Origin of the sequence: Noviherbaspirillum sedimenti, assembly GCF_003590835.1 — a bacterium.
GTDB lineage: Bacteria > Pseudomonadota > Gammaproteobacteria > Burkholderiales > Burkholderiaceae_D > Paucimonas > Paucimonas sedimenti.
On the sequence record NZ_QYUQ01000002.1, the window covers coordinates 3,330,590 to 3,791,962 of the forward strand.

The following is a 461,373-nucleotide window of genomic DNA, read 5'->3' on the forward strand; positions in this document are numbered from 1 at the left end:
CTTCGAGACGGTGAGATTGCGGCGGGCAAGGTCAGAGGCGCAATGGTGGACCAGCCGCATTTGAACGCAGCTCGCCGGATACTGTCCATTGCTCAACGCAGCCAGCCGCCGCCGAGCGCCTTGTAAAGCGCGATGGTCGCAGTGAAGCGGGCCAGATCAGCCTGGACACGGCTGTCTTCCGCCAGGAGTTGCGTGCGCTGGCTATCGAGCAGCGTCAGCAGGTCTTGTGCGCCAGCCTGGTACTTGACGTTGGCGATGCGAAACGCTTCCTGGGCTTCGCGCGCGGATTGCGTCAATAACTGTTGCCGCGACTGCGTGGTTGCCACCGAGCCTAAGCTGTCCTGCACTTCCTTCAGGCTGACCAACACGCTTTGCAGGTATTGCGCGACCAATTCTTCCTGCTGCGCCTGCGACAGCGCTACCTGCCCGCGCAGGCGGCCGCCGTCGAACAGCGACTGGGTCAGCGACGCCACCAGTGAGCCGAGCGTGCTGGAGCCGGAGGTCAGGATGCCGCCGGCGACTGCCGTCGCCGACAGCCGGATATTCGGATACAGCGCGGCGCGGGCAGTGGCGATATCGGCGTTGGCCGCCACCAGTTGCGCTTCGGCGCGCTTGATGTCGGGGCGGCGCTGCAGCAAGGATGCCGGCTGGTACGCTGCCACTGCAGGCACTTGCATGCCGGCCAGCGTGGCTCCTTGCACCGCGAAGCCTTGCGGCGCCTGGCCAAGTAACACCGCCAGCGCGGTTTGCGTGGTGCGCAAGTCCTGTTCCAGCTGCGGAATCTGCGCTTCGATATTCAGTACGGCAGTGCGCTGCTGCGACACTTCCAGTCCGGTCGTGGCGCCCTTGTTGTAGCGCACCTCCACCAGTGAGAGGACATTGCGCGCCGCCTCCAGATTTTTGCGGGCAATCGCCAGGCGGTCTTTCAGCGCCAGCGCCTGGAAATAGTTCGAGGCCACATCCGCCTGCAATACCAGCGCGACCGCATCGCGGTCATAGGCACTGGAATCGACCCGCGCATTGGCTGCCTGCACCTCGGCAGCCTTGCCGCCCCATAGATCCAGTTCGTAGGAAACCGTCACGCCCAATTGCGATTGCTCGCTGGCGCCGGTCTGGTTGCTGTGGCTGCGCGTCGCGCTGCTCGACAGATCGGCGGCAGGCAGCCGCCCCGCTGCTGTGATGCCCGCCGATGCGCGCGCCTGGCGGATGCGGCTCACCGCAGCAGCCAGATCGTGGTTGGCCGCCAGTGCCTGGGCCATCAGCTGATCGAGTTCGGCATTGCCAAACTGCTTCCACCAGTCCGTCGTCACGGCCGCCGCGCTGGCTGTGTTTGCCTTCGCTGTGCCTTCCCACTGGGCCGGCATGGCTACATCCGGCCGCTGGTAGGGCGTGCCGATGGCGCAGCCTGTCAGCACGGAGGCCAGCACGAGGCCAATGACAGAGGATTTCAACAGTGGTTTCATGGTGTGCTTCCTTATTCCGAAGAGAGTGCGACGACCGGGTCCAGATTGGCCGCCTTGCGCGCCGGCAGATAACCAAACAGCAAGCCCGTGGCGAATGCCGAGAAAAATGCCAGGATCGCCGGCATCGCGGTAAACGCCACCTTCATGCCGAGCGCTTCGGCCAGCCAGCCCGATGCAAAGCCGAGCGCCACGCCGATCAGGCCGCCAATGCCGCACACGACCAGCGCCTCGGTATTGAATTGCAAGAGGATGTTGGCGGCGCGCGCGCCGGTGGCCATGCGCACGCCGATTTCCCGGGTGCGTTCGGTGACGGTCACCAGCATGATGTTCATCACGCCGATGCCGCCGACCAGCAGCGAAATGGCGGCGACGGAGGCCAGCAGCACGGTCAGGGCGTTTTGCGTTTCGGTGGCGGCTTCCATCAGCGAGGAGGTGCTGCGCACCTGGAAGTCTTCCTTGCCATGGCGCTGCAGCAAGAGGCTTTCGATGGCCGCCTGGGTCGCTTCGACCTGTTCGCCGTTGTCCACCTTGATGCGGATGGTGTTCAGGTATTGCTTGCCGAAGAGACGCATGTAGCCGGTCGACAGCGGCACCAGCGCGGTATTGTCCATGTCGGAGCCGAAGGCGCTGGCGCCTTTGCCGGCCAGTACGCCCACCACTTCAAACGGCACGCTTTTCACCAGCACGTAGCGCCCGACCGGATCTTCGCCGTCCGGGAACAGGCTTTTCGCCACCGTCTGGCCAATCACGATGACCGGCGCATACCCCTGCACATCGGCTTGGGTGATGAAGCTGCCGGAAGCCATGGTCCAGTTTTGTGTGGCGGCATAATCCGGCCACACACCGTTGATGGTGGTCTGGAAGTCGAGGCTGCCATAGCGTACCGTCGCACGTGTGCTGCGCTCGGGCGAAACCGCGCTCACGTTCGGCATCTCTTTCAAGGCGTCGGCATCGGCCGTCACCAGCGTGGCGATATCGCCGCTGGGGCGGGTGCCAGGTGCGCCGGGCGAGACCAGCAACAGGTTGCTGCCCATCGATTCGATACGCTGGATGACATCCTGCTTGCTGCCATTGCCGATGGCCAGCATGGCGACCACGGCCGCCACGCCAATCACCACGCCAAGCAGGGTCAGCGCGCTGCGGAACAGGTTGCCGCGCAGCGAACGCAGCGCCATCTTGACGGCTTCGCCAAGGTCCGGCAGCCACGACGCATTGGCACTGGCCTGGCGCTGGATCCTCTGGTGGCCCGCTGCGGCGGGCACAACACCGGTATCGCTGACGATGCGGCCGTCGGCAATATTGATGACGCGCTGGGCGTTTTCGGCAATCGTCGGATCGTGGGTGATCAGGATGATCGTGTGGCCATCCGCATGCAATTGCTTCAATAGCCGCAAGACTTCTTCGCCGCTCTTGCTGTCCAATGCGCCGGTCGGCTCGTCGGCCAGGATGATTTCGGCGCCATTCATCAGGGCGCGGGCAATCGATACCCGCTGCTGCTGGCCGCCGGACAATTCGGTCGGCCGATGCTGCACCCGCTCGCCGAGGCCAAGCTTTTCCAGCAGCGCATGCGCGCGTTCGATGCGCTCGCGCTTGCCGCTGCCGGCATAGATCGCCGGCAGCTCGACATTTTCCGCAGCGGTGACGGAGGGCAGCAGGTTGTAGCGCTGGAATACAAAGCCGAATGTGTCGCGCCGTAACGAAGCAAGCTCATCCTTCGACAAGGTGGTGACATCGCGGCCCTCGACGTGATAGCTGCCGCTGCTTGGCCGGTCCAGGCAGCCGATGATATTCATCAGGCTGGATTTTCCCGAGCCGGACTGCCCCATGATGGCGACGAATTCGCCCGGATGGATTTTCAGCGACACGCCGTCCAGCGCGCGCACCACGGCGTCGCCGGTGGCGTAGGTGCGGGTGATGTCCTGCAAATCGAGTAATGGCTGGGGTGACGTCATGATGTCCTCGCGCATTCTGCTTATAGTCTTGGGCCCATGGCGCGCGCGCCCTGGCGGCCGCCGGTGTTGCCGGCATTGCGGCCGGCGCCAGCCTGGGCCGGGCTGGCTTGCGCCACTACTACCTTGTCGCCGGCATTCAGGCCGGAGAGGACTGCCGCGGTGGTGCGGTTGGTGACGCCGACCTTGACCGTGCGCTCGGCGACGCCGTCCGCCATGGCCACGCGCGCGCGGTACAGTGACGGGTCTTTGCCGCGCGCCGGCTGCAAGGCGGCCAGCGGCACCAGCAGCGCATCGCGGGCTTCGTCCAGCACAAAGAAAACCTGCACGGTCATGTCGGTCATCAATGCCTGCTGGCGGTTGTCGACATCGACCAGCACGTTGTACAGCACCACGTCGTTGACGGTTTCCGGCGTCGGCATCACCTGGCGCACCGTGCCCTTCCAGCGCCGCTCCGCATTACCCAGGGTGGTGAAGTAAGCGGGCGCGCCAGCCTTTACCTTGGTGATGTCAGCTTCGGCGACCTGCGCCCACACGGTCATGGTGTCCAGGTTGGCCACGCGCACGATCACCGGCGCGGCTTGATTGGCATTGACCGTCTGGCCTTGCAGCGTGGTTTGCGACACCACGGTGCCGGCCATCGGCGCATAGATCTTGGTGTAGCCGAGATTGGCAGTATCGCCGTCCAGCGTGGCTTGCGCCGCCTTGATCTGGGCCTGGGTTGCGGCAACTTTGGCCTTGGCGACCTGCAGCGCCGACTGGTTGGCCTCCACAGTTTCCTGGCTGATTGCGCGCTCCTTGAGCAAATCCCGGTTGCGGTCGAATTGCAATTGCGCCAGGCTGGCCTCGGCTTGCTGCTGTACCAGCTGCGCGCGCAGGTTTTCGAGATTGGCGCGGCCGGTGCGGATCTTGGTTTCGTACACGGTCGCATCGACTTCAGCGATCAGGTCGCCCTTGTTGACGCGGTCGCCGATGGCGACTTGCACTTTTTTTAATTGCCCGGAAACCTGGGTGCCGACATCGACATAGTCTTTGGGCTTCAGCTTGCCCAGGGAGGTGACCGTCTTTTCAATATCACCTTGCGTGACCGTCACGGTGTTGAGCGGCGCCGCATTCTTCTTGGCGAAATAGCTGCTGGCGGCGACACCGCAGCCGAACATGGCGAATACGACCACACCGACGACAATGAGCTTGCGCGAGCGCAGCAGGCCGGCAACAGGAGCAAAAGTTGTTTTCTTGGACATCTGGAATTCCTTTCAAAAAGACGGTTCACGGCAGCGCGCCGCTCATCCGGCTTTTTCGATGTGTCCATCATGCCTGCCAAATGTGAAGAAAAATTGAAGATTGGAACGGCCCCGGTTTTGGCCGCAAGAGCGCCTCTATAATGGTGGCTCGATCTTTGCAAATAGAGTAAATGTCCATCCGACTCGGCATTACTTCGAAGTTGTTTTTTGCCATCCTGCTGACCTGCGTGGTGATTGCGCTGGCGATGGCAGCGGCCATGCGCACCAGCTTCAACCAGGGATTTCTTGGTTACCTCAACGAGCAGGAAGAGCAGCGCATGGAAACCCTGCGCCCGACGCTGGCGAATGCCTATGCCCAGCATGGTAATTGGGATTTTCTGCGTGATAATCCTCGCCGCTGGTTTTCCCTGATCCGTCCGCCAGGCATGCCGGCATCCGACGCCGTCCCGGGCAGGCCACGAATGGCGCCGCCGGAATCGGACCTGACCGGTTTGAATCTGCGGGTGAGCCTGCTCGATGCGGATAAAAAGCTCGTGATCGGCAACCCGCGCGTGAGCCAGAATGCGAAACTGAAAGCGATTGACGTCGGCGGCAACACGGTGGGCTGGGTGGCGCTGGTGCCGTTCCAGCAAGTGAGTACGGGCGCCGCGTTGCGGTTTCAGGAACAGCAGCTGAAAGCCAGTTCCATCATTGGCGGGATTGCCATTTTGCTGGCGGCGCTGGTTGCCTGGCTGCTGGCCCGCATGTTCCTTGCCCCGCTCAGGCATATCGCCGCCTCCACCCATCGCCTGACGACCGGCGATTATGCCACCCGGGTTACCGTGGCCAGCGGCGATGAGCTCGGCCAGCTTGCCGAAGACTTCAATCATCTGGCCGTGACGCTAGGAAAAAACGAAAAGTTGCGACGCGCTTTCATGGCGGATGTATCGCATGAATTGCGCACGCCACTGGCTGTGCTGAAGGGCGAGCTGGAAGCGCTGCAGGATGGCGTGCGGCCTTTGACCTCTTCAGCAATCCAGTCGTTGCAGTCGGAAGTGGCCACGCTGGGAAAACTGATCGACGACCTGTATGAGCTGTCGCTGTCCGATGTCGGCGCATTGAGCTACCGGAAATCGCATACCGACATTCTGGACGTGCTGCGCATGACGGTGGATGCCTTCCAGGAGCGGTTTGCACAGCGCTCGATCGCGCTGGAGGTCGGTATCCCCGCGCACCAGGCGGCGTTCTGCCATGCCGATCCAAATCGCCTGCGCCAGCTGTTTGCCAATCTGCTGGAAAACGCTGCCCGCTATACCGACGCCGGCGGCAAACTGGTCATTACCGCAGCGCTCGAACAGCGCACGATCAGGCTGGAATTCCAGGACACCAAGCCCGGTGTTCCCGATCACATGTTGCCGCAATTGTTCGAGCGCTTCTTTCGCGGCGAACAATCGAGAAACCGCGGTACCGGCGGCGCCGGGCTGGGTCTGGCGATCAGCCGCAATATCGTCGAAGCCCACCAGGGAACGATTGCGGCGAGCGCCTCGGCGCTGGGCGGCTTGTGCATTACCGTCGTGCTGCCGCTGGCGAATGGCATTTCTTCATGAGGGCGTTTCTTCATGCCTAAGAACGCTGCGGCCAATGCCGCATGCATCATGATTGTCGAGGATGAGCCCAAGCTGGCTGCGCTGCTGGCCGACTATTTGCATGCCAGCGGATACCGGACAGTCATCATCGGCAACGGCCAGGAGGTGATTGCCGCGATCAGGAAGTCAGCACCGGCTCTGGTGCTGCTCGATGTGATGTTGCCCGGCAGGGATGGCATCGAAATCTGCCGGGAGTTGCGCAGCTTCAGCCATGTGCCGGTCATCATGGTCACGGCCAGGGTGGAAGAGATCGACCGGCTGCTGGGGCTGGAAATCGGCGCTGACGATTATGTCTGCAAGCCGTTCAGCCCGCGTGAAGTCGTCGCGCGCGTCCAGGCCATGCTGCGCCGGGCCGGCTATGCCAGCGACAAGCCGACGCCCTCTTCCGGACTCGTCATGGACGAAGCAACGCACGAAGTCACTCTCAATGGCCAGAACCTGGATTTGACGCCGGTGGAGTTTCGCTTGCTGAAAACCCTTTGCGACAATGAAGGCAGGGTGTTTTCCCGCGACCAGTTGATGAGCAAGGTGTATTCGGACTATCGTGTCGTCACGGACCGGACAGTCGATACTCACATCAAGAATCTTCGCCGTAAACTGGATCATGTCTCGCCGGAACATGAATTGATTCATTCAATATACGGGCTTGGATACCGATTCGAGAGGCAGGTCCAAAAGATCTGACTGGGCCGGGCGAAGATCTAGGGAATCGGTTTAACGCCGATCAGCAAGCCATGCAGCCAGAACGCAAACAGGACCCAGGCGGCGACCCCTGCCCCCACTGCGGCGAGCGTTCCCCCCATCGTTCCTGAAGGATATCGGGTGCCCGCCACGCGATCCCGGTTGCGCGCCGCCAGGTAAGACAAGATTGCCCAGACTAGAAAACTACTGAAAAGAATCAGGTCCGCCAGTGTTCCATTTGCCAGCAAGTGGGCGAAGGCCCAAACCGATACGCCAAGAACCATCGGATGATGCAAGCTTGCTTTGATGCTGTTGCGGGGAACGTAGGTTGCCGCCAGTAAGATGAAAGCGATGAGTGTGAGCAGTGCCGATATATGCCGCATGGCCATGGGTGGATTCCACAGGACAAGCGCGTCGCGCTGGGCCATGCCAAATCCCCAGATGATCAGCCCGAAGCCAATCAGCGAAATCAGGGTGTATCCCAGCTTCCACATCTTCTCACCATGCCGCGCACGCTGCGCGGTGCGCCAGTCATCGGCGAATATGCGGACTGAATGCGTGCCAAGAAAAAGTGCCAGGCCAAGAATCAGAGTTACCATTGTCGGCTTCTTTGCGGAAGAGGTTTGTGCTGATCGCTGAGTATTGTACATTGGCGATGGTTGCAAGATCATCGGCCAACACGATGCTTGATTGAGCAAAGACGGGAAACTGGATAAGAATTTTAGTAAAAAGTGATTACTGATAATGGATAAACAAATGTTCCCACACTATCTTGAGGACCTCGCGCCGGGACAGCGCTTTCAATACGGACCCATCAGCGTTGACGCGGACAAGATCAAGGCATTCGCCGCCGAATTTGATCCGCAGCCCTTCCATCTCGATGAAGAACTGGCGCGCGACACCTTGTTTCGCGGCTTGGCCGCAAGCGGCTGGCACACGGCGGCATTGACCATGCGGCTTTTCGTCGACAGCCCGTTCAAGCCTGCCGGCGGCTTGATTGGCGCGGGCGTCGAAGAGTTGCGCTGGCCGCGACCGGTGAGGCCGGGCGACGCGTTGCGCATTGAGAGTGAAATCCTCGAAGTCCGGCCTTCCAAAACACGCCCCGAGCAGGGGATTGTGAAGGTGCGCACGACGACGTTAAATCAACATGGCGAACCGGTGCAGGTTTTCGTTGCCAACATGGTGGTCGCGCGCAGACCGGGCTGAACACACTTTGATCGCATTTCCCATATGCAGCACGGTCATAAGCATAGGAAATAATAGTCCTTGCCCCAACACAAGCCGTTAGCTAGTCTGTAAGCAGTGGCCAAGTCTTCTATAATGTCAGGTTTGCCGCAACGGGATTTGGTTTCAATGAAACTGTCTTTTAACAATATTGCAAAGAATTTTTCCGACTTGCAAGTCGTCGAGCAATTCAGCTCCGAGATGCAAACCGGCGAACTGGTGGCGCTTGTCGGGCCCTCTGGCTGCGGCAAATCGACCTTGCTGCATATCGCTGCCGGCCTGGAGAAGCCGAGCGGCGGCAGCATCCTGGCCGATGGCCAGCCGGTGGCCGGGCCGCATCCGGAACGCATGCTGATGTTCCAGGAAAACGCCCTGTACCCATGGCTGACCTTGGTAGGGAATGTCGCACTGGCGCTGGAATTCCAGAAAGTCGGCAAGGCGCAGGCGCGCCAGCAGGCGGTGGATTGGCTGGCCAAGGTCAAGTTGCAGGGCTTTGAAGAGTATTACCCGCACCAGGTTTCCGGCGGCATGCGGCAGCGCGCGGCGCTGGCGCGCGCCTTTGTCTCGCAACCCAAGGTGCTGTTGCTGGACGAGCCCTTCGGCGCGCTCGATGCACTCACCCGCATGACGCTGCAGGATGCCTTGCGCGACCTGATCCATGAGGTGCGCCCGACCGTGCTGCTGGTGACCCACGATGTCGATGAGGCACTGTTTTTGGCGGACCGCATCGTGGTGTTCAGCCCGCGGCCCGCCATGGTGCTGAAAGAGTTTCATCTCGACCGGCACGCCAAGACACACGATTTGTCGGAATTCGCGGCCATGCGCCGCGAGATTCTGTGCCTGCTCGGGATTCATGCCGAGCATGAGGACGTTAAACCATTGGAAGGAGTTGAAGCATGAAATTGTTCCCGAAATTGTCCCATCTGATGCTGGCAGCGGTGGCTGCGCTGTCGCTGGCCGGCCAGGCCCTTGCCGCCGACAAGTTCAAGGTCGGTTACCTGCGCGTCATGGACGATGCGCAGGCAATTGCCGCGTTTGAAGGCGGCTTCTACAAGAAGCATGGTCTGGATGTGGAACTGGTTGAATTCAAGTCGGGCACCGACCTGATCAAGGCCATCGTCGGCGGCCAGCTCGATACCGGCGTGCTGGGCTTCACCAATGCGGTGGCCTGGGCTTCCAAGGGCGCCGACCTGAAAGTGGTGAGCGGTGCCCAGCACGGCTACCATGCGATCCTGGTGCGCGAAGAAACCGGCATCAAGACCGTGGCTGACCTGAAGGGTAAGACACTGGCTTCGCAAGCCGAAGGCAGCACCGCCGACACGGTCTTGAAAGGCGTGGTGCTGAAGAACGCCGGCCTGAAAGCCGACGACCTCAACATCATGGGCGTCTCGCCGCAGGTGGCAGTGCAGTCGCTGGTCGGCAAGCGCGTCGATGCGGCTTTCCTGTTCGAGCCGCAAGCCAGCATCGCCCAGCTGATCGCGCCGGTCAAGCAGATCTATGAAATCGGCGAAGTCTGGCCCTTCCCCTGCATGGTGGTGATCACCTCGGGCGAGACCCTGAAAAAACGCCGCGCCGACGTCTGGAAGTCGCTCGATGCGCAAAAGGAAGCGATTGACCTGCTGAGCAAGAAGCCGGCCGAGGCTTCCAAGCTGATTTCCAGTTATTTCATTTCCGAGCCGACCCTCAAAACGCTGCACAAGGGCGACTTGCCGCGCGACGAAGTGATCACGGCCGCGATCAAGAGCCAGACCTTTTCGCCGGTCCTGACGGCCAAGGAAGAAGCGCGCATGCAGGAAATCGCCAATATCCTGCAGGATCAGGGTTCGTTGAAGACCAAGGATGGCAAGCCTTTCGACGTCAAGAGCATCCTCGACCTCTCCTGGCAAAAGGCGCGCAAGCTGTAAGCGGCAAGTTGTAAATTGCTAATTGCTATACTGCGGCTTTCGCAGATTAACGATGGCCGGCGCCCTGCCGGCCATCTTGTTTTGAAATTGACATGAGCACTCAGACCCGTCTTTCCGGTTTTCATAAAAAAATCGCCTTCGCCTTTGCGGTCGCCCTCATTTTGCTGGGCTGGCAAATCGCCGCCTGGATCTTGCCGGACTTCCTGATGCCGGACGTGCCGACGGTAATGGTGCGCTTGTGGGAAGAGATCCAGTCGGAATCCTTCCGTGCCGCCCTGTGGGGCAGCCTGGTACGCCTGGGCAGCGGTTACGGCGCCGCCCTGTTGTTCGGCATCGGCTTTGGCCTGATCGGCGCGGTGTTGTTCTTCTTCCGCGAAGTGCTCAAATCCGCCATCATCATCCTGCAATCGATCCCGTCGATCGCCTGGGTGCCGCTGTTTTTGATTCTGATGGGTTTCGGCAACATGCCGATCATCGTGGTGGTGGCGATTGCCGCCTTCTTCCCGGCAGCCCTGTCGGTGATGAACGCCACCGAAAGCGTGCAAAAGGTGCATGTGGCGGCAGCGCGCGTGATGGGCGCCTCGCGCCTGGACATGCTGCGTCGCGTCTACCTGCCGGCAGTGATGCCGGAATTGATCACCGGCGCCCAGCTCGCCTTCGGCAATGCCTGGCGCGCGCTGATTTCGGCCGAGATGCTGATCGGCTTCGGCAAGGGCCTGGGGCGTTCGCTGTCGTATGCCGGCGAGACCGCCGACATGGTGGGTGTGATGATGAATATCCTGGCGATTGCAATCCTGGCGCCGCTGATCGACCAGCTGGTGCTGGAAAACCTCAAGCACCGTTTGCTGCGCTACCAGTACGTTTGAGTATTGGATCATGAAGCCGCTGCTGCCCTCGAACCTGGCCATCCTGCCGCGCCTGCTGCGGACGGGCACGGTGGCAGTTGCGCTGGCGGCTGGCTTGGCAAGCATGACGCCGACGGCCTCGGCGGCGGACACACTGGAAAAAGTCCGCCAGCGCGGCGCGCTGAAAGTGGGCGTGCAGTACGTCGCGCCAGAGTATGCGGCCGGCAGCAAATTCCGTACGCCGGAAGGCATTGAGCACGTGTTGGCGCAAGACCTGGCGCAACGCCTGCAAGTCAAGGCGGTTGCCGTGCAGGGCGATGCCGGCAAGGGCGCAGACCAGTTGAAGTCACACAAGCTGGACGTGCTGCTGGCAGTAGCACCGGCAAATCATTCCCAACGCGCCGCTACCGTCACTGCCACCGTGCCGACCGGCTATGTGGCGGCACCCATGGCGATCATGCGCATCGATACCACCATCAAGACCTGGGAACAGTTGAAGGGCCACACGGTGTGCGTGCCCCAAGGCGGGCGCTACGCCGGACTTGCGGCGCGCCACGGCGCCATCGAAAAGCCGTACAAGGCGCCGGCCGATGCCCTGCTGGGATTGCGCATCGGTGCCTGCGACGCGACCATCCACGATGCTGCCCTGCTGGAAGAACTGCTCAAACTGCCGGAGTGGAAAAAGTTTTCCGCGCGGCTGCAGGCCGGCGTAGGCGCCGGCGCGCCGCTCGAAATCGTGCTGCCGGCGGGTGATGACAAGGCCCGCGCCTACTTTCAACAAGTGGCGAAGGAGTGGCAGGCCGGCAGCACCCTGCAGCAGCAATTGCGGCTGATGGCGCGCAATATCGCTTTCGAGGTTTATCTCGACCAGGACGTACCGGACTGCCATTGAGCGCTACTGTGCACCGTCGGGCCTCCTGAACGCGGCCTTCCCCTACTCCAGGTATTGCGCATTCCAGCGTCGGTACATCTCATACGCCGCCGCCTTCATCGCATACTTGTCGGCGTAATCCTTCGGATCCATTGGATCGTACACATAGAAGTTGGCGCGGTTGTTGACCGCGCTTGTCATGTGGCGGATCTTGTCCGGCAGGGTGTAGGGCGGCTGCCATTCGAAATCGTCCTGCGCTTCGTAATGCAGGAAGACCGGCAGGATCGGCATGCCGGTGCGCATCGACACCTCGAAGGCCCCCGACTTGAATTCAGTATGCAGGCGCCGCCCCTTGCAGCCGCCCTCCGGATACAGCGCAATATTCTGCCCGCCATTGACGGCATCGACCATGATCTGCACCGATTGCTGGCGCGAGGCCGGATCGTCGCGATCGACGTACAGGGTCCCGGCGGCGTGACTGATGCGGCCGACGATGAACCAGTCCTGTATCTGCAGCTTGGCTAATGAAACCACATTGAACAGCGCCGGGATGCCGATATCCTCGAAGGCGCTCGGGTGGTTGGCGACCAGGATGTAGCGCTGCGGCAGGGGCTTGCGGTTTTTCTGGTGCAGGCGCAGGTCAACATCGAGCGCGCGCACGAAGGCGCGGCACCAGGGATGGAACAGGCGCGCCACTGGATGCCGGCCTGGCCAGGGCAGCCAGGTCAGCAGGTACAGCAGTGCGGTGAATACAATGAAATCGAGCCAGCCGGCGATTTTTCGCAAGAGGCGCAGCATTGGCAGCATCCGGTGACCCCTGTGTTGTGTCGGTTCAATGATACCCGAGGATCAGGGCAATCCCGTCACGCGGCCTCCCTTTGCAAACTATTACAAGGATTGGCCGGAATTGCAATGGCCGGGCAGTTCGGAAATCACCCAGGCCCGGAACAGCGCCATGCTGGCTTCCTTGAGATCGTTACGGTGCCAGACCAGGTAATAGCTGAAGGCGCCGCGCGCGCTGATGTCGAACAGGCGGACCAGTCGTTGCGAGCGCAAATGCTCCTGCACCAGGAGCGACCTTGCCAGGGCGATCCCCTGTCCCGCCAGCGCCGCCTGAATGGTGTGGGTGAGATCGTTGAAAGCAAGGGAGTTTGCCGGTTCACCGGGTGGGAGCCCCGCCTTTTTGAACCAGTCGCGCCAGGAAATGACGGAATGCCGCAGCAGCGCATGCTGTTTCAGGTTGTGCAGCGAAATTCCCGGGTGCGCCTGGAGGAATGCCGGACTGCAGACAGGGAATACCTCTTCATCGAGCAATTTGATTTTTTCGACCCCGCGCCAGTTGCCATCGCCATAGCGCAAACCCATGTCAACCGTGTCGTCGTCAAGGATGCCGAGGTCGGGCGTGGTCCGGATATGCAGGACAATGTCGGGGTGCATCTGCTTGAATTTCGTCAGGTGCGGAATCAGCCAGTTTTCGGCGATCGGCGCCGTCACTTCCAGTGTCAGGATGTGCGCTGCATCCTCTTGTCCGGGATCGTCCGGAAACATGTCTTCCAGCGCATCCAGAATCTCGCGGACCTTGCCGGCGAGATTGCGGCCCGCTTCTGTCAGCAGCATGGCATTGCCGGAACGGTAAAACAGCGGGTAGCCGACGCGTTTTTCCAGCGCGCGGATTTGCTGGCTGACCGCGCTGTGCGTGATGAACAATTCTTGCGCCGCCGCCGAAAAACCGCTCAGGCGTGCGGCTGCCTCGAATGCGCGCAGCATGGAAATGGGCGGCAATTTTCTAAACATGATCCTGCTGTGCAGATCGGGTTGGCAATACCGGGATGTTAGTTCTGATTACATCCAGAGTCAAAATAACTCGTTCGCCTTCGGCTGCCCAAAGCCGCACACTGAACTTCTTCTTTATATCCATGCGGAGCGGTGACGTGAAAAAGCGGGTAGCGATCGGATTATTGAGCGTGCAATTATGCGCAGCGCTGTTATGGATTTATCTGGTCTGGGGCAGCACCTACCTGTCCAACCGGATTGCGCTGGAAAGCATGCCGCCTTTCCTCATTTCCGGCATCCGCTTCCTGATTGCCGGCGGCGCTTTGCAGATGATCTGCCTGCTGTCCGGGGGGAAGCTGCCCGGCGCCCGCGACTGGCTGGCGGCCGCCGTGCCGGGCGTGCTGATGATCGCCATCGGCCAGGGATCGATGGTCTATGCGGGGCAGACGCTCCCCTCCGGGATCGTGGCCTTGCTGTTTGCCCTGCTGCCGATCTGGACAACGTTGATGCAGTGGGCTTTGCCCGGTGGCGCGTGCCCAGGCGCCGGCATCCTGGTCGGGCTGGCGCTCGGCAGCGCCGGCATGGCCTTGCTCGTTAGCGGCGGCAATGGCGGCCTTGGGGCGCAGTGGCCGATGGGGGCGCTCGCGACGGTAGTCGCCGGCACGCTTTCCTGGGCGGTGGCGGCCCTGTATGTCAAACGCTCTTCGCGCCAAGGCTCCGCCTTGCAAGCATCGGCAATGCAGATGCTGACCGGCGGCGCTTGCCTGATGCTGTTTGCCGCGCTGAACGGAGAATGGCAAACCTTCTCCTTCGCTCAGGTCACTTCGCGCTCGGGCCTGGCGATGGCTTACCTGGTGGTGGTCGCCAGCGTGATTACGTATCCGGTCTATAACTGGCTGGTGAAAGCGGCTTCGCCCACCCTGATGGCGACATTTGCCTTCGTCAATCCAGTCGTCGCGCTCTACTTGGGATGGCTGGTGTTCGATGAAAAAATGAGCACCATGACGGTTCTCTCTTCCGTGCTGATCCTGCTCGGGGTGATCGCGATTACCTGGACGCAGGCGCTCGCAAGCCGCTCCACCGGGCCGGGCTTGCCGGTGAAAATGGCGGGCGTCGGCGGCCTGCAGGCGTCCAGGACCTGATCCGCCCTCGCATCGCCGCAGATTATACTGTCATTGCATACAGTATAATCTGCGGATCATGATTTCCTTTGCTGCATTGCCTGACCGGGAATGGCCGCTTTTTTCGCATGAAGCGCGCCGCATCGCCCACCTGGATATGGATGCCTTCTATGCGTCCGTAGAGCTGTTGCGCTATCCGGAATTGCGCGGCCAGCCGGTCGTCATCGGCGGCCGTTCGGTGGATCAGCCGGTGCTTCAGCCAGATGGCACCCGGCGCTTTGCGAAGCTGCGTGACTACACCGGGCGCGGCGTCGTCACCACCTCCACCTACGAAGCGCGCGCCCTGGGCGTTTTTTCCGCAATGGGGCTGATGAAAGCTGCGCAGCTGGCGCCCGACGCCATTCTTTTACCGGTGGATTTCGACGCCTATCGTCATTACTCGCGGCTGTTCAAGATTGCGGTCGCAGGCATTGCACCGCATATCGAAGACCGCGGCATCGATGAAATCTATATCGATCTGAGCGAGCAGCCCGAAGACACCAGTTCGCTGGCCCGGCGCATCAAGCAATCGGTGCGCGACGCGACAGGCCTGTCGTGTTCGATTGGCGTCGCGCCCAACAAGCTGCTGGCGAAGATCTGTTCCGACCTTGAGAAGCCGGATGGCACGACCATTCTTTCGATTGCCGATATACCGGGCCGGATCTGGCCGCTGCCGGTCCGTAAAATCAATGGCATCGGCCCCAAGGCTAATGGCAAACTCGAGGCGCTTGGCATTCGCACGATTGAAGAACTGGCCAGGGTAAAACCTGAACTGCTTCAGGAACATTTCGGCCGCAGCTATGCCGCCTGGCTGCTTAATGTAGCGCAGGGTATCGATGACCGCTCAGTCGTTACCCGCTCCGAGCCCAAGTCGATCAGCCGTGAGACGACATTTGAACGCGACCTGCATGCCCGTCATGACCGCCAAAGCCTGTCCGGCATTTTCACGGCATTATGTGAGCGGATCGCCGAAGACCTGCGCCGCAAGGGCTACGTTGGCCGTACCATCGGCGTCAAACTGCGCTATGCGGATTTCCAGATCGTTACCCGTGACCTGACCTTGCCGGCGCCGACCGCCGAGGCGGCAAGCATTCGCCAGGCTGCCGGCGAGTGCCTGCGGCGGGTACCGCTGGAGCAGCGCTTCAGGTTGCTCGGCGTACGGGTGAGCGCGCTGTCCAGACCTGATGAACCGCATGGCGAACCTGATTTTTTTCAGACGGAGCTGCCTTTTGCCGACTAGGTGTAGTCGCCGGCTGCCAGATACGTGCTGTGGCAGAACCGGCATGCCTGCGGGGCGATGCCATACCACCTGACTGTTACTACAGCCTCACTTCACCTGCACCTTGAAGTAGTCCGGATTGGGCGGCGGATAGGCCAGTTTCATCCCTTGCATGGTCTCCGCCACCACCGAGGCGATCGCCAGGTTGCGGTGCGACTTGCTGTCGGCCGGAATCACATACCAGGGCGCATCGTCGGTGTCGGTTTCGGTGATCGCCTTTTCATACAGGTTCTGGTAGTCGTCCCAGTACTTGCGTTCTTCCAGGTCGTTCAGGTCGACCTTCCAGTGCTTTTCCGGATCGGCCAGGCGTTCTGCCAGGCGCTGCTTTTGTTCGTCGCGTGAGATGTGCAGGAAGAATTTCAGCAGCACTGTGCCGGTTTCGCTCAGCATGCGCTCGAACTCCTTGATGTGCTGGTAGCGGCGCTTGCATTCCCTGGCGTCGATCTGGCCGTGCACCGCAGGGTATAGCACGTCTTCGTAATGACTGCGGTTGAAGATCACCAGTTCGCGCTGCGCCGGCACTTCGCGGTGGACGCGCCAGAGATAGTCATGCGCGCGTTCAGTGACGCTGGGCGACTTGAAGGAGACGGTACGCACGCCGAGTGGGTCGAGGCGATGGAACACGCCGCGTACCGTGCCATCCTTGCCGCTGGTGTCCATGCCCTGCAGGATCACCAGCAGCTTGCGGCGGTCTTCCGCATAGAAGATGTCCTGCCAGGCGGAGATCTGTTCGGCCAGTTCGGCGGTGCGGCTCAGGTCGGCCGCCTTGTCGTCGCCGGACAGGGGCTTGTCGTTGGCGGCTGTTTCTTTCAGCTTGAGCGGAAGTTTGGCGCGGAGGAGTTGTTGTGCGTTCACGCTGTGGCCCTTTCGATGAAATCGGCTTGCCTGTTTGGCACAGGATAGCGTGTCGTGCGTCATTTGTGTTGCTGTGCTTGCCCCGGCTTTCAGGCGCCGTCGAGCGGCAATGAGGTCTTGTTGAGCACGCGCCGCAGCACGAAGCTGGAATGCACGCCGGTGACGCCTTCGATACGCGTGATCTTGTTGAGTAGCAGCTCCTGGTAGGCATCCATGTCGCGCACCACGACCTTCAACTGGTAATCGGCATCCTGGCCGGTAATCAGCAGGCACTCCAGCACTTCCGGCAGGCCGCCCACGGCGCTTTCGAAATTGACGAAGCGCTCCGGAGTGTGGCGGTCCATCGAGATATGCACCAGCGCCATCAACGTCAGGCCGAGCGCCTTGGCATCCAGCAGCGCGCGGTAACCGAGAATCAGGCCGCTTTCCTCGAGGGTGCGCATGCGTCGCAGGCAGGACGAAGGCGACAGACCGATGCGGTCGGCCAGGTCCTGGTTGCTGATGCGGCCATCCTGTTGCAGGACTTCCAGCAGGTGACGATCGTGGCGGTCCAGTTGCATGGGATTGGGGAGATTTTGTTGTCTTCGAATGAATATTCTTTATTATAGTCATAAATTGCAATTAAATTGCAAAATAACGGAATTTCAACCAATTATTGCAAGCACATTGCGCGGCAGATACGGTAATCTTTCACTTGTCGGTTACCCCGTATAAAGAAAGAAAATCATGACAGCATTTGACCACCGCAAGTATCGCCCGGCCCCCGCAATCAACTTGCCCGACCGCCAGTGGCCGAGCCGCACCATTACCCGTGCGCCGCGCTGGGCTAGCGTTGATCTGCGCGATGGCAACCAGGCCTTGCTGGAGCCGATGAATGTCGGCCAGAAGCAGCGCCTGTGGGCCTTGCTGGTCAAGCTCGGCTTCAAGGAAATTGAGATCGGCTTTCCGTCCGCTTCCCAGCCCGATTACGATTTCGCCCGCTGGCTGATTGAAGCAAAGCAGATTCCCGACGATGTTACGGTGCAGGTGCTGGTGCAGGCGCGCGAGGACTTGATCGTGCGCACTTTTGAAGCCTTGCAGGGTGCGAAGCGCGCCATCGTGCACGTGTATAACTCGACTTCGACCGTGCAGCGCGAGCGCGTCTTCGGTCTCGACCGCGCCGGCATCGCTGATATCGCCCGCCAGGGTGCGGCCATGGTCAAGCGCGAAGCCGACAAGCATCCCGAGTGCGAATGGACCTTCGAGTATTCGGCCGAAAGTTTTTCCAATACCGAGATGGATTTCGTCGTCGAGGTGTGCGAGGCGGTGATGGATGTATGGCAGCCGACCGCGGCCAAACCCTGCATCATCAACCTGCCCTCCACCGTCGAGAGCAGCACGCCGAACGTGTATGCCGACCAGGTCGAATATTTCGCCACCCACATCAGCCGGCGCGATGCGCTGATCCTGTCGGTGCACACGCATAACGACCGCGGCTGCGGCGTGGCTGCCGCCGAGCTGGCCGTGCTGGCCGGTGCCGACCGCGTCGAAGGCACCCTGTTCGGCAACGGCGAGCGCACCGGCAACATGGACATCACCACCATGGCGATGAACCTGTACAGCCAGGGCATCGATCCCGAGCTCGACCTGTCCAATCCCGACGAAATCATCGCCGTTACCACCGAATGCACCGGCATCGCCCTGCATCCGCGTCATCCGTGGTTCGGCGAGCTGGTGTACACGGCGTTTTCCGGCAGCCACCAGGATGCCATCCGCAAGTGCCTGCACCAGCAAAAGGAAGACGAAGCGTGGCAGGTGGCCTACCTGCCGATCGACCCGAAGGACCTCGGTCGTGATTACCAGGCGGTGATCCGTGTCAACAGCCAGTCGGGCAAGGGCGGTGTCGCCTTCGTGCTGGAGCGCGACTATGGCCTGGTGCTGCCGCGCTGGCTGCAGGTCGAGCTGGCGCAGGTGGTGCAGAAGGCCAGCGAAGCGGTCAGCGGCGAGATCGACAGCGCCAGCATCCATGCGCTGTTCCGCCAGCATTTCGTCGCCGATAGCGGCGCGCTCGCCTTGCAGGGATACCAGATCCGGCATGAAGGCGGTCATGATGCCGTCGATGCGACGGTGGACGAGAAGGGCGTCAGCTGCCAGTTGCGCGGCGAAGGCGAAGGCGCCCTGTCTGCCTTCATCAATGCGCTGATGCGCTATAGCGGCCGGCAGATCAACGTGGTCGATTACAGCGAACATGCGATCGGCACCGGCACCGATGCCGAAGCCGCGGCCTACGTGCAGCTGAATATCAATGGTCAGCGCTACTCGGGCGCCGCCTTCGACCATGACACGGTGAGCGCCTCGCTCAAAGCGGTACTGTCGGCATTGAACCGGGCGCGGGCTGCCGGCGGCAGCGACGTACTGGCGGCTTGAAGCGACTGGATTGAAAGGGTGTAATGGAATCGAAGCGGATTGAGGACGATACCCGCGTATCTTCGCCCTGCATCGGGATTTGCCGCATGAACGCATTTACGGGATTATGTGCGGGGTGCGATCGCAGCATGGATGAAATCGTGCAGTGGAGCAGTGCTACGGACGATGAGAAGCGCGCGATTTGGCAGTTGATCAGGCAGCGTCGGCAGGCGCCGCGCTGAAGCCCGGCTGATCGTTCGTTCTTACGCCCCGGCGCCGAGGAACCGGCCCAGCACCGCATTGAATTGCGCCGGTTTTTCCATCGGCAGCGCATGCCGTGCATCGGTGATCACTTCCAGTCGCGCGCCGGCGATCTTCGCCACATACGCTTTCTTCATCGCCAGCGGCGTGTAGTCGCGGTCGGCGGCGATCGCCAGCAGCGGGCAGGCAATTGCGCCGATGCGCTCTGCCACGCTCCAGCCGATCAGCGCGCCGAACGCATGCAGGTAGACTTGCGGGTCGTTGCGCGAAGTCCGCTCGATGAAGCGCTCGCGTTCTGCGCGGTTTTCCGGCTTCGGGAAAAGGTGCGGGCCGATCAGGCCGGCCAGCCTGGCCATGCCCTTGCGCCTGACAATGTAATTGCGCATCCAGACCGCGAATTTTTCCTTGAGGGTGCGTACCGTCGCGTCCGGGCCGCTGTTGACGATGGTGAGCGTTTTCACCAGCGCCGGCTGGTCGAGCGCCAGCTGGAAGGCGACCGCGCCGCCCAGCGAAATGCCGACCACGTGCGCGGCATCGATTCCCAGCCCGCGCAACAGGCCGGCGGTGTCGGCGGCGAACTGCGCGATACTGTAGGGGCCGGCCGGCTTGTCCGACTGGCCATGGCCGCGCAAGTCGAAGCTGATGACCTTGTGGCGCTGCGCGAATGGCGCAATCTGGGCTTCCCAATCCTCCTTGCAGGAACCCAGCCCGTGGATGAATAGCAGCGCAGACCCGTCGCCGTGGACTTCGTATTCGATATCGATGCCGTTGACTGCGATGCGCGCCATGCCGGGTTCTCCCTTTTGTATTTTGTAATCACCGTTCACTATAGTGATTTTGCGGCCGGGCGCCACTAGCCGGGTGGAGAGGCGGCCGGTCTTGACAGGCGCTGTTTTAAGCCGCGCGCCGCCAGCGCGTAGCCGCCGTCGCTGCCATCGACGAAGTGCTGGTGCTGGCCGTTGTAGGACTGGACAATACAGGTCAGCAACGCCAGGCGTGACTTGTGGGTGCCGTAGGCCAGCCGGCCGGCACGGTATTCTCCTTCCAGCCAATCTTCCAGTTGCATGGCCTGGGCATCGCTGCCGTCGATGACCATGCGCAGCATGCCGTCGAACTTGCGGAAATCGGAGTTTTGCACCAGTTCGTCGCGGTAGCGGCTCCAGCGCACGGCTTTGGTGTCGCGCCCCAGCGCGAACAGCAGGCGGCCGGCGAGATTGCCGCACACCATGCGGGCCAGATAATTCAGCCGTTGCAGCGGCGGCCGGCGCTGCGCGCGTACCTGCAGTTCGTGCGAAAGCAGGCGCGGCCGCAGCGCCAGGCGCAGGCGATCGACTCGCAGCGGGTGGTATTGCGCGACATCGCCGTAGATGGCCTCGATCCGTTGCAGCACCCGTCCATAGGTGTCGAGATTGGTTTGCGCATCGGCGGCGGTGGCCGCGACCAGCAGCGCCAGCTTGTGGTCGTTGAAGCTGGGCACGCCCTGCCAGCGGCATTCGAAGCCCTCGAAGCTGCCCTCGGCCGGGCCATCGTCCTCGTTCACCAGCAAGGCGCCGCTGGCGTCGGCCGCCTTGACGCGCCGCTCGGCTTCTTCCCAGCCGCGTCCGGACAGCACGGGTTGCGTCACGTGCGGGGAAATCCGCAATTTTCCCAGCCTCACCCAAAAACCTTGCGTGCTCAGTTCGCCGACCCGCACCAGACCGACCCGTAGGCGCAACTTGAAGGCTTCGCGGGCCAGTTTTTGCGCCGCCCGCAGGGCCGGCAGAATCTGTTCGCGCAGCGTCCCCGGCACGGCGAAGGTGGCGCCGTCGCCGCCGAAGACATACGGCAATTCAAGCGAGCGGTCGACGTTGACCACGGCCGCAATGCACGCCACGCCAACCGTGTTGACATCCTTGTAGGCGCCGGCTTCGATCGCCCGCGTCGAGTCGGCGACATCGGCGATCACGATCCACCAGTCGGGTGGAAGGTCGGCCTGCAGACGGCCCTGCGCGGCCTCGGCAAAGGAGGTCTGGGCCGGCAGCAGACGGTAAAAATCGGCGTTATCGGCGGCATTACCGGCAGCGATACCGGCGACGGTGCTGGGCATGGTGAGGATGCGGAATCGGTTGGTGGAACGGGCCGGCGTCGCCATCGCGGGCGCAAATACCGGAATGATTTGCTCAGGCTTGGTCTTGCCTTGCCTGCTTTGCTTTACACTGTCATTCGAGACTACCCCGGATTGACCGCTGATGCCAAGCGCATTGACTATTTTCTTGATTGCAGCATTGCTGTGTGTGGCGATGCTGCTGATGCTGCGTTACTTCATGCGCAGCGGCATTGCCGGCATCCGTGAGTGGGCGCTTGCTAACTTGCTGGCCTGTATCGCTTTCATCCTGTATGCGTTCGGCCGCGAACTGCCGCCACTGCTTGCCTACGAGGTTGCCAACGGTGTGTATGCGGCGGCGGCTGCCGTCATGCTGGTCGGCTTCCGGCGCTTTTTCGCGCGCCCGCCCCGCAAGGCGCTGCTGGCCGGCGCCGTACTGGCGCTGACCGTGGCTGCCGCCTTCTTCCATTATGTCCATGATTCCTTTGACGGGCGCTCGATCGTGGTGTCGCTGTTCCAGGTAGGCATCGCCGTCGCCATTGCCGCAACTGTGCTGCGGGCAATCAGGGTCAAGCGGCGCTCGCGCTATCCGTACCACTACACCTTTGTCATGGCGCTGGTGGTGGCCGGTGGCCACTTGCTGCGCGTGGCGGTGCATCTGGGCCAGTCAGGCGACATGACGTCGCTCCTGCAGCCGTCGCCGTGGAACCTGTTCTTCACCAGCGCCGGCACCATGGCGCTGCCGGCGTTGACGCTGGGCGCGGTGATGATGGTGCACGACGTCATGCTGGCCAAGGCGGAGCATGCGGCCAACCGCGACTTCCTGACCGGTGCCTGGTCGCGTCGCGCCTTCTTCGCCGTGGCCGATATCGAACTGACGCGGGCGCGACGCAGCCACCGCAGCTTGTCACTGCTGCTGTTCGATGTCGATCATTTCAAGTCGATCAACGACCGTCTTGGCCATGCCGCCGGCGACCGCGTGCTGGAGGATGCGGTGGCGCGCGCCGAGGCGGTGATCCGCAATGTCGATTACCTGGGGCGCATCGGCGGCGAAGAATTTGCGGTCTTGTTGCCGGAAACCGGCATGGAGGACGCGCTGGCGGTAGCCGAGCGCTTGCGCGCCAGCCTGCATGTGCCAGCCGAAGGCGTCACCGATTTTTCGGTCAGCATCGGCGTGGCGCTCCTGCGCGACGGCGACTCCTTCGCCGAATTGATGCAGCGTGCCGACGCCGCTCTGTACCAGGCCAAGCGGGGCGGACGCAACCGGGTCGAGCACGAGTCGGCCTGAGTCCGGGACGGCGCCGGCAACTGCCGCAAGTGGCGGCGGCCTCAGTTGTGCAGTGCCACTATGGCCGAGATGCGCGCCGCGGCCGCTTGCAGCGGCTCGAGAAATGCCTTGACCATCTGTTTGGCTGTCTTGCGCTGGGCATTGCCGCTGATATTGATGGCCGCAATGATCCTGCCCTGGCGGTTCCTGATTGGCGCCGACAGCGAAATCAAGCCCATTTCCAGTTCCTGGTCGACCACCGCCCAGCCCTGCTCGCGCACCACGGCAATCGCGCGGCGCAAGTCGTCGGGGGCGGTCAGCGTGCGCGGCGTGTGCGCGCGCAGGTCGGAATCGGCCAGCACGGCATCCAGTTCCGCCGCATTCAGCCCCGACAGCAGCACCCTGCCCATTGACGTGCAATACGCCGGCAGACGGCTGCCGATCGACAGGTTGATCGCCATGATCTTGTGGGTCGGCACCCGCACTACGTAGACGATTTCGGTGCGGTCAAGTACCGCGGCGGAGCTGCTTTCATGGACTTGCTCGACCAGTTCTTCCATGACTGGCCCTGCGCTGTTCCATAGCGGCATGGAGGTCAGGTAGGCGAAACCGAGGTCGAGGATCTTTGGCGTGAGGCGGAATAGCCGCCCTTCCGATACGACATAGCCGAGCGTCTGCAGGGTCAGCAGGATGCGGCGCGCGCCCGCGCGCGACAGGCCGGTGGCGGCGGCCACGTCAGACAGCGTTTGCACCGGGCGGCCGGCGTCGAATGAACGTATCACGGCCAGGCCGCGCGCGAACGAATGGACGTAAGAATCGCCAGGACGTTCCTGTTGGTCGTCCGCGGTCGCGGAAATGGCGGGGAAAACTTCGCTCATGGCCAGGGGTAGAGAGTCTCGTGCACAAAAGGGGGATGCCGGCGCGAAAATTGCGGGCAGTACGGGCGTCGGCGCTGCGGATTATACCAATCCGGGCTGGATTGCATGGCGATATTGATAATCATCATTCGCTTAAAAAGGGCAAAAAGCAGGTGCTTGGCTACAAATACATGCAAGAACGATGCCATTTATTTCATGTCCAAGGAAATATGACAGTCTCTTGACAGTCGATTTTTTCACGCCTAGAATCCGGGCAGCTGTTCGCTAATTGAACATTAGTTCGCTCTTAGAACAAATTATACCGCCCAATTACCGGCCTGGTGTACTCCCAAGTACCATCAACAAGGCAAATTAAATGATTAATAAAATCGTTTCTTCTCTGGCATCAGCGGTCGCCGACATCCACGACGGCGCCACCATCATGATCGGCGGTTTCGGTACGGCAGGCATGCCTTCCGAACTCATCGATGCGCTGATCGAACGCGGTGCACGCGAGCTCACCATCATCAACAACAATGCCGGTAACGGCGAAACCGGTCTGGCCGCGCTGCTGAAGGCGCGTCGCGTGCGCAAGATCGTTTGCTCGTTTCCGCGCCAGGCCGATTCGCATCACTTCGATGGCTTGTACCGCGCCGGCGAAATCGAACTGGAACTGGTCCCGCAGGGCAATCTGGCCGAGCGCATCCGTGCTGCCGGCGCCGGCATCGGCGGCTTTTTTACCCCGACCGGCTATGGCACCCTGCTGGCCGAAGGCAAGGAAACCCGCGAGATCGATGGCCGCCAGTATGTGTTCGAGACGCCGCTGCACGCCGACTTCGCGTTGATCAAGGCGCTGGCCGCCGACCGCTGGGGCAACCTGGTGTTCCGCAAGACCGCGCGCAATTTCGGCCCGATCATGGCTACCGCTGCCAAGACTGCCATCGTCCAGGTGGAACGCGTGGTGGAGCTTGGGGAACTCGATCCGGAAGCGATCGTCACCCCGGGCATTTTCGTGCAGCGCGTGGTCGCCGTTGGCGCCGCCGCAAAGAAGGAGGCTGCGTAATGAGCGAACTGAAGAAAAGGCTGACCCGCGATGAAATGGCGCAGAGAGTTGCGCGCGACATCCCGGAAGGCGCTTATGTCAACCTCGGCATCGGCGTGCCGACCCTGGTCGCCAACCATATCGGCAGCGACAAGGAAATCATCCTGCACAGCGAAAACGGCGTGCTCGGCATGGGCCCGGCGCCGGCCGCCGGCGACGAAGACGAAGACCTGATCAACGCCGGCAAGCAGTTTGTGACCCTGCTGCCGGGCGGCGCCTACTTCCATCATGCCGACTCGTTCGCCATGATGCGCGGCGGTCATCTCGACTTTTGCGTACTGGGCGCTTTCCAGGTATCCGAGCAGGGCGACCTGGCCAACTGGCACACCGGCGCACCTGACGCGATCCCGGCCGTCGGCGGCGCCATGGACCTGGCGCTCGGCGCCAAGAAGGTGTTCGTCATGATGGACCACCTGACCAAGCAGGGCGAAAGCAAGATCGTCAAGGCATGTGGCTATCCGCTGACCGGCCAGGCTTGCGTGGACCGCATCTACACTGATCTGGCGATGATCGACGTTACCGACGAAGGCCTGGTGGTGCGCGAGATTTATACCGACCTTGACTTCGACGCGCTGGTGGAATTGACCGGCGTGCCGATGAAGAACGGCATCCAGCAATAAACAAGAGACAGGAGACATCCGATGAAAGACGTATTTATCTGCGACGCCATCCGCACCCCGATTGGCCGTTATGCCGGCGCCCTTTCCTCGGTACGCGCCGACGACCTCGGCGCGGTGCCGATCCGCGCGCTGATGGCGCGCAATCCGGGTGTCGACTGGACAGCCGTCGATGAAGTGATCTACGGCTGCGCCAACCAGGCTGGCGAAGACAACCGCAACGTCGCCCGCATGTCGGGTCTGTTGGCCGGCTTGCCGCAGGAAGTCGGCGGTTCCACCGTCAATCGCCTGTGCGGTTCCGGCATGGATGCGATCGGTACTGCAGTGCGCGCGATCAAGGCGGGCGAAGCCTCGCTGATCATTGCCGGCGGCGTCGAGAGCATGAGCCGCGCGCCGTTCGTGCAGGGCAAGGCGACTTCGGCTTTCTCGCGTGCCGCGGAGATCCACGACACCACCATCGGCTGGCGTTTCGTCAATCCGCTGATGAAAAAAATGTACGGCGTCGATGCGATGCCGGAAACTGCGGAAAACGTCGCCGATGACTATGGCGTCAATCGCGCCGACCAGGATGCCTTCGCCCTGCGCAGCCAGCAGAAGGCCGCCCGCGCCCAACGCGACGGCACACTGGCGCAGGAAATCGTCGCGGTCGAAGTGCCGATAAAAAAAGGCGAAACCGTCAAGGTCGAAAAAGACGAACACCCCCGCGAAACCACGCTCGAAGCACTGGCCAAACTCAAGCCGATCGTGCGCCCTGACGGCACCGTCACCGCCGGCAATGCATCCGGCGTCAACGACGGCGCTTGCGCCGTGCTGCTGGCCGATGCCGACACCGTCAAGCGCTTTAATCTGACGCCGCGCGCCCGCGTGCTTGGCATGGCGACCGCCGGCGTGGCGCCGCGCGTCATGGGCATCGGCCCGGCGCCGGCCGCCAAGAAGCTGCTGGCGCGCCTGGGCATGACGATCGACCAGTTCGACGTGATCGAATTGAACGAAGCGTTCGCCTCGCAAGGCCTGGCCGTGCTGCGCGAACTCGGCGTGGCCGACGACGATGCCCGCGTCAATCCCAATGGCGGCGCGATTGCGCTGGGCCACCCGCTCGGCATGAGTGGCGCGCGCCTGGTCACTACCGCGACCTATGAACTGCAACGCAAGCAAGGCCGTTTCGCCTTGTGCACGATGTGTATCGGCGTCGGACAAGGGATCGCATTGGCCATCGAACGCGTTTGAATAAATGTAGCAAAAGCAGCAGGCAGTAATGTAGCAGGCAGTATCGGGGTTGTATTGCAGCAAGTGGTTTTGCAATACACCGTTAAAAAGCAAAACGAAAATCAGAATTATCTGGAGAGATCATGAATACCAAGTTCACCAAACTGTGCCGCCGTCCGTTGGCTGCCGCGATTGCCACCCTGGCCCTCGGAGGCGTCAGCGGCGCCGCTGTGGCGCAGGCCAAGCCGGGCGTTTCCGACGACGTCGTCAAGATCGGTCTGCTGCTCGACCTGTCTGGCGTGTACGCCGACATCGCCGGCCAGGGCACTGCAACCGCCGTGCAGATGGCGATTGACGATTTCGGCGGCAAGGTCAACGGCAAGAAGATCGAACTGGTGTTCGCCGACCACAACAACAAGGCTGACATCGCCGCTGCCAAGGCACGCGAGTGGTTCGATACCGCCAAGGTCGATGCCGTGCTGGACGTGGCCGGCTCAGCCACCGCGCTGTCGGCGCTGGAAGTGGCGCGCGCCAAGCACAAGATCATGTTCTTCAACGGCCCCGGCGTGCAGCGCATCACCACCGACCTGTGCGCACCGACCGCAGTTCACTACGCTTACGACACCTATGCACTGGCCAACGTCACTGCCAAGGCCATGGCCAAGCGCGGCGGCGACACCTGGTACTTCATGACCGTTGACTGGGCCTTCGGCGTTTCCCTGCAAAAGGCGGCGGAAGACGTGGTCAAGGAAGCCGGCGGCAAGGTGCTGGGCTCGGTCAAGCATCCGAGCAGCGCCCCGGACTTTTCCTCCTACGTGCTGCAGGCGCAAGCCAGCGGCGCCAAGGTGATCGGCCTCGCCAACTCGGGCGCCGATACCGTCAACTCGATCAAGGCTGCGCAGGAATTCGGCCTGATGAAGTCCGGCAAGCAGAAACTGGCTGGCCTGCTGCTGTTCATCAACGATATCCACGCCATCGGCCTGCCGACCGCGCAAGGCCTGATCCTGTCGGAAGCCTTCTACTGGGACCTGAACCCGGAAACCCGCGCCTGGTCGAAGCGTTACTTTGAAAAATCCAAGCGCATGCCGAACATGATCCAGGCTGGCGCTTACTCGTCGACCATGCAGTACCTGAATGCGATCAAGGCCACCGGTACCGACGACACCGATACCGTCATGAAGAAATTGAAGTCCACCCCGATCAACGACTTCTTCGCCAAGAACGGCAAGATCCGTGAAGACGGCCGTATGGTGCATGACATGTACCTGTTCGAAGTCAAGAAGCCGTCCGAGTCCAAATCGCCTTGGGATTACTACAAGGTGCTGAGTACCGTCCCGGGCGACCAGGCTTTCATGCCGCTGTCGAAGTCGACCTGCCCGCTGGTCAAGAAGTAATCACTGACCGGACGACTGCGCACTGCCCGCCGGGGATCTCCCGGCGCCGGGCAGTGCGCAGTGATCTTTTGAGCCAAGGAACGCCTCATGAGCAATCCACGCTGGAAGCAACGACCACCTGGGTCCAACTGGGGCGACTTCGGTGCTGACGACCAGCTGGGTCGCCTGAACCTGATCACGCCGGAAAAACTCAAGCAGGGCCTGGCGGAAGTACAGGATGGCCGTGCTTTTTGTCTCAGCCTGCCGCTGGATTATCCCGGCGGCAGCGCCCTCAATCCGAATCGCCATCCGCCGATCCTGCGCCCGACCCTGCGGCGCGGCAAGGTCAATGTGAATTGCCAGTTGGGCGAACTGGAACCCGGTCGCCCCGACGTGCTGTCAGATGACCTGGCGATCCTGCACCTGCAGTATTCAACCCAGTGGGACGGTTTGCCGCACGTCGGCTCCATGTTCGACGTCTTTGGCGATGGAAAACTTCGTCCCGTCTATTACAACGGTTATGCCGCCGGCACCGACCTGATCGGCCCCGCCGATGTGGCCGACGCCGGCCTGCCGCCGAATATCAAGCCGGAAAGCACCTCGTGCGCACGCGCCCTGGGCATCGAACACATGGCGCAGACCTGCGTGCAGGGACGCGCCGCCATGATCGACTTGCGCGCGCATTACGGCGATGGCCATACCCTGATCGGCTATGAAGAGCTGATGCGCGTGCTGGACAAGGACGGCGTCGAGATCGAAGCCGGCGACATCGTCTGCATCCACACCGGTTTTGCCGACGTGGTGCTGGGCATGAACCGGCAGCCCGATCCCGCCGTACTGAAACAAAGCTGTGCCGTGCTGGATGGCCGCGACGAGCGCCTGCTGCAGTGGATCACTGACAGCAACCTGGCGGCCATCGCCACCGACAATTACGCCGTCGAAGCCTATCCGGCGCGCGACGATGATCATTGCTGCGCCTCGCTGCCTTTGCACGAGCATTGCCTGTTCAAGCTGGGCGTGCACCTGGGCGAGCTGTGGCACCTGACGCCGCTGGCAGCCTGGCTGCGCGCGCGCGGCCGTTACCGTTTCCTGCTGACCGCGCCGCCGCTGAAGCTGCCCGGCGCTTTCGCTTCGCCGGTGACGCCGGTGGCAACCGTTTGATGTCGTCGATTGACGAGCAAGGAGTATGACGTGCAAAAACAACGTGTCCTGATCACCGGCGGCGCCGCCGGCATTGGCGCCGCCGCCGCCGAGCGCTGCCGCCAGGATGGCTACGAAGTCGTTATCATCGACCGCGTTGGCGACGGCATCATCGCCGACCTGGCCGATACCGTTGCCACCGGCCGCGCGCTGGCGCAGGCGCTGGAAGGCGGGCCGATCACGCGCCTGCTCAACAATGTCGGCATGGTGTGCCCGGCCGATGCCGAAAACCAAACCCTGGAAGAACTGGAACGGGCCTGGGCGCTGAACGTGCGTTCTTCGATGCAATGCATGCAGGCGCTCCTGCCCGGCATGAAGCAGGCGGGCTTTGGCCGCATCATCAATATGTCCTCGCGCGCGGCGCTCGGCAAGCAGTTGCGCACCGCCTACGCCGCCACCAAGGCCGGCCTGATCGGCATGACGCGCGTGTGGGCGCTGGAGCTCGGCGCTTATGGCATTACGGCCAACGCCATCGGCCCGGGACCGATTGCCACCGAACTGTTCGAGCGCGCCAATCCGCCCGGCAGCCCGCGCACCCAGGCCATCATCGACTCGGTGCCGGTCAAGCGCCTCGGCACGCCGGACGACGTGGCGCAGGCGGTGTCATTTTTCCTGGATGAGCGCAGTGGCTTCGTCACCGGCCAGGTGCTGTACGTGTGCGGCGGCATGACCGTCGGCGTGGCGGGTGTCTGAGATGAACGCCCCGTCCGTGCGTAGCCATGAAAAGACAGTCGCAATCGTCGGCGCCGGCAGCATCGGCGTCGCCTTCGCGCTGGTGTTCGCGCGTGCCGGCTGGCGCGTGCGCCTGCAGGACCCGGACGCGTCCCGGCTGGCCGCTGTCGCCGGCGAAGTGGCTGAGCGTGCCACCGCCCTGAAAACCTTCGAATTGCTGGACGAAGCGCCGCAAGACGTGTGCGCGCGCGTCGCCACCGTCGCCGCCCTGCCTGACGCCGTCGCCGGCGTGCCGCTGGTGCTGGAATGCGCGCCCGAGCGGGTCGAATTGAAACGCGCGCTGTTCGCGCAGCTCGACAGCCTGGCCCCTGCCGACGCCATCCTCGCCAGCGTCTCCTCGGCGCTGCCTGTATCGTCCTTTGCAAGCGACTTGCCCGGGCGGGCGCGCTGCCTGATCGCCCATCCGGGCAATCCGCCTTACCTGATTCCGGTCGTCGAAATCGTCCCGGCCGCTTTCACCGACATGCAAGTGGCGCAGCGCGCCGAGCAATTGTTCAGCGAGGTCGGCATGGCGCCGGTGCGGGTCGCGCGCGAAGTCGAAGGTTTCATCTTCAATCGCCTGCAGGGCGCGGTATTGCGCGAGGCGTATTGCCTGGTGCGCGACGGCGTGGCCTCGGTGGCCGACATCGACCGCGTCATGCGCGAAGGCCTGGCACCGCGCTGGTCGGTGATCGGACCGTTCGAGACGGTGGACCTGAACACGCGCGGCGGCATCGCCTCGCATGCCCAGAAAATGGGTCCGGCTTATGCCAGAATGGGCAAGGAACGCGGCCAGGACGACCCCTGGACGCCGCAACTGGTGGCGGATGTGGAACGCCAGCGGCGCGCCGTGCTGCCGCTGGAGCAGTGGCAGTCGCGCGTTTCCTGGCGCGATATCGAATTGATGGCGCTGACGCGTGACCGCAACAAGCGCGCTGGCAAGAACTAGGCGTGCAAGGCAGCATGCAACGCGGCGCAGTACATTTTTTTACAGAGTGATTAACGAAAGGATCATCATGCTATTTCTCGCACACATGCAAGTCAACATTCCCGACACTGTACCGACCGAGCGCGCCGACCGCCTGAAGGCCGATGAAAAAGCGCTGGCCCAGGAACTGCAGAAGAGCGGCAAGTGGCGCCACCTGTGGCGTGTCGCCGGCCAGTATGCCAACTACAGCGTGTTCGATGTCGAATCCAACGACGAGCTGCACAGCCTGCTGATGAGCCTGCCGCTGTATCCGTTCATGAAGATCGAGATCACTGCGCTGGCGCAGCATCCGTCGGCCATTGCCAAGAACTGAGGCAGGACCGCGTCATGCCATACATGATCGAAACCTGGGACAAGCCGAACCGCCAGGAATTGCGCAAGCAGACCCGCGACGAGCACCTGGCGTATCTGGCCGCGCACGCCGGCAAATTGCTGGCCTGCGGCGCCAAACTCAATGACGACGGCAGCGACGCCGGCGGCGGCATCTACATCGTCGATGTGGATACCCGCGCCGAAGCGGAAGCATTCATCGCCGCCGATCCGTTTTCCCGCGCCGACCTGTTCCGCGAAGTGCGCGTCGTGCGCTGGCGCAAGGCTTACCTTGCCGGCCAGTGCTGCCTGTAACGCGTCGTCCCATTTCCTTTCCAGAGATACCTATGCCCCAAGCCAAGCTCGCCGACGTCAGCATTCATTACCAGCTCGACGGCGATGAAAAAAATCCCGTGCTGGTGATGTCCAATTCACTCGGCACCACCCTCGACATGTGGGCGCCGCAGGTGCAAGCCCTGTCCGCGCGTTTCCGCCTGTTGCGCTACGACACCCGCGGCCACGGCCAGTCGCAGGTCACGCCAGGGCCGTATTCGATTCCCCAGCTGGGCGCCGACGTACTCGGCCTGCTCGATCACCTCGGCATCCAAAAAGCCAGTTACTGCGGCCTGTCGATGGGCGGCATCACCGGCATGTGGCTGGCTTCCGCGCATCCGGAGCGCATCGAGCGCCTGGTGCTCTCCAATACCGCGGCGCTGATCGGCCCGCCGGACAACTGGACCACGCGCGCCGCCAAGGTGCAGCAGGAAGGCATGGCATCGATCGCTTCTGCGGTGGTGTCGCGCTGGCTGACACCCGACTATGCGGAAAAGCATCCCGAGCAGGTGGTATATCTGGAAGACATGCTGAAGGCCACTCCGGCCGAAGGCTATGCTGCCAACTGCATCGCCGTGCGCGACGCCGACTACCGTGAAACGATCAAGAAGATCACCGCGCCGACCCTGGTGATTTCTGGTGCCGGCGACTTGCCGACGCCGCCGTCCGACGGCCGTTACCTCGCCGAATCGATCCCCGGCGCGCAGTATGTCGAACTGGCTGGTGCGCACCTGTCGAACCTGCAGGAGCCGGAGCGCTTCAGCACTACCGTGCTGGAATTCCTGCACGCCTGAATTGTCGCCGCATGGCGTTCCCGCAGCCGCGGGGACGTCGCCTGGACATGGCCAAGTATCTTTGGCCAAGCATCGCCCTTGACGTCGTCGACGCAAGGGCGATGCTTTTTCAGGGCAGCGAAATCGGCGTTTGCTGTTGTTGCGAGGGGCGCCCCGCCTGCGGCCTTTCCCTGACTTCGCCGGCCGGCGGCGTCGGGCTGCTGCCGAACAGGCGGTGCCATAAATTGCTGATGGGGTCGCGCGCTTCCATGCCGACCGTGCGCACCGCGCCCTGCTCGGCGAATTCCTGGTAGGCCAGGTCGCCATTGATTTGCACCAGTCCGTCCGGCACCGGGCGGATGCTGTCCGGCTTGCCGCGCAGCGCCACACGCATGTAATCGACCCAGATCGGCAGCGCCAGCGTGCTGCCGAATTCACGGTTGCCCAGCGATTTCGGCGTGTCGTAACCCATCCAGGCTACTGCCACCACGTCGCCGGCGTAACCGGCGAACCAGCCGTCCAGCGCATCGTTGGTGGTGCCGGTCTTGCCGGCCAGGTCGGCGCGGCCCAGCTTCTGGCCGGCGGCGGCGGCCGTGCCGGAATGGGCGGCGTCGCGCAGCATGCTGTCCATGAGATAGGCATTGCGCACGTCGAGCACCCGTTCGCTGTCGTTGCCGGCCGCCGGCTTTTGCGCCAGCACGTTGCCGCGCGCATCGGTGATCCTGGCGATCAGGTAAGGCTCGCGCTGGTAGCCGCCGTTGGCGAACACCGCATAGGCGGAAGCCATCTGCAGCGGTGTCACCGAGCCGGTGCCCAGCGCCAGTGTCAGGTTGTCCGGGTGCTTGTCGGGCGAGAAGCCGAAGCGGCCGAGATAATTCTGCGCATACGGCGGCGTGATTTGCTGCAGCAGGCGAATCGACACCAGGTTCTTCGAGCGCTTCAGGCCGTAGCGCATCGACACCGGGCCATCGTAGCTGCCGTTGTCGTTTTGCGGGGCCCATGACTTGCCGTTGGCGTCGACGGTCTCCAGCGGCGCGTCGTTGATCAGGGTGCCCGGCGACATGCCTTTCTCCAGCGCGGCAGAATAGACGAACGGCTTGATGGTCGAGCCCGGCTGGCGCCAGGCCTGGCTGACGTGGTCGAACTGGCTGAGGCCGAAATCGAAGCCGCCGACCAGGGCCCGGTACGAGCCGTCGTGGGCATTCAGGGCAACGAACGCCGCCGCCACTTCCGGCAACTGGACGATCGTCCATTTCTGCCTGGTGTCGCGCATCACGCGGATCACGGCGCCGGCGCGAACGCCATTTTCCGCCTTGGACGCAAGTTTGGCGGCGGCAAAACGCACGCCGTCGCCGGTAATGTTGATTTCTTCGCCGGAGAGCATCTGCGCGCGCACCACCTTCGGCGAGGCCGCCAGCACCACCGCCGATTCCAGCTCGCCGCTGTCCGGGTATTTCAGCAGCGCTTCGGCGATTGCCTGGTCGCGTTCTTCTTCATCGGCGGGCAGCTTGATGAAGGCTTCCGGACCGCGGTAGCCGTGGCGCCGGTCATAATCCAGTACGCCGCGGCGCAGCGCCGCGTAGGCCGCATCCTGGTCGGCCTTCAACAGGGTGGTGGTGACGTTGAAGCCGCGGGTATAGGTCTCTTCCTTGAATTGCGCAAACATGAACTTGCGCACCTGTTCGGCGGCGTACTCGGCATGCGCACCGTAACGCTGCGCACTGCCGCGTATCACCAGCTTTTCCTCGGCCGCCTGGCGGTACTCGGCGTCGCTGATGAAATTCAGCTCGTGCATGCGCTTGAGGATATGCAGCTGGCGCTGCCGCGCGCGCTTGGGATTGACCACCGGATTCATGGTCGAGGGCGCTTTCGGCAAGCCGGCCAGCATCGCTGCTTCGGCGGCGCTGATGTCGCGGATCGGCTTGCCGAAATAGGTATAGGCAGCCGTGGCAAAGCCATACGCGCGCTCGCCCAGGTAGATCTGGTTCATGTACAGCTCGAGGATCTGGTCCTTGGACAATTCCTTTTCAATCTTGTAGGCCAGCATGATCTCGTTGATCTTGCGTGTATAAGATTTTTCCCGCGTCAGGAAAAAATTGCGTGCCACCTGCATGGTGATGGTGGACGCGCCCTGGCCGTTGCCGCCGCTGACGATGTTGGACAGGGCGGCGCGCAGCACGCCCTTGTAGTCGACGCCGTCGTGGCGATAAAAATTCTCGTCCTCGATTGCCAGCAGTGCCCGGGTCATGTGCGTCGGCATTTGCTTGATCGGCACGAATTCGCGCCGCTCTTCGCCGAATTCACCGATCAGGACATTGTCCGCGGTGTACACCCGCAGCGGTATCTTCGGACGGTAATCGGTCAATGCGTCCAGCTTGGGCAGGGTCGGTCCCACCAGAACCAGGGCGTAGGTTGCCAGCAAGCCGCCCAGGACCAGCACGACCAGCAGTGACGCGAGGATGAATCCACCCAGACGCCAGCGCCCCGGGCGTGCGCCTGGTTTCGCGGCTTTAGCCGATTTTGGCGATTTCAAGGATGACGAAGGCTTGGAAGATTTGGATGATTTCATAAATGATCAAGGCGTCTGCAAGGGCTGCAAGCCGCTGCGCCGCGCAAGCGCGGCAGGCCATTGCAAATTGGTGAACAATATAGCAACCGGGTAAAACTCTAACAGGGAAGGCATCCCGCCGGTATTTCGATTACTTTTTGTAACGAAGGCATTGTGCCATCGCGGCTGGTTTGCGGGGTGATGATGGGTTTAGGCAAGCATTCCTTTGAAAAGTTGCTTGGTCACCACGAAATATTTACCCGTCCGGCGCCGGCGGCGCTGACCTGCTCTGGCCCGTTCTATGTTTAAATGCCGTCTTTGCGCCATTGGCGTCGGTCTGCGCATCGCCGCCTGCCGCCTGATTTCTCTTGCCCTTCATGCCATCCTCCCCCTCCATGCCGCAAAATATTTCTGCCGGCGCCGCCGACCAGTCGCCCATGATTCACTGGACCGAGTCGGACGAAGCCCGTTCGGCCAGCTGGCGCGCCGAAGCCGGCGCGGCGCCGCCGAAGCGCGTCGTCATCGGCGACGATACGCTGGCGGCCGATACCGCCTACCGCCTGGCGTGCGAAGGCACGGCGATCCTGTGGCGCGGCGATTTCCAGAATGCGCGCCAATTGCTGCAGGCGCTGGCGCGCCGCGTCGACGGCAAGGGCCGCCGCAAGTCGGGCAAGGTGGACAAGTCGGGCAAGGCGGCCAGCCCCGCCGAAGCCTTTCATCTGCACCGTCAGGCGCAGGCCCAGCGCGCCCGCGTGTTGTCGATGCTGCTGCTGCCCTTCGATGCCGATTATGGCATCCCGCTGCGGCGCGCCCCCGACGTGCGGCAAGCCTGCCGCGAGGCGTATGGCGACAATGCCGCGCCATTCGTGGCATCGCTGCGCGAACTGCAGGGGATCATCGGCGCCCATGAGTGGCGCAAGAAAGGCGTCGAGATCCCGGCGCTGGGCGCGCGCATCCATCCGCATTACGGCGTGTTTTCACCGGTGCGCGGCGAATACATCGACCTGGTGGCCAAGGCGCCGCTGCCGCCAGGGGCGGAGTCGCTGGCCTTCGATATCGGCACCGGCACGGGCGTGCTGGCGGCGCTGCTGGCGCAGCGCGGCATCGAGCATGTCATCGCCACCGACTGCGCGCCGCGCGCTCTGGCTTGCGCGCGCGACAACCTGGCGCGGCTGAATTTGTCCGATCGGGTACAGGTGGTCGAGGCCGATCTCTTTCCCGAGGGGCGCGCGCCGTTGGTGGTGTGCAATCCGCCCTGGCTGCCGGCGCGTCCCAGTTCCATGATCGAACAAGCCGTGTACGACCCCGACAGCCGCATGCTGCGCGGCTTCCTGGAAGGCCTGGCGGCGCACCTGGCGCCGGGTGGCGAAGCCTGGCTGATCCTCTCCGACCTGGCCGAGCACCTTGGCTTGCGCACGCGCGAGCAATTGCGGGCGCTGATCGACGCCGCAGGCCTGGAAGTCGCCGGCAAGCGGGATGCGCGGCCGACCCACCCGAAGGCCAGCGACGCCGACGATGCGCTGCACGCAGCCCGCGCCGCCGAGGTCACGTCCTTATGGCGCCTGAAACACAAGCAAGCAACAGCCTGAGCGTCCGTAACATATTCATAATAGCTGAGGAGCACCATGAGCAAACCCGCGCGTACCCTGACCTTCAAGTGCAAGAGCTGCGCCAAGCCGGTCACCGTTTATCTTCAAAAGGTCTCGGCCTGTTCGCATATCCAGCCCTACCAGGGCATTTGCACCTGCGGCGAAGTGCTGCGCCATGCCACCGGCAGCAAGGATGCGGTCGAATCATTTCTGGCCTCGCCGGACGGCGCGTGGTCGCACCACCATCATTGATTCCGCTTTAATGCTGCGGGATCCTGCTGGATCTTGTTAATCGCGCCGCCAGTACTCACTCACTGCCAAAGATGCTTCGCCACCAGCCGCCCCGGCCTGCCCGCCGGCGGCGCCGTTCCGTAGCAGCAGGCGGGGAGGATGCGGTGGGCCGGGCGGGCGCAGGCTGCTCCGGCTCCAGTGTCGGTACCTGGCGCGTCTGCTTGTCGTACTCGAGGAACATGACCTTGCTTTCGAGTATTTTGATCAGATGATCCTTGTCGGCCAGCCGCGCCCGCAATTCGTTCGTCACCTGGTCTTTTATCCGCCGCAGCTCGGCTTCCAGCACGATCACCCGCTCCAGCGACCGGTTGCGCTCTTCCAGCAGCGCGATCTTGGTCTTGTCGCCAGTAATTCTGCGGGTTTCCTTGGGGGCTGCCTGCGGATTGTGCAGACGGCCATAAGCACGCAGCAATTCCGCCGTATCGATGCGGATATCCCCATCCTGTAACACCGTTTTTGTCAGGTGGCCATTTTCGATGTCGCGCGTCAGGGTAGCGCGCGCCTTGCGCACCAGTTTTGCCGCGTCGGAAATGCTCACAAGTGCCATGTTGTGAAATAAATGCCAAAACATTAAGTTGACCATGCAAGGATGAAAAAATTCTGCAGGCAAAGCGAAATTTCCGGCGCCAGCGGCCCCGTCTGTCAAAACGCAAAGGCGCCGGGGTAATTTTTTTGCAATGGAGTGTGGTGCCGGCTGTACGGATTTAACAGTTGGCGTCGAAACTCCGCGGCAATCGGCGTTTGCGATTGACGTTGATGGTGATAATCTGCAACATTTGTTGGAAAGCAAGTGTCGGCGGAACGCTGGACATACAGACCAGGGCCCGTGCATGAGGCAGGCCGGATCGCGTGACGGGTTTTATCTTTTGAGGCGGCATGGATAACTTCACCATTTTTACCAAAACGGCCAAGGGTCTGGGGGAGACCCTTGGCAAGACCAAGAACCTGTCACGCGAGCAGCGCAAGATTCTCAAGGAAATCGACGGCAAGGCGAGCCTGGGCGACCTGCTGGCGCAGATCGGCACGGAAGAGAGCAAGCTGCAAGCCGCCATCAACCAGTTGCTGGCGGAGGATTACATCCGCGAATTTGCCTCGGCCGCGCCAGTCGGTGGCGGTTCCGGCGCAGACACCGGGTTCGGCTTGACCAGGCCCGCCAGGATCGAAGCCGCCAATAGCCAGCTGACCATCGGCGATTTTTTCCGTGCCATGGAACAGCCGCCGGCGCCGGGCGCCAGCCTGGATTTCAAAAATCTGTCGCAGTCCGACACCGCTGCCGCGCAAATCGCGCGTGAAAAGGTAGCGGCACAAGTGGACGAAACGCGCCGGGCCATCGAGGAAGAGGCCCGCCGCATAACCTTGCAAGTACAGCAGCAGGCTGCTGCAGCGGAAGAGCAGGCGCGCCGCGAAGCTGACGAGCGCACTCGCAAGGAAGCCGAACAACAATCCCGCATCAAGGCGGAACAGGAAGCACGTCGCGCCGCCGAAGAAACCGCCCGGCGGGAGGCGCAAGAGCGCGCGCGCCGCGAAGCGGAAGACTCGGCCCGACGGGCGGCGGCAGAGCAGGCGCAGCGTGAGGCGCGGGCCAAGGCGGAAGCCGAGCGTCAGGCGCAAGTGCGCGCCGAGGAAGAAGCGCGGCTGGCAGCCGAGGCACGCGCGCGGACAGAAGCGGAAGCGCACGCCAGGAGAGAGGCCGAGGAACAGGCCCGCAAGTTGGCCGAGGAGCGGGCCGATCACGAAGCCCGGGAGCAGGCGCAACGGGATGCTCAGGCGCAGGCAGCGCGGGAAGCTCAGGAGCAGGCGCAGCGTGAGGCGCAAGCGCAAGCCCGGGCGGAAGCCGAGCATCAGGCGCGCGTGCGCGCCGAGGAAGTGGCGCGGCTGGCAGTAGAGGCACGCGCGCAGGAAGAAGCCCAAGCGCACGCAAGGAGAGCGGCCGAAGAGCAGGCTCGCAAGCTGGCTGAGGAACAGGCAAAGCGGGAAGCCCAGGAACAGGCGCGCATCAAGGCCAGGGAGGCGGCCCGCCGGGTCGCCGAAGAGCTGGCGCAGCGCGAGGCGCAAGCGCAAGCCAGGGCTGAAGCCGAGCATCAGGCGCGCGTGCGCGCCGAGGAAGAAGCGCGGCTGGCAGCCGAAGAGCAGGCCCGCCGCGAAGCCGAAGCACAGGCGCACAGGCTCGCCGAGGAACAGGCGCGGCGCGAAGCCGAAGAGCAGAAGCGCTTGCGATCCGAAGAACAGGCCCGCCTGGCAGCCGAGGAAAAAGCGCGGCGTGAGGCGGAGGCGCAGGCGAAAAAGGAAGAGCAGGAGCGCGCCAGGAAGGCAGCCGAGGAAGCTGCACGCATCAAGGCCGAGGAAAAGGCGCGGCAAAAGGCCGAAGAAAAGGCCAGGAAAGAAGCCGAGGCGAAGGCCAGGCAGGAAGCCCGCGAACAGGCGAAGCGCGAGGCCGGTGAAAAGGCCCGGCGCGATGCCGAACAAAAGGTCCAGCTGGCGGCCGAGGCGAAGGCCCGCAAGGAAGCCGAGTTGCAGGCCCGGCGCGCAGCCAAGGAGCAGGAGCAGCAGGCTGCGGCGGAAGCGGCGCGCCTGAAAGCTGAGGACGCCGCGCGCAGGAAGGTGGAAAAGGCAGCGGAAAAGGCAGCGGAAAAGGCAGCGGAAAAACAGGCGCAGCAAGATGCCAGTGGCGCAGAACAGGCGATGCTGTCGGACGAGGGCGGCAAGCAGCTGGTATTGCCCGCCAATTTCGGCAAGCTGGCACGTCTCGCGGTGTTGGCGCTGATCGTGCTGGCCGCGGCCGGTCTGGGTGTGCTGCATGTGGTCCCGTTCAACGGTCGTCTGGCGCAGCTGGAACAGGTCGCCAGTGCCCAGTTCCGTCAACCGGTCAAAATCGGCAGTCTCAATCTGGCATTGTTCCCGCGTCCGCACTGGCGCCTGCAGCAGGTCGTCATTGGCACCGAGGGGCAGATCGCCGTCCGCCAAGTCGATGCCGGCGCCGAACTCGGCAGTCTGTTCTCCGAGTCGCTGCAATTTCAGTCGCTCGCGCTGTTGTCACCCGTCGTCAATGACGAGGGTCTGGGCTGGCTGCTGTTTGGACCAACGCCAAATTCTGCAGGGCAGTTGGCGTCGTTGAGCGCCAGCGATGTGCAGTTGCGCTCGCAGCATGTGCGACTGCCGCTCTTCAATGCTGATGCCGAGATCGGCGCGGATGGCGGCTGGCGCAAGATCGTGCTGGATGCGACAGGTGAAAACACCCGCCTCGAGTTGCAGCGCGCGGACGGCGTGTTGCGCTTCGAACTGACGGCGCGGCAGCTGGTCCTGCCATTCGGTGGCGCGCTGGCCTTCGATACATTCAATGCCAGTGGACGCGTCCGGCCGCAGGCGCTGGAAGTGAGCAAATTCACCGGGGTTCTGTACGATGGTACGGTCAGCGGCACGGGGGTGCTGGGCTGGAAGGATGGCTGGAGCCTGAAGGGGGAAGCGCAGGCCCGGCAGCTCGATGCGGCCAAACTGATGCCGGCATTGCTGCAAGGCGGTGCACTGGATGGTAGTTTCAGATACGCGATGCAAGCCGGCGAGGCCGGCAAGTTGTTCGCCGCGCCGCAAGCGCGGGGCAGCTTCAACATCGGCAATACCGTCTTGCTGGGGGTCGACATGGCCAGCCTTGTCATGGGTCAGGCCGGCACCGGTAAATCCTCATTCAATGAAGTGAGCGGCGAGTTTGCGCTGACCGACGGCAAGACCCAGTTATCGCGGATGCGCCTTGCGGCGGGATTGCTGTCGGCCGCCGGCGATGCGGCAGCCGATCCCAACGGCAAGTTGAATGGCCATTTCGCGGTCGATTTGCGTACCGCATCGCGCCAGGCACGCACCAGCCTGAGCGTATCAGGTACGTTGGCGGCACCGCAATTCAGTCGCTAGCCGGTTCAGTGGCGGAGACGGGCGGCGACGGATGCGGCCGGCCCCTCATGGCGCCAGGCCGAACATCTTGCGGAATAGGCCAAAAAAATTCCCTGCTGGAGCTTCTTTTTTGACGGCACGCTCGACGTAATCGCGCACCAGGGCACGGTCTATAGGATTCAGGCTGATGAACTGGACGCCGAAGGAATCTCCCAGCACGTGGCGGATGCGGCCACGGGCGCTGAAATGCCTGGCGATCGGCGGTGGCAGGTAGATGATCACCGCAGCCGGCAAATCGACATGACAACCGGTGAAGCGGTGCCTGACGCTGATGCGGATGCCGCCTTCGCTGATATCGACGGCATTGGTGACTTCGATGAAGCCTTCGCCATTGATATCCACGCGCACCGGCGCCAGGCGATCGGGGATGACACGGATGAATTCGCGCCGGTTTGCCGTTGATATATTGGTTTTGTCAGGCATGGGTCGTCTCCCCCTTTTTTAACCCAGTGTACGAACAGAAATTGCCACTGTCTATTTGCAGCGCCACAAAGCGTCAATTGCGACACAGTCTTTAACAAACTGTGGTGCAATTGGCGTGAAGCAGCTGGCGCGAGCCAGCAGAAAAAGCGGAACTTTGTTGAACAAAGCAGTTTCGACAATGTCCTACGGGCTATAAATCATGAACCTGCAAAGAACAATGGAACCTACACGGGAAGAAATACTCGCGCGCCTGGCCAAGGACGTATTCAACAAGCGACAACACCTGTTGCAAGTCGGGCAAGCGAGCATACAGCAGCTTGACAGCGATGCCGCGCTGGTGCTGGAAGCCGAATACCGGGCAGCCGAACTGGAATACGGTCAGGCAAAAGCCGCATTCGCGCGCGCGATGAAGGTAGACAAGCCGGCCGCCGGCTAGCCTGCTACGTCGCGCGCCAACGCCTCGCACACGTCCCGTAAACGTTCCGCCAACGCCAGTGACGACAAGGAGAACGCCATGTCCGCATGTCCTGCCTGCATTGCCCTGGAAGGCGCGCCCGTCACTATAGCCCCGCACGCCAACCTGCTGCTTTACTCCGAGACTGGCATCAATTTCTGGGAAAAGGCCACCGGCCTGGCCGAGTATTACGTCTGCCATGCCTGCCGCACCGCCTGGGAGCGCGATATCGCACGCAGCGAGCCGGACGCGGTATGGAAGCACGCCTCCCGGCCTCTGGAAGGCGCGGCGGCGCTTAGCGAATAGATCCCCGCGCCGCCGGGGGCAATTTCGCCTTGAAACTCTTGTGTACCTTGAAGTGGTAGGTGCTGCCTTCGATCGTGATGGGCGCATACGCCGGTTTGGCGGGCAGACAGGCGGGGCAGAACGGCAGGTTGATGGCGTACGTCATCTGCCGGTAGTTACGCAGCCGGCGCCGGTAGAGCGGCAACAGGAAAAGACCCAGGCCGACAGTCAGCACCGAGAACATCAGGAAAGCGAAGTAAGCAGCATCGTCCAGCCGGTCACCCAGATGCGAATCGTAGCTGAACACGAATAACTCGATGTTTTCCGTGTCCTGCCCGCACAATATGCAGCATGCCGGAAAGTCCTGGTCGGCCGACAGTTCGGCTGCGGTGTACTGGAAATTTTCCGGTGGCGCGGTCCGGGTATTCTTGCGACAGGCCGGGCAAGTGCCATCCGCAAGGGGATGGATGGGGGCGTAGCAAAACGGGCATTCAGTCAGATTCATGCGCACATCCTGTCGCTTTCATGGCGGGTAGCGGCTATCCGGGAAGCGGGCCATTCAGGAAAAATACGGTTGTATTCATACGGCTGTATTTGCCATGCCAGGCTTTCGCAAATAATGACACAACTCAATTAAATTTTTAGTCTGCGTCAAAAAAATAACAAGGCTTCTGCGTTGCGTAAAGTCGACGGGCGCCATAAAAAAGCCCGCAGACGGAAATCTGCGGGCCAGCCTGCCGGAAAGGCGGGACGTATCAGCGGCGCGACGACAGCACGATGCCACCGACGATCAGCAGGAATGCCGCGCCGTGGTAAAGCTGGGGCATCTCGCCAAGGATGGCCGCAGACATCAGCGCAGTAAACAACGGAATCAGGTTGGAGAAAAATGCCGCGATGTTTGGTCCGACCCGGGCCACGCCGGCGTTCCAGCAGCCGAGGGCAATGATCGCCGGTGCAGTCGAGACATACAGCAGCGCCAGCCCCAGCGTCCATCCCCAGTTGAACTGCGGCTGGCCCACCGCCCATTCGCCGGCGGCAAACAGGCCCGACCAGGCGGCGCCGAACATGACCTGCGCCAACAGGAAGCCGGTCCAGTTCCGGCGAATCGCCGCAGGCTCGGTGGGATGTGCCAGCAACCAGCTATACACCGACCAGATGATGGTGGCGGCGATCATGATCATGTCGCCGGGTACCAGGCGCAACGTCAGCAGGGCATGCCAGTCGCCGCGGCACAGCACCAGCACGACGCCGACAATCGACAGCAAGGCGCCGGCAATCTGCTTGCCGGAGAATTTCGTATGGAAGAACAGGCGGCCGATCGCCATCATGAAGATCGGCATGCTGGCGCCGACCAGGGTGACATTGATGGGTGACGAAGTGTGCAGCGCCAGGTACAGCAGCGCGTTGTACAGGCCGGTGCCCAGCAGGCCGAGGATGACAAAGCGCTTCCAGTGCGGCCACAGGCCGCTGTCGCGGCGCAGCACCGAGTGCCCCAGCGGCAGCAGGATCAACAGCGCGATCGACCAGCGTACGAAGTTGACGGTGAATGGCGATGCCAGGGTGCTCATCATGCGTCCTGCGATCGCATTGCCGGCCCACAGGAACGGCGGAATGAGCAACAACAGGATGGTGGTGAGGTTCAGAGGATGATTCATGCGGCAGGAAAAACGGATGACAGCAGGCAGGGAGTCCTCTTGTAGAAGGACCGGTGACAAAGCGTGAGAGGATACCTGATTTCAGCGGCAGGCGAATGACATGTCAGGGGGCGCCCAGAGGGGGGTGTCATGTCGTCATGATGCTTTGCGCAATTCCGCGACAGTTATCATGCGCGGTTTGCCCCTTGCCCGGGCAGTACGGTGGGCCGCCCAAGGAGAGTCTTCCAGATCGTCAGCAACAGGGCCAGCAATGCGGTTGCCGGCGCGACCCACGCATCCGGTGCCCCCATGGTGAAAAGCGTCGCGCCGCTAATCGCGCACCATAATAACGGAAGCGCCAACAACAGCCACGGCACACGGGAAGTGCATAACAGCAGGCCCAGAGTCGCCACTGCGGTCGGGTCTGGCGCCAGGCCGAACATTTCCATTTGCCGCCATGGCCGGCCGCTGACGGGCGCAAGTAACGGGTAGGCAAGCAAGGCAAACCCCAAAATCCCCAGACCGGCGCGGCCAACGAAAGGGGGCGACGCCCGCAACGCGAGCCGTGCCCGTCCAGAAAAGCAGCAGCGCTTCGATGGCGAAGCCAAGCGCAAAGTAATCGGCGGCCCAGTTGATCGGCGCATAGCGCCTGGCAAGGAATGCCCAGCCGACCCAGAGCCAGCATGCCGCCAGCATCCCGGCGGCGGCCCTTGCACCTGCTGCGCCTGGCCGCAGCGCGCAGACAAGGATGGCCAGGCCCAGTGCAGCGGCAATCAACTGACCGGGCCAGATGTCGACGTTATACTGCTCGAACAGGCGATAGTAGATGTGCGGCGAGAACATCAGCAAGTCCGCCAGCGTGTATGCCGACCATTCCGCCCACCATTCAACCATCACAACTTCTCGACATGGGCGATCATGCGCCGCAGCATCGCCGCATCGGGCAAGCGGCCACTGGCGGCTCCCATGTTTTCGCGCACATGCGCGACATTCGAGGTGGCCGGAATCGCGCAGGTGATCGCGGGGTGCGAAACGATGAACTTGAGCAGGAATTGCGCCCAGTTCGCACAATCGATTTCGGCGGCCCAGGGAGGCAGCGGATGGCGGCTGACTGCATCGATCAGCACGCCCTGCCGGAACGGCCGGTTGGCGATCACCGCGATGCCGCGTTCGCGCGCCAGCGGCAGGATGCGATTTTCCACTTCGCGATCGAGGATATTGTAGGTGACTTGCACGAAATCGAGCGGCTGGCTTTGCATGATCCGCGCGAATTCGGCATGGCGCCGCCCTTCGGAAGTGGTAATGCCGACATAACGCAGCCGCCCTGCCTGCTTCATTGTAAACAGCGTCGGCAAATGCTCTTCCCAAGCCAGCAGGTTATGCACCTGCAGCAGGTCGAATTGCGCACTGCCCCAGAGGCGCCGCGAGGCTTCGATCTGCTGCGGGCCGCGCGCGCCCGAGCCAATCCAGACCTTGGCCGCCGAGAATAGCCGGGCCGGCTTGCCGAGCTTCTGCAGTCCGTCGCCGATGACTTCCTGCGCCGAGCCATACATCGGCGAGGAATCGATCAGGCGCCCGCCCGCGGCGAAGAAATGCCGCATGACTTCCATGCATGCGGCGCGGGCATCGCGGTCGTTGCCGACATTGAAAGTAATCCAGCTGCCCAGGCCGACGACTGGCAGTGCTTCGCCGGACGACGGAATCGGCCGGGTCAGCAACGCACGCGGCTGCGCCATGCCGGCACGTGCAGGCAGCAGGCAAGCGGCGCCAAGGGCCAGTATCGATTGCAGCAATTGACGGCGGCGGCACGATGGGTATTTCTTCATGCAAATACTCCTGAGCAGTTGCAACGGCATGCCTGAGGAAGAAACCAATTCATGCCAGTATAAAACGAGCGCAGATTGACGGCTTGAAGGAATGGCAAGCTGCCTCGCCTGCTGCAATCGGCACAAATGCCGGGCGTCCTGGTCAAATGATCAGCACAGTGCAGCAGCCAGGCAAGAGGAAACAATCACCATGCATACGCGAATCTCCCCTTCATCGATCGTGGTGTTTTTTCTGCTGCTTGCTGCTGTTGTGACGCCGACGAATGTTCCCGCGCAGGTCAGATGGCATGGCGTGATTGAAATAGCCGCGGGCCGCGGCGACAAAGGTCCGTGGCGGCAGAATGACTCCGCTTATGACTATGTCGATGATCCGGCAGTGGCGATCCACGCTTCGGGCGATATGGCCGTAATCTGGATCGATCAACAGCGCAAGGATGTATTTTTTCAAAACATTTCGAGAGACGGCACCAGGCAGGATGTGCCGGTCAACGTTTCCAGAAATCCTGCGACTTTTTCCTGGCTGCCGCGCCTTGTCGTCGCGCCGGAGGATACCAAAAGAATTTACATCCTCTGGCAGGAAATCATCTTTTCCGGCGGCTCGCACGGCGGCGACATTCTTTTCGCTTACTCGGAGGATGCAGGCAAATCCTTTTCCGCACCGCGCAACCTGTCGGCTTCCATGGCCGGTGACGGCAAGGGCCGCCTCAACCGCGATGTCTGGTCCAATGGCAGCCTCGACCTGGCGATGGACGGCAATGGCATCCTGTACGTCGCCTGGACCGAGTACGAGGGCAAGCTTTGGTTTGCGCGCTCCACCGATGGCGGCAAAAACTTTTCGCATCCGCGCAGCATCACCGGCGGTCCGCTGCAGCCTGCGCGCGCACCTTCACTGGCGCCCGGCCCCGGGCAAACCGTGTACCTTGCCTGGACTGTCGGTGAAGACCCGGCCGCCGATATCCGGGTAGCCAGATCGGGCGATGGCGGCAACACCTTCGGCCAGCCGCAACGGGTCGGTGCCGGCAAAGGCCATGCAGATGCGCCCAAGCTTGCGCTTGACCCCGGCGGCACGCTGCACGTGGTCTATGCGGAAAGCAGCAACGGGCCGTTCGGCCGCTATCATATCCGTCATGCGCGCTCGGCCGACCACGGAAAAACATTTGGCGCGCCGCAGGTCATTTCGGCGCGCCCGGCGAATGCGCCGGCAGGCGCGGGCTATCCGGCGCTGGCCATCGATGCGCAGGGCAGACTGTTCGTGATCTGGGAAATGTTTCCCGCCCCGGGCGCGGCGCCGCGCGGACTGGCGTTTGCCGTTTCGAGCAATGGCGGCAAGACTTTCACGGCGCCGGCAATGGTGCCCGGCAGCGTTGATCCGGCGGGTGGCGCCAACGGCAGCCAGCAGGGCTTGCTGACGAAAAAACTGGCAGTCAATGCCGCTGGCGCCATCGCGGCCGTCAACAGCAGCCTGAAGCACAATGAACGCAGCCGGGTATGGCTGATGCGTGGCGAATGGGACCGACAGGCAATCCGGTAAAATCCCTTGTGATTCGCACTCTGCAGCAGGCCCTTTCAAGACAACTATCCAGAAACGCATGAAAATCCAGATCGCTTCCGACCTGCACTATGAATTCCTTGAAAAGCAGTTTCCCGATTACCGCATCATCGAACCTGCAGATGCCGATGTTCTGGTGATTGCCGGCGACATTCATCGCGGCGCCATGGCAATCGAGGCATTCGCCGACTGGCCGATGCCGGTCGTCTATGTGCATGGCAACCACGAGGCATATCACGAGCAGTATGAAGCGCTGCTCGGCAGGCTGCGCAGGCACTCGGCCGGCAGCAATGTGCATTTTCTGGAGCAGGATGCGCTGGTGCTGGGCGGCGTACGCTTTCTCGGCTGTTGCCTGTGGACCGATTACCAGTTGGCGCCGTTCGACCCGGCGGCAGCGATGCAGGCAGCCGAGGGCATGCTGCCCGACCACCGCCTGATCCGCTTTGGGGAGGGCGTGTTTTCTGCACAGGATGCGCAGCGCATCCATGCGACGTCGCGCAACTGGCTCGAACGGCAGCTTGCCGAAAGCTTTGACGGCCCGACCGTGGTGATCAGCCACCATGGCCCGCATCCGGATTCGGTGCATGCGCGCTTTGCCGGCTCGATCATCAATGCCGCCTTCGTCAGCGACCTCACGCCCCTGATGGGACGCGCCGACCTGTGGATCCACGGGCACGTGCACAACAGCTTCGACTATGCCATTGCCGGCACCCGGATAGTCACCAACCCGCGCGGCTATGCCACTAACCTGCTGGCGGCCGCTTCGCCAGATCAGCTGACCTGGGAAAACCCGGAGTTCGACCCGCAGCGGGTAATCGAGGTGGGCTAACTTTTACAGGAAGCGGTCGAGGATTTTGCGGCTGTGCTTGTCCAGTCCCGGCAGGTCGCGCACCAGGAAATGGATGCCGTGGCTGTCGGTGATCAGGAGCGAACCCTGGCCGATGCGGCGGATATCCTCTTCGCCGCGCAGCACGAAACTGGTTGGCCCGCGATCGGTGGCAACGTTCCAGGTGCAGGGCGTGGCGAAGCTGGTGACGGCCTCGATGCGGGCGATCTCCGGCATGAATTCGCGCCCGCCCAGTTCTTCCGCGATCAGGCTGCGCGTGTCTTCCGCAAGGTCCGACAGGCGCTCGATCCACGCTACTTCGGCGCCGTCGGTATTGACCAGGGCAATGCCATCGTCCGGTGCCTGGATCGGGAAGGCGCGTACCGGCACCACGCCTTCATGGACAACGCCATCGCGGGTCAGGACCAGGCGGCCGAATGGGTTGCGGACAAGTGTGAAATTGGTAGTGGTCATTGCTTCATCCCCCCTGCAGCGCCATCTCGGCGGCATTCCTTGCCTGCGCCTGGTAGAGCCGGTAATAGGCGCCCTCTTGCGCCATCAATTCTTCGTGGGGCCCCTCTTCGACCACCTGGCCGCGGTCCAGCACCACCAGGCGGTCGGCGCGCTGCAGCGTCGACAGGCGGTGCGCAATCGCGATCGTGGTGCGCCCCTGTACCAGGTTGTCGAGCGCCTTCTGGATTTCCTTTTCCGTCTCCGAATCGACCGAGGACGTCGCCTCGTCGAGGATCAGGATGCGCGGGTTAATCAGAAGCGCACGGGCAATCGAGATGCGCTGGCGCTCGCCACCGGACAGGCCTTGGCCGCGTTCGCCGACCATGGAATCATAGCCCTGCGGCAGGCGCAGGATGAATTCGTGGGCGTGTGCGGCGCGCGCCGCCGCCATGATTTCGGCGCGAGAAGCGTCCGGCATGCCGTAGGCGATGTTCTCGGCGATGGTGCCGAAGAACAGGAAGGGTTCCTGCAGCACCAGGCCGATGTTGCGGCGGTAATCGGCCAACGCGTACGAGCGGATATCGACGCCATCGACCTTGATGGCGCCCTCAGCCACATCGTAGAAGCGGCAGATCAGGTTGACCAGGGTGCTCTTGCCGGAGCCGCTGTGGCCTACCAGGCCGACCATCTCGCCCGGCTTGATGCTGATGTTGATGCCGCGGTTGACCGCCCGGTTGCCATAGCGGAAACCGACATCGACGATGTCGATGCCGCCTTTGACTTCCTTTAGCGGCACCGGATTGGCCGGCTCCGGCACGCTCGAGACATGGTCAAGAATATCGAAGATGCGCTTGGCGGCCGAGGCCGATTTCTGCGTCACCGAGACGATGCGGCTCATCGAATCCAGGCGCCCGTAAAAGCGGCTGATGTAGGCGATGAAGGCGGTCAGCACGCCCACCGTGATCTCGCCCTTCGATACCTGCCAGATGCCGAAGCCCCACACCACCAGCAGGCCCAGTTCGGTCAGCAACGACACGGTCGGTGAAAACAGCGACCAGGTCTTGTTCAGGCGGTCGTTGACTGCCAGGTTGTGCTTGTTGGCTTCGCGGAAGCGGTCGGCTTCGCGCTTTTCCTGGGCAAAGGCCTTGACCACGCGGATGCCGGGGATGGTATCGGCCAGCACATTGGTCACCTCGCCCCAGACCCGGTCGATTTTTTCGAAGCCGGTGCGCAGCTTGTCGCGCACGACGTGGATCATCCAGGCGATGATCGGCAGCGGCAACAGCGTCACCAGCGCCAGCCACGGGTTGATCGAAAACAGGATGGTCGCCGTCATCACGATCATCAGCACGTCAGTGGCGAAATCCAGCAGGTGCAGCGACAGGAATACGCAGATGCGGTCGCTTTCGCTGCCGATGCGCGACATCAGGTCGCCGGTACGCTTGCCGCCGAAGTATTCCAGCGACAGCCGCAGCAGGTGTTCGTAGGTGGTGGTGCGCAGGTCGGCGCCGATGCGCTCCGACACCAGCGCCAGGATGTAGGTCTTGGCCCAGCTTAAGGCCCAGGCCAGGATCGCCGCGCCGAACAGCCCCGACAAATACAGCCCCACCAGCGACGGATCGATTTTCTGGCCATTCTGATACGGAATCAGGATGTCATCCATCAGCGGGATTGTCAGGTAGGGCGGCACCATGGAAGCGGCGGTGCCGAGCATGGTCAGGATGAAGCCGGCCAGCAACTGGCCCTTGTAGGGGCGGGCGAAGCGCCACAGGCGCAGCAGGGTCCAGGTCGACGGCGGCGTGTGGATGACGCGGGTGCAGACCGGACAGACGTCCTGGTCGGGTTCCAGCGGCGCCTTGCAGCTCGGGCAGAAATTGCCGTCCGGTTCCGCCATTGGCTGGCCGGAGACATGACTTGTCTGCAGCAGGTCGAACTGGTCGACCAGGCGGATCGCCTGCAGGTTTTGTCCGAGGGTGAAGCGCCAGCGGGCCAGCAAGCCGCTGGCGTCGACCAGTTCCAGATGGCCAACGCCGGCATGGTCCTGGTGGCGCAAGGCCAGGCCGGCCTGGAAGGGCCAGCTGCTCCAGCCGGTTTCGCCCGGGGCCTGGGTGAGCAGGCGGCGCTCGGTCAGGGCCAGCAAACCTTTTTTGAAGTGCAGGCGCGCATCGAGGTCAACCTGAACCCAGGCGAGGACGTTTTCTCCTGGAGCAAGCTGCGTCGCCACCCGGGAGCGCCACTCGAGCGGAAGTTCATTGCGGGAAAGATCGGATACAGAGGATAGGCTTGTCATTCTGGAATTGCTTGCATGGGTGCCGGCGGTAGTAGGAGCGATCAGGGGCGAGACAGGAAAAACAGGCCGGCAACAGTCCGGTCAGCACTATAAACGGATCAGACGCGAACCGGTTGAACCGCACGGCAAATTTTTATGAGGGCGCTGGCGTCATACTATTTTGCCAATGTGTGCGCTGCGGTTTGTCGCTGTTTTGCCATTGATAGAAAAGAACATAAAAAAATTTTATTTAAAGCTTAAGCGAAACTTAAGGAAATGGCTAATAATGCGAAGCCAGCGCTGCCCGCATTCAAGTATTCAGACATGAGCACAAAAGACATCCAATTTCTGCGCGTGACCCACCTGCGTGGACCGAACATCTGGACCTACCGTCCTGTCATCGAGGCCTGGGTCGATATCGGCCTGCTGGAAGACGCTCCGTCCAATACCATCCCCGGCCTGTACGAACGCCTGACCGCCTGGTTGCCAGGCCTGATCGAGCATCGTTGCGGGGTCGGCACACGCGGCGGCTTCCTCGAGCGGCTGCGCGAAGGCACCTGGGCCGGCCACATCCTCGAGCACGTGACGCTGGAACTGCAAACCATGGCCGGCATGAAGACGGGCTTCGGCAAGGCGCGCGAAACCGGGGTACGTGGCGTCTACAAGGTGGTGTTCCGCACGCGCCAGGAAAAGGTCGGCCGCGCCGCCCTCGCCGCAGCGCGCGAGCTGCTGCTGGCCGCCATTAACGATACCGGCTACGACATCGCCGCCACCGTGGCGATCCTGCGCGACCTGGTCGACGATCATTGCCTGGGCCCCAGCACCGCCCATATCGTCGATGCCGCCACCGAGCGCAACATTCCCTTCATTCGCCTGACCGACGGCAACCTGGTCCAACTCGGCTACGGCAACTGCCAGCGTCGCATCTGGACCGCCGAGACCGACCGTACCAGCGCGATTGCCGAAGGCATCGCCAGCGACAAGGACATGACCAAGTCGCTGCTGCAGTCGTGCGGCGTGCCGGTGCCGCAAGGCGTCATCGTCGACAATGCGGAAGCCGCCTGGGACGAAGCGCAGGATATCGGCTTGCCGGTGGTCTTGAAGCCGCAGGACGGCAACCATGGCCGCGGCGTCTCGCTCGACCTGAAGACGCGCGAGGAAGTGCTGGGCGCTTTCGCGCTGGCCGCCCGCGAAGGCGACGGCAATGTCATCGTCGAACAATTCATCGTCGGTAACGAGCATCGTCTGCTGGTGGTCGGCAACCGCGTCGTGGCGGTCGCCCGCGGCGAAACCGCCTGGGTCAGCGGCGACGGCGCCGCCACCGTCACGCAACTGGTGGACAGCCAGTTGAATTCCGACCCGCGCCGCGGCGACAGCGAAGAATTCCCCTTGAGTCTGATCAAGCCCGCCGAATGGGGCGAAATCCTGCTGGAGTTGCAGCGCCAGGGCCTGACGCCGGACTCGGTGCCGGCTGCCGGACAAAAGGTGCTGATCCAGCGTAACGGCAACGTCGCTTTCGACGTCACCGACAACATCCACCCGGAAGTCGCCGCTCAGGCCACCCTGGCCGCGCGCGTGGTGGGGCTGGATATCGCCGGCATCGACCTGGTCGCCGAAGACATCGGCCGCCCGCTGGATGCGCAGCGCGCCGCGATCATTGAAGTCAACGCCAGTCCGGGCCTGCTGGCCCATATCAAGCCCGCCAGCGGCCAGCCGCGCGCAGTTGGCGCGGCCATCGTCGAACACCTGTTCGGCACTGACCGTGACGGTCGCATGCCGGTGGTCGGCATCACCGGCAGCCAGGATACGGCGCTGATCGCACGCCTGACGGCGTGGATGATGTACGTCGGCGGCCGTCATGTGGGCATGGCCAGCGGCAAGGATGTCTATGTCAATAGCCGCAAGATACAAAATAGCATTGGCACCGGCTTCGACGCCGCCCAGCGCCTGCTGATCAACCGCGCGCTGGAAGCGGCCGTGTTCGAAAACGGCGCCCGCATGATCCTGGCCGAGGGCCTGCCCTACGACAAGTGCACTGTCGGCGTGGTTACCGATGTGACGATTACGCCGGACCTGGCCGAGTTCTATATCGCCGAGCCGCAGCAGGCCTACACTGTGATGCGCACGCAAGTCGATGTGGTGCTGCCGCAGGGCGCTGCCGTGCTGAACGCCGCCGACCCGCTGGTGGTCGAGATGGCGGGCCTGTGCGACGGCAGCGTGCTGTTCTACGCGCTGGATGAAGCTACCGAAGCGCTGGCCGCGCATCGTGCCGGCGGTGGCCGCGTGGCATTCCTGCGCCACGACGCCGTGGTGCTGGCCGAAGGACAAAGCGAGCTGGCACAACTGCCGCTGCTGCCGTTCGCGGCTGGCGTCGCTCCGGCATCCGTGGTTGCCGGCGTCGCCGCCGCCTGGGCGGCGGGCGTCGAGCCGCAACTGCTCAGCGCCGGCTTGCGCACTTTCGCTTTCCAGTCCGGCAAATCCGCTTATTGAGGCGATTGCCGCACATCGAGACACCAACAGGACCTGGCTCAACATGCAAGTTTCACGCATCCGCGCGCTGCGCGGCCCCAATCTCTGGACCCACCATACCGCCATCGAGGCGGTTGTCGCCTGCAGCGAGAGCAAGATCGCCATCGGCAGCATCCCCGGCTTCGAAGACAGGCTGCGCGCGCGCTTCCCGCAATTGCCGCCGCTGCAGCCGAACGGTCATAACGGCATCGTCTCGATCGCCCAGGTGCTGGAACTGGCCACCCTCGGCCTGCAGGCCCAGGCTGGCTGCCCGGTTACCTTCAGCCGCACCACGCCGACGCTCGACACCGGCGTATTCCAGGTGGTGGTGGAGTACACCGAGGAAGCAGTCGGCCGCCTGGCGCTGGAGCTGGCGCAGGCCTTGTGCCGCGCCGCCGACGAGGACCGTCCGTTCGACCTCGAAGCAGCCCTGGCGCAATTGCGCGAACTGGACGAGGATGTGCGCCTGGGGCCCAGCACCGGCGCCATCGTCAATGCCGCCATCGCCCGCAACATCCCTTTTCGCCGCATGACCGAGGGCAGCATGGTGATGTTCGGCTGGGGCAGCCGCCAGCGCCGCATCCAGGCCGCCGAAACCGATGCCACCAGCGCGATTGCCGAGTCCATCGCGCAGGACAAGGAACTGACCAAGACGCTGCTGGCCGCCGCCGGCGTGCCGGTGCCGCACGGGCGCATTGCCACCAGCGCTGACGATGCCTGGGCCGCCGCCTGCGAGATCGGCCTGCCGGTGGTGATCAAGCCCCGCGACGGCAACCAGGGCAAGGGTGTTACCGTCAATATCAACAGCCGCGAGGAGATCGATGCGGCCTACACGGCAGCGGAGGCGTACCGCGACGACATCCTGGTCGAGCGCTACCTGCCCGGCAACGATTTCCGCCTGCTGGTGATCGGTGACAAGCTGATCGCCGCAGCCCGCCGCGACCCGCCGCTGGTGATCGGCGACGGCACCCATACCGTGCGCGAGCTGGTCGACATCGTCAACAGCGATCCGCGCCGCGGCAGCGGCCACGCCACCTCGCTGACCAAGATCCGTTTCGACGACATCGCGCTGGCGCGCCTGGCGCTGCAGGGCCTGGATGCCAACAGCGTGCCGGCGCGCGGCCAGCGCGTGCTGCTGCGTAATAATGCCAACCTCTCCACTGGCGGCACCGCCACCGATGTGACCGACGACGTCCATCCGGATGTGGCGGCGTGCGCAGTCGCGGCCGCACAGATGGTCGGACTCGACATCTGCGGCGTCGACCTGGTGTGCGACAGCGTCCTCATGCCCGTCGAGGAACAGCGTGGCGGCATCGTCGAGGTCAACGCCGCGCCCGGCTTGCGCATGCACCTTTCGCCCTCCTATGGCAAGGGCCGCGCGGTGGGCGAAGCCATCATCGCTGAAATGTTCGCCGAAGGCGATGACGGCCGCATTCCCGTGGTGGCCGTGACCGGCACCAACGGCAAGACCACCACCGTGCGCCTGATCGCCCACATCTTCACCCAGGGCGGCCTGCGCACGGGCATGACCAATACCGACGGCGTGTACATCCAGGGACGCCAGATCGACAGCGGCGACTGCAGCGGCCCCAGGAGCGCCCGCAATGTGCTGCTGCACCCGGACGTCGATGCCGCCGTGTTCGAGACGGCGCGCGGCGGCGTGCTGCGCGAAGGCCTGGCCTTCGACCGCTGCCAGGTGGCGGTGGTCACCAATATCGGCAGCGGCGACCATCTCGGCCTGAACTACATCACCACGGTCGAAGACCTGGCGGTATTGAAGCGCGTGATCGTGCAAAACGTCGCCGACGACGGCATGGCGGTGTTGAACGCCGCTGACCCGATTGTCGCCGCCATGGCCGAGAAATGCCGCAGCGCAGTCACCTTCTTCGCCGCCGACGCCCATCACCCGCTGCTGGCACGCCATCGCGCCTACGGCGGCCGGGTCGTGTATGTCGAGAACGGCGCGCTGGTGGCGGCAGAGGGCGCATTTGAGGAAAGGATTGCGCTGGCCGAGGTGCCGATTACCGCCAATGGCGCGATCGGTTTCCAGGTCGAGAACGTGATGGCGGCGCTGGCCGGCGCCTGGGGTGCCGGCGCCAGCTGGGAGACGATCCGCAAGGGCCTCGCCACCTTCGCCAACGACAGCGACAACGCGCCGGGGCGCTTCAACATGTTCGATTATCGCGGCGCCCGCGTGATTGCCGATTACGGCCACAACCCCGACGCCATCACCGCGCTGGTGCAGGCGGTCGAGTCGATGCCGGCCCGTCGCCGCTCCGTGGTCATCAGCGGCGCCGGCGATCGCCGCGACCAGGACATCAGCGACCAGACGCGCATCCTCGGCGCCGCTTTCGACGACGTGCTGCTGTACCAGGACCAGTGCCAGCGCGGCCGCGCCGACGGCGAAGTGATCGCGCTGCTGCGCGAAGGCCTGCAGGGCGCCGCGCGCACCACCCACGTCGAGGAAATCACCGGCGAATTCATCGCCATCGACCATGCGTTGGCATGCCTGCAGCCCGGCGACCTGTGCCTGATCCTGGTCGATCAGGTCGAGGAAGCGCTGGCGCATATCGCCAGGCGCATCGCCGAGGGCTGATTCTGCCGCTGTAACTGCGCCGGGTCACCCGCCCGGCGCATGCCCCCCTCTCGCCTCCCTCTGACGCGCGCCGTCATTCGCGCGAAATTTCGTATCTTTTTGCAAAGTTTGCGGCATACTTGCGCCTGCATCCTGCATGGTTCGCAAAAATCCATCCACGCAAAAAGGGAAAAAATGACAACCACCACGCGCTTCACCCTGACCGTATTGATGTCCGCCTGCGCCATTGGCGCCCATGCCCAGTCGCGCGGACCCGCTGCGCAATACTGGGTCGATCTTTCCACCACCAACACCTCGTTGCCCGGCATGTCGGGCGGCGGCCTGCTTGGCAGCATCATAGGGGCATCCATGGGAGGCGGTAGCGGCAAAACGCTGGATGCGGAGCTGCAGGTGCGCGCCCATCCTTCCGGCGTGGAAGCCAGCCATGCCATTCCGGCAGGCCTGGACATGGGGGCTTCGCTGCCGTTGCTGCCGGTGCGCCCGGCCGGGGCTGGCCGGGGATCGGATCGCCACGAGGCCGGCGACCAGGAAAAGCCCAAGGGACGCATCCTGCTGTACTGGGGTTGCGGCGACAATATCCGCCCGGGCCAGCCGAAAGTGCTCGACCTGGCAAAGCAAAACTATGGTGAGTTCACCCAGTTCTTCGGCAGCCGTGGCGGCTACAGCAAGGGCGTGCAGCACAAGCCGGGCAATTCGGTCTGGCCCAACGAGCGCGACAGCAAGCGCGTGCCCGAAAATGCCTCGCTGCAGGGCGAACATGCCGTTGCCGGCGACGGCGTGCCGGCCAGCCTGAAATTTTCGGTCGGCGCGGCCAACGATTTCCTGCCGCCGGTGCGGCTCTCCAGCAAGGGTGCGCCCAAGGATGGCGTGCGGCTGGAATGGCAGGCGATGCAGCATGCCCAGGCTTATTTCCTGCACGCCCAGGGCGGGGCCAAGGGAGCGAACGGCGCCGATGACATGATCTTCTGGAGTTCCAGTGAAAAGCCGGACAATGGCTGGTCGCTGATGAGTTACCAGTCGCCGGCGCAGATCGCCAATCTGCTGCAGCAAAAAGTGGTGCTGTCGCCGTCGACGGTCAATTGCACCGTCCCCAAAGGCATCTTCGACAAGGCCGACGGCGCCATGCTTAACATGATCGCCTACGGCCCGGAACTGAACCTGGCCCATCCGCCGCGCCCCGCGAAAGCGCCGGCCGGCTGGCAGCCGGAATGGACCGCGCGGGTGCGCATCAAGTCCACCGGCATGACCATGCTGGGCATGGAAGGCGGCGCCGGGGAAGAGTCCGCCGGCCAGCGGGACAATGCCACCGAGACGCCCAACCCGATCAATCTGTTGAAGGGCATCTTCTCAAGGTAAGGCGCAAAGATGCGGGCGCACCACAGAAAGGTTAAAAATGTTAATTTTTACGGTGCGCCCACCCGCCGGCAAAACGATGCTGATAAGATGGATCGCATAAGTTGAAAACATAATAATCAATGAGACGACAGGCGCGGTCGGCCTGCCCAGGACATCGAAAACCCATGGTGAATGTCGATACCCGCAAGCTGCTGCGCTCGCTTGCCAAGCTGATTGAAAAGCCGGAAATCAAGGCGCTTCAAGTCTCGCTGGTGCAAACCCTGGAACAGCTGGTTGAAGCCGAATCGATCAGCCTGTTCGAAATCCGCACCCTGAAGCAGGTCGGATCCGATCAGGCCGAAGATTTCCTGGTCCCGGTCGGCATCGACGACAGTTTCGAAGAGGATGACGCGCCGCTGATCCTGCTGCGCGAAGAGCCGCAGTTCATGGAATGCTGCCGCAGCCAGAATCTGGTGATTGCGCCGCGCAGCGCCGCTGACGGCGCCGGCGCGCCGCTGCGCTTCATCCATCCCATCTTCGGCATGAAAGGCGTCACCGGATTCCTGGTGATCGACGCCGCCGAGCATATCGAGCGCGACCAGGAAATGGCGGCGATTTTCCTCGGTTTCATCCGCAATTACATCCTGCTGCTCAACGACAATCAGCGCGACCACCTGACGGGACTGTTGAACCGCAAGTGCTTCGACGACAAGGTCATGAAAATGATCCTGACCCTGGGCAGCATCAACAAACGCGATGCCGACAAGGTCTGCTACTGCCTGGCGGTGCTCGACATCGACCATTTCAAGCGGGTCAACGATACCTACGGCCACCTGATGGGCGATGAAGTCCTGCTGCATTTTTCCCAGTGCATGAACGAGACTTTCCGCGAATACGACCTGTTGTTTCGCGTCGGCGGCGAAGAATTCGTGGTCGTATTGCGCAACGTCGATGCCGAGCGCGCGCAGACGGTCATGGAACGCTTCCGCAAGGTAGTGGAAACGCACTACTTCCCGCAGGTAGGGCAAGTCACCGCCAGCATCGGCGTCACCTTCATCGGCCCGCACGACCTGCCGGGCATGGTCATGGACCGCGCCGACCAGGCCCTGTATTTCGTCAAGGAGCACGGTCGCAACCAGGTTGCCTTTTACGAGCAGCTGGTCGCGCAAGGCAAGTTGTTGCCAAAGCAGGTCGAAAGCGACATTGAGCTGTTTTGAAGAAAAATAAATAAAAAATATGGCTTTTCTTTCAATTGAACAGAAATGTACGCTGCTTGACCGCATTACCAGGGCGGCGGATCTGCATGCCCTGTTGGACCTGCTGGGCGAAGAGATCGACAAGCTGGGGCTGGTGGATGGCTATATCGTCAACCTGTGCGATGCCGCCGGCGAAAATCTCTGCAGCCTCAAGATCCGCCTGCCATTCGAGTTCCGTTACCTGGACAAGACGTATTTGGGCTACAAGACCTCGCTCAAGAGCGATATCACCAACACCAATATGCGGGCTTTCCATGGCCGCGGCATCGCCCGCCTGAACACGGAAGAAGGGCCCGACAGCGAACGGCCCATGCTGGCACGCTGGAAAGTGGCGGAATGCGCGGCGCTGCCGATATTGAGCCAGGCGCAGCCGCAGCTGGCGCCGATCGGCACCCTGCTCCTCATGAAGCAGGGCGGCTCGATGGATGCGCACGTATTCGAGACCATCGGCGAGCTCGCCGCGCTGTTCCTGGCGCCCATGCGCGCCGCGCTGGGCACTGCCTTCCTGCAGGAATTTCATGAACGCTTCCAGCGCGCCGCCAGCGAACATGCGCGCGCGCTCGATTTCGTCATCGAAATCAACAACCTGACCGCACTTGAAAGCGTTTTCGACAAGTTCGCCGGCGATGTCTTTCGCCAGCTTGCCTTCGAATACATCGGCTTCTACCTGCTGGAAGACAATGTCCTCAAAAACAAGATGGTTGCCGCCGCCGATCCGCGCCGGCGGGAAATTGGTGACAGCCTGGCTGCTTATCTCAGCGACAAGCCATATGCATTGCACAGCCTGGCGGGCGGCGTGCCGCACGCCTTCCTGAAAAACGCCTCGCTGATGTTCCACGATGTCCAGGAACTGATGCACATACCGATGTCGGAAATGGATACGCAGAGCTTGCGCATCCTGCAAACCCCGCGCACCCTGCTGGTACTGCCGATCCGTTACCAGGGCAAGCCGATCGGCAGCCTGTCGTTTTTCAGCGTGACGCAGCCCGTCGCGGTGCCGGAATCCGACCTGCAGCTGCTGGAAAAGCTTTCCGCATTCCTGGGTACTGCCATCATCAATTGCCGCAATTTCGCCGTCAACCAGGCGCAGAATGCCGAACTTGAGCGTCTCGCCACGCATGACGTGCTGACCGGGCTGCCCAACCGCGCCCTGCTGCGCGACCGCCTGCAGCAGGGCCTGGCGCGCTGGTCGCGGCAGGGCCAGAAGGCCACCATCGCCTTCGTCGATCTCGACCATTTCAAGGATATCAACGACACCCTCGGCCACAGCGCCGGCGACCGCGCCCTGGTTTCCATCACCAACCGCTTGCGCGACTGCCTGCGCCAGAGCGACACTGTGGCCCGCTACGGCGGCGACGAATTCGTGCTGATCCTGGAAGATCCGGACAACAATGGCAGCCATGAAATGGTGCTGCAGCGGGTGCTGGCGGCGCTGTGCGAACCGATCCGCGACTTGGCGCAGGAATTCACCCTGTCTTGCAGCATCGGCTATTGCCGTTATCCCGACGACGGCGAGGATGTCGATACCCTCCTCAACGCCGCCGATGTCGCCATGTACCAGGCCAAGCAACTGGGCCGCTCGAACATCCAGTATTACAGCCCGGACATGCGGGTCGCCGCCGGCAAGCGCCTGACCCTCGAAGGCAAGCTGCGCCATGCCGCGGAAAACAACGAACTGGTCCTGCATTACCAGCCCAAGGCCGACATCAAGAGCGGCCGCATCGTCGGCGTCGAGGCACTGGTGCGCTGGCAGAATCCGGAGCTGGGCATGGTCTCGCCGGGCGTCTTCATCCCGATCGCCGAGGAATCCGGCCTGATCGTGCCGATCGGCGACTGGATCCTGCGCACCGCCTGCGCCCAGGCGCTGGCCTGGCAACAGGCCGGTTTGCATATTCCCGTGGCGGTCAACCTGTCGGCCAAGCAGTTCCAGGCGCCGGGGATTGCCGCGCGTGTGCGCGACACGCTGGAAGCAACCGGGCTCGATCCACACTACCTGGAACTGGAACTGACTGAGAGCATGTCGATGGGGAATCCGGAGAAAAGCATCGACATCATGCAAAGCTTCAAGGCGCTCGGTATTACGCTGACCATCGACGACTTCGGCACCGGCTATTCCAATCTGAGCTACCTGCAGCGCTTCCCGCTCGACAAGCTCAAACTGGATCAATCCTTCGTGCGCGACATGACCCATAGCCCCGAAGCCCTGGCAATTTCGCAGGCGGTGCTGGCAGTGGCCCACAGCCTGCACCTGAAAGTGGTGGCGGAAGGGGTGGAAACGCTGGAGCAATTGCAGTTGCTGGCGAAAAGCAATTGCGAGGAAATGCAGGGTTATTATTTCAGCCGGCCGCTCCCGGCGGAAGATTGCACCCGCTTCCTGTCAGAAAAGCGCCGCCTTTCGCTGCAAGAAACCGTCCCGTTCAAGACCGGCGCCACCCACTGAAGTTTGCTTGCCGGACTGACAACGGCGTCGGCACGCCTTCCTCCCTTCCCGCTTCATTGCGCGCAATACCGGCCTCAAAACCCCGGCCATGTCATGCAGCCTAAACACACATGCGCTAAAATATACATAAGCTATTGATTATTTAAAAAGCGATTAACTAAGACTATCAAGCTCATCCGGATTATTCATTTCACAGGGCGAGCGATTGTCGATAAGATTCAACCTATGCAGTCTTGATCAACCAACAGTGGAGTACAACAATGTCCCAGATTAATTCCCAAATCAAACCATTCACCGCCACCGCTTACCATGCCGGCAAATTTGTTCCGCTCTCCGACGCCGACCTGAAAGGCAAGTGGTCCGTGGTGTTCTTCTATCCGGCCGACTTTACTTTCGTCTGCCCGACCGAACTGGGTGACTTGGCCGACAACTATGCCGAATTCAAGAAACTGGGCGTGGAAATCTACTCGGTCTCGACCGACACCCACTTCACCCACAAAGCCTGGCACGACACTTCGGACACGATCAAGAAGATCGCGTACCCGATGATTGGCGACCCGACCGGCGTCATCTGCCGCAACTTCGACGTCATGATCGAAGCCGACGGCCTGGCCGACCGCGGTACCTTCGTGATCGATCCGTCCGGCACGATCCAGCTGGTTGAAGTCAGCGCCGGTGGCATTGGCCGTGACGCTTCCGAACTGCTGCGCAAGATCAAGGCAGCCCAGTACGTTGCAGCACACCCGGGCGAAGTCTGCCCGGCCAAGTGGAAAGAAGGCGAAAAGACCCTGGCACCATCGTTCGACCTGGTCGGCAAGATCTAAGTCAGGCACCGGCGCGCAGCATTGCAGCATCCGCCCGCGCGCCCATCTTGCCCACTTGCCGGACGCACTCTGCGTCCGGCAGGTCCACCCCCAGATCAGCCTGTTTAAAAATCCGGGAGCCACAAGCTCATCCGGCGGTGGTTTTGCACCCTAAAAAATCCACAACTTAAAGAAAGCGAGCACATCATGCTGGACGCAAACGTAAAAACCCAATTGAAAGCTTATCTCGAAAAGCTCATCCTCCCGATCGAGATCACCGTCAACATCGACGGCAGCGAAGCCTCGCGCGAAATGCAGGATTTGCTGAATGATATCGCCGAACTGACCGACAAGATCACGCTGAAGGAAACCAGCGAAGCCGCCGTGCGCGCGCCTTCCTTCGCAGTCAACCGCGTCGGCAGCAACATGGGTATCCGTTTCGCCGGCATTCCGATGGGCCATGAATTCACTTCCCTGGTGCTGGCGCTGTTGCAGGCCGGCGGCCACCCGCCGAAAGTCGAGGCCGACGTCATCGAGCAGATCCGCGGCCTCGAAGGCGAATACCTGTTCGAAACCTATATCTCGCTGACCTGCCAGAACTGCCCGGAAGTGGTGCAGTCGCTGAACCTGATGGCGGTGCTGAACCCCAACATCCGCCACGTCATGATCGACGGCGCGCTGTACCAGGATGAAGTCGAAAAACGCGAAATCATGGCGGTGCCGACGGTGCTCCTGAATGGCGAAGTATTCGGCCAGGGCCGCATGAGCGTCGAGGAAATCCTCGCCAAGATCGACACCGGCGCATCTGCCCGTGCCGCCGAAAAGCTGGCGCAGAAGGACGTGTTCGACGTGCTGGTGGTGGGCGGCGGCCCGGCCGGCGCGGCCGCGGCCATCTATGCGGCACGCAAGGGTATCAACACCGGCGTGGTGGCCGAACGCTTCGGCGGCCAGGTACTTGATACCATGGCGATTGAAAATTTCATTTCGGTGAAGGAAACCGAAGGACCCAAGTTCGCGGTGGCGCTGGAACAGCACGTCAAGGAATATGACGTCGATATCATGAACGTGCAGCGCGCCGAGAAGCTGATTGCGGGCGACATCATCGAAGTGCAACTGGCCAGCGGCGCCACCCTCAAAGCCAAAACCGTTGTGCTGGCTACCGGTGCGCGCTGGCGGCAGATGGGCGTGCCGGGCGAAGAGCAATACCGCAACAAGGGCGTGGCCTATTGCCCGCACTGCGACGGCCCGCTCTTCAAGGGCAAGCGCGTATCCGTGGTCGGCGGCGGCAACTCCGGCGTGGAAGCGGCAATCGATCTCGCAGGCATCGTCGCGCACGTGACCCTGCTCGAATTCGGCAGCGAGTTGCGCGCCGATGCCGTCCTGCAGCGCAAGCTTTACAGCCTGCCGAACGTCAAGGTGATCACCGATGCGCAGACCACTGAAGTGACCGGCGACGGTACTCGTGTCAATGGCCTTGTCTACACCGACCGCAAGAGCGGCGAGTCGCACAAGATCGAACTCGAAGGCATCTTCGTGCAGATCGGTCTGTTGCCCAACACCGAGTGGTTGAAGGGCACGGTGGCCTTGTCGAATCGCGGCGAAATCGAAGTCGATGCGCGCGGCCAGACGTCGGTGCCGGGCGTGTTCGCCGCCGGCGACGTCACCACGGTGCCGTACAAGCAGATCGTCATCGCCATGGGCGAGGGCGCGAAGGCTTCGCTGTCGGCCTTCGACCATCTGATCCGCACTTCGGCGCCGGCGGAAGAGAAAGTGGCCGCGTAAGCAACTACAGCGCTACTGACGCAGCCCTGCAGTAACAAGAACGCCGGCGTTGAAGCCGGCGTTTTTAAATGCATTAAAGTCAATAGATTGGGGGATTTATTCGCTATTCGCGAATAGCGAATATTGGAGAATCTGTTTAATAAAATCAATCCCACCCGCCAGACCGCCCGCCTTTCATCGACTCGATATCGCGCGCGAACATTTCCGCCAGTTCGTCGCGCGCCTGCCGCGCCATCGACACGTACTGTTCCTGATCCTTGTAATACGGATAGACGGCATGCACCGAGGCGATATTGTGCGCACGGAATTTCATCGCCGCCTGGCGCGCCTGGTAGGCGCCGTACCCCAGCGTCTGCAATACCTGGCGGCCCAGGCGCAGCGAGCCTTCGAAGGTTTCGCGCTCGAGCATGGTCACGCCGCGGTCCATCAAGTCATAGTAGTGGGTGACATTGCGGGCGCGCGCCAGAATCGGCAGATCCGGAAATTCCTGCTTCACCGCATCCACCAGCGCCAGGCTGTCCTCGACGTCGTCGATCGCCACCACCAGCGCGCGCGCCCGGGCGGCGCCCGCCGCATGCAGCAAGTCGGTGCGGGTGGCATCGCCATAAAACACCTCGAAGCCGAACTTGCGCAACAAATCGATCTGGTCCGGGTCATGGTCCAGCACCGTCAGCGGCACCTGGTTGGCATTCAGCAGACGGCCGACAATCTGGCCGAAGCGGCCGAAGCCGGCGATGATCACATGGCCTTCCCGTTCCTCGAGGGCATCGTCCGGCCTGGTTGTCGCGGCCTGAAAGCGCGGCGCAATCAGCCGGTCGTACAACAGGAGCAGTAGCGGCGTCATCAGCATCGACAGCGCCACCACCAGCACCAGCATCGAAGCCACCTCCGGCGTGAAAACACGCGCAGTGGCGGCCGCGCCGAAGACGACGAAGGCGAATTCGCCGCCTTGCGACAACAGCAAGGCAAACAGCAGTTGCTGGCTGCGCGGGATACCGAAGCGCTTGCCCATGCCATACAGCATGCCGATCTTGATCGCCAGGAAAGCGAAGACTGCAGCCGATATCAGCACCGGGTGCGCCAGCAGCACGCCGAAATCGACCGACATGCCGACCGCGATGAAAAACAGGCCGAGCAGCAAACCCTTGAACGGCTCGAGGTCCGACTCCAGCGCATGCCGGTATTCGGAGTCCGCCAGCAGCACGCCGGCCAGGAAGGTGCCCAGCGCCATGGAAACGCCCACCGACTGCATCAGCAAGCCGATGCCGATCACCAGCAACAAGGCAAAGGCGGTAAAGAGTTCGCGCATGCCGGTCTTGGCAATCGCGCGCAGCAAGGGGCGCACCAGATAACGGCCGCCGACGATCAGGGCAATCACCACGCCGATGACTTTCAAGGCATCCAGCCAGCTTTGCACACCGTCGGCTGCTGCGGAGACGCCCAGCATCGGCACGATCGCGATCATCGGAATGGCGGCAATGTCCTGGAACAGCAGGATGGAAAAGCTGGCCGACCCCGCCGGCGTTGCCATCAGGTTGCGCTCATCCAGCGTCGCCAGCACAATCGCGGTCGATGACAGCGACAAGCCCAGCGACGCAATCAGCGCAATCTTCCAGTCGATGCCGGTCAGCACACCCACCGCGCACAGCGCCACCGTGACCAGGCCGACTTGCGCGCTGCCCCAGCCGAAAATGGGTTTGCGCATCGACCACAATCGTTTTGGATCCAGCTCCAGGCCGATCAAAAACAGCAGCAGCACCACGCCGAACTCGGAAAAGTGCAGGATGACTTCCACTTCCCTGATCAGTCCGAAGCCGAAAGGCCCGATGGCAATGCCGGCTGCCAGGTAGCCGAGTACCGCACCCAGCCCCAGGCGCCTGGCGATCGGCACCGTGATCACCGCCGCGGCCAGATAGATCAGGGCGTTAAGTAAAAGATTGTTTTCCATCTCGCTGTCCTCGCTTCCGACGCCAAGCAAATTGTCCAGTGTGGCCGATCTCTGAGTCTGCTGAATAGCTATCCCGGGGAAGTATCGCCCGACCAGTCCTGTCCGAAGCCCGGGAAATGCACGGTCGCCGCGCCGCACCAGTTCGGGTAATCCGCCAGTTGCGCCACATAGCCTTCAACGTGCCGGGCCACTGTCGCATCGTCGATCCGGTGCGCGCCATGGAGAATATAAGGCGGCAGCCAGCGCATGCCGCACAAGGCGGCGGTTTGCTGAAAAGGCGGCAAGAACGCCGAGAATTCGCGGCCATGATAGCCGCCCGCCTGATAAGCCTCGTTCGAGCCGCCGGCGGTCGCCACCAGCCAGAAGTCCTTGCCGTGCAGCGCGTTGCCGCCGTGGCCATGGGCCCAGCCGCTTTCCAGCACCACATCGAGCCATTCCTTCAGGAGCGACGGCATGCTGTACCACAGGATCGGATGCTGGAACACAATCAGGTCCGTCTTGCCCAGCAGTGCCTGCTCATGCCGCACATTGATATCGAAATCTGGATAGGTCTCGTACAGGTCATGCACATTCACATGGGCAAGCGAGCGCGCCGCATCCGCCATCAGCCGGTTGACGCGGGAGCCGTGCGAGGCTGGATGCGCGTATACAACAAGAATGCTGGGAGGCATGTTCATGGCGCTCGGCCGGCCGTGTTGTGCAAACGTCTATTCTGCCATTTGCATGCGCTGCCGGCGTTCCTCTTCCTCTTTTTCCGCCAGATGAATCGCCTGCATCACCGCGCCGACATCGGCTGGCCGCTTGTTTTCCTTGATGCGCCCGGTGAGTACCGTATCGGCTTTGAGCAAACCTGCCTGGTACAGGCCCCAGATTTCCTTGCCGCATTTTGAGCTTGCCAGCTGCGGCGCAAAGCGGCTGAAGTAGGTGGCGAGATTGTCGACGTCGCGCTCCAGCATGGCGCCGGCATTGTTGTTGCCGGCCGCATCGACCGCCTGCGGCAGGTCGATGATCACCGGCCCGGCAGCATCGACCAGGATATTGTATTCGGACAGGTCGCCGTGTACGACGCCGGCGCACAGCATCAGCACTACCTGTTGCAACAGCTGTGCATGATAATCGAGCGCCGTTGCCTCGGTCAGTTCGACATCGTTCAGGCGTGGCGCGGCATTGCCATCGGCATCCGTCACCAGTTCCATCAGCAACACGCCTTCGAAGCAGATGAATGGCTTGGGCACGCGCACGCCGGCGGCGGCCAGCCGGTACAGCGCATCGACTTCGGCATTCTGCCAGGCTTCTTCGGCCATCTGGCGGCCATAGCGGCTGCCCTTTTCCATGGCGCGGGCCTGGCGGCTGTTCTTGACGCGCCGGCCTTCCTGGTACGACACCGCCTGATGAAAGCTGCGCTGGTTGGCTTCCTTGTACACCTTGGCGCAACGCACCTCGTCGCCGCAGCGCACCACATACACGGTGGCTTCCTTGCCGCTCATGAGCTGGCGCAGCACCGTGTCCACCATGCCTTCATCGATCAGGGGCTGCAGGCGTTTTGGGGGTTTCATGGGTGCGGTGCTCGATTCTGTGCGGAGGTGAGCAGCCAGTGTACCAAGATGTATTGCAGAGAGGGCGAATGTTTCGCGGCCAGCAAGCTGCGGCCTGAGGGGGCCTGAGGCGGTCAACAAGCAGTAGCCGCTTCAGGCCGCTCTGCGCCAGGGCGCGCTGGCTTCGATGAGTTCGGCGATCTCGCGTTCCATGGCGGCGAGTCGCGCATCCTGCGCCGAGTCGCCTTTGTCGATGGCGTCTTCCAGTTCCCCGGCCAGCTCCATCAGGTCCAGCGCGCAGAGAAAGCCGGCGTTGCTGCGCATGGTATGCATGCGCCGGGCGGCCTTTTCCAGGTCGCCCTGAGCCAGATCGCGGCGGGTCTGCGCCGCAGCGTCGGCGAATGCGCCGACGAATCTTTCCAGCAGGCCCAGGAACATGTCGCGGTCGCCGCCCAACCTCTTGATCGCCCTGTTGCGGTCGATGCCGGCGATGTCCGGGAAGTCCTCGACGGTATCGGCGACTGCCGGGGGCTGGTCAGCCAGCACCACTTGGGTGATCGTTGACACAGCTTCTTCTGAGCGCCGCGGCTTGACCCATTTCAACAACAGGACCGCCATATGCTCCAGGTCCATCGGCTTGGGCAGCACGTCGTTGGCGCCGGCCGCACGCGCGGCCGCCTGCTGTTCGTCGCGCACGCCGGCGGTGAAGGCAATCACGGGCAGATCGGTCAATCCCAGTTCACCCCGGATCAGCCGGGTTGCGGTAAGGCCATCCATCACCGGCATCTGCACGTCCATCAGCACCGCATCGAAGCCCTCGGGCCGGGTCTTGAGGAGCTGCACGGCTTGCTGGCCGTCGGCGGCGAGGGTGACGCTGGCGCCTTCCAGCATGAGCGCGCGCTCCACCAGATCGCGGTTCATGGCGCTGTCGTCCGCCACCAGCAGATGGGCACCCACCAGGCGCGGCCCGGAGCGGGCCGGCGCCGGCTTCGCGGCCAGCGCATCCGTCTCGCCACCGACGCCGAGCGCGAAGGGCAACTCGAACCAGAAGCTACTGCCCACACCGACCTGACTGTCGGCGCCGATCTCGCCACCCATCAGTTCCACCAGACGCTTGCAGATGGATAATCCCAGTCCGGTGCCGCCGAAGCGGCGGCTGATGCCGGCGTCGGCTTGTGTGAAGGGCACGAACAGCCGCGCCAGCGCCTCCGGCGGGATGCCGATGCCCTGGTCGCGCACCTCGAAGCGCAGCCGCACGTCTCTCTCGCCGGCCGCGCGCAGCTGCACCAGGACCGTGACCTCGCCCTGCCCGGTAAACTTGATGGCGTTGCCGATCAGGTTGATCAACACCTGTTCCAGCCGCAGCCCGTCGCCCACCAATGGCCCCAGCGGGGTCGCCGGCGCTTCCAGGTGCAGCGCCAGTCCCTTGGCCCTGGCGGCGCGGCCCATCAGGCTGTCGAGATTGGCCAGCAAGCTCTTCAATTCGAAGGGACGCGGCTCGATGCGCAGTTGCCCCGCCTCGATCTTGGACAAGTCCAGCACGTCGTTCAAGATGGCCAGCAGCGACTGGCCGGCGGTGCCGATGCGCTCGACCATGTCGCGCTGGCCGGCAGTCAGCGTCTCGCGCTCCAGCACCTGGGCCAGGCCGAGCACGGCGTTCATCGGCGTGCGGATCTCATGGCTCATGTGGGCAAGGAACTCGCTCTTGGCCGCATTGGCGAACTCGGCGACATCATAGGCCTGACGCAGGTCTTCCTCCATCTGCTTGCGCGCGGTGATGTCTTCCAGGATGAACAGGTAGAGCGGCGCCGCTTCGGTCTCGACCTGCAGCGGCGCGCCGGTCAGGCCGGCCCAGACCACGGCGCCGTCCGGGCGCAGGTAGCGCTTATTGACGCGATAGCCGGACAATTCACCGGCGTTCATGCGCGCGACCCGCTCGCGGTTTTCCGCGAGGTCATCCGGGTGCGTGAAGCTTGCCGGGTCGAGCCCCGCCAGTTCCCGTGGCGTGCGGCCGAGGATTTCGCCGCAGCGCAGGTTGGCCTCGACGATCCGGTTACTGCGCGCGTCGAGCAAGGCCACGCCCAGCGGCGCCTGTTCGAAGATGACACGGAAGCGCGCCTCGGCGGCCCGCTGGGCTTGCAGCACTGCCAGTTCCTGGCGCTGGCGGCCGCGGCGCCACAGCAGGTAGCCGCCGAAATAGACCGGCAGCAGCCCCAGCACCATGGCCAGCGCCGTGGCCCAGGCCATGGTGCGGATGCCGGCATAGGCTTCGCGCTCGTCGATTTCGGCGAGCATCAGCCAGGGCGTGCCTTTGACGGCGGAGGCGTAGGCCAGCACCGGCACCTTGCGATAATCGCGGCCACCCTCGAGGATGCCTTGCTCTCCTTTTGCCGCACGAGCGGCGGGCAGCTTGGGTTCGCTCAGCGGGCGGGTCAGCCCGAGCGCGCTTGCGGGTTGATGGCGCAGCGGCGTCAGGAAGCGGACGCCGTCGCCGTCGCGGCGCACCAGGTAAGTCTCGGCGGTCTGGGTTGGCACCGGCCATGAGCCGACCTGCGGATACAGGGCCTGATCGGCCCGCCAGGTCAGGTAGGCCACGCCCAGCGCCCCGGTTTGCGATACGCCGATCGGCGCCAGGATGCCGAAGTAGACCTCCCCCAGGGCGTTACGGTGCAGATCGACGAGTTCGATACGCGGACGCCGCAAGACATCCTGAATCAAGGCGTCATGCGCGCGGATGTCCGCTTCGCCGATGACGACCGCCGGCCGCCCGACGGTGTCGAGCATCGCCAGCCCGCCCCAGCCGCGCGCCCGCGCTACCCCCTCCATGCGCGCGCGCATCTGCTCATAAATCGCGGCATCCTGCCGTCCGCCCGCCAGCCATTTCCCGAACAGCATCTCCAGTTCCGACTGGCCGGTAAAGTACAACTCGGCATCGATGCGTATCTCGGCGAACCAGCCTTCGATTTGTTGCCGTTTCTGTTCGGCGATCACCGCCAGCGTACGGTGGGTTTCGCGACGCACTTCCTCGCTCAGATACCGATAGCCGATGGCGCCGACCGCGCCGATCAGCAGGGAGATGGCGAGCAGCGGCAGCGCAAAGCGCAGCCATGGACGCATGGGGCCGCCTGCGGGCTTCACTGTGGCAGGGGAGGAAATAGCGGTTGTCATGGTGGTATTGCTGTCTGGTGCCTGGGCTGGAAGTGGATTGCACTTCGGTCCGGTCTGGGAATCTGGATGTGGCTGGTTTGCAGCGCCGCTCAGACGGGCTGGGCGGAAATTGTCCGTGCCGCTACTGGGCCATGCCCCAGTATAGTGCGATTTCCGTCAAGAAATCCAACTGTGAGCCAATATTACTTCACCGAAACGGTGCGCTGCATTTGGCAATTTTGCAGCTGCGCGCGGCCACCGGAGGGCACGCGCAGCTAGCGATAACGACAAAAAATTAATTTGTTTTGAGTTCGTAAGCGACTTCTTCGCTTTCGACCAGATCCAGCACGTCATTCAGGAAGACTTCGTCGTCCGTGCTGGTCCAGGTGTCTTCGGGATCGGTGGCGAACAGCGGTTCAAACGTCAGGTCCAGGAATTGATTGTTCGGCAGCTTCAGGACATCCACGCCGGTGGATGTCTTGACGAGTTCCCAATCATCCGGGATCGACATTTCCAGCTTCATGGTGACGGAGAGTTTTTTCATTGGGTGGCTTTCTGTTGCGGGTTTGGTGGCGGGGGGCGACAGCTTACTACAGCTTAGGATTTTCCTGGCATGCCAGCCTGAGATTGGAACTGCTTTGCCTCGCTTCTCATGCCAGCCGAGATCGATTCCCATGTCCGTGCCGGGATTCATGTGGCAATTCACGCTCGACCATCGCCTCCCATACCGCACGCCACCATTTTTGTTGTCGGAAAGGAACGCGACAGTGAACGCCGATGCGTGGATTTCAGCCAGGATTTTTTATAGCGGAAGGCGTGAGAGTTGCGGTCGACGGTCCAGGTTCAGATGAGCTCCTTGTTCATCCATGCGTTGAGTGCCTGGGTCACCACGTCCCCTTTTTCTGACGAATAGAGAAGTTCCGCCGCGAGGCTGACTGCACATCCTTGGACGTTTTGAAGGAATCGGCTTCGTCATCGGACGCAGGAGCCCGGTTTTCCTTTGCTTGCTTGACACTGTGGTCGGTGGCGAAATCAAAAGCTCTTGAGGCGGAAGCGTTCTCTTGCAAGGATACGGTGACGCCAAGGGTTGAAAACAGTTGCAGCATTTGCTCGAAGTTCACTACGCCGGGATTCGCTTCAATTTCCGCAATACGTGCCTGGCTGACACCTACCTGTTCGCCCAATTGAGTTTGTGTGAGGCCGCGCATCTTTCTGAGCGCCCGAAGATGCGGGCGCAACTGAGCCGGAAAGCGGATAGGATAGGCATGGAGCATAGTAAATTCATAATATAAGCCAAAGCCGATATATTCAATTTATAGCCAGAAGCCAATTTTTCGTATACAGGCTATGGCCTATAATTATCTTTCGCTGAGTCATGCAGGTGGCGTCAAAAAATAAATTGGCGATAAAGGCAAACGACGCCGGGCGCTATCTTCCAGTTTGCCGTAAAACTCGATCCACAACTCGACCAGCTTATCCAGATCAATCAAGGTCACTTTACGTGACTCCTGGGCACGAGCGAATTCTTCAGCATCCTTGGTAAATCCCCCGGTGGAAACAAAGAGACCGACATCGTTGTTGCCAATTAGCGAAGTAAACGCCCGCAAGGTATCAGTACTTATTCTTTGCGTCACGCGTTTTACCTGCACCTTGATGCGTGGCGGGACGGTGCCAAGCGGATCGTTATAGGCAAGAATGTCCACGCCGCCATCCTTGCCCGGCGGGGAAACCCAGGAAACATGGTAGCTCATGGCTTTTAACAAATCCGCTACCAGATCCTGAAATTCATAAGGATTCATCGCAAGCAAATACATCTCGATTTCGGTCCAGGCTTGTTCCTCGGCTTGTTCGAAAGTGATGCTTGTGGATTTTCCCCCGGAATCCTCCTCGCCGAATTCAGGCTGCGATGATGTCTGCAAGCTTAGTCCTTTTTGGCTGGCCTTCCAGGCGTCATAAAGTTTTACTGCAGATTTGTAAAATGACTCCGGGTCCGTAATGCTGTTGTATGCTTCCACACCATCGACAGTCACGGTCCAGGTGCCTTTATGCTTGAGAATCCAGCCGGCCTTTACGCAATCCACTGTGGCAAAGCGGACAATTTTTTCGAATCGGCGGTCGCCCGAAGATTCATAAATTCCTGCTTCATAGGGCGACAAGGTGACGGAGTCCGCCAGTTTTTTCAGTGCGACGCCCGCCTGCAATCCATCCTGCGATTGCAACAGAATTTCAAAGAGCTTGCGCAGCAGCTCACCTGTACGTTTCCGAGTTACTTCAGCCATAGATTCTCCTGTTTATATTTCAGCGAGGCCGTTGCAGACTGCTTCGATCAGCCTGCGAGCGTGTTCAAGGTCGAGGCCGGATTGCTGAGCAAGCAGCAACTGGCCATGGGGATCGGCTTGTGGCAACAATATGTCCAGCACATGCTGGATTGCTTGCCTGTCCAGCAAAAGTGCGATATCGCGCCCAAGTAAGCGCGCGCCGGCTGCCTCGTGGTCATAATCATCGGCGGCGAACAGGTCGCCATGATCGCGCGCGGCGCGGTCAAGATTGCCGCAATCCATATAGTGGCGCAGATACAGCAGCAAGTCGCCGGCATCACGGCCCGGGGTCGAGTGTTTGCGGTCTTGCCAGGCCGTTACTTTGAGCAAGGCCAGCGCAGGGATCGAGGCAACGCGCAAGCTCACCCCATCGGGCATTCGCACCGATTGGCTGGCTGCGAATGCCTCGCTGACGCCGAAACAATCGAACACCGTGCTTTGATCGGGCGGCCAGAGGATGGTGCGGTCGGCGCGCTCGATCCCGCCAAACGGCACGATGTCCAGCGGCAGCCCCGTCGCTTGATGGCGCAGCCGGTGCGTTGCCGCCCCAGGGCGCTCGGCAAAATCGCCACTCGCAAGCAAGGCTGCGCGTAACGCGGCAAAGGCTTCCCAATCGCGCACCATCACGGCAAAATCGACATCCTCGGTCTGGCGCCCGGGCGCGATGCCATGCGCGTGGCGCAGCATCAGGTCGCGCACCACCGCCGCCAGTGGCGCCAGCTCAGGCTTGCGTGAAAAGTCGAGTGACATGCGCGTCCTCAATCATCTTTGCGGTTTCGATGCAGCGCGCGTCACCCGTGGCCAGCAAGTCGGCATACGCCAGCAGGGGGGGCACCAGGTTGGGATGGGCCGGGTCGCCGGCGAAATGCCAGAAGCGCTTGCGCACTTCCACCACCGCCGTATGGCCAGGCGCCGGCTCCTTCATGAACTTCAAGCGTGCCGCCAAAAGGCCCGGCATCTTGTCTGCATAGAGGGTGAGCTCGCCGGGGCGCAGGTAATCGGTCAGCAGGGCGGCGGCGGGCTCGCCGCCCCACAATGCGCCATGTTCCGCAAGCGGCCAGTCTTTCCAGCCTTCCAGCGTAGGCACGTAGTAGCGGCCAAGCAGCGTGCGTGGCCGCAAAACGCGGGCATAGGCGTCGGTCCATTGATCGAGCAGGCGCGGCAGCTCGAACAGCCGGCGCGTGCCGCGCTTGCCGTTCAGGTCGCGCACATAGCCAAGCTGCTGCAGGTCCGGGATCACCCAACCGACGGTGCCATGGGCGACGCCAGCCATTTTGGCCAGTTCGCGATAAGGCAGGTTGATCGCCTGCGGGGCGCACAACAAGGCGAACAGCACTTGCAGGCCGGTCGGCTGGAACGCGCGGCCAAGAACTGGCGCGGTCGGTCTGGCGGGCGGTTTTTGTCCCTTTATCCAGATCAGCAGGCCAGGCTGTTCGATGTAGGCATTGCCGGCTGCATCCAGGAAGGCGATGCGGCGGTCCTTCAATTCATCGGCCAGCGCCGGCGTCACATAATCGGTTACCAGCAGTGCCTGTTGCCCCAGGCGCTCAAGCTGAAGGATTGTCACGCCCAGCGTCGCCGGGCGCAAGGCGCGTTTCACTTCGGCGGCGTACAGGCCTTGCCCGGCGCCGTGATGAATCCGCACCAAGGCATCGGCATGCACACCTCCAGGCTGGGTTTGCTGCTGCACGATTTGCGCGGCCACGCCCAAGCCGCGCACCGCATCCAAGGCGGCGTTCAGCAAGGTATCGTCAGCGGCAGGCAATTTGTCCATTTTTAATTGATGTCCAATATTATTGGACGCTTATTTATATTGGACAATCATAGTAAGCAAGTGTGTTGAATGTCAATCATTTGTCCAATAAATTAAGCTGTCCATTTTCATTGGACAAAAAGAAATATTGGACGTGTCAACGTATTTGCCATGCACACGCCTAAACGGATGCAGCCTGCAATGCAGGGTTTCACGATTTAATTTACCAAAAGTAATTGCTCAATAGTAATATGCCATGGATACCAAAAGGAATCCATGGCAACCCTCATCCCTGCAATTGGCGCGTGCAAGTCCCGCATGACTGGCGGGGAAAGGCGTTTGGCCGAACGTTTCGAAGAAAAATTCGAGGATGATTACCTGTGCTGGTACGACGTCTCGATCGGCGACAAGACCCGCCATCCCGATTTTGTCGTCTTCCACCCCAGTCGCGGCCTGCTGGTACTGGAAGTGAAGGACTGGAAGCTCACCACCATCCAGAGCATCGACAAGCAAAGCGTCGTGCTCAGCACCGACCATGGCCTCAAGCATGAATTGAATCCGCTGGAACAGGCGCGGCAATACATGTACGTCATCACCAGCAAGCTCGAACGCGATCCACAACTGGTCTGGCCCAGCGGTTCATTGAAAGGCAAGCCGGCTTTCCCCTACGGCCATGGCGTGGTGCTGGCCAACATCGACCGCAAGCAGTTCGACGAACACAACATGGAAAATGTGCTGCCGTCGCACCTCGTCATTTGCAAGGACGAGATGACACCCAGCGTGGATGCCGAAGCATTTCAGAAGCGCCTGTGGGACATGTTCCCGTACAAGTTCACGCGTAAGCTCTCGCTGCCGCAGATCGACCGCATCCGCTGGCACATGTTTCCGGAAATTCGCATTCCCGCGCAGGCCGACATGTTCGCCGACAGCGGCCAGAAGGAAATTGAAATCCCCGACGTGTTGCGCGTCATGGATATCCAGCAGGAGCAACTCGCGCGCAGCCTCGGTGAAGGGCACCGCGTCATCCATGGCGTGGCAGGATCGGGCAAGACGCTGATCCTCGGCTATCGCGCCGAGCATCTCGCCAAGATGTGCCAGCGCCCCATCCTGGTGCTTTGCTATAACAAGACGCTGGCGGCGAAACTGGCCAGCACGCTGGCAGCCAAGGGCTTGCAGGACAAGGTCAACGTGGTCAATTTCCACGCCTGGTGCGTGCGGCAATTGAAAGCCTATAACGTCGGCACGCCGCCGAACGATAGTGGCATCGATGCGTTTTTCGAGGCCTGTGTCGACAAGGTGATCCGCTCCGTCGATCAAAAGCTCATCCCGTCTGCGCAATATGATGCGGTGCTGATCGACGAGGGGCATGACTTCAAGGCGGAATGGTTCAAGCTGGTCGTGCAAATGATCCATCCGGACACCAATTCGCTGCTGGTGCTGTATGACGATGCGCAATCGATTTACAACGGCCCGGAGAAGCGGCGCTTCTCGTTTTCCAGCGTCGGCGTGCAGGCGCAGGGTCGCACCACCATCCTTAAACTGAATTACCGCAACACGGCGGAAATCCTGGCGGTGGCACGGGCCTTTGCCGACGATCTGCTGTCGGCGAAAGACACTGAAGAAGACCAGGCGCCGATCGTGCAGCCCATGAGCACGGGCCGGCATGGGCCCAAGCCCTTGCTGATCAAGTTTCCGAAACTGAGTAGCGAAATCGAGTATCTCGCCGACCGGCTGGCCAGCGCCAACAAGATGGGGATGCCGTGGAATCAGATGGCGGTGATCTATCGCCATTACGGCATCGGCAAGGAGGTGGCGCAACTCCTGAGCCGCAAAGGTGTGCCGTTCGAATGGCAGCAGGACAAGAAGAAGTCATTCGACCCCAATCATGACAGCGTCAAGATCGTGACGATGCATAGCAGTAAGGGGTTGGAATTCCCAGTGGTTTGTATTCCGGGTGTTGGTGCGACAGGTCCGAACGCAGAGTCAGCAGAAGAAGAGGCGCGGCTGCTCTATGTTGCGATGACGCGGGCGACGCATGAATTGGTCATGACGCATGGGGAGGAGTCGGTGATTGCGGAGAAGATGGGGAAGGCGATGGGGGCGTTGGACACAATTTGAGTTCATGAGGGTTTAAAGGAAGAAGAAAGTCATTTGAATTTAATGACCGGGATCTACATGTATGTTAAAGCGGGACTGCTTTATTCCATCCTCTATATCGTCCCTACGCTCCTGCTTATTGGCGAAGTAATCTTCATAACCGACATGCTTGGTGTTTTCATGGTCATCACGCACTACCTACTACCGTTGAAGATAGATACCTAACATTTTCTTATATGGACTCCTTCCACAAATTAATAAACTAAGATTTGGCCAATAAGCTGGTCAACATTCAGATCCTGACTCAAACCGACCAGCCTCCCGGGAAACTGAGGTTGGCGCACACAAAAACTTACTTAAAGGTCTAGCCGAGAATCATCCATGCATATCGCCCGTGTAGTAATCCAAAATTATCGTCGCCTTGAAGAATTTCAGGTGGAGCTCAACCCAAAACTTAATATCGTTGTAGGTGACAACGAGTCTGGTAAGTCCACATTCCTTGAGGCTGTCAACCTTGCATTGACATTCCAAGTAAACGGACGCCTCATACATACAGAGATCCACCCTCATCTGTTCAACGCAAATGCTGTTGCACAATACCTGCAAGCACTCCGGGATGGAGTTCCATGCAAGCCTCCTGCGATCCTCATTGAGGTCTACTTCGCAAAAGACCCAGCATTGGCAAGGCTCAAGGGTACCAATAACAGTCAAGGGGAAGATGTTCCGGGTGTTCGGGTGCTGATCGAATACAGCGAGCTATTCAATACGGAATACGCCGAATACATTGCCAAGCCTGAGCTTATTCGCACAATCCCCGTCGAATACTACCGAGCTCACTGGTTTAGCTTCGCCGACGAAGAGATCACTCGGCGTTCGATCCCGTTGCGTTCGAGCTTCATCGACGCCAGCACCATTCGGAATGACTTCTCGGCGAATCGCTATGTCGTGGACATGATTAAGACAATGCTCGAATCCAAAGAGCAAGTAGATCTGGCATTGTCCTACCGTCTAATGAAGGACCGTTTCCTCGACGAAGAAAAGGTCAAGGCTATCAATGACAAATTGTCCGCCAAAAAGGGGGGCATCTCCAACAAGATTGTGTCTGTGTCACTGGACACAAGCTCGCGGTCCAGTTGGGAAGCTGGTGTTATCCCTCACTTGGACGACATTCCTATGCCGCTCGTTGGCAAGGGCGAGCAGAATTCCATCAAGATCAAACTGGCTATGGAGGCGACGGAAAACTCCCACCTGTTTTTGATCGAAGAGCCAGAGAATCATCTCTCATTCTCGACGCTCAACGTCCTGATCAAGAGCATATCGGAGAAGAGAGCGAACAAACAGTTAATCATCACGACCCACAGTAGCTTTGTGCTCAACAAACTGGGGGTTGAATCGGTCCTGCTCTTTGCCAACAACAAAAGTATCACCCTAAAGGCACTTTCGCCGGACACTCATGACTACTTCCTAAAGCTGCCAGGCCATGAGACTTTGCGCTTGATCTTGGCCAAGCGGGCGATCTTGGTCGAAGGCCCATCGGACGAACTTATCGTCCAAAAGGCCTTTTTCCTCAAGCACGGCTCGATGCCCTTGGAGGCCGGCGTGGACGTCATCACTGTCAACTCGCTGGCATTCAAGAGATTTCTGGAAATCGCTTCTATGTTGGGAACACAAGTCGACGTGGTTACGGATAACGACGGAGACGTTGATGCACTTAAAAGCAAGTATGTGGACTACCTCGATGCTGCTGCAAAGCCCAACATCCAAATCCACTTTGACGACGACGTCGCTTACAAGACTTTGGAGCCTCAGTTACTCAAGAACAATGACCTCAAGACCATGAATGAGGTGCTGGGCACCAACTATGAGAATGATAAGGATCTGCTGAAGTTCATGGAGAAAAACAAGACCGAATGTGCGCTTCGATTTTTTGAAACCAAGACCGCTTGGAAGGCTCCTGTATATGTCAAAAGCGCCATCAGATAGTTTGGTTATTGTCGCAGCAGCTGGCGGGGGGAAGACCACTCGCATCGTCAACCAAGTATTGGCAAACTCCAAGGAGCGAGCAGCCATCCTGACTTATACTAAGGTCAATGCCGAAGAGCTCACCAACAAGCTATATGCCAAGGCAGGATCTATTCCGGCGCACGTTGAGGTCTCTTCTTGGTTCACGTTCTTGCTGAGAGAGATGGTTCGACCTTATCGAAACGCTATGCACCACAAGCGTATAGCAGGCATGTTATGGATCGAAAAACGATCCGTACCTTACGTTCCAAAGGCCAAGACTGCCCAGTTCTTTTTCTACGAGGGAAACCGCATCTATTCGGACAAAGTGGCCCACTTTGTCGTCGAATGCAACAAGGCGGCGAACGGTGCAGTCATCGCTAGGCTGGAAGATCGCTTCGACCACATCTATGTCGACGAGGTCCAAGACCTTGCCGCGTATGACCTCGAAGTGCTTAAGCTGCTATTGAGGTCCAAAATCAAGATCACGCTGGTAGGCGATCATCGCCAATCCACCTACGCGACCAATCATGCGGCCCTGCACATGGGCTTTCGCGGCATCAAGATCATCGACAAGTTCCACAAGTGGCAAAAGGCTAAATTGCTAGACGTTCGATTTGAAACCCAGACCCATCGATGTAACCAGACCATCGCGGACTTGGCTGATTCTTTGTTTCCGAACATTCCCCGTACGGAGTCACTGAACTTTGACATCACGGACCATGACGGATTGTTCACAGTTCCGTCGAATCGTGTCCTCGAATACTTTAATCGGTACACCCCTCAAGTCCTGCGTTTTTCAAAGTCCACAAAGTGTTTCCCTTTTGAAGCCGGAGCACGTAACTTCGGCGAGTGCAAAGGTTTGACTTTCGATCGCGTGCTGATCTATCCCCATGGGGCAGCCTTGAAGTGGCTTCAAACCGGCGATATTAAACACGTCACAGACAAGGAGATATCTCTGGCCAAGCTGTATGTTGCGATCACTCGGGCACGATACAGCGTCGCTTTTGTCATGGACAAGCCCAGCTTCCTCCCCTCTATCAAATCGTTTTGATAAGTCAGACGATGGATTGGAACGTGAGAGGGACGCTTTGCAGCGAATGGGATTTTAATGCTCAGACATAGAAGTTTCGTGACACACTTTACTTCGCGAGGTAAGAACTAAGCTAGTACTTGCCCGGCCTTGTTGCTCAGCTTGAGAAGACCCTCTACATAACTGCGTCTGAATGGCACACCCTAACTACAGCGGTAAATCTCCGCTACATCTTGTGTTGAATGGATGCATCTCAGTATTTAAATTGCTGATTCGATTGCCCAAAAATGGTCGAATGCAAACCGTCATATAAACCTTTTTTGCACACGCCGCATTCTTGAGAATCTTGTCCTTTGCTATTGCGCCGGCAATTAAATGTCTTACCTATTTTTCCCCGTCCTTAAAGGGAAAATGTGCTTAAATTGGTCACAACAAATCTTTGCTAGATCAATAAGATGGTGGTCCCTAGATATTCTTATCTTCCGAAAAAATAAGTGATAATCGAAGATATCTTTGTTCTGCCATCGCTTAGAAAGCTTCCATGACCACCTTCAAAAAAACCATCCTCTATACCGATACCGACGGTCGCGCCAGATTCCGCGAAGAAGACCTGCCGCTGCCCGAAGGCACGCCGCAAACCATGCTCTCCGCCCTGTACCCCTCCGCCGGCTACCAGTTGCGCCAGAGCGCGGTAGGTTTCCGCAGTCAGTTCCATTGCACCACCTCGCCGCAATGGCTGTTCGTCCTCAGTGGCCAGATGGAAATTGGTCTGCAGGATGGCAGCTCGCGCATCTTCGGCCCCGGCGAGCATTTTTACTCGGACGATACCTTGCCCGCAGGCGCAACATTCGATCCCGCCGTGCATGGCCACTGGAGCCGGCAAGTCGGCGACACTCCGCTGGTGACGCTATTTGTCCGGACGTGACTGCGCAGCTACGTACGGCATTTGACGATGCACGACCGGCCCTGAAAGGGTTCCCAGAAACGCAATGACGTCCTGCACTTCCTGTACCGACAGCTTGATCGGCTTGAGCTCGCTGTGGCCTGCGGCAGCTTCGGGCGCATGAGCGTAATGACGAACGACCTCTTCGAGCGAGGCGAGCTGTCCCGCATGCATATACGGCGGCCTTAGGGCAACATTACGCAAGCCTGGAGTCTTAAACGCTGCCTGCGTCGTATGGTCGGCGGCGGCGATGAAGTTCAGCTCCTCGCAGAGCTCAGGCCTGGCATCGCTATAGCGCCCAAGACAATTGAATTCGTCTTTAAGCACCTTCTCGATCGCTGCAAAACGGCCCAGGTCCGGCGTTGTAATGCGGCGCGGGGGAATGCCCGTGTTATGAAAGTGTTGATCCGTCAGCAATGGTCCATTATGGCAGGTGATGCAACTTCCCTTGCCGATAAAGATGCGCAGACCGTTCTTTTCCTGCGGGCTGAGTATCTGAAGTGAAGACTTGTCCCCGCCGGCAACGCCTTCAACATAGCGGTCCAGGCGCGATTCACCATACTGCAAGGTCTTCTGATACGCCGCAAATGCCTTTCCCATGTTGGCAAATACCCGTGAAATGTCATGGCGTGCCGATTCCGGCATGGCGTTCCACGCAGATTTCTGCAATGGCGGGCCGATTGGGCTGGCATCTTTCGGCAAGTGGCCGAGGTTCGGCATCGCACCGAAAATGGCCTCGTAATCCTTGCGGTAATGTGCCTGCATCACACGCGCATAGGCCAGCCGGTTGCCGCCGTGTTCCGCTGGATCTTCCAGCGGTCCAAGCGCCTGTGACCAGAGGCTGTCCTTACGTCCATTCCAGAACAGGAAAGGGCTGTGATCGGCCGCAACCACCGGCATTGTCCTGCGGGAGCCGGTTCCGACGCCCAATCCAAGCGGCTCGCCATCCTGAAATTGTTTGGCAGGCTGGTGGCAGCTTGCGCATGACACGGCGCCATTGCTGCTGAAACGGCGATCGGAAAAGATGCGCTGCCCGAGATGGGCGGCCGCCGGCAAATTCTCGTAGGCGTTCGAAGAATCTTTCCGGGCCGGCGGCAACTGCTTCAGACTTAACGAAGATAAGACGGAAATCTCATCCCGGGTCCAGCCGTCGATGCGGTCCGGCATGCCGGCCAGCGTCGCCCCGGCAATCAGCATCAGCGCCGCACCGCCAAACGATAGTAAAGTCCCTGCAAGTTTAGGCATGCTCAGCAAGGCTTAAAAACTTTTTTCAGCTGACGCGCCACCCCTCGCCAATGTCGCTGGCTGGGAAATGAGCGTATTGAATGTGACCTTGTCTGTGCCGATCGTTGAATCGATCGTCAGCTTGATTTCCCACCAGCCCGGCATGCTGAATTTCATGCCTTCGAGCAGATAACGTCCATCCCCCAGTTCCCTGGTGACTTTGGGTTGTGTCGGGAAGCCATGGAGATGTTGCGGCATGCCGCCATCGACGGTAATCCGGGCGTTCGGCACAGGCTCGCCCGATGGTGATTTCAGCTGGATTTCCCATGCATGCATCTTGTTGATGGCAATCGGGTCCGCCAATGCATGCACTTTGACGACATATTTGTTTTGCGCCGTCGGACGATTCAGCGACAGGTTCAGGTCGGCCGGCGTCGACATGCAGCCGGACGTGCCTGCCACTGCCAGGAATGCAAGGGCCGAGTAAATTTTTTGAAGCTGCATCATTGCTCCTGCAAATGAAATAAAGGACGTTTGGTGTGATCGGTCCGGATCGCAAGGATTGAACCGATCACGCGCGTTGCAGACTAGCTTTTTGCGCAGGCGCATTGGTCCCCGCAACGGCATTGCGGTCCGCAGGCGCAGGTCTTTTGCTCGGCAGGTTTCTGGCAGCCGCAGTGACATCCGGCGCCAACGCAGGCGTTGCATTTGCAAGTGGAATTGGCAGGTGTGTTCATGTGAATCTCCTATCAGTTGACATTGAAATGCCAGTCTAGGAGTGCACAGTGAGTCCGGCTTGAACGAAACGGCTATTCTCGCTGGATGCTTGCCGCCGCGACACCGAACATGCGTCGGAAGGTACGTGAAAAATGCGCGGAATCGGCAAAGCCGCCGGCATACGCAGCTTCGGTCAGGCTATTGCCCGCTGCATAGGATGCAATGGCGAGTTCCAGTCGTAACCAAAGAACATACGGCCGGAAACGGATGCCGGTTTCCTGAAGAAAGAGATGGCGAAACCGTTCTGGCGAAAGATGTACCGCATTTGCGATATTGCTGAGAGTGACCGTTGATCCAACGCGGTCGCGCAGTACTTCGATGGCGCGTTCAATGCGCTTGTCCAGGAGGCTTGCCGGCAAGTCGCTACTTGATGACAAGGCCGCAATCACCGTGCGTGCGCAAGCGATGAGCTCCGTGTCGGGCGCTTTTTCACGGTGGGCGGCAACAAGGGCGGCGATTTCGCAATCGAGTAACCCATCGGGCAGGGACGACAGGCCTGCACCGTGGCGCTCCTGGATCGTTCTTCCCTCGCGTGATTCGGGCTCGACAAAAATCAAGGCGACCAGCTCGCCGCGCGCCTCGAATGCGTGCAGCTGGTGTGCGGGAACGATCACTGCCGTAAATGCCTTCCAGTCTTCGTCTGGCTGACGAAATCGCACCTTGCCTTGGGAAAGCGCCAGCGTAATCTGGATCGCATGGTGGGAATGGAAATCCGTGGCTTCCTGAGCGCTGCCAATCCAGATACTGCCTCCACGCCATAGCAGGATGCGCCCAATACCGGTTGCCTTGATACCGCCTCGTTGTCCGGAAATCATATTACCGCCGATCGTTTTACCAAAATTGGTTGCCAAATAGTAATGCCCCAGGGTTATCCAGAAAACCCATGGCACCACTTATCCCTGCAATTGGCGAGAAGCAGATGTACCCAGAGACTGCTTGGTGCCCCCATCGCCTAATCGCTGCGCCTCCAGTCTTGCAGTTGCCAAAGGCGTAAGGCAATATGGACCTCCAACGCTCGCCCAGGCTGAGCCCAGTCAGCCAATAGTGCGTTAATCATCTCCAGCCGCTGGCGGAAGGTATTAATGTGAATGCCCAGGAGCGTTGCGGCCGCTTTTGCATTATGTCCATGGTCCAGGTAGCAAATCAGGGTCTTGGCCAGTTCAACTTTCCTTGCGTCGCCCTCAGTAAATAGCCTGCCAAGCGCCGAGGAAAGAAAAGCGGTCACATCACTTCGGCTTTTATCCTTAAAAAGGATGGAATAAAGCGATAGCGCACTTTCATCAAAGATGACACCCTCGGTGTCCAGCAAGGGCAGCAGATCCAGACATCTGCACAGCCCGTCATTACGGCCTGGCAGATCCGACAGGCCCTCAACCGGCTCGGAGATGACGCCATAGATTTTTTCCCTGGTATGCTCAGCAAAAAATTTTGTTACGGTTTCTTTCGTTTGCCGGCTGTTTCCTGCAGAACCAATCATCACCAGCACACCGTCGATTTCATCGATCAGCGTATTCGTCAAAAGTGATAGTTTGCGCAGCCGATTGATGAAGTAACCCAGGTCGCTGCCGGTGGGCTTTATCAGCATCAGGTACATGGACGTGACGGGATTGATGCCATAGCGGTCCAGCTGGCGTGCGAGTTTGTCCGGATCGTGCTGCGGCTGGCTCAACAGGCTGCGCAACACGATCGGAATCTCGCTTCTGGCGGCCGCCTCGTTGCGCTCCAGGGACAGCAGTACAACACCGGTCACCACAGAGCTGCGCTCGAAGATCCGGACAGCGACGTCATTGAGTTCCTGCCTGGTGTAAATCACCAAGCCGCCCAACATGCCGCGCCCGCCGACCACTGCCGATACGCGGCATATGCCAGCTTCGGTGGCATATGCGGTGACCGACTTGCCGAGCGTGCGGCTTTCCACTAAAGCGGCATGAATTTTATCTTGCGCTGAATAACTGTCGTTCCAGGCAATGCGGTCGTGATGACCAAGCTCGTTGTGGGCAGTTGCCAACGCCGTATAGGTTGGCTGCTCGCCTTCATCCAGGCAGACGACTTCGCCATCCAGCATGTTGGATACCATGTCGCACAGTTCCTTGACGCCCCCGCCCCGGGCAACCAGCGTGGTCAATCGCTCGTGTGCCTCGGCGGCGATCTGCGTGTCTGCCGTTTGCTGCTCAAGCCGCTTATTGGCTTCACTCGCCTGGCGTAATGCGTCCTGCGATTGTTCAAACAGGCGGGCATTTTCAATGGCAACCGATGCATGCGCTGCCAGGGTCGAAAGAATCGACATTTCCCACGCATTGTAGGCGCGGATGTAACGGTCACCGACAAACAAGACGCCGATCACCTGGGAGCCGGATAGCAGCGGGACACCCAAAATGGACTTGATGTCTTCATCGGTGACGGCCGAGTCGATCAGGTTGGTATGCGCAAAACGGCTGTCAGCTTCGTAATCCGAAGAACAATACGCGGAACGGTTGCGGGCAACAAAGCCACAAATGCCGACGTCGCGCGGCACGCGAATCTGCTTGAATTTCTCGGAAAAGGCGCCGTCTGTCGCCCGCACATAAAAATCGCCTCGTTCACGGTCATAAATGGATAAATAGCCGATATCGCATCCAATCAGGTTGCGCGCCCGGTTCACAATGGCTTGCAATACCTGGTCGAGATCGCGAATGGCAGTCAGATTTTGCGCGGTTTCGATGAGTGCCATCAATCCACGCTCACGTGTCTGCAGCAATTCCAAACGGTCCTTGAGCGCGATGGCCTTTTGCGCGTAATCGATCAGGGCCGCCTTGGCAGGATATTCGGCAAGTGCTTCGATACGGGCGAGAATCCAGATCAGATCTTCTTTCGCATCCGTCTTGAACAGCGAAGAAATAATTTCATGCTCAAGCGTCGTGCTGACAGCAGAAGCGGATTCGGTGAAACGGGTCTCGGTCATCTTGAATTCTCGTTTGAGAAAAGGCTGTTTTCGCAAATTCAGTGTGGCAAAAGTCAGGTGGATGTTTTGTACATCTTAACTGGGATGAATGGGTTTTTTCATCCAAAAAGCATCCGGCGCAGAAGAGGGAAAATTACTTTTCTATTGCCAGCGCAAATGACACAACCGCTAAATTGTTGAATACAAACGAAAAAATGGTGCGGTGCAAAAAAATTGTTCGTCCAGTCGCTCACAAGAAATATCGTCAACAACATAATTTAATTCAATATATGTAATTTAATCACATATCAATCGTCGCCGCGTCTCCCTACACTGCTTCATTCGCATCGCAAGCTGGTTGCGATCAGCAAGTAACTACTGGAGACCACAATGAGTATTGATTCCCGCCTGCCCAACTTCCGCGCTCTGGATCCTTCGGCCCGTCTCGATGAGATTGTCAATAAGGTCGGCTTGACCCAAGAGGAGCGCGCGCTGATTGCCGAGCCGAATGCTTTGCCCTTGGAAACAGCCAATGGCATGGTCGAAAATGTCATTGGCAAGTTCGAGTTGCCGTATTCGGTGGCGGGATACGTTCAGATCAATGGACGCGACGTCCTGGTGCCGATGGTTGTCGAAGAGCCGTCCGTAGTCGCGGCGGCTTCGTTCATGTCAAAGCTGATTCGCGACGCCGGCGGCTTCCAGACATCCAGCAGTGGACCGATCATGCGCGCCCAGGTGCAAATCATGGGAATTACGGACCCCTATGGTGCGCGCCATGCGCTGCTGAACCACAGGCAGGAAATCATTGAAATGGCCAACCAGCGCGACAAAGTGCTGATCGGCCTGGGCGGCGGTTGCCGCGACATCGAAGTGCATATTTTTCCTGACACGCCGCGTGGTCCGATGGTGGTGATGCACCTGATCGTCGATGTGCGTGATGCGATGGGCGCCAACACCGTCAATACGATGGCCGAAACGGTGGCGCCGCGTGTCGAGGAAATCACCGGCGGCAAGGTGCGCCTGCGCATTCTGTCGAATCTGGCAGACCTGCGGCTGGCACGCGCCCGGGTGCAGATTCCTGCCGCGATTCTCAAAACCGACAAATACAGCGGCGAAGATGTCATCAACGGCATCGTCGATGCCTACACGTTTGCTGCCGTCGACCCCTATCGTGCCGCCACGCATAACAAGGGCATCATGAATGGCATCGATCCCATCATCGTCGCAACGGGCAATGACTGGCGTGCGGTCGAAGCCGGCGCCCATGCCTACGCCTGCCGTGACGGGCGCTATACCTCACTGAGCACCTGGGAAATTTCCAAAGAGGGCGACCTGGTGGGCACGATCGAGATGCCGATGCCGGTTGGCCTGGTCGGTGGCGCCACCAAGACGCATCCGCTGGCCCGGCTGTCGCTCCAGATCATGCAATTGAAATCGGCGCAGGAACTGGCGGAGATCGCCGTGGCGGTCGGCCTGGCGCAAAACATGGGCGCACTGCGCGCATTGGCGACAGAAGGTATCCAGCGCGGCCACATGGCGCTGCATGCCCGCAATATCGCGATTGCCGCCGGCGCCAAAGGCGATTTGATCGATAAGATCGCGCAAAAAATGGCCGCCGCAAAAGATGTGCGAACCGACTATGCGATCGAATTGCTGAAAGAATTTCAGTAAGCGCATTCACGCTTCATGCATACGACATTCGCAAAGGTGCAGGCATGGCAATGACGCCTATCGAGAACGCAGCAGAGGGTTTGCCGAAACGGGTCAAGATCGTCGAGGTTGGCGTCCGGGATGGCTTGCAGAATGAAAAAGTCCAGGTCGCCACCGCGGTGAAAATTGCATTGATTAATCGCCTGACCAATGCCGGCATTCAGTCAATCGAGGTCGGGTCGTTTGTGTCGCCCAAATGGGTGCCGCAGATGGCCGATACCGCCGAGGTGGTGCGCGGCTTGCCAGTCAAGCCCGGCGTGGCGTATTCAGTATTGGTGCCGAATATGCGCGGCCTGGAGCAGGCCCTGGAAACCGGTTGCAGGGAAGTCGCGGTATTTGCCGCGGCATCGGAAGCCTTTTCACAAAAAAACATCAATTGTTCGATTGCCGAAAGTCTGGCGCGATTTGGGCCAGTGATCGAGGCTGCGCAAAAAGCAGGCGTCAACGTGCGGGGGTATGTCTCCTGCGTGATGAACTGCCCTTTTACCGGCGATGTGCCAGCCGAAAAAGTTGCCGAAGTCGCAGGCGCGTTGTATGCAATGGGATGTTATGAAATCAGTCTGGGAGACACCACCGGCGCCGGCGGGCCGCTGGCGACACGCAGGATGATCGACGCCTGTGCCCGCCAGGTGCCTGTTACTGCGCTTGCAGGACATTTCCACGATACCTATGGCATGGCGCTCGCAAACATCTACGCCAGCCTGGAAAGCGGTGTCACCGCTTTCGATAGTTCCGTAGCCGGTCTGGGTGGCTGTCCTTACTCGCCGGGCGCCACCGGCAATGTCGCCACCGAAGATGTCGTCTATCTGATGCAGCAGCTGCGCATTGAAACCGGTCTGGATCTGCCTCTGCTGGTCGAGGCAGGCAATTACATCAGCACGTATCTCGAACGTCCAGCCAATTCTCGTATCGCAAAGGTACTGTCGGCAAAACAATCACCAACGATCACTGGCGCAGCATCATCGCAAGCCGTGTAACAGCATTAATACCAAATCAAAACGGCCATTCAAGGCTCATTACATAGGAGATATAACATGAACAAGCAGCTTTTCACTACGATAGCGGCCGCCACATTGGCCTTGTCCTCGCTATCCGGCACCGCCGTTGCCCAATCCAGGGAACCCTTCCGCATTGGATTCATTACCGACATGTCCGGCCCCTACCAAGACACCGACGGTCCTGGCGGACTGGAAGCCATTCGGATGGCAGTCGAGGATGCAGGTGGAGCCGTTCTCGGGCGCAAGATTGAGCTGTTGTACGCCGACCATTTGAACAAGGCAGATATCGCCGCAGCCAAAACGCGTGAATGGATTGACCAGCAAGATTTGAAGATGCTGATCGGCGGCGTCAACTCTGCAGCCGGCCTGGCAATGAACAAGGTCATTGCCGACAAAAAACGTGTGTATTTTAATGTCGGCGCCGGCAGTGCCCGCTTCACCAATGAAGAATGCACGCCTTATACCGTTCACTATGAATACGATACCGTGGCTTTGGCCAAAGGAACCGGTTCGGCGGTGGTCGCGCAGGGCGGGAAATCCTGGTATTTCCTGGTCGCCGATTATGCCTTCGGCCATTCGTTGGCCAATGACACCGCTGAGGTAGTGAAAGCGCATGGCGGTACTGTGGTCGGTTCGGTAAAGCATCCGCCGACGGCAAACGACATGTCGGCCTTTTTGCTGCAGGCGCAAGCTTCCAAGGCGCAGGTGCTGGGCCTGGCCAATGCCGGATCCGACACGATCAATTCGATCAAGGCTGCGCACGATTTCGGCTTGACCAAAAAGATGAAGATTACCGGTTTGCTGATGGTAATTAACGATATCCACGGATTGGGGCTGCCAGTTGCGCAAGGCCTATTGATGACGGACAGCTGGTACTGGGATAAGGATGAGGCATCCCGTAAATTTGCGAACCGCTTTTTCCTGAAAATGAAAAAAATGCCGAGTTCACATCAAGCCGCCGATTATTCTGCAACGGCAAACTACCTGAAGGCAGTCGCTGCGGCAGGGACCGATGATGCCGACAAGGTGATGGCTGAACTTAAAAAAATGAAACTGAATGATTTTTATGCCAAGGGCTATATCCGCCAGGATGGACGGTACATTCACGACATGTATCTGATGCAGGTGAAAACCCCTGCTGAATCGAAAAAACCTTGGGATTACATGAAGATTGTCACCACCATTCCAGGGGAAGAGGCATTTACCAAAGTCGCAGATTCGAAGTGCCCTTTACTGAAGAAATAACCGCCAATCTATCGCAAAAATTTTCTGAGTAAGTTCAGTTCTTCGCTAATTTCTCTACGAAATAAGACTTCGCCCGCTCTCCTGAGCGGGTTTTTTTGTTCGAATTTTCCAGTGCAGAGCTAATTTAATCTCCGCGTCAAATTAAATTTGGCGCGGAGATCAGGGCTTCAGCGAGCTGATATAGGCAAGCACTGCTTCTTCGCCTCGTCGTGTGCTATTTGCGCGTCACCCTGAAAATCGTGCCGTTCGCGTCGTCGCTCACCAGTAGCGCGCCGCCCCGGGTGACCGCCACGCCAGCCGGCCGGCCCCAGGCCCGGTCGTTGTCCAGCAAGAACCCGGTCATGAAGTCTTCGTACTCGCCGGTCGGCTGGCCGTCCTTCATGCACACGCGGATCACCTTGTAACCGGTCCTGTCGGGCCGGCTATGGGAGCCATGCAGCGCGACGAACGCATCGCCGCGGTATTCGGCCGGAAAGGCGTCGCGATCGTAGAACGCCGCGCTCAGTGCGGAGGAGTGCGCCTGGATCAGCACCTCGGGCAGCCGCACCTGGCCCTTGAGATCGGGACGCTTTCCCTTCAAGGCGGGATCTTCCCTGTCGCCGAGGTAATACCAGGGCCAGCCGTAGAAAGCGCCTTCCTGCACACGTGCCATGTAATCGGGCGTCACGAGGGGGCCGAGGTGGTCGCGCTCGTTGACGACGCACCACAGGTTGTCGGTGCCGGGCTGCATCGCCAGGCCCGAGCAGTTGCGCAGTCCGGTGGCGTAGTTGCGAACGCTCTTTCCTTCCGGATCGAACACGCGCACCACGGCGCGATTCTCTTCTTCGCCCCAGGCGGCGCCGCGGCCGTGGGTCGTTTCATGCTGCCGGATCTGCTCGGGCGTCATGTCGGGCATGCCACCCACCCCCAGGTTGGAAGCCGAGCCGACGGCCAGGAACAGGCGCTGGCCATCGCGGGAGACCGCCAGGTCGCGCGTCCAGTGCCGCTTGGTCGGGATGTTGGCGATGATGACTTCTGCAGGACTCGCGGCTTTGACGTCCCCGCTGCGATACGGGTAGCGGACCACCTGGTTCGCCGTCGCCACGTAGACGTACCGGGGATCGGCGGGCGGCACGAAGGCAATGCCGTAAGGGCGCTCCAGGTTCTCGGCGAACACCTCGACCTTCGCCGTTGTGTCGCCCGCGCTTTCGCGGAGCAAGATTACCCGTCCGGTGCCGCTCTCCGCCAGGAAGATGTCGCCGTTGGGCGCCACGCGAAGCGTGCGCGGCTGCTTGAATCCGGTGGCGAACACCTGCACCGCGAAGCCGTCCGGCACTTTCGGCAGCGCTCCCTGCGGCGGCGGGACCACCTCCACTCTGCTGGCAATCGACTTCTCGGGGTCATTGCCCATCGCTGGCGCAGGCAGGTCGGACGGCCTGATATGGCGGCGAACACCGGGAGCGTCGGCCCGCCAGTCGGCAAGGGCAGCAGTGCCGGTATGGACCTCCCCGGTCTGCGCGCATGCAGCCAACGCCAGAACGGCCAGAGAAACATGAACTAGTCGCGTCGACAACGGCGGAATTTGCATGGTTATTCTCCTTGTGCGCAGATAGAACGCTGTTATTCGCCTGCGACCAGGTCGCCTTGGTAAGGGCTAACACGTTGCCATGTTTCCATTGAATTGCGGACGGCAAGCTTGAATCGATTTGAAGGTAAAGTTCGATTCAACTTCCCCAGCAATGCAAGCAAGGAAAAAGCGAAAGAGAACGCCTGTTTCAGGATAAGTCACCTTGAATAAGTCGCTCGGCTATCACTGGGGAGTCTGACTTCAATCAAGATGGCGAGGGCACATGCAAAGCTAAGTGAATAGGAAACCAATAGCCAGTCATTGGCGATCAGCTTTTCTTCCTTGGCGAATTATTTGCTAATTGCACACTACGTTCCGGCGATTAATTAATTGAAAGCGTACGTCTGAGATGGCCACGCCGGTAGCCTGGCAGCAATCGCAAACGTAAAAAAACTGCCAGAGATTCGCCTGTGCCAAAAATAAGCAATAATCGTGGATCGCAAAATTTCATCCGATCTCAACGGCATTCCCCATGACCACCTTCAAAAAAACCATCCTCTACACCGACACCGACGGCCGCGCCAGATTTCGCGAAGAAGAAGTTACCCTCACCGAAGGCACGCCGCAAGCCATGCTCTCGCCGCTGCTTCCCTCTGCCGGTTACCAATTGCGCCAGAGCCCGGTGGGTTTCCGCAGCCAGTTCCATTGCACCACCTCGCCGCAATGGCTGTTCGTCCTCAGCGGCCAGATGGAAATCGGCCTGCAGGATGGCAGCTCGCGCATCTTTGGCCCCGGCGAGCATTTTTATTCCGACGATACCTTGCCTGCAGGTGCGACATTCGATCCCGCCGTGCACGGCCACTGGAGCCGGCAGGTAGGTGACAGCCCGCTCGTGACCCTGTTTGTCCGGACTTAAGGCGGCAGCGGCGCAAGCTGATGCAAAGACGTGCTTGCTGCCGGCCCCGGGTTTCCTGCCCGGTCAAAATGCATGCGCACTGTGTAATTGTTCCAGCGCCTCGGCTTTGAGCTGCGCCAGGCGTTCATCGGCGCGGTTGCGCGGATGGGGCAAGTCCACATCGATGGTCGTGCATACCCTGCCGGGACGACTGCCCAGCACCAGCACCTTGTCGGCAAGGTAAAGGGATTCATCGATATCGTGCGTCACCAGCAGCAGGGCAATATCGTGCAGGCGCGCCAGCTCGAGCATCAGGTCCTGCAGCTTCATGCGGGTAAAGGCATCCACGGCGCTGAAGGGTTCATCGAGCAGTAGAATCCGCGGGCGCGAATACAGGCCGCGGGCGATGGCCACGCGCTGCGCCATGCCGCCGGAAAGCTGCTTGGGCAAAGCATTTTCCCAGCCCGCCAGCCCGACTTCCTCCAGGAGCTGGCGGATCCACTCCTTGTCAATGACGCCGCCGCTGTCGGCAAAGCCGATGTTTTCTGCAACGGTCAGCCAGGGCATCAAACGCGCTTCCTGGAAGACAAACGAAACCCCGCCGTTACGTTGCTGATCCAGGGCCGGCAGGCGCTTGACGCTGCCGCCAAATGCCGTGTCCAGGCCCGCCGCAATCCGCAGCAGCGTACTCTTGCCGCAACCGCTGGGCCCCAGCAGGGCGATGATTTCGCGTTCGTGCAGCTGCAGGTCCACGGACTCCAGCACCACGCTGGCGCCGAATTTTTTCTGATCCACGCGGACTTCAAGTAAGGTCGTCATGATGTCGTTCGGTTTCCGGTTTTGGGGCGGGATCAGGACTTCTTGCCATCGTAGGCGTCACGCCACGACAGGCTCGCAGTTTCCCAGGTGCGCAGCACGGTATCGGTCAGCTTGCCCAGCGCAGCCAGCAAAATGATGGCAACAAAAACCAGGTCGGGGCGGGACACTTCGCGACCGTCGGTGAGCAGATAGCCGATTCCCTGGGTGGCCGCCAGCAGCTCGGCCGCCACCACGCACAGCCACGACATCGACAGCGCCTGGCGCAGGCCGGTAAAAAGATATGGTGTTGCTGCGGGGATGAAAATGCGGCGGATCAGCTTTGCGTGCGGGAACCCGTACATGGTCCCGACCTCCACCAGCTTGCGGTCCACGTCACGGATGCCCGCCACCAGGTTCATGTACACTGGGAAAAATGCGCCGATCGAAATGAGCGTGATCTTGGAGGCTTCATCGATTCCCAGCCAGATCAGCAGCAGCGGCACCCAGGCCAGTCCCGGCACGGCGCGCAAGGCCTGGAAGGTCGGCTCGATGTAGTCTTCCGCCTTTTTGCTCAGCCCCACTACCGCACCGAGCGCCAACGCCAGTACGGTGCCGATGGCGAAGCCGGCAAAAACGCGCTTCGAGCTGGCGGCGATGTGCTGCCACAAGGGGCCCTCCGCCAGCTCCTGGAATGTGCCCAGCAGCTGGCTGGGCGCCGGCATCAGATGCGCGGGAACCCAGCCAAGCCGAACCGCCGCTTCCAGCAGCGTCAGGATCAACGCCGGCAGTACCAGGCCACGCAGCCAGGTTGGCCGCCGCACGCTTTCCGGCAGCGCAAAGCTTCTCGTCGGTGCTGTGGATTCTGGAGAGTTCAGAGTCAATTCGGCGCCAGACATGATTAATTCCCTGCGAGGACGGCAGCAGCGATGGCAGAGTCAATCAGCGAGTTCAGCGCGCTGTCGGTGTCAGACGTCTTGCGCAGCGTGCCTGCTTCGATCAATAGCGGCACCACCGGTTTGATGGAAGTGATATTGAAGGCGCCGGGAACAGGGCGGGAAAAATCCACGCGGGCGATTTGGCGCGTTGCCACTTCGACGGGCAACTTGGTTTCTTCCGCGACCAGGGCGGCGATGTCCTTCGGATTGTCGATGATCCACTTGCGCGCGCGTTCATACGTCTTGATCACGGTCTTGACCGCTTCAGGGTGCTCTTTCAGGAATGATTCGCTGGTGTTGAGAAAGGCGCCCAGGGCATAGTCCGCATTTTTGTACACCGTGCGCGCACCGGCAAGCTGCGCTGCGGACAGGTGCGGGTCGATACCTACCCAGGCATCCACGCGGCCCTGCTCCAGCGCCACCTTGCCCTCCGGGTGTTGCAGATGGACGATCTCGACATCGGTCGGGTTCAGGTTGTTGGCATCCAGCGAGCGCAACAGGTAGAAATAGGGATCGGTTCCCTTGGTGACGGCAATTTTCTTGCCCTTCAAGTCCGCAACGGTTTTTACCGGCGAATTGGGCAAGACCAAAAAGCCGCTGCCTTCGGCCCAGCCGTAGTTGTAAATGGCTTTGACTGGCTGGCCATTGGTGCGCGAAATGAATGATGAAACACTGGAAGTCAGGGCGAAGTTGGAGGCGCCGCTGTTGAGGAATTCCAGCGAGTTATTGCTGCCGCGCGAGAAGACCCATTTGACAGTGGTGCCCTGCGCCTTGAAGGCTTCTTCCAGCCAGCCATTCTTTTTGATGAGCAGGCTTGCCGGCGCATAGTAGGCATAGTCCAGCTTGATTTCCTTGAGGGGCGTGCCCTGGGCCAGGGCGGCAAATGAAGTCACGGTCAGGGCGACGCCGGCCGCCAGTTTTTTGATAGTCGAAGACATGTTTTTTACTCGCTCTCTGAAGTGGAAGTACATGCCTGCAATTTATCGAATCTGGCATGGGAAGAGAACGAACAAAAACGGATATGGATAGATGAAAAATTATCGTCCTTTCCCTGTCGTCCGCCGGCGCAAGGCAGCATTCTGCGCCTGCAGCATCGCATCCACCCGCTCCGATGCCTCGCGCGCCAGTTCATGCGCCAGTTCGCCATCCGGAAAATGCTCCGCAATCCGGAAGCTCAGCCAGGCATAGGCGGAATACATGCGGCAGGTGTCCTCCACTTCCTGCAGGTTCTGCCGCGCCAGATCATTCGGATCGCGCTGCAGCGTGCAAGTCTTGCGCCTGGCCAGGCCGCGCGCCCAGCTTTCCCACACGTGGTGCAGGGAAGGAATGCGCGATGAGATCGGCACCAGCGACAGCGTGAATTTTTCCGCCACCGACAGCGCCAATGTGTCGAGCCACAAGGCCCGCTCCATCTGTTCGTCGGTAATGCGCGGATAGAAAAAGCCGTCCGGCACATCGATATTGTGCACGAAGCGCTTGAACAGCCGCGCCAGCGATTGCTCGCCAGTGACCGAAGAAATCCGGTGCAGATGTTCGATTGACGGCGCCACGGCAAAGCCGCTTGCCGGCACCGCCGGGATCTTTTCCTTCATCAGCGAGCGCATGACTTGATGGGTGTCGTCGTCATAGCCGGCAACGAAGCCTTCCTCATGCACGCCGAAGCGCCCGGCGCGGCCGGCAATCTGCCGGGCCAGCGCCACCGGCACTTCTTCCTCTTCGATGCCGTTGAATTTCACGTAGGTGGTCATCACCACCCGCTCGATCGGCAGGTTCAGGCCCATGGCAATCGCGTCGGTGCCGATGACGATGTCGGCGCTGCCGTCGCGAAAGCGCGCCGCCTGCGCCTGGCGCACTTCCGGCGAGAGGTTGCCGTAGATGGTGGCCACCGAATGCCCCTGTTCCGCAATCATGTCGCGCCACATCAGCACGTCGCGCCTTGAAAAGGCAATCACGGCGTCGCCGCGCCGCAGGTTGCGCAACTTCTTGACCGGTCCCGGCTCCATGGAGAGCGGCCCCTTGCGCTTCAATACATGCACTTCCAGCGGGCATTCCAGGCGCGCGGCCAGCGCTTCAACGGCACGCCGCGCTTCCAGCGCGCCGACCAGGTACACCACGCCGGCCGGCGCACCGCACACCGCTGCCGTCCAGGCCGCGCCGCGGTCGCGGTCGGCCAGCATCTGGATTTCGTCGATCACCGCCACGTCCACGCGCGCCCTCGGGTCGAGCATTTCCACGGTGCTTGCCACATGGGTGGCGCCTTCGGTGATCCTGCGCTCCTCGCCGGTGATCAGGTTGACCTTGAGTTCCTTGCCATGCGGCTTGGCCTGCAACAGGCGTTCGTAGTTTTCCAGCGCCAGCAGACGCAGGGGTGCCAGATACAGGCCGGTCCTGGCCTTGATCAGCGCTTCCATCGCCTGGTGGGTCTTGCCGGAATTGGTCGGCCCCAGTAGCGCAATGAAGCGGCGTGGCAGGCGGCGCGCCAGCTCGAAGGAAGCCGGGTATTCGGCCAGGTTGATGCTCTCGCGCGTCAGCGTCGCATGCCGCTCTTCCTGCTGCCGCTCGACGGCGTGTTCGAGGCGTTGCTCGATGCGCTCGAAGACCTGGGGCGCCGGCATCGAGGAAGGCGCTTCGGCCAGCGTATTCAGCAAGTCCATGGGATCGATGCCGGCATCTTCGGCTTCCGCGAAGATCTTGCCGGCAAAGCCGATCACGCTGCGGCGCAATTCTTCCATCGCCTCGGGTTGGGCGCGCTCCCTGATCAGTTCCAGCTGACCTTCCGGCCCCAGCCTGCGCCATTTGGATGGCTTGGCCAGTACGCCATGCCTTGGCACCAGCGCATACGGCACCGGTAATCCGCCCACCTCGGCGATGCCGGAAAAGCGCACGACCACGCTGCCTTCCAGCTTGAGCAATTCGGCGCCCAGCTGTTGCGCATACAGTTCGGGCGCTTCGGCTGCTTCGCTTCTGGCGCCGGTGGCGTTAGTGGAGTCAATCGGCAGGGAATCGCTGGCGGAAAAAGTGGGGAGCATTTTGATATTGGTAATTCGAAATTCCGGCGGCTAATTCCTGTTGTTATGGAAAGATGAGCCGCTCTGTTGGTAGGTAGATTACACCGCGTTTGTGGCGAAGTCTTCTGTTTTTGGATCAGTTCTTCTAAACGGTTTTTCTAAACTTTTTGCAAAAAAATGGGCCTTAACTTAACTATTCCTGATAACTCGAAATCAACAGTATTTTTAATCCATCTGTATATGGCCACGCTGCAACATTTCATTCGGCGTTGTGTGAACAGGCGATGAATGGCGATGACAATCACTCATTTTGGTGGCATTCCGTATGGCTAGATTAGGTCCATTGAGTGAGAGCATGGATCTGGAAGCGCTAGTGAATGCATCGCCATTTCCCTACTTGCTTCTATCCACCAGTTTTGTCATTCTCGGCGCCAATGACGCCTACCTTCGGATAACCGCGCGTTCACGGGAAGAAATAGTAGACCGTAAGCTGTTCGAGGCTTTCCCGCCAGACCCCGGCCGCCCAGGCAATTTGAGTTTTGACGTGATACATGAGTCATTATGCCGGGTACTGGCAACACGCCAGCCAGACCATCTGGCCGTCGTGAATTACAACATTCCGGTCCAGACACCGGACGGCCCGGTATTCGAGGAGCGGTACTGGAGCCTCATCCATACGCCGGTTCTCGATGGACGGGGTGAAGTTGCTTTTATCTTTCAGAATCCAATTGATGTGACAGAGCTGGTCAGGCTGCAACAAGAGAGGCATGGCAGGCCAGTGCAGGACGATGTCGACTATCAGATTGCCGGTGGCGTATTCAGCCGCGCGCAAGCGCTTGAAACAACGAACAGGCTGCTGGACATGGAACGCGAGCATCTCCTGAATCTGTTCAGGCAGGCCCCCGGCTTTGTCGCCGTGGTACACGGTCCGCAGCATATGGTCAACATGGTCAACGAAGCGTTTTATCAGCTCGTCGGCCACCGTGACATCGTCGGCAAATCAATCAAAAATGCCTTGCCTGAACTGGCCGGGCAAGGCTACTACGGTTTGCTGGACCAGGTGTTTAAGACTGGCAATGCCTTTGTCGGCCGGCAGATGAAGGTGAGGCTGCAGCAGCAACCCGGGGCGCCGTTGAGCGAGCGGTATGTGGACTTCGTCTACCAGCCATTTACCGGTGTCCAGAATGAAACTGCAGGCATTTTCATACAAGGTCACGACGTCACCGAACAAAAGCTTGCGCAGGATGCGCTTCAAATCAGCAATGAGCGCTGGATGCGGGCAGTGGAAGGTATCGGCGACGGTGTCTGGGACTGGGATATCGAAACCGGCGAAGTGGTGTATTCAAGGCGCTTCAGGGAAATGTTCGGTTACAGCGAGCAGGAATTCCCGGACCGGATTGAAGCGTGGACGCGCCGCATACATCCGGAGGATCTGCCCGGCGTCCTGGCCGTGATCGATGCAGGCGAATACACCAGGGAACCCGTGACAATGGAATTTCGCTTTCGGTGCCGCGACGGCAGCTGGAAGTGGGTGCGCTCTCGTGGCGTTGCGGTTGGGCACGACAAAAATGCCAAGCCGTCGCGCATGACTGGCACGGTTACCGATATCTCGGAGAAACGGGAATCCGAGGACCGCATCTGGTATCAGGCGAACTTCGATGCGCTGACCGGCTTGCCGAACCGGCGGCTGTTTCGTGACAGGCTGGACCAGGAAATCCGAAAGGCGCCGCGTTCCGAGCACTCTCTTTGCCTGATGTTCATCGACCTGGACCGGTTCAAGGAAGTCAATGATCTGATGGGGCACGACGCCGGCGACCAGTTGCTGGTGGAAGCGGCAAAGCGCCTCAGCCAATGCGTCAGGTCATCCGATACGGTGGCCCGCCTGGGTGGTGACGAATTCACGGTCATTCTTACCGAGCTGACTGACCTGGCGCATGTCGAGGACGTCGCGGAAAAAATTCTGAAACGCCTCGTCGAGCCTTTCTCCCTGAACCAGCAGACCGCCTATGTTTCAGGCAGCGTCGGCATCACGCTGTACAATTCGGACGCCTCTACCGCGGAGCAACTCATCAACAATGCCGATCAGGCGATGTATGCGGCCAAGAACGCAGGCCGCAACCAGTTCCGCTACTTCACCGCCTCGATGCAGGAACGGGCGCATTACCGATTGCGGTTGGCAAACGACTTGCGCGAGGCGCTGGCAGCAGGCCAGCTGGACGTGGTTTACCAGCCGGTCGTGGAACTTGCGACCGGACATATTGCCAAGGCCGAGGCCCTGTTGCGCTGGAATCATCCCGTACTTGGCCAGGTGGAACCGTCCCAGTTCATTCCGATCGCCGAAGAGACCGGTTTGATCAAGGAGATTGGCGACTGGGTATTCCAGCAGGCAGCCGGATGCTCCAGGCAATGGCAGGCCCAGCTGGGCAAAGTCATGCAAATCAGCGTCAACGCATCGCCCGTCCAGATCCGCTCGACCGAGCCGGGCCTGAACTGGTTGCGCTATCTGGAAATGCTGGGTTTGCTGGGCAGCAGCATTGTGGTGGAAATTACCGAAGGCTTGCTGCTGAATGCGTCAGCGACGGTCGCCGACAAATTGATCGAGTACCGTGATGCCGGTATCCAGGTTGCCATCGATGACTTTGGCACGGGCTACTCATCGATGCAGTACTTGAAGAAATTCGACATCGATTATTTGAAAATCGACAGATCGTTCGTGCGCGACATGATCACGGACGCCAGCGACCGCACCATCGTCAAATCAATCATTGTGATGGCCCACGAGCTTGGCATGCAAGTCATTGCCGAGGGTATTGAGACCAATGAGCAAAAGGAATGGCTGCGCGCGGCCGGTTGTGATTACGCGCAAGGATTTTTGTTCTCAAAAGCCGTCACCGCAGAGGCCTTCCAGCAATTGATGGCGCAGGAGGCGCGCAGCCATTAGCGGCGTCGTCTGCAGCCCGCGATTACTACACTTCATCCACCTTATTTGCGGAACGCCTTCGGATTCGACTTGTTGCGCTGTTCGTAAATCGTCTTCGCATCCAGCTCGGCACGTTCCAGCGTGCGCATCTCAGGCTTGTCGTCATGCAAGCTGAAAAATTCCGCCGCCTGCGCGCGCACCACAAACTTGACCGCATCCGCTTCAGTCACGTCGTACTTCTCGTAAATCTGCGTTGTCACTTCATCCAGGTATTCTTCGTAGGTCATTGTCATTGCATTACTCCAATTCATTTTCGTGTCGCGCGATTGCATCGCGCATTGCGTCGAGCCTGCCGCCATTTTGAACCATATCGTCCTTCCGCACCCGGGGTTTTAGCGTGCTTCGCGCCCGTTTTTGAAAACGCCGGTTGTGCGAAACCCCAATGCGCTGTATTATTCGTTCCGCGGGGTGGAGCAGTCTGGCAGCTCGTCGGGCTCATAACCCGAAGGTCACAGGTTCAAATCCTGTCCCCGCAACCAGTTAAAGTACGAGCCCGACGCAGCCAGTCGGGCTTTTTGCTTTCTGCGGCCCGCATCGACAGCGGCGCGGCCAGCCTTCAGCCAGAATCCTGCCCTTGCCGGCCAGCCTGCTAGACTGTCTTACCCTCACACCGGGAAGCATCCTCATGAATAACACCGCATTTGCCAGCCTGCCGCTGGCGCCGACCCTGTTGGCCAATCTCGAATCGCTCGGCTATCACGAGATGACGCCGATCCAGGCGCAAACCCTGCCGGTGGCGCTGGAAGGCCGCGACCTCATCGCCCAGGCCAAGACCGGCAGCGGCAAGACCGCCGCCTTCGGCATCAGCATCCTCAGCAAGCTCAACCCCACCTGGTTCGCCATCCAGGCGCTGGTGATGTGCCCGACGCGCGAGCTGGCCGACCAGGTCGCCAACGAGCTGCGCCGGCTGGCGCGCTTCGCCGACAACATCAAGGTGCTGACGCTCTGCGGCGGCGCGCCGATGCGCCCACAGATCGCCTCGCTCGAACATGGCGCGCATATCGTGGTCGGCACCCCGGGGCGCATCCGTGACCATCTCGGCCGCGGCACCATCAACCTGGCCACCGTGCAGACGCTGGTGCTGGATGAGGCCGACCGCATGGTCGACATGGGCTTTCAGGAAGAAATCGCCGGCATCGTCAGCGCCTGCCCGGCGCGCCGCCAGACCCTGCTGTTCTCGGCGACCTACCCGGACGATATCCGCAAGGTGAGCAGCCCCTTCCTGCGCGATCCGGTCGAAGTCTCGGCCGAGGTGCAGCACGAGGCCGGCAAGATCGAGCAGCGCTTTTACGAAATCGGCTATGAAGATCGCAACGCGGCGGTGGGACGCCTGCTGCGCCACTACAAGCCGGTGTCGACCATCGCTTTCTGCAATACCAAGATCCATTGCCGCGAACTGGCCGACGAATTGCAGGCGCAGGGCTTTTCCGCGCTGGCGCTGCATGGCGATCTCGAACAGCGCGAGCGCGATGAAATCCTCGTGCTGTTCGCCAACCGCAGCTGTTCGGTGCTGGTGGCAACCGACGTCGCCGCGCGCGGACTGGATATCCAAAGCCTGAGCGCGGTGATCAATGTCGATGTGTCGAAAGACACCGAAGTGCACGTGCACCGCATCGGCCGCACCGGCCGCGGCCAGGAAAAGGGCATGGCGCTGTCGCTGTGCGCGCCGAATGAAAAGAAGTGGGTCAAGCTGATCGAGGAATACCAGAACCAGCCGGCCGAGTGGCATGAGCTGGCAACCCTCGAGGCCGGCCAGGGCAGGGCATTGCAGGCGCCGATGGTGACGCTGTGCATCCAGGGTGGCAAGAAAGACAAACTGCGCCCTGGCGATTTGCTGGGCGCCCTGACCGGCGACGTTGGCCTGAGCAAGGAACAGGTCGGTAAAATCAACGTGTTTGAATTCACCACCTACGTGGCGCTGGACCGGCACATTGCCGAGCAGGCTTACCAGCGTCTTTCCAGCGGCAATATCAAGGGCCGCAATTTCAAGATGCGCTTTATTTCGAGCTAGACTGCAGGTAGCGATGGCAATCACCAAGACCGAAAATTCCCAAGGCATGTTGTTGTGGCTGGTGGCCATCGGTTTTTTCATGCAGACGCTGGACGCCACCATTATCAATACGGCCTTGCCGGCGATGGCGCAAAGCCTGGGCGAAAGCCCGCTGCGCATGCAGTCGGTCATCATTGCCTATGCCTTGGCCATGGCGACGCTGATTCCGGCCTCGGGCTGGATTGCCGACCGCTTCGGCACGCGCCGTGTCTATCTCGCTGCCCTTGCGTTGTTCACCATCGGCTCCCTGTTGTGCGCCTATGCGCCGTCGCTGTCCTGGCTGACTGCGGCGCGCGCACTCCAGGGCGCCGGCGGGGCGATGCTGCTGCCGGTGGGGCGCCTGGCCGTCTTGCGCGCTTTCCCGCGCGAGAAATTCCTGCCGGCGATGGCCTTCGTTGCCGTTCCGGGGCTGATCGGTCCCCTGCTCGGGCCGACGCTGGGCGGCTGGCTGGTCGAGTACGCTTCGTGGCACTGGATCTTCCTGATCAATATTCCCATCGGTTTGATCGGCGGTGGCGCAGCGATGGCCCTGATGCCGGACTTTCGCGCCGACACCGTCGAGCGCTTCGACTTTGCCGGCTATGGTTTGCTGGCGGCGAGCATGGTCATGATTTCGCTGGCGCTCGATGGCATGGCGGACATGCGCATGCGCCAGGCGATCGTCCTGTTGCTGATCATGTTCGGGCTGGTGTGCCTGACCGCATACTGGTTGCGCGCCGTGCGCCATCCGGCGCCGCTGTTCCCGCTGGATCTGTTCAAGGTCAATTCATTCAGCGTCGGTGCCATCGGCAACCTGTTCGCGCGCATCGGCACCAGCAGTATGCCCTTCATGATTCCGCTGCTGTTGCAGGTCAATCTCGGCTATTCCGCTTTCCACGCCGGGATGATGATGATTCCGGTTGCCGTCGGCGGCATGCTGGTCAAGCGCATTGCCGCGCCTCTGGTCAAGATTGCGGGTTACCGCAAGGTGTTGATCGCCAATACGGTACTGGTGGGGGCGTTGATCGCCAGCTTCGCGCTGTTTTCTGACACCATGCCGCTCTGGCTGCGACTCTTGCAGCTCGGGTTTTTCGGTGCAATCAATTCGCTGCAGTTCTCGGCGATGAATGCGGTGACGCTGAAAGATTTGCCGGCGCCGCTAGCCAGCAGCGGCAACAGTCTGCATTCCATGGTGCAGATGCTTTCCATGAGCCTGGGCGTGGCGGCCGCCGGTGGCATGCTGGCGACTTTCACCGGCTTGCTGGCCCCGGCCCCGACAGGATCGGCGCTGCCGGCGTTTCAGGCAACTTTCATTTGCGTGGGTTTGATCACAGCTTGTTCCGCCTGGATTTTCTGGCAACTGCCGCCGGACAACGGCCCGGGGAAGCCATCTGGCACCGCCCCCGACGCCGAGCTTGCCTGATCCCGCATCAATGAATGTCTTTGGGGAGGCTGCGAGCGTCGCGCTCCAGCCTGTCTTCCATTTGGCCCAGGTAAGCCGCCACCGTATTGTTGGCGTCCTGCATCGAGCCGCGCACCGAATCGTCCAGCTTGTCCATCCGTGCCAATAGCGTATTGTGCATGTCCGCTTCGCGGGCCATGCGCACCTGCAGCTCGGTTTCGATGAACTTGCGTAGTTCCGTGAAGCGCGAGGCTTCCGCCTGGTCGGCCAGGGCGCGGTGCGCCTGCAGTTCGCGGGCATGGCGCCTGGTTTCCAGCAGCACCGAGGTCTGCAGGGTCACCAGGTAGGCCAGGAACAGCACGCTCAGCGCAATCAGCATCCCCAGCATGATCAGTCCCAGCGGTGCTGTCACGGCAGCGAAGCCGAGCGAAAGCGTGGTGGGCTGGGTGAACGCCGGCCAGTTCAGGGCTGCAAAGGCACCAATGACGGCCAGTGCCAGTACCAGAAGCAAGGTGCTGATTTTCATGGGTTTCTCCTAATGACGCCGACAAATAACGAAAGCGTATCTGCAGCCATGCAAATCCGGCATGGTTCATTGCAATGCCTGCATTGCTGAAGACCATTGTATTGATCAACCGTTCATCTTATCCGGCCAGATGTCGCGCCATCTTGTTCCTGATACAAGCGATTTTAAAATTTTTCTTCTACGCAGAAACTATTTCCCAAGCGCAGGTATCACAATGGCTTCCCGGAAACATAATTGCCCCGATAAAAATGCAACTTATTGCACCTGCTCAAACACAACGATTTTCTTTGCAACAGCTTCAACCACTTGCCTTGCCCGTCATCTTCATCCTGTTCGGCCTCATCATGGGGTCCTGGACTGGCCGCATTCCCGCCATCCGTGCAGATTTGCAGATTCCCCACTTCGCCCTGTCCATGGTGCTGCTGTGCGGCGGCATCGGCGCCGTCATTTCCTATCCGGTGTCCTCATGGATGATGGCCCGACTGGGCGGTCGCAAGACCGTACTCATTGCCGGCCTGGCATTGCTGGCTGCGCTGGTCGGCATCGGCCTGGCGCCGAGCGTCTCGCTGCTGATGGCTGCGGTATTCATGCTGGGCATTCCCGCCGGCTGCCTGAACGTCGGCATGAATGCCGTCGCCACCACTTTGGAAAAGGCCAGCGGCAAATCGACCATGGCCCGGCTGCATGCCGGCTGCTGTGCCGGTGGCCTGGCGGGCGCGACGCTGGGCGGCCTGATGGCCAGCATGAATATCGCGCCGGCCCGGCACTTCCTCCTGCTGGCCGCGCCCCTGGCAGTGTTGGTATGGCTGGCATGCCATCTTCTCAAGGCAGTTGTTGTCGATGATGACAGCGCCATTAGTGACACTAAAACAAGCGATGCCAAAACAAGCGACGCCAGTCCCGATGCGCGCGCCGGCAAGAAGATGTTTGCCTTGCCGCGTGGTCCGCTGGCCTTGTTGGGCACGCTGGTTTTTCTTGGCGCCATGTCCGAGGGCAGCATCGCCGACTGGAGCGGTGTGTTCCTGAAAGACCATTTCGGCGTGGCGGACGCTGTCGCGCCGCTGGCCTTCGCGGCCTTCTCGGTGACGATGCTGCTGGCGCGCCTGGCCGGCGACCGCCTCAAGGGCCGGCATGGCGCGCGCCGCCTTGTGTCCTGGGGTGCGGCGCTGGCGGCGGCAGGCCTGCTGTTTGCGGTTTCGGTGGACAGCGCTTATCTGGCCCTGGCGGGTTTCGGCGCCGCCGGCCTCGGCCTGGCACTGGTGTTTCCGTTCGTTTTCAGCGCAGCGGGCAGGCAAGGGCCGGTTGCCCTGGCGGGCGTGGCCACCATGGCCTACAGCGGCAGCCTGATGGGGCCGCCGGTGATCGGCGCGCTGGCGCACGGCTTCGGCATGCAGGCGGCGATTGGCTTCATCGGCGTGCTGGCCGCGCTGATCGCCATCGTCGCCGCCCGCGCGGGCATGCTCAAGTAAGCCGACAACTCCCTGATCATTTCCCTGATTATTTTTCCTGGCTATTTCATGGCAGCGTCCGTACCGTCGGCTCGCGCTGCCATTGCCGCGTCTTCGCTGCGACGATAAAGGCCTTTGGATCGTCGGCTGCGACCACGCCGGCGTCCGCCACCACATTGGCCTTGTCCAGCAAGGGCTGCGCCTCGGGACTGGCGGCGATGGCCTTGAGATGGGCAAAGGCGTCGCTGACGAAATCAAGGGCTGCGGCCTCCTTGCTCAAGGTCTGCGCCCCCGCAGCGGACAGCACCACGGCGACGGCATCGAACATCACCGAGGGCGTGCCGGCCAGCTGGCCGTCTGCGGGCAGCAGCTTGCCATCGGCCAGCGTGACGCCGCCGACCTTGGGGGCGACGATCTTGACGCCGGCGCCGGCATCGGTGGCTGCCTTGCGCAGCTTTGCTACCAGCGCGCCGTCGCTGCCGTCGGCCACCAGGATGCCGATCGCGCGGCCGGCCAGCGTGTCGTGCATCTTGCCGATGATTTGCAATGCGGGAGAGGGCGCCATATCCTGCACCGGCGCCGCAGCCGGCGGCGCCTCCGGCAGGGGCAACGCCAGGCCGTCCGCCACGCGCTGCGCCAGGTCGGCATCGATGTGGCGCAAATGTCCGACCATCGCCTGCCGCACATGCAGGTGCGCGACCTTGGACAGCTCGAACACCAGCGCAAAGGCGAGATGGGCCTGCTCGGTCGGCGTCTGGCTGCGGTAGAACAGGCGCGCCTGGCTGTAATGGTCGGCAAAGCTTTCGGCGCGGATGCGGCCCTTGTCGCCGTTTTCCGGGGTGGCGTGGCTGGGAAAGCCGCTTGCCGGCGACTCGCGCGCTGAATCCGGCGCCAGCGACTGCGGCTCGTAGGCCACCCGTCCCTTCGGATGCGCCATTTGCATGTGGCCGTCGCGCTGATGGTTGGCGAACGGGCACTTCGGCGCATTGACCGGAATCTGGTGGAAGTTGGCCGAGCCCAGCCGCGACAACTGGGTGTCCAGGTAGGAGAAGAGCCGCCCCTGCAGCAGCGGGTCGTTGGAGAAATCGATGCCGGGCGCGATGTTGGCGGGGCAGAAAGCGACCTGCTCGGTCTCGGCAAAGAAATTCTCCGGCCAGCGGTCCAGCACCATGCGGCCGATCACCTGCAGCGGCACCATTTCTTCCGGGATCAGCTTGGTAGCGTCGAGGTGGTCGAACGGGAATTTCTCGGACTCTTCCTGTGTAAACAATTGCACCGCCAGTTCCCACTCCGGAAAATCGCGCCGCTCGATGGCTTCGAACATGTCGCGCCGATGGAAGTCGGGGTCGGCGCCGGCGATCTTGACGGCTTCATCCCACAGCGTCGATTGCAGCCCCAGCTTCGGGCGCCAGTGGAACTTGACGAAGGTGGAATTGCCGGCGGCATCGAGCAGCCGGAAGCTGTGCACACCAAAGCCTTCGATCATGCGCAGCGAGCGCGGGATGGTGCGGTCGGACATGATCCACATCACCATGTGCATCGATTCCGGCGTCAGCGAAATGAAATCCCAGAACGTGTCATGCGCGCTGGCCGCCTGCGGAAAGCCGCGGTCCGGTTCCATCTTGACCGAATGCACGACGTCCGGAAACTTGATGGCATCCTGGATGAAGAAGACCGGGATATTGTTGCCGACCAGATCCCAGTTGCCTTCCCGGGTATAAAACTTGACGGCGAAGCCGCGCACGTCGCGCGGCGTATCCACCGAGCCGGCGCCGCCGGCCACCGTCGAAAAACGCGCAAACACCGGCGTCTTGGCGCCGACCTCGGTGAGGATTTTTGCGGTGGTGTATTGCGCCAGCGATTGGGTCAATTCAAACGTGCCGTGGACCCCGGTGCCGCGCGCATGCACGATGCGTTCGGGGATGCGCTCATGGTCGAAGTGCGTGATTTTTTCGCGCAGGATGAAGTCTTCCAGCAGTGTTGGCCCGCGCGGATTGGCTTTCAGCGAATTCTGGTTGTCGGGAATGGGTATGCCCTGGCTGGTCGTCAGTGGCGGATAATTGCCGCCCGCACGCTGATGCAGCTCGCCGCCTTTGCCGGCCACGCTGCTGGCATCGTCGGTCGCCTTGGCCGGATGTTTGCGGCTTTTTGGCGCGCTTTTGTTGTTGCCAGGTTCCTTGTCCTTGGTCATGTTTTCTCTCATGGTTGGCGTACGGGAATGGCGCAAGACAGTCCTGCCGCCGGCAAGCTGTCTTGCAATTCAATCAATTGATAGAGGCAGCCGGCAAAGTGAAAGTTCCGCCCTATCTCTGGCTGTCGCCGGGATTGATGCGGCATTGCAGGTGCGCTTATTGCGTGGCCGTCTGCTTGCCGCTGGATGCCCGCGCTGGCGTAGTCGCTGGTGCCACGGGCTTTTTTTGCGCCTGCGCCAGCAGGCTGGGGCAGGGACTGTCCTGGCCGGGCCCGGGATTGATCAGCGCCAGCAGCGCCGCCAGCGGCATCGCCACCGTGCCCAGCACGGCGGCCGCCCCTGCCTTGAGTGCCACCACGCCCTTGTCCACGCCGACCTCCGGTTTTCTGAAGGTGCCGCGCACATACAGCGGCGAGCGCAGCGAAATGAGGCGCACCCCCTTGCTTTCCGGCCGGATGGTCAGCGCCAGTTCTTCGCTGGCGAGATTGATCCGGCCCGCCACGCCGATGGTGGCATCACTGGTATCGACTATGAAGGTGCGGGTCTGCATCAGCCCATCCTTGATCGCAAAGTCGCTCGCCAGGCAGTTGAGCTATACCTGGCGGTCGCCAAATAGCTGGGTCAGGATGACGCTGCCGAGGTTCAGCCCCATCGCTTCCAGGATAAATTTACTGATGGTGCCTTCGGTGATGAAGGCCTTCATTTCGCCGTTGGCCGATGCTGCCAGCGCGGCCAGGGAATTGCCGCTTGCGGCTAGCGCGGCATTGGCATGGATATGTCCGAGGCTGGCACGCATCGATTCCACTTGCGGGAACAATTTGTTGAGCTTCAGGCTGCGCGCCGTGACTTTCATCCGCGCCCGTGCCGGCTTGTGCTGGCCTTCGATGGTCAGTTCAGCGGTGAATTTTCCGCCAGCCACGCCAAAATCCAGAGGCGCCAGAGACAGCACGCCGTTATCCAGGCGTATCTTGGTAGACAGGTTATCGATTGGAATATTTTCGCCGCGCACGATTTTCTTACCGGTGAACTGGACTTGCGCATCGATCTTGTCCCAGCGCTCAGTGCGAAATGAGGACACCGGCAATACCTTGTCCGGCGGTTGCTTCGTCTTGTCGCCGCGCTTTTTCTTTTCTTCCGGACTGTCGGTGCCGACCAGCGCGCCCAGGTCTTTCAGGGTCAGGTAATGCGACACTACTTCGCCGCGCAATAGTGGCCGGGGTTTTTTACGCAGGTATTCGAGCGTGCCGCCGATGTCGCTGTCGCCCACCTTGCCGGTAAATTTTTCGTAGCGCAGATGAAAATTGTCGCGCGCCAGCGTGCCCGCCAGCCGCCCCTCGGTCGAGAAGCGCGGCGTATCCGGCAGTACGATGCCGGAAAACGGAAACAGCTGGGACATGCTGGCGCCTTTGATTTTCAGGTTGACGTCGAGCGCGCTGATGCTGCGCGGGTTGGTCAGCGTGCCGCTGGCGAAGACTTCCGACGTGCCGACCTTGAGTTGCGCTTCCACAGGATATTGGGTGTCGCGCTCCTGCAGCGACAGCAGGGCGCCGGCCTTGCCGCTGCCGGATACGGCGTCACCGTTGAGCTTGCCGCCGATTTTCCAGATGATGCTGCCGTCGTCTTCCGTATCGATGCGCGTGGTGACATCCGCCTTCTTGACCGGATCGACCAGCCGTACGGTGCCTTCGTTCAGCGTCAGGTCGCGCAGCACCAGTTGCCATTGCGATGGCGCCTCGCCCTCATCCTTCTTCCTGAACGTCCAGTTGTTCTGGCCTTCCTTGCCAAGCTCCAGCACCAGATCCGGCTCGGTCAGGATCAGTTTGGACACGCTGACTTTTTTCCGAGCAGCGCCAACGGACTCAGGGTGAAATCGACCTGCGGCACGGTCGCCATGGTCGGCCCGGTGGTGGCCCATGGCGGGTTGCCCAGCATGAGGTCATGCGCGCGCAGATGCGGCCACGGCACCAGCCGGCGCCAGTCGACCTCGGTTTTTTCCGGCTTGCGCCAGCTCAGCGACAGGTCGCCATGGATGGCGAAGGACCTGCCGGTGGCTTCGCTGACGCGCTCGATAATCCAGGGTTTGGCGACATTCCAGTTAATGAGGCTCAGCGATAATGGAATCAGGATCAACAGGGCACCGATCCCGAGCGCGATTGTTGCCAGGATGTGTCTTTTGCGGCGCAACGGATTGGCCACGGCGGCGGCAGTCGCGATGAGCGATTATTTGCCAGGCTTTCCTGGCTGCGCCGGACCTTTCTGATCCGGATTGATGCCCTGCTGGCCGGGATTCTTTTGCTGAATCGGGGGCTTGCCGGGTTGCTGCGGCGGCTCCTTGATCTCGGGCTTTTGCGGATGGTCCTGCGGTACGTTGGTGAGCGCATCATCCTTGCGCCGGGAATTGGTTGACTTGGCTGTCATCATTGTCTCCTGTGTCGACACCAGAAATATCCCTGTTCTGTAGAGCACGAAAGCCGGACAAAGTTTGCAGCGATTACAAGGGAATTGTGCTGGGAAGACTGCGCTTGGGTTCTTCCACAGGGCAAGATAACGCCAGGCAATGTCGCCCTGCTTCAGGTGGTTTGTCCGTTTCCATACGCCAACATCTTCCAGCTCACCCCCAGATGCACGTCGGTCTTGAGCGCCACCAGCTTGCGTGACAGTTCGAGCTGCTCGCGTTCCTTGCGCAGCCTTTCACCCAACGGGTTCATGAGGATGCCGGCACCCGCCAGCACTTGCTCCAGGCTGCCATAGCTTTGCAGCAGTTTTGCTGCCGTCTTGGCGCCGACCTTGGAAACGCCCGGAATATTGTCAGAAGGCTCGCCCGCCAGCGCCAGGAGTTGCGGCAGCAGATCCGGCGCCACGCCAAACTTTTGCTCGACCCATTGCCGGTCATGCCATTCGCCCTTGAAATGGTCCCACACCAGCGCCCCTTGGGCGATCAAGCCATGCAAGTCCTTGTCGGTCGAGGCGATGATCGCTTCGCCACGGTTTTCGTCAAGCCAGCGCAGGATGGCGGTGGCAATCACGTCCTTGGCCGCCACTTCGGGCACCGAGACGATTTTCAAGCCGGCCGCGCCCAGCTGTTCGTAAAAGGCCGGCAAACGCTCACGCAATTCCTCCGGCAACGGACCATGGTTGGCGCGGTAACTGGTAAAGAGGTCATGGCGCCAGGTGTGGCCGCCGAAATCGAAGGCGCACAGCACGTGCGTCGGCTGATGGCTTGCCAGCAGACGCCGGAAGGAAGGCAGCGCATGCCGCAGCGCCGCCGTCGCCTTTGCCGACGCCTCCGGCTCGTCATTGGCTTCATAGATGCGCCGCACGATGTGCATGCCGTCGATGGCGAGCAGTTTTCCCATGGCGAGTGAACGAGTAAAGGTCCGGCTTAATCCGTCGCCAGCAGGCGGATCGTGTATTGACCGCTTTTTTCATCGCGCGTCATCGTCAGGAGTTTCCTTTTTTCGGCATCTTCCACCAGCTCCTTGAACGAGCGATAGCCATATGCCGATTCATTGAAGCCGGGCCGCCGGCGCTGCATGGTGGACTTGACCATCGAGCCCCAGATCTTTTCGTCGGAGCCGCGTTCGACGATCAGGGCATCGACGGTTTCGACCAGAAAATCCAGCACCTGGCTGCGCTTTTCTTCTTCCTCGTTCCTGGGCTCGGCCGGCTTGGCAGCCTTGCCGGCGGCTTTGGCCGTGGTTTTTTTTGCCGTGTGTTTTTTCCGGGCTTCCTGCGCACGCACCAGGTCATCATAAAAGATGAACTCATGGCAGTTTGCGCTGAGCAGGTCCGAGGTGGAATCCTTGACGCCGACGCCGATCACCTGCTTGTTGTTTTCACGCAGCTTGGAGACCAGCGGTGAAAAGTCGGAATCGCCGCTGATGATGACGAAGGTATCGACATGCGACTTGGTGTAGCACAGATCGAGCGCATCGACCACCATGCGGATATCCGCCGAATTCTTGCCGGACTGGCGCAGGTGCGGGATTTCAATCAGCTCGAACGCCGCTTCGTGCATCGGCGCCTTGAATTCCTTGTAGCGGTCCCAGTCGCAGTAGGCTTTCTTGACCACGATGCTGCCTTTGAGCAGCAGGCGCTCCAGCACTTTCTTGATTTCAAAGGCGGGATATTTTGCATCCCGCACGCCCAGGGCAATGTTCTCGAAATCGCAGAACAGGGCCATGTTGGTGATTTCGTTGGCGCCGGCCATAGGCTCATCCTTTTAGGTATCAAAACCCAGATGATACCGCGCCGCACGGTCATGGCATGCTTCGGATCGGCGCGCCCCGCCAGAATGCAGGATAATCTTTTCATTATGAATTATTTACACCTAATGGGACGCACCCATCACCACCCCTCGGCAATCCTGCTGGTAGTGCAGCTGCTGGGCATGCTGCTGTACCCGTTTTTCGAACATACCGATCTCGGGCGCATCGCCTTCAATGTGTTCGGCGTCGCCGTGCTGGTCATCACTACCGGCATGGTCAGGCGCACACCGGGGCTGGCGTGGATCAGCGCCTGCATCGCGGCCCCGGCCGTGGTGCTGCTGGTGCTGCAACTGGCATTTGGCATGCAGCACCTCGTGCCCTGGTCCTCCGCGCTGGAAGCGGTGTTCTACTTCTATGCGGCCGGTAGCCTGATCGGCTACATGATGGAAGACCACCTCGTCACCACTGACGAGCTGTTCGCCGCCGGCGCCACCTTCACCCTGCTGGCCTGGGGATTTACCCACCTGTTCATCCTGGTCCAGGCACTCGAGCCGGGTTCCTATGCGGCGGCGGTCAACTCCTCCGATCCGCGTACCTGGACCGAACTGATGTACCTGAGCTTCGCGCTGCTCTCCAGCACCGGCATCGGCGACGTGATCCCGCTGACGACGCAGGCGCGTTCGTTGGCCAGCATCGAAATGTTTGTCGGGTTGATGTACCTTGCGCTGGTGGTGTCGCGGCTGGTGGGGATGACGTTGCAGGCGCGCAGGTAATCAGGTTGCGCCGGCGCCGGGCCGGATGTAGCGGAAAGTGCCGATTGCGGTAGCCGCCAGCAGTACATCATCCAGCCACACTTCCGCGCGGGCGAAATAGACCTTGCGCCCTCTCCGTTCCAGAAATCCCTTGGCGGTCAGCATGGCACCGCCGCCGCTGTCGAGGAAATTGGTAGTCAGCGAAAGCGTGACGCCTTGCAGCGGATCTGCTCCGGCCGGAGTGTACAGGCCGGCGTAGCCGCAGGCAGCATCGAGCAACGTGCAGATCACGCCGCCGTGCACCTTGCCGGTGCGGTTGAGCAGGGAGGGGTCGATCGGCAGTTGAATTTCAACTTCGCCTTCGCGCCACGCGTGCAGGATTGCCCCCAACTTTTCGAGAAAAGGATTTTCTAGTTGCCGTGTCTGCATATTGCGGAGGAGTTTCTGGTGAATGTTGCCGCATTATGCCGGCAGGCCGTCAGAACAGGCAATCCGCTTAAGCAGTGCCTAAGGCCGGGTTTAGAACATGCAAATTGTCCCGGTTACAAAGTTCAGGGAGACTTGCGCCCATACTTTTCAAATTCATGGAAAATATCTTGAAAGTCCTGGTTCCAGTCAAGCGCGTGGTCGACTACAACGTCAAGGTACGGGTCAAGTCCGATGGTTCGGGCGTCGATACTGCCAACGTCAAGATGTCGATGAATCCTTTCGATGAAATCGCCGTCGAGGAAGCCATGCGCCCGCTCCGACTTATGCGTATTCTTCCGCCTCGGCCCGATTGGCGTCCTCGACCAGCAGGTCGATCAGTTCGTTGGCGAAGAACGGCAGGGATTCCAGTTCTCGCACGCAAATCAGCAGGTTGCGGATCGCCCAGTCGTTGGTCAGGCGCAGCAGCTTGATGGGCTGGTTTTTCGCATGCCGCCGCGCCGACGACTCGGGCAGCATGCCGATGCCGACATTGGCTTCGATCATGCGGCATTCCGCCTCGAAGCTGCTGACCTGGATGCGCATTTTCAGCTGGCGGTTGATCTCGCTGGCGGCACGGTGCAGGAAGGAATGGATCGCGCTGCCTTCGTGCAGCCCGACGTAGTTGTATTCGATGGTGTCCTCGAAGGCGATCTCGTCTTTTTCGGCCAGTGGATGCGCGCTCGATACCGCCAGCACCAGCCGGTCATTGCGGTAGGGGACTACATGCAGGCCCTCAGTGTTGACCGTGCCGGCAACGATGCCGATGTCGGTCACACCTGTACTGACCGCGCGCACGATGTCGTTGCTGAGTCTTTCGCTGAGGTCGATGTTGACGTCCGGGTGCGACACCAGGAAAGTGCGCAATACGTCCGGCAGGAACTCGGTGATCGCCGTGGTGTTGGCGATGATGCGCACATGGCCCTTGATGCCCTTGGCGTACTCCTGCAGGTCGGCGCGCAGCACTTCGACCTGGTTCAGTACCTGGCGCGCGTGGTGCAGGAACGCCTGGCCGGAAGGGCGCAGCGTGATGCCCTGGCTGACCCGGTTCAAGAGCGGCGTGCCGATCGACTGCTCGAGGTTCTTGATGCGCATGCTGGCTGCCGGCAGCGACATGTGTGCCCGGTTGGCCGCTTTGGTAAGGCTTTTTTCTTCCGCGATGTAGACGAACAATCGCAAATCCACAAAATCAAATTGCATCGCCATGGTGTGCCTGGAGCGCGGGCTGTAACGGACAGGCGCCCGCTTAAGCCAAAGCTAATTCCCTCTTTCGGAAATACGAATTGTCATGAAATCCCAATTCGGACATTCTACGACAAATAGCATTCATCGCAGGAGTAATACAGAAATCATGACGCTGGATATCGCACATCTGCAGGAATGGACCGGCCGCAGCGAAAGCCGCAATGACCAGGTCACGCCAGTGCCGGTGGCGGCGCTGGCCGCCACGCTCGATCTGGCAGGAGACTCGCCTCGATCCGGCGACACCTTGTCGCCGTTGTGGCATTGGCTATACTTTTTGCCAATCAGCCCGCGCGCCGAAGCGGGGCCGGACGGCCACCCGCGCCGCGGCGGCTTCCTGCCGCCGGTGCCGCTGCCGCGCCGCATGTGGGCCGGCGGTCGCCTGACGTTTCACCAGCCGCTCAAGGTGGGCGATGCGATCTCCCGGACGTCGCGCATTGTCAGCGTCGACGGCAAGCAGGGCCGCAGCGGTTCCCTCGTGTTCGTCATGGTGCGTCACGAAATCAGCAATGCCGCGGGGCTGGCGATTACCGAGGAGCACGACATCGTCTACCGCGACATGCCGGCGCCCGACGCGCCGCCGCCGCAAGCGGTCGCCGCGCCGCAGGACGCGCAGTGGCGCCGTGCCATTCATCCCGACCCGGTGCTGCTGTTTCGCTATTCGGCGCTGACTTTCAATTCGCACCTGATCCACTACAGCCGCGATTACGCCACCGAAGTCGAGGGTTATCCCGGCCTGGTGGTTCACGGTCCGCTGATCGCCACGCTCTTGCTGGACCTGCTGCGGCGCGAACTGCCTGACGCCGTGGTGAGCGGCTTCAACTTCCGCGCGGCCAGTCCGCTGTTCGATACGGCCGACTTCCAGGTATGCGGCAAGCCCTCCGCTGACGGCAAGACAGTCGAGCTGTGGGCGCAGAACGCCGCCGGCGGACTGGCCATGAGCGCCATCGCCATGCTGGCCTGACGCCTCCCCTTAATCAAACCAGACCAATTCGAAACACAGGAATACAAATGATCCACAAGCCAGATGAATACCAGGAATTGCGCGAAGCGGTGCGCGACCTGTGCGCCAACTATCCGGGTGAATACTTCCGCAAGGTCGATGAGCAACGCGCCTATCCGGAATCCTTCGTTGACGCCCTCACCAAGGCCGGCTGGCTGGCGGCGCTGATCCCACAGGAATACGGCGGCTCGGGCCTGGGTCTGACCGAGGCTTCGGTGATCATGGAAGAGATCAACCGCTCCGGCGGCAATTCCGGCGCTTGCCACGGCCAGATGTACAACATGGGCACCCTGCTGCGGCACGGCTCGGAAGCGCAGAAGCGCGAGTACCTGCCGAAAATCGCCAGCGGCGAATTGCGCCTGCAGTCGATGGCGGTGACCGAGCCGACTACCGGCACCGATACCACCAAGATCAAGACCACCGCAGTGAAGAAGGGCGACCGCTATGTGGTCAACGGCCAGAAGGTATGGATCTCGCGCATCCAGCACTCCGACCTGATGATTCTGCTGGCGCGCACCACGCCGCTGGCTGAAGTAACGAAAAAATCGGAAGGCATGTCGATCTTCGTGGTCGACCTGCGCGAAGCCATCGGCAAGGGCATGACCGTGCAGCCGATCCCGAACATGGTCAACCACGAGACCAACGAACTGTTCTTCGACAACCTGGAAATCCCGGCGGAAAACCTGATCGGCGAGGAAGGCAAGGGCTTCAAGTACATCCTCGACGGCTTGAACGCCGAGCGCGCCCTGATCGCCGCCGAATGCATCGGCGACGGCTACTGGTTCATCGACAAGGTCTCGCAATACGTCAAGGAACGCGTGGTGTTCGGTCGGCCGATTGGCCAGAACCAGGGCGTGCAATTCCCGATCGCCAGGGCATATGTCAACCTGGAAGCCGCCAACCTGATGCGCTTCAAGGCGACCTCGCTGTTCGATTCCAGGCAGGCCTGCGGCGCCGAGGCAAACATGGCCAAGATGCTGGCTGCCGACGCCTCCTGGGAAGCGGCCAATGCCTGCCTGCAGTTCCACGGCGGCTTTGGCTTTGCCTGCGAATATGACGTCGAGCGCAAGTTCCGCGAGACGCGCCTGTATCAGGTGGCACCGATTTCGACCAACCTGATCTTGTCGCATGTGGCCGAGCATGTGCTGGGCCTGCCGCGCTCGTTCTGAACATTTCCATCATGACTACCCTGACTATGGCAGAGCAAATTTCTCCCAGCGCCGAACTGGCGCTTTTTGCGGCCGGGCTGCGTTACGAGCAGATCCCGGCCGACGTTTTGCGCCGCACGGAAGACCTGATGCTCGACTGGTTCGGTTCCGCCCTGGCTGGCAAGGGCGCGCGCCCGGTCGAGAGCATCGAGCGCTTTGCCCGGCAGATGGGCGGCGACGGCCCCGCGGAAGTGCTGATTTCGCGCCGCCGCACTACGCCGTTGTTCGCGGCGATGGTCAATGCCGCCGCTTCGCATTTCATCGAGCAGGACGATGTCCACAACGGTTCGGTGTTCCACCCCGCGGCGGTGGTGTTCCCGCCGGTGCTGGCGGTGGCGCAGGCGCTCGGCAGCTCCGGGCGCGACGTGCTGGTGGCGGCGGTGGCCGGCTACGAGGTCGGCATCCGCGTCGGCGAATTCCTTGGGCGTTCACATTACCGCGTCTTCCACACCACCGGTACCGCCGGCTCCATCGCCGCGGCGGTGGCCGTCGGCAGCCTGCTGAAACTCAACGCCGAACAGATGCAGGACGCCATCGGCTCTGCCGGCACCCAGGCCGCCGGCCTGTGGGAATTCCTGCGCGACGCCGCCGACTCCAAGCAGCTGCACACCGCGCACGCCGCCGGCAGCGGCCTGACCGCCGCCTATCTGGCGAAAGATGGCTTCAAGGGTGCGCGCCAGATCCTTGAAGGCGCCAAGGGCATGGCCGCTGGCATGTCGAGCGATGCCGATGTAACCAGGCTGACCGATGGCTTGCTGACCCGCTGGGCAGTCGCGGAAGTCTCGTTCAAGTACCACGCTTCCTGTCGCCACACGCATCCGGCGGCGGATGCACTGCTGCAGGTGATGCGGCAACACGACCTGGCGCCGGCGCAGATCGCTTCGGTGGTGACGCACGTGCATCAGGGCGCCATCGACGTGTTGGGACCAGTCGTCGATCCGGTTACCGTGCACCAGGCGAAATTCTCGATGGGCACGGTATTGGGACTGGTGGCGGTGCATGGCAGCGCCTCGGTGGCGGATTTCGAGGCCTCCTTCAAGTCGTCGGAGGTGGTGGCTTTCCGCAACAAGGTCAGCATGCAGCTCGATGCCGAAGTCGATGGCGCCTACCCGGCGCGCTGGATCGGCAAGGTGGAGGTGAAGACGCTGGATGGCCGCCTCCTGCACGGCCGTGTCGACGAGCCCAAGGGCGACCCGGGCAACTCCCTGAACCGCGAGGAAATCGAACAGAAAGTGCTGCGGCTGGCGCAATTCAGCCAGGGCGCATCGACGCAAGAAATGCGTAGCGCCTGCGACGCTGTCTGGCAGATCGAGCGCAACGACAAGATCGGTTATCTGCTGCCCCAAGCGGCGGTTTGAATTAAAGAGGAAGACAAAACATGACGAATGCGACGATATTCGAAGGTGACGGGCCGGAAAAGGTTTATCACGAACTCCTGAAGCAGGGCAAATTCCGCATCCAGCGTTGCGGCGCCTGTGGCGGGCATATCTTTTTCCCGCGCGTGATCTGCACTCTTTGCGGTTCGGCCGACCTGGCCTGGATTGCGCCGAGCGGCCGTGGCACCGTCTATTCCACGACCGTGCTGCGTCGCAAACCCGAATCGGGCGGCAACCTGAACCTCGTCCTGGTCGACCTGGAAGAAGGGCCGCGCATGATGAGCCGCGTTGAAGGCATTTCTGCCGAGGAAGTGAAAATCGGCATGGCGGTCGAGGCATCGATCATCGAAGACAAGGGTGCGCCGCTGGTGGTGTTCCACCCGGCCGGGGAGGCAAAATAATGAACAACAATCTGAGAGGTTCGGTCGCCATCGTCGGAGTCGGCCAGGCAGGCATCGGCGAGGCGCACGGCCGCACCGACATGGAAATCATGGTCGAGGCGGCGCAGAAGGCAGTGTCCGACGCAGGGCTGTCGATGCGCGACATCGATGGCATCGCCACCGCCAGCGTCGGCGCCAGCATGTGGGCGCTGCCGACGGTGGAATACCTCGGCATCCGCCCGAAGTTCATCGACAGCACCATGCTGGGCGGCTGCAGCTTCGTGTCGCACATGCTGCCGGCAATGATGGCGCTGAATGCCGGCCTGTGCGACAACGTGCTGGTTTGCTACGGCGCCAACGCGCGCACGTCGCCGACCATGACCTTCGCCCAGCAGGAATCGCGGCGCGCGCAGTTCGACCCGCATCCGTACGAGACGCCCTATCAGTCGAATATCGTGACATCCTATGCGCTGGCGGCGGCACGCCACATGCACCAGTACGGCACCACCCGGCGCGACTTGGCGGAAGTGGCGGTGGCGGCGCGAAAATGGGCGCAGTTGAATCCCGAAGCCTTCATGCGCGACCCGCTGACCATCGAGGAAGTCCTGGCTGCGCGCTTGATCGCCGACCCCTTGTCGCTGCGCGACTGCTGCATGGTGTCGGACGGCGCCGGCGCCTATGTGCTGACCCGCGCCGACCGCGCCAAACATCTGAAGCAGAAGCCGGTATACGTGCTCGGCAACGCCAGCGCGGTCTGGCACCGCCAGATCTCGTCGATGCCGGACCTGACCGTGACTGCGGCCCAGGAATCCGGCGAGCGCGCCTTCGCCATGGCCGGCATGCAGCCGTCCGACATCGACGTGGTCGAACTGTACGACGCCTTCACCATCAACACCATCCTGTTCCTGGAAGACCTGGGCTTTTGCAAGAAGGGCGAAGGCGGCGCTTTCGTCGCCAATGGCGGCATTGCCCCGGGCGGCCGCCTGCCGGTCAATACCAATGGCGGCGGCTTGTCCTGCGTGCATCCCGGCATGTACGGCATGTTCATCACCATCGAAGCGGTGCGCCAGTTGCGCGGCGAAGGCGGCGCACGGCAGGTGGCCGGCGCCGAGACGGCCGTGGTGCATGGCAATGGCGGTCTGCTGTCGGCACAGGCGACGGCGATCCTGGGCACCGAAGCGGCCCTGTAAATAGTGATAAAGATACTGGAGGAGCAAACATGACGAATCAAACTATGGTTGAAGGCAAGGTTGTCGTAGTCACTGGCGCCGGCGGCGGCATCGGCCGCGATATCGCGCTGCTGATGGCGAAATATGGCGCCAGGGTGGTGGTCAACGATATCGGCGCCTCGCTCACGGGCGAAGGCCTGGACGCCGGTCCGGCGCAAAAGGTGGTCGAAGAAATCAAGGCGGCCGGCGGCGAAGCAGTGGCCAATACCGACAGCGTGTCGGAAGCTTCCAGCGCCGAGCGCATCATCGGCACCGCACTGGATGCCTTCGGCCGCATCGATTGCGTGGTCAACAACGCCGGCATCCTGCGCGACCGCTTTTTCCACAAGATGAGCGCGGAAGAATGGGATGCGGTGCTGAAGGTGCACCTGTACGGCGCTTTCTACATGAGCAAGGCCGCCGCGCGGCATTTCAAGGAACAGTCCTCCGGCAGCCTGATCCACATGACCTCGACTTCCGGCCTGATCGGCAATATCGGCCAGGCCAATTACTCGGCCGCCAAGCTGGGGGTGACCGCCTTGTCGAAATCGATTGCACTCGACATGGAGCGCGACAAGGTGCGTTCCAACTGCATCGCCCCCTTCGCCTGGAGCCGCATGGTCAGCTCGATCCCGACCGACACGCCGGAAGGCAAGGCGGAAGTGGAACTGATCAAGCAGATGACGCCGGCCAAGATCGCGCCACTGGCGGTGTATCTGGCAAGCGATGCCGCCAGCCACGTCAACGCCCAAGTTTTTTCGGTGCGCAACAATGAAATCTTCCTGATGAGCCAGCCGCGCCCGATCCGCTCGGTGCACCGTTCCGAAGGCTGGACGCCGGAGACCGTCGCTGCCCATGCCATGCCGGCGCTGCAAGCCTCGTTCTTCGACCTCGAGCGTTCCGGCGACGTCTTCAGCTGGGATCCGGTGTAAGCGGCCAGGCGCAATGTCCATGGAATTCGATTACCACAGGATCAAAAACTGGCCCTTCCCCGAGCTCGAACAGACCTACACCGCGCGCGACACCATGCTGTACGCGCTCGGGCTGGGTATCGGCGCCGACTCGCTGGATGCCGGCCAGCTGCGCTATGTCTATGAAAAGGACTTGCAGGCGGTGCCGACCATGGCCGCGGTGCTGGGCTACCCCGGCTTCTGGATGCAGAACCCGGACACCGGCGTGGACTGGGTCAAGGTGGTGCACGGCGAGCAGCATGTGCGCATCCACCGCACCCTGCCGGCAGCCGCCACCGTGGTCGGCCGCACGCGCGTCCTGAGCGTTACCGACAAGGGCGCCGGCAAGGGCGCCATCGTGGTGTTCGAGACGCAGGTGTCGGAGAAGCAGTCCGGCTCCCTGCTGGCGACCGTCAGCCAGGTGGTGTTTTGCCGCGGCAATGGCGGCTACAGCGCCAACGGCCAGCCCAGCGACGAACTCACGGCGGCGCCGCCGGTGATTCCGCTGACGCCGCCCGACAGCATCTGCGACCTTGGCACCCGGCCGGAGATGGCGCTGATCTATCGCCTATCGGCCGATTACAATCCGCTGCATGCCGATCCGGCAGTCGCAAAGGCGGCCGGTTTTCCGCGGCCAATCCTGCATGGCCTGGCCACTTTCGGCGTGGCGGCGCACGCGCTCCTGAAGTCCTGCTGCGGCTACGAGGCAGCACGGCTGCAGGCGATCAGCACGCGCTTTTCGGCGCCGGTATTCCCCGGTGAAACGATCCGCAGCGAGATATGGCAGCGCGGCAAGCAGGTGTTTTTCCGCTCTCGCGTGCTCGAACGCGATCTGGTGGTGCTCAACAATGGGGTTGCCGAGCTGGCTTGAGCTGCAGGCAGCTGAAACCCGGGTAGCGGCTCGTGCCGGCAAGGGTGCGCCAAAGAAAACGCAGTAAACGAAAAACGGGGCGGGCGCTTGTGGCGCCAGCCCCGTTTTCTTTCGGTCCCGTTTATTGCGGAAAAACGATCACGTCGCGCAGGCTTTCGCCGGCATGCAGGCGGTCGAAACCCAGATTGACTTCCTCGAGCGTCAGACGCTGTCCCATCAGCTTGTCGATCGGCAGCTTGCCTGCCTGGTACAGGCCGATGTAGCGCGGGATATCGCGCATCGGCACGCAGGAGCCGATGTAGCTGCCCTTGACGGTGCGCTCTTCGGCAACCAGGCTTAGTTGCTGCAAATTCCATTTGGCATCCGGGTGCGGCAGGCCGGCGGTGACCGTGGTGCCGCCACGCCGGGTCACGCGGTAGGCGGCTTCCATGGCGTGGGTCGAGCCGGCCATCTCGAAGGAAAAATCGACGCCGCCGCGGGTCAGGGACTTGATCTTGTCCACCAGATCCGGGTCGCGCGCATTGAAGACGGCGGTGGCGCCGAGCGATTTGGCCACTTCCAGCTTGCTGTCGTGCAGGTCGACGGCGATCACTTCGCGCGCACCGGAAGCCAGCGCCCCCAGCATGGCGCACAAGCCGACGCCGCCCAGGCCGAACACGGCGGCGGTGGTGCCGGCCTGCACGCGCGCGGTATTGATGGCGGCGCCGACGCCGGTCAGCACGGCGCAGCCGAACAGGGCGGCTTCCACCGGGTCGATGTCGGCTTCGATCTTGACGCAGGAGTTGCGCGATACCACTGCGTGCTCGGCGAAGGCCGATACGCCGACGTGATGGTGCACGTGATGGCCGTGCGCGTCATGGATGCGCTGGCCGCCCGACAGCAGGGTACCCTTGCCGTTGGCTTCGGCGCCCGGCTCGCACAAGGCCGGGCGGCCTTCCATGCAAGGCAGGCAGTGGCCGCAGCTGGGCACGAACACCAGCACCACCAGGTCGCCCGGTTTCAGGTCGGTCACCCCGGATCCGACTTCCAGCACGCGGCCGGAGGCTTCATGGCCGAGCGCCATCGGCACCGGGCGCGGCCGGTTGCCGTTGATGACCGACAGGTCTGAGTGGCACAGGCCGGCGGCCTGCATCTTGATCAGCACCTCGCCGGGGCCGGGAGCGTCCAGCGACACCTCGGTGATTTTCAGCGGTTTGCTTTCGGCATACGGTGCTGGCGCATCCAGCTGGTACAGCACGGCGGCACGGGTTTTCATGGTTTGTCTCCTTGCTTACTTGCTTATAGTCGTCTCAGCTATAGTTTTGCACAATCGTCTTGGTCGTGCTCATCTCTTCCAGCGCCAGGAAGCCTTTCTCGCGACCGTGGCCGCTGCGCTTGACGCCGCCGAAGGGCAGCTCGACGCCGCCGCCGGCGCCGTAGCAATTGATGTAGACCTGGCCGGCGTGGATCTGTTTGGCCAGGCGTTGCTGACGGCTGCCGTTTTCGGTCCAGATGCCGGCGACCAGGCCGAAATCGGTGCCGTTGGCCAGGCGCACTGCATCTGCCTCATCCTTGAACGGGATGACCGCCAGCACCGGGCCGAACACTTCATCCTGGGCCAGCGCGTGGTCGCGCGGCACCGGGCCGAACAATGCCGGCGCGACGAAGTAGCCATCTTTCGAGGCTTCCGGCGCCAGCTGGCCCTGCGCGATCAGCGGCACGCCCGACGCCTTGGTGTCGTTGATGAATTGCTGCACGCGGTTGAACTGCTTCTTGTTGACGATGGGGCCGCAATCGAGATCCAGTTCCGGGGTGCCGACGCGGGTGGCGGCAAAACGCTCAGCCACCATGCCGACGAATTTTTCATAGATGCTTTCCTGCACCAGCAGGCGGCTGCCGGCCGAGCAGGTCTGCCCGGCGTTTTGCACGATGGCCTTGACGACCACCGGCACCGCTTTGGCCAGGTCGGCATCCTCGAAGACGATCTGCGGCGACTTGCCGCCCAGCTCCAGCACGCAGGGCACGCTGTTGGCGGCGGTGGCTTCCTGCACCATCTTGCCGACTTGCGGCGAACCGGTGAAGGTGGCGAAGTCGATGCCGCGATGCGCAGTCAGGGCGGCGCCGGCTTCATGGCCGTAGCCGGTGACGATGTTGATGGCGCCCGGCGGAAAGCCCGCTTCGAGCGCCAGCTTGGCGATTTCCAGTCCGCTCAGGCAAGCGTCTTCGGACGGTTTCAGCACGGTGGCATTGCCCATCGCCAGTGCCGGCGCCAGGGTGCGGCCGAACATCTGCGCCGGATAGTTCCAGGGGATGATGTGCGCGGTCACGCCATGCGGCACGCGCTCGACGCGCACGTTGAAGCCCTCCATGAAGGGCACGGTCATGCCGTGCACCTTGTCGGCGGCAGCGCCATAGAATTCGAAGTAACGCGCCACCACGCCGATGTCCACGCGTGCCACGGTGATCGGCTTGCCGGTATCGCGCGCCTCGATCTGGGCGATCTTTTCGGTATTGTCGATGATCAGTTGCGCCAGCTTTTGCATCAGGCGGCCGCGTTCGGTGGCGGTCAGCTTGCCCCAAGGGCCGTCCAGCGCGCGCCGTGCGGCGGCGATGGCGCGGTCGATGTCGGCCGCCGTGCCGCGTGAAATTTCAGTGAACGGCTTGCCGTCGCAGGGATTGAGAACCTCGATGGTCTCGCCATTGGATGCGGCGCTCCATTCGTTGTCGATCAGGATGGTATTCATTGATGTCTCCGTAAAATTAGCGTGCTCTGGCAATGCAAGACTTACCAGGTATCCACAAAATTGCGTTTCTTGCCGGCGCGCGGCATCACTGGCGGCAGCGAGCGCAGGCCGCGCACGATCCACTTGCGCGATTCGGCCGGATCGATCACGTCATCGATTTCCAGGTAGGCCGCCATGCTGGTCGCCTTGCCTTTTTCATACGCGGCGCTGACCAGTTTCTCCAGCAGGCCCTGGCGTTCGGCGGGATCGGCTACCGCTTCGAGCTCCTTGCGGTAGCCCAGCTTGGCCGCACCCTCGATGCCCATGGCGCCGAATTCACCGCTCGGCCACGAGACAGTGAAAAACGGCGCATGGTAGCTGCCGCCGGTCATCGAAATCGATCCCAGTCCGTAACCTTTGCGCAGCACGATGCTGAAGAAAGGTACGGTAATGCTGGCGGCAGCAACGAACATGCGCGAGACGTGGCGCACCATCGCGGTCTTTTCCGAATCCGGGCCGACCATGAAGCCGGGCGTGTCGCACAGCGACAGCATCGGAATGTCGAAAGCGTCGCACAGCTGCATGAAACGGGCGGACTTGTCGGCGGCATCGGCGTCGATGGCGCCGCCCAGGTGCGCCGGGTTGTTCGCCAGCAGGCCGACCGGCCGGCCTTCGATACGAATGAAGGCGGTGATGATGCCGACGCCAAATTCGCCGCGCAGCTCCAGCACCGAATCGGCGTCGGCGAGCGCCTCGATCACCTTGCGCATGTCGTACACGCGCAGGCGGTTTTCCGGCACCATCTGGCGCAGCAGGCGCTGGTCAGCGCAAGACCAGTCGGCAACCGGGCCCTGGAAGTAGGACAGGTATTTCTTCGACGCGGCGACCGCTTCGGCCTCATCCGCCACCACGATGTCGAACACGCCGTTGGGCGCCTGCACGCTGACCGGACCGATTTCCTCCGGCGTATAGCTGCCCAGGCCGCCGCCCTCGACCATCGCCGGGCCGCCCATGCCGACGGTGGCGTTGGCGGTGGCGATAATGACGTCGGAGCAGCCGACCAGCGCGGCATTGCCGGCGAAGCTGCGGCCGGAGACGATGCACACGCGCGGCACCAGGCCGCTCAGCCTGGCGTAGTGCATGAAGGTGGTGGTGTTGAGCATCGCCACCGTGTGGTTTTCGATGTCGCCCGGACGGCCGCCGCCGCCTTCGGCGAAGATCACGATCGGCAGCTGCCATTGCTCGGCAAGTTGCAGCATGCGGTCGATCTTCTTGTGGTTATTGGTGCCCTGGGTGCCGGCGAACACGGTGTAGTCGTAGGCAATCACCATGCAGCGCGCCTTGCCGTCCTCGAACCGGACGGCATTGACCGAACCGACGCCGGCGATCAGGCCGTCAGCCGGGCTGATGCGCTGCAATTCCTCGACGCTGTAGCGGTCGCGCTGGGCGCCGTGGGTCAAGGCGCCGTATTCGATGAAGCTGTCGGCATCGCACAGGTCGGCGACGTTCTCGCGGGCGGTGCGCTGGCCGGTCTTGCGGCGACGCGCCACCGCATCGGGACGGGCGGCGTCCAGACCGTCGGCATGACGCTGCAGTACTTCCGCCAGGTCCGGACGGATGTAGTCCGGGTCGATGCTGGCTGCGGCGACTTCGTTGCCGCCTTCCAGCGCGGTTTCCTCGATATGCAGCATCGGATGGTCCTGGAACAGGGTGTCGCCCTTCTTGACGTCGATGCGGCGCACGATGCCGCTCACCTCTGCCGTGACGATGTGCTCCATTTTCATGGCCTCGATCACGGCCACCTGCTGGCCGGCGTAGACGGTATCGCCCTCGGCCACATTTACAACGACGATCACGCCCTGCATCGGAGTTTTCACCGGCGTGGTGTTGACGGGCGCGGCGGGCGCCCCGTCCGTCCTGGCGCCACCCTTGGCGCCGCCTGCCTGCTCGCCGCTGTCGTAATACAGTTTCTGGTGGGCGTCGGCGGGCGCGGCGACCAGTTCGGCGATGTGGTTTTCGACGAAGCGGGTATTGACGCGGTTGGCGATCACGTCCGGATGGCGCAGCAGATTCTGCAGGAAGGCGATGTTGGTCGACACGCCCTGGATGCGGAACTCGCACAGCGCCCGGTAGGTGCGCGCCGCCAGATCGGCGAAACTGCCGTGTGGCGCGTGCGTGATCAGCTTGGCCAGCAGCGAATCGAAATTCGGGTTGGTGGTGTAGTCGGTATAGCCGAAGGTATCGACCCGGATACCGGGGCCGGTTGGCGGTTCGAAGGCGCGCAGGGTGCCGCCGGCGGGCCGGGCGTTGCCATCGGCTTCCATGGTTTCCATGTTGATGCGCAGCTGGATCGCGTGACCCTTCGGCGCCGGAATCGCCGCCTGATTCAGGCCGAGATCGGCCAGGGTGCTGCCGCCGGCGATTCTCAATTGCGTCTTGACCAGGTCGATGCCGGTGATTTCCTCGGTGACGGTATGTTCCACCTGCAGACGCGGATTGGCTTCCATGAACACGAACTGCGCATCGTCGCTGTCTTTGGAAGCGTCCAGCAGGAATTCGAAGGTGCCCAGGCTGCCATACTTGATGGCTTCGGCCAGCCGCACGGCGGCTGCGGTGATGCGTTCGCGCAGCGCCGGACGCAGGGTCGGACTGGGCGCGATCTCGATGACTTTCTGGTTGCGCCGCTGGATCGTGCACTCGCGCTCCCACAGATGCACCACGCGGCCGGAACCGTCACCGACCACCTGGACTTCGATGTGGCGCGCGCTCTGCACCAGTTGTTCGACATATACGGCGTCGTTGCCGAAGGCGGCCTTTGCTTCCGACTGGCAGCGCGCATACGCTTCGTCGACTTGCCCGGGCGCGTACACGGCGCGCATGCCGCGCCCGCCGCCCCCGGAAACCGCCTTGATCATCATGGCGCCGCCATCGCCGAGCGAGGCGAGAAATTCGTGCGCCTGCGCCAGACTGGTAATGCCTTCGGTGCCCGGCACCACCGGCACCTTGGTGCGTATGGCCAGGTTGCGCGCCTCGACCTTGTCGCCGAACAGTTGCAGCACTTCCGGGCGCGGACCGACGAAGACGATACCTTCTTCGGCGCAGCGGGTGGCGAAATGGGCATTCTCGCTCAAGAAGCCGTAGCCTGGGTGGATGGCGTCGCAGCCGGCTTCGCGCGCGATTGCGATGATCTGTTCGATGTCCAGATAGGCGGCCGCGCCCGAACCTTTCAGGCCGCGCGCCTCGTCGGTCTTGCGACGATGCAGCGACAACGCATCGTCTTCTGAAAACAGGGAGACCGTTTCGATCCCGAGTTCAAATGCGGCGCGGGCAATGCGGATGGCGATTTCGCCACGATTTGCAATCAGCAGTTTTTGGATGTTCATTGCTTCTTCAATGCTGGCGGATAAGGATATTGATGGTGAGTCTTGCAACTATCTGCTGCGGAAATGCATCCGGGGCATGCACCTTCAGTGGCGCACGCCCCTTCTCACGGCTTACTTCTTGACCAGCGGGCAGGCGCTTTCGGACAGCGGACGGAATGCCTGGTCACCCGGGATGGTCTGGATCACCTTGTAATAATCCCAGGGGGCTTTCGACTCGCTCGGCTTCTTGACCTGGATCAGGTACATGTCATGCACCATGCGACCGTCTTCGCGGATCTTGCCATCTTTCGCAAAGAAATCATTGATCGGCGTCTGTTTCATTTTCGCCATTACCGCAGCGGTGTCATCGCTGCCGGCGGCCTGGACCGACTTCAGATAGTGCATGACCGCGGAATAGGTGCCGGCTTGCGCCATGGTAGGCATCTTGCCGGTGACCTTGAAGTAACGCTGTGACCAGGTGCGCGATTCCGGCGTGCGATCCCAGTAGAAGGCGGTCGTGGCGAACATGCCTTGCGCGGTTTCCAGACCGAGCGCATGCACGTCCGAAATGAACAGCATCATGGCCGCGACCTTCTGCTTGTCCGTGACCTTGAACATGCGCGCGGTCTTGATCGAGTTGATGGTGTCGTTGACGCCGTTGGCCAGGGCAATGACGTCCGCCTTGGAACCTTGCGCGGTCATCATGTACGAAGAAAAATCGGACGAGTTCAGCGGATGCTTGACGCTGCCGACCACCTTGCCGCCGTACTGGTTGACCGCTGCGGTGACGTCGCCGGCAAGCGACTGACCGAAGGCATAGTCGACCTGCAACATGAACCAGGATTTGCCGCCGTGCTCGACCACCGCCTTGCCGGTGCTCTTGGCCAGGGCATAGGTGTCATAGGTGTAGTGCACGACGTTGGCGGCGCAGTTCTCGCCGGTGATGGTGCTGGAGCCGGCTTCGGTATTGATGACGATCTTGTTCTTTTCCTTGGCGACATTGGTCACCGCATTGTGCACTGCGGTGTTGCCCAGGCCGATCACCATGTCTGCCTGGTCCTGGTCGAACCACTGGCGCGCCTTGGTGGAGCCGATGTCGGCCTTGTTCTGATGGTCGACCCACAGCAGTTCCACCGGCTTGCCGAGCACCTTGCTGCCGAAATCCTGGATTGCCATCTGGGCCGCGGCAATCGAGCCCTTGCCGCCGATATCGGCGTAGGCGCTGGAAACGTCGCTGATGACGCCGATCTTGACGACGTTGTCGGAAATGTTCTGGGCATGGACCAGCGGACCTGCCAGACCGATGGCGCCTGCAAGCGTGGCGAAACGGGCGAATTTCAATTTCATGGTGCTGTCTCCTGATGGTGTGATGAAAAACTCTTTACGGTTTTTGTGGATGGATAACTTCAGGGGTGTCTGATACGGCCTTGCCGTGGCTGCATCAAGCGATTTTGTAATGTACAGAAAACCGCATGCAATCGCACTTTGTAATTGCCGAAGTGATGATTCCGTTTCGCTTAAGCGCATCTCGCTATCGATCGCGCCGCTGTCCGACTTCAACGGATATAAAGCCCCCCTTTTAAAAATCCCAATTGTGGGCGTGCATGGCTTGGTACAGACTTGCCATGAAGCTTGGCGCTGCGCCTGTTTATTGGTGACGTCCGGCTGACCGAACAATTTATCCACTAAGGGATTGCATCAATGACTTCACCCCGACCACTGGAAGGTGTCACCGTAATCAGCCTGGAGCATGCGATTGCCGCGCCTTTTTGCACTCGCCAGCTGGCCGACCTCGGTGCACGTGTGATCAAGATCGAGCGCCCGGGCACAGGCGACTTCGCCCGCGGCTATGACGAACGGGTCGACGGCTTGGCTTCGCATTTCGTCTGGACCAATCGTTCCAAGGAAAGCCTGACGCTGAACCTGAAGGAAGCCGAAGGCAAGGCCATACTCGACAAGCTGTTGTCGCAGGCCGACGTGGTGGTGCAAAACCTGGCGCCCGGCGCCGCCGCAGGTCTGGGCGTGTCCGCCGCCGCCCTGCACCCGAAGTACCCTGGCCTGATCATTTGCGACATCTCCGGCTATGGCGAAGACGGCCCCTACCGCGACAAGAAAGCCTACGACCTGATGATTCAGAGCGAGGCCGGCTTCCTGTCGGTGACCGGCACCAAGAACGATCCGTCGAAGGCCGGCAACTCGATCGCCGACATTGCCGCAGGCATGTACGCTTATACCAACATCCTGGTGGCGCTGCTCAAGCGCGGCCGCGACGGCAAGGGCAGCCGCATCGAGGTATCGATGCTGGAGGCATTGACCGAATGGATGGGCTATCCGCTCTACTACTCTTATCACAACGCACCGCCACCGACGCGCTCGGGCGCCGCTCATGCCACCATCTATCCCTACGGCCCCTTCGAAGCCGGCGACGGCAACACCGTCATGCTCGGCTTGCAAAACGAGCGCGAATGGAAATGCTTCTGCGAACAGGTCCTGGATAATCCTGCATTGGTCGAGGACATCCGCTTCTCGTCCAATTCGCGGCGCCACGCCAACCGCATCGAACTTCGCCGGATGATTCTTGAAAGATTTGCCCAGTTCAGCGCCGAGCAAGTGGTGCAGATGCTGGAACAGGCGCAGATCGCCAGCGCCCGCGTCAATTCCATGCACGACCTGTGGGTGCATCCGCAGCTGGCGGCGCGCCAGCGCTGGGTCGAGGTCGATTCGCCAGTCGGCCCGTTGCCGGCGCTCCTGCCGCCGGGGAAAAACGATTCCTTCGAATATCGCATGGACGCGATTCCGGCGCTCGGCGAGCATACCGACAGCATTCTCGCCGAGCTCGGTTACGGCAAGCGCGATATCGTGGCATTGCACAAGCAGGGAGTGGTCTGATGGCGCTGCCGCGCTCGTACCTGTTCGTGCCGGCAGACCGGCCCGAGCGCTTTGCCAAAGCACTCGCCAGTGGCGCCGACGCCGTGATCCTCGACCTTGAGGATGCGGTCGCCCCGGCCGCCAAGGAAGGCGCGCGCGCCGCGCTGGCGGGCTGGCTGGCAGGATTGGAGGAAGCGGCGCCCCATCTCTGGATCCGCATCAATCCATCGGCGACAGCGTGGCACGATGCCGATCTGGCGCTGACGGCGCGTAGCGCAATCGGCGGCGTGGTATTACCCAAGACGGAACAGGCCAGTGCGCTGCGCGACGTCGCCGCCCGCCTTGCGCCAGGCCAGCGGCTATTGCCGCTGATCGAAAGCGCCGCAGGGCTTGCCGGCATGCGCGAGCTGGCACGTGTGGAGCGGGTCGAACGCCTGCTGTTCGGCTCGATTGACTTGCAGCTCGATCTCGGCATGCAATGCGACGAGCAGGAATCCGAACTGGCGCACTGGCGTGCCGAGCTGGTGCTGGCTTCGCGCCTGGCCGGCATTGCGCCGCCGGTCGACGGCGTGACCGTGGCGCTGGATGACGAAGCCGCACTGGAGGGGGCGGTAGCGCGCGCGCGACGCATGGGTTTTGGCGCCAAGCTCTGCATCCACCCACGTCAGGTGGCCGGTGTGAACCGCGGCTTTCTGCCGGGAGAAAAGGAACTGGGCTGGGCCAGCCGGGTGCTGGCGGCGGTCGCCGCCAGCGGTGGCGCGGCGGTTGCGGTTGACGGCAAGATGGTGGATGCGCCGGTAATCGCGCTGGCGCAACGCTTGCTGCAGGAAGCACAACGCTAGCTTGCAGGCAGGCCTAGGCGCGGGAACGAACCAGGAAAACAGAACATAACAGGAGACCAGACAATATGAACACAAAGATTATCTACCGCCAGGAAGAGAAGCCAATGCACGAATATCTGCGCCAGCATGCGCGCGTGCAGCCGGACAAGGCGGCCTTCATCTGGTACGGCACCAGCATCAGCTACGCCGAACTGGATCGCCTCAGCGATACCTTCGCCGCGCGCCTGGCGCAGCTGGGCGTGCGCAAGGGGGACCGGGTGGCGCTGTTTCTGCAAAACTGCCCGCAATACATTATTGCCCACGTCGGCATCCAGAAACTGGGCGCCATCGTCGGCCCGTGCAGCCCGCTGTTCAAGGGCCATGAACTGGAATACCAGCTCGCCGACCTGGGCGCCGAAGTCATCGTGGCCGCCGACGACCTGTACCCGGTGATCGAGACGGTGCGCGAAAAAACCAAACTGCGCCACATCTTCCTGACCAACTACGGTGACCTGGTGCCGGAACAGCCGACCATCAACGTGCCCGACGAGCTGCGCGCGCCCAAGCTGCGCCTGCCCGGCGCGGAGGATTTCATGGAAATCCTTGCGCAGACATTGCCGGCGCCGCAAGTCGAACTCGACATGGATGACGTGGCGCTGATGACCTACACCTCGGGCACCACCGGCTTGCCCAAGGGCGCCATGCTGACCTACCGCAACGCCCTGTTCAAGAGCTATGCGGCGGCCGACCAGAACTATGTTTACCAGGATGACATGCTGCTCGGCGTGGCGCCGATCTACCATATCGCCGGCATGCTGCTGGCGATTAACGTGACGCTCTATACGGGCGCCACCACCGTGCTGCTATACCGATTCGATCCGGTGCAGGTACTACAGGCGATCGACCGCTACAAGATCACCTGGTGGTACAGTGGCGCCACCATGAACGTGGCAGTGATGCAGCTTGATGATGCAAAAAAATACGATTGCTCCAGCCTGCGCATCAACCCGGCCACCAGCTTCGGCATCACCCTGACCAAACCGCTGGCCGACCAGTGGCTGGCATTCACCGGCGGCTGCAAGCTCTATGAAGCCACCTACGGCATGTCCGAGACCCACACCTGGGACACATCGATGCCAGTCGACGCGGTGCGCTGGGGCGCGCACGGCAAGATGGTGCCGGGCGTCGAATGCCGCGTGCTCGACCCAGACACCGGCGCAGAAAGGCCGCTGGGCGAATCCGGCGAAATGGTGGTGCGCAGTCCGGGCAACTTCAAGGGCTACTGGAACAAGCCGGAAGCCACCGTCAGCACCCTGCGCGAGGGGTGGGTGCATACCGGCGACATGGTGAAGATGGATGCCGACGGCTACCTGACCTTCCTCGGCCGCTTCAAGGAAATGATCAAGGTATCCGGCTACAGCGTGTTTCCGGAAGAGGTCGAGACCATCCTGATCAAGCACCCGGCGATCCGCCAGGCGGCGGTAATCGGCATCGACGATCCGCAAAAGGGCCAGGTAGTCAAGGCGGTGGTGGTGCTGCAGCCGGAACTGGCGCAGGCGCCGACGGGTGAAGAACTGGCGGCATGGAGCCGCGAACAGATGTCCGTCTACAAGGTGCCCAAGGTTTTCGAATTCCGCGACACGCTGCCTGCCACGGGCACCGGCAAGCTGCTGCGTCGTCTGCTGAAGAACTAATTTAAACTGCAAGAGATCATGGACAAGCAAACCCTTCTGCAAGAACTGCGGCGCGACGGCGAACTGGTGACCAAGCGCCTCGAACACTGGGCAAGACAAACGCCCGAGCGCACCTGCTTTTATTACGGCGAAGACAACATTGCCCTGAGCTTTGCCGAATTCAACCGCTTAAGCGACCAGATCGCCGGCAATCTGGCAGCCGCCGGCATCACCAAGGGCATGCACGTGTCGGTGTTCATGCGCAACCAGCTGATCACGGCACTGGCGATGTTCGGCATCTGGAAGGCCGGCGCGGTATTTTGCCCGGTCAATTTCGGCCTGACCGGACGCCTGCTGGCTTACCAGATTGGCGACACCCGGCCGGCGCTGCTGATCGCCGAGCGTGCTCTGGTGCCGATGCTCGACGAGATCGCCGACCAGATGGACAGCGTGCGCGACCTGGTGGTCTACGATGCGCCGACCGGCGCCCACGACCATGTCGAAGGCGGCGCGCGCTTTGCCGGCGCCTTGCCCGAGCGGCCGTGGGAGGAACTGCTGCGTCCCGCGCAAAAGCCGGCCATCCAGCTGGAATACGACGACCGCGCCAACATCATCTATACCTCCGGCACCACCGGCCCTGCCAAGGGCGTGGTGCAAAGCCACCGCTGGATGAACCAGTACACCTTCCTGTTCCGCCAGCTGCTGGACCAGGACGACGTGGTGTACAACGATCTGCCACTGTACCATGTCGGCGGCGCCGTCTACAACGTGGTGCGCGCGGTCTGGGCCGGCTGCGCTTCGGCCTGCTGGGACCGCTTCAGCCCCAACCAGTTCTGGCAGCGCATCGCCACCAGCAATGCCACCAGCGCGGTGCTGGTCGATACCATGATTTCCTGGCTGGCCAAGGCCGATCCGCTGCCGACGGACCGCAACAATACGCTCAACAAGGTGCACATGCAGCCGCTGCCGGACAGGCATGTGGAAATTTCGCAGCGCTTCGGCTTCGATTACGTCACTGCCGGCTTCGGTCAGACCGAATCTGGCATGTCCTGTTTTACCATCATCGAGGAAACCGACGACAGCAATGGCACGCCGCCGGCCTTCTTGCGCGGTCTCGGACGCACCGAAATCCGCGCGCGCGCAGCGCGCTATGGCGTGCCGGTGCTGCCGGTGGAGCGCGCCGGCACGGTCGGCAAGGGCCACATGGGCTTGCCATCGGTCTTCGTCGAGGCGGCCATCCTGGACGAGCGCGACCGTGAATGCGCCGCCGGCGAGCCCGGGCAGCTGGCGTTCCGCTCCCGGCTGCCATCGCTGCTGCTGCACGAGTATCTCGGCAAGCCCGAAGCCACCGCCAAGGCATTTCGCAATCTATGGTTCCACACCGGCGATTCGGCGCGGCGCAACAGCGACGGCACCTACAACTTCGTCGATCGCATGGGCGACCGCATTCGCGTGCGCGGCGAAAACATCTCGTCTTTCCATATCGAAGACATGATCAACCAGTGTCCCGGCGTCGGCATGACGGCCGCTTTCGCGGTACCGGCAGAGGATGGCGACGAGGACGACGTGGTGGTATTCGTGGCCGTGCGCGACGGACAGACGCTTTCCGAGCAGCTGGTGCTGGAATGGTCTGAACAGAACATGCCGAAGTTCATGCGGCCAAGATATGTGCGGGTGGTGGAAGACCTGCCGCGTACGCTGACGCAGAAGGTCGAGAAGTTCAAGCTGAAGAAGAGGATTCTGGAGGAGTTGGGACGGGGTTAAGTCCAGGCCGAGCGCATCGACCACCATGCGGATACCCGCCGAGTACTTGCCGGACTGGCGCAGGTGCGGAATTTCGATCAGCTCGAACGCCGCTTCGTGCATCCCGCACGCCCAGGGCATGGATTTGTTTAGCGCTTCCCGAGAGATTGCCAGATTTTGATTTTTTGACCACCGAAGGGGTATGTCGCCGTTCCACAGTAATGGTAGCCAAATGGGAACCCGCCCAATTGATGTGGCAATGGCGGCAATTTCTCCGCTGCTCCCATGTTAACAGCCACTACAACGGAGTGTAATTCGTCATGATGTGCCCGCTCCAGAACGAACGCGGCCTGCGCAACGTTATTAAGCCACGGCGTCATTACCGGAACAGATTGCAGGGCAAGTGCAACTCCGGGAATATTATACAAACCCAAGAAGGGCGCCCCTGGCAATATATTGCATTCCTTGGTAGCCGCTTTCATATCCGCCAGAAATTTGTGGGTTTCCGCATCAACTTTTACAACGCCCAAGTTTCCTATTGAAAATAACTGGTCTTGCTTTGTGAGCGGAGTCGTCATGTTGTAGGGCTGCAAACTGCTCGTGACGATTTGCGATGAAACCGTCGCTATAAAACAGAACCCAATGACTGAGGCCGGAATTTTACTGAGACCTTTGGGGTGGTGGGCGACCACCAGCAGCGTAACCAGTGTCGCCCACGGCGCCAGCGAAACGATGACCTGGGTGAACAGTGTGTTACCGGTACCCATCGCCACGGAATAAGGCAGAAAAAACAAACCCCCGAATAATGCGATCGAACGCCGATTCTTTCTCCACACTGGAATCGATACAAGCAATGCCATGATCAGCATCGCAAATATCGCAATCGGGGCTGCGATAGTGCCTTTCACACTCCATCCGCCGAGCAAGTGCTGACCGGATAAAAGGGTAAATGAAAGTACAGCCAACCCTGCTATTGCAATGACTGTGCGGCGTGTCATTGCATAAGCGGAAAATGCAAATAAAGGGATATAAAATGCAATCAAGGTCTCCGCAACATATTCCCCAAACTGGATGGCATACCTGATCAGACGGACATCTATCGACTCAACTTGTACGGCCCTGAAGAGAAGCATTCCCTGCTCAACAGCTTGTGTTGCATCGCTAACCGTAGTGTTGCTCAATAAAGCTATGCCGGTAAAAGCGACGACACCGACGGCCATCGATACCGTTCCACCGATTTTGTGGAAGTACGAACGCTCAAAGATGCATAGCCATATGATGAGAAGCATTAAAGTTGATGCACCTGCGGAAGCCTTGCAAAGAGCCTCCAGGCCGATTGCACAGCCTGCCATGGCAAACAACAGATGTTTTTGAATGATGCTCGAACGATGCACCCCTAACAAAACCAGACCCGCTGCCGCATATGCGCCTGCCGATGCCAGCAGGTTATAGGAAGGTGAAAGATTGATCGTTGAGGCATAAAGCATTGCACCAACAATCGAACCGGCAACAACCACAGCTTTCGATTGAAAGCGATCCGTTACGACACCAATATGTATGCACGCAGAAAATGCCGCCACTGCGAGCAAGCCTGAACTGGCCAGAAGCACCGCCATACCAGCTGCTCTAAACAGATGAAGGCTCCCTGTGATCTGCCAAAGCCAGGTGCTTATCCATTGCTGTGCGCTGATATAAAACTGGACCGAATCAGCGTGCATGGCGAGTAACAGGTAATACGCCTCATCGGTAATTTCGAATCCGCGCTCCAACGCCCAAACGCAATACGCGATCACGACGATAGCGCATAAAAAAATTCCCGCTTTGGCGATACTCTCCAATCCACGAGAGAGGTTTGATGAAATATCGCCGCGATATTTTTCTGGAAATTTCATACGGAAGGGCGTAAAGACCAATATTTTGCTGTGGAAAAATTGAAGACAACGACTAAAGGAATCAAGCCAATTTGCACGTAAAAAGGGTCAAAATCAGTTTGCTTAACGATATAGTTCAAGACTAGAAGGTTCAATGCTATCGAAATTGCACTTGCCAGGAAAAATCTGAGGAATCTGGCCTTGAACTGTATAGTTTGTTCTGGCTTGAACACCCATGAAAAATTCAGCACATACGAAAAAATCATGCCGACAACCCAGGCAGCGACAAGCGAAAGCAAGTAGTTCACCGAAAATACTTTCAACATCATGGTGAATACCATCAAAGTAAGGGCAAAGTTTGCTGCGCCGACAAGCGTGAATTTTGTGACTTCGATTCGGAATCTATGCATTATGCTATCAGTGGGCGTGGAAAGGTGTTGGTCAAGCCAAGCTGTGATCCCGGTTAACGCTTTTTGGCGACGATCACCAGTGTTCCTCCAAAAGGAAGCGATGCGCCAAATCCAATAAGGAACTCATCGATTCGCATAAAAAGATCAAAGATTACATTCAAAGAATCTGAAAATTTAACTCTTTTCTCAAGCGCTTTCTCGGCCGACGGAGATTGATCGCGTCCCTTGTCAAACAGCCTTGAAATCAACATCAACGGGAACAGGATGAAGACAAAAGAGGTCGCATAACTAATCTCGAAACCATTTTCTTTAAGCTTTCTAACTAATTCCCGTCTGGAATACCTGCGTTTGTGCTTAACGATCTCATCCAGTTTGCTCCACAAGAACATGTGCTGCGGCACGCTTATGATCAGGACGCCATCCCTATTTAGCATCTGACTCATATTTGATAGGGCGGCGCCATCGTTTTCAATGTGCTCAATGACGTCAAATGCAGTGATGATATGAAATTGCTCACCGATCTTCCCTTGTGTCACATCGAATTGGACGAAGTCGACATTGGGAAGGTTTTTCTTGGCGTATACAAGGCCTTTCAGGTAAATTTCCGACCCGGTGATTTCCAGATTTTCGTTTTGGGCGATTTGGTGGATGAAATCGCCAGTGCCGCAGCCTATCTCCAGGAATTTCGTTTTTCCTGTCGGTGCCAGATGGCGTTGAACAATGCCTTTGAATAAACGGTTCCTTGAACTAACCCAAAAGCTGCTCTCGGCATTTTTATCTGTCAGGTCAAATCCACTATCGGGATAATCTGTATAGTCGCTCGCGACTTCCGGACTGTAGCATTTGATGCCGTCGACGATTGAGTACTGAAGGGTATCGCTCATAGATGTTTATCTCGAATGACATAGTTTGGTCTCTTGCGCACTTCCTCATTTATTCGCCAAACATATTCTCCTATCACTCCCAGCATCACCATGATCATTCCGCCTACCAGCAGAATTACGATCATCAGCGGGGCCCAACCCTCGAATGGCGTTTCGCCACGCAGCCAGCTAAAAACGATGGTGGCGCTATACAGGAGACCCAATGCGGATGTGATTAAACCGACGAGGGAAATAAACCGGATCGGCAAGTAGGACGCATCCAGTACAGCATCCAGAAAATTCTTCAGCTTCTTGCCGAAGTTGTATTGGGACTTGCCGATCGTTCTTTTCAGGCGAATGTATGGGATGAAGCTGGTGCGATATCCGGTCCACAGCAAATCGCCCTGAAAAAACCGATGTCTGACATCAATGGCATTGAATGCATCCATGACCTTTCTGTCCATTAGCACAAAGTCGAAACCACCGGGCGGAATTTGCGGCAGCGACATGCGCAATACGCCATAGGCCAGGCGAGAAAACAGTTTGGCCGAAAGCGTATCCGCGCGATCTGTCCTGTAGCAAATGACAGTCTCGGCGCCTCCCTGCCACTTTTCAATCATCTGCGGAATCAGTTCAACCGGATCTTGCAGATCAGCTGAGATGTTGATGATTGCGTCACCAGTGGCCTCCTTGAAGCCAGCCAGCATGGCGGCCATCTGGCCGAAGTTCCGGGTGAATGAGATGACCTTTATCCGAGAATCCTGTTCCCTCAGGCGCAGAATCTCTGGCAGAGACCCATCCTTTGATCCATCATCCACGAAAACAATCTCGTACTCGTGCTGCGCAAGGTCATTTGCAAAGACCGACCGAATTTTTTCGTGTGTTCCGGATACCGCGCCTTCGTTGTGATAGACGGCGACGACAAATGAAATCTTCATTACTCCCCTTCCTCATTCAGGCATCAGGGGGATACTTGAACACAGATGCGGATGCCGCTGCCCCCAATTTACAGCCCCCTTCCCAATATTTCTCGGGGATTGTTCGTCCCGTTTGCCGTTCATATTTATCCTGTCTTTTATTATGTAGATACATGAAATGAAGATGGAATTTATCCGAAAATCATACGTTTTCATATGTCCGGAGCGGATGGCCATGCCCGCCTTTCCATGATTATAAGTCTATAGCCACCCGGTGGAGCAATCCTGGCCATTCTCGTGGGTGTCGAACAATGAGTGAGTGCGCCAGCAAGTCGTAAGGCAGCATGAGGTTGTCGTGCGCAACGCCGGCTTCCGGCAATAGGCCCGGCAGGTTCGCTCAGTACGAGAAACGGGTGTTTAGCTATTTTTTAGAAGCAGGGGCGCAGGCCAGTACCATGCCCGGTGTTACATTTGCGCCATAACCGAGGGCGACACCGGCCTGTAGCCAGGCTGCGCGCCCAAGCTTTGCGCCGCCAGCCATGCATGCATTCACACCTAAATGGCCGAAATCCTCTACCTGGGCGTGGTGATCCACCACTGCCCCGCAATTGACGATGACGCCACGCCCCAGTTTTGCCTCCGTACCTACAATGGCCCCAGCCATGATGACACTTCCGGCGCCGATGATGGCGCTTGGTGAAACGATGGCCCGTGGGTGGATGAGCGTGACTGGGGAAAAACCTGCCTGGAGCAATTTGTCCGACAATGCCTCGCGCAGAGCATTGTTTCCGATTGCGACGATTGCCGCATCCGCGTGTGCGCGATAGCGCTGGAAGTCGGCGGTGTTGCCTAGCACTGGCATGTCCCAGACATGGGGCAGGCTGGGAGCTGCATCGTCAGCAAAACCTGCAATCGCAAACTGGCCGATCGCCATTACAGCCTCAGCCACCGACCGACCATGACCACCAGCACCGACGATAAGCAAGCGATTATTCAAGTCAAGCAATCCAGGAAATTGAAGGGGAAAACCCAACGGCGCCACGCCACACTGACGAATCGGGTTTCAATATTGCGTCGAACTCCGGCATCAGGACTAGCGATACCATCGCAGGCTAGTGCACGATGCCATCCCTGCGCAGTACCTTGAAAAACGTCATGAAAATGATTTTCAGGTCCAGCCAGAAGTTACGCTTCTGCAGGTATTCGACGTCCAGCTTCACCTTGTCCGGGATCGGCAATTCGTCGCGGCCGTTGACTTGCGCCCAGCCAGTTAAGCCCGGGGGCAACTCATGCACACCGTACTGGACACGCAAGGCGATCAAGTCATCCTGGTTGAACAGGGCGGGGCGGGGGCCGACAAAACTCATGTCACCGTTAAGGATGCTCCATAGCTGAGGCAATTCATCCAGGCTGGATTTGCGCAAAAACGATCCGATCGGCGTCAGGAAGCGCTCTGGATTCTGCAGCAGATGGGTCGCCACTGCGGGAGTGTCGATGCGCATGGTGCGGAATTTCGGCATCCTGAAAATCTTGTTGTGACGCCCCACCCGTTCTGACCAGTAAAGCACAGGTCCTGGCGAAGTCAGTCGCACCAGCAGCGCTACCAGCAACATCGGAAGCATCAGAAAAATACCAGCCAGTAAGGCAAGCAAAAGATCAAAAACGCGCTTCACGAGACCGTCCTTCCGCGACTTTTTTCAAACCTTGATCCAGTGTTATTTGAGGATGCCACCCCAATAACCGGCGCGTTTTTTCTATATCGACCTGCAAGGACCCGCAGAGGCGTTGGGCGATATTTTTTTTCCCCAGCATGCTGGCTGCCAGTTCGAGAAAGCGGGCCGGCACACCGAGCAGTCGTGCCGGCCGGCCCATTGCCTGGGCCATGCGACGCAACAGTTCGCTGACGGAAATATCTTCGCCATCGGATACCAGAAACGTCTGGTTGGCTGCGGCGGGATGCGTAATGCACGTCACGATCAAATCCACCAGGTTATCCACAGCCACCAGGCTGCGCTTGTTATCAATAGACCCCAGCGGCAAGGGCACGCCCCGCTGCAACCAGCGCGTCATGGCCGCAAAATTTGCATTGACGCCTGGCCCGTATACCAAGGGCGGGCGGATGATGACAAGCTCCATGCCGGTCTGTGCGGATAAGTCCAATAGGCCCTGTTCTGCCTCCAACTTGGAAATGCCATAGGCATCCAGAGGCGCAGGCGTATCATCCGCAGTGAAGGGGCGGCCCAGTGGCGTTGCTTCACCATTCACCTTGATGGAACTGATAAATACGAATCGACGTACGCCGGCAGCCGCCGCTTGCCGCGCCAAGGCCAAGGTCCCCTGGACATTTACTCGCCGAAATTCTTCCAATGGGTCGGCAGCTGTATCCATCATTACGTGGACCCGTGCGGCACAGTGCACGATGGCAGAAACGCCATCGAGCGCAAGTGACCAGTCGGTAGCGCCATCCATGTCGCCCACAACGTGCCGCGCAACCCTGTCCGGGAATCGCCGGTCATCACTGCGTACGGCAACTGCCAGGCGTCGGAAGGTATCTTCATCAAGCAAGCGTCTTACAAGGGCGCTGCCGACAAACCCTGTTGCTCCGGTGACCAGAATCATGATTCGCTCTTTCTACGCTGACCGCCCTACGATTTTCGCCAGACTTTTCTGTTCACAAAATCCGTATAGCTCAAAATGATGCGTAAGATTTTGTCCGACACATTGTCTGGAGCATAGTCGTTTACCATACGTAAGGAGCGCTGTGCCCCGTGCGGCTGGGTTGCCAGTATATCGAGGCCCTGCAGCACGCGCTCGACATCCAGGCCAACGAACATGACCGCGGCTTCCTCGAAGCCCTCCGGGCGCTCATGCACTTCGCGCAGATTCAATGCTGGAAAATTCAGGATCGACGATTCTTCCGTGATCGTGCCGCTGTCTGACAGCACGGCGCGCGCGGATGTTTGCAGCCGAATGTAATCCAGGAAGCCAAACGGCTTGTGAAACTGCACCAGCGGATGAGCGGTGGCATCCAGCGCATCCATGCGCTTGCGCGTGCGCGGATGGGTAGAAACAATGACCGGCAGAGAAAATTGCTCTGCCAGGGCATTCAGTACATTGAACAGACGCTGCAGGTTTTCCGGTGCATCGACGTTTTCTTCGCGATGTGAACTCACTAAGAAATATTTTCGTTCCGTCAGTCCCATGCGGGGCAGAATATCGGAAGCGTCAATGCCCGGCTGGTAATGCTCAATGACCTCCCGCATCGGGCTGCCCGTCTTGATGATCTGGTCCGGTGGCAATCCCTCGCGCAGGAGATACTCGCGGGCGATTTCGCTGTAGGTCAGATTGATGTCAGACGTATGGTCAACAATCCTGCGGTTGATTTCTTCGGGAACGCGGAAATCAAAACAGCGATTGCCTGCTTCCATATGAAAAATAGGTATCTTGCGGCGTTTGGCGGAGATCGCCGCCAGACTACTGTTGGTATCCCCAAGCAATAACAGGGCCTCGGGTTCATGTTCCTGCAGCACCTTGTCGGCGCCGATAATGACCTGGCCAATGGTCTCTGCAGCAGTGGCGCCCGCGGCTTCAAGAAACGCATCCGGTTTGCGAATCCCGAGATCCGAGAAAAACACTTCGTTGAGCTCATAATCATAATTCTGCCCGGTATGCACCAGCACATGCTCGCAATGCTGGTCCAGCTTGGCGATCACGCGCGACAGCCGAATGATTTCGGGCCGGGTGCCGACGATGGTCATGACCTTGAGCTTACGCATTGAGTGCCTCGCGAATAATATCCAGTTTCATCAGAACCTCTTTGACTTTCTCAACATTCAGGCGATGCGTGTTATGGGATGTGTAGTCATCAATTTGTGAAATGGCCGTTTCGCCTTCCACAAAGTACTTGTCGTAGTTCAGGTCGCGGGAATCGGCAGGAATCCGGTAGTAGCCGCCGAGGTCATCAGCGCGGGCCATTTCTTCACGCGACACCAGCGACTCATACAGCTTTTCGCCATGCCTTGTCCCGATGATCTTGATGTCGTTGGCGCGACGCAGTAGTTCCTTCATTGCCGTCGCCAGGTCGCCTACTGTGGATGCAGGGGATTTCTGCACAAAGATATCGCCTGGGCGCGCATGCTCAAACGCGTACATGACCAGGTCGACGGATTCCTCAAGCGACATGAGGAACCTGGTCATGTTGGGGTCGGTAATGGTCAGTGGCTTTCCTTGCTGTAGCTGGCCCAGGAAAAGTGGAATGACTGAGCCACGCGAGGCCATCACGTTGCCATAGCGTGTGGCTGACAAAACGGTTTTGCCGGGATCGCACAAGCGTGACTTGGCCACCATTAATTTTTCCATCAAGGCTTTGGAAATCCCCATGGCATTGATGGGATAAACGGCTTTGTCAGTGCTCAGCACAACGCAGCGTTTGACCTCGTTGGCAATCGCGGCGCGCATGACGTTTTCAGCACCGAGCACATTGGTGCGCACTGCTTCCATGGGATAAAACTCGCACGAAGGCACCTGTTTGAGCGCGGCCGCATGAAACACATAATCCACACCCCGAAGCGCATCGTGAATGCTGTCATACTCGCGCACATCGCCGATATAAAACTTGAGCTTGTCGCTCCTGAGGGCGAGGCGCATGTCTTCCTGCTTTTTTTCATCACGGCTGAAAACACGAATTTCCGCCAGATCTGAATGCAGGAAGCGGTTGAGTACCGCGTTGCCAAAGGACCCTGTTCCGCCGGTGATAAGAAGCACTTTGTCATTAAACATTTTTGTAGATCCCGTATCGATTTATTAACCAAATTCCCGCATCCGGCGCACCAGTTCCGGCCAGCCGGGCGGCTGGTAGCCCGTGACCTCACGAAAGCGGCTGGAGTCCAGCGAGCGGTCTATCGTCAGCTTGTCATCAGGCGTAATCGTGATCGTCTTGCCGTAGGCCTGAGCTACCAGTTCAAGCAAGTCAAATTTATTGATGGGCTCAGCGGAGACATGATAAAGCCCGCGTAGCGCTGGGTTTGGCACGACGAAATCGCGCATGACACGCGCTAGCTCGACTGTTGGCAATCCCGAAAAAATGGCGCGTGTGAACCCTTTGATGGGCCCCTGCTGCGCCAGGAACCAGCTCACCAGCCCATGTGCGCTGCTGAGTTCCTGGCCGATGATCGAGGTGCGCAATGTGATCGCATGGGGATAGTCGACCTCGCCCAGGTATTTGCTCCGTCCATAGAGGTCTTGCGCGTCCGACGCGTCCTGTTCACGGTACATGCCCTTTGTGCCGGCAAATACGCAGTCGGTGCTCATGTGAATCAGCCGGGCACCAGCCAGATCGCAAAGTCGGGCTAACCTGTGCGGCAGAAGCGCATTGATGGGGAGTGCGGCCAGAGGATCGTCGGCTTCGGCGAGCTGCTTTACCAGGCCGACGCAGTTAATGACCACGTCTGGCCGCACTTTTACGAAAAGAGCAGACAGCGAGTCCTGATTATCGACATCCACCCCGACAACAATTTTATCCGCCAGGGATTTTGAAAAAAACTGCCGCACGCCACCGCTGCGTGCCGCGCCAAAAACGTCATATTGATCATTTTCCGAAAAATAGCGGAAAACAACATTCCCCAACATTCCAGACACGCCTAAAATTAAAATCTTCATATAGTTATCGTCAGCAGATATAGAAATTTCTGGTCAAGTACTGCTGCCCTCTGGGGGGCAATTTACTTTTGGTCCTGACGCACCGTCAGGACATCCTCGAAATGCGAGATCAGTGTTCTGGTGAGCATGTTGCTGTCGTAATGCTTTTTGAAGTATTGCTGCCCATTCTGACCCATTCGCTCCCGCTCGAGATCCGACATACTTGACAACTGCTTGATGGCTTTGGCTAGAGACGACGCGTCTTCTGCAGCGCAACTAATCCCGGCATTTGCCTCCATCACGATGCGCGCGCCTTCGCCATTCATACAAGCCAAAAGTGGCCGCCCTGCCGCGAGATAGGTCTGAATTTTACTGGGAATCGTGTGATAAAAGATTGGTTCATCTTTTAAGGTCGCCAGCAGCGCGCTCGCGCGCCCCATTATTGCCGGCATCGATTCGCTGGGGTAGCGCCCTGTCATTACGACATTTTTCAGGTTTCGCGCCTGGATTTCTCCCTGGATCCAAACGGTGCGACTGCCGTCGCCCACCAAATAAATCCTGATGTCAGGCGCATCCGCCAATAAAGCAGCCGCATCGATAATCGTTTCAATGGATTGGGCATGACCGAGATTCCCGGCAAAAACGACTGAAAATCCCGCCTCAAGCCCCTCGATTGGGCAGTTACTACACGCCGATGGGGTAGAAAAGACATCGTCCGCGGAATTGGGAAAATAACAGATCTTCCTGCGGTCGGCCAATGCCGCTACCGGATCAACAAATGCCTTTGATTGCACCAGGATCAAATCCGTGTGCCGATAAATCCAGCGTACAAGTACCCTGACGAGTGCCAAGAGGACGCGATTGCGAACAAAGCCAGTCGCTTCCAGACTCTCAGGCCATAAGTCCTGTACCGAAACGACCAGCTTTGCACGCTTGATCCACTTGAGCAGGATCGCCGGAATTGCCTGCAAAATGGGCGATGGGGCGTAGACAAAGATGACGTCGATTTTTTTGCGCCGGAGTGCAAACGGCGCAAACAAGATGCCGCTCGCCACAAACGACAAATAATTCAAGATCAAAAATAGCGCAGAATTAGAGCCGCGTGGAACCAGGGGCAAGCGATGGATCGTGACGCCATTGAAAATCCCCTTGATGAATTTCCAGGCGCGATAGCCATCAAATACCCGGCCCTGCGGGTAATTCGGTTGCCCGGTCAATACCTCAACCTGCACACCTTCCGCCGACAATGCGCTGACCAGATTATTAATGCGGAAATTCTCTGGCCAAAAATATTGTGAAACAACGAGCAATTTCATTTTTGCACCGGCATTGCCAAGATTATTTTATATAAATTCAAATACTTAACTACGATGGAAGTCCATTCATATCGTTGTGAAACAAACGTCTGAAGCGCAGGTCCTATACGACTCAGCCTATCGGGTTCTGTAACCAGTTGAACCAGTCCATGGGCAATGCCGGTCGCATTCGCCGGCACTTCCAGAACTGGATCAATCGATCGGATTTCATCAAATCCGCATTGGTCCGTCACCATCACCGGTATCCCGCAAATGCCAGCCTCCAGGGCAACGATCGACATGGCTTCCTGACGCGACGGGACGACCAGCAAACTAGCCAGATGGTAAGCGGCGGCCTTATCGCTGCCACTCACAAAACCCAGGAAATGCACGCGCTCGGCGATCCCTGCCTGTCGTGCCGCCTGGTGCAGTTCGAATTGCATCCCCTCGTCAGGACCGGCGAAGACGAGATGATAATCGCCCATGTGCTCATGTGCCGAAGCGAAGGCTTGCAATAAAAGGTCGGGACCTTTTATCAAATTGAGGCGCCCCATGAATAAAATGACTGGGACATCGGGCAAATTATTCTTGTTGCGAAATTGAACAATATCGAAGCTGGAAAAGTCATCCTTGCATATGCCATTCGCAATGACGGCGACCTGCGATGCTGGAATGCCATAACTTTCAAATTGCGGAAATTCAGCGGGCGTTACTGCGATCCACGCCGAAGCATTACGGATAATGGCATTGCCGATGACAAAGTTATAGAGACGCTTGAGCCGGCTCGATCGCCCGAATATCGGCAGTGCGCCTGCCGGGCAAACTACATAGGGCTTGCCTGCGCGACGAACGGCAATATACACAAGCGCGTTGAGCACGCCCCAGTGCCCCATCAAATGAATAATATCTGCATTATTTACCAGCCCCGTTATTGTTTTCCAGCTTATCTTGGGCAGATAGAATCGTCTCCATAGTATTGGCAGTGCAAGTACCTTTGCGGGTTCCAGCGCGTGAATCCGGGCCTCATCGAGTCCTGTATCAATAGTCAGGACGGTGCATTCCGTTCCTTCACCCGCCAGGAAGCGGCTCATCTGAAACGTGCGCTCTGCGGTACCGCCGCCAGTTTTGAAATCAAGCGAGGAGTTGACGTTAAGTACACGCATCACGCAGCCGATCCCTTGTCTTCCACACGACAGGTGGAGCGGTACCACGTGGCATATTCTGTCAGTCCGTCTTCAAAAGTCACTGGGCTGGTAAACCCAAGGCTTTGCAGTTTGCTCTGCAAGTAATTACAGCGTGGATTGATGTTATTCCTTCCCAAACATTGCAGTAGCAGGCTTAACACCGATAATGGCAAATGGATGCGTGGCCAAAGCGTTTGCGCCCCGTTGAGCCTGGATGCCAAAAACTGTTCAATGTCTGCGAAATTATTCTTTTGATTGCCATCGTCAGAAACAATAAAAACATCCCCCCTGAGCGGCTGGCCTTGCTGAATCAAAAACCTGATTGCTGCAACAACATTGGCGATATGAACCAGGTTCATTCGTCGTTTCCCAAAAAGACAGGCCTTGAGATAATTGCGCAATGCACTACCCTGCACCAGATCATTTGCCAGTTTTTTTAATGCATTACTATCCGGTCCGAAAACGGCGGTTGGCCGCAGAATGGCCGTCTCAAAATATTCAGTGCTTGCCTGAATAATGGCATTTTCGATCTTGAGCTTGGTGGTGCCGTATTCGGTTACCGGGCAGCAAACAGTTGTTTCAGTAATTTCATTATCCGGCACGCGGCCGACAACCGCCGCAGTACTACAATGCAGCAAGCGTTTCACTTGCGCGGTTTTACACGCCGTCAGCAGGTTTTTTGTGACCGTCAGGTTTGCCGCTTCGCCTGCATCCCAAAGATAGGCGAGATTGACGACAATGCAGTCTCGTTCAAAGAAATCGATCAACGAAGCAAGGTCAAACAAATCGCCCTGGATGATTTCAATGTTGGCTGGCCATGACGTCGCCATCCGATCGTCATTCAAGCTTCTGGTTAAAACCTTGACCCGATAGTCTTTACACGCCCCAAGTTCTTGTACCAAATATTTTCCGATATATCCAGAGGCGCCCACTATGGCGATAGTGTTTATCATTCGTCGCAATCCAGTCGTGTTTGGTAAAAATTCACATACATCCGATCTAGGCATGTTTAATTGGCGATTCCGGTATGCATTCTGGGATGAATTTCATCGCAGTTAATCTGCAGCACATCAAAATAAATATTCCTTGCAAGAAACCGATGTAGGCCGCGAACCAGCCATTCATCAAAAATCCCAGCCAGGCGAACCAAACCACACTCATCAATAAATTCCCGCCGCCGATCTTCTTGGCGAGCCATATGCCTGCCCAGCAAAGCACAAGCAAGTAAAAAATATAAATAGAAATTAAATGCGGTGCAATCCAGAACCACCCCGCCAATCCCACATGGGTATTGGTGATCGTATCAACGGGCAGTTGTTCCGGAATCAAGTACGTTAGTAACATGATGTGGATATCAGATACGCCAGTCATTCCTAATATCTGTCCTATCGTATATTGCGGCACGCCTTCTTCAAAAAAATATAAAAACTCTCTGTTCTTCAAGCCGTCCGAGAGGATGGAAGACTGATCAATGATCGCAATAACATTCGCCAGATGCTGCAGTCGCATGACGATTGGCTGGATGGCTTCCCTAAAGGAATCAAACCAGTTGGCGGTGTTGGTGAACATTAAAATCTGTTCAAGAATTTCATTTCCATTAAAAACACCACCTGTTGCTACTGTGCGAATGGTCCATTTTATTTGAACAAGCAGCGGCAGAAGTAAGCTAAAGGCGACGAGAAATAATAGGACTTTTTTCCAGTCCAGGCGCTTTTCGCTGACCCTGTAGGCGCCTTCCATAAAAAAAACAATCATCCAGGTCCCCAGCCAGCCGCGCATCACATTGGATATGAGATAGAGAGCGAGATTGAATTTGAAGAATCTGGATTTTCTATAAATTCCGTAGTAGATCAAAAACAAGGTGTCAGGGACAAATAGTATCCAGATAAAACGGAGAGGTGAGTCCGTGGAAAACCGCGATCCTGCAACATTCGTTCCTTCAGCAATATTAAACAGAAGGAATAATAGTTGAACGAGAATGACAAAAACACCGACGAATTTTTCATCATGCGGTAGGTGGATTTTTCCCCATGATGGAACCAAGGAATTCACCTTGAATGAATTCATGGCGCCAAATAGCGGCCCCATCCAGATCAAATAGGAGGCTACAACCGCAATGCTGGCAACTACCAGGACGGAATGGTCCGGTAACGGATAGCCGATCAAATCCCCATCCAGTTGGCCACTTCTAAAAAAGACGATTGCCGCAATCAAATTTGCGGCAATGTAGACCGCCAGCCAGCAGGCGCGATAAAGTGTCATTTAAAACAGCCGTGGATTCATTTGCCGATATCGCACCAGCGCTTTGGCAAGTGTGGAAATGCCGGCAACTCTTTTTGATTTGATCGCCAGGCGAAGAAAATAGAACGTGGAACGACGGCGATTTTTTAAATCTACTAAAAGATGGAGCACTGCATTAATGAAAATAAAAGCACGAAACTCCGGAAGCGTCGTTAAATAATGTTCGAGATGAAATGCATATAATTTTCGCGTGTTGATCAAGCCTTTATCTTTTCGCGAAATGCCGGTGTTTTTGTTGTAACGATACTTTCCCAGAATCGGCTCCAGGTATTTTCCATAGCCAGATTTTAGAAATTCAACATTGAAAGACCAGTCCAGTGCATCGCCTTCAATCACCCGGGTCTTTCTTGCTTTCGCCCGATACATTGTGGAGCTGTGATAACTGATGCTGCCAAACTCAAGCAAATCCGAAAGATACAATTTGCCGTCTTCATACATGCTCAGATCGGGCAAATTCGGCACGCAAAAACTGCCAGCATCATCAAAAACATACATGCGATGCCATACAACGGCACAGTCAGGATGTTTTTCGAGATAATCTGCCTGCATCTGCAGTTTTCCCGGTAATGCCAGATCGTCGCCGTCAATATGCGCTACGAATTTACCGCGCGCCAGGTTGTGGGTGGCGACATAATTTTGTGTGCCGCCAACTTTATTTTCATAAAAGTTCGGTATGACCAGGCCTGGATATTGACGGGCAAATTCCAGAATGACATTCCTGGTCCCGTCACTCGAGCAGTCATCTCCGACAATCACCTCAAAATCAAAATCGGTAACTTGATCGACGATGCTTTGCAGGCATGCACGAATATACTTTTCCTGATTGTAGGAAATGACGCAAACGGAAACCTTGGGGTTTTTATCAACTGAAGCCATAATTATTGGTGCTTAAAATTCGAAAGCCATTTGATTCTGATTGTTTGCCTTACCCAGGAAGATGAGCCTGCAGAAATCGCCAGCAACAGCAGACTGAGTATTCCGATTTCCACAGCAACAGAAAGTCGTGTCTGTGGCCATTCCAGGAAGCGCTGGGCCATTACGGCGCCGGTCAGGACGGTCAGCACGATGGCCCCGAGATCACGCACCAGCCATTGGGTATGCAATCCCTTGACAAAGCGCCGATGCACGATTGGCAGGAAAAAAACGAATGGAATCAGATTGGCGGCCACCCAGGCATAGCCCGCCCCTACCATCCCATAGGCATTGACCGCGAAAATTAATAGTGGAATGAATATCGCGACAAACAGTACATTCCCGATCAAATGCAATTTCAGATCGCCTTTGGCAAATTGTAGATAGTATGGAAACGCTGCTAGTGCGAGGATGCCGTTGCCCAATGCGTACAGCGACAGTACGGGAGCAGCTTTTCTGGCAAGTTCAATATTGCCGGTCCAAGCCCACAGTACCTGTTCTGCAAAAAAGGCCAGCACCAGTGCTGCGGGGACGGCAATCACGGCGACCAGTTGCGTGGCGTTCCGGTAGAGCTGAATCAATCCAACTTCATTGCCTTCCGCATTTAGTTTAGTCATGCGGGGAAGCAGCGCGCCGCTGATCGGCCCGCTGATGACCATAATTCCACTGGCTACCAATACAGCCAATGTAAAGTAAGCATAGTCGGACAACAGCAGTAACTTGGACAATATTAACTTGTCCGTTTGCGTAATGAGTATCCAGACTGCGCTGGTAAAGGCGATGGTGAGCGAGAACTTCAGCACCTTGCGCAATGGCTGCCATTGCCAGGGCAGCTTTTGGCCTGGCGCTATCTTCGGCAGCAGGCGGTAGGTTTGCCCTGCGAGTCCGAGCAACTCGATTACCGCCACGACCAGTTGGTAGGTGAAGAATTCGGTTGGGGTTGCGCCGATATAAATCAGGAATGGGATGACAAGCGCAAATCTTGCCGTTGCGATGATGATGTTGAAGCCATTCAGCCAGACGATTTTCTCGAAACCGGTGATGACGCCGCGATAGAGTCCGCACACCCAGCGTAGTGCGACGATCAGCGCAATCAGCATCACGGCATTTTTCACTTCATGCAGCGGTAACTGTTGCACTTTAAGCCAACTGCTCGCGATGTAGTCGGAGCCTGCCAGCATTGCTGCGGCGCCCAGTATCGCGATCCCGATGAAAATCCCTTCCAGTGCCCGCAACAAGCGCCGCAGGCCCAAAGCGTCAACGGCACCGCCCTGAAAACGCGCTGTCTCGCGCGCCATGGTTGGCGTCAGTCCCATGTCCAGCAACTGGAACCACGCCTGCAACATCGCATAGAATCCAACCAGCCCATATGCCTCCGCGCCCATGTATTGCACATACATAGGCACCAGCAAGATGCCGATCAACGTGACATAGAGTTGTCCGGCATAGTTCGCGAGGATGTTGCGCTTAATGGACATCGGGGCTGATCATGCCTGGCTGTTGCCCCGCTCGCACATCAGGAAAATGCTGGAACACAGATCGGGATATTGCTGTCCCAGTTGGTAACAGCCATCCAGATACTCTTTAGAGATGATGTCCGTATTTAATAACTTGTCCCATTGGAAGTTCGCCAGTGCCTTGAAGAATATCCCGGAACGGTGTACCACCTTCAATCCTGCGGCGACGGCATCGCGCTCCAGCGTGTCCAATGAATAGGTGCAGCGGTGTCCATGCTCGGCTTCGGCCGGGGTGACGGCGGCGTTATGCGAGATCAGGCCCATTTTGACCGCGATCTGCCGCGAAGGCGCATTGGCATTCGGGCAAACCAGGAAAAAGCGTCCGCCTTCGGCGAGCCATTCGTCATTGATGCGCTTGAGCACCAGGACAGGATCATCGAGATGTTCCAGCACATGGGTCAATACGATATTGTCGTAGCGCTTCGGCAGGGTCGCGGTTTCAAACATCGAATTCACGAAATGGACTTTATCGCCCAGCTTGCGCCTTGCTTCTTCCATGGCGATGCCCGAGGCTTCCACGCAAGTCACATCATCGAAGTGAGAAAGGAAGCGTCGCGTAAAGTCGCCTTTGAAGCTTCCCAGTTCAAGCAGGCTGCCCTGGTTGAAGAACGGGGCAAACGACCTGATCATGAACGGATGCATCACATCGAAGTCGAAACTGTAGGCGTACTGATGGTCGGCGGTGTCTTTTATCTCGACGTTGTAATCGCGTTGCTTACTCATTTAGGCATCCTTTCCGGTATGGAGCTGCATGATCGTTGATCGACCATTCTTTCTATTGATGATGAAATGCTTTTTCTCATATAGCCTGGTTGCGCCGCCATTCTGGCTATCCACCTCAAGTTCGACGCGCGCAAAGCCCTGGTCCTTGACATGCTCGATGCACTGCTCGAGCAGACGCGAGGCAATCCCGCTGCCTTGCCGCTCTTTTAACACGCTGACACTGGTAATGTAGGCAACGCGGCGCTCGCTATCGTTGCAATAGGCTGCGACCAAGCCGATCAGGATCCCGTCGGCCCAAGCTTCGAATCGCGCCGCATTGCCGGCGATCTTGTGCGCATAGCTGCTGATGTCGGTTCGGCTGCTTAAGGCCGGCACGAAGTCGGCATCGCAGCGCATCAAGTGCGTCGCGATTTCGGTTACGCTTGCCTTGTTCAAACAGAACGCGAGCTGGTCGCTCATGCTTCCAGCACAGCCAAGCCAAAGCCGAAACGGCCGAATTCGTTGCCGTTGTAGAGCAAATAGACTTTGCCATCACATTCGAATACGTGCGGATAACACTGCATGTCGGAATCCCACTCGCCCGGGCTGCCTTCCAGTAGCGGATGGTCGTCGTCGCGCGTCCAGTTGCTCAGGTCGTCGGACCAGGCATGGCCGATGCGATAGCCGCGCGTGTTGTTTTTCCTGAAGTCGAATGACTGGCGATAGCAGAAAAACATGTGGTAGCGTCCTGCGATCTTGATCACGGTGGGCAGCGCCTGGCTCTCGTCCTCACCTAGGCGGTCGCTGATGATCTGGCGCGCTTCTTCCTTGACCCAGTTGATGCCGTCTTTCGAGATTGCATGGCCGATCTTGTAAGTGCGGTCGGGCGCAGCGTCCGATGCATACTTCTTCCAGCCGGTACCGAAGATGTACCACATGTGGAAGGTGTCGCCGATGACTTTCACAAAACCGTCGCCGACCAGGCAGGGTTCGTGCAGGGAGGCGGCGAGCACAGGGCCCTCGCCCATGCGCTGAAACGTGAGTCCGTTATCGGTGCTGATGGCGAGACCGATTGCCGTATCGACGGACACCGAGACACGCCGGTTCCAGCCGCAAGTGTAGCCATAGATCGCGTCATTGTGACGCACCACATTCATCGGAAAAATGCCGTGTTCGTCGAAACAGCCCAAGCCGCCGAGCGGGATGACTGTCTTGTCGGATACGCGGATGATGTCACGCAGATTCTTGCGCATGTCGACGAAGGCGATGTGGCTCAGGTACTTGCCATTGCGCTTGTCCAGTTCGCGGGTGGAGAAATATATCCTCACAAAATCATCAAATACCACTGTCTGCGGGGATTGTGCAAATTGCCCGTACTCGTGCGGCATCGTGTGCTGTGTCGGGTCAAATATTTTCCCGAGCTTGTTCCATTTCATTGTATGCATCCTACGCTAAGGTGCCGTCCAGCACGGCCAGTCCGAAACCGTACCTGCCGACCTGATCGCCCAGGTAGGCCAGATAGGTCTTGCCATCCAGTTCGAATACATGCGGATAGCTGATCATCTCGGCATCCCAGCCTTCTTCCGAAACGTCGATGCCGGCCTTCGTATCATCGCGCACCCAGTCGGTCAGGTTGGTGCTGGAAGCGTAGCCAATTCGGTAACCATTTGCTTTGCCGCGATAATGGCTGCTGTGGCGGTAACAGAAAAACATGTGGTACTTGCCATTGGCGAAGAACACGTCCGGGCTGGCTTGTGCCTCGTCTTCCTCGATGCGGCTTTCGATCAGGTCCTTGTTTTGCTTGACCCAGTGAATGCCATCCTGGGACGTGGCCATGCGGATCTTGTAGACCGGCTCCGCTCTGCCATCCACCACCTTCCATTTGCGTCCGGCGATGTACCACAGGTACCAGACATCATTGAAGCGACGTATCTTGGGTCCGCTCAGCACAAACGGTTCATCCGGCGAATAGCTGAGGATCGGCCCGTTGCCGGCCTTGGCGAATGTCTTGCCATCGTCGCGGCTGATTGCGCAACCAATGGCGACATTGAAGGGGACGGATTCGCAACGCGTCCATCCGGCATAAAACGCCCGGACTTCGTCGCCATCGCGAATGACGGATACGGGGTAGGTGCCGAACTCATCGAACTCGCCGACGCCGCCCAGGCCCAGGATGGGCTGTTCGCTCACATTGCGCACCTTGAACAGGTCGTCGCGATCCAGATCCACGTAGGCGGAATAGCTTACGTATTGTCCGTTTGCGTCTGCCGGCGGTCGGCAGGAGAAGTAAACGCGGACAAAGTCATCGAAAACCAGCGTTGCCGGTGCTTGTGCGAATTCCTTCAGCCAACTGCGCCCTTTTACTTCCTGCGGAGAAAAGACCTTGCCTAGTTTTTTCCATGTAAACATATGTGCAATGCGTTCCATACTTGTCAGATCAGTTCATGGTGCGATTCGATACACTCGCGGATGACGCCGGGTGCATTGAACATCATCACGTCGATGATGGAGAGCCAGGGGACGAAAGGATGATCGAACTGCGTGTATTCGAATGGCCTGGATTTAATAAACTTCAAATCGATGCCACTCTCCTTGAATTCGTCCCTGGAGTAGAGTTCCAGGCCACCGATCGCATTGAGATAGGTGTCGGCGCCCACGGCCTCGCATAAGGCGAGCACTTTATCCTGATTCTTCAAATCATGATCAATGGCAATGCTCGAGGAGACCTTGATTTCCGTCGCAATGCCCAGGTGCTCACAGGTTTGGACCAGCGAGTGATGCAAAAAGCCAAACAGGTTCGCATCCGCATGCCGCACGATGCGCTCGACCAGCGGAAATGTTTGCGCGAAATACGGCGCACGCCGATACGTTCCCTTGATCTGGTTCAATAATTTGTCGCGGTTGAAATCTGCGGCAAGTTCCCGTTTGCATACATCCAGGCTGTCCGAATCATTTTTCAACGGCAACGAAAACATAACATCATTGCCGTTTTGCAACATTCTATTTCGGTTGATCCAACCTTTCTTTGTGTATTTGATGTTGTCATACACGATGAACAGGTCAACTGACTGGATCAACTGGAAGTAGCCAATATAGGGGAAAAAATAGGGCTGCATGATGGCGACTTTCATGCGTCCTTCGTTATTGTGAGAATTCATTCCGACTACATTGATTGGGCAGCAATCAGTTGGGTAATTCGGTCGATTTGTTCGGTCTCCAGGGCCGGGTAAATCGGCAGGCAAAGGATCTTTTGCGCAGCGGCGGAAGCCACGGGAAGATTGGCGGGATCTGCCGATGGCAAGCCTCGGTACATCGGAAAGTCGGAAATCAGGGGGTAGAAATAACGGCGTGGGTGAATGCCGTTTTCCTTGAGCGTATGGTAGAGATCGTCACGACTGATAGGATAGTCGGGCTGTACCAGGACCGGAAAATAAGAATAGTTGGCAAGCTTCTCGCCGGCGTCGGCCAGGCAATGAATGCCTTTAACCCCGGCCAGACGTTCTCGATATGTGGCATCAATTTCTTTGCGGCGCGCGAGCGCTTTATCAATGTGTTCCAGTTGCAATAAACCAAAGGCGGCATTGATTTCACTCATTTTGCCATTGATCCCGGGCGCGACCACAGTCACTTCGCCTACGTGGCCAAAATTCTTCAACTGATCGATGCGGGTTTTGGTTTTTGCATCAGGGCAAACAATCGCGCCACCCTCAAAGGTGTTAAACACTTTGGTGGCATGAAAACTAAGTACCGACAGGTCGCCATGCCTCAGAATACTGCCGCCATGGTCTTGCACGCCAAAGGCATGCGCCGCATCGTAGATCACCCGGAGGTTGTAGTTGTCGGCGATTTTTTGAATTGCTTCGATATCGCAAGGGTGCCCATAGCAGTGGACCGGCATGATTGCGGTCGTGTGCGGGGTGATCGCGGCTTCAATTCTGGCCGGATCCAGATTGAGCGTATTCGGGTCGACGTCCACAAATACTGGCTTGATGCCGTTCCACAGAAGCGAGTGAGAAGTCGCTACAAATGAATACGGGGTCGTGATGACCTCGCCAGTAATGCGCAGCGATTGCAGGGCCGTGACCAAGGCGATGGTGCCATTGGTAAACAATGCGATGTGATTGACCCCGAGATATTTGCACAGCGCCTCTTCCAGTTGTTGATGGAACGGGCCGCCGTTGGTCAAAATCTTGTTGCTCCAGATTTTTTCCAGGTAAGGCAGAAAATCTTCCAGGGGCGGGAGGTAGGGTTGGGTGACGTAGATGGGGTCGGATTTATTCATTCAATTCTTCGCTAATCCAGATGTGATCTATTGCAGAAGGAGCGTTGGCCGGATCTGCAGTGCCAATGTGCCACACGGGAAATGCAATATTGATCTTGTTTAATTTGGCCAGTTTGTCGGTTGGACATTCCACAAAGAAACAGCGCCTCAATTGTTGCCGTCCTGGACGCAGCCTTCCGGACGCTTCTCTCATGCCTCCAGAATTTTACCCTACGATACGCACAGGAAGTCTTTTGGGAATCGAAAAATTTTGTCAATATGGAAAGATTTTTGGTGAAATGGATACCTCGAAGGTCGCGGTGGCATTGGATGCGCCGCACGATGGGGCCGGGACGGGCACACAAACTCTTTCAGGGTGTTGCCGCTGAGCGGTGGTTTTAGGAAGCGAAAACTTTTCTTCCCGCTAAAAACATTAGCCCAAATAATATGCCGGCAATCGCAGAGGATAAGACAATCAACGCTTTATTCGGCTCCACTGGACCGCTTGGCGCATAAATAGGCGTGACTAGCGTCGTACCTTTTGTTTGCGGCTCCGCCAGATCCAGCTGCTTGTCATTTATCTGGTTTCTTAATTCCGTTATTTCATGGTCTTTTGTCATTAACGTGGCCAATAACAAGGCTGAAGCGGAAAACTTGCCGTCATCGAAGACGAATTTCATGTCCTTTACCGGAAGCAGGGCTAATAATTTTTCCGCCTCTGCAAGCTTCCTTTCCAGGGTATGAAGCTGAGATTTTTTTGTGTCCAGGATAGGCTTGGATAACGCCCCCTGGTTTTTGCTGACATCCGAAATTACTGATGTAAGGCAGCGTTGCGCAGCGTCGGGCGACAATCCTTTAAACCGGATGCTCACAATCGGGGCATTTTTGTTCGCAACTGGCTTCAGCTGGCTTGCCAAAACCTGGCCGGGAGAGGGGAGTGCTTTCTCTACCTGACATGCATTGAAAGTCTCACTCGAATAATAAAGAGGCAGCTTTAATTTTTCTGCAAGGATACTCGGCACCTCGACGGGAGTGCCGGCAACCATTGCCATTTCCAGATTCGCCGATGCTTCAAATTTGGCGGGCGTCAGCATGGCGTATGTTCCGCCAAGCAACAAGCAAATGAGGGTAGACGCAATGATCCAGCGCTTGCCGTCCTTAAAAAACTGAACGATATCGTGCAAATTCATTTCTTCTTCAGGAATCGTGGTGATGTTTGATGGCGTTGCTAGGAGAATATTTTGCATGCGGCCTATGCTGTTCGTTTAGGCTGACCAAGTCGCCAGATGAAGGGGTGTCATGGTGCCAAAGCAAATGCACGGGTCTTTGGGCTCCCGGCTTTGACAATACGCTCCATTGCAAGAATCCTCTGGCCGGAATCGGATACACAGAATTTTATTGATTTATTACAATAAATCAATAAAACAAATTTGTCAAAACAGAGTTGTTTAGTGGTGGAGAAATGTCAAAAAGTATTATCGAGGCCAACAGGCAGTGGGCCCGCTATGTTTCCTTTTACACTACGATCAGATTGCATTCATTATTGGATTACGTACCACCAGCGACGTAGGAGAAACAGCTCGATTCCTCCAAGGTAACAATGAAATCGGGGGGAACATCCAACTCTGTCCCAAGAGGCATGCCATGAATCTGGAAAAGGTCATTTTTGCGTTTTTCATCGTTTTCGCTGCCACCCTCAATTTCGGCTTTTTTATAGGGGATATCGACCGTCCGGAACTTCACAACATCTATGAGCTGTTCGCGGCCATCGTGGTCAACATGATTGCCACCGTGCTCAAGTTCGGCGACCGCACCCAGATTGGCGCCGTGCTGCTTTCCACCAGCCTGGTGGCCGACCTCCAGTTGATTACGGCGGCGGTGATCTGGGCGATCGCGGTGCACATCAATGGCACTGGCATGACACCGGAAGTCACCTCGAGCGTCGTCTCCCTCTCCGGCGGCGCCCTGCTGGCCAATATCATTTCCGTCACAATGCTCGTGGTTGAAACGGTCATGATGCGGCGCTAGTCATGAACAGCGTCTTTTTCCTGGTCCTGCGGAGGATGCGGGCGCCGATCATCGTGCTGATCGTGTTTTATGCGATCGCGGTGCTGGGGCTGACGATTGTGCCGGGTATCAACGCCGATGGCACGCCGGCCCCGGCGATGAGTTTTTTTCACGCTTTCTACTTCATCAGCTTTACCGCCACGACCATCGGATTCGGCGAAATCCCCCGGGCTTTCTCTGACGCTCAGCGGCTGTGGGCCACGGCCTGCATCTACATGACCGTCATTGCCTGGTCCTACTCCATCCTGACCCTGCTGGCCCTGCTGCAGGACAAGGCGTTCCAGCATACCCTGGTGGCGTCGCGCTTTGCCCGCCATGTGGTGCGCATGCATGCGCCCTTCTTCCTGGTGTGCGGCTGCGGCGAAACAGGCAGCCTGATTTGCCGTGCCCTGGATATTCTGGGGTATGACTTCGTCATCCTGGACAAGGATGCGCAGCGTGTGGAAGAACTGGACCTGGAGGATTTCAAGACCAATGATCCCACGCTCACCGCAGACGCCGGCAGTGCCGCCAATCTGCTGATGGCCGGCTTGTGTCATCCGCAATGCAAAGGCGTTCTGGCCGTGACCAATGATGACGAATGCAACCTGGCCATTGCCATCAATACCCGGCTGCTCAATCCGGACATTCCTGTTCTCGCCCGCGCCCGCAGCCGGGGCGTCACGGCCAGCATGGCGTCGTTCGGCACCCACCACATCGTCAATGCCTACGAGCGGTTTGCCGAATACCTGGCGCTGGCCGTGGCGTCGCCGGAACGTTTCCGGCTGATCGAGATCCTGACTGGCTTGCCGGGAACGACGCTGCCGCAAGTGCATCTGCCGCCTCATGGGCGCTGGATCATCTGCGGTTACGGCCTTTTCGGGCAATCGATTGCCCGCTATCTGGCATTGCCCGGAATTACATTGACGGTGATCGACCCGGAAGGAGAGGGACCGGCCAGTGGCCACACCGTGCGCGGCATTGGCACCGAAGTGAGCGTGCTGGAAGCCGCCGGGATCATGGAAGCGCACGGCATTGTGGCCGGCAGCCCGAACGATATCAATAACCTGTCCATTGCCATGATGGCCAAGAAGCTCAATCCGGACATATTTGTCGTGGCGCGCCAGAACCAGGGCGCCAACGATGTGCTGTTCGACACCTTCCGCGCCGATTTCAGCATGGTGCATACGCGCATCGTGGCGCAGGAATGCATCTCGATCATCACCACCCCCTTGCTGTCACGCTTTCTCGCCGCCATACGGCAGACTGATGAAAGCGAGAGCCATGAACTTGCCGCGCGCCTGGAAGCCATCTGTAAAGGACAGGTCCCGGAAGTCTGGAGCGTCCAGCTTGACCTGCGCAACGCCGCAGCTGCGCACAAGGCCCTGCTCAACAACTGGCCACTCAGTGCCGGCCAGTTGTTGAGCGATGGCGCCAGGCGCGAGGCTAATCTGCCGGCGATCATCCTGATGGTCGAGCGGGGCAGCGAAATCTTTCTATTGCCGGACGCGGAATTCATGCTGAAGGCAGAAGATGCTGTCTTGCTCGCAGGCCAGCACTTCGTGCGTTCAGCGCTGAACATGACGCTGCGCAATGCGAACGTGTTGCATTACATCCTTACCGGCGAAGATCGAGGGGGCGGCCAGCTGTGGCAGTTGTTGTTCCCGAGACGGCGATAAAAGAGCCTCAGGGCAAGCGCTACATGGGTGAACGCGAAATCACAGGCGTGCCTTGTGCCGCATTGACCGTCACACGATCGCCCATTTGAAATTTCTGGCCACCCGCAGCAACATGAAATACCTCACGATGCCCATCCTCGAACTGAATAGTCAAGGTTTGTCCGATTACGGTCGCGCCAGATTCCACTGGTCCACCGCTGCTGCTCATGCCTTGGCGGCCGCCGCTGGTTATGGTGCTTGTGGTATCCCTGTTTTGAACGGCAACGACTGTGCCGCCGCGTACTGCTGCAGTTGCTTGCGAGGCAGGCATCGCCTGGGTCTGTGGTACGACTACCACTGCGGCAGGTTGCCGGGACGCACAACCGGACAGCACCGCTGCCGCAGCAACTGCTGCGAGGGCCAGTTTTTGATGTTGTTGCATATGCACCTCTTCAATAAACGCGCCGGCTTCCGGTGGAAATGCCAAATGTCCGGCAGCGCAAGCTATGGATAGTCATGCCTGATGAAAGCGCTCAGCGGTCATCGAATTGCCGTTGCAGCGTTTTAAATTATGACGTTGATTACTTTCAACAAGCCTTCCAGCCGCCCAAGTAAACCCATGCGGTTCTTTTCTTTTGAGCTACTAATCGTTCGGCTTCACCAATATTGACTGCAAGGTAAGTAGCAAGTTCGACAAATTCGCCTGTACTTTGTCCGTGTCGAGGCGTTTGGGGGTTGTGCGGCAGTCATGCGCACGCCAGGATAATGACCTGGTGGCCGTTGCATCGAGCATTGACGGCGCCTTGAAGATCAATTTGTGGAGCGCCTACAGTGGGTTGCGCAGGATTGCGCCCAGCCGCACCACGCCGACCAGAGACTCGGAGAGCAGCACAAGGAGGGCTACACGTTGTTGCTTGGCATAAGCCACGTTGATTTGCTTTACAATTGAAATTATGAATTATGGCTCAGAATCCATAATTTGTTGTATATATTGAATTCAGTACAACTCTTGATTTTCATGGAGAAGCGCGACTGTTATCATAAGCGTTCAATTCCATATAGGAGCGCAGAGTGAGTTCGTCGAGCGAAATCCACCCCCCCCAAAAAAAACGTGGCAAGCGTGCAGAACGGGCCGACGAGATCCGCCACGCGCTTTTTGACGCTGCAGCGACGGCTGTGGGGAAGTATGGCTACGAAGAAGCTTCTATCGGAAAGATTACAGAACTTGCTGGTGTTGCGAGCGGAACGTTTTACAATTATTTTGAGACGCGACAAGACCTTTTTGACCAGTTGCTCCCCGTGGTCGGGGACCAATTGCTTGAACATATTCGTGCGCGCTTGCCGGAGAATGTCGTTGGACTCGAACGCGAGCGTCAACGGATTGTCGCTTACTTCGAATTCTTTCGCCAAAACCCGGGATTCCTTCGGATATTGAACGAAGCCGAGATATTTGCTCCCCGTGCCTTCAAGCTGCACTTCAAGAAGTTTTCTGCACGGTATATGAAAGCGCTGAAAGGGCAAATGGAACGCGGGGAAATTCAAGCGTTTAACGAAGCGCAGTTGGAAGCCCTGGTGCACATACTGATGGGCGCACGTACCTATCTTACGATGCTTTCTTCTCGTTCCAGTGTGGCCTCACGCAAAAAAAACGATATGGTGCTTATCGATACTTACATGAAGCTTGTTGAGGGCGGCCTATTTGCGCCGGCAAAAGCAGCTACAGCAACGCATTGAGCGACCAATCGACTAATATGTTCATCTGAGCCTTGCGTCTAGTTGTTGCTGCTCACGCCGGGCAAGCTCTCAAGAAGTTTTTGCATTTCTTTACGGATCTCAAATTTAAGGATTTTTCCTGTCGCCGTTTGCGGCAGGCGTTCATAAATAATCACTTTTTTTGGCACTTCGAATGGCGCAAGCGTTGCTTTGCAATACGCGATTAATTCCGCCTGCGATGGCGGCGATTTTGTTGCAAGACAAACTGCCGCGATAACCTCTTCGCCCCAACGTTCGTTGGGCATGCCAATCACCGCCGCTGACGTTACGCCGGGATGGGAGAGCAAGCAGCGCTCGATCTTGATTGAGGAAACGTTTTCGCCGCCCGACTTGATGATGTCTTTTTTGCGATCCACAAAAAGTAGCATATCGTCTTCGTCAACGCGACCAAGATCGCCGGAATGGAACCAACCGCCGGCAAATGCCTTGCGCGTCGCCTCAGGATCTTTCAGATAGCCTTCCATCAGCATCGGGCCACGGTAGACGATCTCACCGACCTCGCCGTTTTCGAGAAGCGTTCCATCATCATCCATGATAGCCATTTCCACCAATGGCATCGCCCGGCCCCAGAACGGGCCTTCCTTGAGGAGTTGGTACTCGGATGAGAACACAACAGTTGGGGGATAAGCTTCCGTTTGGCCACTGGTCAGCGCAAAGCGTACGCCGAGTCGAGTGATCGCCTGGCGCAATGTCGCATGGTCCATTGGCGCCATGGCATAAAGGCAGAACTGCAGGCTCGACAGATTTGCGTCGTCCAGGCCGGGATGGGCCAGTAGGGTCCGGTACATGGCCGGCAAGGCAAACATCCAAGTAATGCGGTCCTTGCCGATGCTCTGGAGCAGCAGATAGGGATTGAATCCATCCATGATGACGACCGTGCCGCCACGGACAAGTGTCCCGCTGGTGAGCGAAAGCTGACCGCAATGGAAAAGTGGAAGAATGGCAGTGGCAATCGTATCTTCCGTCATTTCCCCTGCAAACGCATTGTGCATTGCGCCTACAGTTACATTAAGGTGGGACAGCATCGCCCCTTTGGGCGCCGATGTCGTGCCGCTTGTGTACATGATCATGGCAACATCGCGGTCGCCGACCAGGACATTCGGATCCGTCTTCAATTGGCCGGATGCCAAATCATGAAGCGTCTTCCATTCCAGGGTAGAGTCAGTCGAGAGCATGAACAAGTGTCTGGCAGTCGGAATCTGCGGAAGCAATGCCGCAATACGCCCGATCTCGCTTTTGTCGACAAAGATGGCATTCACCTCGGCATGGTTGAGCACATACTGAAGATCGCTTTCGGGAAGGGCAGGGTTTGCCGGACAAAGGATTGCACCGGCCTTGGCTGCGCCGAAGTACAACAGCAGGAACTCGATGCTGTTACGACCCAAGACAGAAATACGCGATCCCGCACCGAGCCCCAAAGCCAGTAAGCCATTGGCAACCTGGTTCGACAGATCGTCGAGTTCACGGTAAGAGAGGCGGCGCTCTCCCATGATCACGGAGGTTTTCCGAGGATGACGTCTGGCGCCACGACGGGAAATGTCACCCACGTTCACCCTTTGTGCCAGCAATGCCTCATTCGTTATTTCCATTCTCATCCCTTCCAGTTCCAGAGATTTCTAGAAACATAGTATGCAATTGTGGGCAGTATTTTCGGAAATTCCCGACCTACACTGTTCACACCTTCCGCAGGTCTATCGACCCTCGAAGTTCGGCTTTCGCTTGGCCACAAAAGCCCTTACAGCCTCTTGATGATCCTTGCTCGCGTTGGTGACTGTTTCATACGCCAGCGCGGCATCTGTCAGCAAGCCCGAGATTCGACGCAATTCCAGATTCATTACCGTCTTGGTCCAGCGAATCGCCATCGTGGCGCCTTCGGCAAGTTCCCTGGCTAACGCATTTACCTTGTCATCCAGTGCATTCGCAGGAACAGCGTAGTTGATGAGCCCCATTCCTGCAGCATCTTTTGCTGTCAGCATTCTTCCTGTCAGCAGCATCTCTTTTGCTTTTGCAAAGCCGACAAGTTGCGGCCAAATAACGGCACCGCCATCCCCTGCTACAAGCCCCATCCTGACATGGGGGTCGCCAATAAGCGCAGATTCATCTGCAACAATAATGTCACACATTAAAGCTAGTGATGCACCGAGCCCGGCAGCAGCACCATTGATGCGCGCAATAATGGGCTTTTCCAGTTCCAGCAAACCGTTGATGATTCTTTTTGCCTCAACAATCATTTCGTTCCATCGGTGGGGCTCATCGATCAATTCCTGGAACCAGGTCATGTCTCCGCCTGCACAGAACCAGCGGTCAATGCCGGTAAGTATCACGATATCCGTATCAGGATCGGAATTGATGTCATAAAAAACCCGCGCCAGATCCTGATGGAGATTGTCATCCACGGCGTTCTTTTTTTCAGCCGTGTTAATGATGACTTTTAAAATGCGCCCTTCTTGCTGGAAAGATAGTGAGCGATAACCCGTGTAGAAATTAATTGTCATAGATGGCGGCTCCAGCATTGATTGAGGTTGCGAGATAAAAAGATATTCGAATAAACCAGATGTTGATTTTCTTCTGCCTTGTTTTTTCAGGTGTATAAACCTGTGCCTTGGCACGCCGACATAGAACTGGCCTGGAGAGAGTAATTCCTCCACCACGTGGTGCCACTTTCCCAGGGAATATCCTTAAATATATTATTGTGAATCATGATTCATGTAAATGCTATAGCTCTGAAATATTCTTGTCAATCGTATTTGTGATACATCTTGTTCGAGCAAAGATTAGTAAGGAAATTAAATTTGTAAATCATGAATCATGGTTCATAAAAATCTTGACAGGGGCGATTTTAAAGTGGAACAATGCAAAAAATGCAGACTTTTTTGTACTTGCCTGTTTGCGGCAATGGAGGTTATTGCCGGCTGCTAACAAGTTATTCAGTTGCATTCGTGGTCAGGTTTCTCATTTGAGAGATTTTTATCAGTCATGGAGCAGAGAATGAGCGAGTGCGTTTTAACTACAATCAATGCAGGAATCGGGAGCATCGTGCTGAATCGGCCTGACAAGGCAAACGCTCTTGATCAGGCATCGGTCGCTGCCTTGAGAAATGCAATTGACCGCATCTGCGCAGATCGTTCTGTACGCGTAGTGCTGATCAGAGCAACGGGAAAGACATTCTGTTCCGGCGGCGATATCAGCAACTTCAAAAGCAACATCGATGGCCTGGCGCCCATGCTTGAAGGCCTGCTTGGCCCGCTGAATGAGGTGATACTCAAGCTGGCGAACATGCCGGTGCCGGTAATTTCTGTATTGAATGGGCCTGTTGGCGGCGGCGGAATTGGTTTGGCGCTGGTCGCTGACTTCGTCCTGGCTGCGCAATCCATGAAGCTGCGTGGCGGATACTCCGCAATTGGATTAACGCCCGACGTCGGCAGTTCGTGGTTCCTGACGCGTCGTGTCGGACCTGCGCGTGCCAGGGAGATATTCATTCTGAATCGCCCTGTTAATGCCGATGACTGTCTGGCGTCCGGGGTTGTCGATGCAATCTATCCAGATGATCAGCTGGCATTCGAGGCTGACAAGCTGGCAGAAAGTATTGCTGCAGGTGCTGCAAAGTCAATTGCCCGCATTAAAGCTCTTGTAAATGGCGCATCTCAGCGCACCTTGCATGAGCAACTGGCACTAGAGCGCGAATACATGGTTGCGTCTGGAGACAGTGCGGATGCCCGAGAGGGGATCACTGCTTTTCTGGAAAAGCGCGCCCCAAGGTTTGGCCCAGGCGGAAGCCCAGTCTAGTACGTGCTACTGCTAATTAACGCGCCGAACCGGATTTGCAAGCAAACCGGTATCTAATCGGCGAACACGAACCGAGCAACAATGGAGAACGATATGCGCATAACAGGACTGGATTTTGGCTTGGATGAAGACATCGAAATGTTATGTGCTACGGTACGGAACTTCGCCGAGAAAGAAATTGCGCCCCGCGCTGCGGAAGTAGATCGCGATAATCAATTTCCCACAGGCCTGTGGCGAAAATTCGGCGAGCTTGGGTTGCTCGGAATGACGGTCAGCGAGGAATATGGCGGTGTCAACATGGGGTATTTTGCCCACATGCTCGTCATGGAAGAGATCTCGCGTGCCTCGGCATCCGTTGGTCTCTCCTATGGAGCGCACTCAAATCTCTGCGTAAATGTGCTGTACACGAACGGGAATGCGGCGCAAAAGAAAAAATATCTGCCAAAACTGGTGAGCGGTGAACACGTAGGGGCGCTGGCGATGTCCGAACCGAACGCCGGTTCCGACGTCGTCAGCATGAAGCTGCGTGCCGACCGCCGTGGCGACCACTACGTGCTGAACGGCTCCAAGATGTGGATCACTAATGGCGGAGACGCCGATACACTGGTGGTCTATGCCAAAACCGATGTGGAAGCCGGCGCCAAGGGAATGACCGCCTTCATTATTGAAAAAGGCATGAAAGGCTTTAGTTGTGGTACAAAGCTCGACAAGCTCGGTTGCCGTGGCTCCAACACCTATCCGTTATTTTTCGATGACTGTGCAGTGCCTGCCGAAAATGTACTGAACGGCGAGGGAAATGGTGTCAAGGTATTGATGTCAGGCCTGGACTATGAACGTGCGGTGATGGCTGCTGGACCTCTGGGAATTATGGGGGCGTGCATGGATGTTGTGATCCCGTATATTCACGATCGCAAGCAATTCGGCCAGAGCATCGGTGAGTTCCAGCTTATGCAAGGCAAGATCGCCGATATGTACACCACCTGGCAGGCTTGCCGCGCCTATCTCTATGCCGTCGGCAAGGCATGCGACGCCGGGTCCCACTCGCGTGACCTGCGCAAGGATGCCGCCGGTGTCATTTTGTATCTCGCGGAAAAAGCAACCTGGATGGCCGGCGAGGCGATCCAGACCCTGGGCGGCAATGGCTATATCAACGAATATCCGGTGGGGCGCTTCTGGCGTGATGCCAAGTTATGGGAAATCGGCGCTGGCACATCTGAAATTCGTCGCATGTTGATCGGGCGCGAAATTTTCAACACCACAAAATGAATTCCATGTCGTACATAAAGATTATCCAGGAAGTGTCGAAACAGATATGCTCGCCTGGCGCAAGTTTCATGAGCGGTGTCGTCCTTGACGTGAATGGAGGACTGGCATTTTCATAGTGAGCCGAAATTGTAGAAATCATGAATTTTATTCTGCTGAATTATCAGTTGATGAAATTCATTTAAGCAGTAAATAAAAAAAGCCGGCGTTAGAGCGGCACTTGATTTAAATACGTTATTTAATCATAGGAGACTTAAATGAAACGTTCCAGCTTGCCTCTCGCTGTGTTGGCACTCTGCGTCAGCACTGCTGTCATTACGCCAGCAATCGCACAAAATGCATCCGACACATTCAAAATTGCTGCCATGGTGGATATGACAGGGCCGTATTCAGCGCTTGCCGGGCCGGGCGTGGTCACCGGCATGAAAATGGCAATAGAGGATTTTGGCGGCAAGGTGCTGGGTAAACCGATTGAAATCCTGTCGGCCGATTCGCTGGGTAAAGTGGACGTGGCAGCTGCGCGCGTACGCGAATGGTACGATCGCGATGGTGTAAACATGGTCCTGGAAAGTGCTGACTCGGCTACCGCGGTGGCAATGCAGAAATTGGCTGCTGAAAAGAAAAAAGTGACATTTTTAACGTCGGGAACGACCGCTGTCACCAACAGTGAATGCACGCCGTACGGCATCCAGTATGCGTGGAATACCTATGCTTTGGCACATGGCACGGGACGTGCCGTCATGAAGGAGGGGGGCGACTCATGGTATTTCCTCTCGGCCGATTATACGTTTGGTAAATCCCTTGAGGCAGAAACCACTGCAGTAGTGCAAAAAACCGGCGGCAAGGTACTGGGTTCTTCTCGTCATCCGCTCGGTGCTCCTGATTTCGCCTCTTTCTTGCTCTCAGCACAGGCATCGAAAGCAAAAGTTATTGCCTTGGCCAATGCGGGGAGAGATACCCAGAATGCGATCAGGCAGGCACGGGAATTCGGTTTGACAGGTGGTAATTCTCGCGTAGTTCCGTTGATTCTGTTCGACTCCGATGTGAAGGGAATGGGCCTGGATCTCGCCCAAGGACTGGCGTTTACAACGGCGTTTTATTGGGACCAGAATGACGCGACCCGTGCCTGGTCGAACCGGTTCTTCAAGTTACGCAATGCCATGCCGACCATGAACCAGGCCGCAGCCTATTCAGCGACGATGCATTATTTAAATGCCGTCAAGTCGGTCGGCTCGGCGCAGCCAGATGCCGTAATGGCGCACATGAAAAAAACGACGATCAGCGACATGTTCACCAAGAGCGGCAAGATTCGGGATGATGGCTTGATGGTGCATGACATGTTTCTCGCTGAAGTGAAGAAGCCGTCGGAATCCAAGGGACCTTGGGATTTGCTCAGCATTAAACAGGTCATTCCAGGAGAGCTCGCATTTCAGCCTTTGAACGAAAGCACTTGTCCGCTTTTAAAGAAATGATGATAAAAGCCGGATGAACAGAGGGAACATCGTGATCGTGGTTTCGAGCGACCGTGATGTCCCTTCCTTGTATGCTCGTACAAGTTTCTCCCCCACTTTTAAATGTGGTTTTCGCTCGCTTCTTTGCCGAATCGAGCGATTTTTTGTTTCGAAATCTATAATGTTGGATTGAGAGAGGGCCCGCGATTGTGACAATCCTGGTCCAGGTCTCTTTACCGCAGCGTTCAACGAAAGAAGCATGGCATATGGCAGGACCAACGATCGATTTTTGGCAATCGCGCTTCGATTCCGGCAATTTGCCGTGGGATCGCGACGTTTCCAATCCGCAGCTCAAGCAATGGATCGACGCCGGCATGATTCATCCTGGCACATCCGTGCTGGTGCCGGGATGCGGCCGGGGCTGGGAAGTCGCCACGCTCGCAGCGCATGGCATCAAGGCCACGGGCGTGGACTATGCGCCGGGCGCGATTGCAGCATGCCAGGCCATGCTGCAATCAGAAGGACTTGACGCCGAACTGATTGAAGCCGATGTACTGAATTTGCAGCTGGCATCGCCAGTGGATGCCGTGTATGAACAGACCTGCCTTTGCGCCCTGCATCCTGACCGCTGGCGCGCCTATGCAGACCAACTGCACTCCTGGATACGCCCGGGCGGACAGCTGTTTGCCCTTTTTGTGCAGGCCGTCTCGGAAGAATCCGCACAAGGCTTTGTCAAAGGCCCGCCCTACCATTGCGATATTCATGCAATGCGTGCGCTGTTCCCGAGCCAATACTGGGAATGGCCTGCGCCGCCGTATCCCCGCCTGTCGCCAAAAACCGGTTTTGATGAACTTGCCGCCGTGTTGACCCGCAAGCGCTAGGGCCAGGAGGCTCTTGACTGTCATCAATTTGTCATCAGGCAGATACTTGTTGGCATGTAAAATTCGACTGTCAAAAACAGAAGGATCACCATGCTGCTTCCGCAAATGCTACAGCTCGCCCTGACCCTGGGCGGTGTCTTCGTTTTGGCCTACATGTTCGCCAAACTCGAAATTCATATCGAAGGCGACGGCGGCTGGGCAGAAAATCTGCCTACCTGGCGCGTCGAGGAGCATTGGCTGCTCGATATTTTCTGGGGCGGACGCGCCATGACCGGCTACCATGCCTGGGCATTCCCGTTCATCGCGGTGTTTTTTCATTTCCCGCTGTTTTTCAGTGGACAGTGGTCCTTGCCGCTGGAAGCGCGGGTCCTGGCTTCCATCATGGTGTTCTGGATCGTAGAAGATTTTCTCTGGTTCATCCTCAACCCGGCCTATGGCTGGAAGCGGTTTCACCGGGATCACATTTCCTGGCACAAGAACTGGATGGCCGGGGCGCCAGTGGAATACTGGATTTTTGCCGCCGTCAGTGCGCTACTGTTCTGGTATTCGTACGGGGCGTGAAGGCAGGGGGCAGCGCTGCACCCGTCAGCCGGAAACCGGCAAGTCCAGGGCGTGGCGTACCCGTGCGCATAGCGCCTCGGAGGTGCGCGAAATCACTTCCGCCGGCACGCCGAACTTCGTGGTCAATCTGTCGTGGTCTTCAAAGCCGTACGACACCATGAACGGGTGCAGGCCGGTATTGATCGCCGCATGAAAATCCTTGTGTTCATCACCGCAGATATAGCCGCGCGCCGGATTGATATCGAAGCGTTCGCGGAGCGCGCGGAACTGGGCGGTCTTCTTTTCCTTCAGCGGGATATGCACCAAAAAGTCCAGCGCGTCGATATCGAGGTCATGGCGAACGAATAACTGCCGCAAGGTTTCCAGCGGCTCGTTGGTAATGTTCCGCGTGACCAGGCCGACCACCACGTCGGGCGCAGCGACCAGCGCGCGGATCAATTCCGCAATGCCGGGATACAGGCGCGCTTCCGTGCGGTACACCCCGGTCAGGGTGTCGATGATTTCCATCCGGTTTTTTTTGCGGATATTTTTCTTGAGGACGGAAGGGAATTCCTTGAGGCCGCCAAGATACTTGAAAAGATTGTGGCGCTTCTGAAAGCTCGCCTCATCGCCCAGCGTCAAGCCGTGCCGGTCGAACGCTTCTTCAATGGCCTTGAAGGCGTCGATGGTGGTGCCGTCCGCATCGAGGATCAAAAGTCGCTGATTGTTTTTATACATATGCCTGCATGCCGGTTATCCAAGCGGTTCGGGCGGATTATAGGTATCCGATTGTGACGGCTTGATGACGGCGTGCGCGGCGTCCGGCGATTGACAGCAAGATGGCCCGGGAATATAGTTACCCTTGTTTATGGTTAATCAGGGTAACTAATACGCGCCATGCAAGGTTTTTTCAGAAGCTATCTGTTGCTGCACCGGCCCATGATCCAGGCGCTGAACCAGCTGCTCCAGTCTCATGAGCTGTCGTATTCGCTGTGGCAAGTGGTGTTATATCTGCACGAGCACGAACAGGCATCCCTGGTGGAGATTGCCAATTACTACGGCATCGAAAAGCCCGGCGTCACCCGTCGGGTGCAACGCCTGGAGGAACTGGGATACCTGACGATTGCGCCGGGCAATGACCGCCGCGAAAAATCGATTGCCCTGACGCCCCTGGGGCAGGACGTCTACGCGCAGTGCCGCCAGAAGATCACGGCGCTGGAGCGGCGCGCAACGGCCGGCATCGCTGCCGACGATCTGGCGCGAACGGTCACGGTTTTTCAGCAGATATCCGGCAATCTCAAATAACATTTTCCCTAGCACCATCATGCAATCGACACGCCTATGGACCCGCGACTTTGTGATCGTTGCAGGCGTCAACTTCTTTCTGAGCCTGGTGTTCTACATGCTGATCGTGGTGATCGGCGCGTATGCCATCAGGGAATACGGTGCCTCGCTCAGCCTGGCCGGACTGGTCGCCGGCATTTTCGTCATCGGCACCTTGCTGGGGCGGCTGGTGATCGGCCAGCTTGTCGACGCCATCGGCCGGAAAAAGACGCTCATCATCGGCATGATTGCTTTTGCGATCACGACCTGCCTGTACTTCCTGAGCAATTCCATACCGGCGCTCATCGCCGTGCGCTTCATGCACGGCCTGGCACTGGGCGTGGCCAGCACGGCCGTCGGCACTGCCGTGGCGCACATCATTCCGCAGGGCCGCAAGGCCGAGGGCATCGGCTATTACAGTCTCAGCACGACCCTGGCTTCGGCAAGCGGGCCGTTCCTGGGACTGTGGATGATGCAGCACCTGAACTTCAACTGGGTGTTCGTTGCCTGCCTGGCCGTGGCGATAGTGGGCTTGCTGGCTTCAATCCGGCTGCAAATGCCCGAGGACATGGCCGCACGCGAAGGGGGCGGGGGATTCGAGTTCACGCTCGGCAATCTGCTGGAGGCCCGCGCAATTCCTATCGCCGTGGTCACTTTCCTGTGCTGCCTGTGCTATGCCAGCGTGCTGGCCTTTATCAATGCCTACGCCATCGAACTCGATCTGGTTGCCGCGGCGAGTGTCTTTTTCATTGTGTATTCGGCGGCGGTGCTGTGCTCGCGCCCCTTGACGGGACGCTTGCTGGACCGGAAAGGCTCCAAATTCGTGGTCTACCCGTGCTGCGTGATCCTCGCCATCGGCCTGGCCATGCTGGCCAGCGCCCGCTCCGACGCGGTGCTGCTGGTGGCGGGGGCATTGATCGGCCTGGGATACGGCAACCTGCAATCGGCCATGCAGGCCATTGCCATCAAGGTGGTGGCGCCCAATCGCATGGGGCTGGCGACATCGACGTTTTATATTTTCCTGGACGCCGGTCTGGGCTTTGGTCCTTACCTGCTGGGCCTGGCGATCTCGCAGTTGGGCTACCGCAACTTGTACTGGAGCATGGCGGTGCTCGCCGTGGTGTGCATGCTCGCGTTCTACCTGCTGCACGGTCGTCACGTGGCGCAGTTGCGTGCCCGTGCGGAACAGGGCGCCTGAGCCGGTCGCTGGGATAGGCGCAGTGTATTCCGTTTTTTCCCACGGCCGGAACTTGGCCAGGACGGACCAGTCGACTGAACTGCACCGATATCTCCAGAATGAAAGGCCACGACCATGCTTGCTTCCACAGGATATGGCGCCACCAGCGCCGATGAACCGCTCAGCAAAATGGATTTTCAGCGCCGCGATCCCAAGCCTGACGACGTCCAGATCGATATCCTTTACTGCGGCGTTTGCCATTCCGACCTGCATACCGCCCGCAATGAATGGGGCAACACCGTGTATCCCGTCGTGCCCGGGCACGAAATCGTCGGCCGCGTGACGGCAGTCGGCAACCAGGTCTCGCGCTTCAAGGAAGGCGACCTCGTCGGCGTGGGCTGCCTGGTCGATTCCTGCCAGCATTGCAGCGCCTGTGGCGAGGGTCTGGAGCAATACTGCGAAAACGGCTTTGTCGGCACCTACAATGGCGAGGAAATGCATACCGGCGGCATGACGTATGGCGGCTATGCCAGCAACATCGTCGTGCGCGACAAGTTCGTGCTGCGGATTCCCGATAACCTCGACCCGGCCGGCGCCGCGCCGTTGCTGTGCGCCGGCATCACGACCTACTCGCCGCTGCGGCAATGGCAGGTCGGTCCCGGGCAAAAAGTCGGCATCGTGGGGCTCGGGGGGCTCGGTCACATGGGCATCAAGCTGGCGCATGCGATGGGCGCGCATGTCGTGCTCTTCACCACCTCACCGGGCAAGCGGGAGGATGCAAAACGGCTCGGCGCCGATGAGGTGGTGGTGTCGAAGAATGCGAGCGAGATGACGGCGCACAACAATTCCTTCGACTTCATTGTGAATACCGTGGCCGCGCCGCATTCGCTCGATGCGTTCCTGGAGTTGCTCAAGCGCGACGGCACCATGACGCTGGTCGGCGCGCCGTCTTCGCCGCATCCCTCGCCACAAGTATTCAACCTCATCATGAAGCGGCGGCGCCTGGCCGGTTCGCTGATCGGCGGCATTGCCGAGACGCAGGAAATGCTCGATTTCTGCGGCGAACGCGGCATCGTTTCCGACATCGAGATGATCCGCATCCAGGACATCAACACGGCTTATGAACGCATGCTCAAGAGCGATGTGAAATACCGCTTTGTGATTGACATGGCTTCGCTCAAGCAGGAAGGCTGATACTGTTTCAGCCGCTATCCAATTCAGGTTTTGCCTTCCATGGCCCGTGCATCAGCGTCGACGCCGGTCATGAGCTCGTATTGCGCAATCACTTGCGCGCCAAACAATAACAGTGTGGCGGCAAGTTCGAAGCTCAGCATGACGACAACCGCTGTCGTCAGTGCGCCATACACCACGCTGGCGTGCGAAAGATGGACGAAGTACCACACCAGCAAATGTCTCGCCACTTCCCATAACAGCGCTGCGGTCACGCCGCCGATCAAGGCATGCCGCAACGACAGGCGCCCGACCGGCATGATCCAGTAAATCAGGGTCAGCATCAGGATTTCGCCGCCCAGCCCCAGCAGATAAAGCAAGAATCCGGAGACGCCTACAAGGCTCCAGTGCCGGCCAGCCACTACCAGTTCCTGTTCGCCGAGCAGCTCCACGCCGTGGGCAAGCACAGTCAGCATCAGCAGACCGACTCCCAGCACCAGGATGGCACTGTAAGGCAGCAGCGCAGAAATCAGGAAATGGCGCCGCTGCTTGAGGAAACGATGATAAAAAATCACCGACATCGCCTGGTTCAGCACCGAGAAGGCAAGCGAGCTGAAAAACAGTATCGTCCCCAGCAAGGCCCAGCCGATCACCGAACGGTTTTCCAGAAAATTCGACAGTTCGTGAATCACCGCCTTGGATTGGCTAGGCACCAGCCACTCCAGATAGTGGCCGGCGGTCTGCAGCAGTTCCGCCTGATCGACAATATGCGACAGCACAATGACAATCAGGATCAGCAGCGGCACCAGCGACAGCAGGGCATAGTAAGCCACCGCCCCGGCCAGCAGCAGACCATTGTTGGCAATGAAGCTCTTGAGGGCCTGCAATACAAAGGCGCCGGGATGCTTCAATATCTGCGCCGCTTTTTCATCCAATAGATGCATTCGCGTCCCCCCTCTGCAAATTGGTTGGCCTTCTGTTTACGAACTCGAGTAGTCACGCACCTTTACGCTGCCAGATCAACACACCATTGCGCCACACTTCGCGGACCCGGTGGAAAGGCACCATGCGGGTCGTGCCATCCTCGTCCACCACGTCAAACGAAAAGTGTTCACCTCGCGCAAGATGCACTTGTTGGAACGGCACGCGGACGATTCGATCGTCGAGGCGGTCGTAGTAGCCGATCATGAACCTGGCATTGCCGAATTCCGGATCCCACTGAATGCGGTGAAGCACGTCTTGAATCGGAGTCATGGATGGCAGGCGGCAAGATCATCAGGCGATGGGAAGCATGATGCCACTTCGTGGCGTCGGCTGCCAAAGCAATCCCGGCCTGGATAGGGACGCAGCACTGTGCTAAAAAGGAAACAAGACCATGACGTCCCGATGCTATCTTTTCACATGACCATGGAATTCCAGTTTCTCGGCAGCTCTTCCGGCACGCCGACCAAGACCAGAAACGTCACTGCCCTGGCGCTCCGCGCGGATAACGCCAGGCAATGGTACTTGGTCGATTGCGGCGAAGGCACGCAGCACCGGATCCTGTCGACCAGCTTGTCGCTGGCAAGCTTGCGCGCAATTTTCATTACCCATGTGCACGGCGACCATTGCTACGGCTTGCCGGGGCTGCTGGCCAGCGCCGGCATGCAAAACCGCACCGAGCCGATGCTCCTGGCGGGGCCGCAGGCGGTCAGGCACTTTCTCGATGGCGTAATGCAGACCACGCAGTTGAAGCTTCCCTACGAGATCGAATTCATCGATGTCGAAGCCATGCCGACGATATCGGCACTGCCGGACTTCCGGGTGCAAGCCACTGCCTTGTCGCATCGGGTGCCGACATACGCCTACAGCTTTACCGAGCAAGCGGTCGAAGCCAGGCTCGATGCGGTAAAGCTGGCAAGCGCCAATATTCCGGCAGGGCCCCTGTGGGGCCGGATTCAGCGTGGCGAGGATGTGGTGCTGCCGGATGGCAGAGCCGTGCGCGCGAGCGACTATCTTCTGCCGCTGCGCAAGCCGCGCAAGATCATCGTCGGCGGTGACAACGACACGCCAGGTCTACTGGCGCACGAGGCACGGGATGCAGATGTGCTAATCCATGAAGCCACCTATACGGAAGCGGTGCTGAGCAAGGTCGGCCCGGGACCGCAGCACAGTTCGGCAAAGCGGGTGGCGCAGTTTGCCAGCGAGGCAAAGATCAGGAACCTTGTGCTGACGCATTTCAGCCCGCGCTACCAGGAACAGAAGGGGGAAGGCATTGCGAAAGGAGGCCTTTCGCTTGCCGATATACACACAGAGGAAAAGGTGCATTACAGCGGCAGCCTGTTCCTGGCAAACGACTTCGAGTGCTATTTGCTGGATAAGGCAGGCGTTCTCAGCAAGCTTCAAAGTCCGTGATGGCAAGCTCCCCCGCTCTGGGGGCGCCGCAGGTCAAGGCGCGTCCACACTATCGAAGAAGTGACGCTGGTGAAACGTGCTTTTGCCGGCGCCTTGTATTCCGATGCGCGGGATGGCTTCCATCGTTTTCAGTGTCGCCATTATCCAATGTTCCTGCGCTTGCGCGAGCGCTTGTTCTTCGAGTTCTGCAACTTGCAAGTGATGTAGCCAGCACCGCATCCCGGTATTCCTTATTACTTTTTCGCTCAACTTTTCCCAGTTCTACCCCGTGTGCTTCTCAAGATCCAGAGAAATCTCGATCGCTGGAAACCCAAGTTTTATTATAGTCAACAGCTTGTCGTCGCCAACTGGATGGGTGACTGCTATCTCAATGAGCCTCTTCTGGTTCCCGGCTTGCCCAAGTATGTTCGGTATGATCCCGTCAATCGGTTGTTCTAATTGAATATGATCAAAATGCTGCGCCGGCGCTCGCCAAGCCGACCAAGTGCTAACGGCTTTTGCACGGGGCATAACAGTTGGTATAAGATAAAGTCAGAATTGAACTGCGAAAAGTGTTGGCCTTCTCGAAATTTGCTGAAGAAACACCATTGATTTTCAACATAAAGTTATGACAACGGGCCTGAGACTTTTCCTTGCAGAACAACCTTGGATGCAATTGCTTTCAGAGCAGGAACAAGCACGAGTCATAACTGATACCTTTGAGCGCCATGTTGCATCCGGAGGATATGTTTGCCGCGCTGGCGAACCTGCAGAGCAGTGGATCGGCGTGATAAGCGGCTTAGTCAAGGCGTCCGTCATGACGTCGCAAGGTAAAACGACGACCTATGCTGGAATCACCGCCGGCGGCTGGCTTGGTGAAGGATCAGTTCTTAACGGCACCTTGCGGCGATTCGACGTCATCGCGCTACGGGATAGCTATATCGCCTACGTCCCCCGCTCGACCTTTATGTATCTATACAACACGAATATTCGGTTTTGCCATTTTCTAATTAGCCAGCTGAACAAGCGATTAGCACAGCAGATGGCGCTTATTGAAATTGACCGTCTCGTTGATGCCGAAACTCGTGTTGCAAAATTTATCATTATGCTCGTAGAGTCCCAAACATCCCGAAACCCAACGTGGGTACTTGAAATCAATCAAGCCGAACTGGCCCAGCTCTGCGGCCTTTCGCGTCAATTCATCAACCGCGTTTTTGCAAAGTTGACTGCCAAGAAAATTATCGATCATAGCTACGGCCGTCTAAACATTCTCGACAAGGATCGTCTTCAAAATTTCGACGAACATTCTTAATACTGCGTCGGAGATTTCACTCTGAGTTCGTCATATCAGCTGCGGATTCGCATTGGATAGTTATCTAGCCACCTAGACAGTTTTCACAAGCAGCCAGACTATCAAATTAAGTCCCAGCCCGTATTCTTTTCATTGTCGGGCCGGTCTTGCTGGGCCTGTTTGCGTCAAAAAAGCCGAAATCAACATCCGAACCTGGACTTTTTGAATGAAATTGTCCGCAGGATGACAAAGCGCTTTCCATTTCATCTCTACCATTTTCTGGCGACGAACCACGTACCTTACTAGGCAGGCACTCTGAAGAGGGCAACCGGTAATGGAAAGGGGGTCGTACTGCACAAACACAAATCAACATATATCCATAGAGATTGGAGACGCAATGACTATTTCATCAAAGAGCTGCCGACGTGCCGTGTTTTTATCGCTTGCAGCACTCGCCGCCGCCAGTAGCGCTCACGCAAATGTCTCGGACGACGTAATCCGAATCGGCGTTTTGACGGACATGCAAGGGCCTTATTCTGATATTGGCGGGAAAGGATCAGTCACTGCCGCAAAAATGGCAATTGCAGATTTTGGTGGCATGGTTCTGGGAAAGAAGATTGAAATTGTTGTCGGCGATCATCAGAACAAAACAGATGTCGGTGTGACGACGCTACTGAAGTGGTTTGACAACGACAAGGTCGATGCCATCTTTGAACTTAACAATTCCGCACTCCATATTGCTGCTGCCCGGATCGCAACCCAGAAGAACAAGATCCTTATAAATACTGGTGCTGCCGCCGCATCTATCACCGGTGAAAACTGCAGCCTGATGTCCGTACATTACACATACGATACGTATGCGCTTGCCAACAGCACGACTAAAGCAATGGCGCAGCAAGGCGCAAAAAACTTCTACATCCTTGCGGTTGATTACGCGCTTGGCGCAGCACTGACAAAGGATATTACCGAAGCTTCGAAGCAGAGCGGAGGAACCATCGTTGGAACTACACGGCATCCGTTGAATGCCTCTGACTTCTCATCATTCTTACTGCAAGCCCAGTCCGCAAAGGCCGACGTCATCGCATTAGCAAACGCTGGTGGTGACACTATCAATACCATTAAGGCTGCGAAACAATTCCAGGTAACAGACAAGCAGAAATTGATGGCGTCGATCCTGTACATCAATGATGTACATACCTTGGGTTTGGAAACAGCACAAGGTATGTTTGCATCCACTGCCTTTTATTGGGATCTCAACGATGAAACGAGGGCATGGTCGCGCCGCTTCTTTAATGAGCATAAAAAAATGCCGGCGCAACCGCATGCCGGCATTTATTCGGCAGTTTTGACCTATCTGAAAGCGATCAAGGTGGCTGGAACTGATGAATCGTCAGCCGTTATGGCATCGATGCGCAAGGAACGAATCAACGACATGTTCGCAAAGAATGCTTATATCCGCGAGGACGGCCGTATGGTCCACGACATGTACCTGGTCAAGGTCAAGTCACCGGCTGAGTCCAAGTATGCATGGGATTACTACAAGGTGGTAGCGACCATTCCAGGCGACAAGGCGTTCCGCCCGCTCGCAGAGAGCGCTTGCCCTCTGGTTAAGAAATAAAAAACAAAATTTCAGGCATTGCCTTTCCTTTTGGGGAGGCAATCAAACCTATTCAGTTGAGACACTCAGATTATGGAAAATTCAATCGGCGAACTGTTGCCCGCTTCAGCAAGAAAACATGGCGCCCGCCCGGCGCTCATCTTCGGCAATCGGTGCTTTTCATACCGTGACTTGGACTTGCTAACCAATCGATTTTCTAATGCCCTGCGCCACTTGGGGATTTCGCCAGGCGATCGCGTTTCGTTGTATGCCTCGAATTCGTGGCAATGGATCGTCAGCTACTACGGGATTCTAAAGCTTGGGGCAGTCGTTAATCCGCTGAATATGATGCTGACTCCCACTGAAGCCGAGTACGCCATCAATGACTGTCAAGCGAAGGCCGTCGTGACATCGTCTGATAAAGCATCTTCACTTATTGGGTGCGAAAGCAGGACTAACGTCCAGCATATCATCAGTTTCGGTGGCCCCGAAACTGGCCTGCACTCGTTCGACGCTTTGCTCGAACAAGCGAGCGCTGACTTTACCGTTCCGGAAATTGAGCAATCCACCCTCTCGACGATCGCTTATACGTCAGGAACAACAGGACACCCTAAAGGAGCGATGTTAAGCCACCGTAGCGTATTGCTTAATACAGCGCTTACATCCGTAATGCATGTCAGACATCAGTTCGATGTAATCGTAAGCGCGCTGCCATGCGCGCACGTTTACGGAAACGTAGTGATGAACTCGGCGTTTGCATGTGGTGCACTGCTAATTCTTCACGAGCGATTCTCGGAGAAAGAGGTATTGCATTCAATTCAAACACATCGAGCAACCTTGTTCGAGGGTGTGCCGACCATGTACATGTATCTGTTGAATTTCCCAGGCCTGAAAGACTACGACTTGTCTAGTTTAAAGCGATGCACGGTTGGAGGCCAAACAATGCCTCGGGCAAAGATGGAGCAAGTTGAATCGGAATTCGGCTGTCCATTAATCGAATTGTGGGGAATGACAGAAATTGGCGGGTTAGGGACCACGCAAACGCTGTATGGACCACGGAAGCATGGCTCGATCGGGATTCCGCTTCCTCATATTGAAGCCAAAATCGATATGAGCAATGTTGGCGCGGATCAGCCCGATAACCCTGTCATCGGAGAACTGCTGATTCGGGGTGGTATTACGATGCAGGGTTACTTTAACAATCCGAAGGCCACTGCGGAGGTTTTCACAGAGGATGGTTGGTTGCGAACTGGCGATCTGGGATATGTTGACGAGGAGGGCTTCATCTTCTTGGTCGATCGAGCAAAGGACATGATCATTACTGGAGGTTTCAATATTTATCCGGCGGAGCTGGAGCGGATAATTGCCGGCCATCCTTCAGTTGCCATGGCTGCCGTTGGCGCCATAAAAGACGAATTCAAAGGAGAGCTGGCGAAGGCCTACGTTGTTTTGGCACATGGCAAGGGCGCAACCGAAGCAGACATTATCGAGCATTGTAGGGCTTGTATGGCACCATACAAAGTGCCACGTTCTATCCAATTCGTCAAAGACCTACCAAAAACCAGCACCGGAAAGATCATGCGACGAGAGCTTGAGCGATTCGCTGGCAAAGTTAATGAGTGATGCTGTGATCTGGTAAGCAGACCTTGCCAGTTTCTCGATGTGGTAGTTGGACAGGGGACCGAATTGGCGCGTCCGCCATCCTTTTCGTTGTACAGCGCACTTGGAGAAATTCCGCAACCGGCTGCAATCGACCTCGAAGCTGACATTTAAAGATAAGAAAGGCTCCATACAGGAGCCTTCCAATTTTTCGTAAGTGACTTTTAAGGCAATCTCAATTGTTTGCCAGACATGCTTTGACGGCTGCTTTTAAGCACCGACCGCTTGATAGGCCAGTCGCACTAACTAACGATATCCAGTCGCACAACTGTGGCGCCAGTCGCAATTACTCTGGCGCCCTACGCGGGTTACACAGCATCAAACATCAATATTTCCCGCCTGCAGCGCATTCAACTCGATAAACGCCCGCCGCGGTTCCACATCATCGCCCATCAAGGTGGCGAAAATCTGGTCGGCTGCGATCGCATCCTCGATCTGCACCCGCAACAGGCGCCGCACAGTCGGGTCCATGGTGGTTTCCCACAGCTGTGACGGATTCATTTCGCCCAGGCCCTTGTAGCGCTGCTTGGAGACACCGCGCTCGGCTTCGTCGCGCAGCCAGTCCATCGCCTGGCGGAAGCTGGAAATCGCGATTTCCTTGGCTTTCTCGCCCAGCCCGCGGCGCACGCGTGCGCCTTCGCCGACCAGGCCCTGGAAGGTGGCGGCGGCATTGGCCAGGATAGTGTAGTCGGGGCCGGTGGCGAAGTCGGCATCCATCACGCTGACCTTCAGGTTGCCGTGCTGGCGGCGCTGGATGCGCAGCTGATGTTTGTCGGACAGCTCGTCGGATTTGACCAGCACTTCCACGGCCGGATCGTTGATTGCCTTGACCAGCGTCTGGGCCGAGGCTTCGGCATCGGCCAGGGTGTCGAGCTTGAGCGTGACGCCGGTGGCGATGGCGATCAGGGCGGCTTCGTCGATGGCGCGCGACAGGCGCAGTACGATGTCGTTGGAGACGTTGTACTGACGCACGATCTCTTCCAGCGCGCTGCCGCTGACCGGCTCGGCGCCTTCGCGCGGGATCAGGGCGGCATCGTGCAGGGCGATCTGCATCATGTAGCTGGCTTCCTCGATGTCGTCCTTCAGGTAGCGCTCGTCGCGGCCGTGCTTGACCTTGTACAGCGGCGGCTGCGCGATGTACACGTGGCCGCGCTCGACCAGTTGCGGCATCTGGCGGTACAGCAGGGTCAGCAGCAGCGTCCTGATGTGGGCGCCGTCGACGTCGGCATCGGTCATGATGATGATGCGGTGGTAACGCAGCTTTTCGACGTTGAATTCGTCCGGGCCGATACTGGTGCCGAGCGTGGCGATCAGGGTGGTGATCTGCTCGGAAGACAGCATCTTTTCGAAGCGGGCTTTCTCGACGTTCAACACCTTGCCGCGTAGCGGCAGGATCGCCTGGAACTTGCGGTCGCGGCCCTGCTTGGCGGAGCCGCCGGCGGAGTCACCCTCGACGATGTACAGTTCGCACAAGGCCGGGTCTTTTTCCTGGCAGTCGGCCAGTTTCGACGACAGCCCCAGGCCATCCATGACGCCCTTGCGGCGCGTCAGCTCGCGCGCCTTGCGGGCGGCTTCGCGCGCGCGCGCGGCTTCGACGATCTTGCCGCAGATGATCTTGGCATCGTTCGGCTTTTCCGCCAGGTAGTCGGTCAGGGTCTTGGCGACGATTTCCTCGACCGGGCCGCGCACCTCGGAGGACACCAGCTTGTCCTTGGTCTGCGAGCTGAATTTCGGTTCTGGCACCTTCACCGACAAGACGCAGGTGAGGCCTTCGCGCATGTCGTCGCCGGCCACTTCGACCTTGGCCTTCTTGGCGAATTCGTGCTCATCGATGTACTTGTTGATCACGCGGGTCATCGCCGCGCGCAAGCCGGTCAGGTGGGTGCCGCCGTCGCGCTGCGGAATGTTGTTGGTGAAGCACAGCACCTGCTCGTTGTAGGCATCGTTCCATTGCATGGAGACGTCGACCGTGATGTTGGTGCCGTACTCGGACATCTTTTCACCGGTGGCCTGGAAGATGGTCGGGTGCAGCACCGACTTGCTCTTGTTGATGTATTCGACAAAGCCACGCGTGCCGCCTTCGAACGCAAATATTTCTTCCTTGCCGGTGCGCTGGTCGGACAGCTTGATGCGCACGCCATTGTTGAGGAACGACAGTTCGCGGATGCGCTTGGCCAGGATGTCGTAATGGAATTCGACATTGTTGAAGATTTCTTCATCGGCCCAGAAGTGCACTTCGGTGCCGCGCTTGTCGGTGTCGCCGATGACCTTGATGGGCGAAATGAGCGCGCCATCCTGCGTTTCGGTTTCACGGTTTTGCGGAATGCCCTTGGCGAATTCCATGTAATGCACTTTGCCGTCGCGGCGGATGGTCAGCTTGAGCAGCTTGGACAAGCCGTTGACGCAGGACACGCCGACGCCATGCAGGCCGCCCGAGACCTTGTAGGAGTTCTGGTCGAACTTGCCGCCGGCGTGCAGCTCGGTCATGACGATTTCGGCTGCGCTGCGCTTGGGTTCGTGCTTGTCGTCCCACTTGATGCCGGTCGGGATGCCGCGGCCATTGTCTGTGACCGAGATGGAGTTGTCAGCGTGGATGGTGACATGGATCTCGGTGCAGTGGCCCGCCAGCGATTCATCGATGGAATTGTCCAGTACTTCGAAGACGCAGTGATGCAGGCCGGTGCCATCGGAAGTGTCGCCGATGTACATGCCCGGGCGCTTCCTGACCGCTTCCAGGCCTTCGAGGATCTGGATCGAGGATGCGCCGTACGACTGCTGTGGCTGGCTCGGGGTTTCCGGGGTTTCTTGCGGTAGTGCGGACATGGCTGCCTTTACAAAAACTGACGACTAAACAACGAATTTACGGCTTTTAAAATGTGGCAAAGGGGCGCTGACCTTCCGCACCCCCTTTGTCCCATTATTTGTTACGGGATTAAATGCGCATCGGCATGACTACATATTTGAAGTCGGTGTTGTCCGGTATCGTGATCAATGCCGACGAGTTGGCGTCGCCCAGGGCGATGTTGACGCTGTCGCACTTCAGGTTGTTCAACACGTCCAGCAGATAGGTGACGTTAAAGCCGATGTCGATGCTGTCGCCGCCGTAGTCGATTTCCATTTCCTCGACGGCTTCTTCCTGATCGGCGTTGGTGGAGCTGATCTTCATGCTGCCGGGCGCAACGATGCAGCGCACGCCCTTGAATTTGTCGGAAGTCATGATCGCGGCGCGCTGCAGCGACTGCAGCAGGGGCACGCGGTCGATCGTGAAATTGTTCTTGTAACCCTTGGGGATGACACGGGTGTAATCCGGGAACTTGCCTTCGACGAGCTTGGAGATCAGTTCGATGTCGGCAAACGTCAGCTTGACCTGGTTGTTGGCGATTTCCAGATCGACCGGGTTGTCCAGGTCTTCCAGCAGGCGCTGCAATTCCAGGATGGTCTTGCGCGGAATGATCACTTCCTGGCGCGGGAAATCCTGGTCGGTCTCGACCTGGCAGAACGCCAGCCGATGGCCGTCGGTGGCCACGGCAATCACGTTCTTGCCATCGACGACCAGCAGCAGGCCATTCAGGTAATAGCGGATATCCTGCTGCGCCATCGAAAAGTGCACCATGTTGAACAGGTGCTTCAGGGTCTTCTGCGGCAGCGTGACTTTCGCATTGAATTGCTCGGCTTCGGCGACTGTCGGAAATTCCTCGGCGGCCAGCGTTTGCAGTGCGAAGCGCGATTTGCCGCTTTGCACCGTCATGCGCTTGTTGGCCAGTGACAGCGAGACATCGGTCGAATCCGGCAGCGCACGCAGGATATCGAGAAGTTTGCGCGCGGCGACGGTGATGGCGACCGCTTCACCGCCGCTGCCGACTTCGGCGTGGGTGGTGATCTGCACCTCGATGTCGGTCGACAGGAAAGAAACGCGCTCGCCATCCTTGCGAATGAGGATATTGGCCAGAATCGGCAAAGTGTGCCGACGCTCGACAATACCACTCACTATCTGCAGTGGCCGGAGAAGCGTGTCTCGGGTGGTTTTGACCAATTGCATAGTTATATCCCTGATCGTGATTGAAAACGGTGAAGCTTGCTTATGTGCTTGCAACTGCTGGCAGACGCATGGAAAAACGGTGAAGCGGCCCTACGCCGATCCACCACCATGATTTCTAAATGGCAACAGTCATAAACACACAATTTATAGGTATCAATTTTGACCAAAAAACCGCGCTCTGACCACCAATTTATTTGTGGATTCACAACCGGGCTTGCCATGCATCATGCAAAGTTATCCACAGGTATGCAGGCAAGCGCCTCAAGCTTTCTAACCCTTAAGAGTTTGCTCGAGGACATGAAGTTCATGATTGCATTCCGGATTCTTGGCGCGGTCGCCGGCAATCTTGCGCACGGCGTGCAGCACGGTAGTATGGTCGCGCCCGCCAAACAGGTCGCCGATTTCCGGTAAACTTTTTTGCGTTAACTCCTTGGCAAGATACATGGCGATCTGCCGTGGCCGCGCAATATTCGCCGGGCGCTTTTTCGAATACATGTCGGCGACTTTGATATTGAAAAAGTCCGCCACGGTTTTCTGGATATTTTCCACGGAAATCTGGCGGTTTTGTACCGTCAGCAAGTCTTTCAGTGCTTCCTTGACCACATCAATGGTGATTTCCTTGCCATGGAAACGCGAGTAAGCAAGGATCTTGCGCAGCGCGCCTTCCAGCTCGCGCACGTTGGAGCGCAAATGCTTGGCAACGAAAAACGCCACGTCGTCCGACAGCGGCGTGCCTTCCTGCACTGCTTTCTTGAGCAAAATGGCCACCCGCATTTCCAGCTCGGGCGGCTCGATGGCCACCGTCAGGCCCGAATCGAAACGGGAAATCAGGCGGTCATCCATGCCGGTGATTTCCTTCGGGTAAGTATCACTGGTAATGATAATTTGTTTCTTTGCGGCAATCAGGGCTTCAAACGCGTAAAAGAATTCTTCCTGGGTACGGCTCTTGCCGGCGAAGAATTGAATGTCGTCAATCAGCAACAGGTCAAGCGAGTGGTAATACCGCTTGAAATCGTCGAAACCCTTGCGTTGGTAAGCGGTCACTACGTCGCGAACGTACTGTTCAGCGTGGATGTAACGGATTTTCGCGTTGGGATTGTCGACCAGCAACTGGTTGCCGATGGCATGGATCAAGTGGGTCTTACCCAGGCCGACGCCGCCATACAGGAACAGCGGGTTGTAGGATGTGCCGGGATTGTTGGCCACCTGAATGGCGGCGGCGCGCGCCAGCTGGTTGGCTTTACCCGTCACGAAGCTGTCAAAGGTCAGGTCGGGGTTGATGCGGCTTTGCTCGCGCCGCGGCGTCATGGTTTCGACAGGAATTTCCTGGAAAGCCGGCAACAGGCTGGCCGCATGGGCGCCGTTGTGCTGCGCTTGCGCAGGCATGCTGGCGGTGGCCGGCTGCTTTTTCGGGCCATTCAGGCGCGGGTCGAGTACGAACTGGACTTCGATCGGGCCATCCCAGTGGGCGGTGGCCAGCGCATGGATGCGGTTGGCAAACTGAGTCTTGACCCAGTCCAGCTTGAAGCGGTTGGGCGCGGCGATACGCAGCAAGCCTTCCTCGAAATCCAGGGGAGCGAGAGGCTTGATCCAGGCGTTAAATTGTTGCGGAGTCAGTTCCTGCTCCAATTGGGCGGAACAGGCCTGCCAAAAATTTTCCATGTATTACTTGAATTACGTGATTAGGGAGCGTGCGATACTGCTTCGCTGGTCGTCCCGCAATGCACGGTTGAGGAGGCCCGAATAGCGCGGGATGGTGTGCCGGGGCAACCGGAGTTTAACGCTATTTTACCCTTCATCTCCAAAGTTATCCACAGGCAGACCATCTATTTCTACGGCCCCGGCATCGCAACCGGCCCGCTTGACTTTCGCTAAGTGATTGACAAACAAGCGGAAAATGCTGTCTAATTCTGGGTTCGCCGCCCGTTGTGTTGATGATGCGATGCGCCGCCACAGATCTAACCCTTAGCACTTACCTTTTAGCTGATTAGCGAGATAACAATGAAACGTACTTACCAGCCTTCCGTCGTCCGCCGCAAGCGTACCCACGGTTTCCGCGTGCGCATGGCCACCCGTAACGGCCGCGCCATCCTGAATGCACGCCGCGCCAAGGGCCGCAAGCGCTTGGCTGTCTAAGCCAGGCAACGGCATTCCCTGCGTGAACCGCGATCGTTCGCTGGACTTCGCCCGCGATCGGCGCATCGTCAAAACGGATGAGTTTTCATCCGTTTTTCGTTTGCGGCCGGTGCAACGCAGCGCGCATTTCGTACTTTATACCCGGATCAACAGCTTGCCGCATGCCCGTCTGGGCGTCGTCGTCGCCAAGCGACTGGCGCCGCGCGCCGTGACCCGCAACGCCATCAAGCGTGCGGTGCGAGAATTGTTTCGCCAGTCGCCATTGCCGGCGCTGGACTGCATCGTGCGCCTGGCCAAGCCGGTCAATACCAAGAAGGCACCGGCCAGTTCGGCGGCCCTGAAAGCCGCCCTGCACCAGGAATTGCGCCAATTGTTCCAGACTTTCCAGTTGCAAGCGCTGCCGGAGGCCTCGTCATGAAAACCCTGCTGATGTTGCTGGTGCGCGGCTATCAATTGTGCATCAGTCCTTTCCTGGGGCAGAATTGCCGCTTCTATCCGAGCTGCTCGCACTACGCCCTGGAAGCGATTGGCCGGCATGGCGCGCTAAAAGGCGGTATGCTCGCGGCGCGCCGTCTGTGCAAATGCCATCCGTGGCATCCGGGCGGCCTCGATCCGGTGCCCGACAGGGTGCCGCTCAAGCCGGCAACCGCCTGCGGCTGTCATCATCACTGAATCTCGTATTTAACCGTCCACCAAGCGACCAATAAGCGACCGAAAAGCCATGGATATCCGACGTACTTTCCTCTGGGTTGTGTTTGCGATGTCAGTCATCCTGTTGTGGGATAACTGGATGCGCTATAACGGCAAGCCATCATTGTTTTTCCCGTCCACGACGCAGACCCAGCAAGCCACGCCGGCCGCCGGCGCCGGCAGTACCGCCCAGTCGGGCCTGCCGCAAGCTGGCCAGGCCGCTGTGCAAGCCGTTCCCGGTACGCCGGCCAGCGGCGCAGTACCCGGCGGCGAGTCCGTGGCCAAGAGCGAACGCATCACGCTCACCACTGACCTGATCAAAGCCCAGATCAATACCCTGGGCGGCGAGCTGACTCACCTGGAGCTGTTGCAGCACAAGGAAAGCGTCCATCGGGCCTGGTACGCTGCTTTCACGGGCCTGTTTGGCGCTTCGGAAAAAGTCGAGCCGGCCAGGAACGTAACGTTGTTCGATGAAAGCCGCCATTACCTGGCGCAGACCGGCCTGATCGGCGGTCCATTCCCGAATCACAAATCGGTTTTTGTCGCCCGTCCTGGCGCGCGCGCGCTGGATGGCGGCAACCAGGTGCAACTGGTGCTGGAAGCCGAGCAGAGCGGCGTCAAGCTGGTGAAGACCTATACCTTCACCCGCGGCAGCTACGTCATCGATATCAAGCATGAAGTCATCAACGCCAGCGGCGCGCCGATTACGCCGACGGCTTACCTGCAACTGGTGCGCGACAACAGCAAGCTGCCGGGCGAATCGATGTTCTACAGTACCTTCACCGGCCCGGCGGTGTACACGGATGCCGAGAAGTTCCGCAAGATCAATTTCGACGATATCGAGAAGGGCAAAGCGCCCAAGGCGGCTACCGCCAGCGACGGCTGGGTGTCGATGGTGCAGCATTACTTTGTCTCGGCCTTCCTGCCGCAAGACAAGGCGCCGCGCGAAATCTACACCGACAAGGTGGCGCCGAACCTTTACTCGGTCGGCACCAAGCTGCCGCTGGGGACGATTGCGCCGGGTGCAACCGCCGCGACCGATGCGCGCCTGTATGCCGGTCCACAAGAGTCGGCGCGCCTGGAAAAATTTGCGCCTGGCTTTGACCTGGTCAAGGATTACGGTTGGCTGACTGTGGTTGCCAAGCCGATTTTCTGGCTGATGACCCAGATCCACAACGTGATCGGCAACTGGGGCTGGACCATCATCGCCCTGACGGTGCTGATTAAGCTGGTGTTCTTCCCGCTGACCGCCGCCAGCTATCGCAGCATGGCCAAGATGAAGTCCGTCACGCCGAAGATGACGGCGATCCGCGAGCGCCACAAGGGTGATCCGCAAAAGATGAACCAGGCCATGATGGAGTTGTACAAGACCGAGAAAATCAATCCGCTCGGAGGCTGCCTGCCGATCCTGATCCAGATGCCGGTGTTCATTGCGCTGTACTGGGTGCTGCTGGCGTCGGTCGAGATGCGCAACGCGCCGTGGATCGGCTGGATTCATGACCTTGCCTCGCCTGATCCTTTCTACATCCTGCCGGTGATCATGGCGGCATCGATGTTCATCCAGACCAAGCTGAACCCGACGCCGCCGGATCCGATGCAGGCCAAGATGATGATGTGGATGCCGATTATTTTCTCGGTGATGTTCTTCTTCTTCCCGGCCGGCCTGGTGCTGTACTGGGTGGTCAACAACGTGCTGTCGATCGCGCAGCAATGGTTGATTAACAAGAAAATGAAAGCGTAAAAAAGACGCGTTGTTTTTCATCCATAAAAAGCCCGCGAACAGCATCGCGGGCTTTTTTGTTTTCACGGCATTGGCATAGAATCAAATCATGAAATTCGATACTTTTCCCATCGCGGCGATTGCGACCGCACCGGGCCGCGGCGGCATCGGTGTGGTGCGCGTCTCCGGCAAGAACCTGTCTGCGGTGATCGAGGCCGTGTGCGGCCTGGCGCCCGGCGCGCAGCTGCGGCCGCGCCATGCGACTTACCTGAAGTTCCTGAATACCGATGGCAGCACCATCGACCAGGGCTTGGCGATCCACTTCAAGGCGCCGCATTCCTATACCGGCGAAGACGTGCTGGAACTGCAGGGGCATGGCGGGCCGGTGGTGTTGCAGATGCTGCTGGCGCGCTGCCTGGAAGCAGGCGGCAGCATCGGCTTGCGCCTGGCCGAGCCGGGCGAATTCACTTACCGTGCTTATTTGAACGACAAGCTCGACCTGGCGCAGGCCGAAGCGGTGGCCGACCTCATCGATGCCTCGACCGAAGCGGCGGCGAAGTCGGCGACGCAATCGCTGTCCGGCGAATTCTCCAGAACCATCAACACGCTGGTGCAGAAAGTGATCGCCTTGCGCATGCTGGTGGAAGCCACGCTGGATTTTCCGGAGGAGGAAATCGATTTCCTCGAAAAATCCGACGCCCGCGGCCAACTCGCCGCCATCCGCGCCTCGCTGGATCAGGTGTTCGCCCAGGCGGCGCAAGGCGCCTTGCTGCGCGAAGGCTTGAACGTGGTGCTGGCAGGGCAGCCGAATGTCGGCAAGTCGTCGCTGCTGAATGCCCTGGCCGGCGCCGATGTGGCGATCGTCACGCCGATTGCCGGCACCACGCGCGACAAGGTGACCGAGACCATCCAGATCCAGGGCATCCCGCTGAACATCATCGACACCGCCGGCATCCGCGAGCTGGGCACAAATGGCGACGAGGTCGAGCGCATCGGCATCCAGCGCACCTGGGCCGAGGTGGAAAAGGCGGATGTCATCCTGCACATGCTGGACGCTGCGCGCGGCCCGACCCGCGCCGACGAAGCCATCGTCGCGCGCTTTCCGGACAACGTGCCGGTGATCCGCGTGTGGAACAAGATCGATCTGTCCGGCCACAAGCCGGCAGCCGACGTGCTGCCGGATGCGACCCATGTCTATCTGTCGGCGACCGACCGCGTCGGTGTCGACTTGCTGCGCGCCGAACTGTTGCGCATCGCCGGCTGGCAGCAGACGGGCGAGTCGCTGTATCTCGCACGCGAGCGGCATTTGATTGCGCTGAAGATGGCGCGCACCCACCTGGATGCGGCGGCCGAACATGCGGCCACTTCGGACCAGGCGCTTGACCTCTTTGCCGAGGAATTGCGGCTGGCGCAGGACCGGCTCAACAGCATTACCGGGGAATTCACTTCGGATGATTTGCTAGGGGTGATTTTCAGCCGGTTTTGTATCGGAAAATAGCGAACGATCCGGCTGTAGCGGCTGAGCCAGGCAGCCGCTATAGCCGCGCCAGCGACAGCTGCCCCGGTTTGCCGGCCCAGCTTTTGGCGAACAGCTTTTCAGCAGCGGCCAGCCCCTTCGCGTCACCGCGCTTGCGGTATACCTCGGCCAGTCCGTACAGCGACCAGCCGTTGTTGGGCGCTTTCATGAGGCTGGCGCGGAAAGCCTGCTCGGCGCCATCGAGATCGCCATGCAGCAGGCGCAGCGCGCCCAGCGATTGCCGCAGCGGGTAATACCAGTAGGGCGGCTCCATGTAGGCCAGCTTGTCTTCCAGCGTCACCGCCTCCTCGAATTTGCCAATTGCCGCCGGCAGGTCGCCTTTGGCCTGGGCGATGCGCGCATCCACCACGAGCCGGGCGATTTGCAGCACATCCTGCGCCGGCACCAGCGCTTCTTTCAGCGCGCTGAACTCGCCGGTGTCATGCAGGCGGCCGATAGCCGCCGATTCCTGCTCCGCTTTCGTCGTGTCGCCCTGCGTTGCATAGGCAACGCCGCGCGCATAATGCCAGATTGCTTCGACATAGGGCAGGTCGGCGCCTGGCGCCGGCAGTGCCAGGATGGCCTCGGGCGAACTGAATTGCGCATGGGCGAAATAGGGGCCAGCCTTGACCGGCTGCGCAATGGCGAACTGTCGCGCGGCCTCGTCGCTGACGACCGCCGACAGCTTGTCGGCGGCCTTGACGGCGATGTCGCCATCGCCGGCCATCTGTGCCGACACCATCACGAAGTGGACGTTGTGCGGGTAATAGCCGAGCGGATAAATGCCTTCGGGTTTTTGCGAAGCAATGTAGGCCTCGTCCACCGCCACAGCCTGTATGTTGGTGGCTAACGAATCCTTATAGCGGCCGACCCGGTAGTAGATGTGGGCGGGCATGTGCACCAGGTGGCCGGCGCCGGGCACCAGCTTGGCCAGCCGCTCGGCATAGGGTTCGGCCCGTTTCGGATTGGTCGAGGCTTCCACGGTGTGGATGTAATAGTGGATGGCGCCGGCATGGTTCGGGTTGGCCTGCAAGACCCGCTCCAGGGTGGCGACCAGTTCGGCGGTTTTGCCTTTGGGTTTGGCGCCGTCGGCTTCCCAGTAATCCCACGGCGACAGGTCCATCAGCGATTCGGCATACAGTACGGCGATATCCTGATCCCTCGGAAAGCGTTTTGCCAGCTGGCCCATCGCTTCGGCATAGGCGGCATCCAGCGTGGCGCGCTCGGCTTTTGGATCATCCGAATAACGTTGTGCCAGCGCCGTAATCAGCCCTTGCTCGCGCGCGCTGGCGCCTTTCTGCAGCAATTGCGCGCGCTTGACAGCGGCCAGCGCCGGGGCGTTGGCTTCCGGCGGCATCGGCAGGTTGATGTTGGGGCCGAGCGCCAGCGCTTCGCCCCAGTAGCACATGGCGCATTGCGGGTCGATGCGCTGGGCCTTGTGGAAGGCGCGGATCGCTTCGGCATGGTTGAAAGCGTAGGTCAGGCGCAAGCCCTGGTTGAAATATTGCTGGGCTTGCGGCTTTGATGTGGTGATGCGGTAACGCAGCTTGCCCAGGTTGTTCCACAGCGGCGGATCCTCGCTGGCAGCGGCCTGGGCCGGCTCTGCCTTGGGCAACTGGCCAAGCGGGCGCAGTTCGTTTTTGCTTGCCTGGGCGAGCTGAAAGAACAGCCTGCTGGTGGCCGGACTGGCGCCTTGCTGGCGGCACAGTGCTGCACCGATGCCGATTTCAATGGCAGGGTCGATTTCGCCAGCGGCCGGCTGGCGCGCCTGCCAGGCACCGGTGGCAAGCAGGGCGCTGGCGACAGCGCTACTGATCAGTAAGTTGCGGGAAGTCATGGCAGTTTCCTTCAGTAGATGCCCGCGCTACCTGCACCGGCATTGCAGAGGTTCAAGATCGATAATTGCGCGCCTGATAACACCATTTGGCGCAGGCAGCGATCTGTAACATCTCTTCCATCATCGGGATTTTTGCAGCAAATGCCAGCCACAGGCGGGAGTGGTTTGCGCCAGCTCAAACCCATGTGGATGGGTTAGCGTATGGGTTTTAAAGAAAAATGCCAATGCACATCCTGATCGTCGAAGACGATGCCACCATTGCCGACAACTTGTATGAATTCTTCGCGGGCAGGCGCTGCGGCCGCTGGCGCTCAGCGGGTGGAAAACGACCATGCGCGGGAGGCGGCGACGCCATCGACCGTGCCGCTGAATTGCACGTCATAGGTCGTCTTTGCCGCCAGCACGCTCAAGGGCACGATGGCCGCCGCCGATTGCGCGGTATTGGCATCGGTGGCGCGGCTCAGCAATTTCACCGGCAGCGGCGCGCCGCCGCGCGGTGCAATGGTGAAGCTTTGCACAGTGACACTGGACGTGATGTCGGCATGGACGCTGACCGGGTAGCCGACTTCGTTGCGGTCGCCGACCGGATCCGGCGTTTCATAATCGCTATAAAAAATCGACAGCACATTCTGCTGGCCGTCATGCGGATAGTTAACGAACTTGCCCTGACCCAGGCCGGCTCCCAGGCCATTTGTGCTGGCCAGGTTCAGCGTGAAATAAGTGTAGCCGCCGGCAGCGGTCGCCGCGCCAGCGCCGGCTTCCCGGAAGCGCGGTTCGAACATCACGAAGCGGTGGTAAATCGCGGTGATCAGGTCTTCGGCGGCATTGCTCCCGGAGGTGTTGCCACTGGCGGAAATCACCTCGCCAAAGGCGTAGGGTCGGGTCAGCCCATAGCCGGCTGCGGCCAGGCGGTCTTGCAGCGTCACGCCGGTAAATCCGGGCGAGCCCTGGTTTTGCTGATGGGTGATGACATTGTTGGCTTTCTGGTAATCCGAGTGGCCTTGTGCGGCGTTGTCGATCAGGCTATTGCGGTTCAGTATGCTCAAGCCGAGCTGCTGGCGGCGAAAATTGGTCCAGTTGAAGCCATCGGTGGCGGTATTGCCGGTCGCCTGGGGCGCGCCGCTTTCCGCTGGAGAAACTTGCGCACTAGCCGGTGCGCCGGGTGTCGTGCCGTTGCCTGTACTTCCCCCCTCGCTGCCTCCGCCGCCCCCACATGCAGCCAGCATGACGGTCAGGCAAATTGATGCAAGGAATTGTTGGCAAGTAGGAGTAATGTGCATAAGCAAGTCATTCAAATACTTGATAGGACTCTACTTCCAGAGAATTTGTTCTGGTTTGCATCAAAAATTTCGTATTTACACTGATTCGAACACGCCCAGGAGACGGTTTTTTTGTACCCGGTCCCACGCAAACACCTGGCCGTTCATCGCCACATAGACGCCGGCCGGCAGGGTTTGCGCCACGCCGACAGCAACGCCGAGATTGAACAGGGCATCGGAATCGGCGATTTCGTACGGGATCATGGCGCCGGTCAGCACGATGGTTTTGTCCAGCGCCGCCGTGCCCAGCACCTGGGCGGTTTCGCGCATGGTATCGGTGCCGTGGACGATGATGATCGCCTTTGCCGCACTCGCGCGGCAAGCGTCGAGTATGCGCTGACGGTCGCCATCCTGCATGTCGAGCGAATCGAGCAGCGGCAGCACTGACAGTTCGACTGCCGCCGTCAGGCGCGCGCGCCGGATGACTTCTGGCAGGTGGCTGGCGGCAAACGTCAGCCGGCCCGTGAGCTCGTCGTAATGCTTGTCGAAGGTGCCGCCGGTGGCAAGGATGTGTAGTGTCATGGAAGTCCGGAGTTGACGCAACCTGTCGCCAGGTCCAGGTGCCATGATAGCGCGTTCCGGCCGCACCGGACGATTCACCCGTCCGCCAGCGTGGGCGATGCCATGGGTATTTCCTGGGTCATCAACAAGCGGAACAGGTAATCCGCATCCACCATCTGGATCAGGAGCCGGCCGGCATTGGCCTTGATCACCTTGGGCACCAGCATGCCATCGGTGCTGGCCAAAAGCGGGGTGGGGATCAGTGCCGATTCGCTGAACTCCGGCACGCCGTGCAATTCGTTGACCAGGATGCCGATGGTTTGGACGCCGTGGCGAAGGATAATGACCGGACTGTTGGCATCCATGCAGGACGGTTCGCCGCTAATTATGTAACCGAGGTCGAAAACCCAGGCGAAATTCTTGCCGCCGTCTTCCCCCTGCATGGTGAGAATGCCGATGCGCTCCGGGCGCGCGCCGACGGAAATCGGCGATATGTTGGCTGCGGGTATGGCCTCCACCACATGCTCGGCTGCCACCGCGAACAGGTCGCCGTCGATCAGGAAGGTGGCAAATTCCCTTGAATTGCCCATCTCGAGCGGGGTTTGCACAAGCGGTTCCGGCCGGTGCGCGCCAGCGCCGGTTTCCTGGATCGGACCGAGCGTATGGAAGACCACCCCCAGCACGTCATCGCGATAAGCGTCCGTCTTTTTGAATTCGCGGTAGCCGTTCGAAACGGTGCATCCCATGATCGCGTAGTTGCCGTCATGGGCGACGATGCGCGCTGCGCTACGGCCGTTCTCCAGGGCCAGCAGATCCGCATCGATCGCCAGGTGCGTGCCGACCGGCCGCGCGGCGTCGGTACTGGCAATGACGCCACCGGTGCGGTCGATGAAAAAAGCACTCATGCTTGCCTGGCCGGGCAGCGCGCCACGCAGCATGGCCTGGAATTCGGCGCCGGCGTCGAACACGATGCCGATGCCGCCGACGATCAGCGCATCCTGCTCGGGATGACGAATCGCGGCATGGTAGATGTAGGTGGGCGCATTGTCGTAAAGTACGCTCGCTTCGAAAGACGAGACATGGTAATGCTGCTCGCCCGGCAAAGCCAGCACGCGCTCCAGCGTGTCGTCGTCGATGCGGGAGCCGACCACGGATTCGCCGTCGACCAGCGGCTGGGTGCTGGCGATGATCTGGCCGCTGCGGTCATACACGAAAATGCGGGTATACACCGTGTACAGCTGGTTGATGTACGCAAGGATGTCGTCCAGCCGGCCGAGCGTCGCCTCGCTGCGTTGCTGCGCGGCGAGCGTATTGCGCAGTTCGGGCGTCAGTGCCCACCAGCGGCAGTCGTCCGAGCGTTCGTAGAGGTTGCGGTCCAGCAGGTCGACCAGCAGGGCCGCGATGCATTCGGCATTGTTCAGGTTCGAGGCCAATACCGTCTCATACAGGTCGCGGATCGATTGCGCAAACAGCTTGTTGCTGGCGGTGCCGGTTTCGCTGATCTGGCCAAGCACTGTTTTCAGTTTCAGCAGGTCGCCATGCCTGCCGGCGGTCATGACCTGGCCGTTCCAGACCACGCGCCGGATGGTTTCGGCGGCCCCTTCGGCGGCCCGCATGATGTCATGCAGTTGCGGGCAGAAAGAACGTGCATGCGCCAGCAATCCTTCCGCCATCGCCGGCTCCAGCCGCGCCAGCGCGTCATGTTTCCTGGTGCTGCCGAAGGCGACATCGACCGGAATCATCACCTGTCCCTGCCAGCCGGGCGGGCCCCTGTAGCCCTGGTAACCTTCGGCGCCGACGGTGTGCACCAGGTAGGCGCGGCCGCCGTACATCACCGGTTCGGGACTGCCGTCCGGATTCACCGGCACTTCATCGCCCACCGATATCCAGCGCGGGCTGGCGCTGGCGATGACGCGGTTGGCGCCGTCCAGCAGCAGCATGTTGGCACGCGCCTTTGGATCGCGGTGCGTGCAGAAAATGCCCGTCATTTCTTCTTCGAATGAAAAGCACAGGCATAGTACGCCGACGACCGCATGGGTATCGGGGTGCAGCATGCGCCTGGAATAGATCAGTGCCCGTTCTTTCTGCGGACGCAGGTCGCTGGCGCGGAAGGTTTCGATATAGGTGTCGCTGGCCAGGGCTTGCCCGATCAGCGCATCGGTACTGTGTTCCAGTACGGCGTGGTGGTCGATCTGCGCCAATACCTTGCCACGGAGGTCGAGCAGGATGATTTCGTCGTACACGGTATATTTGTTGCGGTAGGCGCGCAAGCGCTCCAGCACCGCATCGCGGTCTTCATCCAGGCCGGCGACAAATGCGCACAGTTCGCGGTCGGTGGCGAGAAAGCCGATGTCGGCGGTGCGTTCGTACAGGTTGCGCACCACGATATCGATCACGTATTGCGCCTTGGTGCCGATCTCGTCGAGCACGTTGGCGACTTTTTCGCCGGCCAGGCTGGCCACCAGTTCCTGTTCCAGCTTGTCGAGGTTGTTGCGCGTGGCGGCCATGGTCGGCAGGATCGTTTGCGCTTCGCTCGTGCAGTTCATCCTGGCGGTCGATTCGATCATCCGCCACATCTGGTTCAGGCCCTGCATCGATTGTTCGCAGCGCATGACGTCGCGCATGTAAGGCAAGAAGATGTCTGACTGAAAGCTGTCCATGCTGCTGTCCCCCTATCTTGTCAGCGCACGATTTTGAATTATTAAACCCGTGAATTTGCACAGGTTTTGTGCGTGTGCTGCCAGCCGTGCAATTTACGGGCCATATGCCAGGGGGCGCGCTGACGGGATGAAAAGCCATGGCAAAATTTTGCGGTGTTTTTGCAATGCCGCTGAACGATGTGCGATACCTTCGGTCAATAACTAGGGTTTTAAGCGAAGGGAAGTGCTTGATAAATAAACAAATTATCAAGCAACTGTAGCACCAGCCTGCGCCTTTGTCGCAACGCTGTTGCGCCTGAAAAATGTGGGCGCGACAGTATTTGGGGATGGCCATGCAAAAATCGACAGACGGTTTGTGCGTGTGCCATTGTGGTGCTGCCTGAAGCCTGCGTGCATTTCGCTGGTGCATGCTGTCAATGCCAGGCTGGCCAGTCGCCGTCGGGCACTTGATCTCGATTACACTATTATTTTTAGAGTTCTCACGATGAAATCTGTCGCGCCAGGCACTGTCATTTTCCACCGCCATCGAGGCTATGGCGTGATCACGGCCGTCAATTTGCTGACCGGCTGGATTTCCGCGCGTTTCGGCAGTGAGGTGCGCACCCTGGACCTGAACCTGGGCTCGGACGAGGTGCAGCACGCCGACGGCGAACCGATCCTGTTTCGCCGTCGTTCGCCCGACCGCATGCCGCATGCGCGCCTGATGGCGCTGGTGCGCGAACTGCACCGCGCCGGTTACCAGCGCCTGTACCTGTACAGCTGGCCGCGCCCGTCCGGCCTGCACTGGCGCTGGCACCTGTTTACCGGCCAGCGCAACTGGATGGAGCGTCCCTGGCGCGAAGGCTGGTACGGCTCGGGCTCGGACTACAATTTCAACCCGGTGCTGGGTTGGGGCGATGCGCCGGGCGAGGCCACCGAACAACTGGTGCGCACGCTGGCGAAATTCGATCCGCAGGGCCTGGCGCAGGCGCTCGGCCGCGACGACGACCATAGCGAATGGTTCGAACGCGTCTGTGCCGCACTTTTGCCCGACTACGCCTTCACGCTCGGCTGGGATCGCCGCGACGGCGCGGTACCCGCGACCCTGCCGGTGATTGCGGTGCGGCGCGGCGTGCCCGCGTACGATGGCCCGGCCTTGCCGTGGCCGCCGGGCTGGGCGCGTCTGTGGTCCGGTGCCGGCGTGGCCGGCAGTACCAGGTTCAGCGGGCTGCCGGTGCGGACGCCGTTCGATACGGCGCCCTGATCTATCTATGCGCGGTCTGGCCGCTTTGCAGCACGGCACCGTCAATTTTCGAGCATTGCCATGAATCCAGAAATGATAAAAAAAGGCAATTTTCGCTGCAATTTAACAAAAGTTATCGAATTTTCGTAACAAAATAACGCATATAAAAAAAATATAAATAGTTGACTACAAAATTCAACTATTTTTCGCTGACATTCCTACAATTTTTGGTTTAAAGCATTGAGGCCGACTATAGGGGGGGTGTACAATCCCCCCCTATTTTCCGCAGCCACCCTGCGGGAAGCAGTCCATCACGCCCCCACCATGGCGCACGGAATCCGGATGGCATGCCAGAAGCGCAGCGTCCCTAGCCGGTGCACATGTGAATTGAGGGCAGCGCGGCCGCAAAATGGCCGCCTTTCGACAAGACCGCCGTTTCGTCAGCGATGCCGCTGGCCATATCTCAACGACGATCCTGCCGTGCCGGGACAAGACAGAATTCTTTATTGGCATTGGAGGTAGCATGAATCAACCCCTTATGGGCGGCGTCACCGCAGTCAACGCGCCAGCATTCGTTAAACAGCAGAAGCTGATCAACTGGGTGGCCGAAGTTGCGGCGCTCACCAAGCCGGAACGCATCTACTGGTGCGACGGCTCCCAGGAAGAGTATGACCGCCTGTGCGCCGAAATGGTCGCCGCCGGCACCCTGAAAAAGCTCAACCAGGAAAAGCGTCCTGACAGCTACCTGGCCTGCTCCGACCCGTCCGACGTGGCGCGCGTCGAAGACCGCACCTTTATTTGTTCGGCCAAAGAGGAAGACGCGGGTCCGACCAACAACTGGATGGCCCCGGCTGCAATGCGCACGACCCTGAACGGCCTGTTCGACGGCTGCATGCAGGGCCGCACCCTGTACGTGGTGCCGTTCTCGATGGGCCCGCTGGGTTCGCCGATCGCCCACATCGGCATCGAACTGTCCGACTCGCCCTACGTCGCCGTCAACATGCGCATCATGACCCGCATGGGCAAGGCCGTGTATGACGTGCTGGGCAGCGATGGCGAATTCGTGCCGGCCATTCACACCGTCGGCGCGCCGCTGGCCGCTGGCCAGCAGGACGTGGCCTGGCCGTGCAACGCCACCAAGTACATCGTGCATTTCCCGGAAACCCGCGAAATCTGGTCCTACGGCTCCGGCTACGGCGGCAACGCCCTGCTGGGCAAGAAGTGCTTCGCGCTGCGCATCGCTTCGACCATGGGCCGCGACCAGGGCTGGCTGGCCGAACACATGTTGATCCTCGGCGTCGAATCGCCGGAAGGCAAGAAGCACTACGTGGCTGCCGCATTCCCGTCGGCCTGCGGCAAGACCAACTTCGCCATGCTGATTCCGCCGAAAGCCTTCAACGGCTGGAAAGTCACCACCATCGGCGACGACATCGCCTGGATCAAGCCGGGCCAGGATGGCCGCCTGTACGCGATCAACCCGGAAGCCGGCTACTTCGGCGTCGCTCCCGGCACGAACACCGCGACCAACTCCAATTGCATGGCCTCGCTGACCGCCAACACCATCTTCACCAACGTCGCGCTGACCGACGATGGCGATGTCTGGTGGGAAGGCATGACCAAGGAAGCCCCGGCCCACGTGATCGACTGGCAGGGCAAGGACTGGACCCCGCAAATCGCCAAGGAAACCGGCCGCAAGGCGGCGCACCCGAATGCCCGCTTCACCGTCGCTGCCACGCAAAACCCGGTGATCGACCCGGCCTGGGACGATCCCGCCGGCGTGCCGATCTCGGCCTTCATCTTCGGCGGCCGCCGCTCCACCACGGTGCCGCTGGTGACCGAAGCGCGCAACTGGATCGAAGGCGTCTACATGGCTGCCACCATGGGTTCGGAAACCACCGCTGCGGCCGCCGGCCAGCAGGGCGTGGTGCGCCGCGACCCGTTCGCCATGCTGCCGTTCATGGGCTACAACATGAGCGACTACTTCCAGCACTGGCTGGACATGGGCAAGAAGATCGAAGCCTCCGGCGCCACCCTGCCAAGCATTTATTGCGTCAACTGGTTCCGCACCGATGAAAACGGCAAGTTCGTCTGGCCTGGTTTCGGCGACAACATGCGCGTGCTGAAGTGGATGCTGGACCGCATCGAAGGTCAGGCTGGCGGCGTCGAAAACATTTTCGGCGTGACGCCCGAGTACGGCGACCTGAAGTGGGATGGTCTCGACTTTAGCCAGGAACAATTCAACACCATCACGTCGATCGACAAGGACGCCTGGCAAGCAGAACTGCAGCTGCACGCCGAACTGTTCGAGAAACTGAAGTACCACCTGCCGGCTGAGCTGGAAGCAACCAAGGCAGCATTGGAAAAGCGTCTGGCAGCCTGATCGCAGCGCACTAGCCACACTCGCCATTAAAAAAGCGCGAACCGGAGTATCCGGTTCGCGCTTTTTGCTTTTGGCGCGATCGCTGGCGATGTGCTCCTAATGGAGTGCCATGATGACGCCCGCTTCCTCGGTGTCGTCGATTGCCTGTTTCACGCAATTGCGCCCGCCTTTCTTGGCGGCGTATAGCGCCTGGTCTGCGCGGTTGATCAAATTACTGATCGTCTCGCCAGGCTGATATTGGGCGACGCCAATGGAGGCCGTGACTTTTCGATTAACCAGGGGGAATGCTTGTTCTTCAATGCCTGTACGGATGCGTTCGAGAATACTGCTGGCCAATGCGATCTCGGCATCCACGATTAACAAGGCAAACTCTTCCCCGCCGTAACGGCCGAAATAATCCGATTTCCGCACTTCCTTTTGGACGCATTCGGCGAATGTACGCAACACCTTGTCGCCTGCAGAATGACCATGGAGATCGTTGATCGCCTTGAAAAAATCCAGGTCAAAAAGTGCCAGGCAAAACGGCTGTGCTTCGCGGTCGACACGCGCCTGTTCACGGCGCAAGGCATCCAGGAAACAGCGCCGGTTGGCGATGCCGGTCAGTTCGTCGTGTGACGCCAGGTGCTCGATGGTTGCGAGCGCCGTTTCCAATTCCTTGTTTTTATGCCGCAAGGCGCTTCGGATATTGCTGATATAGGCGCCAATCAAGGCAAACCAGGGCAGCACCATCGCCAGCAGCACCCACTGCAACAGCTCGATTTTTACATTAATCGATTGCGGCTGATTATAGGCAAGCAAGGCAATGACAAGCGCGTAGCTCAGCAGCGTGAAAAGAGCGGCGCCGACGAACTGCGCGAGCCGCAAGCGAAAAATGCCGAACACGAAAATAATCATGAACAGCACCAGTACTGCACCGCGTACCTGATCGATAAAATACAGCACGAACATCATCCACAGAATGCTGTTGATGATCTGCACCATCGTCATGCTGGGATCGGCAAGGCGGCGGTTCCAGCCCGTGCAGATCGCCGCATAAAACAAGGCATGAATGATAAAGGCCAGCGTCAGAAAGCCTGTCAAGCTGGCAACTGACATGCGGAACAAGCCGATATGCGTGCAATACAGGGTAAAGCTGCTGACCGTCAGGGCAGATACCGACGACATTAACGTATGGCGTGCGCGTGTTGCCTGGGCAGGGTCGTCTTTGGGAAAGCGGAATAATGCAGGGAAAAAATGCATGGATAGAGGCATCCGTTGCAAAAGTAGTATTGCATTAGAGTAACACACGTTGTCCGCTTGTCGAAACCAATGGTTAAGCATGTGTCGTGCCGAAAATCACGGAGATAGGGCTACAGAAGCGGCAGGCTGGCGGCTGGCTTGATTTCTTCCAGGCAGACGGTGGAGCGCACGCCGGCCACGCCCGGCACCTGCATCAGGCGATCGGTCAGGAAGTTCGACAGCGATTTCAGATCGGCCGCCACCACTTTCAGCAGATAGTCGAAGTCGCCGGAAATCGTGTAGCACTCGATGATTTCCGGGAATTGGCGGATTGCCCGTTCCACCTCGCGCACCTGCTTGAACTGGTCACGGTGCAGGTTCAGGTTGACGAAAGCCACCACCCCGAGGCCGAGCGCCGCCGGATCGACCTGCGCCACATAGCCGCGGATGATGCCCGCGGTTTCCAGCCGGCGCACACGCCGATAGCACTGCGGCGGCGACAGGTTGGCCGCCGCCGACAGTTCGACATTCGAGGCGCGCCCATTCCTTTGCAGGACCTCCAGCAGGATACTGTCGTAACGGTCGAGCTTTTCCATGGCATCTCCATCGATTTTGGCAAATTTCATGAACGATTCTTTCATAAGTTGAGTAATTTATCGCGGAATATGCAAAATAATTTCCTGCTTCCACGCCTATCATGTAAGCGCTGGCCTGGGACAGGTCGAGGAGGGCATCATGGACAAGCTGATCAAACTGGAACGGCAATACTGCGCGCGCAATTACCATCCCTTGCCGGTGGTCTTGCACAAGGGCCAGGGCGTCTGGCTGTGGGATGTCGACGGCAAGCGCTACCTGGACATGATGTCAGCGTATTCGGCTGTCAGCTTCGGTCACAGCCATCCGGCGCTGGTGGCGGCGCTGACCGAACAGGCGCAATTGCTGGCCGTGCCTTCACGCGCCTTTTACAGCGACCGCCTCGGCCCCTTCCTTGAACTGCTGTGTGAGACTACCGGCATGGCCAAGGCATTGCCCATGAATACCGGCGCCGAAGCGGTGGAAACCGCGCTCAAGGCGGCGCGCAAGTGGGGTTACAAGGTCAAGGGCATTCCCGATGGACGCGCCGAAATCGTTGTCTGCAAGGGCAATTTCGCCGGCCGCACCACCACCATCGTCGGTTTTTCATCCGAACCGCAGTACCGCGACGGTTTCGGGCCGTATGCGCCCGGCTTCGTGTCGGTGCCGTTTGGCGACGCCGCCGCGCTGGAAGCGGCGATCACGCCGCATACTGCCGCCTTCCTGGTCGAGCCGATCCAGGGCGAGGGTGGCATCATCGTGCCGCCGGCCGGTTACCTGGCAGCATGCCGCGAGATCTGCTCGCGCCATGACGTGCTGCTGATTTGCGACGAGGTGCAGACCGGGCTCGGGCGCACCGGGCATCTGCTGGCGTGCCAGCACGACGGCATCAAGCCGGACGGCCTGGTGCTGGGCAAGGCTCTGGGCGGCGGCCTGCTGCCGGTGTCGGCCTTCCTGGCACGGCACGATGTCATGAACGTGTTCAATCCGGGCGACCACGGCAGCACCTTTGGCGGCAATCCGCTGGCCGCTGCGGTCGGCACCGCGGCCTTGCGCCTGCTGCAGGAGGAAAGGCTGGCCGAGCGCGCCCGCGCGATGGGCTCGCGCCTGCTGGAAGGCTTGCGCGCGCTGCGCCATCCCGCCATCCGGGCGGTGCGCGGACGGGGCTTGCTGATCGGGCTGGAGCTGGATCCGGCGCTGCTGCCGGCGCGGCTGTTCTGCGAACGGCTGATGGTGGCCGGCATCCTGTCCAAGGAAACCCACGATACCGTGGTGCGCTTCGCACCACCCCTGGTCATCGGCCCGGAGGAAATCGACCTGGCGCTCGCCACCATCGGCAGCACCCTGGAAGCGGCGGCGCCGATGCAGGCGCCGCGCGCTGCCGACCACATGATCGTTTGAACTTTGCTGACGAGAGGGAATTTCATGCGCGACCGTTACCTGATGTGCAGCCCCGAGCATTTCGAGGTGCGCTATGTGATCAATCCCTGGATGCAGGGGAATGTCGCTTTGAGTCGCAATGACCTCGCCTGGCGCCAGTGGCATGGCCTGGCGGAGGCGATCGGCGCAGTCGCCGAGGTCGAACGCATCGCCGGCGAGCCCGGGGTGCCGGACATGGTGTTTACCGCCAACGCCGGACTGGTGCTGGGCAATACCTTCGTGCTGTCGCACTTCCGCCATGCCGAGCGTCAGCCGGAGGAGGCGCATTTCGAAAAATGGTTCCGCCAGCAGGGTTTCCAGGTTCAGCGGCTGGCGCCGCAGCTGGCCTTCGAGGGGGCCGGCGATGCCTTGCTCGACCGTGGCCAGGCGCTGCTGTGGCTCGGTCATGGCCACCGTTCCAGCGCAGAATGCGCGCCGGCCCTGGCCAGTTTGCTGGATATCGAGGTCGAGCCGTTACGGCTGGTCGATGCGCGTTTCTATCACCTGGATACCTGCCTGTGCCCGCTGGAAGGCGGCTATCTGCTGTATTATCCAGCGGCGTTCGACGCGGATTCGCAGGCGCGCATCGTCGCCCGCGTGCCGGCGGCGCGGCGCATTGCGGTGACTGACGCCGATGCCCTGGAATTTGCCTGCAATGCCGTCAATAGCGGTCACCACGTATTTCTCAACCGCGCCTCGGACGAGCTGGCGCGCAGTCTGGCGGCGCACGGTTTCACGCTGCACCAGACGCCGCTGGGGGAATTCATGAAGGCGGGCGGCTCGGCCAAGTGCCTGACCCTGAAGCTGAATGAATTGCGCCGCCCGGCGGCACGGGCAGCGGCTTAGGCGAGGCAGGGTGACAGTGCAGAAGGTATTGAGGGCAGGCAATGTTATTGACAATGTGAATATCACATATTAGTAAAAGAAATTGGCCTTATCTTTGCGATACCCATACACTGCAGTTGTCTCCTCCATGTCTCCTCCTTTGATATGGATTCTGGCCCGCACAATTTGCGGGCTTTTTTTTGCCTTTTTTTCTGTTTCCGCGCCCCACAGCGCCAGGAACGCGCCACCGTCTTACATCAGGCCTTGTTCCGGCGTATAATTTTTGTAGCGCCGATTTGATTAAGCCAGTCAAACCCAGCTTGCGGGCGCCGGGGTAGAGTCCCACTATAAATACTGCTAAAGCGGCCCAGGCATGAACCCGGACCCGCATTGCAGGCCGGGTTTTTTATTTTATAATTTTATAAATTGTGGGAAAGAGTTTGCGAGGCGCCGCCGTGCGCCGAGTTACTCTGTCCCCAACTGACCAGACATGAACCACCACGCCATCTCCGATACCGAAGCGCTGTTGCGCGATCTGCTGTCCCGCCGCATCCTGATCCTGGACGGCGCGATGGGCACCATGATCCAGCAGTACAAGCTGGGCGAGACGGAATACCGCGGCGAGCGGTTCAAGGATTTTGCCGTGCCGGGCAAGGACTTGTTCGTCAAGGGCAACAATGAACTGTTGACCCTGACGCAGCCGCACATCATTCAGGAAATCCACGAGCAGTATCTCGCCGCCGGCGCCGACCTGGTCGAAACCAACACGTTTGGCGCCACCGGCATTGCGCAAGACGATTACCACATGGCGCATCTGGTCTACGAGATGAATCTGCAGGCCGCAAAACTGGCGCGCGCCGCATGCGACAAGTATTCCACGCCCGACAAGCCGCGCTTCGTCGCCGGTGCCCTCGGCCCGACGCCGAAGACAGCATCGATTTCCCCCGACGTGAACGACCCGGCGGCGCGCAACGTGACCTTCGACCAGCTGGTCGCCGCCTATCTGGAGCAGACGCGCGCGCTGGTCGAAGGGGGCGTGGACGTGCTGCTGGTCGAGACGATTTTCGACACGCTCAACTGCAAGGCGGCATTGTTCGCCATCGATGTCTTTTTCGAAGAATCCGGCAAGAAGCTGCCGATCATGATTTCCGGCACCGTCACCGACGCCTCGGGGCGCATCCTGTCGGGCCAGACCGTGCCGGCCTTCTGGCATTCGGTGCGCCACGCCAAGCCCCTGACCGTCGGCCTGAACTGCGCGCTGGGTGCGGCCCTGATGCGCCCCTATGCGGAAGAGCTGTCGAAGATCGCCGATACCTTCGTCTGCATCTATCCGAACGCCGGCTTGCCCAACCCGATGGCCGACACCGGCTTCGATGAAACGCCGGATGTGACGTCATCGCTGTTGCAGGATTTCGCCGAAAGCGGCTTCGTGAACATCGCCGGCGGCTGCTGCGGCACCACGCCCGCGCACATCAAGGCGATTGCCGATGTGGTAGCGAAGATTGCGCCGCGCCAGGTGCCGGCCTCCGACCACCGCATGAAGCTGTCCGGCCTGGAGCCGTTCATCGTTGACGAGGATTCGCTGTTCGTCAACGTCGGCGAGCGCACCAATGTCACGGGCTCGAAAGCCTTTGCGCGCATGATTCTCAACGAGCAGTACGACGAGGCGCTGTCAGTGGCGCGCCAGCAGGTCGAGAACGGCGCGCAGATCATCGACATCAACATGGACGAGGCGATGCTCGATTCGCTAGCCGCCATGACGCGCTTTCTGAACCTGATCGCCGGCGAGCCGGACATCGCCCGCGTGCCGATCATGATCGACTCCAGCAAATGGTCAGTCATCGAGGCAGGCCTGAAATGCGTGCAGGGCAAGGCGGTGGTCAATTCGATTTCGATGAAGGAAGGCGAGGAAGAATTTCTGCGCCAGGCCAACTTGTGCCGCCGTTACGGCGCCGCCGTGATCGTCATGGCATTCGACGAGCAGGGCCAGGCCGACACCTTCGCGCGCAAGACCGAGATTTGCGCGCGCGCCTACAAGTTGCTCACCGAAGAAGTGGGCTTCCCGCCGGAAGACATCATTTTCGACCCCAACATTTTTGCGGTCGCCACCGGCATCGAGGAACACAACAATTACGCCGTCGATTTCATCAATGCGACGCGCTGGATTCACGAGAACCTGCCGCACGCGAAGATCTCCGGCGGCGTCTCCAACGTCAGCTTCTCGTTCCGCGGCAATGACCCGGCGCGCGAAGCGATCCACACCGTGTTCCTGTACCACGCCATCAAGGCCGGCATGACCATGGGTATCGTCAATGCCGGCATGGTGGGCGTGTATGACGATCTCGCGCCGGAATTGCGCGAGCGTGTCGAAGACGTTGTCCTGAACCGCAGGGATGACGCCACCGAGCGCATGATCGAATTCGCCGCCACCCTGAAGGCTGGCGACAAGAAGGAAGAGGCGACGCTGGAATGGCGCAACGATCCAGTGACAAAGCGCCTGGCGCATGCGCTGGTGCATGGCATCACCCAATGGATCGTCGAGGATACCGAAGAAGCGCGCGCGCAAATCGCCAGCGAGGGCGGGCGGCCGATCCAGGTGATCGAGGGGCCGCTGATGGATGGCATGAATATCGTCGGCGACCTGTTCGGCCAGGGCAAAATGTTCCTGCCCCAGGTGGTCAAGTCCGCTCGCGTGATGAAGCAGGCGGTTGCCCATCTGATCCCCTTCATCGAGGAAGAAAAACAGCGCGAGCAGGAGCGCACCGGGGTCGCCAGCAAACCCAGGGGCAAGATCGTCATGGCCACCGTCAAGGGCGACGTCCACGACATCGGCAAGAACATTGTTTCGGTGGTCTTGCAGTGCAATAATTTCGAAGTGGTCAACATGGGCGTGATGGTGCCGTGCGCCCAGATTTTCGCCAAGGCGAAGGAAGAGAACGCCGATATCATCGGACTGTCTGGCCTGATCACGCCGTCGCTCGAGGAAATGGCGTATGTCGCCAAGGAGATGCAGCGCGATCCTTATTTCCGCGAGCGAAAGATGCCGCTTTTGATCGGCGGCGCCACGACCAGCCGCGCGCATACCGCCGTGAAAATCGCGCCGAATTACGAGGGGCCGGTCGTGTATGTGGCGGATGCCTCGCGTTCGGTGTCGGTGGCGCAATCGCTGCTGACCGATGACCTGCGCGATGCCTATGTGGCCGATCTCGCGGCGGACTACGAACGCATCCGCTTGCAGCACGCCAGCAAGAAAGCGGTGCCGCTGCTGCACCTTGCCGCAGCGCGTGCCAACAAGGCCAAACTCGAATTCGCCGGCAGCAATGCGCCGGTCAAGCCGAAGTTCATCGGTCGCCGCGTCTTCAACAATTACGACCTGGCGACCCTGGCGCGCTATATCGACTGGGGTCCGTTCTTCCAGACCTGGGACCTGGCCGGGCCTTATCCCGCGATCCTGAAGGACCCGGTGGTGGGCGAGGAAGCCAGCAAGGTATTTGCGGAAGGCCAGGCGCTGTTGAAAAAAGTGATCGAGGGCCGCTGGCTGAGCGCCAATGGCGTCATTGCCCTGTTGCCTGCCAATAGCGTCAATGATGACGATATCGAAGTGTATACCGACGAGTCGCGTACCAAGGTGGCGTTTACCTACTATGGCGTGCGCCAGCAAACCGAAAAGCCGGTGATCGATGGCGTGGCGCGGCCGAACCAGTGCCTGGCTGACTTCATTGCACCGAAATCCTCGGGTATTGCCGACTACATCGGGATGTTTGCGGTGACCGCCGGCATCGGTATCGAAAAGCATGAAAAGCGTTTCGAGGATGCGTTTGACGATTATTCCTCGATCATGCTGAAGTCACTGGCCGATCGCCTGGCAGAGGCTTTCGCCGAACACTTGCACGAGCGGGTGCGCAAGGACTTCTGGGGCTTTGCCGCCGACGAGGCGCTGTCCAACGATGACCTGATCAAGGAAAGTTACCGCGGCATCCGTCCGGCGCCCGGTTATCCGGCCTGTCCGGAACATACCGTCAAGGCCGATGTATTCAAGGCCTTGCAGTGCGAGGAAATCGGCATGCATCTGACTGAGTCGTATGCGATGTTCCCGGGCGCCTCGGTTTCGGGTTTCTATTTCGCCCATCCAGCGTCGAAATACTTCAGTGTCGGCAAGATCGGTACCGATCAGCTGGAGGACATGGCGGTGCGGCGCGGGGTCGCAAAGGAAGACCTCGAACGCTGGCTGGCACCGAACCTCTAATCAAATTCCCATGCGTTCCAGGGTAAGGCCGAGCTCGCGCAGTGCCACTTCCAGCTGCGGGTGTCGGGCTGCGAAGCGGGCCGCCAATTGTTGCGCGCGGCCTGCCAGGCTATCCTCATCCGGACTCGCCGGCGTTTCCTGTTGCAGCAACTGGTTGATGTCGCTATCGAGTACCTGCAGCAGGTCCTTGAGTTCGGCATCGACCTCCGCGCCGGCCGATTCAAGATGGCGATGCAAATCCTGCAGCGTGGATTTCAGTTGTTCGTTGCTCATGGCAGCTCCTTGTAGTGGTGGCCGGGGCCGATACGCTCAGGGCGCGATCGGCTGGCCGTCGACGAATACTTTGAATTCGCCAGGTTGAAACGCAGTCCAGCGTTCATTGGCGGTCAACGGTTCTGTCACGATGATGGCGACCCGGTCGTTGGGCGTCGTGACCTGGGAAAAATCGACCCGCACATCTTCATCGGACAACCTGGCTTCGGCAAACGGGTATTGGCGCACGATGAAAAACAGCCTGGTCGAACAGTGGGTAAACAAGGCGCTGCCGTCCGAGAGCATCATGTTGAAGGTGCCGTACGCGGCGATTTCGGTGGTCAACTCGCGCAATGCCGCGGTGAGCGCCGGCTGCGACGGTAAAGCGTCGCCGAAACGGCGCCGCAATTGCTGCAGGATGTAGCAAAAGGCCCATTCGCTGTCGGTGTTGCCGACCGGGCGGAAAGCGCCGTCGAGCGTCGGCGTGAAATCCTTCAAGTCGCCATTATGGGCGAATACCCAGTAGCGTCCCCACAGTTCGCGCACGAAGGGATGGCAGTTTTCCAGGGCGATATGACCGTGGGTTGCCTTGCGTATGTGGGCGATGACGTTTTTCGACTTGATCGGGTAACGCTTGATCAGCTCGGCAATCGGCGAGGCTATTGCGGCCTCGTAATCGACGAAGTGGCGTACGCCAGAGCCTTCGAAAAAGGCGATGCCCCAGCCATCCTTGTGAGCGTCGGTACGCCCGCCCCGCGTGGCGAAGCCGGTGAAGCTGAAGACGATATCGGTCGGGACATTGCAATTCATCCCCAGAAGCTGACACATGTTTGCGATGCAGGTATGAAAATGATTTCATACACTAGCACGAATGTGGCAGTTTGGTACATGGCACCTCGCTCGCCCCGCGTCCCGGCGGGCGCAATGTGCCTTGGGTCGCCGGCAGGCAGGCCATTGGCGGGCACACGACGCCAATGGCCTGCCCGGCCCGTGCTAGCGCGTCCCGGCGAACTGGGTGAGAGCGTCGAACAGGGTGGATTGCAGATTCGCGCCTTTGAGCAATTCCAGACTGTTGGTGGCGGCGTTGATGATGGTCACGCTCTGGATGGTTTGATTGTTGACGCTGTTCTGGATGAAGGTGGCACCCGCTGCTTGCGCCAGCAATCCGGGGGCAAAGGTGTTGCCGGGACCATGCTGGATCAGTGTGGCGGCGCCATTGCCCAGGTTGGTCGCCACCTGCAAGCTTGCCGCGCTTGCCTGGGCTGCCGGTGCAGCTGATGCAGTTGGCGTGGCCGGCGCCGCTGATGCAATTGGCGTGGCCGGTGCCGCTGATGCAATTGGCGTGGCCGGCGCTGCCAATGCAGTTGGCGTGGCCGGCGCAGCAATCGATGCTGAAGCGGGAGTAACCGCTGGCGTAGATGGCGCAGGTCCGGCAGTGGGCGATACAGCAGAAGATTGCTGGGCCTGGACCAGTTTGCTGGCATCCGGTATCTCGATTCTGATAGCGGTCTGCAGCGCGCCATTCAGGTTGACGACGCGTTCGATGCCAAATGAGATTTTCAAGCCGGGTGCAATGTCGAAGCCGCCACGCATCTGTTCCAGGACCGTGCTATCGACCGCGACCCAATCCTGGATCGACGACTGGGCCGATGAGTCGCTTGTCCCGGCATGGGCGACGGTGGCGCTGGCGGCATCCGGTTCGAGCGTGGCGATTCCTGAAGAATCGGCACTTGCCGCGGCAGGGTTGCCTTCAAGATGGAAGATGGCCAGGGTTTCCTGCGCCTTGTCGGCAGAGTCATCCTGGACCGTCATGCTGTGTACAGCCATCTCTTCAGTCGGATAGGCAGCACCGGGAAAGACGGCTGCGCAGCCTGACATGAAACCGACTGCGATCCATTTTTCCCTGCGTGTGTACATTGCCATGATGAACTCCATTGGTGCGAATTACATGCACAGCAGTATCGACTGTGCATGAACTCAGTCTAAAAGTCGGTGCTGCCGAACTTGGGCAGCGTAACGCTTTCCAGGCCCTCGCGCCGTACGCCGGCGGCCAGGGGCGCGCGAGGAGCTGCACCCCAGTCGGCAACCAGGTTGAAGCGCGCTTGTTCCTGACGATTATGGATCACGAACAGCACCCGGTTGACCCAGCTGGCTTCAAAGCTGGCGCGCTCGACGGCACGCGTGCCGGTGGCCGGGTCGCCGATCAATACCCGCCCATCGCGCAATCCCTTGACGACCACGAAATGGTGATAGCCCTTGTCGTTGATCAGCACGATGGCCGGCAAGCCCGCTTCGACGAGTTTGTCCAGCGGCTGGGTAAAACCATCCGCGGTAAAACCGTACGCCGCCAGGTAGCGTTTCATGTCCAGCAGTGAAAACCCCTCGCGCCGTATTTTTGCCTGGTCACCGTGCTCGTACATCGTCTGGAATACCATTTCTTCGGTGACGGGAACGCCGTACTGGTGCGTCAGCAGGGTCGCTATTGCCGCCGAGCCGCAACTGAAATCGTATTGCTGGCGCAGGGTGGAACTGAAACGCGATTCCTTCATGCTGGTTACAGGCACCGAATAACCGCCACCAATGCCGGAAAAGTGCAGCTTGGCGGCATCGGCCAGGCTGGCCGCCAGCATGCCGCAGACAAAGAGTGCAAGCCGGATCATGGTTTACTGGAATTGCACGTTGACGATGGTCGAGTTCTGGATCAATACGTTCGCCCCCGAGTTCTGGATCACGATTGGCAGGCCGATCGAATGGGCGAATGCGCCATCGGCGATGGAGTTGTTGCCGGTGGAAACATTTTTGGCGGTCGCGTCCTGCAACAAGCCGTGGGATACTGCTTCGCTCTTCATTACGCTACCGCCACGATACTGGTCCAGGGAATCGGGAGCGATGCTGGCGCCCAGGCCGGCAAGCGATTGCGGTCCGGACTCCTGAGGCGTTGAGGCTGCCGGGCTCGAACTTGCGGCAACAAGCGCACGGGGCGGAACATCTTCAGCCAGCGCGAGCGCGGGGAATAGCAAGCCCATGGCCAACAGCGTTCTGGCGTCAAATTTGACAATTCGCATTTGCTTCTCCTTGCGGGTTTCCGGTCCGGATGTGGTCGGACTGGATTCTGACAACCTGCGGACGATGGCGTGCCATGCCGTAGACATGGAGGCACACCATCGCCAGGATCGCGCCGCTTGCGCGGCGCGATCCCCTTGCTGCCTTACTTGCCCAGGGTCAGGTTGGCCTGTACATTGACGCTTTGCTGCACCAGCGAGGCGAGGCCGGTGTTCTGGCTCACGACCATGATGCCCGCTGCGGACTGGCCGACATTCGACATGGTGTTGGACATGTTGAAGGTGCCGGCATGCACGGCAACCTTGCCGCCGGAGCCGCCTGCGCCGCCTGCGCCGCCCGTGCCGGCACCGCCCTTGGCTGCACCGCCGGAGCCCCCGCCACCGCCTGCGCCGCCATTGCCGCCGTCACCGCCGGATGCGCTGCCATTGGAAGCGTGGGTTGTGGCGTCGCCGTTCTGGGTCGCGTTGCCAACGCTTGCGCCACCGCCGTCACCACCCGCGCCGCCGGTCGAACTGGCCGATGCGCCGTTGCCGCCGGTGCCCGTTCCGGCAGCGGCCGATGCGGTCGCGGTGCCGGTGTTGTTGCCGCTGACGGCGCCGGTGGTGCCGGTAGAGGCGGCACCGCCGCTTGCCGTTGCCGAGCCGCTTGCATCACCGGCGGTGCTGGTGTTGCTGCCGCTGCCTGCGCCGCCCGAGTTGGCCGCGGTATTGGACGCATCACCGGTGCTGGCCGAGCCGCTGCCGGAACCTGCGCCGCCGGTGGCGCTGGCTGCGCCGCCGCTGCTGGTGGCCGAGGCATCGCCGTCCGGATGTTTGCTGATGCTCTTGCTGCCGATGCCTACGCTTGCGGCCAGCGCGCCGCCGCCCTTGCCCTTGCCGGCTGCCCAGGCGTCACCGGAGCTTGCCTTCTGTCCGGAAGCCGCCAGGCCGCCGCTGCCCTTGGCTGCGCCGGCAGCATAGCCGCCCTTGTTCTTGTCGATCGCCTTGGCATCGCCGCCAACTGCCTTGGCCTTGGCATCCGCATCGCCCGTGTACTGCTTGTTGGTCGCATAAGCATCGCCGCCATAGCCTTTGCCGCTGGCACCATCGCCGCCATATGCCTTGGCATTGCCGCCATCGCCGCCATCGCCGGCCTTGGCGCTGCCGTTCTTGGCGTCGCCAGTGTAGGCCGGGCCGGCAAGCACGCCGCCGTTCTTGGAATTGCCGCCGTCGCCGCCCTTGGCGCCATCGCCACCGTAGCCGCCATCTCCGCCGATCGCTTTGCCGCCGATACCCTTGGCGCCATCGCCGCCCTTGGCACCATTGGCATCGCCCCAGTTACTGGCTTGGTTGCCAATGCCATAAACCTTCACGTGGCTGACTTCGCCGTGCAGTTTGCTGACAGCAATAGCCTTGTTGGTGTTGAAGGAATTGCTGAAATTGGCAGTGGCAGTCGAACCATTGTTGGCTGCGGCAGTGCCGTAACCATCGGCTTTGGCGCGGCCTTTGACAATGGTCTTGGTGTCATTGTCGTTCTTGGTGATGGTCTTGGTATCGTTGTCGTTCTTGGTGATCGTAACGGTCTTGCTGTGATCATCGTTCTTGGTGATGGTCTTGGTATCGTTGTCGTTCTTGGTGATCGTAACGGTCTTGCTGTGATCATCGGTCTTGGTGATGGTCTTGGTATCGTTGTCGTTCTTGGTAATGGTAGTGGTCTTGGTATCGTTGTCGTTCTTGGTAATGGTAGTGGTCTTGGTGTCGTTATCGTTCTTGGTCAGCGTAACGGTCTTGGTATCGTTGTCGTTGATGGTGGCGTTGATCGCTTTGGAATTGCCGGCGGCGACGGCACCATTGTCGCTGACAGTAGTCGGGGGCGTAGCCGAGGTGGCCCATGCCTGACCGGTGAGTCCGAACGCGATTGCGAGCGAAGATGCCAGGAGAGTCTTTTTCATGATTGTGCCTTTACAAAAATTATCGAAGGTTGATCAATATCCGACAGGGCTTGGCAGAACTCACCAATCCGTTCACCTGCATTGCAAATGTGGTGCCAACGTATGAGTAGTGCCATTAAGTCATTGAAAAACCGGAAGTTACGAGGCGCAGGCGGCAGTAGATCGCTGTATTGCGCACGGCAGTCGTGGCATGTCCGTGCAAGATATGTAACGCATCTGATACAGCAGTAGGTAAGTCCATGTTATCCATGATTACTCCAGGCATGAGCTTGTCTGGAAATTTCAATTAATTCAAAAACATAAGAGAAACTCTTCGTATTCTTGCGCAATTATCTGCACTGTAAAGATTGTGTTACATGAGGCCGCCACAAAGCTGAAATACGGCCTGTGCCGCAGGATCATCCATGGGAGTGAAGTGCATGCATCGATGTACTGTCATATTTCGATACAGAGGCCGGATTTCATGCTTCGCAAAATCCGCGTGCCGTTGAGGTACTTGTGCGAAATCAAGATGGAATATGCATGCTTAACGAAAAATGTGGCATTCCATCACCAACTTGAGTGTCCCATGACGAATGTCCATGCAGTCGCACGCCAGCACCGCCGGCCTGCGCGGAAAGTGACCAGCCTGGTCCGAGAAGGCAAAATGAAGCCAGGCGGTTTGCGCAAAGCTGGTGCGCTGTGCTGCGCATTGCTTATGCTGACACATGGCCTGGCGCAGGGCAGCGATGTTGCGGGCGATACGCCCGAACGCCAGGCATTGCAGCGCAGGCTGGCCGAGCAGATCGAACAGATCAATGCATTGAAGCGCGCGATCGCGAAACAGGAAGCCGATCTTGTGCAATTGCGCCGCGCCGTGACCAGCGAATCCCTGAATGCGCAGCGCGGTCGCGGACCGGCTGACCCCGCGCAGCAGCCACAGGGCGGGCAGGCTGCGCAGGCGCCGCAGGATGGACAGGCAGTGCAGACGGCACAGGCAGCGCAGGGTGGTCCGGTCGGCCAGGCGCCGCAACAGGAAGCCAGGCCGCCGGAGGTGGCGCAGATTTTCGATCAGCCCGGGGTGCTGACGCCGCGGGGTAAATACGTCCTCGAGCCTTCCCTGCAGTACAGCTATTCGTCGGCCAACCGGGTGGCGCTGATCGGTTACACCGTGATACCGGCGCTGCTGATCGGCCTGATCGATGTGCGCGAGGTCAAGCGCAATACCTTCACCGCGGCGTTGGCCACGCGCTTCGGCCTGACCAATCGCCTCGAGGTGGAAGCGCGCATCCCTTACGTGTACCGTTCCGATTCGACGGTAAGCCGGGAAGTGGGCACCGGCAGCGCCAACGACACGGATCGAACCTTCAGTGCCAGCGGCAGGCAAATCGGCGACGTCGAACTCGGCATGCGCTATCAGTTGAACGATGGCGGCATCGACAAGCCGTATTACATCGGCACGCTGCGATTCAAGTCCCGCACCGGGCGCGACCCCTTCGAGGTGGTGACCGATTGCGTCCAGCGTTGCGTCGGCAATTCCAGCGGCACCGGCCTGCCGCTGGAATTGCCGACCGGTTCCGGCTTCTACTCGCTGCAGGGTGGCCTGACATGGCTGTTTCCGAGCGATCCAGCGGTGTTTTTCGGCAGCGTGACTTATCTGCATAATTTCAAGCGCAGCAATGTCAGCCGCACGGTTCTGAATGGCGAGCGCGAATTCCTCGGCAGCGTCGAGCCTGGCGGAATTTTCGGGTTCAATTTCGGCATGGGGCTCGGTCTGAACGACAGGACTTCGTTCAGCATCGGCTACGACCACAATTCCGTCGGGCGCACGAAGCTGAACGGACAAGTCGTTCCGGGCTCGGTGCGCACGCAACTGGGCACACTCCTGCTCGGCTACTCCTATCGCATCAATGACAGGCGAACCCTGGCAGTGTCGCTGGGAGCCGGCCTGACGCGCGACACGCCCGATATCACCCTGAGCGTAAAACTGCCGATTTCGAACTAGCGGCATTGTTGCAAGGCTGGGCGCCCGCGTGCCGCCGGCCCTTGCATCATGCTTGCGCAATGTCGCCGGACGCGCTGCAGGCAGCTACTTGAAGCTGTCGAGGTAGGGGGCGCTTGGCGTCGAGATCGAGTGCCCTCGAATGTTGTATTTTTCAATGAGGCGGTACAGCGTCATGCGCGACACGCCCAGCAGGCTGGCTGCGTGCGACATCTGGTTGCGTGCTTGCGACAAGGCGCGGTGAATCATGACGCGGTCGGTGGTGGCGCGCGCGTCCTCCAGCGACAGCAGCTTGTTGTTGCTCGGCACATTCATAAAGCCGAGATCCTCGGGCTGGATGAAGCGTCCTTCCGCCATCACCGTGGCGCGCTGTATGCGGTTGATGAGTTCGCGCACATTGCCAGGCCAGGTATGGTTGCGCATGGCAGTCAATGCGGCGCGGGAAAATCCGCGAACGGTGTGCTTATGCATGGTGGAGAACTTGGTGAAATAATGCTGCGCCAGGTCATCGATATCGGCTTCACGCTCGGTCAGTCTGGGCGTGCTGATGCAGATCACATTGATGCGGTAGTAGAGGTCTTCGCGAAAGCGTCCCTGCGCTACCGCTTCGGCGAGATCGACGTGGGTGGCGGCGATGACACGCACGTCGACGGCCACGGCTTCGGTGCCGCCCACGCGCACGATCCGCTTTTCCTGCAGAAAGCGCAGCAGGTTGATTTGCATGTCGAGCGGCATGTCGCCGATTTCATCCAGAAACAGGGTGCCGCCCCTGGCCGCCTCGATGCGGCCGATCTTGCGTTGCTGGGCGCCGGTGAATGCGCCTTTTTCATAGCCGAACAATTCCGACTGCAGCAATTGCGGCGCGATCGAGCCGCAATTGACGGCGATGAAAGGCGCATGCTTGCGCGGCGATTGCCGATGCACTGACATGGCGGCGAGCTCCTTGCCGGTGCCGGATGCGCCGATGATCAACACCGAAGCCTCGGTGCGCGCAACCTTGCGGATCTGTGCAAACAGGCACTGCATGACTTCGCTCTTGCCTACCACCATAAAATCCGCATCCTTGGCGCTGCGCTCGTGCACCGGCGCGCTGCAGGAGTCGCGCACAAAAGCCATTCCCCACGCGTGACGCAGCATCAGCATGGTGTGGTCGGGATGCGCGGGCAGGATCAGAAAGTTGAACAGATAGGCGCTGATGCATTCGCGCACGCGCACGTCGGCCACCAGTTCCGGCGCGATCATGCCGATCCACGACATGCCGCCGCGGTTCAGCAGCAGTTCACAGCTTTCCAGATGGGCGACGTCGTCTGCATGGTTTAACATCAGCAAGCCGACGCGGCAGCCCGCGTCGATTGCAAGACCGGACGAATCCGTACCGGCCTGTTCAATCAGTTGCATGCCATGTTTTTGCAGCATGGCCGAATAGGGACAATAAACTTCAGTGCGCCTGGCCGGGCGCAGGATCAATACGGTCTGGTCCTGCCGCACGGTTTTTGACACATTCAGCACAGTGCTCTCCCATGGCGATCCATTGTTCGCATCAGCCATGCAAGAATCCGGAATGGCTGCTGCAAACACTAGACAGGTTAATTACGCATCGGGAGGCGAGTTTGTTGCGGCGCAAAAAATGGGAAATTACCGCATCTTCAGTGTTACAAGTTTGATGTAAGACCTTGTGACATTTTTCCAGGCAATGTTGATAAATGGAAGATATTGTTTGTAAAAAAAAATTGCCGCATGCAGCTGAAAAACATGCATGCGGCAATCGTGCAGAACAGGAAGGTGTCTGCTTATGCCCTTACGGCACCTAGTGCAATACGACGGGCTGACTCATCAAGGCATCGTATTTGCCAAGAAAAGTATCGATATCTTCCACCGACGGTTCGGTGGCGATCAGATCTTCCACATCCTTGCGGAAGGCTTCGGCCAATGTGCCGCCGATAAAAATTTCGCGCTTGCCGGATTTGTCCATGATTTCATAACCGCCAAAGCGCATGGATTCACGATTGCCATCTGCGACGAATTCCACGACGCTGTATTGATCGCTGTTGTAGATGAGGTTCATGTTGCGCTCCTTGGCAAAACATTACTGTTGAAGGGCAAGAAAGCCCTTGTTCCAGATGTGGCGGTCAACCGCTGTTTTTCAAGGCAAGGACTGGAAGGAAACGGTTACCAGTTGTAACAGCAAATCGACTATTGTTGAGGGGAAAAGTAAGACGGCAGAGACCTTAAACATGACTATGGTTATTGGCGATCAATTCTTTTGTCAGACTCAGCCATTTATCATAAGGTTCCTGCTGCAGGAATTCGCGGATTTGCGGCAAATGGCTGCTGTTGGCCAGGCTGATGTAGAGTCGTTCGGGATGCTGGCGCAAAATCCGGTTCAGCGTCACTCGCATGGGTAGATTGCCGCTGCAACAGATACACCCGGGCGCGATGCGCACGATGGTCAGCCAGGTTGGCAAGGCTTCGCCGAAAGGCGATGCGCCATCCGGCAAGCCTTCCAGGATCAGGGCGGTGCGCAGGCGTGCATCCAGCGCGCCGGCAATCATGGCTTCGCGCAGGGCCGCGCTGGGACCGGTGACCAGCGTGGCGGCGATGCGGTGCATGCGTTAGCCGAAAAACAGTATGTTCAGACGTGCTTCTTGCCAAGCTTGCTGGGTTCGACGCCCAGTTGCTTCAGCTTGCGGTAGAGGTGCGTGCGTTCCAGGCCGGTCTTTTCGGCGACCCGGGTCATGCTGCCGCCTTCGCGCCCCAGATGGTGTTCGAAATAGGCGCGCTCAAAGGCATCGCGCGCTTCACGCAGCGGCAAGTCGAATGACAGGCTGAAGGGCTGCGCTTCGGGCTGCAGCATTGTCGCCGGCGCCAGGGCCGCCGGCGCGTTGGCTGCCATGGCCGCGCCACCGTGGGGCGCTGCAGCGGCGGCTTCGGCGGCGGCGGTCGGGCGGGCGAAATGGGGCGGCGCCGGACGCGCAGCTTCCTGGCCGCGCGACAAACCGTGTTGCACCGCCTTGAGCAGTTTTTGCAGGGCAATCGGTTTTTCAAGGAAATTGAGTGCGCCGATGCGGGTCGCTTCCACCGCAGTATCGATGGTGGCGTGGCCGGACATCATGATAACCGGCATGGTCAGCAAGCCATCGCGCTGCCACTCTTTCAACAGGGTGACGCCATCGGTATCCGGCATCCAGATATCGAGCAAGACCAGGTCAGGCAAGCCGGCAACGCGCATTTCACGCGCCTGCTGGGCATTTTCCGCGGTCTCCACTACGTGACCTTCATCACTCAGGATCTCCGAAAGTAATTCCCGGATACCCATTTCATCATCGACAACCAAGATATTCGCCATTTGCCACTCTTTCTGATCTTCACTGCCCGTTATTGTGCATCATTTGCGCTAATAATTTACCAAGGGAAATATTTGCAATACGTTTACGCTTTAGGTGCTAACTTTAACAGCAATATTAATACTTTGGCACCACTTTCATCAACACGATTCTGTAAATCAACTCGACCGCCATGTTCGTCGATGATTTTTTTAACCATGGCCAGACCCAGGCCCGTGCCACGCGCCTTGGAGGTGACGTAGGGTTCGAATGCGCGCGCCAGGATCTTGGCCGAAAATCCCGGGCCATTGTCGGCGATCGTCAGGCGCACCGCACTGCGTGCACTGCCATCCGAGCCGGGATAGTGGACCGCTTCGGTACTTACGTCAATGCGCGGCAGGGTAATGTTCCTGTCGAGGTCGGCAACGGCATCCTGGGCATTCTGCAACAGATTGTGGATGATTTGGCGCAATTGTGTTGCATCACCCATGATCTGGGGTAAACGGGGGGCCAGATGCAGATGGATGATATCGCGTTCGTCGCCAGCGATGTACAGGTGCAGGATTTCCGTGATCAAGGCATTCAAGTCGAGCGGCGCCAGCACCGCCGGCGGGGTCCTGGCGAAGTCGCGGAAATCATTGACCATTTTTTGCATGGCCGCGACCTGGTTGACGATGGTGGTGGTGGCGCGCTTGAGGATGCCGGCCTCAGTCTCGGCCAGTTTGTCGGCCAGTTTCATTTGCAGCCGCTCGGCCGAGAGCTGGATCGGGGTCAGCGGGTTCTTGATTTCATGGGCCAGGCGCCGCGCCACCTCGCCCCAGGCCAATGAGCGCTGTGCTGAAATTACATCGGAAATATTGTCGAATACCACCACATAGCCGTTGCCGGCGGTAACCGGCAAGCGTGAGCCGCGCGCCAGCAGGGTCAGCCCATCATCGCCTTCCGTGCCATTGCTGTCATCTGCAGCCCCAGCACCACGCGGGATTTCGATCTGCTTTTGCCAGTGCCGGCTGGTGACGGTGTCGCCGCCGGCCGATTGTGCATTGTGTTCCGAAAAGGCCTTGGTCACCACGTCGGCAAACGATGCCAGTCCCGGAATCGCTGCCAGCGGCTGGCCGATGGCCTGGCCGACCGATTGTTGCAGGATGCGTTCGACCGAGTCATTGTAGGTGAGCAGCTTGAATTCGCGGTCGAGTACCATCACGCCGGCCGACATGTTCGCCAGCACCGATTCCAGATAGGCCTTGGCGTTTTCCACGGCCCTGCGGTTTTTCTCGACCGCCGCGCGCGCTTCGGACAATTGCCGGGTCATCAGGTTGAATGACTTGGTCAGGGTGCCCAGCTCAGTATTGCTGGCGACGATCGGCCGCGGTGACAAATCCCCTTCGGCGACGGCCTTGGTGCCTTCGGCCAGCAACAGCAGCGGCTGCGCCAGGTCGCCGGCGATCAGGAAGGCGCTGGCCACCGCGCCGAAGATCGTCAGCAACAGGGTCAGGGTCAGGGTGACCAGGTAAATCTTGCGCAAGCCGCTGCGCGACAGCGATCTTTCCTGGTATTCGCTGTAGGCGGCGCGCAGCGATTCGGCATTGGCCGCCAGCGCGGTCGGTACCGGCTGGATCAGTTGCAAAAAGCGCGTCTCGCTCTTGAGCGAGGAGGCATGCAGGGAGACCGGGATCGTCACCACTACCCGCATGCGCAGCTTGGGCGTTGCATCGAGGCTGGCCAGGCTTTGGGTGGTGCCGGGCGGAGTGCTGAATCCGCTCTCGTTGTCGACGATGTCGGCCTCGCTTTCGATGATCGAAAAGCCGCGCGTCAGGCGTGCCTGGCGCAGCATGGCCTGGGTCGGCAGGTGCGGTATCAGGTTATCGGTATCGCTATCTGTTGCGACGATGCGGCTGGCGGCGCTGACAATGGTGGCTTCCTGCAGGTTGCTCTGGCCACGCAGGCGCGACAGCTGGGTGGCCTGGGCGGTGTCGGAGAGGTCGGCGATTTCCAGTGCAATGCCGCGCGCCTTGGATTCCAGGTCGGCCAGTTGCGACTCCAGCGCGGTGCGGCCGAGGTTCAGGCCCGATTCCAGTGCGGATTCAACGCGCACGTCGAACCAGGATTCAATTGAGCGCGAGACGAATTGCACCGATACCATGTAAATCATCAGGCCCGGCAGGATGCCGACAACGGCAAACAGCAGCACCAGCCGGGTCATCAGCCTGGAGCCGAACAGGCCACGCCGGTAGCGCCGGTATAGCCGCGTGAGCAGCAAGAGCACCAGCACCAGCAGCGCCGTCGCCACCAGGGCGTTCAGGCCCAGCAACCAGGGATAATGCTTGTCGAAGGCGGCGGAATTTTCCGAGGCCGAGGCCAGCAGGAACAGCAGGATGCTGACAACGGCGGCGCCGATGACGAGGAAGTACCGGAATAGCCTGCTCAATTACTCTGCCTTGTAGGTAAATGTCTTCCAGCTGGAGGACAGGTGCCAGTCGCTGTCGTTGATGGCATTGACCTGGAAGGGCTTGGGCAACTGCGTGACGTCGAGTCGCATACGCACCTTGACCTGGTAATTGGCGCCCGCCTTCAGGGTTTCCTTGTCGGCCACCAGCCAGCGCGCCGGGCGGCGCACCAGCGCCAGCACATCGTCCAGGGAGGAAAAGCCCTGCCGCAGGCTGCCCTCGACGGTGGCGTAATACTGCCGGGTCAGCACATTGTAGGAAAGACGGATCGTGTGCGAGGCGCTCACGGTGTTTTCGTCGAACCAGTACCAGCGCGGCCGGTTCAGCTCGACATCGGTGGTGAAGTACAGCGGCACCCCGCGGTTGAGGGCGTCTTCCAGCACGCGCTTGAGTTCGAAGCTGAAGCTGGATGCCAGCCGGTAGTCTTCCTCCGTCGCGATCAGTTGCGCCTGCTGGATCTCGATTTCGGCGGCATGCACGGCCGGGGCGGCCAGCATCCCGCCCAGCAGGAGGGACGCCAGCAAAAATCGTATCGCAATCTGGAACAGGCGGCTGGTCACTGGTGGATCGTCAGAAAATTGGCAGGCAGTTGTCAAGAATTTATCGGCTGGGCGAGCATCGCTGCATGCGGTCAGTTTTTGGGTTTCTGGAACAGGGCATAAAACAAGCCGTCATGATCCGCGTCGCCCTCCGCACCTGGCAGCAATTGACCGGGTGCGGCAAGTGGCACGGCATGATTCCGGCTGGCGAACGCTTGCGCCTGCCTTGCCGATTCCTCGGGCCAGAGCGAACATGTCACAAGCAACAATTTACCATCCGGCTTCACCATCTGCCAAAGATTGTCCAGAATTTGCGCCGAAAGTGTTGCAAGCCGCGCAGCATCTTCCGGGCGCCGCAGCCAGCGGATGTCCGGATGGCGCCGCACCACGCCCGAGGCGGTGCAGGGCACGTCGGCCAGGATGCGGTCAAAAGGCTGGCCATCCCACCAGTCGACGCGGCTGGCATCGGCCTGTTGCAGGCGGGCGGAAAGCTGCAGACGTTGCAGGTTCTGGTCGATCCGTTGCAGCCGTTCGCCGTCGCTGTCCAGCGCCAGCAAATCGATGTCGGCGCATTCCAGCAAATGGCAGGTCTTGCCGCCGGGCGCGGCGCAGGCGTCCAGCACCCGCATGCCGTCTTGCGCATCGAGCAAGGGCGCCGCCAGCTGGGCGCCGGCATCCTGCACCGACACCAGGCCCTGGTCGAAGCCGGGGATGGCATGCACCGGCAGCGGCTGCGCCAGCCGTACCGCATCCATGCCGATTTGCCGCGCCGCGATGCCTTGCCCGGCCAATTCCTGCAGATAGGCCGCCAGCGTGGTTTTTCTGCGGTTGACGCGCAGGGTGAGCGGCGGTGCGACATTGCCGGCTGCGAGGATCGCCTGCCAGTGGTCGGGATAATCGGCCTGGACGCGCTCGATCCACCATGCCGGGTAATTCCAGCGCGCAACCGGTTCCCGCATGACTTGCGCCAGCAGGCCCTCGCGTTCGCGCAAAAAGCGCCGCAGGATGGCATTGACCATGCCTTTGGCGTGCGCGATTCTGGGATCGGCCGCGGCTGCGGCGACCGCCTGGTCGACCAGGGTGAAATCGGTGTAAGGCCGGGCGCCGTCATCATCCTGGCACAGCAGCGCCAGGCTGCAGCCAAGCAGGCTGGACAGCAGCGGCACTTGCGGCGTACGCGTGGCCAGCTGCGCCAGCAAGGCGCTGGCGCGCCCCCACTGGCGCATGCTGCGGTAGGCGATATCCTGTTGGGCGCCGCGCGCGGCATCCGACAGTTGCAGCGCCTGCGCCACCCTGGCCAGTGCCGGCGGCAAGGCGGTGCCGTCCAGGACAAGGGCGACGGCCTGGGCTGCGCCGTACAGACTCAAGGCCAGCGAATCGGGTTTCAGGCGCGGTTTTTCTACCTTGCTCATACGCCCCACACGACGTCGCGTCCTGCCGCATTGGCCGCGCGCAGCATTTCCAGCAGCGGGAAGGCGCGGGCGCCGAAGCTGACGGTTTTGGCGGCCAGCTGCCTGTGGTTTTCGGCGTCGAAACTGCCTTCGTCGTCGGTTTCCGCCTCGCGCTGCGCTGCCAGCTCGGCCTCGCGCGCATGCTCGGCTTCGATTGCCGCTTCCAGCTTTGCTATTGCCGCGCCGGTTTCGGCGGCCGTGATGATGCCGCGCGCGACATCCTTGCCCAGCAGGTCGAGCAGACGCTTGGCGTGTTCGGCGTACATCAGGATATCGGCGGCGGCTTTGGATTTGAAGGTGATTAACATGTTGGTGACTCCTTACGCAGGGTTGGGGGCAGACTGTGGCGCTCGCCGAGCGTGCCCTTAGTCCGGTTTGAAGGATGAAAAAAATGTGTCGGCCTCGGCCCGCACGACTTTTTGCGGCGGACCGAGCACCAGCACCTGGTAGACCCGGGCATCCTTGGCCACGAAGCGTGCCAGCAGGAGGAGCTCTGCTCCGTTCGGCGCGCGCGCGCCGATGGCTTCGACTTCAAGCGGCGCGGCGCCTGCTTTGCCTGCGTCTTTGGGATCACCCGTTTCGCGCTTGATGCTGCCATGGATGTTTAGCACCAGCGCAGTTTTCATGGCAGACAGTGCGGCGGATGCGCCGGCGGCAGCGGGCAGGGTGGCGGCGCCGACGGCAAACGTGACGCCATCGACTTCAGCCGCGGTCATCGTCATCTCGACCTGGGCGACACCGAGATCGACCGGTCGTGTCATGCTGGCCGGCTTGGCCGGCAAGAGCACTTCAAAGGGTACGGGATTGCCGCGCACGACGCGCCAGTCGAATTTCGGGCTGCAAGCCGACAGCATGCAGGCAATGGCCAGGGTGAAGGCGGCACGCAGCAAGGATGCGTAAGATTTTTGCATGACCGCAATGGTATCAGGCTGTACGGAAGAAAGCTGGATGTCCGTCAGCGAATCGCATTTCCCCGCCCGGTGCGATGGCTGCGATTCTTTTAACCTGCATCAATCCGATGATAATTCACCACAATCAAGCGAGTTCGCGGAGGCGTGGATGCGCGCTAGGAGTCTGCGCGGCAGAACGCTGATGTCATCCGAATAGATTCGTAAACGTTGATTCGTGATGACATCGAGCTATCTTCCCTACGATCCGCAGCAGCAAATGCTGCTTCCCCCTGCATTGCAAGAGTGGCTACCAGATGGCCATCTTGCGTACTACATCAGCGATACGATCGATGCGCTTGATCTGAGCACCTTCCATGCGCGATATGCAGGTGGCGGGCCGCGCAATCAGCCCTTTCATCCGGCGATGATGGTCAAAGTGCTGGTTTATGGCTATGCGACCGGGGTGTTCTCGTCGCGCAAGCTGGCAAAGAAGCTGCATGAAGACGTTGCCTTCCGGGTACTTGCTGCTGGCAATTATCCCGCGCACCGCACGATCTGCGACTTCCGTGCTTTCCATCTGAAAGAGTTGTCCGACTTGTTCGTGCAAGTGGTGAAGTTGGCGCGCGAGTGCGGCCTGGTCAAGTTGGGAACCATCGCTGTGGATGGGACCAAGATTAAGGCCAACGCATCGCGCCACAAGGCCATGAGTTATGAGCGCATGAAGAAATCGGAGCTGGAATTGAAGGCGCAGATCGACGCGCTACTGGCCAAGGCCAAGGCAGCCGACCTGGCCGAGAAGAACGAGCCGGCACTGGACATTCCAGCTGAGATAAGCCGACGCGAGGACCGGCTTGCAGCCATTGGCGCGGCGCGCGCACGGCTGGAGGAACGCCAGCGTCAGGCAGATACCGAGCGTGGCCGCAGCGCTGACGACGACAATACGCCGCCAGACGGCGATGGTAAGGCGCTCAAGAAGTCGAAATACAAGTACAAGTTCGGTGAGCCCAAGCCCAAGGCCCAGGACAACTTTACCGACCCGGAAAGCCGGATCATGAAGCGCGCCGGTGGCGGCTTCGATTACAGCTACAACGCGCAAGCCGCAGTCGATGATACGGCGCACATCATCGTCGCTGCCGAACTGACCAATAGCGGCGCCGATAGCCGTCAATTGCCCGCGGTGCTGGCGGCGGTCAAGGCGAATACGGGCGACGATCCGCACCAGGTCGTCGCCGATGCAGGCTATCGATCCGAGGCCGTGTTTGAAACGCTGCGTGATCATCCCGCCGAGATCATCGTTGCCCTTGGGCGCGAAGGTAGACAAGCGCTTGGGATTGATCCGAACAAACGCCCACTCTCGGCGGCCATGGCAGAACGATTCAAATCCACCGCCACCCAAGATGCCTACCGGCGGCGCAAGTGGTTATCCGAACCGCCAAATGGTTGGATCAAGCACGTACTGGGCTTCCGACAATTTAGCATGCGCGGCATCGCCAAGGCCCAGGCAGAGTGGAAACTCGTCTGCGCTGCGCTTAACCTGCGAAGAATGGCAAATATGATGTGTGCGTAGTTTAAAAATGGGGAAAACGCACATTCCGGTGTCGCGCCGCAGCTCAAAAACGCCTATCAGTCAGCAATTTCAGAATTCAATGCCGGGCCAATATCAGCCCGGCTGGCGTTGCGCCCGTTTCGCTCGCTCAAATTCTGTTTGCCGCGCAGACTCCTAGGTCTCCGGCGTAATAATGTTTTCCTATGGCAAACATTGCAACTTAAGCATCGGCCCCCGGCTTGCCATCGATACGCGCAGTGTGGGCGGGGCTGCAAGCAAGTCCGCTTGCGTCACATGGTGGTCAAGCCTGAAAACGCTGACTGCTTGAGATAATGCGCCGGCTTGATCCTGCATGCTCTGCGCAGCCGCCGCAGCCTCTTCCACCAGCGCCGCGTTCTGCTGCGTCGCTTCGTCCATCTGTGAAATTGCCCGTGCCGTGCAAAATGTCGGTTGCGATCAACTGATTGCGGTTGATCAGTCGCATGAGTTGATCGAGCTGCAGCGATGCGACCAGACCCTCATCATAGATAGTCTGCACCGAATCATTGGTGTTGCTTAACCTGTAATTTGCTACGCTCCCTATGAACACCATGAGGGCGGCGAGAAAGGAAATCAGACAGATCAAGCCTTGCCTTGATAGAAATACTTTCCAACATTTCAATTCCTCAAAATCCGCTTCATGCTTTTCTCGCCCAGAAATTGTCAGTTTCCGCTTTGCACGGTTGCGCTCGTCAGCCAAGCCGCGCCGCGCTCGCTGCATCTTTCAACAACCTACAGCCCTCTCAACCGAGTTCGCGGATCAAGCTTTCCGCCTGCGGCCATTCGCCGAAGCCAGCGGCTGGATTGAGGTGGCCGGCCGCGCCGATATTGACGAGCCGGCTGCCCCAATCCTTGGCCAATTGTTCAATACGATCGAAGCTTCCAAGCGGGTCATTGGTGCTTGCCGCGACAATGCTGGGGAAGGGCAACGGCGTTCTGGGTATGGGTAGCCAGCCGTTGTCGCGTATGGCGTCCGTGGTCGGATAGCCTGCCGGCATCGGCGATTCGAGATCGGCTGGTGCGGCCAGCAAGGCGCCGTGAATGGGCCGCTGGTGCCGTTGCGCCCAGTGCACGGTGATCATCACGCCGGCGCTATGGGCAACCAGGATCACCGGCCCCTCGATTTCCGCCAAGGCCTGGTCCAGGGCCGCCACGCGGGCGGCGCAGCTCAGCTTGTCGTGTTCCAGCGGCGGTACCGAACGTGCATTGGGCAGTTTTTTTTGCAGAATGGTTTGCCAATGTTCCTCGACGTGATCCCGCAAGCCGGGGACGATCAGAATGGTGGGAGTGGATGATGCGTTCATAGGATTTGTGCACATGCAAAAAAGGTGTCGCTCACGAGGCGAGAGCCTGAATGTGTTTCAAGTCACCGGCGTAATAGTGTTTGCCGATGAAAAACGCAGCCGCAGCCAGGAGGGCGATGACGGGAATGATCTGCAAGGCGCCGAGCAGGCCGATGCGATCGGCGATCACGCCGGTGACAAACGGGCCGGGCGCCAGGCCGAGCAGATTGTTGGCCAGGGTGAGCGTGGCAAAGGCGCTCGAATGGATCGCGGCGGGAGTGAGATTGGCCACCATGGCGCCGGCCGGGCCGGTGGTCCCCGCGACCAGGAACATGCCGGCGCCGATCAGCACCAGCTGCGGCATACCGGCGGGCAGTTGAAAGGCGATTAGCAGCAGGACGCTGGAGATAAGCGAATAAGCCATCGCGACCCACCACTTTCTGTTGGGTGCATTGCGGCTCAAGCGATCGGTGATCATGCCGCATACCACCATGCCGATGGCGCCGAAGAGAATGAAGATACCGGCCAGCGCGCCGGCTTTGTCCGTGGCGAGATGGTAATAGCGGTTCAGGTAACTCGGCATCCAGGCGATCATGGCTGCCATGAGGAAGAGTTGCAGGCCGCTGCCGATGTACGCCAGGCGAACGGCGTTCGAGCCAAACAGGGCTTCGATCAGACGCCGTGCGCCGGCACGGCTGACCTTGCCTTGCGCCGCCTTGGCGGCCCGAGCCGCAGGACAGGATCCCAGCTTTTTTTCAATGACGATGGCGCGATACAGGGCGACCAGCAGCAAACCGAAAATGGCCATGGCGCCGAACGACCAACGCCAGCCGAATTGGGTGGCTATGACGCCGCCCAAAGCCATGCCGAGAACGGAACCAAACGCACCCCCGGCCATGAAGGCGCCGCTGAGGGTCGAACGCATGTGGGGCGGGAAGATGCTCAGGATCAGCGCAATGCCGACGCTGCCGTAGGCGGCTTCGCCGACGCCGACGAAAAAGCGTGCCGCAAACATCTCGCCGTAGTTGGTCGCCAGCGCGCAGCCCAGGGTCGCCAGGCTCCACAGGGCGGCCATGAGGGTAATACTCTTGACGCGGCCCCAGCGGTCGGCAATCACCGACAGGGGAAAAGTCAGCAAGCCAACCAGCAGGGCGACGACGCCGCTTAAGGAACCCAGCTGCGTATCCGATAGGACCCATTCGGCCTTGAGGATGGGAAACACCGCATTGAGAACCTGGCGTGACATGTAGTCCGACAGCAGCAGGCCAAAGGTCAAGGCAAAGACCAGCCAGGCATAAGGGCGAGAAACCCGTGACGCGGCGGAAGTATCCACTGCAATGGTGTGAACGGCGTGCATGCCCAAAATCGTCTCCAGTAGTTTTTATCGTGGCAGCGTTATGAGAAAAATGCCGCCATCAAGTAAATTGCCGCCCGGGACAGAATGCATTGATGCATCTTGCCCCGAGCGGAAAGGTGGAACAGGCTCAGCGGTATTATCCGCGCTGCGGCAGGTTCTTTTGCCCCGGCTTGCGGTTCGGGGCCATGCCGTGGGCGGTCAGGGTTTCGTCGGCATTCTTGTACCAGGTGCCGATGCGGTAGATTTCACGCGCTTCCTTGCCGTTGGCGATCTCGCGGCCGAGTTCCTTGGCCACGCGCACCGTCTGCTTGATTTGGTCCACCGAACCAAAGCGCTTGCCGTGCTGATCGATGATGGTGTCTTCGTTGCCGCAGCGCGGATGCAGGCCCATGGCCAGGGCCATGGTATTGAACGGCAATACGTTCTTCAGCAGCGACTCGGCAGTCAACGTGCAGCCATCGGGCGCGCGGTGGATGAAGTTGAAGAAGTTGAACGGGTTGGGGCCGTCGAAACCGCCGCCGATGCCGATCCAGGTCAGGTTCAGCGGGCCGGTGTATGCGCCCTTGCGCACCATGCGTTCCAGGGTTTCCAGAGCGTGCATGCCGGTCAACTGGAAATGCGGCTGGATGCCGTTGGCTTGCAGGCGCTTGAGGTGTTCTTCCACCCAGGCCGGGCCGGCCGGCACGGTCATCTCGCGGTAGGCGGCGCCGATGGCCGGATGCCCCAGCGAAGTGCCCTCCAGGTATTCGGGGTAGAGCAGCTCCATAATGTTCATCTGGGTGGTGTTGATCGCCACCGTCACCTGATCCGGCTTGGGGTCGAGTTCGGCCAGCATGTGGCGGGTGTCGTCGGACAGCCACTTGGCGGCCTGTCCGTCGTCTTCCGGCGCGAAGGAAATCGAGCCGCCGACCTGGATGATCATGTCGGGCGCGACCTTGCGCACGCCGGCGATCAGTTCATTGAACTTGGACAGGCGCTTGGAGCCCTTGCCATCGAGTTCGCGCACGTGCAGGTGCAGCACGGTGGCGCCGGCTTCGTAGCACTCGGCTGCCTTGTCGATCTGTTCCTGCATGGTCACCGGAATGTCTTCCGGGAAGTCTGCAGGCATCCACTCGGGGCCGTACGGGGCCACGGTGATGACTACCTTGTCCATGTTCTCCGGGTGCAGCGAATCGTCTAGAAATTGCATGTTGTCCTCCTTGGGTGGTTTATGTTGTCATTTAAAATGGCTTGTCGCCAATGATGGCGGCGCGCTCCATCTTGCGATGGCAAGGCGGGTAATCCATCACCGCGTAGTGCTGCGTCGAGCGGTTGTCCCAGATCGCCATGCTGTTCGGTTTCCAGCGCCAGCGGACTTGAAATTCCGGGACGTAAGCCTGGCTGATCAGGTAGCGCAGCAGGTCCGAGGCGCCCGGATTGGCATCCTGGCCATAACGCACGTTTGCCGGCGTGTGGTAGTTGGTGATGTGCGTCGTGAAGGCATTGACGAACAAGATCTTGTCGCCGGTTTCCGGATGCGTACGCACCACCGGGTGTTCCGGATCGGGAAACTGGGATTTCAGGGCCAGGCGTTTTTCAATCGGCATGGCGGCGCCGAAGCTGGCTTCGATGCTGTGGCGGGCACGCAGGTTGGCGATCCTGGCCTTGATCTCTTCCGGCAGTTTTTCATAGGCCAGCGCCATGTTCGCCCACATGGTGTCGCCGCCGACCGGCGGGCACTCCACGCAGCGCAGCACGGCGCCCATGGGCGGGGCTTCGCGCCAGGTGGCATCGGTGTGCCAGGCATTCTCATAGCGATCCGCCGGTTGCTCGGGGATTTGTAGATGCGCACCAGCCCAGGATTTTCGGGATCGCTGCCGGCGACCGGATGGTCTTCCAGTTCGCCGAAGCGGCGGGCGAAGGCGGCATGCTCGGCGCGCGTAATGTTTTGGTCGCGCAGGAACAGGACTTTATGCCGCAACAGCTGTGCCCCGATTTCCGCGAACAGGCCATCGTCATGCACGGCGTCGGCCAGGTTGACGCCGACCAGTTCGGCGCCGAGGCTGCATGTCAGTTGTTCGATCTTCATTTGTAATGTCTCCTCTGGAATTATTTTCTTAGATGACGAAGATCGATGACCCGGTGGTCTTGCGCGCTTCCAGGTCGCGGTGCGCCTGGACCGCGTCTTCCAGCGCATAGCGCTGGTTGATCTCGATCTTGATGCGGCCGGCCGCGACATGGCCGAAGATTTCGCCGGCGAGCGCGGCTTTTTCCGCCGGATCGGCGATGTAGTCGGCCAGCGCCGGACGGGTCAGGTAGAGCGAACCCTTCATCGCCAGCAATTGCGGATCGAACGGCGGGATGGTGCCGGAGGCGGTGCCCACGCAGACCATCAGGCCGCGGCGCTTGAGCGAGTCGAGCGATGCCGTGAAGGTGCTCTTGCCGACGCTGTCAAATACGACATTGACGCCGACGCCATTAGTCAATTCGCGCGCGCGCTTGGCGACATCCTCATGGCTGTAGTTGATGACTTCATCGCAGCCGTGGGCGCGCGCAACGGCGGCCTTTTCTTCGGTGGAAACGGTGCCGATCACGCGCAGGCCGAGGATCTTGGCCCATTGCGAGACGATCAAGCCGACGCCGCCAGCGGCAGCATGCAGCAGTAGGGTGTCGCCCGGCTTGAAATCATAGATGCGCCGCATCAGGTAGGCCGAGGTCAGGCCGCGCATGGTCATGGCGGCGGCGGTTTCGCAGCTGATTGCGTCCGGCAGCTTGATCAGGGGCGCCGCCGCGATCAGGCGCACAGTGCTGTAGGCGCCCAGGGTATTCAAAAACCCGGTATAGGTCACGCGGTCTCCGACGGCGACGTTGCTCACGCCCGGACCGACGGCTTCGACCACGCCGGCGGCTTCGACGCCCATGCCGGCCGGCAGCGGAATCGGGTAGGTGCCGTTGCGGAAGTAGGTATCGGCGAAATTGAGGCCGACAGCGACATGGCGCAGGCGGACCTGGCCCTCGCCGGGCTCGCCGACCTGGATGTCTTCGTAACGCAGAACCTCAGGGGCGCCGGCTTCATAGAAGCGAACTGCTTTTTCCAAAATATTCTCCTCGAATCTCGAAATGGGTGGTTTATAGGGATGGGTGCGACATTGCCTCGATCAAGCTGCAAGATCCGCGATCCGCGCATACAAACGCTGGAATTCCGCGTCCATATCGTTGCCGAAGTGCGGACCCTTGTTTTCTGCAAACGCGCTATGGATCACGGCCCAGTCTTCGTCGGTCAGGTAGCGCAGCGCTGCCGGCAGGATGACGCCTTCCTCGCGCCCCAAGTGTTCCCAGGTGAGTTTCGCGTAAGCCGCGACCGCGGCTTCCACTTCGCCGGCGGTGGCGCTGCCGGCGGCATACCTGTCCACCAGGCTGGACAGCTCCGCGACCAGCCGTCCGTCCCGCTCATGCTGGCGTTCAAGCTCGTCCAGTTCGGCATTCAGCGCCGATGTGCGCTCACGCAGCTTGCCGAACAGGTATTGCTGTTCCTTCGGATGGTGCAGCGTCAATGGAAAGGTCCGGATGTAATGCAGCATGGCTTGCATCTGTGCCGCATCCGGCGTCATGCCCGACGTCTGGGGGGAGGCCAGCATGAACAGCCAGGCATGCAGGACAGCGGCGAGCGAACGATGCTCGTCCTGCAAGATGCCAATCGCCTGCGTTGCGGCCGCTGAGCCAGCCGTGGCCGTAACCAGGACCGGGATCTTGGTACCGGCCAGAACTTGCAAGGTTTGCGACCCGGGCATCTCGCCGATGGCGCTGCGGCGCCCGTGCGATGCCATGAATATCAGGTCGCATGCCTTTTCCCGGGCAGTCGCGAGAATGGCGCTAAAGGGCGTGTCGCCGATGGCCGTCACGGAGGAGCAGGGTATGCCTTGCGCCCGCGCCGCGGATTCCGCCTTGGCCAGCAATTCCTTTGCCCAGCCTTCGGCCTTGTAGGCGGAATCTTTTGAAGATATAGGGGCGGACAGTTCTGACTTGCCCTGGGGCGAGGATGCATGGCTGGCTTGCGCATGAAGAAAAGTGATGCGCGCGCCGATTGCTCGAGCGAATTCGACCGCCTGGCCTGTGGTGACAGTCGACAGGTCAGTATTATCAACAGGAACGAGCAAGTGACGATACATGCAAACTCCTACATTGACCGGGCGACTGTTGTCATATTTTTACTTCCAACTTTATTTGCCAATCGGGCTTGGCGGTGCCAGCCTGCAGGCAGAGGTGTCTTCAATAGCATGCAGGGCATGATCCGGCTTTCTGGCATCGAAATTAGTGTTGAGGAAATGCTAGTGCATGGCACGGCGCAGCCCCCCCTCTAGACAGGGGGGGGGCTACCTGAGGCCTGAACTTGGGCAAGTCTCGCGCGATTTCACGTCTGCCGGCCCCCTCTTGACGGGGGGGAGGCGGCCATGTTGCTTCAACTACCATGTCCGCCCATGAACTCTTTTCCTCGCAGCCCGGCATCCGAAGGCGTCGCCCCTTCGCTCGTGATCGAGTATTTCTTCGACCTCGTCTGTCCCTGGTGCCTGATCGGCAAACGTCACTTGCGCGCCGCCATAAGCCAGTTGGCGGCGCTGCGACCGGATGCGCGGGTGAGCGTGCGGTGGCGCTCGCATCAGTTGCTGCCTGATATACCTCCCGGGGGCGTACCTTATCAATCATTTTATATTGCACGGCTAGGCAGCGCCGAAGCGGTGGCACAGCGTCGTGCGCAGGTCCAGCAGGCTGGCAATCCCGCCTGCATCCAGTTCGCCTTCGAGCGCATCGGCGTGATGCCGAACACGGCGGCGGCACATGATTTGAGCGCCTGGGCGGCCGCGAATGGCACGGAAGCACAGCAGTCGGCATTGATCGAGAGCCTGTTTGTAGCGTATTTCATGGAGGGCGAGGACATCGGCGACCCTTCCGTACTGCAACGGCGCGCGTTGGCGTGCGGGCTGGAGGCCGAGGGCTTGCGGCAGCATCTGGCGAAAACAGCCGGACAAACCGGAATCATGCGCGCGCCGCAGGCCGATTACATCAGCGGCGTGCCATTCTTTGTATTGAACGGCAAGTATGCGATCTCCGGCGCCCATCCGCCCGAAACCCTCGTGCAAGCCATGTTGCAGTCAATCCAAGAGTGAGGGAACCATGTCACGTCAAATTCCAGTCGGAACTGTCGGCGAACTCGCGCCGGGCCAGCGCAAGCTGGTCTTTATCGAGGGCCGCAGCCTCGTCCTGTTTAACATCGGCGGGGCAATCCGCGCGATTGACAATTCCTGCCCGCATAACGGCGCTTCGCTTGCGAGCGGCAAGCTTGACGGCAACATGCTAAGTTGCCCGGCCCATGGCTTGCGCTTCGATCTGACAACCGGCTGCACGCCGGGAGCCAATCCGCTTTGCCTCACCAGCTTCCCGCTCCGGGAAGCGGATGGCAAGCTGCTTATAGAACTTGATAGGCCGGCGAAGTAGGCGGCGAGTCCTGTCAATACTGTCCCAAATCGTTAATAAATTGTCCCGAAAAGGCAAGCGTGCGCCATAGGCGCCGCCTACAATGCTCTTTTTTGCGGCGCAGCGCGGCGCACTGCGCATACCGAAGGAAGAGGCGGGATGCCTCTACAGGAATAAAGGCAAGAATACTTAGATTGCATTTATTTTCTTACCGACCGAAAATGGAAGTCAGGGGGGAACTGATGTGACGCCGGGCAGAAAGCGGAGAAAGAAAGCGAGCCCGCACCTTTTCGTCGAAATTCGGTAGAACGTTCCTCTCGGGGATCAAGCTGATGACTTCCACAACAAGCAATAATGCATTCAAATACGCCGAGCTTTTCCTCAGCACGACGCCGCCGCGCGCGTCGCGGCATCAGCTTGCCCGTCCGCGCCTGAGTCTGAAAGACGAGCGGTTTCGCGACCACCTGATCATCGTCGTGCAAGCCCCGCCGGGTTTCGGCAAGACTTCGCTGATCGGCCAGTGGCGGCGCGAGTACCTGGCGCATGGCGCTGCGGTGGCGTGGGTCATTGCCGACGGCAGCGACGATCCGCATCGATTCCTGCATTGCCTCGTGCTTGCCGTGCGAGCCGGTTGTGGCCGGCCGGCGTTTGGCCGGCATCTTCTGGAAGGCTCGGGTACCAAGCTCGGCGAGCTGGAAGGGATGACGGCATGGCTGACCGAGGTGAGCCAAAGTTCGCTTGACCTGGTTCTGATCGTGGACGAGGCCGATCGCTTGTCCTCGGCCAATCTTTCCGCGTTGAACTACCTATTGCATAACGCTACGCCCAATCTGCGCATCGTTGTCGGCGCGCGCAGCGGCATCGACGCGGCAGTCGGAGATCTGATGAACTACGGGCAGTGCCTGCTGCTCGGACCTGAAGACCTGCGTTTCCGCATGGATGAAACCATGGCCCTCGTGCGCAATCGTTTCGGCTCCAAGATCGATGCCGACACGGCCGCGCGCCTGCATGAAGTTACGGATGGCTGGCCTCTCGGATTGCAAATCGTGATGTCGGCAATGGAACGGACAAACGACGCACGCGCGGCCATTGCATCGGTAACGTCGGGCATCGGCGGTAAGGACGACAACTTTGTCGGGGGATTGCTTTCGAACCTGGCACGCGAGGATGCGGATTTTCTGGTGCAAATTTCCGTGGTCGACGTCATTCACCCGGAATTGTGCCGGTCGCTGACGGGGCTTGATGACGCGCCGCAAGTGCTGGCGCGCCTCGTTCGCGATACGCCGGTATTCGTTGCCGGCGACGACAGCGAGTGGGTGCGGCTGCACAATCTGGCTCGCGATGCGCTGCGCTCGCGTCTGGCGACAATGCCGGAAGCACAACGCATTGAACTCCACGTGCGCGCCTTCCGCTGGCTGGCTGCAAACGGCATGATCCAGGAAGCCGCCCGTCACGCGCATTCCGCGGGACAGCACGAGATTGCCTATGACCTGGCCGAGCAATGCCTGTTCGAAGCCATGACCACCCAGGGACACCAGGACACGGTGCTTGGCTGGCTTGAACTGCTGCCGGAAACCGAGCTGAACAAGCGTCCCCGCTTGCGCCTGGCGGCTGCCTGGGCGCTTGCCCTGAGCGAACGCCCCGCGGAAGCGGAAAGCCTGGTGCAGGGCCTGCTGGCGAATTCCGATGCGGACGCCGCCTTGCGGTATGAGTGCGCCCTGATCGTCAGCGGCGCGGCTTTCTACGCCGATGACCCGGACCGATGCATGGCGCTGTTAGAGCCCTGGATGGCGTCGCCGCCGCTGCGCGATCCGCGCCTGCTGCAGATGCATGCCAATCGTCTGGCGGTCCTGGCGATCCTTGCCGGCGATCCGGCGAAGGGGCGCCGGCATATCCAGATGGCGGCGGGCGCCGAATCCGGGCAAGTCTATCGCTATGGCGCCCGCTGGGGCTGCTTCATTGTTGGCTTCAGCTATCTCTGGGAAGGGCAGGTCCTGCTGGCCGAAGACGTTTTGCGCCCGGCGCTGGAGAGCGCGGATACCAACCTCGGCCGCCGCCATCCGCTATGCTGCATGATTGCCTCTTTGCTGGCCGCTGCCCTATACGAGCAGGATCGCCTGGACGAGGCGTCCGGACTGCTGGCCAACCGCCTCGACGTCCTGGAGCGCGCCGGCACACCCGAGACCATCATGCTGGGTTACCGGACGGTGTCGCGCATCGCCGCTGTCAAGGGCATCGAGCATCGCGCTCTCGACCTGCTCGAAGTGTTGAATGCGGTCGGCGTCGCGCGCGATTTGCCGCGGCTGTGCGTGACGAGCCTTGTCGAACAGATCAGGCTGCACGCCGCGCGCTTTCGTTCCGAAACTTGCCGGGCGCTGGTCCAGCGTATCGATGACATCGTCACGGACAATCTGTCATTGCATGGCCCGTTGTGGCAAAACGGGATACAGTTCATCCAATCCCTGGCTCACGCCTACACTGCCATCGCGGCACAGGACTGGCAACGCGCTTTTGACGCTCTCAGGCAGACCGGCCAGCTGGCTGAAACGCTGAAATTGGGGCGCTGGCGCATTGAAATCATGGCGCTGCGGGCATTCGTCATGGATCGCAAAGGCGAGAAAGCGCGGCCGCTGCTGCTGGAGGCGATGAACCTTGCGCAGGCCTTCGGCTTGTCGCGGGTATTTTTCGATGCCCACCCTGGGCTCGGCGACTGGATGCAGCGTGTTGCCGAAGATGAAGGGGCGGGAACCAGAATACCGCGCATCGTCCGCCCGCCGCTGGAGCGTCCTTTGTCGGCGCCGCGCGCGGTGCCAAGCATGATGCTGACGCCGAAGGAGCGCGAGGTTCTGGAGAATCTGGCGCGGAATCTCTCCAACAAGGAGATTGCCCAGGCCATGCAGGTGGGCGAGGAAACCGTCAAATGGCATCTGAAAAACCTGTTCTACAAACTCGATGCCGGCACCCGCAAGCATGCGGTGCGGCGCGCCCAGCTTCTCGGGTTGCTGGAGGGGCTGGAGTAGCGCTGCAGGCTATCGCCCCGTTGTGCGGGGCGGTTCACGTCTAGGCCTTTATTTCTGCTTCCACTACAGAAACGACCCGTTGAGGACGCGGCGCCGTCAGTACCAGTCCCATTGCCGCCAGCACCACCATGGCGCCGATCAGCGTCGCCGCGCCTACCGCTTCGCGCAGAAAGAGAATGCCCCACAGCATGCTGAAAAGGGGAAGCAGGAAGGTTGCCGACATCGCGCGTGTCGGACCGATTTTCAATATCAGCGAGATGAACATCGCTTGCGCCAGGCCGGTAGACACCAGCGCGACCGCGACCGTGCACGTCCAGGCAACTGAAGAGGGCATTGCCGCAGGCAGCGAAAACGGCAGCGCCGGCAGCATTGCCGCGCTACCCAATGCCAGCGAACCCGCAGCCATCACGATCGGATGAATGCCGCCGCCGTTGCCGGTTTTTTTCACGATGATGCTTGCCAGCGCAACTGCCATGGCGCCAAGCAGGCAGACCGCGACCGCCATCAGTATCGCGGCGTTCAGGAGCAGGCTGCCGGCGCCGACCAGGATCGCGACGCCGGCGATGCCAAGCAGCAAGCCGAGCAGCATGCGCATGGTGAGTCGTTCCGCCAGGAAGACTACGGAGAGCAAGGCGCCGAACAGCGGCACGGTGGAATTGAGCACCGCGGAATGCGCCGCAGGGATATGCAGCGCGGCAAAGGAGAAGGTGACGAACGGGACCACGTTGCCGAAAAAGCCAATGATCGCGAAATGCCTGAAATTGCGCCGCCATTGCATGGGCAGGCCAGCAAGGGTGGTGAACGTAACAAGCGCGACGCTGGCAAGCGAAGCGCGCAGGATGGAAGTCAACCACATTCCCATCTCGGGCACCGCAACGCGCAAGAAGATAAATGCACTCCCCCAGATCGCGGAAACAAAGACAAGCTTGGCAAGATCGGCTAATGACATGAATATAGAGAGGAAAGTGACGGAAATGGGATGGGGCAGCACTGATGCTATTGCGTCATTGCAAGACTGTCCTCTGCAAGGACTAGTCGTTACCCACAAGGAGACCTTGCCTGGAAGCCCCTCATCTTGATGGGGAGGGGATGACAGCGCATGCGCATGGTTGCGGGTAAGTCCCGGCGGCGCGCGAGGGCGATGAAGCGATGCCCGGGACGCAGCTGGACTAAACGACCGCGCCTCCCGATGCGTTGATGATCGATCCAACCAGGTAGCACTCTTCCGAGGCAAGATAGACAGCAAGCGCGCCATATTCTTCCGGTTTGCCGAGACGTCCGAGCGGCACGAGCTGCCACATGGTATTTCTCTCCTCCGGCGACAACTGGTCGATGTAGCGTTCAAACGCCGGCGTCTGCACGCCGCCCGGGCAGATGCAGTTGACCAGCACATTGGCGCCGCAAACCTCGTAGCCGACCGAACGGGTGAAGGCAACGACCGCACCCTTGGCTGCTGAGTAGTGCGGACTGTGCGCGCTGGCGGCGGAAATGCCGGCGACGCTGCCGATGTTGATGATGCGCCCATAGCGCTGCGCTTCCATGCGTTGCAGTGCCGCGCGCGTACAGAAGAACACGCCGTCAACATTGACGCTCCAGAACCGATGCCATTCCGTATCGCTCATGTCCTTGGTAATGCCCAGCGACTGCCGCGGGATCGGCCGCGTCGCCAGGCCGTAGTGGCGCTTGCGGCGCTCCTCGTCGTGCGGCTTCTCCGGGACCAGGGCGGCATTGTTGACGAGGATGTGCGTCGTGCCGAAGTACGCGTCGATGCGCGCAAACATCGCATCGACGTCTGCGCTGTCGCTGACGTCACAGCGCAGCGACAGGCATTCGGCGCCGAGTTCCTGGATCTCGGCTTTGACCGGCGCCAGCGCTGCTTCGTTGATGTCGCACGCCACGATGCGAGCGCCTTCGCGCGCAAAGCTCAGCGCGATGCCCCGGCCGAGGCCGCCGGCTGCGCCTGTCACAACGGCGACTTTGCCTTTTAGTTTCATGATGTCTCCTTGATTAATCGTTATGGAATGTCGGATAAGGATGTGATGAGGGATCACGCGGCTTTTGACAAGTCAGCGACCTCGCCGGTCCGGGCTGCCCCGGCAATGCGGCGCGCGTCGGCGTCGTAATAACGACGTGCGTACGCAAAGCACAGTGCGGCAATCAGGCTGGCAAGCGGAATAATTTCCAGCGCTACTTGCAGGTTCGCGCGGTCGGCGATGAGTCCGGTGACGAAGGGGCCGGGCGCAAGGCCAAGAATATTGTTGGCAATCGTGCCGGTGGCCAGGACAGTCGCATGGATGCGCGGGTCGCTGACGCCGGTGGCAACCGCACCTACCGGTCCGATAGGTGCGCCCGCCAATACCATCGCCATGGCGATCAGGGAAAATTGCGCCGTTCCCGGCGGCAGGATAAAGGCCGAAACCATCAGCGCGCAGGCGCCGAAGGCATACGAGGCCATCACTAGCAGGACGTTCTTTCTTTCGCGCTTTACCAGACGATCAACAACGATGCCGCCAAGCACCATGCCGACGCCCGCCATCAAGACCAGCACGCTGGCCTTGATGCCGGCTTCGTTTGGCGTCATGCCGTAGTAGCGATTCAGGTAGCTGGGCATCCATGCCATGACCGCTCCCAACGTAAACATCTGGAAACCCGAGCCGAGATAGCTGAAGACGGCGGTGCGCGCAGCGAACAATTCCCTGAATACCGTTTTCAAGGGCATCCGGGAATCCGCCTGGGCGCCGGGGCTCGAAGGCGCTGCCGCCTTGGCCGGTTCCCGCACGACCATGGGGAAGATGATTGCAAGCACCAGCCCGCCTGCGCCGACGATGATGAAAGCCATGCGCCATCCGAGATGCGCGGCGATCGCGCCGCCGAGGACGACGCCTAGCACCGAACCGAACAGTGCGGCTGCGAGAAACGCTCCCATCACGGTCGCATGCAGGCGCTGCGGGAAGACGCTCAGAAGAATGGCGCCGCCGGCGCTGCTATATCCCGCTTCTCCCAAGCCGACCAGCATCCGCGCGAGAAAGAGCGACATAAAGCTTCCCGCCAGGCCGCAGGCGACAGTCGCCAGCCCCCAGAGCAGCGCCATGGCGGTGACGCTGCGTACGCGTCCCCAGCGGTCCGCCGCCAGCGAAATGGGAAAGGTCAGTATGCCGACGGTGAGCGCCACGACGCTGACCAGCGACCCGAGTTGCGTATCCGACAGCGCCCACTCGGCCTTGAGAAAGGGGAAAAGTACGTTGATCACCTGCCGCGACAGGTAGTCTGAAAGCATCAAGCAAAAGATCAGCGCGAATACGATCCAGGCGTAGGTGCGCGATACCGCCGGATGATGGGCGGTGGTGGTGGCGCCTCCAAAGTGCATGCCCATGGTTTATGTCCTTTTTTGTTTGGTGTTGCTAGAGGGGGGCGTCCGGCTCTTGCCGTGCGCAACAGGCGCGCAGGGCTTGTCGTGCATCGCGTCAGAACGAGCCTTTCACAGGGCCATCCTTGGTCAGGCTTTCCGCTTCTTCGACCAGGATCGGCACGCCCATGGCGACCGAGTGGATGCCGACTACCGAGACCATTTGCAGCAAGGCCAGGATCTGTTCCTTGCTGGCGCCCAGTTCCAGCGCCTTGCGGATATGACGGCGCACGCCTGGTGCATACATATGAGTGCAGGAAGCATCGACCGCGATGGCAATGAATTCCAGGGTGAGCGGATCGAACAGCCCCTTGCGCACGGCATGCGCGTTCATCTGCATGAATTTTTCGAGCCAGGCTTCGTCGAGCTCGGCGAGCGTGTTCCAAGCGGGATTCCAGTTGCCGATGCTGCGCATGTGGTCGCAGATCGGGGTGGCAGTATCTTTAGCAGTATCCATATCTCCTCCAGTATCGGGACTGGTTGTTCATTTATTCATGAGCGCGGTATGAAAGCCGCGCAATAAAGTATCGAAGATTTTTTATCGCCATGATTTACAATTCGGGACAGGTAATTTACCGATTGGGACAATCATGCCGATGCTGATTCGCAGCGCTTCCTTGAACAACTATGTCGACGTGGCGCGCGCGCTTGGGATCGATCCATTCGCGCAATTGAAAGCGGCGCGAATTGCGGCGACTTGCCTGAATAATCCCGATATCAAGATTTCCCTTGCTGCGGTTGGACGGCTGCTGGAGAGCTCGGCCCATGCGGCAGGCGTCGAGGATTTCGGCTTGCGGATGGCGGAAAACCGGTATTTGTCGAATCTTGGGCCGATCGCTCTGGCGGCGCGCGAAGAGCCGACGATCCGCAAGGCGCTGGAAGCGATGCAACGCTATCTGCCCTTGCATAACGATGGCATGAGCATGCTGATTGAGGATATCGGCGGCCTGGCTGTGCTGCGCGCGGAGTATATGGCCGCGGGCGGGGCGCCGCTGCGGCAGGCAATCGAACTGGCAAACGGCGTGTTGTTTCGCTATCTGCGTGGCTTTCTCGGAAATGCCTGGGCGCCCCGCATGGTGTGCTTCCGCCACGCCGCTCCAAAGGACATGACGACGCATCGGCGGCTGTTCGGCCGGCGCCTGGAATTTTCCCGCGAGTTTGACGGCATCGTGTGCAATGCCGCCGACCTCGAAGCTTCGATGCCGAATTCTGATCCGGTCGCGGCGCGCTACGTTCACCAGTATCTGCAAACCCTCAATGCGCAGCAGAGCGCGACGGTGCAGGGCAAGGTACGGGAACTTATCTGGGTGCTGCTGCCCAGCGGACGCTGCTCGGTCGAACAGGTGGCCAAACATCTCGGCGTCGACAGACGCACCATTCACCGGCACCTGGTCCAGCAAGGCGAGACATTTTCGACGCAATTGGAACAGGTGCGCCGCGAACTCGCCGCCCGCTATATTGCTGACCGCAACCGGCCGTTGAGCGAAGTTGCGGGCCTGCTCGGGTTTTCCGCGCCATCGGCGTTCTCGCGTTGGTTTGCCCAGCATTTTGGCTGCAGCGCAACTGCCTGGCGTGCAAGCGGCCATAAAAATGTGCCGGATGCCTTGTAGATAGAAGATTCCGAACAGGTTCTGCGCGTCATAGGTTGCAGCGCGCCTTGCATCTTTGCCATACGTCTTGAACCTTTGTCATCCCGAACGCAGCGAAAGGCGCGCCCGGGATGAAAATAAATTGCTCTTTTTTACGCAGCCGCGCTGGGCGCTGCCAGTCGCCTCTCCCCTGCCTCCCCCCACCCCCCCGTCGCTGGGGGGCATGGGTTTGACTCCTGTCTTGATAATTGCCCCAAGCTCATTCCGGGTTGGCGTTGGCGTACCCGGAATAGCCGCTTTGCAGACCAATTTAAACAAGATGAAGGGGCGAGACAAAATGAATAAAAGGAGACACTCGATTGGCGCGATGCGTTTGCAGCCGCTTGCCATGGCGGTCAGCATGGCATTCCTCGCGGCAGGCAACGCCGCGGCCTTCGAGATTGAAACAGGCAATCCGGACGTTTCCGTCCGCTGGGACAACACCGTTCGCTACAACGTCGCTACGCGCGTTGGGGAACGAGACAGCAGAATCGCCAATAACCAATTGTTCGACGAGGGTGACTTCAGCTTCGACAAGGGCGATCTGGTGGCCAACCGCCTCGATTTGCTGACCGAACTCGACGTTGTCTACAAGAAGAATTTTGGTTTTCGGGTGAGCGCTGCAGGCTGGGCCGACGCCGCCTATGGCTCTGCCAGCAAGGCCAATCCTGCGCTGCCGGCTATCACGAACAGCTACGTCAATCGGCAATTCAGCAACTACACCAAGCGCTTTTACCACGGCCCGTCCGGCGAGATTCTTGACGCCTTCCTGTTTGCCGGCATCGATGCCGGCGAAGTCCCTGTGAAAATGAAACTGGGCAGGCACACGGTGTTCTGGGGTGAGTCACTGTTCCTGGGGGGCGCGCTGCACAGCGTTTCCTATGCGCAGAACCCGCTGGATCTGCAAAAGGGTTCCGCGACGCCAGGCGTGGAGGCAAAAGAGCTGTTCCGTCCGCTCAACCAGCTCTCCGCCCAGGCGCAATTGACCAACGACTTGTCGGTATCTGGCCAGTACTTCTTGGAATGGGACGCTTACCGTTACCCGGAAGGTGGCACCTACCTCGGTCCGGCTGACTTTGGATTCAACGGTCCGGACCGCGTCTTTGCCGGGCCGCCGCTGAACGTCGTCACTCGCGCCAATGCGCTCGAGCCGAAGAATAGCGGCGAATTCGGCCTCAGCGCCCGCTGGTCGCCCGAGGCGCTTGACGGCACGGTCGGTTTTTATTATCGCCAATTTGCCGACAAGCTTCCGCAGCCACTCATTACCCAGATTGCACCCACGCCGCAATACAGGCTCATCTATGCCGACAAAGTCGATCTGTTCGGCGTCAGCCTGGCCAAGAACATCGGCGGCGTAAGTGTCGGTTCCGAGCTTTCCTATCGCCGCAATACACCGCTGTCGCCGCGACTCCTGGGCCCGGCGCCCGGCATTCCGGCACAGGGCGAAACCAACGGTCCGCGTGGCGATACCTTCCACGGCCTCATCAATGCCCTGGGCACAATTGGCAGGACACCGCTGTTCGACGCCGCCAGCTGGTCCGGCGAGTTGACCTGGGCTCATTGGGACAAGGTGCGTACCGGCGCATCGCTGTTCAATGCCGAAGGCTTTTTCTGCACGGTCAACGTCCCCGGCGTTGGTGCGCGCCCGGGCGACAGGAGAGACGGTTGCGCGACGAAGAACTTCTTCGGCATGGCACTGGCCTTTACGCCGACCTGGTATCAGGTCATACCCGGCGTAGACCTGTCGGCGCCGATGGCCTATTCGCGCGGCTTGAAGGGCAACGCGCCGACAATCTTCGGTGGTAACGAAGACAACGGCAACTTCAGCCTCGGCCTTGGCGCCGATATCCATCAGAAGTATCGCGTTGATCTGAAATACGTCGGCTATTTCGGTCGTCTCAACACCTATGGCACCAACACCGTGGTCAGCCAAAACGGCTTTTCGAGCGTGTTGCAGGATCGCGACTTTGTCAGTCTGACACTTAAAACTACATTCTAGGAGACATAGATGCAATTCAAGAAAACCATCCTGCTTGCCGCGCTTGCGTCAAGCGCGGCAAGCATCGCTTTCGCGGGCGTTTCCGCCGACGAAGCGAAGAAGCTGGGCACAAGCCTGACGGCCGTCGGCGCCGACAAGGCGGCGAGTGCGGACGGCGCGATCCCGGCCTACACCGGCGGTCTGACCACGCCGCCGGCGGGCTTCAAGGCCGGCGACGCGATACGTCCGGACCCGTTTGCCAGCGAAAAGCCCGTGTTCGCCATCGATGCGAAAAATGCGGACAAGTACGCAGACAAACTCTCGGAGGGCGCCAAGGCCCTGTTGAAGAAGAATGCGGACTATCGCATCGATGTGTACAAGACCCACCGCACCGTCGCGTTCCCCAAGTTCGTCGAGGAAAGCACGCTCAAGTGCGCAGTGAGCGCCAAGACCACTAACGGTGGACGTTCCATGGAAGGATGCCACGCCGGCTTCCCGTTCCCAATCCCGAAAACCGGGTACGAGGCGATGTGGAATCACCTGTTGCGCTTCAACTTCCCATCGACCGTTAAGTACCGCAACTGGAATGTGGACGCGTCGGGCCGGGCCACCGTCTCCACCGAAGGCAACATTGTCCAGGAATTCCCGTACTGGGATAAGGACAAGGCGGAATCGGGCATCTATTATCGCCAGCGCATCAGCTACACCGGTCCCGCACGCCGTGCCGGCGAGGCGATGATGATCATCGATCCGCTCGACTATGCAGAAAAAGATCGCCGCGCATGGCTGTACCTGCCGGGTCAGCGCCGCGTGAAGGTGGCGCCGGATCTCGGACACGACACGCCGAATCCGGGTACCGCGGGTGCGAGCACGTTCGACAACACCTTCCTGTTCAACGGCTCGATGGATCGTTTCGACTTCAAGTTGGTCGGGAAGAAAGACATGATCGTGCCGTACAACGCCTACAAGATGGCTTATGGATCCAAGGCAGAAGATCTGTTCAAGGCGAAATTCCTTAACCCGGATATCGTCCGCTGGGAGCAGCATCGCGTCTGGGTGGTCGAGGCGACGCTGCGCGAAGGCAAGCGTCACATTTACGCCAAGCGCACGTTCTACCTGGATGAAGACTCCTGGGCAGTTGTTGCGTCGGACGAGTACGATGCGCGCGGCCAGCTCTATCGCGCCGGCTTTGCGTACATCACGCCGTCCTATGAAGTGCCGGCTCCGACCCCCGAGCTGCATGGCGTCTACGACCTGGTTGCTGGCGTCTATTCGCTGATCGCTTATACCGCGGAGACTGGTGGCATCCGCCCGGGCAAGGCGTTGGCCGAGCGCGAGTGGTCGCCCGACTCCCTGGCCGGCAGCGGTATCCGTTAATTGCAAGTCATGCGCAATCAACTGATGGCGGCAAAGCTGGCCGCCCTGGCCCTCGCGCTTCCCCTGGCTGCTTCGGCAGCCACTTTCCAGGACGTGCTCGACACGCCCGCGAAAGAGAGCGCCCTGGCCGCGAGATCCCTGCTCAACGGCGTCGTCGGCGCGGGCAAGCGTGTTGTCGCCGTTGGCCAGCGGGGCCATATCGTGTACTCGGACGACCAGGGCAAGTCGTGGCGCCAGGCCAGCGTGCCGGTCAGTTCGGACCTGCTGGCGGTGACGTTTTCGTCACCGCAAAAAGGCTGGGCTGTCGGCCATGACGGCGTGGTGCTGCATACCGCCGATGGCGGCGCAAACTGGGTCAAGCAACTGGACGGCAGCAGCGCCGCCAAGGTTCTGGAGTCGTTCTATGCAAAGCAGGCTGCGACGGGCGAACTGGGTTCGTCCGAGCAGTCGGCGGCGCTGGTCGAAGAAGTCGCACGCCTTGCCAGGCAGGGCGCAGAGACGCCCTTCCTCGACGTCTGGTTTGCCGATGACAACACCGGCTTCATCGTTGGCGCCTTCAACCTGATCTTCCGTACCGGCGACGGCGGAAAGACCTGGGAGCCTTGGTTCCATCGCACCGAGAATCCGACCCGCATGCACCTGTACGCAATCCGCCAGGTCGGCGGCGCACTGTACATCAGCGGCGAGCAGGGGCTCGTGCTCAAGCTCGATGAGGCGGGCAAACGCTTCGCGGCAATGGATACCGGCTATCGTGGGACCTATTTCGGCGTCAATGGCAACAAAGATGCCGTGGTGGTGTTCGGCCTGCGCGGCAATGCCTATCGCAGCATCGATGGCGGCAGGCAGTGGGCGAAGATTGAAACCGGCTTGCAGGACGGGATTACAGGCGCCACGACCTGCGGCGCCAACCGCCTGGTCCTGATCAGCCAGTCGGGCCGCATGCTGGCGAGCGACGATGCGGGTGAGCGTTTCCGTCCGGTCAAGCTGGCTCAGCCCGGCCCCGCTTCGGCTATCGCCTGCGTTTCGGGCGATGTTGTTGTCATCGCCGGACCACGCGGTGTTCACGCACACGCATTCGACATCAAGTAAAGCAATACTCATCACGGCGGCGCACGCACCACGTGTGCCGGCGTTCGCATAAGAAAACGTCTCAGGAGATGTGAACGAAATGGCTGTTTCTACAGATTTGATGGATAGGATGCCGGTCGTACGGTCGCTTGAGGATTTCGATCCGAAATCCGGCAACGCACTGGAACGGCTGATTTTCAACCATCGCCTGAGCGTCATGATCGCCTGTGCGGTGATCACGCTGCTGCTCGCGGCGGGAGCGGCGATGAAGCTGACACTCAATGCCAGCTTCGAAAAAATGATTCCGCAGAGCCAGCCATACATCAAGAATTATCTCGACAACAAGGAGGAATTGCGCGGCCTGGGCAATACGCTGCGCATCGTTGTCGAAAATACCAATGGCGACATCTTCGATCCCAATTATCAGGAAGCCCTGCGCAAGATCAATGACGAGCTTTTCCTCACCCCGGGCGTCGACCGCGCGTGGGTGAAGTCCCTGTGGACGCCGGGTGTTCGCTGGAACGAAGTCACCGAGGAAGGCCTGCGCGGCGGCCCGGTGATGCCGGACTCCTATGATGGTTCGCCAAAAGCCACGGAACAGCTGCGCTTGAATATCGCGCGCGCCGGTATTGTCGGGCGCATGGTCGGTAATGACTTCAAGTCAAGCATGATCATCGTGCCCCTGATGGAAAAAGATCCGGCCACCGGAAAGGCGATCGATTACCGTTCGCTGTCGCGCGTACTTGAAGACAATATTCGAGCCAGGTTCGAGCGCGACTCCGGCGGCAACGTGCGCATCCACATCATCGGTTTCGCCAAGCTGGTGGGCGACCTGATCGACGGCTTGAGCCAGGTGATGAGTTTCTTCGCCGCCGCAGCGCTGATCGCGATCGCCATCATCTATCTGTATACGCGCTGCGTGCGCAGCACCGCGCTAGTAATTGCCTGTTCGGTGATTGCGGTAGCATGGCAGCTCGGCCTGGTCGCCTTGCTCGGTTTCGAACTTGATCCCTTCTCGATTCTTGTGCCTTTCCTCATTTTCGCCATCGGCGTTTCGCACGGTGCGCAGAAGATGAACGGCATCATGCAGGACATCGGCCGCGGCACGCACCGCCTGGTGGCGGCGCGCTATACATTCCGCCGCCTGTTCCTGGCAGGGATGACGGCGCTGCTGGCCGATGCGGTCGGATTCGCCGTGCTGATGGTGATCGATATTCCGGTGATTCAGGACCTGGCGCTAACCGCGAGTATCGGCGTAGCCGTCCTGATATTCACCAACCTGATCCTCTTGCCGGTACTGCTATCCTACACTGGCGTGAGCGCTGCTGCAGCTGAACGGAGTCTTCGCGCCGAACAGGAAGAGGCAAGCGGCAAGGGCTTCGCCGCAGCCTGGAATGCGCTCGACCGCTTTACCGAGCGACGCTGGGCGCTGGGGGCAGTCGCTGTTGCGCTTGTTTTAGGCATTGGCGGCTTTTTGGTCAGCCTGCACTTGAAGATCGGCGACCTCGAGGCAGGCGCCCCCGAATTGCGTGCCGATTCGCGCTATAACCGCGACAACGCCTACATCGGCGCAAACTATTCGCTTTCCAGCGACCAGTTTGCAGTCATCGTGAAAACGCCGCCCGAGGGCTGCCTCAATTACCAGACCCTGGTTGAGGCCGACCGTCTCGCGTGGAACCTGCAGCAAGTGCCGGGTGTGCAAACCACGGCCTTCCTCGGCAACGCGGTTCGGCAGATTACCGCTGGCTCCAATGAGGGCAGTCCGAAATGGTTGACGCTGGCGCGCAACCAGGATGTATTGAATTACGGCGCACAGCAGGCTTCGGTCAACAGCCCGGACCTGTTCAACAATGATTGTTCGGTGATGCCGGTGATCGCCTACTTGACCGACCATCGCGCCGAGACTCTCGACCGCGTCGTCGCCGAGGCCAGCCGTTTCGCCGACCGGCATTCCCAGCCCGACCGCCAGTTTCTGTTGGCTGCGGGCAACGCCGGCATTGAGGCAGCCACCAATATCGTCGTGCGCGAAGCCAACCGCACCATGCTGCTGTACGTCTACGGCGCGGTGATCTTGCTTTGTCTCATCACTTTCCGCAGCTGGCGTGCCACGATCGTGGCCGTGGTGCCGCTGGTCTTGACCTCGATTCTGTGTGAAGCGCTGATGGTGGTGCTGGGCATCGGCGTGAAAGTGGCGACGCTGCCGGTGATTGCGCTGGGTGTCGGCATCGGCGTCGACTATGCGCTCTACCTGCTTTCCATCCAGCTGGCGCAGCAGCGCGCCGGCGAATCGCTGGCGGTGGCGTACAAGCGCTCGATCCAGTTCACCGGCAAAGTGGTGGCGCTGGTCGGCATCACCTTGGCGGCAGGCGTGGTGACCTGGGTCTGGTCGCCTATCAAGTTCCAGGCCGACATGGGCATCCTACTAACCTTCATGTTTGTTTTGAACATGATCGGTGCGCTGATCCTGATTCCGGCTTTGTCGCACTTCCTCCTGAATAAATCATCGAAGGAAGTACCTGTGCAGGCGCCGCTACAGCAGGCTGCCTGATTATCGAATTGCGAGGCCCTCTGCTGCTCATAAGGCAGGAGGGGACCCGCGCAAGTGAAAGAAATCCTATGCGTCAGCATATTGCTTTGTCTTGCCAATCAATGCCGGTGCTGTGGCCGGGCATTCTCACTGCCATCACAATCGCGCTGGCGGCTACTTTCATCGCCGAGCATCAGGGCGGCCCGCAACTGCTGTATGCACTATTCTTCGGCATGGCTTTCAATTTCGCCGCCAATGGCGAAAAGATCAAGCCCGGCATCGACTTCGCTTCACGCCAGATCCTGCGCTTCGGCGTAGCCTTGCTGGGCGCGCGCATCACGCTCGAGCAAATTGCCACGCTCGGTGGCGGCTCGGTCTTGCTGGTGATCGCCGGCGTGGTACTGACGATCCTGTTCGGCATATTGCTCGGACGCGTGTTGAAGCGTCCGCTCGTGGAAGGCATCGTCGCAGGCGGCGCGGTGGCAATTTGCGGCGCGTCCGCCGCGCTGGCAATCTCGGCGGTATTGCCACGCAACGAGGAAAACCAGCGTTTCACCTTGTTTACCGTGGTGGGTGTGACGACGCTCTCTACCATCGCCATGATCGCCTATCCCGCGGTGGCACGCTTTCTGGGATTGGATGCCAATGCATCCGCCGTTTTTCTCGGCGGCACCATTCACGACGTAGCGCAAGTGGTGGCAGCGGGTTACCTGATTTCTCCCGAGGTCGGCGATGCCGCCACCTTCGTCAAGCTGCTGCGGGTCGGCATGCTGTTGCCGGTGGTCGCCTGTATTGCCCTGTTGTTTCGCAAGCAGGGTGGCGGCCAAGGCGACAAGCCGCCGGTCTTGCCGATGTTTCTGGTCGGCTTTGCCGTCCTCATGCTGGTCAACAGTGCCGGCTGGATTCCGCACCAGGTCAGCGCAGGTTTTTCCAACTTGTCGCGTTGGTGTCTGGTGGTGGCAATTTCCGCGCTGGGCGTCAAGACATCCTTTCAACAACTGGCCAAGCTGGGCTGGCGCCCAGTAGCGATGCTGGTGATCAATACCGTGTTTCTGGCAGTGCTGATTCTCTGTGGGCTGATGCTGTTGCGTTAATGCCCTCCTGGTCGTCGTAAAAAACTTTTAATTATTAGTGAGGAGATACTCCATGTCGCAATATCCAAAGAGCCCCATGATGGGCCAAATGATGAGCCAGCCTTTGCTCATTTCCACCATTATTCAATTCGCGGATCGCAATTTCGCCGATACGGAAATCGTCTCGCGCCGCGCCGAGGGCGATATTCATCGTTACACTTATCGCGACTGCCACAAGCGCGCGCGCCAGATGGCCAATGCGCTCTCGAACCTTGGCGTGAAAATGGGCGACCGCGTCGCGACTCTGGCCTGGAACGGCTATCGCCACCTGGAACTTTATTATGCGATTTCCGGTTCCGGCGCCGTCATGCACACCATCAATCCGCGTCTGCATCCGGACCAGATCGCCTATATCGTCAATCATGCGGAAGACCAATACCTGTTTTTTGACATCACCTTTTTGCCGCTGGTCGAGGGGTTCGCCGCGCAGTGCAAGGCGACTAAAGGTTTTGTCATGATGTGCGGCCGCGACCGCATGCCGGCCGAGAGCAAGATTCCCAATCTGATGTGCTACGAAGACTTGGTAGAGCAAAGCTCGGATCAGTATGAATGGCCGCTGTTCGACGAAAACTCCGCTTCCAGCCTGTGCTATACGTCCGGCACGACCGGCAATCCGAAAGGCGTGCTGTACTCGCACCGTTCGACCTTGCTGCATTCCTTTAGCGCGCTCATGCCCGACGCGATCACCTTTTCGTCGCGCGATGTGGTCGTGCCGGTAGTGCCGATGTTCCACGTCAATGCCTGGGGCTTGCCATACTCGGCACCCATGACTGGCGCCAAGCTGGTTTTTCCGGGACCGGCTCTTGACGGCAAGTCGCTGTATGAATTGTTCGAACAGGAGCAGGTGACGTATGCGGCCGGCGTGCCGACGATCTGGCTCGGTTTGCTCAACCATGTCGGCCAGAACAACCTGAAATTCTCCAGCTTCAAGCGCACCATCATCGGCGGTTCCACTTGCCCGCCGGCGATGATGAAAACCTTCCAGCAACAGTACAACGTGGAAGTCGTGCATGGCTGGGGTATGACGGAACTGTCGCCGCTGGGTGCGGCATGCACGCTGCAACGCAAGCACCTGAACTTGCCGGAAGAGCAGAAGCAGGCAATTCTGGAAAGGCAGGGGCGCGCGATATTTGGCATCGACATGAAGATTGTCGACGACGCCGGCCTCGAATTGCCGTGGGATGGCAAAACCTTCGGCAATCTCCTGGTCAAGGGGTCGTGGGTCGTTTCCAGCTATTTCAGGAGCGACAGCGGCGATGTGCTGCAGGATGGCTGGTTCCCGACCGGCGACGTGGCCACCATCACGGCGGATGGCTACATGCAGATCACTGACCGCAGCAAGGATGTGATCAAGTCCGGCGGCGAGTGGATCGGCTCGATCGACCTGGAAAATATCGCGATGGCGCATCCGGCGGTGCAGCAGGTGGCGTGTATCGGCGTATCCCATCCGAAGTGGGACGAACGTCCGCTGCTGGTGGTAGTGAAGAAGCCCGGTGCAGACGTCAGCAAGGAAGAACTGATCAAGTTCTATGATGGTAAAATCGCCAAATGGTGGACGCCGGACGATGTCACTTTCGTTGAAGCGCTGCCAATCGGCGCCACCGGGAAAATCCTGAAGAACAAGATTCGTGAGCAATTCCACGACTACAAGCTGCCGACTGCATGATTCAGGCTAAACCCGTGTAACGGCCGCCGCAAGCGTGATCCACTGGCGGCGGTTTTTCCATTTTTATTTTGTTCAAAAGACATGCGCAAGATTCAAAAAATACTGGTTGCCAACCGTTCCGAAATCGCCATCCGTGTCATGCGCGCCGCCGCCGAGCTCGGCATCCGCACGGTGGCCATTTACGCCGCCGAAGACCGCTTCGCGCTGCACCGCTTCAAGGCCGATGAAAGCTATCTGGTGGGGGAGGGCAAGAAACCGATTGCCGCCTATCTGGATATCGACGACATCATCCGCATCGCCAAGGAAGCGGGCGTGGATGCGATCCACCCCGGATACGGCTTCCTCTCGGAAAACCCCGATTTCGCCGAAGCCTGCGCCAGGAACGGCATCGTGTTCATCGGCCCTACGCCGGAAGTCATGCGCACCCTCGGCAACAAGGTCGCCGCGCGTAATGCTGCGGTGTCGGCCGGCGTGCCGGTCATGCCTGCCACGCCGGCCTTGCCGCACGATATTGAACAAGCGAAGAAGCTGGCCGCCAACATCGGCTACCCGCTGATGTTGAAAGCCAGCTGGGGCGGCGGCGGCCGTGGCATGCGCGTGATCGAATCCGAAGCCGAGCTGCCGGGCCAGCTGGAAGTGGCGCGCCGCGAAGCGGCCGCCGCCTTCGGCAACGACGAGATGTACCTGGAAAAGCTGGTGCGCCGCGCGCGCCACGTCGAGGTGCAGCTGATGGGCGACACCCACGGCAACCTGGTGCATTTGTTCGAGCGCGACTGCTCGGTGCAGCGGCGCAACCAGAAAGTGGTGGAGCGCGCGCCCGCGCCCTACCTGGACGACCAATCACGCGCCGAACTGTGCGACGCCGCCCTGCGCCTGGGCCGCGCCGTTAATTACACCCACGCCGGCACCGTCGAATTCCTGATGGATGCCGACACCAACCAGTTTTATTTCATCGAGGTCAACCCGCGCATCCAGGTCGAGCATACGGTCACCGAGCAGGTGACCGGGATCGACATCGTCAAGGCCCAGATCCGCGTTTCCGAAGGCATGCAGATCGGCGACAAGGATGCCCAGGGTGCCGGCATCCCGGTGCAGGCCGATATCCATCTGAACGGCCACGCGCTGCAATGCCGGGTCACCACCGAAGACCCGGAAAACAGCTTCACCCCCGACTACGGGCGCCTGACCGCTTACCGCAGCGCTTCCGGATTCGGCATTCGCCTGGATGGCGGCACCGCCTATTCGGGCGCGGTGATCACCCCGTACTACGATTCCCTGCTGGTCAAAGTCACCGCCTGGGCACCGACTTCGAGCGAGGCGATTTCGCGCATGGACCGCGCGCTGCGCGAGTTCCGTATCCGCGGCGTCTCGACCAACCTGCCATTCCTGGAAAATGTCATCAACCATGACTTGTTCAAGAGCGGCCAGTGCATCACCCGTTTCATCGACACCACGCCGGAACTGTTCCGCTTCGCCAAGAAGCGTGACCGCGCCACCCGCCTGCTGCGCTTCGTCGGTGAAGTGGCGGTCAACGGCAACCCGGAAATGAAGGGCCGCAAAGGAATCGACGGTGTGCTGACCGCGCCCATCCTGCCGCCGCTGAGCCGTGCCGCGCCGATCGTGCCGGGCTCGCGCGACACCCTCAAGCTGCTGGGCGCCGAGAAATTCTCGCAATGGATGAAAGAGCAGAAGCAGGTGCTGTTGACCGACACCACCATGCGCGACGCCCACCAGTCGTTGTTCGCCACCCGCATGCGCACCGCCGACATGCTGGCCATCGCCCCATACTATGCGCGCATGCTGCCCAACCTGTTCTCGATGGAATGCTGGGGCGGCGCCACTTTCGACGTTTCGATGCGCTTCCTGAAGGAAGACCCCTGGGAGCGTCTGGCGCAGCTGCGCGAAGCCGTGCCCAACATCCTGTTCCAGATGCTCTTGCGTGCATCGAACGCGGTCGGCTATACCAATTATGCCGATAACGTCGTCAAGCACTTCGTGCAGCAGGCGGCAAAAGGCGGCGTCGACCTGTTCCGCGTGTTCGACTCGCTCAACTGGGTCGAGAACATGCGCGTGGCGATCGATGCGGTGCGCGACACCGGCGCCCTGTGCGAAGGCGCGATCTGCTACACCGGCGACCCGTTCGACCCGGCGCGTTCCAAGTACAGCCTGCAGTATTACGTCAAGATGGCCAAGGATCTGGAACGCGCCGGCGTCAATATCCTGGCGATCAAGGACATGGCCGGCGTGTGCAAGCCGCAGGCTGCGCGCGCCCTGGTCAAGGCGCTGAAGGAAGAGGTCGGCCTGCCGATCCATTTCCATACCCACGACACCAGCGGCATCTCCGCCGCCTCGATGCTGGCGGCGGTCGAAGCCGGCTGTGACGCCGTCGACGGCGCCATGGACGCCATGAGCGGCCTGACCTCGCAGCCGAACCTGGGTTCGATGGCCGCAGCGCTGAGCCACACCGAGCGCGACCCGCAGCTGGACAAGCAGGCGCTGTTCGCCATCTCCCAGTACTGGGAAGGCGTGCGCCGCCAGTACGCGCCGTTCGAAGCCGACATGCGCTCGGGCACCTCTGACGTCTATCGCCACGAGATGCCCGGCGGCCAGTACACTAACCTGCGCGAGCAGGCCCGGTCGATGGGTATCGAGCATCGCTGGACCGAAGTGGCGCAAGCCTATGCCGACGTCAACCAGCTGTTCGGCGATATCGTCAAGGTCACGCCGACCTCGAAAGTGGTGGGCGACATGGCGCTGTTCATGGTCGCCAACGACCTGAGCCCGGACGACGTGAAAAACCCGGGCAAGACCGTCGCCTTCCCGGAATCGGTGATCTCGCTGTTCAAGGGCGAGCTCGGCTTTCCGCCGGACGGCTTCCCGAAGGAGCTGGAAAGCAAGGTCTTGAATGGCGAGGCGCCGATGCAGGGCCGGCCGGGCGCGAACCTGCCGCCGGTCGATTTCGCCCAGGCCCGCGCCGACGTCGAAAAAACCATCGGCCGCAGCGTCAGCGAGCAGGAGCTGGCCTCGTACCTGATGTACCCGAAAGTTTTCCGTGACTATGCGGAACACCGCCGTCAATTCGGCAACGTCAGCGTGCTGCCGACACCGGTCTTCTTCTACGGCCTGAAGGAAGGTCAGGAAATCTCGGTCGACATCGATCAGGGCAAGACCCTGGTGGTGCGCCTGCAGGGCCGTACAGACCTGGAAGAAGAAGGGCAGAGCAAGCTGTTCTTCGAGCTGAACGGTCAGCCGCGCGTGGTCCGCATCGACCGTGCCGGTGCGGCAAAGCAGGTCACGCACCCGCGCGCGCAAGAGGGCAATGCCAACCACATCGGCGCGCCGATGCCGGGCATGGTGGTGACCCTGGCGGTCAAGCCCGGCCAGAAGGTGAGCAAAGGCGACCCGCTGGTCTCGATCGAGGCGATGAAGATGGAAACCATGATCCGCGCCGAGCGCGATGCGGTGGTCAAGCACATCTATGTCAAGCCAGGAGCGGTGGTGGCGGCCAAAGACTTGTTGTGCGAACTGGCGAATTGAATGGGCGCTTTCGATGATTGTCGAAAGTGAGCCAAGCGCCGCGTGAAAAGCGGACGGTGGGACGTTATGCTATCCGGGGCGGCAAGCCGCTCAATGATGCGATTTATTAAGGATTTATTCATGACAAGCAAGAAAGATGTAGTGATCGTCGGCGCGGTGCGTACCGCCATCGGCACTTTTGGCGGCGCACTGAAGGACATGTCGGCCTGCGACTTGGGCGCGATCGTGGTGCGGGAAGCGTTTGCACGCGCCGGCGTCGAAGCGGCGCAGGCCGGGCAAATCGTTTTCGGCAACGTCATTCCCTGCGAACCGCGCGACATGTATGTCTCGCGTGTTGCCGGTATTACAGCCGGCATGGCCAAGGAATCCGCCGCGCTGAACGTGAATCGTCTGTGCGGCTCCGGTCTGCAGGCGATCGTCACGGCGGCCAACGCGATTCAGCTCGGCGACGCTGAAGTGGCGGTCGGCGGCGGCGTCGAAACCATGAGCCGTGCGCCTTATATTTTCCCGGCAGGACGCTGGGGCGTGCGCATGGGCGACAGCAAGATGGTCGACATGATGACCGGGGCACTGTCGGATCCTTTCGGCGCCGGGCACATGGGCATCACCGCCGAAAATGTGGCGCAGCAATTTGGCATCTCGCGTGAGGAACAGGATGCGTTCGCGCTGGAAAGTCAGCGGCGCGCCACCGCCGCGATTGCCGCCGGCCATTTCAAGTTGCAAATCGTGCCGGTCGAAATCGCCGGGCGCAAAGGCGTGACCTTGTTCGACACCGACGAGCACCCCAAGAGCGATACCACGCTGGAATCGCTGGCCAAGCTCAAGCCCGCATTCAAGAAGGAAGCCGGATCCGTCACCGCGGGCAATGCATCCGGACTGAATGACGGCGCGGCTGCCTGCGTGCTGATGGAAGCGGGTGCTGCGGAACGTGCTGGCCTGAAACCGCTGGCACGCCTGGTGTCATATGCCGTCGCCGGCGTCGACCCGGCGGTGATGGGAACCGGCCCGATCCCCGCCGTCAAGCTGGCGCTACAGCGCGCAGGCTTGACGCTTGCCGACATGCATGTGATCGAATCCAATGAAGCATTCGCGGCGCAGTCGCTAGGGGTATGCAAGGGCCTCGACCTGGACCCGGCCCGCACCAATCCGAATGGCGGCGCTATTGCACTGGGCCATCCGCTTGGCGCGAGCGGCGCGATCATTACCGTCAAATGCCTGTATGAACTGATTCGCACCGGCAAGCGTTATGGGCTGGCGACGATGTGCATCGGCGGCGGGCAGGGTATTGCCGCCGTCTTCGAACGCCTGTAAAACCAGACCGGCTGCCGCCGCGGCCGGCTTTCCTTCATCGATTTCCTCCGGGAGCGTCTTGCTGTTCGCGCAAGGCGCGTCGGTACTGGATCGCTTCTGCCACATGATCCTGACCGATGACCGCAGCGTCGCCCAGATCTGCGATCGTGCGCGCGACTTTCAAGACACGATGATAGGCGCGCGCCGACCAGTGCAGCCGTGTCATCGCGGTGCGCAGCAATTGTTCGGCAGCCGCATCGGGGCGACAATGGCGATCGATTTCCGCGGTGGACAGCACATGATTGGCCTTTTCCTGCCGCTGCAGCTGGCGCGCGAAAGCGCGCTCGACGCGTGCGGCGATGGTCTGCGAGCTTTCGCCAGCGGCTTCTTTGAGCAAGTCTTCCTGCGGCAATGACGCCACCTGGATTTGCAAGTCGATGCGATCCAGCAGCGGTCCGGAAATCCGGCTCTGGTAGCGCCCCACCTGGTCAGGTGTGCATCGGCACTTGTTGGTGGCATGACTGAGATAGCCGCAAGGACAGGGATTCATCGCCGCCACCAGTTGGAAACGCGCCGGAAAATCGGCTTGGCGCGCCGCCCGGGAAATCGTGATGCGGCCGGACTCCAGCGGCTCGCGCAAGACTTCCAGGACGCGGCGGTCGAATTCCGGCAATTCATCCAGAAACAGCACACCGCGGTGGGCCAATGAAATTTCACCGGGGCGCGGGTTGCCGCCGCCGCCCACCAAGGCTACGCCCGAAGCGGTATGGTGCGGCGCGCGAAACGGTCGCGCTTTCCAGTTGGCAGCGGTGAATACGCCGGTCAGCGATCGCACCGCGGCCGACTCCAGCGCTTCCTCGTCGGACATCGGCGGCAAAATGCCGGGGAAACGCGCTGCCAGCATCGATTTGCCGGTGCCGGGCGGTCCCACCATGAGGATACTGTGGCCGCCGGCGGCAGCCACTTCCAGCGCCCGCTTGGCATGCAACTGGCCCTTGACCTCGGTGAAGTCCGGATAGCGCGGTATGGCCGTCTGAGTCGCCGCTGCGGCCTGATGGCGCGTCAAGCGGTCTTCGCCTTGCGGCGCAGCGAAGTGGGCGCATACCTGCTGCAGCGTGGTGGCCGGAAGAATGGCCGCGTCCATCACCAGGGCGGCTTCGTCGGCGTTGGCCTGCGGCAGGATGAAGGCGCGCTGGCGACCGGCGGCGGCGCCGCTGTTGCGCATGGCGTAAGTCATCGCCAGTGCGCCGCGGATCGGCCGCAATTCGCCCGACAGCGAGAGTTCGCCGGCAAATTCATAGCGGTCCAGTTCATGCGCGGGAATTTGTCCGGATGCGGCCAGGATGCCGAGGGCGATCGGCAAGTCGAAGCGGCCGGATTCCTTGGGCAGGTCGGCAGGCGCCAGGTTGACGGTGATGCGCCGTGCGGGGAAGTCGAAGCGGCCGTTTTGCAGGGCCGCGCGCACGCGATCGCGGGCTTCCTTCACCTCGGTATCGGGCAGGCCAACAATGGTAAACGCGGGCAAGCCATTGGCCAGATGTACCTCGACCGTCACTTCCTGCGCCTGCATGCCGGTCAGTGCGCGACTTTTCAGGACGGCCAAGCTCATTGCATGCCTTTTTCTTATCTAATTGAAAGAAGGCAAGCTTACCCCGGCGATCCCGGCCGGACTTTGCCGCACATCAGGCTGGCTCAGGCTAGTGCGATTTTGTGGTTTTGTGGTGTTCCAGCTGAAAAATGACCGCCTTGACAATGGCAACCATGACGGCCCGGTCCTTGCTCGGATGGTCGGCAAAGGGGACCACGATATCGCCTATTTGCACGCATTTGCCATGCGCCTGTTCCGCTTCCCTGGGGAAGGCGAGTGCCAGGGCGTATTCGGCCAGCAGCGGCCCGCAGGCCTTCCAGTCGCGTGTCCATTTTGGCAATGCCTTGTTGCCATTCCACAAAGTGCCGGCACTTTCATAGAACTCTTCGACATTGTGATGGCCCAGCAATTGCGCCAGATGCCGCTCCTTGGCTACACAACTGCGGAAATATTCTTCATCGCTCATGCGCATGATGGAACCCCCTTGAAGAAACGCGTGGCAGGAAGGTACAGCGGATGGTGAAACAATTATCCTATCGCATCGCGGCTGTGGTCAGGCGGAATATATTTGATTGACCCGATAAAATCCTTGGCCAGTTCGATAATGGTTTGTTCGTGTTCGCGGTGCGGAACATGGTAAGTGTCTGCCATAATTTCGACGCGTAAGGGGCCACCAGATCGCTTTGCGATCATTTCGGGATGACGCAATGAGCCATATTCGTCATGATTACCATGAATCACGAGCAAGGGGCAAGTAACTTTGGGCAAGACATTCTCGAGTGACCACCCAGAAAAATCAGGGTCGGGCCATGTCTCGGTCCAGGCATTCAGAACCCATGTCGCCTTGTCGCCGTGATATTTCTTCAGGCGCGCAATTTGCCCCTCTTGTTTGAACGATTCTTTCGCCGCCAGGATGCCTTGCACGGTCCTATCCTCGACAAACGCTTGCGCTGATTCAGTGATGAGCCCTTCACATGCGTTCGAGAATTTGGCAGCGCAATATACCGCCATGCCGCCCCCAACGCTGTGACCAAAGGCGATGAAGCGTTTGAAGCCCAGTTGTTCACATACCGCCGGGAAATAAGTTTCCGCTTCATCGGCAATAAAATTCGGGCTTGGCTTGCCAGAACGCGGGTCGGATTTTCCATATCCCAGTCGGTCATAGGCAATGACGCTTCTCCCCGTGCTCTCGCTTAGCAGGGCAGGAAAATCACGCCACAGGTCGACACAGCCCAGGGAGTCGTGAAAAAGCACGATGGGACTGCCGGCCACCGCGCCATCCTTGCCTTTCACGGGATGCCAGGTGCGAACAAAGATTCGTCCGTGGGGATGCTCTACCCATGCATCTTCATGGAGGCTGTCTTGGACGTTATTGATTTGCATATGCGCCTGTCGCCGAGATTGCCTTTACTTATCGACGATCACGCTGACAGCACAATCAGACTGGACGTGGCTGAGGCATAGAGTTTTCCGTCAAGATCGGTCAGGCGCGCCTCCGTGAATGCGACGCGACGTCCCAAGCTAATAATCTTGCCTTCCGCCCGGATTTTCCCCGTATCCTTGTTCATGGCCTTGTGATAGGAGATTTTGAGTTCAATGGTTGAAATGCTCTGCCCGGGAACCATTCGGGACATGACGGCATAGCCGCAGGCGAAGTCCAGCATGGTGGCGGAAAATCCACCCTGGACGATGCCGAACGGGTTATAGAGATGAATGTCCGGTATTGACTCGAGCACGACGCGGCCGTCATCAACTTCAACGAGACGGATGTCGAGTGTTTCACCGATGCCGGGCCGCCGGTCTGCCTGCAGCATGGTCTTGAGTTGTTCGAATCCGGACAGGTGTGGCCCAATTTCGTTCAGCAGATTCATTTCAGGATGTAAGAAGGAGGGATAAATACTCAGGGTGACGCCGCTTTTTTGCCTGCAGTTTCACCATAACTGACGCCAAGGCCGGCGCGCACGTCTTGCTGGATGCCGTACTGGGCAAAGGGGTAGCGCAAGCCATTGCCGGACAGGGCGCGCATGCCATCGAGCGCCTTTTTCAAATCCTCGGGCGCAATTGCCATCAGCATTTCATCGTCCAGCACGCCGCCGTAACGCCGCTCGGCAAAGCAGGGGAGCGACAGGCTTGGCTGCCTTGTCGCCAGCGCGCGTCCCCAGGAATCGGCGCAAGCCGATTCGCCCACCACGCTCCAGTCGAAGCGGCGGTAGCCAGACCATTGCAAGCCATTGATAAAATAAATCATGGCGCCAGGGGTTGCATAAAACAGCACGATATCCGGCGGATTGAGGCGGTTACTGCGCACCGGCGACACCACCATGGCGGCATAGCGTCCGTGCGGCACGCAATGCATGGCAGCCTGGTGGGCGGCGGCATCGTCTTTGGTCGCATACCAGACCCCGGCCATCGGTTCGCCGGCCAGCCAGGTTTCATCCTGTTTGGTTAGTCCGATCACTGCGCGGCACTGATCGCCGACCAGGTCGTCGGCGGTGATGCCGACTGTCCAGCCCAGACGTGCTGCCTGGGCAATGATCTGGTCGGTCGTATGGATCGCGGTTGGCCGGCGCAGTTTGGGAATGGCTTGCATGGCTTCCACCGTTTCGAACATCTTGATGCCGAATGGCGGGGTGCGCAATTTCAGGACATTCTCCAGTTCCTGCGACAGCTGGACCAGATCCAGGTTATTGCTCTGGTTTTCCATGGCGATAAGCTTATTCCGTGCTCAGGTTGAGGTCGTTGGCGACTTGCTGGCGCAGCAGGTATTTCTGGATCTTGCCGGTGACCGTCATCGGAAATGCATCGACAAACTGGACATAGCGCGGGATCTTGTAATGGGCGATCTGCCCGTTGCAAAAGCTGCGGATTTCCTCGGCATCGGCTTGCATGCCGGGTCGCAGGATGATGCAGGCGCACAGTTCTTCACCATATTTTTTATCCGGCACGCCCACGCATTGCACATCCAGCACCTTCGGATGACGGTAGAGGAATTCCTCGATCTCGCGCGGATAAATGTTTTCGCCGCCGCGAATGACCAAGTCCTTGGAGCGGCCGACGATGCTGCAAAAGCCATTTTCATCGATGACTGCGAGATCGCCCGTATGCATCCAGCCGGCGGCATCGATCGCTTCCCGGGTCTTTTCCTCGTCGCCCCAGTAACCCAGCATCACCGAGTAGCCGCGCGTGAGCAATTCGCCCTTGGTGCCGCGCGGCACGATCTTGCCGTCGGCGTCGATGATCTTGACTTCGAGGTGCGGGTGCACGCGGCCAATCGTGGACACGCGCAGGTCGACTGGATCATCCACCGAACTCTGGAAGCTGGCCGGCGAGGTTTCCGTCATGCCGTAGGTGATGGTGATCTGGCTCATGTGCATCTGCTTGATCACGCGCGTCATGACTTCGGTCGGGCAGGGTGATCCCGCCATGATGCCGGTGCGCAGGCTCGACAGATCGTAGTTCTTGAAGTCCGGATGGTCGAGGATGGCGATGAACATGGTCGGCACGCCATGCAGGCCGGTGCAGCGTTCGGTTTGCACCGTTTCCAGCACGGCCTTGGGATCGAAGCCTTCGCCGGGATACACCATCGCGGCGCCATGCGTGACGCAGGCGAGATTGCCCAGCACCATGCCGAAGCAATGGTAGAGCGGCACCGGGATGCACAGCTTGTCTTTCTCGGTCAGCCGCATGGCTTCGCCGATGAAAAAGCCATTGTTCAGGATATTGTGGTGCGTGAGCGTGGCGCCCTTGGGCGCGCCGGTCGTGCCGGAAGTGAACTGGATATTGACGGGATCATCGAACTGCAGCGTCGCGGCGACGTCGGCCAAGTGCTTGAGGTCGTCGTCGTTGACGGAAGTTAGTAAGTCATCAAAATTGAGCATGCCGGCAGACTTGTCGCGGCCCATGCGGATGACGTGTTTCAGCGTCGGCAGGTGCGGGGCATGCAAGACGCCGATCCTGGAATGCTTGATTTCGGGGACGACATCTTCGACGATCTCGATATAGTTGCTCGACTTGAAGGCCGGCGAGAGAATCAGGGCGCTGCACCCGACCTTGCCGAGCACGTATTCGAGTTCCGAGCGGCGGTAGGCTGGATTGATGTTGACCAGCACCAGGCCGGCTTTGGCTGTTGCAAACTGGGTGAGCACCCATTCGGAATTGTTTTGCGACCAGATGCCGATGCGCTCGCCCGGCTGCAAGCCGAGCTTGAGCAAGCCAGCGGCAAGACGATTGGCGCGCTGCTGGAATTCCCGGTAAGTCCAGCGTACGTTCTGGTATGGAACCACGAGGGCTGGCTGGTCGCCAAAGCGTTCCGCTATCGAATCCAGATATGAACCGATCGTTTCGCCGATCAGCGGCACGTTATGGGCGCCGTGAACATAGCTTGGCTTTTGCATGAATGTCTCCTTGATATGGCCGGTCCCACGCGTCATGCGAGGCGCGGGACCGGTAATGGCAATATCGTCAAATTATTATTTTTTTACCAGCGGGCAGTTGGATTGCGCCAGGGGGCGGAAGGCTTCATCGCCAGGCACGGTGCCGATGACTTTGTAGTAATCCCATGGCGCCTTGGATTCCGAAGGCTTCTTGACTTGCAGCAGCAGCATGTCATGAACCACGCGGCCATCTTCGCGCAGTTTTCCCTTCGGGATGACCACGTCGGAAATCGGCAGTTCACGCATCTTTTTATTGACGGCCGCGGTCTCGTCGGTGCCGGCAGCCTTGACGGACTTCAGGTAGTGCAAGACGGCAGAATACATGCCCGCCTGCGCCATGGTCGGCATGCGCTTGTGCGCGGAGAAAAAGCGCTTGGACCAGGCGCGGGTTTCATCATTCAGATCCCAGTAAAAGCCTTCCGTCAGGTACATGCCCTGCGAATAATTGAGGCCGATGGAATGCACATCGCTGATAAACATCAGCAAGGGCGCAACCAGCTGGCCTTTGGCGGCAATGCCGAATTCGCCGGCTTGCTTGACGGCGTTGACAGTGTCGCCGCCAGCGTTGGCCAGGCCAATGACCTTGGCCTTGGAATTTTGCGCCTGCAGCAGGAAGGAAGAAAAATCGCTGGCGTTCAGGGGATGCTTGACTGAACCGAGAACCTTGCCGCCGGCGCCGGTGACGACGTCGGAAACGTCTTTTTCCAGCGACTTGCCGAAGGCATAATCCGCGGTCAGGAAGAACCAGCTGTCGGCGCCGCGCTTGACCAGCGCCTTGCCGGTGCCGACGGAGCTCGAGTAGGTGTCATACATCCAGTGCGAGCTGTTGGCGTTGCATTTGTCATTGGTGATGGTGCTGGAGGCGGAGCCGACCACGATGGCCAGCTTGTTCTTCTGCTGCGCCACTTCCATCACTGCCAAGGCAACGTTGGTGGGCACCAGGTCCATCAGAACGTCGACATTTTGCTGGTCGACCCATTCGCGCGCCTTGGAGGCGGCGACATCGGCCTTGTTGAGGCTGTCGGCCGTGACGATTTCAATGGGTTTTCCCAGTACGGTCTTGCCGAAATCCTCGATCGCCATTTTTGCGGCGATGATCGATCCCTGGCCCGACAGGTCCGAGTACAGGCCGGACAAGTCCGTCAAGACGCCGATCTTGACGACATCATTGCTGACCTGCGCGGATGCCGATGCCATGCCGGCGACGGCCAGGGTGACGGCGAGCGAAATCTTCCTGAGTTTGAGGTGCATTGTGTATCTCCATTAATGTAATTCTTGTATTCCGATTGATCCCTTCTCTGTACAAGATAAGGAATCCAGCCGTTATTCCTATGTCGTTGTTAATGCGCAGCAACAGTATTCCTGAAAATATGAGTGTCACTAACAAACGAATGGGATTTTAGGGTGAATGTGAAGGTCCATCAAGTGGAATTTGCTTAGCAAAGTGTTTCAAAATTGATTTGTTGTGAGCTATACTCACAAATGGTTGTCCGGAAGAGGATGTTTTCATCCGGTGGCAAGCGAACATCTGCCAACCATCAGCGACCGATATTGGCAGCAAGCTATATAACAATGAAAAAACGGTAATGCCCGTTTTTTCCTACTGATTGGACAAGAAAATCATGACGACGCAATTCCTCGATTTCCCCAGCCTGAGTTTTGACCATGGCGAAGATATTGCTGCACTTCGTGAGGCAGTGCAGCAATTCGCTCAAGCGGAAATTGCACCGCGCGCAACCGAAATCGACCATAGCGACCAGTTCCCGATGGACCTCTGGAAAAAATTCGGTGACTTGGGCCTGTTGGGCATTACGGTGGAGGAAGAGTACGGCGGCAGCGCCATGGGCTACCTGGCACATATCATCGCGCTGGAAGAAATTTCCCGCGCTTCGGCTTCGGTCGGCCTGTCGTATGGCGCGCATTCGAACCTGTGCGTCAACCAGATCCGCCGCAACGGCAGCCACGTGCAAAAGCTGAAGTACCTGCCGAAGCTGATTTCAGGCGAGCATGTCGGCGCCCTGGCGATGTCGGAGCCGAACGCCGGCTCGGATGTGGTCAGCATGAAGCTGCGCGCCGACAAAAAGGGCGACCGCTATGTCTTGAACGGCAACAAGATGTGGATCACCAATGGCCCGGATGCCGATATTCTGGTGGTGTATGCCAAGACCGATCCAGCAGCCGGTCCACGCGGCATCACGGCCTTCCTGATCGAGAAGGGTTTCAAGGGTTTCTCGATTGCGCAAAAGCTCGACAAGCTGGGCATGCGCGGCTCGCACACCGGCGAACTGGTATTCCAGGATTGCGAAGTGCCGGAAGAAAACATCATCGGCGGTCTTGGCAAAGGCGTCAACGTGCTCATGTCGGGGCTGGATTCCGAGCGCACCGTGCTCTCGGGTGGTCCTTTGGGCATCATGCAGGCGTGCATGGATGTGGCGATTCCCTACATTCATGACCGCAAGCAGTTCGGCCAGGCCATTGGCGAATTCCAGCTCATGCAAGGCAAGATCGCCGACATGTATTCGACCATGATGGCGTGCAAGTCGTATGTGTATGCTGTGGGCCAGGCGTGCGACCGCGCCAAGACGCCGGAAGCCGTGCGCGCCTTGCGCAAGGATGCGGCCGGGGCGATTCTGTACAGCGCCGAGAAGGCGACCTGGATGGCGGGCGAGACAATCCAGGCGCTGGGTGGCAATGGCTATATCAACGAGTACCCCGCTGGCCGCCTGTGGCGCGATGCCAAGCTGTATGAAATCGGCGCCGGCACGTCGGAAATACGCCGCATGCTGATCGGCCGCGAGCTGTTTGGCGAAACCCAGTAAAATCCGGGCATTCGCGAACCGGATCCGCTGGAATGCCGCAGAAACACGTGGCAGTGAATCAAGCCGTCCCTGACGGCTTGATTCACTTGGACCCACGGTGTGCGCAAGGCGTGGGGGCGGCAGCAAGGCCGCCTGCAAATAATGCTGGATTGGGTTTTTTGAACTGGTGAGCGGCTTAAGTTGTATAGTCGTTTTTCTGCCGGCCGGGTAATGTCCGGTTCAGCGCTTTTGCGTACTTTTTTACTGTCATTATCATGCTTGCACCAATAAAATCTCCCCGCAAACGCGAAGCCCTGGGCGTCCGCTCGGAACGCCGTGTCAAGGAGATCCTGATGGTTGCCCGTCAGGTCTTTTCCGAACAAGGCTACGAGAAATCCACCGTGCTGGAAATTGCACGGAGCATGGATGTGTCGGAAGCGACGGTTTTTTCCTATTTCACCAGCAAGCGCGACCTGTGCATGCAAGTCATCAAGGTTTGGTACGACGAAATCTCTAGCGAGCTGGAGCGCGAAGTGCCGTTGATCATCGGCACGCGTGCGCAACTGCATTTCATCGTCCGAAAACATCTGGCGACTCTGATGCATGAGGGTACCGGCATGTGCAAGCTGGTGCTCAGTGAAGGCCGCACTGTCGATGAAGAATTTGCCGAGATGCAGGCCGACCTGAGGCGCCGCTATACGGCGCCACTCAAGAAAGTGTTTTCGACGGCACAACGCTCCGGTGAGATTCGCCAGGACATGCCGCTGCCGCTGTTGCGCGATCTCGTGTATGGCGCCACGGAGCACGTACTGTGGGACTACGTGGTGACAAACAACAAGCCGGACATCGACACGACGGCTGCACAGTTGACCGACATGTTCTGGAGTTCCTTGGTGCCCTTGCCCGCCGACTTGAAGAAACTGGCGCAATTCCATGTCGAGGTGGCAGATGCCTTGCGGCGGCTTGATGTTCCCGCAGAAGGCAACGCCCGCATTGCCGCCAACGCCCGCTAGACCAGATCCTTACTGCGGCGCATTTTTTTTCAGCTGCTCTTCCAGTTCTGCCACGCGCGCTTCCAACTCTTCGAGCTTGCTTCGGGTCTTTGCCAGGACCTGGACGTGAATATCGAATTCCTCACGGGTCACCAGGTCCAGGCGTGAAAACCCCTGGTTGAGCATGGCTTTGACATTCTTTTCGACATCCTTGACCGGCGAATTGTCGATGGCATGCTGGATCTTGGCTTGCAAATCATCAAGGAAATTGGGCTTGTTCATGGTGAATCCTCTTTCTGTGGCTAAACGGATAAAAAAGCACTATTTTGATGCATCTCCATCTGATTGCCCGTAAATGGTGCAATTCTGCCGATGCATGGCGCATTTTTTGCTGCCAAACAATGCTTATTTGCAAAAGATGCAATGCATCTGCACGGTAATAGGTTGGCACGGCTCCTGCTAACCAAGCTAAAGCTTACATCATCAAGCAGTTTTTATTTCAACACTCACAGGGAATGACTATGAAAAAATTAATGCTTACTGCAGCAGTCCTCGCAACTTTTGCAGCACCCGCTTTCGCCGAAGCACCGGCTTCGCCGCATACCTTTACCGGCAATCTGACGGTCGCATCCGATTATCGTTTCCGTGGCATTTCCCAAACCTTCGGTAAGCCAGCGGTGCAGGGCGGCTTTGATTATGCCCATTCCAGCGGTTTCTATGTCGGCAACTGGAACTCCAATGTCAGCGGCAACCAGTACCCTGACGGTGCCAGCCTTGAAATGGATTTTTATGGCGGCTACAAGTTTGAGCCTGTGGCTGGTTTGACTGCTGATGTCGGTCTGCTGAAATATTACTACCCAGGTGCGTCGATCGCCGGCGTGCGCCCGGATGCGCTTGAATTGTATGTCGGCGCCTCCTATAAGTGGTTCTCGGCCAAATACAGCCATGCAGTCAATGACGAATACTTCGGCCTCACCAATGCCGATGGTTCCTATTATCTCGACCTGAATGCCAACGTCGAAATCGCTGACAAGACCACGCTCGGCTTGCATGTCGGCCACCAGAAATTCAAGAATTCCGGCGCCCTCGACTATACCGACTACAAGATCGGCGTGGCGCGCGACTTCGGCTTTGCCACGATCGGCCTGGCATACGTCGGTTCCAATGCTGATTCGGCACTCTATACGTATTCCAACGCCAGCGGCTCCAAGTCGAAAGACGTGAGCAAAGACGCGGTTGTTTTGTCGTTGTCGAAAACCTTCTAATCCACCACGTAAGAGGTTTATATATGAAACTGATTACTGCAATCATCAAACCCTTCAAGCTTGATGAGGTGCGGGAAGCCTTGTCCGGTATCGGCGTGCAAGGCATCACCGTCACCGAAGTCAAGGGCTTCGGCCGCCAGAAGGGCCATACCGAGTTGTATCGCGGCGCCGAGTATGTGGTCGATTTCCTGCCGAAGACGAAAATCGAAGCGGCGGTCGATGACGACATCGTCGAGCGCGCCATCGAGGCAATCGAATCGTCCGCCCGCACCGGCAAGATCGGCGACGGCAAGATCTTCGTCTACGACCTGCAGCAAGTCGTGCGTATCCGTACCGGTGAAACCGGCAAAGAAGCACTCTAAGGAGACTCTGATGAAACAATACTTTGCACGCTTCCTGGCGGCGGCCACTTTGCTGGCCGCAGTCAGTCTGGCGCCGGCGGCCATGGCGGCGGAAGAAACGGCGGCACCAGCCGCCGCGGCAATGCCTGCCGTGACCGCGGTGGCGCCCGCTGCCGCGGAAACTGCCGCAGCGCCGGCTGCCGCGCCTGCCGCTGCTGCGGCGGCACCAGCTGCACCGGCCGCCGCGCCAACCGCCAACAAGGGTGACGTCGCCTGGATGTCGACGGCCACCATCTTGGTGATCATGATGTCGATCCCGGGCCTGGCATTGTTCTACGGCGGCCTGGTTCGCAGCAAGAACATGCTGTCGGTGCTGATGCAGGTCTTCATGGTGTTTTCGCTGGTAGTCGTGTTGTGGTGCATTTACGGCTATTCGCTGGCATTCACCACCGGCGGCAGCTTCATCGGTTCCTTCGATCGCCTGTTCCTGAACGGCATCACCATCGACACCATGGCGGCTACCTTCAGCAAGGGTGTAGTGATTCCGGAATTCACCTTCGTTGCCTTCCAGGCGACGTTTGCGGCAATCACCTGCGGCCTGATCGTCGGCGCCTTTGCCGAGCGCATCAAGTTTTCCGCACTGCTGGCCTTCATCGTGCTGTGGTTCACCTTCGCTTATCTGCCGATGGCCCACATGGTCTGGTTCTGGGCGGGTCCGGATGCCTACACTGACGCTGCAGCTGCCGAAGCGGCGACTGCAGCCGCCGGCTGGCTGTTCCAGAAAGGCGCGCTCGACTTCGCCGGCGGTACCGTGGTGCACATCAATGCCGCAGTTGCCGGCCTGGTGGGTGCCTACGTGATCGGCAAGCGTATCGGCTACGGCAAGGAATCGATGGCGCCGCACTCGCTGACGATGACCATGATCGGTGCTTCCCTGCTGTGGGTGGGCTGGTTCGGTTTCAACGCCGGCTCCGGCCTGGAAGCCAACGGCCTGACCGCCCTGGCAATCGTCAACACCCTGCTGGCAACTGCCGCGGCTGTCGTCACCTGGACCTTCGGTGAATGGATGGCCAAGGGCAAGCCTTCGATGCTGGGTGCAGCTTCCGGTGCGGTGGCTGGCCTGGTGGCAATCACCCCGGCGGCAGGGTTTGTCGGCGTGATGGGTGCCCTGGTGATCGGTCTGCTGGCAGGCATCATCTGCCTGTGGGGCGTGAATGGTCTGAAACGCCTGCTTGGCGCGGATGATTCGCTCGACGTCTTCGGTGTGCATGGTGTCGGCGGTATCCTCGGCGCCATCCTGACCGGCGTGTTCGCCGCGCCGTCCCTGGGCGGTTCCGGCATCTATGACTACGTCGCCAACAAGGTCGCGCCGGACTATTCGATCGCCAGCCAGGTCTGGATCCAGACCCAGGGCGTGCTGACTACCGTTATTCTGTCCGGCGTCGTGTCCTTCATCGCCTACAAGCTGATTGACCTGGTCATCGGCCTGCGCGTGACGGAAGAACAGGAACGCGAAGGCCTGGATATCTCCAGCCACGGCGAAAAGGCTTATCACTATTGATTTAATAGTGACAAGCAAGCACTAAATTTCCCTCGGCCCCCCTTGGGGCTTTCCAAAAGCGCCTCTGCATGAGGCGCTTTTTTTTATCTGGCCTTTAAAAATTGCAATCAGACCTGATATAAATGGGCCAATGAGTGTGGGTGTCGAGCGGGTTTGCATCGTTGCGGTTCATGCATCTTGCGCGCGCACGGTGGTGATTCCCGTTAAAATCTGCACCAGACTCAATCGTTTATTAAAGGGTGTATATGGTTCCGCATCTGGTCACGGCCTTGAACGGCCCGCTGCTCGACCTCGAAAAGAAAATCCTGAAGGCCACGCCAGCCATCGAACGCTGGTTCCGGCTCGAATGGCAGGAGCACACCCCGCCGTTTTATTGTTCGGTCGATTTACGCAATGCCGGCTACAAGCTGGCGCCGGTGGATACCAACCTGTTTCCCGGCGGTTTTAACAACCTGTCGCCGGAAATGCTGCCGCTGGCAGTGCAGGCGGCCATGGCAGCCATTGAGAAATATTGTCCGGATGCCAAGAATCTGTTGATGATTCCGGAAAACCATACCCGCAATACTTTTTACCTGCAAAACGTCGCCCGGTTGATGCAAATCTTCCGCCAGACCGGCCTGCATGTGCGCCTGGGCTCGCTGAATCCGGATGTGACGGCGCCCACGCCGATCGAACTGCCCGACGGCACTATCCTGACGCTAGAGCCGCTCGAGCGCCTCCAGAATGGCCGCCGCGTCGGCCTGAAGAATTTCGATCCCTGCACGGTCTTGCTCAATAATGACCTGTCTTCGGGCATTCCGCCGATCCTGGAAAACCTCCACGAGCAAAATCTGTTGCCGCCGCTGCACGCTGGCTGGGCGGTGCGCCGCAAGAGCAACCATTTCGCCGCCTACGATGAAGTGGTGAAGAAATTCGCCAAGCTGATCGACGTCGACCCATGGATGCTGAACCCGTATTTTGCCAAGTGCGGCGAAATCGATTTTCACGAGCGTACCGGCGAGGAATGCCTGGCCGCCAGCGTCGACAGCGTGCTGGCCAAGATCCGCAAGAAGTACAAGGAATACGGCATCAAGGAAACCCCTTTCGTGATCGTCAAGGCGGATGCCGGCACCTATGGCATGGGCATCATGACTGTACGCGACGCGTCTGAAGTCAAGGACCTGAACCGCAAGCAGCGCAATAAGATGTCGGTGGTCAAGGAAGGTCTGCAAGTCAGCGACGTCATCATCCAGGAAGGCGTGCACACCTTCGAGCATATCAACGACGCCGTGGCCGAGCCGGTGGTGTACATGATCGACCGCTATGTGGTCGGCGGCTTCTACCGCGTGCATGCCGAGCGCGGCATCGATGAAAACCTCAATGCCCCTGGCGCGCACTTCGTGCCGCTGGCCTTCGCCCAGCAGCATGCCTTGCCCGACCTGAAAGCCAAGCCCGGCACCACCGCGCCCAACCGTTTCTACATGTACGGTGTGGTGGCGCGCCTGGCCCTGCTGGCAGCGTCGCTGGAAATGGAAAAGACCGACCCGAACCCGGAAATTTACTAAAAGATGAAGATCGCCTTCCTCGCCGACCACCTCTCCGGCTTCAAGACCTACAAGGACTCGACCTATGCCATGATGGCCGAGGCGGCGGCGCGCGGCCATGAAATCCACGCCTTCGAACAGGCCGACACGGCCCTCGAACAAGGCCGGGTGGTCGCTAATGCGGCCCGCATCACGCTGACGGGCGAAGCCGACGACTGGTATCGCGCCGAAGCCAAGGTTGCGCAGCCGCTGACGGCCTTCGACGTGGTGGTGCTGCGCAAGGATCCGCCTTTCGACATGGAGTACGTGTACGCCACCCAGTTGCTGGAGCTGGCGGAGCAGCAGGGCGCGCGCATCGTCAACCGGCCTGGCGCGGTGCGCGACCATAACGAGAAGCTGGCGATCGCGCAATTCCCGCAATTCCTCTCGCCTACCCTGGTCACCAGCGACATGGCGCGCCTGCGCGCCTTCCATGGCGAACACCAGGACATCATCCTCAAGCCGCTCGACGGCATGGGCGGCACCGGCGTGTTCCGCGTGCGCGACGACGGCCTGAACCTGGGCGCGATCATCGAAAGCCTGACCCGGCATGGCAGCACCACCATCATGGCGCAGCGTTATATCCCCGAAATCGCCAAGGGCGACAAGCGCATCCTGCTGATCGGCGGCGAAGTGGTGCCATTCAGCCTGGCGCGCATCCCCCAGGCCGGCGAAGTGCGCGGCAATCTGGCCGCCGGCGGCACCGGGGTGGCGCAACCGCTGTCGGCGCGCGACCAGGAGATTGCACAGGCGCTGGCGCCGGTGCTTTCAAAACGGGGCTTGTTGCTGGTAGGATTGGATGTGATTGGTGATTATTTGACCGAGGTGAATGTGACCAGCCCCACCTGTTTCCAGGAAATCCGCCAGCAGACGGGGTTCAATGTGGCCGGCATGTTTGTCGACGCGCTGGAACAGCAATAACAATATGGTAGGCATTCTTCTCTTGACGCATGCGCCGCTGGCCCAGGCTTTCATCGCCGCGGCCACGCATGTGTTCCGCGCCAGGCCGGAACGGCTGGAGGCGATCGACGTGCAGCCCGACCAGGATACGGCCGAGGTCAGGCGCATCGCCATGGAGTCGATCGGGCGGCTGAACGACGGCGGCGGCGTGCTGGTGATTACGGATGTCATGGGCGGAACACCTTCGAACTGTACCCTGTCGCTATGCGATCCGGGCCAGGTGGAAGTCATCGCCGGCATCAGCCTGCCAATGCTGCTGCGGGCGCTCACCTATCGCAACGATACGCTCGACGTGGTGGTGGAAATGGCATTGGCAGGGGGGCAGGGCGGCGCCACGCGGGTCGATAACCGGGTGCGGCTGTCGCCAAATTAAAATAAATTAAAAAATCAGAGTCGACATGATCCAGAAAGAAATTGAAATCATCAACAAGCTCGGCCTGCATGCGCGCGCTTCGGCCAAGCTGACCCAGCTGGCGGCGAAATACAAGAGCGAAGTCTGGATGATCCGCAATACGCGGCGCGTCAACGCCAAGTCGATCATGGGCGTGATGATGCTGGCCGCCGGCAAGGGAGCGGTGGTGACGCTGGAGTGCGACGGTCCCGACGAGCAAGCCTGCTTCGACGCGCTGGGGGCACTGATCAACGACAAGTTCGGTGAAAATGAATAATTGCGGGACAGAGTTAAGCGCCAGCGGTACTCTGTCCCCAACTGACTAGATAGAAGATGGCATCCTTCACCCTCCACGGCATCCCGGTTTCGCGCGGCATCGCGATCGGTCGCGCGCACCTGCTTGCGCCGGCCGCGCTCGAGGTCAAGCATTACCTGATCGCCGAGGAGCAGGTGGAAGCGGAAGTGGCGCGCCTGCAGGATGCGCTGGCCACGGTGCACAAGGAATTGCAAACCATCTGGAATGAATTGCCCAAGGATTCGCCCGCCGAGCTGGGCGCTTTCCTCGACGTCCATGCGCTGATCCTGTCGGATCCGATGATCGCCGAAGTGCCGCTGAATATCATTCGCAGCCGCCACTACAACGCCGAGTGGGCGCTGGTGACCCAGATCGACGAATTGTCGGCGCAGTTTGACGAGATCGGCGACGCCTACCTGCGCGAACGCAAGGCCGACATCCAGCAGGTCGGCGAGCGCGTGCTGAAAGTCCTGACCGGTACGGCGGTCGATTTGCCCAAGCCGCAAGGCGACGAGCCGGCGGCGAAGATGATCGTGGTGGCGCATGATATTTCGCCGGCCGACATGCTGCATTTCAAGAACGGTGCATTCGCCGGTTTCGTTACCGATGTCGGTGGCCAGAATTCGCACACCGCCATCGTCGCCCGCAGTCTCGATATTCCTGCCGCGGTAGGGATGTTCAATGCCTCGGCGCTGATCGCCCAGGACGACTGGGTGATCGTCGACGGTGACGCCGGCGTGGTGATTGTCGATCCGCCGCAGGTCGTGCTGGAGCAATACCGCGACCGTCAGACGCGCTTGCTGCGCGAACGCAAGAAACTCGTCAGGCTGAAAAAAACCCCGGCCATCACCAAGGACGGCACCGAGATCACCCTGCTCGCCAATATCGAGTTGCCCGACGATTGCGCCGCCGCCATGGAAGCCGGTGCGGCCGGCATCGGCCTGTTCCGTTCCGAATTCCTGTTCATGGGGCGCAGCGCCTTTGTCACCAAGCTGCCCGGCGAGGACGAGCAATACGAGTCTTACCGCAAGGCGGTGGCGATAATGAAGGGCCGCCCGGTGACCATCCGCACGCTCGACATCGGCGCCGACAAGCCGCTCGACGCCGCCGAGCAGACCGCGCTGAACCCGGCGCTGGGCTTGCGCGCGATCCGTTATTGCCTGGCCGAGCCGCAGATCTTCCTGATGCAGCTGCGCGCCATCCTGCGCGCCTCGGCCCATGGCCCGGTCAAGATCCTGGTGCCGATGCTGGCGCACGCCTTCGAAATCGAGCAGACGCTGGCGATGATCGAACAGGCCAAGCAGCAGCTGCGCGACGCCGGCAAGAAATTCGATGCCAATATCCAGGTGGGGGCGATGATCGAGATCCCGGCGGCGGCGCTGGCGCTGCCGATGTTCATCAAGCGCATGGATTTCCTCTCGATTGGCACCAACGACCTAATTCAGTACACCCTGGCGATCGACCGTGTCGACCACGAAGTTGCCCATCTTTACAATCCGCTGCATCCGGCGGTGCTGTACCTGCTGTCTTCCATCATCGCCGCCGGCGCGCGCGAAGGCATCCCCGTGGCGGTGTGCGGCGAAATGGCCGGCGACATCAAATTGACCCGCCTGCTGTTGGGCATGGGCTTGCGCGAATTTTCCATGCACCCTACCCAGCTGCTGCCGGTCAAGAATGAAATCCTCAACAGCGACCTGACTGTTCTGGCTACCCAGACCCGCCGCATCCTGCGCGCCACCGACCCGGTGGCGATCACCGAAGCGGTGGCACAATTGGGTGCGCTTTGAGCCAGCATGCAGATGCGTGCTCGGACATGGTTTGACGGCGACAGCCGACTTGGTTATTCTTACGTGATGGCGCCGATTTGATATCAGCTTGCGGGCGCATGATAAATACGGCTAAAGCGTGCTTGGTACAAGTTCGAATTTAGCCCGACGCGCCTGGCGCTTTCGGGCTTTTTATTTTTCTCTATGACATCCATCGGAATCGTCTCGCCGCAGGTTATGCATTTCAAGGAGCCGCTGCCACTGCAGGGCGGCACTTCGCTGGCCGACTATTCGCTGACGTATGAAACTTACGGCAAGCTCAACGCCGACCGCACCAACGCCGTGCTGGTGTGTCACGCCCTGAATGCCTCGCACCATGTCGCCGGTTATTATCTGACCGACAAGGGCGAGAAAAGCATCGGCTGGTGGGACAACATGGTCGGCCCCGGCAAGCCGCTCGATACCGACAAATTTTTCGTCATCGGCGTCAACAACCTCGGTTCCTGTTTCGGCTCGACCGGGCCGATGCATGTCAATCCGGCCACCGGCAAGCCTTACGGCGCCAGCTTCCCTGTCGTGACGGTGGAAGACTGGGTCGATGCCCAGGCGCGCCTGGCCGATGCGCTGGGCATCGAGCAGTTCGCCGCCGTCATGGGCGGGTCCCTGGGCGGCATGCAGGCACTGGCCTGGAGTCTGCGCTATCCGCGGCGCCTGCGCCATTGCGTGGTGATCGCCTCGACGCCGAAGCTGTCGGCGCAAAACATCGCCTTCAATGACGTCGCGCGCCAGGCGATCCTGACCGACCCGGATTTCCATGGCGGCGACTTCTATGCGCACGGCGTGGTGCCAAAACGCGGCCTGCGGGTGGCGCGCATGATCGGCCACATCACCTACCTGTCGGATGACGACATGGCGGAAAAATTCGGCCGCGACCTGCGTGATGGCAAATACCAGTTCGGCTTCGGCATCGATTTCGAGATCGAATCCTATCTGCGTTACCAGGGCGACAAGTTCTCCGAATACTTCGATGCCAACACTTATCTGCTGATCACCAAGGCGCTGGATTACTTCGACCCGGCACGCGAATTCGGTGGCGACCTCGCGCGCACCCTGGCCGGCACCGAGGCGCAGTTCCTGCTGGTGTCGTTTACTACCGACTGGCGTTTTTCGCCGGTGCGCAGCCGCGAAATGGTGCAGGCGCTGGTCAACAACAAGCGCCGCGTGTCCTACGCCGAAATCGATGCGCCGCACGGGCATGACGCCTTCCTGCTGGAGGATGCGCGTTACCTGCGTACGGTGCGCACGTATTACGATCGGGTGTGGCAGGAAATCGCCGCGGGAGACGCAGCATGAACTTTCAGGAATTGCGCCGGCTGCGTCCGGACCTGGCCTTCATCGCGCACTGGGTGGCGCCGGCCTCGCACGTGCTGGATCTCGGCTGCGGCGATGGTGTCATGCTCGACCATCTGCGCACCGACAAGGGCTGCCATGGCTATGGCATCGAAATCGACGACGACAAGATTCCCGTGTGTATCGAGCGCGGCGTCTCGGTAATCCAGCAAGACCTCGAAGCCGGATTGGCCATGTTCGAAGATAACGCCTTCGATGTCGTGCTGTGCCTGTCGGCCCTGCAAATGACGAAGGATGTCGAGGGCGTGCTGCGCGAAATCACCCGGGTCGGGCGCGAAGCGATCGTTTCCTTCCCCAATTTCGCCCACTGGCCGCATCGCCTGTCGCTGATCCGTGGCCGCATGCCGGTGTCGAAGTCATTGCCCTACGAATGGTATGACACGCCCAACCTGCGGTTTGCCACCATCGGTGATTTTGCGGAACTTGCCAACCGGGTCGGGCTCGAAGTGCTTGAATTTATCGCGTTGCATGAAGGCAAGCCAGTTGCCTTTATGCCAAACTGGCGCGGCAGCCTGGCGGTGTTCCGCCTGCGTAAAAAAACCGATTAAGCATCCTTCATGAGCCAGACTCCCGCTACCGTCCAGAAGCCGCAGGTCCAAGATCATACTGCGGGACAAACTCGTAGCGCGGCCAACGCCGGCGCGGGCGGCGAGGACGGCGCCAGGGTCAAGCGGCGCATTCGCGATGCTTTCCTGCAGCCGTCGGCCTGGACCCTGTTCTTCTTTGGCTTCGCTTCCGGCCTGCCCTTCCTGCTGGTGGCCGGCACCCTGGCTTACTGGCTGAAGGAAAACGGCATCGCGCTAAAGGAGATCACCATGATCGCCAGCGCGGGCCTGGCCTATTCCTTCAAGTTCCTGTGGGCGCCGCTGGTCGACCGCCTGCGGCTGCCGCTGCTCGGGCGGCTGGGTCAGCGCCGCAGCTGGCTGCTGCTGGCGCAGGTTGCGGTGATGGTCGGGCTGGGGGCGATGGCTTCAGTGACGCCGTCGCAACTGGGTCTGTTCATCGGCCTGACCCTGCTGGTGGCCTTTGCCGGGGCCACCCTGGATATCGCGGTGGATGCCTATCGCATCGAGATCGCGCCGGTCGAAGCGCAGGGGGCGCTGGTGGCAACCTATTCGCTGGGCTACCGGATTGCGCTGATCGTCTCCGGCGCACTGGCGCTGGTGCTGGCCGACCATACCGTCTGGCCCAACGTCTACCGCGCGATGGCCCTGTTCATGCTGGTGCCCATCGTCGCCAATCTGCTGGCGCGCGAGCCGGAAGTGCTGCGCGTGCATGCGCAAAGCTGGGCTCAGGGCATGCGCGAAGGCGTGGTCGAGCCGTTTGCCGACTTCTTCCGCCGCTTCGGCGGACGGGTGGGCCTGATGATCCTGCTCTTCATCCTGCTGTTCAAGATTTCCGACCAGGCGCTGGTGGGCGGCATCATGGGACCGTTCTACCTGGACCAGGGCTTCACCAAGACGGAAATCGCCACGATTTCCAAGGTCTACGGCATCTGGGTGGGCATCGGCGGCGCCTTCCTCGGCGGTGTCGCGGTGGTGCGCTGGGGCGTGGAACGTGCGCTGCTGGCAGGCATCGTGCTGGGCGCGCTCTCCAATCTGCTGTACCTGTGGCTGATCGGCGCCAACGGCGACGTGGCCATGCTGACCCTGGTGATTTCCGGTGAAAACCTGGCGCAGGGCGTGCTGGGCACCACCGCCGTGGCCTACCTGTCGGCGCTGGTCAACCAGCGTTATACTGCCACCCAGTATGCGCTGTTCAGTTCGCTGATCACCCTGCCGGGCAAGGTGCTGGGCTTCTATTCCGGCCGCATCGTCGAGGCAGTGGGTTACGCGCCGTATTTCTGGATCACCACGCTGGCCATCGTGCCGGCCATCGGCCTGTATTACTGGCTGCGGCCACGCGTCAGGCTGGAATCGTCCGAGGAAAAACCTGATGCAAACTATGTCTAAATGTCGCTTGCCTGGGCGTCTTGCCATTCTGCTGACGCTGGCGTGCGCGCTCGGCGCGGCGCAGGCGCAGGCGCGCGAGCCGGAAGCAGCGGGCGAGGGTGTCCAGGTCGGCAAGATGTCCTCGCTGCGCAATCTGGTGCCGCAAGAGCAGCTGGAAGCCAGCGCCGCCCAGCAATACACCGCCATGAAACAGCAGGCGCAGCAGCAAAACGCGCTGATGCCGGACAGCCACCCGCAAGTGCGACGCTTGCGCGCCATTGCCGACAAGCTGGTGCCGCATGCGGTGCGCTGGAATCCGCACGCGGCCGAGTGGAAGTGGGAAATCAACCTGATTGCCTCGAAGGACGTGAATGCCTTTTGCATGCCGGGCGGGAAAATCGCTTTTTACACAGGCTTGCTGGACGGCTTGCAGCTGACCGACGATGAAGCCGCAATCGTCATGGGGCACGAAATCGCCCACGCCCTGCGCGAGCACGGCCGCGAGCGCGCCGCCAAGTCAGGACTGGCCAACGCCGGCGCCAAGCTGGCCGGCATCGGCCTGGCCGCCATCCTCGGTATCGATGCCAATCTCACCACCGCCGCCACCGGCCTGGGGGCGAACCTGACCATGCTGAAGTTTTCGCGCGACGATGAATCCGAAGCCGATGTGGTCGGGCTGGATATCGCCGCCCGTGCCGGTTACGATCCGCGCGCCGGCGTCGCCTTGTGGCAAAAAATGGGAAAAAGCAGCCAGAACGCGCCGCCGCAATGGCTTTCTTCGCATCCGGCCGGCCAGAACCGCATCGTCGAGATGCGCAAACAACTGCCGGCAGTGATGCCGCTGTATGCCAGGACGAAGGGCGTGCCGCAGAAATCTTTGCCGCCCTACCGCAGCAACGTCAAGGATATCGCGCCGATATCCTGACCAAGCCGGCGCGCCTGAACGCGGCCGAATTCGCCCTGGTCAAGCAGCACCCGCTGGTCGGCTACAACATTCTCAAGACCATCGACTTTCCCTGGCCGATCGCCGATATCGTGGTGCAGCACCATGAGTCGCTGGATGGCAGCGGCTACCCGTTCGGCTTGAAAGGCGAGCAGATCCTGGCGGAGTCCAGGATCCTGACCGTGGCCGATATTGTCGAATCGATGTCATCGGACCGGCCTTATCGTGCGGCGCTGGGCATCGACGCCGCGATCGCGGAAATTACCCACCTGCGCGGCAGCAAGCTCGATGCCGACGTCGTCGATGCGTGCGTGCGGGTCTTGCAGCGTGGTGAATTCTCGCCCAATCTCCTGCAATTGCAACCGTAACAGGGCTGAAGGAAATCGAGAAATATCGAAATGCCAGTAACATGATGAGTCACAAAACCTGCGCGGACCCCAGCCTGGCTGTGGTCGTGCCGGTATCGTGGCGCACGGGCAAGCAACTCTCAACTCTCCTTTGACGACCGCTGGGGCGCCTGTCGGACGCCATCGGCCGCTTCCGTGTGATTGTGATTGGCCCTCGTGCTGATTGTCTTCGGTTTGCTGATGACCGCGGGTGCACTGGCGTTGAATGAAGCGCATCCGGCGCACAACAAGCGCATCGCAGCCGTCACGGCCTCGCCGACGCCATCCTGGTGTTTTGTGGGGTGATGGCGTGTGTGTTGCTTGCTCTGTCGTGGCAATCTCGCATGCATATGCGACAAATGCGCCAAGGAGTAACCCCATGCGTAGTGTTCCTCAGAATGTCATCAAACACAAGGTCGGCCTGCTGAATCTGGCAGCCGAGCTTGGCAACGTATCCCGCGCCTGCAAGGTAATGGGCTTTTCCCGCGACACCTTCTATGTCGGCACCATCAAGGGTGTGGGACGCATCTATCAACAGACCTTTGTCGACACCTATTCGAAATGGGCTGCTGCCAAGCTATACACCGCCAAGACGCCCATTACGGCAGCGGACTTGTTGAATGACCGGGTCTTGCCGTTCTTTGCTGAACAGGGCATGGGTGTGATCCTGATGCTGACCGATCGCGGCACGGAATACTACTGCGGCAGGCCGGAATCGCATGACTACCAGCTGTACCTGGCCTTGAATGAGATTGAGCATACCAAGACCAAAGTGCGCCATCCGCAAACCAATGGCATTTGCGAGCGCTTCCACAAGACGATTCTGCAGGAGTTTTACCAGGTCGCCTTCCGCCGCAAAATCTACCGGAGCATCGAAGAGCTGTAAACCGATCTGGATGAATGGCTGAACTATTACAACCTGGAGCGTACCCACCAGGGCAAGATGTGCTGCGGCCGCACACCGATGCAAACCTTGATTGCCGGGAAGGAGGAGGCGTGGAAAGCCGCGATGAAAACTCTCATTTTTCATGCCGAAATCCAGCCGCATCCACTCCGCTTTCGGCAGGTAGTGCCGCCGGATTTGTATACGGCGACGTCTTTAATAGGAAATAAATAGCCTATTTGCGCCTCCCGCCATCTGGACTTCGCGTCATTTTTCCCTTCTTTAATGCGCTATGCACAGAAACTGTGCCTGACGTCCAAAAAAATGCATCAAATATGTCCAAATAAAGCATATGCGCTGGCATGCCATTTGCTCATATTGGCGGGTGGCAACGGTGGTGCGACACCGAGTCACGCTGATTCGACTCGCCGCATAACGCTAACCAAGGGGCAGGGATGACAGAAAATACATTTGGCAGGCTGGCCACCGGGGACGCATGCGCTGCTGCCGCCGACAAACCGGAAAAGGAAGAGGTCAAGGCCGGCTTCATGCCGCTGACCGGTCGCGTTTCGGTCGTCATGGCGGCAATCCTTGGGTTCGACAAAAAGTACGGTCAACACTTCGCTCAATGTGATCAGCGCGCGTATTCTCGGTCACTACAGCAACGGGATGGAGACAAGCCGCGCAGATCCGCATTGCGTGAGATTCCATCAGGACGGCGCGGTGAATTTGCCCTGGCTTTCCGATGGCATGTGGTTTCTGGCGCAGCACAAGCGTTGGGGTTTGTTAAGGGAGCATCCCGGCATCCGGGGACCACTCCGGTTTGGCCTCACAAGATAGTTGTCCGCCGAGGGGGGCAGGCGTGTCAGTGATGCTGCAATCAATTCTGCAAGTCGAACCTGCCGAAGCGCCGCTCGTCGTGATCGGTACCGGCCCGGTCGGCGTGCGCTTTGCGCAGGATCTGCATCGGCGCGATCCGTCAATTCCGCTTGTGATCTATGGCGACGAGCCGTGGGAGCCGTATAACCGCGTGCGCCTGTCGTCGTTCCTGGCCGGTGAGGCCGACTGGGCGGCACTGACGCAGGGACTGGCGCTGCCGCAGGGTCCCGGAATCGAAGCGCGACTCAATTGCGCTGTGCTGCAGATCAATTGCGCCAAGCAGGAAATCGAGGATTCGGCAGGGCGCACCCAGCGCTATTCCCGCCTGGTGCTGGCTACCGGATCGCGCCCGCGGATTCCCGACGTGCCGGGCATCGGCCAAGCCAACGTTTACGTATTCCGTGACATGGACGATACCCAGCGGCTGTTCGCGCGCCGTATCCGCAGCCGTCGCACGGTGGTGCTGGGCGGCGGCCTGCTCGGGCTGGAGGCGGCGCGTGCGATGCAACGCTTCAACACCGAGGTGCTGGTCATCGAAAACAGTGACCGGTTGATGATGCAGCAACTGGACCAAAAAGCGTCGGACCTGTTGCGCGCGCATGTCGAGGCGAGCGGGCTCAGGGTATTGACAGGCGCAGCCGTCAAGCGCGTGCACGGCGCAGGCGCGGTTACCGGCATCAGCCTGCGCGGAGGCGATGCCGTCGAGTGCGATACCGTCGTGATTGCCGCCGGCATCAGGCCAAACACCGACCTGGCGCTGCGGGCCGGCCTGAGCATTGGGCGCGGCATTCGCGTCAACGACCGCATGCAGACATCCGACCCGTATATTTATGCGATTGGCGAATGCGCCGAGCACCGCGACCGGGTGTACGGGATCGTCGCTCCCGGCCTGGAACAGGCGGCAGTCGCCGTGCATGCACTATGCGGCGGCGACGCCAGCTATGCCGGTTCGCTCCAGGCGACTCGTCTGAAGGTGCTCGACATGCCTGTGTTTAGCATGGGCCGCGTCGGCGAGCGCGACGGTATCGGCATGGCGAGCACGGCAGCTTACGAAGACAGGAACGCCAGCATCTACCGCAAGGTATTTGTCGAGCGCGGGCGTCTGATCGGCGCGATGGCAGTCGGCGAGTGCGAGGACCTGCGCCGGCTGCAGGAAGCGGTGACCGGCAATCGCAGGATCCTGCCGTGGCAGTTGTGGCGCTTCCGCCGCACCGGCTCGCTATGGCAGGAAGAAGAAACAAGCAGCGTGGTCAACTGGCCGGCAAGTGCAGTCGTCTGCAACTGCACCGGCGTCACGCGCGGTCAGCTGGGCGAAGCGGTGGCCGCCGGATGCCGTTCGGTCGAACAGCTGGCGGCCTGCACGCGTGCCTCTACCGTATGCGGTTCGTGCAAGCCATTGCTGGCCGAACTGGCCGGTGGCGCAGCGGTGCGCGAACCGGTGCGCGCGCATCGCCCGTTGTTGGGTGGCGCCGCTGCGGCACTGGCGTTTGCGTTGCTGATGCTGGCCGCGCCCGCCATCCCGTTTGCCGACACGGTGCAGCTGCAGTGGCGCTGGGACGACCTGTGGCTGGTCAGCCTGTACAAGCAGGTCAGCGGATTTTCCGTGCTCGGATTGACGGTGCTCGGCTTGCTGCTCACTTTCCGCAAGCGCTGGTCGCGCATCAGTTTCGGCGATTTCGCCATATGGCGCGTGCTGCACGTGGTGCTCGGATTGAGCGCACTGGCAGCACTGTATGTGCATACGGGAGGCAGACTGGGCAACCAGCTCAATTTCCTGTTGATGGCCAGCTTTTCCGGCCTGATTCTAGCCGGCGGCGTTGCCGGACTGATGATCGCGCAGGAGCATCACCTGCCGCCGGCGCTGGTACGGCGCTGGCGCGACAACAGCACCTGGATACACATCCTGCTGTTCTGGCCAGTACCCGTGTTGCTCGGGTTTCACATTTTCAAAACTTATTATTTTTAAAGCCTACTCGCGATGGCAAAGAAAAACCGCAGGGTACTGTGGATCTACTGGGGAGTGTTGAGCGTGGCGATGGTGGCATATTTTGCGACGGGCCTGTTCTACAAGGAAGCGGCGACGAATCCACTGCTGGCACCGGCGCGCGCGGCTTTCCTGCCAGGCCAGACCACGCACGGCCATTACCAGATCGAGCTGGCCTGCGAAAGCTGCCACAGCAAGTCGTTTGCCGGCCAGGAAGCAATCCAGGAGGCGTGCGTCAAGTGCCACGAGAGCGATCTGAAGGAAGCCAAGGACTCGCATCCGGCCAGCAAATTCGACGATCCGCGCAATGCCGACCGGCTTGAAAAGATCGATGCGCGGATGTGCGTCACCTGTCACGTCGAGCATAAGCCGGGCCTGGCGCTGGCGATGGGCGTCACGCAGCCGCAGGACGTCTGCTACAACTGCCACAGCGGCCCGGAGGAAATGCCGCAGGATCACAAGAATTTCAAGTTCGATGGCTGCACGGCGGCCGGCTGCCACAACTATCACGACAATCGTGCGCTGTACGAAGACTTTTTGCTCAAGCACGCGCAGGACGCCAAGCTGAACGACAAGCCGCAGTTGCCGCAGCGCGAATTTGCCGCCGCAGTGCGCGAGATGAGCACCTACCCGGCGGCGAAGTATCCGTTCAAGGCACTGTCGGCAACCGAGCAGGATGCGCCGGCCGGCAAGCGCGGCAGCGCGTCGTTGCAGGCCGACTGGCTCGGCACCGCGCATGCGAAGGCAGGCGTTAATTGCAGCGGCTGTCATGCCTCGGACGGCAAGGACGGCACCATGAACTGGACCGACCGTCCGACCGACCCGACGGCCTGCAAGGGTTGCCATGCCGCCGAGGACAAGGGATTTTTGGCCGGCAAGCATGGCATGCGGTTGGCGCAGGACTTGACGCCGATGACGCCTGGCGACGCCCGCCTGCCGATGAAAGCCGATGCCGCCCACAAGGAACTCGGCTGCACATCCTGCCATTCCGCACATCGATTCGATACCAAGACGGCAGCGGTGGAGTCGTGCATGAGCTGCCACAACGACAAGCACACGCTGGCCTACAAGGAGTCGCCGCACTACGCGCTGTGGCAAAAGGAAATCGCCGGGCAGGCGCCGCCGGGTTCAGGCGTGACATGCGCCAGCTGCCACATGCCGCGCATGCGGATGTCAACCGAAGACGGCGCGCGCATCGTGGTGCAGCATAACCAGAACGACACATTGCGGCCGAATCAAAAAATGATACGGGCAACCTGCATGAGTTGCCATGGACTCGGGTTCTCGATCGACGCGCTGGCAGATAAGAAACTGATTGACAACAACTTCAAAGGCATGCCGGCGCAGCACGTGCCAAGCATCGACATGGCTGTGGCAAAGGATGCGGCAACGCGCAGCAAGCGAAACAAACCGTGATGGCGCGCCGTCCGTGAGTGTGTGGTGTTTTTTTCAACCGTAAAGGAGATGGAAATGAAACGAAGTGCGCATTTGAAAGCAAGCAGTCTGGCAATCGGCGCGGTGCTGGCCGCCGCCGCGTGTTCCGCGCAGGCATCCGGCATCAGTCCAAAGGAAATGGCCGATGCCCTGCACGCCGTGATGGCGGCCGACCGGACCGTGTATACCCGTTTGATCGTCAACCGCCTGCAAAACGAGGAAAAGGTGATCAAGGCGAGCGAACACTGGAAGGATGACAAGGCGCTGGTGCTGCCGGCGCAGATGTTCCGTTTCGGTGCCGAAGAGGTGGCCAAGAGCAAGCCGAATTTCAGCTATACGCTGCTGTCGCTATGGCCGTTGAACAAGCAGAATTCGGCGAAGACGCCGGTGGAAAAGGAAGGACTGGACTTCGTCGCCAAGAACCCCGGGAAGAACTTCTACAAGGAAGAAACGCTCGGCAAGAAAACCTACTTCACGGCGGTGTATGCCGATACGGCGATTGCGCCGGCCTGCGTCACTTGTCACAACGACCACAAGGACAGCCCGCGTACCGATTTCAAGATCGGCGACGTGATGGGCGGCGTGGTGCTGCGCATCCCGATCAGCAAGTAAGCCGATGAAAGCCGCCTTGTGGATCGTTCTTGCCGGCGCGGCGCTGTTGGCGAAGCCGGCCGCGGCCGACGCCAGGTTCCCGAACTTTGCCGATCCGCATCTGGTCAAGGGCCGCGAAGTCTGGCTCGGCACCTGCAAGGCCTGCCATGCCACCGGCGTGGCGGATGCGCCGCCGGTGCATGACCGGAACGCCTGGCGGCCGCGCCTGGCCAAGGGAAAAGAGGTGTTGTATCGGCATGCGTTAAAGGGCTTCTTCGGCCCGCAAAGCACAATGATGCCGCCACGCGGCGGCAACGACAAGCTGAGTGACGAGGAAGTGAAGGCAGCAGTTGATTACATGATCGCAATAGTCAAATAAAGGAGTATTCCATGACACCGCTACAAATCACTCTCGTACAAACCTCCTGGCAAAAGGTGGTGCCGATCAAGGAAAAGGCCGCCGAACTGTTCTACGGCAAGCTGTTCGAAATGGACCCATCGCTGAAGCCGATGTTCAAGGGCGACATCGTCGAACAGGGGCGCAAGCTGATGGCAATGATCAATACCGTTGTCATGAAACTGGATCAGCTCGGCGATATCGTTCCCGCCGTACAGGACCTCGGCAAACGCCACGTCGCCTATGACGTCAAGGACAAGGATTACGATACCGTTGCCGGCGCCCTGCTGTGGACGCTGGGCGCCGGCCTGGGGGATGCCTTTACCGATGAAGTGGAGCAAGCCTGGACCACCGCCTAACCTGATCCTGGCCGGCGCCATGAAAGACGCTGCTGCGGCTGCCGCGGCCTGATTCATGAGCACCGAGGTCATGCTGGAGGCAGCGTCACTGACCGCTGCGCGCGGGGACCGGCCGGTTTTCATCGGCCTGGATCTGCGCGTGGAGCCCGGGCAGGCAGTCCATGTCACCGGACCCAACGGCAGTGGCAAGTCCACGCTGCTGCGGATCCTGGCCGGCTTGCTGTGTCCGGAGTCTGGCCAGATCCGATGGAACGGGTATGCGGTGCCGGCCGGCAGGCGGCTGCCCGACTGCTCGTATCTCGGGCACCGCAACGGCCTGAAGGCGGAATTGACTGCGCTGGAGAACCTGCGCGATGTTGCTGTTCTGCATGCTTACCGGTCGGATGAGGAGGGCTTGCTGGATGCGCTCGCAAAGGTCGGAATGGCCGGCGCCGCGCACACCGTGGCCGGGTTGCTGTCGCAGGGTCAGCAGCGGCGCATAGCGCTGGCACGCGTGCTGGTTGGCGCTCCACAACTGTGGCTGCTCGACGAGCCGACGACCGCGCTCGACCAGGCCAGCATCCGCATGTTCGAGAACCTGTGCGACCAGCACCTGAGTCGTGGCGGCATGCTGGTGTTTGCCAATCATCACCCCTTGCGGCTGCCGGCCGAACGGCTGCGCGAACTCGCCATCCCGGCAATCGCACATCGCATGGAACAGGAGGCGGCATGCTTGCTCCCGTTGGCAATCTGATCGCACGCGAGCTGCTGCTGGCATGGCGGCGCCCGTCGGCGGTGCTGACCCCGCTCGGCTTCTTCATCGCAGCAGTCAGCCTGTTTCCGCTGGCGGTCGGCCCGGAACGGATGTTTCTGGCGCGGCTGGCGCCCGGCGCGATCTGGGTCGCCGCGCTGCTGGCGACGCTGCTTGGCATGGAGCGCTTGTTCGAATCCGACTTCCGTGACGGCAGCCTGGAATTGATCGTGCTCGCACCGCAATCGCTGCCCTTGATGGTGCTGGGCAAGGTCGCGGGTTTCTGGCTGGGGGCGGGGCTGCCGCTAGTGTTGCTGACGCCGCTGCTCGGCATCCAGCTTGGCGTACCGAACAGCGAACTGGTGCAACTGACATTGTCATTGCTGCTCGGCACGCCAACGCTGTGCCTGGTCGCGGCAATCGCCGCCGCGCTGACGCTATCGCTGCAGCGCGGCGGCCCGCTGCTGGCCTTGCTGGTGCTGCCACTGGCGGCGCCGGTATTGATCTTCGGCAGCGGCGTTGCCGCTGCCACCACGCCGGTGGAATTGCAGGCGAATCTGTCGCTGTTGGCAGCATGCCTGCTGATTGCCGTTGTGTCGACGCCGTGGGCCACCGCCGCGGCACTCAGAATCGGATTGGAGTCTGCCTGATGCGTACTTGGAATATCTGGAAATATGCCGCACCGCTAGTCTTTTATCCGCTTGCCGGGCGTCTCGTGCCGTGGTTTGCCGCCGCCGCTGCGGTGTCCGGCGTGATTGCACTGTACCTTGGGCTGGTGGCGGCGCCGCCCGATTTCCGCCAGGGCGAGGTGTACCGCATTCTGTTCATCCATGTTGCAGCCGCCTGGATGTCGATGTTCATCTACGTGGTAATGGCCGTCTACGCCGGGCTCGGCCTGGTGTTCGGCACTCGCCTGTCGTCGTTGATGGCAAACGCGCTGGCGCCGAGCGGTGCGCTGTTTACCTTTCTGACACTGTGGAGCGGCGCACTGTGGGGCAAGCCGACCTGGGGCACGTACTGGGTGTGGGACGCGCGCCTGACGTCCGAGTTGCTGCTGCTGTTTCTTTATCTCGGCTTCATCGCGCTGCAGGCGGCAATCGACGATCCGCGGCGCGCAGCCAGAGCCGGCGGCGTGCTGGCACTGGTCGGATTGATCAACCTGCCTGTCATCTATTTTTCCGTGACCTGGTGGAATACGCTGCATCAGGGTGCTTCAGTCAATCTATCCGAAGCGCCGCAAATGGCCGGCATCATGGTCGTCGCCATGCTGAGCATGACATTTTCTTTCTGGATGTATGCGATCGCGGTCGCACTGGCGCGCGTGCGCTGCCTGATCGCCCGCGGCGAGGCCCGGCGCCGGTGGTGCTCGCAGGGTGCAGGCGACTGAAACCGAACCGGACTCGGATAAATGCAATCAACAGCAAGGAGAAAACGATGAGCCTGAATGAATTCCTATCGATGGGTGGCCAGGGTGCCTTTGTCTGGGGCGCGTATGGCATGACAGCACTGCTGTTCGCGCTGGAAGTGGTGCTGGTGCGGCGCTGCAGCGCGGCGACGCGGCGCAGCCTTGGCCAGGTTCACACTGCCGCGCCCGCCATGCGGCTGGAAGGTCGCCGGGGTATCTGATGAAAATTCTCAACAAGGAGCGCGCGCGACGCCTGGCCATGATCGCCGCCGGATTGCTGCTGCTGGCGGCGGCAACAGCGCTGATCCTGCAGGCCTTTCGCAGCAATATGGTGTTCTTCTTTTCGCCGAGCCAGATTACGGCAGGCGACGGTCCGCGCGACAAGGCGTTCCGGCTTGGCGGCATGGTCGAGCGCGGCAGCCTGCGGCGCGCTCCGAACGGGCTGGAGGCATCCTTCATACTGACCGATACGGCGAACCGGGTGCCGGTGGTCTACCGCGGCATGCTGCCCGACCTGTTCGGCGAAGGACAGGGCGCGGTGGCGTTCGGCCGCATGAACGGCAACGGCACCTTCGCAGCCGAAGAAGTGCTGGCCAAGCACGATGAAAAATACATGCCGCCGGAAGTCGCTGCATCGCTCAAGGCCGCCGAAGCGGCACGGAAAGGCGGGGCCAGATGATTGCCGAACTCGGTCAATGGTGCCTGGCGCTGGCGCTCGTGCTGGCTCTGCTGCAGGCGGCGCTGCCGCTGTTGGGGGCGACGCGTGGCGTCGATGGCTGGATGCGCACCGCGCACGCCGCCGCACGCGCGCAGGCGCTGTTTCTTGCGCTGGCGTTTGTCTGCCTGTTGGCGGTCTTGCTTGGCAACGACTTCTCGGTGCGCTATGTCGCAAACCATTCCAACAGTGGCCTGCCGGCGATCTATCGATTCGCCGCAGCCTGGGGCGGCCATGAGGGATCGCTGCTGCTGTGGACGTTGCTGTTGGCAGCCTGGTCGGCGCTGGTGAGCTGGCGCAGCGACAGCTTGCCGCTGGTTTTTTCATCGCGCGTACTGGCCATTCTCGGCATCGTCTCAAGCGGATTTTTGTGCTTCATGCTGTTCACCTCGAATCCGTTCGAGCGCCTGTGGCCGGCACCGCCGGACGGCGGCGACCTCAATCCGCTGCTGCAGGACCCCGGGCTGGTGATCCACCCGCCGATGCTGTACATCGGCTATGTCGGCCTGGCGGTGCCGTTTGCCTTCGCAGTGGCCGCGCTTTTGACCGGGCGCATCGATTCACACTGGGCGCGCTGGTGCCGGCCATGGACCATCGGCGCCTGGCTGTTTCTGACGCTCGGCATCGCCCTCGGCAGTGCCTGGGCTTATTACGAACTGGGCTGGGGCGGCTGGTGGTTCTGGGATCCGGTCGAGAATGCTTCCTTCATGCCATGGCTGCTTGCCACCGCGCTCATGCATTCGCTGGCGGTCACGGAAAAACGCGGCGTCTTCGCCGGCTGGACCCTGTTGCTGGCGATTGCTGCCTTTGGCCTGAGCCTGCTCGGCACTTTCCTGGTGCGCTCCGGCGTGCTGACCTCGGTGCATGCCTTCGCCGCCGATCCCGGACGCGGCGTGTTCCTGCTGGCATTGTTCGCATTCATCATCGGTGGCGCACTCTGCCTGTACGCGTGGCGCAGGGGACGCCTGGCGAGCAATTCGAGCTTCGCGCCATTCTCGCGCGAGGGATTGCTGATGCTGAACAACGTGTTCCTGTCAGTGGCAACCGCCTCCGTTTTGCTCGGCACGGTCTATCCGCTGGCGCTCGACAGCTTTGGCCTGGCGAAGATATCGGTCGGCGCACCGTATTTCGAGGCGGTGTTCGTGCCGCTGATGGCGCCGATGCTATTTCTGATGGGCGTGGGACCGCTGATGCGCTGGAAGCAGGGCTCGCTGCCGGATCTGAAACGCCGCCTGAAGTGGGCGCTGTTCGCAGCGCTTGCCTTCGGCCTGGTCACGCCCTATCTGCTGGGCGCATCGAGCATCGGCAGCAGCCTCGGCCTGGCACTGGCCGGCTGGCTCACCTGTGCGCTGATCGCGAGCGCGGCCGACAGCGTGCGGCACCGGCACGGGCTTGGCGCGTGGCGCAGCCTGGCTGCCCAGCCGCTGGCGTATCACGGCATGTTGCTCGCCCATTTCGGTATCGTCGTGTTGATTGTCGGGGTCACCATGGTCGGCGGTTATGCCAGCGAACGCACGGCGCGCATGGCGGTTGGAGATGCACTCGAATTGCGCGGTTACCGCTTCCGGTTTGACGCGGTGGAAACGCTGGCGCGCGACAATTACCAGGCGCGCCGCGCCAGCATTTCGGTGACGCGGGATGGCCAGCCGGTGACATTGCTGCAGCCGGAAAAGCGCTTCTATCCGGTCCAGCGCAGCGTGATGACCGAGGCGGCGATCGATCCCGGCCTGACGCGCGACCTGTATGTTGCGCTCGGCGAAGAATTGCCCGACGGCGCCTGGATTCTGCGGCTTTACCACAAGCCGTTTATCAGCTGGATCTGGGCCGGCTGCCTGCTGATGGCGTGCGGCGGCTTGCTTGCGCTCGGCGACCGCCGCTATCGGATGCGCACTGCGTCTGACGCCACGCCGGTGGCTGCGGCGCCGCTGAATCTGGGGGTGGAATGATGCGACGGTTTGTTCCTGCTGCAATTTTCATCGCGTTCTTGCTCCTGCTCGCCCTCGGGCTTGCGCCGCGCTCGCGCGACCTGCCGTCGTCCTTGATCGGCAAGAGCGCGCCGGCGTTCAGCCTGCCGTTGCTGGACGCGCCGCAGCAAACCCTGACGCCTGCCGATCTGCGCGGACGGGTTTGGGTGCTCAACGTCTGGGCATCGTGGTGCGGCGCCTGCCGCGAAGAGCATCCGATCCTGATGCAGCTGTCGCGCACGGCCCGGACGCCGATCTACGGACTGGATTACAAGGACGGACGCGAAGATGCGTCCGCCTGGCTGACGCGGCACGGCAATCCGTATCGCTCCAGCCTGTTCGATGCCGACGGCCGGGTCGGCATCGACTACGGCGTGTATGGCGTTCCGGAAACCTTCGTGATCGACCGGCGCGGTGTGGTACGCCACAAGCATGTCGGTCCGCTGACCGAGGAATTCGTACGCAACAAGTTGCTGCCGATGTTGGTGGCGCTCGAGAACGAGCCGCAGGCGGCACGGGCAAACAGTGAAACAGGAGGATGACATGAAACGAAGTGTGCGCTGGTGGTGCGTACTCGGCACTTTGCTGGCTGGTGTGCTGGGCAATACGATCGGCGCCGATCTGGCGCCGGCCGATGCTGAGCAGGCACTGCAGGCACGAGTGATGATGCTGGCCGCCGATCTGCGTTGCGTGGTGTGCCAGAATCAGTCGCTGGCCGATTCCAGCGCCAGCCTGGCGGTCGATTTGCGAGGTGAAATTGCCGCCATGCTGCGTGCAGGAAAAAGCGAACGCGATGTGACCGAGTTCATGGCGCAGCGCTACGGGGATTTCGTGCTGTACAGCCCGCCGCTGCAGCCCACGACCTGGCTGTTGTGGCTCGGCCCGTTCTTGATCATGCTGCTGGGGATGGTGATGCTTTACCGGCATGCGGCCGGCTGGCAGGCGCGGGGGCAGGCTGGTGAAGCTGCCAGTCGCGAGGAGGGCAGTGCATGACGGCGGCGCAGGTATTCTGGGCATTTGCCATCGCCCTGACCATTGGTGCGCTGCTGACCGTACTGCAGCCGACGCTGGCAGGTATTGCCGCTGAAAAAGGCGTGGCGCGCCGGGTTCCGCTATTGGCCGGGCTCGCCATATCGCTGCTGGCGCTGGCGGTATATCTCGCTGTTGGCCGGCCCGACCTGATCGCACAGCAATCCGGCACCGGGTCCGGGGCAGCGCCGCATCACGCAACGATTCCGGAACTGATCAAACGTCTTGAAGCGCACCTGCAGCAACAGCCGGAGGATGCCGATGCCGCGGTCTTGCTGGCGCGTTCCTACTACGCCGCAGCCCGTTTCGATGAGGCGGTGCCGGCGTTCGAACGCGCATTCGCGCTGAAGGCGCCCGCAGCGCCGCAACTGGCCGATTATGCCGATGCGCGCACCGCGCAGAAGGGCGGCGCTTTTGACGCGCAGGCGCAGAAAGCGGTCGAACGCGCGCTGGCGCTTGATGCGCAACATGTGAAGTCGCTGAGGCTGGCGGGCAGCTTCGCCTTCAATGACCGCCGGCCTACCGAGGCGATTGTTTACTGGACGCGCCTGGCGCCATTGCTGCCGGCCGATTCCGAAGAGATGCGCCGTCTGCAGGCCGACATGGCCGAAGCGCGTGCGCAGCTGGCGAGCGGTGCGGCTGTTACGGACAGCAAGAGGCAGATTTCCGGCACCGTAGCGATTGCTCCCGAATTGCAAAAATCGGTGGGCGGCACCGACACGCTCTACGTGTTCGCACGCGGGCTGCAAGGGCCGCCGATGCCGCTGGCCGTCTTCAAGGCAGCGCCTGGACGCTGGCCGGTGGCGTTCACGCTGGACGAGAGCATGGCGGTAATGGGCGGCGCGCGTCTGGGTGACTTGAAAAATGCGATGGTCGTCGCGCGAATCTCGCGGTCCGGCCAGGCAATCGGGCGGCCGGGCGACCTGGAAAGCGGGGCGGTACAAGTGGAGGTGGGCGCTGCCGGCATTCAGCTGTTGATCGAGACGGTCAGGAAATGACGGTGACGCTATGGGCGTTGGTAATCCCGCAATCTCGCGGCATTTTACCAGTGAGCTTCGAGCATAAATAAAATTTGTGCGGCGTAGCGGAGGGCCGCGGCAGCGCGGCCAAACAGATTTTTTTAACAGAGAGTAACTGTCCATGAAACATAAGCTAACAAGCAAGGCTTTGCCTTTCCGAGTTGCGAAGTTCGTACAAACTGCAATGGTGGCATGTGCACTCGCATGCCAATTCCTGAGCGCCCCGGTGCTGGCAGCGCCGAAAGTCGAAAAGCCCGAACTCAAGTTCGGCTTTATCAAACTCACCGACATGGTGCCGCTGGCGGTTGCCTATGAAAAAGGCTACTTCGAGCAGGAAGGTTTGTTCGTTACGCTGGAAGCGCAAGCCAACTGGAAAGTCTTGCTCGACCGCGTGATCTCTGGCGAACTGGACGGCGCCCACATGCTGTCCGGCCAACCACTTGGCGCCACCATCGGCTTCGGCACCAAAGCCGACGTCATCACCGCCTTTACCATGGATTTGAACGGCAATGCCTGCACCGTCTCCAACGATGTCTGGGGGCAGATGAAAAAGGCGGTCCCGATGGAAAAAGGCAAGCCGGTGCATCCGATCAAGGCTGACGCGCTCAAGCCGGTAATTCAAGGCTTCCGCGACAAGGGTATGCCTTTCAAGATGGGCATGGTATTCCCGGTATCCACGCACAACTATGAATTGCGCTACTGGCTGGCAGCCGGCGGGATCCATCCCGGATTCTATGCACCGGATAAGGGCGACGTCACCGGCCAGATTAACGCCGACGTACTGATTTCGGTCACGCCGCCGCCGCAGATGCCAGCGACGCTGGAGTCGGGCACCATCCACGGCTACTGCGTGGGCGAACCGTGGAACCAGCAGGCAGTGTTCAAGGGCATCGGCGTACCGGTCGTGACCAACTACGACATCCGCAACAATGTCTCCGAGAAGGTGTTCGGCGTGACCAAGGCATGGGCAGAGAAGAATCCGAGAACCCACATCGCGGTCGTCAAGGCGCTAATCCGTGCCGGCAAGTGGCTGGATGCGAACAACGGCGCCAACCGCATGGAAGCGGTGAAGATCATTTCGAAGCCGAACTATGTCGGCGCCGACATGGCTGTTCTCGCCAACAGCATGACCGGCACCTTCGAATATGAAAAAGGCGACAAGCGTCCGGCCGCGGATTTCAATGTGTTCTTCCGCTATCACGCGACCTATCCGTTTCAGTCGGATGCAGTCTGGTACCTGACGCAGATGCGACGCTGGGGCCAAATCCCGGAAGCCAAGCCGGATAGCTGGTACCTGGAAATTGCCAAGCAAGTCTATCGCGCCGACATCTATCAGCTGGCGGCAAAGGAGCTGATCGCAGAAGGCAAGATGACCGCGGCCGACTTTCCCGATTTCAGCAAGCATACCGGCTTCCGTCCGGTGCAGCACACCAAGTTCATCGACGGCATCGCCTTCGACGGCCGCAAACCCAACGCCTATATTGACAGTTTCAAGATTGGCTTGAAGGGCAGTGAAAAAGCAAAGTAATGACGAAATGAAGTAACGCACATCGGTAAGGCGGCAGGCAAACGCGATTTGCGCCTGCCGCCGCACCGGCAACGACGCCGGCGCCATCGATTTTTTATCGGCTAAACAAATAAGTGGACTGCAATGCTTAACCAAACGGCAATTTTTTTGGACAAGACAGGACTGACATGGTTTGTTCCCTTCGTGCGGCTGATGGCCGGTGAAAATCCGCGCCAGCAGATGAAAGAGATCATGCTGCAGATCGGTGTCCCGGTCCTGGCTTTCATGTTATTCCTGGTGGTGTGGAGCGTGCTGGCTTCCGGCATCCAGACCAGTTTGGGTACACTCCCCGGACCAGCGCAAGTGGCGGTAGAAGCAAAAGGGCTCATCGACGAGCACTACAACGAGCGCAACAAGGCGGCTGAGTTTTATAAACGCCAGCAAGGTCGTAATGCGCAACTACTGGCCGAAGATCCCAAGGCCCAAGTCTCGATTCGCGGCTGGACGGGCAAGCCGACCTACTTCGACCAGATATTCACCAGCCTCTACACCGTATTCACCGGCTTCGCGCTGGCCACCCTGATCGCGGTGCCGCTGGGCATCCTCTGCGGCCTCTCGCGCACCATGCAGATCGGGCTCAACCCGCTGATCCAGATCTTCCGGCCGGTCTCCCCCCTCGCGTGGCTGCCAATCGTCACGCTGGTTGTCAGTGCGGTTTACGTCAGCTCCGATGACGCCTGGTTTCAGAAATCGTTCATCACGTCGGCCATCACGGTGATGTTGTGCTCGCTGTGGCCGACGCTGATCAACACGGCGCTCGGCGTGTCGTCGATCGACAAGGACCTGATCAACGTGTCCAAAGTGCTGCGTCTGCACTGGACCACCAAGGTCATGAAGATCGTGTTGCCTTCTTCGCTGCAGTTGATCTTCACCGGCCTGCGCCTGTCGCTCGGCGTGGGCTGGATGGTGCTGATTGCCGCCGAGATGCTGGCGCAGAACCCAGGCCTGGGCAAGTTCGTGTGGGACGAGTTCCAAAACGGCAGTTCCAACTCCCTCGGACGCATCATGGTGGCGGTGTTCACCATCGGCTTCGTCGGCTTCCTGCTCGATCGCGTCATGCACACCCTGCAGCAACTGGTGAGCTTCGGCGACCGGGCGCATTGAAAGGACGATGATGATTGCATCCCCCTTAAAAATTTCCGCACCTTCTTCTTTGGTGAATGCCGAAAATATCGCTGCGGTAGAGTCCGCGCAGAAAGGGCCGGCATTGGAGCAGCCCACCCTCGTGCTTGGCGGGCCTTGCCTGGAACTCAAAAACCTGAGCAAGTCATACGGCACTGGCGCCCATATCACACCGGTTTTGCAAAACATCAATCTGCAGATCAAGGAAGGCGAATTCGTTGCTATCGTCGGTTTCTCGGGCAGCGGCAAGACTACACTGATTTCGCTGATGGCCGGCTTGATCACTCCCGACTCCGGCGCTGTGCTGCGCAATGGTCAGCCGATAGCCGGGCCTGGGCCGGACCGCGGTGTGGTATTCCAGAGCTATTCCCTGATGCCATGGATGACCGTGCGTGAAAACGTCGCCCTGGCCGTGGATCAGGTTTTCAAAAATCTGTCCAAGACGGAACGCAAGGCGCAAGCTGAAAAATACATTGCCATGGTCAATCTGACCCAAGCGATGGAAAAGCGCCCAGCTGAACTGTCAGGCGGCATGCGTCAACGCGTCGCCGTGGCCCGCGCCTTGGCCGCTAATCCGGACATCCTGTTGCTGGATGAACCGCTGAGCGCACTGGATGCACTCACCCGTGCAAAACTGCAGGACGAAATCATCCGCATCTGGAGCCAGGAAAAGAAGACCGTCGTTCTGATCACCAACGATGTGGATGAGGGCATCATGATGGCCGATCGGATCATCCCACTGAATCCCGGACCCGGCGCCACCTTCGGGCCGGAATTTCCCGTGACTCTGGCACGGCCACGCGATCGTGCAGGCATGAATCATTCGGAAGACTTCAAGAAAATCCGCAAGGAAGTCACGGAATACCTGATGGATGTCGGAGCGCAGAAAAATGCCAGTGCCGACGACAAGCTGATCAGCCTGCCCAAGGTCATTCCGAATACCAGCAACGAATATCAGAAGGCATTCAAGCCGGATGCTACGCCAGAGAAAAATTCGATGCACCTTGCGCGTTACGTCGAGTTCTCCAAAGTCTCGAAGGTGTATCCGAGCCGCAAGGGGCCGATCAAAGTGGTCGAAGAATTTGACCTGAAGATTCGCAAGGGCGAATTCGTTTCCATCATCGGCCATTCCGGCTGCGGAAAATCGACTGTGCTTTCGATGATTGCCGGCCTGACCGACATCAGCGAGGGCGGCATTTTCCTCGACAGCAGAGAGGTGTCTACAGCCGGGCCGGACCGCGGCATCGTGTTCCAGGCACCCAGCCTGGTCCCCTGGCTGACGGCTTACCAGAACGTCGGCCTGGCCGTGGAGAAAGTGTTCCCGCACGCCAGCAAGAAAGAACGCAACAACATCATTGAGCATTATCTGGAACGTGTTGGTCTGTCGCATGCTGCGCAGAAAAAGGCGTTTGAACTGTCGAACGGCATGCGGCAGCGGGTGGGCATCGCCCGGGCGTTTGCGCTGTCACCCAAACTGCTATTGCTGGACGAGCCGTTCGGCATGCTCGATTCGCTCACGCGCTGGGACTTGCAGGAAGTATTGATGGAAGTGTGGACCCGTACCAAGCTGACCGCCATCATGGTCACACACGATGTAGATGAAGCAATCCTGCTGGCCGACCGCGTCATCATGATGACCAATGGCCCGCGCGCCAAGGTCGGCAAAGTCATGGAAGTCAAGCTACCGCGCCCACGGACACGGAAGATGCTGCTGGAACATCCGGATTACTATAATCTGCGGGAGCAACTACTCAGCTTCCTGAATGAGTGTGATCATGCTTAGGCGTAGCAGTAAACAAGCTGGTGATCTTGATTTGATGGGCGCAGAATTAATTTCCCCCAGCGCTGCCAAACGCATCTGCTAACGACAATATCTTGCCGGTATCGGACGCGTCATATCCGGCAAGTCCATTCACCACTTCACGGAAAGAGGCAGATTGCAGGATACCGATGACTTGCTGGATTAACGGATCATCCAATGCCGCAACCGGTAGCGCAAAAAAGTATCGTTCGCGCACCAACGGGATGAAATCCAGCCCGAAACGCTGTGCTGCCGTTTGCACGCCGAATCCCACCTCCGCCATGCCGCTCGCGATGTAGGCGGCGACGGCGGAGTGCGTGAATTCGGCGCTTTCAAATCCATCGATGTCATTCGGCGAGAGGGATGCGCCTGCCAGCATCAGTTCCAACAGCATTCGCGTACCCGAACCGACTTGGCGATTCACGAAGCGTACGCCGTTCCTGGTCAAGTCATGCAGTCCACGAATGCCTTTCGGATTACCGGGGGCCACGAACAACCCTTGATTGCGTACTGCGAGATGAATCAGGCAGTGCGTTTTTGGGTTGAGCCATCGGGTATAAAGCGCTACTGCAGGACGCTCAAAATCACCCAAAGGCACATGGAATCCGGCCAAATCACACTCCCGTCGCGATAAGGCGGCCACTGCATCCGTGCTGTTCCGGTACCTAAGTTCAATCGGCAGTTTGGCGTCATTAATGGCGTTTAAGAGGGCTGCGACCGCAAAACCATGGCTGGCATGCAAGCGTACCGTCTTGGACTTCCCCGCAGCCGTCTTGTTTAGCTCTCTTTCCAGCTCGGAGGATAAACTTTCCAGTATTGGCGATAAACGCGCCGCGACTCGACGGTCAGCCCATATCAATTTTTCCGCCAATGGCGTCAAGGTTGTCCCGCGCCCGCGGCCCTTGTCCATCAACGTATCGCCAAAAAGTTTTTCCCCATCGCGCAGTAACCCCCACGCGTAACGATAAGACAGGCCGACCGCTTGGGCTGCCTGCGAGATCGATCCAGTGTTCTGTATCGACGTGAGCAATCCAAGCAAAGCTGCGGTATCCAGAGGCAACTCTGCATCGCGGGTGATTTCCCAATGCGGATTAACTTTAACTTTATACATTATGCTGAAATAGTCTATTTGTTAATCAATATTGTGGTGCCAGTCTTCGTAAGAAGATAAATGATAATAACAAAATATGTAATTGAAAGCATATTTTATATAAATCTTGTTCACGTAAATAAGGAGCGAGACATGGCATATTTAGGGAAATGCTGAATTAGGGAAATGCTGAACAATTGAGGTTTCTTGCTCGATAGCCGAGGTCAAGTATCGCCGGAATTTTCCGGCAGCCGGAATTCGTGATGATCAGATGGGGAAGAGGTTTATTCGAGTTTTTCGCTCATGCATCCCAGCTTGTTCTTCGGCAGCGCCTTACGTTTGGAGCGCGACATCGCCACGTGCCAGGTCACTGTTTTATGAAGATTCTCTTTACGCTTTTCCACGCCTTGATAGCCCGCGTCACCGAGTGCCGCGACTTCATCGCCGTGCAGCAGCGCGTGCGCTTGCGTCACGTCCGAGACGTTGCCGGCGGTGCCGATCAAGGTGTGCACGAGGCCCGACGAAGCGTCCACACCGATGTACGCCTTCATGCCGAAATGCCAGTCATTGCCCTTCTTCGACTGGTGCATTTCAGGGGCGCGCTTCTTGTCTTTATTTTTGGGCGGGGGAGGTGAGGCGATCAGCGTGGTATCGACGATGGTACCATCGCGCATCATCAAACCTTTCTCTGCCAAGTGCCCGTTGATCGCGTCGAAGATCTTGCGTGTCAGTTCATTCGTTTCGAGCAGACGGCGGAACTTGAGCAAGGTGGTCGCGTCAGGCGCCGACTCGCGATTGAGGTCGATGCCAACGAAGCCGCGGATCGCCTGGCTGTCGTAGATGGCGTCTTCAATGCCTTCGTCAGACAAACCAAAACACTGCTGGGCCACGTACATGCGCAGCATGCGCGCCAGTCCTATTGGAGGGCGTCCGCCCCCTTGTGGCGGAACCACAGGCCGAACTCGGCCGCGCCGATGTGCGGCAACTGGGATGCCTCAAGGCCGACCGCAAGCTCGAACATCAGCCGGTTTTCCCAGTCAAGCAGCGCGGCACGCTGGCGCTCGCGTTTGGTGGAAACATTCTGCACCACCGAGAACAGCCGGTAGGCTTCTGCGGCGCGGGAGTTGCGGTCATGCGAACTGGCGTAGGCATAGCTCATGATTTCCATGGACAAGTCGATCAGACCGGAAAGCAGTCGTGTGGCGTCGAACTGCTGCCGGCCATCGAACATCGGCTCGGCTTGCAGCAGGTCATGGAATTTTTCTTTCAGGCGGCGCGCGCCGCGAAAGACAAGGTGCATCGGTACTTCGATGCGAGCGTGGACTTAAGCATTCCTTGCGGCGGTTGCAAATCTTTTATGTTTTGAAACAAGAAAGCGGGCACACGCTGTTGCCGGATCGGCAGCAGCGCGATAGCTGATTATGCCGGTAGCGCCTGGATGTGCCAGTCGTAATGGAGGGTAAGTGGTGCATGGTCGGAAAAGCGTTCTTCCTTGTAAATGGCGGCTTGCCTGGCACTTGCTGCAATATTTTCTGTTGCAACATGGTAGTCAATACGCCAGCCGACATTCTTGGCCCAGGCCTGGCCGCGGTTGCTCCACCACGTATAGGCGTCGCCGGTGGTTGCCGGATGCAGCAGGCGATAGGCATCGACCAGGCCCACTTCGTCGAACACGCGGGAGAGCCATGCGCGTTCTTCCGGCAGGAAGCCGGAATTTTTCTGGTTGCTTTTCCAGTTCTTCAGGTCGATTTCCTGATGGGCGATATTCCAGTCGCCGCAAATCACCACTTCGCGCCCGCTGGCGCGCAAGGCCGCCAGATGGGGCAGGAAGGCTTCCATGAAGCGGAACTTGGCCAGTTGCCGTTCGGGGCTGGACGAGCCGGAGGGGCAATACACCGACACCACCGACAAGTTGCCGAAATCGCATTGCACGTAACGCCCTTCGGCATCGAACTCGGGTACGCCGAAACCGGTGATCACTGCATCCGGCTGCGTGCGGCTATACACGCCGGTGCCGGAATAGCCTTTTTTCTCGGCATAGTGGAAATGGCCGACGTAACCCGGTGGCGTGAGGAAAGCCTCGGTCATGTCGCCTGCCTGCGCCTTCAATTCCTGCACGCAGACGAAATCGGCCTGTTGTGCCGCCATCCAGTCGAAAAATCCCTTTTTGGCTGCCGAGCGGATGCCATTCAGGTTGGCTGAAATAATCTTGATCATCGGAAATATTTTGGAAAAATGCTACGAATAGCGAACAGGCGACAGCATACCCCATCCCAACAATTCCCCGCAGGCACGTGCTTTGCATTCATCACTGCATTGGCAGGGCTTCTCCATTTACAATGCCGCTGTGCCGCGCAAACAGGCGTGGAAAAACGACAGAATTCGTCACTTCACACGGTATCGAGGATATTTTGAACAATTTACGTCAGCAATTTATTGAATTCGCAGTCTCCGCAGGAGTACTCAAATTTGGCGGGTTCGTCACCAAGGCGGGCCGTACTTCGCCGTACTTCTTCAACGCCGGACTGTTTAACGATGGCGCCAACCTGGGACAGCTGGCCGATTTTTACGCGCAGACCCTGCTGGATTCGGGCGTCGAATTCGACATGCTGTTCGGCCCCGCCTACAAGGGCATCACGCTGGCCTCGGCCACGGCAGTGGCGCTGGCCGGCAAGGGACGCAACGTGCCGTTTGCCTTCAACCGCAAGGAAGCCAAGGACCATGGCGAAGGCGGCACGATCGTCGGCGCGAAATTGCAGGGCCGGGTGGTGATCATCGATGATGTGATTTCAGCCGGTACCTCGGTGCGCGAATCGGTCGAGATGATCCGCGCCGCTGGCGCTACCCCCTGTGCGGTACTGATTGCACTGGACCGCATGGAACGCGCCGGCACGGACGATGCACTGTCGCCGCATTCGGCGGTGCAGGAAGTCAGCCAGTTGTATGGCATTCCGGTGATTTCGATCGGCAATCTGGCGGACCTGATGGAATATATCTCGGGCGCGGGCGCCGATCCGCAACTGGCGCAGTACAAGGAGGCGATTGCCGCGTATCGCCAGCGCTACGGGGTCGATTGAAAATCCGGCAATTTAACAATTGTTGAACATCCGGCCGGACGCCTCGTTGCAAAATAAGATATTCAAGGGGGAATGCAATGAAAAAAAATAGCAAAAGTCTGCTGGCCGTGATGGGTGTGCTGCTGTGCTTGCCGCTGCTGGCGCACGCTGAAATTTACATTTGCAAGGATGCCAGCGGCAAGACCTTGACCTCTGACCGGCCGATTGTGGAATGCCAGGACCGCAAGATACGGGTGCTTGGCAAGAACGGCATGACCCAGCGCGAGATCGGGCCGCCGCTGACCGAAGAACAGAAGCACCAGAAGCAGGCCGATGATGAAAAGCGCAAGGCGGCCGTTGCTGCTGCGGATGAGCAGCGGCGCCAGGACCGCGCCTTGATGGCGCGCTACGGCAAGGAAGCCGATATCGAGGTGGCGCGGCAGCGGGCGCTGGAGCCGGTCGGCGAGCAGATCCGGCGCGAGCAAGCGTCCGTGCTCATGTCGGAGAAAAAACTGGGGCTGGCCCGCGCCGAGGCCGCCGCCCAGTCCAAGGGCAAGGTGCCGCTCAACCTGCAGCGCAAGATCGACGATCTTGGGCAGGAGATCGTCGACAGCAAGAAGCTGATCGTCGAACGCCAGCAAGAGGTGGTCCAGATCAATAGCAAGTTTGATCAGTCGGTCAAGCGTTTCCGGGAATTGAGCGGGGCCGCCACGCAAACGGTCGCCAGGTGATCCAGGGGCGCAATCGATTTATTAAATTAAAAAGCGGAGCGCCAGGCTCCGCTTTTTTGTTACGCATGACCGACCGTTCAGCCCGCCAGTTTCTTCTTCAGCAATTCCGTCAACTGCGCCGGATTGGCCTTGCCGCGCGAGGCTTTCATGGCCTGGCCGATCAAGGCATTGAACGCCTTTTCCTTGCCGGCCCGGAATTCCTCGACTGACTTGGCGTTCGCCGCCAAGACGTCATCGACAATCTTTTCCAGCGCGCCGGTGTCCGAAATCTGCTTCAGGCCTTTGGCTTCGATGATGGCATCGGCCGCGGCCGCATCGTCCGAGGGCGCTGCCCACATCGCTGCAAAAATTTCCTTGGCAATCTTGTTGGAGATGGTGCCGTCGGCGATACGCTGCAGCAGCAAGGCCAGCTGCTCGGCCTTGACCGGGGACGCGGAAATTTCCACGCCTTCACGGTTCAGGGTCGAGGCGACATCGCCCATCAGCCAGTTGGCGGCCGGCTTCGCCTGTTCGCGGCCAGCTTTCGTCACCACGGCTTCGAAGTAGGCAGCCATCGCCTTGGACTGGGTCAGCACGGCGGCGTCGTATTCCGGCAGGGCGAAATCCTGGATAAAGCGCTCGCGCATCGCCCCGGGCAATTCCGGCATGGCGGCCTTCACGCGTGCGATCCACTCTTGCGCAATCACCAGCGGCGGCAGGTCGGGGTCGGGGAAGTAGCGGTAATCCTGCGCCTCTTCCTTGCTGCGCATCGAGCGCGTTTCCTTTTTGTCCGGGTCGTACAGGCGGGTTTCCTGCACCACGCGGCCGCCATCCTCGATCAGCTCGATCTGGCGCCGCACTTCGTAATTGATGGCTTCTTCGAGAAAGCGGAACGAGTTGAGGTTCTTGATTTCGCAGCGGGTGCCATATTCCTGCTGGCCGACCGGGCGTACCGAGACGTTGGCGTCGCAGCGGAACGAGCCTTCCTGCATGTTGCCGTCGCAAACGCCCAGCCAGGTCACCAGCGCATGCAGGGCCTTGGCATAGGCAACCGCTTCGGCGGCGCTCCTCATGTCGGGCTCGGTGACGATTTCCAGCAAGGGCGTGCCGGCGCGGTTGAGGTCGATGCCGGTCATGCCATGGTAATCCTCGTGCAGCGATTTGCCGGCGTCTTCTTCCAGGTGCGCGCGCGTCAATTGCACGCTGCGCAATTCCGCCTTGCCATCCTTTTCCAGCACGAATGCCACGGTGCCGCCCTGTACCACCGGAATTTCAAACTGGCTGATCTGGTAGCCCTTGGGCAGGTCCGGATAAAAATAGTTTTTACGCGCAAACACCGATTGCGGCGCGATGGTCGCGCCCACCGCCAGGCCGAACTGGATGGCGCGTTCGACCGCGCCCTTGTTCATCACCGGCAAGACGCCCGGCAAGGCCAGGTCCACCGGGCAGGCTTGCGTGTTGGCGGCCGCACCGAAGGCGATCGGCGCGCCGCTGAAAATTTTGCTTTGGGTGGTCAACTGCGCGTGCGTTTCCATCCCGATTACGACTTCCCACTGCATATGTATTCCTCGCTCTATTCGCTATGTTCGCACTGTTCGACTTACACGCCGTCCGGGGTTTTTTGATGGTGCAGCCGCGGTTTTGGGCGGCATGCCGTCCGGCGGCGTAACGGCATCCGCTTGCAAGCGGATGCTCCCATTGCATCACTAGACATCGGTTGGCCTTTTTTGATGCCAGTCGGTCGCCAACTGGTACTGGTGCGCGATATTCAGCAGTTTGGCTTCGTTGAAGTAATTGCCGATGAGCTGCAGGCCGACCGGACGCTTGCCATTCTTGTCGCCCGCCCCAAAACCGCAGGGAATCGACATGCCGGGCAAGCCCGCCAGGCTGGTCGACAGCGTGAAGATATCGGCCAGGTAATTGGCCACCGGGTCGTCGGCTTTGGCGCCCAGGTCCCATGCCACGGTCGGCGTCACCGGTCCCATGATGACGTCGCAGGACTGGAAGGCTTGCTGGAAATCCTGCGCGATCAGGCGGCGGATCTTTTGCGCCTGCAGGTAATAGGCGTCGTAATAGCCGTGCGACAGCACGTAGGCGCCCACCAGGATGCGCCGCTTGACCTCGTCGCCGAAGCCTTCGGCGCGGGTCTTGCAGTACATGTCGGAGAGATCCTTGTAGTCCTTGGCGCGGTGGCCGTAGCGCACGCCGTCGAAGCGCGACAGGTTGGACGAGGCTTCGGCCGGGGCGATCACGTAATACACGGGAATCGACAGCTCGGTCTTGGGCAGGCTGATGTCGACCAGGGTGGCGCCCAGCTTTTCATATTCCTTGAGGGCGGCCCGCACGGCTGCCTCGACATCGGCCGCCAGACCTGCACCGAAGTATTCGCGCGGCACGCCGATACGCAGGCCGGTCAGCGGGGCGTTCAAATCGCGGGTGTAGTCTTCGTCGGCGCGCGGAATGCTGGTCGAGTCGCGTTCGTCAAAGCCGGCCATGGCGTTGAGCAGCAGGGCACAGTCTTCGGCGGTCTGCGCCATCGGGCCGCCCTGGTCGAGCGAGGAGGCGAAGGCGATCATGCCGAAGCGCGACACCCGTCCGTAAGTCGGCTTGATGCCGGTGACGCCGCATAGCGACGCCGGCTGGCGGATCGAGCCGCCGGTGTCGGTGGCGGTGGCGCCTGGCGCCAGGCGCGCGGCAATTGCCGCCGCCGAGCCGCCCGAGGAGCCGCCCGGAATGGCGGTCTTGTCCCAGGGGTTTTTGACGGCGCCAAAGTATGAATTTTCATTCGACGAGCCCATGGCGAACTCGTCGCAGTTCAGCTTGCCCAGGGTGACGGTGCCGGCGGCGTTGAAGCGTTCGACCACGGTGGCATCGAAGGGGCTGACGTAATTTTCCAGCATTTTCGAGCCGGCGGTCGAGCGCCAGCCGCGTGTCACAAAGATATCCTTGTGGGCGATCGGGATGCCGGTCAGCGCAGTGGCGTCGCCGCCCGCCAGGCGGGCATCGGCCGCTTTGGCTTGTTGTAATGTCAATTCTTCATCGACATGCAGGTAGGCGTTCAGGTCGCTTTGCCGGATCCGGCCCAGGTACAGGCTGGCCAGTTCGCTGGCGGAAATGTCGCGGGCGTGCAGCAGCGCCGAGAGTTGTTTGATGGTTTTGGTATGCATGAATTCGCTCAGTAGGCGGTTGTGGCTTATTCGATCACCTTGGGTACCAGGTACAGACCGTCCTGGGTGGCCGGGGCGACTTGCTGGTAGTCGTCGCGGCGGTTGGGCTCGGTGACGACATCCTCGCGCAGGCGCAGCGCCAGATCTTGCTGGAGGGCGGCGATCGGGTGATTCAGCGGCTCGACGCCGGTGGTATCGACGGCTTTCATCTGTTCAACCAGGGCAAAAATGCCATTGAGCTTGTCCAGGGTGGCAGTTGCCTGCGTATCTGTCAGTTCCAGTTGCGCCAGCTTGGCAAGGCGTTTTACGTCAGAGAATTCGAGTGACATGGTCGGGAAAGGGGTAGCCTTATAGGAGCATTTTTAAAAAAGCAAAAAAGCGTTGTAATCCAGCAAAAAACTTACCAAAGCAGCGTATTCCCTGCACATTTTTGGTTTTTCCACGCGCTAATTTAAGCCAGATTATAAGGTAGAATGTCGGGCTATTACCTTGCTGGTGCCGCTTGCGGTGCGGGCACCGGGCGGAATCGGATTTGTGGGATGCATGCCGCTACGCTTGACGCCGTCCCCAATATTTTTAATTTTATTAATTGTTACGCGCATGTTGCTTGCGCGTCAGGGCAAATACATGTTTGGATTTCTACGCGGCTACTTTTCGAACGACCTGGCCATCGATCTGGGCACGGCCAACACGCTGATTTATGTGCGCAGCCTGGGCATCGTGCTCGATGAGCCGTCGGTGGTGGCGATTCGCCAGCAGGGCGGGCCGAACGGCAAGAAAACCATCATGGCAGTCGGCCAGGAAGCCAAGCAGATGCTGGGCAAGGTGCCAGGCAATATCGAGGCGATCCGGCCGATGAAGGATGGCGTGATCGCCGACTTTACCGTCACCGAGCAGATGTTGAAGCAATTCATCCGCATGGCGCATGACTCCAAACTGTTCAAGCCTAGCCCGCGCATCATCATTTGCGTGCCGTGCGGCTCGACCCAGGTCGAGCGCCGCGCCATCCGCGAATCGGCGCTGGGCGCCGGCGCCTCCCAGGTGTTCCTGATCGAGGAACCGATGGCAGCAGCGATCGGCGCGGGCCTGCCGGTATCGGAAGCGACCGGCTCCATGGTGGTCGATATCGGCGGCGGCACCACCGAAGTGGGCATCATCTCGCTGGGCGGCATGGTGTACAAGGGCTCAATCCGTGTCGGTGGCGACAAGTTCGATGAAGCGATCGTCAACTACATCCGCCGCAATTACGGCATGCTGATCGGCGAACAGACCGCTGAAGCGATCAAGAAGGAAATCGGTTCCGCCTTCCCGGGTTCCGAAGTCAAGGAAATGGAAGTCAAGGGCCGCAACCTGTCCGAAGGCATCCCGCGCTCGTTCACCATTTCGTCCAACGAAATCCTCGAAGCCCTGACTGACCCGTTGAACAACATCGTCTCGGCCGTCAAGAACGCGCTGGAACAGACGCCACCGGAACTGGGCGCCGATATTGCCGAAAAGGGCATGATGCTGACCGGCGGCGGCGCCCTGCTGCGCGACCTCGACCGCCTGCTGATGGAAGAGACCGGCCTGCCGGTAATCGTTGCCGAAGACCCGCTCACCTGCGTGGTGCGCGGCTCCGGCATGGCGCTTGAGCGTATGGACAAACTCGGCTCGATCTTCTCTTACGAGTAAGGCGGCGCTTTTTGTTCAATGTGCCGCACAAAACTTTGTTCGCGGCAAGCTGTCGAAGGAAATGTCAGGCGGGTACGTCCCGCCTGTTTTATTGCAAGTCCATTCAATTGTCATTCCTCTAATCCTTAAATGGAATACAGCCCACCGCCACTGTTCAAACAAGGGGCGTCCGCACGCGCCAAGGTGGTGATTTTCTCCCTGATTGCCATCGCCCTGCTGGTAGCTGATGCGCGCTGGCAGGCGCTGGGCACGGTCCGGCAGGGCGTCGGCACCGCGCTTTACCCGCTGCAGCGCCTGGCGCTGATGCCACGCGATGCCGCTTATAGCGTCGGTGAATATTTTTCTTCGCTGTCCCGGATCGAAACTGAAAACCGCGAGTTGCTGCGCCAGCAGGTGGCCAATGCGCAAGCGATGCAGCAGGCGCAACTGATGGCGGCCGAAAATGCCCAGCTGCGCCGCTTGCTCGGCGCCAGCGAACGGCTGGCGGTCAAGTCACTGATGGCGGAAATTCTCTATGACGCACGCGACCCCTTTACGCGCAAGATCGTGCTCGACCGCGGCTCGCAACATGGCGTCAAGCCTGGCCAGCCCGTGATCGACGACACCGGCGTAGTGGGCCAGGTGACGCGGGTATTCCCGTTTACCGCCGAGATCACGCTGTTGACCGACAAGGATCAGGCGATTCCCGTACAGGTGGTGCGTAGCGGCTTGCGCAGCGTTGCCTACGGCCGCGGCCAGTCGGGCGCGCTGGACTTGCGCTTCATGCCGGCCAATGCCGATATCCGCAAAGACGATTTGCTGGTGACCTCCGGCATCGACGGCGTCTATCCGGCCGGCCTGGCGGTGGCCAAAGTGCTGCAGGTCGAGCACAAGTCCTCGGATGCCTTTGCCAAGATCGTTTGTCAGCCGGCCGCCGGCATCGACCGCAACCGTCAGTTGCTGATCCTGCTGACCGAGTTCCAGCTGCCGCCGCGCGAGCCGGCCGTGTCGCCCGCCAAGGCCGACGCGAAGTCGGCGGCAAAGCCAGCCCCAGCCCAGCCGGCCGTTGCGCCGGCGGCCAATCCCGCCAATCCGCCGCAACGGCCGGCGACAGGCGCAGTTTCCGCTGCTCCCGCTTCTGCACCTGCACCTGCACCTGCACCTGCACCTGCACCTGCAGCGCCGGCGCCGGCCAGTCCGACCAACCCGGCACGTAGCGCTCCGCCTGCTGCGGCGGCCGCTGTCAAAGCCGTGCCAGCCAAGCCTGTAACCGCCGCGGCCGCGCCTGCGTCCACATCCGGTCCGGCCCAGCTGGCGCCTGTGGCACCAATGGAGCCTCGTCAATGAACCAGCCGCATTACATACTGTTGCCGGTCAATCCGTTCTTTATCCTCCTGAGCCTGGTGACGGCCTTCCTCCTGAACATGCTGCCCTGGGGCGGCTGGTTCGGGGTGCCCGATTTTGTCGCCCTGGTGCTGGTGTTCTGGAGCATTCACCAGCCGCGCCGGGTCGGCATCGGCGTGGCGTTTTTCATGGGCATCCTGATGGATGTGCACGACGCCACCCTGCTGGGCGAGAATGCATTGTCGTACACGCTGTTGTCCTATTTTGCGATCATGATCCATCGCCGCGTGCTGTGGTTCCCGATCGGCATCCAGGCCTTGCACGTGCTGCCTTTGCTGCTGCTGATGCAGATCGTCCAGGTGGTGATTCGCTGGATCGTCAGCCAGCAATTCCCGGGCTGGTTCTATTTCAGCGAAAGCCTGGTGGCGACCCTGTTGTGGCCAGTCGTGACCTGGATGTTGCTGGCGCCGCAGCGGCGTGCCATCAACCGCGACAACACTCGTCCGATTTGAACGGCGATGATCCCTTGTCCATTGCGCCGCGGCGGCGCCCTGAATTACCGTTCCTGTTGCGGCCTATCGTATCGGCATGACTGAATTTAAAAATACCGAACGCGAACTGCATTTTTTCCGCCTGCGCCTGTCGGTGGTGGGCGCGTTCGTGTTCATCTGTTTCGCCATCCTGCTGACGCGCTTCGTGTGGCTGCAGGTGGTCCGGTATGGCGACTATGTCGCCCAGGCAGAGGACAACCGCATCTCGGTGGTGCCGGTGGTGCCCAATCGTGGCTTGATTCTGGACCGCAACGGCGTGGTCCTGGCGCGCAATTTTTCCGCCTATACGCTGGAAATCACGCCCTCCAAGCTTGCCGTGCCGCTGGAGCAGGTGATCGACGAACTGTCGGTGCTGGTCGAGATCCAGCCGAAGGACCGCAAACGCTTCAAGCGCCTGCAGGAAGAAGCCAAAAATTTCGAGAGCGTGCCGATCCGCACGCGTCTGACCGATGCGGAGGTGGCGCGTTTTTCCGCGCAGCGTTTCCGTTTCCCTGGCGTCGAAATCCAGGCGCGCCTGTTCCGCCAGTATCCGCTGGGCGAGACCGCCGCACACGTGGTTGGCTACATCGGCCGCATCAGCCAGCGCGACCTGCAGCGCATCGAGAATATGGAAGATGCTTCCAATTACGCCGGCACCGACCATATCGGCAAGGAAGGCCTGGAAAAGAAATACGAAGAGATCCTGCATGGCAAGACCGGTTATGAAGAGGTGGAAGTCACCGCTGGCGGCCGGGCGGTGCGCACCCTGGCGCGCGGCGGCGCCACCCCGGGCCACAACCTGATCCTGTCGCTCGATATCGAACTGCAGAAAATCGTCGAACAGGCCTTCGGCGACCGTCGTGGCGCACTGGTGGCGATCGACCCGGCTACCGGCGATGTCCTGGCATACGTGTCCAAGCCGACCTTCGACCCCAACCTGTTCGTCGAAGGCATCGACCAGCAGAGCTGGGATGAGTTGAACACCTCGCTCGACAAGCCGCTGTTGAACCGGCCGTTGATCGGCACCTACCCGCCTGGCTCAACCTACAAGCCCTACATGGCGCTGGCGGCGCTGGAACTGGGCAAGCGCACGCCATCGCAGGCGATTGCCGATCCCGGCTATTTCTGGTTCGGCAACCACAAGTTCCGCGACGACAAGGTGGGCGGCCACGGCATGGTCGACATGTACAAGTCGATCGTGCAATCCTGTAATACCTACTATTACGTTCTGGGCAGCGACCTGGGTGTGGATGCCATCCACGATTTCATGAAGCCGTTCGGCTTTGGTCAGTTGACCGGGATCGACCTGGATAACGAGCGCACCGGCGTATTGCCTTCGACCGCCTGGAAGCGCGCGGCGTACAGGAAGCCGGAGCAGCAACGCTGGTATGCCGGCGAGACCATATCGCTCGGCATTGGCCAGGGCTACAACACCTTTACACCATTGCAAATGGCGCACGCGATTGCCAATCTCGCCAACAACGGCGTGGTCATGAAGCCGCACCTGGTCAAGGCCATCGAGGATCCCGTCAGCAAGGAACGCAAGCCGACCGTGGCCGCGGAAAGCTATCGCATCAACCTGAAGCAGGAAAACATCGATGTGGTCAAAAAAGCGCTGGCGGGCGTGCCAGTGGAGGGCACCGGGTCGCGCGCCTTCGCCAACGCCGGTTACGCATCGGCGGGCAAGACCGGCACCGCGCAGGCGATCGGCATCAAGAAAAACGAGAAGTACAATGCCTCCAAGATGGCGGAATTCCATCGCGACCACTCCTTGTATGTGGCTTATGCACCGGCCGACCAGCCGAGGATTGCGCTGGCGGTGATCGTTGAAAACGCCGGCTTCGGTGCTGCGGCAGCCGCGCCGATCGCGCGCCTGGCCATTGATTATTATTTGCTCGGCAAGCGTCCGGTCGATCCGGCGGCGGCAGCGGCCGAAAAGACCGTGGTGGTCGGCGCCGACGCGCATGGGCATGTCGAGGGGGATTGACCATGCAGACCATGGGCTACACTGAAAAACGCGCACTCTGGCCCGTCATCAAGCGCTACTTCGCGGTGTTCGATGTCTCGCTGACGCTGATCGTTTTCATGATCCTGGCAGTCAGCACCGTGACGATGGTTTCCGCTGGCATGGGTTTTCCGGGACGTATGGAAGACCATGTGCGCAACATCCTGCTGTCGTTCCTTCTCATGTGGATCGCAGCGCTGATTCCGCCGCAAACCCTGATGCGGCTGGCGGTGCCGATTTATCTGGCCGGTGTGGCCCTGCTGGTCGGCGTGGCGCTGATTGGCATCATCAAGCTGGGCGCGCGGCGCTGGATCAATGTCGGCGTGGTGATCCAGCCTTCCGAAATCATGAAGATTGCCATGCCTCTGATGCTGGCCTGGTGGTTCCAGAAGCGTGAAGGCAGCATCCAATGGCAGGAATTCGCAGTTGCCGGACTGCTGTTGATTGTCCCCGTGGCATTGATCATCCGGCAACCGGATCTCGGGACCGGCACCCTGGTCATGGCTGCCGGCTTTTATGTCATCTTCCTGGCGGGCCTGTCCTGGAAAGTGATGGCGGGCCTGGCTGTCGCAGGCGCTGCGTTCATGCCGGTCGCCTGGCACATGCTGCACGATTACCAGCGCCACCGCATCATGACCTTGATCGACCCCACCACCGATCCGCTCGGCAAGGGTTTTCACATCATCCAGTCGATGATCGCGATCGGCTCCGGCGGCATCACCGGCAAGGGCTGGATGAAGGGCACCCAGGGGCATCTGCAATTCATCCCTGAACGCACCACCGACTTCATCTTTGCCGTTTTTTCCGAAGAATTCGGCTTGATCGGCAACAGCATCCTGCTGTTGCTCTACCTGCTGCTGATCGGCCGCGGCCTGCTGATCGCCGCCAATGCGCCGACCCTGTTCAGCCGCCTGCTGGCAGGCGCCTTGTCGCTGATGTTCTTCACCTATGCCTTCGTCAACATGGGCATGGTCAGCGGCATCCTGCCGGTGGTCGGCGTTCCGCTGCCCTTCATGAGCTATGGCGGCACTGCCTTCGTCACCCTCGGCCTGGGTGTGGGCATCCTGATGAGTATTCACCGGCACCGCAAGCTGATGCAGAGTTGACGTCTCGCCAAGCTTTGCCAACACGGCACTTATCCCTATACAATCCGCTTGCTTAACGGCAAAAACTGCACGGCCATGGCAGCGCCACGCGCTGTCTGTCGTGCATGACCAACAAGGCCTGCGGCTGGCCCTGTTCCCGCGGGAGCAGGCTCAGGTTCCGGCATTACGATCAGGGAGAGCGCCATGCCGGCGATTCGATGCATGCGGTCCGCCCGATGGCGGCATACCGGAAATTTTTTTCAATTCACACTGTGCGCGCTGTTGCTGGCGGCTTGCGGCAGTGTGCCGCAAGCGCCAGTAGAGCAGGATGTCAAGACCGGCAACAAGAAGCGGCCGGCGGCGTCCGCCTCGAGCCGGCCGGCGTTGCCGCCGGCGGGGTCGGGGCGCGGCGGCTATTACCTCGATGACGGTCCGGGCGACCAGATACCTGATGATTTGCTGGCGCTGCCCGATGCAGAGCCGAAAATCGAGCCTTACGCCAAACGTGGCAACCGCCCATATGTGGTGTTCGGCAAGACCTATACCCCTTTCCTCGACGAGCGCCCTTTCCGCCAGCGCGGCAGGGGCAGCTGGTACGGCAAAAAATTTCATGGCCAGCGCACGTCCTCGGGCGAGCCCTATGACATGTACAAGATGACTGCAGCCCATCCGACCCTGCCGATCCCCTCGTATGCGCGGGTGACCAATGTGGCCAATGGCAGGCAGGTGATCGTGCGCGTCAATGACCGCGGCCCGTTCCACTCCAATCGCATCATGGATCTTTCGTATACCGCCGCGCTCAAGCTGGGCTACCTGCAGCAGGGCAGCGCCGAACTGGAGGTCGAACGCCTGCTGGCGGACGACATCGAACGCCTGTCAGCCAACCGGCCGGCGCTATCGGTGGCGCAAGCGCAGCTGCCTGCCCAGGCCGCTGCGCCGCAGGCAGAAGGCGACACGCTGCAGGTGGCGGCAGCAGCCGTGCAGCCCCAGGTCAAGCCGGGCGTGAGTGTGTTCGCCGTGCCAGTCGTCAGTGTTGCCGTCGAAGCCGGTGCAATCGGCACAACCAGCACAACCGGCACAGCCGGCGTGCCGGCGCTCGGCGGCTTCTATCTGCAACTGGGAGCCTATGCGCAGGCCGACGGTGCGGAAGCTGCGCGCAACCGCCTGCAGCAGCAGTGGGAGGGTGTGCTGCCGCCGATCGAAGTCATTCCCGGCGGCGCGGTATTCCGCCTGTTCAGCGGCCCCTTCGCCAGCCGCACCGAAGCGGCTGGCATTGCGCAAAAGCTCAAGGATAAGGGTGCGCCCAAGCCGCTGGTCGTTCAGCGCTAAGGGCGCGGCAAGCCGCTTGCGCTGGCGTCACTCCGCCTTCAGCCGCAGGGCGAGTTCGTACAACGCATTCTTTTTCTGTCCGGTGATCTGCGCCGCCAGCGCGGCGGCCTGCTTGACGGGGCATTCGGCCAGCAGGATTTTCAGGATGCGTTCGGCCTCGGCCGCGCCTTCTTCCAGGGCGACCGGTGCGCCTTCGAGCAGCAGGACGAATTCCCCTTTTTGCCGGTGACTGTCGCCATTGAGCCAGGCGAGCGCCTCGCCCAGCGGGCAGCGGTGGATTTCCTCGAACAGCTTGGTCAATTCGCGCGCCAGCACGATCTGGCGGGTCGGCCCGAAGATCGTCGCCAGCGCCGTCACGGTGTCGACGATGCGGTGCGGGGCTTCATACAGCACCAGGGTCGCGCTTTGCTGGCGCAGGCTTTCCAGCACGGTATCGCGCTGCCTGGCCTTGGCCGGCAGGAAGCCGATGAAGTGGAAGCGGTCATTGACCAGGCCGCTGGCTGCCAGCGCCGCCAGGACTGCCGAGGCGCCGGGCAGCGGCACCACCCGCAAGCCGGCGGCGCGCACCGCATCGACGATGCGCGCACCAGGGTCGGAAACGGCCGGTGTGCCTGCATCCGACACCAGTGCAATGCGTTGACCCGCTTGCAGGCGCGCGATCAGCTTTTCCGCGACTTCGCGTTCGTTATGCTCATGCGCCGCCAGCAGGGGCTTGGACATGCCGTAACGCGCCAGCAGCTGCGCGGTGTTGCGGGTGTCTTCACAGGCAACGGCGTCGGCGATGGCGAGCACATTGAGAGCGCGCAAGCTGATGTCGCCGACATTCCCGATCGGCGTTGCCACCACATATAATGTGGCGCCGGGGTAAGTTTGCCGGGCGATTTCATCCTGCAGAGGCAAGGCGGCATTCGGGTCGTTGGGGTTGTTCGATCGGGTGTTCATGAGGAGATAGTATGTTGGGCAAGGCGGTAAAAACCTTGTTGCTGGGCCTGGTGTGCGGATTGTGCGCGCCTGCGCAGGCAAATACAACAGCAAATGCTGCGCCAGCGGCGGATGTTGCGGCCGATGGCGCCGGCGGTTCCGCCGCGGCCGGCAAGACCCGCATCGCGCTCCTGCTGCCGACGCTGTCGGAAACTTTCGGCCCAGCTGCACAGGCGCTGCGCGCCGGTTTCATGGCAGCCCACGAACGCGAACCCGATGGCATCGAGGTGCATCTGGTGGAAAACGCCGACGGCGCGCAGAATGTGTTGACGGCCTATGCGGCGGCGCAGGCGCAGAACGATATCGTGGTCGGGCCGCTGGCGCGCGCCGATGTGGCTGTAATCGCCAAAAGCGGCAAGGTGGACAAGCCCACCCTGGCGCTGACGCAGCCGGAAGCGTCGGCCGATGCCGACATCGCGTTGCCGCCGCGGATGCTGGCGCTGGGTTTGTCGATCGAGGACGAGGCGCGCCAGCTGGCTGCCTGGGCTGGCGCCGGCAGAAAGCACGGCAAGGCCATGGTCATCGCCAGCGGCGTCGCCTGGCAGCGCCGCGCCGGCCGCGCCTTCGCGGCGGAATGGCAGGAGCTGGGGCTGGAAGCGCAGCCTGTCGAGATCGCCAGCAGCGGCGGTTACCTCAGTGCCGCTGGCCTGGGACAGCTGAAAAAGCGCCTGCAAGACGACAAGCCGGCGCTGCTGTTCATCGGCCTCGATGCCTTTCAGGCGCAGCAGGTGCAGCTGGCCCTGGGGCATGGCCTGGGTCATCAGGTCTATGGCACCTCGCAACTCAACCCCTGGAGCGCGGCGGACTGGCGCAGCGCCGATAAGCGGCCGGAAATGAATGGCGTGCGGCTGGTCGATATCCCCTGGCTGCTGCAACCCGACCATCCGGCGACGATGATTTACCCGCGCCCGGTGACGGCAGCCGACAGCCGGGCCAATCCCGACCTTGAGCGCCTGTATGCGTTGGGCATCGACGCCTATCGCGTCGCCCGCGAAATCGCGCTGCGGCGCAGCGAATTCGAGCTCGATGGCGTCACCGGCAAGCTGTCGGTCAGTTTCGGCAAGCGCGGCTATCGCTTCCGTCGCATCGCGCAACCCGCCGCCTATCAGGATGGCGTGGTGGCGCCGTTGCCGCGCACGCCCTGAAGGCGGCGCGTGCAAACCGCGAAACAAGTGCAGGGCCAGGCCGGCGAAGAAGCAGCGCTGGCCTACTTGCTGCAGCATGGGCTGACGCTGGTGACACGCAATTTTCGCTGCAAGGCCGGCGAAATCGATTTGATCATGCGCGAGCATGCCAGCCTGGTATTTGTCGAGGTGCGCAAGCGCGCCAGTCTGGACTATGGCGGTGCCGCGGCCAGCATCACCCCGGCCAAGCAGCGGCGCCTGTTGCGCGCGGCTCAGGTCTACCTGTTGCGCTTCAAAACGCTGCCAGCCTGCCGCTTCGACGTGGTGGCGATCGATGCCGGGCACCTCAGCTGGCTGAAAAACGCCATCGCGGCATGAGCAGGCCTGCTCCCCAACCTTTATAATCCGCAACTATGAGCAACCGCATCCTCGGGCACTTTCGTGAAAGTGCCGAACTGAAAATCCAGGCCGCCTCGGTCTTGACGCAACCAATTGCACAAGCCGTGGAACTTATGTTTGCGGCATTGTCTAATGGAAACAAGATACTCGTCTGTGGCAATGGCGGCGCGGCGGCGCTTGCGCAATATTTCGCTGCCGCCCTGATCGGCCGCTTCGAGCGCGAGCGTCTGCCGTTGCCGGCGATTGCGCTGGGCGCGGATGCCGTGGTGTTGACGGCGATCGGCAACGACGCCGGTTTCCCGGAGATCTACAGCAAGCAGGTGCAGGCGTTCGGCCAGCCGGGCGATGTATTGCTGGTGATCGCCGGCAGCGGCGACACCACCAATGTCAGCGCCGCAGTCGATACTGCGCTTGAGCGCGAGATGCGCGTGGTGGCGCTGACCGGCACGGCGGGCGGCGCCATCGGCAAGCAGATCAGTGATGCTGATGTGCATATCTACGTGCCGCATGAATGCGCCGCGCGGGTTCTGGAAGTACATTTACTGACGATTCATTGTTTATGCGACGGTATCGATGTCGCGCTTTTTGGAGGAGATTCGGATGATTGACTGGCAAGCGCTGCGGCGTCCCCTGGCTGCGGCCCTGTTGTGCGGCATGGTCGCCACCGGTTTGCAAGGCTGCCTCGCGCTTGCAGCGGGGGGCACCGTGGTCGGCACGCTGTCGGCAACCGACCGCCGCACCCTGGGTGCGCAGACCGAGGACCGCGGCATCATGATCAAGGGCGAGACGCGCGTCGGCAAGCTGGTCGGTGATGCCGGCCATGTCAACGTCAATGCCTTCAACCGCAGGGTCTTGCTGACCGGCGAAGTGCGCGATGCACAAATGAAGGAGGCGGTCGAGCGCGAAGTCGCCGCCATTGAAGGTGTTGAATCGGTGGTCAACGAATTGGCAATCGATTTTCTTTCCAGCCTGACTACACGCTCCAACGATGCGCTCATCACCGGCAAGGTGAAGGCATCCTTCGTTGACGCCAAGGACTTGTTCGCCAATTCCTTCAAGGTGGTGACCGAGCGCGGCATCGTCTATCTGATGGGACGGGTCACCGAGCGCGAAGCCGTGCGCGGGGCGCAGGTCGCTGCCGGCGTCGGTGGCGTAAACAAGGTGGTCAGGATGTTCGAATACCTCAGCGAGGACGAGTTGAAGCAGATGTCGATGTCGTCCCAGCCGCAAACCAGGTAGCCGCAATGCATCGGGGAGGGCGCATGCGTCGGGAATTCACCAAGCGGATTGCTGCCGGCATGCTGGCGCTGGCGGGCGGCCTGGGTGCGCTGGCTGCTGTGCCAGCGCAGGCGGCCGAGCAGGTCAAGGTGGTGTACCATCTGCTGGAAGGCAACAACCAGGCGGTGCGTGCGCTCGGCAATATCCGCAATCACTTGCGCGCCGCGCCGGAGGACAGGATCGTCGTCGTCGCCCACGGCGAAGGCATCCGCTTTCTCATACAAGGCGCCAGGGACCGCGATGGCAAGCCGTTCGACGAGGCGGTGGCGGCGCTGGCCCGGCAGGGGGTGGAATTTCGCGTCTGCCGCAATACCTTGACGGCGCACGATATCCCGGTCGACCAGCTGTTGCCGCAGGCGAGCCTGGTGCCGTCCGGCGTGGCTGAAATCGCCCGGCTGCAGGCGAAGGAAGGCTTTGTCTATTTGCGCCCTTAATCTGCGCCCTTAGCTGTTGGCAAACATCGCCGGTGCGGCAGGGCTATAATGGCGCTCATCCCCGCATTCCTGCAATTGTCCAACATGCAAAAATCCCCCGCAAGTGCCTCGTCCAAGACCGTTTGGTTCAAGCTTCTGGCGGCCGTGTTCGTGCTGGCCTTGGCGGTCGGCGCTTATTTCTCTTTTTCCGCCCAGCAAAAGGCACCTGACGTCACTTTTGTCGACCTGCAGGGCAACAAGCTGAGCACGCAAGACTTGCGTGGCAAGGTGGTGATGGTCAATTTCTGGGCCACCAGTTGTACTACCTGCGTCAAGGAAATGCCGCAGATGGTCGACACCTACAAGAAATACAAGGATCGCGGCCTGGAATTCGTCGCGGTCGCCATGAGTTACGATCCGCCAAATTATGTCCTGAACTTTGCCGAGACCCGTCAGCTGCCATTCAAGGTCGCGCTGGATACCCAGGGCCAGTTGGCCAAGTCCTTCGGCGACGTGCAGTTGACGCCCACCACCTTCGTGATCGACAAGCAAGGCTACATCGTCAAGCGTTATCTGGGTGAGCCCGACTGGGACGGCCTGCATGCCCTGCTTGAGCAATCGCTGACTTGATTTTCCGCTTCCCCCGGAGCCGTTCCGGCCGCAGTCTTTCCCGCCGCAAGAACGATTTAAGGACGATTTAAAAGAATAAAACCTTCAGGCAACAATGCTACAATAATTATTATAAGGTTAATAATTTCCGGTTGAAATGTTAATTTCCCTGCCGAACCGCCGCTGTTCCTGAGGTATGCATGCTTTCCGCTATCCCCGCACCGCGTGACAGCACCCGCTTCCGGCAACGGTTGGTGGGCGGCATGACGGTCCTGGGCTTGCTGGCGGTCGGCGCAGTATCCTGGAAAATTTATTCCTCCAATACCGAGCGGCAGCAGGTTGCACAAAAGCAAACTCAGGCATTCGTCTATGCCATCGAGGCGAATGTCTTGCATATGATTAAGTTTGCTGACGCCTCACTCAATGGCTTCGCTAACGGGATTAGCGCATTGCCACCCCAGCAGCGTGAATCTGCGCCGGCCATTGCGCAGTTGCTGGCCGCCAATGGTACCGGCGACGGCGAGAAATTCCAGACCATATACATTAATGCCGACGGTGTTGGCGTGGCTGCATCCAATCCTATCGCTAGCCAGGGTGTTTCCTACGCAGACCGCGATTATTTCCTGACCCATCGTGGCGAGCGTGGCGGGCACGGCTTGTATGTCGGCCAGCCCGCTATTGCGGAAGAGCATGGCCAGCGCGTGTTTTTCCTGAGCCGGCGCGTCGAATCGGCCGCGGGAAAATTCCTCGGCGTCGTGGCGGCGCAGATGGATGCCAGCCGCATCGCAACGGAATTCGACCGCGCCCGTTTTGGCCAGAATGTCTCGATCCTCCTGGCGCACCGGGGCGGCAAGGTGGTGGTGCGCGTGCCGCAATTTGAACAGACCTTTGCCGCCGAGATTGCACAAACGGATGTCTTTCGGCGTCTCGCGGGCGCGCCGGTGGGCAATTCCAGGACGGCCAGCAAACTGGATGGCCAGGAGCGGGTCTACAGTTACCGCGCGTTGGAAAACCTGCCATTGCTGGTGGCGGTCAGCATTGCCAGCAGCGAGTGGGAAGATGCTTTGCGTGAGGATATCCTTGCCGGTGCGGGGGGGCTGGCGCTCATGACCGTGCTGATGTGCTTGGGCGTAAGCCTGGCGGTGCGTTCCTACACGCGCCTGGAACGCAGTGAAGACAGTTACCGCCGACTGTATTCCTCGATCCGCGATGGCGTCGTATTGATCGATTGCGCCGATTGCATCGCCGAATGCAATGAGGCCTTCCTTGCCATTGTTGGCTATGACGCCGGAGAAATCATCGGCAGCGATTTCCTGCCATGGTCGCCAGACCAGTGGCGCAGCAACAGCAGGCGGCTCGAACAGGATGCGCTGGACCAGTATGAAAAGGAATGCCGCCACAAGAATGGCGAGGCGATTTGCCTGAGCATCAAATTATGGCCGGTGAATTACGGCGGCAACAGCAATACCCTCATGATGTTGGCGCTGGTGCGTGACATCACCGCGCAAAAGCGCGCGCAGAACGCCTTGCGCTACGCCCACGACGAACTGGAAGTCAAGGTGCACCAGCGTACCGTCGCGCTGGTGCGGACCAATGAAAAGCTCAAGACGGAAATTACCGAGCGCAAACTGATCGAAGATGAGTTGCGGCGTTCCACGGATGTGCTGCAGCAATTGAGTGCGCACCAGGAACGCATCAAGGAAGTCGAGCGCAAGCGCATCGCGCGGGAAATCCACGACGACCTCGGCCAGACCCTGCTGGCCTTGCGTATCGATGTCTCCATGATGCATGCGCGCACCGTGCATAACCACCCCAAGCTGCATCGGAAAGCCAGCGCCGTGCTGGAAAATATCGATACGGCCATCCGCTCGGTGAGGTCCATCATCAACGACCTGCGCCCGGCCACCCTGGAACTTGGCCTGGACGCCGCCATCGAGTGGCAAGTCAGGGAGTTCGAGCGCATCAGCGGCATTGCCTGCCGCCTGACTGTCGACAGCAAGGGCATTTGCTTCGACCGCGAGGATGAACGCGCGCTGGCGCTATTTCGCATCTTGCAGGAATCGCTGACCAATATCGCCCGCCATGCCAAGGCAAGCGCGGCCGAGGTTGCACTGCGGGCCGCCGATGGCCGCTTGTTGCTGCGCATCCATGACAACGGTATCGGTATCCAGCCGAGCGCAGACGCCAAGCCGAATGCCTTCGGCCTGGTCGGCATGCGCGAGCGCATTCATTCGCTCGGCGGCGAACTGCACATCGAAGGCAGTGCTGGCCAGGGAACCATGGTCAGCGTAGTAATCGCGCTTGAAAAGAATGCGACGGTCCAGGCGCTGTGACAGCGCCTTAATGGCGCCCGCGCAGACGGCGCGCGGACTCGCCCGGCCAGTCTTCGTCAGCCAGTCCCGTGACATCCTCCTCGACATCTTCGCCGAACTGTTCCAGACCATGGCTGTAGACTGCTGAGCCAATGCTGATGAAGCGATAAAACTCATCCTCGCTCAGGCGGTCGGAAACATCGGCCAGCATTTGCGCCATCAGGTCGGAAATGCTTAAAAGGTCAGTTTGCGTGCTTTGGTGGTTGCGGCGCATCATGAGCGCGAGTATTTGCGACTTGTTCATGGCGTCTCCTCAGGCTCGAACAAATTTTTAGTATAGGAGCCATTCTGGATCAGGCAAGGGCAGCGGGATTTGATTGGCGATGAATACTGGTGGTGGCACAGTCGAATTTCTGAAAAGCAACGACTTGCCTTGGCGAACATGCCGACCGCATGGCATGCCCGCCCTGGCCAGTACCCGCTCCTTGAAGGGACGCCAGGCATGGCGGAATTTCAGGCCGGCATGCGGCATGCGACGGTCACGCGCTGATGGCGCATTGCATGGCCTTGCGCTGCGCCAGATAATGCCGCAGGATCGCCTGCTCGACCTTGACCCGCTCGTTCGGCCGGCAGGTATAGCGCAACGACAGCGTGGCTTGCTTGACGTCGTTTAGCTGCAGAATCACTTTCGGCTCGGCCGAGGGCAGGTCCACCATTTCGCGCGATTCGATGCGCTGCAGGTGGGCGTCGGCTTGCGCCATCCAGGGCGTGCAGACTTCAATTGCTGCTTTTAGCAACGCCTGTTCGAGGGCAATCAGGTCTTCCGCAGGGTCGGCCACGACTTTCAGCAGGTGCACGACATAGGCGCCGGTGGCAGTCAGGTTGCGCAAGGGTTTGACCAGCAAGAGCGAGTGCGGCAGGGTGACGGTACGGCTGGTGACCTGGCTGCCTTCCTGTGCTTCCGACAGCGTGGTGGCCAAAAGGTCGGTGTCGATGACGCGTCCGGAAATGCCGTCGAGTTCGATGAAGTCGCCCACCCGGTACAGGCGCGACACCGTCAGGAAGGCCGAGCCCAGGAGGTTTGCCAGGAACTCCTTGCTGATGATGAGCATGGCGCCGGCCACCGCAGCCAGCGACAGCGCCGCACCGGCGATCTTGGATGCCCAGATCGTGCCCACCACGATCACCGCCGCCAGCAATACCAGATTCTTCAGCAGGACGAAATTGCCGCGCCGGCGCGCAAGCTCCACGCTGTCGCCGACATAGAGGCGGGCGTGCTTCTGGATCAGCTTCATCACGATGATCGTGATAAGCAGGGTGACCAGGGTGATGATGATGCGGCCCATTTCGTAGCGGGCGAAGAATTCAAATTCAGTCATGTGTTTTTCCAGGGGATGATGGCTCCATGGATTGCCGTTTCAAGTGATTGACCAGGAGCTTTGCCGCAACCGGCAGTGCGTCGAAGGCGCGCACGCATATTTTCAGTTCACGCCTGGTCCATGGTTCGTCCAGAGGAATGGTGCGCAGGCGCAGGGTCTTGGTGTATGTCCTGGCAACGCCTTCCGGCAGGATGCCGATGCCCAGGCCAGACCCCACCATCAGGCACAAGGCATCGTAGCTGGTCACCTGGATGCTGAAGCGGACCAGGCGTCCCAGCTCGCTGGCGGCATTCTGCAGCTGCAGGTTGATGGTGCTGCCGGTATGCAAGCCGACATAGTCGTACTCGAGCGTATCGGCAAACGAGGTCGCCTTGCGCGTCGCCAGCGGATGATCTGCCGGGGTGATCAGCACCAACTTGTCTTCATGGTAGGGAAAGACTTCCAGTTGATGGCCATGCGGCTGCATGATGAAGATGCCGATATCCGCGGCGTTTTCGGCGACTGCCTTGGTGACGGCGGTGCTGATTTTTTCCTCCAGATTGACCTGGATTTGCGGATATTCGGCCAGGAAGGATTTGATCTCGGCGGGAAGAAACTGGGTAATCGCGGAAATGTTGGCGAATATCCGGACATGTCCGCGCATGCCGCTGGCGTATTCCTGCATCTGCACCGATATGTCATCGAGTTCGTGCAGGGCGCGCCGCGCCAGTCCCAGCAGGGCGATGCCGGCAGCGGTCGGCTCGATTCCCTTGTTAGTGCGGTTCAAAAGTTGCGTGCGCAGTTGTGATTCGATTTCGCTGATCCGCTTGCTGACTGCGGCGGCGGCAATGTGCTCGCGTTCGGCGGCAGCCGCAATAGTGCCTTCTTCCAGCACGGCGATAAACAATTGCAAGGAAGTGGGGTCAAGTCGCGTCATTCCGGCATTATGCCATTGTCGCTTCCTGCCATCGCGTTTCGCGATGGCAGCCTCGCAAACTATTGCTTTTTCCGACACGCGCGCATTCGTATGATGCGCCTATCGCAATCAGGCATTGTCTGCCTGGGCTTGATGGGACATCGACAATTCGCCATGACTGAGCAAACCAATCAAAGCAACCAAAGTAACCAAAGCAACAATACGCCGGCGCCTTTGCAGGGCGTCAAGGTGGTCGAGATCGGCACGCTGATTGCCGGGCCCTATGCCGCCAGCCTGCTTGCGCAGTTCGGCGCGGAAGTGATCAAGATCGAGTCGCCTACCGATGGCGATCCGCTGCGCAAGTGGCGCAAGCTGCACAACGGCACTTCGCTCTGGTGGTATTCGCAAAGCCGCAACAAGAAATCCGTGACGCTCAACCTGAAGTCGGAAGAGGGCCAGCAGATCGTGCGCGACCTGGTCAAGGATGCCGACATCGTGATCGAGAATTTCCGTCCTGGCACCCTGGAAGGCTGGGGGCTGGGCTGGGAGCAGCTGTCGGCAATCAATCCTTCCCTGATCATGGTGCGCGTGTCCGGCTATGGCCAGACGGGTCCCTATCACAAGCGTCCCGGCTTTGCGGCGATCGCCGAATCCATGGGCGGCCTGCGCGGCCTGGTCGGTTATCCGGACCGTCCGCCGGTGCGCGTGGGCGTCAGCATCGGCGATACCCTGGCATCGCTGTATGGCGTGATCGGCGCGATGATGGCCATGCACCACCTGAAGGTCAACGGCGGCACCGGCCAGTTCATCGACGTGGCGTTGTATGAAGCCGTGTTCGGCGTGATGGAAAGCCTGATCCCGGAATATTCCGCTTCCGGCTATGTGCGCGAGCGCACCGGCTCCAGCCTGCCGGGCATCGCGCCATCGAATACCTACCCCTGCCAGGATGGCCGCTACGTGATCGTCGCCGGCAATGGCGACGGTATCTTCAAGCGCCTCATGCATGCCATCGACCGCGCCGACCTGGCCGAAGATCCGGCCCTGGCGCGCAACGACGGCCGCGTGCAGCAGGTCGATATGCTGGACCAGGCGATTGCCGACTGGACCGGCCGGCACGATCTGGAACACGTGCTGCAGGTGCTGGAGGCCGCCGATGTGCCGAGTGGACGCGTGTTCGACGCCGCCGATATCCATAAAGATCCGCATTACCGCGCGCGCGACATGATCCAGCCCTTCACTCTGCCGGACGGCAAGGAGGTCGAATTGCCGGGCGTGGTGCCCAAGCTGTCGGCCACGCCGGGCAAGACCAACTGGGTGGGGCCGGAACTGGGCCAGCATACCGACGAGGTCCTGAAGTCGCTCGGCAAAAGCACCGGGGAAATTGCCGCGCTGCGCGCGCAGGGCATCATCTGAGCTGGTGGCGGCATCCATCGCACAATAAGGAATTCTATGTTGTCTGCACATCTGCCCAAGCGGGTCCAAATCAATGACGTCGCCGTGCGTGACGGTTTCCAGAGCGAGCCGGCGTTCGTGCCGACCGATGAAAAAATCCGGCTGATCGACCGCCTGTCGCAAACCGGCCTGGCCAAGATCGAGGTAACGTCCTTCGTCTCGCCCAAGGCCATTCCCAACCTGCGCGACGCTGCCGAAGTCATGCAAGGCATCACGCGCGTTGCCGGCGTCACCTATGTCGCGCTGGTGCCCAATGAACGCGGCTGCGAGCGCGCGCTGGCGGCCGCCGTCGATGAAATCAACCTGGTGATGTCGATCGGCGAAACCCATAACCTGGCCAACATGCGCATGACGTGCGAACAGTCGCTGGAACAGTTTCGCGGCGTCATGCGCCTGCTGCAGGGCAGCGCCATGCGCGTCAATGGCACCGTGGCGACCGCCTTCGGCTGTCCCTTCGAAGGCGAGCAGCCGATATACCGCGCGCTGTGGGCGGCGGAACAGTATCTCGGCATGGGCATGCACAGCATCACCCTGGCCGACACCACCGGCATGGCCCATCCCATGCAGGTCGAGCAAACCACGCGGGCCTTCCGCGATGCCTTCCCGGCGGTGCCGCTGACCCTGCATTTCCACAATACCCGCGGCATGGGGCTGGCCAATGCACTGGCCGGCGCGGCTGCGGGCGCCACCAGCTTCGACGCTTCTCTTGGCGGCATCGGCGGCTGCCCCTTTGCGCCCGGCGCCACCGGCAATATCTGCACCGAAGATCTGGTGCACATGTTCGAGTCGTCTGGCGTTGCCACCGGTGTCGAGCTGGATGGCTTGCTGGCGGTGGCGCGCGATCTGCCGGCCATCGTCGGCCATGACGTGCCGGGGCAGGTGATGCGATCCGGTAAGCGCACCGAACTGTCTGCGCGCCCGCAAGCTTAAGACGGATAAACACATACGAGGATGAGACAAATGCAACTGCGCGACCCTTCCCTGCTGCGGCAGCAGGCATACATCGGCGGCGAATGGCGTGATGCCGCCTCCGGCGCCACCCTGGCCGTGACCAATCCCGCCGATGGCAGTGCGCTGGGCAGCGTGCCCGACATGGGGCAGGCCGAAACCCGCCAGGCGATCGCCGCTGCCGAACGCGCCTTGCCGGCATGGCGCGCCAAAACGGGCAAGGAACGCGGTGCCATCCTGCGCCGCTGGCATGACCTGATCGTGCAAAACACCGATGACCTGGCGCTGCTGATGACGCTGGAGCAAGGCAAGCCGCTGGCCGAAGCGCGCGGCGAAATCGCCTATGCGCTGTCGTTCGTCGAATGGTTCGCCGAAGAAGCCAAGCGCGTCTATGGCGACGTCCTGCCATCCACCCGCGGCGACCAGCGCTTGCTGGCGTTTCGCCAGCCGATCGGCGTGTGCGCGGCGATCACCGCCTGGAATTTCCCCAGCGCCCTGGTGACCCGCAAGGTGACGCCGGCGCTGGCCGCCGGCTGCACGGTAGTGCTGAAACCCGCCGAACTGACGCCCTATTCGGCGCTGGCGCTGGCGGCGCTGGCCGAGCGCGCCGGCCTGCCGCCGGGCGTATTCAATATCGTCACCGGCAACCCCGTTGCGATCGGCGCCGAACTGACTTCCAATCCGACGGTGCGCAAGCTGACCTTCACCGGCTCGACCGCCACCGGCCGCCTGCTGATGCAGCAAAGCGCGGCGAACATCAAGAAGCTGTCGCTGGAACTTGGCGGCAATGCTCCCTTCATCGTGTTCGACGATGCCGATCTGGATGCCGCCATCGAGGGGCTGATGTTGTCCAAGTTCCGCAACGCTGGCCAGACCTGCGTATGCGCCAACCGCGTCTATGTGCACGAGGCCGTGTACGACGACTTTGCCGCGCGCCTGGCGCAGCGGGTTGCCGTCCTCCGTGTTGGCAACGGTCTTGAAGCTGGCGTCGAGCAGGGACCGCTGATCGATGGCCGGGCCTTGCAGAAAGTGCAGCGCCTGGTGGGTGACGCGCTGGAGAAGGGCGCGCAACTGCATGTCGGCGGCAACCCGCATGCGCTAGGCGGCACTTTCTTCGAGCCGAGCGTGATCGGCCCGGTCACGCCTGCCATGGAAATCGCCCGGGAAGAAATCTTCGGCCCGGTGGTGGCACTGTTCCGCTTCCGTACCGAAGCCGAAGTCATCGCCATGGCCAACGACACGGAATCCGGCCTGGCCGCCTACTTCTATAGTGAAAACCTGGCGCGGGTCTGGCGCGTGATGGAAGCGCTGGAATACGGCATGGTCGGCGTCAACACCGGCATGATCTCCAACGAAGTCGGCCCGTTCGGCGGCATCAAGGAATCCGGCCTGGGACGCGAGGGATCCAAGTACGGCATCGAGGAATTCATGGAGCTGAAATACGCCTGCCTGTCGGGCAATTTCACTGCCGCCGCATAAGCCGGCGCGCAAGCACCAGACGGAGACAAGCACTACCATGACACAAGCAGCAAGCAATCCTTCCGAAACCTTCGATTACGTCATCGTCGGCTCGGGCGCCGCCGGCGCCATCCTTGCCAATCGTCTTTCCGAAGATGGCAAAGCCACCGTCTGCCTGCTGGAGGCGGGCTCGGCCGACTGGCATCCGTATATCCACATTCCGGCCGGCTTCATCAAGACGCTGTTTAACCCGGCATGGACCTGGCAGTTCCAGAGCGAGCCCAGCGACATGACCAACGGCCGCCGCATCCCGCTGCCGCAGGGGCGCGTGCTGGGCGGCTCGACCTCGGTCAACGGCCTGGTGTACAACCGCGGCCAGCGCAACGATTTCGACCAGTGGGCGCAACTCGGCAATGCCGGCTGGAGTTATGCCGAAGTGCTGCCGTATTTCAAGCGCACGGAACGCCGGGCCGGCGGCGACGACCGCTTCCGCGGACGCAGCGGCGCATTGCCGATATCCGACATCGCGTGGATCCATCCGATCAGCGAAGCGTTCATCGCGGGCGCCGAGTCGCTGGGCATGCCGCGCAATCCGGATTACAACGGCGCCGAGCAGGCCGGCGTCGGCTATTACCAGCGCACCATCCAGGGCCGCTGGCGCATGAGCACTTCGCGCACCTTCCTGTGGCCGACCCGCGCGCGCAGCAACCTGTCGATCAAGACCAATGCGCAGGCGGTCCAGATTCTGCTGGACGGCAAGCGCGCCACCGGCGTGCGCTACATGAAGAACCGCCAGCCCGCCAGCGCCCGTGATGTGCTGGCACGGCGCGAAGTGATCGTCTGCGCCGGCGCCATCAACACGCCCAAGCTGCTGCAGCTCTCCGGCATCGGCCCGGAAGCGCTGCTGCGCGAGATCGGCGTGCCGGTGCGCCATCATTTACCCGGCGTCGGCGCCAACCTGAGCGACCATTTCTCGGTGCGCCTGGTGGCGCGTGTGAAGAACATCGGCACCATGAACGAGATGGCCAGCGGCCTCGGCCTGGGCGGCCAGATCGCCCGCTGGCTGCTGGGACGCCCCAACATTCTGGCACTGAGCCCGTCACTGGTGCATTTCTTCTGGAAATCGAAAGAAGGCCTGACGCTGCCCGACCTGCAAGGCGTGTTTTCGCCAGCCAGCTACAAGGAAGGTTATGTCGGCATGCTCGACAGCTTCCCCGGCATGACTGCCGGCGTCTGGCAGCACCGGCCAGACAGCCGCGGCTACGTGCATGCGCGCTCGGCCGATGTATTTGCCGACCCGCTGATCCAGGCGAATTATCTGCAGGACCCGCGCGACCGCGAAGTGCTGGTCAACGGCATCCGCCTGGCGCGGCGCCTGCTGCAGAGTCCTGCGCTGGCGCAGTATGCCGAATGCGAAGCGCTGCCGGGGCCGGACAAGGTCGGCGACGATGAGTTGCTCGATTTCGCGCGGCGCTATGGCGTGTCTTCCTATCATTTGAACGGCACCGCGCGCATGGGGCCGGCTGACGACCCCATGGCAGTGGTGGATGCGCAGTTGCGCGTGCACGGGCTGACAGGCTTGCGCGTGGCGGATTCCTCGGTCATGCCGAGCATTCCCTCCGCCAACATCTGCGCGGCGACCATGATGATCGCGGAAAAGGCCGCTGACATGATCCTCGGCCGTGCTCCTCTTGCGGCGGAGGAATTGCTCCCCGCAGAGTGATCGGAATTCGCATGGCGGTATTAGCCGGAACCGCCTGAACGATGCAATAGCAGACCGGAGCGCTAGGGGCGGCATTGCCGCAGTGCGAATCCGGCAATTAAACCAAACCGGCAATAACCATTTCATGGAGATGAACATGCAATTCAAACGTAAAGCAGTGGCACTGGCTGTGGCGGCCTCGACGGCTATTGGCGCAGCTGCGCCGGCCTCGGCGCAAATCTCCGGTGACACCGTCAAGATCGGCATGATCACCGATATGTCGGGCGTCTATGCCGACATTTCCGGCCAGGGCGGCATCGAGGCCATCAAGATGGCGATCGGCGACATGGGCGGCGCCATCAATGGCAAGAAAATCGAGATGGTCTATGTAGACCACCTGCAAAAGGCCGACATCGGCTCCAGCAAGGCACGCGAATGGGTGGACCGCGACGGTGTCGACTTGCTCATGGCTGGCTCCAATTCCGCCGTCATGCTGGCTGCCGGCAAGATCGCCGCGGAAAAGAAAAAGGTCTTCATCATCCCCGCCACCGGCACCGGCCGCATCACCAATGAAGACTGCAATCCCTACATGGTGCACTACGGCTACGATACCGTGGCGGCGTCCCGTGGCACCAGTTCGGCGGTGGTCAAGCAGGGCGGCAAGAGCTGGTATTACCTGACCGCCGACTACGTGTTCGGCATGTCGCTCGAAGGCGATTCGTCCAAGGTGGTCAAGGCCAATGGCGGCACGGTGGTTGGCGCTGCGCGTCATCCCCTGAACGCTTCGGACTTCTCATCCTTCCTGATGCAGGCGCAGGCCTCCAAGGCCCAGGTGCTGGGTTTCGCCAATGCCAGCAATGATTTGATCAGCGCCATCAAGGGTGCCAACGAATTCGGCGTGAGCAAATCCATGAAGATGGCGGTCTTGCTGATGTTCATCACCGACGTGCACGCGCTGGGCCTGCAGCAGACCCAGGGCCTGTACTCGACCGACAGCTGGTACTGGGACCAGAGCCCGGAATCGCGCGCCTGGTCCAAGCGTTACTTTGCGGTGATGAAACGCATGCCGACGGCGCTGCACGCCTCGACCTACTCGGCCGCCATGACTTACCTGAAAGCGGTCAAGACGCTCGGCACCGACGATAGCGACAAGATCATGGCTTACCTGAAGAAAAACCCGGTCAACGACATGTACACCAGCAACGCGAAGATCCGCGAAGATGGCCGCCTGATGAGCGATTTGAAGCTGATTCAGGTGAAGACCCCGGCCGAATCGAAGGCGCCGTGGGATTACTACAAGATCGTACAGACGATTCCGGCAGCGGACGCCTTCACCACCAAGGCCGAATCCAAGTGCGCCATGTGGAAATGATGGGGGCGTAGCGGCGCGCACCAGCGCGGCAGGGAAAAAATGGCACCGATTGCGGTGCCATTTTTTTATCGATGCCGTTGTGTCGCCTCGGGTTCTGTTCAGTGCAGCTTCTTGGCATGCAGCATTTCCAGCATATCGTGCTGCCCGTGCGCGACCTCGGCCTTGCCGAGCGTGCGCACGAAATTGGCCAACCGGTCATCCTTGATGAAGCTGGCCGACGATTCGGCCTCCAGTATCCTGGCCGGGTCCTGCGGACGCGCCACCGCAAATCCCTGGACGTAATCGACACCGATTTCGGCCAGGGTCTGCACGGTAGCATGGTCCTCTGCCCATTCGGCGATGGTCTTCATGCCCAGGTTCATCGCCAGATTGACGATCGCTTCCACGATCGCCACATTGGTCGGGTGCTCGTTCATGTTGACCACGAAGCTGCCGTCGATCTTCAGCACGTCGGCCGGCAATTCCTTCAGGTAGGAAAATGAAGTATAGCCGGCGCCGAAGTCGTCCAGCGCGACCTTGACGCCATAGCTGCGCACCTTGTCGATGAAGCGGCGCGTGTTGTTCAAATCGTGCAGGGCCACACTCTCGGTGATCTCGACGCACAGGCGGCTGGCCGCGCGCGGATTATCCGCCAGCATCGCATAGGCGTCCTGCACGAAGCGTTCGTCGTTAAGCGAGGCGCCACTCAGGTTCATGCAGACGAAACGGGTGCGCTTCAAGTGGTCGTAGTGGCGGTCGAGCCACGCCAGCGTGGTGGACATCACCCAGCGGTCCACCGCGCCGGTGCGGCCGCTGTTTTCGGCGGCGCCGATGATGCGGCCGGCCGGGATGACGCTGCCGTCGGCATTGCGCATGCGCAGCAACACTTCGAAGTTGAGCGACTCGTGCGGCGTTGTCAACGACATGATCGGCTGCATTTCCAGGAACAGCCCTTCCAGCAGGCTGCTGCCCGAGAGGCGCTCGACCAGCTTCAGTTCGGCTTCGCGTTCGTGGAATGCCCTGGCGTTCTTTTCATACACCACCAGGCCTTCACTGTGGCCGCCCTTGGCTTCACGGCAGGCGCGGTCGGCATTGGCCAGGGCATCCTTCATCTCGGTGCCGGTGCTGATGTCGATCAGTCCGATGGATACGCCCACCTGAAAGGCCTTGTCGCCGATCCGGTAGGGCTCGGTGCTGACGGTTTCGATGATGCCGCGACAGGTCCAGGCGGCAGGCTGCATGGCGGTGTCGGGCATGACGATCACAAATTCGTCGCCGCCGACCCGACCGATGTGCTGGCTGCCGGTCAGCATGCTGGTGATGCGTTCGCAGACCTGGCGCAAGACCTTGTCGCCCGTGGTGTGGCCATACAGGTCATTGATGAGCTTGAAACGGTCGAGGTCGAGGTAGACCAGCGCCAGTGGCTTGCCATCGGCCAGCTGCGCCATCGCGGCTTCGTACACCTGTTCGATGCCGCGCCGGTTGTAGACTCGGGTCAGGGGATCGTTCAGCGCCATGAAACGCAGGTTCTCGTCGGCCTTGGATTTTTCCGTGACGTCCTGCAGCCATCCCTCAATCTTGCCGCGTGACAGGGTGGCCTTGACCAGGTAACGCTGTTGTTCGGTACCATCGCTGCGTTCACGGCCGCGGATTTCCAGTTCGGCCGCGGCGCTGGCATGCACCTGGTCGAGCAGGCCGCTCCAGGCGCCCGCATGAAAGTACTGTCCCCAATGGTTGTGCTGCGGCGCCAGTACGTCATGGCCGAGCATTGCCATCAGCGCCGGGTTGGCGTTCAGGAAGCGGCCGTGCAGGTCGAGGGTAAACAGGCCGATCGGCATGGCTTCGTAATTGTGGCGCAGCTCCGCCTGCGCCTGCAGTCGCTCCTGATGCTCGCTGCGCATCTGCGCGGCCAGCGCCAGCGATGCCAGCAGGCTCGACGACAACGCCGCGGTGACGCTGTTGACGGTGCCGAGCAGGCCTTTCCAGCCGAATGCCGCCGCCAGCACTTCATACAGGCTGGCGCCCAGGGTGATGGCGATCGAGGCGCTGTACCAGACCGCCACCGGCGAGCGGGCGATCAGCAGGATCCGCACGAGCAGGAATACCAGCAGCGGCACACCGATCAGCGTGGCGCTCCAGAACAGCGGCAGGAATTTTGCATAGGGTAGCAGGAGCGCCAACGGCAGCAGCAATACGCTGATCCATTGCATGGCATGCATCAGCCAGGCGTAACCGACTCTGGGCAGGTCGTCCCTGAACAAGGCCTTGAACAGGCACACCGTGGCGATGTAGTAAACCGTGATGGTCAGCAGCCGGCTCTGCTGCATCCATTCGGCGGGCACCGTATGCCCGAGCCACTGGAAGTCCCATCCCGCCGACAATGCGCCGACCCGCAGATTCACCAGCAGCCATGCCGCGAACAGCATGTAGGTGCCGGCGCGGTTGATCAGCGCGGTCACCAGCATGAACAGCGCCAGTACGATCATGCCGCCCTCCAGCAGGCCGGAATGGCGATGGAAGGCCAGCACGTTGGCGCTCAGTTGCGCCGTCGGCCATTGCGCCACGGTCAGGCGTGCCGGCCCGACGAAACTGGCCCGGCACAGTACGCGAGAGGCTTGCAATGTTTCATCCAGGCCGAGTGCGAAGCCGGCCTTGGCTGCCGATAGCGCGCCCTGTGTCTGGTTGCGGTCGCCGCGGCCGAGTTCCTGCAGGCTGTCGGCATCCCAGCACGCCGCTTGCAGCGCATGCCGGGACGGCAATTCAATTGCAACAGCGGGCGCACCAGGCGCGCGCTTGACGTCGAAGGCAAGCCAGAAGGGCGTTTCGGCCAGCCGGGTGTCAAACAGGGCGGTTTCAGGCAGCGTGCTCAGGCGCGCCGATGCCAGTTGCGGCGTCAGTTCGGCGCCGGCGTCGGGGGTAACCCGAAATGCCAGCGTCGTGGCATTGCCGGCAGCAGGATAGTGCGTCTTCCACGCCAATGCGGCCGTGATCGACAGCAGGGCGATCAGGATCGGCAGCGCATAGGCTGCAAAGCAGTACAGGATTCTGTCCAGGGTGGCCTGGACAGGCCGATGCCAATGCGGCATCGGTCGGAAAGCGGTAGTCATGGTTATAGGTCCCCATCTCTACCCCATCTTAGCCTAATTTCACACTTTATTACCAAGATGTAACATTTAAACTGCATGTTTAAGTGGCCAGGCAGCAACACATTGGTTTTCGCTGCCGCCGGCCGAAGCCGCCACTGCTGCCTTACTGCAGTTGCGCAGGATTGCGGCTGCCGATGTTGATATCCGGGTGGCTGGTATGGAAAATAAAATTGGTCAAGGGATGCTTCGCCAGGTTCCAGCGTTCTTCCGCCGTGCCGACCTCGAATGCCAGCACGCGGTGCGGCATGTTATTGGCATGCCGCAGCGGAATATATCCCATGCCGGGATATACGTCGGAAAACAGCAGACGGTCGTATTGGCGGTCGATTGGCGAGCGGCCGGCGATGACCATCCAGTCGATGCCGTTCTGCACGCAATACAGATAATAGGCCTTGAACAGCACGGTCTTGACGATGCGGCCGACTTTTTGCTCGGTGACACCGAGACGGGTGGCTTCCGCCAGCGATTTGTCTTGCAGCCAGTCAGGCAATTCGACCGACTGCTCCAGGCTGAGCGGATTGAAGCCGTTGGTCTGGATGCGCATCGTGCCCAGTGGCGAGCCGTCGAACTTGGATTCGGCCAACAGGATCGCGACACCATCGTTGCTGTCGGTCGGTTCGGCCAGCTTCAGCGATTCGGCGAAACTCGGCACATGGCGCGCATAGGCGGCATAGCGGATTTGCAGTGCCTTGCTCAAGTCTTGCTGATTATGCACCAGCCTGACCGTGAAAGGCAGCCGTTCTTCGGCAGTGGCAGCCGGACGCGGCTGCTGCGGCTGCAATGGGCGGTATTCGAGATGATGCGGTGACAGCAGGGGCGTATCGAGTTGGGTATCCATGAGATGGTTCCTGGGGGGCAGTGGCTAATGATGAATATCGTAGCCCCAGGTTGCAGGTTTGATAATTGAGAAAAGAGCCAGTAAACCCGGTCAATTTCCGGCATGGCGGTCGTACGGAAAGGCGGTTTTGCGTTCTGGAGGAATGTTTCCCCCGGTGCGTGCAGTCACACGCCGCGCAGGTGCGGATACCGGCGGCGGAAGAAGAAGTTCAGGCTTTGCGCAGCGCCAGCGCAATGCCGGCCAGGGTCAGGCCCATCGCGGCAAATTCCCGGGCGCCGAGCGGCTCGCCCAGCGCCAATGCGGCAGCGCAAACGCCGACGACCGGTGTCAGCAAGGTGGCCACCGAGGCGGTGGCCGGCGGCAGGCGGCGCAGTGCCGCAAACCAGGTCATGTAACAGACGCCCATCGGCACGATGGTCATGTAAGTCATCACGCCCATGCCAGCCGGCGTGATGGCAGAAAAATCAGGCTTTTCCACCAGCAGGCCGTAGGCCAGCATCGGCGCGCAGCCCAGCGCGAGTTGCCAGGCGACGGTGGTCAGTGGCGGTAATGCCAGCGGCGCCACCGCGACGGTTCCCAGCGCAAACAGGATGGCTGCGCCCAGCGCGAATAACACCCCGGGCAGCTTGTCGATGCCGAGCGCCAGCTCGCCTCCGCCGAACAGCAGGCCGACGCCGCCGATGCACAGTGCCAGGCCGCACAGGCTGGCGGCGCCGGGGCGCTTGCCCAGGAAAGGCCAGGCCAGCAAGGTTGCCCAGACCGGCATGGTATAGACCAGCAGCGCGGCCTGGCCGGCTTGCAGCCAGCGCAACGACAGGGTCGTGAATCCCATCCAGGCAATTACATTGATAAAGGCGCTGACGAGCAGGCGGCCGATTTGCGCGCGCGGAACGCGCAGGGATTGGCCGCACATGGCGGCAATGCAGGCGATGACGATGGCGGCAATCACGCCGGCGCTGCCCCGGGCAAACAGCGGCGGCCATTCGCGCAGGAGAAATTTCATCGCCGGCCAGTTCACGCCCCAGCCGATGGAAGTAATGGCAAGGCAGAGCAAGCCGATCGAACGGGATTCCAGTTTAGGCAAATTCAGGCCATGCGAAGCAGAAAAAAGAAAATGCGCCTTTCCGTGCACTGCGGCATGGGCAAGCGATGCTGGCGTATGGTACAGCGCCGCCATGGAATTTGCCAATGCGTATCTCCGGTGCCGCGCGGCCTGTCCGCTTGCGCGCCGCCATTGCGATTTCTCGAATAAGCCCGCCGGCGCATCTTTGGATTCGCGGTGAAATCAAAGACAAGCCAGGAACTTAATTGCATACTTGCCCAACGAAAGCTAAAGACGAGGAATTTCTATTCTGCGGGGTGTGTAATGGTTCGAACCGAATATGAGGCTTACAAACTCGAAATCCTCGTCGAAGCCGCGTGTCGTTATGCGCTTGTAATGGACTTGCTGTCGCTGATCCATGACATGCGCACCGGGCAGCAGATGAGCCTTGCCGAATCGGAATTGATGAACACCGCCAGTGTGGCGGCCCTCCTGGCCCGGGCCGAACGCCTCAGTCAAGGCATCGACCGCGAATAAATCCATCAATAATCCCCATCCAATTTCACAAGCAGCGGCAAGCCTGCTAGACTTGAATTCATGAAATACCGGGTAGTTGCGGCTTTTCTGGCCTTGCGCCATGCCTATGTGCGGTCAAAAATAATCGGGGGGAGAAACAGGTGAGTCCGGACTTGGACATTGATGGCATCGAGGAACGTTTCTTCGTGCATGGACGCATGGAGATCCTTGCGCTGTTGAACGAATTGATCTACCGCCACGAACCTGTACACATTCATTTCGGCGTCAACGGCTGCCTCGTGACACGGTTGCTGGAAGCCCGGGAGCAAGCGCTGGTGTTCGAAGCCGGCAAGGATGCGGAGATCAACCGGCGCCTGGCCACATCGCCGTCTTGCGTTTTTGTCGCCTGGCCGGATGGTATCCGTGTGCAGTTTTCAGCGGACCAGGTGCAGCAGGTTTCCTGGGGCGGCAGCGCTGCCTGCAGCGTGGCGATCCCCGCCCGGCTGGCACGGCTGCAGCGGCAGGAGAGTTTTCGCGTCCTTGTGCCGCAGCCGCAGGCGCCGCACGTGACGCTGTATGCCGGCGACGGTGCGATACTGGGCGCATGGCCCTTGCATGACTTGAGTGCGGGCGGCCTCAGCGTGGCCGTGGAGAGCCAGGCCGGGCTGGGGTTGGCGCTGGCGCCGAAAATTGCCCGCGTGCGCCTGGAGCTGGCCGGTCATGGCATTGTGGACAACGCCGTGATCTTGCGCCATGCCACCGCCCTGACACAGCGAGGCGGATTCGCCTGTCGCATCGGACTGGGATTTGTCGGCCTGCAGGAAGCGATGCGGGTGGCGATTCTGCGCTACATCGTCGATGTCGAGCATGCGCGCCGCAATGCGCGGATGGCGTCGCGCACGGAAGGCTGACATGCTGCCCTCATTAAGCGATGACGAAATCGAAGAGCGCTATTTCTTGCGCGGCCGCATGGAAATCCTGCATGTCCTCAATGAACTGATTCACTATCGCGAACCGGTGACCGTGTATTTCAACGGCGGCCACGATTTTTTTCAGACCACCTTGCTGGAAGCCCGCGCAGACACAGTGGTGTTCGACCTGAGCGGCGACCCCGAGGCCAACCGACGCCTGCCGGTCAGCACTTCCTGCGTATTCGTTTCCCACCTCAACGGCATCCGGGTGCAATTCTCCGGCAGCCAGCCGGGGCGCATTTCCTGGGGCGGCAGCGATGCTTTTCATGTGCCGCTGCCGGAGCGCGTAATGCGCGTGCAGCGGCGCGAGAGTTACCGCATTCTGCTGCCGGTGGCCAAGCCGCTGATGCTGAAGCTGTTTGCCGCTGACGGCAGCCTGCCGGGCGAATGGCCGGCGCATGATTTGAGCGTGGGCGGCGTCGGCTTTACCGCGATTGGCCTGCCGGCACTGGAAGTCGGCCAGGAGATCGGCCGCATGCAGCTGGCGCTGCCCTGGCAGATCCTGATCGATTGCGCCGCACAGGTGCGCCATGTCACGCAAACCAGCGAGCGCCAGGATGGCAGCCGTTATCGCGTCGGCTTGTCTTTCACCGATCTGGCGCCGGCGACCGGGGTGGCGATCCAGCGCTTCATTACGAAAATCGAACATCAGCGGCGCGGGTTGGACGGCGGCGGATTTTCCTGAGCTGCGTCGGCCTGCTGCAGCGGATCCCGCGCCAGGCGCCGCTTCATGAATGCGAACGTGCGCTCCTGCGCCTCCTGCGTGGCCGCGGCGTCGAAGCTGAAGGTCATGCGGTCGCCGCGGAAGGTCATGGTCGAGCGGCCGCTGACTTCGGCCAGGTCCCAGCCGTGCACCGCCTTCGGAAAGACATGCCACTCGACCGGCGCGCCGCCGGCCTGCAATTCCTCCAGGTGGGGCACGCAGTCGTAGGCCGGCGTGTAGCTGTCTTCGCCGCCCATCAGCAACAGCAGCGGCGTGTCGATGTCGGGCCGCAGGAAGTCGAGTTCCCGCCTGGCATAGCGTGCCGACATATAGCACAGCGGATACCAGGCGACACTGGCGGCAAAGCGGCGTTTGGCCGCATACAGCGCAGAGGAATTTTTCGAGGCCAGCAGCAGCGCGATCGTGCCGCCCTGGGAAAAGCCGGCGACGGCGATGCGCTGCGGATCGATTTGCGGCAGCCGGCTCAAATGATCGAGCGCATCGTAGGCATCCTTGACGCGCCTTGCCATGGAAACCCGCAGCGGCGCAACGCAGTTGGTGAGATGACCGCGCATGCTGTCGAGCACCATCACCGCGTAGCCTTGCGCAATGCCGGCTTCGACCCGCTTGCGCATCCTGTCGCCGATCCTGCCGCCGCAATCCGGCAGCAGCACCAGCGCCGGGAAAGGCCCTGGTCCGGCCGGCATGAAGACGGCATTGGGCAGCGTGCTGAAGGCGCCCAGTTCGCCGGGTTCACCCTCGAAGCGCAAATCGTCGCCGGCGGCCAGCACTTCCTGCGCCTGTTCCTTGCTGTATGCGTCGAACTCGTGCGCCGCCGTCGCGCTTGCCGCCGGCTGCCTGCGCCGCTGCTCCTGCCACGAGCCGCCATTGCCATAAAACATCCAGCGGCCGTTTTCCTTGAACAGGCGGCTGCGCGCCGGGATGGCGCCGGTGTCGGTGCGCACCTCGCCGCGGATCTGGGCAAAATCGCCATCCTCGCGCAACTCCTTGACCTGCCACTCATAGCGCCGGGTATGGGAAAACAGCCTGCGCATGGCTGCCAAATCCTTCTGATTGGTGACCCGGAATGCCGGGTGGTGCAGCGCGAGGGCGGCATCGATGTCCTGGCTGGCCCAGGCGGCGGCGGTGGCATCCAGCAGCTGCCGGATGCCGGCCGGTATCGCGGTGCTGGCCAGCGGGTACATGTGCAGCTTGTATGCGCCCTCGACTTCGAACGACATCGCCAGCGTGCGCTTGCCCGGGACGAGCAACTCCTTCCAGAGCGGCGACTGCGGATTCACCGTCATCCAGCCATAGCCGCTGCTGGAACGTTTGGCGGGCGGCTGCAGCGACATCCCCGCCTTGTTGGCGGCGCCATCCTTGCCGAAGACGAGCCAGTCGTCGCCATTGTTGGCCCAGTCGTCGCGATAGGTGGAGGACTTTCTGGTGATGACGCCTTCGAAGGCGATCTCGGCCAATGGTTCGCCGTCGCGCCGCAGCGCGACTTGCCACTGCCTGGAGGCGGAGCGGCGGATATCGACATCGGCGACGAATTTGGGAAAGCCGACGGCCTTGCCGGCTTCCACCGCCAGCCAGTCGGTTTCCGGCATGGCGAGAATGTGCCAGATGTTTTCGCCATCCTTGCTGGCCAGGATGCTCAGTTGCGCCAGCCTGTAAGGGCTCTGCGGCGCCGCCATGTGCTGCCAGTCGGCGACCGATACCCTGACATAGGGACGTTCCGGCATGGCATAGCCGGCAGGCAGATGGCGCCGGTAGGCGTCCAGGTCGGCTGGCGGAAAATCGGCCACGATATGCGCCACCCGGCGATGGAGACTGGCTTCCTCGTATTTCTGGTTGCCGCGCAATTTCCACTGGCCGTCTTCCTGCACCAGTGTCGCCCCGGCCTGCAGCGGCAACAGCTGCAATGCCGGCGCCAGTACGCCTTTGGCGGAGACGCCGTAGGCACCCAGTTCCACATGTTCGGGATGCTGGCGGATTTCGACCGGCGTGATGTCGAGCTTGCCGAAGTAGTGGCGGTTTTGATGGAGATGGTCGAGAAACGCCGTGCGGTCCATGCCCTGAAACAGGAAATCCTGCGACAGGAACTGCGCTACCGCGCTGCCATCCGGGCTGCCATAGGCCACGCCGAGCTCGCGCAGGAAACGGTCGATGTCGTCCGGCACGGCGATCGCCGCCGGTGCACTGTTACGGGTCGGCGCAATGTTCGCGTCGAATTTTACTTGCGTCAAAACCACGCCGCCGACGACCAGCAGCATGCCGGCTACCGTCAGCGTGCGCCGGCTGAACGGCAGGGCGTGCCGGCTGCCATTGAGCAGCGTTCCCACTGGCGTGTAACGCACCAGCAGCTGATAAGTCAGCAGGCACACTGCCGTGGTGGCCGCCATGTTGATGGCCATCTTGGTCAGGGCACCGTAGGGCGCTTCGTACAGCAGCACGCCGAAGCCGACCGTGGCCGTCATGTGCACCAGATATACCCAGTACGAACTATCGGCGATATAGGCCAGGAAGCGGTTTTGCGCCGGCAGGTAGCGCATGAACAGGCCGATCAGGGCGAAACTCCACAACCAGCTGGCGCAGTGATAAAGGAAGGCCATCCCTGCCCAGGCGTACGGCGCGGTGTGCTGCTGCTTGAGCAAGGCATCGTAGACGCCCATCGCGACAATGAAAAAAGCCAGACCTGCGGCCAGGTAGCGCCAGCAATGTTGCGCATACAGCGGCAGCAGGCTGTCCTGGCGCCGGTACAGGTAGTAGCCGAAGACGAAGAACATGCCGTTGTGGAGCAATTCGGTGAAGCGCGGCAGCAGCGAGCCGTCCGGCGCGACGATGCCGTTCCAGTAGAAAGCGCCGGTTGCCGCCAGCGGCAGCGTCAGGAGCAGGAAGCCCCACCAGCTCGATGCCAGGGTGTGCCAGGCGGCGGCGATGCCGTCCCTGATGCGGGCCGGGACATGCCGCCCCAGCATGCCGCACAAGGCGGTGAAGGCGCAAAACCACAGCAGGTAATACAGGAACCACAGGTGCATGGTGTTGAGCAGCGGGCCGTCGGGAAGCTGCGGCGGCAAGCCGTCGGCGTCGAGCGGCATCAGACCCAGATACTGCATGATGAGGGCGCCGGTGCCGATATAGAGCAGCGGCCAGAAAATCAGAAAGGGCAGGCCGAGGCGGCGCAGGCGGTGCTTGAGCATGCCGCCGTAGTCGCGCCGCGCCACCAGCAGCGCGACAAAAAATCCGGCCAGGATGAAAAACACCGGCATGCGGAAGGTATGGATGAAGGCCATCGCCAGGTTGGCCAGCGGCGTGGTTTCGGGGTCGCGCCAGGGCAGCGGGGATTTGCCGACCACGTGATTGACGGCGACATGCAGCACGATGCCGAGCCACATCATGATCGCCCGCAGGTTGTCGAGCGAATGGAATCGCTGTGCTGGATTCATTGGATTGCCTCCGTTGGCTTATCTTTATGCCAAGGAAGTGTAACCCCCCACCTTGTGTAAGGGGCAATGTATGTGCGGGGGACGTGTGGCGTGTTGTCCGGATGCGACTTGATTAGCTTCAGCCTTAAGCCCGCCGCAGTCTCGGCAATGAAATGGGCGGTGCGGATGGGATGATTGCCATGGTGCAGGGTGCGGACATACTCTTCGCTGATGCGGTCGGCCATGGTGCTGCGCGATAGCTGGCGCAGGTATTCCGTCCACGAATGCACGATGAAACGCTCGACGTAAATATCGGGATCGACAAGGTCGCGGTACAGGCGCCAGTAGCTGGCACCATCGCGCTTGCGCGTCATGCCCAGCGTATGGATTGCGCGGACGAACTCTTCCTTGCCTTGTCGGGCGAGGCATTACAGCAGGAAGTCGAAGGTCTGATGCAGGGTTCCGGCTCAGAATACACAATTGCATTTCGGTGACTACTTAGCCTGAATGTTTCATAAACTGACATTTCGCCCAAATTTCGGCCGCCATGCCAGTTTATGAAACATTGAGGATAGATAGTTGCTGTCCGCTCGTGACCATGCCTTCAGCGAGCCGCGTGATCGTAAGAAACCTGATTTGCGGATTCAGGGCAGAGCATTGCTGTGTGCTTGTAGACGGATTGGAATATAGGTTGGGGGGGATTTTATTCGGTATATTGAAATTAATTACGAATTATCGTATAGTTTGTTGGTTGCCAAAAGGCGGTCAGCTCGCGCAGCAGAGTGTATTCATGCGGGGCAAATAACATGGAGAAGAGATGAGTGAGCCAGAAAGCGTCAAGGACTTGGTCGTTGTGGATTTGGGTGTCGGGATGCCGTCGGCGATCGTCGCCAAGTTCCTGCGTGAGATGGGGGCGACGGTCTGGCGCGTCGCGCCTCCGGCCGGCGATCCCTTCGAATCGATATACCCGGCGTACACGTCTTGGCATTCCGGCTCCAGGATGGCAACGCCGGATCACCTCGATGAACTGCTTGCGCGCGCAGACGTCTGTCTGATTGGGGGCGAGGATCATCCCGGGCTTGAGTGGTCCTTCGAAGGCGCAGCGCTCATTGCCGCCAACCCGCGGCTAGTCGTGCTTCAGATCGCAGGGTACGCGCGCGGATTCGAACAGCGTGCAGCGGTGGACCTTCTCGTCCAGGCGAGAGTCGGGCTTGCTTTCGAAATTTTCAGCGATCGCCCGGTTAACTTTGCCTGTCCGCTGCCAACCTACGGTGCGGCAATCCAAGGCTTGCTTGGGGTCGGTGCCGCGCTGGTCGAGCGTGAGCGTAGCGGGCGCGGTCAATTGGTCGAGACCTCATTGCAGCAAGGGGCCGGGATGTTCCTCAGCTGCCTCTGGATGTCGATCGAAGATACGCAGTCGGTGAACATGCGCAATCCGCCCAAGGACGTGTGGGCGCCAATCGTGCGATGTGCCGACGGGCAGTACGTGTTCTTCGTTCCAAGGTATAACGGAATGGATAAGGTCTTTGCGGCATTCGGCATCGATAAGTCTATCGGTGACACGGCGAAGAAAGGCTACTTCGGTGACATTGATCTATTCCAGCGTTATGCGACGAAGTTCACTCACGAGGAACTCCTGCGCGCGTGCTGGGCAGCCGACGTGGCTGCAGAAAAGGTGTTAGGGCCGGGTGAATGCTGGGATGACGAGCAGGTTCGCGTGAATGGGACCATTGTCACGGAGGTGGATGGTCGTCGGCGCGTCGGCACGCCGCTCACGATGCGAGCGGTGCAACCGAACTCTGGCGCCCCCCGTACCTCACTGCCGTCCGCGCCGGAAGACGCGGCACCCCTGGCGGGCGTTCGCATCCTTGATTTCGGCGCCATGGTGGCTGGAGCTTACGGTTCGAAGCTGCTGGCGGATTTGGGCGCAGATGTGATCAAGGTTGAGCCTCTCGCCGGCGACATCATGCGTACTGCCAGCTATCCGAATTTTGTTGTGTCGAACCAGGGTAAGCGCAGCCTGCACCTTGACGCAAAGGCACCGGAATCCATGGATGTCGTCCGGCGGCTATGCGCAACCGCGAATGCTGCAAGCCACAACTTCCGAGTGGGTTCAGCGGGTCGGATCAAACTCGACCCTGCGTCTTTGCGCGGCTATCGACCAGATATCGTAGCGGTGCAGTGCTTTTCGTACGGCGCCAGCGGGCCACGCGCAATGAATGCCGGCCTCGATCCCCTCATGCAGGCATATTGCGGCCAAGCGGTCAGGGCAGGGGGCAGAGATAATGCCCCGCTGTGGTACAGAAACTTGTACATCGACTATGCTACCGGTGCGATCGGCGCCATTGCGATGCTCTTCGGCATTCGGGAGCAGCTTTGCCACGGCAATGCGGTGGAGGCGGAAACAAGCCTTCTCGAAGCCGGCCTGTTTCTTATGTCGGAACTCATCCAGTGCGCGGACGGCAGCTTTTCCGGCGGGCCGCCGCTGGACTACGACCGTACCGGATTTCACTGCACCGAGTGTCTGTACCAGACTAAGGATGGCTGGGTCGCCATCGCTGCGCGGTCCGACGACATGGCAGCGCGCCTGGTAAACGTGCTGCACCTGCAGGGCTTTCCCGAAAACAGCAGATCGTGGGGGGATAGCGAACGGCAAAAAATCGCCGAACGGATTCGGTCGCGAACGACGCACGAACTTTTGCAGCAACTTGAAGCCGCTGACGTTTGGTGCGAAAAGTGTAACGAGAATGGCTGGCAGAGTCTGCTCGATGATCCAACTGCCAGAGCGGCAAATCTCATTGTCGAAACGCGGGATCCGAATGTCGGCGCACTGATTACGGTTGGCCCGCTGGTGAGTTTTTCACGCTCGCGGCTGGATGCCAACAGGCCAATGTCGGTACCGACGGGGGGGGTGGACACGCGGGAGATCCTCGGCGAGCTTGGATATTCCTCCACCGAGATCGACAACCTGGCAGCGCGCAAGGTGGTCGCATAACAGTCATTTTTCCGAGGGGCATAACTGCTTGGGAGGAGCCGGGCACTGCAAGCGGTCGATGAAGAACATTACTTGTCACGCAATGGCATTCGTTATCGAAGTTGGACTGGCGAATTGCAATCAGGTTCAGTAGTCAGATACGCGGTCCGCTGGACGAGAGAACGCGTACCGCCAGCATGCTGGGCAGAATAGGGGGCCGGCGCTTGCGTACCGCCCCCAACTCTTCGTGCAGCGCGCCATGCGTGACCGGCGAAAGGCCGCGGCTGTAGCCGCGGCGCAGGTGCCCCATTTTTCGATTTTCCATTCTCCTTTCAGTAGTTGGGTATTCCGGCGCATCGTGACCGAGTTCGAGCTATTCCCGGAATTGGCGGTCACGATACCGGAATGGCGTCGTACCAGGCAGAAATGATGTTACGCATAGTGCAACCGAACGGGTACGCTTCCAGCTTTTTTCTAGAGACAGCGTGCACGTACCAAGGATCAATATGCGTAAGATAAAAGACGTATTGCGTCTGAAGCTGGATGCCAAACTGTCGCATCAACAGATCGCCGCCGCGCTGGGCATTTCCAAGGGCGTCGTCACCCAATATGCCACCAGCAAGGCCACGATCATTACCGGTCAATTACCGGTGGAGTACTGGCATGCGTGATCGGTGACGCCACCATTGCCGATGCCATCCTCGACAGGATCATGCTGCGCACACAGCTTTCTAAAACCATCAAAAAGGAGAAAAACATCGACCCATGACCGCAGACAGTACAATTTAACCGCGTAACACCATCTCATGCGCAGCGGTCACGATAGACCGGAATGAGCGGTCACGTTCGCCGGAATACGCAGTAGTCGCGCATGCTTTCACGCAATTCCTCAGGCGCAATCATCGCCATTCCAGCGTCGAGTTCAATCGATGCTCGCCGGTGACGTATCCGCGGCCTGCGGCAGCGTGCGCGCAGAAGAGGGGCATTCTGGTGCGGTGGTCACGACATGGCGCACGAGCACCCGTTTGGCTGGGCGTGCATGCGACGCGAGTGGCGTGTCGGCCAGCGGTTCCAGAGGTCTTGCTGCGAACGAAGCACGTACCCGTTCGTCCGAAGGATCTCCATACAACGTCGTCCGCTGACGCGGAATGCGGCCGGCGGCGCGGATTAGCTCCTCCATTTCATTGGGTGCAAGCTCCTGACCGTGAACCGACCCGGCAGCGCGGGTGATGCTTTCATTCATAAGCGTACCACCCAAGTCGTTGGCACCGGCCTGCAACATGGACAAAACGCCCTGTTTTCCGAGCTTGGCCCATGACGTCTGGATATTTGGAATGTGCGGATGCAACGCCAGCCTTGCGACGGCATGCATTAGCAGCACTTCGCGAATGGTTGGCCCAGGGCGTGCACGACCTTTGAGCGACATGGGCGCTTCCATCGGCACAAACGGCAGCGGCACGAATTCCGTGAAGCCGCCGCTGCGCGCCGCGAGCTTTCGGATGTGCAGCAGGTGGCGCGCCCAGTGTTCGGGGCGATCGATATGGCCGAACATGATGGTGGAAGTGGTCTTCAGTCCCAGGTCATGGGCGGTCGCCATCACCTCGAGCCATTCGTCGGTCCGGATCTTGTCGGGGCATAGGTGCTGCCGCACCTCGTCGTCGAGTATCTCGGCGGCCGTCCCCGGCAGCGTACCGAGCCCTGCTTGCTTTAGCTCGATAAGGAATTCGCGCAGAGTAATCCCGAGCGTCTTTGCGCCCTGCCACACTTCGAGTGGCGAAAAGGCATGGACGTGGATGTGCGGCACGCACTCCTTCACTGCGCGCAGAATATTGAGGTAGGTCTGGCCCGTGTAGGAGGGGTGGATCCCGCCTTGCATGCACACTTCCGTAGCGCCGCGCTCCCATGCTTCGCGCGCACGGCGCGCAATCTCCTCCATGGGCAGGTCGTACGGTTTGCCGCGGAGATTTTCGCTGTGCTTTCCTTTGGAAAAGGCGCAGAACTGGCAGCGAAAATAGCAGACGTTCGTGTAGTTGATGTTGCGGTTCACAGTGTAGGTGACAGTGTCCCCGACAACGGCGCGGCGTAATTCGTCCGCTGATTCGCAGACGAAGGCGAGATTGTCGTCGCGGGCGCTGAAGAGTTGCACGATTTGCTCATGCGAAAGCTCACTGCCTTCACGCGCGGCGGCGACGATGTCGCGCAACTCGTGAGATACCTGCGTACGGTTCGTCGGCTTCGTCAATGCGAGGTGCTCGGAAGTGGACGCCGACATCGGCTGGCCAGGCGACCAGCTGTCAACCCTGGGATATCCCTCGGCATCGCTTAGCTTCAGCAGCGCACCGCGCAACGGCGCCGCAATCCAATCGGCCGCGCTTGATCCGTAGCGGGGGTACACAGTGAGCCTCTCATGCAGCTTCTTGCCCGCCGCGGCAGTTTCGCGCGCGAGGCGCTCCACTTCGGGCCAGGGGGCTTCCGGATTGACGAAGTCGGGCGTAAGCGGTGATACGCCTCCCCAGTCGTTGATGCCGGCGTCGATTACTTCGCCCAAGGTATCCGCGGCCAGATTGGGCGGCGACTGGATACTCATTTCGGGGCCGAATGCAAGACGTGCCACCGCGATGCTCCACTGCAGTTCCTCGAGTGTCGGCTCGGGCGCATGCGCCATTTGCGTGCCTTCCTTGGCGCGAAACGGCTGGATGATGATTTCCTGGATGTGTCCGTGGCGCTCGTGCAGCTCCCGCAGCGCGAGCAGGGATTCGACGCGCTCAAGTCGCGTCTCGCCGATGCCGATCAGGAGGCCCGACGTGAACGGGATGCGGGCTCGTCCCGCCCGTTCAATCGTGTCGAGGCGCACGCGCGGCACCTTGTCGGGCGAACCGTAATGCGGCATTCCCTTTGCGCACAGGCGCTCGGATCCGGATTCCAGCATGAGCCCCATCGAAGCCGATACGTTCCGAAGCATCGCGATTTCGTCATCGCCCATGCATCCAGCGTTAATGTGCGGCAGAAGGCCAACCTCTTCCAGTACCGCACGGGCGGCGTGCGCGAGGTATTCCAGCGTGGAGGCGAAGCCGAGTTCGGCGAGCGCATCGCGTGCCGCTGCGTAGCGCAGTTCTGGCTTGTCTCCGAGGGTGAACAGCGCCTCTTTGCAGCCCATGCGTGCTCCGGCCCGCGCGACGTTCAGGACCTGTTCGATCGACATGTAGGGTGAGCTCACGCGCTTCGGGCTGTGCGCGAAGGTGCAGTAATGGCACACGTCGCGGCAAAGCTGCGTGAGCGGAATGAATACTTTCCGCGAATAGGTAACGTGGCTGCCGTAGCCCCGGTCGCGAATCTGCGCGGCGGCCGTGCAAAGGGCCTTCGTATCTTCGCAGCCGGCGAGCCGCAGTACGCTTTCTCGTGTCGGCAGCTTTCTCGCGGCAAGCTGTTCCATGCATTCGTTAATCATGTTATCTCTCAAAGTAGGCTTCTGGTACATGCTCCTCGATCCAGTGCGAGGTTTCCAGCGTGTTAGTAATATCCGGGAGAACCCTGCGCGTGTGAGCACCGACGGTTCGTGCCGCCGTCAGTCGTCGCAGGTCGCGCTCAGTGTCCACGTCGGCGCCGGCTCCCGCAAGATTCAGGACCGCCAGGCTGAGGCCCTTCCTGTGCGCCTGGGCGGCATGAAGCGCAAAGCTGTTCGGGCCAAACTGGAAATCGAGCGCGTCGGGCGGCCCGGCCAGGACTATGTGGGTGCCTTGGCGATCGGCCGATGGCACCAGGGCGACGCGCTTGGGGCCGGATAGCGCTTCCCATGCGCTCACCACGTCGTCGATTTCGCCGCTCGTGAGCAACGGCAGGTCGCCGTGCACGACGAGCATGGCGTTTTCGCCCTGGGACACGAAGTTTATGGCGGCTCCGCGCAAGCCGCCGTTCAGCCCTGGCCGGCAAGACACGGAGCGGTCGCTTTGCCACTCGACGCCGTAGCCGCAGGCGAGTTTTTTTGCTTCAAGGTCGTCGGAAAGCACCACGATCCTTTTAATCCGCGCGCACCCCAGCAGGGCTTCCAGGACGTCGCAGGCCATTGCGCGCATGAGGCGCGCGCGCAAGGATGCGTCAAGCACGCCGGAAAGACGAGACTTGGCCAAGGCGAAGGACTTGAGCGGGAGAACGGCAAGCATCGAATGAGGTCCTCAGGCGCCGGAGAATTCGAGGACGGCCCGTGCGAGTGAGCGCTTGTCGTCGAGCGACCGCATGACGGTGGGTGCGGATGTCGCCTCGATACCCAGGTTACGGATGGACGGCAACAGCGACGAATCCGCCAGGTCGATCACAATGCGATCGATTGTCGTGCGCAGAAACTCTGTTACTCCTAACGGACTCACGTCCATGCCCAGCTCACGCATCATTTTCGCCGTGGGGCCCTTGATGGCCTGTCCACCAACAATGGGAGATACGGCGACAATGGGCGCTTTGATGGTGGCGAGTGCCTCGCGCACCCCGGGAATGGCGAGGATCGGTTCTACGCTCAGGAAGGGATTGGATGGACATATGATCACGCCGCGCAGTGCATCATCTTCCAATGCCAGCCGCAGCGTCTCGCACATATGGGCGTTTTCCGCGCCCTCGAATCGCACGCCGCGCACGCGAGGCGCGCATTGTCTGGCCACGAAGTAATCCTGGAATGAAAGCTCGCCCTCGTCGGTTATCACGACGGTCGCAACCCGCGCCTCGGACATGGGCACGATGTGGTGGCGCACGCCGAGCACGCTGCTCAGTTCGTGCGTGACTTGCGACAAGGTGGCGCCGTGTCGCAGGCGGTCGCTGCGGTAAAGATGAGTGGCGAGGTCTCGGTCTCCGAGACGAAACCATGTCTCGCCGCCCAGTCGGCCGAGCGCTTCCATGCATGCCCAGGTCTCGCCCTCAAGCCCCCAGCCCTGCGTGGAGTTGCTGCAGCCCGCCAGCGTGTACATCAACGTGTCGAGATCCGGGCAGATGCGCAGCCCGAGGTGATCGAAATCATCCCCGGTATTGGCGACGACGAGGAGATCGCCGGGATCGAGCTCATGGGCAAGCCCCAACGCAAGCTTCGCGCCCCCGACTCCTCCTGACAACGCGATCCATTTGAAGCTCATGCGGGCCTCGGCGCTGATGATCGGAACAAGTCCTGGTGCTTCGGACGGATCAGCGAACGCGCGCCCTGGTCGCTGCGACGGAAGTGCATTCCGCGCGCCAGCACGACCGGCGCGCCCTCCGCGGCCTGGCCCATGAGCAGGGATCCAGCGGCGGCGAGTTCGTCTACGATGGCAATCTCAGTTATCTGCAGTTCACGTCCGAACAAATCTGGCTGGCCCACCATGTTGCGGATTGGCTCGATGCCGGCGCAGCCGATCGTGTAACCGATGATGCCATTGCGCCAGGCGCGCCCGGCGCTGTCGTTGATGATTACGGCGACAACAGCCCCGCTGCGCTGCCCCACTGCCTCACGAAGCCCGCGCGCCGAGGCGTCGGGATCCACGGGCAGGAGCAGGACGCGCGGGTGGCTGTCACCGGAAGCAATGTTCGATTGGTCTACTCCGGCATTGGCGTTCACAATCCCAAGCTTGTGCTCCACGATGAGGACGCCTGGCCGGTAACGCAGGACTTCATTGGACTCGCGCAGGATCACCTCGACGAGCCGAGGATCCTTCTGGACCTTCGGCGCCAGTTCTATCGCGTGCGCCGATGGCATCACATCGTTCAGGTACACATAGCGTCCTTCGACCTTGGACACAATTTTCTGCGCCACGATGAGGACATCGTCATCCTCTGGCTGCAGCCCGGCGCGCCCATAGGCGTCCATCACCAGTTGTGCCAGATCAGCGCCCGGCTCGACGAGCGGGATTCCAGGCAAAGCAGTTAGCGTGAGAGTCGTCATGTGTTGAGCCATTTCCGTTCGTTTCGCAATCGCGTGCGCTGCTGTTCGCATCGGCCCTCCCAACCGCATTCGCTACGGTGGGCTGTAATGGCAGACAACCTCGATTTAAATAACGAAATATTGTGAATTGTAACGAGTAATCGTGATATGGCCATTAAATCCTGATCCGCTAGATGCTTCGCTGGCAGCCTTATTACAGGTTGGCGGTGCCGTTTGCACTTTGACCCAAGGTCTTCCGCTACTATTTGAATCCGAAATGATGGATAAGTGCACCAAATTCTAGTTCTTGATGTTCATATTTCTTCATTTTTTGCAAGCGAATTGCACCGCACGCCGACTCGGAACGGCTTGCCTAGAGTTTGCGCGCGATGATGAGCTTCATGATCTCGGAAGTGCCCCCGTAGATGCGTAACACACGGTTGGACGTGTATATGCGCGAGATTGGCATCTCGTCCATATACCCTGCGCCACCCCAGAGCTGCAAACAGGTATCGACTACCCGGTCGCTCATCTCGCAGAGCCACAGTTTTACCATTGCGCCATCCATATCCGTGCAGGTCCCGGCGCGCACTTTTCTTACCGTACTGTGGAGAAATGCGCGACCCGCCTCGATCTCGGTCTTCGCTTCTGCCAATTTGAACTGCGTATTTTGGAAGTCGAACAGGGTCTGGCCAAATACCTTGCGTTGCTTGACGTAGTCGAGCGTCAAGTCGAAGGCCAGTTCGGCTTGCCCAAGCGCCCGCGCCGCGAGCTGCAGCCGGTCTGTACCCAAGTTGGCCATGAGCATCTTGAAGGCGCCGCCTTCACTACCCACAAGATTGTCGACCGGCACCCGAACGTTGTCAAAATGCAGCTCGCCGGTATTGCCTCCAGGGAAGCCGAGGGTCTTGGTGCCGCGCCTCGTGATCCCTGGCCGATCGGCCTCCACCAGAATGACGCTCATGCCTCGCGCACCTGGGGCAGAGGGATCGGTCTTGACGGTGATGAAAATCAGATCCGCCCAGTCGCCATTGGTAATGTATACCTTGCTGCCGTTGATGACGTACTCATCGCCATCGCGTACCGCCGTCGAGCGGATCGCGACTGCATCGCTCCCCGCTTCGGTCTCCGTCATGGCAAAGCACTGCACGACTTCGCCGGCAAGTATCTTTGGCGCCCATTTGTGCAACAGCGCATGTGCTTTGCCTTCCAGAAGAACGCTGCCTGCGAGGTCTGTTGTAAACAGGCTGCCCAGCGTGGCATAAACTGGCGAGCGGGAGAGCTCGTACGAGAGGATCACGTTGCACAATGTGCTGGCACCCGGCCCGCCGAACTCTTCCGGAATCCAGCCGCCGAGGATTCCCGCTGCCGCTGCCTTGCGCCAGAGCGCGCGTTTGTCATCGCTGTGCGGTGTGATGTCGAGGTAACGCGGCTCGATTTCTCGCTCGATGAACCTGCGCACGGTGTTGCGATAGAGCTCTTCCTCTTCGGTGAACGGAGTCTCATCAGACAAGGTGGTGTTTGCTATCATTGTGAATTCCTGTTGGTTTGACCGGGCGTATGCTCTGGTTCGCGAAACAGCGATCTTTGCCTGAACATATATTTCGAATTTTCGTAATTTATCACGATAAGCCGTATTAAGTAAACTGTCGCTGGGATGAGGTAATGGCGTCTGTGGCGAGGCGCTATCGTTTGAACGCGTTCTGAGGGATGGCTAGAAGTTAGTCAAACCCGCTGCAGCGCATATGTAAATACCGATTAATGCAGGAGTGACAGCGCCTGGCGATTTTTTGGTATCCATCTGAATATATGTATTAACTTGCTTCATCCTATGGTCGGGCTGCCAAGAAGATGCCCAGGATCGAGATTAAGGGCAAGTTTTTACTTTCTGCTATGAATTTCCAGTGAGACTTTACATTTTTGGCGCATTCTATCTCTCACGGGTGTAGGTGACGGAACGATTTGAGCAATATGCGACCGGGTTAGTTGTCGTCAACTTGGCGGGCAAGAAAAGATATTCGATATGTTGCAATATAATGCGGAATATCGTAGTATCGAACTTAATAAATTTTCGCTTGCTCAACCGTTCCCGCGATGTCGCGGATGTCAATATCCAAGGAGAAGAGATGAAAGTAATCGCCCGTATTCGCGAACCGTCCGATGACGAGCCGGATCAGTGGGTTTCCGGCCCGTTTTTCGAGCGCGTGATCCAAGAGACGAAATTGCTGGAGGAGGCGGGATTCGACGCAATCGCCACGACCGAATCGAGCCACGACCCCTTTGTGGGTGCGATGCTTGCTGCGGAGCACAGTAAGCGCGCGGAAATCTGGACTCACATTGCGGTAGCGTTCGCGCGCAATCCGATGAATGTGGCGTATCTTGCGCACGATCTCCAGGCATTTTCACAAGGCCGTTTCGTTCTCGGGATCGGCAGTCAAGTCCAGGCGCACGTCGTCAAGCGTTTCTCCATGCCATGGTCTAGTCCGGCCGCGCGCATGAAGGAGTTTGTACTGGCGTTGCGCGCAATATGGGATTGCTGGAATAACGGCACACGCCTTGAATTCCGCGGCGAATTCTATTCTCATACCCTGATGACGCCAGTTTTCATGCCCCCCCCCAATCCATCCGGACCACCTCCGATCATGATGGGCGCTGTGGGTCCCAAGATGACAGAGGTCGCCGCAGAAGTGGCGGACGGAATCATCGGCCACTCATTCGCATCGGCCGATTACATGCGCGAGGTCTCGCTTCCCGTGATCGAAAAAACGCTGGCAGCGCACGGCCGCTCGCGTGCGGATTTCCAGATAGTGCATCCGCCATTTGTCGTAGCTGTCGACGATGAGGCGGAACTCAAGCGTCGCACGGAAATGATGCGCGAACACGTGGCTTTCTATGGTTCGACTCCGGCTTACCTAGGGGTGCTCGAATTTCATGGCTGGGGAGATCTCCACCCTGAGCTCAACAAGATGTCGAAGGAGGGGCGCTGGAAAGAAATGGCTAACCTGATCGATGACGAAATGCTTCACACGTTCGCCATTATCGGTAAACCCGAGCATGCAGTAGAGGAGATCAAGCGACGGTTTACCGGGGTGGTTGATGCTGTGTCCATCCGTCTGCCGCAGACTACCGAGCCGGCCGTTTCCGAATTGGTACGGCGTTTGAAGGCTGCGTAACTTATCGCAGCGTGGATGTTTATAACGACGTGAGCGTGCAAGCCTTGTATGGCAACCCCGAAATCTCATCTGCACGTCCATCCAGCAGTGGCGGCAACGCATGGTTGTCGTCGAGCAGGGGGCGAGTAGTTTGAGATAGGGGTGGCATGTCTCGATAAAAAAGGAGGCTATATGATCAAGAGTACTGACGCCGGCGGGAGCGCCGTGCAAGTTGGGGCGCAGTCTGTGTATTCCCAATGCATCACTAATCACCCACGTATCATCGCGGTTTTGGGCGGAACCGGTAACGAGGGGCAAGGTCTTGCGCTGCGCTTTGCGGCGGCCGGTCACCGCGTGATCATCGGCTCGCGGGATGCCGAAAAGGCGCGTACGGCTGCCCAGCAACTCAACGGCCGGCTGGAGCGCTCGCTATTGGAGGGGAGCGACAATCAAGCGGCTGTGAAGGCTGCGGATGTCATCATTCTGACCGTGCCGTATTCGGTGCAGCGCACTACGGTGGAGCAGGTCTCGGCAGCACTCGGCGGCAAGATCCTGATCGACGCCACCGTGCCGCTCAAGCCCCCCAAAGTCTCGCGCGTGCAGCTACCTGAAGCAGGCTCCGCGGTCGCGGCTATTCAACGCATGCTCGGCGAGTCCGTCCGGGTCGTATCCGCATTTCAGAACGTATCGGCGCATCACCTTCAGGACCTGGACCACGCGGTCGATTGTGATGTCCTGGTATGCGGTGACGATGTCAACGCACGCGAAGTCGTGGTCGGATTATGCGGGGACATCGGCATGCGAGGGCTGCACGCGGGTCCGATCGACAATTCGGCTGCCGCCGAGGCGCTGACCTCCATCCTGATATCGATCAACTCGCGCTACAAGAGCGCAGGCGCAGGAATACGCATCACCAACCTGCCCGATTGATGGATGCGCGGCCTCCAGCCGCGCATCCTCGTCAACAATGCAGCTTCCCGCATGCCGCCGCCGATTCTCAAGCGATGTTTCATTTCTGCGCAATGAAATGCGAGGTTCGAATCGGTTGATCGCCGCTATGCAATTTCCGGATGATTTCTTCGCTGATGCAATCAGTCATCGTGGCGCGTGTCTGCTGGCGCAAATGTTCTGCCCAGGAGTGGACGACAAAGCGCTCGACATATATTTCCGGATCGGCAAGGTCACGGTAGAGTTGCCAATGGCTGGCGCCATCGCGCTTGCGCGTAATGCCAAGCGCGTGGATCGCATGAATGAATTCTTCCCGTGCTTCAGGCCTGACCCGGTATACGCTCTGAACCGCTACCGGGCCGTCATCTGGAGCAGGCTCGCTCCATAATGCCGGCTCAACCCAGTGCATCGAGGGCGTAACATCGGCTTCATTGCCGAGTTGGAGCGGGTAGCGGCGCGCATATAACACGCCGCATAGTGTCATGATGCCAGCGAGTATTAGTGTGGCTGAAAGATTCAGGTGGCTGGCCACGGCACCCCACAATGCACCGCCAAACGCCATCGACCCTTGAAATACCAGCATGTAGATCGAGATCGCCCGTGCGCGCACCCAGGCCGGCAATACAGTCTGCACCGCTGCGGTGATGATCGAGTTGTTAATCACCCATGCACCACCGCCGGCAAACAGCGAGATGCAGACGATCACTGTATTGGAGCTTAGCCCTGAGATCAAAATCGCAGCGGCAAAGACCAGGCCAGATGCCGTGGCCAGCACATCAAGCGAAAATCGGCGGCGCAACGGCTCGAGCATGGCGCCGAATACAACGGCGCCCGCGCCCATGGCGCCTAGCAACAAGCCGTAGCCACTGGCGCCGAACCCCATCCGATCATGTGAGACGACCGGCAACAGTGCCCACAGGCTGCTCGCACAGACCATGAACAGGATGGCGCGCAAAAAGTAGGCATGCAGTACCGGCGCGTGCCACACGTAGCGCATGCCGGTGAGCATGGCATCGAACGCACGTTCGCTTGTTGCTGTGTTTCTTGGCTGAGGGGTATCGATGCGAAACTGGATCGCGACGACGATGGCAAATATGCTGGCGGTGGCCAAGAAGACTGCAGTGGATCCAAGCCATGCCAGCAGGATGCCAGCCAGCGCGGGGCCGACTGCGCGCGCACCATTATAGGCAATGCTGTTCAATGCCAGGGCGTGCAGCAGTGCCGTTCGCGGCACCACATCCGAAATGCTTACCTGTCTAGCCGTAATCGCTACAGCGCAGCAGCATCCGATGGTAAAGGTCAGGAACAGCAATGTCCATGGCCCAAGCAGGCCAAGATGCGAAACGGCTGCCAATGCACCAGTCGCCAGAAACATACCGGCATGCGTCCAAAGCAGCAACTGCTGTCGATTTATCAGATCGGACATGACGCCGGCCGGAAGGCCGAGGATGAAGGCCGGCAAGGTGACAGCGGTTTGCACGAGTGCAACCATGAATGGAGACGGCGTTAGCGTAAGCATGACCCACCCAGCGCCGACGTTTTGCATCCAGGTCGCGATGCTGGCGAGCATGGTGGCTACCCAGAGCGCACGAAACAGTTTGTATTGAAAGGCACTGGCAAACTGTCGATCTTGATTGCGAGTCCCATCATTTTTTTCTGGCTGGCTACCGATATTCGAATTTTTCATGCGTCAAAAATAAATGCGAAATGTCGTATATATATATAGTATATCGTGTATTCGTATTTTTCGTCTCAGCCTCTTTTCACCACAATCTGGAGGCCTTGATTGAATAGCGTTTCTGGCATGCGTATTACTCATAAGATATTCATAAGTAGCGCAACGCCTAACTGTTGGCTCCAGCCATGACTTGATTTTCGCTAGTGCGGCACATGCGCCGATTAACTTTTGTGTGTTTTAACAAATACGATAATTCGTTAATTTATCGACCTGTCGAATTATAATTGTCAAGATAAACGAAGTGTTTTGATATGTGGAAAATTATCAGAGGAGAGCAACAATAATGGGAGCCATTGTTCCTGCGGCAGTAAGAACTTTTGCTGTTTTCGAAATTTTTGCCCGTGAGAAACGAGAGCTGCTGAAGTCGGAATTAGCCCGGTTTTTAAACTTGCCGGAAAGTAGTTGTTCTGATTTGCTCAGTACCCTCGAAGAACTCAATTATGTAAGCCGGACGGTTAGCACCAAGCGCTATTACCCAACCAATCGTCTGCAGGCGATCGCCAATGCGATATCGGAACACGACGAATTCGACACCTTGGGCGATAAGGCAATTGCCTTGCTAGCTGAGCGTACCGCTGAAACATGCTACATGGCTGAATTGGATCAAATGGAAGGGAGAATCATTGCCGCGCATGAAGGGAGTCATTCCTTGCGCTATGTCGTCCAGGTTGGTGACCGGGTTGCGGTCCACGCGACGGCAATCGGCAAATCCTTATTGGGACAATTGCCGGCTGCGGAGTGTGGCCAGCTGTTACGTCTGAATCCGTTGCGCGCGCTGACTGCTAGTACGAAAACCAAGCCCGATGCGCTCGAGCGGGAATTGGCGGAAGGCAAATTAAGAGGGTGGCATCAGGCAATCCAGGAGGGGCGTGAAGGTTTAAGTTCCTTCGCGGTCGCAGGCTGGATCGGCCGGCGACTGGTTGGCATCTCCATTACCGGACCCAGTGATCGCCTGGAGGCTAACCGTGAGACTTATATCGATCATTTGCTGGCGGTTGGCCTGCAAGCGTTTGGCGCGGCGGAAGCGGATGCCTTCGCTGATGAAAAAAATGATGAAGGAAGCGCATGTCAACAGTCTCAGGGGTAGGGAATTTACTTGTAGTGGATCTTGGCGTCGGCATGTCGGCAGCCCTGGCAGCAAAACTTCTTGCCGACACTGGAGCTCGGGTCGTACGCATCGAGCCGTCCAGTGGCGACCCGTTTTATGATGTGTATCCAGCGTATTCCACCTGGCGATCAAAGGCGCAATTAGCTCAGGAATCAGAGTTGCAGGAATTGCTGTTGCGTGCCGATGTCTGCATTGTCGGAGGCGAGAGCTATCCCGGTCTTGATCGGCGTTTCGATGGCCATGAACTGCATGCCGCGCATCCCCATCTGATTGTCCTTGACCTGGGTGGCGCGCATTCGATGGATGGTGTTGCAGCGCCGGCGGTCGATATTCTTGCGCAGGCGCGTACCGGCCTGGTGTACGAACAATTCACCGCGCGTCCAATCTGCTTGGCCTCTCGCTTGCCAACCTATGGGGCTACCCTCGTCGGTTTGATCGGTGTCTGGGCGGCTCTCCTGCAGCGTCGGCGCAGCGGTCGTGGCGAGCTTGTCAAAAGCTCCCTGGAGCAAGGGGTTGGAATTTTCTGGTCGGCTTTCTGGATAGATGCGGAGCGCCCCGATACGGCCTTTTCAACCATAACGCCCAAGGACTGCCGCCACCTGATATTTGAGTGTGCGGATGGCGGCTATGTCCAGTTCGTCATGGGCATTCCCAGCGCGGTAGCAAAATTGTACAAGGTACTGGGCATCGATGCAGTGGTCGACCCGAATGATCGCGGTGTTCCCCGGGTCGGGGCACCCATCGATGAATATTTCGGCAATCTGAAATTGATTGGCGCGCATGTCATTAAATTCGAAAGGAGTGCTTTGCTGAAGGCGCTCTGGAATGAAGGCTTGGCTGCAGAGCCAGTGCTGCAGCCGGGAGAATGCTGGAGCGATCCTCAAATTGAGGCAAACGCTCTCATAGAAACCGGCAGGAATGGCTGTCGGAGTGTGGCTTGCCCAATTGACTTTGCTGCGGCCGCTTCGCTGGCCACGCAACTGGATGCGCCGGTGGCGCCGCCAGGGCCGGATGAAGGGACCGGGTTGCCGCTTGCCGGAGTGCGCATTATTGATCTCGGAAATTTCGTCGCCGGTCCCTATGCGTCACGCTTGCTGGGAGATTTGGGCGCGGATGTGATCAAGGTGCAGCCGCCATCCGGAGCGAGCACGATTTCCGGCTACAGGACGGTCTATAGCTCCAACTGTAACAAGCGAGGCTTGTGCATTAACATAAAGTCCGACGAAGGCTTGAAAATTTTACGCGGGCTATGCCGGACGGCTGACGTTGTTCATCACAATTTCCGTGTCGGAGTTGCGGAGCGGATTGGCGTGGCGCCGCACCAGTTGCGAAAAGTAAATCCGAACCTGGTCACGCTGGAAACGAGCGCTTACGGTAAAGTCGGCCCGAAAAGTCTTCTGGCTGGCTTCGACATGGTAATGCAAGCCTGGTGTGGCCATGAGGCGCGCGCTGGCGGGATTGGCAATCCGCCTTTGTGGGTGCGTTCTCCGCTCGTTGATTATGCCGCGGGTGCAATTGGTGCGATAGCCATCCTGATGGGCTTGTATCGCCGCGAGGTGAATGGCCATGGTGTTGAGGCCACGGTCAGCCTGCTGGCATCCTCTCTCTTTCTGCAATCCGAGCTTATATGGTCGCCAGATGCCGGCTTCAAGGGAGCTGGATCGATCGATAAGGACTTGACGGGATTTCATCCGGCAGAAAGCCTGTACCGGACGCGCAACGGCTGGATTGCCCTTGCGTTGCGGGGCAGCGCCATGGCATTCCGCTTCACTTCGCTCCTTCAGTTGCACGGATTTTCGGCGAGCACCGCGGATTGGGGTGATGTCGAGCGCAGCCGAATCGGCGAAGCGCTGCGCTCATGGGACTGTGCCGAACTGGTGCAGGCATTGCGCGCACATGAAGTATGGGTTGAACCCTGTGTCCAGGATGGCTGGGCCAGCCTGACTGAGCGCCGCAACGGCGCCCTTGGGCGGCAATTCAAGGAATTGCTCGATCCGCATTATGGCCGGGTCAGCGGCATCGTCGGAACGCTCGTGGAATTTGGCGATACAGCGACAGGGGATCGGCACCTGCGCTCCGCCCCGGCGCAAGGCCAGCATACCCGTGAATTGCTGCGGGAACTTGGATACACGCCAGAAAACATTTCGAAACTGGCAGCCAGCGGCGTCGTGGCCGGAGCAGATCTGAATAATCTGGCGGCTTGTTAAAAAAGAAGGTTTTATATTACGAAATGCCGTATTAATTTACGGTTATATGTCGTTATTTCGCGTGGAAATTTCATGGGAAATCTGGAGATAAAATCTTTATCACATATGCGTTATAGAAATCTCACATATGCGCTCTAAAAATAATTGGGCAAATTCCACGATGCGGAAACATGTTTTTGCATTTATTTTTAAATCGCGTATATTCGAGATTACGCAGTATAATACGAAATGTCGTAATTATTAAGTAGCCGCCAGCTTGACGGAAAATTGCTTAATTAAAACGAATTAGTAATGTCTGCGTGAGTTCGTGTTGTTCTTGAAAATAATTGAGGAGACAAGGTGTCGAAATCGAATAAACGTAATAGAGACAGCCGCTTGACGAAGCGCTTTGGTGGCGCTAGTGCGCTATTAAGCATGTTGGTTTTGGGGCAGGCATACGCCTTTTCCATCGATACCGGCAATGATGACCTGGTGATTAACCTTGATAACACGATCCGGTATAACTATGGCAAGCGTGTTGCAGGCATCGACTTGGGTGGTCCTGCGAGTACTGGGCTACGTGACGAGTCCGAATTTATCTTCGACAAGGGCGATACGATTCTGAACCGCGTCGACTTGTTCAGCGAATTCGATCTATCGTACAAAAACATCGTTGGTTTTCGCGTCAGTGGTTCAGCCTGGTTTGATGATGCCTACGGCAGCTTTGGCAAATCCAATCCGGCATTTGCCGCTACTGCCAACTACCCGGGCAATGCTTTTACCCCCTACGTGAAGCGCTACTATCATGGGCCGTCCGCGGAATTCAATGACGCTTTTGTCTGGGCTAATTTGCCAGTGCCAGCGGGAAACGCAAATGTCAAGCTGGGCCGTTTTGGTCTGTTATGGGGTGAAGCCGTTTTTGGTGTCGCCTCGGCCAACTCGGTCGCGGTTTCCATGACTCCGGGTGACGGTCAAAAGGCAGCCATGAGCCCAGGCGCGACTGCCAAAGAGACGCTGCTGCCGCTGTCGCGTCTGTCGGCAGTCGTTCCTTTGAGTAGCGCGCTCGATGTCTCCCTCGACTACACGCTCGAATATCGTGCAAGTCGCTCGAGCGAGGGCGGTACGTTCTTTGCTCTCAACGATGTCGTGACCTTTGGGCCGGTACGCAACGGGGCATTGCTGCGCCAGGAGCCGCGCGAAAACGACAAGGGCGATGTCAGTCTGATGCTAAGGTATCAGCCTCAATGGGCCAACGCGACGCTGGGACTGGTCTACCGCCGTTTTGATGACAAATCGCTCACCTATACGCAGGCCGGCCCCGGCTTCTATCGCTTGCTGGCAAATCGTGATGTCCAGTTGCTGGGCGTGACGGCAAATACCAATATTGCCGGTGCAGCGGTCGGTGCCGAATTGTCCTACCGTAAAGGCCAAGGCCTCGCCGGTGGTATCGATCCGGTAACGCTCCAGCCAGCGCGCGGTGAAACCATTCATGGCGTGCTGAATGCGGCAAAAGTATTCAACCAGAATGCATTGTGGTCAACTGCGGCGCTCCAGGTGGAATTGTCTTGGGCGCATCTGGCCAAGATCACTGAAAACGCCGCGCGTTATCAGGGGTTTGCCGCTGCCTGCGCTAATGAGGATATCACTGCCGGCTGTCCGACCAAGAATGCTTACCATCTGAGCGCCGCATTCTCGCAGTCATGGCAGCAGGTATTTCCGGGCGTTGATCTGAGCTTGCCGATCGTCTACATGATAGGTTTGAAAGGGAATGCTCCCACCGCCGGTGGTGCTATCAATGAAGGAACCCAGATCTTGTCGGTGGGCTTGAATGCCGCGATCTACGCCAAGCATTACGTTGCCCTGACATACACTAACTTCGATAACAAGCATCGCGGTACCGGTGCCACCTATGTCAACAATGGTGCCAGTGCGAACTATGACAAGGATTGGCTCGGCCTGTCGTACCGTTACAATTTCTAAAAAATCACAAGGAGATATTCATGTTGAAGAAACATCACGCACTGCTCTGCGGGCTGCTGGCAGCATCATCTGCAAGCTTCGCTGTCGGAACATCCGAAGAAGCGCAAAAGCTCGGTACCGAGCTGACTTGCTGGGGTGCGCCGAAAGGCGCATCCGGCAATATCCCAGCCTGGACTGGCAGCCCCAAGGCGCCAGCTGGTTTTGTGCCCGGCAGCGGCATCTACCCCAATCCATTCGCCAGCGACAAGCCGTTGTTCAGCATCACGGCCGCCAATCTGGCGCAGTATGCCGACAAGCTGGGAGCAGTGCAGAAGGAACTGTTGAAGCGCTATCCTGACTACCGCATCGACGTTTATCCGACTCGCCGTACCTATGACGAGCCGAAGGAGTTATGCGATGCTGCGCGCAAGAACGTGCTGAATGCCAAAACCACGCCTGATGGTCTTGAACTGTCTGGCGCTTTCGGCGCGCTTCCTTTCCCGTTCCCGAAGACCGGATATGAAGTGATGTGGAACCACCTGATGCCGTGGCGCGGCAGTGCGGTTCGCTCGACAACCGATTCACTTTATGTCGACCGTGCGGGGCGGCAGGTCCATACAGCGAAATACTTGATGCAATTGATTTTTCCATACTATATGCCGGGAAAGGACGCGGCATGGTTCGAGAAGGAAGCCGAAAGTTACTACTACATGGCGCTTGGACGCATAGTTGCTCCGGCCAGCATAAATGGCGAGGGTTTTGTCTCCAAGTACTCCACCAAGCCTATGACAGCCGGTGACAAGAGATGGGGTTATCAACCTGGTCAGCGTCGGGTCCGTATTACGCCGGATGCAAATTACGATTTTCCAGTGGCTTCTGCTGCCAATTCCATGGTCACTGATGATCTTCAAGTGTTTTACGGCCCGATGGACCGTTTCGCTTTCAAGCTGATCGGCAAGAAGGAAATGTATATCCCGTATAACAATTATGACCTGATGATTGTCGACAAAGACAAGCTGCTGGGCAAAAACTTTCTTAATCCGGATTTCACGCGCTTTGAACTGCGTCGTGTCTGGGTCGTGGAGGCAACGCTCAAGGAAGGCTACCGTCATATTTACAGCAAACGCGTTTTCTATTTTGAGGAGGACAATCCGGCTGTCGGTTTCTCTGATCAATACGACATGTCGGGCAAGCTGTTCCGCTCGGTTACTGCGCCGGTAATCCAGGTGTATGACCAAAACTTCCCATTCTCGACGGCGTACTTCTCTTATGACCTGTCTGGCGGCGTGTACCACATCAGCCGTCTTGGTACTGATGGCAAGATCCTGAGCGACAAGCCAAACCCCGATGCGTTTACGCCGCAAAACCTTCAGTCGGTGCTGTCGCGCTAAGCTGCCGCCCAGCCCTTCATTTGGAATCGGTGGTGCATCACCTTGCTTTTTCGTCGATGCACCACCTGACAGAATCTACGCGAGTAAATGTCATGAAAATATTGCTACTCGGCGCGCTGTGCATAACGACGGCAGCGTTTGCTGCGCCTCCCGCTTCCCGATTTGTCGATCCGCTCGACAAGCAGGTACCGATGTATAGCCATGCGAGCATTGCACCAATGCTCGCCGTAACTCGTGCCAGCAATGACATCGTCGCAGCAGGAAAGCACGGCATCATTCTTACATCACGGGATGGCGGCACGTCCTGGAAGCAAAGCAAGGTCGCTCTTGAGGCCGATCTGGTCGCGCTGGATTTTCCGACGCCGACACGCGGATGGGCGGTTGGCCATGACGGTGTTGTATTAACGAGCGAGGATGCAGGCAAAACCTGGACCAAGCGTTTCGATGGTCGCTCGGTCGCAAAGCTGATGCACGATTATTACCAGCGCGAAATGGCTGCCAATCCGGATAATCTGGCGCTGCGGGACGCGCTGCAGCAAGCCGAGGCCTTGCTTCAGGATGGCCCCGACAAGCCTTTCCTCGATGTCTGGTTCAAAAACGAGAAGCAAGGCTTCGTGATCGGGGCCTTCAACATGATCCTGGCCACCGAAGACGGCGGGGTCACCTGGGTGCCTTGGCTGGAACGCACCGATAACCCGCAGTTATTCCATCTCACATCAATCCGGGGCGATCATGAAAATGTTTTCCTGGTCGGAGAACAGGGGCTGATGCTCAAGCTCGATGCCGCAACGAAGCGCTTTGTGTCGCTGCAATCGCCCTACAAGGGTTCATATTCTGGCGTCGCAGTGCAGGGGAAGAATGTGGCGGTTTTCGGTTTGCGTGGGCGAGCGTTTCTCAGTACCGATGGCGGAAGTGCATGGAAACCCCTGTCCACAGGCACCTCGACGCTTTTGACCGCCGGGACATTTTTGCCGGGCAGTGCCCTGTCGCTCGTGGGTGAAGACGGTACTGTTCTGGTGAGCACCGATCTTGGCGATACTTTCAAAAAGTATGAATGCGGCATGGGCTGTTATTCGGTCATGCCCGGATCGGGACAATCGCTGATCGTTGCTGGTAGCCGCGGCGTGCGCGTGTTGCCACTTAAGTGAGTTGAAAGGTAGTTATCATGGCAGCGGGTATTTCTGATACGAATTTTCCAGTGATTCGCGAATTGAGCGAGTTCGACAGGCAGTCCGGAAAAACACTTGAAAGACTGGTCTTCAATAACAGGCTGGCAATGCTATTGCTGGCGTTGGTGGCGACATTGTTTTTGGGGTGGCAAGCGGCACAACTGGAAGTCAATGCAAGCTTCGAGAAAATGATCCCGAGCTCGCACCCGTACATCAAGAATTATTTTCAGTATCGAGACGATTTGCAGGGTCTTGGGAACAACCTGCGTGTCGTCGTGGAAAATCCCAAGGGCGATATCTACAACGAGGAATTCTTCAAGGTTTTCCGCCAGGTGAATGATCGCCTCTATCTTCTGCCCGGCGTCGATCGTGCCCGCATGAAGTCGATCCTGATGGCGTCGGCGCGCTGGACCCAGGTCACTGAAGAAGGGTACGAAGGCGCTCCGATCATGCCATCGCGTTTCGACAATCCGGAGGCGGCCTTCAAGCAATTGCGCATCAATGTTGACCGCGCAAAGGCTGTTGGAAGCCTGGTCGGAACCGATCAGCGTTCTGCCATGATCGTTGTGCCTTTGCTGGGGCGCGACCCGGCAACGGGCCAGGCGATCGACTACCATGCGTTATCGAAGAACATAGAGGCGCAGGTGCGTTCGCTGGAAGGCGACGGCGCCAAGATCCACATTATCGGTTTCGCCCAGCTGGTCGGCGATCTTATCTCTGGCCTGGGCCGCGTCGCGATCTTTTTTGTGATGTCGGTGCTGTTGGCGACCGCAATCATCTTCTTTTATACCCGCTGTGTTCGCAGCACGTTGATGCTGGTTTTCTCCTCACTCGTCGGCGTGACCTGGTTGCTCGGTATCATGCGCCTGACGGGTTTTGCGCTGGATCCCTACTCGGTCCTGGTGCCATTTCTGATTTTCGCAATTGGCCTGTCGCACGGCGCGCAAAAAATGAACGGCATCATGCAGGATGTGGGCCGTGGCACGCACAAGTACGTTGCGGCACGCTACACGTTCCGTCGGCTGTTTCTTACCGGGCTTACAGCGTTGCTGGCCAATCTGGTGGGCTTCAGTGTATTCATCATGATCGATATCCCGATCATCAAGGAAATGGCGATTGTCACCAGCATCGGCGTTACGGTGCTGATTTTTACCAAGCTGGTTTTTATTCCCGTTGCGCTCTCCTATATCGGGGTAAGTCCAAGCGCAGCGGCGCGATCGATCGTTGCGCAAGAGCGCCTGGAACAGAGCGGCGATACCTGGGTAAGCCGGTCCATCGAACGACTTACCCGTCGTCCGCTGGCCCTGGCGGTGGTCGGTGTTTCGCTGTTGATTGGCGTCATTGCGGCGACAATCAGCCTGACTATGCTCAAGACCGGGGATCTCGATCCGGGTGCACCGGAGTTGCGCGTCGATTCTCGCTACAACCGCGATGTGGACTTTATTTCTCGTTATTTCGGCCAGACCAGCGAGCAGTTCGCCGTGATTGTCAAGACCAAGCCAGGCGAGTGCTATACATATCCTAATCTGGTCGAAGTCGAGCGTCTGGCCTGGGCATTGCAGGGCGTCGAAGGCGTGCTCGCCGTGCAGTCCCATTCGGGTAGCGTGCGCAAGGTGCTCAAGGGTGCCGTTGAAGGATCGCCAAAATGGGATTCCATCATACGCAATCGCGCCTCGCTCGGCTCGGCCTCCGCACGTGCACAGCAAGAGCAGCCGGATCTGGTGAATCTCGATTGTTCCATCACCCCGCTCGTCGTGTATTTGACCGATCACAAGGCGGAAACGCTGGATAGTGTTTTAAAGACGGTTGAAGCATTCGCAGCAGAACATAACAGCGCGGATATCAGCTTCATGCCAGCAGCCGGCTCCGCAGGGATCGAATCGATCACCAATATCGTCGTGCGTGAAGCGCAGTATCCAATGCTGCTCGCGCTATACGTAGCGGTCATGCTGCTGTGCTACTGGACGTTCCGCAGTTGGCGCGCGACGGTGGTCGCCTTGATTCCTCTCGTGATCACCTCCTTCCTGTGTGAAGCATTGATGGTGGCGCTTGGCATCGGTGTCAAGGTATCGACCTTGCCAGTGATTGCCTTGGGGGTAGGCATCGGCGTGGATTATGCGCTTTACCTTTTGAGTGTGCAGATTGCCTTGCAGCGCAAGGGCGTTCCGCTTGCCGCCGCTTACCAGCAGTCGATCGCATTTACCGGCCGGATGGTTTTGCTGGTGGCATTGACCATGGCAGTCAGCGTGTTCACCTGGGCGTGGTCACCAATCAAATTCCAAGCCGATATGGGAATATTGTTGGCCTTCATGTTTATCTGGAATATGGTTGGCGCCCTGATACTGATTCCCGCGCTGTCTCATTTTTTCCTGTCGGACAAGCTGCATGGTGTGGTGGTTTCCGGACAAACGGATAGCTTGAAAAAGAAGAGTTTGACAAAGATTGCCGCATAAGAATTTGCAGGCAGGCATCGGCGAGCCCTGCGATTCCTGTCAGGGACGGATTGTGTCTGTTCAATGTGCGGGGTTTATCAATATTAAAAAGTTATGGAGATTTCACCATGTCAAAAAGTAGTCAGACATTAAACCAGATAGCGCGCCCGGATGTGGTTGCCGGGATGAAGCATGCGGGAGAAGAAGCGCAAGGCACTTTGCCGGAGAAACTGGCGGAGTTCCGCCAGGGCTTCCCGGTGTTGCTGGCGGCATTGATTGGGGTAGGGTTCGGCATGGTGTCCATGGTGTCCATGCTGGTGCCGCTATTCCTCGTTCCCTGGCACGAGGCATTCGGTTGGGAGCTCAGCCAGATTACCATGGCCCCCGCCATTTTAACCATCATGATGTTCATTGTTGGCCCTCAGGCGGGCCGCCTGGCCGACAGGGTGGGGGCACGACCAGTCATCCTGACGTCGATCGTGCTGTTAGCGATTGGCATGGCGCTGGTGACCCAGGTACGCACGTCAATCTGGTGGTTTTATGCAGCGTATCTGTTTATTGGCATCGGCGGTGCCGGTACGACCCATGTTTGCTATTCAAGGACGCTTAATGTCTGGTTCAAGAACAGCCGCGGACTCGCCCTCGGCTTGATGATGACCGGCCCGAGCTTGCTTGCTGCACTCACGCCGCTGTTCATCCCTGACCTGATTGACATGCACGGCTGGCGCTTCGCCTGGCTGATGCTGGCCGTTGCCGCACTGATCCCATTGCCTTTGGTGTTTTTGTTTTATCGGGAGCGCCCCCTGGCCGTTGGAACACAGAAGGTAGCGTTGGAGGGATTGTCGACCAAAGCCGTTATTCGCACACGGCAGTTCTGGTGGATGGTCGTTGCAACCTTCCTGATGGCCTTTTCCACTGTCGGCACGTACATGAACTTCTTGCCCGCCCTGCTGGAATTGGGTATTTCGAAGGCCGATGGGATTGGTATGATGAGTGTTGTCGGCTTATCCATGCTGGCGGGACGTTTCGTTAGCGGCACGCTGCTTGACCTGATGTTCGCGCCGATTGTCGGCGTCGCCATCACCTTGATTTCTGCGGTCGGTTTGCTGCTTGCAGGAAACGGCGAGATAAGCCTTTATACCGCATTCGCGATTGGTTTCGTGCTCGGCGCGGAAGCCGATTTCATGGCGTATGTCGCGGCGCGCTACTTCGGATTGCGCTCCTATTCCGAGATTTTCGGCTGGATATATGGTGTGATGGCGCTGGGCGGGGCCGCCAGCCCCGTATGGGTGGCCTGGTTGCATCGCGTCACTGGCAGCTTTCATGCCGGCTTCTATTTTTCTGCTGCCTTTCTACTCGTTGCGGCGGTAAGCATCGCTCTGCTCGGGCGCTATCCCAAAAAATTCTAAGATTGACTGCGCCAGCAGTCTTGTCACAACACCAGAAAAGAAAGGAATACGACATGCAAGAAACCTACACGGCGCGCCTGGCGGAATTTGCCTGCAGCAATACTTACGAAACGCTGCCGCCATCTGTTACCAAGGCAACGAAACGACTGTTGAAGGATACCTTGGGTTGCGCTGTGGCGGGATTCGACCTGCCCTCCAGCGAAATTGTCTCCAAGGTGATCCAGGCCTATGGCGGCGCCGAGGAAGCCACTGTGCTCGTCAGCGGAAAAAAAATGCCGGCGCCCTTGGCGACTTACATCAACTCTCACCTCGTCAACGCAATCGATGCTGACGATACCTACAAGTACAAGGCGCATCTTGCCGCAGCTACCCTACCGGCGGCAATAGCGATGGCTGAGCGCCAGAACAGTTCAGGCAAGGAATTGATCGCCGCAATTGCTGTCGGCTTCGAGGTGGCGGGCCGTATTGGCATGTCATTGAAGGGCTTGATGGTGACGCCGGAAGGCGAACAGAAGTTTGCGCCGGTGAGCGGTTATAGCTGGGGAGCCTTTGGCGCCGTGGTATGTGCCGGTCGCCTGCTCGGCTTGAATTACGAGCAGATGCTCAACGCAATCAATATCACGGCGTCCACCATCCCGGTCGCTGCCTCTGGCAAATTCGGCGAAACGCTGCCACGGCCGATGACGAAATATGCCATGTATGGCACGCTCGGAGAAGCCGGCATAGTCGCTGCACTGCTTGCCAAGGAAGGCTTTACCGGTGAGCCGGCAATGCTGGATGGGGACAATGGATTGTGGCGCATGCTCGGTTCGCTTGGCGTCGACTGGGATCGGCTCACGGAAGGTCTCGGCGAAAATTGGGGCGTCGAACTTGTCGCCTACAAGCCCTACCCAGGCTGCCGCTTTGCCGGCGCGGCAATTGACATGCTGCTCAAGATAAAAGAAAAGCAGGGCCTGGGCGCCGAAGAAATTGAGCGCATTGAAGTTGCCGCGCCTGGCGTTGCACTGGTCAAAAAACTCGACAGCCCGGTGGTGGAATCGATGGTTGACGCCTGTTTCAGTATTCCTTTCCTGTTGGGTTGCGCCCTCCATGGTGGCGTTCCAGGCCCGGGTTGGCACACGCCGGCAGCACGAGCCAATCCGGCGATCCGGGCGTTCATGGACCGCGTCGTTGTTGATGTCGAACCGACAGCGGGGCAGGTAGCAGCCGAGGATCTCAAGCGGCTCGGTCATATTGCCCGCATGCGTTGTGCGATCAAGGTGCATGCTCGCGGCCAGGTGTTTTCAGCCTCTTCAGATTATGCTCATGGCGATCCGTACATACCAGAATCGGTGATGACCGACGCAGAGATGGATATGAAATTTTCGAATTTCTGCGCCACCGAGCTGACCTCCGCACAAATCAGTACAGCTATTGGCATTCTCGACAATCTGGAAGCCGAACGTGACCTGACAGCGCTGCTTGCGCAACTGGTGCGTCAAGAATAAGTCCAAGCCCGGGACCGACGGAAGTTGTCGGAATCTGGAAAGCTCCTGCTGTGGTCGGAAACCAAGCGTAAACAAGCATCTTCGATTTTAATATTCTGTCTAAAGGATTGGGCACCATATGGCACGTATTCCGCCAAAAGAGTTTGATTATATTGTTGTCGGCGCAGGTTCGGCTGGATGTGTGGTTGCCAGTCGCCTGTCGGAAGAATCCGACGTTTCTGTGCTGCTGATCGAGGCTGGTGGAAAAGCTTCCGGCCTGTTTCCCAACATGCCCGCAGCGTTCCCCCAAACCTTACGGCGCGAAGATCTGGGCTGGGGATTCAAGAGCGAACCAGAACCAGGCTTGAATGGGCGCCAACTGGAAGTTCGGCGCGGCAAGGCGCTCGGTGGATGCTCCCAGATCAATGGCATGATTTACGCCAGAGGCGACCAGCATGATTATGACGATTGGGCCGCGCAAGGGTGCGCCGGCTGGAGCTATGCCGACGTGCTCCCTTATTTCAAGCGTGCCGAAAGCAGCTGGGCGGGCGACACCGAATATCGTGGCGGGAGCGGCCCGTTAGGCGTGGCGATTTCCAATACGCCCAGGCTGTTGTTCAAGGATTTCCGGCAGTCTGTCCTGAATGCAGGCTATCCGGCCGTTGATGATTACCATGACGACCTGCCGCATGGCGTAATCGCAACTGAAATGACGGTCGACAAGCGTGGACGCCGCGCCAACACCTACCGCGCCTACATCCAGCCTGTACTACAGAGGCCTAATTTGCATGTCGTTTCCAGGGCCCTGACCACACGTGTGGTGATCGAAAACCGGCGCGCCGTCGGCGTCGAGTACATTGTCGATGGCCAGAAGACGGTGGTGCACGCCCGGCGCGAGGTAATTCTTTCCGGTGGGGCATACGGCTCGCCGCAATTGCTTATGTTGTCCGGGATCGGACCGGCCGAACAGCTGGCAGCAAATGGGATCAAGCCTGTTCTGGATCTGCCTGGCGTCGGACGCAACCTGGTCGAGCACCCGATGCTTTACATGAGCTTTGCCGCCAAGCCGCTTACCTTCGAAAATGAATTGCGGTTTGATCGCGCGGTAATCTCCTATTTGCGTTGGGCCTTGTTCGGTACAGGCCCGTTTGCATCAAATGTGTGTGGCTGCAATATTTTCTTGCCCACTGATCCATCATGGAACCGCGCCGACATTCAGCTTGGCTGCCCTGCTATTAACATGGGGGCCAATATATGGGCGCCGTTCTTAAAACACCCCCAACAAGGGCTCAGCCTTGGGGTAATCATGTTGCGCCAGGATAGCCGGGGGCACGTAACGCTGCGCTCCGGCAATCCGGCGGATGCGCCGCGCATTCAGTTCAATCTGATGCAGGAGCGTTCCGACATGGACCGCATGATACGTGGAGTGCGCGCAGGCCGCGAAATCTATGCGCAATCGCCGCTGAAGGACATCATATTGAAAGAATCTCTTCCGGGCGCAGCGTATGCCTCGGATGCAGAAATCGAAGCATTTATCCGCCAGGCATGTGGATTGACGCATCATCCCGTCGGCACCTGCAAAATGGGCATACATGAGGATGCTGTCGTTGATCCGGAACTGAAGGTGCGTGGGATTGACGGACTGCGTGTTGCTGATGCCTCGATCATGCCGGATGTCCCATCCGGTAATACCAATGCACCGTCCATCATGGTTGGCGAGAAGGTGTCGGATTTGATACGGGGGCGTGTACTGCATCCCCGCGGTAAGCAAATAAATAAGAGCCAATTCATACAGGAGACTGCTCATGTCGTTTAATTATCCATTCAAGGAAATTTTGCCAGTACCGGCGATTCTGGTCGGTGAACGTCGTATTACAGAATCCACCGGCGGGGTCCATCAACATATTTTTTCGGCCAGCGGATTGCCCACGCTGAATGTGCCGCTGGGTGGCGTAGCGGAGATCGATGCTGCCGTCAAGGCAGCACGCGCGGCGGCTAAAGGATGGCGGCAGCTGGCTGGCAACAAGCGCCGCGATCTGATGTTGAAGTTCGCGGACCTGTTGCAGAAGCATGCGGGCGATATAGGTCGGATAGGCACGGCGGAAAGTGGCATCCCGGCATCCAAGGCCGTGTTCCTTCATGGGGCCGCTATCGACAGCTTCCGCTATTACGCTGGCTGGGCGGACAAGATGACCGGCGAGCTGATCCCGACGTGGCCAAACCAGGGACTTGACTATGCGACGCCTGAACCCTACGGGGTGGTCGGCATCATCATCCCGTGGAATGCTCCGATGGGCATATTCGGCAACACGGTGGCGCCCGCGCTCGCAGCCGGCAATACAGTCGTGGTCAAGCCTTCCGAGTTCGCACCATTTTCGGCGATGAGATATGGCGAACTTCTTCTGGAGGCGGGCATTCCACCAGGCGTCGTGAACATCGTCCCGGGCAGTGTGGAAGCCGGCCACGCACTGGTTTCGCATCCTGGTGTCAACAAGATCCATTTCACCGGTAGCGGCGCAACTGCCAAAGCGATTTTGGGCGCGGCGCGGGAAAACCTGACCCCGGTCGGCCTCGAACTGGGCGGCAAGTCTGCACGTCTGGTATTTGCGGACTGCGATATCGACGCTGCGGCACGTGATGCGATCACCGGCGCCATCTCGATTTCCGGCCAGGGGTGCATGCTCGGCACGCGCGTTCTGATCGAAGCCTCTATCTATGATGAATTCGTCGAGCGCTGCAAGCAGCATATGGAGGCCGTCAAGCTGGGCGACCCCTATTTGGAATCCACCCAGATGGGGCCGGTAATCAATGCCGCTGCATGTGACCGGATCATGGGGATCATCGATGGCGTGAAGCGGGCCGGGTCTGCGCGTCTGGTCACCGGCGGGGCGCGCCTGGGCGGCGAGCTGGCTAACGGGTATTTCATTCAGCCGACCCTGTTCGCGGACGTGGATAACCGTTCGACGCTGGGGCAAAACGAAGTGTTCGGCCCCGTGCTTTCGCTCATGAAGTTCGAATCCGATGACGAAGCTGTCCGCATTGCCAACGATACAGAGTTCGGGCTTGCAGCCTATGTGCATACCCATGACTTGCCGCGTGCGCACAGGATGGCGTCGCAAATGGATGTCGGTAATGTCTGGATCAATGGCTTCGGCTTCTCGGCGTCAATGCCATTCGGCGGCGTGAAGCAAAGCGGCGTCGGCCGAACCGGCGGGGTGCACGGCATTCATGAATTTACCCAGATCAAGAACGTCTGGGTGGCAACTTAACCAGAGGGAATACAACGGCACGGCCGTGGCCGCCGAGGGCGGCCAAGCTTGCCTTGCAACCCGGTGGGATAAATTCGGTAGTCAATAACCAGCCAATAGGAGGCATGAAATGAACAGTAAGCTCGCGATGACGCGCATTCTCAAATGGGAACCGGGCGTGGAACTGGTGGACGGGGAGATGTCCGCATGACAACCAGCAGCAGAATTGCCCTGGTCACAGGGGGCGGACGCGGTCTCGGCCGAGTCATGGCGCTGGCACTGCTGCAGGCGGGGCACGATGTGATAGTGGCTTCCACCGATGTAGATGCGTTGGCCGAAACCCTGGCCGCTGCCGCTGCAATGCCCGGCCGGGCCAAGGCCATTGCGGTCGACCTTGCGGTTGCCGGCGAGGCCGAGCGTCTGGCGGATGAGGCGCTGGCAACCTTCGGTCGAATCGATATCCTGCTCAACAATGCCGGTATCAGTGTCAGCGCCGTGAGCACCGACCACCTCGTCAATCCGTATCGGTTCTGGCGCTCGGATCGTGCGGTGATCGAGCGTTTTTTTGCCATCAATGCGGTCGCACCGATGGTGCTGGCCACCCGGCTTGCGCCTGCCATGATCGAGCGTGGCTGGGGCCGGATTGTTGCCAATACCACCAGTCTCGACACCATGCTGCGTTTTTCCTTGTACGGTGGTTCGAAGGCGGCCTTGGAGGCCGAGACCGCAGTGATGGCGAATGACCTGGCCGGCACCGGGGTGACTTCCAATGTGCTGGTTCCGGGAGGCGGCACAGGCACGCGCATGACTGACAAATCGGGAATTCCTCGCGAGCAGCTTTTTCCCGACACTATCATGGCAGCTCCCGCCGTCTTTCTGGCTTCCGATGCGTCGAATGACTTTTCCGGTCGTCGCATCCTCGCCAACCGTTGGAAACCCGGGCTGCCGGAACGCGAGGCCGCAGAACTGGCCAGCGATCCGATTGCCTGGACCGGTTACGGCTCGCTTGGGGTGCAGCCGGCGATGGCCAGGAAATGAAGACCGCTGCGGGAGTTGGCGCACCGCGCGGCCGGCTTGCCGGCAAGGTGGCCATCGTCACCGGCGGTGGTGGCGGCATTGGCCGGGCCACAGTCAAGCGTTTCGTCGAGGAGGGCGCATCGGTCGTCGTTGCCGAGTTCGACCGGGAGGCGGGAATGGCCAGCGCCAGTGCGGCAGGCGATGCGGCGGTCTTTATGCCGCTCGACGCCGGCGATGAAGCCAGCTGGCGTGCCTTGGTCGCCGAGACGATGACCCGCTTTGGCGCGCTGCACATCCTCGTCAACAATGCAGCTTTCCGCATACCGCTGACGATAGAGGAAACCACGCTCGAGCTGTGGCACAGCAACCAGCGTGTGACGTCTGACGGGGCCTTCCTGGGCACGAAGATCGCAGGGGAGTTTATGGCAGAAGGCGGATCGATCGTGAACATTGCGAGTCTGGGCGCCTTTGTCGGACTGCCGGCATCCTTTCCCTACAGCGCGGCAAAAGGTGCCGTCCGTGCCATGTCTCGCTCGGCGGCCCTTTCTTTCGCGGCGGAAAAGCGGCGGATTCGCGTCAACGTCATTGCACCCGGCGGCACCCTGACCGAAGCCATTCAACAGCAGATGCAGCGGATTGCCGACCGCGAAGGCACGACACCTGAGGCCGTTCTCGCCAAGGTGGTGGCGGACGTGCCCCTCAAGCGGATGGCTGCGCCACGCGAACTTGCCAATGCCATTCTTTTTCTCGCCTCGGACGAGGCGAGTTTCATCACCGGCGCTGAATTGCTGGTCGATGGAGGGGCAACGGCCACCTGAGCAATTTGATGCCGCCAAATATTTTTGCATCATCACAATACGAAAATTCGTTATATATACCGATATGTCGTTGTGAGATTCGGCGAAACGAAGTAAGATTGGCAGATATTTTGCTGCGCATCGCATTTCGTGGAATGTGTCAGCATTTCTTGAAGCCCCGCTACGTGGGGCGTAAGGGAATTTACTAATGTCTGCATTGAATAATAATGGAAAGCACAGCCGCATCATGTCGGAGGGGGGGCTGGATAGTGGGAGTGGTGCCCGCGACGGCACCACTGGTGCGGCGATTGCGCGCCGCTTCGCGGCTGCGGGTTTGCAAAGGCACGTTGAACGTTTGATCGTTTCTGCTCTGATGCCAGGTGCTTCTGAGCGGCCCCCGGCTTGGTTGTTGGTAAATTAAAAGATGCTCATGGGCGAGAGGTCTGGTGTTTATTTTTCCAGTTCACGAATTTCATCTTTCAAATCCATCATCTAACCTGTGTAGTGTCCGCTATGTTCGCTTATAGCAAGTAGCTATTTTTCATTCAGATTGTTAAATATTTAATTCCTTGTGAGGAGATATAACGATGTTTATTTATGATAGTTGGTATGTGGCGGCACTTGCGACAGAAGTGAACTCTGAAAAGCCGCTTGCTCGCATGATTCTTGGTAAGCCGATGGTATTTTTCCGGACGGACGAGGGCCAGGTAGCCGCACTTGAAGACCGTTGCATGCATCGCGGGATGCCACTTTCGGCTGGGCCTATCTGCAACAAGGGCCGCTCATTGCAATGTCCGTATCACGGTCTTGAATTTGATATTACTGGCGCATGCGTGAAGGCGCCAAGCCAGACGTCCATACCGCGCAACATGCAGGTACTTACCTATCCGGTGGTTGAGCGCGATTCGTTTGTCTGGGTGTGGACTGGTGATCCGGAAATTGCTGATCCAGCCACCATCCCCACTACGGGACCTGTCAACGATGACACTTTTGGACTCTTCAGTCTGCTCCACCTTGAATACAAAGCGGACTGGAAATTGATTTATGACAACGTCATGGATCTCACTCATCTTGCTTATGTCCACTCGGTAGTCAATGGCGATGTACAAGCCAACGTCGAAGCCAAGTTGACAATTTCGACGGACGACGATGGAAAACGGGTCAGGTTTGCGCGAGAGCTTCCGAATAGTGTGCCTCCCGATCTGTACGCTGGTTTTGTCTTCAAGGGGAACTGCGACCGATGGCAGGAGATGGAATGTTCTACCAGCGGCATGCAACTCTGGAATGGGGCACTGGACGTAGGTTGTGGCGCATTGGATGGTAGTAGGGTGAGGGTGGGAGGTTTTCAGCTGTATACGTATCAGGCAGTCACGCCATCGTCGGAAGGCAACTCTCATTACTTTTCGAATGGGTATACCAATGTCCACTTGGGTAATGAAGAGGTTTTTGCCAAGATGCGTGAAGGGCACATAAAGACGCTCTATGAAGATCGCGTGATCATTGAGCCGCAGCAAGTGCGGTTGAATGAAACCCCGGGACGGCCAGTGGTCAGCCTGTCGGCGGATGCCGCAGGCTTGGCGGTTCGACGCATGTTCAAGAAGCTTCTGACAGCCGAGATGGAAAAAAAGGCACCCCCCCGACCGGCCCGCTCCAGCGGTCATCAAGACCTGATGGAGGAACTGACTGGCGGCGCCAGGTAGGCGGTTGCGAAAAGTGGCTTGACAAGGGCTGCAATTGCATTGGGTGGCGCAAATATCGCCATCCAATGCAAGAAGCGGCTCCCGCATCCATGAAAGTCTCTTTTCAATGCCATTTGCCAGTCATGCGGAAGAATCGTCGCAATGTCTGGCTGATCGGCTGCGCATGCGATTTTAAGAATGGGAAGATGCATTTTTTCTGGGGCCGCGCGCAGGGGATCGCGGTCTGCCCTTGGATTTCGGAGCATTATCCATGCCGAACGCTGCCTCCTTGACCTCCAGCAGCGCTTCCTTATATTCCTTCTCGTGGGACTTCAGGCGATCGCTCGGTCCGGTCAGCGAGAGGCCGACCAATCGGTCTCCAACTCGGCCCGAAATCGCAAATGAGCTCAGTCCCTCGCGCCCTTCATCCACTGCTGAAAATATCCCGGTTTCCCGTTGTTTTGCGATCTCCGCCTCCAGTTGTTCAGGATTGACGATCGTGTTGCTGGTTAGGGCCCGCAGTGGCTTCAAGCGAAGCAAACGGTAGCGTGTCTGTGGATCCATTTCTGCCAGAATTGCTTTGCCAATCGACGTCGCGTGGATGGCGACATGGTCACCTTCCAAGGCGACATAACGCAGCCGGTGCGATCCTTCTTGCGCAGCGACGAGGCGAACTTCGTAGTCATCGATTTCGCCAAAATAGCAACTCTCCATTGTCTTTTCGCTGAGAAGCGCAGCTGCTTCCTTGCCAATTGCATACAGTTCATCGTGCTTTGCAATCTCCGCTGCGACGTTAGTCAGTCTGCTAGTCGGATAATAACGCTTGGTACCTGCGGTGCGGGCGACATAACCGATCTCGTGCAGTGTGCTGAGTAAGTCAGAGCAACTGCTTTCCGGGAGGTCAAGCAGTCGCGCCAACTCGGATTTGAGTAGCTCTCGCTTCTCTCTGGCAAATACTTCAAATACGGCTAACGCGCGAGCGGCAGCTGGTACGGTGGTGGCCAATTAAAAATCTCCCCTATGAGTTTGGTATAACAATGAAGGCAGTTGCGATAAGTAATTGTACAAATTGCTATTCATGATTCGTTTCTTGCATGATTGCAAATCGAGTTCATTGGAAGCGATTAATTCGACTATTTATTATGTAACTTGAACTTCATTTTATACGAAATTTCGTAATTTTTTACAACTGCCGGCATCCAAAAATGCCAAGTCAGGCCGGCGGTTATTGCCGGCCAAATACTTTTTGCGCCATAAAACGATAATTCGTTATATTAAACGATATGTCGTTGCTAAATTCAATGTGATGAAGTAGGATTGACCGGTATTTGCGGCAAATTGCATTTGATAAAAGGTGGCGATATTTTTTATAGCCCTCACATAGGGGATATAAGGGAATTTACTAATGGCTGCAGTAAATAGTAATGTCGAGCAAGGGGCCGTCATGTCGGCGGGGGTTGCCTGGGTGGTCGGCGTGGGCGCTCGCGATGGCACGGGCGCCGCGATAGCGCGTCGTTTTGCGGCTGGCGGGCTGCAGGTAGCGGTTACCGGTCGCACTGCGGAAAAAATTCAGGCGGTGGTTGACGAAATCAACGCGCTTGGCGGTCGTGCGGTCGCTGCTTTGGGCGATGCTTCCAGTGACCAGGGTCTGGCCAATGCGCTTCAAATCGTCAAGCAATTGGGGCCCTTGCGTGCAGCGATTTACAATGCCGGCGGTAGTCAGTGGCGGTCCGGGATTCTCGAAATGGACACCGCTTTTATTGAAGACGTGTGGCGCACCAACTGCCTCGGCGGTTTTATTGTCGGCCGCGAAGCAGCGAAGTTAATGTTGCCCCAGGAAAGAGGATCGATCTTGTTCACGGGATCGATTTCGGGTTCGGTGGCGCGTCCCAAGCTGGCTGCGTATGCAGCGGCGAAGTTCGGCCTGCGTGCCGTGGCACAGGCAATGGCGCGCGAATTCTGGGCCAAAAATATCCATGTGGCGCATATCGTGCCGGTTGGGCCTATCGATGGTGACCGGCTGCTGTCCAGGTTTCCCGATGTCCGCGAGCGCCGTCCGCCCGATGCGCTCATCCCGACTGAGCAGATCGCTGAAGCCTTCTGGAATGTGCATTGCCAGCCGCGTTCCGCATGGACGTTCGAGATGGATTTGCGTCCGTATTGCGAAACGTTGGCAATGGAATGATCTGAAGGCCGCACCAGTTTTCGTATGCAACGATGCGTTATCGCGTAAATATACAAAAAAAGGATATTTTTCATGTCCGAGACCGTATTCAAATGTGCCGATTTCAACAATTTATACCTCCAACCGTGTTGCGAATTTATGCGAGCACGGCGGAAATTCTCAAGCTCGTAATTTCGCGCTTCCCTGTAATCATCCCTATCTAAAGAGTTAAAAATGAGCAAATATCAAACCATTACTTACGAACGCAAAGGCCGCATCGCTTATCTGATGTTCAATCGTCCGGAAGCCTTGAACACGATGAACGATGAACTGGAGCGCGAAACCCGTGCCGCGCTGCTGGAATATGACCTCGATGATGAGGCTTGGGTTTTGATCCTGCACGGTGCCGGCCGCTGCTTCTGCGCTGGCGTCGACGTTCGTACCCACGGCTCGTTTGCCTTGGCCGCGGATGATAAAGCCAGGGAAGAGGGCCAGGTTGCGGCGGCCAAGAAGGGGGTGATCGGCGCCGCACAGCATCTGCTGGGAACAGGGGGCGAGGGCTGGATGGGTCGTACCATCAATTACAAGCCGGTGATTGCCGCCGTACATGGTTATGCGCTGGGTGGTGGTGCTCACATCGCCGCGGAGTGCGATCTGGTGGTCGTCACGGAAGACGCCTCCTTCGCCACCAGCGAAACCAGCCGTGGCATGTCTGGCTCGCGCACTTGGGCGAAGATCCGCACCTTCATGCCATCGAAAGTTGCCAACGAAATGCTGATGACCGGCTCGCGCATCCCGGGCGCGGAACTGTATCGCCTCGGCTTGGCTAACCGTTTGGTGCCAAATGGCGAACATCTGCAGGCTGCCGAAGAACTTGCGCAAAAGTTGCTGGAAGCCCCACCCTTGGCAGTACGTGACGCAGTCCGCGTGAGTCGCCGCCTGTGGGTGCAGCATGCGACCCAGCTCGACCATGAAATGCAATTGACCAGGCTGGATCTTACCGAAGACTTCAAAGAAGCGGGTCGCGCATTCATGGAAAAGCGCAAGCCTGTCTTCAAGGCGCGTTGAGCGCTAGATAGTTCCTACTGTTAATTTTAAATGCATTGCGAGGAGATATAGTGATGTTTATTTATGATAATTGGTATGTGGCAGCGCTCACGACAGAAGTGAACTCTGAAAAGCCGCTTGCTCGCATGATTGTTGGTAAGCCGATGGTATTTTTCCGGACGGACGAGGGCCAGGTAGCCGCACTTGAAGACCGTTGCATGCATCGCGGGATGCCACTTTCGGCTGGGCCTATCTGCAACAAGGGCCGCTCATTGCAATGTCCGTATCACGGTCTTGAATTTGATATTACTGGCGCATGCGTGAAGGCGCCAAGCCAGACGTCCATACCGCGCAACATGCAGGTACTTACCTATCCGGTGGTTGAGCGCGATTCGTTTGTCTGGGTGTGGACTGGTGATCCGGAAATTGCTGATCCAGCCACCATCCCCAGGACCACGCTCGGCGAACCGGACACTTTTGGAACATTTAATCTGGCTCACATTGAGTACAAAGCGGACTGGAAATTGATTTATGACAACGTCATGGATCTCACTCATCTTGCTTATGTCCACACGGTAGTCAATGGCGATGTACAGGCCAACGTCGAAGCCAAGTTGACAATTTCGACGGACGACGATGGAAAACGGGTCAGTTTCGTGAGAAAGCTGCCAGATAGTATTCCCGCCGATCAGTACAAAATGGGTTTTGATTTCAAGGGGAACTGCGACCGATGGCAGGAGATTGAATGTTCTGCCAGCGGCATGCTCATCTGGACTGGGGCAATGGACGTCGGTTGTGGCGCATTGGATGGTAATGCAGGCGCAATGGAGACCAAGCGTACCGGAGGTTTTCAACTGGTTTCGTATCATGCAATCACGCCATCGACGGAAGGCAACGCCCATTACTTTGCAAGTGGACATGTTAATGTCCACTTGGGCAATGAAGAGGTTTTTGCCAAGATGCGCGAAGGGCAGATGACGACTCTCTATGAAGATCGCGTTATCCTGGAGCCACAGCAAGCGCGGTTGAATGAAACCCCGGGACGGCCAGTGGTCAGCCTGGCGGCGGATGCCGCAGGATTGGCGGTTCGACGCATGTTCAAGAAGCTTCTGACAGCCGAGATGGAAAAAAAGGCCCCCCCCCGACCGGCCCGCTCCAGCGGTCATCAAGACCTGATGGTGGAATTGACCGGCGGCGCCAGGTAGGCGGTTGCGAAAAGTGGCTTGACAAGGGCTGCAATTGCATTGGGTGGCGCTAATGTCGCCATCCAATGCAAGAAGCGGCTCCCGCATTCATGAAAATCCCTGTTCAATGTCATTTGCCCAGGCACACAGAAAACATAATGGGGAAATCGCAATAAATTTTCTGATGAATTTCACAGGGAGATAGAGCGTGGATTTGGAACTGCAAGACAAGGTGGCTTTCGTTACAGGTGGCGGTTCAGGTATCGGCCGGGCCGCCTGTTTGATTTTCGCGCGTGAGGGCGCCAAAGTCGCGGTGGTCGACTTCAGCGAGGAGGCTGGCCGGGAAACCGTTTGCCTGATTACTGCCGAGGGGGGGGATGCCATTTTTGTGAAAGCCAATATTCGTTCAGAAGCTGAAATTGCGAATGCAGTTGCGTCGACGGTCACCGCGTTTGGAGGGCTCGATTGCGCTTTCAACAATGCCGGCCATCGTGGCCTGGAAACGGATGTTGTGCAATGCACTGACGAGGAGTGGGACATGATGATGGAAACTAACGTCACGTCTATTCGACGATGCATGAAATACCAGATCCCGGCAATGCTCAAGCGTGGTGGAGGTGCAATCGTCAATACATCCTCCGGCGCCGGGCTTTTCGCCCGCCAACATATGGTCGCCTACACGACCTCGAAGCATGCGGTGGTTGGCATCACCAAGTCGGCGGCTATTGACTTCGGGCCGCTTAGCATCCGGGTCAACGCACTCCATCCCGGTGCCACCATAACGCCGATGTTAATGTCAGCAGCACCGGATCGAGACCTCTCCCCGATAGCGGCCAAGATTCCATTGCGCCGCCTGGGAACGGCGGAGGAGCAAGCCGACGCCGCGGTTTGGCTCTGTTCCGCGAGGGCGGGATTTGTCAACGGCGCTTCTATTGTGATTGATGGCGGAGTGGCCGCGCAACGCTAAGGTTGAAGCATTTGGATCACACGGTTCGCATCATGAATTTTGTTGACGCGAACCGGCCAAGCTCACTTTCGTAATTGCGGGCCTATTCGGTCAACTTTTTTATCGGATGTGATTACACCTTCGGCACCCGTATCGGCGCATCGATTTGCGGGCGCATATTTTGGTAAAGCATCGACTGGATCATGTCGCTGCCGAGGAAATCGGTTGGAAAACCATGCTCGATTGCGCTGACGTTTTCCAGTTGCTCCAGCTGTTCGCTGTCCAGCTGCAGGTCAAGACAGCCAAGGTTTTCTGCCAGCTGTGCCGCAGTTCGTGCGCCAAGAACCGGAATGATCGCCGGCGAACGTGTCCGCACCCAGGCAAGCGCGACCTGCGAAGGCTTTGCGCCGATGCCTGCAGCGATGCTTTCCACCGCGGCGACAATGGAAAAATTGCGGTCGGACAGCACTTTAGTGCGGGATTGATCAGTGCTGGTCAGGCGACCATTTACCTCCCCGGCTTGGGCAGCGGACTTGTACTTCCCGCTTAACATGCCCGCCGCCAAGCCACCCCAGCTCAGTATCGACATGCCGAGGCTGGTTGCCATCGGCAGCAATTCACGCTCGGGCGTACGTTCGACCAGACTGTATGGCATCTGGATCGCAGCCAAGGTACTCCAGCCGCGCAGCTCGGCAATGGCTTGCGAACGTGACACCACCCAGGCCGGTGTATCCGATAGGCCGATGTACAGCACTTTGCCGGAACGGACCAAGTCATCCAATGCGCGTAAAACTTCTTCCTGTGGCGTTAGCTGATCCCAGGCATGCATCCAGTAGAGATCAATATAGTCGGTATTCAGGCGCCGCAGGCTGCCTTCGACCGCTTGGATCATGCTCTTGCGATGATTGCCCCAGGAATTGGGGTCATTGGGGCGTCCGCCCATGGTGAACTTGGTTGCGACGACATAGTCATGTCGGCGCGCACCCATGAATTCAGCCAGAAATACCTCGGAATCTCCTGCCTGATAGGAGTTCGCCGTGTCGAAAAAATTGCCGCCAGCATCAACGAAGCAGCGGAACGAGTTGCGGCTGTCTTCCTTCGTTGCGCCCCAAGTGCCACGACCCTGTCCAAATGTCATCGTCCCGTAACAGAGCTCTGATACCCGCAAGCCGGACTGTCCCAAGAGTTTAAAACGCATGCCGTGCCGCCCTTTCAAATGCTTATGTCAAGCTGGTATGAATCAGTCTTCGGGCACGATGAGTTGGCCCGAAACCTCGAGACGGTGCTTGTCGAGCCGCTGGGCTCTTCTTTCAGCGTTACGCGACCAAGGAGCTCGGCAATGCCGAAACGCCGCTAATGCCGCCATCGACGACAATAACCTGGCCGGAGATGTAGCTGGCCAGATCGGAAGTAAGAAACAGGATGGTGCCAGCGATCTCCGACGGCACGCCGATGCGGCGCAGCGGAATGCCTCTGGCGACGCGTTCCCAGACCTCCGGCGCTGGATCGACCGTGCCGGATGCCTTGATACGCCCTGGTACAGCCACATTGATACGGACCCCGCTCGGCCCATACTCGTCTGCAGCGAACATGGCAAAGCTGTGCAACGCCGCCTTGGCGGTGCCGTACATCGCCACGCGTTTCGTGCTGCGCAAGCCGGCGAGCGAACCGACCAGGGTAATCGTGCCGCCGCCATTGGCAGCCAGCATCGGCCCCGCAATCTGGGTTGTCACCACGCCAGGATGAAGCACCAGCTGATATTGGCGGAACAGTCCCTCATCGTCATACGATCCAATCGGGCCGGGCGCAGGGACCGGATGGCCAACCACGACAACGGCACCGGCAAATTGCTTGCCGAATTCACTGTTTGCCCGTTCAAACACAGCGGTCATGTCCGCACGGCTGGTGACATCCGCTTGCATCGCAATCCCGCCTACCGCCTCGGCCGTCATTTTGGCTACGTCAGCCTGGATATCGACGCATATGACGCGCGCACCTGCCTGGGTAAATGCCCTGCACACTTGCCCGCCAATGCCGCTTCCGGCGCCGAGCACCACATAACCACGGCCATCCAGCCGCAGTTTTTGCAGATAATCGGTCGATTGCCATTCTTTATCGCTCATGTTGTTGCCTCCTTAGATAAATGTTTATTTGCCTGCGAATGCCTCGCCGATCACGAGGGTGACTGATTCGTCAGCACCGGAGAATTCACTTTTTGATATCCAGTTGCGCCGCGAACTGGCCGAAAGAGCGATTCAAGTTTTCCTGCTTGGCAAGGACGGACTGCCATGCTTCTCCTTTTCTCAATGATCCCTGCGTGCCGCGAGGTAAGATTTCGGATTGCACGCCAATAGGATCTTTGCCATCAATGACCCGCCGCGCAGATTCGATCAATACGCGGCGCATCCGCACACATGCCTGGTCAGAAGGAACCAAGTTTTCTTTAGTGCGATCACTGATCGGTCCCATCGAGATTGCCATTGCGATGTCTTCCGGGTGAAAGTTTGGCAGGCCGCTAAAGGTTTCGCTGCGGCGCATTGCTGCACGATCTTGCAAATAATTGTTGGCCGAATTTGGCCGCTCCACCTTGCCATAGGTCTTGCGAGAAAGTCCGATGTTGTCCAGGATAGTATCTGAGATTCCGTGGTAGGCCAAAACCTGCTCGGTACGCTCGGCGTCGAATGGTCGCTTCCAGTCCCAGTTAAATTCGAACATCAGGGTTTTTCCATTTCCCACCGGCACAGCGGCAAGCATGGTGGAATTGGTGGCAACAAAGTTAATGAAAGGCATGGCGAATGCGGTTATGCGAGCCACATCGACAGCACCGTCGTCAGTATTCAATTCCCTGATCGCCACATAGTGAAAGCCATAGTCGGTTTCTTCAACCTCTAGGCGAGGCACGAGGTCGTCCGCCATCTGCTTATATACGGCGTCCAGTTTTCCTTCCTTGCTTGCCGCTTTGATACGCCGTACGATCGAATCCTGGTGCAACACACCGACGTGGGAGGAATCCACTAGGCCTTCCAGGAGTTGCACGTAATTCGCGTCAACAAACCATTCCTGTGCCACGACCTGATCCAAAGGAAGGTCGAAGATTGGATAACGTGGGAACGCCGGTTGCTTATCCGCAGGGCCGAGGTAGACCCAGACCACGTTCGCCGCTTCATGGGTCGGGTAGGCGGGCTGGCTGTAGCGAGATAGGAAATTTTCACCTTTGGCATTGGGCATCTCCAGCACGCGCCCGTTCACGTCGAATTTCCAGCCGTGATAAAGGCAGCGGATGCCGCCATCCTCGACCCGACCGAGGCAAAGCGAGGCGCCGCGGTGGCAGCACCGTTCGCGCAACATGCCGACCTTGCCATTACTGTCGCGGAACATGACATAGTCTTCGCCTAACAGGGTGACTTTCACCGGATCGCAATCGGGGCCAGATAGGACAGATGATAGTGTTGCTGGAAGCCAATATCGCTTCATGGTCTCGTGCATCGGAGTGCCAGGGTCGACTTCGCACATCAGCGCATTATCTTCATGTGAAAGCATGGGAATCATTTCCTTTTCTAAGCATTTGAGAATCGAGGCAGCAGGATTTTGAGGCCTGATTTATATCGATATTTCGGTTTATAGTACGATATATTGAAATCAAGGCAAATACAAGAAAAATCCGCCTATTGTCCTGCTCAGTAATCTTCATTTTTCCATCAAGTCGTCAAAATTTAAAATCATTTTATAACGAAATATCGAGTTTTATTACGAATTCTCGTTGACCAAGAGGGGATCTCACGGTATAACGTACACAACGCTGAAGTATGAAATTAGCGAGTATTTCGAGCGCCTGAAACAAAAGCGGCGGTGCCAGCAACGAAATGTCAGGCATGTCCTACTGCGCAAATAAAATTTGCGTAGCGATAGCTGAAACTCATAACAAGGAATCAAATCGTGCTCAATCATGAAACCAACGTACTTCTTTCCCGGGTTGGGCCAGGTACGCCAATGGGCGAACTGTTTCGCCGCTTCTGGCTTCCGGCCGTCATGGCCAGTGAATTGGCGGCCGAGGGTGCGCCGGTGCGCTTGCGCATATTGTGCGAAGACTTGATTGCGTTTCGCAACTCCGAAGGAAAAGTTGGCATCATTGATGCGTATTGTGCTCATCGAGGTGCGCCGCTATTCTTCGGACGTAACGAAGAGGGCGGCGTGCGATGCGTGTATCACGGCTGGAAGTTTGCCATTAATGGTGCGTGTCTCGAGATCCCGAATGTTGCTGGTGACGACACTGCTCAAGCGCAGATGCGCGCGCGCGCGCAACTGCGCGCCTATCAGGCGCATGAAGCGAATGGCGTGGTGTGGATCTACATGGGGCCGGTGGACAAGATGCCGCCGTTTCCGAAGTTCGACTATGCCAATGCGTCCGCAGGACATGCCTACAGCGCCCGTTGGATGCAACGCACCAATTGGCTGCAAGGCCTCGAAGGCGAAATCGATAGCTCGCATATCAGCTGGTTGCACAAGGATTTTGACCCCGAAAACTCGATCCAGAAGATGGCAGGGTCACAGACTTCATCCGATCAGGCGCCGGTACTCGAGCTGCGGGAAACGGTTTCCGGCTACACCTATGGCGCTCGCCGGAATCTTGACAACGAGTTCTTCTGGCGTCAATCACATTGGGTAGCGCCGATGTTCAGCTTTATTCCGCATGCCCCAGGGGCGTTTGCCTCGTTCGGCGGCCGTGCTTGGACGCCAATTGACGACAATCATGTGACGGTATTCACCTTCGGATTCCGTGTCGACAGGCCGTTCAGCGAACAGGAGCTGGCGACCTATGAGAGCGGCGCGTTGTTCCCGCCAGAAATGAACCCGGGACGCTATACGCTGCCCGACGGTTATGTCATTGATACTTTCCTGCCAACAGCAAACAAGGAAAATGACTACGGGATCGATCGTCAGGTGCAAAAGGATAAAAATTTCTCCGGCATCTGGGGCGTGCATGACCAGGATCGTGCGCTCGCAGAAAACTCCAGGAAGATTGGCATGGGCGATCCCGGCATCCTGGATCGTTCGCATGAGAATCTGGTCAGCTCCGATAAGGCAGTGGTGACCGCACGCCGTTCGCTGGTGCGCATGGTGGAGGCGCTGCAGCAAGGCAAGGAGCCTGATTTCCTGCGCAATCCCGGATCCTTCCAGGTGCGCGCCATCAGCAAGATTTGTTCGATCGGCGACTTTGATCAGTTTATCGGCGAATTCGGCAAGGAAGCCTGCGTGCGCCTGCGTGAGGGCGGGGAAAAGTAATGCGCGCCAGTCGTCCCGAGCAAGCGCCGCCAGCGGCTCCCCCTTTGCGCATCGGGGTGGTGGGCCTGGGCATGGCGGGCGCCCTGATGGTGTCCGTCATACGCGACCATGCGCGCGCCGTGCTGGCAGGCGCCGCCGAGCCGCATGAAAGCCTGCGCCAGCGCTTTGCCGCGGACAATGAAGCGCCGGTCTTTGCCGACATCGAAAGCCTGCTCAGGCGCGACGATGTCGATGCCGTCTACATTGCCACACCGCACCAGTTCCATCGCGATCATGTGGTGCTGGCGGCCGAGCATGGCAAGCACATCGTCGTCGAAAAGCCGATGGCGCTGTCGCTGGCCGATTGCGATGCCATGATCGCGGCGGCCGAACGTCACAAGGTGACGCTGATCGTCGGCCATACCCACAGTTTCGATCCGTCGGTGCGCGTCATGCGCGAGCTGATCGCCAGCGGCGAATACGGCAAGCTGATGATGCTGTCCGGGGCGAATTACACCGACTTCCTGTATCGGCCGCGCCGACCGGAGGAACTCGATACTGCCAAGGGCGGCGGCATCCTGTTCAACCAGGTGCCGCACCAGATCGATACGGTGCGCTACCTGACGCGTTCGCGCCTGCGCAGCCTGCGCGCCGCCACCGGCATTCTCGACCCGCGTCGTCCGACCGAAGGCAACTGCTCGGTATTCCTCGATTTTGAAGACGGCTGCTTCGCCTCGCTTACGTACAGCGGTTATGACCGCTTCGATACCGACGAATGGCATGGCTGGGTAGGTGAAGGCGGCTATCCCAGGAAGGCAGCGCACGGCGCCACGACGCGCTCCTGGGAAAATTTCAAGAATCCCGAGGAAGAACTGGCCGCCCGCGTGGAGCGCTTCGGCTATGGCGGCTCGGCCGCGCCGGCCTCGCGCATTCCCGTGCATCAGCCGCATTTCGGCGTGTTGATTGCCAGCTGCGAGAAGGCCGACCTGCGTCAGTCGCCCGACGGCGTGTTGGTGTATTCACGCGACGGCGTCAAGGAAATTCCCGTGCCGATGCGTCCCGGCCGGCCTGGACGTTCGGATGTGCTGGACGAGTTGTGCGATGCGGTGCAGTGCGGCGTGGCGCCTGCGCACGATGGCGCGTTTGCCCGCGGCACCGTGGAAGCCAGCCTGGCAATCCTGAAATCCGCGCAAGAGCGACGTGAAGTCATTCTTTGACGCCATAGAAATTAAATTGAAATAGGCGGAAGCAGCGCTTCCGACGGAGACGAAAATGAGCCGTATTGTTTTGGGAATCGGTACCTCGCACAGCCCGCTGCTGGCGATGACCCCGGAAATGTGGGTGGAGCGCGCCAAGGATGACTTGAAGCGCACAGCGATCCAGTTGTGCGATGGCCGCGTGATCAGTTACGCGCAGCTGGCCGAAGAATCCGGCAACCGTCACGCCGAGATGGCGACCCTGGAAAATTTCAGGCAGCAGTCGGCCAAGGCCCAGCAGGCGCTCGACCGTGTTGCCGCAGAGCTTGCGGAAGCCAGGCCGGACGTGATCGTGGTCATCGGTGACGATCAGGATGAGCTGTTCAAGCTGCAGCACATGCCGGCGCTGGCGATTTTCTATGGCGAAAAAATCATCATGCACCCGCATGGCGAAGCCGTGGATCACCTGCCGGAGTGGCACCAGCAAGCCCTGCGCGGCTACAGCCAGGACAAGGCCAACGAGCATCTCGGTGCGCCCGCTTACGCCCGCGCCGTGATCGACGGCTTGCTCGAGCGCGGCGTCGATGTCGGAGCATCTTCCGAAGTGACCGACCCGATCCGGGCCGGCTTCGGCCACGCCTTTGGCTTCGTCAATCATCGTTTGCTGGACAACCGCCCGGTGCCGGTAGTGCCGGTCATGCTGAACACCTACTTCCCGCCGAACGTGATGCGTCCATGGCGCTGCTATGACGTCGGTCGCTTGCTGCGCCAGGCGATCGAGTCGATCCCCGACGATCGCCGCGTGGCCATCGTCGCCTCCGGCGGCCTGAGCCACTTCGCCACGGATGAGGCGGTTGACCGCAAGGTGCTGACGGCGCTGCAGACGGGCGATGCCGAAACGTTGCGTGCATTGCCTGTCACGGCACTGAAATCGGGTTCGTCGGAAATCCTCAACTGGGTGATGGCCGGTGGCGCGCTGGAAGGTCTGAAGAATCAGTGGGCGGAATATATTCCTGTGTATCGCACGCCTGCGGGAACCGGCATTGGCCTGGCATTCACCGCCTGGCGTCCTGAGTAAGAGGAGAAATCATGATATCCACCAAACCCTGGCGGCAGTCGTTCCAGATCGACGGCATCGTGCACAAGGCGCCCATTCCGATGGGCACCCGCGTCGGCAACATGCTGTTTTCCTCCGCGATCATGGGATCCGATCCCCAGACCGGCAAGCTCGCCGAGGGCGGCGACGCGCAGGCACGCCATGCTTTCGCCAACCTCGATGCGCTGCTGGCGAAAGCTGGTGCAACGCTCGGCGATATCGGTCGCATGACCGTCTATATCGCCAGCGACGAATGGCGCGATGCCATCAATCGTGAATGGCTCGCGCGCTTTCCGGATCCGGATAACCGTCCGGCCCGACATACCATTATCAAGGAACTGCCCGGCGGCATGCTGGCGCAGCTCGACATTATTGCCGTTATCAAGGAGTAGTTCTCGTGATTATCGATGCTCATGCACACTTACTAACCCCGGCCTCGCTGTTTGCGATCCGCACCATCCTGCAGTCGTCCAACGGCCAGCACTCGAAAGAGTGGTATATCCAGCGCTATCTGCCGGAAGAGGAAATCGTCAAGACGGCAGCGCGCTGCATTGCCATCATGGACCAGGCCGGCACCGACGTGCAACTGCTGTCGCCCCGTCCGTTCTCGCTGATGCATTCGCACCATAGCCCGAAGGACGTGCGCATCTGGATCGAGTTGCAAAATGACGTCATCTACAAGACCGTGCAGCTGTACCCGGACCGCTTCCGTGGCGTCGCCGGCTTGCCGCAGCTGACCGGCCAGCCGATCGATGTCGTGTTCAACGAGATCGATCGCTGCGTCAATGAACTGGGCTTTGTCGGCGTGCTGCTCAACCCGGACCCGGATGAAGGCGGCGGCAAGTCGCCGCGCCTGGGCGATCCGTACTGGTATCCGCTGTGGGAAAAGCTGGTCAAGATGGATGTGCCGGCGCATATCCACAGCGCCGGCTGCTGCGGCCGCGAGACCTACGACGAGCACTTTTCCACCGAAGAAAGCCTGGCGATCACTTCGGTGATCCACTCGGATGTCTTCAAGCTGTTCCCGGACCTGAAACTGATGATCAGCCATGGCGGCGGCGCGATTCCTTACCAGATCGGCCGCTGGCGCTCGCACTGGCTGATGGAACAGGCTGCCCATGACCCGGACATCGCCAAGTTCCTGAAGGATACTGAAGCTGCCGCCTGGGCTGGCCAGCCTTTGCCCGCGCGCCCGGCCAAGCTGACCGTCTTCGATGATCAGTTGAAGCGTTTCTGGTTCGATACCGTCGTGCACAACAAGGGGTCGCTGGAACTGTTGCTGAAGACCGTGGGGGTTGACCGTGTCGTTCTCGGCACCGAGCGCCCGGGCAGCGGCAGCTCCGTCGATCTGGAAACCGGCCGTCCGATGGATGACTTCAAGTACACCATCGATAACATCGGCTTCCTGAACGACGATGACCGTTACAAGATTTACGATACGAATGCGCGCAAGCTGTTCAGCCGCCTGAACACCGACGCCAGCAAGAAAGGCCAGAAATGAGCAAGCAAGAATCCGGTGCCGCCGCGTTAGTGCGCCGCCTGCGCCGCCTCGATTGCTGCGCTGTCTCCGATGCGATGGATTGCCTGCAACTGCAGGGCGTGGTCAGCGGCTTGCCGCAACGGTCCGGCAGCGGCCGCATCGCCGGTCGCGTCATCACCCTGAAGCTGGGTACCGGTGAGCCGCCTCCCGGGCCGCCGGTCCACCTGGGCTGCACCGCCATCGAAGCAGGCGGTCCGCTGGACGTGGTGGTGGTCGAGCAGCATACCGGCATCGAGGCCGGCAGCTGGGGCGGTATCCTGTCGCTCGGCGCCAAGCTGCGCGGCATCGCCGGCGTGGTCGCCGATGGCCCGGTGCGCGATATCGATGAAGCTGTGACGTATGGCTTTCCGGTCTTTTCGAAAGCGACCACCGCCCGCACTGCACGCGGCCGTATCGTCGAGAAGGGCACCAATGTCGCCATCGATGTCGGCGGCGTCGGGGTCAATCCAGGCGACTATGTGATCGCCGACGGCAGCGCCGTCATCTTTGTGAAAGCGGAAGACATTGAGCAGGTGCTCGGCGCCGCGGAAGAAATCGTCGCCAAGGAACTGGCCATGGCGAAAGCGCTCCTGGGCGGAACCCCCATCTCGCAAGTGATGGGCGGCGCCTACGAGAACATGTTGAAGAAATGAGGTGAGATGTGAGTGAACTGAATACAAACGATGCAAACGTCGCGCGTGCGGCGCATCTCGACACCGCGTCGCTGAGCGATGCAATGGACCGTCTCGGCATCAACGGCCAGTGCTACAAGCTGGCGCCGCGCGACAACGGCTTCAGGATGGCCGGCCGCGCCTTTACCGTACTGTACGGCCCGGCAGCCAAGCCTGCCGGCACGGTTGGCGACTTCATCGACGACGTCCCGGCAGGCGGCGTGGTGGTGCTGGACAACGGCGGCCGCGAAGACGCCACCGTCTGGGGCGACATCATGACTGAACTGGCGCACAAGAAGGGCATCGCCGGCACCGTCATCGACGGCATCTGCCGCGACGTGGCGATGTGCCGCAAGCTTGGCTATCCGGTCTACAGCCGCGGCCACTGGATGCGCACCGGCAAGGACCGCGTGCAGGTCGAAGCGGTCAACGTGCCGGTCAATATTGGCAACGTCCGTGTGGCGCCCGGCGATATCCTGCGCGGCGACGCCGATGGCGTGGTGGCGATCCCGCGCGAGCACGAAGAGCAGGTCTTGTCAGTTGCCGAGGAAATCGAAACGGCAGAAAATCGCATCCGCGAGGCAGTGCGCAATGGCAGCCGCCTCGATGAAGCCCGCAAGGTCAATCAATATCACCAGTTGCAGACAAAACGATGAGCGCCGAACTGACCATGAATGCCGCCGCCAAGCGCGAGCTGGCCGAGCGTGTTTCCACCGAAGTGATTGCCGCAGCCCAGGCATTCGATACCGCCACGCTGCACGAGGCCGCCGGCAAGATCGGCGCGTTGCCTTCAGCTATCAAGCCGGTTTCTCCGGGCTTTCGCATCGCCGGCCCGGCGGTCACCGTGCATGCCCCGGGCGGCGACAACCTCTGGCTGCATCGCGCCATCTACATGGCCCAGCCGGGCGATGTGCTGGTGGTGCATGTCAATGGCGTCTACGAGCATGGCTACTGGGGCGAAGTCATGTCGACCGCCGCCAAGGCACGCAAGCTGGGTGGCCTGGTAATCGACGGCTGCGTGCGCGACGGCGCCCTGCTGGCCGAAGTCGGCTTTCCGGTGTTTGCCCGCGGCCTGTGCATCCGCGGCACCGGCAAGGATTTTGCCGCGCCTGGCTTCATCAACCACCCGACGCTGTTCGGCGACGTCACCGTGCATGCCGGCGACCTGGTAGTGGGTGATGGCGACGGTGTGGTAGTGATTCCACGCGAAGCAGCGCAACGCACCGTCGAGGGAGCGCAAAAGCGCGCCGACGACGAACGCGGGATCATGGCGCGTCTGGAGCAGGGCGAGTCATCCTTGAGTATTTACGGCTGGTATTAAAATATAAAAATTATTTTTTGGAGAAAGAGTTGATGACTACTTCTACCTCTCAAATGAAAGTTCGCCTGGTGGCGACTCGCTTCGAGGCCGAGGATGTCCTGTCGTTTGTCCTGGCACCAGTGGAGCCAGCAGCATTGCCGCCGTTCGAGCCTGGCTCGCATGTCGAGGTGCATCTGACGGACAAACTTACGCGCAGCTATTCGCTGTCCAACGGCAATGTCGATGCGGGTTCGTACCGGCTGACCGTGCAAAAGGACCCGAAAAGCCGCGGCGGTTCGACCTACATGCATGACACCTTGCGAACCGGGACGATCCTGCAGATCGGCGCGCCACGCAATAACTTCGAATTGAACGAAAGCGCCGGACTGTCTGTCTTTATCGCCGGTGGTATCGGCATTACGCCGTTTCTCCCGATGATGGTGCGCCTGAACAGCCTTGGCAAGAAATGGCGCGTGCACTACTGTGTACGCACCCGTTCGCGTGCAGCCTTCGTCGACGAAATCAAGGCGCTGGCGGAGGTGGGACAGGGCGAAGTTGTGCTCAACTTCGACCAGGAGCCGGGCGGCACGATGCTGGACCTGAACAGGCTGGTTGCCGAATTGCCGCAGGATGCGCATGTGTACTGCTGTGGACCGAGCGGCATGCTGGGCGCATACAAGACTGCTACTGCCGGCCTGCAGACGGAGCGAGTGCACTACGAAGCCTTCGCCAACGAGGTGTCGGTCGCGGCCGAGGGCGGATTCGTCGTGGAGTTAAAAAAGACGGGGCGCGAAGTCCAGGTCAAGAGCGGCCAGACCATCCTCAAGGCACTGCTTGATATTGGCGTCAATGTTGAATACTCGTGCGAAGAAGGTGTCTGCGGCGCCTGTGAAACCAAGGTCATCAGCGGCATTCCTGATCACCGCGACGCCATCCTGAGTTCGAGCGAGAAGGCCGCCAACAAAACGATGATGATTTGCTGTTCCGGTTGTAAGTCCGATCGCCTCGTGCTTGACCTTTGAATGATAGCCATCCTGGATACGAAATTACCATGTCGACTCCCTTCATAGATTTGCCCGGCCTGACCTTCGATCATGGCGAAGACATCGCTGCACTTCGTGAGGCAGTGCAGCAATTCGCGCAAGCGGAGATCGCCCCCCGTGCGGCGGAAATCGACCGCAGCGACCAGTTCCCGATGGACCTGTGGAAGAAATTCGGCGACCTCGGTGTGCTTGGTATCACGGTGGAAGAAGAGTATGGCGGCAGCGCCATGGGTTACCTTGCCCATATCGTCGCCCTCGAAGAAATTTCGCGCGCCTCGGCCTCGGTAGGCCTGTCATACGGCGCCCATTCGAACCTGTGCGTGAACCAGATCCGCCGCAACGGCAGCCATGCACAAAAGCTGAAGTACCTGCCGAAACTGATTTCGGGCGACCATATCGGTGCGCTGGCGATGTCGGAACCGAATGCCGGTTCGGACGTGGTCAGCATGAAGCTGCGGGCCGATAAAAAAGGCGACCGTTATGTCTTGAACGGCAACAAGATGTGGATCACCAATGGCCCGGATGCCGATGTCCTGGTGGTTTACGCAAAAACCGATCTGGAGGCAGGCCCGCGCGGCATCACTGCTTTCCTGATTGAAAAGGGGTTCAAGGGGTTCTCGATCGCGCAAAAGCTCGACAAGCTGGGCATGCGCGGCTCGCACACGGGCGAGCTGGTATTCCAGGATTGCGAAGTCCCGGAAGAAAACATCATCGGCGGCCTGGGCAAGGGCGTCAATGTGCTGATGTCGGGGCTGGATTCCGAGCGTGCCGTGCTGTCGGGCGGACCTCTGGGCATCATGCAGGCATGTATGGATGTGGTGATTCCCTACATTCACGACCGCAAGCAGTTCGGCCAGTCCATCGGCGAATTTCAGCTCATGCAAGGCAAGATCGCCGACATGTATTCGACCATGATGGCCTGCAAGGCGTACGTCTATGCGGTGGGCCAGGCCTGCGACCGCGCCAAGACGCCGGAAGCCGTGCGCGCGCTGCGCAAGGATGCTGCCGGCGCCATTCTGTACGCTGCCGAGAAGGCGACCTGGATGGCGGGCGAGACGATCCAGGCACTCGGCGGCAATGGCTACATCAATGAATACCCGGCCGGCCGCCTGTGGCGCGACGCCAAGCTGTATGAGATTGGTGCCGGCACCAGCGAAATCCGCCGCATGCTGATCGGCCGCGAATTGTTCGGCGAAACCAAGTAAGCGTATTCCGATTTCTCCACCACTGCCAATGTGGTTTTAGCTCGTGTTCCTCGGGACACGGGCATTTTTTTGTGTCGCGACCTGCGACGATACATACTTACAAAACTAGGCTGGCTTGATGAATTCCCAAAACATCCTGGAGCAGTACGGTCCGCGTGAAGCGATGGAATACGATGTGGTGGTGGTCGGCGGAGGACCTGCCGGCCTGGCGGCGGCCATCCGCCTCAAACAGCTTGCTGCGGAAAAGGGCAAGGACGTCTCGGTGTGCGTCCTGGAAAAAGGCGGCGAACTCGGCGCCCATATCCTCTCCGGCGCCGTCATGGACCCCATCGCCATGGCCGAGCTTTTTCCCAACTGGAAAGAACTGGGCGCGCCGCTGAACACCCCCGTCACCGAAGACCGCTTCCTCTTCCTCGGCCAAACCAAAGCCTTCAAGACACCCAACTGGCTCTTGCCCGCCTGCTTCCAAAACCATGGCAATTACGTCATTTCCCTGGCCAATGTGGTGCGCTGGCTGGGCCAGCAAGCCGAGGCACTGGGCGTGGAAATCTTCCCGGGCTTTCCGGCGGCCGAGCTCCTTTACAACGACGACAGTTCCGTCAAGGGCGTTGCCACCGGCAACATGGGCGTGGACCGTGAAGGCAAGCCCACGGCGGCTTTTCAGCTGGGCATGGAATTGCACGCCAAATACACCCTGTTTGCCGAAGGCGCACGCGGCCACCTCGGCAAGCAATTGATGGCCAGGTATGGCCTGAACCAGGGCAAGGACCCGCAAACCTATGGCATCGGCATCAAGGAATTGTGGGAAATCGACCCCAAGCACCACCAGCCTGGCCTGGTAATCCATACTGCCGGCTGGCCGCTGGACAATGCCACCTATGGCGGGTCGTTTCTGTACCACCTGGAAAACAACCAGGTCGCGGTCGGCTACGTGGTGGGCCTCGCCTATGACAACCCCTACCTGTCGCCCTTCGAGGAATTCCAGCGCTACAAGACCCATCCGGCCATCCGCACCTTCTTCGAAGGCGGCAAGCGCCTGTCCTATGGCGCCCGGGCGATCACCGCCGGCGGCCTGCAATCGCTGCCCAAACTGGTCTTCCCGGGCGGGGCGCTAATCGGCTGCGACGCCGGTTTCCTGAATGCCAGCCGCATCAAGGGCAGCCACGCCGCCATGAAGACCGGCATGCTGGCGGCCGACGCCGCCTTTGAAGCGCTGGGCGAGCAGCGCCAGCATGACGAATTGAGTGCGTATCCACAAGCCTTCGAGCGCTCCTGGCTGCATGCCGAATTGCACAAGGCGCGCAACTTCAAGCCGGCCATGGGCAAGGGCCTGGTCACCGGCACGCTGCTGGTGGGCATCGACCAGGTCGTGTTCGGCGGCAAGGCGCCGTGGACCTTGCATCATCAACATGCCGACCATGAATGCCTGAAACCGGCATCAGAATGCCACCCGATCGCCTATCCCAAGCCGGATGGCAAGCTGACGTTTGATCGCCTGTCGTCGGTCTTCATTTCCAACACCAACCATGCCGAAGACCAGCCGGTCCACCTGACGCTCAGGAACGATGCGGTGCCGGTGGGCGTGAACCTGGCGACCTATGCGGGGCCGGAAGCCCGCTATTGCCCGGCCGGGGTGTATGAGTTCGTGAAGAAGGACAATGGCGAAGACCGCCTGCAGATCAATGCGCAGAACTGCGTGCACTGCAAGACCTGCGACATCAAGGATCCGGTCCAGAACATCGTCTGGATCACGCCAGAAGGGGGCGGCGGGCCGAATTATTCCAATATGTAAAAAAATAAAGCCGCGCTAGCGGCTTTTTCCAGATCTCGACGGGCGCGTCCTATTCTTGACCACCTTTGCCTAGCTAGTCTTGAGCAGCAGGGCTTCGAGTAATTTTGCCTGTTCCTTCAGCAAGGCGACCGCGTGGGCAATTTTTGCCTTGTTCATCCGCAACGAGACTGCGCCGACGCTAATCGCGGCAAAGGCTTGATTGCGCTTATCCAGCAGCGGAATGCCGACACTGGTCACGTCCGGGATGACGAAGTCCGCCACCTGGGACCAGCCACGCTGGCGGGTTTCTTCGATGGATAGCCGCATGCGCTGCGGTGTCAGGCCGGAGAATTTTTCCAGGCGCGGTTCAATCGCTGCCAGCACCGTTTCCCGGTCTGCTTCGTCCAGAAAGCTGAGCATCGCCAAGCCACCGGCACCTACGCCCAGCGGTTGCCGGTGACCTGGTTCCACTGTCAGCACCTTGACCGGATACGATCCGAGTTTGCGATCGATGCACAGGGAATCCGGGCCGCTGCGGATTGCCAGGAAGACTGAGTCGCCGGTTTCCTGCGCCAGTTTTTCAAGCACCGGTGCTGCAATATCCCGCAGCGGGAAACTTCTTGAGGCAGCAATGCCGAGCTCGAAAGCACCTGGCCCCAGATGATAGGCCCGGCCATTGCCTTGCATAAGCATGCCGCTGGCCACCAGTTGTTTGAGCAAGCGATGTGCCGTTGGTTTGCTCAGCTGGCTTTCCGTCACCAGATCCAGCAGGCGCGCGCCGGCATTGCCTGCCGCCGCCACCAGCCGCAATAGATCGAGCGCCCTGCTGACGCTTTGTACGCTGTCGCTTTCTTTCACCGGAAAATTCTCCTGTAATTCCGTAATGTGGACTTTAATTGTTTTGTTCCTGAATTTTGATGCATATGATAGTCCATATGGTTCGCATCATGAGATTTTATTCAAACCTTTTTGAAAGTCCCCGCACATGTATCCGATCGATTTCTTCTTCCGCGCCAGCCGCTACTTCAAGGACAACATCGCCATTGAATCGTCTGGTGAAAATGTCACCTATGAGCAGCTTGCCCAGCGCGTCAATGCGCTTGCGGCGGCGCTGCAGGACATGGATCCGCAGCCGGGTACGCGCGTGGGCATTTGCTCGGGCAACACGATTGAACACGTCGTCGCCCAGCTGGCCGTGCTCGCCGCCGGCAAGGTATGGATTCCGCTCAATCCGCGCAACTCCGTGGTCGAGCTGGCACGCATCATCGAATTCACCAGGACCAAGGTCGTGCTGACGGTTGCCAAATATGGCAGCCAGCTCGAGATGTCATCGGTGCCGCACCAGATCGCGCTGGACAAGCCGTTTGGCAATGTCACGACGACTTATGCGCAGTTGCAGGACAAGTACGCCGGTAAGGTGCCGGTACGCGTTGAAATGACGGAAGAGACCCTGCAGGCCATCAAGTTCACCGGCGGTTCAACCGGTGTGCCGAAGGGCGTGATGCAGACCTACCGCACCTGGCGCTCTGCGGTGATCAACCTGATCGATGCTTATGGCTTTACGGACGCAGACCGCAACCTGCTGGCGGCCCCGGTCACCCATGGCGCCGGCACCTACCTGTTGCCGGTCCTGGCCAAGGGCGGTTGCCACGTCATCCTCGACGAGATCAATGCCGAGACCGTGCTGGATGCACTGATGAACAAGGGCATCACCAATGTTTTCATGCCGCCGACCCTGTTTTACATGGTGATGGCGGCCGGTGAAGGCAAGCCGGTGTCGTTCCCCAAGCTGCGTCACCTGATTTATGGCGGCGCCCCGATGCCGGTGGAAAAAATCCGCGCAGCGCAGCGTTTCTTCGGCCCGGTGATCGAAGTGACTTATGGCCAGACCGAGGCGCCGCAAATCGTCACCTTCCTGAGCGGCAAGGAACTGCTGGATCCGCGCAATGTCAATTCCGTCGGCCGCGCCTCGCTCCTGAGCGACTTTGTCATCATGGGGCCGGACAACAAGATTCTGCCGGCCGGCGAGGCCGGGGAAATCTGCGTGCGCGGCCAGATGATCATGCATGGCTATCTCGACCAGCCGGACAAGACTGCCGAGACCATCGTCGATGGCTGGCTGCATACCGGCGACCTGGGCTATGTCGACGAGCGCGGCTACCTGTACCTGCGCGGCCGTAGCCGCGAAGTGATCATTACCGGCGGCTTCAACGTCTATCCGGTTGACGTCGAGGACGTCCTGGGCAAGCATCCGGCCGTCCAGGAGGTGGCTGTGTTCGGCACTGATGACGACAAGTGGGGCGAGGCAGTGCGCGCTGCCATTCATGTCAAGGCTGGCATGAGCCTGACTGAAGATGAACTGATTCAGTATGCCAAAGAGCAGATGGGTTCGGTCAAGGCGCCCAAGCACGTACACTTCATGGAAGAAATTCCGCGCAACCCGGTTGGCAAGGTCGACAAGCTTAAATTGAAGAGCACGTTCGGTCCTGCTGTCCAGCACAAGTAAGGTGAATCATGAATCCCATTAAGACTGAAATCGGCTACTGCACCACGGAGCGCATTTACGTGCGCGGACATGACCTGGCCAATGACCTGATCGGCAAGGTCGACTTCATCGACATGATGATGCTCGTCGTGCTCGGCCGCAAATGCGAGGGCAACGAGCGCGACATGATCAATGCCATCATGGTGACGGTCATGGACCACGGCCTGACACCCAGCGCACTGGCTGCACGCCTGACGTATCTCGGCGCCCCGGAAGCCATGCAGGCAGCCGTTGCGGCAGGCTTGCTTGGTGCCGGTAGTGTGTTCCTCGGTGCGATGGAAAACGCGACCTTGATGCTGCGCGACCTGGTCAAGAGTCTGCCGGAAAACGCCGGCGACGAGCAATTCCTGGACATCGCCACAGCGTTCTACAAGGATCGGCGGGTGGCGCGACAGACCATTTATGGCCTCGGCCACAATATTCATGTCAACGGCGACCCGCGCATCCCTGCCTTGCGCGAGGTGTCGCAAAGGAATGGTTATTATGGTGTGCACTGGCGCGCCATGGAGCAGCTCGAGGCCGTCAGCGGTATCCTGGGCAAGCGTCGCCTGCCGATCAATGCTGCCGGGGCTGTTGGTGCCATGGTGGCAGACATGCAACTGCCGCCCACCTTGGCCCGCGGGCTCACGCTGATCAGCCGGTGCGCCGGTCTGATCGGTCATGTGCTGGAAGAGCAGTCATCGCCGACAGGGCAGGCACTCTGGGACCTGGTATTGCGCCAGGACCCACGCAATGCTGTGCATTCCTAGCCCATTCGCTCTGATTGGCTCGATGGATCGATATATCGCATAGGTTTCGATATGGCATCATTGGCCGGCCTGTTTTGAACAGGCAGCTTGTTTTGAGTGTGACTGTTTTTTGTTTGGAAATAAGGAAATCTGGGAGATTGCAGGATGAATGCGCCGGTGGTTTTTGAATGGAATGATGGGTTCAAGCTTGGCTATGGCCCCATGGACGAGACGCATGAAGAGTTCGTCGAGATTGTCGGTGCCCTGCTGGTTTGCCCTGAAGAGGAAATCATCGGGCATCTGGATGCCTTTGCCGCACATGCCGAAGCGCACTTTGCGCAAGAACTGAAGTGGATGACGGAAACAGATTTTCCCAGCACCGGTTGTCATGACGATGAGCATGCTGCGGTACTGAAGTCAGTCAACGAAGTGCGCGATCTGTTGAGGTCGGGTGGCGATCCGGCGGTGGCCAGGAGCCTGGCGCAAGCGTTGGCGGACTGGTTCCCGGGGCACGCGGATTATCTCGATTCCGCCCTTGCGCAATGGCTGGTCAAGAGAAAAACGAATGGCGTGCCGCTGGTATTTCGCCGCAAAGACAGCATTGGTTCCTGAAGTGGCCTGGTTCGGTGACGGCTGCAGTGCAGCTTTTTGCCTTCAGTATTTATTTGTCGGGCCATGTTGCGGCTGGTCCGGCGTATTTGTTCAAAGGAGCGGTAGATGAAAGTTTTAGTACCAGTCAAGCGCGTGGTCGACTACAACGTCAAGGTGCGGGTCAAGTCCGATGGCTCGGGCGTCGAACTCGCCAACGTCAAGATGAGCATGAATCCCTTCGATGAAATCGCCGTCGAGGAAGCCATGCGCCTCAAGGAAGCCGGCAAGGCGACCGAAGTCGTCGCGGTTTCCTGCGGCGTGACGCAATGCCAGGAAACCCTGCGCACCGCCATGGCCATCGGCGCCGACCGCGCCATCCTGGTGGAAACCGATGCCGAATTGCAGCCGCTGGCGGTGGCCAAGCTCTTGAAAGCCCTGGCCGACAAGGAAGCCCCGCAACTGATCATCCTCGGCAAGCAAGCCATCGATGACGACAATAATCAGACCGGCCAGATGCTGGCCGCCCTGCTGGGCTGGGGACAAGCCACCTTTGCTTCCAAGGTCGTCATCGACGGCGACAAGGCACTGGTGACCCGCGAAGTCGATGGCGGCCTGGAAACTGTGTCGCTTTCGCTGCCGGCCATCGTCACTACCGACCTGCGCCTGAACGAGCCGCGCTACGTGATCCTGCCCAACATCATGAAATCCAAGAAAAAGCCGCTCGATATCGTCAAGCCGGCAGATCTGGGCGTCGATGTGGCGCCAAGGTTGAAGACTCTGAAAGTAGTCGAGCCGGCCAAGCGGTCCGCCGGCATCATCGTGCCGGATGTGGCGACCCTCGTGGCCAAGCTGAAGAACGAAGCCAAAGTCATTCAATAATATTCAAGATACTTAAGGAATCCATCATGACTGCATTGGTCATTGCCGAACACGATAACGCTACCCTCAAGGGCAGCACCGCCCACACCGTCACTGCCGCCCTTCAGTGCGGCGGCGACGTCCACGTCCTCATCGCCGGCCACAATTGCGGCGCTGCCGCTGCCGCGGCCGCCCAACTCGCTGGCGTCGCCAAGGTATTGGTCGCCGATGCGGCATACTTTGCCGATGGCCTGGCCGAGAATGTCGCGGCGCAGGTGCTGGCGCTGGCGAAGGACTACTCGCATATCCTCGCCCCGGCGACTGCCTATGGCAAGAACATCGCCCCGCGCGTGGCCGCCAGGCTGGATGTGGGCCAGATCTCCGAAATCACCAGGGTCGATGCCCCCGACACCTTCGAGCGCCCCATCTATGCCGGCAATGCGATTGCCACCGTGCAATCCATTGATCCGATCAAGGTGATCACCGTGCGCACCACCGGCTTCGATGCGGCAGCAAGCACTGGTAATGCCGCCGTCGAGACCATTCCGGCCGTCGCCGACTTCGGCAAGTCGGCCTTCGTCTCGCGCGAAGTGGCCAAGTCCGACCGCCCCGAGCTGACCGCTGCCAAGGTGATCGTCTCGGGCGGGCGCGGCATGGGATCCGGCGAAAGCTTCAAGATCCTCGAGCCCCTGGCCGACAAGTTGAATGCCGCCATGGGCGCATCGCGCGCAGCGGTGGATGCGGGTTATGTGCCCAATGACTGGCAAGTGGGCCAGACCGGCAAGATCGTCGCGCCGCAGCTGTACATCGCGGTGGGTATTTCCGGGGCGATCCAGCATCTGGCCGGCATGAAGGATTCGAAGGTGATCGTGGCGATCAACAAGGATGCGGAAGCGCCGATCTTTGCAGTGGCCGATTACGGCATTGTTGGCGACCTGTTCGAAATCGTGCCGCAACTGGTCAAGGCGGTTGGCTAATTGCTAAGCCGTTCATAAATAAGCGAACGTTTTCTCACCGCCACGCATTTGCAAACAAACTGGTCAGCGCAGAACGATATGCCGTAACCATCGGGGTATATCTTTGTATAATCTGACGAAGTGGGAGGTCGTTGTGCATGACGTCCCGGCATGGTCGTAATCGCGTTGTTATTTTGATTAGAGGATTTGCAAGATGAATGCGCCGGTGGAGTTTAAGTGGAATGATGGATTCAAGCTTGGCTATGGTCCAATGGACGAGACGCATGAAGAATTCGTCGAGATTGTCGGTGCCATGCTGGTTTGTCCAGACGAGGAAATTCTCGGGCATCTGGAGGCATTCGCCGCACATGCCGAAGCGCACTTTGCGCAAGAACTGAAGTGGATGACCGAAACGGATTTCCCCAGCACCGATTGCCATAACGATGAGCATGCTGCGGTCATGAAGTCAGTAATCGAAGTTTGCGAGCTGCTGAAGTCCGGCGGCGATCCGGCGGTGGCCCGCAGTCTGGCCCAGGCGCTGGCGGACTGGTTTCCAGGACATGCGGATTATCTCGATTCTGCCCTTGCGCAATGGATGGTCAAAAGAAAAATGAATGGCGTGCCGCTGGTTTTTCGCCGCAAAGACAGTATGAATACTGGAGACTGATAAAAAAACGCCGGCTCGAAGCCGGCGTTTGTCATTGTTCCATCTGCACCCCGGCGCCATGCGCCTGCTGGTCGGCATGATACGAACTGCGCACCATCGCCCCCACGGCAGCGTGCACGAAGCCCATCTTGTAGGCTTCTTCCTCGAACATCTTGAAGGTATCCGGATGCACGTAGCGGCGCACCGGCAAGTGGTCGCCCGAGGGCATCAGGTACTGGCCAATGGTCAGCATGTCCACATCGTGGGCGCGCAAGTCGCGCATGACCTGCAGGATTTCCTCGTCGGTCTCGCCCAGGCCCACCATGATGCCGGACTTGGTCGGGGTTTCCGGATGCAGTGCCTTGAAGCGCTTCAGGAGGTTCAGCGAGTATTCGTAATCCGAACCCGGGCGCGCTTCCTTGTACAGGCGCGGCACGGTTTCCAGGTTATGGTTCATGACATCCGGTGGCGCCGCCTTGAGGATTTCCAGGGCGCGGTCCATGCGACCGCGAAAATCCGGCGTCAGGATCTCGATGCGGGTATCGGGCGAGAGTTCGCGCACGCGGCGGATGCATTCGGCAAAGTGGCCGGCGCCACCGTCGCGCAGGTCGTCGCGGTCCACCGAGGTGATCACCACGTAGTTGAGTTTCAGGGCCGAGATGGTCTTGGCCAGGTTTTCCGGCTCATTCGTGTCGAGCGGATCCGGGCGGCCATGGCCGACGTCGCAGAAGGGGCAGCGGCGGGTGCATTTGTCGCCCATGATCATGAAGGTGGCGGTGCCCTTGCCGAAGCATTCGCCGATGTTCGGGCAGGAGGCTTCCTCGCACACCGTCACCAGCTTGTTGGCGCGCAGGATATCCTTGATTTCATAGAAGCGCGTGGTCGGCGACCCTGCCTTGACGCGGATCCAGTCCGGCTTGGGCAGGCGTTCTGCCGGCACGATCTTGATCGGAATGCGCGAAGTCTTGCCAGCGCCTTTTTGCTTGTCGTTCGGATTGTAGGCAGGAGCAGCCTGCTCCAGCTTGTCGTTGGGATTCGTGTCCATGATGTCAACCGCGCTGCCGATGGCGTGGTTATCCTTTCAATCGTTCCAGTAAATTATTAGTGAGCACTGACTGCGCTTCTTCGAGTGGCACAGTCACGCCCAGGGTTTTCATATCGACGGTTTGCAAACCGGCATAGCCGCACGGGTTAATCCAGGAAAACGGCGCCAGATCCATTTCCACGTTCAGCGAAACGCCGTGATAGGTGCAGCCGCTGGCGCGCACTTTCAAGCCCAGCGCGGCGATCTTCGCGCCCTGCCAGGGGCCGGCGGCGATATAGATGCCAGGGGCGCCGGCCTTGCGTTCTCCCGCCAGATTATATGCGGACAGGGTGTCGATGACCGCTTGTTCAATAGTATGCACCAGTTCGCGCGCGTACATGCGATCTTCGCGGTTGCGCTTCAGGTCGAGCATCAGGTAGAGCACCACCTGGCCGGGACCGTGGTAAGTCACTTCGCCGCCGCGGTCGGTCTGGATGACCGGAATGCCGTGCGCATCCAGCACATGTGCGGTATCGGCCGCCAGGCCCAGGGTGAACACTGGCGGGTGCTCGACAACCCACAGTTCGTCAGGGGTGGCGGCTTCGCGCGCAGCGGTGAAGGCGCGCATGGCAGCGAAGGTCGGCTCGTAGTCGGCCCGCCCGAGGTGACGCACCAGCACTACAACACCACCTTGACCATCGGGTGCGAAGAAAGCGCGCGGTACAGGTTGTCGAGTTGTTCACGGCTGGTGGCGCGCACGGTCACGGTCAGCGCAAGGTAATTGCCCTTGGCGGAGGGGCGCATTTCCATCTTGCCTGCATGGAAACTCGGGTCGTGAAGGGTGACGACTTCCACCATGATCTGGGCAAAGGCATCCTGCATTGCGCCCATGATCTTGATGGGGAAGTCGCTCGGGTACTCGATCAGGCTGTCGGTCGGTTGCGGCATGGCGTTTCCATACTTTCGTTCATACCGCGCCATTTTACGCCGTTCTTACTTCAGCCACAGGCGCATGGAATCCCAGGCGCGGCCGAACATGCCGGCCTGGCTGACCTGTTCCAGCGCCAGCACCGGCAATTCGGCCACCGCTTTGCCATCGACCATCATCTTCATGGTGCCGACGCGGCTGTTCTGGTCGATTGGCGCCACCAGCGGGTCTTTGCGCTCCAGTACCGGCTTCATCTTGGCGGCGGCGCCCTTCGGTAACGTCACATAGACGTCGTGGTTGAAGCCGATCTTCAGCTGGTTCTTCGAACCTTTCCAGACTTGCGGTGTATCCACCGCCTGGCCCTTGGCGTACAGCTTGACGGTGTCGAAGTTCTGGAAGCCCCAGTTCAGCAGCTTCTGGCTCTCCTGGGCGCGCATCTGGTCGGAGGTGGTGCCAATCATCACCGAAACGAGGCGACGGTCGCCGCCGACGCCGGGGCGCTTTGCCGAGGAAATCAGGCAATAGCCGGCGGCTTCGGTATGGCCGGTCTTCATGCCATCGACGGAAGGATCCAGCCAGAGCAAGCGGTTGCGGTTGGGCTGGGTGATCTTGTTGTAGGTGTAGCTCTTGGTCGAGTAAATCTTGTAAAACTCGGGGAAGTCGTTGATCAGGCGCGTTGCCAGGATCGACAGGTCGCGCGCGGTCGAATAGTTGTTCGGGCTGGGCAAGCCGTGGGCGTTGGCGAAGCGGGTCGATTTCATGCCCATCTTCTGGGCTTCCTGGTTCATCAGGGCGGCGAAGGTCTCTTCGGTGCCGGCCACCGCTTCGGCCAAGGCGACCGCGGCGTCATTGCCGGACTGGACGATCAGGCCATACAGCAGGTCGTTGATCTTCACTGGCGTGGCCGGGTCGATGAACATTTTCGAGCTGCTGGGATCGACTTTCCAGGCGCGCACCGAGACATTCACGCTCTGGTTCAGGTCGAGCCGCTTGTCGCGGATCGCGGCGAACGCCAGATAGGCAGTCATGATCTTGGTCAGCGAGGCCGGCTCGATGCGCAAGTCCGGATCCTGTGCGGCGACCACTTGCTGGCTGGTGGCGTCCAGCAGCAGCCAGGATTTGGCGGCCAGGGTCGGCGCCGGCAGGCTTTGGGCAAAGGCGGAGGAAGCTGCGGAAGCTGCAAATAGCAGGCTGGCGGCGCAGGCCGCAAATAATTTTTTCATGGATAGAACGATCAGACGAAAGGAATGAAACAGCGGGGAATCCCGAATTATAGCCCCGCTTGCTTAGGCGAAAATGACACCCGGCGCGCACGCCGCTAGCGATGCCACATTTCGACCACGAAATTCTTGATATGTTGCAATTTTCTGTTGAAAAAATGATCGCAGCCGGGAATCACGATCACCGGCAAGTCTTGCGGCCGGGCCCAGTCGAGCACATTTATTAATGGAATGGTATCGTCTGTTTCACCATGGATGACGATGGTGTTGGCCGGCACCGGCGGCACCGGCCACTTGCCGGCGGCGGTACCGGTCAGGACCAGCCGTTCGGCCGGCCGGCCTTGCGCGGCCAGGCGTTCCTGCAACTGCGCCTGCACCAGGGTGCCGAAGGAAAAACCGGCCAGCGCCACCGGCAGGCCAGGATACTGCGCCTGCATATGGTTAAACAACAATTCCATATCGTCGGTTTCACCTCCGCCGGCGTCATGCTCGCCGGCGGAGGCGCCGACGCCGCGGAAGTTCATGCGCGCGGCGACGTAGCCGATGCCGGCGAAGGTGCGCGCCAGCGTGGTGGTCACCTTGTTGTCCATGGTGCCGCCGAACAGCGGGTGCGGATGCGCTACCAGGGCAATGCCGCGCGGCGCAGCGTAGCGCTCGGGATCGGGCAGCTCCAGCACGCATTCGAGCGCGCCGGCGCCGCCAGCCAGGGTAAAGGGCTGCAGGCGGGAGCGTCCAGGGGAACTCATACGGGAACTCATACCTTCAGGCGCTCGACGACCTTGCCGCCGACCAGATGTTCGTCAATGATTTCATCGATGTCGTGCGTGTCGACATAGGTGTACCAGGTGCCTTCGGGGTAGACCACCAGCACCGGTCCTTCCTCGCAGCGGTCCAGGCAACCGGCCTTGTTGATGCGCACCTGACCCTCGCCGCTGAGGCCGAGTTCCTTGATGCGGCGCTTGGCGTGTTCCTGCGCTTGCTGCGCGCCCTTGTCAAAGCAGCATGGGCGGCCTTCCTCGCGATGATTCAGGCAAAAGAATACGTGGTGCTGGTAATACGGTTTGTCGCTCATGGCGCTGACTACTCCTGGCTGGCGTGAGCCCGACATGATACACCGCCCTCATTTTCGTTTCATGCGGTGGGTGGGATGCAGCAGGAACCAGAGCGCAAAGAAGGGCCACATGAGTGAGAGGAATTGCGCGGCGCCGTTAAAGTTGAGGAATTTTCCCTGCACCCAGCTTTGCAGGGTGGCGACGAAATACGGGTTGCTCGGCATGAGATTGACGACGAACAGGCCCAGCGCGAGCATCAGCACGGCGATGCGCCGTTGCGCCACTGGCGGTGCGAACGACAGGCCGAACAGCATGACGCCGGCAAACAATAGCCCGCCCTGGGCGCCCGGGGTTAGCCAGCTGAAGGCATTGGCAGGGTTGAACAGCAGGGCGTTGGCCAGCGACTTGGCGGCGAGCGTGGCCGCTACCAGCAACAGCGCCAGCGGCGCGCGCGGCGCCACCGGCTTCAGGGTGACCAGCAGCAGCAGCACGGCGCCAGTCATGCCGCAGGCGGTGATGACCGTCTCCGCCAGCCAGTTTTGTTCAATTGTCAGCTCGAGGCCGCCGCGCAGCAGCGCGGCCAGGTCGAAGGGTTCCTCCAGCCATTCGGATAGCCAATCCGACAGGATCGTTGCGAGCTGGCCGTGGCCGAACAGGTAAGCCAGCGGGTAGAGTTGCGCCAGCGGCCACAGACCGGCGATGATCAGGCCGCGTCCGGCGTCATCGAAGAACCAGTGCCGGCGCAGGCTCAGGAAACGGCTTTGCTCGAGAAACGTCGGCGTCAGCAGCACGCCGGCGACGCCGCCGGCCAGGCTGCCGGTGACATTGGTGTAGAGGTCAAGGTTGGAAGGCACCCGCGTGGGCAGGAAGGTCTGCGCCGCCTCCATCGAGCCCGACAGCAGGGTACCGGCCACCAGCGCAAGCACGATGGCGCCGGCGCCGCGCACATGCGGATAGGCGGCGAAGGCGACCAGGATGCCGAAGGGCACATAACCCACCACATTGGTCAGCGCATCGAACACGGTCCAGTAATGCGGTAGAGGACCGTACAGGAAGGCTTGCGCTGCAATGCCGTTGTCGCGCCAGCCGGTAAACGGGAACAGGCTGGCGTACACGATCAGCAGGAGGTACATCAGCAGGCCGACCCGCGCGAAGGTCGAGGCCGCGGGCGGCTGCTCTCTTGTAACAGACATCGGCTGCCTCAACGTTTCAGCGGCTGGCGGGCCAGCCAGGCCAGCATGTCGGCGATCACGGTGTCGCTGGCGGCGGCCAGCGCACGCGCCGCCCCGGCGGCATCGTTGCTGCGCGCCGGCGCACGCACCGCGAAGCTCTTCTGCGCGACCAGGGCGCGGCCGTTGTAGAGCGAGGCGCGCAGCGCGATGCTGCCGTAGCTGTGCTCGGGCGAATCGAACACATGGGTAAAATCATCGGCCTCGATCTTCAGCAGCGACAGGTTGCTGGGGCCATCGACAGCGGACGCCGCCACGCCGCCGGCCTGCACGATGCGCGCTTTCAGGCGCTGGCCGAACAGCTCGGTGGGTTGCATGATCCAGCGCTGTTGCGCGTAGGCGCGCGGCTGCTGGGCGTCGGCATACAGCAGGCGGTAGAACATCAGCGGACTGTCGAGCCAGGCCGACGGCGTGACTTCGGCGACGCTGATGGCGATCGACGGCTGCGCGGCTGGCGTCGCGCCTGCGGTGGTGGCCGCAGCAGTGGTAGCAGCGGTAGCAGTGGTAACAGCGGCAGGGGCAGTAGTGACAGCCGGCAGGGGGCCAAGGTCGTACAGGCTGGCCGACGACAGGCGGCCGCTTTGCACGGTGCAGCCGGCAAGCAGCAGCGCGCCGCACAGCAGCGGTAGCATGATTCGCAGGGATGCGCGGCGGATGGCGAAATGTTTTTTCATGGCATTCGGAATGGTCATGGTCGTCAATTGTTCCCCGGCGCCGCAAAGCCGGCTTCGCCCGGCCCCGGCGCGCGTCCGCTGGCGCCGAACAGGATACTTTGCGGCTGTTCGCGGAACGTGTCGATGGTGCGGTTCAGGGCGCGCAGCGTCGAACGGGCGTCGTGTGCCAGCGGCAGCGCTTCCGTCTCGAGCCGGTTGGCGACGGCGCCGACCTGGTCGATGGTATTGGATAGCCTGGATACGGTGCCGTCCGGGCCTTGCAGGCCGCTGGTCAGGGTATCCAGGTTTTTGCTCAATGCGCTGACGTCGCGCGACAGCGCATTGATCGATGCCAGGGTCTGGCTGGTCTGGTCGGCCAGTGCCGGCAGCCTGGCAAGGGTCGGCTGCAACTGGCGCGGGATGGTTTCGATTTCCTTGGCGGCTTCGCCGATGGATTGAAACGACGACAGGATCATCTTTTCGTTTGCCGGCGTCAGCATGCCATTGACGCGGCGGGTCAGTTCCTCGGTTTGCTTCAGGATTTCCATGCCCTTGCTTTGCAGGGTATCGAACAGGCTGGCGCGCATTTCGATGCGCGCCACCTGCTTTTCCGAACTGCGCACCCGCACCGGCTTGCTGCCGTCGTCATCCAGCTGCACATAGGCGATACCGGTCACACCCTGGTAACCCAGCGTGCCATAGGTCGATTGCGTGACGGGCGTATCGGCCTGCACGCGCAGGCGCACCAGGATCTGGCCGGGCACATTGGGGTCGAAGTCGATACTGTCCACCTTGCCCACTTCCAGGCCGCGGTAGCGCACCGCCGCCTGCGGGTTCAGACCGGGAACCGACAGCTTGGTGGCGATTTCGTAGGGGACCATTTCCTGCTCGTCGCGTCCCAGCCACATGGCAATCGCCACCGCCGCCGCCAGAAGCGCGACCGTGAACAACCCCGCCAGCAATGCATGTGCCTTGTTTTCCATTTGCGTGCCTCTTGTTCTCCGTTATGGGTGCGTCGCCTTGCTTTGCACTTGTTCCAGTGCACGCAGGCTGCGTTCGCCCCAGAAATACTCCTGAATGAATGGATGCTTGACCGCCATCACCTGTTCGCGCGTGCCGTCGGCGATCACATGCTTGTCGGCCAGCACCGCGATGCGGGTCGAAAGCGCATACAGCGTGTCGAGATCGTGTGTGATCATCACCACCGTCAGTCGCATCGACTGGTGCAACGTGCGGATCAGTTCGACAAAACTGTCCGCCATGGCGGGATCGAGCCCGGCGGTCGGTTCGTCCAGGAACAGTAACTCCGGCTCCAGCGCCAGCGCGCGCGCCAGCGACACGCGCTTGACCATGCCGCCGGACAAGTCAGCCGGCATTTTCGTCGCTTCGGCGGGCGTGATGCCGACCAGGTGCAGCTTGAACAGGGCGGCATCGCGGATCAGTGTCTCCGGCAGCGTGCGCAATTCGCGCATCGGCAGAGCGACATTGTCGAAGGCGGACAGCGCCGAAAACAGCGCGCCCTGCTGGAACAGCATGCCCCAGCGCTGGCGCAAGCGTTGCAGATGCGCCGCATCGCCGCTCTGGATATTTTCACCATATACTTCGACGCTGCCGCGCGCAGGCCGGTTCAACCCCAGCATCTGCCGCACCAGCGTGGTCTTGCCGGTGCCGGAGCCGCCCACCAGCGAGAGGATTTCGCCGGTGTGCACTTCCAGGTTCAGGTCCTGGTGCACGACGTGGTTGCCGAACTGCGTCCACAGCTTGCGCACCCGGATCAGCGGCGCCTGCATCAACTGTACCCCACGCCGCTGAAGACGATGGCGAACACGGCATCTGCCACGATCACGATGGTGATTGCCGTCACCACCGAAATCGTGGTGCCCTGGCCCAGGCTTTCGGTATTGGGTTTGATGCGCAAGCCGAAATGGCAGGCGACCAGCGCAATCAGGATGCCGAATACCCAGCCTTTGCCCAGGCCGATCCAGTAATTGGCCAGCGGCACCGCATCCGGCAGGCGCTGCACGAAATAGGCCGGCGCCAGGTTCAGTTCCAGCTGGGCGGCCGCCATGCCGCCGATCAGCGCCATGGCATCGGTCCAGATCACCAATAGCGGCATGGCCAGCGACAGCGCGATGACCTTCGGCAGGATCAGGCGAAAGCCGTGCGGCAAGCCCATCACCAGCATCGCATCCAGCTCTTCGGTGACGCGCATGACACCCAGCTGGGCGGTGATCGACGAGCCGGAGCGACCCGCCACCAGGATCGCTGCCAGCAGCGGTCCCAGTTCGCGTATCACGCTCATGCCGAGGATGTTAACCAGGTAAATATCGCCGCCGAAAGTGCGCAACTGTTGCGCCGACAGGTAGGATAAAACCACGCCGATGAGGAAGCCGACCAGGGCGGTGATGCCGAGCGCCTGGTAGCCGGCGTGGTAGATATTGGCGGAAATTTCCTTCCAGGGCGCCCGCTGCGGCCGCCGCAGGAGGGTCCCGATATCGAGCATCAACTGTCCAAACAAGGCCAGCAAGCCAAGCGCGTGCCCGAGCAACTCCCGCCACACCGACAGCAGCGCCGCCGGCGACCACCAGGACCTTTGCTGCGGCGAAGGCAAGGCCAGCGCGCCAGCCTGCTCCAGCCTGTCAAAATAAGCGTCATGCAGCGGCGAGACCGTCAAACCAGGGGGGCGCCGTCGCTCCCAGGCATTCCACAGCCATTGTGCGCCGATATGGTCAAGCGCAGTCATGCCGGACAAATCCCACAGCAGCTTGGCGCCCCCGGCCGGCGCAGCTTGCAATGCCGCTTGCAGTGCCGCCAAAGTGCCGGGCTGCGCCAACCCATGCACCTGCCATGCGCCACGAGCGCAAAAGCGCGCTGGCACATGTTGATCCAGGCTTAGTTCCGGTTTGTCGAAGTCGGGCATGCCTTGAGTGTAAGGGAGAATGTCAAAAGCGTCATCCTGGGAAAGATTGCATGGCGTCTTACGCGGCAGAGGGCAGTGACAGTGGTTTTATCGCAAGATTACTGAAATATTGCCAAAAAAACATTAATTGTTTTTTGCGTTCATAAGGGGTTGTGGTAACTTTATGCAATAAATTTAATAAAGAATGGCAATTTTCCTTTCGATAAGGAAATAGTGGGGACATGGATAAAACGGTTTTGCTGATCGAAGACAACCCGGATGAAATCCTGCTGGCCCGGCGGGCGTTCGCCAAGGCCGGACTGGAAGAGGGCTTGCGCATTGCCGACGGCGGCGCAGCGGCTTGCAGCCTGCTGCGCCAGGATGGCGGGGAAGCCTGGCCGGCGCTGGTGCTGCTCGACTGGCAAATGCCGGGCAAGGATGGCTTGATGGTATTGCACGAATTGAGCGAATTGCGTCGTGCCGCGGTCTTGCCGGTGGTGGTTCTGTCGTCGTCGGACGACCCGGGCGATATCGCCGCCGCCTATGCCGCCGGCGCCAACAGTTATCTGCGCAAGCCGGTCGATTTCGATCTGTTCGTACAACTGCTGCGCGACCTGCACCGTTATTGGATTGCACACAATGCCTTGCCGACTCCGCGAGGGCACACATGAATCATGCCTTGCTGCGCGTGCTGCTGGTGGAGGATGCCGACGACGATGCGCAATTGCTGTTGCGCCTGCTGCGCAAGGAAGGCTATGTCCCGGACTATCAGCGCGTGGACAATCGTACGGATCTGGCCGCGGCACTGGCGACGTCGCACTGGGATCTGATCATTTCCGATTACGCAATGCCTGGTTTTACGGCGCATGACGCCCTGGAGATCTACAAGCAGGCTGCGCTCGACATTCCCTTCATCATCGTTTCCGGCCACATCGACGACGTTTCGGCGGTGGCGGCGATGCGCGCCGGCGCCCACGATTACCTGTTGAAGGATAACCTGGCGCGGCTGGCGCCGGTGATCGCCCGCGAACTCGACGAGGTGCGGGTGCGCATCGCCAAGCGCCGCGCCGAGCAGGAGCTGCGTTTTCACGCCTATCACGACCCGCTGACCGGGCTGTTGAACCGGCGCGAATTCGAGCGCGTCCTGGAGATGGCGGTGTGCGCGGCGCAACGCGACTGCTCGCAGCACGTGCTGTGCTACCTCGACCTCGATCAGTTCAAGCTGGTCAACGATACCTGCGGCCATGTCGCCGGCGACGAACTGCTGCGCCAGCTGGGCGCCAATCTTAGCCATCACATCCGTGCCAGCGACACGCTGGCACGCCTGGGCGGCGACGAGTTCGGCCTGCTGCTGTCGAACTGCCCGCTGGACGAGGGCATGCGGATCATCGCCAGTCTGCAGGAGTTGATCCGCGATTTCCGCTTCCCGTGGCGAGAATCCGTATTCCAGATCGGCTGCAGCATCGGCGTCACCGTGCTTTCTGCCGAGACCGCCGCCGCCGGCGAGGCCATGAGCGCAGCCGACGTCGGCTGCTACGTGGCCAAGGAGCTGGGGCGCAACCGCTGCCACGTGTACCAGGCCGACGATCAGGAACTGGCGCAGCGGCGTCGCGAAATGCAGTGGATCTCGCGCATCGGCGCCGCGCTCGAAGCGAACCGCCTGGCGCTGTATCAGCAGCCGATCTACCGTATCGGCGCCGGCGCCGCACCGGTGCTGGCCGGCCACGAAATTCTGCTCCGCATGATCGACGAGGACGGCACGCTGATTCCGCCCAATGTCTTCATTCCGGCGGCCGAGCGCTTCAAGCTGATGGCGTCGGTCGATCGCTGGGTAGTGCGCCGGCTGTTTGCCGCCATCGCCGCCAGGCAGCCCCGCTGCGCACTGGCGGGCGACGACCTGCTGCTGTTCGTCAACATATCGGCGGCGACGGTCAATGACGCCGCCTTCTTCGATTACGTGCAGCAGCAACTGGCGGAATTCGCCATTCCGCCGCACCAGGTGTGCCTGGAAATCACCGAATCTGCGGCGATCGCCAACCTCGCGGCGACCACGCCGCTGTTTGCCCGCTTGCGTCAGCTTGGTTGCCGCTTCGCGCTCGACGATTTCGGCAGCGGCCTGTCGTCATTCGGTTACCTCCGGCACTTGCCGGTCGACTTCGTCAAGATCGATGGCGGTTTCGTGCGCAACATTGCGTGCAACCCGATCGACCTGGCAATGGTGGAGGCGATCAACAAGATCAGCCATGTGATGGGCTTGCAGACGATCGCCGAATTCGTCGAATCCGAGGACGTCATGCGGGCGCTGCAGGAACTCGGCGTCGAATACGCGCAAGGCTTCCTGCTGGGACGGCCGCAAGTCCTGGTCGACGCCGATGACGCGCCGCCGCGCGGAGCATAGCCGGTGGCCGCGCTGACACCTGCCCCGCTGTATGGGCGACGCAAGGCGATCGCCAGGCTGACCCATGCCTGCCGCCAGGTTAATCCGGAACATCCGGTATGGATACTGACCGAAGGGCCCGCCGGCATCGGCAAGACCAGCCTGGTCGCCTTCGTGCGCGCCGCGCTGCAGCTGTCGCCGACACAGTATGGCGCCGGCAAGTTCGAGCAGTTTCATCGCCAGACGCCGTATGGCGCGCTGATCGTCGCCCTGCGCAAGCTGCTGCAGGCGGTGATGGTCTTGCCGGAGCCGCTGCGGCTGGAATGGCGCGACATACTGCGCGGCGGCGCCGAATCGCAATTGGCGCCACTGACCGACGTCTTGCCGGAACTTGTCTTCCTGCTGGGGGCCTTGCCGGTGCCTGCGCCGCTGCCGCCGCAGCAAGCGCAGGAGCGCCTGGAAGCGGCGTTCGCACACTTCATCGGCTGCTTTGCCAGGGATGGCCATCCGTTGCTGCTGTTCCTCGACGACCTGCAATGGGCCGACGTCGGCACCCTGCGCCTGTTGCGCAATCTCGATGGCGCTGCGCGCCTCGGCCAACTGATCGTGCTGGGCACCTTCCGCGACAATGAGGTGACCGCGCTGCATCCCTTGACGCAATTGCTGGAAACCCTGGAGAAGCAGGCGCTGCCGCCCGTGCGTATCCGGCTGGCGCCGCTGTCGGCCGCCGACATCGAGGAATGGCTGGCGGATGTCTACGGCGTCGAATCTCCAGCTGCGGCCGCCTGGCTACAGCAGCAATCGGAAGGCAATCCCCTGTTCGTCAGTCAGTTGCTCGGCACCTTGCGTGAACGCGCCGTATTGCACCGGGACGGCGGCGCCTGGCAGTGGGATGCGGCGCGCCTGGCCGAAGCGCGCCTGGCAGACAACATCCTCTGCTTCATGGAAGCGCGGCTGCGCGAACTGTCGCTGGAGCAGCAAGGCCTGCTGTCGTGCGCGGCCAGCATGGGTACCGAATTCGGCGAGGACGAGCTGATGTGCATCCTCGGTCTGGCGCGTGAGCAGGTGCAAAGCCAGCTGGCGCGCACCAAGGATGCGCAGCTGACCGAGCATGTACGCGACGGCAACTGGCGCTTTGCGCACGACCGTATCCAGCAGGCCGCTTACCGGCTGCTGCCGGAAGAGCAACGGCGCGAGCAGCATCTGCGCATCGGTCGCCTGCTGCTGGCCGCCACCACGGCGCAGGCGCTGGACGCGGCCAGCTTCGATCTGGCGGCGCAATTCAACCAGGCCATCGAATTGCTGACGCCAGAGGAGCGGCTGACGGTGGCCGACCTCAACCTGCGCGCCGGTCGCCGCGCCAAAAATGCGGCAGCCTTTGAAGCGGCACTCGGGTATTTTCGCGCCGGCCACACGCTGTTGCCCGAGTCGGCCTGGCGCAGCCACTATCCGCTCATTTTCGAGCTGGTGAAGGAAAGCGCCGAGTGCGCCTATGCCACAGGTGAGCTGAAACTGGCCGGCCAGCTGTTCGACGAAGCCCTGGCGCACGCGCGTGAACGGCTCGACCGCGCCCGTATTTACGGCATTATGATCATGTTCGCGCTCAACGGCGGCCACGCGCGCGATGCCTGGGATTATGGCAGTACCTGCCTGGCCGAATTCGGTATCGCCCTGGGCGGCGACAATGATGCGATGGCTGCCGCCATCGAGCGCGAGGAGCCGCTGTTGCGCCAAAGGCTGGCGACTGCAGTGCGCCTGTTCGATGAGCCGGCGCATTGCAGCGCAGAGCAGGAGGCGGTCGCCGACTTGCTGTTAGGGCTATACGTTGCCGGCTACCAGTTGGGCAAGCATTCCTATGCCTATATCACGCTGCGCTTGCTCGAGTTCGGTCTTGCGGCCCGACACAAGGCGGCACTGGCGTTCGGCATGATGAATTTTTCCGTCCTCCTGATTTCGCGCCACGGCGCGTATGCGGAAGCCGAGCAGCATGCGCAGGCCGCGCTGCAACTGGCGCAGCAGATCGACGACACGCAATTGCGCTTGCGCATCGACTACAGTTACGGCTCGATGGTTGCGCACTGGACCCAGCCGGTCGCGGTCGGCCTGCAGGCGCTGGAGCGCAGCTATGAGCTGGCGCTCGCCAATGCCGACAAGGTCTACATCGGACTTGCCCTGAGTTTCAGTTTTCGGGCACGCATCATGGCCGGCGAAACGGTGCCGGCATTGCTGCAGCTGTGGGAACGAACCGACCCGGTGATCCAGCAGATCAATTCGGTGCCGATTGTCGCCATGTACGCGATGAACCGGCAGTGGCTGCGCGCATGGCAGGGACGGACCGTCGCACCGGCCCGGCTGGCCGGCGAGGATTTCGATGACCATGCCTTCGAGGCGCATCTGCAATCCCTGCCGGCCAAGTCTCCCTACCACTGGTTTGGCTTGCTGCAGGCGATCCTGGCATACATGCACGGCGAGCTGGCATTGGCGCAGCGCTGGATCGTCCATGCCGACGCCAATCTCGAGGCGGTGACGGGGCAGTTCGCCATTCCCGAGCACCATTTCTGGCGCACGCTGATCCTGCATGCCGCCGGCGACCACCAGGCCTTGCCGGCCGGCGTGCAGAAAATGGCAGAATGGGGTGCGGCCTGCCCTGCAAACTTCGGCCACCGCGCGCTGCTGCTGCGCGCCGAACTGCTGCGCTCCCGCGGCCAGGTGGACGCGGCGCTGGCGGCCTATCTTGGCGCCATCGACCAGGCGCGCCAGCGCCAGCATGGGCTCTTGCTGGCGCTGGCCCTCGAGCGGATCGGCGACTATTTCCTCGATCTGAAACTGCAGCACCAGGCGCGCGCCTACCTGCAGGAAGCGGTTGGCGCCTACCAGGACTGGGGCGCGCCGACCAAGGTCCATCAGCTGCGGGCGCGATATCCGGAACATGCGGTGTTGCCAGGTCATGTCGACGGCGATGCGGTAACGAACGCCACGCAAGCCATCCTGTCCGCGCTGGGCGACATCCATCTGGATGGCCTGTTGCGCCAATTGCTGCCCTTGCTTGCCCGCACTACCGGCGCCAGCCGGGTTGCCGCCTTTATCGTACGGGAAGGCGAGTTGATGCTGGAAGGCCAGAGCACCCAGCGCGTTGCCGGTGACGACTATCCATTGCCGCCGGCGCTGCAGCATGCCGAGGACTATCCGGCGCAGCTGATTTCCGACAGTTGCGCGCTGCATCAGCCGATGGTGTTGGCCGCGCCCGCGCATCATCCGCAATATGGCGCCCATGCCTGCTGGCACCGGCATCCGGCCGCCGCCGTTCTGTGCCTGCCGATCCTGCGCCATGGCCGCCTGCTCGGCGCCCTCTATATGGAACGCGAACAGGGCGACTCCTTTGCCGCCACCTTGTCGCTGCTGGAATCGCTGTTGCGCCAGCTCGGTACGGCGATCGAGAACGCGCTGCTGTATGCCGATCTCGAACAGCAGATCGTCGAACGCAGCCGTGCCGAAAAAGTTGCGCGCGAAGGCGAGCGGCGCTGGCGCACCTTTCTCGAACATGCCCGCATGGCGGTGATGACGCTGGATCTGTCCGGCGCGATCGAGTATGTCAATCCCTTCCTGTGCGAGCTGTTCGGCTATGCCGAGGATGAATTGATCGGCAAGGACTGGACGCGCGTGTTGCTGTCGCCGCAGGAGCAGGGCGCCGGCCAACAGGCCATGCTGCGCGCGGAACTGCAGGCGCACGGTCATTTCAACAGCCTGGCCAGGCTGCGTACCAGGGAAGGGCAGGAACGTCTGATCGCCTGGTCCAGTTCGCTGCTGCGCGATCCTGACGGCCGGCCAATCGGCAGCATTGGCATCGGCACCGACATGACCGACCAGCGCAATGCAGAACGCGCCTTGCGCCAGTTGAACGAGGAACTGGAACAGCGCGTGGTCCGCCGCACCAGCGACCTGGCCGCGGCCAATCAGGAGCTCGATTCCTTTGCCTATTCAATCTCGCATGACCTGCGCGCGCCGCTGCGCAGCATCGATGGCTTCAGCCAGGCCCTGACGGAGGATTATGGCGCGGGGCTGGATGCGCAGGCGCTGGATTACTTGCGGCGCGTGCGCAATGCCGCGCACCGCATGGGCGGCATGATCGATGCAATGCTGCATATGTCGCGGCAGACGCGCGGCGCGCTGGCGACGGAAGAAATCGATCTGTCGGCGATGGCGCAGGAAGTGCTGGAAGAGTTGCGCCAGCGCGCACCGCAGCGCAGCGTCCGGCTGCTGGTCGCGCCGGGCTTGCGGGCGCGTGCCGATGCCCGGCTGATGCGGGTGACGCTGGACAATCTGCTTGGCAATGCCTGGAAGTACAGTGTCGGTGCCGCGGCTGCCGAAATCGCCTTCGAGGCTGAGCAGCGGGAAGGTGAGATGGTTTACTGCGTGCGCGACAACGGTGCCGGCTTCGATATGGCGCGCGCCGGCAAGCTGTTCCACGCATTCCAGCGCCTGCATGCCGATGTTGAGGGACACGGCATTGGCCTGGCCACCGCACAACGCATTATCCACCGCCATGGCGGGCGCATCTGGGCGCAGGCCGAGCCAGGCAAGGGCGCTGCCTTCTTCTTTACGCTGGCCTCCTGAACGAGCGTTTGCTGTCGCGACAATTCCCGCTAAGCTACAATGCGCAGCATGAATGCTTCCTTATCCGCTGCTGCCATCGCCGCCTGGGCACAAACTGCGGCGTCCCATGTCGCCGTCGAAGTCGTCGGCCAGACCGCTTCCACCAACGCAGACTTGCTGGCCAGGGTCGGGCAGCTGGTGCAGCCGACCCTGCTGGCGGCCGCGTCGCAAACCGCCGGCCGCGGCCGCGCCGGGCGCACCTGGATGTCTGACGCCGGCGCCAGCCTGACTTTTTCGCTGGCCTGGCCGGTGCGGCGGTCGCTGCGCGAACTGTCCGGCTTGCCGCTGGCGGTCGGGGTGGCGCTGGCCGATACGCTGGCCTCGTGCGCAGTGCCGGTGCGGCTGAAATGGCCAAACGACTTGCTGATGGACGGCGCCAAGCTGGGCGGCATCCTGATCGAGACTGCGCTGGAAAAAAGCGGCGGCGGCCAGCAGCTGTGGGCAGTCATCGGCGTGGGCATGAACCTGGCGCTGCCGGAAGAACTGGCGCGGCAAATCGGCCGGCCGGCGGCAGCGTTGCCGGGAGCGGCGATACAGGACCGTAACCGTTTGCTGGGCTTGCTCTTGAACGGCCTGGCCGGCGCCTTGCTGCAATTCGAGCGCGAGGGATTTGCTGCATTCATGACGCGCTGGAATGCCCTGCATGCCTGGGCCGGGCAAGCCGTGCAAATCCTTGACCACGACCGCATCGTACTGGAAGGCGTGGCCGTGGGCGTGGATGCACAAGGCCAGCTGTTGCTGGATACGGCCGACGGCCGGGTGCCGGTGCTGGCCGGCGACGTGTCGCTGCGCATGAAAGATGAAGGAGGCGTAAGCCATGTTGTTGCTGGTTGACGCGGGCAATACCCGCATCAAGTGGGCGCTGATGCAGCCGGCGCGGCTGGGTCATGCCGAACTCGGGCACTGGTCAGGTTACGGCTCGGTGCGTAACGAAGACATATGCCAGATGGCCGATGCGATCAAGGGGGAGGATATTTCCCGCGTGCTGATCTCCAACGTGGCGGGAGCGGAAATGCGCGCGGCGCTGGAACGCATGGCCTTGCGCGCGCTGGGAATGAAGCCGGTGCCGCTGACCTGGTTTGCCTCGCAGGCGGAACTGGCCGGTGTCAGGAATGGCTACCGCGATCCGGCGCAACTGGGCTGCGACCGTTTCGCCGCGCTGATCGGCGCGCGCGCGCTGTTTCCCGGCGTGCCGCTGCTGGTTGCCACCTGCGGCACCGCCACCACGGTCGATGCGCTTGATGCCGATGGCCGCTTCCGCGGCGGGATGATCCTGCCGGGACTGGGTTTGATGGCATCCTCGCTGGCGCGAAATACCGCGCAGTTGCCGCAAGTGCCACAATATAATGTGGGCGCGCAGCCTTTTGCCGACAATACCCATGACGCCATCGCCAGTGGCTGCATTGCGGCCCAGGCAGGGGCAATCGGACGCGCACTCGCTGCGCACGCAGCGCTGCTGGAGGAAGACGCCGGTCGTTTGCAATGCATCCTTTCGGGAGGGGCGGCTGGCGCGATCAGTCCGCATCTTCCGGTCGTCGCGCGGCAGGTGGATAACCTGGTGCTGATCGGTTTGCAGGCGGTACTCACTTTGACGCAATCACCATGCTGAAATTTATTTTCTGGGCGCTGCTGTTGATCAATGGCGCCTTGTTCGCCTACCACCAGGGCCATCTTGACAGCTTGCTTCCGGTCAGCCGCGAACCGGCACGCCTGGCGCAGCAGATCAACGCCGACAAGATCCGGCTGCTGCCGGCGGACGCCAGGCCAGCGAACCAGGCGCCGGCCAGCCCGGCAGCCAATCCCGCCATCGATCCGGCCAGTAAGGCCGAGCCCGTTGCCGCAGCCGCTACGCTGGTCGCTGCGGCGGATGCTGCCTTGCCGGTGGTCGAAGTAAAACCGGATGCCGACAAGAAAGCCGAAGCCGAGAAGAAGGCCGACGCCGACAAGAAAGTGGAAGCCAACAAGAAAGCGGATCGTCTCGTCTGTACCGAAATCGGCAATTTCAGCGAGGCCGACGCTGGCCGTTTCGAGGCGCGGCTGGCAGCGCTGACGCCGGGTGCGCGCCTGTCGCGGCGCGTGATCCGTGAAGTCAGCAGCCACATGGTGTACATCCCGCCGCAGGGCAGCAAGGAGAACGCTGACCGGAAAGTCGATCAGTTGCGCGGCCTCGGCGTTACCGATTTTTACATGATCCAGGACCAGTCCGAGATGCGTTGGGGAATTTCGCTCGGCATTTTCAGCACGGAAGAAGCGGCTAAAAAACGGCTGGAGCAGCTCAAACAGCAGGGTGTGCGCAGCGGCCGCATTGGTGCGCGCAATGCGGTCAACAAAGTCGCATTCCAGTTGCGCGCGCTGGACGCCGCCGGGCGGGAAAAGGTGGAGAAGATCAAGACCGATTTCCCGCAGCAACAGCAGCACAATTGCGCCGCATAAGTCCTGAGGGCGATGCCGGCCGGACGGGGCAAGCCGTTTATGCCAGGTGCGCGCAGCGGCTCATGACCAGGTATCGTCCAGGCTCTTCGCCTTGGGCTGGTGGGTGCTGTCGAACTTGTGCATGGTCTGCCGGATCAGTTGCATCTGGCCGGTGAAGTTATGGCAGGCGTCGCACAGCATGACGTGCGCGCGCAGGCGGGTGCGCTCCATCAGCGACAGATCGCGGTCGAAGCTTTCCGAGGTCAGGCGGTGCGCTTCCTTGCAAGTGAGCTTGAATCCCATAGTTATATCTTTTTCTGTACGACGCGGTCACCGAACCAGTGCAAATCCAGGCATTCGCGCAGGCGCAGCCGTGCGCGATAGAGCATGACCCAGGCATTGGACGTAGAAATATCCAGTTCCTTGCAGATTTCCTCGGTCTCCAGTTCCAGCCATTCGCGCATCATGAAGATGCGTGCGGTTTTTGGCGGAAGTTTTTCCAGGCACAGTTCCATCACCCTGAAAAAATCCTGCTGTTCCAGCGCGGCATCCGGATTGCCCCAATGGCGCGGCCGTTGCAGCGGGTGGCCGTCGGCGGCGAACAGCGTATCGGCCAGGTCTTCCGCGGACGCATCGTCGCTCTCGTCGAATTGGCGGTTGCGCCCGGCATGGCGCAAGACATCGACGATCTTGTGCTTCATGATGCCAATGACATAAGTACGCAGCGACGATTGTCCGGCGTAGCTGTCCGGTTTTTCCAGCACGGCCATCAGCGCCTCTTGCACCACGTCGTCGGCCATGGCGTCGTTGCGCAATTGCAGGCGGGCGAAGCGCAACAGGACCGGGCGCAATGATTCAAGTTGTTCGGTAATAGGTGTTAGCATGACGTTGCACGTGTCGATTGGACAAAAGACTAGCGGATTGACCGGCGAAACACAAGAAAATCGCCGGGAAAAACCTGCGCATTCGCTGTAAAATCGCGGAAATATTTTTTCAGGACCCGCCATGACCACCCCACACCCCGATCTCGCCGCCGTATCGCCGCAAATCAAGGCCGAGATTCTCGCCCAGGCACTGCCTTACATCCGCAAGTTCCACGGCAAGACCATCGTCGTCAAGTACGGCGGCAACGCCATGACCGAAGAGCACCTGAAGCACGGCTTCGCCCGTGATGTCATTTTGCTCAAACTTGTCGGCATGAATCCGGTGGTGGTGCATGGCGGTGGTCCGCAGATCGACAATGCCCTGAGGAAGATCGGCAAGCAGGGCAGTTTCGTGCAAGGCATGCGTATCACCGACGAGGAAACCATGGAAGTGGTCGAATGGGTGCTGGGCGGCGAGGTGCAGCAGGATATTGTCATGCTGATCAACCATTACGGCGGCCAGGCGGTCGGGCTGACCGGCAAGGACGGCGGCCTGATCCGCGCGCGCAAGATGCAGATGCCCGACCGCGAAAAGCCGGGCGAATTCCTCGATATCGGTTTCGTTGGCGAAATCGAGGCGATCAATCCGGCAGTGGTCAAGGCGCTGCAGGACGACGCTTTCATCCCGATCATCTCGCCCATCGGTTTCGGCGAGGATGGCCAGGCCTACAACATCAACGCCGATGTGGTGGCCGGCAAGATTGCCGAGATCCTGAAAGCCGAAAAACTGATCATGATGACCAATATCGCCGGCGTGCAGGACAAGAGCGGCAAGCTGGTGACCGACCTGTCGGCGCGCGAGATCGACGAGATGTTCGCCGACGGCACGATTTCCGGCGGCATGCTGCCGAAAATTTCGTCGGCGCTGGATGCCGCCAAGTCGGGCGTCAATACCGTGCACATCATTGACGGCCGCATCGAACATTCGCTGCTGCTGGAAGTGTTGACCGAGCAAGCCTTCGGCACCATGATCCGTTCACATTGATTACCTGGCTTTTCGACCTCGACAATACCCTGCACAACGCCTCGCACGCGATCTTCCCGGCGATTCACGCCAACATGAACGCGTACCTGGCGCAGGTGCTGGGCGACGGCGACACGCCGGCCGACCCGGCCTATGTCAATGCCGTGCGCACGGATTACTGGAAGCGCTACGGCGCCACCCTGCTGGGCATGGTGCGCCACCACGACGTGCGCCCGGAAGACTTCCTGCGCGAGGCGCACCGCTTCGATGACCTGGCCGGCATGATCCGCGCCGAACGCGGCCTGGCGCGCCTGCTGCGGCGCCTGCCGGGGCGCAAGATCCTGCTGACCAATGCCCCGCGCCGCTACGCGCACGACGTCCTGCGCCACCTCGGCCTGCACCGCCATTTCGCCCACCACATTCCGATCGAATCCATGTGGGTGCATGGCCAGCTGCGTCCCAAGCCCTCGAAGCTGCTGCTGCGCAAGCTGCTGGCGCAGCACCGCATTGCGCCGTCCCGCGCCATTCTCGTGGAAGACACTGTCGTCAACCTGAAGGCAGCCAGGAGCGTGGGAATGCGCACCGCATGGGTCACCGGCTACCTCGCCGCCGACATGACAAAGCTCCCCGCTTATGTCGATGTCAAAGTAAAATCAGTGCGACGACTCCCTGCCAGCCTGTCCCGGCTGCGCTAACTGCTGAAAAATCAAACGACCATGGCAACCACCAAACCGGGTGAACGCAAGCTGCAGATCCTGCAAACCCTGGCCTCCATGCTGGAACAGCCCAAGGGCGCAAAAATCACCACCGCCGCGCTGGCGGCGCGGCTGGAAGTGTCGGAAGCGGCGCTGTACCGGCATTTCGCCAGCAAGGCGCAGATGTTCGAGGGCCTGATCGAGTTTATCGAATCGACCATCTTCGGCCTCATCAACCAGATTACCGAGCGCGAGGAAAACGGCTTGCAGCAGGCGCATGCGATTGCCGCCATGCTGCTCAATTTCGCCGAGCGCAACCGCGGCATGACGCGCGTGATCATCGGCGACGCCCTGGTCAACGAAGATGAGCGGCTGCAGGCGCGCATGAACCAGTTCGTCGACCGCGTTGAACTGGCCTTGAAGCAGGCGCTGCGCCTGGCCGCGACGCAAGGGCAGGGCGACGAGGCGCAAGCCGCCGCCCGCGCCGGCATCATCGCCAGCTACGTCATCGGCCGCTGGCACCGTTTCGCCAAGACCGGTTTCCGGCATAGCCTGGCCGACGGGGCGCCGGCGCAGCTGGCCATGCTGCTGGCCTGAGCGCGGCCGTTCCTGGCGCGGCTTGCCGGTCCTCTGTCCCGATCCCGCACTCCATGTTTTCGCCCGGCTCCTCTCCACCGCCACCTGCCGCCCAAGGCAGGCCCTGCTTCGCCCTGCTCGACGACGCCGGCGCCACCGATGCCCGCTCGCGCCTGTTGACCGGCTACGTCGGCACGCTCGCCTGTGCCGATGCGGCGCAACTGCCGGGGTTCCTCGACAGCATGCAGCAGGAGCTGGCGCAGGGGCGCCATGCGCTGGCCCTGTTTGACTACGAGCTGGGAGCGCAGTTGCACGGCATAACGCCGCGCCCCGGCGCTCCCGGCGTGGCGCTGGTCTTGCTGTTCGAGGATTGCCGCAAGCTGACGGCAAACGAAGTAGCGCACTGGCTGGCGCAGCAGGAAGCCGCAGCGGTCGGGGAAGCCGGGGAAGTCGGGGCAGGCGGCGCCGGCGGCGACCAGGCAGTGGCCGGCATCGCCGGCTTGCTGCCCAGCGTCAACGAGCAGCAATTCCATGATGCCATCGGCCGCATTCACCGCTACCTCGAGGCGGGCGACACTTATCAGGTCAACTATACCTACCGCCTGCGCTTCGATGCCTACGGCCCCGCGCTTACCCTGTACCGCCGCCTGCGCGCCAGCCAGCCGGTACCCTACGGCGCCCTGATCGCGCTGCCGGATGGCCGCAGCGTGCTGTCGTTCTCACCCGAGCTGTTCGTGCGCAACGACAACGGCGAGCTGACCGCGCGCCCGATGAAAGGCACGGCCGCCGCCAGCGGCGATGCCGCCCAGGATGCGGCACGCGCGCAGGCGCTGGCGACGGACCCGAAAAACCGCGCGGAAAACCTCATGATCGTCGACCTGTTGCGCAACGACCTCGGCCGCATCGCGCAGCCAGGGTCGGTACGCGTGCCGCAACTGTTCGAAGTCAGCCGTTACGGCGAGGTCTTGCAAATGACCTCGACGGTGCGCGCGCGTGCGCGCGCGGAAGTCACGCTGGCGCAACTGCTGGCGGCGCTGTACCCGTGCGGCTCGATCACTGGTGCGCCCAAGCGTCGCACCATGCAGATCATCCGTGAGCTGGAGCCGGATGCGCGCGGCTTGTATACCGGGGCGATCGGCTGGTTCGAGACTCCTGCGGAAGGGCAGGGCTTCGGCGACTTTTGCCTGTCGGTGCCGATTCGCACCCTGGTACTGCAGGCGCCGCAAGGCGGCGTGCGCGCCGGCGAAATGGGTGTGGGCGCCGGCATCGTGCACGACAGCCAGGCCGACCAGGAATATGCCGAATGCCTGTTGAAGGCGCACTTTTTGACCGGCCTGCGCCAGGATTTCGAACTGCTGGAAACCATGCAGGCCAGCGCAGCGGGCTGCCCCTACCTGGAGCGGCACCTGCAACGCCTGCGCGCCTCCGCCCGGTATTTCGGCTTTGCCTGGGATGAGCCGGCGCTGCGCGAACAGGTGCGCCAGGCTTTCGCCCAGCTGGCGCCAGGTCCGCACCGTCTGCGCCTGGCATTGTCCCAGGATGGCAGGGCGTCGATCCAGACCGCGCCGCTGACGCCGCTGGCAGAGCCGGTGAAGGTTTTATTGGCAGCGCAGGCGATGCGCTCGGACGATCTGTTTTTACGTCACAAAACCACCCTGCGCCAGACCTATGACGCGGCCTGGAAACAAGCCGAGGCGCAGGGTGCGTTCGACATGCTGTTTCACAATGAAGCCGGCGAATTGACCGAGGGTGCGCGCAGCAGCCTGTTCATCAAGCTGCACGGGCGCTGGCTGACGCCGCCGGTGACAGCCGGTTTACTGCCGGGCGTGATGCGCGCGGTCCTGCTGGACGACCCGGCATGGCAGGCCGCCGAAGCCCGCATCACGCTGGCAGACTTGCGCGCCGCCGAAGAAATCGTGGTGTGCAATGCACTGCGCGGCGCCTTGCGCGCCACCCTTTCCGCATCGATCTAATTTCCTGTAAGCCAGGCCTGGCGCGCCATTCGGGCGATTACTGGCAATTTGGCCAGTGCTTATCGAAATTGGCCTGTGAATGGTTTGGGTATCCAGTCAGTCTTTCAAGGCCGCTTGCGCGGCTTCTTCCGGCGTCAAGCCGTCATAAAACTGGTCCGTGAACCATTCCACCTCTTCTTCGATATGCTCCTGGGCTTGCGCTACGGTAGCGCCGCCCGCCACCAGAAAACCTTCCACCTCGATACACCACTTGATCAGCGCTTCCGTTTCCGGGTCCAGTTTTTCTTTCTTGGCCATGATTTTTACCTTTGTATCGAATGAGTAAGCAGTCGTTTGATTGGCTGCTGTTGCCTTTGACCAGCATCCGGAAATGCCGGTTCTATCCGCTGGCGGTCACATCCGCCCAAAAGACTGTCGGCGGTGCGCTAGATCATCTTGTCCATCGGCAGTGGATTCAATCCTTTAGCAAGGGAAACATTCTTGCCCGGCTGTTTAGTTTTTATAAGGAATGGGGCGATTTTATTGACTGCTAAATTAAAGTATGCAAACATAATTTAATTTGGTGGAATTCAGGAAGATCCGATGAATTTCGGCATTGATTTGCAACAAAAATTCCTGTTTTGGCGCCATTCATTTGAACATAATTATGTATTGACGCATACAATAGGTAAGGGTACGATGTTTTCATTGCACTGTGCCAGTCTAACCCGGTCACCCAAAGCGCGCAATGAATCTCAAATCAAAAGGCAGCTTGCATGAGATGCCAATAATTATTTAGGAGCATGTAGATATGGCAAAGTTTGATGGAAAAGTGGTTCTTGTCACCGGTGCTGCCGGTAAAGGCAATATGGCCCAGGGGATCGCCCGACGCTTTGCGGCCGAGGGTGCAAAAGTCATGGTCTCGGGTCGCCATGCTGCCCAATTGGAAGAGTTTGCTGCCGAAATCGGTGGTGCATATCAGCTATGCGATATCACCAAGCAGGACGAAATCAATGCGCTGGTGGCTGCGACTGTCAAACGTTTCGGAAAAATCGACGTCGGCATCAATGCCACCGGTTGGGGACTGCTCAAGCCGTTCGAGGAAACCACCGAGGAAGACCTGCGCCGCATGCTGGACGTGCAGTTCAAGGGCCCGTTCCAGTTCATGCAGGCGTTGGTCAAGGCCATGACAAATGGCGGCTCGATCATCACGATCTCGTCGGCCACCGCCACCATCATGCTGGAGAATCATGCTGCCTACATGGGCACCAAGGCCGGCATCGACCATGTCATTCGCTGCATCGCCAATGAATTCGGACACAAGGGCATTCGCGCCAATTCGATTTCACCGGGCGTGACCCGCACGGCGATGGCGGGAGACTCGCTGAACATTCCGGAAGTGCTGAAAGCCTTTGAGAAAGGGTACCCGCTGGGCCGTATCGGCACAATCGACGATATCGCCAATGCCGCTGTGTGGCTGGCCAGCGATGAATGCTTCATGACTGGCCAGAACCTGCAGGTGAACGGTGGCCTGACGCTGCGCGGCAATCCTACACTTGCCGATTTCGGCGATGCCTTCGCTGCAGCGACGACGCACCTGTCGAGCTAGCAATTCAAATGGGGCGTATGCCCGTAGGCAGTGCCTGAGCAAGGACGAGCGATCCTTGCCGGCACCAGAGATGATGTGGATGGTCTGTGCAGGGCCATTATTGATAGGAGACATGCAATCATGAACAAGCCGTTAAACAACAAAAACGCAAGACCGGACCCTTGGGCTGTGTATCAAGACATCATTGCCCGAGACCGGCATCCTACGCCGCCGGATCTTCTTGAGGCTGGCAAGGATGATCTCGGATTGTTGAGTTCCGGCCGTGAAATGTATACCAGTCCGGCATTTCACCGATTGGAGCTGGAGCGGCTATGGTCGCGTGTCTGGCAGTTCGCCTGCCGTGAGGAGGAAATCGAGTCGCCGGGTGATGTCGCTGTCTATGAGTTGGGTGATTGGTCGTTTCTGATTGTGCGTGCCGAGGATAACACCATCAAGGCGTACTACAATTCATGTACGCATCGCGGCACGAAGCTCGCTTCCTCCAGCACGCACCTGCAGAAAATCCGCTGCCCCTATCATGGATTCACATGGAATCTCAATGGCAGTATCAACAAGGTTCCTTCCAGCTGGGATTTCCCGCAAGTCAGCGAAGAAACCCACCGTCTGCAGGAAGTCCGCGTCGGCACGTGGGGCGGGTTCGTTTTCATCAATCTCGATCCCGAGGCGCCGTCCCTGGAAGAGTACATTGAAAATTTGCCGGGACAACTTGCCGTCGTCGACTTCGAGAACCTCTATGTCGCCGGCTACTATCGCAAGATCCTGCAGTCAAACTGGAAAGGATCGATCGAGGCATTTCTTGAGGCCTTTCACGTTGCCGAGACACACCCGCAGACAATCAATTTTTCTGACGAACAGAGCACGCAATACGATATATTAGGGCGTCACACCAGCCGTTTTCTGCAACCGGTCGGCATCGCCAGCGCCAGTCTTGGAGAGAAGCTGAGCGAGCAGCAGATTTTCAACAGCATGTTTGCAGAGATCATGCGCCAAACAACGGAAGCCCCGTCTTTGCCCGAAGGTATGACGGCCCGCCAGTTCATGGCCGATACGACTCGCGCGCAGCTGACCGAGGCGGGTCGTGATGTGGCAGGCTTGTCAGACGCGGAATTGGTCGATGCGATGCAGTACACATTGTTTCCCAACATGGTGCTGTTCCGCAGTACCGGCTTCCCGGTGGTATATCGCTTCCGCCCCAACAAGCATGACCCGGACAGCAGTATTTTCGACATGTTGATTCTCAAGCCTGTGCCGGCTGGGCAGGCGCGGCCTGTGCCGGCTGAGCCGGTGGAAATGGGGGATATGCGCTATGCCGACATTCCTGAGTTGTCCGACTGGCTCGGCGACATTTATGACCAGGACGTGGCAAACCTCAAATTGTTGCAGGAAGGCCTGAAGGCGGGCAATACGCCGATCACCTTGTCGCAGTATCAGGAAATTCGAGTCAGGCACTTTCATAACACGCTGCGCGCGTATCTGGAGCAGGCATGAGTCAGGTCGAAAACACCAAACGGCCGTGGGGGCCGATCATGCAGATCGCCTACGTTGTTGATGATCTGGACGCTGCCATCGATTACTGGACAGGTGTGATGGGTGTCGGTCCATTCTTTCTGATCGAGCGGCCCGTTTTTGAAAACGGCTACTACGAAAATGCACCGCAAGTGATGAACATGACCGCGGCCATGGCGTTTTCAGGTGGCCTTCAGGTCGAGCTGATCCTGCAGCACGACGACACGCCATCCATCTTCACGCAACGACGCCCCAAGGACAATGGCGTTCACCATCTGGCGGCGCTGACCGAGGATATCGATGCAGCCGTTGACTATCTCGAAGCCCGGGGCGGTCGCCGTCTTCAGGGCGCCGACGTGGGTGGCGGACGCATCGCCTATGTCGATACCGGCACGCCTGCCGGCATTCTGGAGCTGGCCCAGCTGGCTCCGGAGGTCCTGCAGCTATTCGATGTGATCCGCGCCGCCGGCGCCGCCTGGGATGGGCAGCAACGGATCATGACGCTCTGACCCATTCCGCCCGGAGCAGTCACCTCAGGGTGCTGCTCTGGGCGCATAGAGGTCATGCTGTGGCGTCATCGGAAAATCAGGATCAGTGCTTTCATCGGGCACTGCAATTTTTATCTGGAACCGGCATGAATCAGAATGAAGTTGCTGCGCGGCCGTGGGGTCCGATCATGCAGATCGCCTACGTTGTCGATGATCTCGACACTGCCATCGATCATTGGACTGGTGTAATGGGCGTTGGCCCGTTTTACCTGAAGCGTCCCGATCTGGAAAACGCTTACTACGAAAATGAGCCGTTGACGGTGAATATGACTGCGGCGGTAGCGTTCTCAAACGGCCTTCAGATCGAACTGATTCTGCAGCATGACGATACGCCATCCATCTACACGCGCCGCCGTCCTGAAGGTCATGGCATTCATCATATGGCAGCCCTGACTGATGATCTGGAGGCCGCCATTGCCTACGTCGAGTCCCGAGGAGGCCGCCGCCTGCAGGGCGCGGATATGCCCGGGGGCGGCCGCATCTGCTATGTGGATACCGGAACTCCTGCCGGCATTCTTGAATTCCTGGAGTTGCGGGCGCCGGTTCTGGAGCTCTTCGAATCGATTCGCATGGCCGGCGCCACCTGGGATGGGCAACAGCGGATCTTAAATCTATGACATCTTTCCCGGAGCGCAACGGCCGCAGAGCCACAAGCTCCAATCACCAATTCAAATTTTAGATCAATCGGAAGAGACAGCACAATGACAACGATCGTCGAACAGATTCGCGCGGCCTACGAATTAGACCAGAAACGCAACATCGAAGCCGTTGAGGCATCGGACCTGCCATTATCTTATGAAGCCATCACAGACCGCTGGCTGACCAATGTACTGTGCCGCAATCATCCGGAAGCCAGGGTGATTGAACATACGCTCGGCGAACAAGACAGCGGATCATCCAATCGCCGGCGGATCAAGGTGCAATACAACAAGGCGGGGCAGGATGCCGGGTTGCCGACAGCCTTGTTCTGCAAGGCGTCGCATGAATTGAGCAACCGGATCGTGATGGGCGTGGCCGGCGCCGCCAATGCGGAAGTGGTCTTTTATAACAAGATTCGCCCCTTGCTTGATATCGAAGCGCCGGGTCCGATTTTTGCCAACTTCGACCCGAAGTCCTTTAATTCGATCATCTTGCTTGAGGATCTGACGGATTCAGTCCAGTCATTTTGTTCACACAAGACCGAGGTCACCCGTGCGCGCGCCGAAAGCCAGATCCGTCTGATGGCAAAGTTCCACGGCCGTTTCCATGAAAGTCCGGAATTGAAGACCGTGCTGACGGAGTTCGGAACCTGGCCGGAATTTTTTCGCAAGACCCTTGATTACGGCATGAAGGAAGGCTCCAACCAGGGATTTCTGGATGCCGAGTCGGTGATTCCGGCGCGTCTCTACAAGCGGTTTGATGAAATCTGGCCGGCGACGCTGGCCTCGGTCGAAAAACATCAGCAGTTGCCACTCACACTGATGCACGGCGACGTGCACCTGAAGAACTGGTACATCGCCGGCAACGGCGAAATGGGCCTGAGCGACTGGCAATGCTGCACCCGCGGGCACTGGAGTCGCGATCTCGCTTACGCGATCGCCACGGCGCTCACGGTGGAAAATCGCCGCGCCTGGGAAAAGGATCTGGTGCGTCTCTATCTGGAGAAGCTTGCCGAGGCCGGCGGTCCTGTCGTCACTTTCGACGAGGCCTGGGTCCTCTACCGGCAGCAGCTCTTGTCGGTGCTGACCTGGTGGACCATCACCTTGTGTCCGGCGCCAGGCATGCCCGATATGCAGCCGCGCGACATCACGCTGGAATTCATCCGTCGGATTTCGATCGCGATGGATGACCTGGATTCACTTGGAGTTACGGCATGAACCAGCATGATGACAAGCTAAGCGAAGCCGATATCGAACCCTGCTGCGTGGTCGACTCGGCGGACGATATCAGCTGGGACAGCGAAGCCGATATCGTGGTTGTCGGTTTTGGCGGCGCCGGCGTGGCGGCGGCGCTGGAGGCCGCGGAGCGGGGCGCCAGCGTGATTGCCGTCGACCGCTTCGACGGCGGCGGCGCCACTGCCTATTCCGGCGGCATTCTCTACAGTGGCGGCGGTACGCCGCAACAAAAAGAGGCTGGTTACGAAGACACTGCCGAAAATATGCGCAAGTATCTGGCACTGGAGTATGTTCCCGTGCGAGACGAGACCCTGCGCCGCTTCTGCGACAACAGCGTTTCGAATCTCGCCTGGGTGGCGCAGCATGGCGTGCCTTTGAGCGGCGACCTCTATTCCGGCAAAGTAACTTATCCCCCGGAAGGAAAATTCCTTTATTACAGCGGAAATGAAAAAGCGCCGGCAATTGCAGCGCAAGTGCCGCCGGCGCCGCGCGGGCATCGGGTGGTTGGTAAAGGCATGACCGGCAAAGTCTACTTCGCAGCCATGCAGAAAGCGGCGTTTGAACGCGGCGTCAAGCTGATCCCCCACGCACCGGCGCGCCGGCTTGTCGTCGACAAGAGTGGCGCAGTGATCGGCATCGAAATTGATCAGTTTCCGGAAACCGCTTTTGCCAAACACCGCAGCTTGTACAAAAAAGTCAGCCCGTACTTGCCATTGAGTGGCGAGCGCGCTGAAAAAGCCATTCGTGGCTGCGCACAATTCGAGAAGGAAGCGGGCGCCAGGCGAAAGCTGATTCGTGCTCGTCGGGGCGTGGTGCTGTCGAGTGGCGGCTTTGTCTACAATTTGTCCATCCTCTCCAAGCACAGACCGGAACTGGCATCTTCCTACGGTGCGCTGATGCGTCAGGGCTCGATGGGGTGTAACGGCAGTGGCATCGCCCTGGGCGAGTCTGTTGGCGGGGTGACGGGACTCATGTCAAACGCCTTTGTCGGTCGTGTGCTTTCTCCGCCAGAAGGGTTTGTAAAAGGCGTGATGGTGAATCAGGACGGCAAACGCTTCATCAATGAGGATGCCTATATCGGTACGGTAGGCAATGCGATTGCAAAGCAGTCTGCCGATGGCACCGCATGGCTGATCCTGAACAAAAGCACCTTCTGGGGGGGTATAAAGGCGCTGCTCACCATCGGCCGCGCCTTGTTCATTTTATGGGCGACGCCTACCTTGGTCAACATTCTCTTTGGCGGCACCAAAAAAGCGGCGACCCTGGAAAAGCTTGCAGAAAAATGCGGCATTAATACGTCTGGGCTCGTGGCAACTGTCCGGGATTATGACAAGCTGGCTGCTGCAAACCAGCCTGACCCGGTGGGCAAGATCGCGTCAAACATCGCGCCGATCGGCAGCGGACCATACTACGCGATCAACGTATCGATTAATAATCGCTTTGCGGCAACCTCGGCATTTACCTTGGGCGGCTTGAAGGTTGATGAAGACACAGGCGGCGTACTGCGCGCAGACGGGTCTATCATCCCAGGGCTTTACGCTGCCGGCCGCACTGCGGTTGGCATGTGCTCGCACGCCTACATGAGCGGATTGTCGCTGGCCGATACCTTGTTCTCCGGCCGGCGTGCGGCTGCCAGCGCTATCGGCGAGGGCGATCAACAGCACGCCGAGGTCGCGAATTCGGCGCATGATCGCGAGAGGACCATCGCATGAACGCCGCTCCCGCAATGCGTCGCGATCCAGTGCGGCAGATCGCCTACTTCGTGCCGGATATCCGTGCGGCAGCGTTGGCCCACTCGGCGTTGTTCGGCTCGGGGCCTTATTTCATCGCTGACCACATCCCCCTGCACGCGAGTTATCACCGCGGCCAGCCAGCGGAACTGGATCACAGCTCGGCTTATGGCCAATGGGGCGAGGTGATGATCGAGTTCGTGCAGCAGAATAACGAGGGGCCTTCCGTATTCCGCGACATGTACCCGGACGGCGGATCTGGCATGCATCACGTGGCGCTGATTGTCGACAACCTGGCGGAATCGATCAAGGCCTATGAGGCGGCAGGATTTGCGACGGGGCTGTATGCCGAAGCGATGCCTGGGGTGGGGTTCGCGATGATGGACTGCGTTGCCACCCTTGGGCATTTCGTTGAGCTGTATGAGCCTTCACCAATATTGCTTGGCGTCTACGAAAAAGTCCGTAGCGCCGCGCGCGACTTCAATGGCGAAAACGTCCTCCGGACAATGTCATTCTGAGTCCTTCACTGCCAATGAATCACTAGTTCATTCTACGACCATCGCTACGGGGATGGATCGACCAATTAAGGAGATAACGTGCTGATCAACAAACCTATCATGCAAATTGCCTATGTCGTCAAGGATCTGGAGGCTGCGTGCCATCACTGGATCAATATTTTTGGCGCGGGGCCTTTCTACCATGTGCCCCACCTCAAGTTGCCGGAGCAACTATATCGTGGCAAGCCGTCGGAAGAAGACGCCAGTCACGCGCTCGGTTTCTGTGGGGACATGAATATCCAGTTGATCCAGCAGCATAACGATGCGCCGTCGATGTACCGGGACATGTACCCGGATGGCGGCCAGGGATTTCATCACATGATGTTTTTCACTGAAAATTTCGAAGCTGACCGCGACCGGCTGGTGCAGATGGGCTGCCCGGTCGTCGAGGAATTGATGAGCACGGCACGCATCGCCTATGTCGATGCGCGCGACAAGGTCGGCGGATTTATTGAGGTCTATGAGGATAATCCCACCATCCGGGAATGGTTCGCCGGTTGGAAGGAAGAGCATCTGAAATGGGACCGGAAGACGAATCCAATCCGCCTGTTCGCCTGAATATTTCGTACTGTAGTCAATAACTATATACCTGAAGGAGTCTATTCTCATGTACGTGCACGCAACACTCGAATTGTCCTATAGCGGCGTCCCCCAGTTCCTCGCCATCGCCCCGCGCGTGAAAGCGCTGGTGGAAGCCAAAGGCGTGAAAATGGTCCAGGGTTTGCTTTTCACGACCGGTCGTCTCAATACCGTTGTCCATATCTGGAAAGTGCGTGACATGAATCATTGGCATGACACGATCAGCTCGCTGCAGACACATCCGGATTTCCCTGAAATCTGGGCCGCGCTCTCGGCATCGGTCGTCGACGAAAAACTGGCCTTCGCAATGGCTGCGCCGCATTTTCCAGACGCCTGAGATGTGGTTCAGCTACCGGACCAGGTGGCTGTAACCAAGTAATACCGGACACTCCTGTGACAGATGCAAGCCCGACCATATAGGTGCGGAGCATGTAACTGAAACGGGGCTGTCTGCCAGCTTTATTTTTATCTCCAGAGCAAATGCGATCTGCAGTTGCCCATCCCGCCAGCACCTTGTCTTGAGCGAAGACTGCTCGGCATAGTCCGTTCAATAATTTCTTTCCGCCATGAATACATCTGTGCCCATTCTCGGCACCGGTGCTAATTCGGTTTTCTTCTAATTGTTGATATTTCTCAAGCGCGACAAAGCGCTGCATACGAAACTATCGAGCACGCGAGTTGGCTGCCATACCAAATTGCTTTAATACCTGGCTGGAACGCGCGACGAAGCAGATCGCCTGAACTAGCTACGGCGCAGTAAACAAATCTTGCAAAAAACATTCAAAATATTTGACTGCTAAATTATAGTATGTGAACATACTATAGTCGGTGGTTAAAAAATGCTGAAATGCATTTGCCACGATCACCTATCAATAACTCATTCCGGTGATTCGTGAAAATTAACTGAAAAGATGTATTGACGAGTATGGTTTGCAAGCGTACGATATTTTTGCATAACGTTTCAAATGCTTGGGTGTCGTCCGTTTTGTGCATGGAAGAAAATAAAGAATCTATAGGTTCTAAAAATGCAGGTAAAAATAGGAGGAGTAAATGGGTAAAAAATCAGTGGAAAAGCGTAGTGAGTTCAAGAAGCGGGATGTGGCATTGGCAGCTTTATCGGTTGCAGCATTGCTGTTCCCTGGAGCGGCGAGTGCGGTTAAGCTCGAGATGGACAACCCGGACCTGGACATTCGCTGGGACAATACAGTTCGTTACAATGCCGGGGTGCGGGCGGAAGATCAGGATTCCAGGATCAACAATAACCCCGTATTCGACGAATCGAATATGAAGTTCGATAAAGGAGATCTAGTCACCAACCGTCTGGATCTGCTGTCGGAATTCGATTTTGTCTACAAAAAGACCAGCGGCTTTCGCGTGAGTGCATCGGCATGGTATGACCAGGCTTATCACGATGACACGGTCAGGGGCAATCCGGCTTTCGGCTCGCAAAACACCTACCCAGGCAACCGCTACACCGACTTCGTCAAGCGATACAACAAGGGGCTGTCGGGCGAGATCCTGGATGCCTTCGTCTTCACCAAATTCGACGTGGGCGGAGCGCCTGTCGGCGTGAAGCTGGGCAGGCACAATGTTTTCTGGGGTGAATCACTGTTTTCGCTGGGTAACGGCATCGCTTATTCTCAGGGGCCGATCGATGTGCGGAAGGCTTTGGCCAATCCTGGTACCGAAGTGAAGGAGCTGTTCCTGCCGCTTGGTCAGCTTTCCGCGCAAGCGCAGGTGACCTCCGAGCTGTCTGTAGCCGCGCAATATTATTACGAATGGAAACCCTGGCGGCTGCCTGATGGCGGTACCTATTTCGGTGGCGCGGATTTCTTCAGTGCCGGCGGCGGCACCAATCTTGCCCTTGGCCCGGGCTTCTCCATACCTTTCACCGGCATCGGATCAAGACCGAAAGATCGCGGCGACTGGGGCGTCATGGCCAAATGGGCGCCGGAATGGCTGAACGGCACGGTCGGATTTTATTATCGCGAGTTCGGCGAAAAGTTGCCGTGGGCAGTTCTGAATCCGGCCTTTACTGATGCGCATCTTGTCTACAACGACAACGTCAAGCTGTACGGCATCAGTTTGTCCAAGCTGCTCGGTGACACCTCTGTCGGCGCCGAACTGTCGTATCGCAAGGGGGGCGCCTTTAACAGTGCATTTGCGCCCGGTACGGCGGGTGCGCGCGGCGATAGCATTCACTGGCTGGTCAATGCCGTCCAATATTTTGGCGAAAATGCTGCCTGGGACTCGGCCGTGCTCATCGCTGAAATTAACGGCAGCCACTGGCGCAAAGTCACGAGCAATGCGGGCGTTTTCCAGGCGGAAGGAACAGCCGCTTGCCCAGGTGACAAAATGGATGGCTGCGTGACGAAAAACAACGTCGGGATCAATCTGAAGCTGGAGCCGCTCTGGTACCAGGTCGTCCCTGGTGTTGACCTCAAGATGCCGCTGGTTTTCGGTATCGGGATCAAGGGGAATGGCGCAACCTTGGGCGGCAACCGGGAAAAGAATGGTTCTTACAGTGTCGGCCTTGCAGCCGAGATTCAGCAGCGCCATTTCGTTACGCTGAGCTATAACGACTACATGGTCAAGTTCCGTGACAACGGTACTGCAGTCACCACCGACAATGGCGGCGGCGCGCTATACAAGGATCGTGGCTGGGTGTCGTTGACGTACAAGACAGCATTCTAAGAAATGCGGAGGGTGGGAGCGTGATTGCCCCCCCCCCCCCCCCCCCCCCCCATTCCGCAACCAGGGAAGTGCAGTGAGCATTGCCAGAAGTGGCGCGCCCTACCAGGAATGCAGCGCGGTATCGTTGGCCTTGATACAACATGATGAAATTGGAGACGACAATGATGTTTAAACGTTCTATTACTCTTGCGGCAGGTCTGGCCGTATGTTCCATCGCTTCGGTGCAGGCCGCGGTGACTGCGGAAGAAGCCAAGCAACTGGGCAAGACGCTCACGCCCATGGGAGCGGAAATGGCCGGCAACAAAGACGGCACGATTCCGGCCTGGACAGGCGGGATGAAGACCATTCCGCCAGGCTTCGATCCGAAGAAACCCCATCTGCGGCCCGATCCCTTCGCCAATGAGAAGCCGCTCTTCTCTGTCGATGCGAAAAACATGAGCCAGCATGCCGACAAGCTGTCGGACGGCCTCAAGGCTCTGATGCAGAAATATCCGACCTTTCGCATCGACGTCTATCCGTCGCATCGCACAGGCGCGTGGCCGCAGTATGTGATGGACAATACGGCGAAGAATGCGACCCGGTGCAGCACGGAAAAGGGCGGGGTATCGATTAACCGCGCCTGCTACGGCGGCTATCCATTCCCGATTCCGAAAACCGGCAACGAAGTCATGTGGAACCATATTCTCCGGTTCGTCGGTCACAGCTATGGCATGAATTCAACCAGCTGGGTGGTCGACTCGAACGGTACGCCCGCGCTTTCCTCGAATAATGTCGTCCAGGAAGAGTACCTTTATTATGACCCGAAGCGGACAGAAGTCGATGGCGACTACTTCTGGCGCTACAAGCACAAGACTTTTGCGCCGGCGCGCATGTCCGGCGAAGCATTGATGCTGGTCGACCCGCTCGATCCGACCGTGCAAAAGCGCAAGGCATATCAATACCTGCCAGGCCAGCGTCGCGTCAAGCTTTCGCCGAACCTGAGCTATGACACGCCGTCGCCCGGCCAGGGCGGCGCTGCAACCATGGACGATGCGGCACTTTTCCTCGGCCCGCAGGATCGCTTCGATTTCAAGTTGATCGGGAAAAAAGAAATGTATATCCCGTACAACAATACGAAGATGGTGGTGGACGAAAAGAACTGCCCGACAGAAAAAGTATTGATGAAGAACCACTACAATCCGGACTGCTTGCGTTTCGAGTTGCATCGCGTCTGGGTGGTGGAGGGGACGGTGAAGTCGGGCGTGCGGCATACGTCGCCGAAGCGGATGTTCTATTTCGATGAAGATACCTACGGTGCCGGCTTGGGCGATAACTATGATGCAAGCGGCAAACTGCAGCGGGTACTGTGGATGGCCCATTTGCCGGCGTACGAAGTTCCTGCGCAATCCAGTGAAGGTTACGGCGCATACAACCTGAACAGTGGTGTCTATGTCGTTTCGAATGTCCACATCGGCAATGGAATGTATCCCATAGCGCCATTGGATGCGCGTGAATGGGCGCCTGAGGCATTGGTGGGCGAAGGCGTTCGCTAAGCCTATCCGGGCGACGCTGCCCGGATAGTGTGTACTAGAGGATTGATGGGGAGTGGCGGCCAGGGGTTCGCCCCTGGCAGAGCATGGTGCTCTTCATCAATCCGGCAATTCAACGCCAGGCATTTGGTTCAAGTGCCGGTTTACCGCGAACTTACAACATCCGGACTCTCTTTCATGTTGCTGCCCCGAGCGCACATCGAAAGAAATCCATTCAGGCGGTGTCTATATGAAAAAAACTGCAAGAGCATCGATGTCCCGAGCGCTTCTATTGACCGGCGCAGCGCTGGCAATTGGCGCACTGGCCTTGCCGCCGGCGCATGCCGCGGCGTTTCAGGATCCGCTCAACGTCCCGGCAAGAATCAGCCCGCTGGCAGCCACCAGCATGCTCACTGCGATCACGCACGCTGGCGACCGCCTGGTAGCGGTCGGGCCGCACGGCCGCATACTCCTGTCTGATGACCAAGGAAAAAAATGGACGCAGGTGCCTGTGCCGACCAGCGTCGATTTGGTCGCGGCACATTTTCCTACTGAGAAAAAAGGATGGGCAGTGGGCCACGGCGGCATAGTGCTGCATACGGAAGATGGCGGGCAGACATGGCGCAAGCAGCTTGATGGCGCGCAGGCCGGTGCTGCGATGCTCAAGTATTACGAAAGTCCGGTTCGGGGCGCGGATGCCCGGACGCAAGCTGCCCTAACCGCTGCCAAGCAGTTTGCGCAAGACGGCACAATTCACCCGTTCCTCGACGTCTGGTTCGAGAATGAACAGGTGGGCTACATCGTTGGTCCCTTCAATATGATTTTGCGTACGGCGGATGGTGGCACAAGCTGGACGCCCTGGCTTGAGCGGACAGATAACCCCAAAGACATGAACTTCAATGCCATTCGTGGATCGGGCAGTGACGTGTACATCGTCGGCGAACAAGGTTTGATCCTGAAGCTGGATCGTGAAAAACAGCACTTTTCCGCTTTGAAATCGCCCTATGAAGGCAGCTTTTTCGGCTTGATTCCCACACCCCAGTCGCTGGTGGTCTTCGGCATGCGTGGCAGCATTTATCGCAGCGCGGATGGGGGCGCAAGCTGGCAGAAGGCAGAGAGCGGCGATCGCGCCGGATTAACATCAGGCACCGTACTCAAGGATGGTCAGCTGGCCATCGTCAGCATGTCCGGTTCCCTGTTGGTCAGCGCCGATGGCGGCGCCCATTTTTCGCCCGTGCCGGTGAAACGAACAGCGCCGCTGTTCGGTGTCGCACCTGCCGGAGCCCGGGGCGTGGGCGTTGTCGGCATCGCTGGCGCGGGCTTCGAAACACTGAAGCAGTAACAAATATAAGTCGAGGAGACATATCATGGCCATCGGTCCTGACCCAGTAAGCACGACATTGGAAGTTATCCGTAATCCTGAAGACTTTGACAAAAAGTCGGGGAACTTTCTTGAACGCTTGATCTTTAACCACCGGTTTACCGTTCTATTTATCTGCGCCATCATCACCGGCATCCTGGGATTCCAGGCGCTGAAAATCGATATCAATGCAAGCTATGAAGGGATGATGCCAAGAAGTCACCCCTTTGTTAAAAATTACCTCGAGAATCGCGACACCCTGAGCGGACTGGGCAATACCGTGCGCGTCGTGGTCGAGAACAAGAATGGCGATATTTTCGATCCGGCTTATCTGGCAACGCTCGCGAAGATCAATGATGCCCTGTATCTGGCGGATGGCGTCGACCGCTCCTGGTTGAAATCGCTCTGGACACCCCTGGTACGCTGGTTCGAGGTGACAGAAGAAGGCTTCAGCGGCGGCCCGGTGATGCCGGAAAACTATGACGGTTCACCTGAGTCGATCAAGCAGTTGCGGGAGAACGTGCAGAGCGCAGGTCTGGTCGGCAATCTGGTCTCGAACGACTATCGGTCCAGCATGATCGTTGTGCCGCTGCTGGAGAAGTATTCAGATACCGGCAAGCCGCTCGATTACCGCGCACTGTCGCATTTGCTTGAAGAGCAGGCACGCGCACAGGCGGGTGACAATACCCGGGTGTACATCATCGGTTTTGCCAAGGCAGCGGGTGATTTGATCGATGGTCTGGTCAAAGTAATCACATTTTTTCTTGCTGCAGCCGTCACCGCCGCAATCTTCATCTACCTTTTTACCCGCTGCGTACGCAGCACGGCGCTGGTTCTTGCCTGTTCCGTTGTCGCTGTCATATGGCAGCTGGGCATCATGGTTTTGCTGGGAAAAGGACTCGATCCGTTTACGGTACTGGTCCCCTTCCTGGTATTTGCCATCGGCGTCAGTCATGCTGCGCAAAAGATGAATGGCATCATGCAGGATATCGGTCGCGGCAACCATAAGTGGGTGGCGGCGCGCTATACTTTCCGCCGCCTGATTATCGCCGGCCTGACGGCGCTGCTCGCCGATGCCGTGGGGTTTGCCGTGCTCATGGTGATCGACATTCCGGTGATTCGCGATCTGGCCTTATCTGCAAGTATCGGCGTGGCGATTCTCATCTTTACCAACCTCTTCTTGTTGCCGGTGCTCTTGTCCTACACAGGTGTGAGCAAGACGGCCGCTGAAAACAGCCTGCGTGAAGAGTCGAAAGAAAGCAGTGGTCGTGGCTTCGGCAAGTTCTGGAATTTCCTGGATCGCTTTACACAGAGAAAGTGGGCAATTGGTGCCATTGTTCCGTCTTTTATCGTTGCGGCGGTATGTGTGGTGGTGAGTATGGACCTCAAGATTGGTGATCTTGATCCCGGCGCACCCGAGTTGCGTGCGGATTCCCGCTATAACCAGGATGTGGCCTTCGTTAACCGTAATTTCGGCTTGTCGAGCGATGTCTTTTCAGTGATGGTGAAAACGCCTAAAGGCGGCTGCATGGATTTCGAAACGATGGTGGATGCGGATCGTCTCTCGCAAAAGCTGCGAGAAGTCCCCGGCGTGCAGACAGTCGGCTCGTTTGTGGATAGCACCAAGGCCATCATCATGGGCAACTACGAGGGTAACCCCAAGTGGCTGACCGTCTCGCGTGACCCGGCGGTCATCAACAATGCGGGCAGCAGAGCAACCAGCTGGGGTACTGACCAGGTTGATACGGACTGTACCTTGATGCCGGTGAATGCCTATCTGGTCGATCACAAGGCTGACACGCTAGCGCGCGTGGTGAAGAGTGCTTCCGAATTCGCTGCCGAGCACAATACTGAAAATCGCCAATTCCTGCTTGCCGCCGGCAGTGCCGGGATCGATGCCGCGACCAATGAGGTGGTCAAGAAGGAGAACTATCGCATGCTGCTGTATGTGTATGCCGCAGTGATTGTTCTGTGTTTCATCGCTTTCCGCAGCTGGCGCGCAGTAGTGGTCGCAGTGGTGCCGTTGATGATCACATCGATTCTCGCCGAGGCGCTCATGGTGGCGCTGGGAATCGGGGTGAAAGTTGCCACGCTGCCGGTCATTGCACTCGGTGTCGGCATCGGTGTTGATTACGCACTCTATCTGCTGAGTGTGCAGCTGGCGCAGCAGCGCGCCGGGGTGCCTCTGGAGCAGGCTTTCCGCACGGCGGTAGCGTTCACCGGAAAAGTGGTGGCATTGATCGGCTTGACGCTTGCCGCAGGCGTGGTCACTTGGGCATGGTCGCCGATCAAGTTCCAGGCAGACATGGGGTTATTGCTAGCTTTCATGTTCTTGTGGAACATGGTTGGCTGCTTGATTCTCGTACCGGCCTTGTCGCACTTCCTGCTGAGGAACGTCCAGCAATCGAAGCCGGCTGAGAAAGCAAGCGTGCATCCGGTTGCACAGCCAAAGAATCAAGCGGCACCCAAGATGCGCGTCGAGTCCGTCGCAGTGGTCAAATAGAAAGGGCACGGTCGGCGGCCGCCAGGGTCGTCGACTGAAATCCCTTGTTGCAGTTATTGATGCATCGGTATGGTCTTGCAAAAAAAATGCAAATCAAATTGATCATAGACATAGAGGAAGTGTCGTCATGAAAATGCATCAAACAAATAAAAAGAAACTGGAACATTTTGCTGTCGCAGCCATGAGCAACGATCGGGTGGCGCTGGAGTCCCTGTTACACCCGGAGTTCACGATCCATGAAGCGGAAAACCTGCCCTATGGTGGCGTCTACCGTGGCGTTGATGGCTGGCTGACACTGTTCGGCCGTGTCAATTCGACCTGGGCAGATCTTGCAATTGAGCCGCTGTTGCTGATCGGCGAGGCCAATGGTGATGAGTTCGGGTGGCAGATGAAGATGCGCGGACGCTCGGTCGCAACAGGTAAACAGTTTGAAACCACGGTGTTTGAACATTGGTCGTTCCGTGATGGGAAGATCAGTGAAGTTCGCCCCTATTACTGGGATACGAAGTTAATGTGTACAACCAATTCTGATTGAAATCATGAGTACTTCAGCAAACTTGCAGTTGAATCTGCCCCCTTGGCCGGAAGTGGATTTTTCAGAATTCGGCGCCGTCGATACGATTCCTCTTTCGCGGATCCAGAAACTCACCGGCGGGTATCTTTCCCGGAATGCCGTTGTCATTCCGCATGTCACCCATCATGATGAAGTCGACACTACAGAGCTGGAAACAGTTCGCAAACAACAGGCCGAAGCAAGAGGCGTAAAACTCACGACACTGGCATTCATTGTCAAGGCGCTGGAGCGCGCGCTACGGCAGTTTCCACAATTTAATGCCTCACTGGATGCAAGCGGACAAAATCTGATATTGAAGAAATATTTCAATGTCGGCTACGCCGTGGATACCACCAAAGGCCTGCTGGTCCCGGTTATTCGTGACTGCGACAAGAAAAGCGTTTTTCAAATCGCTGAAGAAATTGCCGCTGTATCCGCGCAGGCAAGGGAAAAAGGGCTGCCGATGAGTCAGATGACTGGCGGCTGTATGAGCATCAGTTCGCTGGGAAGTATCGGCGGGACTGGATTTACGCCGATCATCAATGCGCCCGAAGTGGCAATTCTCGGTGTGACGCGGTCGCAATGGAAGCCGTACCGGGAAAGCAGTGGCGAACTGGGGTGGCGCATGATGCTGCCATTGTCGCTCAGTTACGACCATCGGGTCATCAATGGGGCGGATGCGGCGCGTTTCGTCGCCGCGATCGGGGAATCTCTCAAGCAGCCACTGGATATGCTGGATTGAAGGGCGCTGTGTTCATGACCGATAACAACCTCTGCCTCGAAGGCGCAGCTAATTTTCGTGATTTCGGCGGCTATCTGGCTGACGACGGCTGCATCGTGCGGCGCCAGCGCCTGTTTCGTTCCGAAACACTGAGCGCCCTCACAATCGCCGATTTCGGCCAGCTTGCCCGGCTTGGCCTGCGTGCCGTCTACGACTTGCGCAGCAAAGGCGAGCGAGAGCACGCGCCGACCAACTGGCCAGCGCATTTTACGCCCGAGACGCTGTTGATGGATCTTGAGGCCGATCTGCGCTCGGGCGATACCGCGCTGCTCGACATCCTGAAACGCGACCCGACTGAACACGGCGCGTTGCTGATGATGATGGAAGTTTACCGCTCGATTCCGCATTCGATTCAACGACATCTCCCCGGCTTGTTTGCCAGACTTGGCCAGGAACACGGCGTACCCCTGCTGGTGCATTGCACCGCGGGGAAAGATCGTACGGGCGTCGTGTCAGCCTTGATTTTACGGGCATTGGGCGTAAGCCAGGAGGATGTGGCCTTTGATTATTTGTTAACCAACAAACACAGAAATCTGGCGGCATTTGAAGCCAATATCGCCGCAATCACCGAGCATATGCTGGGAAAATCGCTGCCCTATGCGGCAGTGGCCGTACTGGCGCATGCCCATGAAGCGTATCTCGACAGGTCATTCGCCGAGATCGACAGGGAATACGGATCCTTTGCCGCTTACCTGGCGCACGCAGGGGTCGATGCGTCCTTGCTGGCGCAGGCACGGCAACGCTTGTTGCAGACATGATGCTTCAAGCATTGCGTGAGCATCGGAAAGCATGTAAATGCAAGATGTGTTGACACATATAGTCTGTAACGATACGATATATTCGCAATGTCGCGAATGCACATGTTTCATAATTAATACTATACCGGTATGACCCGGCTAAAAGGAGAGCAAAGTGAATCTGGGATTAAAGGGCAAGAAAGTCATCCTGACCGGCGGCAGCCGCGGAATCGGGCGTGCAATTGCGGAACTGCTGGCGGACGAGGGGGCCGATATCGGGTTTTTCTCGCGCGACCCGGCTCAGGTGGCGAAGGCGACTGCAGCGCTGCAAGCAAAAGACGTGAAAGTGGTTGCACAGGCGCTCGACATGAGCGACCCGGAAGCCTACAAACGCTGGCTGAAGAACACTGCCGAAGCGCTTGGCGGCGTTGATATCTTTATTCACAATGCCAGTGCCGCAGGTGGCTTTGGCCCCGAAGAACACTGGTATAAATGCTTCGAACTGGATCTGATGGGGGCGGTGCGCGGTTGCGAAACGCTTGAGCCGTTCCTGGAAAAATCGAAGTCGCCTTCAGTGGTGTTCCTGGCCAGCACCGCTGCGACCGAGACCTTCCTGGCGCCGCAGGCCTTCAATGCGATCAAGGCAGCGCTGATCACCTATTCCAAGCAACTTGGCCAGCACTGGTCGGGCAAGGGCATTCGTGTCAATTGCGTTTCTCCTGGACCTACCTATTTTGACGGCGGCAACTGGGATCTGGTGAAGACGCACATGAAGCCGGTGTTTGACAACGTGCTGTCGCAAATGCCATTCGGCCGCTATGGCAAGCCCGAGGAAATCGCCCAGGCGGTCGTGTTCCTTGCCAGCCAGGCCTCCAGTTATACCACTGGCACGAATCTCGTTGTCGATGGCGGTTTCACCAAGCGAGTGCAGTACTAACGCCATTGAAAAATAGGAGTATTTGATGAGAGACCTGATCAAACTGGAATGGCCTCGCGAAGGCGTGGCACTGGTAACGCTGACCGATACCAAGCCCCAGCACAATCTCACCTGCAAGGGCGTGACCCAGCTTGCCGACACGCTGGAGGAAGCCCGGCTTGCTGGCGCCCGCGTGGTGGTGCTGGCATCCGGCGTGCCCGGGCACTGGTACGAGCATGCCTATCTCGACGACATCCGCAATCTGGTGAGCGGGCGCGAGGCGACCGGCGACCCGGCGGGATGGGCGCGCTCGCTGAACGAAGTGAGCCGCCAGAACGTCGTGACCATTGCTGCGATCTCGGGCGATACCTCGGGTGGCGGTTGCGAACTCGGATGGGGTTGCGACTTGCGCGTTGCCGAGACTGGCGTGCGTTTCAGTCAGCCCGAAGTGATCATCGGCTGCGGCACCGGCATTGGCGGTACCTCCCGCCTGATGCGGCTGATTGGCCGTACTGCGACTGCAGAGATGGTGCTGATGGGCCTGCCGTTCACTGCCGAGCGCATCCATGCCCTGGGCGGCCTGAACCGCGTGGTGCCGAAAGGTAAGGCGGTCGCGGTGGCGCTGGAGATGGCCGCACATCTGGCCAACATGCCGCCGGTCGCCCTGGCCGGCATGAAACGCATGCTGACCGAAGATGAAGACCTGCATTTGTCGGCTGCGCTCGACAATGACCAGGCGATCAGCCAGGGCTTGTTTGCAGACCCGTTGACAGTCAAGAACATGGCAGCGTTCCAGCAACGTTTTAACGACGGCGAAACGCTGGAAAATGTCTATTGGACTGACGTCGCCCCTGCTTTGCAAGCTGGCAAGTAATGTGGCTATGCCAAGGCAAGCTTCATCCTGCCGTTGAGACCTGAGAACTTCCCTGCCTTCGGCAGGGAAGTTCTCATTCACCGGCCATGCATAAGGCCGGATTCATAAATAAAGTAAGTCGCTTCAAGCGAGTACCAACAATGGAAGAGACAAAATGAGCACTGCCGAAGCCACACCTGCGGCCGCCGCCCTGGCACCGTTACCTCCCCACGTTCCGCAAAATCTGGTTGTCGATTTCGATATGTACAGTCCGCCCAATGTCGCCGAAGGGCTGCAGGCCGCCTGGAGGACATTGCAGGCGCCCGGCAGTCCTGAGCTTGTCTGGACCCGGCGCAACGGCGGCCACTGGATTGCCACGCGCGGGCAAATGATCAGAGAAGCCTATGAGGATCACGGACGTTTCTCCAGCGAGTGCCCGATCATTCCCAAGGAACTCGGGGAAACCTATGATTTCATCCCTTCGGCGATGGATCCTCCAGAGCAACGCTATTTCCGTGCGCTGGTCAGTGCAGGCGTCGGTATGCCCGTCGTAAACGGCATGGAAGACAAGATCAGGGATCTGGCAGTCTCCCTGATCGAAAAATTGCGGCCCCAGGGGCACTGCAATTTCACCGAGGATTTTGCCGAGCCATTCCCGATCCGCATCTTCCTCATGCTGGTCAATCTCCCGGAGTCGGACGCGCCGCATCTGAAACACCTCGCCGACCAACTGACGCGGCCCGACGGCGAGATGAGCTTTGTCGCAGCACGCGATGCGCTGCATGACTACCTGTCGCCAGTCATCGATGAGCGCCTGGCAAATCCGGGTGCTGATGCCATCAGCAAAATCGTCCATGGCAAGATTAATGGCCGCCCCATCACCAAGAAGGAAGCCCAACGCGTGGGCGCTCTGCTGCTGGCCGGGGGGCTCGACACCGTGGTCAATTTTCTGGGCTTCAGCATGCAATTTCTCGCGCAAAGCCCGGAGCACCGCAAGGAACTGATCGATCATCCTGAGCGCATTCCCGCAGCGACGGAAGAGTTGCTGCGCCGGTTTTCACTGGTGGTGAATGTCCGCACCCTGAAGTCCGATACGGAATTTCATGGGGTGCAACTGAAGAAGGGTGACCAGATCGTGTTGCCCCCGCTCCTGACCGGCCTGGATGAACGGGAGAATGCCTGCCCTATGCACGTGGATTTTAACCGCAAGAAGGTTTCGCATACCACCTTCGGTCACGGCGCTCACCAATGCGTGGGGCAACACCTCGCACGTCGGGAAATCATGCTCACGCTGAAAGAGTGGTTGGCCCGCATCCCGGACTTTCAGATTGCACCTGGGGCAAAAATCGTGCATCAGGGCGGCATCGTCGGCGCGGTAAGAGAGCTGCCGCTGGTGTGGGATCCGGCAACCACTACGGCGAAGCCCTGATGTCTTCCATCGAGCGTCTGGTCGTGATCGGCACGGGCTGCGGGGGCGTCGAATTGGCGTTCGCAGCGCGCGCTGCAGGGTGGAACGGGCCCATTACACTGGTTGGTGAAGAGAACGCACTGCCTTACCACCGCCCGCCCTTATCGAAGGCGTATCTCATGGGCGAGGCGAATGCAGACGCGCTTTGGTTGCGAGCGCCGGCCTTATTCGAAAAGCAGAACATCGCACTGCTGACCGCGGTAAAGGTGGCAGCAATTGACCGGCGGAGAATGCAGGTAAGTCTTTCCGATGGCCGCAATCTGGGCTATGACCGGCTGGTCCTGGCGACGGGCGGTCGGCCAAGGCCATTGCCGGCAGCAGCCGGAAGCGCCGAGAATTTCCGCTATCTGAGAACCCTTGCCGATGCCGCGGCCATTCGCGGCCATTTTGCGCCAGGCCATCGGCTTGTGGTGGTGGGCGGTGGCTATGTCGGCCTTGAAGTGGCGGCTGCCGCTGTCAAGTCAGGAATGCGCGTAACAGTACTGGAGGCAGCTCCCAGGTTGCTGGCCAGAGTGACCGCACTGCCGCTGTCGAACTTCTATGAGGACGTGCACCGGCAGGCAGGCGTCGACATACAGACCAGCGCACAGGTTGAGGAGTTTGAGCTGTCGGCGGACCGGAGCAAGATTACCGCCGTGCGTTGTGCCGGTGGCGCGAGGATAGAAGCTGATTTCGTCGTGGCCGGCATCGGACTGATCCCCAACTGCGAATTGGCAATCGAAGCAGGCTTGCAGGTCGACGACGGGATTGTCGTCGATGCGCAAATGCAAACCACAGACGAGGCAATCATGGCGGTGGGCGATTGCACAAAATTCTACAGCGATCTTTACAAACGCAAGGTGCGCATCGAATCTGTTCCCAATGCGCTCGAGCAGGCCAGGAAAATTGCCGCGCTCATTTGCGGCAAGGTACCTCGCAAGGATGCCGCGCCGTGGTTCTGGTCCGATCAGTATGACCTGAATCTGAAGATGGTTGGGCTGTCGCATGGTTATGACCAGCTGGTTTTCCGCGGATCGCTTGAAAGCCGCAATTTCAGTGCCTTCTACATGCTGGATGGGCGCGTGCTCGCTGTCGACACGGTAAATCGGCCGGTCGAGTTCAATCTATCGAAACAACTTGTCCTGGACTGCTTGCGAGTCCTTCCCGAGGCGCTTGCCGACGATACGGTGCCACTGAAAAGCATTCTGGATTCCAGCATCCAGCCAGAACAAATTTAATTTTAAGGATATTCATAATGTCGAAAGTTATTTACATATCACATGAGGGCGCCCGCCATGAACTGGATGTTGCGGAAGGGGTCAACCTGATGCAGGCAGCAGTATCCAATGGCGTCTACGATATCGTTGGCGACTGCGGCGGCAGCGCCAGCTGCGCAACCTGTCATGTCTACGTGGATGATGCGTTTCTGCCCAGGCTCCCAGAAGCGAACTCGCGCGAAAACGAGATGCTGCAGTGCACGGCCGCGGAATTGCAGGCAAACAGCAGGTTAAGCTGCCAGATTGTCATGGCCGATGCGCTTGATGGATTGACGGTTCGGATGCCCGACCGGCAGTGGTAATAATCGATTACGTGGTTTTTATTTAGTAATTTATTAATTCTATAAAGCAGGAGACAAAAATGAGTTCATATCAAGGCAAGGCAGGATTGGTCACCGGCGCTGGCAGCGGTATGGGCCGCGCCACCGCTCTGGCATTTGCGCAGGCTGGCGCCGCTGTTGTTGTTGCAGATGTTAACGTCAAGGGCGGCGAGGAAACCGTAGCGTTGATTCGTGAGGCTGGCGGGCGTGCAATATTCCGTGCTTGTGACGTCTCGGTCGCGGCCGATGTGGAGGCGCTGATTGCAGCGGTGGTGTCCGAGTTTGGCGTCCTGTCTTTTGCCGTGAACAATGCCGCTGTTGAACTCGAAGCAGGGCTTCCATTAACAGAGGTTTCCGAAGCGGTTTACGACCGACTGATGGCAGTCAATGTCAAAGGCGTGTTTTTATGCCTGCAGCAAGAGATCCGTCAGATGGCCCTGCAGGGAGCAGGCGCCATTGTCAACATCGCGTCGGTCAATTCCTATCGTCCGCAGCTGCACCAGTCAGTATACACGGCGTCCAAACACGCCGTGCTCGGGCTGACGCGCAACGCAGCAGTCGAGTCTGCGTCCCTGGGGGTGCGGATCAATGCAATTTGCCCTGGCGCGATCGAAACGCCGATGCTGGATCTGGCACTGAATCAGCCAGGTGTCGTACGCGAGGACATAATCGCCTACATGAGCCTCAATGGCCGCTTCGGTCGCCCCGATGAGATTGCCAAGGCCGCAGTATGGCTGTGTTCCGACGATGCCTCATTTACGTATGGCCATGCACTGGCGGTTGATGGCGGCTATCTGGCCCGTTGACGATTGGCGGTAAGAATCGCTCCATCCATTGCTGGCTGTATTTCAGAACGTATACATACATGAGGGAGTTTTAAATGGGCAGATTGTCAGGCAAAGTTGCAATTATTACTGGTGCTACTGGTGGAATGGGTATGGCAGAAGTGCGCTTGTTTGCCAAAGAAGGTGCGAAAGTCGTTGCTACTGCTTTGCGGGTAGAAGTATTGGCGCAAATTGTTAAAGAAATTAACGCAGAGTATGGCGATACGGTAATAGGCTTAAAACATAATGTCGCGAACGAAGACGAGTGGAAATATGTTGTGAGTGAAACCGTGAAGCATTTCGGTAAGCTTGATGTCCTGGTAAATAATGCCGGCATATCGGGAAACATGACTGATACTGCAGAAACAACCACGCTTGAAGAGTGGGATAAAGTACTGGATATTAATTTAAAAGGTACTTTTTTGGGTATCAAGCATGTCATTCCTGAAATGAAAAAGGCCGGTGGCGGCTCGATCGTTAATATATCGTCAGTCGGAGGCCTGGTGGGTGCTTCTGGTCCAACGGCATATAGTGCGACCAAGGGCGGCGTCCGTATACTCTCCAAAAATGTTGCTATGGATTATGCTAAAGAGCAAATCCGCGTCAATTCTTTACATCCAGGGTTTATCGACACAGCGATGATCCAAAGTGTTACCTCTAATAAAGAAGTGTTGAATGCTTCGCTTGCAGTAATACCATTGAATCATATCGGGCAACCAATTGATATTGCATATGGCGCACTGTACCTGGCCTCCGATGAATCGCGATATGTCACCGGGACAGAATTGATTATCGATGGTGGTTATACCGCAAAATAAAAACGTATTTTGGAGAAGGGTTCATTTTGATCTGGCGTTTTCAAAATGAACTCTTTTTTCTAAAATATTTTTCCTGAATTGCCTGTTCAAACGAAATCAACTTCCTCTATCGGGTGCACGCCCTATCCCTCACACAAGCATGCAATAGCTATTGCGAAGCTTCGTTTTCATTCAATGTGGTTCACCATGAGCAGCGCTGAATTTCGTGAGTAGCATGCAAGAAATATAGGTATGCAACCATAATTTATGCCTATAATATAAATTCTGCGCTACGAAGTTTTTTCAAGATTAGTTATCGTGGCAAAGGGACGTACCAAGACTGCGGCTCTGACAATGGAAGGAGGTAATCATGAAAATTGCTTTGCTTGCGACGGCCGAAGTCCAGAGTATCAGTTGCGTACGGATTAGCGCATGTGGGTAGCAGGAGGAAATGGAACTTGATTTTCTATCTGCCATCCAGTGCATCTTGTCCTGAAAATTGGGGCAAAACCGATAAAAAGAGAGGCGACAATGCTGCTGCAAGATATTCTGAATGCTTACACGAATCATCCTGATTTTATGAAAATGGTCTCTATCGTGCCATTTATGGGAGGATTCCTGATCTGGTGCTACTTCTATTTTCTGTCCGTCAAAGATCGGAAAATGCCCATCCCGTTCTGGATGTATACCTTCTGGTTTGCCCATGATGCAACGGCCGCTGTCGTGTTTTACCGTCTCGCTGAACAGCATAACGGATTTTGGTTCTTTCAATCGACGTGGATAATGCTGGTGGTCTGGTGTGTCGTCGAGATAGTCGGGATGTGTCTGGCCGTGAGATTTGCGCGCCAGGATATTTGGGGGAAATACTTCGCATCCCCGGTAACGAAAAAACAAGCCACCGGGTGGGTTCTGGCGGAGATTGCGGCCATGTTTGCGGTGGTGTTCCTGTTACGCGGGCTAATGGACGATGACACGATGTTCAAGTGGTTCGTGCTCACCAATGCCGTGATGGCGATCGGGCCGTTCTACCTGTGGCGGACGCGCACGGATCGGACAGGCAGTTCGATCGTACTCGCGATCATCTTTGTCATTATTGTGGCAAACAATTTTTCGCCGCCAGGCATCGGTATGTTCACAACGGCCTCGCCGTATTTTGATCAGCCCTGGTTTTATTTCGCTGGAGTTGTACTCACTCTGATGACGATATCGAACCTCTTCGTTCTGTTACGTTTGCCCTCCAAGAAGGCTGTTGAAGCGAAGTGGCAGCAAAGTCCTGCCGCATCTCGCTAGTCAGCGTTGGCCGCATCGCAGCTTCAGCCTTGGCAGGTGCTGCGATGCGGCCTGTTCGCTTGTGCTTCGGGGTGCAATCGACAGGCCGAGCTTTTGCAATACGGAAAATTTTTACCGAGGAACGATCTATGGGTATTGATATGCATAGGCCAGCGAGTCGCTGGATTCAAGGAGATGGGGGGCGCTTTTGGCGCGCCATCCAAATAGCGGCGGGAGCGGCGCTTCTGGTTTTTTGCGCAGCCCAGGCTGCGGCCGCGGACGGCGTGCAAAAGCTCCGTGACGGCAATCAGGGCAACGACTGGGCCGCTTTCGGGCGCACCTATGGCGAACAGCACTTCAGTCCGCTGACCCAGATCCAGGACAAGAATGTGCACCGTCTGGGGCTGGCCTGGTCACTTGACCTGGAGTACCCCGGCAATTCAGTTTCTGCCCCCATCGCCGTCGACGGCGTGGTGTATGTCGCGACAGGCTACAGCATCGTGCGGGCGATCGATGCAGTCACCGGACGCCAGTTGTGGCGCTACGACCCGAAAGTCGCCGAGGTGGCGGGACCCAAGCTGCGCAACGGCTGGGGTATTCGCGGCCTCGCCTGGTGGAACGGGAAAATCTATGTCGGCACCCAGGAAGGGCGGCTGATCGCGCTCGACGCCAAAAAAGGCAAGCCGCTCTGGACGGTGCAAACGACCAGCAAGGAGGATGTCCGCTTCATCAGCGGTCCGCCGCGTGTCTTTGCCGGCAAGGTGATCATCGGTCACGGCGGCGCGGACACCGGGGCGACGCGCGGCTACGTGACAACCTATGATGCCGAGACCGGCAAGCAGCTGTGGCGCTTTTATACTGTGCCGGGCAACCCGGCCGACGGCTTCGAGGATGAGACCCAGGCCATGGCGGCCAAGACCTGGTCGGGCAAATGGTGGGAGTTCGGCGGCGGCGGCACGGTCTGGAATGCCATGACCTACGATGAAGAGAGCGACACGATTTTTCTCGGAATCGGCAACGGCGCGCCGTGGAACAAGAAATTGCGCAGCCCCGGTGCGGGCGACGATCTGTTCCTCTGCTCCATCGTCGCGCTGGATGCGCGCACCGGCAAGTACAAGTGGCATTACCAGGTCAATCCGGGCGAGAGCTGGGACTACAACGCGGCGATGGACATGCAGCTGGCCACCTTGACGATCGGCGGCAAGCCGCGCAAGGTCCTCATGCAGGCGCCAAAAAACGGTTTTTTCTACGTGATCGATCGCGAAACGGGCAAGCTGATTTCGGCCGAGCCTTATGCCAAGGTCACCTGGGCGAAAAGCATCGACCTCACGACCGGCCGCCCGGTCGAGGCGCCCAACGTCCGCTTCGAGAACGGCACGGAGTTCGAGCTCTGGCCCAGCCCCTTGGGTGCGCACAACTGGCTGCCGATGTCGTTCAGTCCGAAAACCGGGCTGGTCTACATACCGACGCTGGAGCTTGGCGCGGTTTACAACGACAAGGGGATTGACCTCAAAAACTGGCGCAGGCGGGAGGGCGGTAGCAATGACAATGCCGTCAATGTGAGAATAAAGGCTGAGCCCGATGGCGGCGTGAGTTATCTCCAGGCGTGGGACCCGGTCACGCAGAAGCGGGTCTGGAAAGTGGAAACGCCTGGCTACTGGAGCGGAGGAACGTTGGCGAGCGCGGGTAATCTGGTGTTCCAGGGCCAGGCTGACGGCAAGTTCAACGCCTATGCCGCGGCGACCGGGAAACGGCTGTGGACCTACAACACCCGAGGCGCGGCGATCGCTCCGCCGATCACCTACAGTGTCAAGGGAAAGCAGTATGTGACCGTGTTGAGCGGATTTGGCACCAGCTACGGCCTCTTCGGCGATGCATCGGCCAAGTTTGGCTGGGATGCGAGGAGCCAGCCGCGCCGCGTGCTGACCTTCGCGCTGGATGGCAAGGGGAAACTGCCACCGGCGCCGCCTTTCTACAAGGCCAAGGCCACCCCGGATCCGGAGTTCCAGCCCGGCGCCAGCAATATCACGCTCGGCAGCACAATCTACCATCAGCAATGCTACATCTGCCATGGCCTCGAGGCGATTTCCGGCGGCACGGCACCTGATCTGCGTGCATCGATGGTGCCCCGCGTCCCGGAAGCCTTCCAACAGATCGTGCGGGGCGGCGCGATGACGCAAACGGGGATGCCTGGTTTCGAGAACCTCAGCGTGGACGAGGTCGAAGGTATTCGTCAATACCTGAGAAGCCGCAGCCAGGAGCTCCAGTCGGCAAAATAACCCGATCCATCTTGATGAAGATGGTTGACGTGCTTAATCAAAAGCGCCAAGGCGGACTATCGAAAGGCAATATCAATGAACACAATTTCTCCCCAAATCCAGAGGCTGCTCGACAAACAGGAAATTTACGAGCTCGTATGTACTTATTGTCGGGCTGTGGACCGGCTTGACAGGGATCTGATGCGCTCTTGTTACCATGATGACGCCACTGAAAAACGCGGATTTTTCGACGGCACGGCGGATGCGTTCTGTGATTTTGTCGTTGAAACCCTGCATGGCATCGCTTCGACCCAGCACTTTATCGGCAATGCCCTGATCGATGTCGATGGCGACACGGCCTACGGAGAGATTTATCTCACGGCGCAGCATCGCCTGGTGGTGGATGGTACTGAAAAAGACCTGTTTGTAGGCGGCCGCTATATTGACCGTTATGAGCGGCGACAGGGCGTATGGAAGATCGCTTTCCGTACCGAACGGCATGATTGGACCCGGACGGAAGATGCTTGCGAGGATTGGACGCGCGCGAATCCTGCCGCTCTTTTGGGCGAGCGCGGACCACAGGATCTGGTTTTCCGTAGGGATTTGTTGAGGAAGATGAAATAGTTTTTTTCATATAAAAGGAGACGCAATGACAACACAAAAAAACACCGATCTGCCGCTTCAAGGCGAGCGTTACATATCAAGAGAATTCTTTGCCAGGGAATGGGAAAATGTCTGGGCCAAGACATGGCTGATCATGGGCCGCGCAGATGAGATTCCCGAGGCAGGGGATTTTTTCGTTGAAGACATCGGCCCCGAGTCGATCCTTATCGTGCGTCAGGCGGATACCGGGATCCGGGCCTTTTACAATGTATGCCAGCACCGTGGAAACCGGCTGGCCGTCGTGCCGGACGGCAGCATGGACACTTTTACCTGCAGCTATCATGGCTGGAAATGGGGGCTCGATGGCGCTTGTCTGGAGGCGCAGGATGCGGAAGACTTTACCCCCAATCCATGTGGCCACGCCCAGCTTGAAGAACTCAGGTGCGATGTGTTTGCCGGCTTTGTCTGGATTAACATGGATCCGGAATGCGCGTCTCTGAAGACGTTTTTGGGGCCGATCTGGGATGAGTGGGCGGCATACCCGATGGAGCAGATGACACGGGTTCAGGCAATTAGCGTGCGCATGCCGTGCAACTGGAAAACAGTCCAGGATAATTTCCATGAAACGTATCATGTGGCGACGGCGCATCCCCTGGGCCTCAACAGCGTTGAGGATGATTATCGGCTCACTGCCATTACGCTGTATGAAGGCGGCCATGCGCTTGGCGTGACGCAGGGGAGCATCCCGGCCCGGCGAAAATTTGGCGATAATCCGTCGCTCGGCGAGCAAATCCGCATGGAACTGCAAACCTGGGATTTGAATCCGGACGATTTTCAAGGCCGAGAGTATGAAACCCGCATTGCGCTTCAAGCACGGAAACGTCAACTCGGTCCCGAGCGTGGATTCAGTCATTACAACAAAATGTCCGACGCCCAGCTCACGGACACTTTCCACTATACGGTATTCCCCAACTTCGCCACATCCATTAATTCGGATGGGATGCTTTACCTGCGCGCATTGCCGCATCCGACCGACCCGGAACTCTGCGTATTTGATTGCTGGTTTTATGCCGCGGGCGCGGAGAATGCCTATACGCGCTTGCTGACTGAAAACGGCGACGCTTCTCGGCTGGCTGGCCCGGCTCCCCGGGAATGGCGTAACTATGGGGAAGGGACGCTAGGGGTGATCCTTGATGGTGATGCCGTCGTCATGGCGGATCAACAAAGGGCATTGCATTCCCGTGGATACAAGGGCTCCAGGCTCGCCCACCAGGAGCGACGGGTCCAGCAATATCACGACATGATCGATCGCTACATGGAAGGCTACCGGCCGCGGTGATCCGGCAACATAGCCGGACCATGTGATCACTCTCGGCCGGAGATTATCCGGTCAAGAGTGATTCATTATCCGCGGCATGCCTGGTCGATTATGCAGCGCTCAGCATTGAATGAGCGACATTGCAGATAAGATGCCTGCATGCATCTCGATCGAGAAATTTTGCTTCGTCTTCGGCAAAGAAACGCTTGGTTTCCGGTTCACTGGTGATTCTCATCATTTCATCAAATGCGGCCTGATCTTTGAATACGATTTCAGTGATTGCATCATATTCGAAGGCGGCCGGTTCACCTGATGCCATGCTAAAAGACTGTAATGGGTAATTCCGCCGATATTCAGCCCACAGATGCCCGAGTTTATCGACAGCATGCACAGCATGGGTACTTTCGTAATAATCGCGGAATTGCTCTGTCGTCAAGTCTGCTCTCTTTTTGAGCATAACAATAAATTTGATCATGAATGGTTGCTCTTTCGGATAGCAATTGCAGTGTTATAGATCCAGCACCAGGCACTTGCTCTTTGACCTCGAGCAACACGGCGTGAACTGGTCATTGGCTGCTTTTTCTTCATCGCTGAAAAACTGGTCGCGGTGATCGGGTATGCCGTCCAGGACGCGGGTAATGCAGGTGCCGCATACCCCTTGCTCGCAAACCATGTCGATTTCAATGCCGTTTTCAGCCAGTACAGCAGTGACCGTCCTGTCTGCTGGTATGGTGAAAGTCATGCCACTGCTGGCAATCTTGACGTCAAAGCTGGTATTGCTGGATGCATCCTGCGCGGCGGCGCCAAAATACTCGAAATGGATCCTGTCGCCGGACCATCCGGCATCCTTGGCCGAATTCACGACAAAATCAATGAAGCCCGTCGGGCCGCAGACGTAGAGATGCGTATCCGGACCAACGGCGCCGAGCGCTTTGGGCAAATCCAGTTTTTGCTCAGCGGCGCCATCATCGAAATGGAAATGGACCTTGTCTGAAAATGTAGAACCGGCGATCCGGTCCCGGAAAGCCGTACGCTCGATCGAGCGGCCGCAATAATGCATGTCAAAGCTGGCGCCAGTCGTGGCCAGCCGTTCTGCCATGCACAAAATCGGCGTCACACCAATTCCTCCGGCAAACAGCAGGGAATGACTGGCGTGGCCAAGGGCAAAGTGGTTTTTTGGACGACTGATCTTCAGGATATCACCCTCGCGGATGTCATCATGGATTTTGATCGAGCCGCCGCGGGAGACCGGATCGCGAAGGATGGCGATCAGATAGCGATGCTCCTCGGATGGATCATTGCAAAGAGAATACTGCCTTGTAAGGCCATCGGCAATTTGCACGTCGATGTGCGAACCTGCACTGAAGGCAGGCAAAGGAGCGCTGTCAACGTTGGTCAACTCAAGGCTGACGACATCTTCTGCTTCTTTAACCCTTTTCGTTACGCGCACAGAAAATTCATTGCTCGTCATTGCATCACCTAATAAAAAAAATCAGCGCGGGCATCAAGCTGCCGCAGTGCCAGTTGCTTCGGCGATTTCAACCCAGTCATCGACAACGCGGGTTTCATACGTTTTGACACAGACCTTGGTCAGATTGCCCGAAGGCATGCCGTTACGCAGATCAAATCGTACGCCATGGAGCGGGCAGAACAGGAAGGTGCCGCGAACCTTGCCGCCCTCCAGCGGGCTGCGCTGGTGCGTACACTCATTGGCAATTGCATAAAAGCTGCCTTGGCTATTGCAAATGAGCACAGACTTTCCGGCAATTTCAACGGCCTTGTTACCGTTTTCCGGGATGTCTGCAATGGGCAGTGCTTTGATAAATGAAGACATGATCGATCCAGTAACTCAAATAGCTGCAATGAGGCGGTCAATTTCAGCGTGTATTTGCTGAAGGCGCTGCTCCTGCTCGCTCAATCGCACGCCACTGGACAGGCCTTTCGAGCTGACCCCGCGTTGCATGCCCACCTGGTTTGCAATATCTTGTCCGACGACCAATCCCATCTGCGGATCGGCCAGGGTCGTGTAGCGCCGCGCCGGCCGCACTGTCCCTGAAATGTCAACATCCGGTTCCACGCCCATGTAGTATGGCACCGGCACGCCTGGTTTGGTCTTGGGAATCAGCACCCACTGGTGAAGAAGATATTTTGACGGGTCGCTTGGGTGCGGCAGAAAGCGGAGGACCATTGTACCTTCCGGGTGCGCATTGAACGTCATGTTCGGGAAAAAGGAAGGATTCCAGTCATCCATGAGCTGACTGTCGACATACCCGGAATAATCGATTCCCCAAGGGTTGTCTTCCTTGCGCTTGGCTGCGATGAGTGCCTGGCGCACATCGGTGGCGCGACCCTGGAATTGTTCCGGGTTAATGCCCGCTTCCTGTAGCAGGAAAGCCAGCGCTGGATTAATGTTGTTCTTGTCGGCATAACGCTCACTGGGCAAGCCAACGCGCGTAATGGCGTTGCCATGGCCGTTACGATAAAAATCGTATTGATTCAGCACTTCATCTACAGCTGGCTGGATTTCCGGGTGCGTGATATGGGCATGGTAGGGTTCCAGGAAATTTTCATAGCCAATTTTCCAGTTGCACGGAACTTCAACCACCACGTCCTTGACGACATGCATGTTTTCGAAATGATAGCCAGCAAAGATTCCGGGTATCCCATCAAGATACTCCCGCAATGGCTTGGCATTTTCATCCATGCTGATGAACACAAAACCCGCCCAGGTCTCGCAACGAACCGCTTTCAGGCTGAGGTCTCCGGAGAGCGCATCTTGCTCGAAATACTCACGATCCGTAACTCGCCGGTTTTTGCCATCGAGATCGAACACCCATGAATGATATTGGCAGACGAAACTGTGATTGCGTCCGAAATTTTCGGTGACAAGCTGCCGTCCCCGATGCTGGCAGACATTGTAAAACGCCTTGATACTGCCGTCTTTCTGACGAACGACGACAAAGGATTCCCTGCCGAGATCGTACTTGAACCACTGCCCGGGATCGGCAATGTCAGAGGCCAAACCCGCGCACGTCCAAACCTTGGACCAGACGGCTTTCCACTCGAGTTCGGCAAACGCAGGATCGGTGTACCGTGCCTGCGGGATGATGAGATACTTGTCTTTTTCCGGGTAAAGCTGCGCCAGCGGTGGCGACTTTTCTCCCGGCGAGCCGGCGGCAACACCGGGGGTTACTGCCCATTCACCTGGGCGATAAACCTGCTTGTCATTGGACAGCACTGCATCATCCATTTGTTCCTCCAAAATCAACTTATCGTGCGAATAATTATGTGGAAATCGCGGCACGCTCACGATATCAAATTTAATCTTATGGCAGCGAACTATATATGTCAATACATAATTGATTGCGTCATTATCGGCAAAATGTGCCGAACAGGCGCGATTGCAGAAATCAGATTGACACTGACAGTATGCATATATACTATAATTTCCTGAGCGCTCTCAAGCGCAAGAAAAATACCGGGATTTCAGCAGCGTATCCCCTCATGCGGCATATTATTTAAACAGGGTTGATGGCGCGGCAAGCGTCGCTGACTTTTAAGAAGGAAGTGGCTAAGTGGACGATATTAAGAAATTATTGGCAATCGAGGCTGTCAAGCATCTCAAGGCGCGCTACTTCCACTGTCTGGATCTGAAGGACTGGGACGGTTTGCGCGAGGTGTTCGCTGACGATGCAACGATTGATGTGCGTGGTTCGCTTGAGCCGCCGCAGCCAGGGCGCGTCCATGATGAGCCAACCATTTCCGGGGGCGAGGCCTTTGTCGCCTTCGCGCGGCAGGGGTTGGCGCCGCTTGTCAGCGCGCATTACGGCCACACGCCGCAAATTGACATTATCTCCGAGCATGAGGCACGCGGCATATGGGCGATGGAGGACTGGTTGTATGGCGCGTCCGGCATGTTCCACGGCCAGGGGCATTATCACGAAACTTATGTGAAAAGCGATGGCCGCTGGCGCATCCAGACCTTGAGGCTGACCCGCTTGCATGTCTCGTCCAGTTTGTAGGCATGGCGGTTAAGCCGGTCGAATCCTGGTGGGCTGTTTTATGCTGCATGAAATGACAGCGGCGCAAGAAAAAAGAGTCGTGTTGTATGGTTGCGGACGATATGCTAATATAATTTAAATCTGGCGCCCGGCGCCTTGTTTGCCGATTGATGCAATCGATGGCGTGCTGACAAGGTGAATGCAAGGCCGGAGCGAAACATGGTTGGGCAAGCCCTGCGGATTTTGAAATCCTGACACCTATGCTTTGAAACAAATGTAGATACTATGGAGAATGAACATGAAAGAGCATGACCAGCCTGACCGTCTTGTCCTGGTGGAGATGTACCGGAAAATGAGTCTGATCAAACAGAACGATGAACGTTTCCGTTCCGTAGTGAAGTCAGGAAGGTTGGTCATGCCCTACTACTCCCCGCGAGGCCAGGAGGTTATTCCTTCTGCAGTATCGGTGCAACTGACCAACGACGATTATATCTGCACAATTTACCGCGGCATTCACGACATGCTGGCAAAAGGGGTTCCCACCAAACTCCTCTGGGCGGAACTCGCGGGCAGGGCAACTGGCACGTGCAAGGGGAAAGGTGGTCCGATGCACATTACCCACCCGGCCAGCGGTGTCATGGTAACGACCGGCGTTGTCGGCAGCAGCATGCCAATCGCCAATGGACTCGCGCTTGCCGCGCAAATTCGTGGCGAAAAGCGTGTCACCATAGCGTATTTCGGTGACGGCGCAAGCAACATCGGCGCATTCCACGAAGCGCTCAATATGGCATCCGTCTGGAAGCTTCCCGTCATTTTTGTTTGCCAGAATAACGGCTATGCCGAGCACACAAAATACGAATACGGCACCTCCGCCGTGAGCATTGCGGCCAGGGCCCCGGGTTATTCGATGCCTGGCGTGACTGTGGATGGGAATGACCCGGTAGCCATGTATAAGGCGGCAGGCACGGCGATTGCGCGGGCGCGTGCAGGCGAAGGCCCGACGCTGCTGGAAGCGAAAACTTTCCGATTCCAGGGGCATGTGTTCGGCGATGTCGATGCTTATATGGATCCGGCTGAAAAGGCGGCCGCAATTGCAAAAGACCCGGTTCCTGCATACCGGGCCTGGTTGATCAGCAACGAGCACGCCAGCGAGGCAGAAATTGACATGATCGAGAAAGCCATTAAACAGGAAATCGATGAGGCAGTCGAATTTGCAATGGCAAGCCCATTCCCGGACGTGGCCGAATTGCGCCGCGATGTTTACGCACAAGAGGTGGAAGCATGAACGCCAAGCTTGAAATGTTGAATACCATCCAGGCGGTTAACATGGCGCTGGATTACGCGATGGGTAATGACCCGAACGTCATCGTCCTGGGTGAAGACGTCGCCGACCGCGAAGAGGGCGGGGTGATGGGTGTCACGAAAGGCCTTTCCACAAAGTATGGCGTATCGCGGGTGCGGTCCACGCCGATTTCCGAGCAAGCCATTATCGGTGCCGCAATCGGCGCAGCGATTGTCGGCATGCGGCCGGTAGCGGAAATCATGCTGATGAATTTCACGACCGTCGCAATGGACATGATTGTCAATCATGCGGCAAAGTTGCGCTTCATGTCCGGCGGGCAGACCCATGTGCCGATGGTAATCCGCACCATGACTGGCGCCGGATTCAGCGCCGGCGGCCAGCACTCGGACTTTCTGGAGGCCTGGTTCGCGCATACGGCGGGCTTGAAAGTCGTGGTGCCGTCCAGCCCAGCTGAAGCGTATGGATTGATGCTTTCCTGTATCGAGGATGATGATCCCTGCATCTTTATCGAAAACATCGCCAGCTACTGGATCCCGGGTCCGATGCCGGAAAAGGGCGTCCGGATCCCGCTGGGCAAGGCGAATGTTGTGCGTAAAGGTGCGGATGTGACCGTCATCGGTTATAGCCGCCAGGTGCATGACATCGCCGCTGTCGCGGAAAAGCTCGCCGCTGAAAACATCGCGGTTGAAGTGATCGATCTGCGCACGATTTCGCCGCTGGACACGGAGACGATCCTTAACTCCGTCGCCAAGACGCGACGGGCGGTGATTGTGCACGAGGCGGTGAAGAACTTCGGCGTTGGGGCTGAAATTTCCGCCCGTATCAACGAAGGTCTTTTTGGCCAATTGCTGGCCCCGGTGGGACGGGTCGGCTCGGCATTCTGCCCGGTGCCTTTTTCAAAGCCGCTTGAAACCGCGTTCATGCCAAGCCAAAGCGACATTGAGGCCGCAATCCGCGCCACGCTCAAGTAACCTTGACGTCTTTTAACCTGATTCTACTTAAGGACTGTTCGAAATGACTACACAAGTATTGCTACCAAAAATCGGCTTTTCCATGAATGAAGCAACCATTGCGGAGTGGCTGCATGCAGATGGCGCAGCGGTCACCGAAGGTCAGCCGCTTTACGCGCTGGAGAGCGACAAGGCGGTACAGGAAATCGAGGCGCCCGCATCCGGCACCTTGAAGATCATCGCCACAGTAGGCGAGGTGTACCAGGTTGGTGCGGTTCTCGCTGAAATCAATTAGGACGCCGCCATGGAGCGCCGGCAGGTAACGGGGCTCTCTGGCGTCGAAGGCGCACAGCCTGCCGGCTTAACTTTGGGGTCCTAATCCGTTGCCCACCTGGGAAACGGATTACGTGGCTTCAGAATCTTCAGGATTCTTGTTAATTGCAAGAAGATTCGATTTTACAAGGCCGAGCATGTCTGCAAGCGCATGCCTGTCTTCCAGGCCTAGACCCTCGAGCATGCGTTCGCTCATCTCCTGGCTCTTGACGCGCATTTTCTTGATGGTTTGTGTGCCTTCGCTGGTAAGGTACACACGCTTGACGCGCCGATCAAGTTCATCAGGTCGTCTTTCGATCAGGCCGGTATTTTCCAGGCGATCCAGCAGACCCCCAAGTGCAGCCTTGCCTAACTCCAGCATGTCAGCCAAATCGCTCTGGATCATGCCGTCTT

At 59.5% G+C, this 461,373-nt stretch carries 407 protein-coding genes, 1 tRNA gene and 8 pseudogenes (2 of these 416 only partly in view); 240 read left to right on the forward strand and 176 right to left on the reverse strand.

The features are described from left to right. Nucleotides 1-126: the end of an HpcH/HpaI aldolase/citrate lyase family protein gene (locus D3878_RS15575; protein ID WP_119786320.1), read on the forward strand. It extends 780 nt beyond the left edge of the window; only the last 126 of its 906 coding nucleotides appear in the window; the start codon falls outside the window, past its left edge; the stop codon is at nucleotides 124-126. Here the strand turns inward: D3878_RS15575 and D3878_RS15580 are convergent. From D3878_RS15580 to D3878_RS15590, 3 genes are read right to left on the reverse strand one after another with little or no spacing between them, the layout of a single operon-like run. Then, entirely contained in the window at nucleotides 93-1,463 is a 1,371-nt protein-coding gene (locus tag D3878_RS15580; protein WP_119786321.1) for an efflux transporter outer membrane subunit, read from the reverse strand. The genes D3878_RS15575 and D3878_RS15580 overlap by 34 nt on opposite strands. Before the next feature lie 11 nt (nucleotides 1,464-1,474). Next, on the reverse strand, nucleotides 1,475-3,415 hold the full coding sequence (locus D3878_RS15585) for a MacB family efflux pump subunit (RefSeq protein ID WP_199688178.1): 1,941 nt from the start codon (nucleotides 3,413-3,415) through the stop codon (nucleotides 1,475-1,477). A 20-nt stretch (nucleotides 3,416-3,435) separates the two neighbouring features. Further along, nucleotides 3,436-4,656 (reverse strand): efflux RND transporter periplasmic adaptor subunit, encoded by a 1,221-nt coding sequence (locus D3878_RS15590; RefSeq protein WP_119786323.1) that lies wholly within the window; start codon nucleotides 4,654-4,656, stop codon nucleotides 3,436-3,438. Nucleotides 4,657-4,826: 170 nt separating this feature from the next. Between D3878_RS15590 and baeS the strand changes: the two genes are divergently transcribed. After that, complete coding sequence (gene baeS / locus D3878_RS15595; protein WP_199688179.1) at nucleotides 4,827-6,242, forward strand: sensor histidine kinase efflux regulator BaeS; 1,416 nt, start codon at nucleotides 4,827-4,829, stop codon at nucleotides 6,240-6,242. Between the two features lie 12 nt (nucleotides 6,243-6,254). Beyond that, a complete protein-coding gene (locus tag D3878_RS15600) occupies nucleotides 6,255-6,965 on the forward strand; it encodes a response regulator (protein ID WP_119786324.1) in 711 nt (236 codons plus the stop codon). A 17-nt stretch (nucleotides 6,966-6,982) separates the two neighbouring features. Here the strand turns inward: D3878_RS15600 and D3878_RS15605 are convergent, their stop codons facing one another. After that, a complete protein-coding gene (locus tag D3878_RS15605; protein WP_119786325.1) occupies nucleotides 6,983-7,561 on the reverse strand; it encodes an NnrU family protein in 579 nt (192 codons plus the stop codon). A 145-nt stretch (nucleotides 7,562-7,706) separates the two neighbouring features. Between D3878_RS15605 and D3878_RS15610 the strand changes: the two genes are divergently transcribed. The 5 genes from D3878_RS15610 (at nucleotide 7,707) to D3878_RS15630 (ending at nucleotide 11,827) form a co-directional block, all read left to right on the forward strand. Next, the gene (locus D3878_RS15610; protein WP_420799539.1) at nucleotides 7,707-8,168 is read left to right on the forward strand and encodes a MaoC family dehydratase; all 462 of its coding nucleotides are present in this window, start codon (nucleotides 7,707-7,709) and stop codon (nucleotides 8,166-8,168) included. Nucleotides 8,169-8,315: 147 nt separating this feature from the next. Continuing rightward, nucleotides 8,316-9,086 (forward strand): ABC transporter ATP-binding protein, encoded by a 771-nt coding sequence (locus D3878_RS15615; protein WP_119786327.1) that lies wholly within the window; start codon nucleotides 8,316-8,318, stop codon nucleotides 9,084-9,086. Then, complete coding sequence (locus tag D3878_RS15620) at nucleotides 9,083-10,090, forward strand: ABC transporter substrate-binding protein (RefSeq protein WP_119786328.1); 1,008 nt, start codon at nucleotides 9,083-9,085, stop codon at nucleotides 10,088-10,090. The genes D3878_RS15615 and D3878_RS15620 overlap by 4 nt, the downstream gene beginning before the upstream one ends. Nucleotides 10,091-10,182: 92 nt before the next feature. Beyond that, on the forward strand, nucleotides 10,183-10,956 hold the full coding sequence (locus D3878_RS15625; protein WP_119786329.1) for an ABC transporter permease: 774 nt from the start codon (nucleotides 10,183-10,185) through the stop codon (nucleotides 10,954-10,956). Nucleotides 10,957-10,966: 10 nt separating this feature from the next. Continuing rightward, a complete protein-coding gene (locus D3878_RS15630; protein WP_233556353.1) occupies nucleotides 10,967-11,827 on the forward strand; it encodes a transporter substrate-binding domain-containing protein in 861 nt (286 codons plus the stop codon). Between the two features lie 42 nt (nucleotides 11,828-11,869). On the opposite strand, the gene D3878_RS15635 is transcribed toward D3878_RS15630, so the two are convergent. Both D3878_RS15635 and D3878_RS15640 read right to left on the reverse strand, forming a co-directional pair. Next, complete coding sequence (locus tag D3878_RS15635) at nucleotides 11,870-12,604, reverse strand: lysophospholipid acyltransferase family protein (RefSeq protein WP_158592286.1); 735 nt, start codon at nucleotides 12,602-12,604, stop codon at nucleotides 11,870-11,872. Between the two features lie 90 nt (nucleotides 12,605-12,694). After that, nucleotides 12,695-13,600 (reverse strand): LysR substrate-binding domain-containing protein, encoded by a 906-nt coding sequence (locus D3878_RS15640; RefSeq protein WP_119786331.1) that lies wholly within the window; start codon nucleotides 13,598-13,600, stop codon nucleotides 12,695-12,697. A 137-nt stretch (nucleotides 13,601-13,737) separates the two neighbouring features. On the opposite strand from D3878_RS15640, the gene D3878_RS15645 reads away from it, so the two are divergent. Together D3878_RS15645 and dinB are read left to right on the forward strand one after the other, a co-directional pair. Then, nucleotides 13,738-14,721 (forward strand): EamA family transporter, encoded by a 984-nt coding sequence (locus D3878_RS15645; protein WP_158592287.1) that lies wholly within the window; start codon nucleotides 13,738-13,740, stop codon nucleotides 14,719-14,721. A gap of 58 nt (nucleotides 14,722-14,779) precedes the next feature. After that, nucleotides 14,780-15,979 (forward strand): DNA polymerase IV, encoded by a 1,200-nt coding sequence (gene dinB / locus D3878_RS15650; protein WP_119786333.1) that lies wholly within the window; start codon nucleotides 14,780-14,782, stop codon nucleotides 15,977-15,979. Nucleotides 15,980-16,066: 87 nt separating this feature from the next. On the opposite strand, the gene D3878_RS15655 is transcribed toward dinB, so the two are convergent. Both D3878_RS15655 and D3878_RS15660 read right to left on the reverse strand, forming a co-directional pair. Further along, nucleotides 16,067-16,873 (reverse strand): PPK2 family polyphosphate kinase, encoded by an 807-nt coding sequence (locus D3878_RS15655; protein ID WP_420799540.1) that lies wholly within the window; start codon nucleotides 16,871-16,873, stop codon nucleotides 16,067-16,069. Nucleotides 16,874-16,962: 89 nt separating this feature from the next. Next, a complete protein-coding gene (locus tag D3878_RS15660) occupies nucleotides 16,963-17,433 on the reverse strand; it encodes an Lrp/AsnC family transcriptional regulator (protein ID WP_119786335.1) in 471 nt (156 codons plus the stop codon). 166 nt (nucleotides 17,434-17,599) lie between these two features. On the opposite strand from D3878_RS15660, the gene leuA reads away from it, so the two are divergent. After that, nucleotides 17,600-19,279 carry a 2-isopropylmalate synthase gene (gene leuA / locus D3878_RS15665; RefSeq protein WP_119786336.1) on the forward strand — a complete coding sequence of 560 codons (1,680 nt, stop codon included), beginning with the start codon at nucleotides 17,600-17,602 and terminating at the stop codon, nucleotides 19,277-19,279. A 23-nt stretch (nucleotides 19,280-19,302) separates the two neighbouring features. Then, complete coding sequence (locus D3878_RS15670; RefSeq protein ID WP_119786337.1) at nucleotides 19,303-19,500, forward strand: DUF1289 domain-containing protein; 198 nt, start codon at nucleotides 19,303-19,305, stop codon at nucleotides 19,498-19,500. 21 nt (nucleotides 19,501-19,521) lie between these two features. Here the strand turns inward: D3878_RS15670 and D3878_RS15675 are convergent, their stop codons facing one another. Both D3878_RS15675 and D3878_RS15680 read right to left on the reverse strand, forming a co-directional pair. Next, entirely contained in the window at nucleotides 19,522-20,307 is a 786-nt protein-coding gene (locus tag D3878_RS15675; protein WP_119786338.1) for an alpha/beta fold hydrolase, read from the reverse strand. A gap of 65 nt (nucleotides 20,308-20,372) precedes the next feature. Then, nucleotides 20,373-21,650 carry a DUF3095 family protein gene (locus D3878_RS15680; RefSeq protein WP_119786339.1) on the reverse strand — a complete coding sequence of 426 codons (1,278 nt, stop codon included), beginning with the start codon at nucleotides 21,648-21,650 and terminating at the stop codon, nucleotides 20,373-20,375. Between the two features lie 109 nt (nucleotides 21,651-21,759). On the opposite strand from D3878_RS15680, the gene D3878_RS15685 reads away from it, so the two are divergent. Further along, nucleotides 21,760-22,890 (forward strand): GGDEF domain-containing protein, encoded by a 1,131-nt coding sequence (locus D3878_RS15685; RefSeq protein ID WP_158592288.1) that lies wholly within the window; start codon nucleotides 21,760-21,762, stop codon nucleotides 22,888-22,890. Between the two features lie 41 nt (nucleotides 22,891-22,931). Here D3878_RS15685 and D3878_RS15690 read toward each other — a convergent pair whose 3' ends face one another. Continuing rightward, complete coding sequence (locus tag D3878_RS15690; protein ID WP_119786341.1) at nucleotides 22,932-23,747, reverse strand: IclR family transcriptional regulator; 816 nt, start codon at nucleotides 23,745-23,747, stop codon at nucleotides 22,932-22,934. 355 nt (nucleotides 23,748-24,102) lie between these two features. On the opposite strand from D3878_RS15690, the gene D3878_RS15695 reads away from it, so the two are divergent. From D3878_RS15695 to pcaD, 10 genes are all read left to right on the forward strand, one after another. Further along, the gene (locus D3878_RS15695; protein WP_119786342.1) at nucleotides 24,103-24,789 is read left to right on the forward strand and encodes a 3-oxoacid CoA-transferase subunit A; all 687 of its coding nucleotides are present in this window, start codon (nucleotides 24,103-24,105) and stop codon (nucleotides 24,787-24,789) included. Further along, nucleotides 24,789-25,448, forward strand: coding sequence for a 3-oxoacid CoA-transferase subunit B (locus D3878_RS15700; protein ID WP_119786343.1), 660 nt, complete (start codon nucleotides 24,789-24,791; stop codon nucleotides 25,446-25,448). Before D3878_RS15695 ends, D3878_RS15700 begins: the two co-directional genes overlap by 1 nt. Nucleotides 25,449-25,469: 21 nt before the next feature. Beyond that, nucleotides 25,470-26,672, forward strand: coding sequence for a 3-oxoadipyl-CoA thiolase (gene pcaF, locus D3878_RS15705; RefSeq protein ID WP_119786344.1), 1,203 nt, complete (start codon nucleotides 25,470-25,472; stop codon nucleotides 26,670-26,672). Nucleotides 26,673-26,794: 122 nt separating this feature from the next. Continuing rightward, nucleotides 26,795-28,045: an ABC transporter substrate-binding protein gene (locus tag D3878_RS15710; protein ID WP_119786345.1), complete on the forward strand. Its 1,251-nt coding sequence runs from the start codon at nucleotides 26,795-26,797 to the stop codon at nucleotides 28,043-28,045. Nucleotides 28,046-28,132: 87 nt separating this feature from the next. Next, the gene (locus D3878_RS15715) at nucleotides 28,133-29,185 is read left to right on the forward strand and encodes a cyclase family protein (protein WP_119786346.1); all 1,053 of its coding nucleotides are present in this window, start codon (nucleotides 28,133-28,135) and stop codon (nucleotides 29,183-29,185) included. A gap of 30 nt (nucleotides 29,186-29,215) precedes the next feature. Continuing rightward, nucleotides 29,216-29,917, forward strand: coding sequence for an SDR family oxidoreductase (locus tag D3878_RS15720; RefSeq protein WP_119787938.1), 702 nt, complete (start codon nucleotides 29,216-29,218; stop codon nucleotides 29,915-29,917). A gap of 1 nt (nucleotide 29,918) precedes the next feature. Then, on the forward strand, nucleotides 29,919-30,884 hold the full coding sequence (locus D3878_RS15725) for a 3-hydroxyacyl-CoA dehydrogenase (protein WP_119786347.1): 966 nt from the start codon (nucleotides 29,919-29,921) through the stop codon (nucleotides 30,882-30,884). A gap of 67 nt (nucleotides 30,885-30,951) precedes the next feature. Next, nucleotides 30,952-31,236, forward strand: coding sequence for a muconolactone Delta-isomerase (gene catC / locus D3878_RS15730; protein ID WP_119787939.1), 285 nt, complete (start codon nucleotides 30,952-30,954; stop codon nucleotides 31,234-31,236). Nucleotides 31,237-31,250: 14 nt separating this feature from the next. Continuing rightward, nucleotides 31,251-31,547, forward strand: a complete 297-nt coding sequence (locus tag D3878_RS15735; protein WP_119786348.1) for a YciI family protein — start codon at nucleotides 31,251-31,253, stop codon at nucleotides 31,545-31,547. A gap of 32 nt (nucleotides 31,548-31,579) precedes the next feature. Further along, nucleotides 31,580-32,359: a 3-oxoadipate enol-lactonase gene (gene pcaD / locus D3878_RS15740; protein ID WP_119786349.1), complete on the forward strand. Its 780-nt coding sequence runs from the start codon at nucleotides 31,580-31,582 to the stop codon at nucleotides 32,357-32,359. Nucleotides 32,360-32,468: 109 nt separating this feature from the next. Here pcaD and D3878_RS15745 read toward each other — a convergent pair whose 3' ends face one another. After that, nucleotides 32,469-34,907 carry a penicillin-binding protein 1A gene (locus D3878_RS15745; protein ID WP_119786350.1) on the reverse strand — a complete coding sequence of 813 codons (2,439 nt, stop codon included), beginning with the start codon at nucleotides 34,905-34,907 and terminating at the stop codon, nucleotides 32,469-32,471. A 374-nt stretch (nucleotides 34,908-35,281) separates the two neighbouring features. Here D3878_RS15745 and D3878_RS15750 point away from each other — a divergent pair, with 374 nt between their 5' ends. Next, nucleotides 35,282-36,475, forward strand: coding sequence for a methyltransferase (locus D3878_RS15750; protein ID WP_233556355.1), 1,194 nt, complete (start codon nucleotides 35,282-35,284; stop codon nucleotides 36,473-36,475). 36 nt (nucleotides 36,476-36,511) lie between these two features. After that, nucleotides 36,512-36,727, forward strand: coding sequence for a hypothetical protein (locus D3878_RS15755; protein ID WP_119786352.1), 216 nt, complete (start codon nucleotides 36,512-36,514; stop codon nucleotides 36,725-36,727). A gap of 55 nt (nucleotides 36,728-36,782) precedes the next feature. Here the strand turns inward: D3878_RS15755 and D3878_RS15760 are convergent, their stop codons facing one another. After that, complete coding sequence (locus D3878_RS15760; RefSeq protein WP_147383998.1) at nucleotides 36,783-37,313, reverse strand: hypothetical protein; 531 nt, start codon at nucleotides 37,311-37,313, stop codon at nucleotides 36,783-36,785. 329 nt (nucleotides 37,314-37,642) lie between these two features. Between D3878_RS15760 and D3878_RS15765 the strand changes: the two genes are divergently transcribed. Beyond that, a complete protein-coding gene (locus D3878_RS15765) occupies nucleotides 37,643-40,669 on the forward strand; it encodes an AsmA family protein (protein ID WP_119786354.1) in 3,027 nt (1,008 codons plus the stop codon). Nucleotides 40,670-40,714: 45 nt separating this feature from the next. On the opposite strand, the gene D3878_RS15770 is transcribed toward D3878_RS15765, so the two are convergent. After that, nucleotides 40,715-41,131 carry a PilZ domain-containing protein gene (locus D3878_RS15770; RefSeq protein WP_119786355.1) on the reverse strand — a complete coding sequence of 139 codons (417 nt, stop codon included), beginning with the start codon at nucleotides 41,129-41,131 and terminating at the stop codon, nucleotides 40,715-40,717. A gap of 199 nt (nucleotides 41,132-41,330) precedes the next feature. Here D3878_RS15770 and D3878_RS15775 point away from each other — a divergent pair, with 199 nt between their 5' ends. After that, nucleotides 41,331-41,567, forward strand: coding sequence for a hypothetical protein (locus D3878_RS15775; RefSeq protein ID WP_158592289.1), 237 nt, complete (start codon nucleotides 41,331-41,333; stop codon nucleotides 41,565-41,567). A gap of 78 nt (nucleotides 41,568-41,645) precedes the next feature. After that, nucleotides 41,646-41,891, forward strand: a complete 246-nt coding sequence (locus D3878_RS15780) for a hypothetical protein (RefSeq protein ID WP_119786357.1) — start codon at nucleotides 41,646-41,648, stop codon at nucleotides 41,889-41,891. Here the strand turns inward: D3878_RS15780 and D3878_RS15785 are convergent. The 5 genes from D3878_RS15785 to D3878_RS15800 form a co-directional block, all read right to left on the reverse strand. Continuing rightward, the gene (locus D3878_RS15785) at nucleotides 41,881-42,375 is read right to left on the reverse strand and encodes a hypothetical protein (RefSeq protein ID WP_119786358.1); all 495 of its coding nucleotides are present in this window, start codon (nucleotides 42,373-42,375) and stop codon (nucleotides 41,881-41,883) included. The two genes, D3878_RS15780 and D3878_RS15785, sit on opposite strands and share 11 nt — an antisense overlap. 250 nt (nucleotides 42,376-42,625) lie before the next feature. Next, nucleotides 42,626-43,525, reverse strand: coding sequence for a DMT family transporter (locus D3878_RS15790; RefSeq protein WP_119786359.1), 900 nt, complete (start codon nucleotides 43,523-43,525; stop codon nucleotides 42,626-42,628). Nucleotides 43,526-43,692: 167 nt separating this feature from the next. After that, entirely contained in the window at nucleotides 43,693-43,953 is a 261-nt protein-coding gene (locus D3878_RS24825; protein WP_420799541.1) for a DUF6064 family protein, read from the reverse strand. Beyond that, nucleotides 43,835-44,398, reverse strand: a complete 564-nt coding sequence (locus D3878_RS15795) for a DUF6064 family protein (RefSeq protein WP_199688180.1) — start codon at nucleotides 44,396-44,398, stop codon at nucleotides 43,835-43,837. Before D3878_RS15795 ends, D3878_RS24825 begins: the two co-directional genes overlap by 119 nt. Beyond that, the gene (locus D3878_RS15800) at nucleotides 44,398-45,330 is read right to left on the reverse strand and encodes an aldo/keto reductase (RefSeq protein WP_119786360.1); all 933 of its coding nucleotides are present in this window, start codon (nucleotides 45,328-45,330) and stop codon (nucleotides 44,398-44,400) included. Before D3878_RS15800 ends, D3878_RS15795 begins: the two co-directional genes overlap by 1 nt. A 190-nt stretch (nucleotides 45,331-45,520) precedes the next feature. Here D3878_RS15800 and D3878_RS15805 point away from each other — a divergent pair, with 190 nt between their 5' ends. Both D3878_RS15805 and D3878_RS15810 read left to right on the forward strand, forming a co-directional pair. Then, the gene (locus D3878_RS15805) at nucleotides 45,521-46,861 is read left to right on the forward strand and encodes a sialidase family protein (protein ID WP_119786361.1); all 1,341 of its coding nucleotides are present in this window, start codon (nucleotides 45,521-45,523) and stop codon (nucleotides 46,859-46,861) included. A 58-nt stretch (nucleotides 46,862-46,919) separates the two neighbouring features. Beyond that, nucleotides 46,920-47,708, forward strand: coding sequence for a metallophosphoesterase (locus D3878_RS15810; protein ID WP_119786362.1), 789 nt, complete (start codon nucleotides 46,920-46,922; stop codon nucleotides 47,706-47,708). A 3-nt stretch (nucleotides 47,709-47,711) separates the two neighbouring features. Here D3878_RS15810 and D3878_RS15815 read toward each other — a convergent pair whose 3' ends face one another. Then, entirely contained in the window at nucleotides 47,712-48,179 is a 468-nt protein-coding gene (locus D3878_RS15815) for a cyanophycin metabolism-associated DUF1854 family protein (protein ID WP_119786363.1), read from the reverse strand. A gap of 4 nt (nucleotides 48,180-48,183) precedes the next feature. After that, nucleotides 48,184-50,448, reverse strand: a complete 2,265-nt coding sequence (locus tag D3878_RS15820; protein WP_119786364.1) for a cyanophycin metabolism-associated ABC transporter — start codon at nucleotides 50,446-50,448, stop codon at nucleotides 48,184-48,186. A gap of 303 nt (nucleotides 50,449-50,751) precedes the next feature. On the opposite strand from D3878_RS15820, the gene D3878_RS15825 reads away from it, so the two are divergent. The 7 genes from D3878_RS15825 to ahpF all read left to right on the forward strand — a co-directional run bounded on the left by D3878_RS15825 (nucleotide 50,752) and on the right by ahpF (nucleotide 63,147). Then, the gene (locus D3878_RS15825) at nucleotides 50,752-52,917 is read left to right on the forward strand and encodes a cyanophycin synthetase (RefSeq protein ID WP_119786365.1); all 2,166 of its coding nucleotides are present in this window, start codon (nucleotides 50,752-50,754) and stop codon (nucleotides 52,915-52,917) included. A 43-nt stretch (nucleotides 52,918-52,960) separates the two neighbouring features. Then, nucleotides 52,961-55,531, forward strand: coding sequence for a cyanophycin synthetase (gene cphA / locus D3878_RS15830; RefSeq protein WP_119786366.1), 2,571 nt, complete (start codon nucleotides 52,961-52,963; stop codon nucleotides 55,529-55,531). Nucleotides 55,532-55,705: 174 nt separating this feature from the next. Further along, the gene (locus tag D3878_RS15835) at nucleotides 55,706-56,887 is read left to right on the forward strand and encodes a hypothetical protein (RefSeq protein WP_147384000.1); all 1,182 of its coding nucleotides are present in this window, start codon (nucleotides 55,706-55,708) and stop codon (nucleotides 56,885-56,887) included. Between the two features lie 164 nt (nucleotides 56,888-57,051). Next, nucleotides 57,052-58,083 carry a GGDEF domain-containing protein gene (locus D3878_RS15840; protein ID WP_158592290.1) on the forward strand — a complete coding sequence of 344 codons (1,032 nt, stop codon included), beginning with the start codon at nucleotides 57,052-57,054 and terminating at the stop codon, nucleotides 58,081-58,083. A 19-nt stretch (nucleotides 58,084-58,102) separates the two neighbouring features. Beyond that, nucleotides 58,103-60,562, forward strand: a complete 2,460-nt coding sequence (locus D3878_RS15845; RefSeq protein ID WP_119786369.1) for a putative bifunctional diguanylate cyclase/phosphodiesterase — start codon at nucleotides 58,103-58,105, stop codon at nucleotides 60,560-60,562. A 260-nt stretch (nucleotides 60,563-60,822) separates the two neighbouring features. Beyond that, the gene (gene ahpC / locus D3878_RS15850; RefSeq protein ID WP_119786370.1) at nucleotides 60,823-61,386 is read left to right on the forward strand and encodes an alkyl hydroperoxide reductase subunit C; all 564 of its coding nucleotides are present in this window, start codon (nucleotides 60,823-60,825) and stop codon (nucleotides 61,384-61,386) included. Between the two features lie 186 nt (nucleotides 61,387-61,572). Continuing rightward, nucleotides 61,573-63,147: an alkyl hydroperoxide reductase subunit F gene (ahpF, locus tag D3878_RS15855; protein WP_119786371.1), complete on the forward strand. Its 1,575-nt coding sequence runs from the start codon at nucleotides 61,573-61,575 to the stop codon at nucleotides 63,145-63,147. Between the two features lie 145 nt (nucleotides 63,148-63,292). Here the strand turns inward: ahpF and kefC are convergent, their stop codons facing one another. From kefC to D3878_RS15900, 9 genes are all read right to left on the reverse strand, one after another. Continuing rightward, on the reverse strand, nucleotides 63,293-65,095 hold the full coding sequence (gene kefC / locus D3878_RS15860; protein ID WP_119787940.1) for a glutathione-regulated potassium-efflux system protein KefC: 1,803 nt from the start codon (nucleotides 65,093-65,095) through the stop codon (nucleotides 63,293-63,295). Between the two features lie 68 nt (nucleotides 65,096-65,163). Then, on the reverse strand, nucleotides 65,164-65,772 hold the full coding sequence (kefF, locus tag D3878_RS15865; protein ID WP_338016809.1) for a glutathione-regulated potassium-efflux system oxidoreductase KefF: 609 nt from the start codon (nucleotides 65,770-65,772) through the stop codon (nucleotides 65,164-65,166). 30 nt (nucleotides 65,773-65,802) lie between these two features. After that, nucleotides 65,803-66,651 (reverse strand): PA4780 family RIO1-like protein kinase, encoded by an 849-nt coding sequence (locus D3878_RS15870; protein WP_119786372.1) that lies wholly within the window; start codon nucleotides 66,649-66,651, stop codon nucleotides 65,803-65,805. Between the two features lie 132 nt (nucleotides 66,652-66,783). Beyond that, complete coding sequence (locus D3878_RS15875) at nucleotides 66,784-69,798, reverse strand: ATP-binding protein (protein WP_119786373.1); 3,015 nt, start codon at nucleotides 69,796-69,798, stop codon at nucleotides 66,784-66,786. Between the two features lie 274 nt (nucleotides 69,799-70,072). Next, nucleotides 70,073-70,321, reverse strand: a complete 249-nt coding sequence (locus D3878_RS15880; RefSeq protein ID WP_119786374.1) for a hypothetical protein — start codon at nucleotides 70,319-70,321, stop codon at nucleotides 70,073-70,075. A gap of 340 nt (nucleotides 70,322-70,661) precedes the next feature. Next, nucleotides 70,662-71,051 carry a helix-turn-helix domain-containing protein gene (locus D3878_RS15885; RefSeq protein ID WP_119786375.1) on the reverse strand — a complete coding sequence of 130 codons (390 nt, stop codon included), beginning with the start codon at nucleotides 71,049-71,051 and terminating at the stop codon, nucleotides 70,662-70,664. Nucleotides 71,052-71,150: 99 nt separating this feature from the next. Continuing rightward, a complete protein-coding gene (locus D3878_RS15890) occupies nucleotides 71,151-72,056 on the reverse strand; it encodes a restriction endonuclease (RefSeq protein WP_119786376.1) in 906 nt (301 codons plus the stop codon). A gap of 12 nt (nucleotides 72,057-72,068) precedes the next feature. Further along, a complete protein-coding gene (locus D3878_RS15895; RefSeq protein ID WP_119786377.1) occupies nucleotides 72,069-72,845 on the reverse strand; it encodes a nucleotidyl transferase AbiEii/AbiGii toxin family protein in 777 nt (258 codons plus the stop codon). Beyond that, nucleotides 72,817-73,869 carry a type IV toxin-antitoxin system AbiEi family antitoxin gene (locus D3878_RS15900; RefSeq protein ID WP_119786378.1) on the reverse strand — a complete coding sequence of 351 codons (1,053 nt, stop codon included), beginning with the start codon at nucleotides 73,867-73,869 and terminating at the stop codon, nucleotides 72,817-72,819. Before D3878_RS15900 ends, D3878_RS15895 begins: the two co-directional genes overlap by 29 nt. Nucleotides 73,870-74,124: 255 nt before the next feature. Here D3878_RS15900 and D3878_RS15905 point away from each other — a divergent pair, with 255 nt between their 5' ends. The 4 genes from D3878_RS15905 (at nucleotide 74,125) to D3878_RS15920 (ending at nucleotide 79,904) form a co-directional block, all read left to right on the forward strand. Next, nucleotides 74,125-75,966 carry a DEAD/DEAH box helicase gene (locus D3878_RS15905; RefSeq protein WP_119786379.1) on the forward strand — a complete coding sequence of 614 codons (1,842 nt, stop codon included), beginning with the start codon at nucleotides 74,125-74,127 and terminating at the stop codon, nucleotides 75,964-75,966. Nucleotides 75,967-76,326: 360 nt separating this feature from the next. Beyond that, nucleotides 76,327-77,928 (forward strand): ATP-dependent nuclease, encoded by a 1,602-nt coding sequence (locus D3878_RS15910; protein WP_119786380.1) that lies wholly within the window; start codon nucleotides 76,327-76,329, stop codon nucleotides 77,926-77,928. Then, the gene (locus D3878_RS15915; protein WP_119786381.1) at nucleotides 77,906-79,000 is read left to right on the forward strand and encodes a UvrD-helicase domain-containing protein; all 1,095 of its coding nucleotides are present in this window, start codon (nucleotides 77,906-77,908) and stop codon (nucleotides 78,998-79,000) included. Before D3878_RS15910 ends, D3878_RS15915 begins: the two co-directional genes overlap by 23 nt. A gap of 520 nt (nucleotides 79,001-79,520) precedes the next feature. Further along, on the forward strand, nucleotides 79,521-79,904 hold the full coding sequence (locus D3878_RS15920; RefSeq protein ID WP_119786382.1) for a cupin domain-containing protein: 384 nt from the start codon (nucleotides 79,521-79,523) through the stop codon (nucleotides 79,902-79,904). Here the strand turns inward: D3878_RS15920 and D3878_RS15925 are convergent. From D3878_RS15925 to D3878_RS15940, 4 genes are all read right to left on the reverse strand, one after another. After that, complete coding sequence (locus D3878_RS15925; protein WP_233556356.1) at nucleotides 79,887-81,089, reverse strand: cytochrome-c peroxidase; 1,203 nt, start codon at nucleotides 81,087-81,089, stop codon at nucleotides 79,887-79,889. The two genes, D3878_RS15920 and D3878_RS15925, sit on opposite strands and share 18 nt — an antisense overlap. Before the next feature lie 90 nt (nucleotides 81,090-81,179). Beyond that, complete coding sequence (locus tag D3878_RS15930) at nucleotides 81,180-81,854, reverse strand: FixH family protein (protein WP_233556357.1); 675 nt, start codon at nucleotides 81,852-81,854, stop codon at nucleotides 81,180-81,182. 101 nt (nucleotides 81,855-81,955) lie between these two features. Then, a complete protein-coding gene (locus D3878_RS15935) occupies nucleotides 81,956-82,738 on the reverse strand; it encodes a helix-turn-helix transcriptional regulator (protein ID WP_119786384.1) in 783 nt (260 codons plus the stop codon). 137 nt (nucleotides 82,739-82,875) lie between these two features. Then, complete coding sequence (locus tag D3878_RS15940; RefSeq protein ID WP_158592291.1) at nucleotides 82,876-84,666, reverse strand: helix-turn-helix domain-containing protein; 1,791 nt, start codon at nucleotides 84,664-84,666, stop codon at nucleotides 82,876-82,878. 24 nt (nucleotides 84,667-84,690) lie between these two features. Here D3878_RS15940 and D3878_RS23860 point away from each other — a divergent pair, with 24 nt between their 5' ends. From D3878_RS23860 to D3878_RS15955, 4 genes are all read left to right on the forward strand, one after another. Continuing rightward, on the forward strand, nucleotides 84,691-85,044 hold the full coding sequence (locus D3878_RS23860) for a hypothetical protein (RefSeq protein WP_158592292.1): 354 nt from the start codon (nucleotides 84,691-84,693) through the stop codon (nucleotides 85,042-85,044). Between the two features lie 189 nt (nucleotides 85,045-85,233). Continuing rightward, complete coding sequence (locus D3878_RS15945; RefSeq protein ID WP_119786386.1) at nucleotides 85,234-86,514, forward strand: hydroxymethylglutaryl-CoA reductase, degradative; 1,281 nt, start codon at nucleotides 85,234-85,236, stop codon at nucleotides 86,512-86,514. 44 nt (nucleotides 86,515-86,558) lie between these two features. Then, entirely contained in the window at nucleotides 86,559-87,530 is a 972-nt protein-coding gene (locus tag D3878_RS15950) for a hydroxymethylglutaryl-CoA lyase (protein WP_119786387.1), read from the forward strand. Nucleotides 87,531-87,587: 57 nt separating this feature from the next. Continuing rightward, the gene (locus D3878_RS15955; RefSeq protein WP_119786388.1) at nucleotides 87,588-88,796 is read left to right on the forward strand and encodes an ABC transporter substrate-binding protein; all 1,209 of its coding nucleotides are present in this window, start codon (nucleotides 87,588-87,590) and stop codon (nucleotides 88,794-88,796) included. A 214-nt stretch (nucleotides 88,797-89,010) separates the two neighbouring features. Here D3878_RS15955 and D3878_RS15960 read toward each other — a convergent pair whose 3' ends face one another. Then, nucleotides 89,011-90,363 (reverse strand): PQQ-dependent sugar dehydrogenase, encoded by a 1,353-nt coding sequence (locus D3878_RS15960; protein WP_119786389.1) that lies wholly within the window; start codon nucleotides 90,361-90,363, stop codon nucleotides 89,011-89,013. Nucleotides 90,364-90,874: 511 nt separating this feature from the next. On the opposite strand from D3878_RS15960, the gene D3878_RS15965 reads away from it, so the two are divergent. Further along, nucleotides 90,875-91,258, forward strand: coding sequence for a cupin domain-containing protein (locus D3878_RS15965; RefSeq protein WP_119786390.1), 384 nt, complete (start codon nucleotides 90,875-90,877; stop codon nucleotides 91,256-91,258). A 63-nt stretch (nucleotides 91,259-91,321) separates the two neighbouring features. Here the strand turns inward: D3878_RS15965 and D3878_RS15970 are convergent, their stop codons facing one another. From D3878_RS15970 to D3878_RS15985, 4 genes are all read right to left on the reverse strand, one after another. After that, entirely contained in the window at nucleotides 91,322-92,056 is a 735-nt protein-coding gene (locus tag D3878_RS15970) for an ABC transporter ATP-binding protein (protein ID WP_199688182.1), read from the reverse strand. Nucleotides 92,057-92,088: 32 nt separating this feature from the next. Further along, entirely contained in the window at nucleotides 92,089-92,931 is an 843-nt protein-coding gene (locus D3878_RS15975) for an ABC transporter permease (RefSeq protein ID WP_119786392.1), read from the reverse strand. 2 nt (nucleotides 92,932-92,933) lie between these two features. After that, nucleotides 92,934-93,908 carry an aliphatic sulfonate ABC transporter substrate-binding protein gene (locus tag D3878_RS15980; RefSeq protein WP_119786393.1) on the reverse strand — a complete coding sequence of 325 codons (975 nt, stop codon included), beginning with the start codon at nucleotides 93,906-93,908 and terminating at the stop codon, nucleotides 92,934-92,936. Nucleotides 93,909-94,007: 99 nt separating this feature from the next. Further along, entirely contained in the window at nucleotides 94,008-95,999 is a 1,992-nt protein-coding gene (locus D3878_RS15985) for a helicase-related protein (protein WP_119786394.1), read from the reverse strand. Between the two features lie 304 nt (nucleotides 96,000-96,303). Here D3878_RS15985 and D3878_RS15990 point away from each other — a divergent pair, with 304 nt between their 5' ends. Further along, a complete protein-coding gene (locus D3878_RS15990) occupies nucleotides 96,304-98,919 on the forward strand; it encodes a sensor domain-containing protein (protein WP_119786395.1) in 2,616 nt (871 codons plus the stop codon). A 41-nt stretch (nucleotides 98,920-98,960) separates the two neighbouring features. Here D3878_RS15990 and D3878_RS15995 read toward each other — a convergent pair whose 3' ends face one another. Further along, complete coding sequence (locus D3878_RS15995) at nucleotides 98,961-99,185, reverse strand: hypothetical protein (RefSeq protein ID WP_119786396.1); 225 nt, start codon at nucleotides 99,183-99,185, stop codon at nucleotides 98,961-98,963. A 175-nt stretch (nucleotides 99,186-99,360) separates the two neighbouring features. On the opposite strand from D3878_RS15995, the gene D3878_RS16000 reads away from it, so the two are divergent. From D3878_RS16000 to mdtD, 3 genes are all read left to right on the forward strand, one after another. Next, a tRNA-Met gene (locus D3878_RS16000) sits at nucleotides 99,361-99,437 on the forward strand. A gap of 146 nt (nucleotides 99,438-99,583) precedes the next feature. Beyond that, entirely contained in the window at nucleotides 99,584-100,969 is a 1,386-nt protein-coding gene (gene dbpA / locus D3878_RS16005; RefSeq protein WP_119786397.1) for an ATP-dependent RNA helicase DbpA, read from the forward strand. A 13-nt stretch (nucleotides 100,970-100,982) separates the two neighbouring features. Further along, entirely contained in the window at nucleotides 100,983-102,410 is a 1,428-nt protein-coding gene (mdtD, locus tag D3878_RS16010) for a multidrug transporter subunit MdtD (RefSeq protein WP_119786398.1), read from the forward strand. 7 nt (nucleotides 102,411-102,417) lie between these two features. Here the strand turns inward: mdtD and D3878_RS16015 are convergent, their stop codons facing one another. Next, on the reverse strand, nucleotides 102,418-102,915 hold the full coding sequence (locus D3878_RS16015; RefSeq protein ID WP_119786399.1) for a LapA family protein: 498 nt from the start codon (nucleotides 102,913-102,915) through the stop codon (nucleotides 102,418-102,420). Between the two features lie 287 nt (nucleotides 102,916-103,202). Here D3878_RS16015 and D3878_RS16020 point away from each other — a divergent pair, with 287 nt between their 5' ends. After that, a complete protein-coding gene (locus tag D3878_RS16020; protein WP_233556358.1) occupies nucleotides 103,203-104,384 on the forward strand; it encodes an MFS transporter in 1,182 nt (393 codons plus the stop codon). A 46-nt stretch (nucleotides 104,385-104,430) separates the two neighbouring features. Here D3878_RS16020 and D3878_RS16025 read toward each other — a convergent pair whose 3' ends face one another. From D3878_RS16025 to D3878_RS16045, 7 genes are all read right to left on the reverse strand, one after another. Then, complete coding sequence (locus tag D3878_RS16025; protein WP_119786400.1) at nucleotides 104,431-106,554, reverse strand: catalase; 2,124 nt, start codon at nucleotides 106,552-106,554, stop codon at nucleotides 104,431-104,433. Nucleotides 106,555-106,711: 157 nt separating this feature from the next. Next, nucleotides 106,712-107,104, reverse strand: a complete 393-nt coding sequence (locus tag D3878_RS24720; RefSeq protein ID WP_338016810.1) for a hypothetical protein — start codon at nucleotides 107,102-107,104, stop codon at nucleotides 106,712-106,714. A 42-nt stretch (nucleotides 107,105-107,146) separates the two neighbouring features. After that, complete coding sequence (locus tag D3878_RS24725; RefSeq protein WP_338016811.1) at nucleotides 107,147-108,382, reverse strand: AsmA family protein; 1,236 nt, start codon at nucleotides 108,380-108,382, stop codon at nucleotides 107,147-107,149. Further along, nucleotides 108,370-108,750, reverse strand: a complete 381-nt coding sequence (locus D3878_RS24730) for an AsmA family protein (protein ID WP_338016812.1) — start codon at nucleotides 108,748-108,750, stop codon at nucleotides 108,370-108,372. The genes D3878_RS24725 and D3878_RS24730 overlap by 13 nt, the downstream gene beginning before the upstream one ends. Before the next feature lie 24 nt (nucleotides 108,751-108,774). Beyond that, nucleotides 108,775-108,972, reverse strand: a complete 198-nt coding sequence (locus tag D3878_RS16035; RefSeq protein ID WP_119786401.1) for a hypothetical protein — start codon at nucleotides 108,970-108,972, stop codon at nucleotides 108,775-108,777. A 152-nt stretch (nucleotides 108,973-109,124) separates the two neighbouring features. Next, nucleotides 109,125-109,910, reverse strand: a complete 786-nt coding sequence (locus tag D3878_RS16040; protein ID WP_119786402.1) for a 5'-3' exonuclease — start codon at nucleotides 109,908-109,910, stop codon at nucleotides 109,125-109,127. Between the two features lie 26 nt (nucleotides 109,911-109,936). Beyond that, entirely contained in the window at nucleotides 109,937-110,764 is an 828-nt protein-coding gene (locus D3878_RS16045; protein WP_119786403.1) for an NYN domain-containing protein, read from the reverse strand. 105 nt (nucleotides 110,765-110,869) lie between these two features. Here D3878_RS16045 and D3878_RS16050 point away from each other — a divergent pair, with 105 nt between their 5' ends. Continuing rightward, nucleotides 110,870-111,535, forward strand: coding sequence for an ion channel (locus D3878_RS16050; protein ID WP_119787944.1), 666 nt, complete (start codon nucleotides 110,870-110,872; stop codon nucleotides 111,533-111,535). Here D3878_RS16050 and D3878_RS16055 read toward each other — a convergent pair whose 3' ends face one another. Further along, nucleotides 111,536-111,943, reverse strand: coding sequence for a PaaI family thioesterase (locus D3878_RS16055; protein WP_119786404.1), 408 nt, complete (start codon nucleotides 111,941-111,943; stop codon nucleotides 111,536-111,538). It lies immediately after the preceding gene. Nucleotides 111,944-112,110: 167 nt separating this feature from the next. Here D3878_RS16055 and D3878_RS16060 point away from each other — a divergent pair. Continuing rightward, a pseudogene (locus D3878_RS16060) lies at nucleotides 112,111-112,254 on the forward strand (electron transfer flavoprotein subunit beta/FixA family protein); the annotation flags it as partial. A gap of 10 nt (nucleotides 112,255-112,264) precedes the next feature. Here the strand turns inward: D3878_RS16060 and D3878_RS16065 are convergent. Then, nucleotides 112,265-113,179: a LysR family transcriptional regulator gene (locus D3878_RS16065; RefSeq protein ID WP_119787945.1), complete on the reverse strand. Its 915-nt coding sequence runs from the start codon at nucleotides 113,177-113,179 to the stop codon at nucleotides 112,265-112,267. A 151-nt stretch (nucleotides 113,180-113,330) separates the two neighbouring features. Between D3878_RS16065 and D3878_RS16070 the strand changes: the two genes are divergently transcribed. From D3878_RS16070 to D3878_RS16100, 7 genes are read left to right on the forward strand one after another with little or no spacing between them, the layout of a single operon-like run. Further along, nucleotides 113,331-114,185, forward strand: coding sequence for an HTD2 family dehydratase (locus tag D3878_RS16070; protein WP_119786405.1), 855 nt, complete (start codon nucleotides 113,331-113,333; stop codon nucleotides 114,183-114,185). Between the two features lie 47 nt (nucleotides 114,186-114,232). After that, nucleotides 114,233-115,393, forward strand: coding sequence for an acyl-CoA dehydrogenase family protein (locus tag D3878_RS16075; protein WP_119786406.1), 1,161 nt, complete (start codon nucleotides 114,233-114,235; stop codon nucleotides 115,391-115,393). 11 nt (nucleotides 115,394-115,404) lie between these two features. Further along, nucleotides 115,405-116,790, forward strand: a complete 1,386-nt coding sequence (locus D3878_RS16080) for an MmgE/PrpD family protein (RefSeq protein ID WP_233556359.1) — start codon at nucleotides 115,405-115,407, stop codon at nucleotides 116,788-116,790. Nucleotides 116,791-116,810: 20 nt separating this feature from the next. Then, complete coding sequence (locus D3878_RS16085; RefSeq protein WP_119786408.1) at nucleotides 116,811-117,209, forward strand: Zn-ribbon domain-containing OB-fold protein; 399 nt, start codon at nucleotides 116,811-116,813, stop codon at nucleotides 117,207-117,209. After that, complete coding sequence (locus D3878_RS16090) at nucleotides 117,206-118,378, forward strand: thiolase (protein WP_119786409.1); 1,173 nt, start codon at nucleotides 117,206-117,208, stop codon at nucleotides 118,376-118,378. Before D3878_RS16085 ends, D3878_RS16090 begins: the two co-directional genes overlap by 4 nt. Before the next feature lie 44 nt (nucleotides 118,379-118,422). Continuing rightward, nucleotides 118,423-119,328, forward strand: a complete 906-nt coding sequence (locus D3878_RS16095) for an SDR family NAD(P)-dependent oxidoreductase (RefSeq protein ID WP_119786410.1) — start codon at nucleotides 118,423-118,425, stop codon at nucleotides 119,326-119,328. Nucleotides 119,329-119,347: 19 nt separating this feature from the next. Next, nucleotides 119,348-120,217 (forward strand): MaoC/PaaZ C-terminal domain-containing protein, encoded by an 870-nt coding sequence (locus tag D3878_RS16100; RefSeq protein ID WP_119786411.1) that lies wholly within the window; start codon nucleotides 119,348-119,350, stop codon nucleotides 120,215-120,217. A 121-nt stretch (nucleotides 120,218-120,338) separates the two neighbouring features. Here D3878_RS16100 and D3878_RS16105 read toward each other — a convergent pair whose 3' ends face one another. From D3878_RS16105 to D3878_RS16120, 4 genes are all read right to left on the reverse strand, one after another. After that, complete coding sequence (locus tag D3878_RS16105; RefSeq protein ID WP_119786412.1) at nucleotides 120,339-121,472, reverse strand: zinc-dependent alcohol dehydrogenase family protein; 1,134 nt, start codon at nucleotides 121,470-121,472, stop codon at nucleotides 120,339-120,341. Between the two features lie 34 nt (nucleotides 121,473-121,506). Continuing rightward, nucleotides 121,507-122,940, reverse strand: a complete 1,434-nt coding sequence (locus D3878_RS16110; protein ID WP_119786413.1) for an aldehyde dehydrogenase family protein — start codon at nucleotides 122,938-122,940, stop codon at nucleotides 121,507-121,509. Between the two features lie 41 nt (nucleotides 122,941-122,981). After that, complete coding sequence (locus tag D3878_RS16115; protein WP_119786414.1) at nucleotides 122,982-126,302, reverse strand: carboxyl transferase domain-containing protein; 3,321 nt, start codon at nucleotides 126,300-126,302, stop codon at nucleotides 122,982-122,984. A 111-nt stretch (nucleotides 126,303-126,413) separates the two neighbouring features. After that, complete coding sequence (locus tag D3878_RS16120) at nucleotides 126,414-127,628, reverse strand: ABC transporter substrate-binding protein (RefSeq protein WP_119786415.1); 1,215 nt, start codon at nucleotides 127,626-127,628, stop codon at nucleotides 126,414-126,416. A gap of 354 nt (nucleotides 127,629-127,982) precedes the next feature. Here D3878_RS16120 and D3878_RS16125 point away from each other — a divergent pair, with 354 nt between their 5' ends. The 4 genes from D3878_RS16125 (at nucleotide 127,983) to D3878_RS16140 (ending at nucleotide 133,407) form a co-directional block, all read left to right on the forward strand. Continuing rightward, the gene (locus tag D3878_RS16125) at nucleotides 127,983-129,170 is read left to right on the forward strand and encodes a CaiB/BaiF CoA transferase family protein (protein WP_119786416.1); all 1,188 of its coding nucleotides are present in this window, start codon (nucleotides 127,983-127,985) and stop codon (nucleotides 129,168-129,170) included. After that, nucleotides 129,170-129,991 (forward strand): HpcH/HpaI aldolase/citrate lyase family protein, encoded by an 822-nt coding sequence (locus tag D3878_RS16130; protein ID WP_119786417.1) that lies wholly within the window; start codon nucleotides 129,170-129,172, stop codon nucleotides 129,989-129,991. Before D3878_RS16125 ends, D3878_RS16130 begins: the two co-directional genes overlap by 1 nt. 65 nt (nucleotides 129,992-130,056) lie before the next feature. Then, nucleotides 130,057-131,664: an AMP-binding protein gene (locus D3878_RS16135; protein ID WP_119786418.1), complete on the forward strand. Its 1,608-nt coding sequence runs from the start codon at nucleotides 130,057-130,059 to the stop codon at nucleotides 131,662-131,664. Nucleotides 131,665-131,682: 18 nt separating this feature from the next. Beyond that, nucleotides 131,683-133,407 carry an AMP-binding protein gene (locus D3878_RS16140; protein ID WP_119786419.1) on the forward strand — a complete coding sequence of 575 codons (1,725 nt, stop codon included), beginning with the start codon at nucleotides 131,683-131,685 and terminating at the stop codon, nucleotides 133,405-133,407. Here D3878_RS16140 and D3878_RS16145 read toward each other — a convergent pair. The 24 genes and pseudogenes from D3878_RS16145 to D3878_RS16260 form a co-directional block, all read right to left on the reverse strand. Further along, nucleotides 133,390-133,509: pseudogene (locus D3878_RS16145) on the reverse strand (NYN domain-containing protein); the annotation flags it as partial. The gene D3878_RS16140 and the pseudogene D3878_RS16145 sit on opposite strands and share 18 nt — an antisense overlap. 26 nt (nucleotides 133,510-133,535) lie before the next feature. Further along, nucleotides 133,536-135,278, reverse strand: coding sequence for a hypothetical protein (locus D3878_RS16150; protein ID WP_119786420.1), 1,743 nt, complete (start codon nucleotides 135,276-135,278; stop codon nucleotides 133,536-133,538). Continuing rightward, entirely contained in the window at nucleotides 135,275-135,667 is a 393-nt protein-coding gene (locus D3878_RS16155) for a GtrA family protein (protein WP_119786421.1), read from the reverse strand. Before D3878_RS16155 ends, D3878_RS16150 begins: the two co-directional genes overlap by 4 nt. A 53-nt stretch (nucleotides 135,668-135,720) precedes the next feature. Further along, on the reverse strand, nucleotides 135,721-136,551 hold the full coding sequence (locus D3878_RS16160; RefSeq protein WP_119786422.1) for a class I SAM-dependent methyltransferase: 831 nt from the start codon (nucleotides 136,549-136,551) through the stop codon (nucleotides 135,721-135,723). Next, nucleotides 136,548-137,468: a glycosyltransferase family 2 protein gene (locus D3878_RS16165; protein ID WP_119786423.1), complete on the reverse strand. Its 921-nt coding sequence runs from the start codon at nucleotides 137,466-137,468 to the stop codon at nucleotides 136,548-136,550. The genes D3878_RS16160 and D3878_RS16165 overlap by 4 nt, the downstream gene beginning before the upstream one ends. Before the next feature lie 400 nt (nucleotides 137,469-137,868). Next, nucleotides 137,869-138,444: a NeuD/PglB/VioB family sugar acetyltransferase gene (locus tag D3878_RS16170; RefSeq protein ID WP_119787946.1), complete on the reverse strand. Its 576-nt coding sequence runs from the start codon at nucleotides 138,442-138,444 to the stop codon at nucleotides 137,869-137,871. A gap of 115 nt (nucleotides 138,445-138,559) precedes the next feature. Next, on the reverse strand, nucleotides 138,560-139,120 hold the full coding sequence (locus D3878_RS16175; protein WP_119786424.1) for a sugar transferase: 561 nt from the start codon (nucleotides 139,118-139,120) through the stop codon (nucleotides 138,560-138,562). Continuing rightward, on the reverse strand, nucleotides 139,104-140,066 hold the full coding sequence (locus D3878_RS16180; protein WP_199688183.1) for a UDP-glucose 4-epimerase family protein: 963 nt from the start codon (nucleotides 140,064-140,066) through the stop codon (nucleotides 139,104-139,106). The genes D3878_RS16175 and D3878_RS16180 overlap by 17 nt, the downstream gene beginning before the upstream one ends. A gap of 26 nt (nucleotides 140,067-140,092) precedes the next feature. Continuing rightward, the gene (wecB, locus tag D3878_RS16185) at nucleotides 140,093-141,223 is read right to left on the reverse strand and encodes a non-hydrolyzing UDP-N-acetylglucosamine 2-epimerase (protein WP_119786426.1); all 1,131 of its coding nucleotides are present in this window, start codon (nucleotides 141,221-141,223) and stop codon (nucleotides 140,093-140,095) included. Then, nucleotides 141,216-142,226 carry a polysaccharide biosynthesis protein gene (locus D3878_RS16190; protein ID WP_119786427.1) on the reverse strand — a complete coding sequence of 337 codons (1,011 nt, stop codon included), beginning with the start codon at nucleotides 142,224-142,226 and terminating at the stop codon, nucleotides 141,216-141,218. Before D3878_RS16190 ends, wecB begins: the two co-directional genes overlap by 8 nt. Before the next feature lie 24 nt (nucleotides 142,227-142,250). Continuing rightward, on the reverse strand, nucleotides 142,251-143,105 hold the full coding sequence (locus tag D3878_RS16195; protein WP_119786428.1) for a dTDP-4-dehydrorhamnose reductase family protein: 855 nt from the start codon (nucleotides 143,103-143,105) through the stop codon (nucleotides 142,251-142,253). Nucleotides 143,106-143,167: 62 nt separating this feature from the next. Then, nucleotides 143,168-144,400, reverse strand: a complete 1,233-nt coding sequence (locus D3878_RS16200) for a glycosyltransferase family 4 protein (RefSeq protein WP_119786429.1) — start codon at nucleotides 144,398-144,400, stop codon at nucleotides 143,168-143,170. Then, a complete protein-coding gene (locus tag D3878_RS16205) occupies nucleotides 144,397-145,542 on the reverse strand; it encodes a glycosyltransferase (RefSeq protein WP_119786430.1) in 1,146 nt (381 codons plus the stop codon). The genes D3878_RS16200 and D3878_RS16205 overlap by 4 nt, the downstream gene beginning before the upstream one ends. Continuing rightward, nucleotides 145,542-146,516 (reverse strand): NAD-dependent epimerase/dehydratase family protein, encoded by a 975-nt coding sequence (locus tag D3878_RS16210; protein WP_119786431.1) that lies wholly within the window; start codon nucleotides 146,514-146,516, stop codon nucleotides 145,542-145,544. Before D3878_RS16210 ends, D3878_RS16205 begins: the two co-directional genes overlap by 1 nt. Before the next feature lie 46 nt (nucleotides 146,517-146,562). Then, complete coding sequence (wzy, locus tag D3878_RS16215) at nucleotides 146,563-147,825, reverse strand: oligosaccharide repeat unit polymerase (protein WP_119786432.1); 1,263 nt, start codon at nucleotides 147,823-147,825, stop codon at nucleotides 146,563-146,565. Beyond that, the gene (locus tag D3878_RS16220; RefSeq protein WP_119786433.1) at nucleotides 147,826-148,740 is read right to left on the reverse strand and encodes a glycosyltransferase family 2 protein; all 915 of its coding nucleotides are present in this window, start codon (nucleotides 148,738-148,740) and stop codon (nucleotides 147,826-147,828) included. A 2-nt stretch (nucleotides 148,741-148,742) separates the two neighbouring features. After that, nucleotides 148,743-150,254, reverse strand: a complete 1,512-nt coding sequence (locus D3878_RS16225) for an oligosaccharide flippase family protein (protein ID WP_119786434.1) — start codon at nucleotides 150,252-150,254, stop codon at nucleotides 148,743-148,745. A gap of 9 nt (nucleotides 150,255-150,263) precedes the next feature. Continuing rightward, nucleotides 150,264-151,016, reverse strand: coding sequence for a class I SAM-dependent methyltransferase (locus tag D3878_RS16230; RefSeq protein ID WP_119786435.1), 753 nt, complete (start codon nucleotides 151,014-151,016; stop codon nucleotides 150,264-150,266). Next, nucleotides 151,017-151,475 (reverse strand): GNAT family N-acetyltransferase, encoded by a 459-nt coding sequence (locus D3878_RS16235; RefSeq protein WP_119786436.1) that lies wholly within the window; start codon nucleotides 151,473-151,475, stop codon nucleotides 151,017-151,019. After that, nucleotides 151,472-152,323, reverse strand: coding sequence for a glycoside hydrolase family protein (locus tag D3878_RS16240; protein ID WP_199688184.1), 852 nt, complete (start codon nucleotides 152,321-152,323; stop codon nucleotides 151,472-151,474). Before D3878_RS16240 ends, D3878_RS16235 begins: the two co-directional genes overlap by 4 nt. A 118-nt stretch (nucleotides 152,324-152,441) precedes the next feature. Next, nucleotides 152,442-153,404, reverse strand: coding sequence for a glycoside hydrolase family protein (locus D3878_RS16245; protein WP_119787947.1), 963 nt, complete (start codon nucleotides 153,402-153,404; stop codon nucleotides 152,442-152,444). Between the two features lie 23 nt (nucleotides 153,405-153,427). After that, nucleotides 153,428-154,126 (reverse strand): WbqC family protein, encoded by a 699-nt coding sequence (locus D3878_RS16250; RefSeq protein WP_119786438.1) that lies wholly within the window; start codon nucleotides 154,124-154,126, stop codon nucleotides 153,428-153,430. 32 nt (nucleotides 154,127-154,158) lie between these two features. Next, on the reverse strand, nucleotides 154,159-155,277 hold the full coding sequence (locus tag D3878_RS16255; protein WP_119786439.1) for a DegT/DnrJ/EryC1/StrS family aminotransferase: 1,119 nt from the start codon (nucleotides 155,275-155,277) through the stop codon (nucleotides 154,159-154,161). 377 nt (nucleotides 155,278-155,654) lie between these two features. Continuing rightward, nucleotides 155,655-156,503, reverse strand: coding sequence for a Wzz/FepE/Etk N-terminal domain-containing protein (locus D3878_RS16260; protein ID WP_119786440.1), 849 nt, complete (start codon nucleotides 156,501-156,503; stop codon nucleotides 155,655-155,657). Between the two features lie 397 nt (nucleotides 156,504-156,900). Here D3878_RS16260 and D3878_RS16265 point away from each other — a divergent pair, with 397 nt between their 5' ends. Together D3878_RS16265 and D3878_RS16270 are read left to right on the forward strand one after the other, a co-directional pair. Continuing rightward, on the forward strand, nucleotides 156,901-157,284 hold the full coding sequence (locus D3878_RS16265) for a DUF6394 family protein (protein ID WP_119786441.1): 384 nt from the start codon (nucleotides 156,901-156,903) through the stop codon (nucleotides 157,282-157,284). A gap of 2 nt (nucleotides 157,285-157,286) precedes the next feature. Continuing rightward, on the forward strand, nucleotides 157,287-158,981 hold the full coding sequence (locus tag D3878_RS16270) for a potassium channel family protein (protein ID WP_119786442.1): 1,695 nt from the start codon (nucleotides 157,287-157,289) through the stop codon (nucleotides 158,979-158,981). A 19-nt stretch (nucleotides 158,982-159,000) separates the two neighbouring features. On the opposite strand, the gene D3878_RS16275 is transcribed toward D3878_RS16270, so the two are convergent. Further along, complete coding sequence (locus tag D3878_RS16275) at nucleotides 159,001-159,402, reverse strand: hypothetical protein (protein ID WP_147384002.1); 402 nt, start codon at nucleotides 159,400-159,402, stop codon at nucleotides 159,001-159,003. Nucleotides 159,403-160,031: 629 nt separating this feature from the next. Here D3878_RS16275 and D3878_RS16280 point away from each other — a divergent pair. Beyond that, nucleotides 160,032-160,694, forward strand: coding sequence for a TetR/AcrR family transcriptional regulator (locus D3878_RS16280; RefSeq protein WP_119786444.1), 663 nt, complete (start codon nucleotides 160,032-160,034; stop codon nucleotides 160,692-160,694). 38 nt (nucleotides 160,695-160,732) lie between these two features. Here D3878_RS16280 and D3878_RS16285 read toward each other — a convergent pair whose 3' ends face one another. Then, on the reverse strand, nucleotides 160,733-162,322 hold the full coding sequence (locus D3878_RS16285) for a class I adenylate-forming enzyme family protein (RefSeq protein ID WP_158592293.1): 1,590 nt from the start codon (nucleotides 162,320-162,322) through the stop codon (nucleotides 160,733-160,735). Nucleotides 162,323-162,424: 102 nt separating this feature from the next. Further along, nucleotides 162,425-163,381: an enoyl-CoA hydratase/isomerase family protein gene (locus tag D3878_RS16290; RefSeq protein WP_233556360.1), complete on the reverse strand. Its 957-nt coding sequence runs from the start codon at nucleotides 163,379-163,381 to the stop codon at nucleotides 162,425-162,427. 340 nt (nucleotides 163,382-163,721) lie between these two features. On the opposite strand from D3878_RS16290, the gene D3878_RS16295 reads away from it, so the two are divergent. The 5 genes from D3878_RS16295 to D3878_RS16315 all read left to right on the forward strand — a co-directional run bounded on the left by D3878_RS16295 (nucleotide 163,722) and on the right by D3878_RS16315 (nucleotide 168,675). Beyond that, complete coding sequence (locus D3878_RS16295; protein WP_119787949.1) at nucleotides 163,722-164,519, forward strand: enoyl-CoA hydratase-related protein; 798 nt, start codon at nucleotides 163,722-163,724, stop codon at nucleotides 164,517-164,519. Nucleotides 164,520-164,612: 93 nt separating this feature from the next. Further along, a complete protein-coding gene (locus D3878_RS16300; protein ID WP_119786446.1) occupies nucleotides 164,613-165,785 on the forward strand; it encodes an isovaleryl-CoA dehydrogenase in 1,173 nt (390 codons plus the stop codon). 254 nt (nucleotides 165,786-166,039) lie between these two features. Then, nucleotides 166,040-167,254, forward strand: coding sequence for an ABC transporter substrate-binding protein (locus D3878_RS16305; protein WP_119786447.1), 1,215 nt, complete (start codon nucleotides 166,040-166,042; stop codon nucleotides 167,252-167,254). Nucleotides 167,255-167,499: 245 nt separating this feature from the next. Further along, nucleotides 167,500-168,114 carry a methyltransferase domain-containing protein gene (locus D3878_RS16310; protein WP_119786448.1) on the forward strand — a complete coding sequence of 205 codons (615 nt, stop codon included), beginning with the start codon at nucleotides 167,500-167,502 and terminating at the stop codon, nucleotides 168,112-168,114. 90 nt (nucleotides 168,115-168,204) lie between these two features. Beyond that, nucleotides 168,205-168,675, forward strand: coding sequence for a hypothetical protein (locus D3878_RS16315; RefSeq protein ID WP_119786449.1), 471 nt, complete (start codon nucleotides 168,205-168,207; stop codon nucleotides 168,673-168,675). A gap of 24 nt (nucleotides 168,676-168,699) precedes the next feature. Here D3878_RS16315 and D3878_RS16320 read toward each other — a convergent pair whose 3' ends face one another. Continuing rightward, the gene (locus tag D3878_RS16320) at nucleotides 168,700-169,392 is read right to left on the reverse strand and encodes an HAD family hydrolase (protein ID WP_119786450.1); all 693 of its coding nucleotides are present in this window, start codon (nucleotides 169,390-169,392) and stop codon (nucleotides 168,700-168,702) included. 159 nt (nucleotides 169,393-169,551) lie between these two features. On the opposite strand from D3878_RS16320, the gene D3878_RS16325 reads away from it, so the two are divergent. From D3878_RS16325 to D3878_RS16335, 3 genes are all read left to right on the forward strand, one after another. Beyond that, the gene (locus D3878_RS16325; protein WP_119786451.1) at nucleotides 169,552-169,959 is read left to right on the forward strand and encodes a MarR family winged helix-turn-helix transcriptional regulator; all 408 of its coding nucleotides are present in this window, start codon (nucleotides 169,552-169,554) and stop codon (nucleotides 169,957-169,959) included. Between the two features lie 19 nt (nucleotides 169,960-169,978). After that, nucleotides 169,979-171,175, forward strand: a complete 1,197-nt coding sequence (locus tag D3878_RS16330; protein ID WP_119786452.1) for an MFS transporter — start codon at nucleotides 169,979-169,981, stop codon at nucleotides 171,173-171,175. 114 nt (nucleotides 171,176-171,289) lie between these two features. Continuing rightward, on the forward strand, nucleotides 171,290-172,348 hold the full coding sequence (locus D3878_RS16335) for an NAD(P)-dependent alcohol dehydrogenase (RefSeq protein ID WP_119786453.1): 1,059 nt from the start codon (nucleotides 171,290-171,292) through the stop codon (nucleotides 172,346-172,348). Between the two features lie 23 nt (nucleotides 172,349-172,371). Here the strand turns inward: D3878_RS16335 and D3878_RS16340 are convergent, their stop codons facing one another. Together D3878_RS16340 and D3878_RS16345 are read right to left on the reverse strand one after the other, a co-directional pair. After that, nucleotides 172,372-173,268: a YihY/virulence factor BrkB family protein gene (locus tag D3878_RS16340; RefSeq protein WP_119786454.1), complete on the reverse strand. Its 897-nt coding sequence runs from the start codon at nucleotides 173,266-173,268 to the stop codon at nucleotides 172,372-172,374. 52 nt (nucleotides 173,269-173,320) lie between these two features. Further along, a complete protein-coding gene (locus D3878_RS16345; protein ID WP_119786455.1) occupies nucleotides 173,321-173,578 on the reverse strand; it encodes a DUF504 domain-containing protein in 258 nt (85 codons plus the stop codon). 147 nt (nucleotides 173,579-173,725) lie between these two features. On the opposite strand from D3878_RS16345, the gene D3878_RS16350 reads away from it, so the two are divergent. Beyond that, nucleotides 173,726-174,718 (forward strand): MBL fold metallo-hydrolase, encoded by a 993-nt coding sequence (locus tag D3878_RS16350; protein WP_233556361.1) that lies wholly within the window; start codon nucleotides 173,726-173,728, stop codon nucleotides 174,716-174,718. A 33-nt stretch (nucleotides 174,719-174,751) separates the two neighbouring features. Here D3878_RS16350 and D3878_RS23865 read toward each other — a convergent pair whose 3' ends face one another. Further along, the gene (locus D3878_RS23865) at nucleotides 174,752-174,916 is read right to left on the reverse strand and encodes a hypothetical protein (protein ID WP_158592294.1); all 165 of its coding nucleotides are present in this window, start codon (nucleotides 174,914-174,916) and stop codon (nucleotides 174,752-174,754) included. Nucleotides 174,917-175,325: 409 nt separating this feature from the next. Here D3878_RS23865 and D3878_RS16360 point away from each other — a divergent pair, with 409 nt between their 5' ends. The 3 genes from D3878_RS16360 (at nucleotide 175,326) to D3878_RS16370 (ending at nucleotide 179,208) form a co-directional block, all read left to right on the forward strand. Further along, a complete protein-coding gene (locus D3878_RS16360) occupies nucleotides 175,326-176,009 on the forward strand; it encodes a Crp/Fnr family transcriptional regulator (protein WP_119786457.1) in 684 nt (227 codons plus the stop codon). A gap of 376 nt (nucleotides 176,010-176,385) precedes the next feature. After that, entirely contained in the window at nucleotides 176,386-177,606 is a 1,221-nt protein-coding gene (locus D3878_RS16365) for an ABC transporter substrate-binding protein (protein ID WP_119786458.1), read from the forward strand. A gap of 72 nt (nucleotides 177,607-177,678) precedes the next feature. After that, complete coding sequence (locus tag D3878_RS16370; protein ID WP_119786459.1) at nucleotides 177,679-179,208, forward strand: class I adenylate-forming enzyme family protein; 1,530 nt, start codon at nucleotides 177,679-177,681, stop codon at nucleotides 179,206-179,208. Nucleotides 179,209-179,562: 354 nt separating this feature from the next. Here the strand turns inward: D3878_RS16370 and gyrB are convergent, their stop codons facing one another. The 3 genes from gyrB to dnaA all read right to left on the reverse strand — a co-directional run bounded on the left by gyrB (nucleotide 179,563) and on the right by dnaA (nucleotide 184,945). Then, the gene (gene gyrB, locus D3878_RS16375) at nucleotides 179,563-182,067 is read right to left on the reverse strand and encodes a DNA topoisomerase (ATP-hydrolyzing) subunit B (protein WP_119786460.1); all 2,505 of its coding nucleotides are present in this window, start codon (nucleotides 182,065-182,067) and stop codon (nucleotides 179,563-179,565) included. 109 nt (nucleotides 182,068-182,176) lie between these two features. Further along, nucleotides 182,177-183,283 (reverse strand): DNA polymerase III subunit beta, encoded by a 1,107-nt coding sequence (gene dnaN / locus D3878_RS16380; RefSeq protein WP_119786461.1) that lies wholly within the window; start codon nucleotides 183,281-183,283, stop codon nucleotides 182,177-182,179. A 270-nt stretch (nucleotides 183,284-183,553) separates the two neighbouring features. After that, entirely contained in the window at nucleotides 183,554-184,945 is a 1,392-nt protein-coding gene (gene dnaA / locus D3878_RS16385) for a chromosomal replication initiator protein DnaA (protein ID WP_119786462.1), read from the reverse strand. A gap of 339 nt (nucleotides 184,946-185,284) precedes the next feature. On the opposite strand from dnaA, the gene rpmH reads away from it, so the two are divergent. From rpmH to mnmE, 5 genes are all read left to right on the forward strand, one after another. After that, complete coding sequence (gene rpmH / locus D3878_RS16390) at nucleotides 185,285-185,419, forward strand: 50S ribosomal protein L34 (protein WP_119786463.1); 135 nt, start codon at nucleotides 185,285-185,287, stop codon at nucleotides 185,417-185,419. A 22-nt stretch (nucleotides 185,420-185,441) separates the two neighbouring features. Then, nucleotides 185,442-185,837, forward strand: coding sequence for a ribonuclease P protein component (gene rnpA, locus D3878_RS16395; RefSeq protein ID WP_233556362.1), 396 nt, complete (start codon nucleotides 185,442-185,444; stop codon nucleotides 185,835-185,837). Beyond that, nucleotides 185,834-186,091 (forward strand): membrane protein insertion efficiency factor YidD, encoded by a 258-nt coding sequence (gene yidD / locus D3878_RS16400; RefSeq protein WP_119786465.1) that lies wholly within the window; start codon nucleotides 185,834-185,836, stop codon nucleotides 186,089-186,091. The genes rnpA and yidD overlap by 4 nt, the downstream gene beginning before the upstream one ends. 49 nt (nucleotides 186,092-186,140) lie before the next feature. Further along, complete coding sequence (gene yidC, locus D3878_RS16405) at nucleotides 186,141-187,850, forward strand: membrane protein insertase YidC (protein ID WP_119786466.1); 1,710 nt, start codon at nucleotides 186,141-186,143, stop codon at nucleotides 187,848-187,850. A gap of 88 nt (nucleotides 187,851-187,938) precedes the next feature. After that, nucleotides 187,939-189,327: a tRNA uridine-5-carboxymethylaminomethyl(34) synthesis GTPase MnmE gene (mnmE, locus tag D3878_RS16410; protein WP_119786467.1), complete on the forward strand. Its 1,389-nt coding sequence runs from the start codon at nucleotides 187,939-187,941 to the stop codon at nucleotides 189,325-189,327. A gap of 37 nt (nucleotides 189,328-189,364) precedes the next feature. Here the strand turns inward: mnmE and D3878_RS16415 are convergent, their stop codons facing one another. The 4 genes from D3878_RS16415 to D3878_RS16430 form a co-directional block, all read right to left on the reverse strand. After that, on the reverse strand, nucleotides 189,365-191,182 hold the full coding sequence (locus tag D3878_RS16415; protein WP_119786468.1) for a tetratricopeptide repeat protein: 1,818 nt from the start codon (nucleotides 191,180-191,182) through the stop codon (nucleotides 189,365-189,367). Between the two features lie 311 nt (nucleotides 191,183-191,493). Then, on the reverse strand, nucleotides 191,494-192,462 hold the full coding sequence (locus D3878_RS16420; protein WP_119786469.1) for a CAP domain-containing protein: 969 nt from the start codon (nucleotides 192,460-192,462) through the stop codon (nucleotides 191,494-191,496). Nucleotides 192,463-192,537: 75 nt separating this feature from the next. Further along, nucleotides 192,538-193,023, reverse strand: coding sequence for an asparaginase domain-containing protein (locus D3878_RS16425; protein WP_119786470.1), 486 nt, complete (start codon nucleotides 193,021-193,023; stop codon nucleotides 192,538-192,540). 74 nt (nucleotides 193,024-193,097) lie between these two features. After that, complete coding sequence (locus D3878_RS16430) at nucleotides 193,098-195,662, reverse strand: chemotaxis protein CheW (RefSeq protein WP_119786471.1); 2,565 nt, start codon at nucleotides 195,660-195,662, stop codon at nucleotides 193,098-193,100. 484 nt (nucleotides 195,663-196,146) lie between these two features. Here D3878_RS16430 and D3878_RS16435 point away from each other — a divergent pair, with 484 nt between their 5' ends. Together D3878_RS16435 and D3878_RS16440 are read left to right on the forward strand one after the other, a co-directional pair. Next, a complete protein-coding gene (locus D3878_RS16435) occupies nucleotides 196,147-196,905 on the forward strand; it encodes an L-asparaginase (protein WP_119786472.1) in 759 nt (252 codons plus the stop codon). 502 nt (nucleotides 196,906-197,407) lie between these two features. Then, entirely contained in the window at nucleotides 197,408-199,264 is a 1,857-nt protein-coding gene (locus D3878_RS16440; protein WP_119786473.1) for a phosphoenolpyruvate carboxykinase (GTP), read from the forward strand. A 96-nt stretch (nucleotides 199,265-199,360) separates the two neighbouring features. Here the strand turns inward: D3878_RS16440 and D3878_RS16445 are convergent, their stop codons facing one another. Both D3878_RS16445 and D3878_RS16450 read right to left on the reverse strand, forming a co-directional pair. After that, nucleotides 199,361-200,428, reverse strand: coding sequence for a GGDEF domain-containing protein (locus D3878_RS16445; RefSeq protein ID WP_158592295.1), 1,068 nt, complete (start codon nucleotides 200,426-200,428; stop codon nucleotides 199,361-199,363). Between the two features lie 185 nt (nucleotides 200,429-200,613). After that, nucleotides 200,614-201,078: an Lrp/AsnC family transcriptional regulator gene (locus D3878_RS16450; protein WP_119787951.1), complete on the reverse strand. Its 465-nt coding sequence runs from the start codon at nucleotides 201,076-201,078 to the stop codon at nucleotides 200,614-200,616. Between the two features lie 139 nt (nucleotides 201,079-201,217). Here D3878_RS16450 and rocD point away from each other — a divergent pair, with 139 nt between their 5' ends. The 3 genes from rocD to metH all read left to right on the forward strand — a co-directional run bounded on the left by rocD (nucleotide 201,218) and on the right by metH (nucleotide 207,545). Continuing rightward, the gene (gene rocD, locus D3878_RS16455) at nucleotides 201,218-202,456 is read left to right on the forward strand and encodes an ornithine--oxo-acid transaminase (RefSeq protein WP_119786475.1); all 1,239 of its coding nucleotides are present in this window, start codon (nucleotides 201,218-201,220) and stop codon (nucleotides 202,454-202,456) included. 24 nt (nucleotides 202,457-202,480) lie between these two features. Then, entirely contained in the window at nucleotides 202,481-203,320 is an 840-nt protein-coding gene (locus D3878_RS16460; protein WP_119786476.1) for a dimethylarginine dimethylaminohydrolase family protein, read from the forward strand. A gap of 469 nt (nucleotides 203,321-203,789) precedes the next feature. Further along, complete coding sequence (metH, locus tag D3878_RS16465; RefSeq protein WP_119786477.1) at nucleotides 203,790-207,545, forward strand: methionine synthase; 3,756 nt, start codon at nucleotides 203,790-203,792, stop codon at nucleotides 207,543-207,545. Here metH and D3878_RS16470 read toward each other — a convergent pair whose 3' ends face one another. From D3878_RS16470 to D3878_RS16495, 6 genes are all read right to left on the reverse strand, one after another. Beyond that, nucleotides 207,546-207,818, reverse strand: a complete 273-nt coding sequence (locus tag D3878_RS16470) for a DUF4404 family protein (RefSeq protein ID WP_119786478.1) — start codon at nucleotides 207,816-207,818, stop codon at nucleotides 207,546-207,548. Between the two features lie 36 nt (nucleotides 207,819-207,854). After that, a complete protein-coding gene (locus D3878_RS16475) occupies nucleotides 207,855-208,625 on the reverse strand; it encodes a class II glutamine amidotransferase (RefSeq protein ID WP_119786479.1) in 771 nt (256 codons plus the stop codon). Between the two features lie 165 nt (nucleotides 208,626-208,790). Next, complete coding sequence (locus tag D3878_RS16480; protein ID WP_147384004.1) at nucleotides 208,791-209,720, reverse strand: hypothetical protein; 930 nt, start codon at nucleotides 209,718-209,720, stop codon at nucleotides 208,791-208,793. Nucleotides 209,721-209,779: 59 nt separating this feature from the next. Then, entirely contained in the window at nucleotides 209,780-210,427 is a 648-nt protein-coding gene (locus D3878_RS16485) for a C39 family peptidase (RefSeq protein WP_233556487.1), read from the reverse strand. Nucleotides 210,428-210,460: 33 nt separating this feature from the next. Continuing rightward, complete coding sequence (locus D3878_RS24390) at nucleotides 210,461-210,862, reverse strand: hypothetical protein (protein ID WP_233556363.1); 402 nt, start codon at nucleotides 210,860-210,862, stop codon at nucleotides 210,461-210,463. Between the two features lie 143 nt (nucleotides 210,863-211,005). Next, nucleotides 211,006-212,790 carry a hypothetical protein gene (locus D3878_RS16495; RefSeq protein WP_119786482.1) on the reverse strand — a complete coding sequence of 595 codons (1,785 nt, stop codon included), beginning with the start codon at nucleotides 212,788-212,790 and terminating at the stop codon, nucleotides 211,006-211,008. A gap of 646 nt (nucleotides 212,791-213,436) precedes the next feature. Here D3878_RS16495 and D3878_RS16500 point away from each other — a divergent pair. Then, a complete protein-coding gene (locus tag D3878_RS16500) occupies nucleotides 213,437-214,774 on the forward strand; it encodes an acetate kinase (RefSeq protein ID WP_119787953.1) in 1,338 nt (445 codons plus the stop codon). A gap of 84 nt (nucleotides 214,775-214,858) precedes the next feature. Here D3878_RS16500 and D3878_RS16505 read toward each other — a convergent pair whose 3' ends face one another. From D3878_RS16505 to D3878_RS16545, 9 genes are all read right to left on the reverse strand, one after another. Continuing rightward, complete coding sequence (locus D3878_RS16505) at nucleotides 214,859-216,319, reverse strand: sigma-54 interaction domain-containing protein (protein WP_119786483.1); 1,461 nt, start codon at nucleotides 216,317-216,319, stop codon at nucleotides 214,859-214,861. Nucleotides 216,320-216,578: 259 nt separating this feature from the next. Next, a complete protein-coding gene (locus D3878_RS16510; protein WP_119786484.1) occupies nucleotides 216,579-216,836 on the reverse strand; it encodes a BTH_I0359 family protein in 258 nt (85 codons plus the stop codon). A gap of 163 nt (nucleotides 216,837-216,999) precedes the next feature. Continuing rightward, the gene (locus D3878_RS16515) at nucleotides 217,000-217,380 is read right to left on the reverse strand and encodes a GTPase (RefSeq protein WP_119786485.1); all 381 of its coding nucleotides are present in this window, start codon (nucleotides 217,378-217,380) and stop codon (nucleotides 217,000-217,002) included. A gap of 23 nt (nucleotides 217,381-217,403) precedes the next feature. After that, a complete protein-coding gene (locus D3878_RS16520) occupies nucleotides 217,404-218,117 on the reverse strand; it encodes a response regulator (RefSeq protein ID WP_119786486.1) in 714 nt (237 codons plus the stop codon). 83 nt (nucleotides 218,118-218,200) lie between these two features. Continuing rightward, a complete protein-coding gene (locus D3878_RS16525) occupies nucleotides 218,201-220,522 on the reverse strand; it encodes a sensor histidine kinase (RefSeq protein ID WP_119786487.1) in 2,322 nt (773 codons plus the stop codon). After that, a complete protein-coding gene (locus D3878_RS16530) occupies nucleotides 220,523-221,137 on the reverse strand; it encodes a DUF4390 domain-containing protein (RefSeq protein WP_420799544.1) in 615 nt (204 codons plus the stop codon). Between the two features lie 35 nt (nucleotides 221,138-221,172). Next, nucleotides 221,173-222,492: a 16S rRNA (cytosine(967)-C(5))-methyltransferase RsmB gene (gene rsmB / locus D3878_RS16535; RefSeq protein WP_119786488.1), complete on the reverse strand. Its 1,320-nt coding sequence runs from the start codon at nucleotides 222,490-222,492 to the stop codon at nucleotides 221,173-221,175. Beyond that, nucleotides 222,489-222,839 carry a DUF1840 domain-containing protein gene (locus tag D3878_RS16540; RefSeq protein WP_119786489.1) on the reverse strand — a complete coding sequence of 117 codons (351 nt, stop codon included), beginning with the start codon at nucleotides 222,837-222,839 and terminating at the stop codon, nucleotides 222,489-222,491. Before D3878_RS16540 ends, rsmB begins: the two co-directional genes overlap by 4 nt. Before the next feature lie 57 nt (nucleotides 222,840-222,896). After that, nucleotides 222,897-223,442, reverse strand: a complete 546-nt coding sequence (locus D3878_RS16545; RefSeq protein ID WP_119786490.1) for a hypothetical protein — start codon at nucleotides 223,440-223,442, stop codon at nucleotides 222,897-222,899. Nucleotides 223,443-223,659: 217 nt separating this feature from the next. Here D3878_RS16545 and D3878_RS16550 point away from each other — a divergent pair, with 217 nt between their 5' ends. Beyond that, the gene (locus D3878_RS16550; RefSeq protein WP_119783739.1) at nucleotides 223,660-224,988 is read left to right on the forward strand and encodes an IS1182 family transposase; all 1,329 of its coding nucleotides are present in this window, start codon (nucleotides 223,660-223,662) and stop codon (nucleotides 224,986-224,988) included. Nucleotides 224,989-225,168: 180 nt separating this feature from the next. On the opposite strand, the pseudogene D3878_RS24395 reads toward D3878_RS16550, so the two are convergent. From D3878_RS24395 to D3878_RS16585, 8 genes and pseudogenes are all read right to left on the reverse strand, one after another. Continuing rightward, a pseudogene (locus D3878_RS24395) lies at nucleotides 225,169-225,399 on the reverse strand (methyl-accepting chemotaxis protein); the annotation flags it as partial. Nucleotides 225,400-225,439: 40 nt separating this feature from the next. Continuing rightward, nucleotides 225,440-225,727: pseudogene (locus D3878_RS24660) on the reverse strand (Tar ligand binding domain-containing protein); the annotation flags it as partial. A 22-nt stretch (nucleotides 225,728-225,749) separates the two neighbouring features. Then, nucleotides 225,750-226,310, reverse strand: coding sequence for an RBBP9/YdeN family alpha/beta hydrolase (locus tag D3878_RS16560; protein ID WP_119786492.1), 561 nt, complete (start codon nucleotides 226,308-226,310; stop codon nucleotides 225,750-225,752). Between the two features lie 31 nt (nucleotides 226,311-226,341). Continuing rightward, a complete protein-coding gene (locus tag D3878_RS16565) occupies nucleotides 226,342-227,646 on the reverse strand; it encodes an MFS transporter (protein ID WP_119787955.1) in 1,305 nt (434 codons plus the stop codon). A 136-nt stretch (nucleotides 227,647-227,782) separates the two neighbouring features. Then, nucleotides 227,783-228,835: a beta-keto acid cleavage family enzyme gene (locus tag D3878_RS16570; RefSeq protein WP_119786493.1), complete on the reverse strand. Its 1,053-nt coding sequence runs from the start codon at nucleotides 228,833-228,835 to the stop codon at nucleotides 227,783-227,785. Between the two features lie 31 nt (nucleotides 228,836-228,866). Then, nucleotides 228,867-229,714, reverse strand: a pseudogene (locus D3878_RS16575) (TauD/TfdA dioxygenase family protein). Between the two features lie 28 nt (nucleotides 229,715-229,742). Next, nucleotides 229,743-230,723: a quinone oxidoreductase family protein gene (locus D3878_RS16580; RefSeq protein ID WP_119786494.1), complete on the reverse strand. Its 981-nt coding sequence runs from the start codon at nucleotides 230,721-230,723 to the stop codon at nucleotides 229,743-229,745. A 60-nt stretch (nucleotides 230,724-230,783) separates the two neighbouring features. Next, nucleotides 230,784-231,794, reverse strand: a complete 1,011-nt coding sequence (locus D3878_RS16585) for a universal stress protein (protein WP_119786495.1) — start codon at nucleotides 231,792-231,794, stop codon at nucleotides 230,784-230,786. 309 nt (nucleotides 231,795-232,103) lie between these two features. On the opposite strand from D3878_RS16585, the gene D3878_RS16590 reads away from it, so the two are divergent. The 3 genes from D3878_RS16590 (at nucleotide 232,104) to D3878_RS16600 (ending at nucleotide 236,117) form a co-directional block, all read left to right on the forward strand. Further along, entirely contained in the window at nucleotides 232,104-232,790 is a 687-nt protein-coding gene (locus D3878_RS16590) for a DsbA family oxidoreductase (protein ID WP_119786496.1), read from the forward strand. A gap of 7 nt (nucleotides 232,791-232,797) precedes the next feature. Beyond that, complete coding sequence (locus tag D3878_RS16595) at nucleotides 232,798-233,118, forward strand: Rieske (2Fe-2S) protein (protein ID WP_119786497.1); 321 nt, start codon at nucleotides 232,798-232,800, stop codon at nucleotides 233,116-233,118. A 311-nt stretch (nucleotides 233,119-233,429) separates the two neighbouring features. Further along, nucleotides 233,430-236,117, forward strand: a complete 2,688-nt coding sequence (locus D3878_RS16600) for a winged helix-turn-helix domain-containing protein (protein ID WP_119786498.1) — start codon at nucleotides 233,430-233,432, stop codon at nucleotides 236,115-236,117. Between the two features lie 40 nt (nucleotides 236,118-236,157). Here the strand turns inward: D3878_RS16600 and D3878_RS16605 are convergent, their stop codons facing one another. The 4 genes from D3878_RS16605 to D3878_RS16620 all read right to left on the reverse strand — a co-directional run bounded on the left by D3878_RS16605 (nucleotide 236,158) and on the right by D3878_RS16620 (nucleotide 239,980). Continuing rightward, nucleotides 236,158-237,066 (reverse strand): DMT family transporter, encoded by a 909-nt coding sequence (locus D3878_RS16605; RefSeq protein ID WP_119786499.1) that lies wholly within the window; start codon nucleotides 237,064-237,066, stop codon nucleotides 236,158-236,160. A 220-nt stretch (nucleotides 237,067-237,286) separates the two neighbouring features. Beyond that, nucleotides 237,287-238,111, reverse strand: a complete 825-nt coding sequence (locus D3878_RS16610; protein WP_119786500.1) for an SDR family NAD(P)-dependent oxidoreductase — start codon at nucleotides 238,109-238,111, stop codon at nucleotides 237,287-237,289. Between the two features lie 53 nt (nucleotides 238,112-238,164). Beyond that, nucleotides 238,165-239,490 (reverse strand): MFS transporter, encoded by a 1,326-nt coding sequence (locus tag D3878_RS16615; protein ID WP_119786501.1) that lies wholly within the window; start codon nucleotides 239,488-239,490, stop codon nucleotides 238,165-238,167. A 91-nt stretch (nucleotides 239,491-239,581) separates the two neighbouring features. Then, on the reverse strand, nucleotides 239,582-239,980 hold the full coding sequence (locus D3878_RS16620; protein WP_233556364.1) for a carboxymuconolactone decarboxylase family protein: 399 nt from the start codon (nucleotides 239,978-239,980) through the stop codon (nucleotides 239,582-239,584). 133 nt (nucleotides 239,981-240,113) lie between these two features. Between D3878_RS16620 and D3878_RS16625 the strand changes: the two genes are divergently transcribed. The 9 genes from D3878_RS16625 (at nucleotide 240,114) to D3878_RS16665 (ending at nucleotide 255,748) form a co-directional block, all read left to right on the forward strand. Further along, nucleotides 240,114-241,133 carry an AraC family transcriptional regulator gene (locus D3878_RS16625; protein ID WP_119786502.1) on the forward strand — a complete coding sequence of 340 codons (1,020 nt, stop codon included), beginning with the start codon at nucleotides 240,114-240,116 and terminating at the stop codon, nucleotides 241,131-241,133. 316 nt (nucleotides 241,134-241,449) lie between these two features. Further along, the gene (locus D3878_RS16630) at nucleotides 241,450-243,150 is read left to right on the forward strand and encodes a DUF1302 domain-containing protein (protein WP_119786503.1); all 1,701 of its coding nucleotides are present in this window, start codon (nucleotides 241,450-241,452) and stop codon (nucleotides 243,148-243,150) included. A 9-nt stretch (nucleotides 243,151-243,159) separates the two neighbouring features. Then, nucleotides 243,160-244,506 carry a DUF1329 domain-containing protein gene (locus D3878_RS16635; protein ID WP_119786504.1) on the forward strand — a complete coding sequence of 449 codons (1,347 nt, stop codon included), beginning with the start codon at nucleotides 243,160-243,162 and terminating at the stop codon, nucleotides 244,504-244,506. Between the two features lie 9 nt (nucleotides 244,507-244,515). After that, nucleotides 244,516-245,595 (forward strand): WD40/YVTN/BNR-like repeat-containing protein, encoded by a 1,080-nt coding sequence (locus D3878_RS16640; protein WP_199688186.1) that lies wholly within the window; start codon nucleotides 244,516-244,518, stop codon nucleotides 245,593-245,595. Between the two features lie 79 nt (nucleotides 245,596-245,674). Beyond that, complete coding sequence (locus D3878_RS16645; protein ID WP_119786505.1) at nucleotides 245,675-248,122, forward strand: efflux RND transporter permease subunit; 2,448 nt, start codon at nucleotides 245,675-245,677, stop codon at nucleotides 248,120-248,122. Nucleotides 248,123-248,190: 68 nt separating this feature from the next. Further along, nucleotides 248,191-249,195: a YeiH family protein gene (locus D3878_RS16650; RefSeq protein WP_119786506.1), complete on the forward strand. Its 1,005-nt coding sequence runs from the start codon at nucleotides 248,191-248,193 to the stop codon at nucleotides 249,193-249,195. Nucleotides 249,196-249,247: 52 nt separating this feature from the next. Beyond that, nucleotides 249,248-250,900: a 3-(methylthio)propionyl-CoA ligase gene (locus D3878_RS16655; RefSeq protein WP_119786507.1), complete on the forward strand. Its 1,653-nt coding sequence runs from the start codon at nucleotides 249,248-249,250 to the stop codon at nucleotides 250,898-250,900. Nucleotides 250,901-250,981: 81 nt separating this feature from the next. Continuing rightward, nucleotides 250,982-254,437 (forward strand): pyruvate carboxylase, encoded by a 3,456-nt coding sequence (locus tag D3878_RS16660; protein ID WP_119786508.1) that lies wholly within the window; start codon nucleotides 250,982-250,984, stop codon nucleotides 254,435-254,437. A 120-nt stretch (nucleotides 254,438-254,557) separates the two neighbouring features. Next, the gene (locus D3878_RS16665) at nucleotides 254,558-255,748 is read left to right on the forward strand and encodes an acetyl-CoA C-acyltransferase family protein (protein ID WP_119787958.1); all 1,191 of its coding nucleotides are present in this window, start codon (nucleotides 254,558-254,560) and stop codon (nucleotides 255,746-255,748) included. A 34-nt stretch (nucleotides 255,749-255,782) separates the two neighbouring features. On the opposite strand, the gene D3878_RS16670 is transcribed toward D3878_RS16665, so the two are convergent. The 7 genes from D3878_RS16670 to D3878_RS16700 form a co-directional block, all read right to left on the reverse strand. Then, nucleotides 255,783-257,336 carry a YifB family Mg chelatase-like AAA ATPase gene (locus tag D3878_RS16670; RefSeq protein WP_119786509.1) on the reverse strand — a complete coding sequence of 518 codons (1,554 nt, stop codon included), beginning with the start codon at nucleotides 257,334-257,336 and terminating at the stop codon, nucleotides 255,783-255,785. An 88-nt stretch (nucleotides 257,337-257,424) separates the two neighbouring features. Beyond that, nucleotides 257,425-257,787 (reverse strand): aminoacyl-tRNA synthetase, encoded by a 363-nt coding sequence (locus D3878_RS16675; RefSeq protein WP_119786510.1) that lies wholly within the window; start codon nucleotides 257,785-257,787, stop codon nucleotides 257,425-257,427. A gap of 56 nt (nucleotides 257,788-257,843) precedes the next feature. Next, nucleotides 257,844-258,692 carry an alpha/beta fold hydrolase gene (locus D3878_RS16680; protein WP_420799582.1) on the reverse strand — a complete coding sequence of 283 codons (849 nt, stop codon included), beginning with the start codon at nucleotides 258,690-258,692 and terminating at the stop codon, nucleotides 257,844-257,846. A gap of 44 nt (nucleotides 258,693-258,736) precedes the next feature. Next, entirely contained in the window at nucleotides 258,737-259,186 is a 450-nt protein-coding gene (locus tag D3878_RS16685) for a PaaI family thioesterase (RefSeq protein WP_199688187.1), read from the reverse strand. A gap of 29 nt (nucleotides 259,187-259,215) precedes the next feature. After that, the gene (locus D3878_RS16690; protein ID WP_119786512.1) at nucleotides 259,216-260,019 is read right to left on the reverse strand and encodes a DUF169 domain-containing protein; all 804 of its coding nucleotides are present in this window, start codon (nucleotides 260,017-260,019) and stop codon (nucleotides 259,216-259,218) included. 10 nt (nucleotides 260,020-260,029) lie between these two features. Further along, on the reverse strand, nucleotides 260,030-261,709 hold the full coding sequence (locus tag D3878_RS16695; RefSeq protein WP_119786513.1) for an AMP-binding protein: 1,680 nt from the start codon (nucleotides 261,707-261,709) through the stop codon (nucleotides 260,030-260,032). 75 nt (nucleotides 261,710-261,784) lie between these two features. Continuing rightward, nucleotides 261,785-262,999, reverse strand: coding sequence for an ABC transporter substrate-binding protein (locus tag D3878_RS16700; protein ID WP_119786514.1), 1,215 nt, complete (start codon nucleotides 262,997-262,999; stop codon nucleotides 261,785-261,787). A 371-nt stretch (nucleotides 263,000-263,370) separates the two neighbouring features. Here D3878_RS16700 and D3878_RS16705 point away from each other — a divergent pair, with 371 nt between their 5' ends. Next, nucleotides 263,371-264,567: an isovaleryl-CoA dehydrogenase gene (locus D3878_RS16705; RefSeq protein ID WP_119787960.1), complete on the forward strand. Its 1,197-nt coding sequence runs from the start codon at nucleotides 263,371-263,373 to the stop codon at nucleotides 264,565-264,567. A 332-nt stretch (nucleotides 264,568-264,899) separates the two neighbouring features. Beyond that, nucleotides 264,900-265,559: a TetR/AcrR family transcriptional regulator gene (locus tag D3878_RS16710; RefSeq protein ID WP_233556365.1), complete on the forward strand. Its 660-nt coding sequence runs from the start codon at nucleotides 264,900-264,902 to the stop codon at nucleotides 265,557-265,559. A 9-nt stretch (nucleotides 265,560-265,568) separates the two neighbouring features. Here the strand turns inward: D3878_RS16710 and D3878_RS16715 are convergent, their stop codons facing one another. Then, complete coding sequence (locus tag D3878_RS16715) at nucleotides 265,569-265,820, reverse strand: accessory factor UbiK family protein (protein WP_119786516.1); 252 nt, start codon at nucleotides 265,818-265,820, stop codon at nucleotides 265,569-265,571. 251 nt (nucleotides 265,821-266,071) lie between these two features. On the opposite strand from D3878_RS16715, the gene D3878_RS16720 reads away from it, so the two are divergent. From D3878_RS16720 to D3878_RS16875, 32 genes and pseudogenes are all read left to right on the forward strand, one after another. Then, the gene (locus D3878_RS16720) at nucleotides 266,072-266,803 is read left to right on the forward strand and encodes a TorF family putative porin (RefSeq protein ID WP_233556366.1); all 732 of its coding nucleotides are present in this window, start codon (nucleotides 266,072-266,074) and stop codon (nucleotides 266,801-266,803) included. A gap of 23 nt (nucleotides 266,804-266,826) precedes the next feature. After that, nucleotides 266,827-267,165 carry a P-II family nitrogen regulator gene (gene glnK / locus D3878_RS16725; protein WP_119786518.1) on the forward strand — a complete coding sequence of 113 codons (339 nt, stop codon included), beginning with the start codon at nucleotides 266,827-266,829 and terminating at the stop codon, nucleotides 267,163-267,165. Between the two features lie 10 nt (nucleotides 267,166-267,175). Beyond that, nucleotides 267,176-268,705, forward strand: a complete 1,530-nt coding sequence (locus D3878_RS16730; RefSeq protein WP_119786519.1) for an ammonium transporter — start codon at nucleotides 267,176-267,178, stop codon at nucleotides 268,703-268,705. Nucleotides 268,706-268,950: 245 nt separating this feature from the next. Next, a complete protein-coding gene (gene gshA / locus D3878_RS16735; RefSeq protein WP_119786520.1) occupies nucleotides 268,951-270,249 on the forward strand; it encodes a glutamate--cysteine ligase in 1,299 nt (432 codons plus the stop codon). Nucleotides 270,250-270,252: 3 nt separating this feature from the next. Further along, complete coding sequence (gshB, locus tag D3878_RS16740; RefSeq protein WP_119786521.1) at nucleotides 270,253-271,188, forward strand: glutathione synthase; 936 nt, start codon at nucleotides 270,253-270,255, stop codon at nucleotides 271,186-271,188. A gap of 4 nt (nucleotides 271,189-271,192) precedes the next feature. Further along, the gene (locus tag D3878_RS16745; protein ID WP_119786522.1) at nucleotides 271,193-271,600 is read left to right on the forward strand and encodes a PTS sugar transporter subunit IIA; all 408 of its coding nucleotides are present in this window, start codon (nucleotides 271,193-271,195) and stop codon (nucleotides 271,598-271,600) included. Between the two features lie 25 nt (nucleotides 271,601-271,625). Then, on the forward strand, nucleotides 271,626-271,895 hold the full coding sequence (locus D3878_RS16750; RefSeq protein ID WP_119786523.1) for an HPr family phosphocarrier protein: 270 nt from the start codon (nucleotides 271,626-271,628) through the stop codon (nucleotides 271,893-271,895). Nucleotides 271,896-271,951: 56 nt separating this feature from the next. Further along, complete coding sequence (ptsP, locus tag D3878_RS16755) at nucleotides 271,952-273,700, forward strand: phosphoenolpyruvate--protein phosphotransferase (protein WP_119786524.1); 1,749 nt, start codon at nucleotides 271,952-271,954, stop codon at nucleotides 273,698-273,700. Between the two features lie 183 nt (nucleotides 273,701-273,883). Then, on the forward strand, nucleotides 273,884-275,032 hold the full coding sequence (metX, locus tag D3878_RS16760) for a homoserine O-succinyltransferase MetX (RefSeq protein ID WP_119786525.1): 1,149 nt from the start codon (nucleotides 273,884-273,886) through the stop codon (nucleotides 275,030-275,032). Next, nucleotides 275,029-275,637, forward strand: a complete 609-nt coding sequence (gene metW, locus D3878_RS16765) for a methionine biosynthesis protein MetW (RefSeq protein ID WP_119786526.1) — start codon at nucleotides 275,029-275,031, stop codon at nucleotides 275,635-275,637. Before metX ends, metW begins: the two co-directional genes overlap by 4 nt. A gap of 9 nt (nucleotides 275,638-275,646) precedes the next feature. Next, nucleotides 275,647-277,041 (forward strand): AmpG family muropeptide MFS transporter, encoded by a 1,395-nt coding sequence (locus tag D3878_RS16770; RefSeq protein ID WP_199688188.1) that lies wholly within the window; start codon nucleotides 275,647-275,649, stop codon nucleotides 277,039-277,041. Then, a complete protein-coding gene (locus D3878_RS16775) occupies nucleotides 277,025-277,945 on the forward strand; it encodes a M48 family metallopeptidase (RefSeq protein WP_233556367.1) in 921 nt (306 codons plus the stop codon). The genes D3878_RS16770 and D3878_RS16775 overlap by 17 nt, the downstream gene beginning before the upstream one ends. After that, on the forward strand, nucleotides 277,942-278,331 hold the full coding sequence (locus D3878_RS24405) for an HD-GYP domain-containing protein (protein WP_420799583.1): 390 nt from the start codon (nucleotides 277,942-277,944) through the stop codon (nucleotides 278,329-278,331). The genes D3878_RS16775 and D3878_RS24405 overlap by 4 nt, the downstream gene beginning before the upstream one ends. A 195-nt stretch (nucleotides 278,332-278,526) precedes the next feature. Further along, nucleotides 278,527-278,655 (forward strand): hypothetical protein, encoded by a 129-nt coding sequence (locus D3878_RS24665; protein WP_274381914.1) that lies wholly within the window; start codon nucleotides 278,527-278,529, stop codon nucleotides 278,653-278,655. Nucleotides 278,656-278,830: 175 nt separating this feature from the next. Then, nucleotides 278,831-279,466, forward strand: a pseudogene (locus tag D3878_RS16785) (integrase core domain-containing protein); the annotation flags it as partial. 637 nt (nucleotides 279,467-280,103) lie between these two features. After that, nucleotides 280,104-282,077 (forward strand): FAD-dependent oxidoreductase, encoded by a 1,974-nt coding sequence (locus tag D3878_RS16795; protein WP_119786528.1) that lies wholly within the window; start codon nucleotides 280,104-280,106, stop codon nucleotides 282,075-282,077. A gap of 12 nt (nucleotides 282,078-282,089) precedes the next feature. Beyond that, nucleotides 282,090-283,511, forward strand: coding sequence for an ammonia-forming cytochrome c nitrite reductase subunit c552 (locus tag D3878_RS16800; protein WP_119786529.1), 1,422 nt, complete (start codon nucleotides 282,090-282,092; stop codon nucleotides 283,509-283,511). A gap of 54 nt (nucleotides 283,512-283,565) precedes the next feature. Continuing rightward, nucleotides 283,566-284,141: a Tll0287-like domain-containing protein gene (locus D3878_RS16805; RefSeq protein ID WP_119786530.1), complete on the forward strand. Its 576-nt coding sequence runs from the start codon at nucleotides 283,566-283,568 to the stop codon at nucleotides 284,139-284,141. Between the two features lie 4 nt (nucleotides 284,142-284,145). Next, entirely contained in the window at nucleotides 284,146-284,499 is a 354-nt protein-coding gene (locus D3878_RS16810) for a c-type cytochrome (RefSeq protein WP_119786531.1), read from the forward strand. An 11-nt stretch (nucleotides 284,500-284,510) separates the two neighbouring features. Further along, the gene (locus D3878_RS16815; RefSeq protein ID WP_199688189.1) at nucleotides 284,511-284,876 is read left to right on the forward strand and encodes a globin family protein; all 366 of its coding nucleotides are present in this window, start codon (nucleotides 284,511-284,513) and stop codon (nucleotides 284,874-284,876) included. A gap of 55 nt (nucleotides 284,877-284,931) precedes the next feature. Then, entirely contained in the window at nucleotides 284,932-285,609 is a 678-nt protein-coding gene (gene ccmA / locus D3878_RS16820; protein WP_119786532.1) for a cytochrome c biogenesis heme-transporting ATPase CcmA, read from the forward strand. Continuing rightward, the gene (gene ccmB, locus D3878_RS16825) at nucleotides 285,585-286,256 is read left to right on the forward strand and encodes a heme exporter protein CcmB (protein WP_119786533.1); all 672 of its coding nucleotides are present in this window, start codon (nucleotides 285,585-285,587) and stop codon (nucleotides 286,254-286,256) included. The genes ccmA and ccmB overlap by 25 nt, the downstream gene beginning before the upstream one ends. Further along, the gene (gene ccmC, locus D3878_RS16830; protein ID WP_119786534.1) at nucleotides 286,256-286,993 is read left to right on the forward strand and encodes a heme ABC transporter permease CcmC; all 738 of its coding nucleotides are present in this window, start codon (nucleotides 286,256-286,258) and stop codon (nucleotides 286,991-286,993) included. Before ccmB ends, ccmC begins: the two co-directional genes overlap by 1 nt. Before the next feature lie 47 nt (nucleotides 286,994-287,040). Further along, nucleotides 287,041-287,232 carry a heme exporter protein CcmD gene (gene ccmD / locus D3878_RS16835; RefSeq protein ID WP_199688190.1) on the forward strand — a complete coding sequence of 64 codons (192 nt, stop codon included), beginning with the start codon at nucleotides 287,041-287,043 and terminating at the stop codon, nucleotides 287,230-287,232. Beyond that, nucleotides 287,232-287,690, forward strand: a complete 459-nt coding sequence (ccmE, locus tag D3878_RS16840; RefSeq protein ID WP_119786535.1) for a cytochrome c maturation protein CcmE — start codon at nucleotides 287,232-287,234, stop codon at nucleotides 287,688-287,690. The genes ccmD and ccmE overlap by 1 nt, the downstream gene beginning before the upstream one ends. Beyond that, a complete protein-coding gene (locus D3878_RS16845; protein WP_119786536.1) occupies nucleotides 287,687-289,672 on the forward strand; it encodes a heme lyase CcmF/NrfE family subunit in 1,986 nt (661 codons plus the stop codon). Before ccmE ends, D3878_RS16845 begins: the two co-directional genes overlap by 4 nt. Then, nucleotides 289,669-290,232, forward strand: coding sequence for a DsbE family thiol:disulfide interchange protein (locus tag D3878_RS16850; protein WP_199688191.1), 564 nt, complete (start codon nucleotides 289,669-289,671; stop codon nucleotides 290,230-290,232). Before D3878_RS16845 ends, D3878_RS16850 begins: the two co-directional genes overlap by 4 nt. A gap of 1 nt (nucleotide 290,233) precedes the next feature. Then, nucleotides 290,234-290,683, forward strand: a complete 450-nt coding sequence (locus D3878_RS16855) for a cytochrome c-type biogenesis protein (protein WP_119786538.1) — start codon at nucleotides 290,234-290,236, stop codon at nucleotides 290,681-290,683. Further along, on the forward strand, nucleotides 290,680-291,717 hold the full coding sequence (locus D3878_RS16860; RefSeq protein WP_119786539.1) for a tetratricopeptide repeat protein: 1,038 nt from the start codon (nucleotides 290,680-290,682) through the stop codon (nucleotides 291,715-291,717). The genes D3878_RS16855 and D3878_RS16860 overlap by 4 nt, the downstream gene beginning before the upstream one ends. A 142-nt stretch (nucleotides 291,718-291,859) precedes the next feature. After that, on the forward strand, nucleotides 291,860-293,266 hold the full coding sequence (locus D3878_RS16865; RefSeq protein ID WP_119786540.1) for a CmpA/NrtA family ABC transporter substrate-binding protein: 1,407 nt from the start codon (nucleotides 291,860-291,862) through the stop codon (nucleotides 293,264-293,266). A gap of 147 nt (nucleotides 293,267-293,413) precedes the next feature. Further along, nucleotides 293,414-294,409, forward strand: coding sequence for an ABC transporter permease (locus tag D3878_RS16870; RefSeq protein ID WP_199688192.1), 996 nt, complete (start codon nucleotides 293,414-293,416; stop codon nucleotides 294,407-294,409). Nucleotides 294,410-294,416: 7 nt separating this feature from the next. Next, the gene (locus D3878_RS16875) at nucleotides 294,417-296,210 is read left to right on the forward strand and encodes an ABC transporter ATP-binding protein (RefSeq protein ID WP_199688193.1); all 1,794 of its coding nucleotides are present in this window, start codon (nucleotides 294,417-294,419) and stop codon (nucleotides 296,208-296,210) included. A gap of 46 nt (nucleotides 296,211-296,256) precedes the next feature. Here D3878_RS16875 and D3878_RS16880 read toward each other — a convergent pair whose 3' ends face one another. The 4 genes and pseudogenes from D3878_RS16880 to D3878_RS16895 all read right to left on the reverse strand — a co-directional run bounded on the left by D3878_RS16880 (nucleotide 296,257) and on the right by D3878_RS16895 (nucleotide 299,535). Then, nucleotides 296,257-297,339, reverse strand: a complete 1,083-nt coding sequence (locus D3878_RS16880; RefSeq protein WP_119786542.1) for a substrate-binding domain-containing protein — start codon at nucleotides 297,337-297,339, stop codon at nucleotides 296,257-296,259. A 305-nt stretch (nucleotides 297,340-297,644) separates the two neighbouring features. Further along, nucleotides 297,645-298,256, reverse strand: a pseudogene (locus tag D3878_RS16885) (IS5 family transposase); the annotation flags it as partial. Then, nucleotides 298,235-298,618: a globin family protein gene (locus D3878_RS16890; protein WP_119786543.1), complete on the reverse strand. Its 384-nt coding sequence runs from the start codon at nucleotides 298,616-298,618 to the stop codon at nucleotides 298,235-298,237. The pseudogene D3878_RS16885 and the gene D3878_RS16890, both read right to left, overlap by 22 nt. A gap of 119 nt (nucleotides 298,619-298,737) precedes the next feature. Next, nucleotides 298,738-299,535 (reverse strand): exodeoxyribonuclease III, encoded by a 798-nt coding sequence (locus D3878_RS16895; RefSeq protein WP_119786544.1) that lies wholly within the window; start codon nucleotides 299,533-299,535, stop codon nucleotides 298,738-298,740. A 194-nt stretch (nucleotides 299,536-299,729) separates the two neighbouring features. Here D3878_RS16895 and pyrE point away from each other — a divergent pair, with 194 nt between their 5' ends. Both pyrE and D3878_RS16905 read left to right on the forward strand, forming a co-directional pair. Further along, nucleotides 299,730-300,395, forward strand: coding sequence for an orotate phosphoribosyltransferase (gene pyrE, locus D3878_RS16900; protein WP_119787965.1), 666 nt, complete (start codon nucleotides 299,730-299,732; stop codon nucleotides 300,393-300,395). Nucleotides 300,396-300,472: 77 nt separating this feature from the next. Next, entirely contained in the window at nucleotides 300,473-301,105 is a 633-nt protein-coding gene (locus D3878_RS16905) for a DUF4124 domain-containing protein (RefSeq protein WP_119786545.1), read from the forward strand. A 77-nt stretch (nucleotides 301,106-301,182) separates the two neighbouring features. Here the strand turns inward: D3878_RS16905 and gatB are convergent, their stop codons facing one another. The 3 genes from gatB to gatC form a co-directional block, all read right to left on the reverse strand. Then, nucleotides 301,183-302,643 (reverse strand): Asp-tRNA(Asn)/Glu-tRNA(Gln) amidotransferase subunit GatB, encoded by a 1,461-nt coding sequence (gatB, locus tag D3878_RS16910; RefSeq protein ID WP_119786546.1) that lies wholly within the window; start codon nucleotides 302,641-302,643, stop codon nucleotides 301,183-301,185. A gap of 147 nt (nucleotides 302,644-302,790) precedes the next feature. Beyond that, nucleotides 302,791-304,251: an Asp-tRNA(Asn)/Glu-tRNA(Gln) amidotransferase subunit GatA gene (gene gatA, locus D3878_RS16915; RefSeq protein ID WP_119786547.1), complete on the reverse strand. Its 1,461-nt coding sequence runs from the start codon at nucleotides 304,249-304,251 to the stop codon at nucleotides 302,791-302,793. 26 nt (nucleotides 304,252-304,277) lie between these two features. After that, a complete protein-coding gene (gene gatC / locus D3878_RS16920; protein ID WP_119786548.1) occupies nucleotides 304,278-304,580 on the reverse strand; it encodes an Asp-tRNA(Asn)/Glu-tRNA(Gln) amidotransferase subunit GatC in 303 nt (100 codons plus the stop codon). 298 nt (nucleotides 304,581-304,878) lie between these two features. Here gatC and D3878_RS16925 point away from each other — a divergent pair, with 298 nt between their 5' ends. From D3878_RS16925 to D3878_RS16950, 6 genes are all read left to right on the forward strand, one after another. Next, entirely contained in the window at nucleotides 304,879-305,922 is a 1,044-nt protein-coding gene (locus D3878_RS16925; protein WP_119786549.1) for a rod shape-determining protein, read from the forward strand. A gap of 129 nt (nucleotides 305,923-306,051) precedes the next feature. Beyond that, nucleotides 306,052-307,248 (forward strand): rod shape-determining protein MreC, encoded by a 1,197-nt coding sequence (mreC, locus tag D3878_RS16930; RefSeq protein WP_119786550.1) that lies wholly within the window; start codon nucleotides 306,052-306,054, stop codon nucleotides 307,246-307,248. Then, on the forward strand, nucleotides 307,245-307,757 hold the full coding sequence (gene mreD, locus D3878_RS16935) for a rod shape-determining protein MreD (protein ID WP_119786551.1): 513 nt from the start codon (nucleotides 307,245-307,247) through the stop codon (nucleotides 307,755-307,757). Before mreC ends, mreD begins: the two co-directional genes overlap by 4 nt. 76 nt (nucleotides 307,758-307,833) lie before the next feature. After that, nucleotides 307,834-309,762: a penicillin-binding protein 2 gene (gene mrdA / locus D3878_RS16940; RefSeq protein WP_119786552.1), complete on the forward strand. Its 1,929-nt coding sequence runs from the start codon at nucleotides 307,834-307,836 to the stop codon at nucleotides 309,760-309,762. Between the two features lie 11 nt (nucleotides 309,763-309,773). Next, complete coding sequence (rodA, locus tag D3878_RS16945; RefSeq protein ID WP_119787966.1) at nucleotides 309,774-310,886, forward strand: rod shape-determining protein RodA; 1,113 nt, start codon at nucleotides 309,774-309,776, stop codon at nucleotides 310,884-310,886. A 201-nt stretch (nucleotides 310,887-311,087) separates the two neighbouring features. Then, nucleotides 311,088-312,194 (forward strand): septal ring lytic transglycosylase RlpA family protein, encoded by a 1,107-nt coding sequence (locus tag D3878_RS16950; RefSeq protein ID WP_119786553.1) that lies wholly within the window; start codon nucleotides 311,088-311,090, stop codon nucleotides 312,192-312,194. 27 nt (nucleotides 312,195-312,221) lie between these two features. On the opposite strand, the gene rsmI is transcribed toward D3878_RS16950, so the two are convergent. Then, on the reverse strand, nucleotides 312,222-313,136 hold the full coding sequence (gene rsmI / locus D3878_RS16955; protein ID WP_119786554.1) for a 16S rRNA (cytidine(1402)-2'-O)-methyltransferase: 915 nt from the start codon (nucleotides 313,134-313,136) through the stop codon (nucleotides 312,222-312,224). Between the two features lie 11 nt (nucleotides 313,137-313,147). On the opposite strand from rsmI, the gene D3878_RS16960 reads away from it, so the two are divergent. The 7 genes from D3878_RS16960 to D3878_RS16990 all read left to right on the forward strand — a co-directional run bounded on the left by D3878_RS16960 (nucleotide 313,148) and on the right by D3878_RS16990 (nucleotide 319,331). After that, entirely contained in the window at nucleotides 313,148-314,320 is a 1,173-nt protein-coding gene (locus D3878_RS16960) for a penicillin-binding protein activator (RefSeq protein WP_233556368.1), read from the forward strand. 9 nt (nucleotides 314,321-314,329) lie between these two features. Then, nucleotides 314,330-314,677: a YraN family protein gene (locus D3878_RS16965; RefSeq protein WP_119786555.1), complete on the forward strand. Its 348-nt coding sequence runs from the start codon at nucleotides 314,330-314,332 to the stop codon at nucleotides 314,675-314,677. 35 nt (nucleotides 314,678-314,712) lie between these two features. Continuing rightward, a complete protein-coding gene (locus tag D3878_RS16970; protein WP_119786556.1) occupies nucleotides 314,713-315,306 on the forward strand; it encodes an SIS domain-containing protein in 594 nt (197 codons plus the stop codon). Then, nucleotides 315,299-315,937 carry a BON domain-containing protein gene (locus D3878_RS16975; protein ID WP_119786557.1) on the forward strand — a complete coding sequence of 213 codons (639 nt, stop codon included), beginning with the start codon at nucleotides 315,299-315,301 and terminating at the stop codon, nucleotides 315,935-315,937. The genes D3878_RS16970 and D3878_RS16975 overlap by 8 nt, the downstream gene beginning before the upstream one ends. A 23-nt stretch (nucleotides 315,938-315,960) precedes the next feature. Then, on the forward strand, nucleotides 315,961-316,410 hold the full coding sequence (locus tag D3878_RS16980; protein ID WP_119786558.1) for a DsrE family protein: 450 nt from the start codon (nucleotides 315,961-315,963) through the stop codon (nucleotides 316,408-316,410). Nucleotides 316,411-316,494: 84 nt separating this feature from the next. After that, nucleotides 316,495-317,019: a peroxiredoxin family protein gene (locus D3878_RS16985; RefSeq protein ID WP_119787968.1), complete on the forward strand. Its 525-nt coding sequence runs from the start codon at nucleotides 316,495-316,497 to the stop codon at nucleotides 317,017-317,019. 179 nt (nucleotides 317,020-317,198) lie between these two features. After that, nucleotides 317,199-319,331: a PAS domain S-box protein gene (locus tag D3878_RS16990; RefSeq protein WP_119786559.1), complete on the forward strand. Its 2,133-nt coding sequence runs from the start codon at nucleotides 317,199-317,201 to the stop codon at nucleotides 319,329-319,331. Nucleotides 319,332-319,338: 7 nt separating this feature from the next. On the opposite strand, the gene D3878_RS16995 is transcribed toward D3878_RS16990, so the two are convergent. The 3 genes from D3878_RS16995 to D3878_RS17005 all read right to left on the reverse strand — a co-directional run bounded on the left by D3878_RS16995 (nucleotide 319,339) and on the right by D3878_RS17005 (nucleotide 321,605). Beyond that, nucleotides 319,339-319,614 carry a hypothetical protein gene (locus tag D3878_RS16995; protein ID WP_119786560.1) on the reverse strand — a complete coding sequence of 92 codons (276 nt, stop codon included), beginning with the start codon at nucleotides 319,612-319,614 and terminating at the stop codon, nucleotides 319,339-319,341. Between the two features lie 235 nt (nucleotides 319,615-319,849). Next, nucleotides 319,850-320,689, reverse strand: a complete 840-nt coding sequence (locus D3878_RS17000) for a mechanosensitive ion channel family protein (RefSeq protein ID WP_119786561.1) — start codon at nucleotides 320,687-320,689, stop codon at nucleotides 319,850-319,852. Further along, entirely contained in the window at nucleotides 320,682-321,605 is a 924-nt protein-coding gene (locus D3878_RS17005; protein WP_119786562.1) for a LysR family transcriptional regulator, read from the reverse strand. Before D3878_RS17005 ends, D3878_RS17000 begins: the two co-directional genes overlap by 8 nt. A 153-nt stretch (nucleotides 321,606-321,758) precedes the next feature. On the opposite strand from D3878_RS17005, the gene D3878_RS17010 reads away from it, so the two are divergent. The 5 genes from D3878_RS17010 to D3878_RS17030 all read left to right on the forward strand — a co-directional run bounded on the left by D3878_RS17010 (nucleotide 321,759) and on the right by D3878_RS17030 (nucleotide 328,516). Beyond that, nucleotides 321,759-322,997, forward strand: a complete 1,239-nt coding sequence (locus D3878_RS17010) for a CaiB/BaiF CoA transferase family protein (RefSeq protein WP_119787969.1) — start codon at nucleotides 321,759-321,761, stop codon at nucleotides 322,995-322,997. A gap of 36 nt (nucleotides 322,998-323,033) precedes the next feature. Next, nucleotides 323,034-323,966 carry a hydroxymethylglutaryl-CoA lyase gene (locus D3878_RS17015; protein ID WP_119786563.1) on the forward strand — a complete coding sequence of 311 codons (933 nt, stop codon included), beginning with the start codon at nucleotides 323,034-323,036 and terminating at the stop codon, nucleotides 323,964-323,966. Nucleotides 323,967-323,996: 30 nt separating this feature from the next. After that, nucleotides 323,997-325,463 (forward strand): NAD-dependent succinate-semialdehyde dehydrogenase, encoded by a 1,467-nt coding sequence (locus tag D3878_RS17020; protein ID WP_119786564.1) that lies wholly within the window; start codon nucleotides 323,997-323,999, stop codon nucleotides 325,461-325,463. A 37-nt stretch (nucleotides 325,464-325,500) separates the two neighbouring features. Continuing rightward, nucleotides 325,501-327,165 (forward strand): GMC family oxidoreductase, encoded by a 1,665-nt coding sequence (locus D3878_RS17025; RefSeq protein ID WP_119786565.1) that lies wholly within the window; start codon nucleotides 325,501-325,503, stop codon nucleotides 327,163-327,165. Between the two features lie 136 nt (nucleotides 327,166-327,301). Next, on the forward strand, nucleotides 327,302-328,516 hold the full coding sequence (locus D3878_RS17030) for an ABC transporter substrate-binding protein (protein WP_119786566.1): 1,215 nt from the start codon (nucleotides 327,302-327,304) through the stop codon (nucleotides 328,514-328,516). Nucleotides 328,517-328,614: 98 nt separating this feature from the next. Here D3878_RS17030 and D3878_RS17035 read toward each other — a convergent pair whose 3' ends face one another. The 3 genes from D3878_RS17035 to D3878_RS17045 all read right to left on the reverse strand — a co-directional run bounded on the left by D3878_RS17035 (nucleotide 328,615) and on the right by D3878_RS17045 (nucleotide 333,668). Further along, complete coding sequence (locus D3878_RS17035; RefSeq protein ID WP_233556369.1) at nucleotides 328,615-331,602, reverse strand: putative bifunctional diguanylate cyclase/phosphodiesterase; 2,988 nt, start codon at nucleotides 331,600-331,602, stop codon at nucleotides 328,615-328,617. Between the two features lie 142 nt (nucleotides 331,603-331,744). Continuing rightward, nucleotides 331,745-332,479 (reverse strand): N-acyl amino acid synthase FeeM domain-containing protein, encoded by a 735-nt coding sequence (locus tag D3878_RS17040; protein WP_119786568.1) that lies wholly within the window; start codon nucleotides 332,477-332,479, stop codon nucleotides 331,745-331,747. A gap of 208 nt (nucleotides 332,480-332,687) precedes the next feature. After that, on the reverse strand, nucleotides 332,688-333,668 hold the full coding sequence (locus D3878_RS17045) for a DMT family transporter (RefSeq protein ID WP_233556370.1): 981 nt from the start codon (nucleotides 333,666-333,668) through the stop codon (nucleotides 332,688-332,690). Between the two features lie 177 nt (nucleotides 333,669-333,845). Here D3878_RS17045 and D3878_RS17050 point away from each other — a divergent pair, with 177 nt between their 5' ends. The 3 genes from D3878_RS17050 (at nucleotide 333,846) to D3878_RS17060 (ending at nucleotide 335,693) form a co-directional block, all read left to right on the forward strand. Further along, nucleotides 333,846-334,058 (forward strand): hypothetical protein, encoded by a 213-nt coding sequence (locus D3878_RS17050; protein WP_119786570.1) that lies wholly within the window; start codon nucleotides 333,846-333,848, stop codon nucleotides 334,056-334,058. 140 nt (nucleotides 334,059-334,198) lie between these two features. Then, the gene (locus tag D3878_RS17055) at nucleotides 334,199-334,948 is read left to right on the forward strand and encodes a flagellar brake protein (RefSeq protein ID WP_147384006.1); all 750 of its coding nucleotides are present in this window, start codon (nucleotides 334,199-334,201) and stop codon (nucleotides 334,946-334,948) included. 1 nt (nucleotide 334,949) lies between these two features. Beyond that, a complete protein-coding gene (locus D3878_RS17060; RefSeq protein WP_158592297.1) occupies nucleotides 334,950-335,693 on the forward strand; it encodes a flagellar brake protein in 744 nt (247 codons plus the stop codon). Here the strand turns inward: D3878_RS17060 and D3878_RS17065 are convergent. Further along, nucleotides 335,657-339,160 carry an acyltransferase family protein gene (locus D3878_RS17065; RefSeq protein ID WP_119786573.1) on the reverse strand — a complete coding sequence of 1,168 codons (3,504 nt, stop codon included), beginning with the start codon at nucleotides 339,158-339,160 and terminating at the stop codon, nucleotides 335,657-335,659. The genes D3878_RS17060 and D3878_RS17065 overlap by 37 nt on opposite strands. Continuing rightward, nucleotides 339,157-339,543 (reverse strand): annotated as a pseudogene (locus tag D3878_RS17070) (MFS transporter); the annotation flags it as partial. The pseudogene D3878_RS17070 and the gene D3878_RS17065, both read right to left, overlap by 4 nt. A 413-nt stretch (nucleotides 339,544-339,956) precedes the next feature. Between D3878_RS17070 and D3878_RS17075 the strand changes: the two are divergent. Beyond that, on the forward strand, nucleotides 339,957-342,134 hold the full coding sequence (locus D3878_RS17075) for a CaiB/BaiF CoA-transferase family protein (RefSeq protein WP_119786575.1): 2,178 nt from the start codon (nucleotides 339,957-339,959) through the stop codon (nucleotides 342,132-342,134). Nucleotides 342,135-342,267: 133 nt separating this feature from the next. On the opposite strand, the gene D3878_RS23870 is transcribed toward D3878_RS17075, so the two are convergent. Next, nucleotides 342,268-342,438, reverse strand: coding sequence for a hypothetical protein (locus D3878_RS23870; RefSeq protein WP_158592298.1), 171 nt, complete (start codon nucleotides 342,436-342,438; stop codon nucleotides 342,268-342,270). Nucleotides 342,439-342,619: 181 nt separating this feature from the next. On the opposite strand from D3878_RS23870, the gene D3878_RS23875 reads away from it, so the two are divergent. Further along, entirely contained in the window at nucleotides 342,620-342,784 is a 165-nt protein-coding gene (locus D3878_RS23875; RefSeq protein ID WP_158592299.1) for a hypothetical protein, read from the forward strand. Nucleotides 342,785-343,035: 251 nt separating this feature from the next. On the opposite strand, the gene cofH is transcribed toward D3878_RS23875, so the two are convergent. The 5 genes from cofH to D3878_RS17100 form a co-directional block, all read right to left on the reverse strand. Next, a complete protein-coding gene (cofH, locus tag D3878_RS17080) occupies nucleotides 343,036-345,591 on the reverse strand; it encodes a 5-amino-6-(D-ribitylamino)uracil--L-tyrosine 4-hydroxyphenyl transferase CofH (protein ID WP_233556371.1) in 2,556 nt (851 codons plus the stop codon). Beyond that, nucleotides 345,563-346,273: a 2-phospho-L-lactate guanylyltransferase gene (gene cofC / locus D3878_RS17085; protein WP_119786577.1), complete on the reverse strand. Its 711-nt coding sequence runs from the start codon at nucleotides 346,271-346,273 to the stop codon at nucleotides 345,563-345,565. Before cofC ends, cofH begins: the two co-directional genes overlap by 29 nt. 12 nt (nucleotides 346,274-346,285) lie before the next feature. Continuing rightward, nucleotides 346,286-347,227 (reverse strand): 2-phospho-L-lactate transferase, encoded by a 942-nt coding sequence (gene cofD / locus D3878_RS17090; RefSeq protein WP_119786578.1) that lies wholly within the window; start codon nucleotides 347,225-347,227, stop codon nucleotides 346,286-346,288. Further along, nucleotides 347,224-348,009, reverse strand: coding sequence for a coenzyme F420-0:L-glutamate ligase (cofE, locus tag D3878_RS17095; RefSeq protein WP_119786579.1), 786 nt, complete (start codon nucleotides 348,007-348,009; stop codon nucleotides 347,224-347,226). Before cofE ends, cofD begins: the two co-directional genes overlap by 4 nt. Before the next feature lie 352 nt (nucleotides 348,010-348,361). Then, nucleotides 348,362-349,519 carry an acyl-CoA dehydrogenase family protein gene (locus tag D3878_RS17100; protein WP_119786580.1) on the reverse strand — a complete coding sequence of 386 codons (1,158 nt, stop codon included), beginning with the start codon at nucleotides 349,517-349,519 and terminating at the stop codon, nucleotides 348,362-348,364. Between the two features lie 595 nt (nucleotides 349,520-350,114). Here D3878_RS17100 and D3878_RS17105 point away from each other — a divergent pair. Then, entirely contained in the window at nucleotides 350,115-351,161 is a 1,047-nt protein-coding gene (locus D3878_RS17105; protein WP_158592300.1) for a TIGR03617 family F420-dependent LLM class oxidoreductase, read from the forward strand. A gap of 171 nt (nucleotides 351,162-351,332) precedes the next feature. Beyond that, the gene (gene npdG, locus D3878_RS17110) at nucleotides 351,333-352,070 is read left to right on the forward strand and encodes an NADPH-dependent F420 reductase (protein WP_119786582.1); all 738 of its coding nucleotides are present in this window, start codon (nucleotides 351,333-351,335) and stop codon (nucleotides 352,068-352,070) included. Nucleotides 352,071-352,149: 79 nt separating this feature from the next. Here the strand turns inward: npdG and D3878_RS17115 are convergent, their stop codons facing one another. Next, entirely contained in the window at nucleotides 352,150-353,775 is a 1,626-nt protein-coding gene (locus D3878_RS17115) for an MFS transporter (RefSeq protein WP_119786583.1), read from the reverse strand. A gap of 334 nt (nucleotides 353,776-354,109) precedes the next feature. Between D3878_RS17115 and D3878_RS17120 the strand changes: the two genes are divergently transcribed. The 14 genes from D3878_RS17120 (at nucleotide 354,110) to D3878_RS17180 (ending at nucleotide 373,708) form a co-directional block, all read left to right on the forward strand. Then, nucleotides 354,110-354,913, forward strand: coding sequence for an IclR family transcriptional regulator (locus D3878_RS17120; RefSeq protein ID WP_119786584.1), 804 nt, complete (start codon nucleotides 354,110-354,112; stop codon nucleotides 354,911-354,913). Then, the gene (locus D3878_RS17125; RefSeq protein WP_119786585.1) at nucleotides 354,892-357,141 is read left to right on the forward strand and encodes a CaiB/BaiF CoA-transferase family protein; all 2,250 of its coding nucleotides are present in this window, start codon (nucleotides 354,892-354,894) and stop codon (nucleotides 357,139-357,141) included. The genes D3878_RS17120 and D3878_RS17125 overlap by 22 nt, the downstream gene beginning before the upstream one ends. Before the next feature lie 339 nt (nucleotides 357,142-357,480). After that, a complete protein-coding gene (locus tag D3878_RS17130; protein WP_147384008.1) occupies nucleotides 357,481-359,100 on the forward strand; it encodes a DUF1302 domain-containing protein in 1,620 nt (539 codons plus the stop codon). Between the two features lie 20 nt (nucleotides 359,101-359,120). Further along, complete coding sequence (locus D3878_RS17135; RefSeq protein ID WP_119786587.1) at nucleotides 359,121-360,470, forward strand: DUF1329 domain-containing protein; 1,350 nt, start codon at nucleotides 359,121-359,123, stop codon at nucleotides 360,468-360,470. A 92-nt stretch (nucleotides 360,471-360,562) separates the two neighbouring features. After that, nucleotides 360,563-361,618 carry a YCF48-related protein gene (locus D3878_RS17140; RefSeq protein WP_158592301.1) on the forward strand — a complete coding sequence of 352 codons (1,056 nt, stop codon included), beginning with the start codon at nucleotides 360,563-360,565 and terminating at the stop codon, nucleotides 361,616-361,618. Between the two features lie 398 nt (nucleotides 361,619-362,016). Further along, the gene (locus tag D3878_RS17145; RefSeq protein WP_338016813.1) at nucleotides 362,017-364,092 is read left to right on the forward strand and encodes an efflux RND transporter permease subunit; all 2,076 of its coding nucleotides are present in this window, start codon (nucleotides 362,017-362,019) and stop codon (nucleotides 364,090-364,092) included. 107 nt (nucleotides 364,093-364,199) lie between these two features. Then, nucleotides 364,200-365,480, forward strand: coding sequence for an MFS transporter (locus D3878_RS17150; protein ID WP_119786590.1), 1,281 nt, complete (start codon nucleotides 364,200-364,202; stop codon nucleotides 365,478-365,480). A 53-nt stretch (nucleotides 365,481-365,533) separates the two neighbouring features. After that, complete coding sequence (locus D3878_RS17155; RefSeq protein WP_158592302.1) at nucleotides 365,534-366,967, forward strand: MmgE/PrpD family protein; 1,434 nt, start codon at nucleotides 365,534-365,536, stop codon at nucleotides 366,965-366,967. A 118-nt stretch (nucleotides 366,968-367,085) separates the two neighbouring features. Continuing rightward, entirely contained in the window at nucleotides 367,086-368,762 is a 1,677-nt protein-coding gene (locus tag D3878_RS17160; RefSeq protein WP_119786592.1) for a GMC family oxidoreductase, read from the forward strand. Further along, complete coding sequence (locus D3878_RS17165) at nucleotides 368,752-370,215, forward strand: aldehyde dehydrogenase family protein (protein WP_119786593.1); 1,464 nt, start codon at nucleotides 368,752-368,754, stop codon at nucleotides 370,213-370,215. The genes D3878_RS17160 and D3878_RS17165 overlap by 11 nt, the downstream gene beginning before the upstream one ends. Nucleotides 370,216-370,401: 186 nt before the next feature. Next, the gene (locus tag D3878_RS17170) at nucleotides 370,402-371,232 is read left to right on the forward strand and encodes an SDR family NAD(P)-dependent oxidoreductase (RefSeq protein ID WP_158592303.1); all 831 of its coding nucleotides are present in this window, start codon (nucleotides 370,402-370,404) and stop codon (nucleotides 371,230-371,232) included. Beyond that, nucleotides 371,229-372,029, forward strand: a complete 801-nt coding sequence (locus tag D3878_RS17175) for an SDR family NAD(P)-dependent oxidoreductase (RefSeq protein ID WP_119786595.1) — start codon at nucleotides 371,229-371,231, stop codon at nucleotides 372,027-372,029. The genes D3878_RS17170 and D3878_RS17175 overlap by 4 nt, the downstream gene beginning before the upstream one ends. A 187-nt stretch (nucleotides 372,030-372,216) precedes the next feature. Continuing rightward, nucleotides 372,217-372,429: a hypothetical protein gene (locus tag D3878_RS23545; protein ID WP_147384011.1), complete on the forward strand. Its 213-nt coding sequence runs from the start codon at nucleotides 372,217-372,219 to the stop codon at nucleotides 372,427-372,429. Between the two features lie 166 nt (nucleotides 372,430-372,595). Beyond that, on the forward strand, nucleotides 372,596-373,708 hold the full coding sequence (locus D3878_RS17180) for an aromatic ring-hydroxylating oxygenase subunit alpha (RefSeq protein ID WP_119786596.1): 1,113 nt from the start codon (nucleotides 372,596-372,598) through the stop codon (nucleotides 373,706-373,708). Nucleotides 373,709-373,879: 171 nt separating this feature from the next. Here D3878_RS17180 and D3878_RS17185 read toward each other — a convergent pair whose 3' ends face one another. Then, nucleotides 373,880-374,692, reverse strand: a complete 813-nt coding sequence (locus tag D3878_RS17185) for an IclR family transcriptional regulator (RefSeq protein ID WP_119786597.1) — start codon at nucleotides 374,690-374,692, stop codon at nucleotides 373,880-373,882. A 400-nt stretch (nucleotides 374,693-375,092) separates the two neighbouring features. Between D3878_RS17185 and D3878_RS17190 the strand changes: the two genes are divergently transcribed. The 4 genes from D3878_RS17190 (at nucleotide 375,093) to D3878_RS17205 (ending at nucleotide 379,049) form a co-directional block, all read left to right on the forward strand. Further along, a complete protein-coding gene (locus tag D3878_RS17190; RefSeq protein WP_199688194.1) occupies nucleotides 375,093-375,872 on the forward strand; it encodes an SDR family NAD(P)-dependent oxidoreductase in 780 nt (259 codons plus the stop codon). Nucleotides 375,873-376,085: 213 nt separating this feature from the next. Beyond that, on the forward strand, nucleotides 376,086-376,919 hold the full coding sequence (locus D3878_RS17195) for an enoyl-CoA hydratase/isomerase family protein (protein WP_119786599.1): 834 nt from the start codon (nucleotides 376,086-376,088) through the stop codon (nucleotides 376,917-376,919). 53 nt (nucleotides 376,920-376,972) lie between these two features. Beyond that, nucleotides 376,973-378,103 (forward strand): aromatic ring-hydroxylating oxygenase subunit alpha, encoded by a 1,131-nt coding sequence (locus D3878_RS17200; RefSeq protein ID WP_119786600.1) that lies wholly within the window; start codon nucleotides 376,973-376,975, stop codon nucleotides 378,101-378,103. Nucleotides 378,104-378,290: 187 nt separating this feature from the next. After that, entirely contained in the window at nucleotides 378,291-379,049 is a 759-nt protein-coding gene (locus D3878_RS17205; RefSeq protein WP_119786601.1) for an SDR family NAD(P)-dependent oxidoreductase, read from the forward strand. A 112-nt stretch (nucleotides 379,050-379,161) separates the two neighbouring features. Here the strand turns inward: D3878_RS17205 and D3878_RS17210 are convergent, their stop codons facing one another. The 3 genes from D3878_RS17210 to D3878_RS17220 form a co-directional block, all read right to left on the reverse strand. Further along, nucleotides 379,162-380,226 (reverse strand): aldo/keto reductase, encoded by a 1,065-nt coding sequence (locus D3878_RS17210; RefSeq protein ID WP_119786602.1) that lies wholly within the window; start codon nucleotides 380,224-380,226, stop codon nucleotides 379,162-379,164. Nucleotides 380,227-380,344: 118 nt separating this feature from the next. Continuing rightward, complete coding sequence (locus D3878_RS17215; protein ID WP_119786603.1) at nucleotides 380,345-381,151, reverse strand: SDR family NAD(P)-dependent oxidoreductase; 807 nt, start codon at nucleotides 381,149-381,151, stop codon at nucleotides 380,345-380,347. Between the two features lie 85 nt (nucleotides 381,152-381,236). Then, nucleotides 381,237-382,568: a Rieske 2Fe-2S domain-containing protein gene (locus D3878_RS17220; protein WP_158592304.1), complete on the reverse strand. Its 1,332-nt coding sequence runs from the start codon at nucleotides 382,566-382,568 to the stop codon at nucleotides 381,237-381,239. Between the two features lie 396 nt (nucleotides 382,569-382,964). Between D3878_RS17220 and D3878_RS17225 the strand changes: the two genes are divergently transcribed. From D3878_RS17225 to D3878_RS17275, 11 genes are all read left to right on the forward strand, one after another. Next, on the forward strand, nucleotides 382,965-384,311 hold the full coding sequence (locus D3878_RS17225) for a Rieske 2Fe-2S domain-containing protein (RefSeq protein WP_147384014.1): 1,347 nt from the start codon (nucleotides 382,965-382,967) through the stop codon (nucleotides 384,309-384,311). Then, the gene (locus D3878_RS17230; RefSeq protein WP_119786606.1) at nucleotides 384,311-385,507 is read left to right on the forward strand and encodes a Gfo/Idh/MocA family protein; all 1,197 of its coding nucleotides are present in this window, start codon (nucleotides 384,311-384,313) and stop codon (nucleotides 385,505-385,507) included. The genes D3878_RS17225 and D3878_RS17230 overlap by 1 nt, the downstream gene beginning before the upstream one ends. Nucleotides 385,508-385,562: 55 nt before the next feature. Further along, entirely contained in the window at nucleotides 385,563-386,564 is a 1,002-nt protein-coding gene (locus tag D3878_RS17235; protein ID WP_119786607.1) for a DODA-type extradiol aromatic ring-opening family dioxygenase, read from the forward strand. A gap of 11 nt (nucleotides 386,565-386,575) precedes the next feature. Continuing rightward, entirely contained in the window at nucleotides 386,576-386,974 is a 399-nt protein-coding gene (locus D3878_RS17240) for a RidA family protein (RefSeq protein ID WP_119786608.1), read from the forward strand. A gap of 5 nt (nucleotides 386,975-386,979) precedes the next feature. Further along, on the forward strand, nucleotides 386,980-388,083 hold the full coding sequence (locus D3878_RS17245) for an amidohydrolase family protein (RefSeq protein ID WP_119786609.1): 1,104 nt from the start codon (nucleotides 386,980-386,982) through the stop codon (nucleotides 388,081-388,083). After that, entirely contained in the window at nucleotides 388,080-388,754 is a 675-nt protein-coding gene (locus D3878_RS17250) for an RraA family protein (RefSeq protein WP_119786610.1), read from the forward strand. The genes D3878_RS17245 and D3878_RS17250 overlap by 4 nt, the downstream gene beginning before the upstream one ends. A gap of 17 nt (nucleotides 388,755-388,771) precedes the next feature. After that, complete coding sequence (locus D3878_RS17255) at nucleotides 388,772-389,428, forward strand: RraA family protein (RefSeq protein ID WP_420799584.1); 657 nt, start codon at nucleotides 388,772-388,774, stop codon at nucleotides 389,426-389,428. After that, a complete protein-coding gene (locus D3878_RS17260) occupies nucleotides 389,425-390,093 on the forward strand; it encodes a 4-carboxy-4-hydroxy-2-oxoadipate aldolase/oxaloacetate decarboxylase (RefSeq protein ID WP_119786612.1) in 669 nt (222 codons plus the stop codon). The genes D3878_RS17255 and D3878_RS17260 overlap by 4 nt, the downstream gene beginning before the upstream one ends. A gap of 32 nt (nucleotides 390,094-390,125) precedes the next feature. After that, nucleotides 390,126-391,094 (forward strand): PDR/VanB family oxidoreductase, encoded by a 969-nt coding sequence (locus tag D3878_RS17265; protein ID WP_119786613.1) that lies wholly within the window; start codon nucleotides 390,126-390,128, stop codon nucleotides 391,092-391,094. A gap of 29 nt (nucleotides 391,095-391,123) precedes the next feature. After that, complete coding sequence (locus D3878_RS17270) at nucleotides 391,124-392,320, forward strand: isovaleryl-CoA dehydrogenase (RefSeq protein ID WP_119786614.1); 1,197 nt, start codon at nucleotides 391,124-391,126, stop codon at nucleotides 392,318-392,320. A gap of 163 nt (nucleotides 392,321-392,483) precedes the next feature. Continuing rightward, a complete protein-coding gene (locus D3878_RS17275) occupies nucleotides 392,484-394,112 on the forward strand; it encodes an electron transfer flavoprotein-ubiquinone oxidoreductase (protein WP_199688292.1) in 1,629 nt (542 codons plus the stop codon). 69 nt (nucleotides 394,113-394,181) lie between these two features. Here the strand turns inward: D3878_RS17275 and D3878_RS17280 are convergent, their stop codons facing one another. Then, nucleotides 394,182-394,949: an IclR family transcriptional regulator gene (locus D3878_RS17280; RefSeq protein ID WP_119786616.1), complete on the reverse strand. Its 768-nt coding sequence runs from the start codon at nucleotides 394,947-394,949 to the stop codon at nucleotides 394,182-394,184. A 127-nt stretch (nucleotides 394,950-395,076) separates the two neighbouring features. Here D3878_RS17280 and D3878_RS17285 point away from each other — a divergent pair, with 127 nt between their 5' ends. From D3878_RS17285 to D3878_RS17310, 6 genes are all read left to right on the forward strand, one after another. After that, nucleotides 395,077-396,597, forward strand: a complete 1,521-nt coding sequence (locus tag D3878_RS17285; RefSeq protein WP_119786617.1) for a class I adenylate-forming enzyme family protein — start codon at nucleotides 395,077-395,079, stop codon at nucleotides 396,595-396,597. A gap of 8 nt (nucleotides 396,598-396,605) precedes the next feature. Continuing rightward, nucleotides 396,606-397,385, forward strand: coding sequence for a citryl-CoA lyase (locus tag D3878_RS17290; protein ID WP_119786618.1), 780 nt, complete (start codon nucleotides 396,606-396,608; stop codon nucleotides 397,383-397,385). A gap of 144 nt (nucleotides 397,386-397,529) precedes the next feature. Continuing rightward, the gene (locus tag D3878_RS17295; RefSeq protein WP_119786619.1) at nucleotides 397,530-397,976 is read left to right on the forward strand and encodes a hemerythrin domain-containing protein; all 447 of its coding nucleotides are present in this window, start codon (nucleotides 397,530-397,532) and stop codon (nucleotides 397,974-397,976) included. A 105-nt stretch (nucleotides 397,977-398,081) separates the two neighbouring features. Then, nucleotides 398,082-398,834 carry an electron transfer flavoprotein subunit beta/FixA family protein gene (locus tag D3878_RS17300; RefSeq protein WP_119786620.1) on the forward strand — a complete coding sequence of 251 codons (753 nt, stop codon included), beginning with the start codon at nucleotides 398,082-398,084 and terminating at the stop codon, nucleotides 398,832-398,834. A 26-nt stretch (nucleotides 398,835-398,860) separates the two neighbouring features. Continuing rightward, nucleotides 398,861-399,790, forward strand: a complete 930-nt coding sequence (locus tag D3878_RS17305; protein WP_119786621.1) for an electron transfer flavoprotein subunit alpha/FixB family protein — start codon at nucleotides 398,861-398,863, stop codon at nucleotides 399,788-399,790. A 193-nt stretch (nucleotides 399,791-399,983) separates the two neighbouring features. Further along, on the forward strand, nucleotides 399,984-400,436 hold the full coding sequence (locus D3878_RS17310) for a hemerythrin domain-containing protein (RefSeq protein WP_119786622.1): 453 nt from the start codon (nucleotides 399,984-399,986) through the stop codon (nucleotides 400,434-400,436). Nucleotides 400,437-400,467: 31 nt separating this feature from the next. Here the strand turns inward: D3878_RS17310 and lipA are convergent, their stop codons facing one another. The 11 genes from lipA to D3878_RS17365 form a co-directional block, all read right to left on the reverse strand. Next, complete coding sequence (lipA, locus tag D3878_RS17315) at nucleotides 400,468-401,460, reverse strand: lipoyl synthase (protein WP_119786623.1); 993 nt, start codon at nucleotides 401,458-401,460, stop codon at nucleotides 400,468-400,470. 28 nt (nucleotides 401,461-401,488) lie between these two features. After that, nucleotides 401,489-402,067, reverse strand: a complete 579-nt coding sequence (lipB, locus tag D3878_RS17320) for a lipoyl(octanoyl) transferase LipB (RefSeq protein ID WP_233556490.1) — start codon at nucleotides 402,065-402,067, stop codon at nucleotides 401,489-401,491. Nucleotides 402,068-402,117: 50 nt separating this feature from the next. After that, entirely contained in the window at nucleotides 402,118-402,387 is a 270-nt protein-coding gene (locus tag D3878_RS17325; RefSeq protein ID WP_199688195.1) for a DUF493 family protein, read from the reverse strand. A 45-nt stretch (nucleotides 402,388-402,432) separates the two neighbouring features. After that, on the reverse strand, nucleotides 402,433-403,590 hold the full coding sequence (locus D3878_RS17330) for a D-alanyl-D-alanine carboxypeptidase family protein (RefSeq protein ID WP_119786626.1): 1,158 nt from the start codon (nucleotides 403,588-403,590) through the stop codon (nucleotides 402,433-402,435). A gap of 95 nt (nucleotides 403,591-403,685) precedes the next feature. Beyond that, the gene (locus tag D3878_RS17335; RefSeq protein WP_119786627.1) at nucleotides 403,686-404,333 is read right to left on the reverse strand and encodes an alpha/beta hydrolase; all 648 of its coding nucleotides are present in this window, start codon (nucleotides 404,331-404,333) and stop codon (nucleotides 403,686-403,688) included. A gap of 8 nt (nucleotides 404,334-404,341) precedes the next feature. Next, nucleotides 404,342-404,659 (reverse strand): (2Fe-2S) ferredoxin domain-containing protein, encoded by a 318-nt coding sequence (locus tag D3878_RS17340; RefSeq protein ID WP_119786628.1) that lies wholly within the window; start codon nucleotides 404,657-404,659, stop codon nucleotides 404,342-404,344. 48 nt (nucleotides 404,660-404,707) lie between these two features. Further along, nucleotides 404,708-405,832 (reverse strand): VanZ family protein, encoded by a 1,125-nt coding sequence (locus tag D3878_RS17345; protein WP_119786629.1) that lies wholly within the window; start codon nucleotides 405,830-405,832, stop codon nucleotides 404,708-404,710. Nucleotides 405,833-405,840: 8 nt separating this feature from the next. Then, nucleotides 405,841-406,560: an ABC-type transport auxiliary lipoprotein family protein gene (locus D3878_RS17350; protein WP_233556373.1), complete on the reverse strand. Its 720-nt coding sequence runs from the start codon at nucleotides 406,558-406,560 to the stop codon at nucleotides 405,841-405,843. A 5-nt stretch (nucleotides 406,561-406,565) separates the two neighbouring features. Then, nucleotides 406,566-407,504, reverse strand: a complete 939-nt coding sequence (locus D3878_RS17355; protein ID WP_119786630.1) for an MlaD family protein — start codon at nucleotides 407,502-407,504, stop codon at nucleotides 406,566-406,568. A gap of 21 nt (nucleotides 407,505-407,525) precedes the next feature. Then, complete coding sequence (locus D3878_RS17360; protein ID WP_119786631.1) at nucleotides 407,526-408,311, reverse strand: ABC transporter ATP-binding protein; 786 nt, start codon at nucleotides 408,309-408,311, stop codon at nucleotides 407,526-407,528. Further along, entirely contained in the window at nucleotides 408,311-409,441 is a 1,131-nt protein-coding gene (locus tag D3878_RS17365) for an MlaE family ABC transporter permease (protein WP_119786632.1), read from the reverse strand. Before D3878_RS17365 ends, D3878_RS17360 begins: the two co-directional genes overlap by 1 nt. A gap of 221 nt (nucleotides 409,442-409,662) precedes the next feature. On the opposite strand from D3878_RS17365, the gene D3878_RS17370 reads away from it, so the two are divergent. The 6 genes from D3878_RS17370 to D3878_RS17395 are packed head-to-tail and all read left to right on the forward strand — an operon-like array spanning nucleotide 409,663 to nucleotide 418,883. Further along, the gene (locus D3878_RS17370; RefSeq protein WP_119786633.1) at nucleotides 409,663-410,091 is read left to right on the forward strand and encodes a response regulator; all 429 of its coding nucleotides are present in this window, start codon (nucleotides 409,663-409,665) and stop codon (nucleotides 410,089-410,091) included. Further along, entirely contained in the window at nucleotides 410,088-411,818 is a 1,731-nt protein-coding gene (locus D3878_RS17375) for an EAL domain-containing protein (protein WP_119786634.1), read from the forward strand. The genes D3878_RS17370 and D3878_RS17375 overlap by 4 nt, the downstream gene beginning before the upstream one ends. 3 nt (nucleotides 411,819-411,821) lie before the next feature. Next, nucleotides 411,822-416,411 (forward strand): AAA family ATPase, encoded by a 4,590-nt coding sequence (locus tag D3878_RS17380; RefSeq protein WP_119786635.1) that lies wholly within the window; start codon nucleotides 411,822-411,824, stop codon nucleotides 416,409-416,411. A gap of 48 nt (nucleotides 416,412-416,459) precedes the next feature. Next, nucleotides 416,460-417,284, forward strand: coding sequence for a biotin--[acetyl-CoA-carboxylase] ligase (locus D3878_RS17385; RefSeq protein WP_119786636.1), 825 nt, complete (start codon nucleotides 416,460-416,462; stop codon nucleotides 417,282-417,284). Next, nucleotides 417,268-418,059: a type III pantothenate kinase gene (locus D3878_RS17390; RefSeq protein WP_119786637.1), complete on the forward strand. Its 792-nt coding sequence runs from the start codon at nucleotides 417,268-417,270 to the stop codon at nucleotides 418,057-418,059. Before D3878_RS17385 ends, D3878_RS17390 begins: the two co-directional genes overlap by 17 nt. After that, nucleotides 418,053-418,883, forward strand: coding sequence for an SPOR domain-containing protein (locus tag D3878_RS17395; RefSeq protein WP_119786638.1), 831 nt, complete (start codon nucleotides 418,053-418,055; stop codon nucleotides 418,881-418,883). Before D3878_RS17390 ends, D3878_RS17395 begins: the two co-directional genes overlap by 7 nt. Before the next feature lie 60 nt (nucleotides 418,884-418,943). Here D3878_RS17395 and D3878_RS17400 read toward each other — a convergent pair whose 3' ends face one another. Further along, on the reverse strand, nucleotides 418,944-419,165 hold the full coding sequence (locus tag D3878_RS17400) for a zf-HC2 domain-containing protein (protein ID WP_119786639.1): 222 nt from the start codon (nucleotides 419,163-419,165) through the stop codon (nucleotides 418,944-418,946). 2 nt (nucleotides 419,166-419,167) lie between these two features. Beyond that, nucleotides 419,168-419,746 (reverse strand): sigma-70 family RNA polymerase sigma factor, encoded by a 579-nt coding sequence (locus D3878_RS17405; RefSeq protein WP_119786640.1) that lies wholly within the window; start codon nucleotides 419,744-419,746, stop codon nucleotides 419,168-419,170. Between the two features lie 121 nt (nucleotides 419,747-419,867). Between D3878_RS17405 and argB the strand changes: the two genes are divergently transcribed. The 4 genes from argB to D3878_RS17425 are packed head-to-tail and all read left to right on the forward strand — an operon-like array spanning nucleotide 419,868 to nucleotide 423,993. Beyond that, nucleotides 419,868-420,770 (forward strand): acetylglutamate kinase, encoded by a 903-nt coding sequence (gene argB / locus D3878_RS17410; RefSeq protein WP_119786641.1) that lies wholly within the window; start codon nucleotides 419,868-419,870, stop codon nucleotides 420,768-420,770. Continuing rightward, on the forward strand, nucleotides 420,767-421,444 hold the full coding sequence (locus tag D3878_RS17415) for a pyrimidine 5'-nucleotidase (RefSeq protein ID WP_119786642.1): 678 nt from the start codon (nucleotides 420,767-420,769) through the stop codon (nucleotides 421,442-421,444). Before argB ends, D3878_RS17415 begins: the two co-directional genes overlap by 4 nt. 21 nt (nucleotides 421,445-421,465) lie before the next feature. Next, entirely contained in the window at nucleotides 421,466-422,041 is a 576-nt protein-coding gene (gene slmA / locus D3878_RS17420) for a nucleoid occlusion factor SlmA (RefSeq protein ID WP_119786643.1), read from the forward strand. Nucleotides 422,042-422,094: 53 nt separating this feature from the next. Next, on the forward strand, nucleotides 422,095-423,993 hold the full coding sequence (locus D3878_RS17425; protein ID WP_119786644.1) for a chorismate-binding protein: 1,899 nt from the start codon (nucleotides 422,095-422,097) through the stop codon (nucleotides 423,991-423,993). Nucleotides 423,994-424,089: 96 nt separating this feature from the next. On the opposite strand, the gene D3878_RS17430 is transcribed toward D3878_RS17425, so the two are convergent. Then, nucleotides 424,090-424,290, reverse strand: a complete 201-nt coding sequence (locus D3878_RS17430) for a hypothetical protein (protein ID WP_199688196.1) — start codon at nucleotides 424,288-424,290, stop codon at nucleotides 424,090-424,092. A 493-nt stretch (nucleotides 424,291-424,783) separates the two neighbouring features. Here D3878_RS17430 and D3878_RS17440 point away from each other — a divergent pair, with 493 nt between their 5' ends. The 27 genes from D3878_RS17440 to D3878_RS17570 all read left to right on the forward strand — a co-directional run bounded on the left by D3878_RS17440 (nucleotide 424,784) and on the right by D3878_RS17570 (nucleotide 454,414). Then, the gene (locus tag D3878_RS17440) at nucleotides 424,784-425,581 is read left to right on the forward strand and encodes an SDR family oxidoreductase (RefSeq protein WP_119786647.1); all 798 of its coding nucleotides are present in this window, start codon (nucleotides 424,784-424,786) and stop codon (nucleotides 425,579-425,581) included. 30 nt (nucleotides 425,582-425,611) lie between these two features. Continuing rightward, nucleotides 425,612-427,069, forward strand: coding sequence for an aromatic ring-hydroxylating oxygenase subunit alpha (locus D3878_RS17445; RefSeq protein WP_147384016.1), 1,458 nt, complete (start codon nucleotides 425,612-425,614; stop codon nucleotides 427,067-427,069). Then, entirely contained in the window at nucleotides 427,066-427,596 is a 531-nt protein-coding gene (locus D3878_RS17450) for a VOC family protein (RefSeq protein ID WP_119786649.1), read from the forward strand. Before D3878_RS17445 ends, D3878_RS17450 begins: the two co-directional genes overlap by 4 nt. Nucleotides 427,597-427,721: 125 nt before the next feature. Continuing rightward, entirely contained in the window at nucleotides 427,722-428,252 is a 531-nt protein-coding gene (locus D3878_RS17455) for a VOC family protein (protein ID WP_119786650.1), read from the forward strand. Between the two features lie 84 nt (nucleotides 428,253-428,336). Then, nucleotides 428,337-429,491, forward strand: a complete 1,155-nt coding sequence (locus D3878_RS17460; protein ID WP_119786651.1) for an aminoglycoside phosphotransferase family protein — start codon at nucleotides 428,337-428,339, stop codon at nucleotides 429,489-429,491. Then, nucleotides 429,488-431,221, forward strand: coding sequence for an FAD-binding protein (locus D3878_RS17465; protein ID WP_119786652.1), 1,734 nt, complete (start codon nucleotides 429,488-429,490; stop codon nucleotides 431,219-431,221). Before D3878_RS17460 ends, D3878_RS17465 begins: the two co-directional genes overlap by 4 nt. Then, nucleotides 431,218-431,757: a VOC family protein gene (locus D3878_RS17470; protein WP_199688197.1), complete on the forward strand. Its 540-nt coding sequence runs from the start codon at nucleotides 431,218-431,220 to the stop codon at nucleotides 431,755-431,757. Before D3878_RS17465 ends, D3878_RS17470 begins: the two co-directional genes overlap by 4 nt. 78 nt (nucleotides 431,758-431,835) lie before the next feature. Continuing rightward, entirely contained in the window at nucleotides 431,836-432,354 is a 519-nt protein-coding gene (locus D3878_RS17475) for a VOC family protein (protein ID WP_119786654.1), read from the forward strand. 49 nt (nucleotides 432,355-432,403) lie between these two features. After that, entirely contained in the window at nucleotides 432,404-432,712 is a 309-nt protein-coding gene (locus tag D3878_RS17480; RefSeq protein ID WP_119786655.1) for an NIPSNAP family protein, read from the forward strand. Between the two features lie 713 nt (nucleotides 432,713-433,425). Next, nucleotides 433,426-435,069 carry a DUF1302 domain-containing protein gene (locus tag D3878_RS17485; RefSeq protein WP_119786656.1) on the forward strand — a complete coding sequence of 548 codons (1,644 nt, stop codon included), beginning with the start codon at nucleotides 433,426-433,428 and terminating at the stop codon, nucleotides 435,067-435,069. A 161-nt stretch (nucleotides 435,070-435,230) separates the two neighbouring features. Then, nucleotides 435,231-436,601: a DUF1329 domain-containing protein gene (locus D3878_RS17490; RefSeq protein ID WP_119786657.1), complete on the forward strand. Its 1,371-nt coding sequence runs from the start codon at nucleotides 435,231-435,233 to the stop codon at nucleotides 436,599-436,601. Nucleotides 436,602-436,653: 52 nt separating this feature from the next. Next, the gene (locus D3878_RS17495) at nucleotides 436,654-437,919 is read left to right on the forward strand and encodes a WD40/YVTN/BNR-like repeat-containing protein (protein ID WP_233556374.1); all 1,266 of its coding nucleotides are present in this window, start codon (nucleotides 436,654-436,656) and stop codon (nucleotides 437,917-437,919) included. Between the two features lie 25 nt (nucleotides 437,920-437,944). Further along, nucleotides 437,945-440,440, forward strand: a complete 2,496-nt coding sequence (locus D3878_RS17500) for an efflux RND transporter permease subunit (protein WP_119786659.1) — start codon at nucleotides 437,945-437,947, stop codon at nucleotides 440,438-440,440. A gap of 127 nt (nucleotides 440,441-440,567) precedes the next feature. Beyond that, complete coding sequence (locus D3878_RS17505; RefSeq protein ID WP_119786660.1) at nucleotides 440,568-440,975, forward strand: nuclear transport factor 2 family protein; 408 nt, start codon at nucleotides 440,568-440,570, stop codon at nucleotides 440,973-440,975. A gap of 4 nt (nucleotides 440,976-440,979) precedes the next feature. Continuing rightward, a complete protein-coding gene (locus D3878_RS17510; protein WP_119786661.1) occupies nucleotides 440,980-441,735 on the forward strand; it encodes a 2-oxo acid dehydrogenase subunit E2 in 756 nt (251 codons plus the stop codon). A 14-nt stretch (nucleotides 441,736-441,749) separates the two neighbouring features. Next, on the forward strand, nucleotides 441,750-442,532 hold the full coding sequence (locus tag D3878_RS17515; RefSeq protein WP_147384018.1) for a tyrosine-protein phosphatase: 783 nt from the start codon (nucleotides 441,750-441,752) through the stop codon (nucleotides 442,530-442,532). 154 nt (nucleotides 442,533-442,686) lie between these two features. After that, on the forward strand, nucleotides 442,687-443,448 hold the full coding sequence (locus D3878_RS17520; protein WP_119786663.1) for an SDR family NAD(P)-dependent oxidoreductase: 762 nt from the start codon (nucleotides 442,687-442,689) through the stop codon (nucleotides 443,446-443,448). 25 nt (nucleotides 443,449-443,473) lie between these two features. Then, the gene (locus D3878_RS17525) at nucleotides 443,474-444,301 is read left to right on the forward strand and encodes an enoyl-CoA hydratase/isomerase family protein (protein ID WP_119786664.1); all 828 of its coding nucleotides are present in this window, start codon (nucleotides 443,474-443,476) and stop codon (nucleotides 444,299-444,301) included. A 154-nt stretch (nucleotides 444,302-444,455) separates the two neighbouring features. Next, complete coding sequence (locus tag D3878_RS17530; RefSeq protein ID WP_119786665.1) at nucleotides 444,456-445,709, forward strand: cytochrome P450; 1,254 nt, start codon at nucleotides 444,456-444,458, stop codon at nucleotides 445,707-445,709. Further along, nucleotides 445,709-446,965, forward strand: a complete 1,257-nt coding sequence (locus D3878_RS17535) for an NAD(P)/FAD-dependent oxidoreductase (RefSeq protein WP_119787971.1) — start codon at nucleotides 445,709-445,711, stop codon at nucleotides 446,963-446,965. The genes D3878_RS17530 and D3878_RS17535 overlap by 1 nt, the downstream gene beginning before the upstream one ends. A gap of 17 nt (nucleotides 446,966-446,982) precedes the next feature. Further along, nucleotides 446,983-447,306 (forward strand): 2Fe-2S iron-sulfur cluster-binding protein, encoded by a 324-nt coding sequence (locus tag D3878_RS17540; RefSeq protein ID WP_119786666.1) that lies wholly within the window; start codon nucleotides 446,983-446,985, stop codon nucleotides 447,304-447,306. 59 nt (nucleotides 447,307-447,365) lie between these two features. Next, nucleotides 447,366-448,130, forward strand: a complete 765-nt coding sequence (locus D3878_RS17545) for a glucose 1-dehydrogenase (RefSeq protein ID WP_119786667.1) — start codon at nucleotides 447,366-447,368, stop codon at nucleotides 448,128-448,130. Between the two features lie 74 nt (nucleotides 448,131-448,204). Beyond that, nucleotides 448,205-448,966, forward strand: a complete 762-nt coding sequence (locus D3878_RS17550) for an SDR family NAD(P)-dependent oxidoreductase (RefSeq protein WP_119786668.1) — start codon at nucleotides 448,205-448,207, stop codon at nucleotides 448,964-448,966. 510 nt (nucleotides 448,967-449,476) lie between these two features. After that, nucleotides 449,477-450,235 (forward strand): hypothetical protein, encoded by a 759-nt coding sequence (locus tag D3878_RS17555; RefSeq protein WP_147384020.1) that lies wholly within the window; start codon nucleotides 449,477-449,479, stop codon nucleotides 450,233-450,235. Between the two features lie 128 nt (nucleotides 450,236-450,363). Further along, a complete protein-coding gene (locus tag D3878_RS17560; protein ID WP_158592305.1) occupies nucleotides 450,364-452,493 on the forward strand; it encodes a PQQ-dependent dehydrogenase, methanol/ethanol family in 2,130 nt (709 codons plus the stop codon). Nucleotides 452,494-452,568: 75 nt separating this feature from the next. Next, nucleotides 452,569-453,096, forward strand: a complete 528-nt coding sequence (locus D3878_RS17565) for a nuclear transport factor 2 family protein (RefSeq protein WP_119786671.1) — start codon at nucleotides 452,569-452,571, stop codon at nucleotides 453,094-453,096. 25 nt (nucleotides 453,097-453,121) lie between these two features. Beyond that, nucleotides 453,122-454,414, forward strand: coding sequence for an aromatic ring-hydroxylating oxygenase subunit alpha (locus tag D3878_RS17570; RefSeq protein WP_119786672.1), 1,293 nt, complete (start codon nucleotides 453,122-453,124; stop codon nucleotides 454,412-454,414). A gap of 88 nt (nucleotides 454,415-454,502) precedes the next feature. Here the strand turns inward: D3878_RS17570 and D3878_RS17575 are convergent, their stop codons facing one another. From D3878_RS17575 to D3878_RS17590, 4 genes are read right to left on the reverse strand one after another with little or no spacing between them, the layout of a single operon-like run. Then, nucleotides 454,503-454,868, reverse strand: a complete 366-nt coding sequence (locus D3878_RS17575; RefSeq protein WP_119786673.1) for an EthD domain-containing protein — start codon at nucleotides 454,866-454,868, stop codon at nucleotides 454,503-454,505. Nucleotides 454,869-454,901: 33 nt separating this feature from the next. Continuing rightward, complete coding sequence (locus D3878_RS17580) at nucleotides 454,902-455,864, reverse strand: PDR/VanB family oxidoreductase (RefSeq protein WP_119786674.1); 963 nt, start codon at nucleotides 455,862-455,864, stop codon at nucleotides 454,902-454,904. A 33-nt stretch (nucleotides 455,865-455,897) separates the two neighbouring features. After that, nucleotides 455,898-456,227: a Rieske (2Fe-2S) protein gene (locus D3878_RS17585; RefSeq protein WP_119786675.1), complete on the reverse strand. Its 330-nt coding sequence runs from the start codon at nucleotides 456,225-456,227 to the stop codon at nucleotides 455,898-455,900. A 15-nt stretch (nucleotides 456,228-456,242) separates the two neighbouring features. Continuing rightward, on the reverse strand, nucleotides 456,243-457,643 hold the full coding sequence (locus D3878_RS17590; RefSeq protein WP_119786676.1) for an aromatic ring-hydroxylating oxygenase subunit alpha: 1,401 nt from the start codon (nucleotides 457,641-457,643) through the stop codon (nucleotides 456,243-456,245). A gap of 325 nt (nucleotides 457,644-457,968) precedes the next feature. On the opposite strand from D3878_RS17590, the gene D3878_RS17595 reads away from it, so the two are divergent. The 4 genes from D3878_RS17595 to D3878_RS17610 all read left to right on the forward strand — a co-directional run bounded on the left by D3878_RS17595 (nucleotide 457,969) and on the right by D3878_RS17610 (nucleotide 460,942). Then, nucleotides 457,969-458,415, forward strand: coding sequence for a nuclear transport factor 2 family protein (locus tag D3878_RS17595; RefSeq protein ID WP_119786677.1), 447 nt, complete (start codon nucleotides 457,969-457,971; stop codon nucleotides 458,413-458,415). A 277-nt stretch (nucleotides 458,416-458,692) separates the two neighbouring features. Then, nucleotides 458,693-459,679 carry a thiamine pyrophosphate-dependent dehydrogenase E1 component subunit alpha gene (locus D3878_RS17600; RefSeq protein ID WP_233556375.1) on the forward strand — a complete coding sequence of 329 codons (987 nt, stop codon included), beginning with the start codon at nucleotides 458,693-458,695 and terminating at the stop codon, nucleotides 459,677-459,679. Beyond that, on the forward strand, nucleotides 459,676-460,668 hold the full coding sequence (locus tag D3878_RS17605) for an alpha-ketoacid dehydrogenase subunit beta (protein WP_119786678.1): 993 nt from the start codon (nucleotides 459,676-459,678) through the stop codon (nucleotides 460,666-460,668). Before D3878_RS17600 ends, D3878_RS17605 begins: the two co-directional genes overlap by 4 nt. 43 nt (nucleotides 460,669-460,711) lie before the next feature. Next, entirely contained in the window at nucleotides 460,712-460,942 is a 231-nt protein-coding gene (locus D3878_RS17610) for a biotin/lipoyl-containing protein (RefSeq protein WP_119786679.1), read from the forward strand. Nucleotides 460,943-461,050: 108 nt separating this feature from the next. Here D3878_RS17610 and D3878_RS17615 read toward each other — a convergent pair whose 3' ends face one another. Further along, a protein-coding gene (locus D3878_RS17615; protein ID WP_119786680.1) for a MarR family winged helix-turn-helix transcriptional regulator crosses the window boundary here: on the reverse strand, nucleotides 461,051-461,373 show its 3' portion. 226 nt of this gene lie beyond the right edge of the window; the window shows 323 of its 549 coding nt (coding positions 227-549); its start codon lies beyond the right edge, outside the window; its stop codon occupies nucleotides 461,051-461,053.

Bases quoted from the DNA above. Each gene is read 5' to 3' on its own strand.
- D3878_RS15580 (WP_119786321.1), bottom strand. From the start codon at position 1,463: ATGAAACCACTGTTGAAATCCTCTGTCATTGGCCTCGTGCTGGCCTCC.
- D3878_RS15585 (WP_199688178.1), bottom strand. From the start codon at position 3,415: ATGACGTCACCCCAGCCATTACTCGATTTGCAGGACATCACCCGCACC.
- D3878_RS15590 (WP_119786323.1), bottom strand. From the start codon at position 4,656: ATGTCCAAGAAAACAACTTTTGCTCCTGTTGCCGGCCTGCTGCGCTCG.
- baeS (WP_199688179.1), top strand. From the start codon at position 4,827: ATGTCCATCCGACTCGGCATTACTTCGAAGTTGTTTTTTGCCATCCTG.
- D3878_RS15600 (WP_119786324.1), top strand. From the start codon at position 6,255: ATGCCTAAGAACGCTGCGGCCAATGCCGCATGCATCATGATTGTCGAG.
- D3878_RS15605 (WP_119786325.1), bottom strand. From the start codon at position 7,561: ATGGTAACTCTGATTCTTGGCCTGGCACTTTTTCTTGGCACGCATTCA.
- D3878_RS15610 (WP_420799539.1), top strand. From the start codon at position 7,707: ATGGATAAACAAATGTTCCCACACTATCTTGAGGACCTCGCGCCGGGA.
- D3878_RS15615 (WP_119786327.1), top strand. From the start codon at position 8,316: ATGAAACTGTCTTTTAACAATATTGCAAAGAATTTTTCCGACTTGCAA.
- D3878_RS15620 (WP_119786328.1), top strand. From the start codon at position 9,083: ATGAAATTGTTCCCGAAATTGTCCCATCTGATGCTGGCAGCGGTGGCT.
- D3878_RS15625 (WP_119786329.1), top strand. From the start codon at position 10,183: ATGAGCACTCAGACCCGTCTTTCCGGTTTTCATAAAAAAATCGCCTTC.
- D3878_RS15630 (WP_233556353.1), top strand. From the start codon at position 10,967: ATGAAGCCGCTGCTGCCCTCGAACCTGGCCATCCTGCCGCGCCTGCTG.
- D3878_RS15635 (WP_158592286.1), bottom strand. From the start codon at position 12,604: ATGCTGCGCCTCTTGCGAAAAATCGCCGGCTGGCTCGATTTCATTGTA.
- D3878_RS15640 (WP_119786331.1), bottom strand. From the start codon at position 13,600: ATGTTTAGAAAATTGCCGCCCATTTCCATGCTGCGCGCATTCGAGGCA.
- dinB (WP_119786333.1), top strand. From the start codon at position 14,780: ATGATTTCCTTTGCTGCATTGCCTGACCGGGAATGGCCGCTTTTTTCG.
- D3878_RS15660 (WP_119786335.1), bottom strand. From the start codon at position 17,433: ATGCAACTGGACCGCCACGATCGTCACCTGCTGGAAGTCCTGCAACAG.
- leuA (WP_119786336.1), top strand. From the start codon at position 17,600: ATGACAGCATTTGACCACCGCAAGTATCGCCCGGCCCCCGCAATCAAC.
- D3878_RS15670 (WP_119786337.1), top strand. From the start codon at position 19,303: ATGGAATCGAAGCGGATTGAGGACGATACCCGCGTATCTTCGCCCTGC.
- D3878_RS15675 (WP_119786338.1), bottom strand. From the start codon at position 20,307: ATGGCGCGCATCGCAGTCAACGGCATCGATATCGAATACGAAGTCCAC.
- D3878_RS15680 (WP_119786339.1), bottom strand. From the start codon at position 21,650: ATGGCGACGCCGGCCCGTTCCACCAACCGATTCCGCATCCTCACCATG.
- D3878_RS15690 (WP_119786341.1), bottom strand. From the start codon at position 23,747: ATGAGCGAAGTTTTCCCCGCCATTTCCGCGACCGCGGACGACCAACAG.
- D3878_RS15695 (WP_119786342.1), top strand. From the start codon at position 24,103: ATGATTAATAAAATCGTTTCTTCTCTGGCATCAGCGGTCGCCGACATC.
- D3878_RS15700 (WP_119786343.1), top strand. From the start codon at position 24,789: ATGAGCGAACTGAAGAAAAGGCTGACCCGCGATGAAATGGCGCAGAGA.
- pcaF (WP_119786344.1), top strand. From the start codon at position 25,470: ATGAAAGACGTATTTATCTGCGACGCCATCCGCACCCCGATTGGCCGT.
- D3878_RS15710 (WP_119786345.1), top strand. From the start codon at position 26,795: ATGAATACCAAGTTCACCAAACTGTGCCGCCGTCCGTTGGCTGCCGCG.
- D3878_RS15715 (WP_119786346.1), top strand. From the start codon at position 28,133: ATGAGCAATCCACGCTGGAAGCAACGACCACCTGGGTCCAACTGGGGC.
- D3878_RS15725 (WP_119786347.1), top strand. From the start codon at position 29,919: ATGAACGCCCCGTCCGTGCGTAGCCATGAAAAGACAGTCGCAATCGTC.
- catC (WP_119787939.1), top strand. From the start codon at position 30,952: ATGCTATTTCTCGCACACATGCAAGTCAACATTCCCGACACTGTACCG.
- D3878_RS15735 (WP_119786348.1), top strand. From the start codon at position 31,251: ATGCCATACATGATCGAAACCTGGGACAAGCCGAACCGCCAGGAATTG.
- pcaD (WP_119786349.1), top strand. From the start codon at position 31,580: ATGCCCCAAGCCAAGCTCGCCGACGTCAGCATTCATTACCAGCTCGAC.
- D3878_RS15745 (WP_119786350.1), bottom strand. From the start codon at position 34,907: ATGAAATCATCCAAATCTTCCAAGCCTTCGTCATCCTTGAAATCGCCA.
- D3878_RS15750 (WP_233556355.1), top strand. From the start codon at position 35,282: ATGCCGCAAAATATTTCTGCCGGCGCCGCCGACCAGTCGCCCATGATT.
- D3878_RS15755 (WP_119786352.1), top strand. From the start codon at position 36,512: ATGAGCAAACCCGCGCGTACCCTGACCTTCAAGTGCAAGAGCTGCGCC.
- D3878_RS15760 (WP_147383998.1), bottom strand. From the start codon at position 37,313: ATGGCACTTGTGAGCATTTCCGACGCGGCAAAACTGGTGCGCAAGGCG.
- D3878_RS15765 (WP_119786354.1), top strand. From the start codon at position 37,643: ATGGATAACTTCACCATTTTTACCAAAACGGCCAAGGGTCTGGGGGAG.
- D3878_RS15770 (WP_119786355.1), bottom strand. From the start codon at position 41,131: ATGCCTGACAAAACCAATATATCAACGGCAAACCGGCGCGAATTCATC.
- D3878_RS15775 (WP_158592289.1), top strand. From the start codon at position 41,331: ATGAACCTGCAAAGAACAATGGAACCTACACGGGAAGAAATACTCGCG.
- D3878_RS15780 (WP_119786357.1), top strand. From the start codon at position 41,646: ATGTCCGCATGTCCTGCCTGCATTGCCCTGGAAGGCGCGCCCGTCACT.
- D3878_RS15785 (WP_119786358.1), bottom strand. From the start codon at position 42,375: ATGAATCTGACTGAATGCCCGTTTTGCTACGCCCCCATCCATCCCCTT.
- D3878_RS15790 (WP_119786359.1), bottom strand. From the start codon at position 43,525: ATGAATCATCCTCTGAACCTCACCACCATCCTGTTGTTGCTCATTCCG.
- D3878_RS24825 (WP_420799541.1), bottom strand. From the start codon at position 43,953: ATGGAAATGTTCGGCCTGGCGCCAGACCCGACCGCAGTGGCGACTCTG.
- D3878_RS15795 (WP_199688180.1), bottom strand. From the start codon at position 44,398: ATGGTTGAATGGTGGGCGGAATGGTCGGCATACACGCTGGCGGACTTG.
- D3878_RS15800 (WP_119786360.1), bottom strand. From the start codon at position 45,330: ATGAAGAAATACCCATCGTGCCGCCGCCGTCAATTGCTGCAATCGATA.
- D3878_RS15805 (WP_119786361.1), top strand. From the start codon at position 45,521: ATGCATACGCGAATCTCCCCTTCATCGATCGTGGTGTTTTTTCTGCTG.
- D3878_RS15810 (WP_119786362.1), top strand. From the start codon at position 46,920: ATGAAAATCCAGATCGCTTCCGACCTGCACTATGAATTCCTTGAAAAG.
- D3878_RS15815 (WP_119786363.1), bottom strand. From the start codon at position 48,179: ATGACCACTACCAATTTCACACTTGTCCGCAACCCATTCGGCCGCCTG.
- D3878_RS15820 (WP_119786364.1), bottom strand. From the start codon at position 50,448: ATGACAAGCCTATCCTCTGTATCCGATCTTTCCCGCAATGAACTTCCG.
- D3878_RS15825 (WP_119786365.1), top strand. From the start codon at position 50,752: ATGAGCACAAAAGACATCCAATTTCTGCGCGTGACCCACCTGCGTGGA.
- cphA (WP_119786366.1), top strand. From the start codon at position 52,961: ATGCAAGTTTCACGCATCCGCGCGCTGCGCGGCCCCAATCTCTGGACC.
- D3878_RS15835 (WP_147384000.1), top strand. From the start codon at position 55,706: ATGACAACCACCACGCGCTTCACCCTGACCGTATTGATGTCCGCCTGC.
- D3878_RS15840 (WP_158592290.1), top strand. From the start codon at position 57,052: ATGGTGAATGTCGATACCCGCAAGCTGCTGCGCTCGCTTGCCAAGCTG.
- D3878_RS15845 (WP_119786369.1), top strand. From the start codon at position 58,103: ATGGCTTTTCTTTCAATTGAACAGAAATGTACGCTGCTTGACCGCATT.
- ahpC (WP_119786370.1), top strand. From the start codon at position 60,823: ATGTCCCAGATTAATTCCCAAATCAAACCATTCACCGCCACCGCTTAC.
- ahpF (WP_119786371.1), top strand. From the start codon at position 61,573: ATGCTGGACGCAAACGTAAAAACCCAATTGAAAGCTTATCTCGAAAAG.
- kefC (WP_119787940.1), bottom strand. From the start codon at position 65,095: ATGGAAAACAATCTTTTACTTAACGCCCTGATCTATCTGGCCGCGGCG.
- kefF (WP_338016809.1), bottom strand. From the start codon at position 65,772: ATGAACATGCCTCCCAGCATTCTTGTTGTATACGCGCATCCAGCCTCG.
- D3878_RS15870 (WP_119786372.1), bottom strand. From the start codon at position 66,651: ATGAAACCCCCAAAACGCCTGCAGCCCCTGATCGATGAAGGCATGGTG.
- D3878_RS15875 (WP_119786373.1), bottom strand. From the start codon at position 69,798: ATGACAACCGCTATTTCCTCCCCTGCCACAGTGAAGCCCGCAGGCGGC.
- D3878_RS15880 (WP_119786374.1), bottom strand. From the start codon at position 70,321: ATGAAAAAACTCTCCGTCACCATGAAGCTGGAAATGTCGATCCCGGAT.
- D3878_RS15885 (WP_119786375.1), bottom strand. From the start codon at position 71,051: ATGCTCCATGCCTATCCTATCCGCTTTCCGGCTCAGTTGCGCCCGCAT.
- D3878_RS15890 (WP_119786376.1), bottom strand. From the start codon at position 72,056: ATGGCTGAAGTAACTCGGAAACGTACAGGTGAGCTGCTGCGCAAGCTC.
- D3878_RS15895 (WP_119786377.1), bottom strand. From the start codon at position 72,845: ATGTCACTCGACTTTTCACGCAAGCCTGAGCTGGCGCCACTGGCGGCG.
- D3878_RS15900 (WP_119786378.1), bottom strand. From the start codon at position 73,869: ATGGACAAATTGCCTGCCGCTGACGATACCTTGCTGAACGCCGCCTTG.
- D3878_RS15905 (WP_119786379.1), top strand. From the start codon at position 74,125: ATGGCAACCCTCATCCCTGCAATTGGCGCGTGCAAGTCCCGCATGACT.
- D3878_RS15910 (WP_119786380.1), top strand. From the start codon at position 76,327: ATGCATATCGCCCGTGTAGTAATCCAAAATTATCGTCGCCTTGAAGAA.
- D3878_RS15915 (WP_119786381.1), top strand. From the start codon at position 77,906: ATGTCAAAAGCGCCATCAGATAGTTTGGTTATTGTCGCAGCAGCTGGC.
- D3878_RS15920 (WP_119786382.1), top strand. From the start codon at position 79,521: ATGACCACCTTCAAAAAAACCATCCTCTATACCGATACCGACGGTCGC.
- D3878_RS15925 (WP_233556356.1), bottom strand. From the start codon at position 81,089: ATGCCGGACCGCATCGACGGCTGGACCCGGGATGAGATTTCCGTCTTA.
- D3878_RS15930 (WP_233556357.1), bottom strand. From the start codon at position 81,854: ATGCAACGCCTGCGTTGGCGCCGGATGTCACTGCGGCTGCCAGAAACC.
- D3878_RS15935 (WP_119786384.1), bottom strand. From the start codon at position 82,738: ATGATTTCCGGACAACGAGGCGGTATCAAGGCAACCGGTATTGGGCGC.
- D3878_RS15945 (WP_119786386.1), top strand. From the start codon at position 85,234: ATGAGTATTGATTCCCGCCTGCCCAACTTCCGCGCTCTGGATCCTTCG.
- D3878_RS15950 (WP_119786387.1), top strand. From the start codon at position 86,559: ATGGCAATGACGCCTATCGAGAACGCAGCAGAGGGTTTGCCGAAACGG.
- D3878_RS15955 (WP_119786388.1), top strand. From the start codon at position 87,588: ATGAACAAGCAGCTTTTCACTACGATAGCGGCCGCCACATTGGCCTTG.
- D3878_RS15960 (WP_119786389.1), bottom strand. From the start codon at position 90,363: ATGCAAATTCCGCCGTTGTCGACGCGACTAGTTCATGTTTCTCTGGCC.
- D3878_RS15965 (WP_119786390.1), top strand. From the start codon at position 90,875: ATGACCACCTTCAAAAAAACCATCCTCTACACCGACACCGACGGCCGC.
- D3878_RS15970 (WP_199688182.1), bottom strand. From the start codon at position 92,056: ATGACGACCTTACTTGAAGTCCGCGTGGATCAGAAAAAATTCGGCGCC.
- D3878_RS15975 (WP_119786392.1), bottom strand. From the start codon at position 92,931: ATGTCTGGCGCCGAATTGACTCTGAACTCTCCAGAATCCACAGCACCG.
- D3878_RS15980 (WP_119786393.1), bottom strand. From the start codon at position 93,908: ATGTCTTCGACTATCAAAAAACTGGCGGCCGGCGTCGCCCTGACCGTG.
- D3878_RS15985 (WP_119786394.1), bottom strand. From the start codon at position 95,999: ATGCTCCCCACTTTTTCCGCCAGCGATTCCCTGCCGATTGACTCCACT.
- D3878_RS15990 (WP_119786395.1), top strand. From the start codon at position 96,304: ATGGCTAGATTAGGTCCATTGAGTGAGAGCATGGATCTGGAAGCGCTA.
- D3878_RS15995 (WP_119786396.1), bottom strand. From the start codon at position 99,185: ATGACCTACGAAGAATACCTGGATGAAGTGACAACGCAGATTTACGAG.
- dbpA (WP_119786397.1), top strand. From the start codon at position 99,584: ATGAATAACACCGCATTTGCCAGCCTGCCGCTGGCGCCGACCCTGTTG.
- mdtD (WP_119786398.1), top strand. From the start codon at position 100,983: ATGGCAATCACCAAGACCGAAAATTCCCAAGGCATGTTGTTGTGGCTG.
- D3878_RS16015 (WP_119786399.1), bottom strand. From the start codon at position 102,915: ATGAAAATCAGCACCTTGCTTCTGGTACTGGCACTGGCCGTCATTGGT.
- D3878_RS16025 (WP_119786400.1), bottom strand. From the start codon at position 106,554: ATGACCAAGGACAAGGAACCTGGCAACAACAAAAGCGCGCCAAAAAGC.
- D3878_RS24720 (WP_338016810.1), bottom strand. From the start codon at position 107,104: ATGCAGACCCGCACCTTCATAGTCGATACCAGTGATGCCACCATCGGC.
- D3878_RS16035 (WP_119786401.1), bottom strand. From the start codon at position 108,972: ATGACAGCCAAGTCAACCAATTCCCGGCGCAAGGATGATGCGCTCACC.
- D3878_RS16040 (WP_119786402.1), bottom strand. From the start codon at position 109,910: ATGGGAAAACTGCTCGCCATCGACGGCATGCACATCGTGCGGCGCATC.
- D3878_RS16045 (WP_119786403.1), bottom strand. From the start codon at position 110,764: ATGGCCGGCGCCAACGAAATCACCAACATGGCCCTGTTCTGCGATTTC.
- D3878_RS16050 (WP_119787944.1), top strand. From the start codon at position 110,870: ATGAATTATTTACACCTAATGGGACGCACCCATCACCACCCCTCGGCA.
- D3878_RS16055 (WP_119786404.1), bottom strand. From the start codon at position 111,943: ATGCAGACACGGCAACTAGAAAATCCTTTTCTCGAAAAGTTGGGGGCA.
- D3878_RS16065 (WP_119787945.1), bottom strand. From the start codon at position 113,179: ATGCAATTTGATTTTGTGGATTTGCGATTGTTCGTCTACATCGCGGAA.
- D3878_RS16070 (WP_119786405.1), top strand. From the start codon at position 113,331: ATGACGCTGGATATCGCACATCTGCAGGAATGGACCGGCCGCAGCGAA.
- D3878_RS16075 (WP_119786406.1), top strand. From the start codon at position 114,233: ATGATCCACAAGCCAGATGAATACCAGGAATTGCGCGAAGCGGTGCGC.
- D3878_RS16080 (WP_233556359.1), top strand. From the start codon at position 115,405: ATGACTACCCTGACTATGGCAGAGCAAATTTCTCCCAGCGCCGAACTG.
- D3878_RS16085 (WP_119786408.1), top strand. From the start codon at position 116,811: ATGACGAATGCGACGATATTCGAAGGTGACGGGCCGGAAAAGGTTTAT.
- D3878_RS16095 (WP_119786410.1), top strand. From the start codon at position 118,423: ATGGTTGAAGGCAAGGTTGTCGTAGTCACTGGCGCCGGCGGCGGCATC.
- D3878_RS16100 (WP_119786411.1), top strand. From the start codon at position 119,348: ATGGAATTCGATTACCACAGGATCAAAAACTGGCCCTTCCCCGAGCTC.
- D3878_RS16105 (WP_119786412.1), bottom strand. From the start codon at position 121,472: ATGAAAACCCGTGCCGCCGTGCTGTACCAGCTGGATGCGCCAGCACCG.
- D3878_RS16110 (WP_119786413.1), bottom strand. From the start codon at position 122,940: ATGAATACCATCCTGATCGACAACGAATGGAGCGCCGCATCCAATGGC.
- D3878_RS16115 (WP_119786414.1), bottom strand. From the start codon at position 126,302: ATGAACATCCAAAAACTGCTGATTGCAAATCGTGGCGAAATCGCCATC.
- D3878_RS16120 (WP_119786415.1), bottom strand. From the start codon at position 127,628: ATGAAATTGAAATTCGCCCGTTTCGCCACGCTTGCAGGCGCCATCGGT.
- D3878_RS16125 (WP_119786416.1), top strand. From the start codon at position 127,983: ATGACTTCACCCCGACCACTGGAAGGTGTCACCGTAATCAGCCTGGAG.
- D3878_RS16130 (WP_119786417.1), top strand. From the start codon at position 129,170: ATGGCGCTGCCGCGCTCGTACCTGTTCGTGCCGGCAGACCGGCCCGAG.
- D3878_RS16135 (WP_119786418.1), top strand. From the start codon at position 130,057: ATGAACACAAAGATTATCTACCGCCAGGAAGAGAAGCCAATGCACGAA.
- D3878_RS16140 (WP_119786419.1), top strand. From the start codon at position 131,683: ATGGACAAGCAAACCCTTCTGCAAGAACTGCGGCGCGACGGCGAACTG.
- D3878_RS16150 (WP_119786420.1), bottom strand. From the start codon at position 135,278: ATGAAATTTCCAGAAAAATATCGCGGCGATATTTCATCAAACCTCTCT.
- D3878_RS16155 (WP_119786421.1), bottom strand. From the start codon at position 135,667: ATGCATAGATTCCGAATCGAAGTCACAAAATTCACGCTTGTCGGCGCA.
- D3878_RS16160 (WP_119786422.1), bottom strand. From the start codon at position 136,551: ATGAGCGATACCCTTCAGTACTCAATCGTCGACGGCATCAAATGCTAC.
- D3878_RS16165 (WP_119786423.1), bottom strand. From the start codon at position 137,468: ATGAAGATTTCATTTGTCGTCGCCGTCTATCACAACGAAGGCGCGGTA.
- D3878_RS16180 (WP_199688183.1), bottom strand. From the start codon at position 140,066: ATGATTCTGGTCACCGGAGCAACAGGGTTTGTCGGCAGCGCCCTTGTA.
- wecB (WP_119786426.1), bottom strand. From the start codon at position 141,223: ATGCGTAAGCTCAAGGTCATGACCATCGTCGGCACCCGGCCCGAAATC.
- D3878_RS16190 (WP_119786427.1), bottom strand. From the start codon at position 142,226: ATGTTTAATGACAAAGTGCTTCTTATCACCGGCGGAACAGGGTCCTTT.
- D3878_RS16195 (WP_119786428.1), bottom strand. From the start codon at position 143,105: ATGAAGATTTTAATTTTAGGCGTGTCTGGAATGTTGGGGAATGTTGTT.
- D3878_RS16200 (WP_119786429.1), bottom strand. From the start codon at position 144,400: ATGAAATTGCTCGTTGTTTCACAATATTTTTGGCCAGAGAATTTCCGC.
- D3878_RS16205 (WP_119786430.1), bottom strand. From the start codon at position 145,542: ATGCGTGTACTTAACGTCAACTCCTCGCTTGATTTCAAAACTGGCGGC.
- D3878_RS16210 (WP_119786431.1), bottom strand. From the start codon at position 146,516: ATGATAAACACTATCGCCATAGTGGGCGCCTCTGGATATATCGGAAAA.
- wzy (WP_119786432.1), bottom strand. From the start codon at position 147,825: ATGACACTTTATCGCGCCTGCTGGCTGGCGGTCTACATTGCCGCAAAT.
- D3878_RS16220 (WP_119786433.1), bottom strand. From the start codon at position 148,740: ATGGCTTCAGTTGATAAAAACCCCAAGGTTTCCGTTTGCGTCATTTCC.
- D3878_RS16225 (WP_119786434.1), bottom strand. From the start codon at position 150,254: ATGTCCATTAAGCGCAACATCCTCGCGAACTATGCCGGACAACTCTAT.
- D3878_RS16230 (WP_119786435.1), bottom strand. From the start codon at position 151,016: ATGAGTAAGCAACGCGATTACAACGTCGAGATAAAAGACACCGCCGAC.
- D3878_RS16235 (WP_119786436.1), bottom strand. From the start codon at position 151,475: ATGAGCGACCAGCTCGCGTTCTGTTTGAACAAGGCAAGCGTAACCGAA.
- D3878_RS16245 (WP_119787947.1), bottom strand. From the start codon at position 153,404: ATGTTTACATGGAAAAAACTAGGCAAGGTCTTTTCTCCGCAGGAAGTA.
- D3878_RS16250 (WP_119786438.1), bottom strand. From the start codon at position 154,126: ATGAAAGTCGCCATCATGCAGCCCTATTTTTTCCCCTATATTGGCTAC.
- D3878_RS16255 (WP_119786439.1), bottom strand. From the start codon at position 155,277: ATGAATAAATCCGACCCCATCTACGTCACCCAACCCTACCTCCCGCCC.
- D3878_RS16260 (WP_119786440.1), bottom strand. From the start codon at position 156,503: ATGCAAAATATTCTCCTAGCAACGCCATCAAACATCACCACGATTCCT.
- D3878_RS16265 (WP_119786441.1), top strand. From the start codon at position 156,901: ATGAATCTGGAAAAGGTCATTTTTGCGTTTTTCATCGTTTTCGCTGCC.
- D3878_RS16270 (WP_119786442.1), top strand. From the start codon at position 157,287: ATGAACAGCGTCTTTTTCCTGGTCCTGCGGAGGATGCGGGCGCCGATC.
- D3878_RS16275 (WP_147384002.1), bottom strand. From the start codon at position 159,402: ATGCAACAACATCAAAAACTGGCCCTCGCAGCAGTTGCTGCGGCAGCG.
- D3878_RS16285 (WP_158592293.1), bottom strand. From the start codon at position 162,322: ATGGAAATAACGAATGAGGCATTGCTGGCACAAAGGGTGAACGTGGGT.
- D3878_RS16295 (WP_119787949.1), top strand. From the start codon at position 163,722: ATGAGCGAGTGCGTTTTAACTACAATCAATGCAGGAATCGGGAGCATC.
- D3878_RS16300 (WP_119786446.1), top strand. From the start codon at position 164,613: ATGCGCATAACAGGACTGGATTTTGGCTTGGATGAAGACATCGAAATG.
- D3878_RS16305 (WP_119786447.1), top strand. From the start codon at position 166,040: ATGAAACGTTCCAGCTTGCCTCTCGCTGTGTTGGCACTCTGCGTCAGC.
- D3878_RS16310 (WP_119786448.1), top strand. From the start codon at position 167,500: ATGGCAGGACCAACGATCGATTTTTGGCAATCGCGCTTCGATTCCGGC.
- D3878_RS16315 (WP_119786449.1), top strand. From the start codon at position 168,205: ATGCTGCTTCCGCAAATGCTACAGCTCGCCCTGACCCTGGGCGGTGTC.
- D3878_RS16320 (WP_119786450.1), bottom strand. From the start codon at position 169,392: ATGTATAAAAACAATCAGCGACTTTTGATCCTCGATGCGGACGGCACC.
- D3878_RS16325 (WP_119786451.1), top strand. From the start codon at position 169,552: ATGCAAGGTTTTTTCAGAAGCTATCTGTTGCTGCACCGGCCCATGATC.
- D3878_RS16330 (WP_119786452.1), top strand. From the start codon at position 169,979: ATGCAATCGACACGCCTATGGACCCGCGACTTTGTGATCGTTGCAGGC.
- D3878_RS16335 (WP_119786453.1), top strand. From the start codon at position 171,290: ATGCTTGCTTCCACAGGATATGGCGCCACCAGCGCCGATGAACCGCTC.
- D3878_RS16340 (WP_119786454.1), bottom strand. From the start codon at position 173,268: ATGCATCTATTGGATGAAAAAGCGGCGCAGATATTGAAGCATCCCGGC.
- D3878_RS16345 (WP_119786455.1), bottom strand. From the start codon at position 173,578: ATGACTCCGATTCAAGACGTGCTTCACCGCATTCAGTGGGATCCGGAA.
- D3878_RS16350 (WP_233556361.1), top strand. From the start codon at position 173,726: ATGACCATGGAATTCCAGTTTCTCGGCAGCTCTTCCGGCACGCCGACC.
- D3878_RS16360 (WP_119786457.1), top strand. From the start codon at position 175,326: ATGACAACGGGCCTGAGACTTTTCCTTGCAGAACAACCTTGGATGCAA.
- D3878_RS16365 (WP_119786458.1), top strand. From the start codon at position 176,386: ATGACTATTTCATCAAAGAGCTGCCGACGTGCCGTGTTTTTATCGCTT.
- D3878_RS16370 (WP_119786459.1), top strand. From the start codon at position 177,679: ATGGAAAATTCAATCGGCGAACTGTTGCCCGCTTCAGCAAGAAAACAT.
- gyrB (WP_119786460.1), bottom strand. From the start codon at position 182,067: ATGTCCGCACTACCGCAAGAAACCCCGGAAACCCCGAGCCAGCCACAG.
- dnaN (WP_119786461.1), bottom strand. From the start codon at position 183,283: ATGCAATTGGTCAAAACCACCCGAGACACGCTTCTCCGGCCACTGCAG.
- dnaA (WP_119786462.1), bottom strand. From the start codon at position 184,945: ATGGAAAATTTTTGGCAGGCCTGTTCCGCCCAATTGGAGCAGGAACTG.
- rpmH (WP_119786463.1), top strand. From the start codon at position 185,285: ATGAAACGTACTTACCAGCCTTCCGTCGTCCGCCGCAAGCGTACCCAC.
- yidD (WP_119786465.1), top strand. From the start codon at position 185,834: ATGAAAACCCTGCTGATGTTGCTGGTGCGCGGCTATCAATTGTGCATC.
- yidC (WP_119786466.1), top strand. From the start codon at position 186,141: ATGGATATCCGACGTACTTTCCTCTGGGTTGTGTTTGCGATGTCAGTC.
- mnmE (WP_119786467.1), top strand. From the start codon at position 187,939: ATGAAATTCGATACTTTTCCCATCGCGGCGATTGCGACCGCACCGGGC.
- D3878_RS16415 (WP_119786468.1), bottom strand. From the start codon at position 191,182: ATGACTTCCCGCAACTTACTGATCAGTAGCGCTGTCGCCAGCGCCCTG.
- D3878_RS16420 (WP_119786469.1), bottom strand. From the start codon at position 192,462: ATGCACATTACTCCTACTTGCCAACAATTCCTTGCATCAATTTGCCTG.
- D3878_RS16425 (WP_119786470.1), bottom strand. From the start codon at position 193,023: ATGACACTACACATCCTTGCCACCGGCGGCACCTTCGACAAGCATTAC.
- D3878_RS16430 (WP_119786471.1), bottom strand. From the start codon at position 195,662: ATGGACAGCTTTCAGTCAGACATCTTCTTGCCTTACATGCGCGACGTC.
- D3878_RS16435 (WP_119786472.1), top strand. From the start codon at position 196,147: ATGAAATCTGTCGCGCCAGGCACTGTCATTTTCCACCGCCATCGAGGC.
- D3878_RS16440 (WP_119786473.1), top strand. From the start codon at position 197,408: ATGAATCAACCCCTTATGGGCGGCGTCACCGCAGTCAACGCGCCAGCA.
- D3878_RS16445 (WP_158592295.1), bottom strand. From the start codon at position 200,428: ATGTCGTCGGTATCTGCCCTGACGGTCAGCAGCTTTACCCTGTATTGC.
- D3878_RS16450 (WP_119787951.1), bottom strand. From the start codon at position 201,078: ATGGAAAAGCTCGACCGTTACGACAGTATCCTGCTGGAGGTCCTGCAA.
- rocD (WP_119786475.1), top strand. From the start codon at position 201,218: ATGGACAAGCTGATCAAACTGGAACGGCAATACTGCGCGCGCAATTAC.
- D3878_RS16460 (WP_119786476.1), top strand. From the start codon at position 202,481: ATGCGCGACCGTTACCTGATGTGCAGCCCCGAGCATTTCGAGGTGCGC.
- metH (WP_119786477.1), top strand. From the start codon at position 203,790: ATGAACCACCACGCCATCTCCGATACCGAAGCGCTGTTGCGCGATCTG.
- D3878_RS16470 (WP_119786478.1), bottom strand. From the start codon at position 207,818: ATGAGCAACGAACAACTGAAATCCACGCTGCAGGATTTGCATCGCCAT.
- D3878_RS16475 (WP_119786479.1), bottom strand. From the start codon at position 208,625: ATGTGTCAGCTTCTGGGGATGAATTGCAATGTCCCGACCGATATCGTC.
- D3878_RS16480 (WP_147384004.1), bottom strand. From the start codon at position 209,720: ATGGCAATGTACACACGCAGGGAAAAATGGATCGCAGTCGGTTTCATG.
- D3878_RS16485 (WP_233556487.1), bottom strand. From the start codon at position 210,427: ATGCTGGCGGCCAGCCTGGCCGATGCCGCCAAGCTGCACTTTTCCGGC.
- D3878_RS24390 (WP_233556363.1), bottom strand. From the start codon at position 210,862: ATGCGAATTGTCAAATTTGACGCCAGAACGCTGTTGGCCATGGGCTTG.
- D3878_RS16495 (WP_119786482.1), bottom strand. From the start codon at position 212,790: ATGAAAAAGACTCTCCTGGCATCTTCGCTCGCAATCGCGTTCGGACTC.
- D3878_RS16500 (WP_119787953.1), top strand. From the start codon at position 213,437: ATGAAGCCAGGCGGTTTGCGCAAAGCTGGTGCGCTGTGCTGCGCATTG.
- D3878_RS16505 (WP_119786483.1), bottom strand. From the start codon at position 216,319: ATGGCTGATGCGAACAATGGATCGCCATGGGAGAGCACTGTGCTGAAT.
- D3878_RS16510 (WP_119786484.1), bottom strand. From the start codon at position 216,836: ATGAACCTCATCTACAACAGCGATCAATACAGCGTCGTGGAATTCGTC.
- D3878_RS16515 (WP_119786485.1), bottom strand. From the start codon at position 217,380: ATGCACCGCATCGCCGCCACGCTGGTCACCGGTCCCAGCGCGGCCCTG.
- D3878_RS16520 (WP_119786486.1), bottom strand. From the start codon at position 218,117: ATGGCGAATATCTTGGTTGTCGATGATGAAATGGGTATCCGGGAATTA.
- rsmB (WP_119786488.1), bottom strand. From the start codon at position 222,492: ATGAGCAAGGTAGAAAAACCGCGCCTGAAACCCGATTCGCTGGCCTTG.
- D3878_RS16540 (WP_119786489.1), bottom strand. From the start codon at position 222,839: ATGTTAATCACCTTCAAATCCAAAGCCGCCGCCGATATCCTGATGTAC.
- D3878_RS16545 (WP_119786490.1), bottom strand. From the start codon at position 223,442: ATGCAAAAATCTTACGCATCCTTGCTGCGTGCCGCCTTCACCCTGGCC.
- D3878_RS16550 (WP_119783739.1), top strand. From the start codon at position 223,660: ATGACATCGAGCTATCTTCCCTACGATCCGCAGCAGCAAATGCTGCTT.
- D3878_RS16560 (WP_119786492.1), bottom strand. From the start codon at position 226,310: ATGAACGCATCATCCACTCCCACCATTCTGATCGTCCCCGGCTTGCGG.
- D3878_RS16565 (WP_119787955.1), bottom strand. From the start codon at position 227,646: ATGCACGCCGTTCACACCATTGCAGTGGATACTTCCGCCGCGTCACGG.
- D3878_RS16570 (WP_119786493.1), bottom strand. From the start codon at position 228,835: ATGCAATTTCTAGACGATTCGCTGCACCCGGAGAACATGGACAAGGTA.
- D3878_RS16585 (WP_119786495.1), bottom strand. From the start codon at position 231,794: ATGTATCGTCACTTGCTCGTTCCTGTTGATAATACTGACCTGTCGACT.
- D3878_RS16590 (WP_119786496.1), top strand. From the start codon at position 232,104: ATGAACTCTTTTCCTCGCAGCCCGGCATCCGAAGGCGTCGCCCCTTCG.
- D3878_RS16595 (WP_119786497.1), top strand. From the start codon at position 232,798: ATGTCACGTCAAATTCCAGTCGGAACTGTCGGCGAACTCGCGCCGGGC.
- D3878_RS16600 (WP_119786498.1), top strand. From the start codon at position 233,430: ATGACTTCCACAACAAGCAATAATGCATTCAAATACGCCGAGCTTTTC.
- D3878_RS16605 (WP_119786499.1), bottom strand. From the start codon at position 237,066: ATGTCATTAGCCGATCTTGCCAAGCTTGTCTTTGTTTCCGCGATCTGG.
- D3878_RS16610 (WP_119786500.1), bottom strand. From the start codon at position 238,111: ATGAAACTAAAAGGCAAAGTCGCCGTTGTGACAGGCGCAGCCGGCGGC.
- D3878_RS16615 (WP_119786501.1), bottom strand. From the start codon at position 239,490: ATGGGCATGCACTTTGGAGGCGCCACCACCACCGCCCATCATCCGGCG.
- D3878_RS16620 (WP_233556364.1), bottom strand. From the start codon at position 239,980: ATGGATACTGCTAAAGATACTGCCACCCCGATCTGCGACCACATGCGC.
- D3878_RS16625 (WP_119786502.1), top strand. From the start codon at position 240,114: ATGCCGATGCTGATTCGCAGCGCTTCCTTGAACAACTATGTCGACGTG.
- D3878_RS16630 (WP_119786503.1), top strand. From the start codon at position 241,450: ATGAATAAAAGGAGACACTCGATTGGCGCGATGCGTTTGCAGCCGCTT.
- D3878_RS16635 (WP_119786504.1), top strand. From the start codon at position 243,160: ATGCAATTCAAGAAAACCATCCTGCTTGCCGCGCTTGCGTCAAGCGCG.
- D3878_RS16640 (WP_199688186.1), top strand. From the start codon at position 244,516: ATGCGCAATCAACTGATGGCGGCAAAGCTGGCCGCCCTGGCCCTCGCG.
- D3878_RS16645 (WP_119786505.1), top strand. From the start codon at position 245,675: ATGGCTGTTTCTACAGATTTGATGGATAGGATGCCGGTCGTACGGTCG.
- D3878_RS16650 (WP_119786506.1), top strand. From the start codon at position 248,191: ATGCGTCAGCATATTGCTTTGTCTTGCCAATCAATGCCGGTGCTGTGG.
- D3878_RS16655 (WP_119786507.1), top strand. From the start codon at position 249,248: ATGTCGCAATATCCAAAGAGCCCCATGATGGGCCAAATGATGAGCCAG.
- D3878_RS16660 (WP_119786508.1), top strand. From the start codon at position 250,982: ATGCGCAAGATTCAAAAAATACTGGTTGCCAACCGTTCCGAAATCGCC.
- D3878_RS16665 (WP_119787958.1), top strand. From the start codon at position 254,558: ATGACAAGCAAGAAAGATGTAGTGATCGTCGGCGCGGTGCGTACCGCC.
- D3878_RS16670 (WP_119786509.1), bottom strand. From the start codon at position 257,336: ATGAGCTTGGCCGTCCTGAAAAGTCGCGCACTGACCGGCATGCAGGCG.
- D3878_RS16675 (WP_119786510.1), bottom strand. From the start codon at position 257,787: ATGCGCATGAGCGATGAAGAATATTTCCGCAGTTGTGTAGCCAAGGAG.
- D3878_RS16685 (WP_199688187.1), bottom strand. From the start codon at position 259,186: ATGAATCTGCTGAACGAAATTGGGCCACACCTGTCCGGATTCGAACAA.
- D3878_RS16690 (WP_119786512.1), bottom strand. From the start codon at position 260,019: ATGGAAAACCAGAGCAATAACCTGGATCTGGTCCAGCTGTCGCAGGAA.
- D3878_RS16695 (WP_119786513.1), bottom strand. From the start codon at position 261,709: ATGCAAAAGCCAAGCTATGTTCACGGCGCCCATAACGTGCCGCTGATC.
- D3878_RS16700 (WP_119786514.1), bottom strand. From the start codon at position 262,999: ATGCACCTCAAACTCAGGAAGATTTCGCTCGCCGTCACCCTGGCCGTC.
- D3878_RS16705 (WP_119787960.1), top strand. From the start codon at position 263,371: ATGACGACGCAATTCCTCGATTTCCCCAGCCTGAGTTTTGACCATGGC.
- D3878_RS16710 (WP_233556365.1), top strand. From the start codon at position 264,900: ATGGTTGCCCGTCAGGTCTTTTCCGAACAAGGCTACGAGAAATCCACC.
- D3878_RS16715 (WP_119786516.1), bottom strand. From the start codon at position 265,820: ATGAACAAGCCCAATTTCCTTGATGATTTGCAAGCCAAGATCCAGCAT.
- D3878_RS16720 (WP_233556366.1), top strand. From the start codon at position 266,072: ATGCTTACTGCAGCAGTCCTCGCAACTTTTGCAGCACCCGCTTTCGCC.
- glnK (WP_119786518.1), top strand. From the start codon at position 266,827: ATGAAACTGATTACTGCAATCATCAAACCCTTCAAGCTTGATGAGGTG.
- D3878_RS16730 (WP_119786519.1), top strand. From the start codon at position 267,176: ATGAAACAATACTTTGCACGCTTCCTGGCGGCGGCCACTTTGCTGGCC.
- gshA (WP_119786520.1), top strand. From the start codon at position 268,951: ATGGTTCCGCATCTGGTCACGGCCTTGAACGGCCCGCTGCTCGACCTC.
- gshB (WP_119786521.1), top strand. From the start codon at position 270,253: ATGAAGATCGCCTTCCTCGCCGACCACCTCTCCGGCTTCAAGACCTAC.
- D3878_RS16745 (WP_119786522.1), top strand. From the start codon at position 271,193: ATGGTAGGCATTCTTCTCTTGACGCATGCGCCGCTGGCCCAGGCTTTC.
- D3878_RS16750 (WP_119786523.1), top strand. From the start codon at position 271,626: ATGATCCAGAAAGAAATTGAAATCATCAACAAGCTCGGCCTGCATGCG.
- ptsP (WP_119786524.1), top strand. From the start codon at position 271,952: ATGGCATCCTTCACCCTCCACGGCATCCCGGTTTCGCGCGGCATCGCG.
- metX (WP_119786525.1), top strand. From the start codon at position 273,884: ATGACATCCATCGGAATCGTCTCGCCGCAGGTTATGCATTTCAAGGAG.
- metW (WP_119786526.1), top strand. From the start codon at position 275,029: ATGAACTTTCAGGAATTGCGCCGGCTGCGTCCGGACCTGGCCTTCATC.
- D3878_RS16770 (WP_199688188.1), top strand. From the start codon at position 275,647: ATGAGCCAGACTCCCGCTACCGTCCAGAAGCCGCAGGTCCAAGATCAT.
- D3878_RS16775 (WP_233556367.1), top strand. From the start codon at position 277,025: ATGCAAACTATGTCTAAATGTCGCTTGCCTGGGCGTCTTGCCATTCTG.
- D3878_RS16795 (WP_119786528.1), top strand. From the start codon at position 280,104: ATGCTGCAATCAATTCTGCAAGTCGAACCTGCCGAAGCGCCGCTCGTC.
- D3878_RS16800 (WP_119786529.1), top strand. From the start codon at position 282,090: ATGGCAAAGAAAAACCGCAGGGTACTGTGGATCTACTGGGGAGTGTTG.
- D3878_RS16805 (WP_119786530.1), top strand. From the start codon at position 283,566: ATGAAACGAAGTGCGCATTTGAAAGCAAGCAGTCTGGCAATCGGCGCG.
- D3878_RS16810 (WP_119786531.1), top strand. From the start codon at position 284,146: ATGAAAGCCGCCTTGTGGATCGTTCTTGCCGGCGCGGCGCTGTTGGCG.
- D3878_RS16815 (WP_199688189.1), top strand. From the start codon at position 284,511: ATGACACCGCTACAAATCACTCTCGTACAAACCTCCTGGCAAAAGGTG.
- ccmA (WP_119786532.1), top strand. From the start codon at position 284,932: ATGAGCACCGAGGTCATGCTGGAGGCAGCGTCACTGACCGCTGCGCGC.
- ccmB (WP_119786533.1), top strand. From the start codon at position 285,585: ATGCTTGCTCCCGTTGGCAATCTGATCGCACGCGAGCTGCTGCTGGCA.
- ccmC (WP_119786534.1), top strand. From the start codon at position 286,256: ATGCGTACTTGGAATATCTGGAAATATGCCGCACCGCTAGTCTTTTAT.
- ccmD (WP_199688190.1), top strand. From the start codon at position 287,041: ATGAGCCTGAATGAATTCCTATCGATGGGTGGCCAGGGTGCCTTTGTC.
- ccmE (WP_119786535.1), top strand. From the start codon at position 287,232: ATGAAAATTCTCAACAAGGAGCGCGCGCGACGCCTGGCCATGATCGCC.
- D3878_RS16845 (WP_119786536.1), top strand. From the start codon at position 287,687: ATGATTGCCGAACTCGGTCAATGGTGCCTGGCGCTGGCGCTCGTGCTG.
- D3878_RS16850 (WP_199688191.1), top strand. From the start codon at position 289,669: ATGATGCGACGGTTTGTTCCTGCTGCAATTTTCATCGCGTTCTTGCTC.
- D3878_RS16855 (WP_119786538.1), top strand. From the start codon at position 290,234: ATGAAACGAAGTGTGCGCTGGTGGTGCGTACTCGGCACTTTGCTGGCT.
- D3878_RS16860 (WP_119786539.1), top strand. From the start codon at position 290,680: ATGACGGCGGCGCAGGTATTCTGGGCATTTGCCATCGCCCTGACCATT.
- D3878_RS16865 (WP_119786540.1), top strand. From the start codon at position 291,860: ATGAAACATAAGCTAACAAGCAAGGCTTTGCCTTTCCGAGTTGCGAAG.
- D3878_RS16875 (WP_199688193.1), top strand. From the start codon at position 294,417: ATGATGATTGCATCCCCCTTAAAAATTTCCGCACCTTCTTCTTTGGTG.
- D3878_RS16880 (WP_119786542.1), bottom strand. From the start codon at position 297,339: ATGTATAAAGTTAAAGTTAATCCGCATTGGGAAATCACCCGCGATGCA.
- D3878_RS16890 (WP_119786543.1), bottom strand. From the start codon at position 298,618: ATGCACCTTGTCTTTCGCGGCGCGCGCCGCCTGAAAGAAAAATTCCAT.
- D3878_RS16895 (WP_119786544.1), bottom strand. From the start codon at position 299,535: ATGATCAAGATTATTTCAGCCAACCTGAATGGCATCCGCTCGGCAGCC.
- D3878_RS16905 (WP_119786545.1), top strand. From the start codon at position 300,473: ATGAAAAAAAATAGCAAAAGTCTGCTGGCCGTGATGGGTGTGCTGCTG.
- gatB (WP_119786546.1), bottom strand. From the start codon at position 302,643: ATGCAGTGGGAAGTCGTAATCGGGATGGAAACGCACGCGCAGTTGACC.
- gatA (WP_119786547.1), bottom strand. From the start codon at position 304,251: ATGCATACCAAAACCATCAAACAACTCTCGGCGCTGCTGCACGCCCGC.
- gatC (WP_119786548.1), bottom strand. From the start codon at position 304,580: ATGTCACTCGAATTCTCTGACGTAAAACGCCTTGCCAAGCTGGCGCAA.
- D3878_RS16925 (WP_119786549.1), top strand. From the start codon at position 304,879: ATGTTTGGATTTCTACGCGGCTACTTTTCGAACGACCTGGCCATCGAT.
- mreC (WP_119786550.1), top strand. From the start codon at position 306,052: ATGGAATACAGCCCACCGCCACTGTTCAAACAAGGGGCGTCCGCACGC.
- mreD (WP_119786551.1), top strand. From the start codon at position 307,245: ATGAACCAGCCGCATTACATACTGTTGCCGGTCAATCCGTTCTTTATC.
- mrdA (WP_119786552.1), top strand. From the start codon at position 307,834: ATGACTGAATTTAAAAATACCGAACGCGAACTGCATTTTTTCCGCCTG.
- rodA (WP_119787966.1), top strand. From the start codon at position 309,774: ATGGGCTACACTGAAAAACGCGCACTCTGGCCCGTCATCAAGCGCTAC.
- D3878_RS16950 (WP_119786553.1), top strand. From the start codon at position 311,088: ATGCGGTCCGCCCGATGGCGGCATACCGGAAATTTTTTTCAATTCACA.
- rsmI (WP_119786554.1), bottom strand. From the start codon at position 313,136: ATGAACACCCGATCGAACAACCCCAACGACCCGAATGCCGCCTTGCCT.
- D3878_RS16960 (WP_233556368.1), top strand. From the start codon at position 313,148: ATGTTGGGCAAGGCGGTAAAAACCTTGTTGCTGGGCCTGGTGTGCGGA.
- D3878_RS16970 (WP_119786556.1), top strand. From the start codon at position 314,713: ATGAGCAACCGCATCCTCGGGCACTTTCGTGAAAGTGCCGAACTGAAA.
- D3878_RS16975 (WP_119786557.1), top strand. From the start codon at position 315,299: ATGATTGACTGGCAAGCGCTGCGGCGTCCCCTGGCTGCGGCCCTGTTG.
- D3878_RS16980 (WP_119786558.1), top strand. From the start codon at position 315,961: ATGCGTCGGGAATTCACCAAGCGGATTGCTGCCGGCATGCTGGCGCTG.
- D3878_RS16985 (WP_119787968.1), top strand. From the start codon at position 316,495: ATGCAAAAATCCCCCGCAAGTGCCTCGTCCAAGACCGTTTGGTTCAAG.
- D3878_RS16990 (WP_119786559.1), top strand. From the start codon at position 317,199: ATGCTTTCCGCTATCCCCGCACCGCGTGACAGCACCCGCTTCCGGCAA.
- D3878_RS16995 (WP_119786560.1), bottom strand. From the start codon at position 319,614: ATGAACAAGTCGCAAATACTCGCGCTCATGATGCGCCGCAACCACCAA.
- D3878_RS17000 (WP_119786561.1), bottom strand. From the start codon at position 320,689: ATGACTGAATTTGAATTCTTCGCCCGCTACGAAATGGGCCGCATCATC.
- D3878_RS17005 (WP_119786562.1), bottom strand. From the start codon at position 321,605: ATGACGCGACTTGACCCCACTTCCTTGCAATTGTTTATCGCCGTGCTG.
- D3878_RS17010 (WP_119787969.1), top strand. From the start codon at position 321,759: ATGACTGAGCAAACCAATCAAAGCAACCAAAGTAACCAAAGCAACAAT.
- D3878_RS17015 (WP_119786563.1), top strand. From the start codon at position 323,034: ATGTTGTCTGCACATCTGCCCAAGCGGGTCCAAATCAATGACGTCGCC.
- D3878_RS17020 (WP_119786564.1), top strand. From the start codon at position 323,997: ATGCAACTGCGCGACCCTTCCCTGCTGCGGCAGCAGGCATACATCGGC.
- D3878_RS17025 (WP_119786565.1), top strand. From the start codon at position 325,501: ATGACACAAGCAGCAAGCAATCCTTCCGAAACCTTCGATTACGTCATC.
- D3878_RS17030 (WP_119786566.1), top strand. From the start codon at position 327,302: ATGCAATTCAAACGTAAAGCAGTGGCACTGGCTGTGGCGGCCTCGACG.
- D3878_RS17035 (WP_233556369.1), bottom strand. From the start codon at position 331,602: ATGACTACCGCTTTCCGACCGATGCCGCATTGGCATCGGCCTGTCCAG.
- D3878_RS17040 (WP_119786568.1), bottom strand. From the start codon at position 332,479: ATGGATACCCAACTCGATACGCCCCTGCTGTCACCGCATCATCTCGAA.
- D3878_RS17050 (WP_119786570.1), top strand. From the start codon at position 333,846: ATGGTTCGAACCGAATATGAGGCTTACAAACTCGAAATCCTCGTCGAA.
- D3878_RS17060 (WP_158592297.1), top strand. From the start codon at position 334,950: ATGCTGCCCTCATTAAGCGATGACGAAATCGAAGAGCGCTATTTCTTG.
- D3878_RS17065 (WP_119786573.1), bottom strand. From the start codon at position 339,160: ATGAATCCAGCACAGCGATTCCATTCGCTCGACAACCTGCGGGCGATC.
- D3878_RS17075 (WP_119786575.1), top strand. From the start codon at position 339,957: ATGAGTGAGCCAGAAAGCGTCAAGGACTTGGTCGTTGTGGATTTGGGT.
- D3878_RS23870 (WP_158592298.1), bottom strand. From the start codon at position 342,438: ATGGAAAATCGAAAAATGGGGCACCTGCGCCGCGGCTACAGCCGCGGC.
- D3878_RS23875 (WP_158592299.1), top strand. From the start codon at position 342,620: ATGCGTAAGATAAAAGACGTATTGCGTCTGAAGCTGGATGCCAAACTG.
- cofH (WP_233556371.1), bottom strand. From the start codon at position 345,591: ATGTACCAGAAGCCTACTTTGAGAGATAACATGATTAACGAATGCATG.
- cofC (WP_119786577.1), bottom strand. From the start codon at position 346,273: ATGCTTGCCGTTCTCCCGCTCAAGTCCTTCGCCTTGGCCAAGTCTCGT.
- cofD (WP_119786578.1), bottom strand. From the start codon at position 347,227: ATGAGCTTCAAATGGATCGCGTTGTCAGGAGGAGTCGGGGGCGCGAAG.
- cofE (WP_119786579.1), bottom strand. From the start codon at position 348,009: ATGACGACTCTCACGCTAACTGCTTTGCCTGGAATCCCGCTCGTCGAG.
- D3878_RS17100 (WP_119786580.1), bottom strand. From the start codon at position 349,519: ATGATAGCAAACACCACCTTGTCTGATGAGACTCCGTTCACCGAAGAG.
- D3878_RS17105 (WP_158592300.1), top strand. From the start codon at position 350,115: ATGAAAGTAATCGCCCGTATTCGCGAACCGTCCGATGACGAGCCGGAT.
- npdG (WP_119786582.1), top strand. From the start codon at position 351,333: ATGATCAAGAGTACTGACGCCGGCGGGAGCGCCGTGCAAGTTGGGGCG.
- D3878_RS17115 (WP_119786583.1), bottom strand. From the start codon at position 353,775: ATGAAAAATTCGAATATCGGTAGCCAGCCAGAAAAAAATGATGGGACT.
- D3878_RS17120 (WP_119786584.1), top strand. From the start codon at position 354,110: ATGGGAGCCATTGTTCCTGCGGCAGTAAGAACTTTTGCTGTTTTCGAA.
- D3878_RS17125 (WP_119786585.1), top strand. From the start codon at position 354,892: ATGTCAACAGTCTCAGGGGTAGGGAATTTACTTGTAGTGGATCTTGGC.
- D3878_RS17135 (WP_119786587.1), top strand. From the start codon at position 359,121: ATGTTGAAGAAACATCACGCACTGCTCTGCGGGCTGCTGGCAGCATCA.
- D3878_RS17140 (WP_158592301.1), top strand. From the start codon at position 360,563: ATGAAAATATTGCTACTCGGCGCGCTGTGCATAACGACGGCAGCGTTT.
- D3878_RS17145 (WP_338016813.1), top strand. From the start codon at position 362,017: ATGAAGTCGATCCTGATGGCGTCGGCGCGCTGGACCCAGGTCACTGAA.
- D3878_RS17150 (WP_119786590.1), top strand. From the start codon at position 364,200: ATGTCAAAAAGTAGTCAGACATTAAACCAGATAGCGCGCCCGGATGTG.
- D3878_RS17155 (WP_158592302.1), top strand. From the start codon at position 365,534: ATGCAAGAAACCTACACGGCGCGCCTGGCGGAATTTGCCTGCAGCAAT.
- D3878_RS17160 (WP_119786592.1), top strand. From the start codon at position 367,086: ATGGCACGTATTCCGCCAAAAGAGTTTGATTATATTGTTGTCGGCGCA.
- D3878_RS17165 (WP_119786593.1), top strand. From the start codon at position 368,752: ATGTCGTTTAATTATCCATTCAAGGAAATTTTGCCAGTACCGGCGATT.
- D3878_RS17170 (WP_158592303.1), top strand. From the start codon at position 370,402: ATGACAACCAGCAGCAGAATTGCCCTGGTCACAGGGGGCGGACGCGGT.
- D3878_RS17175 (WP_119786595.1), top strand. From the start codon at position 371,229: ATGAAGACCGCTGCGGGAGTTGGCGCACCGCGCGGCCGGCTTGCCGGC.
- D3878_RS23545 (WP_147384011.1), top strand. From the start codon at position 372,217: ATGTCTGCATTGAATAATAATGGAAAGCACAGCCGCATCATGTCGGAG.
- D3878_RS17180 (WP_119786596.1), top strand. From the start codon at position 372,596: ATGTTTATTTATGATAGTTGGTATGTGGCGGCACTTGCGACAGAAGTG.
- D3878_RS17190 (WP_199688194.1), top strand. From the start codon at position 375,093: ATGGCTGCAGTAAATAGTAATGTCGAGCAAGGGGCCGTCATGTCGGCG.
- D3878_RS17195 (WP_119786599.1), top strand. From the start codon at position 376,086: ATGAGCAAATATCAAACCATTACTTACGAACGCAAAGGCCGCATCGCT.
- D3878_RS17200 (WP_119786600.1), top strand. From the start codon at position 376,973: ATGTTTATTTATGATAATTGGTATGTGGCAGCGCTCACGACAGAAGTG.
- D3878_RS17210 (WP_119786602.1), bottom strand. From the start codon at position 380,226: ATGCGTTTTAAACTCTTGGGACAGTCCGGCTTGCGGGTATCAGAGCTC.
- D3878_RS17215 (WP_119786603.1), bottom strand. From the start codon at position 381,151: ATGAGCGATAAAGAATGGCAATCGACCGATTATCTGCAAAAACTGCGG.
- D3878_RS17220 (WP_158592304.1), bottom strand. From the start codon at position 382,568: ATGCTTTCACATGAAGATAATGCGCTGATGTGCGAAGTCGACCCTGGC.
- D3878_RS17230 (WP_119786606.1), top strand. From the start codon at position 384,311: ATGCGCGCCAGTCGTCCCGAGCAAGCGCCGCCAGCGGCTCCCCCTTTG.
- D3878_RS17235 (WP_119786607.1), top strand. From the start codon at position 385,563: ATGAGCCGTATTGTTTTGGGAATCGGTACCTCGCACAGCCCGCTGCTG.
- D3878_RS17240 (WP_119786608.1), top strand. From the start codon at position 386,576: ATGATATCCACCAAACCCTGGCGGCAGTCGTTCCAGATCGACGGCATC.
- D3878_RS17250 (WP_119786610.1), top strand. From the start codon at position 388,080: ATGAGCAAGCAAGAATCCGGTGCCGCCGCGTTAGTGCGCCGCCTGCGC.
- D3878_RS17260 (WP_119786612.1), top strand. From the start codon at position 389,425: ATGAGCGCCGAACTGACCATGAATGCCGCCGCCAAGCGCGAGCTGGCC.
- D3878_RS17265 (WP_119786613.1), top strand. From the start codon at position 390,126: ATGACTACTTCTACCTCTCAAATGAAAGTTCGCCTGGTGGCGACTCGC.
- D3878_RS17270 (WP_119786614.1), top strand. From the start codon at position 391,124: ATGTCGACTCCCTTCATAGATTTGCCCGGCCTGACCTTCGATCATGGC.
- D3878_RS17275 (WP_199688292.1), top strand. From the start codon at position 392,484: ATGGAATACGATGTGGTGGTGGTCGGCGGAGGACCTGCCGGCCTGGCG.
- D3878_RS17285 (WP_119786617.1), top strand. From the start codon at position 395,077: ATGTATCCGATCGATTTCTTCTTCCGCGCCAGCCGCTACTTCAAGGAC.
- D3878_RS17290 (WP_119786618.1), top strand. From the start codon at position 396,606: ATGAATCCCATTAAGACTGAAATCGGCTACTGCACCACGGAGCGCATT.
- D3878_RS17295 (WP_119786619.1), top strand. From the start codon at position 397,530: ATGAATGCGCCGGTGGTTTTTGAATGGAATGATGGGTTCAAGCTTGGC.
- D3878_RS17300 (WP_119786620.1), top strand. From the start codon at position 398,082: ATGAAAGTTTTAGTACCAGTCAAGCGCGTGGTCGACTACAACGTCAAG.
- D3878_RS17305 (WP_119786621.1), top strand. From the start codon at position 398,861: ATGACTGCATTGGTCATTGCCGAACACGATAACGCTACCCTCAAGGGC.
- D3878_RS17310 (WP_119786622.1), top strand. From the start codon at position 399,984: ATGAATGCGCCGGTGGAGTTTAAGTGGAATGATGGATTCAAGCTTGGC.
- lipA (WP_119786623.1), bottom strand. From the start codon at position 401,460: ATGGACACGAATCCCAACGACAAGCTGGAGCAGGCTGCTCCTGCCTAC.
- lipB (WP_233556490.1), bottom strand. From the start codon at position 402,067: ATGCGCGCCTTCACCGCTGCGCGCGAAGCCGCCACCCCTGACGAACTG.
- D3878_RS17325 (WP_199688195.1), bottom strand. From the start codon at position 402,387: ATGCCGCAACCGACCGACAGCCTGATCGAGTACCCGAGCGACTTCCCC.
- D3878_RS17330 (WP_119786626.1), bottom strand. From the start codon at position 403,590: ATGAAAAAATTATTTGCGGCCTGCGCCGCCAGCCTGCTATTTGCAGCT.
- D3878_RS17335 (WP_119786627.1), bottom strand. From the start codon at position 404,333: ATGAGTTCCCCTGGACGCTCCCGCCTGCAGCCCTTTACCCTGGCTGGC.
- D3878_RS17340 (WP_119786628.1), bottom strand. From the start codon at position 404,659: ATGAGCGACAAACCGTATTACCAGCACCACGTATTCTTTTGCCTGAAT.
- D3878_RS17345 (WP_119786629.1), bottom strand. From the start codon at position 405,832: ATGTCTGTTACAAGAGAGCAGCCGCCCGCGGCCTCGACCTTCGCGCGG.
- D3878_RS17350 (WP_233556373.1), bottom strand. From the start codon at position 406,560: ATGACCATTCCGAATGCCATGAAAAAACATTTCGCCATCCGCCGCGCA.
- D3878_RS17355 (WP_119786630.1), bottom strand. From the start codon at position 407,504: ATGGAAAACAAGGCACATGCATTGCTGGCGGGGTTGTTCACGGTCGCG.
- D3878_RS17360 (WP_119786631.1), bottom strand. From the start codon at position 408,311: ATGCAGGCGCCGCTGATCCGGGTGCGCAAGCTGTGGACGCAGTTCGGC.
- D3878_RS17365 (WP_119786632.1), bottom strand. From the start codon at position 409,441: ATGCCCGACTTCGACAAACCGGAACTAAGCCTGGATCAACATGTGCCA.
- D3878_RS17370 (WP_119786633.1), top strand. From the start codon at position 409,663: ATGGATAAAACGGTTTTGCTGATCGAAGACAACCCGGATGAAATCCTG.
- D3878_RS17375 (WP_119786634.1), top strand. From the start codon at position 410,088: ATGAATCATGCCTTGCTGCGCGTGCTGCTGGTGGAGGATGCCGACGAC.
- D3878_RS17385 (WP_119786636.1), top strand. From the start codon at position 416,460: ATGAATGCTTCCTTATCCGCTGCTGCCATCGCCGCCTGGGCACAAACT.
- D3878_RS17390 (WP_119786637.1), top strand. From the start codon at position 417,268: ATGTTGTTGCTGGTTGACGCGGGCAATACCCGCATCAAGTGGGCGCTG.
- D3878_RS17395 (WP_119786638.1), top strand. From the start codon at position 418,053: ATGCTGAAATTTATTTTCTGGGCGCTGCTGTTGATCAATGGCGCCTTG.
- D3878_RS17400 (WP_119786639.1), bottom strand. From the start codon at position 419,165: ATGGGATTCAAGCTCACTTGCAAGGAAGCGCACCGCCTGACCTCGGAA.
- D3878_RS17405 (WP_119786640.1), bottom strand. From the start codon at position 419,746: ATGCTAACACCTATTACCGAACAACTTGAATCATTGCGCCCGGTCCTG.
- argB (WP_119786641.1), top strand. From the start codon at position 419,868: ATGACCACCCCACACCCCGATCTCGCCGCCGTATCGCCGCAAATCAAG.
- slmA (WP_119786643.1), top strand. From the start codon at position 421,466: ATGGCAACCACCAAACCGGGTGAACGCAAGCTGCAGATCCTGCAAACC.
- D3878_RS17425 (WP_119786644.1), top strand. From the start codon at position 422,095: ATGTTTTCGCCCGGCTCCTCTCCACCGCCACCTGCCGCCCAAGGCAGG.
- D3878_RS17430 (WP_199688196.1), bottom strand. From the start codon at position 424,290: ATGGCCAAGAAAGAAAAACTGGACCCGGAAACGGAAGCGCTGATCAAG.
- D3878_RS17440 (WP_119786647.1), top strand. From the start codon at position 424,784: ATGGCAAAGTTTGATGGAAAAGTGGTTCTTGTCACCGGTGCTGCCGGT.
- D3878_RS17450 (WP_119786649.1), top strand. From the start codon at position 427,066: ATGAGTCAGGTCGAAAACACCAAACGGCCGTGGGGGCCGATCATGCAG.
- D3878_RS17455 (WP_119786650.1), top strand. From the start codon at position 427,722: ATGAATCAGAATGAAGTTGCTGCGCGGCCGTGGGGTCCGATCATGCAG.
- D3878_RS17460 (WP_119786651.1), top strand. From the start codon at position 428,337: ATGACAACGATCGTCGAACAGATTCGCGCGGCCTACGAATTAGACCAG.
- D3878_RS17465 (WP_119786652.1), top strand. From the start codon at position 429,488: ATGAACCAGCATGATGACAAGCTAAGCGAAGCCGATATCGAACCCTGC.
- D3878_RS17470 (WP_199688197.1), top strand. From the start codon at position 431,218: ATGAACGCCGCTCCCGCAATGCGTCGCGATCCAGTGCGGCAGATCGCC.
- D3878_RS17480 (WP_119786655.1), top strand. From the start codon at position 432,404: ATGTACGTGCACGCAACACTCGAATTGTCCTATAGCGGCGTCCCCCAG.
- D3878_RS17485 (WP_119786656.1), top strand. From the start codon at position 433,426: ATGGGTAAAAAATCAGTGGAAAAGCGTAGTGAGTTCAAGAAGCGGGAT.
- D3878_RS17490 (WP_119786657.1), top strand. From the start codon at position 435,231: ATGATGTTTAAACGTTCTATTACTCTTGCGGCAGGTCTGGCCGTATGT.
- D3878_RS17500 (WP_119786659.1), top strand. From the start codon at position 437,945: ATGGCCATCGGTCCTGACCCAGTAAGCACGACATTGGAAGTTATCCGT.
- D3878_RS17505 (WP_119786660.1), top strand. From the start codon at position 440,568: ATGAAAATGCATCAAACAAATAAAAAGAAACTGGAACATTTTGCTGTC.
- D3878_RS17510 (WP_119786661.1), top strand. From the start codon at position 440,980: ATGAGTACTTCAGCAAACTTGCAGTTGAATCTGCCCCCTTGGCCGGAA.
- D3878_RS17515 (WP_147384018.1), top strand. From the start codon at position 441,750: ATGACCGATAACAACCTCTGCCTCGAAGGCGCAGCTAATTTTCGTGAT.
- D3878_RS17525 (WP_119786664.1), top strand. From the start codon at position 443,474: ATGAGAGACCTGATCAAACTGGAATGGCCTCGCGAAGGCGTGGCACTG.
- D3878_RS17530 (WP_119786665.1), top strand. From the start codon at position 444,456: ATGAGCACTGCCGAAGCCACACCTGCGGCCGCCGCCCTGGCACCGTTA.
- D3878_RS17535 (WP_119787971.1), top strand. From the start codon at position 445,709: ATGTCTTCCATCGAGCGTCTGGTCGTGATCGGCACGGGCTGCGGGGGC.
- D3878_RS17540 (WP_119786666.1), top strand. From the start codon at position 446,983: ATGTCGAAAGTTATTTACATATCACATGAGGGCGCCCGCCATGAACTG.
- D3878_RS17545 (WP_119786667.1), top strand. From the start codon at position 447,366: ATGAGTTCATATCAAGGCAAGGCAGGATTGGTCACCGGCGCTGGCAGC.
- D3878_RS17550 (WP_119786668.1), top strand. From the start codon at position 448,205: ATGGGCAGATTGTCAGGCAAAGTTGCAATTATTACTGGTGCTACTGGT.
- D3878_RS17555 (WP_147384020.1), top strand. From the start codon at position 449,477: ATGCTGCTGCAAGATATTCTGAATGCTTACACGAATCATCCTGATTTT.
- D3878_RS17560 (WP_158592305.1), top strand. From the start codon at position 450,364: ATGGGTATTGATATGCATAGGCCAGCGAGTCGCTGGATTCAAGGAGAT.
- D3878_RS17565 (WP_119786671.1), top strand. From the start codon at position 452,569: ATGAACACAATTTCTCCCCAAATCCAGAGGCTGCTCGACAAACAGGAA.
- D3878_RS17570 (WP_119786672.1), top strand. From the start codon at position 453,122: ATGACAACACAAAAAAACACCGATCTGCCGCTTCAAGGCGAGCGTTAC.
- D3878_RS17575 (WP_119786673.1), bottom strand. From the start codon at position 454,868: ATGATCAAATTTATTGTTATGCTCAAAAAGAGAGCAGACTTGACGACA.
- D3878_RS17580 (WP_119786674.1), bottom strand. From the start codon at position 455,864: ATGACGAGCAATGAATTTTCTGTGCGCGTAACGAAAAGGGTTAAAGAA.
- D3878_RS17585 (WP_119786675.1), bottom strand. From the start codon at position 456,227: ATGTCTTCATTTATCAAAGCACTGCCCATTGCAGACATCCCGGAAAAC.
- D3878_RS17590 (WP_119786676.1), bottom strand. From the start codon at position 457,643: ATGGATGATGCAGTGCTGTCCAATGACAAGCAGGTTTATCGCCCAGGT.
- D3878_RS17600 (WP_233556375.1), top strand. From the start codon at position 458,693: ATGAAAGAGCATGACCAGCCTGACCGTCTTGTCCTGGTGGAGATGTAC.
- D3878_RS17605 (WP_119786678.1), top strand. From the start codon at position 459,676: ATGAACGCCAAGCTTGAAATGTTGAATACCATCCAGGCGGTTAACATG.
- D3878_RS17610 (WP_119786679.1), top strand. From the start codon at position 460,712: ATGACTACACAAGTATTGCTACCAAAAATCGGCTTTTCCATGAATGAA.